Genomic DNA, 461,373 nt, shown 5'->3' with positions numbered 1-461,373 from the left:
AACCGGATACTGAATTTCACCGTTCTCAACCCAGAAGCCCGCTGCGCCGCGCGAATAATCGCCGGTAATGCCGCTTACGCCCTGGCCCATTAACTCAGTGACGACCAGACCGGTGCCCATCTCTTTAAGCATCTGCTCAAAGCTCAGGCCCTGACCCGCGATTCGCCAGTTGTGAATGCCGCCCGCGTGACCGGTGCTTTTCAGACCCAGCTTGCGCGCAGAGTAGTTGGTCAGCAGCCACTGCGTCAGAATGCCGTCTTTGATGATATCGCGGCGCTCGGTGCGCACACCTTCGCTGTCGAACGGCGTCGAGGCCAGCCCTTTCAGCAGGTGCGGATGCTCTTCAATGGTCAGCCATTCCGGCAGGATCTGCTTGCCCAGCGAGTCGAGCAGGAACGTCGATTTACGGTAAACGGAGCCCCCGGCAATCGCCCCCACCAGGTGGCCAAACAGGCCGGTCGCCACTTCATTGGCAAAAATGACCGGGGCTTTCATGGTGGAGAGTTTACGTGGCGACAGACGGGACAGCGTGCGCTGCGCGCATTCTGCGCCAACCCACTCAGGAGACTGCAAATCGCCCAGCGCGCGACCGATGGTGTAGGCGTAATCACGCTCCATATCCCCGTTCTCTTCAGCGATAACGCAGCTGGAGAGCGAATGGCGCGTTGAGCAGTAGCCCTGCAGCATCCCGTGGCTGTTACCAAACACTTTGATACCGTAGTGGCTGTTAAAACTTCCGCCTTCGGTATTGGTGATGCGTTTATCGGCCTGCAGGGACGCCTGCTCGGCACGGGCAGCCAGTTCGATCGCTTCGTCCGGCGTCACTTCCGCCGGGTGGAAAAGATCGAGATCCGGGGCATCGAATGCCAGCAGCTCTTTGTCGGCAACGCCGGCGTAAGGATCGGGCGAGGTGTAACGCGCAATATCCAGCGCAGCCTGCACCGTACGGGCAATGGCATCCGGGCTGAGATCGGTCGATGACGCGCTGCCTTTGCGATTCTGGTGATAAACCGTGATCCCCAGGGCGCCATCGCTGTTGAATTCTACATTTTCCACTTCGCCGTAGCGGGTGCTGACGCTGATGCCGGTGGTTTTGCTTACCGCCACTTCGGCGCCATCTGATTTACCTGAAGCGAGCGTCAGCGCGGTGGAGACGGCTTCTTCCAGAATCTTACGCTGCGCTTCAACTTGTGAGGTTACTTTCATCGCAAATGCCATACTGTAAGAGAGAGTTAATTGAAGTCTAACAGAGAACCGTTTTTCAGTGCGCGTCTTAACTGGTAACATTAGCCTCTTTTTTTAAGGAGCCTGACATGACTAAGCAGCCCGAAGACTGGCTCGACGACGTTCCCGGTGATGACATCGAAGACGAAGATGATGAGATCATCTGGGTCAGTAAAAGTGAAATTAAACGTGACGCCGAAGAGTTAAAACAGCTTGGCGCGGAAATGGTAGAACTGGGTAAAAACGCGCTGGATAAACTCCCGCTCGACCAGGATCTGCGCGATGCCATTGAACTGGCACAGAAAATCAAGAAAGAAGGCCGTCGCCGTCAGCTTCAGCTTATCGGTAAAATGCTGCGTCAGCGTGACGTTGAACCGATCCGCCAGGCGCTGGACAAACTGAAAAACCGCCACAACCAGCAGGTTGCGCTGTTCCATAAGCTTGAGCAGATCCGCGATCGTCTGATTGAACAAGGTGATGATGCGGTACCGGAAGTACTGAACCTGTGGCCGGATGCCGATCGCCAGCAGCTGCGTTCGTTGATCCGCAATGCCCAGAAAGAGAAAGAAGCGAACAAGCCGCCGAAGTCTGCACGCCTGATTTTCCAGTATCTGCGTGAGCTGTCTGAAAACGAAGAGTAAGCACAGCATCGTTGAGTGCCCTTAACCCCGCCCCTCTCCCTGTGGGCGAGGGAGAAAAAGCCCGGTAAGCGTGAGCGCTACCGGGCTTTTTTTTACTCGGCGACCGCCTGCGCTTTCTTCGCCAGACCGTCCAGCAGCTTCTGATGGATCCCACCAAAACCGCCGTTGCTCATCACCAGAATGTGATCGCCTGGCTGTGCGGCTTTCACCACCATATCCGCCAGCGCATCCACATCCGCACTCCAGTGCGCAGGCTGAATGCAGGCATCGGCCACTTCGGCCACCTGCCACGGAATATGCTGCGGCTGCAGCAGGAAGACTTCATCGGCACGCCCTAAGGATGGCGCAAGATCGTCTTTGCAGATGCCCATTTTCATGGTGTTCGAACGCGGTTCCAGCACGGCCAGAATGCGGGCGGTCCCGCCGACTTTGCCGCGTAAAGCTGCAAGCGTCGCCAGAATGGCGGTCGGGTGATGCGCAAAATCGTCATACACCGTGACGCCGTGGGCTTCACCGCGCAGCTCCAGACGACGGCGGGCGTTAATGAACGAGCCTAACGCATCCGCCGCATCCGCAGGCTGAACGCCCACATGACGTGCCGCGGCAATCGCCATCAGGCCGTTGTGCATGTTGTGCTCGCCCACCAGGCCCCACTTCACCTCACCCACTTTCTCACCGTCGAGCAGCACTTCCCACTCGGAGGCATCCGCGTTAAGTTTTTTCGCCTGCCAGTGCCCCTGCTCGCCCACCAGCTCCTGCTCGCTCCAGCATCCCATCGCCAGGGTTTGCTTCAGGTTGATGTCGTTTTCCGGCAGGATGATGCGGCCCTGACCCGGAACGATGCGCACCAGATGGTGGAACTGTTTCTGAATCGCTTTCAGGTCGTCAAAAATATCGGCGTGATCGAACTCAAGGTTGTTGAGGATCAGCGTCCGCGGGCAGTAGTGCACAAACTTGGAGCGCTTGTCGAAGAACGCGCAGTCATACTCGTCGGCTTCGATCACGAAGAACGGGCTGTCACCCAGACGCGCAGAAACATCGAAATTACCCGGTACACCCCCGATCACAAAACCTGGCTTATAACCACAGGCTTCGAGGATCCAGGTCGCCATTCCGGCGGTCGTGGTTTTGCCATGCGTTCCGGCTACGGCAACGACCCAACGGTCGCGCAGCACGAAATCATGCAGCCACTGCGGGCCAGACATGAACGGAATGTTGCGTTCCAGAACCGCCTCAACGCACGGATTACCGCGGGTCATGGCGTTGCCAATGATCACCAGATCCGGCTCAGGATCCAGCTGGCTGGCATCGTATCCCTGAATCAGAGAGATGCCCTGTTTCTCCAGAAGCGTGCTCATCGGCGGATACACATTGGCGTCCGAACCTGTCACTTCATGGCCCAGAGAGCGCGCCAGCATTGCCAGTCCGCCCATGAAAGTGCCACAAATCCCCAATATATGAATGCGCATACGTCACTATCCTTCTTCAATGTGGCGCACATTTTACTCACATGTCAGCGACAGCGAAACGCATTTCAGGTAAATCCGTATATTGCTGGCGCGATTCACCTCTGCGCTAATATTTGAATGTTTGTTAAGATTGTTGGGCTTTAGTCGTTTTAGTGAACATACAATCGCTCTACTCACAAAGATGCAGGGAAAGTGTTATGAAAACGTTAGGTGAATTTATTGTCGAAAAGCAGCACGAGTTTTCTCATGCTACGGGTGAACTCACTGCTTTGCTGTCGGCAATAAAGCTGGGCGCTAAGATCATCCACCGTGATATCAACAAGGCCGGTCTGGTCGATATCCTGGGTGCCAGCGGTGCCGAGAACGTTCAGGGCGAGGTTCAACAGAAACTCGATCTGTTCGCAAATGAAAAACTGAAAGCTGCACTGCGCGCGCGCGACATCGTGGCGGGTATCGCCTCCGAAGAAGAAGATGAAATTGTCGTTTTCGAAGGGTGTGAACACGCTAAATACGTTGTGCTGATGGATCCGCTGGACGGTTCCTCTAACATCGACGTTAACGTTTCTGTCGGTACCATTTTCTCCATCTACCGCCGCGTCACGCCTGTTGGCACGCCGGTGACAGAGGAAGATTTCCTGCAGCCGGGCAGTAACCAGGTGGCGGCCGGTTACGTCGTTTATGGCTCCTCCACCATGCTGGTGTACACCACGGGCTGCGGCGTTCACGCCTTTACTTACGATCCCTCGCTGGGCGTTTTCTGCCTGAGCCAGGAACGTATGCGCTTCCCGGAGAAGGGCAACACCTACTCCATCAACGAAGGCAACTACATCCGATTCCCGAACGGCGTGAAGAAATACATCAAGTTCTGCCAGGAAGAAGATAAAGCCACTCAGCGCCCGTACACGTCCCGCTATATCGGCTCGCTGGTTGCTGACTTCCACCGCAACCTGCTGAAAGGCGGTATCTACCTCTACCCAAGCACGGCAAGCCACCCTGACGGCAAGCTGCGTCTGCTGTATGAATGCAACCCAATGGCGTTCCTGGCCGAACAGGCTGGCGGCAAGGCGAGCGACGGTAAAGAGCGTATTCTGGACATCGTGCCGGAAAGCCTGCACCAGCGTCGTTCGTTCTTTGTCGGCAACACCCATATGGTTGATGACGTTGAACGTTTTATCCGTGAGTATCCGGACGCATAACCCATAACACGGGGAGCCCTTCAGGCTCCCCGCTTCATTTATATATTTTACCGTATAAGTGTTTATAAAAAACACGCTTTAATATTCGGTTTTGCTCCTGCATTATTTCCATAACAGTTTGACAAATATTTCCTGGAGCCTAACCGTCATGAAAAATTATTCCCGTGCTAATACCGGCATTGATTTAAATCTTATCCCTGTTTTTATTGAAGTGGTCCGCTGCGGCAGTATGGCAAAAGCCTCTGTACGTCTGGAGATGTCGCGCCCCGCGGTGAGTCTGGCATTAAAACGCTTTAATCAGCTGTTTGACGAGCCGCTATTTTTCCGCAAAGGGTTATATCTTGAGCCGACTGAAAATGCATTAGCATTAACCCAGTCTCTGGAAATATTAATGGGCGATATTCACGATAATATTGGCGCATTAAATTCAGCGACACATAAAACCCCGACGCAGAATGCGCCGGGGCGGGAAAATATTATGCCGCTGTCTGAGCCGTCAGTTTAAATGATGCCATGGCGTCCATCAGCTGACGCGATTGCTCTTCCAGCGAGCGCGTCGCGGCAGAAGATTGCTGGACCAGCGCCGCATTCTGCTGCGCGGTTTCGTCCATCTGATTCACGGCAATATTCACCTGCTCAATGCCGCGACTCTGCTCCTGGGACGCGGTCGCAATCTCGCGCATCAGTTTGGTCATGCGCAGTACTTCTGTTGCGATCTCATCCATCGTTTCGCCAGCCTGCTGCGCCAGCTCGCTGCCTTCGTTTACATGGGTCTGAGAATCACTGATAAGCGAACGGATCTCTTTTGCTGCGTCAGCGCTGCGGCTGGCGAGGTTTCGCACTTCACCGGCGACAACGGCAAACCCGCGCCCCTGCTCACCCGCGCGCGCTGCTTCCACCGAGGCGTTCAGCGCCAGAATATTGGTCTGGAAGGCAATGCCGTCAATGACGCTCAGAATATCGGCGATGCGTGCCGAACTGCCGGCGATATCACGCATTTTTTCAATCACGTAGCAGACCATTTCGCTGCCGTGATCGGCGGTGTCAGACACGGATTTCGCCAGCTGGTGCGCCTGCTCGGCGTTGTCTGCATTGAGTTTCACCGTGGCGGTGATCTCTTCCATGCTGGCGGCCGTCTGCTCAAGCGATGTCGCGGTGGATTCCGTGCGCTGGGCAAGATCCATGTTCCCCGCCGTCAGCTCGCGGCTGCCGGTATCAATTTGCGAGCTGGCATCACGTACCCGTAAAACCGAGTTCATCAGAGACTGCCGCATCCCCTCAATGGCCGCGTTCAGGCGGTTAAACTCCTGGCTCGCCGGGTCATTCAGCGTATGGGTTAAATCGCCCGCCGCCACGTTCTCCAGCTGAGCAATGGAGGCCGAAAGCGGTTTGAGCAGCATGTGACGCAGTACCAGCCACGCCAGCACAATAATGCCAGCCGTCAGCAGCGCGGCCACCACGATCAGGATCAGTACCCGGTTTTTGCTCGACTGCACGGCCTTCACTTCCGCTTTCCCGCGCGCTTCGCTCCATTTCTGAAAGACCTGCATATCATTATCAAACTGCGCCGCCACCGGGATCAGCGTGTTCTCCAGCAGATCGTAATAGCTGTCTGCGCTCTGATCGTTCAGGGCTTTCAGCATCGGGTCGATCCCCTGCTGGTTATAGGTCGCCAGGCTCGCGGCCACCTTATCCAGCAGTTTTTGTCCCTGCTCATCCGCCACCCCGCCGTCGATCACGCCTTTCAGCATTTTACGGGCCTGGGCAATCTCCTGGTTGATGGTTTTCACCGATTTGGCCGCGTCATCCAGCATGCCGATTTCCATCATCCGGACCGCCTGACCCGCTTCATTACGCGCGCGCAGGATCAGGGTATAGCCAGAATTAAGCTGCACCATCTGCTCACCCTGAAGGTGGTTGATGCGCTGGAGTGAAGAAGAACTCTGTGTGAGGGCATAAATGCCAATGCCGCTGACAATCAGCAGCAGAAGGGTCATAACGGCCAGTAAAGAGAGCAAGCCGGTACGAATCGATAGCGTTTTAAGCATGATATTATTTCCGGTAGCGAGATATTTCTGGGCATAAAAAAAGAGTATCGGCCGCTACCGGAAAATGTTTAGACTTTAAGCAAATTCAGCGTGTTATGGCTCTGTTACTGAAGTGTTTACACGGGTAACAGGCGAGCTTTGTCGGTTCTCCCAGAGCACCGTCAGGCCGCGCTGCAGGGCGATAAAAATAAACAACAGAATGCCAATGGCGATCTTGGTCCACCATGAACTGAGCGTGCCGTCAAAGTTGATATAGGTCTGGATCAGTCCCTGGATCGCCACGCCGAACAGCGTCCCCAGCACCGTGCCAACGCCGCCGCTGAGCAACGTGCCGCCAATCACCACCGAGGCGATGGCATCAAGTTCCACCCCGACCCCTGCCAGGGCATAACCCGCCTGGGTATAAATCGAGAAGACGATCCCCGCCAGCGTCGCCAGTCCGGTCGAGAGCATATAGATGCGGATTGTGGTGCTGCGGGTGGAGATCCCCATCAGGTTTGCCGAGGTGGCGCTGCCGCCAATGGCATAGACCTGATTACCAAACCGGGTACGGTGGGCAAGGAAGATCCCCACCACCACCACGCCCAGCATCAGCAACCCCATCGCGCTCAGACGACCGCCGCCGGGGATTTTCCACGCCAGGCTGGAGAGCGTGTCGTAGACAGGATGGTTAATCGGAATCGATTCTTCCGAGACCAGGTAGCTCACGCCGCGCAGGAAGAACATGCCGGCGAGGGTGATAATAAAAGCCGGAATTTTCAGCGCGTCGATCAAAAGCCCCATAAAGGCGCCAAACGCGCAGCCCATCACCAGCACCAGCGGGAAAGCCAGCAGCGGCGAGATCCCCCAGAAACCGATCGCTTTTGCGAGGAATACGCCCGTGAAAGCGATCACCGACCCAACCGAGAGATCGATCCCGCCGGAGAGGATCACAAAGGTCATGCCAACGGCGATAATGCCTAAAAAGGCGTTATCCGTCAGAATGTTGCAAATCACCCGGGTAGAGGCAAAGCCCGGGAATTGCGTCAGGCAGTAGAGATAACCCAGCACAAACACGCCCAGGGTGATCATTAACGGTAAATTACGTTTTATCATGGCCACGGATCCCTTTAATGATGCTGACAAAGCGCGGCGACTGGACGATCAGCACGCAGAGCACGACCACCGCTTTCACCACCTGGTTGAGTTCCGGCTGAAAACCGGAGAGCAGGATCCCGGTATTCATACCCTGAATAATCAGCGCGCCGATCACCGAGAGCAGCAGATTAAACCGCCCGCCCATCAGCGATCCGCCACCGATAACCACCGCCAGGATCGCATCCAGCTCCAGCCATAGCCCGGCGTTGTTGGCATCCGCACCACGGATGTCCGCCGCGACGATCACCCCGGCAATGGAGGCGCAAATGCCGCTCAGCACGTAGGTCAGCATAACCATCAGCCGTGTATTAACTCCGGCGTTTCGCGCCGCACGGATGTTAATCCCGACCGCTTCAATGAACATGCCCAGCGCCGTTTTACGGGTAAAGAGCCAGAACACGACTAATGTGACCAGCGCAATAACGATCGGCGTCGGGAAGAAGAACAGCTTACCGCTGCCAAGCCATGCCAGGCCGGGGGAGTTGAAGGTCACAATCTGACCCGAGGTGATAAGCTGTGCCACACCGCGTCCGGCCACCATCAGGATGAGAGTGGCAACAAACGGCTGAATTTTCAGGACCGCCACCAGAATGCCGTTCCATAATCCGGCCAGCACCCCAGTACCTAATGCAGCCAGCAGCACCACCGGCAGGCTGTGCCCGGCGACGGTCATGGACGCTGCCGTGGCGCCGGCGATGGCCATCACCGCACCGACGGAGAGGTCAATCCCGCCGGTGGCGATCACCAGCGTCATACCAATGGCCAGAAGCGCCACCGGGGCGGCGCGGTTTAAAATGTCTATCGGACTGCCAAACAGCCGGCCATCCTGCACGATAATCTGAAAGAAATGCGGGGCGACCAGGCTATCGATCAGCAGCACCAGCAGCAACGCGATAATTTGCGGCGTGCCGGTAGGCCAGGTGAAGCGGCGCCTGGTTGCACCGGTTTGCGGAAGCGAACGGGGCATCACGATTAACTCCTTACGCCGCGATGGCATTCATGATTGCCGGAACGGACAGTTTATCCAGCGGGATCTCTGCCACCTGCTTACGATCGCGCATGATGATGACGCGATCGGCATACCCCACCAGCTCTTCCAGCTCGGATGAGATAACCAGCAGCGCCAGACCGTCTGCACACAGCGTTTCGATAAGCCGGATAATTTCGGCATGCGCCCCGACGTCGATACCGCGCGTCGGTTCATCGAGGATCAGGAACTGGGGTTTAGTCAGCAGCCAGCGTGACAGCAATACCTTCTGCTGGTTGCCACCGGAGAGAAATTCAATGGGCTGTTCAGCGCTCGGCGTACGAATACCGAGCTGACGGATAAATCGCTCGGCTATGGCGTTTTGTTCTTTCCGCGGGATGGGGCGTAGCCATCCGCGCTGCGCCTGCAGAGCCAGAATGATATTTTCCCGCACCGAGGCGGCGGCAATTATGCCATCGGTTTTCCTGTCTTCCGGGCAGAAGCCCACGCCCAGGCAGGAGGCCTGATGCGGCGATCGCAGGGTCTGCGGTTTACCTTTGATCAGCGCGCTGCCGCTGTCCGCAGGTTTGATCCCGAAGATCACCTCGGCGGTTTCGGTGCGCCCGGAACCCAGCAGGCCCGCCAGCCCAACAATTTCACCGGGCCGCACGTCCAGATTAAAGGGCGAGATCACCCCTTTTTTGCCGAAATCGCTGAAGGCCGCGACCGGTTTCTCGCTGAGCAGCGTGCGGCCTGCGCGCTGAAGCGCGTTGGTTTCCAGCTCGCGGCCCAGCATCATTTTGACCAGTTCTATCTGCGGCAGCTCGCGGGTTTCGCGGCAGCCGACAAAGCTGCCGTTGCGCAGCACCGTGATGCGATCGCTGACCTCATACACCTGATCGAGGAAGTGGGTGACGAAGATCAGGCTTACTCCCTGATCGCGCAGCTGGCGCATCAGGGTAAAGAGCATTTCGACTTCCTGGGTATCCAGGCTCGCGGTGGGTTCATCAAGGATCAGCACTTTCGCGGAGAGATCGATCGCCCGGCAAATCGCGACAATTTGCTGCATCGCGACGGAAAAACGGTTCAGCGGTTCGCGAACGTCCAGGGAGAAGCCATAGGATTCCATCAGCCTGGTGGCCCGCGCTTCCATCTCTTTGCGTCGCAGCAGGCCGAAGCGTCTTGGCTCACGGCCGATAAACAGGTTATCCGCCACCGACATATTCGGCAGCAGGTTCACTTCCTGGTAAACCGTCCCAATCCCCAGCTGCTGCGCATGGGCGGTGTTTTTTGGCGAAATGGCGTTGCCTTCTAGCCAGATTGTGCCGCGATCGGCATGGTAAACGCCGGTAAGTGCCTTAATCAGCGTCGATTTTCCCGCACCGTTCTCTCCCAGCAGCGCCATAATCTCACCGCGTCGCAGGCTAAAATCAACGTTATCCAGCGCTTTTACACCGGGGAAAAACTTGCTTAAGCCCTCTGTGCGGAGGATTTCCTGGTGTTGTGTGTCGGTCATGTTTCCCCCTCACCCTCGCCCTCTCCTGGTTGGGAAGAGGGAAATGTTCATGCCAGTCTACCCGCCCTTGTACACCCTCTCCCCTCAGGGGAGAGGAGGGGGTAAGGGGCGAGAGAAAAGGCCTTAGTAGCCCATATTTTTCTTCTTCTCTAACTCTTCTTTCGCGGTGTCAGGCAGGTAGAGCGTCGATTTGGTGATCGTCACTTTTTCAGGCAGGGTGCCGTCTTTCTTGAATTTCTCCAGCGCATCGAATGCCGGGCCAGCCATGTTTGGCGTCAGCTCCACGCTGGCGTTCGCTTCGCCGTCCATCATCGCTTTATAGATATCCGGCACGCCATCGATAGAGCCAGTGAGGATATCTTTGCCCGGCTTCAGCCCCGCTTCTTTGATGGCCTGAATAGCCCCGATCACCATGTCATCGTTGTGGGCGTAAACCATGCAGATGTTCTTGCCGTTGTTTTCAGCCTTGATAAAGCTCTCCATGACCTCTTTACCTTTACTGCGGGTAAAGTCGCCGGACTGAGAGCGGATAATCTTAATGTTTGGCGCTTTGGCGATGGCTTCCGCGAAGCCTTTCTTACGATCGATGGCCACGCTCGCCCCGACGGTACCCTGCAACTCAACGACGTTACACGGCTTGCCGTCCACCTGTTTCACCAGCCAGTCACCAATTAATTGACCCTCGAGAACGTTGTTGGCGGTGACGGTGGTCATATAGAGAGATTTGTCTTTTACATCAATGGAACGATCGAGCAAAACAACCGGGATCTCAGCGTCTTTCGCTTCCTTCAGGACCGGCTCCCAGCCAGTGGCCACGACCGGCGCAATAAAGATGGCATCAACGCCCTGGGCGATAAATGACCGCACGGCTTTGATCTGGTTTTCCTGTTTTTGCTGCGCATCGGCGATTTTCAGGGTGATACCGCGTTTCTGGGCCTCGCTTTTCGCAACGTTGGTTTCTGCCGCTCGCCAGCCGGATTCAGAGCCGACCTGGGAAAAACCTACGGTTAAAGGGGCGGCCATCGCCATAGACGACATGGCTGCCGAAACTGCTGTGACAAGAAGTAAGCGCTTCCACATATGAACGTCCTCGTAGGGGTGTTTATTGTTGGTTAAAAGATGTTCTGCGAAATGACTATAGCCAATGAAATATGTAACGAATTGCGTTACATCACACTTCAGAAAAGTGAATAAAACGTTAATCACAAGTTTGTAATCGCTTTCATTTCACCATTAAAAAAGCGGCTGAGTTTATGGATTTTCCTGTCATGGAATCGGTCTGAAAAGTGGGGAGAACGTGGAGAGAAGACGAAAACAGGCGGAGACATTCAGCGCCAGTTGGCTATAATACCTGCCACTTGTTTACCATCCATTTTAAAGGACACAGACATGAGCTTACTCAACGTCCCTGCGGGTAAAGAACTGCCAGAAGACATCTACGTAGTTATCGAAATCCCGGCTAACGCAGATCCTATCAAATACGAAGTGGACAAAGAGAGCGGTGCGCTGTTTGTAGACCGTTTCATGTCTACCGCCATGTTCTACCCATGCAACTACGGTTACATCAACCACACCCTGTCTCTGGACGGTGACCCGGTTGACGTACTGGTTCCAACGCCATACCCACTGCAGCCAGGCGCAGTCATTCGCTGCCGTCCTGTTGGCGTGCTGAAAATGACCGACGAATCTGGTGAAGATGCGAAACTGGTTGCTGTTCCGCACACCAAACTGAGCAAAGAGTACGATCACATCAAAGATGTGAACGACCTGCCAGAACTGCTGAAAGCGCAGATCACTCACTTCTTCGAGCACTACAAAGACCTCGAAAAAGGCAAGTGGGTTAAAGTTGACGGCTGGGAAAACGCAGAAGCAGCGAAAGCGGAAATCATCTCCTCTTTCGAACGCGCTGCGAAGAAGTAATTCTTACCGCTGAATAATAAGGCCCCGCGAGTCGGGGCTTTTTTGTACCTTGCGTCTGACGCGATACTGGCACGCTAAATACGGTATAGCGGGTAACATCTCAAGGAACCAGCAGAATATATGAGCTTGTGACCCCAGGTTTTGTCCCCGGCAGAGCCGACCTGTTTGAAGAGCTTGCAGGGTATTATGAGAGTGATGACCTGATATTTACCGAGATAGGTCTTTGATATCATCTAACGCTATTAATAGCCTGCATTTGCCCTACACGCTGCGTTAAAACAATTACCGACGAATATGCCCGTTTCGTGTCTGCTTCAGGGCTGTATGAAGACAGGTGTATCTACCCTTTTTGTTGCAATGCACAGCGGGTAGAGTAAACGGCATACCCTGAGCTCAGGTGCTACTAATATCACCCATAGCTATTTTTTAATTGAGTTGCTGGTCAGCACACTCCTGACCGTCGCGATTGTGGGCGTTTTACATGCTACGTTTCTTTCTTCACAGCATAAAGATGGGCTACATAAAGGCGTTTGACTGTTACGGCAAAGACAGCAAATGGCAGTATCTCTGCATCATGACATTCCAGCTCGCCTGGTTTTTGTTTTATTTATGGATCCCCTACCGTAGCGATTATGCCATTTTGCTGTTTTTACTGTTTTTTATTCCCGTCATTTCAAGCAATACGCGGTGCATCAACTACTACGGCTTTTCACGCGCCCTGTGTCTGATATGGCTGGTTGCTCCGTACATCATGCTTTTCGTTCCGCTGTTTTTGACCCGACGCCGAAGCACAGAAGAGAGCTAAGCCCATAAAAAACAACGCCACCTGACGGTGGCGTTGTTTTTTTCAGTACTGGTCTCTGTCTAACCAGTTACCGCTTACAATCCGCTTTAACCCCTCGACCGGACGCTGGTAGACGTACATCCACGCACTTCCATACGGCGTCTGGATCAACTGGCGAGCGTATTCACCGCCCCTGGTGCGCAAGGCATCAAGTTCGGCAAGTGTAGCATTATCAATACGATAAACTTCACCCTGTACTGTTCCTTCCCCAGGAACCGCGCCTGGATAGTGGCCCAGGCTATACAACTGGTAGTTCTCGATATTGTAATTCCCCAGCAGCAGGGCATTGGTCATCCAGTGACTGTTGCCTTGCTTGGTTCGTAAACTGCCGTAGACAAATATTCGCATTGCTAAAACTCAAACTGATAGAGCAGATCAAGTGCCTGGTCTACTCCGGACACTGCTTCCAGATATAGCTTAGGCATAAGGCGATAGCGTAACGTGAGTGTTGCCAGTGAGTCAAAGATCCCCACGCCATATTTTACCTGCAGACCCGGCAGTACATAGCCACTGACCACCACTTGCGAGGAGTCACCCACGCCCTGGGTGTCCAGTGCCAGATTGCTTACGCCGAACGTCTCGCCGATTTTACCCACAACCTGCCCACTTTGTGCAACCCCCAGACCCACTAACATCGAGGTCATCGCTGCACTGTCGCTCTGGCCGCTCTCCAGTCCTTGCCCACGCAGCAGGTAAGACAAGGCTTCCTGTTGGGACATTGCCGGGTCGGAGAAGATCTCCGCCTTCGGCTCATCAGCAGAGCCGGTAACGCGAACACCCGCAATAACGTCGTTTTCGGTGGCTTCCGGGTTACGAATCGCTTCGATATTGAGCAGTGGCTGATCCGGTGGGCCGGAGAACAGCAGTTCACCTTTACGCACAATCAGATCCTGACCATAGGCATGGAAGCGCCCTTCAGGAATATTGATCTGACCGTTCAGACCCAGTCCCTGTTTGTCCTGCGCGACTTTCAGATCCCCCGTCAGTCTCGCCTTCAGCCCAAACGCATCCAGACGCACGTTATTGCCGACGTGAACGGTGAGATTACTGTTGATCGGAATACCGGCGCTCTTCTGCTCAACGGGTTTGAGATTTTCATTGAGCATGACTTCGTCACTGGAGACGCCCACCGCGCTCTCAGGCACCTCGTGCACCACGATGCGTGCCCACGGTACGTCCACGTTGCCGTCCAGCGTGAAGAGGCTTGGGGTGGCTTCAAAGACAATATCCGGGGATACGTCCAGACGTACCATCGGCGGTACGGTGATCCGCACCTTGCTGCCTTTGGCCGCAACACGGGCCCGCCAGTTATCAAGCTGGCTCCAGTCGGCATCGCCGCTGAGGTTGATTTGCCCCTGCTGGGTACGCACCACCCCGGCGAGGGTCGAGCTCATCCCATTGAAGTTCATCGCAATCTGGCTTGGCTGCATATCAAACGGCATAAAGTTGCCGTCGATATCCACGCCGTTAAGCTGCATCTGGCCAAACAGCTGCGGGCTTTGCGCATTGCCCGCCAGGCGCAGGTTCGCGCTGAGCATCCCCTCCGCTTTTTCTCCACGTGAGAAAATCGGGTTGGCCATCGCCAGGTTGAAGTTGCGGATATTAACGTTACCGGCGAGATTACGGCGTCCTTGCGGATCGGTAATCTGCACCTGCCCGTCAAACTGACCATTATTGGTCAGACGGATAAGCCACCCCAGCTCCGCGCGGTTGTTATGCAGATCGGCACTCAGGTTGAGGGTATCAAACGCCACCGGCAGCGGTGCGTCGTTCACTTCCTGTATCACCTTCACGTTACGACCAGAGAGCGTCACGCTCCCCTGCGGCAGCCCCTCTTTGGTCGTGTCCCACGCGACATCGGCTTTCCCGCTAAAGACGCCGCTGGCCTGAGTCGTGTCCGGCATAAACGGTTTTAGCATCGCCAGGTCGAAGCGATTAAGGTTGATCTGCGCACGCCCTTCAGCCCCCGCATCAATGGTCTGCGGCACGCACAGTTCCGCATTCGGGTTGGTCCAGCAGTGCGGTCCGATACTGATCTTTTGTTCGGCGTTGCGGTAGTCCAGCGCGATAGAGCGGGACAGCGCCAGCGGCCCTACCGGGGTGTTGAAGCGGGTATTGTCCAGCGTCCCTTTCCAGCGCGCCTGTTTGCGATCAAAGCTTCCGGTCAGATGAAGCTGACCGGATACCGGCTCGCCCTGCACCTTAAGCTGGAGATCGTGCTGTTTTTCGTTACCTTTGGCATCCAGAGTGACCAGATTAATGTTCACGTCGGGCTGAGAAATGCGCTCCACGCGCAGGTTCAGGTTACCGCCAATCTGATCGGTGGATTTCACATCCCCTTCGACGCGAACCCGCGCAACGGTCAGCGCCTGCCAGCGCAGGTTGCTGGCGGTGATATCGGCCAGCAGCTGCGGAGCCTCTACCGTGCCGCGCACCTTCACTAACCCTTTCGCCGTACCGCCCAACCCTGGCAGGGCGTTATCCAGATTTGGCGCATCAATGGTGGCATCGAGATTAAGATCTTTCACCCCCAGCTCGCCTTTGATATCCGCCGTGTTACGGCCCAGCGCCACGTGCAGACCCGGGATCACCCACTGCAGATAGCTGTTGCCCTTCAGCGAGCCTTCAACGTTGACCTTATTCTGCTTCACGTTACCGGTAAGCTTGATTTCCGGCACGTCCATCTGCCACGTACCGCCATACAGGCTGCCGCGGGTTTTGATCAGGCCGTCCAGTTTTGATGGCCAGTCTGGCACCTCTTTGGCCGTGTTGATCCCCGTCAGCTTCAGCTCGCCGCGCCAGCTGATCGCCTGCTGCCAGTCGAGCAGCGCGGTGAGTTCAGTTTTGCCTTCCAGCGCCGCGACGGTCAGTTTGTCGAGATTCACCTGCTGCTCGTTGCCTTTAGCATCCAGCGTAATCGTCGCTGGCGGAACACCTTGCCCCTTCACCGCCGTGCGGAACGACAGGGTGTAATCCGTCATTTTGCCGCTCAGCTTGAGCTTCAGGTCATCGGCCTGGAACTGTTTTTCGCCGGTGAACGGCCAGTAGAGCTGCTTACTGACAACCTCAAGGTTGAGCGGCAGCCCCGCTTCCGCCAGCTGCGTTTGCGCGCGCAGATCCATATCCACCGGGCCGGAGAGGTTAACGCCGACATCCAGTTTATCGCGCAGCGCCCCGCCCACTTTGACCTTCACTTTTTCGCCTTTCAGCGGGTCGATGTTGAGCGAACTGTTCAGGGTGATATCCACCGGCCAGTTGTCGCGCAGCAGGGCATTCCCTGACGCGTTAACCGAGCCCTGGTTGGTGTCGATATCCAGCGCGTCGAGTTTCATGTTGCCGTCGATGCTGCTGACTTTAAGCAGCATGTTGAAGACCGTCAGATCGGTATCGCCGGTGAGACGCAGCTGCTCGCCTTTAAACTCTTCGATATTCAGGTTCAGCGGCAGATGAACGTCCGTCATCTCCGGCAGCACAGGTTTAGAGAAGAGATCTTTCAGCGTTTCGCCCAGCGGTTTCTCTTCCGGCTGCGGGTTCTGGATCTTCGGCTCGACAATTTCTTCCTGCGCCACGTCCGCCACTTTCGGCAGCGCAATCAGCAGCCCCTGAAGGGAGGTTGGCGTCAGAGTGAGGTTTTTCTCCTGCCAGCGCAGGCCGGAGGTGAAATCCATGACGGAGACGGTGGTGTCGTCGATTTTGACATTGACGTTATCCAGCGCCACCCGATAGAGGGCAATCGGATACGGTGTGGAGAGATTCAGCGGGCCGCTATCCTCTTCCTCAACGGGTGCCGATTTCGGCATTTTCTTCGAATCTATCGCCACGTTCACGTCTTTCAGCGACAGATCGTTAACGCACAGCTTGCTGTCCCGCAGGCAGCCCAGCTTCACCGCGAGGTGAAATTCCCCCGCGTTTACCGCCACGCCAGGCTGCTCATAGCGGATGTTTTTCAGACGCAGATCGCGCCAGCCGCCTGTCACCTGGCCAATTTCCAGCCCGGGAACCCAGCGGTTAGCCGCGTTAAACAGCAGATGCAGGCCAGACGTCGTTCCGACCAGAAACGCCACCGTACCGAGCAGCAGTACGATAAAAATCAGCACCCCGAGGCTTATCTTCTTCCATAAACTCATAATTCAGGCCCCAGACCGATGTAAAACTGTAAACCGTGTTCTTCTTTATCACCCACCGGCACGGCGAAATCGAGCTTGATTGGCCCGACGGGAGACTGCCAGCGTACGCCCACGCCCGCGCCGGTTTTAAAGTCGCTGCGGCGGATATCGCTTACCGCTTCGCCGCCGTCGACAAACATCGCGCCCCACCATTTTCCGCTGACGTTGTACTGGTACTCCAGCGAGCCGGTAGCCAGCTTGGAGGCACCAATCAGCTTGCCGTCATCATCTTTCGGCGCGATGGATTTGTATTTGTAACCGCGAATACTGCGGTCGCCACCGGCGAAGAAGCGCAGATCCGGCGGAACTTTGTCGAAGTCGCCGGTTTCAATCCAGCCGAGGTTGCCGCGCATCACGAAGCGGTGTTTGTCATACAGCGTGCGGATCCAGACGTTTTGCGCCTGAATCACCGAGAAATCCACATCGGAACCCCACATGGTGTTGGAGTAATCGATGGAGTAACGCTGGGAATCGCCCCAGGTTGGCATCAGGCCGCCGCGCGAGCGGGTACGGCTGATCATCACCCCCGGGTAGAGCAGCATGGTGGTGTTGGTGACGTTGGCCTGGGTAAAGTGGTCCAGACTCCAGCGCAGGTTAATGGCGCGCTGCCAGCCGCTGGAGAGGTCCCAGTATCGCGATACCGCAAGCGTGGTGGAATCTGCCTCGGTATCGTTCAGGTCGGTACGCTTAAAACCGCCCTGAACGAGGTAATACTGTTCAAGCGGGTTTTTCAGCAACGGCATTTTGTAGCTGAAATCGAGCTGCTGTTCCGGCGCTGAGATACTGGCGCTGGTGGTCAGGCTGTGGCCGTATGAGTTCATCCACGGCTTTTTCCACGTGGCTTTCACGCGCGGACCGACGTCGGTCGAATAACCAACGCCAGTCTCAATGGTGTTCTCGGTGCGCGGCGAAACAACGCCATGCAGCGGCAACACCTTGGTTTTGCGCGATTTATCAAACTCCGGCGCGACAACCACCGAGTTAAACCACCCGGTGGCGGAGAGGCGGCGGTTCAGCTCCGCCAGATCACGCGACTGGTAGTAATCGCCCTTTTTGAAAGGCACGAGGTTTTGCAGATACTCTTCACGAATTTGTGAGCCTTCGAAGGTCACATCGCCGAAACGATAACGTTCGCCGCTGTCATAATCGATATCCCAGAAGGCCTGGTGCCTGTCGAGCGCAATGCCCAGCTGGCTTTTGTCGAACTGGCTGTCAAAGTACCCCTTACGCAGGGAAACGCTCGTCAGCTCTTTTTTGAAATGGTCGTAGTCACCGTGGTTCAGCACGGTACCGTTTTTCGGCCGCGTGCTGAGCAGATCCAGGTAATCCCGGTCCGTACGCGCGCCGCCGCGCAGAATGACGTTAGTGCCGCCGATCAACACCGGCTCACCCGGTGAAACGCGGGCAATAAGCACCTGCCGCCCCTTCTTTGGCGGCGGACGGAGATCGAAATCAATGGTGGGTTCGTAATAACCCAGCGCTTTCAGCCCTTCGCGGATCGCATCATCCACGCGCGCGCGAAAACGCCGGTCCGGCGTCACTTCGTCGCTCTCGATGGTCGACAGCTGCGCACGCACGTTTTTTTCCAGCGCCCCGGATAACCCCTCAACCTGCAAACGGACATTCGCCGCGCTGGCAACCCCGCTTGTCAGCAATAAACTGACCAAACATAACTGGCGGATTTTTGTCACGTTTTCTCCTGAATATCCCTTTTTCCACCCTGGAAGCAAATGAAGTGCCGCTCCGCGGCAAAATACGGCCTGTTAGCCAAAAACCCACATCGCGGGTTGAAAACGGGTGTAACACCCAAATATTTCTTATGATTAAATCTAGACTCATTCAGCGCATTTATTGTGTTCAATTAAACGCTTCGTGACAACCTTAACCGAAACATCGCAGCCCGGGAGGCCCCCATCGTGAGTTTATTCGACAAAAAGCATCTTGTTTCACAAGCTGATGCATTACCGGGACGCAACACCCCTATGCCTGTGGCGACCTTACACGCCGTGAATGGCCATTCAATGACAAACGTTCCTGATGGAATGGAAATCGCCCTGTTCGCCATGGGCTGCTTCTGGGGCGTAGAACGTCTCTTCTGGCAACTCCCCGGCGTTTACAGCACCGCGGCGGGTTACACGGGGGGGTATACGCCAAACCCAACCTACCGCGAAGTGTGCTCTGGCGAGACCGGTCATGCCGAAGCCGTACGCGTAGTGTATGACCCTGCCGTCATTAGCTATGAGCAACTTCTGCAGGTGTTCTGGGAAAACCACGACCCGGCCCAGGGCATGCGTCAGGGTAACGACCACGGCACTCAGTACCGCTCGGCTATCTACCCTCTCACTCCTGAGCAGGAGACGGCCGCCCGCGCAAGCCTTGAGCGCTTCCAGAAAGCGATGCACGATGCCGGTGACAACCGCGAGGTCACCACGGAAATCGCCTCTGCCAAACCGTTCTACTATGCGGAAGACGACCACCAGCAGTACCTGCATAAAAACCCGTACGGCTACTGCGGTATCGGGGGTATCGGCGTCTGCCTGCCGCCACAGCTGGCCTGATTACTGGTCTAGCGCCACGCGAGCCGCGTGGCGCGTGGCATTACTGACCGACCCATAATTCATGACTTTTCCCTGCAACAGCAGGTTAAAAACCGGTGCCTGCGGCCTGTTAAGGCGGGTCTGCAGCAGGTGCACGGCCTCAATCCCCAGTTCGCGGCAGGGCACCGTGACCCCCGTGACCGGTTTTTCCAGCCGGTGCGCTAAATTCCAGGCAAAATCGGTGGTAATCAGAGAGATGTCTTCCGGGACGCGCAGCCCGTGGCGGGTTAATGCCCTCACCACACCTTCGGTCATGCTGGTGCTGTTCGGGAAAATCACCTCTGGCCACTGCGCTCTGTCATGACTCAGCAGCCACTCATCCAGCGCCCGCTCGGCTTCGTCTGCGGTAAACCACTCCGTCACGAGTAAATCACGCTGCGGCTCAAAGGCGACGTGAAAATGGCGATACGCCTCTTTAATGCCATCCAGACGAGCGTAAAGCGTATCTCGCCGAAGGCAGGTCAGCGTCAGGACCCGCCGGTGCCCCTGTTCAAAGAGATACTGCATGGCGGTGAAGCCGATCGCCCGGTGATCGGGTGATACCGAATCCAGTACCCGCTCCCGGTCCACGGAATTAATTAAGACGCAGGGTTTATTGAGCGTGCTGGCCAGTTTAAATATGGTGGCATCATCAGTACCAATAATAATTATCGCGTTGATGTTCTTCTGGCTGGCCTTTTCCATAAATAATTTTACATCGGCGTGCTGTTCTTCTAATCCGCAACAGCTGACCCACACATTGTGTGGCGAGCAGGCCTCAGCAATCCCTTTGGTCACCTCAAGATAAAAAATATCGCCGCGCCCCTGAAAGGTTCTTTCCGGAGCAAAAACGGCAATACCGTTAATCAACAGCCGTCCACTGGCCATGGACTCCAGCACGCCCAGCTCTCGTGCGGTGCGAACGATTGCATCCCGGGCTTTATCGCTGGTATATGACTTGCCGCTTAATACCCTCGACACCGTGCTAACGGAATATCCCGTGAGGGCCGCGATCTCCTCCATTTTTAACCTGCCCGGCATAGTGTGACCTCGCTCTCAATCAGTTTTTGCAAATATTTGCAGAAACAGCCTTTTGATTTTAAAACCAAATTTCAGAAAGCCTGGAGATTACTTATTCACCTTGCGAGTATTCTCACAAAAACACATTGTCGCTACGTCTCGCCTTTCCTATTTTCCGGTCATCACTTCTTTTCAACTGAAATTAAGGTGTGACATGGAGAAGGTACGTTTTGGCATTATTGGTATAGGTAATATCGGTACGGTCCACGCACGTTATTTACTCACGGGTACGGTCAATGACGCCTGCCTGACGGCAGTTTGTGACAATGCACCGGAAAAACACCCGGCCATCCGCCAGCTGGTGGGGGCCATTCCCCTGTTCAGTGATGCCCAGGAGATGATCCAGAGCGGGCTTATCGACGCGGTGATTGTCGCCACGCCCCATTACGAACATCCGCGCCTGTCGATGCTGGCGATGCGTAACGGCATTCATACCCTGTGTGAAAAACCGGCAGGCGTTTATACGGCGCAGGTCCAGGAGATGAACGCCTGCGCGCGCGAGTGCGATGTGGTGTTTGGCATCATGTACAACCAGCGACCAAACCCGCTCTACCGGAAGGTTAAAGATCTTATCGACAGCGGCGAGCTGGGCGAGATCCGCCGCTCTAACTGGATAATCACCAACTGGTACCGCTCGCAGAGCTACTACAACTCCGGCGGCTGGCGCGCGACCTGGAAAGGAGAAGGCGGCGGCGTCTTGCTCAACCAGGATCCGCATCAGCTCGATCTCTGGCAGTGGCTGGTGGGCATGCCGGTCCGCCTGCGCGCGTTTTGCCAGTTCGGCAAACATCGTGACATTGAAGTGGAAGACGAGGTCACCGCCTATGCCGAGTATGCCAATGGGGCTACCGGTGTATTTATCACTACCGTGGCAGAAACGCCGGGGACAAATCGCCTGGAGATCGTCGGGGATCGCGGCAAAGTGGTCGTCGAAGAGGGGCGGCTTCGCTACTGGCGGCTACGTGAGTCCGAAACCGACTTTAACGCCCGCTGGCAAAACGGTTTTGGGGAGCCTGAATGCTGGGAGGTCGACATTCCTGTCGCCGCCGAATGCAGCGAACATCATGTCATTACCGCAAACTTCTGCGCCGCCATCCTGCGCGGTGAACCGCTGATTGCACCGGGCCTGGACGGGATCCACGGCCTGACGCTCTCCAATGCCATGCATCTTTCCACCTGGACTGACGACTGGGTCGAACTGCCGATCAACGAGAAACATTACTTGCGCCTGCTCCAGCAACGCATCAGCACCTCTGTTGCTAAAGAGGCCATAAACGTGACGCTTGATGCCTCAGGCACCTGGTAACTCCGGAGACGACACGATGCTAAATATCGCCATTGTAGGTACAGGCAATATCTCACATAACCATATTCAGGGTTATTTGCAGTTTGGTCAGCGCTGCCGGATTGTCGCGCTGGTGGATATCTACCCGGAAAAAGCGCACGAGAAAAAAACGCGCTATGGCCTGACGCAGGCCCGCGTGTATGAGAGCCATCAGCAGATGCTGGCATCCGAGCCAGACGTCGATATCGTCGATGTCTGCACCCCGCCGTATGTCCACGCACAGATCAGCATTGATGCACTGGAGGCCGGGTGCCATGTGCTGTGTGAAAAGCCGATGGCCGCCTCGCTTGAGGAGTGCGACGCAATGATTGCAGCTCAGCAGGCCAGCGGCAAAACGCTCTCCATCATTGCGCAAAATCGCTTTACCGATGCCTTCTGGCGCTTAAAAGCAGCGCTGGATTCCGGCCTCGCGGGCAAAATCTGCCATGCGCAGGTGGATTCGTTCTGGTGGCGCGGCCACTGCTATTACGATCTGTGGTGGCGTGGCACCTGGGAAAAAGAGGGGGGCGGCTGCACGCTCAATCACGCGGTTCACCATATCGACGCTATTCAGTGGATGCTCGGGTTTCCATCCGAGGTGGTGGCGATGATGACCAACGTGGCGCATGACAATGCCGAAGTGGAAGACCTCAGCGCCGCAATATTCAAATATCCCAGCGGCGCACTCACGCAGCTTACCGCCTCGGTGGTGCATCACGGCGAAGATCAGAAGATCGTCATCCAGGGCGATCGCGCGCGCATCTCTGCCCCCTGGCAAGCCTGTGCCAGCGTGAGTGCTGATAACGGTTTTCCTCAGGAAACTCACGACCAGCAGCGGGAAGCACAGCTCAACGCTGTTTTTGCGCAGACACCAGCACTCGCGTGGACGTTGCATACCGGGCAGATTAACGACCTGCTGCTGAGTATTGAACGCGGCACGGCTCCGCTGGTGGATGGATTACAGGGAAAACGCTCGCTGGAGTTGATTACCGCAATTTATAAATCTGCCATCACCCGCACCGTGGTCTCGCTCCCCATTCCACGTGACGATCCGTTTTACCGTACCGGCGGGATTAACACCCTCGCCCCCCGTTTTCATGAGAAATCCACAAGCGTGGCCAACTTCAGCGAAGTGGGCGCTATCCCCCTGGGTAAAGATCTGGATCGAGGAATCTGAAGATGAATAAACATGACGGAATGAACTACGCGCCAGTCGGCAAACCTCAGCCCGTTGTCCGGGAAGGTGAATTTGTCTTTGCCGCTGCCGCGCTCGACCACGGGCATATTTATGGAATGTGTAACGGGCTGATTGAAGCCGGCGCCACGCTGAAATGGGTTTACGATCCCGATCCGTCCAGAGTGGATAAATTTATCCAGCAGTATCCGCAGGCCAGAGTGGCGGATTCGCTGGAGGCGATCCTCGCCGATAACGAGGTGCGTCTGGTGGCAGGCGCCGCCATCCCCTCTGAGCGCTGTGCGCTGGGGCTGAAATCGATGGCAGCGGGGAAGGATTACTTTACCGACAAAGCGCCGCTCACCACCCTTGAGCAGCTGGCAGATGCCAAAGCGATGGTTGAAAAAACCGGTAAGAAATACGCGGTTTACTACAGCGAACGTCTGCATGTTGAGAGTGCTGTCTTTGCCGGTCAACTGGTAAAGCAAGGTGCCATCGGCGACGTGGTACAAACGCTGGGGACAGGCCCACACCGTGAAGGCGAAGGAAGGCCGGACTGGTTTTACGATCGGCGATACTTCGGCGGCATTTTGTGTGATATCGGCAGCCATCAGATTGAGCAGTTCCTTTTTTACACCGGCAACCGCGATGCCACCGTGATGGCAAGCCAGGTCCGGAACGTTAAACACCCGCAGTACCCCGCCTTTGAGGATTTTGGCGACGCAATGCTCAAAGGCGAAAACGGTGCCAGCGGCTACTTCCGCTGCGACTGGTTTACCCCGGACGGGCTGTCCACATGGGGTGACGGGCGACTGACGCTGCTCGGCACCGAGGGCTACATCGAAATCCGCAAATACGTCGATTTAACCCGCGGCGAGCAGGATGTGGTTTATCTCGTCAATAAAGAGGGGGAGTTCCGTTATCCGGTAGCAGGCCAGGTCGGATTCCCGTTCTTTGGCGAACTGATCCTCGACTGTCTCCATCGGACTGAAAATGCCATGACGCAGGCGCACGCCTTCAAGGCTGCGGAGCTCTGCGTGAAGGCTCAAATGCTCGCTAACGCGGCGGGTTAAGGGGAGCCGAAGATGACTATCCTGAATACCGCTATCATCGGCGGCGGGGCGATTCATGGCTGCCATGTCAATGCCCTGCGCCAGATACCCAACGTCGCACTGCGTGCGCTGGTCGACATCGACAGCGTTAAAGGACTGGCGCTGGCGAAAGACTATCAATGCCGTTTTTATCAGGATTACCGGGAAATGCTGCTGGATGATGCCATCGACGTGGTACACATCTGTACGCCCCATTTCGAGCATAAAGAGATGATTCTGGCGGCACTTGCCGCCGGGAAGCATGTTTTTTGCGAAAAGCCGGTGGGCATGAACACCCGTGAACTCATTGATATCACCCGTGCCGCCGATCGGGCTCAGAGCCTGCTCGGCGTGTGCTATCAGAACCGGCTCAACCCCACCAGCCAGCGTATTCGGCAGGAGTTAGGCCATGGACAGCTGGGGAAAATGCTCAGCATCAGGGCAGTACTCACATGGTCACGCGCGGGCGCTTACTACACGCAAAGCCCCTGGCGCGGTCGGCTGGCAACAGAAGGCGGGAGTCTGCTGATCAACCAGGCAATCCATACGCTCGACCTGATGCAGTGGTTCGGTGAAGGCGTGACGCGAGTGAAAGGTGTGGTGGATAGCGGTGAGCTGGCAGAGGTGACCGAAGGCGAAGACAGCGCAATGGCCACGCTACACTTCGCCAACGGCGCCCGCGGCCTGTTTTATGCCAGCAATTGCCACACCACGGACGCCCCTCTCCTGCTGGAGATCCACTGTGAACGCGGCTCGCTGCTGCTGAATGACAACACTCTCTGGCGCGTCACGCCGGGTGAGCGGTTAAAACTGGCAAGCGATGATTCCCCCGACGGCACGGTAAAAAGCTACTGGGGGCTGGGTCATCAGCAGGCGATCCGCCGGTTTTATACTGCCGTTCATCATCCGGAAAACAGAGACTATATCGATATCCGTACCGCCGGAAAATCACTCACCCTTGTGGAGGCTATTTATCGGTCATCTCAAACAAGACAATGGATAAATATCAACAACCAGAACGTAATTTGAATTCCAGACGTTAATAAAAATACGCCCCGTAAAACGGGTTAATCATTACCCTACACTGGATATTATTATGGTCAAACCAACTGAACGTAGAGTTGGTTATGGCGTGGCGCTTGGCTACGGCATAACCGATCTGTTTGGCGGAGGCGCTTTCGCCATTATCGGCACCTGGCTGTTATTTTTTTACACGACCTATTGCGGGCTGTCTGTTATTGAAGCGGGCTCTATATTTGCTATCGCCCGCGTCATTGATGCGCTGTTAAGCCCGATCATGGGTTATATCACTGATAATTTTGCGGGTACCTGGCTCGGACGTAAATTTGGCCGTCGCCGTTTCTTTTTATTACTGAGTTCCCCGTTAATGTTTTTGTATGCCCTGCTGTGGCTGACGGATATGGGGTACTGGTATTACCTGGGAACCTATCTCTCGATTGAACTGCTGTCGGCGATGGTGCTGGTGCCATGGGAGACGCTGGCCGCAGAAATGACGAACCGCTATGAAGAGCGCAGCCGACTTTCAGGGGTGCGCATGATCTGCTCCCAGCTTGGTGGGTTTCTTGCCGTTTCCGTCCCCGGCGTCATTATGCAGTTCACCGGGAAAGACAATCCGTTTACCTATACGCTCACCGGCCTGATATTTTCCTGCGTTTTTTGCCTTGCGGTGTTTATTACGTGGTACACCACATGGGAAGCGAAAGATGTGCATCAGGAGTCCGATTTTAAGATAGATAACCAGCGCAGCAGCGGGGTAGCCAATCATCTGAAATATCTGGTACTGGACCTCTTTTCGTCCTTTCGCATCCGCGCATTCCGCCTGCATATCATTATTTATATCTTCTCGTTTACTGCGATGGACGTCTTCGGCTCGGTCTTTACCTATTATGTTGTTTATTGTCTGAGCCAGGATGCGGCGGCCGTGTCGGGCTGGCTGAGCATTGCCGCCTTTGCCTCGGTACCAGGCACGTACGGATTTATGCTGCTTTTGAACCGGCTGAATATCACGCCGTCCGCCGCGCTGCGCCTCTCTTATGGCTGTATCTTCGCCGTGCTGGTATTCCTGTTTACGGTCTACCTCACCAAAACGCAGGTGCCAACGCTGCTGTTCTCGGGGGTCTTTATCCTGCTCGGTGCCGCCCGCTCTGGTCTTTATTACATCCCGTGGAATATCTACAGTTTCATCCCTGATATCGATGAGATTGTGACGCAGCAGCGCCGCGAAGGGATTTTTGCCGGCGTGATGGTATTGACCCGCAAAAGCACCGTGGCGATTGCCATCATGATCATCGGCCTGGTGCTGCAGGAGTCAGGGTTTGAGAAGGGCAGCGGCGCACAGCCTGAAAGCGCGCTGGGAGCCATTATCGGCCTGCTGATTTTCGCGACGGCGGCCCTTCTGGCCGTGAGCTTCTTCACGACCTACAAATTTAAACTGACCCGCGAGACGCACAAGCTGCTGCTGAAGGAGATTGCGCGCCGCAAGCTGGGCGGAGATTATCGCGATTGCGACGCCAACACCCGCGTGGTGATCAAACAGCTCACCGGCTATGAGTATGACCAGGTGTGGGGAGGGGATGCCACGCGCCGGGCGGCAGGAAACGCCAGTTTATCCGCAGTAAAATAGCCGTACGTACCGGACAGCGCTTCGCTGTCCGGCCGGTTTTATGCCAAAATGTGACCTCTGGCAGATTTACACGCCTTTACGCTATACTACCCGCTGAAATAATCAGCTCAACGCTACGAGCTGACGTTCTATGTGTCTTCACACAAATGTAATTAACTTCCCTTCCGAGGATCTGGCTGAAGCCGGATAAACTATGTTAAACAGTATTTTAGTGATACTTTGTCTCATTGCCGTCAGTGCATTTTTCTCGATATCCGAGATCTCGCTGGCCGCCTCCCGTAAAATCAAACTGAAACTGCTTGCTGACGAAGGCAACGTTAACGCATCACGCATACTCAAAATGCAGGAAAACCCGGGAATGTTTTTCACCGTGGTGCAGATTGGCCTTAACGCGGTCGCCATCCTGGGCGGTATCGTGGGGGATGCAGCATTTTCACCGGTGTTTCATGGCCTCTTCGCACGCTACTTTTCACCTGAACTCTCCGAGCAACTGAGTTTTATTCTCTCCTTCTCGCTGGTGACTGGCCTGTTCATCCTCTTCGCTGATCTGACCCCGAAACGCATCGGTATGATTGCGCCAGAAGCTGTGGCTTTGCGCATCATCAACCCGATGCGCTTCTGCCTGTTCCTGTTCCGTCCGCTGGTGTGGTTCTTCAACGGCCTGGCCAATAGCATTTTCCGCCTGTTTAAAATTCCGATGGTGCGAAAAGACGATATCACCTCTGATGATATCTATGCGGTCTTCGAAGCGGGTGCCCTGGCGGGCGTGCTGCGCAAGCAGGAGCACGAGTTGATTGAGAACGTGTTTGAGCTGGAATCCCGTACCGTACCGTCATCCATGACCGGACGCGAAAACGTGATTTGGTTCGACCTGCACGAAGACGAGCAGAGCCTGAAGCAAAAGGTGGCCGAGCACCCGCACTCCAAGTTCCTGGTCTGTAATGAAGATATCGACCACATCATCGGTTATGTGGACTCGAAAGACCTGCTGAACCGCGTGCTGGCCAACCAGAGCCTGGCGCTCAACAGCGGCGTTCAGATCCGCAATACCCTGATTGTTCCGGATACCCTCACCCTCTCTGAAGCGCTGGAAAGTTTCAAAACGGCCGGTGAAGATTTTGCCGTTATCATGAACGAATACGCGCTGGTGGTGGGCATCATCACCCTCAACGATGTGATGACCACGCTGATGGGCGACCTGGTTGGCCAGGGGCTGGAAGAGCAGATTGTTCAGCGTGACGAGAACTCATGGCTTATCGACGGCGGTACGCCGATTGACGATGTCATGCGCGTGCTGGATATCGACGAGTTCCCGCAGTCAGGTAATTACGAGACCATTGGCGGCTTTATGATGTTTATGCTGCGAAAAATCCCGAAACGTACCGACTCGGTGAAGTTCTCTGGCTACAAGTTTGAAGTGGTGGATATTGATAACTACCGCATCGACCAGTTGCTGGTGACGCGTATCGATAATAAACCGACCGTGCTGGTGCCGCGAATGCCTGACGCAGAAGAGAAAGTGTCGGCGTAAGGCCCATAAACATCAACGGCTCCCATCGGGAGCCGTTTTTTTATCAACTGCGTTTTTTACTACTGCATAGCACGTTGGTTAAGCCATCTCAGTTTGCAGACGCATAACCTGACGGTTGACTTCAGACATCACAGACAGGTGCTGCTTGTCCTTCACTTTTGGGATAAGGATCTTGCCCTTATCAAACTCAAAAGCGCCAACATCCTTGATATACAACCGTCCACGGAACAGGATCTTCACGTACTTCGCCACCTGAAGCGGGTTGTAGCGTTGAAAAATTTTCATTCTTGTATCTCCTGCGAATCATACGCTCTTGCGGTGCCACAATCGGCCCGACTGTCCTGAGCGCAAATTTTGTTGCCCAAAGACTATAGACCAGAACTACGGTGTTACCCAGTATGCATAAGTTTATTTACCGTTTGATTACAATTATTCAGAATAATCTTTGCAAAGCTTCACTCAGGGCAGTATAAGCCGTCGTTTTTTCATGGATATGTGCGTTCACCCGCAAACTGGCATCGGGATTGCGGGAAAACCACATTGATCGCACTTATGATTAAAAGCGTATGACCAAGTGGTCGGATCACCTGCAAACAATAAGGAAACACCATGACCCTACGAACTATCCTTGCAGCAGCCTGCCTGCTTCTGCCCCTGTGGGCTAGCGCTCACGCGATTGAAAAAGGACAACGAGTACCACCAGTCGGCATTGCTGACCGGGGAGAATTGATTCTCGACAATGATAAGTTTAGCTACAAAGCGTGGAATAGCGCGCAGCTCGCAGGCAAAGTGAGAGTTGTACAACATATTGCCGGTCGTACATCCGCAAAAGAGAAAAATGCCAACCTGGTGGAAGCGATCAAGGCCGCAAAATTCCCACACGACCGCTACCAGACCACCACAATTGTTAATACTGACGATGCCATTCCTGGCTCCGGCATGTTTGTGCGTTCAAGCCTTGAGAGCAATAAAAAACTCTATCCGTGGTCGCAGTTTATTGTCGACAGCAACGGCGTGACGCGTAAGGCGTGGCAGCTGGAGGAAGAGAGTTCCGCAATCATCGTGCTGGATAAAGACGGCCGCGTGCAGTGGGTGAAAGACGGGGCATTAACCCAGGAAGAGGTGCAGCAGGTTGTCGCCCTGCTGCACAAACTGCTGGCTCAATAAATAGAGACGCGGAAGCCGGGGTTAAGGAAGGATTCGCGCGGGGTGTAGTCCAGCGGCTTACCCTGCCAGTCATGAACATGTGCCCCGGCGGCCGTGGCGACCGCATGCCCTGCCGCGGTATCCCAGACGTTCGTTGGCCCAAAGCGAGGGTAGAGCTGGGCATGGCCTTCCGCCACCAGACAGAATTTCAGTGATGAACCAATCGAGGTCGTCTGGTGTTCACCCAGCTGTTGCAGATATTCCTGCAGTTCACTGTCGCTGTGCGACCGGCTGATCACCACCAGCGGTGGACGCGCATCGCGCACCTGAATCTGCTTACGCACGCCGCACTCTTCCTTCCACGCCTTACCGTCTGCAGCGCTGTACATGACCTTCATCACCGGCGCGTATACCACCCCAAGCACCGCTTTGCCTTTTTCAATCAGCGCGATGTTGACGGTGAACTCACCGTTACGCTTGATAAACTCTTTGGTGCCGTCGAGGGGGTCCACCAGCCAGTAACGCTGCCAGTGCTGACGCTCGTCCCAGCTCTGCGGCGCTTCTTCTGACAGGACCGGGATATCCGGCGTTAAGGCCTGCAGCCCTTGCAGGATCACCTTGTGAGCCGCGATATCTGCCGCGGTGACCGGAGAGTCATCTGCCTTGCTGACGACCTCCATCGGTTTTGCACCGTCATACACCTGCATGATGGCATCTCCCGCATCCCGTGCGAGCTGACAAATCTTATCTAACATTCTCCACCTCTTTGTTAACGCAGTGGGGTTAACTCTTTGTTTTAGTTATATCGTAATGGGAACAATTCCGCTATCTGTGAAGCAATTCTGGTTTCATGGCGCTTTTTTCTGTCAGGATTCACATTTATGTAAGCAACACGCTATAGATACATATTCTTTTGTGGCCTGGATCGAAAAAAGGACTCCTCTGATGATTAAGTTTAGCGCAACGCTCCTGGCGACGCTGATTGCAGTGAGCGTACAGGCGGCGACGGTAGACCTGCGAATTCTGGAAACTACCGACCTGCACAGCAACATGATGGACTTCGATTACTACAAAGATACCCCGACGGAAAAATTCGGACTGGTACGCACGGCAAGTTTGATCGCTGCCGCCCGCAATGAAGTTAAAAACAGCGTGCTGGTCGACAACGGCGATCTCATTCAGGGTAGCCCGCTCGGGGACTACATGGCCGCGAAGGGGCTGAAGAAAGGCGAGATCCACCCGGTGTATAAAGCGATGAACACCCTGGACTATACCGTCGGCAACCTGGGCAACCACGAATTTAACTACGGCCTGAAGTACCTGCACGATGCGCTGGCTGGCGCGAAATTCCCGTACGTTAACGCCAATATCATCGACGTTAAGACGCAGAAGCCGCTCTTTACCCCCTATCTGATTAAAGAGACCGAGGTTGTCGATCAGGACGGTAAAAAACAGACGCTTAAAATCGGCTATATCGGCTTTGTGCCGCCGCAAATCATGACCTGGGATAAAGCCAACCTCGACGGTAAAGTGACCGTTAACGATATTACCGAAACTGCGCGCAAATACGTGCCGGAAATGCGCGAAAAAGGCGCAGAACTGGTGGTGGTGGTTGCGCACTCGGGACTCTCCGCCGATCCGTATCAGGCCATGGCGGAAAACTCCGTTTATTATCTGAGTGAAGTCCCGGGCGTCGATGCGATTCTGTTCGGCCACGCCCACGCGGTCTTCCCGGGTAAGGACTTTGCCAACATTAAGGATGCAGACATCGAGAAAGGGACGCTCAATGGCGTGCCATCGGTGATGCCGGGCATGTGGGGCGACCACCTTGGTGTGGTGGATCTGGTCCTCAATAACGACGGCGGCGACTGGAAGGTCACTCAGTCAAAAGCAGAGGCGCGCCCGATTTACGACGCTGCGGCTAAAAAATCACTGGCCGCCGAAGATAAAAAACTGGTCGACGTGCTGAAGCATGACCACGACGCCACCCGCGACTTCGTCAGCAAGCCGATCGGTAAATCGGCGGATAACATGTACAGCTACCTGGCGCTGGTGCAGGATGACCCCACTGTCCAGGTGGTTAACATGGCGCAAAAAGCCTATGTCGAACACGTTATTCAGGGCGACCCGGACCTGGCAAAACTGCCGGTGCTGTCGGCCGCGGCACCGTTCAAAGTGGGCGGGCGTAAGAATGACCCGGCAAGCTACGTTGAAGTCGAAAAGGGCCAGCTGACCTTCCGTAACGCCGCCGATCTCTATCTCTATCCGAACACCCTGGTGGTAGTGAAAGCGACGGGTAAAGAGGTGAAGGAATGGCTGGAGTGCTCCGCCGGGCAGTTTAACCAGATCGATCCGAAGAGCAGTAAACCGCAGTCGCTGATTAACTGGGACGGGTTCCGGACCTATAACTTTGACGTGATTGACGGTGTGGAGTATCAGATTGATGTTACCCAGCCTGCAAAATATGACGGCGAATGCCAGGTCATTAACCCGCAGGCCGAGCGCATCAAAAACCTGACCTTTAAGGGCAAAGCCATCGACCCGAATGCCACCTTCCTGGTGGTAACCAATAACTACCGCGCCTACGGCGGCAAGTTTGCCGGCACGGGAGATAGCCATATTGCCTTTGCCTCACCGGACGAGAACCGCTCGGTGCTGGCGGCGTGGATCAGCGCGGAGTCCAAAAAAGCGGGGGGCATTCATCCGGCAGTGGACAACAACTGGCGCCTGGCTCCCATTCACAGCGACACGCCGCTGGACATCCGTTTTGAAACTTCACCGTCCGATAAAGCGGCGGCGTTTATTAACGATAACGCCCACTATCCGATGAAGAAAGTTGCAACGGATGATATTGGCTTCGCCATTTATCAGGTGGATTTAAGCAAGTAACGCGGTGTGTGCCGGGTAGCGGCTTCGCCTTACCCGGCCTGCCTTTACGCCGCGCGTTCTTCCCGGTTCGCCATCACCTGCGGCGTATGCACTTCTATCCAGTCCGCCAGCGCGGCCACTTTCTCACTCACCTCTGTCCCTAACGGCGTCAGGCTATACTCAACGTGCGGTGGTACAACCGGATACGAGACGCGATTAACAAACCCGTCCTGTTCCAGCGCCTGTAGCGACTGGGCCAGCATCTTTTCGCTGACGCCCCCCATTTTTCGGCGCAGGTCGCTGAAACGGTGGGTTCCCTGTCGCAGGGCCACCAGAATCAGCACGCCCCAGCGGCTGGTGACATGTTTGAGAACCTCTCTGGAAGGACACTGTTCCGCGAAGAGGTTGCCTTCGCGCATTTGTTCGCTGAGTGTCGGTATCGTTGTTTTCATACTTACCTTTATGTACGTACTTACTAAAAGTTAGCTATGGTGCTAGTGTGCCACAACACCAGACAAACACGAAGAGGATTCATCATGATCGCAATTACCGGCGCAACCGGCCAGCTTGGCCAGCTCGTTATCGAACAGCTGTTAAACACCGTACCGGCAAACCAGATTGTGGCGATTGTCCGCAATCCGGCAAAAGCTGAAGCCCTGAGCCAGCAGGGAATTACCGTTCGTCAGGGGGATTACGCTGACGAAAGCACATTGACCTCCGCGCTTAAGGGCGTAGATAAGCTGCTGCTGATCTCCTCCAGCGAAGTGGGTCAGCGCGCCACCCAACATCAGAACGTCATTAATGCTGCCAAAGCCGCGGGCGTGAAATTCATCGCCTATACCAGCCTGCTGCATGCGGATAAATCGCCGCTGGGTCTGCACGCTGAACACGTCGCGACGGAGAAGGCGCTGGCGGAGTCCGGCATCCCTTACGCCCTGCTGCGTAACGGCTGGTACACAGAAAACTATCTGGCGAGCGCACCACCCGCGCTGGAGCATGGCGTATTTATTGGCGCGGCCGGTGAAGGCAAAATCGCCTCTGCCACCCGTGCGGATTACGCGGCTGCCGCGGCAAAAGTCATCTCCGGGGACGGCCATGCAGGCAACGTATACGAGCTGGCCGGCGACCACGCCTGGACGCTGAGTGAACTGGCGGCCGAACTCAGCAAACAGAGCGGCAAAAACGTGGCGTATCAGAACATGAGCGAAGCGGATTTTGCCGCGGCGCTGAAGGGCATTGGCCTGCCTGCCGGGCTGGCGGATATGCTGGCGGATTCCGATGTGGGCGCGTCTAAAGGCGGTCTGTTTGATGACAGCCATACGCTGAGCAAACTGATCGGGCGTCCAACCACACCGCTTTCAGAGAGCATTAAAGCCATTCTGTAAATGTTGCAAAATGGTTATTTTTTGTAGCATCCCCTCGGGTCATCTCTGATAATGGAGAGATGACTCATGAGGAGGTTCACCGTGCAGGGCGTACCGGAACAGTTCATTGATGAGAGAGACAGCGCGCGCTTTCGCCATCTGGCGCATTTGCCGGGCCTGGAGCTTTATCACGCGCATATTTCTGACTACGCCTTTGAGCCTCATACGCATGAAGCCTTCGGCATCGGCACCATTGAAACCGGTGCCGAACGCTTTCGCTATCGCGGTACCCAGCATCTCGCGGCGGAAAAATCCGTCGTGACCATGAACCCGGACGAGCTCCACACCGGGGAGTCGGCGACGGATGGCGGCTGGCGCTACCGGATGGTTTACATTGAACCCGATCTGCTGGAAGAGGTGACCGGCCTTCGCCACTGGTGGTTTAGCGACGTAACCCGCCATGACCCGCTGCGCTCACAGCAAATCGGCAGGCTTATCTATGGCCTGTGGCATACGGACGACCCGCTGGCGCAAAAAGGCTTGCTGCTGGATCTGATCGAGACCTTCCAGCCGTTAGCCCGCCACGCGCCGGTTACCCGGGAAGGTGCACACCGGTTCGAACGGGTTCGTGAGTATATGCACGACAACTACATGCACGCCCTGACGCTGGACGAGCTGGCCAACGTAGTCTCACTGAGCCCCTACCATTTTCAGCGCCAGTTCAAGGCGCATTTCCATGTCACTCCGCATCAGATGCTGATGGCTATCCGCCTGTGGCGCGCCAAAGCGTTTCTCACGCGCGGCATGCCCGCCGCCGAAGTCGCCGCCGCGACCGGGCTGACCGATCAGTCCCATTTGACTCGCGCCTTTACCCGCCGCTATGGCATTACCCCCGTGCGCTACCAGAAACAGGTCGTTAAGCGCTGATGCGCAACCTCATACAATACGCACACCCTTCCCCCTCCTACACTGAACGCAGAATAAACCGATGTGGATGAAAAAATGATTAGTGGTGTGTTGTATGCCCTGCTTGCGGGTCTGATGTGGGGACTGATTTTTGTCGGCCCGCTGATCGTGCCGGAGTACCCGGCAATACTGCAGTCGACCGGACGTTATCTGGCACTGGGGCTGATTGCTCTCCCGCTGGCGTGGCTCGGTCGTGCACGTTTGCGTCAGCTCGGCCGACAGGACTGGTTCACCGCGCTGGCGCTGACCATGATGGGCAACCTTATCTATTATGTTTGCCTGGCGAGCGCCATTCAGCGAACCGGTGCACCGGTATCTACCATGATTATCGGCACGCTGCCCGTGGTGATCCCGGTCTTCGCTAACCTGCTTTACAGCCACCGCGACGGGAAACTGGCGTGGTCAAAAATGGTACCAGCGTTGGTGTGTACCGCCGTGGGGCTGGTCTGCGTCAACATTGCCGAGCTGCAGCATGGGCTGGAGGACTTCTCGCTGTTGCGTTACGGTTCTGGCATCCTGCTGGCATTCGTTTCCGTGGTGTGCTGGGCGTGGTATGCCCTGCGCAATGCGCGCTGGCTGCGGGAAAACCCGGATAAACACCCGATGATGTGGGCGACGGCTCAGGCGTTGGTCACGCTCCCGGTTTCGCTTATGGGCTATGTGGGGGCCTGTCTCTGGTTAGGCCACCAGCAACCGGATTTCGCTCAACCGTTCGGACCGAGACCGTGGGTCTTCGTCGGGCTGATGCTGGCGATTGCGGTGCTCTGCTCATGGGTGGGCGCGCTGTGCTGGAATATCGCCAGCCAGAAGCTGCCGACGGTAATTTTAGGGCCGTTGATTGTATTCGAAACGCTGGCCGGGCTGCTTTACACCTTCCTGATGCGCCAGAGCGTACCGCCGCTGTTAACCGCCTGCGGGATTATATTGCTGGTCGTTGGGGTCGTGATGGCGGTGAGAGCAAAGCCGGAAAAACCGATGGTCGTTCCGGCTTCAGAGAGTTAAAACGTTTCCCAGTTCGCTTCAGACGTCGCCGCGACAGGTTTAGCCGCTGGAGTGTAGCTTTTCACCGGCGCGGCGTTGACCACCTGGTTGCGGGTAATTTTAAACACCGCCACCGCTTCGTTCAGGCGTGCCGCCTGATCTTCCAGCGCGGCCGCCGCTGCCGCAGACTCCTCTACCAGCGAGGCGTTCTGCTGGGTCACGCGATCCATCTCGGCCACCGCCTGACCTACCTGATCGATACCGCGGCTCTGCTCGTCAGAGGCAGAGGCAATCTCGCCCATGATGTCGGTCACGCGGGTGACCGCATTCACGATCTCCGCCATCGTCGCCCCGGCTTCGTTTACCAGCTGTGAGCCAGCATTCACGCGCTCGCCGGAATCATCGATCAGCGCTTTAATCTCTTTTGCCGCCTGAGCGCTACGCTGGGCCAGGGTACGCACCTCACCTGCGACCACCGCAAAGCCACGGCCCTGCTCGCCTGCACGCGCGGCTTCCACCGCCGCGTTCAGCGCCAGGATGTTGGTCTGGAAGGCAATGCCGTCGATTACGTTGGTAATTTGCGCAATTTTGCTGGAACTGGTCGCAATGTCGTCCATGGTGCGCACCACACCCTCCACCACGTTACCGCCCTTCTTCGCGGTTGAGGAGGCATCGAGCGCCAGACGGGAAGCCTGACGTGCGTTATCGGCGTTTTGTTTTACCGTAGCGGTCAGTTGTTCCATGCTGGCAGCCGTCTCTTCCAGAGAGGCAGCCTGCTGCTCGGTACGGGAAGAGAGGTCGTTGCTGCCCGCAGAGATTTCCCCTGCACCGGTGTAAATGGTGTCTGCACCTTCACGCACCACGCCCACCGTGTTTGCCAGTGAGGTTTGCATCTCCTGAACGTTGCGCGCCAGGATTGCCATTTCATTCTTACCCTCTGCCTGAATCGGCTGGGTCAAATCCCCTGCGGCAATGGCGCGGATATGGCCGATCACATCCTGCAGCGGCAGCAGCAGAACGCGGCGCATCGCAATCCAGCTGGAGACGATCACGGCAATCACCAGCAGCATGACCGCAGAGAGGATCCACAGGATACGTTTATAATCGTTTTCGTTGTCTTTAATCCCTCTGTCCGTGAGGACGGCCTGCGCTTCACGCCATTCACGGTACACGTTCTGCATCGCGGTCTGTTTCTGCTCCGCATTCTGCTTGAACATATCTTCCAGATTGCCCTGGCCCAGCAGGACGTTCATTTGCGTCAGCGTGGCGGAGTAAATGCGGTACTGCTCTTCCAGACGGTTAGCCAGATTCTCGTCCAGACCCGGAGTATTAGGCAAAGCGTAGTATTTATCGTAATGGGACTGCGCATCCGCCAGCAGGTTCTTCGCCGTGTTCACCAGTTCATTCAACTGGCCGCCGTTAATCTGAGACGCCATGCTGCTTTGCAGACGCAGCATGCCGCGGTTCAGGGTCACGCGGGCCTGGTTGAGGCTGATCCATGCATCGGTAAACTCGGCGACATTCTGGCTTGAGAGCTGCGAGACGGTGAAGTTATCTTTGTCGTTATTCAGCGCGTTGATAAAAATGCCGGCGGAAATGACTTGCATGATGCCGAGCACAAGCAGCACCGAAATAAGAAGGGTAATGACTTTTATACGTTTAAACATGCGTTGCCTTTTTTATATGCAGGTTTGTCTGACGTGGATATATCGGCAGGCACGGCGAGTTGTTTACTGTTTCCCCACGTTAAAAAACTTTCTAAAGTAATTTCCTGCATTCATTCAGCAAGTTAAAAGTCATAATTTTTTGTGATCTAGTTCTCACTTTGCCCCTTCCCTCTAAAGGGTTATAGCGTCGCCTTAAAGATGCATTTAAAATGCACTTTATATTATTGATGATGAGGTAACTGCTATGGCCTTCCGCGACCAACCCCTTGGCGAGCTGGCGCTCTCCATCCCGCGCGCGTCCGCGCTGTTTCGTAAATACGATATGGATTACTGCTGTGGCGGTAAGCAAACCCTGGCACGTGCCGCCTCGCGTAAAGAGCTGGATGTGGGGCTCATTGAAGCGGAGCTGGCGCAACTGGCTGAGCAGCCCATTGAGAAAGACTGGCGCACTGCAGCCCTTGCCGACATCATCGACCATATCATCGTGCGTTTTCACGACCGTCACCGTGAACAGCTGCCTGAACTGATCCTGCAGGCGACAAAAGTGGAGCGCGTTCACGCCGACAAACCTTCCGTACCGCGCGGTCTGGCGAAATACCTGACCCTGCTTCACGAAGAGCTTTCCAGCCACATGATGAAAGAGGAGCAAATCCTCTTCCCGATGATCAAACAGGGTATGGGCAGCCAGGCGATGGAGCCCATCAGCGTCATGGAAAGCGAACATGATGATGCAGGCGAACTGCTGGAAGTGATTAAACACACTACCCATAACGTTACACCGCCACCAGAGGCGTGCACCACGTGGAAAGCGATGTACAACGGCATTAACGAGATGATCGACGACCTGATGGAGCACATCAGTCTTGAGAACAACGTCCTGTTCCCGCGTGCCCTCGCAGGTGAATAAAAAAAGGCGCCCGAGAGCGCCTTCCTGAGGTTATCATTCGGCCACAGCATCTGTGGCCTTTTTTATTAACGCATGCCTGCCATACGTTTCTTACCGATAAATAACCATCCCAGCCCCAGCGCGATGAACCACAGCGGCGTGACGATTAACGCCTGACGGGTATCGTCTTCCAGCGTCAGCAGAACCAGCACGAAGACGAAGAACGCCATGCACACCCAGCACATCAGCTTGCCCAGCGGCATTTTGTAGATCGATTTTTCATGCAGGTGTGGACGCTGTTTGCGGTACACCAGGTAAGAACACAGGATGATGGTCCAGACGAACATGAACAGGATCGCAGAGACCGTGGTGATCATGGTAAACGCACCGATCACACTCGGATTCACGTAGAGCATCACCACACCGCCCAGCAGGCAGATACAGGAGAAGGTCAGCCCTTTCGCCGGCACCGCACGCTTAGACAGTTTGGCAAACGCGCGTGGCGCAACCCCTTCCTGTGCCAGACCAAACAGCATACGGCTGGTAGAGAACACCCCACTGTTGGCCGAAGAGGCCGCGGAGGTCAGCACCACGAAGTTAATCAGGCTTGCCGCCGCAGGCAGTCCAACCAGTACAAACAGCTCAACGAACGGGCTCTTGGTCGGTACAACGGAGCTCCACGGCGTCACGGACATGATGATAATCAGCGCGAACACGTAGAACATAATGATACGAATCGGGATGGAGTTAATCGCGCGCGGCAGGGATTTCTCCGGATCTTTAGTTTCCGCCGCCGTGGTACCGACCAGCTCAATCCCCACAAAGGCAAACACCGCAATCTGGAAACCGGCAAAGAAGCCGCTGATGCCTTTCGGGAACCAGCCGCCGTCATTCCACAGATGCGCGAACGAAGCCTGAACGCCAGTTGGAGACTGGAAGTGCGTCAGTACCATCACCAGGCCGACAACAATCAGGGCGATAATCGCCACGATTTTGATCATCGCAAACCAGAACTCCATCTCACCGAACATTTTAACGGTGGCGAGGTTAAGGCTCAGCAGCAGAACAATCACCGCCAGCGAGGCCACCCAGTCCGATAACCCCGGGAACCAGAACTGCGCGTAGGCCGTGATGGCGACCACATCCGCCATGCCGGTCACCACCCAACAGAACCAGTAGGTCCAGCCGGTGAAGTAGCCCGCCCAGGGGCCAAGCAGGTCGGAAGCGAAATCGCTAAAGGACTTATATTCGAGGTTCGAGAGCAGCAATTCACCCATTGCACGCATCACGAAGAAGAGCATAAAACCGATGATCATATAAACGAAAATGATCGACGGCCCGGCAAGACTGATGGTTTTACCTGACCCCATAAACAGCCCGGTACCGATGGCACCCCCGATGGCAATGAGCTGAATATGACGGTTTGTGAGATTGCGCCGTAGCGACTGTTCAGACGACGCCTCTTCGTCGGCGACGACTTTAACCTGATCTACCATGTGATATTTTCCTGTTTATGCCTGTCTGTGTTGTTAAGGCTCTTCTGGCCTTTAAATACGTCAAAAAAATAACGGTCCCCATGAAAGGACTCATCGATATTAGGTAAGAATCGGCGGGATGAATACTATGATTTGGATATTATGTTAATAATATGTTTAAAGTGAGTGTCATATCACTCATACAACGCGAAACAGCTCACAAAAATACACGCAACAGTTTCGTTTGCAAGATAAAATGTTGATTCCGTCGTAACTATAGGTTTTATCACTATATTCCTCTCCCCCGAAGAAGAGAGGAAATAAGAAAAGCTGATTACAGAATTTCCAGCAGCTCGACTTCAAACACCAGGGTGCTGAATGGCGGGATGGACGCACCAGCGCCACGCTCGCCGTACGCCAGGTTGTGCGGGATAGTCAGTTCCCATTTGGAACCCACTGGCATCAGGGTCAGCGCTTCGATCCAGCCCGCGATAACGCCGTTAACCGGGAATTCAGCCGGTTCGCCACGTGCTACAGAGCTGTCGAACACCGTACCGTCGATCAGTTTACCGGTGTAGTGCACGCGAACGTGGTCAGTACGCGCCGGGATTGCGCCGTCGCCCTGATTGATCACGCGGAACTGCAGGCCAGACTCGGTGCTGTTCACGCCTTCACGCTCACGGTTCTCTTCCAGATATTTCACGCCTTCTGCAGCCATCTCTTCGAAACGCGCGCGACGCACGGCGTCAGCACGTTCGTGGATTTCACGCAGCGCACGGTGCACAACATCAACCGGAACTGCCGGGTTGTTGCCTTCCAGCGCATCAGCGATACCCGCCACCAGCGCTTCGGGTAACAGACCTTCCAGGCCGGATTCGCTCAGCTGCTGTCCTACCTGCAAGCCGATACCGTAACTTGCCTGCGCTTCGATAGTGTCAAAAGTCGGGGTGGTCATGGGTTTTCCTTCCATCACATTTAAAGTAGCGGGCAGCATATCAGCCATGCCCTTATGGGTAAAACTTTGTCTGAAGTTAAGGTGACAAACCGCGACGAAACAGAAACAATAGAGAGAACCAGGATTAATCCCGAACGAATGTCACGGATGTCGGGTTTGCTACGCCGTTCAGGCAGTTAGCAAACTATACTTCGGAGCACAGGATAAAAAAGACGCGGAGCAGGAGGAGAGCCATGCCCGGGCGATTTGAACTGAAACCTACCCTGGCGAAAATCTGGCAGGCGCCGGACAATTTTCGCATCATGGACCCGCTGCCGCCTCTGCATCGCAGAGGGATCATCATTGGCGCGCTGATGGTGATCGTGGGCTTCCTGCTTCCTTCCGGTGGCGATGACGCCGACACCGCGACGGTGACCCGCAATGCCCAGCTGGATATTCAGTCGCAAACGCGACCGCAGCCGGACACACAGCCTGTGCAGACGCAACTGGTCACCCCGTCGAACGATCCGGGACAGGTTGCGCCTGTTGAACCGGAACCCATTCAGGATGAACAGCCACAGGAACAGGCAGCGGCCCCGGCAGAGCCACAGGCTCAGCAGCCAACCGGCATTGAGCAGCAGTGGCGTTCCTATCGCGTAGAGCCGGGTAAAACCCTTGCGCAGCTGTTCCGCGACCACAATCTGCCGCCAACCGATGTGTATGCCATGGCGCAGGTGGAAGGCGCGGGCAAGCCGCTCAGTAATTTGCAGAACGGCCAGCTGGTGCAGATACGTCAGAATGCCAGCGGTGTCGTCACCGGGCTCACGATTGATACGGGAAATGGCCAGCAGGTGCTGTTTACCCGCCAGCCTGACGGTAGTTTTATCAGAGCACGTTAATGTTCAGGCCGGGTAAGGCGAGCCAGCCCCCCGGCAATGCCCTTCTTAGTGACTCCGCTTATTGACCCACCAGATCCCCGAGCAGACCAGCACCAGCGCAATCGCATATTTGATGTCCAGAATGTTTTCACCGAGGAAAATGGCGGACAGCACCGTCCCGGCAACGGGGATCACAAAGTTGAACGGGGCAATCATACTTACGCGGTTCACTTTCAGCAGCGCGCTCCAGAGGGCGAACGCTACCGAAGAGAGTAACGTCAGATACCCCAGCACCGCGACGGCCGTCATGCTATGCACTTCCAGCGTCCCTCCCGTGAGATAGCCACCCGCCACCAGCGCCGCGCCGCCGATAGCGAGCTGCCAGCCGGTCATCACCGTCGGGTCGACGGTCTGGGAGATGCGTTTTCCGTAAAGCGTGGCGGCAGAAAGGATAAAGGCTGCCAGCACCACAAACCCGTCTCCCTTCCAGACGAAGCTGAATTCGCTTAACCCGCCGTGGAAGTTAACCAGCATCACTCCGGCAAAGCCCAAAATACAGCCAAGCGTTTTGTTATAGCTGAGCTTGTCGTTGTGGTAGATGAAATGCGCCAGCAGCACGCTGAAGAAAGTGCCGGTGGCGTTCATGATCGAGCCGTTCACGCCTGTCGTGTAGGCCAGTCCGATATAAAAGAAGGTGTACTGAATGCTCGTCTGCGTCAGCCCCAGGACGGTCAATTGCCCAAACTGCCCGGGCGTGAACCTGCCGATGGGCTTGCGCTGTGCTAATGCAAAGAGAAGCAGCAGCACACCCGCAAACAGAAAACGGTAACCGGCGAACACAACCTTTGAGGGAATATCATCGGTGGCAATCTGGAAGAGTTCATAGCCGCTTTTTATGGCCGGGTAAGAGCTACCCCAAAGCAGACAGCAGAGCGTGGCGCAGGCATAGGCCACCTTTCGACGGGCAAATACGGGCGTGGGCAGAGCGGTTTCCATGTCGAATCTCATAAATAAAATTGCGTTTCATTTTATTATCAGAGAATGCGCCAGGAATAGCGACCCTACAAGCACTAAAGCGCGAGTCTGGTCCCTTAAAAAAGCAAAACGCCGGCACAAGGCCGGCGCTTCGACGTGAGCAGAGTAAAATTACTCAGCTACAACGTTAACAACCAGTTTAGCGAACACTTCGCTGTGAACCTGGAAGTCCACTTCGTGCTCACCAGTGGTACGCAGAACACCGTTCGGCAGACGAACTTCGCTCTTAGCCACTTTAACGCCAGCTGCAGTTACTGCATCAGCGATATCGCGGGTACCGATGGAACCGAACAGTTTACCTTCGTCGCCAGCTTTGGAAACGATGGTAACAGTGCCCAGTGCGTTGATTGACTCAGCGCGAGCATTAGCAGCCGCCAGAACGTCAGCCAGTTTGGCTTCCAGTTCAGCGCGACGTGCTTCGAAAAACTCTACGTTTTTCTTGGTAGCTGGAACAGCTTTACCCTGTGGAACCAGGAAGTTACGAGCGTAGCCCGCTTTAACGTTTACCTGATCACCCAGGCTGCCCAGGTTTGCTACTTTATCAAGCAGAATAACTTGCATTACCTTATCCTCTTAAAGTCGTATTAATGGACCGTGCCCGATTACTGATGACGATCAGTGTACGGCAGCAGGGACAGGTAGCGAGCGCGTTTGATAGCGCGAGCCAGCTGACGCTGGTATTTTGCACGAGTACCGGTGATACGGCTTGGGACAATCTTACCGCTTTCGGTGATGTAGTTTTTCAGCGTTGCGATATCTTTATAGTCGATCTCTTGAACGCCTTCCGCGGTGAAACGGCAGAACTTGCGACGACGGAAATAACGTGCCATATGGCTAGTCTCCAGAATCTATCAAATCAATCTGCTCGGCATGCAGAACCATTTTGCTCAGGCCGTTCTTTGCCTTGTGGCAAGAAATGAACCCCTGAACGATTACTGCGCTACCGACCGTTATACTGTGAGTAATGGCCTGGTTTTCGTGTCCGCTAATAATAACGGGCATTTGGCACCACGCCTGCCGGTGAAAGCCGGCTTCCTCTTGCACAGAACGATGCTCAAGCACGAACTGGCAATGCGGAATTCCTGATGGACTGACCTTACGAAGGGGGGTCCTGCACACGGTACCGGACAACACCAGACGGTTGGTCATCAGAAATTACTCTTCAGAATCCCCAGCATCAGAATCATCTGCGGTTTCGTTTGCGAAATCATCGCGACGCTCACGGCGCTCGTCTTTCGCTTTAACCATCGGAGATGCTTCGGTCACTGCGTTTTTGGTACGCATAACCATGCTGCGGATAACGGCATCGTTGAAGCGGAAGGTAGTTTCCAGCTCATCGATCACTTCCTGCGGCGCTTCAACGTTCATCAGAACGTAGTGTGCTTTGTGCAGTTTGTTAATCGGGTAAGCCAGCTGACGGCGGCCCCAGTCTTCCAGACGGTGGATCGTACCTTCTGCACCAGTGATGGCAGCAGAGTAGCGCTCGATCATGCCCGGAACCTGTTCGCTCTGGTCAGGATGGACCATAAAAACGATTTCGTAATGACGCATCGAATTGCTCCTTACGGATTATTCAGCCTCCTGTCTGGGTCAGCCGAGGCCCGGGGAGGCAAGGAACGTGTTAAAGGTCGGCTGAAAAATTGACGCGTCATAATACTTGCGCGCCCCTGGAAACTCAAGCTGATTGCACAAATAATTCGCACAAAGCGTAAAGCTGGTCTAAGTGGGTGATTTAAAATTAATCACATCAGGAAGCGTTGTTTTTTTGAACAACAGCATCAGAAATGGTCACGCATCCCCGCCGGATAAGTGATTACACTTTAATCAGAGACCTTATTTATAAAAGGAGAGCAACACCCCCTTTCACAGCACGCAGTCGTGGAGCGCATATCATGAAAAAAATCGCATTTGCCGTAATGGCTGCACTTTTGCTCAGTGCAAACGCGATGGCAGCCATCAAGATAGACGGCCGGCAGGCCCAAAACATGGATGATGTGCAGAGCTTAGGCGTAATCTACATCAATCATAATTTCGCCACTGAAAGTGAAGCAGATCAGGCACTCAATCAAGAGACCGATGCTCAGGGTGCACAATATTATCACGTCATACTGATGCGTGAGCCCGGCAGCAACGGCAATATGCACGCCAGTGCAGATATCTACCGATAACGCTTTAACGCTAGCACCAGGAAAGCCAACAAAGAGAACATAGCCATAGTTTAACTTGCCCCCTGCCCGGGGGCTTTTTTTTGCTAATGGCTCTGAAATACCACCGGTTACAACTGTTTTTCGGTATTCCAGAGCACTTATTCACTTCTGCCCGTAATAGGCGTTGGGCCCATGTTTACGCATGAAATGTTTATTCATAAGGTAATCATCAATGCCCTGAAGCTGCGGATTGATGCCGCGGGCGATCCACGCCATTCGCGCCACTTCCTCCATCACCACCGCGTTATGCACGGCATCGTGAGCGTCTTTTCCCCACGAGAATGGACCGTGCTGATACACCACAATACCCGGCGTATGCAGCGGCTCACGCTCAGCCAGCGTGTCGATAATGACGCGACCGGTGTTGAGTTCATACTCCCCTTCCACTTCGGCCTGCGTTAATGCCCGCGTGCAGGGAATATCGCCAAAGAAGTAGTCTGCATGCGTGGTGCCAAGAGCCGGAATGGGCAGCCCTGCCTGCGCCCAGGCCGTGGCATGGGTCGAGTGTGTATGTACAACGCCGCCCAGGGAGGGATAACGCTGATACAGTGCCAGATGGGTGGCGGTATCAGAAGAAGGACGCCACTTTCCGTCAACCACGTTGCCATGAAGATCCACAACCACCATGTCGTCGGCGGTCATGGACTCATAGGGCACACCGCTGGGCTTAATCACGACCCGCCCCTGCTCACGGTCGATGGCGCTGACGTTACCCCAGGTAAACGTCACCAGACCGTAGCGAGGTAGATCCATATTGGCCTCAAAGACCTGCTGCTTAAGCTTATGCATGCTCAGCCTCCATCAACCCAGCCCGCGCCATACGTTCACGGACCCAGTCCCGCGCCTTCGCCACTTCGGCTGCCGGGTCGTCCGACGTTTCACTCCACATCTCAATCAGGTAAGGCCCGCAATACCCTGTCTGTTTGAGCGTCTGGAAGCACCGTTCGAAATCCACCACCCCGGTGCCGAACGGAACATTTTTGAATACACCAGGCCGGGTATCTTTGACATGAACCGCCACGATATGACCAATACCCGCCTGCAGTTCCATCTGCACGTCGTTATCCCAGGCTGACAGATTGCCGATATCAGGGTAGAGCTGGAACCACGGATTATTCAGGTAGTGCGCGTAACCCAGCGCCTTGCTGATGGAGTTCATTAACGGATAATCCATGATCTCCATCGCCAGCGTCACCTGAGCACGGCTGGCCATGTCGACGCTCTCTTTCAGGCCGTCACGAAAACGACGGCGCGTTTCATTATTGGCGTCCTGATAGTAAACGTCATACCCCGCCAACTGGATCACACGGATGCCGACATCCTGGGCAAAGCGAATGGCTTTACGCATGATCTCCAGCCCCTGAGCACGCACAGCATCATCTTCACTGCCAAGCGGAAAACGACGGTGGGCGCTGAGGCACAGGGAAGGCACACGTACCCCCGTTTCAGCGATGGCGCTTACCAGTGCCAGACGCTGTTCGCGGCTCCAGTCCAGGCGAGACAGGCGTTCGTCTGTCTCATCCACTGACATTTCGACAAAATCGAAACCGAGTTGTTTCGCCAGTTGCAGCCGCTCCAGCCAGCACTCCCCCGCAGGGAGTGCCTTTTCATAGATGCCGAGCGGGACTTGTTTAGACAACATACCCGCTCCTTAGCCCCAAAGCTGAGCGATTGAGCGTTTGAACTGACGCGCGGCTTCTACCGGAGAGGCGGCATCACGGATGCTACGGCCTGCGATAAAGACATGAATTGGGATATCTTTGAAGAGCGGCAGATCTTCCAGCGCCAGGCCTCCGGTCACGGTCACTTTGAAGCCCATATCGGCCAGACGCTTAATCGCGCTGATATCCGCGTCCCCCCACGCTACCCCAGCGGCCTGCGCATCACGGCTGCGGTGATAAACCACCTGTTGAATGCCCGCGTCACGCCACTCCTGCGCCTGCTCCCAGGTCCAGAACCCGGTCAGCTCAATCTGCACATCACCGTTGAACTCTTTTGCCACATCCAGCGCACCTTTAGCCGTGTTGATATCCGCACAGCAAATAACGGTGACCCAGTCGGCATTGGCTTCAAAACACATACGGGAAAGAATTTTGCCCGCATCGGCAATCTTGGCATCCGCCAGCACGATTTTATGCGGATACAGCGCCTTCAGGTCGCGGACGGCGCGAACGCCTTCGCCCACGCACAGAATGGTACCGACTTCGATGATGTCCACTTCTTCCGCAATCAGGCGGGTGGTTTCGTAAGCGTGAGACAGAGTCTGGTTATCCAGCGCGACCTGCAACATTGGTAATGACATTTTCAATTCCCTCTTAAACTGCCGCCGCAGTGGCGTTATCAATTAAATCCAGCACGTCCTGCTCGGTGCGGCAGGCGCGTAAACGGTCGAAGTTGGCCTCATCATCAAACAGATTCACGATCTGCATAATGCCCACCTCCTGGTGAGTGTTGGCATCAACAGCCGCCATGGTGATGAGGATGTCGACCGGGTCGTTATCTTCGTGGTTGAAAGCCAGTGGTGTTTTCAGCGTAACCAGCGCAAAGCCGGTTTTTTTAACGCCCTCTTCCGGGCGGCCATGCGGCATCGCCAGCCCTGGTGCAATCACGAAGTAAGGGCCGTGCTCTGCAACACCATCCAGAATGGCCTGGTAATAACGCGGCTCGACAACATCAGCTTTTACCAGCAGATCTACGCTAAGTTTCACCGCCTCCTGCCAGGTGCTGGCGTCGGCCTGTAAAAGGATGGAGCTGTTCTCTGCCAGCGAATCACGTAGTTTCATGGTGCGTCCTTACTTCACATCTTGTGGGAAATGCGCGTTGATCACTTCCAGCAGCTTTGGCCCAAAGTCGGCTGGCGACAGCATGTTGCGCACGCCTACCACATATTTGTTGCCTGTCACGGTGATCTCACCGGCGATGTGGGTAGAGGCGATGATGATGTCCGCGCCGTTCAGTTCACTTTTGTATTCGCCCACTGCGCAGCTGTTCACCGTGTGGTCGATGTTTGACTGGGTTAAAAACTGGTCCACTTTCATCTTCATGATCATGGAACTCCCTTGCCCATTGCCACACACAGCCAGGATACGTACGGTCATAATCGAAACTCCTTAATGAGCAGAAACTTCTGCTGTTTGTTTTTCTGCATCTTCTTCAGCCCGCAGAGAGCGACCAGCGAAGAACATATAAGCCAGAGCAATGAGGATGATGACGGCCATAAAGATCAGGCCAACGGAGGCGAAGCCCTGCATCATCGGTGGCGCCAGAATTGACCAGTCGGCCATGCCCATCCAGGCGCTCATACCGGTGAGCTTGACCGCCCACACACACCCGAAGATTTCCACCATCCCCATCACCAGGCAGATCTTGAGCGCCGCGCGCCAGCCACCAAAGTGGTTCGCAAAGACGCCGATGGTGGCGTTGGAGAAGAACATCGGGATAAAGCCAGGAATGATCAGAATGGAAGAGCCGCAGCCCACCAGGATACCCACCGCAATCAGCTGGCCGATGGTGCCCCACATGAAGCCCCAGACCACCGCGTTTGGCGCGAAGCTGTAGATAGCCGCGCAGTCAATCGCCAGTACCGCACCTGGAATCAGACGCTGAGAGATACCGTTGAAGGCTTCGGACAGCTCGGCAACGAACATACGCACGCCCTGGGTGATAATGAAAATCGCCACCGCGAAGGAGAAACCGGTCTGCAGGATATAGACCGTCCAGTGGGTTTTACCCGCCATCGCCTGTACGACGTCAATGCCAAAGGAGAGCAGAATGGCACCGAAGAAGAGGGTCATCACAATCGCCGTAGAAACGATATTGTCGTGGAAAATATTCAGCCAGCCCGGCAGTTTAAGATCTTCGACGCTCTCTTCTTTTTTGCCCAGATACGGCGCGACTTTATAGGCAATCCAGGAGGCAAACTGCTGCTGGTGGCCGATGGAGAAGCCGCAACCGTCGGTGACGTCCTGCGTGGGCTTGTACATCATGTTGGAGGTGATACCCCAGTAGAGCGAGACCAGCACCGCGGTGCAGATAATGGTCGTCCACATTGGGTAGCCAAAGATAAAGAAGGAAACCGCAATCAGCCCTGCCTGCTGGAACATGATATGGCCAGTCAGCATGATGGTGCGAATACCGGTAATGCGGCGCAACAGAACGTAAATGATGTTCAGCGCCAGCGCGAGCAGGACCGCATACCCTACCCAGCTGTAGGCATCGCCCATGCGATCGATGGTGGCCATCATCGAGGCGTAGGTGTCAGAGATGGCGCCGTTGATGCCATAGACTTCCGACATTTTGGCCACTACCGGCTTGAAGGTGCCGGTCAAAATGCCTGAACCCGCCTGCAACAGCATGAAACCGATGATGGTTTTAATGGTGCCTTTAATAATAACGCTGACGCTTTTACGCAGCAGGATATAGCCAAGGCACGTCACGATGCCCAACAACAGCGGGGCATTAGTCATTACCTGATTAAAGAACACGGTAAAGACGTTGTAGAGGATCTCCATAACTCTCTCCAGAAATGAGAACACGAGGGGCAATCCCTGTGCGGTTGGTGACAACACTCTATTAATCACAAATAATCATCACAAGATTAAATCTGATTATTTGTGACGCATCACGCAAATTATTTCCCTGGTGTTAGTAATGATTTTCACTTCGGCATGCCACATAGAATTATTTCCATATAATTCATGCAATTAATGATTAATACGGTAAAAGATAACAAGAAGCGAGAAGAGCGTCCGTGACGTCAGGCAGATAAAATTACACATTTTGATCGTTGCAATGCGCGTGAAATGGTGCCAGCATTAATCACAACAAATCACCAATTGATTACTTTTGATTAAACCAGGAGTCAAAACGATGAGTAAAGTGAACACCATTACCCGTGAATCATGGATTCTGAGCACTTTCCCGGAATGGGGTAGCTGGCTGAATGAAGAGATTGAGCAGGAACAGGTTGCTCCTGGTACCTTTGCAATGTGGTGGCTGGGGTGCACGGGGATCTGGCTGAAATCAGAAGGTGGCGCGAATATTTGTGTCGATTTCTGGTGCGGCACCGGCAAACAGAGTCACGGTAACCCGCTGATGAAAAAAGGCCATCAGATGCAACGCATGGCGGGCGTGGAAAAACTTCAGCCAAACCTGCGTACCACACCGTTTGTTCTTGATCCGTTCGCCATTCGCCAGATCGATGCCGTTCTCTCTACGCACGATCATAACGATCATATTGATGTCAACGTGGCGGCAGCGGTCATGCAAAACTGTGCCGATGACGTACCGTTCATCGGGCCGCAAACCTGCGTGGATTTATGGATCGGCTGGGGCGTACCGAAAGAGCGCTGCATCGTCATGAAACCGGGCGATGTGGTCAAAATTAAAGACGTTGAGATCCACGCGCTGGATGCCTTTGACCGCACTGCACTGATTACCCTTCCGGCCGATCAGAAAGCCGCAGGCGTACTGCCAGACGGTATGGACGAACGTGCGGTGAACTACCTGTTTAAAACGCCCGGCGGTTCCCTGTACCACAGCGGTGACTCTCACTACTCAAACTACTATGCAAAGCACGGCAATGAGCATCAGATTGATGTGGCGCTCGGCTCATACGGGGAGAACCCACGCGGCATTACAGATAAAATGACCAGCGCCGATATGCTGCGCATGGCGGAAGCGCTGAACACCAAAGTAGTGATCCCTTTCCACCACGATATCTGGTCAAACTTCCAGGCCGACCCGCAGGAGATACGCGTACTGTGGGAAATGAAAAAAGATCGCCTGAAGTATGGCTTTAAGCCGTTCATCTGGCAGGTAGGAGGCAAGTTCACCTGGCCGCTGGACAAAGACAATCTCGAGTATCACTACCCACGTGGCTTTGATGATTGCTTTACTCTTGAGCCAGACCTGCCGTTCAAGTCATTCCTCTGATTATTAAGGCCCATCGCCAGACCCGAGTGTCTGGCGGTTTCATATTTCTTTTAGTAATTTCACGCTATTTCAAATATCATCTTTTAAAATCAATTCTTATCGGAATAGCTCATGACGGAAGCGCAACGGCATCAAATATTACTGGAACTCCTGGCGCAAACAGGGTTTGTCACCGTTGAGAAAGTGATCGAACGTTTAGGGATTTCCCCGGCAACAGCGCGGCGGGATATTAATAAGCTGGATGAAAGCGGTAAGCTGAAAAAAGTCCGCAACGGTGCGGAAGCGATTAGCCAGCAGCGTCCACGCTGGACGCCGATGAACATTCATCAGGCGCAAAATCATGATGAAAAAGTCCGTATTGCCAGAGCGGCATCGCAGCTGGTGAACCCCGGCGAGAGCGTGGTGATCAACTGCGGCTCCACGGCGTTTCTGTTAGGTCGGGAGATGTGCGGAAAGCCGGTACAAATCATCACGAACTATTTGCCGCTCGCCAACTATCTTATCGATCAGGAGCATGAGAGCGTGGTGATCATGGGCGGCCAGTACAACAAGAGCCAGTCCATTACGCTCAGCCCGCAGGACAGCGAAAACAGTCTTTATGCCGGACACTGGATGTTTACCAGTGGCAAAGGCCTGACCGCGGATGGCCTCTACAAAACCGATATGTTGACCGCCATGGCAGAACAAAACATGCTTAACGTGGTGGGCAAGCTCGTTGTGCTGGTCGACAGCAGTAAAGTGGGCGAACGCGCAGGAATGCTGTTCAGCCGTGCTGAACAGATAGACATGGTGATCACCGGCAAAGGTGCCAACCCTGAGATCCTCCAGAAACTGAAAGATCAGGGTGTCAACGTCCTGTGCGTTTAAAGGTGCTGGCGGAAGAAGTCCACCGTGGCGTCCAGCGCCGTTGGCGTAATGCGGTGGCGAACGCCCGCTTCCCACAGGCAGGTCAGGTTGCCATCCAGCCCCTCGTGCTGCAGCGCCTGCTGAAGCCGGAACGTTTCTCCGGGTGGGACCACATCGTCCGCATCACCATGCCACAACAGCAAAGGACGATCGGCCAGACGCGGTAACGCCCGGGTAACCTCCCACTCTGCAAGCGCCGCCTCAACCTCCGTGAGTGCCTGAGGTGGAAAAAGCGTCTTCGCCAGTGAGGTGAAGTAGCCCGAGCCCATCAGACAAGCCACTGACTTCACTTCTGGATGGTGCGTCATGATCCCCAGCGCCGCCATTCCGCCCATCGATGCCCCAGCCACGGCCAGCCGATTATCAGCCACCAGCCCTGCCTGGTAAAGCGCATCGCGCAGCCCGGCAAACTCGGTCAGGCTACCGTGCAGAATGTGCCAGAACTGCCCAATCCGCGCCTGTTCGTTGCCGGTAAAACGTGCGCCGTGGTCAGGTGCATCCGGCATGACCACACGAAAACCGGCCTGCGCGAGTGCCACCGCAAAATAGCTGTAGACCAGCTTCGATGAGGTAAATCCATGATAAAACACTATAACAGGCAGTGGTTCCTCACGTTTTCCGGCGGGTGTTGCGTGTAATATTTCACGATCACCCAGATGGCGTATTTCAATTTCAATCATTGTCGACCCTGTAATGATGAATGATTCATAATGTTGAGAACTGGGTTACGATTTCACGCTATTTTCATTCGAAAATTACGCCCCAGCTAACACTTCGGGAACATTCCCCCAAAACTAAATTCACAGACAACTACACTATGGCTATCAGGAAACGAGATATGGTTATGCGCAGGTTTGCTGCTTTATTGCTGATGTTGCTCAGTGGCTGTAGCGCGCTGCAGGGAACGCCACAACCCGCTCCCCCGGTGGCCGATCACCCGCAGGAAATCCGTCGTAATCAGACGGAAGGATTACAGCGTATGGGTACCGTCTCTGCGCTGGTTCGCGGCTCCCCGGATGACGCGGAAGAAGCAATAAAGGCACAAGCCGTCGCCGCCAAAGCAGATTATTACGTCATCATTATGATCGACGAAACCATCATTACGGGACAGTGGTACTCACAGGCCATTCTGTATCGTCAATGATCGTCTTCATTTGAACGACATTTACACTGCTTTGCGTCCATAGACACTTTCCTGTCCACAATAAACTCCATGCCCGCAACAATGGAAGTGAGTTTATTCGCGAAGGATTGCCCGGCGGATACCGGAGACATGTGAAATGGAGCTGACGATGAAACGAACTCTTGCTTTGACCACACTGTTGCTCTCAGCAGGTCTTGTGAGCACAACCGCGCAGTCAGCTGAATTTGCCAGTGCTGATTGTGTGACTGGCCTGAATGAAATTGGCCAGATCTCCGTGAATAATATTTCGGGGAGCCCGCAGGACGTTGAACGTGTCGTTGCATTAAAGGCCGATGAGCAGGGTGCTTCATGGTATCGCATTATCCAGATGCAGGAAGATCAGTACATCGATCACTGGCGGGTACAGGCCATTCTCTACGCGTAATCCCCCCTCCGATAAAAGCCACTTACTTTTAGTGGCTTTTCGTTTTTGCAAATTTTTTATCTTTTAGCAAACCAATAAAAAACAATTAAATAACATTTTGTTACACTAAAACAGTAAACGTTATCTCTGCTGTGCCGTTGAAAAGCCATACCTTTTCAATGATGAGCAATTTATGATCAACTTTTTCCGTCGTGCAGGTCTGGGTGCAAAGCTGTCGCTGCTTACCGGTGCCAGTGTCGCCATCCTGTTTCTGTTTTTCACTTTTCTGCTCAGCCAAAAAGCCAGCCAGCAGCTTGAAGCCCTCGCGATAGAAGACCTGCATAATCAGTCCACCGGCATGGTCGATATGGTGCAGATGTTTAACACCAGCCTGAGTGAAGAGGTCGAGAGTTATACCCGGCTGTTTACCACCTTTTTGCCCCAGCCACTGAGCGTTGATAACACTCAAACCCAGACGATTAACGGGATTAACGTTCCGCTCCTGAAAGGAGGGGAAACCGGGCTACATGAAAACAATACCCTTTTAGACGATTTTCTGAGCCGGACAGGGGCAATCTCGACCCTGTTTGTGCGTAGCGGTAACGACTTTGTGCGCGTCGCCACATCGCTGCGCAAAGAGAACGGCGAGCGGGCAATGGGCACCGTTCTGGATACCACCAGCCCGGCCTTTGCCGCCGTCACCCGGGGCGAGGTTTATCGCGGTCTGGCGCTGCTGTTCGGCAAGCGCTATATCACCCAATACCAGCCGGTTAAAAACGCGGACGGCCAGGTCATTGCAATCATCTTTGTTGGTGTGGACATCACTCACTCCTGGAACGTCATGCGCGAGAAAATCCTCAACCGTCGACTGGGCGAGAGCGGTCACTTCTTTGTTCTGGACCGCAGCCACGGCAAAACGCGCGGGCAGTATCTGTTCCACACCAGCGCGGAGGGAAAAGTACCGGAGTGGGATAGCGCTATCCAGCAACAGCTGTTGAGTGATAAATCCGGCACGCTGGAGCGCGTCAGTGCCGATGGTCGCACGCTGACCATGGCGTATACGCCGCTGCCAGGCTGGAACTGGGCCATTGTCGGCGAAGTGGATAAATCGGTACTGCTCTCAAGCGTGACCGCCATGCGCGACCGCTTCCTGCTGGCAGGGGTGGTGCTGTCAGTGCTCTTCGCAGGTCTGTTTGTGGTCATTATACGACGCATACTGACACGCCCATTGCGCAATGTGATCCACCTGGCCCGACAGTATGCCGCAGGCGATCTGCGCTCCAGCCTGCCCGTGACCCGCCAGGATGAGGTCGGTCAGCTCATCGATGCCATTAACGGTATCGGAGGGGGACTGCAGAAAATTGTTCTTCAGGTGCGCGAGGCCGCAGCGGAGATCCATATGGGCACCAACGCGCTGGCATCCGATAGCGAAGAAATCTCCGGGCAGATTAACAAGCAGGCCAGCAGTGTAGAAGAGACGTCTGCCAGCATGGAGCAACTGGCCGCGACCGTGCAGCAAAATGCCGCCAACATGGAACAAACGCAGCAGCTGGTAGGCGAAACGTCGCGCGCGGTACACCAGGGCGGTGAGACGGTCACCCACGCTGTCGCTACCATGGATGATATTCGCGAAGCATCAAAGCGAATCGAAGACATCACGCGCGTGATTGAATCCATCGCTTTTCAGACCAACATTCTGGCGCTTAACGCAGCGGTTGAAGCAGCCCGCGCAGGCGAGCACGGAAAAGGTTTTGCGGTGGTGGCGCAGGAAGTACGCGCGCTGGCAGGACGCAGTGCCAACGCGGTGAAGGAAATTGAACAGCTCATCGGTGATACGCTCAGAAAAGTCAGCGAAGGCCATGCGCTGTCTGAACAAACGCGTCTGGCGATGGATTCCATCATCGTGCACATCGATAACATCAACAAGCTGGTCACGGAGATTAACCATGCGTCCCGCGAGCAATCCGCGGGAATAGGCCAGGTTAATCTGGCCATGACCCACATTGGCGAAGCGTCGCACATCAACGCCGACCGCGTCCTACGCAGCGAACAAACCGCACACACGCTGCGTGAGAAAGGCTCACACCTCACCCAACTGGTGAGCCTGTTCCAGCTAAAGAGTTAGCCAACCCTGCCCGTGGCACGCAACAGCAGGTCATTTTGCACCTGCTCGCTCATCAGCGTACCGCCGCGGGTATCAAGCATCATGCGGCACCACGCCTGCGCCACGGGTGGCGATGCGTGCCGCAGCATCTGACTTCCGGCCCCCAGCAGGAAAAGCTGTTGCGTGATCTCCCGTCCCTGCGCCTCCTGCGGTTTTCGCAGTTTTTGCTGAAGCTGACGCCAGCTGCGATCGAAGTGCCTGTCCTGCCCTTTTACCTGGGCAAAATCATCCACAAGCAGGTCGAGGATGCCGGATTGCTTCGTCAGAACACGCAGAACGTCCAGGCACATAATATTGCCGGACCCTTCCCATATGCTGTTCACGGGCATCTCACGGTACAAACGGGGAAGCTCACTCTCCTCGCAGTAGCCTGTGCCGCCGAGCACTTCCATGGCTTCCGCCACAAACGCGATACCCGCTTTGCAGACGCTGTATTTCGCCGCGGGGGTGAAAAGGCGCGCCCAGGCGGCCTCCTGAGGATCGGCACGCCTGTCCCACGCCCGGGCCAGACGAAACAACAGTGCCGTCTGGCCCTCCAGCATCAGCGCCATGCGGCTCAGCACATCGCGCATGAGCGGCTGGTCGATAAGGTTTTTACCAAACGTCTGGCGTTGATGCGCATGGTAAAGCGCCACGGATAAAGCCCGACGCATCAGCCCATGGCTGCCCAGCGCACAGTCAAACCGCGTCAGCCCGCCCATTCGGAGGATCTGGCGTACCCCTTCTCCTTCCTCCCCCAGCAGCCAGCCGGACGCATCCAGGAACTCCGCTTCGCTGCTGGCGTTAGAGCGGTTGCCGAGCTTCTCTTTTAGCCGCTCCAGACGTACGGCATTGCGTTGCCCGTCAGGCAAAAAGCGTGGAACAAAAAAGCAGGACAGCCCCCCTTTCGCCTGGGCCAGCACCAGATGCGCATCGCTTTGCGGCACAGAGAAAAACCATTTATGCCCGATAAGCCGGTAGCTGCCGTCACTGCACTTTTCCGCTTTGGTGGTATTGCTGAGTACGTCCGAGCCGCCCTGTTTTTCTGTCATCCCCATGCCAATCAGCAGGCCACGCTTTTGCGCCCCCGGCGCAAGATGAGGATCGTAACGATCGCTCATTAACGGCGTGATCCAGTCACGGAACGGCTCGGGCAGCGCCTGTTGCAGCAGCGGTGTAGCAGCAAAGGTCATGGTGACAGGGCAAAGCGTGCCCGCTTCTACCTGAGCGTGCAGGACAAAACGTGCAGCTCTGGCGACAAACGCGCCTTTGCGCGCCTCCTCTTCCCACGCCAGGTTATGGACACGGTTGGCGCAAAGTCCCTGCATTAAGAGGTGCCATGCGGGATGAAAGCGAACGTCATCCAGTCGCTCCCCGGTGGCGTCATAGCGTAATAACTCCGGCGGATTAACGTTCGCCAGCCTGCCCAGTTCCAGCGATTCCGCGGTTCCTAACTGCTGGCCGATGCTGGCAAGAAGCTCGATATCCCACTCGGCGCCTTCGCGAACAACCGCGTCACGCAGAGCGCAATCAGAGAGGAAAAGGTTGCTGTTTGAGAGCGGTGCAGGTTGATTAAAAACGGTATGGGTCTGCCAGTGCATGCTGTCTCCCTCCTTCAGTGGCAATGAAGATAAGTATGGACAGGCCACGTGCACGCTGCATGGGAGTGAGGTCACACGATGACGATCCCGCTGATATCATTCGTGAAATAGCTCACAGAACATAAGAATAAACTATTTCGCGCATTCACTTTTGTTGAATAATTTATTCTTACCCCCTTTCAGTGAGGAACGTTATGCAACCGGACGCGCACAAGCGTGCATTAATTGCAGGCTCCATTGGTAACTTTATCGAGTGGTATGAGTTTGCGGTCTATGGTTTTCTGGCGACCGTAATTGCGAAGAACTTCTTCCAGCTTGAGGGGGACGCGGGGCTGACCAGCCTGATCCTTACCTATGCTTCCTTTGCCATCGCCTTCTTCTTCCGCCCGCTGGGCGCGGTGGTGTTTGGCAGAATAGGTGACCGGATAGGCCGAAAACCGACGCTGATTATTGTACTGGTGCTGATGACGCTGGCTACAGCCGCAATCGGTATTGTGCCGGTCTATGCCAGCATCGGTATTGCCGCCCCGCTGATTATCACGCTGCTGCGCATCCTGCAGGGATTGTTCGCCGGTGGTGAGTATGGTGGCGCTGTCTCGCTGATGACCGAGTTTGCCCCACGCGGCAAGCGGGGCCTCTACGGTGCATGGCAGTCATTTACCGTCGCGCTGGGCCTGTTAGCAGGCGCTGGCATTGTCGCACTGCTCTCCGCCCTTCTGACACCGGAAGCCCTGCATGACTGGGGCTGGCGCATCCCGTTCTTCCTGGCATTACCGATGGGCGTGGTGGCGCTGTGGCTGCGGGTGAGTATGGAAGAGACGCCAAGCTTTGTGCAGCAGCAGGAAAAGCCGGTTGCCGCTCAGGCTGATACCGTCGCCACGCTCAACGCCATTGCGATGGGCATTGGCCGGGTGATGGTCTGGTCAGCGGCGGGTTATACCTATCTGGTGATTATGCCCACCTATCTGCAGTCGGCGCTGCATACCGGGTTTAATCAGGCGCTGTTGATTGCGGTGATTTCGAATATCGGTTTTGCGCTGACGATTATTCCGTCCGGGATCCTGAGCGACAAAATCGGACGCCGCACGGTGATGATCGTCGCCACCACGTTGCTGCTGCTCCTTGCCCTGCCGCTGCTGAAGGTTTTACAGGCGGAGTCCAGCACGCTGGCCATCAAAGCGCTGGTGGTGCTGATTGCGGGTGGTCTGGTGGGGATGCTGGCAGGGCCCGGGCCGGCGATGCTCTCAGAGATGTTCCCGACGCGCGTACGGTATACCGGGCTTGGGCTGGCTTATTCCCTGTCGAACGCCCTTTTCTCGGGCTGCGCGGGGCTGATTATTACCGGGCTGATTAAAGAGACGGGCAACCTGGATATTCCAGCTTATTACGTCATGGCGACGGCGGTAGTGAGTATCTTCGCGCTGATGACGCTCAGGAAGGATGACCATTTGCGGTCACTGGAGGAGTGAGTTTTTCACCGTCTGGTGACCCTCCCACAGAAAATACGAAAGGCCGTCCTCAGGACGGCCTTGCTGTTTATTCCCCGCGCTGACGTACCGCTTCAAACAGGCAGATACCTGTTGCCACGGAGACGTTCAGAGACGACACGCTGCCCGCCATTGGAATGCTGATCAGCTCATCGCAATGCTCACGGGTCAGACGGCGCATACCTTCGCCCTCGGCACCCATCACCAGGGCCAGACGGCCGGTCATCTTGCTCTGATACAGAGTATGATCCGCTTCACCCGCGGTACCGACGATCCAGATATTCTCTTCCTGCAGCATACGCATGGTGCGCGCCAGGTTGGTGACGCGGATCAGCGGTACGTTTTCCGCTGCGCCACAGGCCACTTTCTTCGCCGTCGCGTTAAGCTGTGCAGAGCGATCCCTCGGCACGATAACGGCATGAACACCTGCCGCATCTGCGCTTCGCAGACATGCGCCAAGGTTGTGCGGGTCGGTCACGCCGTCAAGGATCAGGAAGAATGGATTTTCCAGCCCGGCGATAAGATCCGGCAGATCGTTTTCCTGATACTGACGACCTGGCTTAACGCGGGCAATAATGCCCTGGTGAACGGCACCTTCACTTTTCTCATCCAGGAACTGGCGGTTCGCCAGCTGGATCACAACACCTTGTGCTTCCAGGGCGTGGATCAGCGGCATCAGACGTTTGTCTTCACGCCCTTTCAGAATAAACACTTCCTGAAAACGCTCCGGTGCGCGCTCCAGCAGGGCCTGCACCGCGTGGATGCCGTAAATCATTTCACTCATTGATGGTTCTCGTTCTGTCTTTTCTTTTCCCTCTCTCCGCAGGAGAGAGGGTCAGGTTAAGGGGGAGAATTACTCCGCCTGCTGTTTCTTCGCTGCGCGCTTTGCCCTGGTGGCAGCCGCGATTTTCTGCGTTTTGGTGGACGGCTTTTTCGCCTTCCGGGCCTCTTTCTTCGCGGCCTTCGGCTTCTGTTTCTTCTCACCGCGGAACGCGCTGTCTGGCTCGAAGTTTACCTTCTTACCCGCCTGACGACGTTTACCACCGGTGTTGCCGTTGCCCCCTTTTTTCGTCTTTTCACGCGCCGTTTTACCCACATTACGCGGGGCACGCTCGCTGGAGATCAGGCTAAAGTCGATTTTACGGTCGTCCATATTAACGGCTTCGACCTTCACTTCCACGCGATCGCCAAGACGATAGGTCTGGCCGCCAGATTCACCAATCAGGCGCTGCCCGACCTGGTCGAAACGGTAGTAGTCGTTATCCAGGCTGGAGACATGCACCAGACCGTCGATAAACAGTTCATCCAGACGGACGAAGAAACCAAAGCCGGTGACGCTGGCAATCACGCCTTTAAAGACGTTACCCACCTGGTCCAGCATAAAGTCACACTTCAGCCAGTCTGCCACGTCGCGCGTCGCTTCATCTGCACGACGTTCGGCCATGGAACTGTGCTGACCGAGTTGCAGCATCTCTTCCATTGAATAATGGTAGCCACCGGTTTCGGTCGTATTACCTTTATGACCCTGCTCCTGCGCCAGCAGATACTTGATCGCGCGGTGCAGGGAAAGGTCCGGATAACGACGGATCGGCGAGGTAAAGTGGGCATAAGACTGCAGCGCCAGGCCGAAGTGACCGCGGTTTTCCGGATCGTAAATCGCCTGCTTCATGGAACGCAGCAGCATGGTCTGCAGCATTTCTGCATCCGGGCGATCGCCAATCGACTCCAGCAATTCAGCGTAATCACGCGGCTCTGGCTTGTTACCGCCAGGCAGTTCCAGACCCAGTTCAGCCAGCACGGAGCGGAACGCAGTGATGGCTTCGGTCGACGGTTTATCGTGAATACGGAACAGCGCAGGTTCTTTGGCTTTCTCAACAAAACGTGCCGCCGAGATGTTTGCCAGAATCATACACTCTTCAATCAGCTTATGGGCATCGTTACGCTGGGTCTGCTCAATACGTTCAATGCGGCGTTCAGCGTTAAAGATGAACTTCGCCTCTTCGCTCTCAAACGAGATCCCGCCGCGCTCTTCACGCGCCTGATCCAGCGTTTTGTAGAGGTTATGCAGCTCTTCGATGTGTTTCACCAGCGGCGCATACTGCTCACGCAGATCCTGATCGCCCTGCAGCATATGCCAGACCTTGGTGTAGGTCAGGCGCGCATGGGAGCTCATTACCGCTTCGTAGAATTTGTATCCCGTTAAGCGCCCTTTGGTGGAGATGGTCATCTCGCAGACCATACACAGGCGGTCAACCTGCGGGTTCAGGGAGCACAGGCCGTTAGACAAGACTTCCGGCAGCATCGGAATTACCTGCGACGGGAAGTAGACCGACGTTCCGCGGCTGCGCGCTTCGTTATCCAGCGGAGTATGCGGGCGAACGTAATAGCTTACGTCAGCGATGGCAACCCACAGACGCCAGCCGCCGCCGCGTTTTTTCTCGCAATAAACGGCATCATCGAAGTCGCGGGCATCTTCACCATCAATAGTCACCAGCGGCAGATCGCGCAGATCCACTCGGCCCACTTTGGACTCTTCCGGCACGTCTTCTTTCAGGCCGACAACCTGCTCTTCAACCGCTTTCGGCCAGACGTAAGGAATTTCATGAGTACGCAGCGCCATATCAACGGCCATGCCGGTGCCCATGTTATCGCCTAACACTTCGACGATTTTCCCGACCGCCTTGGTGCGGCGGGTAGGACGCTGGGTGAGTTCAACCACCACCACAAAGCCCATACGGGCGCCCATCACCTCTTCAGGCGGGATCAGGATATCGAAGCTCAGGCGGCTGTCGTCCGGCACCACAAAGCCCACGCCAGCGTCGGTAAAGTAGCGGCCAACAATCTGGCTGGTTTTAGGGACCAGGACACGCACCACGCGCGCTTCGCGGCGACCTTTACGGTCCGCGCCCAGCGGCTGCGCCAGGATCTGGTCACCGTGAATGCACATCTTCATCTGCTCAGAGGAAAGATAAAGATCGTCTTTACGGCCTTCTACGCGCAGGAAGCCAAAGCCATCACGGTGGCCGATGACGGTGCCTTTCAGCAGGTCAAGACGTTCGGGAAGCGCATAGCACTGACGGCGGGTAAAGACCAGTTGCCCGTCGCGCTCCATCGCACGCAGGCGGCGGCGAAGGGCTTCAATTTGCTCTTCACCTTCAATGTTTAATTCAACGGCAAGTTCTTCACGATTGGCGGGTTTTTCGCGTTTTGTTAAGTGTTCAATGATGAACTCGCGGCTGGGGATAGGATTCGCGTATTTTTCGGCTTCGCGTTCCTGGAAAGGATCATGTGACATATCGGTTCCTCCGTTGTCAGCTCCGGTGGAAATTTTCTTCATTCCACCAGCAATAATTTATAAAGTGGTTGATTCTCTTCAACCAAATCGGCCAGCGTGTAGTTATCCAGTTCCTTGAGAAAACTTTGCACGGCCAGAGAAAGTGCCTGTTTAAGGCGACAAGCGGGCGTAATGTGGCAGAACGCGCTGCTGCAGTTCACCAGAGACAACGGCTCCAGTTCACGTACCACATCCCCAACACGAATACTCTGCGCCGGTTTACCGAGACGGATCCCACCATTCTTCCCGCGGACGGCAGCAACGTATCCGGCACGACTAAGTTGATTGATTATTTTGACCATATGATTACGGGACACACCGTATACCTCTGTAACCTCAGAGATACTGGTCATTTTCCCATCGGGTAACGACGCCATGTAAATCAGCGCGCGTAAGCCGTAATCGGTGAAACTTGTTAACTGCACATCAACCTCAGGAAAAAGGGAAAACGCGGATAAACCGCACAGATATTCATTAATGATGATAAACCAGCCAGATAGTAAGCGGCTAATTTATTTGACAGACGGGGCGAAAAAGCGGAGATCGAGGAGCGTTCGCCGGATGGCGCGACGCGTATCCAGCCTGCGGGTTGTCCCGCAGGCCAGCAGTCACGAAGATTATGCGTCGAACGGGTCGCGCAGGATCATCGTTTCAGTACGATCAGGGCCGGTAGAGATAATGTCGATCGGCACTTCGGTCAGTTCTTCAATACGCTTGATGTAATTCAGCGCTGCCTGCGGCAGACCGCTACGCTCTTTCACACCGAACGTCGTTTCAGACCAGCCTGGCATGGTTTCGTAGATTGGCTCGATGCCTTTCCAGTCATCCGCAGCCAGCGGAGTGGTGGTCACTTCGCGACCATCAGGCATACGGTAGCCTACGCAGAGTTTCACCTCTTTCAGACCGTCCAGCACGTCCAGTTTGGTCAGGCAGAAGCCAGACAGGGAGTTAATCTGTACTGCGCGACGCACGGCTACCACGTCCAGCCAGCCGGTACGACGACGACGACCGGTGGTCGCGCCAAACTCGTTACCCTGCTTGCACAGGAACTCGCCGGTTTCATCAAACAGCTCAGTCGGGAATGGACCCGCACCCACGCGAGTGGAGTAAGCTTTGATGATGCCCAGAACGTAATCCACATAACGTGGACCCAGACCAGAACCGGTCGCAACGCCACCCGCGGTGGTGTTAGAGGAGGTGACGTACGGATAGGTACCGTGGTCGATGTCCAGCAGCGTACCCTGCGCACCTTCGAACATGACGAAATCGCCACGCTTGCGCGCCTGGTCCAGCAGATCGGACACATCAACAACCATACCGGTCAGAATGTCAGCAATCGCCATGACGTCATCCAGCACTTTCTGGTAGTCAACAGCGTCAGCTTTATAGAAGTTCACCAGCTGGAAGTTGTGATATTCCATCACTTCTTTCAGTTTTTCAGCGAACGTCTCTTTATCAAACAGATCGCCCACGCGCAGACCGCGACGAGCAACTTTGTCTTCATAAGCCGGGCCGATACCACGACCGGTCGTGCCGATCGCTTTCGCGCCACGCGCTTTTTCACGCGCTACGTCCAGCGCCACGTGATAATCAAGGATCAGCGGGCAGGCTTCGGAGAGCAGCAGACGCTCGCGAACGGGGATACCACGGTCTTCCAGACCTTTCATCTCTTTCATCAGAGCAGCCGGAGACAGCACAACGCCGTTACCGATGATGCTGGTGACGTTTTCGCGAAGAATGCCTGATGGAATAAGATGGAGGACGGTTTTTTCACCGTTGATTACGAGAGTATGGCCTGCGTTGTGACCGCCCTGGTAGCGTACAACATATTTAGCCCGTTCAGTCAGAAGATCAACAATCTTCCCTTTACCTTCGTCACCCCATTGGGTGCCCAGTACGACGACGTTGTTACCCATTTTTTTCAAAATCACCGTTTGCTTAAAAATGGATTCTACCATCGCTTTTTCAGATATACAGCACTTTTTGACCTCAAAATACGCCAAACCAGATTACTTTTTGATCAGCCAATCGTTTTCCTCAACATGTAGTAGATAACGATGCCGGCAACCACAAGTCCGCCCCCAAATCGACGCAAAATATTATCCGGCAACTGGCTCAGAGAGGCTATCATCCGACGCCATGCACGCGGATAAAGCATCGGTCCAAGACCTTCCAGCACCAGAACCAGGGCCAGCGCAAGCCAAATGGTTGAATTCATTTTTCATCCTTATAAAAGAAAACCACCGCTCCGTTGAGAGCGGTGGTTTGAATACTCAAACTGGCCTGAGTTTATCGCGTTGCGTTAGCCGGCGTCTTCATGTAACGGAAGAAATCGCTGTCCGGGCTGAGCACCATCACATCCTGGTTGCTCTGGAAGCTGTTCTCGTAAGCTCGCAGGCTACGGATAAAGGCGTAGAAGTCGGGATCCTGGCTGAAGGCATCGGCAAACAGTTTTGCCGCTTCGGCATCCCCTTCACCGCGCAGAATACGGCCCTGACGCTCAGATTCTGCCAGCGTCTTGGTCACTTCGTAATCCGCTGCCGCACGCAGTTTCTCCGCCTCTTCCTGACCTTGTGAACGATGACGACGGGCTACCGCTTCACGCTCGGCGCGCATACGGTTGTAAATCGCCTCGGACACTTCCGCTGGCAGGTTGATCTGCTTGATACGGACATCGACCACTTCGATACCCAGAGCAGCCATACTGTTCGGGTTGATCACCGGCACTTTGCCGTTGGTTTCAGCCTGAACGCGTTCTGCCGCTTTGGCAATGGCATCATCCGCTGCCGGGGTGGTGACTTCGTCTTCGGTTCCTGCAGAACCGGAGTTCAGCGCATCACGCACTTCCAGCGTCAGACGACCACGGGAGTCGGTGACAATGTCTTTCACATCCAGACGACCAATCTCAGAGCGCAGACGGTCAGAGAACTTACGTTTCAACAGCACTTCCGCCTGAGAAACGTCGCCACCGCCCGTTGCCAGGTAGTAGCGGCTGAAATCACTGATACGCCATTTGATGTAGGAATCAACGATCAGGTCTTTCTTCTCTTTGGTCACGAAACGGTCGGCCTGGTTATCCATGGTCTGGATACGGGCGTCGAGCGTTTTCACCGATTCAATCAGTGGCATTTTAAAGTGCAGGCCCGGCTCAAACACCAGCGGCTTGTTCTCGCTGTCGCGCAGAACTTTACCAAAACGCAGGGTAATTCCACGCTCGCCCTCTTTCACCACAAAGATAGAGGTATAAAGCACGACTAATACGATGATGATGATCGCAATAACTGACTTACGCATCCTTATTCCCCCTGACGCTGGTAGTCGTTACGCTGCGCGTTAGCACGGCGTTGGTCCATAATGTCACCATCGTTCGAAGAAGGCGTGGTTGTGGCGCTTGAGCTACCGGATGCCGCAGGTGGCAGACGCAGCAGGTTGTTGGCACCGCTGGTATCCGCCTTTGCCGCCGGCGCCGAACCGCCTTTCAGCATCTGATCCAACGGCAGTACCATCAGGTTTCCACCTTTGCTGTCGTTAACCAGTACCTTACGCGTATGGCTCAGCACTTTTTCCATAGTCTCAATATAAAGACGTTCACGGGTAATCTCCGGAGCCGCTTTATATTCTGGCAAAATCTTCGCGAAACGCGCCACTTCACCCTGAGCTTCCAGGACGGTCTGGGTTTTATACGCACGCGCTTCTTCAAGAATACGCTGCGCCTGACCGTTAGCACGTGGCTGAACTTCGTTGGTGTACGCTTCCGCTTCACGGATGTACTGTTGTTCGTTTTCACGGGCAGCAATCGCGTCATCAAACGCGGCCTTCACCTCTTCCGGCGGACGAGCAGCCTGGAAGTTGACGTCCAGCAGGGTGATACCCATGTTGTACGGGCGAATGGTCTCTTCCAGCTCACGCTGGGTATCGCTACGAATAACGGTACGACCTTCGGTCAGAATGCGGTCCATGGTGTATTTACCGATCACACCGCGCAGCGCACTGTCTGTGGCCTGACGCAGACTGTCATCTGCACTGGTCACGCTAAACAGGTAGTGCTGCGGATCGGTGACGCGGTACTGGACGTTCATCTCAACGCGCACAACGTTCTCGTCGGAGGTCAGCATCACGCCGGATGCCGCCAATTCACGGACAGACTCCACGTTCACCGCGGTCACGTCGTCAATGAAAGTCGGTTTCCAGTTCAGACCTGGTTCAACCAGATGGCTGAACTTCCCGAAACGGGTGACCACACCGCGTTCCGCTTCTTTAATGGTGTAGAACCCACTGGCAGCCCAGATGATCACCACGGCAGCGGCAACAATGCCCACCACGCGGCCCCCTAACTGCGGGCGCGGCCCCTGAGTGGAACCCCCACCAGAGCCAGAACCTTTACCTCCGCCAAGACCACCAAGCTTCTTGCTTAGCTTGCGGAAGATATCATCCAGATCCGGCGGCCCCTGCTCGCGACCACCTTTGTTGCCATTTCCCCCAGAGTTGCCGCCTTGATTATTGCTGCTTCCCCACGGGTCGCGGTCTTGTCCGTTATTACCGGGCTGATTCCACGCCATGTATATGCTCCATATTTGTTATGCAAGGGCGAATTATTCAGGCATCCCCTTTCTGATCAGACGATATAGTCGACCAGCGCAGGTTCTTGTTTACAGAGGCGACGCCAGTCAACGATCGGCAAACGCACCTGCATCCCCACGCTGCCGTCATCCTCCATCCACTCTTTTTCTATCGCCTGAAGCTGATAAAACCGGCTGCGCAGCCTGCCTTCCTGTGGCGGCAATCGCAGCGTGTGCTGGGCTACCTCACCGGAAAGACGTTCTGTCAAAGCCTGGAAAAGCAGTGGCACACCAATACCGGTCTGAGCGGAAAGCCAGACCCGAATCGGTTTGTTCTCTTCATCTCGGTCGATACGCGGCTCAAAATCCTCCAGCATATCGATCTTGTTCATCACCAACAGTGTTGGGATGTCGTCGGCGTCGATCTCGTCGAGCACCACGTTTACCGCGTCGATGTTCTCCTGCAAGCGAACGTCTGCAGCATCAATGACGTGCAGCAGCAGGGTCGCCTGACGCGTCTCCTGCAGGGTGGCTTTAAACGCAGCCACCAGGTCATGCGGCAGGTGACGGATAAACCCTACGGTATCCGCCAGCACCGTTTCACCGACGTCGGCGACGTCAATACGACGCAATGTGGGGTCCAGGGTCGCAAACAGCTGGTCTGCGGCATAAACCTGGGCCTCAGTAATCTGGTTAAACAGGGTGGATTTACCGGCGTTGGTATACCCCACCAGCGACACCGTCGGGATGTCAGCTTTCGATCGCGCCCGACGTCCTTGCTCACGCTGTTTTTCAACGCGTTCCAGACGTGAAAGGATCTGGGTAATACGGCCACGCAACAGACGGCGGTCGGTTTCAAGCTGGGTCTCACCCGGACCGCGCAAACCAATCCCGCCCTTTTGTCTTTCAAGGTGGGTCCAGCCACGCACAAGTCGCGTTGCCAGATGGCGCAACTGCGCCAGCTCAACCTGCAGCTTACCTTCGTGAGTACGCGCACGTTGAGCGAAAATATCTAAAATCAAACCCGTGCGATCGATAACACGGCATTCGCAAAGACGTTCCAGGTTACGTTCCTGAGCCGGAGACAGCGCATGATCAAACAACACGACTGACGCGCCGGTTGCTTTTACGGCATCCGCAATTTCAACTGCTTTACCTTCACCAACAAAATACTTTGGGTGCGGCGCTTTACGGCTACCGGTAATCACCTGCATTGCTTCGACACCGGCGGAAGAGACCAGAGATTCAAACTCCTGGAGGTCTTCCATATCTTTGTCTTGCGTAAAATAGATGTGTACCAGCACCGCCTGCTCACCGGCATCATAACGGTCAAACAAGCGTAAATTCCTCAAAAAAGATCAGCGGGGAACGCAGGATCCCTGGCTCCCCGTGTGGATAACAGCCCGAAACCTTATTCGGTATCTTCGCTGTCCTGCGCAGGAGAAGAAGAACCCTGCGCGCTGCTGCCATGATGGTAGTTACTACCCGTGCCGCCGCCAGTGTTATTGCTGTGATGGGATACCGGACGAGACGGAACAACTGTAGAAATAGCGTGCTTATAGACCATCTGGCTGACCGTGTTTTTCAACAGGATCACGAACTGATCGAAAGATTCAATCTGACCTTGCAGCTTAATACCATTCACCAAATAAATAGAAACTGGAACACGTTCCCGACGCAATGCGTTCAGGAACGGATCTTGTAAAGATTGCCCCTTAGCCATTCTATCTTTTCCTTATATGCTTGTTTTGTACTTAGAACCTTGCGATTCTGAAAAATTGCGCACGATACGACTCAATTGTACACATTCAGTGAGCGATATCACCAACAACCTCAATCACTTCGTTTAACGCCTGTTGCGGTTTTTCACTGTCTAACCAGTGAACACCGTCCCAACCGCGCAACCAGGTGATCTGGCGCTTCGCTAACTGTCTCGTGGCGCAAACACCTCGATAAACCATTTCATCATATGAAATCTCGCCTTCAAGATATGACCACATCTGGCGGTATCCCACACAACGAACGGAAGGCATATCCGTATGCAAATCTCCACGGGCAAATAGCGCCCGCACTTCTGCTTCAAAATCTGAAGCTAACATCTGATGAAAACGCTGCTCAATTCGTTGATGGAGCAGTTCACGGCTCGCCGGGGCGATGGCGAACTGATGCACCTGATACGGCAGAGCGTCTCCTGACGTTTGCGTCAGTTCCGTTAAAGTTTTACCCGAAATGAAAAAAACTTCCAGTGCCCGGGAAAGCCTTTGCGGATCATTTGGATGGATCCGTGCTGCGGCAACCGGGTCAATCTCGGCCAGTTGCTTATGCAAAACGTCCCATCCCTGCTCTGCCGCCTGCTGCTCAATTTTTGCTCTTACTTCTGGATCCGCTGATGGCAGAGGTGAAAGCCCCTCCAGCAACGCCTTGAAATAAAGCATGGTTCCGCCAACCAACAGCGGTATACGTCCCGCCGCCGTTATCTCGGCCATCTCGGCTAACGCATCGCGGCGGAAATCCGCTGCGGAGTATGCCTGAGCCGGGTCGAGAATATCCAGCAAACGATGCGGTGCCGCGCGCAGTTCGTCTGCGTCAGGCTTCGCCGTGCCGATGTCCATCCCTCGGTAGATAAGGGCAGAATCGACACTAATCAACTCTACAGGCAAAACTTTACGTAACTCAATGGCCAGTGCCGTTTTGCCGGAGGCCGTGGGGCCCATTAAAAAAATCGCCTTTGGCAGGCTCGCCTTGCTTACGTCAATCATGTTTCAGGGCATTCATCGCCGTTTGTAAATCAACAGGTTGTAATAACCCACCTGGCGGTGTCTTCACCAGATGCGGACAAAGGCGTTCAACCTCCGCCAGCACGCTAATGGCCTGCGCCATACTCCACGGCGCATGTTCGCTTGCCAGATGGCGGGCGATCCACTGCGCGGTGTTGGCGGCATCAAACGACGTTTGCTGCGCCAGGTAGCCTATCAGTTCAGGAATCAAGTTTTGTAAATTTTGTTGGCGTAAGGGTAAAGGCACTGCGCGAATGGTCACATGTTGCGGTTCGAGCACCATTTCAATGCCCATCTGCGCCAACAGGGCCTCTGCGCGACGCAGTACCCCTGTTTCTTCAGGGGATATTTTTAGCCGGACGGGGATCAGCAGCGGTTGCGCACAGGCCGCGTTTTCACCCGGCGTAAGCTGCACTTGTTTAAGCCAGCGTTCCGCCACCGGCAATGCCAGAAGCATCACGTGGCCTTCGCGCTCCAGCAACGCCATATCCGGTGCGATAATCGTCAGAACCCGGCCAAAACTCTGGCTGTGGCCGTCCAGTGAAGGCGCTGGCACCGCGACAGGCGCTTTGCGCTCCACCGCGGGGGTTTCCAGCAATTTCCGGTACAACGCTCCCTGCTGTTTTTGATAGCCAGGTTGGGCATTCGGATAGTTCGCTCCCGTTGGGCGCGGTGTGCTACCCGCAGCAGAGAAACGCGGGGCATCCGGCTCACGCGCCACGGCAGGTTCAGCAAAATGGTTCCGGCCCGCTGCAACACGGTTTTCCGGAAACGCGCGCGGGGCGGGTTCTTCTTTTTCCAGCGGCAGCGTCGGTTCAGCCTGCTGTTGCAATACGCTCAGCACGCCCTGATAGATAAAATCATGCACCAGACGTGACTGGTGGAACCGCACTTCATGCTTGGCAGGATGGACGTTAACGTCCACCTGGTGTGGATCGATTTCTAGATAGAGCACAAACGCCGGTTGCTGATCTGCGCCCAGTTTATCTTCACAGGCCTGACGAATGGCGTGGTTAATGAGGCGGTCACGCATCATGCGGCCGTTCACATAGCAATACTGGATCTCAGCGAAGGCGGCGCTGCTCGCGTTGGGGTCAGCCACCCAGCCGCGCATGGCCAGATCGCCATGCTGCCACTCAATGGCCAGCGCGTGCTCGAGGAACGGTACGCCGCAGATAGCGCCCAAGCGGCGCTCTTTTTGCCCACCTTCCGCCACGGCGCGGTACTGGCGCATGACTTTGCCGTTATGGCTAAGGTTAATGGTCACGTCAAACCGCGCCAGGGCAATGCGACGAATGATCTCATCGATATGCCCAAACTCGGTTTTTTCGGTACGCATAAACTTGCGTCGGGCGGGGGTGTTATAAAACAGATCCAGCACTTCCAGCGTCGTACCGACCGGATGCGCCGCTGGTTTAATCGTCACGTCCATATCACGCCCTTCGGCGTACGCCTGCCAGGCTTCCTGCTGTTCAGCGGTACGAGAGGTGAGCGTGAGACGGGAAACAGAGCTGATACTGGCCAGTGCTTCCCCGCGAAAACCGAGGCTGATGATCGCTTCCAGGTCATCAAGAGAGGCAATTTTACTGGTGGCATGACGCGCCAGCGCTAACGCCAGCTCGTCTTTTTTAATTCCACAGCCGTTGTCACGAATGCGAATCAGCTTTGCGCCGCCGCGTTCGATATCAATATCAATGCGGGTGGCCCCCGCATCAAGGCTGTTTTCTACCAGCTCCTTCACCACCGATGCAGGGCGCTCCACCACCTCACCGGCGGCGATTTGGTTCGCGAGCTGCGGCGGTAGAACCTGAATCGGCATGAATTCTCCTTAGTTGGTCGCGGTCATCTCACCTGGCTGCGCTGCGCTGGCCGTCTGGGCGGCACCGCCCTGTGGCGCGGACTGCAGCGGATGCGCATCAAAGTATTTACGCAGACCGTTATAGATCGCTTCGGCAATTTGCTGCTGATAGCTGTCGCTGCCCAGCAGGCGTTCTTCAGCGTTATTACTGATAAAGCCTGTTTCCACCAGAATCGATGGAATATCCGGCGATCGCAGAACGCCCAGGCTCGCATGCTCCGGACGGCGCTTGTGCAATGACCCGATGCCCTGCAGCTGGTTCAATACATTTGTGGCGACATCATACCCGACGCGCTGGGAATGACCGAATTGTAAATCCAGCACCGCCTGGCTGAGATAGGGATCGGCCTGGCTGTTTGCCAGCACATCACCCGCGCCACCTAACAGTTCGGACTGTTTCTCGTGCTCTTCAAGCCAGTTTGCCATTTCACTGTTCGCCCGACGGTTTGACAGCACCCACACTGAGGCTCCCGTGGCGTTACGGTTTGGCGCGGCATCCGCATGAATGGACACCAGGAAATTGGCATTTTGCTTACGTGCTACATCCGAACGGCCCATCACCGAGATAAAGTAATCGCCGTCGCGCGTCAGCACGCCTTTAAACATAGGATCGTCGTTTAACAGCGTCCGCAGCTTACGGGCAACCGCGATGGTGACATTTTTCTCCCGCGTACCGCCCGGGCCAATTGCGCCGGGATCCTGACCGCCGTGCCCCGCATCAATGGCGATAATCACTTTATCACCGCTGACCGCGCGACGTGCGCTGGCCGCCGGCCGCGTCACGGTATTGCTGCTGGTAACGCTGGTAATGCGGTCGCTGTCCGTTTTAAACGGATTACGTGCCGGTTCAGATGGGCGCGGGGTATAAACCGGCTCTTCCACGCGTTTCGCCACCACCGGTGGAGGCGGAGGCGGCGGAGGGGCGTCAGCGTTGATGATAAAGACCACCGTATAATTCGCACCGTTTTGCTGCTTAACCGCTCTGGTTTTACCCTTTTCGGTTAGGTCGACCACCAGACGCAATGACTGGCTATCTTTTGGCGAGCCGGAACGAATGCTTTTAACCAGATTATTGCCGCTGAACTGGAGCGGTAACCCCTGGATAACCCCGGTTTGTTTGATATCCAGCGCCACGCTGTGGCTGTCTGGCTGTGAAAAAGCATATTCCGGATCGCCCATAAAGCTGAACGTGATCCTGGCCTGGCTTTCGCCGTTCGACACCTGAATATCCGACAGGCTTGCCGCCCCGGCCTGCGCGCACAGCAGCACCGTGGCAGCCAATAACCAACCTTTAACGCGACTAATCATCCCGTCATCCCTACGCTTAACCGGCCAGACGCGCCAGTAAGGAACTACCTGATGAGGAAACAGCACTGATGCGTGCCTCACGCCCTTGTGCCTGGTAATCTAAGTGAATTTCGACATCCGGGTCAGGCAACACACCCGCACCTTGTTGCGGCCACTCCACCAGGCAGATGGCATCATTGGCAAAATAATCACGGATCCCCATAAATTCCAGCTCCTCGGGATCCGCAAGGCGGTATAAATCAAAGTGGTACACCATGAGATTTTCAAGGGTGTACGGCTCTACCAGCGTGTAGGTTGGGCTTTTCACATTGCCTTTATGGCCTAACGCCTGCAGAAAACCCCGGCTGAAGGTGGTTTTACCCGCACCTAAATCACCATACAGATAAATGACGGTTGCCCCCTGACAGGCCTGTGCCACGCGTTTGCCAAGATCTAAAGTGGCTTGTTCATCAGGTAAAGAAATCGCTCGATTAGTCATTTTCTACGTCAATCACATCCGGGTTAACAACACGCCGTAGCGTGCAAAAAAGATCGGTGGCCAGCATTCCGCGTGTACCGTAACGTGCCGCCAGCTTATCCGCCGCGACACCATGGGCCACGCAGCCAGCGCAGGCTGCATCATAAAGGGGAAGTTTCTGTCCAAGCAATGCGCCAATGATGCCGGAAAGCACATCGCCCATTCCGCCGCTCGCCATGCCCGCATTTCCGGCATCGACAATGCCCAGCGCCTCGTCGCTGGCGACAACGGTTCCTGCCCCTTTCAGAACGGCAACACCTCCGTAACGTTTTACCAGACGCCGGGCAGAAAGTAAGCGATCGCTTTCAATTTCTGCCACGCTGCAGTTAAGCAGGCGCGCGGCTTCGCCGGGGTGCGGCGTCAGAATGCGATTGTGACGCTTATCAGGATTGATTGCCAGAAGGTTCAGCGCGTCGGCATCCCACAGCATCGGTTTACGAAAATTCTCGACCTTCTGCAGGGCCTGTTTCCCCCAGGCCTGCTGCCCAAGCCCCGGGCCAATGACCACGACATCCGCCCATTCGAGACTCTCTTCAAGCGACTGCGGCGTCAATTCATGCACCATCAGCTCCGGACGGGCCGTAATAATTGGCGCACTATTTTCGATGCGCGTCAGCACCCGCACTAAACCGGCACCGCAACGCAATGCCGCTTCCCCCGTCATGCGGATAGCCCCCGCCGTACCGTGGTCACCTCCAATGATCACCAGCCTGCCGTGATCGCCTTTATGGGACGTCGGGCGGCGCGGCGGTAGCCACTGTGCCAGCAGCGAAGCATCAACGCGCGAAACGTGGGTTTCCTGTCCGGCAAGCCAGCTCTCCAGCCCCAGTGCGTTATGGTGCAACGTTCCCGTGACATCCCGTGCTTTACCGGTAAGCAGCCCCGGTTTCAGGGCGATAAAGGCAACGGTGTGCGCGGCCTGAATCACCGCGCCCGGCGTCGTGCCGGTTTGCGCCATCAGTCCAGAAGGTATATCCAGGGCCACCACCGGCGCGCTGTGGGCATTGGCACGTGCAATCAGGGTGGCAACCGGGTCGCGCGGCGCACTGCGTAGTCCGGTGCCCAGCAGGCCATCAATAATCACATCAATCTCTTCCGGCCAGACGATATCGGTGGCATGAATAACACCGCCCGCGTTCAGCCAGGCTTCCCGCGCCGCACTGGCCTCTTCTGGCAGCGGTTTATCGCTCTCCAGCGCCAGCAACGTCACGTGGATCCCGGCGGCAACCGCCAGGCGGGCGACGACATAACCGTCACCGCCGTTATTGCCGTGTCCGCATAAAATCAGCCAATGCGACGATTCAGGGTAAGCCGTGCGGGCAACGTTAAACGCCGCTTCACCCGCGCGTTGCATCAGTTCATACAGGGTAATGCCGAGGCTGTCTGCGGCCTCTTTTTCGGCGTGCCGGAGGTCATCCGCATGCCAGATGGAATGTGGTATACTTTCGGGGTTTTTCTTCACAGTATGGTCCGTCATGTCACAGCCCCTCGATCTCAATGAATTAGCGCAAAAAATTAAACAGTGGGGTGCTGAGCTTGGCTTCCAGAAGGTGGGTATCACCGATACCGACCTCTCCGCCAGCGAGCCGAAACTGCAGGCATGGCTGGATAAACAATACCATGGCGAAATGGAGTGGATGGCGCGTCATGGCATGATGCGTGCCCGCCCACACGAGCTGTTGCCTGGTACATTACGCGTCATCAGCGTACGCATGAACTACCTGCCCGCCAACGCGGCGTTTGCTCGCACGTTAAAAAATCCCGCCCTCGGTTACGTCAGCCGGTACGCCCTGGGCCGTGATTACCATAAGCTTCTGCGTAACCGTTTAAAAAAACTTGGGGAAACTATTCAGCAGCACTGTGTGTCGCTGAATTTTAGACCGTTTGTAGACTCTGCGCCTGTTCTTGAGCGCCCGATAGCAGAAAAAGCCGGGCTTGGCTGGACAGGTAAGCACTCACTTATCCTTAGCCGCGATGCCGGATCGTTCTTTTTCCTCGGTGAACTGCTCATAGATTTGCCGCTGCCGGTAGATGGTCCGGTAGAGGAAGGTTGCGGGCGCTGCGTGGCCTGCATGACCATCTGCCCGACGGGTGCCATCGTTGAGCCTTATACGGTGGATGCGCGCCGCTGCATCTCCTATCTCACCATTGAACTCGAAGGGGCGATACCGGAAGAATTCCGTCCGCTTATCGGGAACCGTATCTACGGCTGCGATGACTGCCAGCTGATCTGCCCCTGGAATCGTTACTCGCAGCTTACGGATGAAGACGATTTCAGTCCTCGTAAAGCGCTTCATGCGCCTCAGCTTATCGAGCTCTTCGCCTGGAGTGAGGCCTGGTTCCTGAAAGTCACCGAAGGATCCGCCATTCGGCGTATTGGGCATCTGCGCTGGTTACGAAATGTCGCCGTTGCGCTGGGCAATGCGCCCTGGGATGAAGCCAATATTCAGGCGCTCGAAAGTCGCAGAGGTGAGCACCCACTTCTTGATGAACACATAGAATGGGCGATTGCGCAGCAAATCGAGAAGCGCAATGCCTGCGTTGTCGAGGTGCAGCTGCCGAAGAAACAACGGCTGGTGAGAGTGATTGAAAAAGGGCTTGTACGGGATGCTTGATATATTCACAGCCTGTGAATAAAAATAAAAACTCAAGCGCCATCGGGGCTGGCAATGAGGTCAAGTGATCTAAATAACATTTTGAAATGAAATTTACTTCATTAAATTCATCATGTTACGAAGATATTATTCACCCTGCTAATTTTCTTCTGGTCTGTAACTGAGTAGGGCTTCTGTGGATAACTCTGTTCACAAGAGTATTTCAGATGCAATAGAAAATGTCCCCAACGAAGCATTCCGCTGTGGATAATGTGGAGATGATAAGAATTTGGAGCGGGAAACGAGACTCGAACTCGCGACCCCGACCTTGGCAAGGTCGTGCTCTACCAACTGAGCTATTCCCGCTTGGGTGGTCCGTGCTGTGGAAGCACTTTCAAATTTTGGAGCGGGAAACGAGACTCGAACTCGCGACCCCGACCTTGGCAAGGTCGTGCTCTACCAACTGAGCTATTCCCGCTTGGGTGGTCTGTGCTTTAGAAGCACCTTCAAATTTTGGAGCGGGAAACGAGACTCGAACTCGCGACCCCGACCTTGGCAAGGTCGTGCTCTACCAACTGAGCTATTCCCGCAAATTTGCACTGCTTTTGTTGCTGTCGTAACGTGTATTTCTCTGTCGTTACGGGAGGCGCATTATACGAGAAATCCGTTTAGCTGCAACCCCCCTAAAAGCGTTTTTTGTGAAATTCAGTTCAAGTGATGGAATATTCATCGCTTTGCACGTTTTTACACCATTCATGCGTTCTGTAGGCCGGGTAACGCGCAACGCCCCCGGCAACCGCCTGAATTACAGCTTAATAAAGTTCTCGCGATAATACGCCAGTTCGGCCACGGACTCACGGATATCGTCCATGGCCTGATGCGTTCCCTGCTTTTTAAAGCCATCCAGGATTTCCGGTTTCCAGCGACGCGCCAGCTCTTTCAGGGTGCTCACATCCAGATAGCGGTAATGGAAGTAAGACTCCAGCTCCGGCATGTACTTAAACAGAAAACGGCGATCCTGACCGATGCTGTTACCGCAGATAGGTGATTTGCCCGCCGGAACCCACTGTTTCAGAAACTCAAGCGTTGCCAGCTCCGCCTCGCGATCGCCCATGGTGCTAGCCTTAACGCGCTCCACCAGCCCGCTCCCCGTATGGGTGCGCACGTTCCACTCATCCATTAACGCAAGCTGGTCGTCGGACTGATGAACCGCGATAGTCGGCCCTTCCGCCAGAATATTCAGGTTGGCATCGGTCACCAGGGTTGCAATCTCAATAATGCGATCGCGCTCGGGATCCAGCCCGGTCATTTCAAGATCGATCCAAATCAGGTTGTTTTCATCCGCGCTCATGTTATTTTCCACCCTTCTCGCATAACCGGCTGTAGCAGGTTAACTAGTATTAATTAGAGTGTATCATAGAGGTTTTGCCCCTTACGGGCGACCAGGAGCCAGCGCGATTGAGTAAAAATAAACTCTCCAAAGGGCAGCAGCGCCGTGTGAATGCCAATCACCAGCGCCGTCTTAAAACCACTTCGGAGAAGGTCGATTACGACGACAACCTGTTTGGCGAACCGATGGAAGGCATCGTCATCAGCCGTTTCGGTATGCACGCCGACGTGGAATCCGCCAACGGTGAGATTCACCGCTGCAACATCCGCCGGACGATTCGTTCTCTGGTGACCGGCGATCGCGTGGTCTGGCGCCCGGGTAAAGAAGCGGCGGAAGGCGTCACGGTAAAAGGCATCGTTGAGGCGGTCCACGCGCGTACGTCGGTACTGACCCGTCCCGATTTCTACGACGGGGTTAAACCTATCGCAGCCAACATTAACCAGATCGTTATCGTCTCGGCGATTTTGCCCGAACTTTCGCTCAATATTATCGACCGATACCTTGTCGCCTGTGAAACGCTGCAGGTTGAACCGATCATCGTACTCAACAAAATCGATCTGCTCGATGAAGACGGTATGAACTTCGTCAACGAGCAGATGGATATCTACCGTAACATTGGGTATCGCGTTCTGATGGTTTCCAGCTATACCAAAGATGGTCTGAAACCGCTTGAAGAGGCGCTTACCGATCGCATCAGCATCTTTGCGGGACAGTCCGGTGTCGGCAAATCGAGCCTGCTGAACAACCTTCTCGGCCTCCAGCAAGAGATCGTGACCAACGATGTGTCTGATGTTTCTGGCCTGGGCCAGCACACCACAACCGCGTCACGCCTGTATCACTTCCCGCACGGCGGCGATGTCATTGACTCCCCGGGCGTGCGTGAATTCGGTTTGTGGCACCTTGAGCCGGAACAAATCTTCAACGGATTTGTCGAATTCCATGATTATTTAGGCGCTTGCAAATACCGCGACTGTAAACATGACAATGACCCGGGCTGCGCTATCCGTGAAGCAGTCGAGAAAGGCGAAATAGCGGAGACCCGCTTTGAAAACTACCACCGCATTCTCGAGAGCATGGATCAGGTAAAAACGCGTAAAAACTTTTCTGATTCTGATAACTGACAACTAAGCTAAGCATCGCTAAAATCGTCCCCTTTTTTCAGGTTCCGGCGCTTTGCGGCCGGATCAGGAACGACAAAACAATGGCCTGGAGGCTACCTTGTTAAACTCATTTAAACTTTCGCTTCAATACATTCTGCCGAAACTGTGGCTCACTCGCCTGGCGGGCTGGGGCGCGAGCAAACGAGCGGGCTGGCTGACCAAACTGGTCATCGACCTTTTCGTAAAATATTACAAGGTCGACATGAAAGAGGCGCAGAAGCCGGATACCGCCAGCTACCGCACCTTCAACGAGTTTTTCGTCCGCCCACTGCGCGACGACGTGCGCCCGCTGAATACGGACCCTAACGTGCTGGTGATGCCTGCAGATGGCGTGATTAGCCAACTGGGTAACATCGAAGACGACAAAATCCTGCAGGCGAAAGGCCATAACTACAGCCTGGAAGCGTTGCTGGCAGGTAACTACCTGATGGCGGATCTGTTCCGTAACGGGACCTTCGCGACCACCTATCTCTCACCGCGCGACTATCACCGCGTGCACATGCCGTGCAACGGCATCCTGCGTGAAATGATCTACGTTCCGGGCGATCTGTTCTCCGTGAACCACCTCACGGCGCAGAACGTACCTAACCTGTTCGCCCGTAACGAACGCGTCATCTGCCTGTTTGATACTGAATTCGGCCCTATGGCGCAGATTCTGGTGGGCGCGACCATTGTCGGCAGCATTGAAACCGTCTGGGCTGGCACCATCACCCCACCACGTGAAGGCGTGATCAAGCGCTGGACCTGGCCTGCCGGTGAAGAAGAAGGCTCTGTCGCCCTGCTGAAAGGTCAGGAGATGGGTCGCTTCAAGCTGGGCTCAACCGTTATCAACCTGTTTGCACCGGGTAAAGTTAAGCTGGCCGAACAGCTTGAAAGCCTGTCGGTCACCAAACTGGGTCAGCCGCTGGCCGTCTCTACCGAAACCTTCGTAACGCCGGTGGCAGAACCTGCACCGTTGTCCCAAGAAGAGATCGACGCCGAGCACGACGCCAGCCCGCTGGTTGACGACAAAAAAGACGAAGGCTAATAACAGAAGGATCGCTGACGTGCGCCCGATTATCGTTCTACTGATGGCCTGGTGCCTCAGCATGGGGGCGTACGCAGCGACAGCCCCCGACGCAAAACAGATAACCCAGGAACTGGAGCAGGCAAAAGCGGCAAAACCCGCTCAGCCAGAGACCGTTGAGTCGCTCCAGTCCGCCCTGAACGCGCTTGCGGAGCGAAAAGGCTCCCTTGAGCGTGCGCAGCAATATCAGCAGGTTATCGACAACTTCCCGAAACTCTCGCAAACGCTGCGCTCGCAGCTCAGTAATCTGCGTGATGAACCGCGCGATATACCGGCGGACATGTCTTCTGATGCGCTGAATCAGGAGATCCTCCAGGTCAGCAGCCAGCTTCTGGAAAAGAGCCGTCTGGCTCAGCAGGAGCAGGAGCGGGCGCGTGAAATTGCCGACTCGCTCAGCCAGCTTCCCCAGCAGCAAACCGATGCCCGCCGCCAGCTTAATGAAGTTGAGCGTCGCGTTGGCACGCAAAGCGGCAACACGCCGCAAGCGCAGGCGCAAAATCTGGGGCTGCAGGCCGAATCTGCTCGCCTCAAAGCCCTTGTCGATGAACTGGAGCTGGCGCAGCTGTCCGCCAATAACCGCCAGGAGCTGTCGCGGATGCGCTCTGAGCTGGCGCAGAAGCAGAGCGAACAGCTGGATGCATATCTGCAGGCTCTGCGTAATCAGCTTAACAGCCAGCGGCAGCGCGAAGCCGAGCGTGCGCTTGAAAGCACCGAACTGCTGGCGGAAAACAGCGCTAACCTGCCCAGCGGCATCGTTGAGCAGTTTAAGGTCAACCGCGAGCTCTCTGCGGCGCTGAACCAACAGGCGCAGCGTATGGATCTGGTGGCCTCGCAACAGCGTCAGGCTACCAATCAAACCCTGCAGGTCCGTCAGGCGCTTAACACGTTGCGTGAGCAGTCCCAGTGGCTAGGGTCATCAAACCTGCTGGGTGAGGCGTTACGCGCGCAGGTCTCACGCCTGCCGGAAATGCCCAAACCGCAGCAGCTGGATACCGAAATGGCTCAGCTGCGCGTGCAGCGACTGCACTATGAGGATCTGCTCAACAAACAGCCGCAAATCCGCCAGATCCGTCAGGCTGACGGACAGCCGCTGACCAGCGAGCAGAACCGCATTCTGGAAGCCCAGTTGCGTACCCAGCGTGAACTGCTGAACTCCCTGCTCCAGGGCGGGGATACGCTGATTCTGGAACTGACCAAGCTGAAGGTCTCTAATAGCCAACTGGAAGATGCGCTGAAAGAGGTGAATGAGGCAACGCACCGTTATCTCTTCTGGACCTCCGACGTGCGGCCGATGACCTTCTCGTGGCCGATTGAGATTGTTCAGGATCTGCGCCGCCTTATTTCGCTGGATACCTTCAGCCAGCTGGGCCAGGCCAGCGTGATGATGCTCACCAGTAAAGAGACCATTTTCCCGCTGCTGGCCGCGCTGATTCTGGTGGGCTTCAGCATTTACTCGCGCCGGTATTTCACCCGATTCCTGGAACGCTCCAGCGCCCGGGTGGGGAAAGTTACGCAGGATCACTTCTGGCTGACGTTACGTACCGTCTTCTGGTCGATTCTCGTCGCCTCACCGCTACCGGTCCTGTGGATGACGCTTGGATATGGCCTGCGGGAAGCCTGGCCCTACCCGCTCGCGGTGGCCATTGGCGATGGCGTCACTGCCACGGTGCCCCTGCTGTGGGTGGTAATGATTTGCGCCACGTTCGCGCGGCCCAACGGTTTGTTCATCGCTCACTTCGGCTGGCCGCGTAATCGCGTTGCACGCGCCATGCGTTACTACCTGATGAGCATCGGACTGATTGTGCCGCTAATTATGGCGCTGATCATGTTTGATAAACTCAACGACCGGGAATTCTCAGGGTCGCTGGGCCGCCTCTGCTTTATGCTGATATGCGGGGCGCTGGCAATTGTCACGCTCAGCCTGAAACGCGCCGGTATCCCGCTCTATCTGGATAAATCCGGTAACGGCGACAACATGTTCAACCGGCTGCTCTGGAACCTGCTGCTGAGCGCACCGCTGATTGCCATGCTGGCAGCGACGGTGGGTTACCTGGCGACCGCCAAGGCGCTGCTGGCGAGGCTTGAAACCTCGGTGGCGATCTGGTTCCTGCTTCTGGTGGTGTATCACGTGATACGCCGCTGGATGCTGATCCAGCGCCGCCGTCTGGCGTTCGACCGTGCCAAGCACCGACGGGCAGAGATCCTCGCCCAGCGTGCGCGTGGCGAGGAAGAGCCAAACCATGTCAACAGCACAGAAGGCACGACGGAAGCTGACGAAGTCGAGCTGGATCTGGATGCCATCAGTACCCAATCCCTGCGACTGGTACGCTCCATCCTGATGCTGATTGCCCTGCTGTCGGTGATCTTCCTGTGGTCGGAAATTCACTCCGCGTTTGGCTTCCTGGAAAACATCTCCCTGTGGGACGTAACGTCCACGGTACAAGGTGTGGAGAGCCTGGAGCCGATTACCTTAGGCGCGGTGTTAATAGCCATTCTGGTGTTGATCATCACCACCCAGCTGGTGCGTAACTTCCCGGCACTGCTGGAGCTGGCCCTGCTGCAGCATCTCGATTTAACCCCGGGGACGGGATATGCAATTACCACCATCACCAAATATCTGATCATGCTGTTTGGCGGGCTGGTCGGCTTCTCAATGATTGGTATTGAATGGTCGAAACTGCAGTGGCTGGTGGCGGCACTTGGTGTGGGGTTAGGGTTTGGCTTACAGGAGATCTTCGCCAATTTTATCTCTGGCCTGATTATTCTGTTCGAAAAACCGATTCGTATTGGCGATACGGTAACGATCCGCGATTTGACCGGCAGCATCACCAGGATCAACACGCGCGCCACCACCATCAGCGACTGGGACCGTAAAGAGATCATCGTGCCGAACAAGGCGTTTATTACCGAGCAGTTTATCAACTGGTCGCTGTCAGACTCCGTCACGCGTGTGGTGCTGACGGTACCTGCGCCGTCGGATGCCAATAGCGAAGAGGTCACTCAGATCCTCTACACCGCCGCGGAGCGCTGTTCATTTGTGATCGACAACCCGGCGCCGGAAGTGTTCCTGGTGGATTTACAACAGGGGATCCAGATTTTCGAACTGCGTATTTACGCCGCCGAAATGGGACACCGTATGCCACTGCGTCATGAGATCCACCAGCTGATTCTGGCAGGGTTCCGTGAGCACGGCATTGATATGCCGTTCCCACCGTTCCAGATGCGTCTGGAAAGCCTGGACGGGCGTAAAACGGGAAGAACGTTAACGTCAGCGGCGCGCACACGCCCGGCAGGAAGTCTGTAACCCTTCTCCCCTCCCTTCCGGGAGGGGAATGTTTAACCGCTACGCCACTTCCGTCAGCAACGCCACAGAACGTCGGCGGTAATTCTCATAAATCCCCATCGCCAGAAGCGAGAAGAAGACTGGACCGCCCACCATCCACAGTGCGCTACTCCAGTCATTCGCCTCAATCACCGGCTGAATAACGGTAAAGATGTTGGCGAATGCCACTACCAGCACCACCACCGCGGTTGCCAGCAGCGTGGCGGCGCGCGTTTTGAAAATCACAAACGGACGCTCAAGATCCTCCTTCGCCTTAAAGAACGGGAAGGCCAGGCTCAGAAAGAGATAAGGCAGCGTCATCGACACGTTCGCCATCAGGGTCAGCTTGTTATAAAACGCTGACGCAGTATCCCCACCAAACGACACCAGCAAAATGAACACGCAAACCAGCAGGCACTGCATCCACATGGCGTTGGCGGGCATACCTGCGGTATTCAGTTGCGTCATGCGTGCAGGCCACAGCGCTTTTGGCGTGCCCTGAATTATTGCTTTCAACGGAGAGTAAATCAGTGTGAAAAACGCGCCGGTATAGGCAAGGAACATGGACAAGCCGGTGATGCGTGCAAACCAGACGCCCATCGTTGCCGCCGCTTCCGGTGTCAGATTCATCGCTTGTCCCAGCGTCATCCCCAGGCTTTTCATCAGCACATAGGTAATGTTGCCCAGGTTAGTGGTGTTGTTGCTGAGTACCTGCTGCCAGTTGGTGCTGACGCCCCAGAGGAAAATTGCCAGTGAATAACCAATGGAGATAACTATCGCGGCAAAAATAATGCCTTTCGCAAAGTTCTTTTCCGGGTTCTCGGTCTTGTCGACCAGACCGCCCACCGCCTCAATACCGCCGTACGCAAAAATGGCAAACACCACAAAGGAGAGCATAGCGAGCCCGGACTGATAGCTCGGGTTGGGCGAGGAAACGAAGTTCACCTCCTGAGCAAAGTGTCCGCCGTTCAGGCACAGAATGGCAATGCTGACCACCAGCAGCACTAGGTTCAGGCACATCACCGAGATCCCGCCCACGGCGGTAATGCGGGCAATTTTGTTGATGCCCTTAGACGCCACCAGCGTTACAACCACCATCCAGCAGACGGCCAGAATCCCGACCACCTGCGTGGAGCTCAGACCGGCCAAAGACCAGACCTGAGTGTGATCGCTGCCGAAAACAAACGTCGAAAACGGTACCCAGACCTTGGCCGCCGTACTGACCATCCAGACCACATACGAGGAGAACCACATAAACGTGCCGATAAACGCGTAGCGCGGGCCGATGCTGTTGTTCATCCAGGAATAGATTCCGCCCTCTTCTTTGCGGTAAGCCGCCCCCATTTCCGCCATCATCAGCGCAAACGGTATGAAGAAAAACAGGGCCGAGACGATGTAGAACGGCGTTGCGCTGTAGCCCATCAGATAGAAAGCCGACGGGCTGTTGGCAAAGCCAAAGACGGAGGTAAAAATCATCAGGATGAGCCCGGTGAGGGTCATCTTTTTAAGTGACTGAGACATAGCGCCATCCAAAGGAAGTTAAACTGCGCGGATGGTAGCAGAAGACCAGACTAATATTGTGGCTATTAGGGGCAAATTAAGAAAAAGACCTGCGTACAGAGAATGTGGCAGTTTTTAATGTTGTCGTGCGGAAATGGAAAGGTTAATTGACATCAGAGGTGAGCCGGGTAAGCGACAGCGCTACCCGGCAATACGGTGCGTTATGCGCGATCGACCGTAAACGCGATCACTTCGCCCAGCTGTTCTGCACCCAGCGCCAGCATCACCAGACGATCAACGCCCAGCGCCACGCCGGAGCAGTCCGGCAGGCCCGCCTTCAATGCTTCCAGCAGATGGGTATCAATAGGCTGCTGCGGCAGACCACGTGCCGCGCGCTTGCGGTTATCCTGCTCAAAACGCTGCTGCTGTTCGCGTGCGTCGGTCAGTTCGTGGAAGCCGTTCGCCAGCTCGATACCTTTGTAATAGACCTCAAAACGCTCCGCCACGCGGTGATCTTCGGTGCTGATCTGCGCCAGCGAAGCCTGGCTTGCCGGGAAGTGATATACAAACGTCGGCCGGTCTTTGCCAATTTGCGGTTCAACGCCAAAGGTGAAGAGCAGTTGCAGTAGCGTGTCGCGGTCTTCTTCGGTATCTGCCACGTTGCTCAGATCCAGTTTTGCCGCCACTTCGCGCAGCTGCGCTTTATCCGCAGAGAGCGGATCAATTTCCAGGTAACGCTGGAAAACCTGCTGATAAGAGAGCGTTTCCGCTTCTGAGCACTCCAGCACCTGCTGCAGCAGATCGTCCACCTCGTTCATCAGGCGGTACATATCATAATGCGGACGGTACCACTCCAGCATGGTGAATTCCGGATTGTGGTGACGCCCCATCTCTTCATTACGGAAACTGCGGCACAGCTGATAGACCGGGCCACACCCTGCCGCCAGCAGGCGTTTCATGTGGTATTCCGGACTGGTCATCAGATACAAATTCATGCCCTGTGAGTGGCCAGGACCAACAAAACGGGTTTCAAACGGGACCAGATGAATATCCGTTACCGTTGCCTGACTCATGCACGGGGTTTCCACCTCAAGGACGCCGCGGTCGGCAAAGAAGCGGCGGATCTCCGCCATAATTGCAGCGCGTTTTAGCAGGTTGGGGATGGATGCGCTCGGCTGCCAGGTGGCCGTTTCGCTCATGAGTTTTTCTCCGATTTCAGACAAGGGCACGAAGTCTACTCGTTACCAGGGACGGAGACAAATTTTGCGCAGTAAAAAAGCGCATTTCATTTAGGTGAACAATTGCGCGACGAAATTCATTACTCACCGCGATAAATCGCCGCACAGAACAGCAAAAAAATCGAACACGTCAAATTTCCCTGACATCCACGCGGTTATACTGCTTTACCCATAAAGGAGCAGTGGAAACGCTTTCGCAATCGTCCTTTTGGACGGGTGAACTACCTTTAGTTTATCGCGTTGCGAAATAACAAAAATCTGGAGGAATGTCGTGCAAACTTTTCAAGCCGATCTTGCCGTTATAGGCGCTGGCGGGGCTGGATTACGTGCTGCGATTGCTGCAGCACAAGCTAATCCTAACGCTAAAATCGCATTGATTTCAAAAGTCTATCCGATGCGCAGCCATACGGTTGCCGCAGAAGGAGGATCCGCCGCCGTTGCGCAGGATCATGACAGCTTCGAATACCATTTCCACGACACGGTTGCAGGGGGCGACTGGCTTTGCGAGCAGGATGTCGTTGACTACTTTGTACACCATTGTCCTACGGAGATGACCCAGCTTGAACAGTGGGGATGTCCGTGGAGCCGTCGTCCGGACGGCAGCGTCAACGTTCGCCGCTTCGGCGGGATGAAGATCGAACGCACCTGGTTCGCCGCCGATAAAACCGGCTTCCACATGTTGCACACCCTGTTCCAGACCTCCCTTCAGTTCCCACAGATTCAGCGCTTTGACGAACATTTCGTCCTCGACATTCTGGTTGATGACGGTCAGGCGCGCGGTCTGGTGGCGATGAACATGATGGAAGGCACCCTCGTCCAGATCCGCGCCAACGCGGTGGTCATGGCTACCGGCGGTGCGGGGCGTGTTTACCGCTACAACACCAACGGCGGTATCGTCACCGGTGACGGCATGGGCATGGCGCTCAGCCACGGCGTGCCGCTGCGGGATATGGAGTTCGTGCAGTATCACCCTACTGGTCTGCCAGGCTCCGGCATTCTGATGACGGAAGGTTGTCGTGGTGAAGGCGGTATCCTGGTCAATAAAAATGGCTACCGCTATCTGCAGGATTACGGCATGGGCCCGGAAACCCCGCTCGGCGAGCCGAAAAACAAATACATGGAACTGGGCCCGCGCGACAAAGTGTCTCAGGCCTTCTGGCACGAGTGGCGCAAAGGCAACACCATCTCCACGCCACGCGGCGATGTGGTCTACCTCGACCTGCGTCATCTTGGCGAGAAGAAACTGCTGGAACGTCTGCCGTTCATTTGCGAACTGGCAAAAGCCTACGTTGGCGTCGATCCGGTGAAAGAGCCGATTCCGGTACGTCCAACGGCCCACTACACCATGGGCGGTATCGAAACCGATCAGCAGTGCGAAACCCGCATTAAAGGGCTGTTTGCCGTGGGCGAGTGCTCCTCTGTCGGCCTGCACGGTGCTAACCGTCTGGGGTCAAACTCACTGGCGGAGCTGGTGGTCTTTGGCCGCATGGCGGGCGAACGCGCGATGGAGCGTGCTGCCACCGCGGGCGAGGCGAACAGCGCGGCGCTGGATGCCCAGGTCGTTGACGTCGAAAAACGGCTGAAAAACCTGGTGAACCAGGAAGGAAATGAAAACTGGTCGAAAATCCGCGACGAGATGGGCCTGTCGATGGAAGAAGGCTGCGGTATCTATCGTACCCCTGAGCTGATGCAAAAAACCGTGGATAAGCTGGCAGAGCTGCAGGAGCGCTTCAAGCGCGTGCGCATTACCGATACCTCCAGCGTGTTCAACACAGACCTGCTCTATACCATCGAGCTGGGTCACGGCCTGAACGTGGCGGAATGTATGGCGCACTCTGCGCTGGCACGTAAAGAGTCACGCGGCGCGCATCAGCGTCTTGATGAAGGCTGCACCGAACGTGATGACGTCAATTTCCTGAAACACACTCTCGCCTGGCGCGATGCGGATGGCACCACCCGTCTGGACTACAGCGACGTGAAAATCACGACGTTGCCACCGGCTAAACGCGTGTATGGCGCAGAAGCAGAAGCCGCCGAGAAGAAGGAGAAGGCGAATGGCTGAGATGCAGAAACTGAAAATCGAAGTGGTGCGCTACAATCCGGAAGTGGACACCGCACCGCACAGCGCATTCTATGAAGTCCCTTATGACGAGCAAACCTCTCTGCTGGATGCGCTCGGCTATATCAAAGATAACCTTGCGCCGGACCTGAGCTACCGCTGGTCGTGCCGTATGGCAATCTGCGGCTCCTGCGGCATGATGGTCAACAAGGTGCCGAAACTGGCCTGTAAAACTTTCCTGCGTGAATACACCAAAGGCATCAAAGTAGAAGCGTTGGGTAACTTCCCGATTGAACGCGATCTGGTGGTCGATATGACCCACTTTATCGAAAGTCTGGAAGCGATTAAGCCGTACATCATCGGCAATCCACGTACGCCGGATCAGGGGACGAACACCCAGACGCCAGCTCAGATGGCGAAATACCATCAGTTCTCCGGCTGCATCAACTGTGGTCTGTGCTACGCCGCGTGTCCACAGTTTGGCCTGAATCCAGAGTTTATTGGCCCGGCGGCCATTACCCTGGCGCACCGCTATAACGAGGACAGCCGCGACCACGGTAAAAAAGAACGTATGGCGCAGCTTAATAGCCAGAACGGCGTCTGGAGCTGTACTTTTGTGGGCTACTGCTCCGAAGTCTGTCCGAAGCACGTCGACCCGGCCGCCGCTATTCAGCAGGGTAAAGTGGAAAGCTCGAAAGACTTTCTTATCGCCACCCTGAAACCACGCTAAGGAGTGCATAATGACGACTAAACGCAAAGCCTACGTGCGGCCAATGCCGTCCACCTGGTGGAAGAAACTGCCGTTTTATCGCTTCTATATGCTGCGTGAAGGCACCGCGGTGCCGGCGGTCTGGTTCAGCCTGGAGCTGATGTACGGCGTTTATGCCCTCAAACATGGCCCTGAAACCTGGGCCAGCTTTGTCGGCTTCCTGCAAAACCCCATCATCGTGATCCTGAACCTGATTGTGCTCGCGGCAGCGCTGCTTCATACCAAAACCTGGTTTGAACTGGCGCCAAAAGCGGCGAACATCATCATTAAAGACGAGAAAATGGGGCCAGAGCCGGTCATTAAAGGGCTATGGGGCGTGACGATCCTCGTCACTGTGGTCATTCTGTTTGTCGCACTGTTCTGGTAAGGAGACTACTGTGATTAATCCAAATCCAAAACGTTCTGACGAGCCGGTCTTCTGGGGACTGTTTGGCGCAGGGGGGATGTGGAGCGCCATCATCGCGCCGGTCATCATCCTGCTGGTCGGTATTATGCTGCCACTGGGGCTGTTTCCGGGCGATGCGCTGGGTTACGAGCGAGTACTGGCCTTTGCCAGCAGCTTTATTGGCCGTGTGTTCCTCTTCCTGATGATCGTCCTGCCGCTGTGGTGTGGCCTGCACCGTATTCACCATGCGATGCATGACCTGAAAATCCATGTCCCGAGCGGGAAATGGGTGTTCTACGGTCTGGCAACCATCCTGACGGTGGTTACACTGATTGCGGTGGTTACTATCTGATACATCAGGCCCGCCTCCCGGCGGGCCTGTCATTTCTGCATTTTCCCCACCAGCCACTGCGCAAACTCACGCATTGCAGGGGTTTCTGTCCGTGACTGCAATCGGGTTAACCAGTAACTGCCCAGCTCAATCTGTGTCGCAAACGGCTGAATGATACGTTCGCTGTTCAGCAGATGAGTGAACATACTCACAGGCGCGATAGCAATTCCCACGCCGGCCTGCGCGGCTTCCAGCATGGTAACGGATGAATCAAACACCATCACCCGATGCGTTGGTGACGGCGAGAGTTCGCCCGCGGCCTGCATCCACGCCGACCATTCGTCGCGTCGGTAGGAGCGCAGCAGCGTAAACTTCAGCATGTCCGCCGGTGCTTGTAGCCCGACGGCAATTTCAGGCGTGCACAGCGGAGCCAGCGGCGCAGAACACAGAAACGTCGCTTCAGTGCCATGCCACGCCCCTCCACCGTAGCGGATCGTGTAATCAAGCCCTTCGGCGGCCGGATCGACGCGATTATTATGGGTCGAAAGATGCAGATCGATATGCGGATAGCGGCGACGGAAATCATCCAGCTGCGCGAATAACACCCCGGTCGCAAAAGTCCCCACCACGCCAATTTTAAGCTTCTCCAGCGCGCGATGACTGGCAAAGCGATCCAGCATGCCGGCGATACGATCAAACGAATCGTTCAGCACCGGCAGCAGATTCTCGCCCTCTGTCGTCAGCATCAAACCGCGCGAAACCCGGACAAACAGCTGACAGTTCAGATGTTGTTCCAGCGTCTTAACGTGCTGACTGATGGCTGAATGGGTGACATTCAGCTCAATGGCAGCATTAGTAAAACTGAGGTGCCTTGCGGCGGCTTCGAAGGCACGAAGCGAATTAAGCGGTAAATAGCTGCGTGTCATCGACCCATCCGTTAGAAAAATTAACAGCTAATGCTAAATTTAACCGTTTGTCAGCCACAGTCAAATCCAACAGACTGGGTATGTCTGACGGGCCCGGACACTCCCTTGACTCGCTATTACGGAAGATAACTGATGATGAAAAAATCCCTGTGCTGCGCCCTGCTGCTCAGCACCTCCTGCGCTGCATTAGCCGCACCTCTGTCAGAAACACAGCTGGCGAAGGTCGTGGAACGTACCGTTACGCCCCTGATGAAAGCGCAGTCTATTCCGGGTATGGCGGTCGCCGTGATTTATCAGGGCCAGCCGCACTACTTCACCTTCGGCAAGGCCGATGTCGCAGCGAACAAACCCGTCACTGCACAAACGCTGTTTGAGCTGGGCTCAATCAGCAAAACCTTCACCGGCGTTCTGGGTGGCGATGCTATTGCTCGCGGTGAAATTTCGCTGGGCGATCCGGTGACCAAATACTGGCCTGAGCTGACCGGAAAACAGTGGCAGGGCGTTCGCATGCTGGACCTGGCAACCTATACTGCCGGTGGCCTGCCGTTACAGGTGCCCGATGAGGTTACCGATAATGCCTCACTGCTGCGTTTTTACCAGTCCTGGCAACCACAGTGGGCGCCAGGCACCACGCGTCTTTATGCGAATGCCAGCATCGGTCTGTTTGGGGCTCTGGCGGTGAAACCTTCTGGCATGCGCTTTGAGCAGGCCATGACGGAGCGGGTCCTGAAGCCGCTTAACCTGAACCATACGTGGATAAACGTTCCGAAGTCAGAAGAACCGCATTACGCCTGGGGTTATCGTGACGGTAAAGCGGTTCACGTTTCGCCGGGCATGCTCGACGCCGAAGCGTATGGCGTGAAAACCAACGTGAAGGATATGGCGAGCTGGGTGGTGGCTAACATGGCCCCCGATGGCGTACAGGATACCTCACTGAAGCAGGGCATGGTGCTTGCACAGTCTCGCTACTGGCGCACAGGCTCGATGTACCAGGGCCTGGGCTGGGAGATGCTCAACTGGCCGGTAGAAGCCAAAACCGTGGTGGAGGGCAGCGACAACAAAGTAGCGCTTGCACCGTTGCCCGTGGCAGAAGTGAACCCTCCTGCACCACCGGTAAAAGCGTCATGGGTACATAAAACAGGCTCGACGGGCGGATTTGGCAGCTACGTGGCATTTATCCCTGAGAAGGAACTCGGCATTGTTATGCTGGCGAACAAGAGCTACCCGAACCCGGCGCGCGTGGAAGCGGCATACCGTATTCTGAGCGCTCTGCAGTAACATCTTGCCGGGTGATGCTGATGCTCACCCGGCCTGCAAAATTCCCGCATTTTCCTTGCTGTCATCTACACTTAACAAAAAACAGTAAGGAAACTCCTATGCGCATTTTGCCTGTTATCGCCGCAGTGACAGCCGCGTTTTTAGTGGTTGCCTGCAGCTCCCCGACTCCCCCTCCCGGCGTCACCGTTGTCAGCAATTTCGACGCACAACGTTTTCTTGGAACATGGTATGAAATCGCGCGCCTTGACCACCGTTTTGAACGGGGTTTAGAGAAGGTCACGGCAAATTACAGCCCGATGGATGACGGCGGTATTCAGGTTATCAACCGGGGCTATAATCCGGACCGGGAGATGTGGCAGCAGTCGATTGGACAAGCGTACTTTACCGGCGACCCGCGACGGGCCGCGCTCAAAGTTTCCTTCTTCGGCCCGTTCTATGGCGGATATAACGTGATCGCGCTCGACAGAGAGTACCGTCACGCGCTGGTCTGCGGGCCGGATCGTAACTATCTGTGGATCCTCTCTCGCACCCCAACCCTTTCACCTGAGATGAAACAGCAGATGCTGGACGTCGCGACCCGGCAAGGGTTTGATGTATCGAAACTCATCTGGGTAGAACAACCCCATTAATGGGTGCTGAGCTTCAACCCAATAATACCGGCCACAATCAGGGCGAGGCTGGCGATACGCGCCAGACTCGCTGACTCACCCAACAGCAGGATCCCCGTGATGGCCGCCCCCACGGCGCCAATTCCCGTCCAGACGGCATACGCTGTCCCCACCGGTAAAGAACGCATCGCCCACGAGAGCAAAACGATACTCACAATCATCGCGGTAAGGGTAATGACGCTGGGTGTCAGGCGGGTAAAACCGTGGGTGTACTTCAGACCTATCGCCCATACCACTTCGAGCAGGCCAGCAATAACAAGAATGATCCAGGACATTTCAGGCTCCTTAACTTAAATGCAAGTTGGGGCCGTCCCCGATGAAGGAAGCGCTTACGGGTCGTCCCGCAAGGCAAAGATTACGCCTCATATTTTGGTTAGCGTGCGATTTTTTTTCAATCCTTTTGTGCTGAACATGTTAAGGCAAGAAATAGCCGCAGTATGCCGCGCAGTTCAGGCATTTATCACTCATCCGACTTCTCTATGATGATGTGCTTTCTGATGGCAGGAAGCCAAACCACTAGCCGACTGCGAATATAATATGTTCAAAATTCTTTTGATTGACCGTTGTCACTTCACCCGCACCGGGTTTGAAGCATGGCTCAATCATTCCGGTTTATTTCCGGAAAACGTCGTTGTAACCGGCCTGAATAATCTTTTCCTCGCCAGAGAGCACATTCTGCAATGGAAACCGACGCTGGTCATTGCTGACCTGCATGGGTTCAGACAGGATGTACATCCCTTTCAGTCCCTCTCATCTTTACTGAACGCCAGCGAAAGAGTGCCCTTTATTTTGCTGCAATCGGGTGAGGATAGTGAAATGACCGCCTGGCTGAAGCAATTCCCGGTCTGGTCATCGCTGTTGAAAAATGCCCGTCTTGAACAACTGGGGACAGTTATCCACGACGCACTCATTTCGCACGCGAACAGTGAAAAGCCAAAGGTAACCGCGCCTTTGCTGACGCGCCAGGAGGAGAAAGTGCTGACGTTGTGGATGGAGGGTGCCAGCAATCAGAAAATTGCGGCTCACCTGAGTATTAACGGTAAAACGGTCTATACCTATAAACGGAATATCCGCATGAAATTGCATATGGATACGCGTTATTCACCGTTTTTATCCCTGCAGGAATCAGAAAGCTGACGGTACGAAACCCGTCTGGTTCCGTACCGTTTATTCAATTACTGCTGTGCTTTACTTGCCGCACCAGAGATTGCGCTACCACCTTCAGAAATATCCTGACCAACGCCACGCGTGGTATTACAGGCTGTTAATACTGAAGAAAGTACCAGGACTGAAAAGATCGCTGCAATTGTCTTCTTAACCATAATATCGTCCTTTTATAGCCAAAGTTGTTTTGTGTATAGCAATTTAAGAATAGACAATATCCCGTCGTTTGACGGAAAAGGACGCATTTTTAGGAAAATTAGACGGGGTTAGCTGGCCGCGTGAGAAATGATATGGCCGAGATCCTGGATATCTTCCCCCATTCCACGCGTGGTGTTACAGCCGGAAAGCAACGCGCTGGACAGCGCTAACAGAAGCAGAATTTTAACGGTACGGTTCATCATCCCTGCCTGCAAAAAACAGGCGCAGCGGGCGCTGCGCCTTCAGTCTTGACGTAAATTACTTCACGCGAGATACGTATTCGCCGGAGCGGGTATCTACTTTGATCACTTCACCAGTCTGTACGAATAGTGGAACTTTAACCACTGCACCGGTGGACAGGGTAGCTGGCTTGCCGCCAGTACCTGCGGTATCACCTTTCAGACCTGGGTCGGTTTCAACGATTTCCAGCTCTACGAAGTTTGGTGGGGTAACAGCGATAGGTTGGCCGTTCCACAGGGTCACGATGCACTCAGCCTGGTCCAGCAGCCATTTTTCGCTATCGCCAATCGCTTTAGCATCCGCAGACAGCTGCTCGAACGTTTCGTTGTTCATGAAGTGCCAGAACTCACCGTCGTTGTACAGGTAAGTCAGGTTCATATCGACAACATCAGCGCCTTCAGCGGAGTCAGTAGACTTGAAGGTTTTCTCAACACGGGTACCGGTCAGCAGGCGACGCAGCTTAACGCGCGCGAATGCCTGGCCTTTACCTGGTTTAACGAATTCGCTGGCTTCAACCGCGTACGGTTCGCCGTCCATCATGATTTTAAGACCAGCACGAAAATCGTTGCTATAGTACGTTGCCATAAGGCCCTCTAAATTTGTTAACTGGTAGCTAAGCCACAAAATGGCGCATATTGTAACCCTAAACACCCCGTCCAGAGAAGATTGGTTATCGCAACTTGCCGATGTAATCACCAGTCCTGATGAATTGCTGCGTCTGTTAGACCTCGATCAGCACCCAGAGTTGCTTGCAGGCCGCGAGGCTAAGCGACTTTTTGCCCTGCGTGTTCCCCGCGCGTTTGTTGCCCGTATGGAGAAAGGAAACCCTGACGATCCATTATTAAAACAAACGCTTACTGCGCAGGAAGAGTTTATATCAGCGCCAGGATACAGCACCGATCCTCTGGAAGAGCAGAACAGTGTGGTACCGGGTTTACTGCACAAATATCTCAACCGTGCTCTTCTGCTGGTGAAAGGCGGCTGCGCGGTAAACTGCCGTTATTGTTTCCGTCGCCACTTCCCGTATGCCGAAAATCAGGGTAATAAACGCAACTGGCAGGTCGCCCTGGACTATATCGCCGCCCATCCGGAACTGGATGAGATCATTTTTTCGGGTGGCGATCCGCTGATGGCAAAAGATCATGAGCTGGACTGGCTGTTGACCCAGCTTGAAGCCATTCCACACATCAAGCGTTTGCGCATCCACAGCCGTTTACCGATTGTTATTCCGGCACGCATCACGGACGGTCTGGTATCTCGCCTTGAGCAGTCTCGTTTACAGGTTCTGCTGGTGAACCATATCAACCATGCGAATGAAATCGATGAGGCATTCCGTGCGGCGATGGCGCGTCTGCGTAAAGCGGGTGTGACGCTGTTGAACCAGAGCGTGTTGCTACGCGGTGTGAATGATAATGCCCGGGTTCTGGCGGAGCTCAGTAATGCGTTATTCGATGCGGGCGTGATGCCCTACTACCTGCACGTACTGGATCGTGTGCAAGGCGCGGCGCATTTCATGGTCACGGATGAAGAGGCCCGGCAGATTATGCGCGAACTGTTAACGCTGGTTTCAGGCTATATGGTGCCGAAGCTGGCGCGAGAGATTGGCGGTGAGCCGAGTAAGACGCCGCTGGATTTGCAACTGCGGCAACAATAACGGCAGGTGGCGCTACGCTTATCCGCCCGGTGGGGTTGGGCGCAGCGCCATCAGCAATGTAGATCAGTTAGGGCACTTATAGACCTGGCCATTCATCTGGCTGGCCGTTGGCACGAAGCTGGACAACATCCCTTGCGACGGGCTGCTCACACCGTAAATCACGTTGCCACCCATCTCTGCAGCCTGGTTACGCAGCGCGTTAGCGGCACCGCGCATAGATCCACCTTCTTCACCGTGCTGACCCGACATCCAGTTGCTTTGCTCACCGGTTGCCGTGCCTAAAAACTGGCACTCGTTACCCGGCTTATCTTCAACAAAGCGAACGCCCTGACCTGCAGCAGACAGCTCATTGCTGGAGCTACAACCCGCCAGCAGCAATGCTGCTCCTACGATCCCTGCACAGACTTTTACGCGCATGTTATTCCTCGTTTTCAATAAGCTGGACAGCAGATGTTGTCCGTGTGTAAACCTTATACTAAAAAGATGACCAAAAGAAAAACCCCCGAGCATTTCTGCCCGGGGGTTTTTCTCATTCTAAGCGGTAAAGCGCACGATTACATCATGCCGCCCATACCACCCATGCCGCCCATACCCGCAGCACCTAAGTCAGGTGCGTCGCCTTTAGGCATGTCGGTCACCATGCACTCGGTAGTGATCATCAGACCCGCTACAGAGGCCGCGTACTGCAGTGCAGAACGGGTCACTTTGGTTGGATCCAGGATACCGAAGTCGATCATGTTGCCGTATTCTTCAGTTGCAGCGTTGTAACCGTAGTTACCTTCGCCCGCTTTCACCATGTTCGCAACCACGGATGGCTCTTCACCGGCGTTGGAAACGATCTGACGCAGTGGTGCTTCCATTGCGCGCAGCGCAACTTTAATACCCACGTTCTGATCTTCGTTCTGAGCAGTCAGGCCAGCCAGTTTAGCGGCAACACGCACCAGCGCGACACCACCACCAGCTACCACGCCTTCTTCTACTGCTGCACGGGTCGCGTGCAGAGCATCGTCAACGCGTGCTTTCTTCTCTTTCATTTCAACTTCAGTTGCCGCGCCCACTTTGATTACTGCCACGCCGCCTGCCAGTTTCGCTACGCGCTCCTGCAGTTTTTCACGGTCGTAATCAGAGGTTGCTTCTTCAATCTGCTTACGGATCTGAGCAACACGGCCCTGAATAGCCGCTTCTTCACCCACGCCATCAATGATGGTGGTGGTGTCTTTGTTGATCACAACGCGTTTAGCCTGGCCCAGGTCTTCCAGGGTCGCTTTTTCCAGCTCCATACCGATCTCTTCAGAGATTACGGTACCGCCAGTCAGGGTAGCGATATCCTGCAGCATCGCTTTACGGCGGTCGCCGAAGCCAGGTGCTTTAACCGCAGCCACTTTCACGATGCCACGCATGGTGTTAACCACCAGGGTCGCCAGTGCTTCACCTTCAACGTCTTCAGCAATGATAACCAGCGGCTTGCCTGCTTTCGCAACGGCTTCCAGCACTGGCAGCATTTCACGGATGTTGGAGATTTTCTTGTCAGCCAGCAGGATGAATGGGCTTTCCAGCTCAACAGCGCCCGTTTCTGGCTTGTTGATGAAGTATGGGGACAGGTAACCGCGGTCGAACTGCATACCTTCAACCACGTCCAGTTCGTCTTCCAGACCGGTACCGTCTTCAACGGTGATCACGCCTTCTTTACCGACTTTGTCCATCGCTTCCGCGATCAGTTTACCTACGGTTTCGTCGGAGTTAGCGGAGATAGTACCAACCTGAGCAATCGCTTTAGAGTCGGAGCATGGAACGGACAGCGCTTTCAGCTCTTCAACCGCCGCAGTAACCGCTTTGTCGATACCGCGCTTCAGATCCATTGGGTTCATACCCGCAGCAACGGCTTTCAGACCTTCGGTGATGATAGCCTGTGCCAGTACGGTTGCGGTGGTAGTACCGTCGCCTGCAGCGTCGTTCGCTTTAGAGGCAACTTCTTTCACCATCTGCGCGCCCATGTTTTCGAACTTGTCTTCCAGCTCGATTTCACGTGCTACAGAAACACCGTCTTTAGTGATGGTTGGCGCGCCGAAGGATTTATCCAGCACTACGTTACGGCCTTTCGGGCCCAGGGTCACTTTAACTGCATCTGCCAGTACGTTTACGCCGCGGAGCATTTTTACACGAGCGTCGTTACCGAATTTTACGTCTTTAGCTGCCATGTTCTTATTTCCTCAAATTCTCGTGCGTAAAATTACGCTTCAACAATTGCCAGAATGTCGCTTTCGGACATGATCAACACTTCTTCATTGTCGATCTTCTCGGATTTCACGCCGTAGCCATCGTTGAAAATTACGATGTCACCAACTTTAACGTCCAGTGGCTGCACAGTTCCGTTTTCCAGAATGCGGCCCTTACCGACAGCGATGATTTCGCCACGCGTTGATTTTGCTGCTGCAGAACCAGTCAGAACGATGCCGCCAGCAGACTTGGTTTCAACTTCTTTACGTTTGACGATCACACGATCATGTAACGGACGAATACTCATTGATAGCTCTCCTTTGAGAAAGTCATTATCAGTTATGGATGACGCCGGTCCGCACGCGGTTTTCCGACTAGTGCCCTGAGAGATGGGGATAGCTTTTTCCCCCTTCAAGGGGCAGACGAAAAAAAATTTGCGAAAGTGTTACCATCGCCTCTCTTTTGATCGTGGCAGGGCGATGTCAATGAGTGGACTAAAACAGGAGTTGGGACTGGCGCAGGGCGTGGGTCTGCTGTCGACCTCCTTGTTAGGTACAGGTGTGTTTGCGGTACCCGCGCTGGCAGCACTGGTGGCCGGCAATAATAGCCTGTGGGCGTGGCCAGTGCTGATTGTGCTGGTGTTTCCGGTCGCGGTCGTGTTTGCCATCCTCGGACGGCATTTCCCTAGCGCGGGCGGCGTAGCGCACTTTGTCGGTATGGCGTTTGGTCCGCGACTGGAGCGGGTCACCGGCTGGCTGTTTCTTTCTGTTATTCCGGTCGGTCTACCGGCAGCGTTGCATATCGCGACCGGTTTTGGCCAGGCGCTGTTTGGCTGGCATAACGAGCAACTGCTGCTGGCCGAGCTGGGTACGCTGGCCATCGTCTGGTGGGTCGGCTCACGGGGTGCCAGTTCGAGTGCCAACCTGCAAACCGTCGTTGCAATACTGATTGTGGCCCTCATTGTCGCCATCTGGTGGAAAGGGGATATTACGCTGAAGGAGATCCCCTTCCCCGCGGTAAGTGAGGTCAACCATTCGCAGCTGTTCGCTGCGCTATCGGTAATGTTCTGGTGTTTTGTCGGACTGGAGGCGTTCGCCCATCTGGCCTCTGAGTTTAAACAACCGGAACGGGATTTCCCGCGCGCCCTGATGATTGGCCTGCTGTTAGCAGGTACCGTTTACTGGGCTTGTACCGTGCTGGTACTGCATTTCAACGCGTTCGCCGCGGATAAAGCGGCCGCTGCCTCGCTGCCGGGCATTGTGGTGCAACTGTTTGGTCTGAAAGCGCTGTGGGTCGCCTGTGTTATTGGCTATCTGGCCTGTTTTGCCAGCCTCAATATCTACATCCAGAGCTTTGCGCGTCTGGTATGGTCGCAGGCGCTTGATAGACCAGAGAGCCGCCTTGCGCGCCTGTCTAAACGTCAGCTGCCGTTGAATGCGCTTAATACCGTGCTGGGCTGCTGCGTCTTGAGTTCGCTATGTATTTACGGGCTGAATATCAATCTTGATGCCCTGATCGTGTACGCCAACGGGATTTTCATCATGATCTACCTGCTGTGCATGCTGGCGGGTTGTCGTCTGCTGAAAGGTCGCTATAAAGCGCTGGCAGTGGTTGGTGGCGTGCTTTGCCTGCTGTTGCTGGCGATGGTGGGGTGGAAAAGCCTGTATGCGATTAGCATGCTGGCGGGGCTGTGGCTGTTTTTACCGAAACGCGGCACCCTGTAAAACAAAGCCCGGTAGCGATTCGCTTACCGGGCCTGGCCTCTTTTACCGATCGTCTTTATGGTCTAAACGGTCGCGCTGTTCATCTTTACGCTGATACTCCCCTTCGAAAGTATCCCCCGGCCCTGTACTGAATCCACCACCCGGCATACGGCTAAAACGCAGATGCGGCAGTAGCTTCATGGTCAGGTGTTTTTGCACCGGTGGCAGAAGCAGCAGCAGGCCGAGGAAGTCAGTGAAGAACCCCGGCAGGATCAGCAGCAGGCCAGCAATAATCAGCGAGACGCTTTTGATCATCTCTGCGGCCGGGCTTTCGCCAGCGGCCATCTTCTGCTGCATTATCAGGAAATTTTTGAAACCCTGATTACGCACCAGCGACATGCCGATCACCGAAGTGAAAATCACCAGAATCAGCGTTAACAGGACACCCAGTACATGGGCGACCTGGATAAAAATTGAAATCTCGATGTAAACATAGAGAAAGAAAGCAATAAATGGTACCCAGCGCACTGGCATCTCCTGTGTGGCAGGTGCCCTCAGGCCCCTGTCTGAATGTGTTCGCGAAACGCGTCTGTAAGAAATGGTGACGGTTAGCCAAAATTCAATCGGTTTGCACGGATATTTTTTCTGGAAATTTTAAAGCGGTGACTCATTTCACAGATTAATAATTATCATGGAATCGGGTCGATAATAAGTGATCCAGATTACGGCAATTCGCTATCATCAGCATATGATCTCGAACATCTGGCTGATTGAGGGAATAATCGTCGGTCAGAAAATATTCAAAACCACATAAATACTGTGTGTTTAGTACAATCCATCGGCAGCTTGAAAAGAAGGTTCACATGTTAAACAACATTCGTATCGAAGAAGACTTGTTGGGTACCAGGGAAGTTCCAGCGGATGCCTACTATGGTGTTCACACTCTGAGAGCGATTGAAAACTTCTACATCAGCAACAACAAAATCAGCGACATCCCTGAATTTGTACGTGGCATGGTGATGGTGAAAAAAGCCGCAGCACTGGCCAATAAAGAGCTGCAAACCATTCCAAAAAGCGCGGCAAATGCGATTATCGCTGCCTGCGATGAAGTGCTGAACAACGGCAAATGCATGGATCAGTTCCCGGTCGATGTCTATCAGGGCGGCGCGGGCACCTCCGTCAACATGAATACCAACGAAGTACTGGCAAACATCGGCCTGGAGCTGATGGGTCATCAGAAAGGTGAATACCAGTATCTGAATCCGAACGACCACGTTAATAAATGTCAGTCCACTAACGACGCCTACCCAACCGGCTTCCGTATCGCGGTGTATGCCTCCGTGGTGAAACTGGTGGACGCCATTAATCAGCTGGGTGATGGCTTCCAGCGCAAAGCCGTTGAGTTCCAGGACATCCTGAAAATGGGTCGTACCCAGCTGCAGGACGCGGTTCCGATGACCCTCGGTCAGGAATTCCACGCGTTTAACGTGCTGCTTAACGAAGAAACTAAAAACCTGCTGCGCACCTCCGAGCTGCTGCTGGAAGTGAACCTGGGCGCAACCGCCATCGGCACGCGTCTGAATACGCCGGACGGTTACCAGCAGCTGGCGGTACAGAAGCTGGCTGAAGTCTCTAACCTGCCGGTTGTGCCTGCAGAAGATCTGATTGAAGCCACCTCCGACTGCGGCGCGTACGTTATGGTTCACAGCGCCCTGAAACGTCTGGCGGTGAAACTCTCCAAAATCTGTAATGACCTGCGCCTGCTCTCTTCCGGCCCACGCGCTGGCCTGAATGAAATCAACCTGCCAGAGCTGCAGGCCGGTTCGTCCATCATGCCGGCGAAAGTGAACCCGGTAGTGCCAGAAGTGGTGAACCAGGTCTGCTTTAAAGTCATCGGTAACGATACAACCGTGACCATGGCCTCTGAAGCCGGCCAGCTGCAGCTGAACGTCATGGAGCCGGTCATCGGCCAGGCAATGTTTGAATCCATCCACATTCTGACCAACGCCTGCTACAACCTGCTGGAGAAATGCGTTAACGGCATCACCGCGAACAAAGAAGTTTGTGAAGGGTATGTCTACAACTCTATCGGCATCGTCACCTACCTCAACCCGTTCATCGGCCACCATAACGGCGACATCGTCGGTAAGATTTGCGCCGAAACAGGTAAGAGCGTGCGTGAAGTCGTTCTGGAGCGTGGACTGTTGACCGAAGCCGAGCTGGACGATATCTTCTCGGCCCAGAACCTGATGCACCCGGCATACAAAGCGAAACGATATACCGATGAAAGCGAACAGTAGCAGTTCAGGCTAGGCTTCCTTAAGGCACGTCACTTGTGACGTGCCTTTTTTCTTTATAGGCGTTACCAAAATACAACAATTCAATATCAACTTGTTAATAAGCAAGGCAGGTCCTTATGTTTGGAGCAGAACTCGTCATCGTCCTGTTGGCGATTTATTTGGGAGCAAGACTCGGGGGTATCGGCATTGGTTTTGCCGGCGGTCTCGGGGTGCTCGTACTTACCCTTATCTTTCAGATTAAACCCGGCGCAATCCCTTTTGACGTTATCGAAATCATCATGGCGGTTATTGCCGCTATCGCAGCCATGCAGGTGGCAGGCGGTATGGACTACCTGGTGAGCCTGGCGGAGCGTATGTTACGCCGCCATCCAAAATACATTACCTTCCTTGCCCCGCTGGTGACGTGGTTTATGACCATTCTCGCCGGTACTGGCCACACCGCCTTCTCCACGCTGCCGGTCATTACCGAAGTGGCGAAAGAGCAGGGCATCCGTCCGTCTCGTCCACTCTCGATTGCCGTGGTCGCGTCCCAGATTGCGATTACCGCATCACCTATCTCCGCTGCGGTGGTCTTCTTCGCCGGTATCCTTGAGCCTATGGGCGTGAGTTACCTGACGCTGCTGGCCATCTGTATTCCGGTGACGCTGATTGCAGTGATGATCACCGCCGTGCTGTGTAACTTCCTCGGCGCCGAACTGAAAGACGATCCGGTTTATCAGGAGCGTCTGGCAAAAGGTGAAGTGAAACTGCGTGGTAGCCAGGTCTTCGAACTGAAGCCGCATGCAAAACGCTCCGTCTTGCTGTTCCTGATCGGTATCGTTGCGGTCATGTTCTACGCAACCGCCATCAGTGACACCGTGGGTCTGATCCAGAACCCGGTCCTGCCGCGTAACGAAGCGATTGTGGTATTCATGCTGACTATCGCTACGCTGATCAGCATCACCTGTAAAATCGACACCAGCGAAGTGCTCAACGCCAGCACCTTTAAATCCGGTATGAGCGCCTGCGTGTGTGTACTGGGTGTGGCCTGGCTTGGTGATACCTTCGTGAAAGCTCACATCAGCGATATCCAGACCGTTGCGGGCGACCTACTGCACAACTATCCGTGGCTCCTGGCTGTGGTGTTGTTCTTTGCCGCAACCCTGCTTTACTCTCAGGCGGCCACCACCAAAGCCCTGATGCCTGCGGCACTGATGCTGGGTGTTACCCCGCTGACGGCTATTGCCTCGTTTGCTGCCGTTTCTGCACTGTTCGTTTTACCCACCTACCCAACCCTGCTGGCGGCGGTTGAGATGGATGACACTGGCTCGACTCGCATCGGTAAGTACGTGTTTAACCATGCGTTCCTGATCCCGGGCGTGGTGGCTATCTCGCTGTGCGTGATCCTCGGCTTTATCATTGGCGGCATCGTGCTGTAAACAAAGATGGGTTGTAAAAATAGTTAAAAACGGGCCGCTCTGCGGCCCGTTTCATTAATGACCAATAGCCTTGCGTGATATAGTGAAGACTTTCGTGATGAGGAGGTCGACTTGTGAACACGCCTGATGCTGTTGTTGTCCTTTGTACCGCCCCTGATGAAGCCTCTGCCCAGGATCTCGCCGCCAAAGTGCTGGCCGAAAAACTGGCAGCCTGCGTGACGCTCCTTCCTGGCGCCACCTCCCTTTACTACTGGGAAGGTAAACTGGAGCAGGAGTACGAAGTCCAGATGTTGCTCAAAACCAATCTGGCGAACCAGCAGGCACTCCTGGACTGCCTCAAATCTCATCATCCTTATCAAACCCCCGAACTGCTGGTATTGCCAGTGGTCCACGGCGACAACGATTATCTCTCATGGCTCAACGCTTCCTTACGCTGATCCTGCTGCTGTGCAGCACATCAGTTTTTGCCGGGTTATTTGACGCTCCCGGCCGTTCGAACGTTATTTCTGCCGACCAGGCATTTGTTTTCGATTTTCAACAAGACCAGCATGACCTGAATCTTACCTGGCAGATAAAAGAGGGGTATTACCTCTATCGCAAGCAGGTCAGCATCACGCCTGCTCAGGCAAAGGTAGGCCCACTTCAGATGCCTGCGGGCGAGTGGCATGAAGACGAGTTTTTCGGCAAAAGTGAAATCTATCGCCAGCGGTTAAGCGTGCCCGTGGCGGTCAATCAGGCCGATAAAGGCGCCACCGTGACCGTCACGTATCAGGGCTGTGCCGACGCGGGCTTCTGCTATCCGCCGGAAACCAAAGTCATTCCGCTGAGCGAAGTTAAAGCGGCCGGCAGTATGCCTGCGCCTCCCGCAGATGAGAGCGCCGGAATGAAGGACGACGGTCACACAGCGCTGCCCTTCTCCGCCTTGTGGGCTTTACTGATTGGTATCGGCATCGCCTTCACGCCGTGCGTGCTGCCCATGTATCCGCTTATCTCCGGGATTGTCCTTGGCGGTAAGCAACGCCTTTCAACCGCACGCGCCCTGCTGCTGGCCTTTATCTACGTGCAGGGTATGGCGTTAACCTACACCGCACTTGGCCTCGTGGTTGCTGCTGCCGGACTGCAGTTCCAGGCTGCACTTCAGCACCCTTATGTGCTGGCTGGCCTGTCGATCGTATTTATTCTGCTGGCGCTGTCGATGTTTGGTTTGTTCACCCTACAGCTGCCGTCCGCGTTGCAGACTCGCTTAACGCTGATGAGTAACCGTCAGCAGGGTGGCTCCCCGGGCGGCGTGTTCGTGATGGGTGCCATCGCCGGGTTGATTTGCTCACCGTGCACTACCGCGCCACTGAGCGCGATCCTGCTGTATATTGCCCAGAGCGGTAACATGTGGCTCGGCGGTGGTACGTTGTATCTCTACGCGCTGGGAATGGGTCTGCCATTGATTCTGGTAACGGTATTTGGCAACCGTCTGCTGCCCAAGAGCGGCCCGTGGATGGAGACGGTGAAAACCGCGTTTGGTTTTGTCATTCTGGCGCTGCCGGTGTTCTTGCTCGAGCGTATTATCGGCGACGTCTGGGGGATGCGCCTGTGGGCAATGCTCGGTGTTGCTTTCTTCTGTTGGGCGTTTATCACAAGCCTGGCAGCGAAAAAGCCGTGGATGCGTCTTGTGCAAATCCTCCTGCTCGCCGCCGCGCTGGTGAGCGTACGGCCACTGCAGGACTGGGCATTTGGCACACCTGCGGGACAAACACAGGCGCATTTGAACTTCATCCAGATAAAGAACGTGGATGAACTCAACAGCGCGCTGGCGCAGGCGAAAGGCAAACCGGTCATGCTGGATCTGTATGCGGACTGGTGTGTCGCCTGTAAAGAATTCGAAAAGTACACGTTTAGCGATCCGCAGGTGCAAAGTGCACTGAAAGAGACGGTTCTGCTCCAGGCGAACGTCACCGCCAACAGTACAGCGGATAAGGCACTGCTGAAGCAACTTAACGTGCTGGGTCTGCCAACCATTCTGTTCTTCAATGAACAGGGCCAGGAGCAGCCCGCACAGCGTGTAACCGGGTTTATGGACGCGACGGCATTCAGCGCGCATTTGCGCAATCGCCAACCGTAAACAACACTTGAAACGGGACAAACCGTTGGGAATAACGGAGGAGATAACCGTGCAACGCGAAGACGTACTGGGACAAGCCCTGCAATTACTTGAGATTCAAGGGATCGCCAGCACCACGCTTGAGATGGTAGCCGACCGTATTGATTATCCTCTGGATGAACTCATGCGCTTCTGGCCGGATAAAGAGGCGCTGCTTTACGATGCCCTGCGTTATCTCAGCCAGCAGGTTGATGTCTGGCGCAGACAGCTGATGTTAAATGAAGAACTGACTGCGGAGCAAAAGCTGCTGGCGCGTTATACCGCCCTGAGCGAATGCGTAAGCAACAACCGTTATCCGGGTTGCCTGTTTATTGCCGCCTGCACCTTCTACCCTGACCCCGGCCATCCTATCCATCAACTGGCGGATCAGCAAAAGCGGGCGGCGCATGATTTCACGCACGAACTGCTGACCACGCTCGAAGTGGATGACCCGGCGATGGTCGCTAAGCAGATGGAGCTGGTACTGGAAGGTTGCCTGAGCCGCATGCTGGTAAACCGTAGCCAGGCCGATGTGGATACAGCACACCGTCTGGCCGAAGATATCCTGCGTTTTGCGCAGTGTCGTATGGGTGGTGCGCTGACGTAATCTGTCTGAAGAATTTGACCTGTTCGGCGCGTAAACCGTCAGATTGCCGCAAAGTTAAGCAGTTGAACGGCTTTTCCCGAAATAGTGTTGACGATCAGGCGCGATTGCGGTTTAATGCGCTCCGTTGCCCGGATAGCTCAGTCGGTAGAGCAGGGGATTGAAAATCCCCGTGTCCTTGGTTCGATTCCGAGTCCGGGCACCACTATTTAAAGAACCCAGCCTATGGCTGGGTTTTTGCTTTTCTGCGTCTGATAAACTCTCCTGTAACCACTCTCTGGTCACATCCTCGTAAACCTGTTCCTGCAGTATTTCACGGTGCTTAAAGTGGTCCTGTGCACGCTAAATTCCGTACTGATCTGAAGTGTTTGGGGAATCCTGAAGAGAGATGATGGGGTTTGGGGTTACCGTATCGTGGCTTCGCCTTGTCTGGCGGCACTCTTTGGGGAATTCAGATGTGTATTTCGCGCCCCAAAGCAAAAAACCCCGCACCATACGGTACGGGGTTCTTTTAATTGATGCCTGGCAGTTCCCTACTCTCGCATGGGGAGACCCCACACTACCATCGGCGCTACGGCGTTTCACTTCTGAGTTCGGCATGGGGTCAGGTGGGACCACCGCGCTAAAGCCGCCAGGCAAATTCTGTAATCTGTATCAGCTGAAAATCGTCTCTCATCGCCAAAACACCTTCGGCGTTGTAAGGTTAAGCCTCACGGTTCATTAGTATCGGTTAGCTCAACGCATCGCTGCGCTTACACACCCGACCTATCAACGTCGTAGTCTTCAACGTTCCTTCAGGAGACTTAAAGTCTCAGGGAGAACTCATCTCGGGGCAAGTTTCGTGCTTAGATGCTTTCAGCACTTATCTCTTCCGCATTTAGCTACCGGGCAGTGCCATTGGCATGACAACCCGAACACCAGTGATGCGTCCACTCCGGTCCTCTCGTACTAGGAGCAGCCCCCCTCAATTCTCCAGCGCCCACGGCAGATAGGGACCGAACTGTCTCACGACGTTCTAAACCCAGCTCGCGTACCACTTTAAATGGCGAACAGCCATACCCTTGGGACCTACTTCAGCCCCAGGATGTGATGAGCCGACATCGAGGTGCCAAACACCGCCGTCGATATGAACTCTTGGGCGGTATCAGCCTGTTATCCCCGGAGTACCTTTTATCCGTTGAGCGATGGCCCTTCCATTCAGAACCACCGGATCACTATGACCTGCTTTCGCACCTGCTCGAGCCGTCACTCTCGCAGTCAAGCTAGCTTATGCCATTGCACTAACCTCCTGATGTCCGACCAGGATTAGCTAACCTTCGTGCTCCTCCGTTACTCTTTGGGAGGAGACCGCCCCAGTCAAACTACCCACCAGACACTGTCCGCAACCCGGATCACGGGTCTACGTTAGAACACCAGCCATTAAAGGGTGGTATTTCAAGGTTGGCTCCACGCAGACTGGCGTCCACGCTTCAAAGCCTCCCACCTATCCTACACATCAAGGACCAGTGTTCAGTGTCAAGCTATAGTAAAGGTTCACGGGGTCTTTCCGTCTTGCCGCGGGTACACTGCATCTTCACAGCGAGTTCAATTTCACTGAGTCTCGGGTGGAGACAGCCTGGCCATCATTACGCCATTCGTGCAGGTCGGAACTTACCCGACAAGGAATTTCGCTACCTTAGGACCGTTATAGTTACGGCCGCCGTTTACCGGGGCTTCGATCAAGAGCTTCGCGTTACCGCTAACCCCATCAATTAACCTTCCGGCACCGGGCAGGCGTCACACCGTATACGTCCACTTTCGTGTTTGCACAGTGCTGTGTTTTTAATAAACAGTTGCAGCCAGCTGGTATCTTCGACTGATTTCAGCTCCATCCGCAGGGACTTCACCTACATATCAGCGTGCCTTCTCCCGAAGTTACGGCACCATTTTGCCTAGTTCCTTCACCCGAGTTCTCTCAAGCGCCTTGGTATTCTCTACCTGACCACCTGTGTCGGTTTGGGGTACGATTTGATGTTACCTGATGCTTAGAGGCTTTTCCTGGAAGCAGGGCATTTGTTACTTCAGCACCGTAGTGCCTCGTCATCACACCTCAGCGTTAACAAGGAACCGGATTTACCTGGAACCTCCGCCTACATGCTTAAACCGGGACAACCGTCGCCCGGCTAACATAGCCTTCTCCGTCCCCCCTTCGCAGTAACACCAAGTACAGGAATATTAACCTGTTTCCCATCGACTACGCCTTTCGGCCTCGCCTTAGGGGTCGACTCACCCTGCCCCGATTAACGTTGGACAGGAACCCTTGGTCTTCCGGCGAGCGGGCTTTTCACCCGCTTTATCGTTACTTATGTCAGCATTCGCACTTCTGATACCTCCAGCACCCCTCACAGGACACCTTCAACGGCTTACAGAACGCTCCCCTACCCAACAACGCATAAGCGTCGCTGCCGCAGCTTCGGTGCATGGTTTAGCCCCGTTACATCTTCCGCGCAGGCCGACTCGACCAGTGAGCTATTACGCTTTCTTTAAATGATGGCTGCTTCTAAGCCAACATCCTGGCTGTCTGTGCCTTCCCACATCGTTTCCCACTTAACCATGACTTTGGGACCTTAGCTGGCGGTCTGGGTTGTTTCCCTCTTCACGACGGACGTTAGCACCCGCCGTGTGTCTCCCGTGATAACATTCTTCGGTATTCGTAGTTTGCATCGGGTTGGTAAGCCGGGATGGCCCCCTAGCCGAAACAGTGCTCTACCCCCGAAGATGAATTCACGAGGCGCTACCTAAATAGCTTTCGGGGAGAACCAGCTATCTCCCGGTTTGATTGGCCTTTCACCCCCAGCCACAAGTCATCCGCTAATTTTTCAACATTAGTCGGTTCGGTCCTCCAGTTAGTGTTACCCAACCTTCAACCTGCCCATGGCTAGATCACCGGGTTTCGGGTCTATACCCTGCAACTTAACGCCCAGTTAAGACTCGGTTTCCCTTCGGCTCCCCTATACGGTTAACCTTGCTACAGAATATAAGTCGCTGACCCATTATACAAAAGGTACGCAGTCACCCCATAAAAGAGGCTCCCACTGCTTGTACGTACACGGTTTCAGGTTCTTTTTCACTCCCCTCGCCGGGGTTCTTTTCGCCTTTCCCTCACGGTACTGGTTCACTATCGGTCAGTCAGGAGTATTTAGCCTTGGAGGATGGTCCCCCCATATTCAGACAGGATACCACGTGTCCCGCCCTACTCTTCGAGTTCACAGCCTGTGTGCTTTCGTGTACGGGACTTTCACCCTGTACCGTGCGACTTTCCAGACGCTTCCACTAACACACAAGCTGATTCAGACTCTGGGCTGCTCCCCGTTCGCTCGCCGCTACTGGGGGAATCTCGGTTGATTTCTTTTCCTCGGGGTACTTAGATGTTTCAGTTCCCCCGGTTCGCCTCGTTAACCTATGTATTCAGTTAACGATAGTGTGTCGGAACACACTGGGTTTCCCCATTCGGACATCGCCGGGTCAAAGGTTCATATCACCTCGCCGGCGCTTTTCGCAGATTAGCACGTCCTTCATCGCCTCTGACTGCCAGGGCATCCACCGTGTACGCTTAGTCGCTTAACCTCACAACCCGAAGATGTTTCTTTCGATTCATCACCGGTTTGCGAAAATTTGAGAGACTCGAACACACATTAACTGTGTGTCGTTTCAATTTTCAGCTTGATCCAGATTTTTAAAGAGCAAAATTTCACAATGCACTTCGCAGTACATTTTGAAATTTATCATTCATCAGACAATCTGTGTGAGCACTACAAAGGCAGGTTCTTTAAGGTAAGGAGGTGATCCAACCGCAGGTTCCCCTACGGTTACCTTGTTACGACTTCACCCCAGTCATGAATCACAAAGTGGTAAGCGCCCTCCCGAAGGTTAAGCTACCTACTTCTTTTGCAACCCACTCCCATGGTGTGACGGGCGGTGTGTACAAGGCCCGGGAACGTATTCACCGTAGCATTCTGATCTACGATTACTAGCGATTCCGACTTCATGGAGTCGAGTTGCAGACTCCAATCCGGACTACGACGCACTTTATGAGGTCCGCTTGCTCTCGCGAGTTCGCTTCTCTTTGTATGCGCCATTGTAGCACGTGTGTAGCCCTACTCGTAAGGGCCATGATGACTTGACGTCATCCCCACCTTCCTCCAGTTTATCACTGGCAGTCTCCTTTGAGTTCCCGGCCGGACCGCTGGCAACAAAGGATAAGGGTTGCGCTCGTTGCGGGACTTAACCCAACATTTCACAACACGAGCTGACGACAGCCATGCAGCACCTGTCTCAGAGTTCCCGAAGGCACCAAAGCATCTCTGCTAAGTTCTCTGGATGTCAAGAGTAGGTAAGGTTCTTCGCGTTGCATCGAATTAAACCACATGCTCCACCGCTTGTGCGGGCCCCCGTCAATTCATTTGAGTTTTAACCTTGCGGCCGTACTCCCCAGGCGGTCGACTTAACGCGTTAGCTCCGGAAGCCACGCCTCAAGGGCACAACCTCCAAGTCGACATCGTTTACGGCGTGGACTACCAGGGTATCTAATCCTGTTTGCTCCCCACGCTTTCGCACCTGAGCGTCAGTCTTTGTCCAGGGGGCCGCCTTCGCCACCGGTATTCCTCCAGATCTCTACGCATTTCACCGCTACACCTGGAATTCTACCCCCCTCTACAAGACTCTAGCCTGCCAGTTTCGAATGCAGTTCCCAGGTTGAGCCCGGGGATTTCACATCCGACTTGACAGACCGCCTGCGTGCGCTTTACGCCCAGTAATTCCGATTAACGCTTGCACCCTCCGTATTACCGCGGCTGCTGGCACGGAGTTAGCCGGTGCTTCTTCTGCGGGTAACGTCAATTGCTGTGGTTATTAACCACAACACCTTCCTCCCCGCTGAAAGTACTTTACAACCCGAAGGCCTTCTTCATACACGCGGCATGGCTGCATCAGGCTTGCGCCCATTGTGCAATATTCCCCACTGCTGCCTCCCGTAGGAGTCTGGACCGTGTCTCAGTTCCAGTGTGGCTGGTCATCCTCTCAGACCAGCTAGGGATCGTCGCCTAGGTGAGCCATTACCCCACCTACTAGCTAATCCCATCTGGGCACATCTGATGGCAAGAGGCCCGAAGGTCCCCCTCTTTGGTCTTGCGACGTTATGCGGTATTAGCTACCGTTTCCAGTAGTTATCCCCCTCCATCAGGCAGTTTCCCAGACATTACTCACCCGTCCGCCACTCGTCACCCGAGAGCAAGCTCTCTGTGCTACCGTTCGACTTGCATGTGTTAGGCCTGCCGCCAGCGTTCAATCTGAGCCATGATCAAACTCTTCAATTTAAGTTTGATGCTCGTGAATTAAACTTCGTAATGAATTACGTATGTTCACTCAGAGACTTGGTATTCATTTTTTGTCCGAAGACATTAAGAATCCATGTCACTTTGAGTGCCCACACAGATTGTCTGATAAATTGTTAAAGAGCAGTTGCGACGCGGCTTACAGCTCACCGTCGCGAGGTGGCGTATATTACGCTTTCCTCTTTCAGAGTCAACCCTGATGTTCAGGATTTTTTCTCTTCAACCGACCGGGTTAACTGTGAAGTGATTCACATCCGCCGTGTCGATGGAGGCGCATTATAGGGAGTTCTCAGCAGGCCGCAACCTAAAAGTTGCAAAAAGATGACTGACTGCTGTATTCCCCAGCAAAACCCCGCTTTATACCCTTTTACGCACAGACTTATCCACAATTGAGGCGGGATCTCTGTGCGATCCTACGGATTAACAGGCAAGATCAACTATACTAGCGACAAATATTCCCCCAGCAGGCCACCCCATGACCACACAACAACTGACGCGTGACTGGCGCCTTCCTACAGCAGGCATCATGTTGCTGGCGATCCTCGTAGCCGGGTTTGCCCTGCATACGCACTGGAACACCTTTCTTCAGTGGTGCCTTGCCACGCAAATTACCCTGCACCGTTATCTGGTGATGTACCTGCTCCAGCTTAACAACCACCAGTACAGCGGCGGGTTATGGCTATTAACCGGCGCCTTCTTCTATGGCGTATTGCACGCCATCGGGCCGGGGCATGGGAAATTCATTGTGACGACCTACCTCACGACAAATAAAGAAAGCGAACGGGCCGCCCGGGTCGTTCCTTTTCTTGGCAGCCTGATGCAGGGCGTCAGCGCCATTCTCTTTGTCTTTATTCTGGCGGTAGGGTTTAACCTCGCATCGGGGGATATCAGTACCAGCCGCTGGTACGTCGAGAAGATCAGCGCGGTGCTCATCGGTGCATTTGGTGTATTTGTCATTTACCAGGCGCTGAAAAGCCTGCGACCTCGCCGGATGGCTATCTCAGCTATCACGCCCCTTCATCAACATAATGAACACTGTGGTTGTGGTCATCACGGTGTAGGTGCAGATCTGGCGCAAGGCGACTGGAAAACCCGGTTGGGCGTCATACTGGCGATTGGTGCGCGCCCGTGCAGCGGGGCGATCATGATCCTGATGTTTTCAAATGCGCTGGGTATTGTTACCTGGGGGATGGCCGCGGTCATGACCATGTCGCTGGGAACGGCGTTGTCGATTATGGGCCTGTCACTGGCGGTACGTTATGCCCGAGAGCGGACGGTGGCCTGGTTTGGCGGCGGGGCTTCACTCAGCTGGCTGGTTCCGGTCTTTAAAATAGCCGGAGGGATAGTCCTGATCCTGTTCGCGACCGTGCTGTTCCTGACGGTACTCCCCATCAGCGCCAATGGCGATTACATCGCCGCAGGCTGCTAATAAAAGAAAACCCGCCAGCGGCGGGTTTTCTTTTATTACTCGTTGATTCGTGGATGCTGGTCCACCAGGCGGGAGCGTTTTTGCTGCAGCTCTTCAATCTCTGCATCAATGTCTTCAATCTTCTGCTCTACATTATCGTAGTGTTCGCGCAGGATCTCTTTCGCTTCCTGGATATCAGACGCCGCAGGCGTGGCCCCTTTAAGAGGACGATTCGCCGTCTCCTTCATGGTAATACCGGTAATCAAACCAATCACCGCGATAACCATCAGGTAATAAGCCGGCATCATCAGGTTCTGCGTACTTTCCACCAGCGAGGCGGCAAGCGTCGGGGTCAGACCGGCAATCAGCACCGAGATGTTAAAGGCAGCCGCCAGCGCACTGTACCGAATGTGTGTCGGGAACATCGCAGGCAGCGTCGAGGCCATCACCCCGATAAAGCAGTTAAGGATCACCGCCAGCATCAGCAGACCGGCAAAAATCAGACCCAGCACATTACTGTTAATCAGAATAAAGGCCGGGATTGCCAGGGCAAACAGCGCGACACTCCCCAGAATAATGAACGGTCGACGGCCAAAGCGGTCACTCAACAGCCCCATAATCGGCTGCACAAACAGCATACCCACCATGATGGCGATAATAATCAGCACACCGTGGTCTTCTGAATAGTGCAGGTTATGCGACAGATAGCTCGGCATGTAGGTCAACAACATGTAGTAGGTCACGTTCGTGGAGATGACCAGACCAATACAGGTCAGCAGGCTGCGCCAGTGCTTTGTCGCAATCTCTTTAAAGGAGACTTTCGGGCCATCCTGCAGCCCTTCGCGGTCGCCCTGCTCCAGCTTCTCAACGTGCTGCTGGAACGCCGGCGTTTCTTCAAGAGCATGACGCAGGTAAAGACCGATAATCCCTAACGGCAGCGCCAGGAAGAACGGAATACGCCAGCCCCAGGAGAGGAAGTTCTCTTCACCGACGACGGTAGAAATCAGCACCACCACGCCCGCACCCAGGACAAACCCGGCAATCGAGCCGAAGTCCAGCCAGCTTCCCATAAAGCCGCGCTTACGGTCCGGGGAATACTCTGCGACAAAGATAGAGGCACCCGTATACTCACCGCCTACGGAGAAGCCCTGGGCCATCTTACAAAGCAGCAGCAGAATCGGAGCCCAGATGCCGATGCTGGCATAGGACGGTATCAGGCCGATACAGAACGTACTGATCGACATAATGACAATGGTGATAGCAAGGATCTTCTGGCGACCATATTTATCGCCAAGCATACCGAAGAACAGACCACCCAGCGGGCGAATCAGGAAGGGGACGGAGAACGTACCCAGCGCGGCAATCATCTGCAGACTGGGGTCGGCGCCGGGGAAGAACACTTTACCTAACGCATAGGCCACAAAGCCGTAAACACCAAAATCGAACCATTCCATCGCATTACCCAGCGAGGCGGCGGTGATCGCTTTGCGCAGTTTGGCGTCATCAATAATGGTGACGTCGCGAAGCGTGATGGGTTTGATTTTTTTCCTTCTGAGCATAGCTATCCTCGTAGACTCGGCCCTGTCCGTTTCACAGTCCCGTATGCGATCTGTGAACCATGGGATCCGCTCCATGCGAATCGCCTTATTCAAGCGTAGCAGGTTTACTTACATTGACGTTTTACGTCGATACAACCGAACCTGTTGACGCCTGCCTGGGCAGTTAATGACCTTTTTACCCTACCAGCGTTTATATTTGTGATCAACTTCACACATATATTTATGTTACGTCAGCTGGCTGCAGTTTTTGTCAATTAGCGCAAATCTGCACGTTCTCAATCGCCATAAAAACACATCCTCACACACGTCATTATTTCCCGGGCAACGGAAAATGAAACCCCATTACTTCACATCAGATTTACATAAATTCTAACCCTCCAACGCGCGTTTAAAACGTTTACGTCAATATGTGATGCAGATAACTAAAACACTATTTTATTTTCATTGAATCATCATTCCAATGATCGCATGATAATTCCGAATACCACGTTCCCGGTGCTGTGGCACCGCGTTTACCAGGATCGCTTTTTTAGTTTTATTGCATGGGTAATGACGCCATCGAACCCAGAGACATTCAATTCATTGAATTTATTGATTTATTTTTTAGCATTTGCCACCCGCCATGCGGGATACGATTTGAGGGTTATCTATGAAGATTAAAGCCACGATTGAACGCATACCGGGCGGTATGATGCTGGTTCCGCTTGTACTGGGCGCTATCCTGAATACCCTGGCTCCTGAAACCGGCGCTTATTTTGGCGGGTTCACAAAAGGGATGATTACGGGCACCGTTCCCATTCTGGCCGTCTGGTTCTTTTGTATCGGCGCTTCAATTAATTTACGGGCAACAGGCACCGTATTACGGAAATCCGGCACGCTGGTGATTACGAAAATTGCCGTGGCCTGGGTAGTGGCAATGATCTGTGCGATGTTCATTCCGGAGAATGGAATTCAGACCGGATTCTTCGCCGGATTATCGGTTCTGGCAATTGTCTCTGCGATGGATATGACCAACGGCGGTTTGTATGCCAGCCTGATGAACCAGTACGGCACCAAAGAAGAGTCAGGTGCATTTGTCCTGATGTCTCTGGAGTCCGGTCCGCTGATGACCATGCTGATTCTGGGCTCTGCTGGCCTGGCGTCCTTTGAACCCCACCACTTTATCGGCGCGATCCTGCCCTTCCTGATCGGTTTTGCTCTGGGTAACCTGGATAACGATCTGCGTGATTTCTTCAGCAAAGCCACGCCGGTGCTGATCCCGTTCTTCGGTTTTGCGCTGGGTAACACCATCAACCTGAATGTCATCCTCGATACGGGTCTGCTGGGTATCGTGCTGGGCGTGGCGGTGATCATCATCACCGGTATTCCGCTGATTATTGCCGACCGGGTCATTGGGGGAGGAAACGGAACGGCGGGGATCGCCGCCTCTTCTGCCGCAGGTGCAGCCGTGGCCAACCCGGTGATCATTGCGCAGATTAACCCGGCTTTTGAACCGGTGGCCGCGTCCGCGACGGCACTGGTTGCAGCCAGCGTGATTGTGACCGCGATTCTGGTTCCCATCATCACCGCACTGTATGCAAAACGTGTCGGGTATGTTGCTGAGGTTCAGACAGAGCCTAAGCCTGTTGAAACACACCACTAACCGATGCTCCCCCTCCCGGTGAGAGGGGGATTTCAGCCACCAAAAATCTCTTCCACCATCCCATCCACAAGCCGTTTTGCCGAGCACAGCCTCGGCATACCCAGCGCGACAGTGTGCCAGCTTTGCGTCACCGACCAGCTCACCGGATGGTTATCCGCCTGACACCAGTCGCCCAGCCAGCCGAGCATGTCTTTATGATCTATCAGTCCCGGCGACGCGGGCGTTGTCAGCCACTGATGGTAGAAATGGCGGGTGGAAGGAGAAGCGTTGATGCCCTGCGCAAGATAGTTTGCCGCCATACTGCGTAAGTTATCCTTGAGCATCGCCGCCACATCTTCATTCGCCAGGCGACAGGCATCACCAAATGCGCCCCAGCGCAGCTCTTCCAGGACGACATAGCAACGCCCGGCCAGCGACCAGCCATCGTAGTGACCGGCTCGCCAGCGGGTAAAAATTTGTTCGCTGTGCTCACCCGCCTGCACCGTCAGCCCTCGCTGGGAGAGCGCCTTCTCTTTATAGGCGGCTCGTTGCGTAAAATGAGCGGAAAGCTCAGCGTACTGCTGAATCAGGCCGGGCGATTGCTGGGCCCGCGGGTTAGTCTGCTGACGCAGCGCAATCAATTTGTCTGCCATCAGCGTCAGCGCAAGGTGCCCGGGGTCAAGCATACCGGCCAGCTTTTCCGCCAGCCCCAGGCGCAGCGCCGCATTTTCATTAAGCATACCCGCCATCGCCCAGGGCCGTAGCCGGGTATGCGTCATGATCTCCTGGGTCAAACGCTCACGAAACTGCAGCTGTTGTGGTCCCGGGTGGGGATGACGCGCCGCGTCTACCCCCTGAACCAGATCGACCATAAATTTTGGATGAATACACTCCAGCGTTCGCCCGGGGCCGTCCAGTAGTTGTGTTGTCATGGTTGTTCTGCCGCGAATAGGGTTTGAATATCATCGCGTAACAGTCGGGTATCTTCCTGTATCCACGTCGCAGTCGTGATACTTTGCTTTAACAGCTGGCTGAGCGCTCGGGTCGAATGCTCATTTTGCTGACGTACTGCGAGGCTATCACGCAAACTTTCCTGTAACCCGGTCAGGCATAACGAAAATTCCGCAAAGAACGTTGCCATCCCCGCCGTAACAGAGACATCGACCTGGGCGGTCAAAGCTTTACGGATTTGTTCACAGAACTGATCGATATGCTGCTTGAATTTTTCATGCAGCTGTTCAATATCAATGACATAGCGTGTGCGTGCGACAACATAATCTTCCCAGCCCCAGCCCGGGTTATTCAGCCAGCGAGAGACGGTTTCACGCATGCTCGCCGCGCCCGCTGGCTGGCCTGCCGGGCGGTGGTCCTGCGCAATGGCATCGTTAAACAGCGCCCGGGTGTTGAAATTAAGTTGATGCGCCTGAAACGCCGGGAAGCTTATCCGCGCGCGAAAACCCGCATGGCTGAGTTGTTCTTTAATACGCGTTTCGATTGGCCGCATGGCTTCATTCAGCGAGCGCGCCAGCGTCGACTCCAGTTGATCGAAGCGTAACGCCAGCTCCCGGCCGATCTTCGTCTGCGCATCCAGCATGATCAGCTCGCAGGAGGAGCGGATTTTACTCAGCGCAATTTGCGCCTGCCCTTCATCATCCAGTACCAGCTGTTTCAGCGCCTGCGGCTCGTCACGGCGAAGATCCCGCGGTTCGATGCCAGCCAGGTCGAGAACAGAGCGGGCGCTAAACACATGGCTAATTGCCTGCTGGAGGGAAGTATTTTGCGACATCATAAAGTCAGCGGTGGCGTTAAGCGCCTGCTCCACTTCATGCTTCACTTCGTCGCTCACCACGCGCTGACGCGTATGCAGCAGCGCCATGTCCTCTTCCAGGCGCGCGATATTCAGTTCCAGCGCCTCAAAAGCGACCGTCAGCCCCTGGTAGCGGAAGTCGAGGTACTCCCGGGCATTTTGGGCGTAGTTAAGCAGCTTATGCGACGCCGAACGCAGAGCGAAGAGCGATGCATTGGCATAGGCAGCATAAATAAGCTTGCGGATCGGCTGTTCAAATAACGAATCTTCCCACAGCAAATCGGCAGCATGACGAATATGGTCGATGTCGTCCAAATCCTCCGTACGCCAGCGGCGTCCCAACGCGGCTTCGGCAAAATCCTGAACCCAGCGCTGCTCCTTGTGATCCGGTAGCTGACCGTGGGTAGTCATCTCATAACGGGCGCGGTTCGCCAGATACGCCCACATCGACGAAACGGGATAAATTTGCCCCGGCGAAATATTCCCTTTCATTAAGGTGCCGGAGATCATCGCTTTAACCTGTTCTTCATCGTCGCTGTTACGATCTTTCTGATCGAATTTATTGACCAGCGCATACAGCGGAACCGATTTACCGGCGACTGAAATAGCCTGCCGGACCTCGTGATCGGAAATCGATTTGAGCTGGGTGTAATCCATCACCGCCAGCACCGCCGACGCGCGGGATAACTGCTCGCTCAGCATTTTTTGCAGATGCGGTTGCCCGGCCTCATTCGGCCCGGGGGTATCAAGCAGCGTCAGTTGCCCAAGGTGGGCATCCAGACCCGCGAGATGCACGAACTCCACTTCAATCACCGGAATGTGTTCGATGGCCGCATATTCAGAGAACGGAAACTCGACGCCCAACGCCTGTGAGAGCCTCACCAGGTCGTTAAGGCTTTTCAGACAATGAAATATCGGCTGCGCACCGAGGTGATGCTTCTCGAAAGCCTCACCTTTTTCAATTCTTTCCAGCAGCGTAATCATGTCCTTATCAATTTCCAGACGCTGCGCCAGATTCCCGCGATCGTAATCGCAGAGCTTTTTCTGTAACAGGAGGATTAATTCATCGATAGGAGAGACGTGAGCAAAATGGAGCACCGGCTCTTTCTGACCCGGCGTATGACGGATCAATGTCGGGAGCGCCGTCATCGGTCGGTTGCGGTTCGGCAACACTTCGGTTCCGACAATGGCATTAATGGTGGTCGATTTCCCCGCTTTCATGGTGCCCACAATTGCCAGCACCATTTCCAGACGGGTTATTTTCCGTAATTCATTATTCAGCATAGCCTGCTGGGCTTCGACACCCCGCGCACTAAAATGCAAAGGTAAAACGTTGTTCTTTTCACCCGTAATGGCTGCGGCGGTGCTTTCCAGCTTCGCCGTCGGCATTGATTTCAACGTATCAAGATTTTGCAGGGCGAGCTGTAACAAACGCTCTGCTTCCTGGCTTAATTCAAAAATGGTCTGTGTGTGCATGATAAAAGCCTTTCCTTAACGCAAATTTATTACTTTTATTAAGCCACTGGTTTTAATTATGTTGTTCAGGCTTATATGATCACGTGTGGAAAACATGTTCACCGAAATATAACTGATTGAAGATAATCAGAAATAAATCGCTATCCTTGCATGGCGTGTAAAGCTTCCCCTCTGGCATGACAGCCAAAAGATAAAAGCCTGGCCCATTTTTAAGAAACTTCAGGATATATCATCATTATTTACCCACCTAAAAAGAGAGGTAATGCGTCACCGCCATAAGATATGGATGACGGGGAAGTCAGGAGATAAATAACAATGTGTCGCTTCACCTTATCCGAAATGGAGGTGCGTAGCAATTTGCTGCAATAAAATATTCGATATATTTACTGCCATTTCTTTCCACCGTGTTAATGCCGTAAGCATCGCTTAACTGACTGACAGGAAATGTCACTGGCGACACGCTTTTTGCTTTTTTTTTAAATAGAATATCACCGACAACGGTGTGGATTTGCGTTATACTTGCCCCCTTTTTCGGCACCCAGCCGTCATTTTGCTGGCACTTTCCAGCGTGTTACGCACTTTTTGAGGATATCCTTATGCAACTCCCACACTGCCCGAAATGCAATTCTGAATACACCTATGAAGATAATGGCATGTTCATCTGCCCGGAATGCGCTCACGAATGGAATGACGCCGAGCCGTCGCACGATACTGATACGCTTGTTGTAAAAGATGCGAACGGTAATCTGCTGGCTGATGGCGACAGCGTCACCGTGATTAAAGATTTGAAGGTTAAAGGCAGCTCTTCCATGCTGAAGATCGGCACTAAAGTGAAGAATATCCGTCTGGTAGAAGGCGACCATAATATTGACTGCAAAATTGACGGCTTTGGCCCGATGAAACTGAAATCAGAGTTTGTGAAAAAGAACTGATTTACCCGCCCGGTGGCGCTTCGCTTACCGGGCTGGCGAGAACTACACTTAACGGGCTCTTCTTACGTGAGGTATAGATTATGCCGTTAAGTCCCTACATCTCTTTCGCCGGTAACTGTGCCGAGGCCTCCGCCTTTTATCAGCACGCCGTCGGCGCAGAGCTCCTCTATAAAATCACCTTCGGTGAAATGCCAAAAGGCGACAGCAGCGAAGAAGGCTGTCCGTCTGGCATGCAGTTTCCGGATTCGGCGATCGCCCACTCGAATGTTCGCATTGCGGGCAGCGATATCATGATGAGTGATGGGCAGCCGCCCGGCAGCAAAGCGCAGTATGCCGGGTTCACGCTGGTGCTGGACACCCAGGACGTGGCGGAAGGCAAACGCTGGTTCGACAATCTGGCCGCGGAAGGCCATATCGAAATGGCCTGGCAGGAGACCTTCTGGGCGCACGGTTTCGGTAAAGTCACCGACAAATACGGCGTGCCGTGGATGATTAACGTCGTTAAGCAACAGCAGTGATCTTCTGGCGGTGGGCAGTCTGCCCCCGCCTGTCATCAAACTCCCCTTAACTCTTCAAACTCCCGCAACCGAGACTTAACCCAAATGTCATATTGATGCGCCAGCATGAGGCCACATTTATCGTGAGGCCCAGCATATGCAAACTGTTATCCGCGTCGAGAAACTGAGCAAGACCTTTCATCACAACAAGGCCCTGCATGCCGTTGATCTGACCGTCCAGCAGGGCGAAATGGTGGCGCTCCTGGGGCCATCCGGCTCTGGTAAATCCACCCTTATGCGTCATTTAAGCGGCCTTATCACCTGTGATAAGACCTCAGAAAGCCACGTCGAGCTGCTGGGCAACACCGTGCAGCGTGCAGGACGCCTGGCGCGGGATATCCGCAAAAGCCGCGCCCAGACGGGCTATATCTTCCAGCAGTTCAACCTGGTCAATCGCCTGACGGTACTGGAGAACGTGTTGATTGGCGCGCTCGGCAGCACCCCGTTCTGGCGTACCTGTCTGCGCTGGTTCTCCCCCTCTCAAAAGCAGGAAGCGTTGCAGGCGCTGACCCGCGTCGGAATGGCGCATTTCGCCCACCAGCGCGTCTCCACACTTTCCGGTGGACAGCAGCAGCGCGTGGCTATCGCCCGTGCCCTGATGCAAAAAGCGCAAATCATTCTTGCCGATGAACCCATCGCCTCGCTGGACCCGGAATCGGCTCGCATCGTGATGGAAACCCTGCGCGACATCAACCTCAACGACGGCATCACCGTGGTGGTGACGCTGCACCAGGTGGATTACGCCCTGCGCTATTGCGAGCGCATCGTCGCGTTGCGTCAGGGGCATGTGTTCTTTGATGGCCCAAGCCATCAATTTGATAACGACCGTTTCGACCATCTCTACCGCAGCATTAACCGCGTCGAAGAGAACGCGCAGGCTGCTTAATTAAAACCGATCCGAGGAAAGTACATGAGCTACAAAGCCGTTGCCGCGCTGGCGTTTACCAGCATGTTCAGCATAAGCACTCTGTTAAGCCCTGCGTACGCCCAGGAGCAGGAAAAAGCGCTGAACTTTGGCATTATTTCGACGGAATCACAGCAGAACCTGAAACCTCAGTGGGAACCGTTCCTGAAAGATATGGAAACCAAACTGGGGATCAAAGTGAACGCCTTCTTCGCCCCGGACTATGCGGGCATCATCCAGGGGATGCGCTTTAACAAAGTCGACATCGCCTGGTACGGTAACCTCTCCGCCATGGAAGCGGTGGATCGCGCGAACGGCCAGGTCTTTGCCCAGACCGTTGCCGCGGATGGCTCTCCGGGTTACTGGAGCGTGCTGATCGTCAATAAAGACAGCCCCATCAACAACCTGAACGACATGCTCGCCAAACGTAAAGAGCTGACGTTTGGTAACGGCGATCCCAACTCCACCTCTGGTTTCCTTGTGCCGGGCTATTACGTCTTTGCTAAAAACAACGCCTCTGCCAGCGAGTTTAAGCGCACCGTGAACGCCAGCCATGAAACCAACGCGCTGGCCGTGGCCAATAAGCAGGTGGATGTCGCCACGAACAACACCGAAAACCTCGACAAGCTGAAAACCTCGGCACCGGACAAGCTGAAAGCGCTGAAGGTTATCTGGAAATCCCCTCTGATCCCGGGCGACCCCATTGTCTGGCGCAAAAACCTGTCTGAGACCACCAAAGACAAGGTGTACGACTTCTTTATGAATTACGGCAAAACGCCGGAAGAAAAAACGGTTCTGGAACGCCTGGGCTGGGCACCTTTCCGCCCGTCAAGCGACCTGCAGCTGGTCCCGATTCGCCAGCTGGCGCTGTTTAAAGAGATGCAGGGCGTGAAGGACAACAAGGGCCTGAAGAATGAGGAGAAGAGCAGCAAAGTGGCCGCGATTCAGGCTCAGCTCGAAGACCTTGACCGCCTGACCGCGGCGCTCGGCGCCATGAGCAGCGTGAATAAAGCGGTGCAATAACGCTTACCGCCCTCTCCCGGTGGGAGAGGGCATTCAGACCAAAGGGGCACACATGCAAACCATCACCCTCCCACCGCCGAAACGCAGCTGGTTCTCGCTTTTTAGCTGGGCCATTTTGCTTGCGGTGCTCGTTATCTCCTGGCAGGGCGCGGAAATGGATCCGCTGCTGCTGTTTAAAGATGCCGGCAATATGGCCACTTTTGCCGCCGACTTCTTCCCGCCTGATTTCAGCCAGTGGCAGGATTACCTCAGCGAAATGGCGGTCACTCTGCAAATCGCCGTCTGGGGCACCGCTCTGGCCGTCATCCTTTCTGTTCCGTTCGGCCTGATGAGCGCCGAGAACATCGTACCGTGGTGGATTTACCAGCCGATGCGTCGCCTGATGGACGCCTGCCGCGCCATCAACGAAATGGTCTTTGCCATGCTGTTCGTGGTGGCCGTCGGCCTGGGTCCGTTCGCCGGGGTGATGGCGCTGTTTATTCATACCACCGGCGTGCTCTCCAAGCTGCTCTCCGAAGCGGTGGAAGCTATCGAGCCGGGCCCGGTCGAAGGGATCCGCGCTACGGGCGCCAACAAAATTGAAGAGATTCTCTTCGGCGTACTGCCCCAGGTGATGCCGCTGCTGATCTCCTACTCCCTGTACCGTTTCGAATCCAACGTTCGTTCCGCCACCGTCGTCGGCATGGTGGGCGCAGGCGGTATTGGCGTCACGCTGTGGGAAGCGATTCGCGGGTTCCAGTTCCAGCAAACCTGCGCTCTGATGGTGCTCATTATCATCACCGTCAGCCTGCTGGATTTTATGTCTCAACGTTTGCGTAAGCACTTCATCTGAGAAGCGAGGCTTTGATTTGTATGCACTTATCCAGACATCCGACCAGTTACCCTACCCGCTGGCAAGAGATAGCGGCAAAGCTCGAGGTGGAACTTCGCACCCACTACCGCTGCGGAGACTACCTGCCTGCCGAGCAGCAGCTTGCCGACCGCTATGAAGTGAACCGACACACGCTGCGCCGCGCCATTGATCAGCTGGTCGAGCGCGGCTGGGTGCAGCGCCGTCAGGGCGTCGGCGTGCTGGTGTTGATGCGCCCGTTTGACTATCCGCTCAATGCGCAGGCGCGTTTTAGCCAGAACCTGCTGGATCAGGGCAGCCACCCGACCAGCGAAAAACTGCTGTCGGTGCTGCGTCCGGCCTCAAGCCACGTCGCGGACGCGCTGGGCATTCAGGAGGGCGACAATGTTATCCACCTGCGTACCCTGCGTCGGGTCAACGGCGTGGCGGTGTGCCAGATAGACCACTACTTCGCCGACCTGGCGCTGTGGCCGGTGCTGCAAAATTTCTCCAGCGGCTCGCTGCATGATTTTCTTCAGGATGCCACTGGCATCGCGCTTAAACGTACCCAGACGCGCATCAGCGCCCGCCGCGCGCAGGCCAAAGAGAGCAAAGTGCTGGAGATCCCCAACATGGCTCCGCTGCTCTGCGTTCGCACCCTCAACCACCGTGACGGCGAAATAGACGCGACGGAATACTCCGTCAGCCTGACCCGCGCCGACATGATCGAATTCACCATGGAGCACTGAATGCATTTCGACACCTCCACCCGCCAGCGCTGGATGGGCGTTCTGGCGCACAGCCAGCCCGCTGCGCTTTCGGACCGCATACAGGCGCTGAATCTGACGCCGGAATATGACCTCATCCGCGCGCCGGAAATCGGTCTGGTGCAGATCCAGGCACGTATGGGCGGTACCGGTGAGCGCTTCTTCGCCGGCGATGCCACCCTCACCCGCGCAGTGATCCGCCTGAACAGCGGCACGCTGGGCTACAGCTACGTGCTCGGGCGCGACAAACCACACGCCGAACGCTGCGCGGTGATTGACGCCCTGTTACAGGAACAACCTCATTTCCAGCCCCTGATGGAAACCCTTATTGCCCCGCTGGAAGCCGACCGTGCTGCACTGATTGCCGCCCGCCAGGCCCAGATAAACACCAGCCGGGTCGACTTCTTTACGCTCGTTCGCGGAGATAACGCATGACGCTTCAACCCGCTTTTACCCTGGCCGTCCAGGATGCCCAACAAAGTTTTCGTCGCCTGCTGAAAGCCATGAGCGAACCGGGCGTCATCGTCTCGCTGCATCAGCTCTCTCAGGGCTGGCTGCCGCTGAATCTGGCGACCACCAGCGTACTGCTGACGCTCGCCGACAACGACACCCCGGTGTGGCTCTCTGGCGCGTTATCGAATGATATCGCCAGCCAGAACCTGCGCTTTCATACCAACGCCCCGCTGGTTGAACAACCCCGGCAGGCGGTGTTTGCCGTGGCCGACGAGCAAATCAGCCACGAGCAGCTTAATGCCCTGAGCGAAGGAAGCGCGGTGGCACCGGAGACCAGCGCCACGCTGATTTTGCAGGTATCAAGCCTGAGCGGTGGCCGCATGCTGCGCCTCACGGGGGCGGGTATTGCCGAAGAGCGCATGGTCGCGCCACAGCTGCCGGAGTGCATCATTCATGAACTGACCGAACGCCCGCATCCGTTCCCACTCGGTATTGACCTGATCCTCACCTGCGGAGAACGCCTGCTGGCCATCCCTCGTACCACTCATGTGGAGGTGTGCTGATGTACGTTGCCGTCAAAGGGGGCGAGAAGGCTATCGCCGCCGCCCATGCCTTGCAGGCGCACAGACGACGGGGTGATGACGCGCTTCCCGAGCTCAGCGTCACCCAGATTGAGCAGCAGTTCAATCTGGCCGTCGACCGGGTAATGACTGAAGGCGGCGTCGCTGATCGCGAACTGGCGGCGCTGGCGCTGAAACAGGCCAGCGGCGACAACGTCGAAGCCATCTTCCTGCTGCGTGCTTATCGCACCACGCTGGCGAAACTGGCGGTGAGCGAACCGATCAATACGGCAGAAATGCGTCTGGAACGTCGTATTTCGGCGGTCTATAAAGACATCCCCGGTGGTCAGTTGCTTGGGCCCACCTATGACTACACCCACCGTCTGCTGGATTTCACCCTGCTGGCGAACGGCGAAACGCCCCTGTTGAGCACCTCGGATGCAGAGCCGGTTCCCTCCCCGCACGTTTTTAGCCTGCTGGCGAAACAGGGTCTGGCGAAGGCCGAAGACGATACTGGCGCGCAACCTGACGACATCACCCGCACGCCGCCGGTTTACCCCTGTTCACGCTCGTCGCGCCTGCAGCAGCTGATGCGCGGCGACGAGGGGTATTTACTGGCGCTGGCCTACTCCACCCAGCGTGGCTACGGCCGCAACCATCCGTTCGCAGCGGAAATTCGTAGCGGCTACCTTAACGTCGAGATCGTGCCCGAAGAGCTGGGTTTTGCGGTGAACGTCGGTGAACTGCTCATGACCGAATGCGAAATGGTGAATGGATTTGTCGCCCCCGAGAACGAGGCCCCGCATTTTACCCGCGGTTACGGGCTGGTGTTCGGCATGAGTGAGCGCAAGGCGATGGCGATGGCGCTGGTCGACCGTGCCCTGCAGGCACCGGACTACGGCGAAGCGGTCTCGGGCCCGGCGCAGGACGAGGAGTTCGTGCTGGCCCATGCGGATAACGTCGAGGCCGCGGGCTTCGTTTCCCACCTCAAGCTGCCGCACTACGTCGATTTCCAGGCCGAACTGGAACTGCTGAAACGCCTGCAACGGGAGCGCGCACATGACTAACTTAAGCGGCTACAACTTTGCTTATCTGGATGAACAAACCAAACGCATGATCCGCCGCGCCATTTTGAAAGCGGTGGCTATCCCCGGTTATCAGGTGCCGTTCGGCGGCCGCGAAATGCCCATGCCTTACGGCTGGGGTACCGGCGGCATTCAGCTGACCGCCAGCGTCATCGGCGAGTCGGACGTGCTGAAGGTCATCGACCAGGGGGCTGATGACACCACCAACGCCGTGTCGATTCGCCAGTTCTTTCAACGCGTGACGGGCGTCAATACCACCGAAAAAACCGAAGATGCGACGCTGATCCAGACCCGTCACCGCATTCCGGAAACGCCGCTGACGGAAGATCAGATTTTGATTTTTCAGGTGCCTATTCCGGAGCCCCTGCGCTTTATCGAGCCGCGTGAAACGGAAACCCGCACCATGCACGCCCTGGAAGAGTACGGCGTCATGCAGGTGAAGTTGTATGAGGATATCGCCCGCTTCGGCCATATCGCCACAACCTACGCCTATCCGGTCAAGGTCAATGGACGCTACGTGATGGACCCGTCCCCCATCCCCAAATTCGACAACCCGAAGATGGACATGATGCCTGCCCTGCAGCTGTTTGGTGCCGGGCGTGAAAAACGCATCTACGCCGTACCGCCTTACACCCGTGTGGAGAGTCTCGATTTCGACGACCACCCGTTTACGGTGCAGGAGTGGGACGAGCCGTGCGCCATTTGCGGCTCAAAACACAGCTATCTGGACGAAGTGGTGCTGGATGACACGGGCAAACGGATGTTTGTCTGCTCCGACACCGACTTCTGCCGCCAACAGAGCGAGGCGAAAAGCCAATGAAACCGCTGCTTTCGGTTAATAACCTGACCCACCTTTACGCGCCGGGCAAAGGCTTCAGCGGCGTCTCGTTTGAGCTGTGGCCGGGCGAGGTGCTGGGCATTGTCGGCGAGTCCGGCTCGGGCAAAACCACCCTGCTGAAATCTATCTCTGCACGACTGACGCCGCAAAAGGGCGACATTTTATATGAGGGCCGGTCGCTGTACGGCATGAGCGAGGCCGAACGCCGTCGCCTGCTCCGCACCGAATGGGGCGTGGTGCATCAACATCCCATGGACGGCCTGCGCCGGCAGGTCTCGGCCGGAGGCAATATCGGTGAAAGGCTGATGGCCACCGGCGCACGCCATTACGGCAACATCCGCGCCACGGCACAGCAATGGCTGAGCGATGTGGAGATCCCCACCTCGCGCATTGATGACCTGCCCACCACCTTCTCCGGCGGTATGCAGCAGCGCCTGCAGATTGCCCGCAATCTCGTCACTCACCCGAAGCTGGTGTTTATGGACGAACCCACCGGTGGGCTGGACGTCTCCGTTCAGGCGCGTCTGCTCGACCTGCTGCGCGGCCTGGTGGTGGAACTGAACCTGGCCGTGGTGATTGTCACCCATGATTTAGGCGTTGCCCGCCTGCTGGCGGACCGTCTTCTGGTGATGAAGCAGGGTCAGGTGGTGGAAAGTGGGTTGACCGACCGCGTACTCGACGATCCCCATCATCCGTACACCCAGCTGCTGGTGTCATCGGTATTGCAGAATTAAGAGGCCCCCATGATCCGCGTAGAAAATGTCAGTAAGACCTTTGTGCTCCACCAGCAAAACGGCGTGCGCCTGCCGGTCCTGCACAGCGCCTCTCTGGAGGTTAGCAAGGGTGAATGCGTGGTGTTGCACGGCCATTCCGGCAGCGGCAAATCGACGCTGCTGCGCTCCCTGTACGCCAACTATCTGCCGGACGAAGGCCACATCTATATTCGTCATGGCAATGAATGGGTCGATCTGGTGCAGGCGCCGGCGCGTAAGGTGCTGGACGTGCGCCGCTCGACGATCGGCTGGGTCAGCCAGTTTTTGCGGGTGATCCCACGGATCTCCGCCCTGGACGTGGTCATGCAGCCGCTGCTGGACCTGGGCGTTCCGCGCGAAACCTGCGCCGCGAAAGCCGCCGGCCTGCTCACGCGCCTGAACGTACCGGAACACCTCTGGCACCTTGCCCCGTCGACCTTTTCCGGTGGCGAGCAGCAGCGGGTGAATATCGCTCGCGGGTTTATCGTCGACTACCCGATTTTACTGCTTGATGAACCCACTGCCTCGCTCGACAGCAAGAACAGCGCGGCGGTGGTTGAACTGATCGAACAGGCCAAAGCACGCGGCGCGGCGATCGTGGGGATCTTCCACGACGACACCGTTCGCTCCCGCGTCGCAGACAGGCTGCACCCGATGGGGACGCTCGCATGATCGTGAATAACGTAAAGCTGGTGCTGGAAAATGAAGTCGTTGATGGCTCGATTGAGATCCAGGCCGGAGAGATCCGCGCCTTTGCGGAAACCCAGAGCCTTGCCCCGGAAGCGATGGACGGTGAAGGGGGCTGGCTGCTGCCGGGCCTTATCGAACTGCACACCGATAATCTGGATAAATTCTTTACCCCGCGTCCGAAAGTCGACTGGCCAGCTCATTCCGCAATGAGCAGCCATGACGCGCTGATGGTCGCCAGCGGCATCACCACCGTGCTGGACGCCGTAGCGATTGGCGACGTGCGCGACGGCGGCGACCGTCTGGAAAACCTCGAGAAGATGATCAACGCCGTGGAAGAGACGCAAAAACGCGGCCTTAACCGCGCCGAGCATCGTTTGCACCTGCGGTGTGAACTCCCGCATCACACCACTCTGCCGCTGTTTGAAAAGCTGGTGGACCGCGAGCCGGTCTCACTGGTCTCGTTGATGGACCACTCGCCGGGGCAGCGTCAGTTCGCCAGAATAGAGAAATACCGCGAGTACTATCAGGGAAAATACGCGCTGACCAACGAGGAAATGGCGCGTTATGAAGAGGAACAGCGACAGCTTGCTGCCCAGTGGTCTCAACCAAACCGGCTCTCCATTGCCGCCATGTGTCGGGATCGCAACATTGCCTTAGCCAGCCATGATGATGCGACGCATGAACATGTGCGCGAATCGCACCAGCTTGGCAGCGTAATCGCTGAATTTCCCACCACGTTTGAAGCAGCAGAAGCCTCACGCACCCACGGCATGAACGTCCTGATGGGGGCGCCGAATATCGTGCGCGGCGGCTCCCACTCCGGCAACGTGGCGGCAAGCGCGCTCGCGTCGCTAGGTCTGCTGGATATCCTCTCGTCCGACTACTACCCCGCCAGCCTGCTGGACGCCGCCTTCCGGGTCGCGGCTGACGAAAACAATCGCTTTACGCTGCCGCAGGCGATTCGTCTGGTAACGAAAAACCCGGCAACGGCGCTTAATCTTCACGATCGTGGAGAGATAGCTGAAGGTAAACGGGCGGATCTGGTGCTGGTTCACCGTAAGGGCGAGCACATCCATATCGACCACGTCTGGCGTCAGGGAAAACGGGTGTTCTGATGGGAAGATTAATCTGGCTAATGGGGCCGTCAGGCTCTGGTAAGGACAGCCTGCTGTCCGCGTTACGGCAGCGGGAACATCCCCAGCTTCTGGTTGCGCACCGCTATATCACCCGTGCGGCGAATGCCGGGAGTGAGAACCATATCGCCCTGAGCGAGCCGGAATTTTTCACGCGCGCCGGGCAAAATCTGCTGGCGCTCAGCTGGCACGCCAACGGTTATTACTACGGGATAGGCATCGAGACAGACCTGTGGCTGCACGCCGGGTTCGACGTGCTGGTCAACGGCTCACGCGCACACCTTCAACAAGCGCGCGCCCGCTATGAAGCAGCGCTGTTGCCGGTCTGTCTGCAGGTCTCGCCTGATGTGCTGCGCAGCCGGTTGCAGAGCCGGGGTCGCGAAAACGCCAAAGAGATCGAGCAGCGGCTTGAACGTGCGGCGCGCTATACCCCATCGAACAGTCATATCCTCAATAACGACGGAAGTTTGCTACAGTCAGTCGATAACTTTTTAACGCTTATCCGTCAGAAGGAGAAACAGCATGCCTGACTGCCAGCTTCGCCCCGCCACTGCCGACGATGCGCAGATTGTTTACGCGCTGATTTGCGAACTCAAGCAGAGTGAGTTTGATCATCAGGCGTTCCACGCCGGGTATCTTGCCAATCTGCAGGACCACAATATGCGTTACCAGCTGGCTGAATTAAACGGCCAGGTGGTGGGCATGATTGGCCTGCATATGCAGTTTCACCTGCACCACGCCAGATGGATTGGCGAGATCCAGGAGCTGGTGGTCATGCCGCAGGCGCGCGGTCTCAGGGTGGGCAGCCAGCTGTTGGCCTGGGCGGAGAACGTGGCGCGGCAGGCGGGCGCTGAACTGACAGAGCTATCCACCAGCGTGAAGCGCCTGGACGCTCACCGTTTTTATGCGCGTGAAGGGTATACGCAGAGCCATTTTCGTTTCACCAAACTGTTGTAGAGGTGCACGATGAGTCTGACGATTACGTTAACGGGAACCGGTAGCGCTCAGCTGGTGCCGGTGTTTGGCTGCGACTGCGCGGCGTGTCGCCGGGCGCGTCTGCAGGAAAACCATCGCCGTCGCCCCTGTAGCGCGGTAGTCAAATTCAACGATGCGGTAACGCTGCTGGACGCCGGTATCCCGCACCTGATGGACGACTGGCCGGCAGGCAGCTTTCAGCAGTTTTTACTGACCCACTACCATATGGATCACGTCCAGGGGCTGTTCCCCCTGCGCTGGGGCGTCGGTGCCCCTGTTCCGGTGTACGGTCCGCCAGACGAGTCGGGGTGTGACGACCTGTTTAAACACCCGGGGATTCTGGATTTCAGCCATACGGTAGAGCCGTTTGTGGTGTTTGAACTGCAGGGCCTGCGGGTCACGCCGCTGCCGCTGAATCACTCGAAAATCACCTTTGGCTACCTGCTGGAGTCCGCCCACAGCCGCGTGGCCTGGCTCTCCGATACCGCCGGATTACCCGATAAAACGGTAAAATTCCTGCTCAATAACCGGCCGCAGGCGATGATCATCGACTGCAGCCACGAGCCGCGTGACGAAACGCCGCGCAACCATTGCGATCTGAATACGGTTATTGCCTTAAATGAGATCATCGGCTGTCCGCAGGTGATCCTGACCCATATCAGTCATCAGTTCGACGTATGGATGATGGATAACCCGCTACCCGACGGGTTCGAGGCGGGATATGACGGAATGACGTTGTTGCTGGATTAGGTCACTCCCTCTCTGAATGAGAGGGCGAGGCGTATGGATGCTAAACCGCGCGTATCAGCGATCGTAATCGTCTTCTAACCGGCGTTCATCTTCTTCTAACTGACGTCTGTCATCATCCAGCTGGCGTTGACGCTCATCCAGACGGCGACGGCGATCCTCCAGTTGCCTGCGGCGATCGTCATACTGACGGCTGTCGGTCTGGCGGCTGCGATCGTAGCGATCGTCGTCATCATCGCTACTGCGACTGCTGCTGGGGTTATAGGCATCGTTGATCGCCTGCTGAATATTGCCAATGGCTTCATCAATAACATCGGCGTGAGCCAGTTGGCTGGTAAGTGACAGCAGACCAAATAACAGAGCGGTAGAGTAACGTTTCATAAGACCAGACTCGCAGGTGGACTGGCCTTACGGTAATGAACAACGGCTGGCTGGGGTAGCGGAGGAATCTCATTTCTGCGCCTGTTCAATCACCCCTATCGCTTCCACTCTCACCTGGTGTCTCCCGCCCTCAAATTCTGCATTGAGCCAGGCATCGACAATCATTTTTGCCAGCTCAAGGCCAACAACACGTGAGCCAAATGCCAGGATATTGGTGTTGTTATGCTGCCTTGAAAGCTGCGCAGAATAAGGCTCACTACATACCACTGCACGAATGCCGGGGTATTTGTTGGCCGTAATAGAGATCCCAACGCCGGTACCACAAATTAAGATGCCGCCATCAACCTCACCGTCGAGCAGGGAGGTCGCAACAGCGCTGGCATAATGCGGGTAATCGGTGCGTTCGGGCGACCAGGTACCCTTATCCACCACCTCTACGCCACGCCCATGCAGATGGGCCAGTATGTCCTCTTTCAGTATGAAGCCAACGTGATCGCAACCAAACGCAATCCTTTTCATGATTTGCCTCTCAGTGAGTAAACTTTACGAACGCGATGTATTTTGTGATTTAAGACCGGTTAGTTGTGCAATAAAACCACAAAACCATCGCGTTCTGAGCGTGTTCTACACCCCTGAGGATCGCATTTCAACCCTGACCTGATGGTTAAGTTTGCCTGTAAGTCTTAGTCCACTCAATGCCAAAGAAATTAAGTAATTGATTTACAACGAATGAAGCAACAACGCACAGCCCAAAACTTCACAACCAATAAAACTTTATGAATTTATAAATACTGTGAAGTTGGCAACATATTTCCCGGGAAGGTTGTGATGATATAGTGTCGTCTTCATTTTTAAGGACAACAGAGAGCGATGAGTCAGTCAGAATTTGAAAAAGAGCTGCCTAATGGCATCGGTCTGGCACCTTACCTGCGTATGAAACAGGAAGGGATGACCGACAACGAGAGCCGTATCGTCGACTGGCTGCTTCAGCCAGGTAACCTGAGCGGTGCGCCGGCAATTAAAGATGTTGCCGAAACACTGCTGGTCTCGGAAGCGATGATCGTCAAAGTAGCCAAGCTGCTCGGGTTTAGCGGTTTTCGTACTCTGCGCGCAGCGCTTGTGGACTACTTCTCTCAATCCGAGCAGGTGCTCCCCGCTGAACTCGCCTTTGATGAAGCGCCACAGGATGTGGTTAATAAAGTGTTCAACATTACGCTTCGCACCATTATGGAAGGCCAGTCGATTGTTAATGTGGATGAAATTCATCGCGCAGCACGTTTCTTCGCTCAGGCTAACCAGCGCGATCTCTACGGCGTCGGCGGCTCTAACGCCATTTGTGCCGACATCCAGCACAAGTTTTTACGTATCGGCGTGCGCTGCCAGTCCTATCAGGACGCCCATATCATGATGATGTCAGCATCGCTGCTGAAAGAGGGAGACGTAGTGCTGGTGGTAACACACTCAGGACGCACCAGCGATGTGAAAGCCGCAGTAGAGTTAGCGAAAAAGAACGGTGCGAAGATTATCTGCATTACCCATAGCTATCATTCACCCATTGCCAAACTCGCTGATTATATTATTTGTTCGCCAGCACCAGAGACCCCTTTATTAGGGCGTAACGCCTCCGCGCGTATATTACAACTCACACTATTAGATGCTTTATTTGTATCCGTTGCACAACAGAATATTCAACAGGCCACACTCAACATGCAAAAAACCGGTGCTATTGTGGATTTCTTCTCCCCTGGCGCCCTGAAGTAAAGATAAAAGGTTGATCCCGTATTAGCGGGATCAACAAAAATATACCCTACATTGAGAACACTGCTATGAATAAATATCTGAAATATTTCAGCGGCGCCGCTATGGGCTTAATGTTATCTACCAGCGCATTTGCTGCCGCAGAATATGCAGTAGTATTAAAAACATTGAACAATCCATTCTGGGTGGATATGAAGAAAGGGATCGAAGATGAAGCAAAAACCCTGGGGGTAAGTGTTGATATTTTTGCTTCGCCGTCAGAGGGTGATTTTCAGTCTCAACTGCAGCTTTTTGAAGACTTGAGTAATAAGAAATACAAAGGCATTGCCTTTGCCCCACTCTCCTCGGTCAACCTGGTGATGCCCGTCTCACGCGCCTGGCAAAAAGGCATTTATCTGGTCAATCTCGATGAAAAAATCGATATGGATAACCTGAAAAAAGCCGGCGGTAACGTTGAAGGTTTTGTCACGACGGATAACGTAGCCGTTGGGGCAAAAGGTGCAGGCTTTATCATTGATAAACTCGGTGTGCAGGGCGGTGAAGTCGCGATTATTGAAGGGAAAGCCGGAAATGCATCGGGAGAGGCACGCCGCAATGGCGCTACAGAAACCTTCAAAAAAGCAAGTCAAATCAAGCTCGTTGCCAGCCAACCCGCCGACTGGGATCGCATTAAAGCCCTGGATGTCGCCACCAACGTTTTGCAACGCAACCCGAATTTGAAAGCCTTCTACTGTGCAAACGATACCATGGCAATGGGCGTGGCACAGGCGGTGGCAAACGCCGGTAAAACAGGAAAAGTACTGGTCGTTGGCACGGATGGCATTCCTGAAGCACGTAAGATGGTCGATGCCGGACAAATGACCGCCACCGTCGCGCAGAACCCAGCGGATATTGGTGCTACGGGCCTGAAGTTGATGGTGGATGCGGCGAAAACCGGCAACGTGATCCCCCTAGAAAAAACGCCTGAATTCAAACTGGTTGATTCGGTTCTGGTGACGAAATAACTGATATCCGGTGCGGTCAGAAGCCCACACCCCAGCTCTCTCCCGCAGGATGAGAGGGAAAACATAAGGAGTAAACATGGTCACGCCATATATCTCAATGGCGGGGATCGGCAAATCCTTTGGTCCGGTTCACGCATTAACGTCGGTTGATTTAACTATTTATCCCCACGAGATTCATGCGTTATTAGGGGAGAATGGCGCCGGTAAATCAACCTTAATGAAAGTATTGTCGGGAATACATGAACCGACCAAAGGAACTATTACTATCAACGAGGTAAATTACGACAAGCTCGATCATAAACTGGCAGCACAGTTGGGCATTGGCATAATTTACCAGGAACTTAGCGTTATCGATGAATTAACCGTTCTGGAGAATTTATATATTGGCCGTCATCTGACGAAAAAAGTCTGTGGCGTCAATATGATCGACTGGAAAGAGATGCGTATTCGCGGCGCAATGATGCTTTTACGCGTGGGATTGAAAGTCGATTTAGATGAAAAGGTGGCGAATTTATCCATCAGCCACAAGCAAATGCTGGAAATTGCAAAAACATTAATGCTCAACGCTAAAGCGATCATTATGGATGAGCCCACATCGTCTTTAACCAATAAAGAGGTGGATTATCTTTTCCTGATCATGAATCAATTACGTAAAGAGGGCACAGCAATTGTGTATATCTCGCATAAGCTCGCAGAAATCCGCCGCATTTGCGACCGCTTTACCGTGATGAAAGATGGAAGCAGCGTCTGCACGGGCATGGTGAGTGATGTCACAAACGACGATATTGTGCGCCTGATGGTGGGCCGCGAGTTGCAAAACCGCTTTAACGCGATGAAAGAAAGTACCGGCAACCTCGAACGCGATACCGTGTTCGAAGTGAAAAACGTCACCAGCCGGGACAAGAAAAAAGTACGTGATATCTCGTTCAGTGTGAATCGCGGTGAAATCTTTGGCTTTGCAGGACTCGTCGGCTCAGGCCGCACCGAGCTGATGGACTGCCTCTTCGGGGTGGATAAACGCGCTAGCGGTGAAATCCGTCTCAACGGTAAAACCATCTCCCCACACTCGCCGTTGGATGCGTTGAAAAAAGGGATGGCCTACATCACTGAAAGTCGTCGGGAAAACGGCTTCTTCCCCAACTTCTCTATTGCTCAGAACATGGCGGTCAGCCAAAGCCTGAAAAATGGCGGCTACAAAGGCGCCATGGGCCTGTTTCGCGAACATGAAGAGCGCAAAACTGCTGAAACGCAGCGCCAGCTGCTGGCGTTAAAGTGCCATAGCGTGGAGCAAAACATCACTGAGCTCTCCGGCGGAAACCAGCAGAAGGTGCTGATTTCCAAATGGCTGTGCTGCAACCCGGACGTCATCATTTTTGATGAACCTACCCGCGGCATCGACGTCGGCGCAAAGGCCGAAATCTACAAGGTGATGCGCCAGTTAGCTGACGAGGGCAAGGTCATCCTGATGGTGTCATCCGAGCTACCTGAAATTATCGCCGTCTGCGACCGCATCGCCGTGTTCTGCGAAGGGCGACTGACGCAAATCCTGACCAATCGCGACGACATGGGCGAAGAGGAGATTATGGCATGGGCATTACCACAAGAGTGAAACGCGATATGGACGAAAAAAAACCGTTTAATTTCGCGCTGTTCTGGGACAAGTACGGCACCTTTTTCATCCTCGCGATCATCGTTGCCATCTTTGGCACGCTGTCGTCGGAATACTTCCTGACCACCAATAACATCACTCAAATTTTTGTCCAGAGTTCGGTGACGGTGCTGATCGGGATGGGCGAGTTCTTTGCCATTCTGGTGGCAGGTATCGATCTGTCCGTCGGGGCGATTCTGGCGCTGTCCGGGATGGTGACCGCCAAGCTCATGCTGGCCGGCGTCGACCCGTTCCTGGCAGCGCTCATTGGCGGCGTGCTGGTTGGCGGTGCGTTAGGCGCGATCAACGGCTGTCTGGTCAACTGGACCGGGCTGCATCCGTTCATTATCACCCTGGGCACTAACGCCATTTTTCGCGGCATTACGCTGGTGATTTCGGATGCCAACTCGGTATACGGCTTCTCGTTCGACTTTGTAAACTTTTTTGCCGCCAATCTCTTAGGTGTTCCCGTGCCGGTGATCTTCTCGCTGGTAGTGGCGGTGATCCTCTGGTTCCTCACCACCCGTATGCGGCTGGGACGCAACATCTACGCGCTGGGCGGTAACAAGAACTCGGCGTTCTACTCCGGTATTGACGTGAAGTTTCATATCCTGGTGGTTTTCATTATCTCCGGTGTGTGTGCAGGGCTGGCAGGCGTGGTGTCAACGGCACGACTGGGGGCAGCAGAGCCGCTGGCTGGGATGGGCTTTGAAACCTACGCCATTGCCAGCGCCATTATCGGCGGAACCAGCTTCTTTGGCGGTAAAGGGCGCATCTTCTCTGTCGTGATTGGGGGGCTCATCATCGGCACCATCAATAACGGACTCAATATTTTACAAGTACAAACCTACTACCAGCTGGTGGTGATGGGCGGGTTGATTATCGCCGCTGTCGCCCTCGATAGATTGATCAGTAAGTAAGGAATTGACGATGAAAATTTCCCCCTCCCTGATGTGTATGGACCTGCTGAAATTCAAAGAGCAGATCGAATTCATAGACCAGCACGCGGACTACTTCCATATCGACATCATGGACGGTCACTTTGTGCCCAATTTGACGCTATCACCGTTCTTTGTCAGCCAGGTGAAGAAGCTCGCCACCAAACCGCTGGACTGCCATCTGATGGTAACGCGCCCCCAGGACTACATTAGTCAACTGGCACAGGCCGGAGCGGATTTCATCACCCTGCATCCGGAAACGATTAACGGTCAGGCCTTCCGCCTGATTGACGAAATTCGCCGTCATGGCATGAGAGTCGGTCTGATCCTCAACCCTGAAACGCCCGTTGAAGCGATGAAATATTACATTCACAAGGCGGACAAAATTACGGTCATGACCGTCGATCCTGGCTTTGCCGGGCAGCCTTTCATTCCGGAAATGCTCGAAAAAATTGCCGAGCTGAAAGCCTGGCGCGAACGTGAAGGGCTGCGCTATGAGATTGAGATCGATGGCTCCTGCAATCAGTCCACCTACAAAAAACTGATGGCCGCCGGGGCTGATGTCTTTATCGTCGGGACGTCAGGGCTGTTCAACCACGCAGAGAATATCGACGACGCATGGCAACTGATGGCCGGACAGATTCTGTCGGCAAAGAACGAGGCCCTTCCTCATGCAAAAACAGCCTGATGTCGTCGCCGGAGTGGATATGGGCGCTACCCATATCCGTTTTTGCCTGCTTACAGCCGAGGGGGCCGTGCTGCACTGTGAAAAACACCGTACAGCAGACATCATCCGTTCAGGCGTCATGTGCGGCGTCGCAGAAATGATCGTTGCAAGGCTTCGCCACTATCAGGTTCGCTGTCGGGGTCTGGTGATGGGTTTCCCTGCGCTGGTCGGCAAAGACAAACGCACCATTATCTCAACACCAAACCTGCCATTACAGGCAACAGACCGACGGGACCTGGCGGGTAAACTGGCGGACGCACTGGGATGCCCGGTCGAATTCTACCGTGACGTTAACCTCCAGCTCTCTTTTGATGTTATGCAGCACAACTTGCAGCAACAGCAGGTTCTGGCAGCCTATCTCGGTACCGGCATGGGGTTCGCCATCTGGCTGAACGGCGCGCCCTGGACAGGTGCACACGGGGTCGCGGGCGAGCTTGGACATATTCCGCAGGGCGATATGTCACGCCATTGCGGTTGTGGTAACACAGGATGTCTGGAAACCGTCTGTTCCGGTATTGCCCTGAAACAGTGGTATGAACAACAGCCCCGTGATTACGCGATTGGCGAGATTTTTACCTCAGCGTGTCATGACCCCTTTGTCATACAGCTCTTAAATCATGCAGCCCGAGCCATTGCCACCAGCGTAAATCTCTTCGACCCGGATGCGGTGATCCTCGGCGGCGGCGTGATGGATATGGTCGATTTTCCACGCGACGCGCTGATTGCCAGAATTAAACAGCATCTGCGCCGTCCGCTGCCGTATGAGGCAGTCCGTTTCATTACAGCATCATCGTCATCCTTTAACGGTGCTCAGGGGGCGGCGACCCTGGCTCTCAGCCAGTTCCTGTCATCACCTTGCGCAACGCCTGCGCCAGCTGTACACGGGTAAAAGGCTTACGCAGTAACGCCACGTCCGGCAGTTGCGGGTTATGCGTCGGACGCAGATCCTGGCCGCTGATCAGCAACACCGGAAGCTGCGGATAATGGCTGCGCACATGGTTGATCACCTCGGCGCCGCTGAGGTTGCCGGGCAGCATTAAATCGCTAATAAACATGCCAATATCCGGTGACGCGTCCAGCATCTTCAGGGCCTGTTCGCCGTTGTCCGCTTCAAGCGTCAGATAGCCCAGCTGATGCAGCTGCTCGCACAGGGTCTGGCGGACATCGGCTTCATCTTCCAGCACCAGTACCAGGCGTTCATTTTCAACGGCAGCCGCGGCGGCCTGGGTCTCATCAGCAGAACGAACAGGCAGCGTCGAGCGTGGCAGATGCAGCCGCACGGTAGTCCCCTGCCCCGGCGCGCTTTCAATCTCCACGCGCCCACCGGACTGGCGTACAAAACCGTAGACCATCGACAGGCCTAATCCGCTACCGCTCCCGGTTTGCTTGGTCGTAAAGAACGGTTCGAAGACCCGGGATTTGACCTCCTGCGACATTCCACTTCCCCGGTCAATAACCTCCAGCGCCACCATATCCTGCCTGCGTCCGTCACTGCGGGTCACGCGCTGATTCCACGTGCGGATCTTAATAACCCCCGTCTGTCCCTCCATCGCATCACGGGCGTTCATCACCATGTTAATAATGGCGTTTTCCAGCTGGCTAACGTCTATCCACGCCGGCCACGCCGGTGATTGCGCTTCAATTTCCAGCGTCAGGGTGGCCGGCAGCGAGTGGTACATCAACTCCCGCAGGTTCTCGAGCAGCGGTTTCATCTCTACCGCGTGCGGGGTCAGGGATTGCTTGCGGGAAAACGCCAGCAGGCGCTGGGTCAGCACCGCACCACGCTCGGCGGCCTTGAGTGCCCGGGTGATACGCGGGGCGTCATGTGAGTCAGGATCGGTGAGTTCCAGACTGCCAATGATCACCGCCAGCAGGTTGTTAAAGTCATGCGCCAGACCGCCCGTCAGCTGCCCGACGGCCTTCATCTTCTGGCTGTGCACCAACGCCTCTTCCAGCCCCTGACGCTCGATGCGGTCGATCTCCATCTGCGTGGTTTTTTCTTTCAGCAGGCGGGTGGTGTGGACAAGCGAGGCGGTGTTGCGGGCAAAAACGTTAAACGCTCGAGCCAGCTCACCCAGCTCATCACGACGCTGCAGCCCGGGGACGGAAACATCCTGCTCGCCGTGAGCAAGGCGCGACATCGCCCGGGAGATGGCCGTCAGGTTGGAGGCCAGATTACGGTAGATATACCAACAGGCGCACCCGGTGATGATCAGCGCCAGCACGGCGAACACACTGATAAATACGCTGATGGAGCGCAGCTCCTGGTGACTCTGGGCAGTGCGCAGCCGGGAGGCCTGCGCCACCTGTTCAACGTACTGATTGATGTCGCTGTTTAATATCGCCACCAGCGCCTTGATGTGGAACATATACCAGCTGATCGCCAGATCGCTCTCCTCCAGCTGCGTCGAGAGCGGAACAAGCTTGTGAAGCTCGGCATTAAAATCGGGCAGGATAGCGTTCACCACGGGCTGCGTCACGCTTCGGGGCAGCGTTGCCGTCACGGCATCCAGCTGCTGAACCGTGGCGCGCGGCGAGGGCGTTTCAATAGCGGCGATGATTAGTCTGTCCATTTCCATAAGCTGTTGCGCATCCGGGACGTTGCTGGCGTAACGGCGGTTGATGTCCTGCAGATGGCGCAAATAGCTCTGGCTTTGATAGAGCGCGCTGAGAAGCGCATTACGCTCCAGATGACGCCGCTGCCCGCGCTCCAGCATGCCCGTCACGCTCTGCTGTAACTCATTACTTCTCTGAATAATTCGCGCCACCAGCGCGGGCTCCTGTTGCGCCAGTGGCGCATCGGCAAGCTGTTCCAGCGAGTGACGCAGCGCCATCTGCATCTGCTTCAGGCGCTCGGCTTCGCCCTTGTATTCCAGCGCGCCTACAACTTGCGAGAGCCGCACCGCCGCCGTTGCCACATTGGCGGTATCGCGGGCGAGGTTCATGCTGCCGGTCATGTCATCCAGCGTCTGCTGCTGCACCTGTTCCTGGATCTGGCTGGCATGACGAAAGCCGAGCACCGCCACGCCGCTGACCATCAGCGTCACCGCCACCACCAGCAGATTAAAAATCAGCAGGCGACCACGGGCGCTGGCAAAGAAGGGCGGACGGTGTGATGGCATACGGTAAGCTCCGGTGCAATGTGATGCCCTCACCCTGGCCCTCTCCTGCTGAGAGGGAAAAAGCGGGGAATTGTGATGTAAGTTAACTATTCATAACTATGACAAATATGAACGGCTTCTGACATTTTGCATTTACCAACCTGTGATGAAGTGCGGATATCGACATTCAAGGAGATCCGCCATGAGCAGAACCCCGGTACTGGAGATGCGCAACATTGCCAAAACGTTTGGCCATTTCCACGCGCTCAAGGGTGTGGATTTGACGGTATACCCCGGTGAGATCCACGCGCTGATGGGGGAAAACGGCGCAGGAAAGAGTACCCTGATGAAGATCCTCGCGGGGGCCTATACCGCCACCAGCGGCGAGATCCTGATTGACGGACAGCCGTTTCACATCAAAGGGCCAAAGGATGCGCTGGCCGCGGGTATCACCCTCATTTATCAGGAGATGCAGCTTGCCCCCAATCTGACCGTCGCTGAAAACATTTTCCTGGGCAGCGAGCTGTCGCGCGCCGGGCTGGTACAGCGCAAAGAGATGGCCGCACAGGCGCAGGCGGTGATTGACCGTCTGGGCGCGCACTTCAAGGCGACCGACCTGGTAATGAGGCTGACCATCGCCGAGCAGCAGCAGGTTGAAATTGCCCGCGCGCTGCACCGTAACAGCCGCATTCTGGTGATGGATGAACCCACCGCCGCCCTCTCCTCACGTGAAACCCATCGTCTGTTCGAGCTGATACTGCGCCTGCGAGAGGAAGGAATGGCGATTATCTATATCAGCCACCGCATGGCGGAAGTGTATGAACTCTCCGATCGCGTCAGCGTTCTGCGTGACGGGCAGTACGTCGGTAGCCTGACGCGCGACAAACTGAACGCCTCTGAGCTGGTGAAAATGATGGTCGGCCGTCCGCTAAGCGATCTGTTTAACAAAGAGCGCGATATCCCGCTCGGCAGCCCGCGTCTTAACGTGCATCACCTTACCGACGGCAAGAAAGTGCTCCCCTGCAGTCTGCAGGTGCGTTCCGGAGAAATTGTCGGCCTGGCAGGTCTGGTGGGCGCCGGACGTTCCGAACTGGCGCAGCTGATCTTCGGCGCGCGCAAAGCCACGGGCGGCATGATTGAGGTCGACGGCGAACCGGTGGTGATCCACTCCCCGCGTGCAGCCATCGACAACGGGATCGGTTTTCTCACCGAGAACCGCAAAGAACAAGGGCTGTTCCTCGAGCTGGCCGCACAGGAGAACATCACCATGGCGACGCTGGAGCGCGACGCCACCTTTGGCATGCTGAACCGCAAAAAAGCGCAGACCATTTCTGACGATGCGATCGCCCTGCTTAACATCCGCGTGCCGCATTCACAGGTCCGCGCGGGTGGCTTGTCTGGGGGCAATCAGCAAAAGCTGCTTATCTCCCGCTGGGTGGCCATCGGCCCACGCATTCTGATTCTGGACGAACCGACGCGCGGCGTCGACGTCGGGGCGAAAAGTGAAATCTACCGCATCATGAACCAGATGGCGCGCAAGGGCGTGGCGATCCTGATGATCTCCAGCGAGCTGCCGGAAATCGTCGGCATGAGCGACCGCGTCTATGTCATGCGTGAAGGCAGCATTGCAGGTGAACTTCACGGAGCAGAAATTTCTCAGGAAAACATCATGACGCTGGCGACCGGCGTGAACGACTCTCATCATCAGGCGGTGCAACTATGACAAATTCAACCCATCCGCAGCAGGTGGCGAAGTCCGCCTCTGCCAAAAAAATGCTGATGAGCGATCTGATGCAGACGGTCGGCATTTTGCCCATCTTGATCCTGATTGTGGCGGTATTTGGTTTTATCGCGCCTAACTTCTTTACCGAAAGTAATCTGCTCAATATCACCCGCCAGGCGTCGATCAACATCGTACTGGCCGCAGGGATGACCTTCATCATTCTGACCGGCGGGATCGACCTCTCCGTCGGCTCCATTCTGGGCACCACGGCCGTGGCGGCGATGGTGGTGTCGTTAATACCTGAGTTCGCCATGCTTTCTATTCCGGCAGCGCTCATGCTCGGCCTGGTGCTGGGTTTGTTCAACGGCGCGCTGGTGGCTTTTGCCGGGCTGCCGCCGTTTATCGTGACGCTCGGTACCTATACGGCACTGCGCGGTGCGGCTTATCTGCTGGCGGACGGTACGACCGTCATTAACTCCAACATTAACTTTGAGTGGATCGGCAATAACTACCTTGGACCCATTCCGTGGCTGGTGGTGATCGCGCTGGCGGTAATTGTGCTGTGCTGGTTTATTCTGCGCCGCACCACGCTTGGCGTTCACATTTATGCGGTTGGCGGCAACATGCAGGCGGCGCGTCTGACAGGCATTAAGGTCTGGCTGGTGCTGTTGTTTGTGTACGGCATGAGCGGGCTGCTCTCGGGCCTGGGCGGCGTGATGAGTGCCTCGCGTCTCTACAGCGCCAACGGCAACCTGGGCATGGGCTACGAGCTGGATGCGATCGCGGCGGTGATCCTCGGCGGCACCAGCTTTGTCGGCGGGATCGGCACGATCACCGGCACGCTGGTGGGGGCGCTGATCATCGCCACGCTTAACAACGGCATGACGCTGATGGGCGTCTCCTACTTCTGGCAACTGGTGATCAAAGGGGCGGTGATCATCATAGCGGTGCTAATCGACAAATACCGTACCCGACACCATCAAAGTGCATAACAACAATACCCTACAAGCGAGGAAGAGAAGATGCGTTTGAAACCGTTAGTGACCGCGCTCTGTGCTGGCGCGCTGCTTGCCGCAACGCCGTTTGCGCAGGCGAAAGATCTGAAGTCCATCGGCGTGACGGTGGGCGACCTGGCCAACCCATTCTTCGTGCAGATCACCAAAGGTGCCGAGCTGGAAGCGCGCAAACTGGCGGGGGATAACGTCAAAGTGACGCTGGTCTCCAGCGGTTACGATCTCGGCCAGCAGGTGGCACAGATTGACAACTTTATTGCGGCCAAAGTGGACATGATCATCCTTAACGCTGCGGATTCCAAAGGGATCGGCCCGGCGGTTAAACGCGCGAAAGAGGCCGGGATCGTGGTTGTCGCGGTTGACGTCGCGGCGGAAGGGGCGGATGCCACCATCACCTCCGATAACACCCAGGCGGGGGAAATGGCCTGTAAATACATTACTGACCGCCTGAAAGGCAAAGGCAACGTGGTCATCATCAACGGGCCGCCAGTGTCCGCGGTGCAAAACCGCGTCGAAGGCTGCCAGACCGAGTTCAAAAAACATCCGGATATTAAGGTGCTCTCTGATAACCAGAACGCCAAAGGTAGCCGTGAAGGCGGTCTGGAAGTGATGACCTCACTGCTGGCGGCCAATCCGAAGATCGACGGCGTGTTCGCGATTAACGATCCGACGGCGATCGGTGCCGATCTGGCGGCAAAACAGGCCCAACGCAATGAATTCTTTATCGTTGGCGTAGACGGCAGCCCGGACGGCGAAGAAGCGCTTAAGCGTGAGAACTCCCTGTTTGTCGCGACGCCGGCTCAGGATCCGCAGGTAATGGCGGCAAAAGCGGTTGAGATCGGCTATGACATTCTGCAGGGCAAACCTGCGCCTAAAGAGCCTGTGCTGATCCCGGTGACGATGATCGATAAAAAGAACGTCGGATCCTATAAAGGATGGACAGTTAAGTGATGTAGTGCGGTTTGATGCCCTCACCCTGATCTTCTCTTCGCGCGAGAGAGTTGGGGTGAGGCCTGACATAGCGTCCAGGGGGCCCCATGAAACGCTCCGAAATCAATGAAATCCTTGGCCACACGCGGCAGTTCTTCTCCATGCACGACGTGCATCTCCCTCCCTTTGCCAGTTTTCCGCCGACGAAATGGCAGCAGCTTGATCCGGCCGCCTGGCAGGAAGTGTTTGATCTCAGGCTTGGCTGGGACGTAACGGCATTCGGCGGCGACCATTTTGCCGCACAGGGGCTAACGCTCTTTACCCTGCGCAATGGCTCACCGAACGGTGTGCCCTATGAAAAGTGCTATGCCGAAAAAATCATGCACGTCCGGGATGGTCAGGTGACGCCCATGCATTTTCACTGGCGTAAACGGGAAGACATCATCAACCGTGGCGGCGGAAACCTGATCGTCGAGTTATGGAATGCCGGTGCACATCAAGAACCTGAAAATACCGACGTGACCGTTACCCTCGACGGCTGTCTGCAGACCCACGCGCCCGGCAGTCAGTTACGCCTGCAACCCGGGGACAGCATCTGCCTCACCCCCGGTCTGTACCACAGTTTCTGGGGCGAACGCGGTTTTGGCGACGTACTGGTGGGGGAAGTGTCATCGGTGAATGACGATGAACACGATAACCATTTTTTACAGCCCATTGCCCGCTATAACAATATCGAGGAAGACGAACCGGCGGTGCTGGTGTTGTGCAACGAGTACAACCTGTTTCGGAAATAAGGAGTAAATAATGCCATTGATTTCTCTTGCCGACGGTCTTGAGCACGCCAGGAAACACCGCTACGCGCTCGGCGCGTTTAACGTTCTCGACTCCCATTTTTTGCGCGCGCTGTTTGCTGCCGCGAAACAGGAACGCTCGCCGTTTATCATTAATATTGCGGAAGTCCACTTTAAGTATGTCTCCCTGGAGTCGCTGGTCGAAGCGGTCAGGTTTGAAGCCGCCCGTCATGATATTCCGGTGGTGCTCAACCTCGATCACGGCCTGCATTTCGAGGCGGTGGTACGTGCGCTGCGCGTAGGCTTCAGCTCCGTGATGTTTGATGGCTCCACCCTGAGCTACGAAGAAAACATTCGCCAGACGCGGGAGGTGGTGAAGATGTGCCACGCGGTTGGCGTATCGGTAGAAGCGGAACTGGGTGCGGTAGGCGGTGACGAAGGTGGCGCGTTGTATGGCCATGCGGATGAAGCGTTGTTTACGGACCCGCTGCGGGCGCGCGAGTTTGTCGATGCCACCGGCATTGATGCGCTGGCGGTCGCCATTGGCAACGCGCACGGTAAATACAAAGGCGAGCCAAAACTCGATTTCCCTCGTCTGGACGCCATTCGCCAGCAGACCGGCCTGCCGTTGGTCTTACACGGCGGCTCCGGCATCAGCGATGCCGATTTTCGTCGCGCCATCGAACTGGGGATCCATAAAATCAACTTTTATACCGGTATGTCACAGGCCGCGCTCTCCGCCGTTGAGCAACGGATGGCAAAACGTCAGCCTCTGTACGATGAATTTGCAGAACTGTTGCTGGGTATAGAGGAGGCGATTACCGATACGGTCGCCGCGCAAATGCGCATCTTTGGCAGCGCGGGGCAGGCATAATGGAACGTAAAGGGATTATCGCCGCCGGCAATATGCTGGTGGATCATGTCCACCAGATTGTGCAATGGCCGGAGCGCGGCTGGCTGGCGGAGATTACCCACAGCGAACGTTCAACCGGCGGTGCGCCGCTGAACGTCCTGCTGACGCTGGCCAAAATGCACGTTGGCCTGCCGCTGCAGGCCGTCGGCCTGATTGGCGAAGATAGCGACGGCGATTACATCCTGGCGATGCTCGACCAGTATCACGTCAACCGCCAGCGGGTGCAGCGCACGACCTTTGCGCCAACCTCTATGTCGCAGGTTATGACCGACCCCAGTGGGCAGCGCACTTTTTTCCACTCCCCGGGCGCCAACCGTCTTCTGGATCTGCCCGCCTTCGACCGCCTCGACGGCGCGATGAAGATTTTCCATCTCGGCTACCTGTTACTGCTCGACAGCCTGGATATGCCCGATGACGAGTACGGCACCCGCAGCGCACGGCTGCTGGCCCAGATGCGCGATCAGGGGTATGAAACATCGCTCGATCTGGTCTCGCGAAAGGGTGACCCGCGCTATCAGCCGCTGGTCCTCCCTGCCCTGCGCCATCTTGATTATCTGGTCATCAACGAACTGGAAGCCGGCGAGTTTAGCGGGCTGGAAATGCGCGACGAGAACGATGCCCCGCACATTGCCCATATCGCGGAAGCCGCCTCACAGCTTCTGGCGGCTGGCGTGCGTCAGCGGGTGGTGATCCACTGTCCGGAAGGGGCGTGGGGGTTAACACCGGACGATGAAGGGCGCTGGATCCCCTCCTGGTTGCTGGAGCGGGAAGAGATTATCGGCAGCGTCGGGGCGGGTGATGCCTTCTGCGCAGGCTTCTTATACGGCTGCCATGAAGCGTTGCCGCTGGTCGAGAGTATTTATCTGGCCCATGCCTGCTCGCGGGCAAGCCTGCTGGCTGCAAACGCCATTGATGGGGCAAAAACGCTGGCCGAGCTGCAGCTGTTTATTAAAGAGAATATTTAAGCCGCTTTCTCGCTGTGAGACACATCGGCAGCAAAGACGTAGCCCAGCCCCCGGACGGTTTTAATGAGTGCGGGCTGATGCGGGTTGGCTTCTATTTTACGGCGCAGGCGCATGATCAACACATCGATTGTGCGGTCGAACACCTCGGCACTTTCGCTGTGCGTCAGCTCGAGCAGTTGTTCCCGGCTGAGCACCCGCCGGGCGTTCTGGGTGAGCGCCAGCAGCAGACCATATTCTCCCTGGGTCAACGGTACGGGGTTACGCTGCGGATCGCTGAGTTCACAGCGGGAGGTATCCAGCGTCCAGCCATTGAACGTCACGCCCGCCACGCGTGGCACCGGGGTGTCTGCGGCCAGTGCCCCGGTACGGCGAAGCACGGCTTTAACCCGGGCAACCACCACGCGCGGGTTAAACGGTTTGCCAATATAATCGTCGGCCCCCATCTCCAGCCCCACCACCACGTCTGACTCACTGCCCAGCCCGGTCAGCATCACCACCGGCAGCTCCGGACGTTGCTTTTGCAGGTGCAGTAATACCTGCAGGCCGTTGATATCCGGCAGCATCATATCCAGCAGGACAAGGGCGATGTGTGGCTCATGCTGAACCAGACTCAGCGCGTCCTGGCCGTTATGGCAGACGAGCACGCTAAAGACGTGCTCACTCAGCACATCCTGCAGCAGCTCGCAGACTGCGGTATCGTCATCAACCACCAGAATCGCCGGTTTCATCGCATGCTTCCATCAGGGGATTATGTTAAGTCTGAACTATTCTGCCGTCGGCTCCAGCCAATTTGACTTTTACATGACGGAATTACAACCCATGTCACATCCACTGCCCATTCGACACGTCAATTTTGACGATTGGCTGTTTTTCGTCAGGGTTTTGCCCCTGTTTTGGCCGTAAAGTCTGCGGATACCCACAATAAAAACATGGCATAGAAGCTGCATAGTGGGGCGTAAGCATTGATTAACTGGAGCAGACTGATGAAAAAAGTCGTCACGGTTTGCCCTTATTGTGCCTCGGGTTGCAAGATCAACCTGGTGGTCGATAACGGCAAAATCGTCCGGGCGGAGGCCGCCCAGGGGAAAACCAACCAGGGCACGCTGTGCCTGAAAGGCTACTACGGCTGGGATTTTATTAACGATACCCAAATCCTTACCCCACGCCTGAAAACCCCTATGATCCGCCGCGAGCGCGGTGGCAAGCTGGAAGCCGTCTCCTGGAGCGAGGCGCTGGATTATGTCGCCACGCGCCTGAGCGCCATCAAAGCCAAGTATGGCCCGGATGCGATCCAGACTACCGGCTCTTCACGCGGTACCGGTAATGAAACCAACTATGTAATGCAAAAATTCGCGCGCGCCGTTATTGGTACCAATAACGTCGACTGCTGCGCTCGCGTCTGACACGGCCCATCGGTTGCAGGTCTGCACCAGTCGGTCGGTAACGGCGCTATGAGTAACGCGATCAACGAGATAGATAACACCGATCTCGTGTTTATTTTTGGCTATAACCCGGCGGATTCTCACCCTATCGTCGCGAACCACGTGATTCGCGCCAAACAGAATGGGGCGAAAATCATCGTCTGCGATCCGCGCAAAATTGAAACGGCACGTATTGCGGATATGCACATTGCCCTGAAAAACGGCTCGAATATCGCGCTGTTGAATGCGATGGGCCACGTCATTATTGAGGAGAATCTGTACGACCAGGCGTTCGTCGCGACCCGTACGGAAGGGTTTGACGAGTATCGGAAAATTGTCGAAGGCTACACGCCGGAGTCCGTCGAAGCGATAACCGGCGTAAGCGCGCAAGAGATCCGCCAGGCAGCGCGGATGTACGCCGGGGCGAAAACCGCGGCCATTTTGTGGGGCATGGGCGTAACCCAGTTCTATCAGGGCGTGGAAACCGTACGCTCCCTGACAAGCCTCGCGATGCTGACCGGAAATCTGGGCAAACCGCATGTGGGCGTGAACCCGGTACGTGGTCAGAATAACGTGCAGGGTGCGTGTGACATGGGCGCACTGCCGGATACCTATCCGGGCTATCAGTACGTTAAATTCCCGGAAAATCGGGAGAAATTCGCGAAGGCCTGGGGCGTGGAGAGCCTGCCGGAACATACCGGGTATCGCATCAGCGAGCTGCCGCACCGTGCGGCGCACGGTGAAGTGCGTGCCGCCTACATTATGGGTGAAGATCCGCTGCAGACCGACGCCGAGCTGTCAGCGGTGCGTAAAGGCTTTGAGGATCTCGAACTGGTGATTGTCCAGGACATCTTTATGACCAAAACCGCGGCGGCGGCGGATGTGATTTTACCGTCAACGTCATGGGGCGAGCATGAAGGTGTCTACACGGCGGCAGACCGCGGCTTCCAGCGCTTCTTCAAAGCGGTGGAGCCGAAGTGGGATCTGAAAACCGACTGGCAGATCATCAGCGAAATCGCCACCCGCATGGGTTATCCGATGCACTACAACAACACCCAGGAAATCTGGGACGAGTTGCGCAAACTGTGTCCGGACTTCACCGGTGCCACCTATGAGAAAATGGGTGAGCTGGGGTATATCCAGTGGCCATGCCGCGATGAGTCAGAGGCCGATCAGGGCACGTCGTATCTCTTTAAAGAGAAGTTCGACACCCCGAACGGACTGGCGCAGTTCTTCACCTGCGACTGGGTCGCGCCAATCGATAAACTCACCGATGAGTATCCGATGGTGCTCTCTACCGTGCGTGAAGTGGGCCACTACTCCTGTCGTTCGATGACCGGTAACTGTGCTGCGCTGGCGGCACTGGCGGATGAACCGGGCTATGCGCAGATCAACACCGCTGACGCAGAGCGTCTGGGTATTGAAGATGAAGCCCTGATCTGGGTGCACTCGCGTAAAGGACGCATCATTACCCGTGCGCAGGTTAGCGACCGACCTAACAAAGGGGCGGTCTATATGACCTACCAGTGGTGGATTGGTGCCTGCAACGAACTGGTGACGGAGAACTTAAGCCCGATAACCAAAACGCCGGAGTATAAGTACTGCGCCGTACGCGTGGAACCGATTGCCGACCAGCACGCCGCGGAACAGTATGTGATTGACGAATATAGCAAGCTGAAAGCCAGACTGCGCGAAAGCGCGTTGGGTTAATGCCGTTAATTAATCGATGAATAAAAGGGGTGACTTATTCACCCCTTTTTTATTTCTTAATAAGCTATTTATATTATCAATATATATTGTGCACGCTGCCCCGCAGCAATAATGTCATTAGCACCGAAATAAATACCCGGCTTTGTATTTTAATTCAGTGAGAGAATCTCCCCCGCGAGCGTCTAATACCCTCTTTCACAAGCATTATTGTGAGACGAAACGCGGCGGGCACCGGGAAATGTTCATTCACCGTTACCGCGCCCGTTTTTTTCTTCTGCGACGACGATTATACTGCGCGGCGTGTACCCAGATGATAAGAATCCATGAAATCAATTTTTCTGATGTTGTTATTTTTTACGTCACTCGTCCACGCGGATGAGATTGGCAGCCAGTACAAGCAACAGGCGGAAGCGGGTGACGCCCGCGCCCAGTATTACCTTGCCGATACCTACTTCAGTTCCGGCGACAGCAAGCAGGCCGCGCAGTGGGCAGAGAAAGCAGCAAAAGGGGGCGATGTCGACGCCATGGCGTTGTTATCGCAAATCCAGTTTACACAGGGCGATTACGCGCAGGCCAAAGCGCTGGCGCAGCAGGCCACTATCGCCGGCAGTAAACGCGGCGCAATTATGCTGGCACGCGTGCTAGTCAACATCCAGGCAGGGAAAACTGACTACCCACAGGCCATCGCACTGCTGCAAACGGCAACCGAAGATATCGACAACGATTCCGCGGTGGATGCGCAAATGCTGCTGGGGATGATTTATGCCAACGGCGTTGAGGTGGCGCAGGACGACGTCAAAGCCGCGTCGTGGTTCAAACGCAGCTCCTCCCTTTCGCGTACGGGTTACGCGGAGTACTGGGCCGGAATGCTGTTCCAGCAGGGCGAGAAAGGCTTTATAACGCCGAATAAGCAGAAAGCGCTCTACTGGCTGAACCTGAGCTGTACCGAAGGATTTGATACGGGATGTGAAGAATTTGACGCGTTGAGTGGGGAGTAAAGTCTCTTACACGGCACTCTCTTTTGGCAGAGAGGGAATGCGAAAAGGCCGGGTTAACCCCGGCCTTTTTATTTTACTGGTCTGCGGTCTTATCAAAACGACCCAGCACTTCGCGTTCATACGCCAGCGCTTTTTTACGGTCGAATTTGTGCTCCCACTTAGCGATAACCAGCACCGCCAGGGCGTTACCCACCACATTCAACGCCGTACGCGCCATGTCGAGGATACGGTCGACACCGGCGATAAACGCCAGACCTTCCAGCGGGATCCCTACGCTGCCCAGGGTGGCCAGCAGCACGACAAAGGAGACGCCAGGTACGCCTGCGATGCCTTTTGAGGTCACCATGAGGGTCAGCACCAGCACGATCTCCTGCCACAGAGACAGGTCAATGCCGTACAGCTGAGCAATAAAGATAGCCGCAATACTCTGGTACAGCGTTGAGCCGTCCAGGTTAAAGGAGTAGCCGGTTGGCACCACAAAGCTGGTAATCGACGCCGGCGCGCCGTAGGCCTCCATCTTCTCGATAATACGCGGCAGTACGCTTTCAGAGCTTGCCGTGGAGTACGCGAGAATCAACTCATCTTTGAGAATACGGATCAGGATCCAGATGCTCAGCCCACACAGGCGCGCCACAATTCCCAGCACCACCAGCGCGAAGAACAGGATGGCGAAGTGAACCAGAATCACCAGCTTCGCCAACGGCCACAGGGAGGCGAAACCGAAGTTCGCCACGGTTACCGCGATAAGCGCAAACACCCCAACCGGCGCGTAGCGCATCACCATGTGAGTCACTTTGAACATGGTTTCAGAAATTGAGCGGAACACGGTGACCAGCGGTTCACGGTGCGTGGCAGGCAGGGAGGAGAGACCCAGACCAAACAACACCGAGAAGAAGATGATCGGCAGCATCTCGCCCTTCGCCATGGAAGCCACGATGTTGGTCGGCACCAGCGAAAGGATGGTTCCCATCAGGCCATGCGCGTGGCTCTGTACTTCAGCGGTAGTGCTTTGATATTTCGAAATATCCACCGTCGCCAGCTGCGACATATCGATCCCGGATCCTGGCTGGAACACGTTCGCCAGTGTGATGCCCAGAATGATGGCAATCGTCGTGATCACTTCGAAATAAAGAATTGTCTTCGCGCCGATACGGCCTAACTGTTTTGCATCCCCCACACCGGCAATGCCGACGACCAGCGTTGAGATAACAATCGGTACGACAATCATCTTGATCAGATGAATAAAGATATCTCCTGCCGGGGAGAGCAGGTTCGCAATCAGCCACTCGCGGCTGTCGCTGTGATAATGCAGGTAACTACCCAGCAGGATACCCAGCACAAGGGCTAGCAAGATTTGCCAGGCCAGGCTGACTTTAACGTTTTTCATAGAAACTGACTTCCTCAATGAAGCGCCCTATTCACATAAACTGCATGAATATGGATACATACTGAAAGGGTATGAATTGTGTTGCGTTGGTTTATGGGATTTTTTAACGCGGCGTATGAGTATCATTTGCGCGGCATGTTGCGCAAGCCTTAAAGAACGGCATATTTCGCTGCAAAAAGCGGTCATGACGTGAGTTTGTCACAATTCCCATCAATAACTTTTTGTTATAAAAAGGCTTTTTTAATGGAATTTGTGAATAATCGGCACGGTGAATTATTTTCCTTCAAAGTTTCATTCGCTCATTTTTCATACTCTTCAAACAATGCGTGATCTGTAGCCCAAATAATAAACAAAGCTTGTAAAGCCCCTACTATTAACGTTTTTGCGACATATTATTAACATCTTACAAGGAGAAAAAAAGCCATGAGCCAAGTACATAAACACGACATTCCCGCAAACATTGCGGACCGTTGCCTGATAAACCCGGAGCAGTACCACGAGAAGTATCAGCAATCCGTCTCCAGCCCGGACGTCTTCTGGGGTGAGCAGGGCCATATTCTTGACTGGATTAAACCTTATCAGAAGGTGAAGAACACCTCCTTTGCGCCCGGCAACGTCTCCATTAAATGGTACGAAGACGGCACGCTGAACCTGGCAGCAAACTGTCTTGACCGCCACCTTGCCGAACGCGGTAATGAAACGGCCATTATCTGGGAGGGTGACGACGCCTCTCAAAGCAAACACATTACTTATAAAGAACTGCACCGCGACGTGTGCCGCTTTGCCAACGTTCTGCTGGAAAGGGGCATTAAAAAAGGCGACGTGGTGGCTATCTATATGCCAATGGTGCCTGAAGCGGCAGTAGCCATGCTGGCCTGCGCGCGCATCGGTGCGATTCACTCGGTGATTTTTGGCGGCTTCTCACCGGAAGCGGTAGCCGGACGTATAGTCGATTCCAGCTCGAAACTGGTGATCACGGCCGATGAAGGCGTGCGCGCTGGCCGTGGCATTCCCCTGAAGAAAAACGTCGATGAAGCGCTGAAAAATCCGAACGTGAAAACTGTCAGCAACGTCATCGTTCTCAAGCGTACCGGCGGCAAGATCGACTGGAATGAAGGACGCGACCTGTGGTGGAGCGATCTGATTGAAAAAGCCAGCGACCAACATCAGCCGGAAGAGATGAACGCGGAAGACCCGCTGTTTATTCTTTACACCTCCGGCTCAACCGGCAAACCGAAAGGCGTGTTGCACACCACCGGCGGCTATCTGGTCTATGCCGCTACCACCTTCAAGTACGTATTCGACTACCATCCGGGCGACATTTACTGGTGTACTGCCGACGTAGGCTGGGTCACCGGTCACAGCTACCTGCTTTACGGCCCGCTGGCCTGTGGTGCCACTACGCTGATGTTTGAAGGCGTACCGAACTGGCCAACGCCGGCACGCATGTGTCAGGTGGTCGACAAACACAAGGTCAATATTCTCTATACCGCCCCAACGGCGATCCGCGCATTAATGGCGGAAGGCGATAAGGCCATTGAAGGCACTGACCGCTCTTCGCTGCGCATCCTCGGTTCCGTTGGCGAGCCCATCAACCCGGAAGCCTGGGAGTGGTACTGGAAGAAAATCGGCAACGAAAAATGTCCGGTAATGGACACCTGGTGGCAGACCGAAACCGGCGGCTTTATGATCACCCCTATGCCGGGTGCGACACAGTTAAAAGCCGGTTCAGCAACTCAACCGTTCTTCGGCGTACAACCTGCGCTGGTGGATAACGAAGGTAATCCGCTGGACGGGGCCACCGAAGGCAATCTGGTGATCACCGATTCCTGGCCGGGCCAGGCGCGTACCCTGTTCGGCGACCACGAGCGCTTCGAGCAGACCTACTTCTCGACCTTTAAAAACATGTACTTTAGCGGTGACGGCGCCCGGCGTGACGAGGACGGTTATTACTGGATAACCGGGCGCGTGGACGACGTGCTGAACGTCTCCGGCCACCGTCTGGGTACCGCGGAGATTGAATCCGCGCTGGTATCTCATCCGAAGATCGCCGAAGCCGCCGTCGTCGGGATCCCACACAACATTAAAGGCCAGGCGATTTACGCCTACGTCACGCTGAATCATGGCGAAGAGCCGTCACCAGAGCTGTATGCCGAGGTGCGCAACTGGGTACGTAAAGAGATTGGCCCGCTTGCCACGCCGGACGTGCTGCACTGGACCGACTCTCTGCCGAAAACCCGCTCAGGCAAAATTATGCGCCGCATATTGCGCAAAATCGCAGCCGGTGACACCAGCAACCTCGGTGATACCTCAACGCTTGCCGATCCTGGCGTGGTGGAAAAACTGCTCGAAGAGAAGCAGTCCATCGCAATGCCATCGTAACGCGATCTCCCCTCTCCCCCCCGGGAGAGGGAATAAAAAAACCTCCCCTATAAATACTTCTGGAGACCTCTGATGAATAACGATATTTGTCAGCAGATAGAGAATAGTGCGCACTACAGGGAGCTCGTGGATAAACGGCAACGGTTTGCCTTCTTACTTTCCATCATCATGCTGATTATTTACGTCGGCTTTATTCTGCTGATTGCCTTTGCCCCACACTGGCTCGGTACGCCGCTGCACGCGGGCACCAGCGTCACGCGCGGAATTCCGATTGGGATTGGCGTGATAATCATTTCGTTTGTGCTGACCGGCGTGTACGTCTGGCGCGCCAATGGCGAATTCGATCGTCTTAACAGAGCAGTCCTGGCAGAGGTAAAAGCATCATGAAGAAAGTCCTGACGGCGCTTGCCGCCACACTTCCCTTTGCCGCCAACGCCGCTGATGCCATCACCGGCGAGGTACAGCGCCAGCCAACCAACTGGCAAGCGATTATCATGTTCCTGATTTTCGTGCTGCTGACGCTGTACATCACGTACTGGGCCTCGAAACGCGTGCGCTCCCGTAATGATTACTACACCGCAGGCGGCAACATTACCGGTTTTCAGAACGGGCTGGCGATTGCAGGCGACTTTATGTCCGCTGCCTCCTTCCTCGGTATCTCCGCGCTGGTGTACACCTCCGGCTACGATGGTCTGATTTACTCCCTCGGCTTCCTCGTGGGCTGGCCGATTATTTTGTTCCTGATCGCAGAACGCTTGCGCAACCTGGGCCGCTATACCTTCGCAGACGTGGCCTCCTACCGGCTGAAGCAGGGGCCGATTCGTACCCTCTCCGCCTGCGGCTCGCTGGTGGTGGTCGCGCTGTATCTGATTGCGCAGATGGTCGGCGCGGGTAAATTGATCGAACTGCTGTTCGGCCTGAACTACCACATCGCGGTGGTGCTGGTGGGTGTGCTGATGGTGATGTACGTCCTGTTCGGCGGCATGCTGGCCACGACCTGGGTGCAAATCATCAAAGCGGTACTGCTGCTGTTCGGCGCCAGCTTTATGGCCTTTATGGTCATGAAACACGTCGGGTTCAGCTTCAATAATCTGTTCACTGAAGCGATGGCGGTACACCCGAAAGGGGAAGCGATCATGAGCCCTGGCGGGCTGGTGAAAGACCCTATTTCTGCGCTTTCGCTCGGTTTGGGTCTGATGTTTGGTACGGCTGGCTTGCCACACATCCTGATGCGTTTCTTCACCGTGAGCGATGCGCGTGAAGCGCGCAAAAGCGTCTTCTACGCCACGGGCTTTATGGGTTACTTCTACATCCTGACCTTTATCATTGGTTTTGGCGCCATCATGCTGGTGGGGGCGAATCCGGCGTTTAAAGACGCGGCGGGCGGGCTGATTGGCGGTAACAACATGGCGGCAGTGCATCTGGCCGACGCGGTAGGCGGTAATCTGTTCCTTGGCTTTATCTCGGCCGTGGCCTTCGCCACCATCCTCGCGGTGGTTGCCGGGCTGACGCTGGCGGGCGCGTCTGCGGTATCGCACGACCTCTATGCCAACGTTATCCGCAAAGGGGCAAGCGAACGTGATGAGCTGAAAGTCTCGAAAATCACCGTGCTGGTGCTGGGCGTGGTCGCTATTCTGCTGGGGATTTTGTTCGAGAAGCAGAACATCGCCTTTATGGTGGGGCTGGCCTTCTCCATTGCGGCAAGCTGTAACTTCCCTATCATCCTGCTCTCCATGTACTGGTCAAAACTGACCACCCGTGGGGCGATGATTGGCGGCTGGCTGGGGCTTTTGACGGCAGTGATTCTGATGGTCCTTGGCCCGACGATTTGGGTACAGATCCTCGGTCACGAAAGCGCTATCTTCCCGTATGAATACCCGGCGCTGTTCTCCATTGCCGTGGCGTTTATTGGTATCTGGATCTTCTCCGCGACCGATAACTCGCCGGAAGGTAACCTGGAGCGTGAGAAATTCCGCGCCCAGTTTATCCGCTCACAAACGGGTCTGGGCGTCGAGCAAGGCCGCGCGCACTAACCTCGTCTCCCCGGCCTTTCCGGCCGGGGAAATCAGAACATCACCCACGCCACCAGCGGTGCAATCAATACCATCACCACGCCCGAGAGCATCATCACCAGGCTTGCCACCACCCCTTCCTGCTGCCCGAGTTCATACGAACGTGCCGTTCCCGCACCGTGCGATGCCGCGCCAAATCCCGCCCCTTTCGCCATTCCTTCACGGATCGACAGCCGCAAAAAAAGCATGTCGCCAACCGCCATCCCGAAGACGCCCGTCACGACCACAAATAGCGCGACCAGATCCGGCTGTCCGCCGAGCGGCTTGGCCGCGGCCAGCGCAAACGGGGTGGTGACCGAACGGACGGCCAGGCTGCGCTGAATTTCATCGGGCAGCGTAAACAGCCGGGCCAGCCAGACGGAACTGCAGACCGCCACCACCGTGGCCGTGATCACGCCAGCGCTGAGCGACATCCAGTGGCGTTTGATGATCGCCAGGTTGTCATACACCGGTACCGCAAAGGCAATGGTCGCAGGCCCCAGTAGCCACAGCAGCCAGTGGGATTCCCCAATGTAGTTCTGCCAGGAGATATGCCCGAAGACCAGCATCAGGACCAGCAGGATCGGCGTGAAGACCAGCGGCATCAGCGGCAGCGCGTGAAAACGGCGATACAGCCGTTTATTGGCAAAGTAGATCGCCAGAGTGGCAATCAGGCACAACACGCTTATCTGGAAGTTAGTCATGCTTTTGCCTGCTGATTTCAAACCGATACACTTTATCAACCACCCAGGCGGTGGCCCCCAGCACCATCAGCGTGCTCAGCGCAATGACCGCGAAGATACGCCAGCCATCTACCCTCAGCAGTTGCGCATAGTTCACCACCGCGACCACGGCAGGCACAAAGAACAGCAGCATCTCCGCCAGCAGCCAGCGCGCGCCGGCGCGTACCCAGTTGAGGGGGATAACGCGGCAGAGGATAAGCGTCAGCATCAGTACCATTCCGACCAGGTTGGCAGGCAGCGGCAGATGCAACCAGTTGACAAGATATTCCGCGAAAACAAACAGTCCCGCATAAAGCAGTACCTGAACCGGTACCTGAAGTCGTTGCACAACGGCAGGCGTAACACGGCTTAACGCCACGGCCATGGGGGTTTTCCTCAAAAATGAGACGAGGCGCCAGTATAGTGAGCGCACGTAATGGACTGAAATGAATTAAAATCATCAAAGGTATAGTTCCGAGGAATAATCATGGACATAAGAACGCTGCGCTATTTTGTCGAAGTGGTTCGTCAGCAAAGTTTTACCCGCGCAGCGGAGAAGTTGTTTGTCACCCAACCCACCATCAGCAAGATGCTGAAAAACCTCGAAGATGAACTGAACTGCACCCTGCTTATCCGCGACGGACGCAAGCTGCTGCTGACCGATACCGGGCGGGTCGTCTTTGAACGCGGGCTGGCGATCCTGGCGGAGTTCCGCCAGCTGGAAGCGGAGCTTGGCGATATCAATCACCTGACAAAAGGGCTGCTGCGCCTCGGCATCCCACCGATGGTTGGGATGATGATGGCCGGCCCCATCAGCCTGTTTCGCCAGCGTTATCCCGGCGTTGAACTGAAAATTTCCGAGTTTGGCGGCTTAACGGTTCAACAGGCGGTCACCAACGGCGAGCTGGATGTCGCCATGACCGCCCTCCCTGTGGAGGAAGAGAGCGGTCTGGCGACGCTGCCGCTCTTTAGCCACCCGCTGTGCGTGCTGGTGCCCCGCTCTGGTGACTGGCTGAAGGTCGACACGGTGAAACCCGAACGGCTCGGTGAACACCCGCTGCTGATTTACAACGAAGATTTCGCCCTCAGCCGCCAGCTGATGGCGCTGTTTAATCAACACAACGTGAAGCCGCGCATTGCGGTGCGCAGCGGGCAGTGGGATTTCCTGGCCGCGATGGTGCAGGCTGGCGTCGGCATTGCGATATTGCCGCAGCCGATTTGCGAACGGCTCGATAAAAACACCCTGCGCTGGATCCCGCTGGAAAGCGATTTGCACTGGCAGTTAGGGATGATTTGGCGCGAAGGGGTTTATTTATCGCATAGCGCGCAGGCGTGGCTGAAATGCTGTGAAGGGTTTTGGGTCCCCTGACCCTCTCCGGGAGGAGAGGGTCAGGGTGAGGGCATCAGCCCGCACGGACTACTGATTCTCTATCAGCAAGGCTTCCAGCAAATCCAGGTCGTGCAGCAGTTTTTGCAGCGTCTCATTGCTGATTTGCCGCGTGGCGCGCAGGTGGTACAGCTCGGCACGCTCTGAGCGCAGCGCCGCCAGACGGAACCGGCGCTCCAGGTTCTCCTCCTGCAGCGAACTTTCCACATCGTTGCGGCCATCGGCACGACGACGCAGGTTACCAATCACGCGCGAGCTCACTTCGGTCAGCAGCTGGTTGTCGATGTTCTCTTCCGTGTCCGCCGCAAGACGTTCTTCCATCTTCTGAATGGCCACAATCGCCACTTCGGCGGTCGCCGCGCGGGCAATACGCTCCTCTTTATGCTGCTGAGTCGAGTCACCCGTCTCAATATGCTGCAGCAGAAGAGGCAGCATTATCACGCCGACAAACAGTGAGAACAGAATCACCCCTGCCGCCAGGAACACCAGTTCATAGCGCGCCGGGAAGACATCGCCCGTGGGCAGCAGCAGCGGAATGGACAGCACACCGGCAAGCGTAATCGCCCCGCGAACGCCAGCAAAAGAAGCAATCAGCAGCTCCCGCGTGGTCCACGAGCCGAACTCCATCGGTTTTTTCGTCAGGAAGCGCATGCTGAATTTTTTCATCGTCCACAGCCAGCCGAAACGCACCAGCATCAGCGCCATGTAGATCAGCACGATATCGGTGAACAACATCCACGTTTCGACATTCGGGTCGGCCTCGGCCGCCACCAGCGAGGATTCCATGATGCCCGGCAACTGCAGGCCCAGGAGCAGGAACACCATCCCGTTAAAGACAAATTCCAGCATCGCCCAGGTGCTGTTCGCACGCAGGCGCATGGCCAGCGGCGCGCGGCGCATTACGCCGGAGCGGGTGATGGTCATCCCCGCCGCCACCGCCGCCAGAATGCCCGACACGCCGATATGTTCGGCAATCAGGTAAGAGGCAAACGGCAGAAGGAACAGCAGCACAATCTGTGTCGCCGGTTCATCGCCGCCCCAGCGGCTGAGGAAGCGCAGCGAACGACCATACAGCCAGCTCACCACAAACCCGGCCAGGATACCGCCAATCGCCACCTTGAAGAATTCCAGGGTCGCGCCGCCTACGGTAAAGATCATCGTGCCCATCGCGACGGCCACGGCAAATTTCAGGGCAACCAGGCCAGAGGCGTCATTCATCAGCGCCTCACCCTGTAAAATCCCCATGATTTTCTTCGGAATACGGCCTTCACCGACAATGCCGGACAACGCCACGGCATCGGTTGGTGACAGCACCGCGGCCAGCGCAAAGGCCGGAATTAACGGAATGCCCGGTACCGCCCAGTAGATCAGGAAGCCAATCCCGACCACCGTGACCACCACGAGCGCCAGCGCCAGACCTAATATCTCTCGCCCGTGCTCAAGGAATTCACGCGTGGGCGTTTTCCAGCCATCGGCAAACAGCAGCGGCGGAATAAACAGCACGAGGAACAGTTCGGGATCGAACTCCACGTGCAGGCCAAACGTCGGCCACGCCAGCAGCGCGCCGATGGCAATTTGCATTAATGGCAGGGGGACCTGAAAGGGCAGTACGCGTGTGACTACCCCGGATAGCGAGACCACAAGAGTCATGATGAGTATTGTGAAGAAGATTTCCATGCGTTCCCTGTTTGCTGTGTTTCTTAAAAGCCAAACCTAAGGCGTCGTGCCTGTTATTCTATCTTCCCCAGAGTAACGCAAAAGACAACGGGATGAGTCCTGAAAATAAAAACGGGCGGCCTGAGCCACCCGTTTTCGCATCAATGGACAACTTAGATTGCCCAGCCGCCCGCGTAGAACGCCACCAGCGCGACGGCAATCACAACGGTGCCGATGTTCAGCTTGCGCCACTCGCCGGAGACCAGACGCCCAATCACCAGCGACGCAAAACCGATCATGATGCCGGTCACGATATTACAGGTCAGCACGATAAACACCGCCGTGATGAGGCCTGACATCGCATCCACAAAATCAGCAAAATCGATTTTCGCCACGTTGCTCAGCATCAGCAGACCAACGTACATCAGCGCAGGTGCGGTCGCGTAGGCCGGCACCAGGTAGGAGAGCGGAGAGAGGAACAGGATAAGCAGGAACAGCACGCCAACGGTAATGGCCGTCAGGCCAGTTTTACCGCCTGCCGCCGTACCCGCAGCGGACTCGATATACACCGCAGCCGGAGCCGCGCCCACCAGACCCGAGAAGACGCTGCTCAAGGAGTCGGTGGTCAGCGCTTTGCCGCCATCGATAATCTGACCGTCTTTATCCAGCAGGTTCGCCTGCCCCGCGACGGCACGGATGGTACCCGTTGCATCAAATACCGCGGTCATCACCAGCGCCAGCACGCTTGGCAGGATCACCGGGTTCAACGCCCCCATGATATCCAGACTGCCAATCAGAGAGTTGCCTTTGTCATCGCTCAGCGACGGCATGGCGAAAATCCCGGAGAAGTGAACGTTAGGATCGAAAATCAGGCCAACAATGGACACCCCGATAATGGTCAGCAAAATGCCGCCCGGGACTTTCAGTTTTTCCAGACCAATAATTACCGCCAGACCGATCAGGGACATAATGACCGGGAAGCTCGCGAAGTGCCCCAACGCCACCGGCAGACCGTCCAGCGGGTTCTTGATCACCAGGCCGACGCCGTTTGCGGCAATCAGCAGCAGGAACAGCCCGATACCAATGCCGGTGCCATGCGCCACGCCCTGAGGCAGGTTGCGCAAAATCCAGCTACGGATGCCGGTGGCGGAGATAACGGTAAACAGTACCCCCATCAGGAACACGGCACCGAGCGCAACCGGTACGCTGATGTGCTGACCCAGAACCAGGCTGAAAGCGGTAAAGGCGGTCAACGAGATTGCACAACCGATCGCCAGCGGCAGGTTCGCCCACAGGCCCATCACGATGGAGCCAACGCCCGCCACGAGACAGGTAGCAACAAAGACGGCCGCCGGCGGGAAGCCCGCTTTACCCAGCATACCCGGAACGACAATGACGGAGTAAACCATCGCCAGAAACGTGGTCAGACCGGCAACGATTTCCTGACGCACGGTGCTGCCGCGAGCCGAAATTTTAAAAATGGCGTCAAGCGAACCGCCAGTACGCGCAGATGGCGTAGACATAGAAAACATCCCCTGAGAGTTTTTATAGAAAGTCCGTAAGCGTGGTGGAGACGCCACTGCCAGCTAAACGTCAAATCCGTGTTTTGCATTTGCGACGAAAGGGGCGTCACAGAAAAAGCAAACGTTTAGCTCCGCGCTTACAAACGGGTGGTCAAATTAAGGCAAACGATTATCTAGCCTAATCCCCGCCCTTTTCAACTGAACTTTATCGTTTTTCGCTAAAATTCCCTTATGACGCTGAAGAAATAAACAGAGGATGCGCAAACGTTATCGTCTGTGCGCAATTTGTTTACATTTCACTCCCCACCCGGAATCGATAACGGGCCACCTTGCTCCAGCGTTTTTTGCCAGCCAGGGCTGCTCTCCACTTTTTTCTTCCAGGCCTGGGTATGCGGGAGGTTATCGATGCCACCTCGCGCCAGCAGGGCAAAAATCGGGAAGCTCATCTGAATATCCGCCATGCTGAGCGTATCGCCGGCAAACCAGCTGTTATGGGCAAGATGCGACTCAATAAAGCGTGCATGGGTTTCAAGCTGGCGGTTGAGATACGCTTTTTGCACTCCCTGCCCCAGCGCTTTACCCAACGTGCGGATACCAAACGGCACGGGCGGCTTACCGAGGCTACTGAAAACCAGCTTCATCAACAGCAGCGGCATTAGCGAACCTTCGGCATAGTGCAACCAGAAGCGGTACTGCACCTTATGCGCAGGATCCAGAGGCTTAAGCCGCGACTCCGGATCGTAGGTTTCCTGAAGATATTCGAGGATGGCCCCCGACTCGGCGAGGATCAGGCCGTTATCTTCAATAACCGGCGATTTGCCCAACGGGTGCACTTTTTTGAGCGACTCAGGCGCCAGCATGCTCTTTTCGCGCTGGTAACGAACAATCTCATAGGGCAGGGAAAGTTCTTCCAGCGCCCAGATCACACGGTGTGAGCGGGACTGGTTCAGGTGGTGTACCGTGAGCATTGTGTTCTCCTTTTATTCATACTTTTTAACTATAGAAAATCGAACAACACCGCGAAAAAAATTCGCCTAAAAAATGGCCTGACCGACTGGCGAAAAGACGGGTCTTGCATAGAATTAAAGTGTCAGCACAATCCGGAACCTCCCCAACACGCTCGACATGAGGGGTGCTGATGTCGGGGGAAACCCTCCCGTGAACCAGCGGGATAGAGTGAAAGACAAAGACCGGGAAAAACTAAAGCGCCCTTTTGTGGCGCTTTAGTTCTTTATGAGGTGCGGTATGAGGTGCGGTTTTCTGCCGCATCTCAGTCTTCCTCCAGCAACCGCGCCCCTGTCCCCTGCTCACCCAGCCTGTCGCCCGGGTTACGCAACGGACAATCACTGCGCGACAAACAGCCGCAGCCAATGCATCCGTCCAGTTCATCACGCAGCGCTACCAGCGTGTGAATGCGTCGATCCAGCTCTTCACGCCACTGAGAGGAAAGCTCTTTCCACTCTTTCGGGCTGAGAGAGTGCCCTTCCGGCAGCACGCCGAACGCATCGCCGATGGTGGCCAGGGGGATTCCGATTCGTTGGGCAATTTTGATAATCGCGACATAACGGAGCACATCACGCGTGTAGCGTCGCTGGTTTCCGGCGTTTCGGATGCTTTTAATTAACCCTTTGCTTTCATAGAAGTGGAGCGCCGACACCGCAACGCCGCTTCGCTTCGCCACTTCGCCGGGGGTTAACAACGCTTTAATTCGCGGCAATCTCTTTTCCATAAAACCTCTTTACCTCAAGTTAACTTGAGGAATTATACTCGCCCGCAGAGAAAACGACGAATCAACCAGGGCAGTTGTATCTACAGAGGGGCAACCTTATGTCGCATCAGCAAATTATTCAGACACTTATTGAATGGATTGATGAACATATCGACCAACCGTTGAACATTGATGTGGTCGCTAAAAAATCCGGCTATTCGAAATGGTATTTACAGAGAATGTTCCGTACCGTTATGCACCAGACGCTGGGTGAGTACATTCGTCAGCGCAGACTGCTGCTGGCGGCGCAGGCCTTACGCTCAACGCAGCGGCCCATTTTTGATATCGCGATGGATCTGGGATATGTGTCGCAACAAACCTTTTCCCGCGTGTTTCGCCGCGAGTTTGACCGCACACCGAGCGACTATCGCCACCAGTTGAATTAATGGCTCTCAATGCAAAGGTTGCTGCTGCCAGGTCATAAACTCCTGGGGCGGCATCGCTTTCGCGAAGTGCCATCCCTGACAGAACTGAACGCCACGCTTCAACAACCAGCTCACCTGCTCTGCCGTTTCCACCCCTTCCGCAATGGTTTTAAGCCGCAGGCTTTGTGCCATCTCAATAATATGCTCGGCGATAAGGTGGCTGGTGCTGTTGGTTGTTAGGGTGTCGATAAAGGATTTGTCGATTTTCAGAATATCGACATTCAGCGAATAAAGGTTGTGCAGGTTAGAGTAACCCGTTCCAAAATCATCAATCGCCACTTCGTAACCCGCCTGACGGAACGCCTGAATAACCGGAGTGGTTTTAGGGACATCAATAAAACCGCGCTCCGTGACTTCGATTTTAATTTGCTGCGCACGCACGGCGTAGTGTCGGGCCTTGTCCGAAATCATGGCGATCAGCCGTGAAGAGTGGAAATCCGTGGCCGACAGGTTAATCGAAATATAGAGATGCGGATGCGTTGCCAGGAATGTGCCCAGATCGCTGAATACCTCTTCGACAACATAATCCGTAATTCGCTCGCTCATGCCCTCTTTTTCCGCCAGCGGAATAAATTCAGCCGGGCTCATGACCGGCCCGTTAAAGCCAGGCCAGCGTAATAACGCCTCGGCTCCCACGCACTGGTTGTTCTTGATATCAATAATCGGCTGATAGTGGACACAAAGCTGACGTTTATTGAGCGCTCGCTGCAGTAACCGCCCGGGAGAATTGAGTTCACGATGGGTGCGAGACCACACCAGCAAAATAATTATGCTGCAGATCATCCCCAGCGGTAGCGTCAACGTCGCCTGGTGATAAAGCATTTCATAAAAACGTTTATTCGACGTCGACACGATAGCGGCAATAGGCCGTTTTGGGGATTTGACGACCGTATAAAAACGGTTATCTTTTTGAAATACCGATTCCTTATCCCGAATCATCGAACTTAATAAAGAAACATTCGCGCGCTGACTGACGGAAAAGAATGCATTCGTTACCGTGTCGTATACCCCCCACGAAAGGGAATGATCTGTCGACATTACTTCGCTGTAGGAAAGCGGATTGACCACCACAACATAATTTCCGCGCTGCATATATGTCATTTTATAGCCAGTGAAAAATGGCGTATCGCGATAATAATAGATAGCAACGTCAGGTTTACGTGTGTAATTAGCAGTGGATATCAGATAAGGATTGGCGGGTGTAAAAACGGTCGAACAAAGAAAATTCTGACCTTCAGCATAAATTAAATCCGCAACAAACAGACGACCGCGAACAACGTTCAACATATATTGGCGATGTTCTGGTGTACAACGTTCACCCTGATATTTTTCAGCCTCGTCGCGGGCCAGATCAACCTGTTGAATTACCAGTTCTGTTTTGTCTAACGCCAGTTCAGCAAAGGTACTTAGCTGGGCGCTTGTTTCCGACACGGCTCTTATCTGGGCAAACCATAGCGCAAGCATCACCGGCAGCATAACTACCATGATGATCCCTACCACCCTGAGCATCTTGCGCCGCGCGCTACGATTCATTTCCCGCCCTATATCCCTGCATGTTGTACGCCTGTAGTAATGAAGGCCGGATGCTTTGTTTAACAGGTGATTACGTTGCATGAATCATGCGAAGTTAGCAACTGACTTTTAGTATTAAAAATCTTAATTTTCGTTATGACGATAATATTTTCCCGTAAGCTAAACTGTAAGTATTCGTTCCGTTTCAATTAAGGAAAATAATTATCCAGCGGGTATGGGAGGTTTTAAGATAACACAACAGAGGATCGTTGATTAAGCCAAACTTCTGGCAGTGTGAAAAAACAACAACGGCAACATGACATTTTATGCTATTTACTCGCGCGTATTTTGTTTTTTGATTTATAAATAATCAGCAGCCACCACCGTTTTCCCCCGACCCGTACGCTTGGCGTCATATAATGCTTTATCGGCACGCATCAGTAATCCTGAAGTATCGCGTTGGCCCTGGCAGACCTCCACCGCCCCGGCGCTGAATGACAGCACCAGCTTTTTCTCTCCCACCACGAGCGGGTTGGTTTTGAGGGCAGTACGTAGCCTCGCCGAAAAAAGGGCGCCCGCGTTGCCGTCGGTTCGTGCCAGCAGGAGTAAAAACTCCTCGCCGCCCACACGGCCAAGCGCAGCGTTCTCGGGGCTTAACTCACGGATAGCCTGGCAAAAGTGGATAAGCGCCCGATCGCCCACCTGATGCCCCCACCGATCGTTGATCTGTTTGAAAAAATCCAGGTCAAACATGAGCACGCAAAAATGGCTGTCAGCATCCTGCCTGGCATTTGCCGCCAGCGCGGATTCCAGCTGCTGTAAAATGGTTGAACGGTTAAAACACCCGGTAAGATCGTCCGTGGTGGCTTTCACTTCCAGCTGCTGTTCGGCTTTTTTACGCTCGGTAATATCAAGCCCGATATTCAGGACTGAGCTGTCCGGCAGCAGAATATTTGACCACAAAACCGTCAACGGCGTACCGTCTTTGCGCAGTGGATGCCACTCGTACATATCCTTTAGCGGCGAGACATTTACCGACTCCCTGACCCGTCGCCGCTCTTCCGGGTCGGGGTAAAACAGTGAGAGCGGATCGGCATGGGCGCTGATCTCCGCCATTGTCCAGCCAAATACTTTTTCACACTCAGCATTCCACAGCACGCAGCGGTTAAATTTATCGAATGAGTTCATTAAAACAGGCGCTCGTTCAAACAGGGTTTTATATTGGGTCACCACACGCTGCATTTCCTGCGCTGTTTTTTCACGAACGATAATTTCTGAAAAATAGTCTTTTAATTTTTCGACCAGCACCGCAACAATACTTTTCAGGATGGCCAGAGAATATAACGGCTCAGCAAACGCCAGAAAGAAATAGCCGCTGCCTTGTCCGTTATGGGTTGAAAGCTTGCATAACACCCCGCTTTGCAATTGCGAATAACCAGGATGATGAGCGGAGAATAATGCGCGGCCGATATTCTCTTTCCAGTAGACGACCCGCCACGCACGGTGATGCTTCTCCAGCAGGGTACCGGCAAGAAAATCGGCCACCTCAAATGAGTGACAGGTCACTTCACCGGCACAGACCACGCGCTGCAGCCCGTCAGTATCAACGCTAATCCAGGCCAGGCTTGCCCCGAAGGCCCGGTTGATCGTCTCAAGCATCTCGCCCAGCGAACAATGGGCGTGAAGCTGGGGCATCAGATCTGCCAGCGCATGCAACGCCTGCAGGCTGTCATTAACAATCTCACGTCGTTTTTCTTTCATTTTTTTCGCAGATTATTAAGCGTTAAACCGGACGCAACTTTCTTCAGATTCAAAAATCGGCGAGCCAGAGCAGGATGCTGAATATCAGCACAGCTGGAGTGCGAGACGTTGTGTGTAATTAAAAACGTACAAAGAGAAAAAAACCAATAAAATTCAAAAACCTGAATTATAGAATGCGAGTAAATTTATTTATCCACTCAAGCATAATCCAAAGGGTTGTTGCTGTAAACGTTCTACAGCACACCTCAATTTGCAGAGGATTTGTTATCTCAATGAATTTATTACCTGGAAGCGATAAAAGGGGGTCATTAGCGTGCAAAGATATATTTTCCCCTCAATCCTCGTGCGACGCCTGGCTGTGATAATTCCTGCTTTTTTCACCCTTCTGAGGCTGGCGAATAAATCAACAAATGTGATATAGTTCACACATATTTTGTAACGAGAAACACTGTTTCATTCAGTTCGTCTGTTTTGTTGAGGATGGGTTTTATGGCAACCATTACTACCAGCATGGTTCTCCTGCGCTGGCCTTTGTTAAGTGCGGTGCTGATGTTCCTGGCCAGCACGCTAAACATTCAGTTTCGTAAATCTGACTATGCTGGCCTTGCTGTCATCAGCACCCTGTTGGGGTTGGGTGCGGCATGCTGGTTCGCAACGGGCCTGCTTGGCATCACCCTACTGGATCTCGCTGCCGTCTGGGAAAATATTAAAGTCGTCATGGTGGAAGCCATGAGCCATACCCCGCCAGACTGGCCGATGGTGATTACCTGATCCCTGAGATGAAGAAAAAAACCCAGACCGAGGTCTGGGTTTTTTGTTTTAAACAGTCGGATATCAGAACGGAATATCGTCGTCGAAGTCCATTGGGGGTTCGTTAGACGGTGCTGGCGCGGACTGCTGCTGTGGGCGAGACTGCGCGCCACCGCTGAACTGGTTGCCGCCCTGTGGCTGCTGAGGCTGACCCCAACCGCCCTGCTGCTGCTGACCGCCACCTGCTGGTGCGCCACCGCCCTGACGGCCACCGAGCATCTGCATGGTGCCACCCACGTTGACCACAACCTCCGTGGTGTACTTCTCAGCGCCGGCTTGATCGGTCCATTTGCGGGTACGCAGCTGGCCTTCAATATAAACCTGAGAACCTTTACGCAGATACTCACCAGCCACTTCCGCCAGTTTGCCAAACAGCACAACGCGGTGCCATTCGGTCTGCTCTTTCATCTCACCGGTCGCTTTATCACGCCAGGATTCGGAAGTAGCCAGCGTAATGTTGGCAACTGCGCCACCACTCGGCATGTAGCGTACTTCCGGGTCCTGGCCCAGATTACCGACGAGAATCACCTTGTTTACGCCTCTGCTGGCCATGTTCGTGTCTCCTGAATACGTTTCTTAATAGTGTAAACGCGCGAGTGTACCATTTCCACGCTGCAATTTGCATAGTTGCGTAGTCGGTTCCGAAATCTCTCGCGAACTCGACATTGTTACACAGTGAATCAGAAAATGCATTCCAATACTGTATATTCAAACAGGTCATTTTGTGTCATAATTAGCCGTTTCTGACAGCCGTTTGTCCTTCAAACAAACCAGGCAATCCGTGTTCCAACCGGGAAAGGTGAATGGATAAGATCGAAGTTCGGGGCGCCCGCACCCACAATCTCAAGAATATCAACCTCATAATCCCTCGCGACAAACTTATCGTCGTGACCGGGCTTTCGGGGTCTGGCAAATCCTCACTGGCTTTCGACACTTTATATGCCGAAGGACAGCGTCGTTACGTGGAGTCACTCTCTGCATACGCACGTCAGTTCCTGTCACTGATGGAAAAACCGGATGTAGACCATATTGAAGGGTTATCACCTGCTATCTCCATTGAGCAGAAATCCACCTCGCATAACCCGCGTTCAACGGTTGGTACGATTACCGAAATTCATGACTACCTGCGTCTGCTGTATGCACGCGTGGGTGAGCCGCGCTGCCCGGATCACGACGTCCCGCTGGCCGCGCAGACCGTAAGCCAGATGGTGGATAACGTGCTGTCGCAGCCGGAAGGTAAACGCCTGATGCTGCTGGCGCCCATCATTAAAGAGCGTAAGGGCGAGCACACCAAAACGCTGGAGAACCTGGCAAGCCAGGGCTATATCCGCGCCCGTATCGACGGCGAAGTGTGTGACCTGTCGGATCCGCCTAAGCTGGAGCTGCAGAAGAAGCACACCATCGAAGTGGTGATTGACCGTTTCAAAGTCCGTGACGATCTGGCGACCCGCCTGGCCGAATCCTTCGAAACCGCGCTGGAACTCTCTGGCGGTACGGCCGTGGTCTCCGATATGGACAACCCGAAAGCGGAAGAGCTGCTCTTCTCCGCCAACTTTGCCTGTCCGATTTGTGGTTACAGCATGCGCGAGCTGGAGCCGCGTCTGTTCTCGTTCAACAACCCGGCGGGCGCCTGTCCGACGTGTGACGGACTGGGCGTACAGCAATATTTTGACCCGGACCGCGTGATCCAAAATCCGGAGCTGTCGCTGGCTGGCGGTGCGATCCGCGGATGGGATCGCCGCAACTTCTACTATTTCCAGATGCTGAAGTCGCTGGCAGAGCACTACAAATTCGACGTCGAAGCCCCGTGGGCCAGCCTGAACCCGAACGTGCACAAAGTGGTGCTGTTCGGTTCCGGCAAAGAGAACATCGAGTTCAAGTACATGAACGATCGCGGTGATACCTCCGTGCGCCGTCACCCGTTTGAAGGGGTGCTGCACAATATGGAGCGCCGCTACAAAGAGACCGAATCCAGCGCGGTTCGCGAGGAGCTGGCGAAGTTTATCAGCAACCGTTCCTGTGCGACCTGTGAAGGTACGCGTCTGCGCCGTGAAGCTCGCCATGTGTTTGTTGAAAACACGGCGCTGCCGACCATCTCAGACATGAGCATCGGTCACGCGATGGACTTCTTCAACAACCTGAAGCTCTCCGGCCAGCGCGCGAAAATCGCGGAAAAAGTGTTGAAAGAGATCGGCGATCGTCTGAAGTTCCTGGTGAACGTCGGCCTGAATTACCTGACGCTTTCCCGCTCCGCAGAGACCCTCTCCGGTGGCGAAGCTCAGCGTATCCGCCTCGCGAGCCAGATTGGCGCAGGCCTGGTCGGCGTGATGTATGTGCTGGATGAACCCTCAATCGGCCTGCACCAGCGTGACAACGAGCGTCTGCTCGGCACGCTTGTCCACCTGCGTAATCTCGGTAACACGGTGATTGTGGTTGAGCACGATGAAGACGCGATCCGCGCCGCTGACCACGTTATCGATATCGGCCCGGGCGCTGGCGTACACGGCGGCCAGGTGGTCGCGGAAGGAACGCTGAAAGATATTATGGCGGTGCCGGAGTCATTGACCGGCCAGTACATGAGCGGCAAGCGCAAGATTGAAGTGCCGAAACAGCGTGTACCGGCGAACCCGGAAAAAGTGCTGAAGCTGACCGGCGCCCGCGGCAACAACCTGAAAGATGTGACGCTGACGCTGCCGGTTGGGCTGTTTACCTGTATCACCGGCGTATCCGGTTCCGGTAAGTCGACGCTGATCAACGATACGCTGTTCCCGATTGCGCAGACGCAGCTGAACGGCGCGACGCTGGCCGAACCGGCGCCGTACCGTGACATCCAGGGGCTGGAGCATTTCGATAAAGTGATCGATATCGATCAGAGTCCAATCGGGCGGACTCCGCGTTCCAACCCTGCCACCTATACGGGCGTGTTCACACCCGTACGTGAACTGTTTGCAGGTGTGCCGGAAGCGCGTTCACGCGGGTATACGCCAGGACGTTTCAGCTTTAACGTGCGCGGCGGACGCTGTGAGGCGTGCCAGGGCGACGGGGTTATCAAGGTTGAGATGCACTTCCTGCCGGATATCTACGTGCCGTGCGACCAGTGCAAAGGCAAACGCTATAACCGCGAAACGCTGGAAATTAAGTACAAAGGCAAAACCATCCACGAAGTGCTGGATATGACCATCGAAGAGGCGCGTGAGTTCTTTGACGCGGTCCCTGCGCTGGCGCGTAAGCTGCAGACGCTGATGGATGTGGGCCTGACCTATATTCGTCTGGGGCAGTCTGCCACCACGCTGTCTGGCGGTGAAGCACAGCGCGTGAAGCTGGCGCGTGAGCTCTCCAAACGCGGTACCGGCCAGACGCTGTACATTCTCGATGAGCCGACCACCGGTCTGCACTTTGCCGATATCCAGCAGCTGCTTGATGTTCTGCATCAGCTTCGCGATCAGGGCAACACGATTGTGGTCATTGAACACAACCTGGACGTGATTAAAACCGCGGACTGGATTGTCGATCTCGGCCCGGAAGGCGGCAGCGGCGGCGGTGAAATCCTCGTCTCCGGTACGCCAGAGACCGTTGCAGAGTGCGAAGCCTCGCACACCGCGCGCTTCCTCAAACCGTTGCTGTAATTGTCACACGGAGAGTTGCTGTCGGGTCGCTTCCGGCAGCAGCTCTACCGCCTGCTGATAAGACGCGTCCACCAGATAATAAATTTGCGAACCCGGCAGTGAACCGTCGAGATAAACGGTGCTCCAGTGCGCTTTGTTGAGATGCTTGCTTGGCCGGACGTCATGGTGCTGCTGGCGTAACAGCTCCGCCAGTTCCGGGCTGGTTTTCAGCGACGCCGCCGGGCGACCCTCAACCTCTTTCACCATCGCAAACAGAATATCCCCCACTTTAATCTGCGTGGCTTTCCAGTCGCTGTGAACGCTTTGCTCCGCGCCAGGTTTACTCATGCAGTACTGAAGTAGCTCCGAAATTGTCATCTTTATTCCCCTTGTAGCGTTGCGATAATTTTACGCGAACCACCGTGAATACGATGTTCTCCCAGCCAGATCCCTTGCCACGTTCCCAGCAGTAACCGACCATTGTGCACCGGCAGCATCAGCGATACGCCCAGCAGAGAGGATTTGATATGCGACGGCATGTCATCTGCTCCCTCATAGTCATGTTCATAAGGGGCGTTGTCCGGAACGGTTTTGAGAAAATGCTGCTCCATGTCAGACCGGACGGTGGGATCGCAATTTTCATTAAGCGTGAGAGAGGCTGACGTGTGCTGAAGCAGCAGATGCAGTAACCCCGTCCTGATGCGAGAGAGGTCGCGAATTTGCCCAATGACTTCATCAGTCACCAGATGAAATCCACGAGGTTTCGCGCTTAAGGTCAGGGTCTGTTGATACCACATGTGCTGCTCCGTTATGAAAGATGAATCTTTCTAAGTGTGCAGCAAGAAAGCGAAAGGTAAAACCCACAGCGACGAGATTTGATTAAAAAAGAGGCAGCCTCGCCGCCCGGCGGTTAATACTCAGAATTAACAATCACTTCTTCGCCAAACTTTCCGGCCATGGGCAACGGTCGATACGTAGAGTTTGAGGCGCGTAACACCCTGATCCCTCTGGCTCCGACGTCATGCGCGGCGGTGATATCGTTATCTGAATCGCCATAGAAGACTTTGATGTTCTTCTGTTCCAGCCATTGGGTTTTGGTGTTTTGGCCGGGTTTGTCGCCGGCAAAAATAACCGGATTCATGCTGGAAGCCGGGATCTGAAAATCATCCTGCAGCGTTTTAGAGACGGTTTCGGTTTTGGTCTGGCTGCGTCCGGTCACAAAGTAAATGCTGTCACCGCGTTTAACGTGCATGGCGATAAGCGCGCGCGCCACCTCTTTAGGAATGCTGAACTCGTCCCAGCCGTTATTCATCTTTTCCCAGAACTCGGGGTTCTTCAGATACGCTTCGCTGTCCGGTGAGTAGTTTTTTTTGCCCCGCCAGAATCCCGGGCTGGAAAACAGGACCGTATCGTCGATATCAAAGCCTACAGCCATTGGCGGGCGCCCCAACAGGCTATTTTCGATTTGGGCTACGGATACCCAGTGAACAGGTGCCTGCTCGGCAAGCATGGCGGCTGTTGTGCCGGTGTAAAGTGGCGTCGGTGCGGAAGCGCGCGCCACGACGGCACTATTTAGCGAGAACAATAAGCAGGCGGCGCTGAGCGCCAGTGTGATCTTGCGCATGTTTTCCCCTGAATATTCAGTTTGTTATCGTTTTATTTTGAGTGAATGGTCAAAAAACTATCCGACCATAACCCCGGGGGGAGATGAAGGGAAGGAGTTTTTACTTATGAAGCTGAATAAAAAGAAGAAGATCACAAAGCGCGGATGAGGTCTGAAGGCCCGGTAGACGCAGCGCCACCGGGCAAGATTTTTGTGCGTCCTGATGCTCTCACTCGGCCCTCTCCCGCAGGGAGAGAGGGATGATAGTGAGTGCTTACATTACTGCAGCAAACGCCTGCGCAACACGATGAACGTTGCTGGCATTAAGCCCCGCCACGCACATACGGCCGCTGGAAATCAGGTAGACGCCGAACTCTTCACGCAGGCGATCGACCTGAGCCGCGCTGAGGCCGGTGTAGCTGAACATCCCACGCTGCTTAAGCAGATAGTCAAAATTATGCCCTGGGACGGCCTCTTTCAGCACGTCGACCAGCTCCTGACGCATCGTCAGGATGCGCTTGCGCATAGATTCTACTTCGGCGAGCCACGACGCTTTCAGCCGATCGTCACCCAGCACCGTGGCGACTACCTGCGCACCAAAGTTTGGCGGGCTGGAGTAAATGCGGCGCACGGTCGCCTTCAGCTGTCCGAGCACACGCCCGGCCGCTTCAGGGTCCTCACAGACCACTGACAGGCCGCCGACGCGCTCACCGTACAGGGAGAAGATTTTTGAGAACGAGTTGCTGACCAGCGCAGGCAGTCCGGCGCTGGCAACGGCGCGGATAGCGTAGGCATCTTCTTCCATGCCCGCGCCAAAGCCCTGATAGGCGATGTCGAGGAAGGGGATCAGGTTACGCGTCTTCAGCACGTCGATTACCGCATCCCACTGGGCATTAGTCAGGTCTGCACCGGTCGGGTTATGGCAGCACGGATGCAGCAGAACAATACTGCGCTCCGGCAGCGTATTCAGTTTTTCCAGCAGCGCGTCAACGCGCACGCCGTTGGTTTCGCTGTCAAACCACGGATAGGTCTGCACCGTAAAGCCTGCGCCCTCAAAAATCGCCACGTGGTTTTCCCACGTCGGGTCACTGACCCACACGCCAGAATCCGGGAAGTATTTTTTCAGAAAGTCAGCGCCAACTTTTAATGCGCCCGAGCCACCCAGCGTCTGGATGGTCGCCACCCGTTTTTGTGTCAGCACGGCGTGATCGGCACCAAACAGCAGCGGCGCAATGGTGTTGCGGTAGCTGTTTAACCCTTCCATTGGCAGATAGAGCGAGGCTCCGTGCGGGACGGCGTTAAGACGCGCTTCCGCTTCTGCCACGGCTTGCAGCTGAGGAATAATGCCCTCCTCGTTGTAATACAAACCAATACTGAGGTTAACTTTGTCGCTGCGAGGATCTTCTTTGAAACGCTCCATTAAGGAGAGAATGGGGTCGCCGGCATAGGCGTCAACTTTCTGAAACACGCGATGATTCTCCGGAATTCGATGAGGCAGGGATTTCAACAATAAACCGGATATGACAGAAGATCGAGAGCGATATCAGATCCGTTCCTGCAGATGTCGTCGAATCTGTTCAATGCGTTCAGCAAGCGAACCAGAAACAGGCAGATAGGGGATATTTCTGTCTGTTAACGCGCGGATGTACCATGCCTGTTGTCGCTGGCGGAATGCAGCCCCCTGACGGGTACCATCCTGAACAAAAGGAAACTCATCGCCACAGAGCACCACCAGAGAATATGCGCGCCCGGCTAATTCCTCTAGCTCGCGTGGCGCGCTGCCAAACTGGTCGAGCATATAAAACAGCGTGGTTAAGGGCGAGGTATCGCAAACCAGGAAGGGAGCCGTGCTGGCCATCGCTTCACGACGCACCTGCTCGCGGGCAATATGCAGCAGATCGTCGCATCCCAGCACGCCGTTCTTCTCTTCCCAGTATTCTCGGCCAAACTCGGCGACAAATGGGGCGTTGAGCGTCGTCGCCAGTGCGCGGGAAAGCGTGCTTTTTCCTGTCGATTCGCCCCCTAATAAACAAATCCGAAAGACAAAGCTACGGTAGACCTCCGGGGACATCATCGTGCGGTAGCGATGGACATCGGAACGTATCAGGGTTCCCGAGGGCGCCTCAGGCCCCTTCGGACGCTGGAGGCGGACATGCGTAACCTGCTTGCCAAAACGCTGGCTTAACACCGCCGCAAAGCCGTCGCCGTAGTCTTCGGCGGTAAATACGGCCTGTGGCTGGCAGTGAAGTATTTTTTCACACAGCGTTGCCACGTAATGCCGGTGAAGATCGGCATCCGCATCATTATGCGGCAGTGGTTCAAGCGCATGGGTCGCGATGACCTCCGGCGTCAGCACAAGGTGATGACATTGCGGGAAGCGCACGCTTAACCAGTGAAGGCGCTTGTCGGGGTCATAACCCGGGATTTCCGGACGCGAATAACTGATGATATAGACCGTCTCACACTGGGCCAGCGCAGCATTTATCAGCGCTTCATGCCCCACGTGTAATGGCGCGAATTTGCCCACAACCAGACCGTCGCAATAAGGCTTCACTGGGCGCTAATCTCCTTACGCCACTGATATAAACCGTGCCAGGCATTAAACCAAAACACCAGATATAAACCCGCGGTCAAATGCAGATCTCTCATCGCATATAACGGTACCGCCAGCGTGTTTACAGCCAGCCAGACGTACCAGTTCTCCAGGCGTCGCCCCATTAACATAAACTGTGCAAGCACGCTGAATGTCAAAATAACGGAGTCCACCCAGGGGGCCCAGGCGTTAGTGTAGCGATGCAAGATCAGGCCATAACCCGCGGCCACCAGCAGGGCGCAGGCGAGCAGGATGAAGAAATGTCTGGGCGGGGTACGCCGAACGGGCAATACCTCCCCGCGATGACCTTTGAGCCAGTGCACCCAGCCGGTGATGCTGGTGATGATGAAAAAGAGCTGCAGGGTAACGTCAGCGTAAAGCTGAACCGAATAAAAGACCCAGCCATAAAGCCCACTGCCGATGATGCCTATCCACCACGTGTGAATACTGTTTCTGGCAGCCAGCCAGACCGAGAGGGCATAAGCCAGACAAGCGGCCATTTCGGATGGTGACATTACCCCTCCCTGGAAAGGTCTGTTAATCGATGTACTTCATCGCAACCCTTGATGTCAGGCGCGTGATAAGTTCGTAAGCACTCACTTTTGTGATTTCAGCGATGCGTTCAACAGGTAAACCCTCACCCCACATCACCACGTCATCACCCGGTTTGTCCTGTGCATCTGGCCCGAGGTCAATACAGATCATGTCCATCGCCACGCGGCCCACGATGTTCGCTTCACGGCCATTGACCAGTACCGGCGTGCCAGACGGCGCGGCGCGGGGATAACCGTCGCCATAGCCCATCGCCACCACGCCAAGGCGTGTGTCGCGCTCGCTGGTCCACGTTCCGCCGTAGCCCACGGGCTCACCCGCTTTGTGATCGCGCACGGCAATCAGGTTAGACACAAGGGACATTACCGGCTGGAAACCAAAATCCGGCCCCCAGGGTCTGTTCTCCAGCGGAGAGACGCCGTAAAGAATAATGCCTGGACGCGCCCAGTCGAAGTGCGACTGCGGCCACAGCAAAATACCGCCAGACGCGGCAATGGAGCGCATTCCTGGCTTGCCTTCGCAGAAAGTATTAAAAATATCCAGCTGCTGTTCGGTCGCGCCACACTCGGGCTCATCGGCACGGGCAAAGTGGCTCACGATATTCACCGGCTGACGGACGTTTTTGCACTGACACAGACGCTGATAAAACGCGTCCGCCTTTTCCGGACGCACGCCCAGACGGTGCATGCCGGTATCGAGCTTCATCCAGACGGTGACCGGCTCACTCAGCTCGGCGGTTTCCAGCGCCGCGAGTTGTTCTTCGTTATGTACCGCGGTGTGCAGATGCTGGTCAGCAATGGTCGGCAGATCTGCCGCTTCAAAAAAACCTTCCAGCAGCAAAATCGGTTGAGTGATCCCGCCCGCGCGCAGGCGGATGGCTTCTTCAAGACGGGCGACGCCAAAGGCGTCGGCATCGGGGAGCGTTCGCGCGGTCTCAATAAGACCGTGTCCGTAAGCGTTCGCTTTCACGACTGCAACGAGTTTACTGGCGGGAGCCAGTTCACGCAGACGTTGCAGGTTGTGTCGCAGAGCGCGGCGGTTAATGACTACAGTTGCCGCTTGCATTTGAATTCCTTAGAAATTACTCATCATCATATTGAGGACCGGCGTAGTTGTCGAAACGCGACCACTGTCCGTTAAAGGTCAGACGTACCGTACCGATAGGGCCGTTACGTTGTTTACCAATAATAATTTCGGCGATCCCTTTCAGGTCGCTGTTCTCGTGATAAACCTCGTCACGGTAGATGAACATGATTAAGTCGGCATCCTGCTCGATGGAGCCCGATTCACGCAGGTCGGAGTTGACCGGGCGCTTATCAGCACGTTGTTCCAGGGAGCGGTTAAGCTGCGACAGCGCCACCACGGGCACATGCAACTCTTTGGCTAACGCCTTGAGCGAGCGGGAAATCTCCGCGATTTCCAGCGTACGGTTGTCGGACAGCGACGGCACGCGCATCAGCTGAAGGTAGTCAATCATGATAAGGCCAATGCCGCCATGTTCACGGGCGATACGGCGCGCACGGGAGCGCACTTCCGTCGGCGTCAGGCCGGAGGAGTCATCGATATAAATATTCCGTTTTTCCAGCAGGATACCCATGGTGCCGGAGATACGCGCCCAGTCCTCATCGTCGAGCTGGCCGGTACGGATACGGGTCTGATCCACGCGCGACAGCGACGCCAGAGAACGCATCATGATCTGTTCTGATGGCATCTCAAGACTGAAGATAAGAACCGGCTTGTCCTGCAACATCGCCGCATTTTCGACGAGGTTCATCGCAAATGTCGTTTTACCCATGGAGGGACGCGCCGCAACGATAATCAAATCTGACGGCTGCAGACCCGCGGTTTTCTTATTGAGATCGTCATAGCCGGTGTTCACGCCGGTGACACCGTCGTGCGGCTGCTGGAACAGTTGCTCAATACGCGCGACGGTAGCATCAAGCACATCAGCGATATTTTTCGGGCCTTCGTCTTTGTTTGCCCGGCTTTCCGCGATTTTAAAGACGCGGGACTCGGCCAGATCAAGCAGGTCTTCGCTGGTACGCCCCTGCGGATCAAAACCGGCTTCGGCGATCTCATTCGCCACCGAGATCATCTCACGAACAACTGCACGTTCGCGCACGATATCGGCATAAGCGCTGATATTCGCCGCACTTGGCGTGTTTTTTGACAGTTCCGCCAGGTAAGCAAACCCACCCACGCTGTCCAGTTGCCCCTGACGCTCCAGCGATTCCGCGAGCGTGATAAGGTCAATCGGGCTGCCCGACTCCTGCAGACGTGCCATTTCGGTAAAGATATGACGGTGCGGACGGGTATAGAAATCCTCGGACACCACGCGCTCGGCGACGTCGTCCCAGCGTTCGTTATCCAGCATTAAACCGCCCAACACCGACTGTTCCGCTTCAATCGAGTGCGGCGGGACTTTTAATCCTGCGACCTGGAAATCACGCTCGCGAGGTTCAGTCTGTTTGTTGAAGGGTTTGTTTCCTGCCATAGTGAATGGAGTTACCGAGATAAAGAGTGGGTCGAAAGATTACCATATTTTTCTGACGGAGGGAGCATGGCAACGCGCATTGAATTCCAGAAACATGGTGGGCCAGAAGTGTTAAACGCGGTGGAGTTTACCCCCGCAGCGCCTGGTGAAAACGAAGTTCAGGTTGAAAACAAAGCCATCGGCATTAACTACATCGACACGTATATTCGCGGCGGTCTCTATCCGCCTCCCTCCATGCCAAGCGGACTGGGAACGGAAGCGGCAGGCGTCGTGCTCAAAGTGGGCAGTGCCGTTAAGCATATTAAAGAGGGCGATCGCGTGGTGTACGCGCAATCCGCGCTGGGTGCCTACAGCTCCGTGCACAACGTGCCGGCCGATAAAGCCGCCCTTCTGCCAAATGCCATCTCGTTTGAACAAGCGGCCGCCTCATTCCTGAAAGGACTCACGGTCTATTATCTGCTGCGCAAAACCTATGAGATCAAACCTGACGAGCAGTTCCTGTTTCATGCCGCAGCGGGCGGCGTGGGGCTGATCGCCTGTCAGTGGGCCAAAGCGCTCGGTGCAAAACTTATCGGCACGGTGGGCAGTGCACAAAAAGCCCAGCGCGCGCTTCAGGCCGGCGCCTGGCAGGTGATTAACTACCGTGAAGAGAGCATTGCTGAGCGCCTCAAAGAGATAACCAACGGCAAAAAGGTGCGCGTGGTTTATGACTCGGTGGGTAAAGATACCTGGGAGGCGTCGCTGGATTGTCTGCAGCGTCGCGGGCTGATGGTGAGCTTCGGCAACGCCTCGGGCGCCGTGACCGGCATTAATCTTGGCATTCTCAACCAGAAAGGGTCGCTGTATGTGACTCGCCCTTCCCTGCAGGGGTATATCACTAACCGGGAAGAGCTGATCGAGGCCAGCAACGAGCTCTTTTCGCTGATCGCCAGCGGCGTGATTAAAGTGGATGTGGCGGAGGCGCAGAAATACGCACTAACCGATGCCAGGCGAGCACATGAGGTGCTGGAGAGCAGAGCAACACAGGGTTCAAGTCTGTTAATTCCCTGACCCCTAAAAAGAAATTGGGCTTCCCATGGGAAGCCCTTTCTTTTTTTTAATTCGGCTGTATGTAGGGTACAGCTCGATGAATTCTTTAGCGGCAGTCATAGTGACAGATTCGATAAGTAAATCCTATTCTGTTCTAAGCAATGCTGCCGGAAAAGTTGCAGGTATGTGACGAACACCTCAATACCTTAGTAACGAAAACGGTTATTGCGCTGATAAGTGGGCAGTTTTGGTGATTTAATCGCCCGTATCACCCACACCACGGCAATGGCCAGCAACAGCCACGGCAGGAGCTTCAGCGTCAGGGCAAATAATCCCCCGATAAACATGACCACCGTCGCCACGACGATAGCCGCCAGAATCCCGAGCAGGGAAATACCCGTCATCATCAGCATGACAAAAAAGCCAATCACAAAAAGTAGTTCTAACATGGTGCTCTCCCACGCGTTCCCAAATGATACCGCGATCATTACAAGAATCATGCCAACCATAACCCGCTGTTCTTAAAGCAAAACGCCCCGCACGGGTGTGCGAGGCGTGGTGAATTTGACGATCTTTTAGCGAAAATTATCGCTTATCAGCGACCAGACGTAGCGCGTGTTCCAGCACCTCGATATCTGCACCGGCTTTATGCGCGTTCTCGCTAAGGTAGCGACGCCACTGGCGTGCTCCCGGGATCCCCTGGAACAGGCCCAGCATATGACGGGTGATATGACCAAGGTACGTCCCGTTACTCAGCTCACGCTCAATGTAGGGATACATGGCGCGTACCACGGCCACCGGGTCGGTATTTGCGCCTTCAACGCCAAAGATTTCCCTGTCGACCGTCGCCAGAATGCCTGGATTTTGATACGCCTCGCGCCCGACCATTACGCCATCCATATGCTCCAGGTGTGTTTTGGCCTCTTCCAGCGATTTAATGCCGCCGTTGATCGACATCGTGAGCTGCGGGAAGTCACGTTTTAGCTGGTACACGCGCGGGTAGTCCAGCGGCGGGATTTCACGGTTCTCTTTCGGGCTCAGTCCGGAGAGCCAGGCTTTACGCGCATGGATGATAAACATCTCGCACTCGCCTTTCCCGGAGACCGTATTGATAAAATCGCAGAGAAATTCGTAGCTGTCCTGGTCGTCAATGCCGATACGGGTCTTGACCGTCACCGGAATAGAAACCACATCGCGCATCGCCTTGATGCAGTCTGCCACCAGGGATGCATTGCCCATCAGACACGCGCCGAACATGCCGTTCTGCACACGATCAGACGGACAGCCAACGTTAAGGTTAATCTCGTCATAGCCGCGCGCTTCTGCAAGCTTCGCACACTGCGCCAGCGCAGCGGGATCGCTACCGCCAAGCTGCAGCGCAACCGGATGCTCTTCTTCGCTGTAGGCCAGATAGTCGCCCTTTCCGTGAATAATTGCTCCGGTGGTCACCATTTCGGTGTACAGCAACGTATGGCGGGAGAGCTGACGCAGGAAGTAGCGACAGTGTCTGTCCGTCCAGTCGAGCATCGGCGCAATGGAGAAACGGTGTGCAGGGAAAGCAGTCTGTAATTCTGACGACATGGCGAAGTTTTAAGCATCTGGTGAAAAGGGGGCGCTACTATAGCACAAAGAAAAGCCGGAGGCGCAGCGCCTCCGGTGCACTTTAGAAGGTCATGCTCAGCTGGGCGCCTGCGCCCCAGGTCTCGTCTTCACCGTACAGGCCCATCAGGTCGACATGGACCGTGTTAAACGGTGCAAAACCGACACCGCCAGTAAAGACATTGCTGTCGTTACCTTTCATGTCAGCACGGAAACCCGCACGCACCGCCAGCCAGTTCAGCGGCGTCACTTCGGCGCCTACGCCAACATACTGAGAAGTGTCTTCGCTTTTGAAGCCTTTGGTTTCCGTCAGATCGCCATCGGCGGTTAACGTCACCAGATCGTTATGCCAGGCGGCACCCACGGTAACCAGAGGGCGGATCTGGTAGGTGTCTTTATAGCTCACCACCTCCCCCGTGCGCCCGTTGCGGATGCGAATGTCTTTGGTGTCGATATCGCGTGACATCAGGTTTTGCCCGCTCACGCCGACCGTCCAGTGCTCACCAAAATCGGCCGCGATACCGGCATCAACGTTAAAGCCGGTGTCGTCAGTACGGTAGCGGCTGTCGTTCCACTTGTTGCTGTCATAATCGTAAATGGAGGTGGTGTAGTTATAGACCCAGGTCTTTTGCAGTTTTGGAGTGACGCCAACAGATACCGGAACACCGCCAAGCTCGAACTGACGCGCCACCGCGATACCATAGTCGGAGACAATTGCCGCCCGGCCAGACGCCGTTGAGTTGAGGTTTTTCGTGATTTGATCGGTGCCGTTCAGCGCAGCGTCCAGTGCAACGCCGGCAGCCACCGCATCGCTGCGTTGAATACCGCGCAGGTAATCAATATCTTGCTGATCAATAGAAGAACTGACGCGTCCGTGGGCATAGCCTTTAGCCATAAAGGCCACGGAAAGGACATCGTTAGGAATACTGACGGCTATCCCCGCACCCGCCGTGGCGCGTGCCGTTTTGCCCTTGAGATAATCCAGCTCATCGGCGAGATCTTTCGCCGCGCCCTGGAACTGGTTGATGGAACCTAACGGGTTGGTAATGATCTCAATCGGTGTAAGGTTATCAACCACGTCTTTGTAATGGTTGATTTTATCGTTGATGGTATCAATCTCATCCTGAAGATTGTCTTCATCAGTCACCTGCACGCCAGCGGACGGTAAAATGACCGTCACATCGTCGTCCGGTTTCGCCTTCGCCAGTAGCGCAGGGTTGATTAACGCCCCGCTGCCATAGTTTCCGGCCGCGACACCCGTCCCCCCCATGGCGTCGCTACGTGATTCTGTCCAGGTATTGGCTGCTCCCGCCTGATTTGCCATAAACAAGGAGACAGCGATGCTAACCACCGAAAATTTAAAATGTTTTTTCACAGTATGCTCGTCTTATAGTCTGTTATTAAATAACCCCTGTCTGTTATCTCCCAAACAGGAACGAACTATTGCTGTGAATAAGTGCAAAAAGACCCGCTATTTCCTTAAGTTAAATTCCCGCCAGGCCTGTTGTTATTTGTGACGGCCCTCAATATTTATAGAAGAGGAAATTATTTTTTCCCAGGTTTTCCATCGTGCGGCCCAAAAAACTGAGGAGGGTGGTCTACCCAGCGATCGTCACGCGTGGCGGCGTACTCCGGATTAAGCGGGTAATAGATACGGTTATGCTTCTTGTTGGCCTCACCCACCACCAGGAGCCGTACCTCCTCGTCGGTGTTGTTGATGAAGGTATGACAGACCCCGGTTCCGGCGGGAAAGCCCACGCTGTCGCCAGGTTCAAGTTTCCATAAATATCCGTTAATCCAGGCTTCAGGGTAGCCTTCAAGCACGTAGATAAACTCTTCTTCGTCGCTTTCAGCATGAGGATAAGAGGTCCGTCGGCCTGGCGGTAAGCGCTCATGGTGTATACCAATGCGTCCAAGGCCGAGCTTACGCGCCAGCGGTGCGCCAATGGAAAAACGTTCACTACTGTCGGGATAGGTTGAGTCATCTGCGCCTTCTACGTCGCGCCAGTGTCGAATACAGTCAGGTCTTTTCATCGTTTATTCCCCGGATTGCGTTGCGTCAGGTATAGCACAGCCTGGCGGATCTCGGTGTTTTTAGCAGAACATGATAAAGTGGGGGTTTTCCAGCCTATAACATCCGGGGTGCTAAATGGATAAGTCCACAAAAGAGCTGTTAGCGCAGGCAGAAAAGCTGTGCGTGCAACGCAATGTGCGCCTGACTCCGCAGCGCCTTGAAGTATTACGTTTGATGAGCCTGCAGCAGGGCGCGATCAGCGCGTACGATCTGCTTGATCTGCTGCGCGAAAGCGAGCCACAGGCTAAACCGCCAACGGTGTACCGCGCGCTGGATTTCCTGCTGGAACAGGGCTTTGTGCATAAAGTTGAATCGACAAACAGCTATGTGCTGTGCCATCTGTTCGATCAGCCAACCCATACGTCGGCCATGTTTATCTGCGATCGCTGCGGCAGCGTGAAGGAAGAAGGTGCGGAAGGCGTTGAAGATATTATGCATACGCTGGCAGCCAAAATGGGCTTTGCGTTGCGTCATAACGTGATTGAAGCGCACGGCCTGTGCGCAGCCTGCGTAGAGGTAGAAGCCTGTCGACACCAGGATGAGTGCCAGCACGACCATTCGGTACTGGTGAAGAAAAAGCCGCGTTAACGGCAAAAGAAAAGGCGGCCCGTAGCCGCCCTCAGGGGGAGTAAAGGATTACCAGCGATAATCGTTACGGGTTTCCCAGTCTTTCACTTCGTTTTCAGCACGATCTTTCTCGTAGCCGTAACGTTCCTGAATTTTACCCACCAGCTGATCGCGTTTACCTTCGATGATGGTCATATCATCATCCGTCAGCTTACCCCACTGTTCTTTCGCTTTACCTTTGAACTGCTTCCAGTTGCCGCCGATTTCGTCTTTATTCATAATCGTGTCCTCGTGTTAAGCGTCTGTAAGTTTCGTCCGCTTCGTTCTTTTCTGCTGGACGTGATAATTATTGTAGTTAAGGATCCGGCAGTTGTTTTTATATTCGGAATCTTTAACCGTCACGATATATCGTGGCGGGAAGGCAGCCAGGTATTATTTCGCCAGTGACGATGCCAGATAAAGGCCAGCGACAGACCACGTAACGCGAGGAAAACCGCCAGAGCCAGCCACAAACCGTGGTTGCCCAGATACGGCAGCGTCAGCAACGTCAGACCAAATCCCGCCGCAGCGACCGCCATGCTATTGCGCATCTCCGCACCTCGCGTCGCGCCAATAAACATGCCGTCCAGCAGATAACACCACACGCCCACCACCGGTAAGATTGCCTGCCAGAAGAGATAGTGACTCGCCAGTTCGCGCAGCGATGGGAGGGAGGTGAGTAAGGCAACGATCTGTTCACCCAGACAGGCGTAAATGAGTGCAAACGCCAGCGCCACCAGGCCTGACTGACGACAGGCGGCCCGCCACACCTCGCGGAGCTGGCCGCTTTCGCGTGCGCCATACGCTTGCCCGGAATGGGCTTCAACGGCATAGGCAAAGCCATCCAGCGCATACGCGGTAAAGGTGAGCAGCGTCATCAGGACCGCATTAACCGCGACGATCTCCGGCCCAAGTCGCGCCCCAAAGACCGTCAGCGCGCCAAAGCAGAGCTGAAGCAGTAACGAGCGCAGCATAATGTCGCGGTTAAGCGCCAGCAGCGTGCGGATATTACCGCGCCACGCGGTTTTGAGCATCGCAAGTGAGATACCGCGCAGGGCCAGCACGCGCCAGACCATCCACAGGCCGATGAAAAAGGTACCGTATTCTGCAATTGCCGTCGCCAGCGCGGCGCCCTGCACGTTCATATGCAGACCCATCACCAGCCAGATATCAAGCACGATGTTGAGAAGATTGCCTGCCACCAGCAGAATGACTGGCGCACGGGCATACTGCACGCCGAGTAACCAGCCAAGCAGGACCAGGTTCGCCAGTGATGCGGGCGCGCTGAGCCAGCGAATTTCAAGGAAGCGTCGCGCCTGCTCAAGTACCGCCTCGCTCCCGCCAACGACATGCAGCGCCAGATCAATCAGTGGCGTGCGCAACACCACGATCAGCGCACCCGCGCCCAGGGCAAGGATCAAGGGTTGTACCAGCGCACGCGCCAGACGCAACGGATCTTTTGCGCCATACGCCTGAGCCGTAAGCCCGGTGGTACTCATGCGCAAAAAGAGCAGCAGCATAAAAAGGAAGCTGGTTGCCGTCGCGCCGATCGCGACGCCGCCCAGATAAACGGGGGAATCCAGATGACCAATAACAGCCGTGTCTACCAGTCCCAGCAGAGGGACGGTGATATTGGAAAAAATCATTGGCAGTGCAAGACGCCACAATGCTTTATCTGATGTCGTCAGCAGTGACATGAAAAATACCGGCAGTGGAGATTGAATCAGGCTACGGCAGGTCCGTAGCCTGTTATGACATGATTACAGCCATTCACCGTTGCGGATAACCCCAACAGCCAGCCCTTCAATAGAGAAGTTATGTTCGCGGAGATCCACCACAATCGGGGAGAACTCGTTGTTTTCAGGCAGCAACTGGACGGTGTTACCCTGCTTTTTCAGACGCTTAACGGTAACTTCATCGTCAATACGCGCGACCACAACTTGCCCGTTGCGCACGTCCTGGGTTTTATGAACTGCGAGCAAATCGCCGTCCAGAATACCGATATCTTTCATCGACATGCCGCTGACGCGCAGCAGGAAATCTGCGCTCGGTTTAAACATGCCCGGGTCAACCTGATAGTGACCTTCAATATGCTGTTGTGCCAGCAAAGGTTCACCTGCCGCGACACGTCCCACCAGCGGAATGCCTGTCTCTTCTTCCACCAGCAGACGGATGCCACGTGAAGCGCCCGATACAATCTCAATGACGCCTTTACGCGCCAGCGCTTTCAGGTGTTCTTCGGCAGCATTCGGAGAACGGAAACCCAGACGCTGAGCGATCTCCGCACGCGTGGGTGGCATACCCGTCTGGCCGATATGATCCCGGATGAGATCAAACACCTCTTGCTGCCTGGTCGTTAACGCTTTCATTCCGCCCCCTGGGTGTATATACAGTTATGCTGTGAGTATATACAGTCAAAGGCGATTTTGGAACCAAAAACTGCACAAAAAACCAGGGACTTAATTATTTCTCGAGGCTTATCGGAAATGTGACCAAAGCAGCGTGACCCAGGTGATGACCGCAGTGATAATCGCCAGCAATACGGCAGCAGACCCCATGTCTTTCGCCCGGCCGGAGAGCTCATGGAAATCAGAGCCGATACGGTCCACCACGGCCTCAATAGCGCTATTGAGAATTTCCACTATCATCACCAACAGCACGGAGCCGATCAACAAAACGCGGGTAATCGCATCAACATCAAGGAAACAGGCGATAATCACCGCGATGATAGCGGCGACGCCCTCCTGGCGAAACGCGGCTTCATTGACCCACGCGGCACGGAAACCTTTCCATGAATAGCCGGCGGCTTTGATGATTCGGGTTAACCCAGTGGTATTATTGGCCATTAAAAGAACCTTTTAATTAAAATAGCGTCAGTAACAGTAGGCGCAGCGTGTTTCGCTGCTGCCTGAAGTATGACGGGTAACAACAGAAATTTTGCGCGCTTTCTGTTATCCTTGCGCCGCAATTGCATTATTAACCAGAGGCTTTACATCGTTTATGTCCGGCTGGCCACGAATTTACTACAAATTACTTAATTTACCATTAAGCGTCCTGGTAAAAAGCAAGTCTATCCCAGCGGAACCCGCGCTGGAATTGGGGCTCGATACGTCACGCCCAATTATGTACGTTTTGCCTTATAACTCGAAGGCAGACCTACTGACGCTTCGCGCCCAGTGTCTGGCGCATGATTTACCTGACCCGCTTGAACCCCTCGAAGTCGACGGCACTCTGCTGCCGCGCTATGTGTTCATTCACGGCGGGCCGCGCGTGTTTACCTATTACACGCCAAAGGAAGAGTCCATCAAGCTTTTCCACGACTATCTCGACCTGCACCGCAGCAATCCGGGTCTGGATGTGCAGATGGTGCCGGTATCGGTGATGTTTGGTCGCCGCCCGGGCAGAGAGAAAGGTGAAGAGAACCCGCCGCTGCGCATGCTTAACGGTATTCAGAAATTCTTCGCGGTCTCCTGGCTGGGACGTGACAGCTTCGTGCGTTTCTCCCCGTCCGTTTCGCTGCGCCGTATGGCGGACGAGCACGGCACCGACAAGATTATCGCGCAAAAACTGGCGCGCGTGGCGCGTATGCACTTCGCCCGTCAGCGTCTGGCTGCCGTCGGCCCGCGTCTTCCTGCACGTCAGGACCTGTTCAACAAGCTGCTGGCCTCCAAAGCGATTGCCAGAGCCGTTGAAGACGAAGCGCGTAGCAAAAAGATTTCCCATGAGAAAGCACAGCAGAACGCTATTGCACTGATGGAGGAGATTGCCGCGAACTTCTCTTACGAGATGATTCGTCTTTCCGATCGTATTCTGGGCTTTACGTGGAACCGCCTCTATCAGGGCATCAACGTTCATAACGCCGAGCGCGTACGCCAGCTGGCCCATGATGGCCATGAGATTGTCTATGTCCCCTGCCACCGCAGCCACATGGACTATCTGCTCCTCTCCTATGTGCTCTATCACCAGGGTCTGGTACCGCCGCACATCGCTGCCGGCATTAACCTGAACTTCTGGCCAGCCGGCCCGATTTTCCGCCGCCTGGGGGCGTTCTTTATCCGTCGTACCTTTAAGGGCAACAAGCTCTACTCCACCGTATTCCGTGAATATCTTGGCGAGCTGTTCAGCCGCGGTTATTCCGTTGAATACTTCGTGGAAGGGGGTCGCTCCCGTACCGGTCGTCTGCTTGATCCTAAAACCGGCACGCTGTCGATGACCATTCAGGCGATGCTGCGCGGGGGAACCCGCCCGATCACCCTGGTACCTATCTACATTGGCTACGAACACGTGATGGAAGTAGGCACCTACGCCAAAGAGCTCCGCGGTGCGACCAAAGAGAAAGAGAGCCTGCCGCAGATGCTGCGCGGCCTGAGCAAGTTACGCAACCTTGGCCAGGGCTACGTCAACTTTGGCGAGCCGATGCCGCTGATGACCTACCTGAACAACCATGTTCCGGAGTGGCGCGAGTCTATCGATCCTATCGAAGCGATTCGCCCGGCCTGGCTGACGCCTACGGTCAACAGCATCGCCTCTGAACTGATGGTGCGTATTAACAACGCCGGTGCGGCAAACGCCATGAACCTGTGCTGTACGGCGCTTCTGGCCTCTCGTCAGCGTTCACTGACCCGTGAACAGCTTACGGAGCAGCTGGATTGCTATCTCGACATGATGCGCAACGTGCCGTACTCGGTGGATTCGACCGTACCGGTAAGCACGGCAAGCGAGCTTATCGAGCATGCCCTGCAGATGAACAAGTTTGAAGTCGAAAAGGACACCATCGGCGACATCATCATTCTCCCGCGCGAGCAGGCGGTGCTGATGACTTACTATCGCAACAACATCGCGCATATGCTGATGCTGCCCTCGCTCATGGCGGCCATCATCACCCAGCATCGTCGCATCTCGCGTCAGGAGCTGTTGCGTCATGTTGAAACGCTCTATCCAATGCTGAAAGCGGAGCTGTTCCTGCGCTGGGACAAGGACGAACTGGCGACTGAGCTGGATAAACTGACCGAAGAGCTGCGTCGTCAGGGGCTGATTACCGTCACGAACGACGAGCTGCATATCAATCCGTCACGGTCCCGTACCCTGCAACTGCTGGCGGCGGGCGCGCGTGAAACGCTGCAGCGCTACGCTATCACCTTCTGGTTGCTGAGCGCGAATCCGTCCATTAACCGCGGTACGCTCGAGAAAGAGAGCCGGACGCTGGCACAGCGCCTGTCTGTTCTGCACGGGATTAACGCCCCGGAATTCTTCGACAAAGCGGTCTTCAGCTCTCTGGTGCTGACGCTGCGTGATGAAGGGTTTATCAGTGATACGGGCGATGCCGAGCCGGAAGAGACGCTGAAGGTGTACCAGATGCTGGCCGAACTGATCACGTCTGATGTGCGTTTAACGATTGAAAGTGCGACGCAAGGCGAATGAAGCGTGCAGCGGTCTGATGACCTGCGATGAAAACAAAAACGGCAGCCTTCTGGCTGCCGTTTTTTTACGAAAAGTAGCTCATCGCCAGCCCTAAAAACAGCACCAGACCGACATAGTTGTTATTCATAAACGCCTTGAAGCAGGCTTCACGCTCACGTTTCGCAATCAGCTTCTGCTGGTAGACAAACAGCATTCCCGCCACCAGCACGGCCCAGTAAAACGCCCAGTTGAGCCCGTTCAGATAACCCATCGTCACCATCAACGCCAGCACCGCAACCTGCAGGATACCGATGATCAGCTTGTCATGACGTCCGAAGAGGATCGCCGTCGATTTAATGCCAATCTTCAGGTCATCGTCGCGGTCTACCATCGCGTATTGCGTGTCGTATGCCACGGCCCAGAGAATGTTCGCCAGGAACATCAGCCAGCAGCTTAACGGGACGGACTCACTCACCGCCGCAAACGCCATCGGGATCGACCAGCCAAACGCCGCGCCCAGCACCACCTGAGGCAGGTGGGTGTAGCGCTTCATGAACGGATAAACCCAGGCCAGAGCCAGGGCCGCAACTGAAAGCAGAATGGTCATGGTGTTCAGGGTCAACACCAGCAGGAAAGAGAGCAGCACCAGTACGATAAACAGCGTACGGGCCTCTTTCTCGGTCACTTGCCCGCTGGGCAACGGACGATGGGCCGTACGTTTTACGTGCCCGTCGAATTTACGATCCGCATAGTCATTGACCACGCAGCCCGCCGCACGCATCAGCCAGACGCCTGCAATGAACACCCCCAGGATCCACAGCGGCGGTACCCCTGGTGTTGCTACCCATAGCGCCCAAAGGGTCGGCCACAGCAGCAGCAGCGCGCCGATGGGTTTATCTGTACGCATCAAGCGGTGATAAGCCAACAGCTTATTCTGCGTCAGGCTCCACTCCATTTTTTCTTCCTCTTAGTACAACGGCGATGCCGGTAAAAAAAGCTCCGTCAGTATTAACGGTTTACCGCTCAGGCGAAGGCGGGAACGACGCCCCCACAGTTCGGCATCGCGACCAATCTCAATAAAATCCCGGGTAAGCTCGGACGACGTGAAAAGATAACGCCCCAGCGGCGTATTCCCCAGCCGTTGTAGCGCCAGTTCTGGCCCGGAAAGGGTGGACTCGGGAACGACCGTTCGTCCGGCAAGCCATGGCTCACCGTCTGCACAGAGTAATATTTCGCGCAGCCAGTAGCGTTCTTCCTGCGGCAACAGCGGCAGCTCAGAGGCGATGTCAGCGCAAGAGACAAACCCTTCCTGAACCAGGGTCACCGTAACGGTTTTGCCCTGCTGCTCGAAACGTTTAGTCATGGAATCTTCCAGCAGCAGCCAGTCCAGTTGCTCCGGGTCAAGCGCAGGTATTTGGTCGAAATAGCGCAGCGCACGCAGTTGCGTTAGCGCGGGGTGTGACATGCCAGACTCTCCGATACATAACGTAATGGCATTGTATCGCAGAAAAGCGGATTGAGGGGGGCCAAACGTTATTTAACGATCACGATCGCAACAAGAGCGCAACAGCCCGTGTGACACCAAAAAAAGTGCGCCCACTCAGGCGCACTAAACTACTAACAAATCAGCACTGTGGGGAAACGGTTACCCCTTGCCTTTTACACTGCTGATAAAGGTGGACCGGGCAGTGGTTGAACCTAAACGTTCGGCTTCATCAAGCAGTTTCAGCGCTTTGTCGACATCGCCGCGCTTCACCGCCTGCTTAATGGCGTTATTGAAGTATTCTTCGGTGTCGTTCAGTACCGGCTCGGCTTTCTTCGCCGGAGCTGGGGCTGCGGTTGCAGCCGGAGCAACGGGTGCGGCATACACAGGTGCAGCAGTGTTCCCCACCGTGACCGGGCCGGGGCCAGATGAGCCAAACAGTGGCCCCACCAGTACACTAGAGGCGTTGTTAGTCGACACTTTCAGTTTGATCAGGCCATCGGTCACGTGGCGGGCAATCGGGTCTGGGATATCCGGTACGGCATTACCGGTGCCTTTGGCATAAGCTTTCGCTGGGTCAACCAGGGTCGTGGTCTTCTGTAAGTCTTTATCAGTGGTAAACACCAGCACATAGATCTTTTGTTGCCCCAACGCTGGTGTCAGGCGCATTACGCCCTGCAAACGGTCAGCGCTCATGACACCCGGTTCCTGATAGGTAAAGTATTCGCTCGGGAAGAAGGCCGAAGGTGCCATGTTCTGATCGAGAATAAGCACATTCGGTGCATATACGCTGGTCTGCTGGTTCACTTCGCTGGAGAGCGTCAGGGTCAGCTCACCGATATTAGCGGGAACGCTATAAGCGGCTACCGGTCCGGTGATACCAGCTACATTTAGCTGTTGTCCACCGGTTGAAAGCTGGGTGGCCTGGGTTTTCGATTGATCAACCGGCGTCCACGTCAGTTGCTGCAATGCGGAAGCAGGAACGGTCGGTGCAGCCGTTGTATTCTGAGGAACGAAATTCACCTCTGCAAACGTCACCGCTGGCACACTGGCCAGCAGCCCCGCAGAGAGGCACAGCGCGACGAGACTTTTCTTCATTTTCATTATTGTTACCTCTGATAGCAGCGAGCACCGCGGTGGCCAGGCAATAGCGCGCAGCGCCCTAAGGATAGAGGGGCTTACGCCCCTCTTTTTAGGTCATTACGTCAGGTCTACCGTATTACCACCAGATTTCCATCTGGGCACCGAAGCTCCACTCATCGCTGTCACCGCGGCCAAGACCTGCAGTCTGCATACCGAAGTTGGAGTTGTAATCAGAACTGGTAGAGATCGGGCTACCTGCTTTGTCATAGCCCCATTTCTCATCCCACTTCGCGTAGGTTGCGAAGACACGGATAGCCGGACGAGACCAGATGCTGTCGCCTGCCTGCCACTGTTGCGCCAGGGTGATCTTGTACTGGTTGTTGGTTTCGTCAGTTTTTTGCGATTTGACGTTGTCGTAACCGACTTCCAGCAGAGTGCTCATGATAGGCGTCCATTTGAACATTGGACGAACACCGACAGTCCACCATTTGGTACCGTTGTTATTATCCCAGTCGATATCCTGATACATACCGACATACATCAAATCCCAGCGGTCGCCCAGAGAAATTGCGCCGTGGTCAAGGATGCGCAGCAGGCTACCGTTGTTGTTAATGCCGTAACCATACAGTTTGCCATCGGTATCATCTTTGCCAAGGCCGATTCCGCCACCCTGGGACAGACCTTTACCCTGAGAGGTCATGGAGTCAGTTGCATACTGTACAACGAACTTGTTATAGCCTTTCAACATGCTCTGGGTATGTTCTGCAGTGAACATCCAGCCATCTTTCGAAGCCTTCGGCTGCAAATAATAGTCGTCGTTTACGGTAGTGTGACCATAATCAACACCCAGTTCCAGCATGCCGCCCGGGTTAACTTCCATCTGAGCCAGACGTACGTCGAACACGTCGTTCGCGGTATCGGTGGTGTAATCACGGATATTGTTGCTTGCAAATGTAGAGGAGCCACCAGCTTCGGTGGAACGGGTTGCTGCCAGAGACAGTTTACCGAAGCCGAGGTCGATGTTTTCCAGACCAGCACCAGGACCTGAAATATCCCAGTAGTAGAAGTCGATCATGTGAACATCATGACGCTGATAGAAACGCTTACCGGCCCACATGTTGGCACCTGGCAACCATTCAATCAGGTTTTTACCCTGCACGTTCGCTTCACGGAAAGCCGGGTCGGTGGCTTCCCAGTCATTCTGCTGTGCCACAGAGTAGGCAACGTTAGTGTCGAAATAGAAGCTCTTATCACCTTCTTTCCACACTTCCTGACCCAGTTTCAATTCCGCATAGGTTTCACATTCGTTACCAAGACGGTATTTACTTTGAGCACCGGTTGCCTGAAAACACTGCTGTGCACCGCCGCTACCGGTCCAGCCGATACCCGAACGGGCATAACCTTTAAAGTCCACGGCACCCGCGTGTGCAGACAAAATGCCTGCCGTCACGGCGATTGCCAGAGGAAGTTTGCGCAGAGTAATCATCATTCTATCTCCTGAGATCATTGCTTTTCTTTGTAATTGGAATGCTTAAACGCCTGGCTCTTTGTGCAACCGACGACATGCGGTGCCATCCTCACGGAACAGATGGCAACGCTCTGGCGGCAAACCGATAGCGAATGTGGCACCCTCTTCTACCAACACCACGTCATTCTGGCGGTAGACCAGGTTCTGACGGATGGCGGGGATCTGGATATGAATCTGTGTTTCGTGACCAAGTTGTTCGACGACCTGAACGTCACCTTCCAGCGTCACATCGGCGATGTGGCTCGGCAGTAAATGCTCAGGACGAATACCGAGGGACATATTGGCCCCCACCTGTACGTTGGCGCTGTCGACCGGCAGCCACACTTGCTGACGGTTTGGCAGCTCCACCTGTACCTGTTCAATGGCTGTCGCGGTCACTTTGACGGGCAGGAAGTTCATCTTTGGCGAGCCAATAAAGCCCGCAACAAAGCGGTCTGCCGGGTAGTGATAAAGCTCCAGCGGTTTACCCACCTGCGCCACGCGACCGGCGTCCAGCACCACAATTTTGTCGGCCAGCGTCATCGCTTCGACCTGATCGTGGGTGACGTAAATCATCGTGCGGCCAAGACGTTTGTGCAGACGGGAGATTTCGATACGCATCTGGACGCGCAGGGCGGCATCCAGGTTAGAAAGCGGTTCATCGAGCAGGAACACACGCGGTTCGGCGACCAGCGTACGGCCAATTGCCACACGCTGACGCTGACCACCAGAAAGGGCTTTTGGTTTACGCTCAAGCAGGTGTGCCAGCTGTAACACTTCCGCCACCTGCGTGACGCGCTGGTTAATCACCTCTTTTTTCGCGCCCGCCAGCTTCAGACCGAAGGACATGTTCTCGGCTACGGAAAGGTGGGGATAGAGTGCATAAGACTGGAAAACCATGCCGACGCCACGTTCGGCAGGCGGAATGTCATTCATTCGGGTATCACCAATCAGCAAATCGCCGCTGGTGATGGTTTCAAGACCGGCAATCATACGCAGCAGAGTTGATTTACCGCAGCCAGATGGGCCGACAAATACCACGAATTCACCTTCGTGGATGTCCAGATTGATGTCTTTCGACACCACAACGTCACCCCAGGCTTTCGTTACATTACGCAGCTGTACGCTCGCCATGCCCTTCTCCCTTCGTTACAACCTGTCACCGACAGAAACATTCAAGATAAGTTCACTATGGGGTATCCATTACTTTCGTGAATCCTCCACCCCCCGGCTTTTTTATGGGGGAGGAGGCGGGAGGATGAGAGAGCAGGCTCTGCGACCGCCGCTGGAGGGCTGAGGCGAAATTCGTGAAGCCACCTGCAAAATTCACTGTGTTTTTATGTGCGCCAGCACTCATAACTTAAATTTATGTAACGGAGATCACACAAACGGGGGGTGGGGCGTAGGGGTTGGGAGGATGGAAAGAGGATGTCAAATAAGGAGACTGAGTCACGTTGAACCACCTCAGTGTATCCACGAGCACATCACCAAAAAAGGATGGCAGATATGAAGATCAAGACTGGCGCACGCGTTTTCGCATTGTCCGCCCTTGCAGCAATGATGATTTCCGCACCGGCTCTCGCCAAAATTGAAGAAGGTAAGCTGGTTATCTGGATTAACGGCGATAAAGGCTATAACGGCCTGGCCGAAGTGGGCAAGAAATTCGAGAAAGACACCGGTATCAAAGTTACCATTGAACACCCGGACAAACTGGAAGAGAAATTCCCGCAGGTTGCTGCAACGGGTGACGGTCCGGACATCATCTTCTGGGCACATGACCGTTTCGGTGGCTACGCCCAGTCGGGTCTGCTGGCTGAAGTGACGCCGGACAAAGCTTTCCAGGACAAACTGTACCCGTTCACCTGGGATGCCGTTCGCTATAACGGCAAGATCATCGCTTACCCAATCGCGGTAGAAGCGCTGTCTCTGATTTACAACAAAGATCTGGTACCCAACCCACCGAAAACCTGGGAAGAGATCCCGAAACTGGATAAAGAGCTGAAGGCGAAAGGTAAGAGCGCGCTGATGTTCAACCTGCAGGAACCGTACTTCACCTGGCCGCTGATTGCTGCCGACGGCGGTTACGCGTTCAAATTTGAAAACGGCAAATATGACGTGAAAGACGTGGGCGTGGACAACGCTGGCGCGAAAGCAGGCCTGACCTTCCTGGTTGACCTGATCAAAAACAAACACATGAACGCGGATACCGACTACTCCATCGCAGAAGCGGCGTTCAACAAAGGCGAAACCGCGATGACCATCAACGGTCCGTGGGCCTGGACCAACATCGACAAGAGCAAAATCAACTACGGCGTAACCCTGCTGCCAACCTTTAAAGGCAAGCCGTCTAAACCGTTTGTTGGCGTGCTGAGCGCAGGTATTAACGCTGCCAGCCCGAACAAAGAGCTGGCGAAAGAGTTCCTGGAAAACTACCTGCTGACCGATCAGGGTCTGGATGAAGTGAACAAGGACAAACCGCTGGGCGCGGTTGCGCTGAAATCCTTCCAGGATCAGCTGGCGAAAGACCCACGTATCGCGGCAACCATGGATAACGCCCAGAAAGGCGAAATCATGCCGAACATCCCACAAATGGCAGCGTTCTGGTACGCCACCCGTACCGCCGTCATCAACGCAGCAAGCGGTCGTCAGACGGTTGATGCTGCGCTGAAAGATGCTCAGGGTCGTATCACGAAGTAAGGCTTTTATCCCCTCTCTCCCCTGCGGAGAGAGGGAGAACAAAATGTGTTGTAGAGGAAGAACCCCATGGATGTCATTAAAAAGAAACACTGGTGGCAAAGCTCTGCCCTGAAGTGGTCTGTAATGGGTCTGCTGTGTCTGCTGGTGGGTTACCTTGTTGTTTTAATGTACGTACAAGGGGAATATCTGTTCGCCATCATGACGCTGATTTTAAGCTCTGCTGGCCTGTATATTTTCGCCAACCGTAAAGCCTATGCCTGGCGATATGTTTACCCGGGCGTGGCCGGGATGGGTCTGTTTGTCCTGTTCCCGCTGATTTGTACCATTGCTATCGCGTTCACCAACTACAGCAGCACCAACCAGCTTGCGCAGGAACGCGCCCAACAGGTGCTGATGGACCGCTCTTATCAGGCGGGCAAAACCTTTAACTTCGGCCTGTATCCTGCGGGCAGCGAGTGGAAGTTAGCACTCACTGACGAAGAAACCGGCAAAAATTATGTCTCCGACGCTTTCAAATTTGGCGGCGAGCAGAAGCTGGCCTTAAAAGAGGCTGCGGCCCTGCCGGAAGGCGAACGCGCTAACCTGCGCATCATTACGCAGAACCGTCAGGCACTGACGCAGCTTACCGCCCAACTGCCGGACGAAAGCAAAGTGACCATGAGTTCACTGCGCCAGTTCTCCGGAACACAACCGCTTTATACGCTGGCGGACGACGGCACGCTGACCAACAACCAGAGCGGCGTAAAGTACCGTCCAAACAACGACATTGGTTTCTACCAGTCCATTACGGCTGATGGCAAATGGGGTGATGACAAGCTCAGCCCGGGCTACACCGTGACGATAGGCTGGGACAACTTCACCCGCGTCTTCACCGATGAAGGGATCCAGAAACCGTTCTTCGCCATCTTTGTCTGGACCGTAGTGTTCTCCATACTGACGGTGATCCTGACCGTTGCCGTGGGCATGGTGCTGGCGTGTCTGGTGCAGTGGGAATCTCTGAAAGGGAAAGCCATTTACCGCGTGCTGCTTATTCTGCCGTATGCCGTCCCGTCGTTTATCTCGATTCTGATTTTCAAAGGGCTGTTTAACCAGAGCTTCGGTGAAATCAACATGATGCTGAGCGCGCTGTTCGGCATCAAACCGGCCTGGTTCAGCGACCCAATCACCGCCCGCTCGATGATTATCATCGTGAACACCTGGCTCGGTTATCCGTACATGATGATCCTGTGCATGGGCCTGCTGAAGGCGATTCCGGACGATTTGTACGAAGCCTCGGCAATGGATGGCGCGGGTCCGTTCCAGAATTTCTTTAAGATTACGCTGCCGCTGCTCATTAAGCCGCTGACGCCGCTGATGATTGCCAGCTTTGCCTTCAACTTTAACAACTTCGTGCTGATTCAGCTGTTGACCAACGGTGGGCCTGACCGTCTTGGCACCACCACGCCGGCAGGCTATACCGACCTGCTCGTCAGCTACACCTACCGTATCGCCTTCGAAGGCGGCGGCGGTCAGGACTTCGGTCTGGCGGCAGCGATTGCCACCCTGATCTTCCTGCTGGTTGGCGCTCTGGCGATTGTGAACCTGAAAGCAACACGCATGAAATTCGACTAAGGAGGGCACAGAATATGTCTATGGTCCAACCCAAATCTCAGAAACTGCGCCTCTTCGCGACGCATTTAGGGCTGCTGATTTTTATCGCGGCAATCATGTTCCCGCTGCTGATGGTCATCGCCATTTCCCTGCGTGCCGGTAACTTCGCGACCGGGAGCCTGATCCCGGATGAAATCTCCTGGGAGCACTGGAAGTTAGCGCTGGGCTTCAGCGTTGAACACGCGGATGGCCGCATCACGCCACCGCCGTTCCCGGTGCTGTTATGGCTGTGGAACTCGGTGAAAATTGCCGGGATTACCGCGATTGGTATTGTCGCACTCTCCACGACCTGTGCTTACGCCTTTGCCCGTATGCGTTTCCCGGGTAAAGCCACGCTGCTGAAAGGGATGCTGATTTTCCAGATGTTCCCGGCGGTACTGTCACTGGTGGCGTTGTATGCCTTGTTTGACCGACTGGGCCAGTATGTGCCGTTTATCGGCCTGAACACCCACGGTGGCGTCATCTTCGCCTATCTTGGCGGTATCGCGCTGCATGTGTGGACCATCAAAGGGTATTTCGAAACCATCGACGGCTCGCTGGAAGAAGCGGCGGCGCTGGATGGCGCGACCCCGTGGCAGGCATTCCGTCTGGTGCTTCTGCCGCTGTCGGTGCCGATCCTGGCGGTGGTCTTTATCCTGTCGTTTATCGCAGCCATCACCGAAGTGCCGGTCGCTTCCCTGTTACTGCGTGATGTCAACAGCTATACGCTGGCCGTCGGTATGCAGCAATACCTCAATCCGCAGAACTATTTGTGGGGCGACTTTGCTGCGGCGGCTGTACTCTCCGCCATCCCTATCACCGTCGTGTTCCTGCTGGCGCAGCGCTGGCTGGTGAATGGCCTGACGGCGGGCGGTGTGAAAGGTTAAGTTTCATTTGTTATGCCACTGCAACCCTCAACTTTAGACGTATTGTATTGACCCAACTTGTGACTGTTGTTAGGCGGCCTCCGGGCCGCCATTTTTTTATTCCCGTTTCAGCCGTTTCGAATTGCACAGCCAGAGCGTGATCACCAGCAGCAGGATCGCCGCCGAATAGATCAGTACGTCGAGCGGGGAGGTATGATCCACGATGATCAGCCGCACAATCGCGGTGATCCCGATGTAAACAAAATAGCGTAGCGGGAAGTGAAAGCCCGACTGGAAATACTTCACAATCAGCGCGATAAATTCAAAGTAGAGAAAGTAGACCACCAGGCCTTCCACCAGCTCATATTTGCTGGTTTGTTCAGGGGCGAACAGCACATCCGCCAGATGCACCGTCTCTTTGCCTAAAAAGACGACCAGTATCAGGCCAAGGCTCAGCAGACCGAGGTTCAGCACGGTCTGGAGGATTGTTGAGATAAACTCAACACGCGGGCGAGTCAGGGATGTCATAGAGCACCTCATTCTCCAGGGCGAGGTTCCTGTATAACGCAAAAATGTGACGGTGATCTATATTTTTTGTTTATATTATGTTCAGCGCTGTGGCATGTTGCACTGTGACACGCTTATTTCGACGAAGGGATGATGAAATTAACCATTCAACGCGCCACCGTGGATGATGCAAAACAGCTGAGTGAAATGGGGTATGCCAGCTACCGGCATCACTTTGGGCATCTATGGGAAAGCCAGACAGAGCTTGCCGCCTTTCTTGAGCAGGAATACGCGCCGGAGGTGATAGCAGACAGCCTGCTGCAGCCGGGCACTTACTGGCTCATTGCCAGCACACAGACACCAGTCGGTTTCGCAAAATTCTCAACCCAGCAGACCATCGAGCCCGAGGGGCTGTCGGGTACGCTCCTGCATAAACTCTATTTATTGCCGGATGCCACGGGACACCGCTACGGCGAGCAACTCCTTGCGGAAGTGATTCGCCAGGCAAAAGCCTGTTCGGAAAATCTGCTGTGGCTGGAAGTCCTCGAAAAGAACCCTCGCGCACGCCGGTTTTACGAAGCGCAGGGGCTGAAACATGTCAAAGACACCCTCTTCGTCACTGCGGCGCAAACCAGCACCCTCCATATTATGTCGATGCCAGTCTAAGGAGATGTATGCCAGAGCAACGCCAGGCGGCTATTCGTCATGTTGTCTGCGGCGAAAACGTCGTCATTTACGAACCCGCGAATCTTTATGAGTGTTCGCTGGGCGATAACGTCTTTATCGGCCCGTTTGTTGAAATCCAGGCTAACTCGCACATCGGTGCTGACAGCAAAATTCAGTCCCATACCTTCATCTGCGAGTACGTCACCGTCGGTGAGCGCTGTTTCATTGGCCATGGGGTGATGTTCGCCAACGATATGTTCCGCGACGGTAAACCCAATGCCGACCGGCGCAGCTGGGGACACATTCGCGTGGGCAACGACGTTTCAATCGGCAGCGGGGCCACCATTCTGGCTGTCTCAATTTGTGATGGGGCGGTGATTGGGGCGGGAAGCGTGGTGACAAAGTCCATCACCGAGAAAGGGGTTTACGCCGGGAACCCGGCGAGACTGTTGCGGCGTTTGTAAGGTGCCCGGCAGGCGTAACGCTACCGGGCACTCACGCATCATCTGAAGTTGATGTTCTTATCGCTGGTCATGTCGTACAGCTGGAATTTACGTCCCAGCTGCTGACCACCGTCACGCGTCAGCGGCGTCCAGCCAATTGCCGCACGGCTGCGGGTTGGGCCTGACGAGAACAGATCCAGCGGAATGGAGACGTACACGCCTTTGGTGAAGTCCCCTTCCCCGTACTCGTCCGGCGAGACGTTAGTGATCGTGGCATAGCCACCGACCACCACACCGCTGTCGAAGTGTTTAGAGATATCCAGCGTGCCGCCTTTATCCCCCGCCAGATACTGACCAACGCTGGCTTTCACCAGTACATCCGGGGCAAACGAAGGCGTCCAGTAGGCCGTCAGGTGGCCGGTTTTAACGCTGTAGTCGGTGAACTTCATCATGTCCTGCGCGCTGCGCCAGTCACGCTGTTTCACGTAGTTGGCATCAAGACCAAACGCCCAGTTGCTGTCTACCGGACGGTAGAGCACTTCAGCCCCCGCGCCGCCAAACATCGTTTCCAGATAACCGCCGTAAACCTGGCCGTAGAAACCGTTACCAAAGTACTGGAAGTAGTTGGCCTGCAGGTTGTTTACGTAAGCGTCGTTCTGCACATATTCACGTACGCGAGTACGCACGCGCGGCAGCTTCGAGTCGTTCGGCGGGTTGGTATAGTTGAACTTGTCGTAGTTGTTGGCAAGGTTACCGAACAGGCTGCCGGTGGTCAGCAGGTGGTCGGTGACCCACAGATCCGCCGTCGCCATGACGCCCAGCTGATACATGTAGAAGTTTTCTGGCCCACCAACAGACTGGTTCAGCACCGGATCGATATGGAAATCAAAGCGCGACTTATCGATATACCAGCCCTGCTCGGTGGTGTCTGGCACCACTGGCTCAACGCGTTTTTGCACCAGCTCGGTTTCATGCCCAAGCGGTTCGCCTTCCAGATGGCGCTTAAGGCTGGCGACATCCGTTTCCGTCGTGACCTGCGGCATGTTCAGACGGTTTTCGGTCACGCGGATCGTGCTGATACCGTCCGGCAGATCGTTCATGATGATCCGGTTGGCGCGTTCGATCCCTTCCCGCGAGTCGCGGTATTTCACCTGCTCGCCGGTCACGTACAGCGTATCGCCTTTCACCTGAATCTTCGGATCCGCCAGTCCGGCGTTGTATTTCAGCAGGGTCAGCTGGTTCGCCACGACGGAGTGCTGCAGAATGGCATCCTGCGGCTCCGGCTGGTAGGCAGGGCGCGCGTTGTCGTTGTAGTGTGGCCGCATATCGTTAAAGTTGGTACGCAGCGTCACGCCAAACATCACGGTATTGCCACGCTCATAGCTGAGGTTAACGTCAGCCCAGTCAGCCACACGGTAAATGGCACCGACGTTAAATTTGCTCTTCTGCTCAATCTTGCCGGCGAAATCCTGTGAATAATCATTCCCTTCGTATTCCAGCTTCAGGCGCAGCGGCTGCCAGGGCGTCTGGTACTCTACGCCGCCAAACAGCGAGGCCGGGCCGTGGAACATCTGGTCGCCGTTGATGGAGCCCGCTTTCTGATAGCTGTTATCGCGATAGCAATATTTGTCGCTGTAGGAGCAGAACGGGTTTTTCACGTTGCCGCTGGTGCCCAGATACCCCCAGCCGAGACCGAGTGAGAAATCAAACGGTCCCCAGGCTTTGCTGGCCACCACGTATTCCGCATCAAACAGACCGGTACCGCCGATATCCCGTGCGCCAACAGAGACCTGCGGCATCCAGTAACTCTCTTCCCACAGACGCAGCTTCACGTCGAACGCTTTATCTTTGTAGGTCTGATCGCCGGAGAAGGACTCGACGCTGCTGTACCGTTTGGTGCGCACATCAGTGTAGCGCAGCGTGGTTTCGAGCCACGGAAACAGCTGCACAGCGGCGGAGTAGTAGCGATACTGATCGTTATCACGGTAGTTGAGGCTGATTTCCCCTTCCCGCGCCATGCGCGCGGTAGGCGTTTGCAGTAAACCGACGCCGCCGAAGTCTGACTGAGACGGGCCAATGGGTGCCGGATACGTTTCTGCATGGCAGGCGGCACTCACGCACAACGCCAGCATGCTATAGAGATAGGTTCTTTTCATTATTCCGGTATCCGCTGTTTCAGGGAGTGAAGGATATCGGCGTTCAGTCCGTCATATGCCTTCGTCCAGAAATGGTCGGCAAAACCGACAAAAATGACGCTGCCTGGCATCGGTTCGATATGGCGTTTATTCCAGTAGGCTACCGGTGCTTTTTGCGTTTGGCCGTCCGGGTACACCACCCATGCGTAGCTCTTATCCGCACCGCTCAACAAATTTTGTTCATCGAGATAGCTCGCCACATCGCGACCCGGCATAAACGGCTTGTCACCCGGACTGCTGACAAGCCCGAACACGGTAATGGTAGAAGGCTGAACAGGTAGCCAGAGCGTGTACTCACCTTCCAGTGACGGGTTAGCCGTTTCCGCGACGCGAACGTGGTCCGGATCGAGATTGACCGGCAATCGTCCGGTGACCTTTAGCGCCTTAAGCTGCTGGCAAAGGCTGTTAATGGCCGCCGCGTCGTCACCCTCTTCCTGCTCCGCCAGCCCTGTTAGCCTGGCGAGCAGCGCGTTATGTTGTTGCTCCGCCACCACCGTCGCCTGTCGTTCACTGATGACCGCACCCGGCCACCAGCTGTTCGCCAGCCTTGGCTGGCCGACGAGATCGATTAAGTGTCCGGCGTTGGTCAATGTTTTAGGCTTCGTATTGTCCTGCGTATAGACTTTCACCGTCCCGGCAGACCATGCGAGCGGCGTAGCAAAGCTTGCGATCAGCGCAACGCGAATAAGTGTTTTCATGATTTCGCGGCCTTGATCAGCGTGGTTTTGACCGGGAAGAATCCGGCACCAAGATACTGTAACGACTGGCGTATCTGGCCGTCATCGTCCACCCAGAAGCGGTTATGCCAGGTTGCCTGATCGGTAGTGACCTCTTCATCCAGCACGCGAACCCGGGTTTCGTCGCTGCCCACATTGACGCTGTCCGTGCCATCCCAGCGGAAGGTGGAGCGGGCGGTGGCATAGCGAACCTGCTTGTGTTCGGTCCAGCCCATCGTGCGGGTCCAGCTTGCCCCGTCGGTTATCTGGTTCGGCTTGTTCAGCGGATCGGCGGCGAGATTGTTGACTTCAAGTAGGTTGTCGCCCCCGAGCAGGGTTTTCACGATACGGCTATGCTGCGTTACGATGGTGGCCTGATCCTGCGTCACCCATTTCTGCTGCCCGTTTTCATCGAAAGCGAGCACCACAAACAGCTGCGGGCCATCGTTGAGCTGCATGTACTGACTGGCATAGGGCATGTTCTGAAGTTCGTCATCGGTCAGATGCACGCCCGGCGTACCGAACATGCTTTCCCACAGTGAATGGCCCAGCCCTTTGGTGGTGGCCGAGCACGCCTGCAAAAGCAGACAAATCAGGATGATCCCAGGTCGCTTCACGACTCTTCTCCGCATTATTGCCGGGTGATGCTGCGCTTACCCGGTCTACAGGTCCCGAAGGCTACTGAAAAGCCAGAATAACCACACCGAAGTGTGGTTATGATTAAAACACCCGTTATTACTGGGTGCTGGTGGTCGTGGTGGTCGTGGTTCCGGTATTGGAGCCATCACCGCCACCGGTTGCCGCCAGGGCGACACCCACGGCTGAACTTACGGTGCTGGCGCTGGACGCGGTAGAAATCCCCGCAGACGCAGACGTCGCAGCCGAACCTGCCGCTTCTCCGACCTGAACCGGAGCCGCATTAACAGATGTCGCCGCAAGCGCAGATATGGCGAAAATGCCATACAGTACTTTCTTCATAAGAATTTCCCTTCATTTAATGAATGGAGATTTGCCCAAAAAGAATTTCAGGCGGATTCGAGTATACACAACTAAAGGTGAGGGTTTGCCGTAGGGGTAAATAGAAGAAGGGTTTTCGGACAATTGGATAAAATGGAAACAAAAGGACGATTAGATAATAATATAACTTATATAAATCAATGAAATAGAATTAGAACTCGTGATGGTAATTATCCGTATTTTCCTAAAATAAACCGCAGCAATTAACAGGTTAACGACTATTTTCAGATTAAACTCACTGCCGGAATTTGAGTTTAATAACAGACATCAGGAATTATCCGATAAAAAAATGCCGGCATTTCGCCGGCACTTTTTCATGACACTTTAATTACGCGCGCCATGCTTTATAACGGTTGATCAGACCATTTGTGGAGCTGTCGTGGCTGTTAATCGCGTTATCGTCACCCAGTTCAGGCAGGATACGGTTTGCCAGCTGTTTACCCAGCTCAACGCCCCACTGGTCAAAGGTGAAGATGTTCAGGATAGCGCCCTGAGTGAAGATCTTATGCTCGTACAGGGCAATCAGCGCACCCAGGCTGAACGGCGTAATTTCGCGCAGCAGGATGGAGTTGGTTGGACGGTTGCCTTCGAACACTTTGAACGGCACAACGTGGTCCAGCGTGGCCGGATCTTTACCCTGGTCGCGGTATTCCTGCTCAACCACGTCACGAGACTTACCGAACGCCAGCGCTTCAGTCTGTGCGAAGAAGTTAGACAGCAGCTTCGGATGGTGGTCTGACAGCGGGTTATGGGTAATGGCCGGGGCGATGAAATCGCACGGAACCATTTTGGTGCCCTGGTGGATCAGCTGATAGAACGCATGCTGGCCGTTAGTGCCTGGCTCGCCCCAGATGATCGGGCCAGTCTGGTAATCCACTGCGTTACCGTTACGGTCAACGTATTTACCGTTGGATTCCATGTTGCCCTGCTGGAAGTAGGCCGCAAAACGGTGCATGTACTGGTCGTATGGCAGAATCGCTTCGGTTTCAGCCCCGAAGAAGTTGTTGTACCAGATACCAATCAGCGCCAGCAGCACAGGCAGGTTTTTCTCAGGTGCGGTGGTGGAGAAGTGTTTATCCATCGCATGCGCGCCGGAGAGCAGCTCAACAAAGTTGTCGAAGCCGACGGAGAGGATGATCGACAGGCCGATAGCGGACCACAGAGAGTAACGACCGCCCACCCAGTCCCAGAACTCGAACATGTTCGCGGTGTCGATACCGAACTCGCTAACGGCTTTCCCGTTGGTCGACAGCGCGGCGAAGTGTTTCGCCACGTGCTTGTTGTCGCCTGCGGTTTTCAGGAACCAGTCGCGCGCGCTGTGGGCGTTGGTCATGGTTTCCTGAGTGGTGAAGGTTTTAGACGCGACCAGGAACAGGGTCGTTTCCGGATTCACGTTCTTCAGCACCTCGGCGATGTGGGTACCATCGACGTTAGAAACAAAGTGCATGTTGAGGTGGTTTTTGTATGGGCGCAGCGCTTCGGTGACCATGAATGGGCCGAGGTCAGACCCGCCGATACCGATGTTAACGACATCCGTAATCGGTTTGCCGGTGTAGCCTTTCCAGCTTCCGGAGATGATCGCTTCAGAGAAAGCTTTCATCTTTTCCAGCACCGCGTTCACTTCCGGCATCACATCTTTGCCGTCAACGATAATCGGAGTATTGCTACGGTTACGCAGCGCCACGTGCAGCACGGCACGGTCTTCGGTGCGGTTGATCTTCTCACCGGAGAACATGGATTTGATGGCGTCGGCCAGCTCAGTCTCTTTCGCCAGATCCTGCAGCTTCGCCAGCGTTTCTTCGGTAATGCGGTTTTTGGAGAAATCCACCAGCATCAGGTCATCGAAGGTCGCGGAGAACTTATTGAAACGATCGGCATCTTTCGCGAACAGGTCCGCGATGGTGACGTCTTTCATTTCATCATAATGTTTCTGTAGTGCCTGCCAGGCAGCGGTCTGCGTTGGGTTGATGTTTTTCATTAGCAATACTCTTCTGATTTGAGAATTGTGACTGCGGTCGATTGTAGCGCCTGCAAATAAAAATTGTGATGGTTTTTATGCCATTGCCCTGGCCTGCATCAAACACAGGTGAAAAGACCCGAAAAGTATAGCTGCTGAAACGCCCTTCAGGGGCGGCGAAATGTCGGTCAAAAGGCGGTAAAAAGGAGCATAAAATATGGCCCTGTTATAAGTCCTGTTACTGAGGGGTACCCCCCCATAAAAAATCCGCATAATCCCAGCATTGACAGGACCTCCCCCACATTTTATTTATAGGGCCGTATTTTGCGCCTGCACCTGTTCTCGTTTCATTCTTGTGCCAAGGTCGCTTTATTCATTCCCTGACACGAGGTTGTTATGACGAGTTTTGTGGTCGCCAAATTTGGCGGCACCAGTGTGGCCGATTACGATGCCATGAACCGCAGCGCCGATGTGGTGCTGGCCGATCCGAATACCCGCCTGGTGGTGCTTTCCGCCTCTGCTGGCGTGACGAACCTGCTGGTTTCTCTGTCTGAAGGACTGGAAGCAACCGAACGTTTCGTTAAGCTGGACGCACTGCGCAAAATTCAGTTCAACATCCTTGAACGTCTGCAGAATCCGAACGTGATCCGTGAGGAAGTGGAACGCCTGCTGGAAAATATCACTACCCTGGCTGAAGCCGCCTCTCTGGCGACCTCCACCGCGCTGACCGATGAACTGGTCAGCCACGGCGAGCTGATGTCCACGCTGCTGTTCGTGGAGATCCTCCGCGAGCGTAACGTCCATGCTCAATGGTTTGACGTGCGTAAAGTCATGCGCACCAGCGATCGCTTTGGCCGTGCCGAGCCGGATGTTGAAATGCTGGCCGAACTGACCCAGCAGCAGCTGGCTCCGCGCCTGGCAGAAGGGATGGTGATCACTCAGGGCTTTATCGGTAGCGAAGCCAAAGGCCGTACAACAACGCTTGGCCGCGGCGGCAGTGACTATACGGCAGCCCTGCTCGGCGAAGCGCTGCATGCCACCCGTGTGGATATCTGGACTGACGTGCCGGGTATTTACACCACCGACCCGCGCGTGGTCTCTGCGGCGAAACGCATTGATGTGATCGCGTTTGAAGAGGCGGCAGAAATGGCCACCTTCGGCGCGAAAGTATTGCACCCGGCGACGCTGTTGCCGGCCGTGCGCAGCGATATCCCGGTCTTCGTTGGCTCCAGTAAGGATCCCAAAGCAGGCGGTACGCTGGTGTGCAAGAAAACCGAAAACCCGCCATTGTTCCGAGCGCTGGCCCTGCGCCGCCGCCAGACGCTGGTGACGCTGCACAGCCACAATATGCTGCATTCTCGCGGTTTCCTGGCGGAAGTGTTTGGCATCCTCGCGCGCCATAATATCTCCGTGGATTTGATCACCACATCCGAAGTGAGCATCGCGCTGACGCTGGACACTACTGGCTCCACGTCAACCGGCGACACCCTGCTGACGCAGTCGTTGCTGATCGAACTCTCTGAGTTGTGCCGCGTGGAAGTGGAAGAAGATCTGGCGCTGGTTGCCATCATCGGCAACAAGCTGTCGCGTGCCTGCGGCGTGGGCAAAGAGGTCTTCGGCGTACTCGACCCGTTCAGCATTCGTATGATTTGCTACGGCGCCTCCAGCTACAACCTCTGCTTCCTGGTGCCAGCCGATCAGGCCGAGCAGGTCGTGCAAAAACTTCATCAGAATTTGTTTGAATAAAATTCGTTAGCACGATAAACAATACCTATAAGCCGGGCACAGACCCGGCTTTTTTATAACTAAACAACACGACAATACTGCAAGGACTATCTATGTTATCCGCCATCACCCGGCTGTTCCCGTTGTGGGCACTGCTGCTTTCCGTACTCGCGTATTACACTCCCACCCACTTTACGGGCATTGGCCCGTGGGTCACGACGCTGCTGATGCTGATTATGCTCGGCATGGGCGTACACCTGAAAATTGACGACTTCAAACGCGTTCTGTCGCGCCCGGCCCCCGTAGCGGCAGGGATTTTCCTGCACTATCTGGTCATGCCGCTTGCGGCCTGGCTGCTGGCCATGGCCTTTAAAATGCCGCCAGATTTATCCGCCGGTATGGTGCTGGTCGGCAGCGTGGCCAGCGGCACGGCATCCAATGTGATGATTTACCTGGCAAAAGGTGATGTGGCGCTCTCGGTGACCATCTCTTCCGTTTCAACGCTGGTGGGCGTGATTGCCACGCCGCTGTTAACGCGTCTGTATGTGGATGCGCAGATTCAGGTAGACGTCATGGGGATGCTGCTCAGTATTCTGCAGATTGTGGTGATCCCGATTGCGCTGGGCCTGGTGATTCACCATCTGTTCCCGCGCGTGGTCAAAGCCGTTGAACCGTACCTGCCTGCCTTCTCGATGGTCTGTATTCTGGCCATCATCAGCGCCGTGGTTGCCGGCTCCGCCTCGCACATTGCCTCAGTGGGCTTTGTGGTGATCATCGCGGTGGTGTTGCATAACACCCTTGGTCTTTTGGGCGGTTACTGGGGCGGGAAGCTGTTTGGTTTCGACGAATCCACCTGTCGTACGCTGGCAATCGAAGTGGGGATGCAAAACTCGGGGCTGGCCGCAGCACTGGGCAAGATCTACTTCTCGCCGCTGGCGGCCCTGCCGGGTGCGCTGTTCTCCGTCTGGCATAATCTGTCCGGCTCGCTGCTGGCAGGCTACTGGTCAGGCAAACCCATTAATGAGCCCGCGAAAAAAGATGCAGTGAAACAGGGTTAATTTCCTTCGCTTGCTTTACACTGGAGCCTCCCCTTCAGGAGGCTTCAGCAATGGCTACACCACGTTTGACCCAGAAAGACATGACGGAAGCTGAGCAGCGCGAACTGAAAACGCTCCTCGACCGCGCTCGTATCGCCCATGGCCGCACGCTGACTAACGCCGAAACCAATCAGGTTAAAAAAGAGTACATCGATAAATTGATGGCTCAGCGTGAAACTGAGGCGAAACAAGCCCGCAAGCTGAAAAAAGAGCAGGCTTATAAACCCGATAAAGAAGCGACCTTTTCCTGGTCAGCCAATACCTCACCCCGTGGAAGGCGCTAATTAGCGCCCTTTCTTTTTACGCCCCGGCTGGACGAAGCGTTTGCCCGCAGGTTTGCCGCGGCTTTTCTCTTCCGATGGCGGCGCTTTCACCACCGGGCGCTTAATGGCCTGGGTTTTCGGTTTGGCTTTCGTTTTTGGCTTCGCTTCAGACGATGAATTCTCGATGAGCCTGAACAGCTCAATCAGTTCGTCATCCGTTAAATCACGCCACTCGCCCAGTGGAATACCGGACAGACTCACGTTCATAATGCGCGTACGTTCGAGCTTCACCACGTCATAACCGAAGTGCTCGCACATCCGGCGGATCTGACGGTTTAAGCCCTGCACAAGGGTAATGCGGAAAGCAAATGGCGCCTCTTTCTTCACCTTGCACTTCTTCGTGACGGTCCCCAGAATCGGCACACCTGCGCCCATACCGCGGATAAAGTCGTCCGTGACCGGCTTATTGACCGTAACGATGTACTCTTTCTCGTGGTCGTTACCGGCACGCAGAATTTTGTTCACCAGATCGCCGTGGTTGGTCAGGAAAATCAGCCCCTGTGAGTCTTTATCAAGGCGGCCAATCGGGAAGATACGGCTGCTGTGATTAACGAAATCAACAATGTTGTCCCGCTCGCCGTCTTCCGTGGTACTGACGATGCCAACCGGCTTATTCAACGCGATAAATACCAGGTCTTCCGCATCACGCGGTTCAATGAGCTGACCATTCACTTTGACCACGTCACCGGGGACGACCTGATCACCGATGGTGGCGCGTTTGCCGTTGAGGAACACGTTACCCTGTTCAATGTAACGGTCCGCCTCGCGACGTGAGCAGATCCCGCTCTCGCTAATGTATTTGTTTAATCGTGTTGATTGAGTTGGCAGCATAGTTTCTCCTGTAAAGGCGAAATATACCTTAGGTTTGGGCTGGTAAAAAGATTAGCCGACGGTTACCGGGCATCATGCCCGGCGTAAACCTGCTGGTTTTCAGGTTAACCACCTTATAAAGGCGCTTTCAGAGATTAATATTCATCTCGATCGTCGTCTTCATCCGGCTGCTCCATGACGCTATAAGCGACCGCGCAAAATAACGAGTTGAGACGCTTCATATCCCCCAGCAACCCCAGGTGCAGGGAGCTGGTTTCAATGCTCTGGACGTTCTGCTGGTGCAGTCGTTCAACGTGGGCGTGCGAGTAGCGCCGGTTGAGGATACGGAAGCGATGTTTGTTACGACGCAAGCGGCGTGCGCTCGGTACGTCGCTGGAGAAGAAGACCAGCATCGCCAGCTTCAGGTTGCTCAGCAACTGCTCGTGCAGCGCCTCCAGCTCCTTCAGGCCTTCAACCGAGAAGGCGCGGCGCGCGGCAAGGGATTTGTCAGCAATTTCACTTCCCATACGCTCAACGATATCCGAGGCCTGCTCGAGGTTAAGCGACATTTCGATGATTTCCGCCCAGCGGCGGGACTCTTCCTCTGCCAGTTCATCCTGCGGAATACGCGCCAGGTAGAGCTTGATGGCGGTATAGAGCACGTTGATATCGTCCGCCAGCCTGCGCAGCTCTTTCTCTTCTCGCGGCTCTCCGTGCATGACCTTTTGCAGCCCTTCAAGCATCGTTTCCATGGCATCGCCCATGCGCAGCGTCTCGCGCGCGGCATTAGCCAGCGCCAGCGCCGGGGTATCCAGCGCGGAGGTGTCCAGATGCTTAGGTTTCAGACGCGCATCCAGCTCCGGTTCATCCCGAATAAGCCGTTCGCAGAAGCGGGCCATGGGTTCAGCAAAAGGCACCATCGCCAGGCAACGCACCAGGTTGTAAAACACGTGGAAATAGATAACCAGCTCAGCCTTCGGTAACGGGAGATTGTCCATCAGGTTGGCCAGTGGATAGACAAACGGCAGAATAATCAGGCTACCCACCAGCTTAAACAGCAGGCTTCCGAGCGCCACGCGCCGGGCAGCAGCGTTTGCGGCGCTGTTATTGAGCATCGCCAGCAGGCCAGAGCCAAGGTTGGCCCCGATCACCAGACACAGCGCGACCGGGAAAGAGATCGCCCCCGCGGCGGTTAACGTCGCCGTCAGCAGCACAGCGGCCAGGCTGGAGTAACTGACGATGGCAAATACCGCGCCGATCAACGCATCCAGCATGATGTCCCCGGTCAGCGAGGCAAAGATGACCTGAACGCCGTTGGCCTCGGTGATGGGGGTCACCGCCTGCACAATCAGCTCCAGCGCCAGCAGGATCAACCCAAGGCCAATCCCCACGCGGCCAAGCTGTCCTGCACGCGTCTGCTTACGGCCAAGGAAGAAGATGACACCGATAAAAATCAGCAGCGGCGACAGCCAGGAGAGATCGAAGGTCAGGATACGCGCCATCAGCGCGGTCCCCACGTCAGCGCCCAGCACAATGACCAGCGCGGGTGCCAGCGCCACCAGATCCTGCGCCACAAACGAGGTCACGAGCAGGGTCGTCGCATTACTGCTCTGCACCAGTGCCGTCACGCCGATGCCCGCGCAGAAGGCGAGCGGCTTCTTCTCAACGCTGCTGCTGAGAACGGTGCGTAAGCGCGCGCCAAAGACGCGCATAACGCCGGTACGGACAATATGCGTGCCCCATACCAGCAGTGCTACTGCGGAAAGCAAGTGTAACAGGGTCAGCACGGAAGGTTCTCCTCCTTATCGTTCTACGTTTTTATGATTCAGTATAAGGGTTTAAACGTAAGAAAGAGACAGGGCGCCCAATGAGCGCCCTGTTTGTTGTAAGGAAAAGTGACGTTAGTCAGCGTCGTAGCCTAAATTGGGTGCCAGCCAGCGTTCAACCTCTGAGACACTCATGCCTTTGCGCAGGGCGTAATCTTCAATCTGATCGCGCTGCAGCTGCGCGACGGCGAAGTATTTGCTGTCGGGATGGCTGAAATACCAGCCGGACACCGATGCCCCAGGCCACATGGCGAAAGACTCGGTGAGCTTCATGCCGGTATGGGCTTCTACATCCAGCAATGTCCAGATAGTGCCCTTTTCGGTGTGTTCCGGGCAGGCTGGATAGCCCGGAGCCGGACGAATCCCCTGGTAGTTTTCGCGGATCAGCTCCTCGTTGCTGAGGTTCTCATTGGCCGCGTAGCCCCAGTGAACCTTGCGCACGCGCTCGTGGAGGTACTCTGCGAAGGCTTCCGCCAGACGATCGGCAATCGCTTTCACCATGATTTTATTGTAATCATCGTGCTGCGCGTCGAACGCCTCCGCCAGCGCATCTTCCTCAAGACCCCCGGTCACGGCAAACGCCCCGATATAATCCGCTTTCCCGGAAAGCTTCGGTGCAACGAAATCGGCCAGGCAGTAGTTAGCAAAGCCCACTTTCTCGGTTTGCTGGCGCAGATGGCGACTTACTGCCAGCACGTGCGTGCGGGTCTCGTCGCGATAAATTTCGATGTCATCGCCCACACGGTTCGCCGGGAACAGGCCCACCACGCCGCGCGGGGTGAGGCTTTTCTGCGCACTCAACTGGTCAAGCATTTCGTTGGCGTCGTTGAACAAGCGTTTGGCTTCTTCCCCGACCACCTCATCTTCAAGGATGCGGGGATATTTACCCGCCAGTGACCAGGTCATGAAGAACGGTGTCCAGTCGATGTAGTTACGCAGCGTCTCGATGCTGGCAGTGACGTCCTGAACGCCCAGACGATGCGCCACAGGGGGCGTATAGCTGGCCCAGTCAAACGCCAGATCGTTATCGCGTGCGGCCTGGAGTGTCACCGGCGGCGTCCGCGGTTTCTTACGTCCATGCTGAATACGCACGGTCTCGTACTCTTTGCGGGTACGCTCGACAAAATCATCGCGCTGGGTGGCAGACAACAATGCCGACACGACGCCCACGGTACGCGAGGCGTTTTGCACATAAACCGTCGGGCCACTGTAGTTCTGCTCGATTTTCACCGCCGTGTGCGCTTTGGACGTTGTCGCCCCGCCAATCAGCAGTGGAATGGTAAAGCCCTGACGCTCCATCTCTTTCGCCACGTTGACCATCTCGTCCAGCGACGGGGTAATCAGCCCGGAAAGTCCAATCAGGTCAGCATTCACTTCGCGCGCGGTTTTGAGGATTTTATCCGCCGGCACCATCACGCCAAGATCGATAATCTCGTAGTTATTACACTGCAGTACGACGCCCACAATGTTCTTACCGATGTCATGCACGTCGCCCTTCACGGTGGCGATCACCATTTTACCGTTGCTGGAGCCTTTCTCTTTGCTGGCTTCGATAAAGGGTTCGAGATAGGCCACCGCCTGCTTCATGACGCGTGCGGATTTCACCACCTGCGGCAGGAACATTTTGCCTTCGCCAAACAGATCGCCGACCACGTTCATGCCGTCCATCAGCGGCCCTTCGATCACTTCAATCGGGCGCGTCGATTGCTGTCGTGCTTCTTCGGTGTCCTGTTCAATAAACTCGGTAATTCCCTTAACGAGTGAGTATTCCAGACGTTTTTTCACGTCCCAGGCACGCCACTCCGCCTGCTGAATGTTTACCGATGCATCGGATTTACTGCCACGGTATTTCTCGGCCAGATCCAGCATGCGCTCGGTGGCGTCATCACGCCGGTTGAGGATCACGTCTTCTACGGCATCGCGCAATTCTGCCGGCAGGTCGTCGTAAATGGCCAGCTGTCCGGCGTTAACGATCCCCATGTCCATACCGTTACGGATAGCGTAATAGAGGAACACGGCGTGGATAGCTTCACGCACCGGATCGTTACCGCGGAAGGAGAATGACACGTTCGATACGCCGCCGGAGATCAGCGCATGCGGCAGCTCGCGTTTGATGTCTTCACACGCGCCAATAAAGTCCTGCGCGTAGTTATTGTGCTCTTCAATACCGGTGGCAACCGCGAAAATGTTCGGATCGAAGATGATGTCTTCCGGCGGGAAACCCACCTCTTCGGTCAGAATTTTGTATGCGCGGCGACAAATCTCAATTTTGCGCGCACGGGTATCGGCCTGGCCCATTTCATCGAAGGCCATCACCACCACGGCGGCACCATAACGGCGCACCATCTTCGCGTGGTGGATAAAGGTATCAACGCCTTCTTTCATCGAGATGGAGTTAACAATGCCTTTACCCTGAATACACTTCAGCCCTTTCTCGATGACTTCCCACTTAGAGGAGTCAATCATGATCGGCACCCGGGCAATGTCCGGCTCACCGGCAATCAGGTTGAGGAAGCGCACCATCGCCGCTTCGGCGTCGAGCATTCCCTCATCCATATTGATGTCGATGATCTGGGCGCCGCTCTCAACCTGCTGGCGGGCCACGTCCAGCGCTCCACTGTACTTCTCTTCTTTAATCAGCCGTTTGAATTTCGCCGAACCGGTCACGTTGGTACGCTCCCCGACGTTCACAAACAGGCTGTCGTCACCGATGGTCAACGGCTCCAGGCCGGCCAACCGGCAGGCAACCGGCAGCGTAGGCAGTTGACGCGGCGGCAGACCCGCCACCGCATTGCTCATCGCGGCAATATGCTCTGGCGTGGTACCGCAGCAACCACCGACGATATTCAGAAAACCGGATTCGGCCCATTCGCGGATTTGCGCCGCCATGGTGTCTGCATCCAGATCGTATTCACCAAAGGCGTTCGGCAGGCCGGCGTTCGGGTGTGCGGTGACATAGCATTCAGCGATGCGCGAAAGTTCCTGCACATACTGGCGCAGCTCATCGGGACCCAGCGCGCAGTTCAGGCCGAAGGAGAGCGCTTCAGCGTGACGCAGGGAGTTGTAAAAAGCTTCTGTGGTCTGGCCGGAGAGGGTACGACCAGAGGCGTCGGTGATGGTACCGGAAATCATGATCGGCAGGTCGACGCCCAGCGCCTCGAACTCCTCTTTCACCGCGTAAATCGCGGCTTTGGCATTGAGGGTGTCGAATACCGTTTCAATCAGGATCAGATCGGAACCGCCTTCCACCAGCGCTTTGGTCGATTCACGATACGCCGCCACCAGCTGATCAAAGCTGATGTTACGAAAGGCCGGGTCGTTCACATCGGGTGAAATCGACGCGGTACGGTTGGTCGGGCCAAGCACCCCGGCCACGTAGCGCGGTTTGTCCGGCGTACGGGCTGTCCATTCATCAGCGCAGGCGCGGGCCAGCTTTGCCGCGGCAAGGTTTATCTCCGCCGACAGGGATTCCATCTGGTAATCCGCCATGGCGATGGTTGTCGAGTTAAAGGTGTTGGTTTCGACAATATCCGCACCCGCCTCGAAATACGCGTTGTGGATCGCCGAAATGACCTGTGGTTTGCTGAGCACCAGAAGGTCGTTGTTACCTTTGAGGTCGCATGGCCAGTCGGCGAAACGCTCGCCGCGGAAATCGTCTTCACTCAGACGATAGCTCTGGATCATGGTACCCATGCCGCCGTCCAGCACCAGAATTCGTTTATTTAACTGCGCACGCAGTTGCTCTACTTTGCTGCTCACACTTGCTCCCGACAACGCTCAACCAGGCCAAAAGGCCAGCAGTCCATACTGGCACAATCTCGCAGGGTGTAAAAGTCACACAGCGGTAACATGAGACATGTTCACTATCACTCATCCGATCAGTCAGGATAACGGTTGCAAAATCACCAAATAAAACGAAAATGATTTCCACGATACAGAAAAAGGAGTTCGTCATGGTCACGACCGTTCCCGCTAAACGCGGCAGAAAACCTGCTGCCACCACCGCCGCCTCTCAGGGCGGACAGGTTCAATCGCTCACGCGCGGTTTGAAGCTGCTGGAATGGATAGCCGAGTCGCACAGCAGCGTGGCCCTGACAGAGCTGGCACAGCAGGCTGGCCTGCCGAACTCAACGACCCATCGACTGTTGACCACGATGCAGCAGCTGGGCTTTGTGCGCCAGGTGGGCGAACTGGGACACTGGGCGGTGGGCGCACATGCGTTTATCGTCGGCAGCAGCTTCCTGCAGAGCCGCAACCTGCTGGCGATTGTGCACCCCATTCTGCGTAAACTGATGGAAGATTCCGGCGAGACGGTAAACCTGGCCGTGCTCGACCAGAGCGACCATCAGGCCATTATCATCGACCAGGTACAGTGCACCCAGCTAATGCGTATGTCGGCACCGATTGGCGGCAAGCTGCCGATGCATGCCTCCGGGGCGGGGAAAGCGTTTCTGTCGCAGCTCAGCGAAGAGCAGGTCACCGGGCTGCTGCACCGTAAAGGGCTGCACGCCTACACCCACGCCACGCTGGTTTCACCGGTACACCTGAAAGAAGATCTGGCCCTGACCCGCAAGCGCGGCTATTCGTTTGATGACGAGGAGCATGCGTTAGGCCTGCGCTGCATTGCGGCCTGTATCTTTGACGAGCACCGTGAGCCGTTTGCCGCCATTTCGATCTCCGGACCGATTTCCCGTATGACCGATGACCGCGTCACGGAGTTAGGTGCGCTGGTGATTAAGGCGGCGAAAGAGGTCACGCTGGCGTATGGCGGGATTCGATAACATCAGGTGCACCTGAATCCCTCTCCCGTCGGGAGAGGGGGCATTACACCGCATACCGGATGCAAAACCGTTGTTTGCGGCGATAGGCATACACATCTTCCACATGCCCATTCTTGATGCGCGTCTGCAGGCCCCGCCAGTAGCTGGCGCGGAACAGGTCATCATGCATCTCTTCAAACAGTGGCCTGATGCGCGGGTCAGCGCACAGCCAGTGACGAAATTCCTCAGGAAAGACATCTCCCGGTGAGATGCTGTACCACGGCTCGCCGGACAGTTCATCTTCCGGATAGCGGGGCTGCGGTATATCGCGGAAATTCACCTCAGTCATATAGCAAATTTCATCATAATCGTAGAACACCACCCGCCCGTGACGGGTGACCCCGAAGTTTTTAAACAGCATGTCGCCCGGGAAGATATTCGCGGCGGCAAGCTGACGGATAGCGTTGCCGTATTCTTCAATGGCATCACGCAGTGCCTGACCTTCGGACTGCTCCAGCCAGATATTGAGTGGGATCATGCGGCGTTCGATATAGAGATGGCTGATGGCAATTTTGTCGCCCAGATCGGTGATTTTCGCCGGCGCTTCCTGCAGTAATAACGCCATTAATGCCGGATCGATCTGCTGCTTATCCAGCACAAAGTTCTCGAACTCCTGGGTGTCCGCCATTCGCCCGACGCGATCGTGCTCTTTAACCAGCTGGTAGCAGGCGCGGACGTGAGCAGCGGTCATCTCCTTCTGCGGCGCGAACGTATCTTTGATGACCTTAAACACCCGATCAAAACCCGGCAGGGTAAAGACCAGCATCACCATGCCACGAATACCGGGGGCTTCGATAAATTGCTCATCTGCCGTGGTGACATAGCGCAGATATTCCCGATAGCTTTCCGTCTTGGCGTGTTTCTGACAGCCAATGGCCATGTACAGCTCGGCGGTGGTTTTCCCCGGCAGAATCTCGCGCAACCACTCCACCAGAGCAGCAGGCAGCGGGGCATACACCATAAAGTAGGAGCGGGCGAAACCAAAGACAATACTGGCCTCGGCGCTGGTTGTCAGGCAGGTATCAACAAACAGTTCACCGTCATCGGTACGATGGATGGGTAACAGAAACGGTACAATGGCCGACGGTGTCATCAGTTTACCGACCAGCCAGGCGGCCTTATTACGGTAAAAAAGCTCATTGGCAACCTGCAAATGGCTTTGCCCGAGCACCTCTTCGCCGAAGGTCTCCTTGAGATGCGCAGAGATATAGCCGATATCACGGGTTTTATTCTCCCAGGGCAAACGCAGCGGCAAATCCGTTAATACGCGATACAGGAGTTTTTCCCAGCCACGATCGGGAAAGAAATCCTTCGCCAGCGGACGCGGAATAGTGCGAAAGCGGCGTTCCGGCTGAGAGCTAAAGATAAATAACCGCTCAGGAGATAATGAGCGGTGGTCAAATAACCGGCAATAGACGGAGTTGAAAAAGCTCTCCGCAATCTCGAAGCGCGGGTAATCAGGTAACAGATGGGTGTAATGCTCCTTCACGCGCAGTAAAAACTCCGCGTCAGGGATTTTGCCGTCGGTAATGCAGCGCAACTGCTCCACCACCAGACCCACATGGTGGTCGTAAAGGTGGATTCGCTGCTTCATGGCCTGCTGAACCGCATGCCAGTCGGCGTGCTCAAAACGCTGCTGCGCGCCGGATGTGACTTCCAGGAAACGTCCGTACTGGGCATCGAAGCCCTGCAGAATAGTTTGGGCAATCAGTAATTCCAGACCACGCGACATTGTTCATGCTCCCTCACCCCGGCCCCCTCCCGACGGGAGAGGGAGTATGTTCACAAGCCCGGTAGCGTGCCACCGGGCGTTACACGGCTCAGAACTGGGCTTCTTCCGTCGATCCCGTTAAGGCGGTGACGGAGGAGGTGCCCCCCTGGATGATAGTGGTCACGTTATCGAAGTAACCGGTCCCGACCTCCTGCTGATGCGAAACGAAGGTATAGCCCTCTTTACCGGCAGCAAATTCCGGCTGCTGCACCTTCTCAACGTAATGCTTCATGCCTTCACCCTGCGCGTAGGCATGCGCCAGGTCGAACATGTTGAACCACATGCTGTGAATGCCAGCCAGCGTGATGAACTGATATTTGTAGCCCATGTCGGACAGCTGCTGCTGGAAGCTGGCGATGGTTTTATCATCCAGTTTCTTCTGCCAGTTGAAGGACGGCGAGCAGTTATAGGCCAGCAGTTTGCCCGGATATTTGGCGTGGATAGCATCGGCAAAGCGTTTTGCCAGCGCCAGGTCCGGCGTGGAGGTTTCGCACCAGACCAGGTCCGCATACGGTGCATATGCCAGCCCACGGCTGATCGCCTGTTCAATGCCAGCATGGGTACGATAGAACCCTTCGCTGGTGCGTTCACCGGTAATGAACTCGCTGTCGTAAGGATCGCAGTCAGAAGTAATCAGGTCAGCCGCATCCGCATCGGTACGGGCAATCACCAGCGTGGGTACGCCGAGCACGTCAGCCGCCAGACGCGCCGCAACCAGCTTCTGAATCGCTTCCTGGGTTGGGACAAGGACTTTCCCGCCCATGTGTCCGCATTTCTTCACTGACGCCAGCTGGTCTTCGAAGTGAACGGCCGCTGCACCGGCCTCAATCATCGATTTCATCAGCTCAAAGGCGTTCAGCACGCCGCCGAATCCCGCTTCCGCATCCGCGACGATTGGCAGGAAATAGTCAATAAAACGCGGATCGTTTGGCTCAATGCCTGCCGCCCACTGGATCTGATCCGCACGGCGGAAGGTGTTGTTGATCCGATCCACCACGGTTGGTACCGAGTTTGCCGGATAGAGCGACTGATCCGGATACATGCTGGAGGCCAGGTTGGCGTCCGCCGCAACCTGCCAGCCGGAAAGATAGATGGCTTCGATGCCGGCTTTCGCTTGCTGCAGGGCCTGGCCGCCAGTCAGCGCGCCGAGGCTATTGATGTAACCTTTTTTGGCACCGCCGTGCAGCAGATCCCACATTTTCGCCGCGCCGCGCTGCGCCAGGGTACATTCCGGATTGACCGAGCCACGCAATTTCACCACCTCTTCCGCGCTATACGGGCGGCGGATGCCTTCCCAGCGAGGTTGGGTCCACTCTTTCTTCAATTCTTCGATTTGTTGGGTACGGGTTTTCATGTGCAGATGCTCCATATTGTTGTGGGGTGAATTACGCCAGGAAGCGGTAGCCCGGCAGGGTCAGGAAGTCGATTAAGTCATCGGATGTGGTGATTTGCTCCATCAGGCGTGCGGCGTCATCAAAACGTCCGCTGCTGAAGCGGTGTTCACCCAGTTCGTCCTGGATCACCCGCATCTCTTCGGCCAGCATCTGACGGAACAGGGATTTGGTCACCGGCTTGCCGTTGCTGAGCGTTTTTTGATGGTGGATCCACTGCCAGATTGAGGTGCGAGAGATTTCGGCGGTAGCGGCATCTTCCATCAGGCCGTATATCGGCACGCAGCCGTTACCGGAGATCCACGCTTCAATGTACTGGACGGCTACGCGGATATTGGCGCGCATGCCCTCTTCCGTACGCTCGCCCGCACACGGTGCCAGCAGGTGTTCTTCAGCCGTTGGGGCATCCTCATCACGCGTCACAAACAGCTGGTTTTTGTTCTCACCGAGTACGCGGTTGAAGACGTCCATTGCCGTATCCGCCAGACCCGGATGCGCGATCCACGTTCCGTCATGGCCATTTCGTGCTTCAAGCTCTTTATCGGCTTTCACCTTGTTGAGCACCTGATTGTTACGTTCAGCGTCTTTGCTTGGGATAAATGCCGCCATTCCCCCCATCGCAAAGGCCCCACGCTTGTGGCAGGTCTTAATCAACAGGCGTGAGTAGGCACTCAGGAACGGTTTATCCATGGTGACAACCTGGCGATCCGGCAGTACACGATCGGGATGATTTTTCAGGGTTTTGATGTAGCTGAAGATGTAATCCCAGCGTCCACAGTTCAGCCCAACAATATGATCGCGCAGCGCATGCAGAATTTCGTTCATCTGGAACACGGCAGGCAGCGTTTCAATCAGCAGGGTGGCTTTAATGGTGCCACGCGGCAGGTTGAAACGATCTTCCGTGAAGCTAAACACTTCACTCCACCAGGCCGCTTCCTGCCAGGCCTGTGTTTTCGGCAGATAGAAATAGGGGCCGCTGCCTTTTGCCAGCAGATTCTTGTGGTTGTGGAAGAAATAGAGGGAGAAGTCAAACAGACTGCCCGGAATGGCTTCGCCACGCCAGGTGACATGCTTTTCAGGCAGATGCAGTCCACGTACGCGACAGATCAGAACCGCCGGATTGGGTTTCAGTTGATAGATTTTGCCGGCTTCGTTGGTATAGCTGATGGTGCCATTCACGGCATCGCGCAGATTGATTTGCCCGTCGATGACCTTATGCCAGTCCGGCGCCAGTGAGTCCTCAAAATCCGCCATAAAGACTTTTACGTTCGCGTTCATGGCGTTGATCACCATTTTGCGCTCCACCGGGCCGGTGATTTCGACGCGCCGATCCTGTAAATCATCCGGAATGCCGCGGATTTTCCACTCACCACGGCGAATGGAAGCGGTTTCCGAAATAAACCCAGGCAACTTGCCATCATCAATTTCCTGCTGCTGATGAATGCGTGCCGCCAGCAGCTTATTGCGCGTTGGCGTAAAGCGGGTCACCAGTTCGGTCAGGAATTCGACAGCGTCTGCTGTCAAAATTTGCTGTTCTTGCTCGCCATGCGGCTGGGTAAAGGCCAGTTCATCGACCGTCGTTGCCTGTTGAGTCATTACTCTGCTCCTCATCAAAGATCCAAAATCACGCCCCCGATGCGAACGAAAGATCGTTGTGTAGTTTTCGCTCAGCAGAATTAAGACTATCTATATTTTTTCCAAAATCAAAAACAATTTCCATTTTAATTATTAAATGCATTTAACACATTGATTAATATGAAATTAAATTTTTATTGTTTGTTGAGCGGTATTTCGGAAATGAAAAAGGCACCCGAAGGTGCCTGATGTGAATAGCTGAAACGCTTTAGGATCGTTTAGTGCAGAAGATTACTCCAGCGTTGGATTCATGTGGCGCAGATCGTATGGCGTGATCTGGTAGACGTAATAATTGAGCCAGTTAGTAAACAGCAAATTCCCGTGGCTACGCCAGGTGGCTCTCGGTTTGTTCTGTGGATCGTTTTTGGGGAAATAGTTGTACGGAACGTCCGGATTCAGACCGGCTTCAACGTCACGGAAATACTCCGACGCGAGGGTGTTCGGATCGTACTCAGGATGGCCGGTAACAAAGGCAATGCGCTTGTCTTTACTGGCAAACAGGTAAGCATCCCCGTCTTCGGTTTCGGCCAGGATATCGAGATCGGTGTAATCACGAATCAGCTGTGCCGGGAAATCGGCGTAGCGCGAGTGTGGGGCCAGGAAGGAGTCATCGAACCCGCGCGTCAACAGGGCGTGAGGTTGGACAAGGTGGTGCTCGTAAACACCTGAAAGCTTCTCAGTGCGGGTTTGTTTGGGGATCCCATAGAGGATATTCAGGGCGGCTTGCACCGCCCAACAAACAAACAGCGTGGACGTGACGTGATCTTTAGCCCACTCCAGTACCTGTTTGATCTGCGGCCAGTAGGCAACATCATTAAATTCGACCAGGCCCAGCGGTGCACCGGTCACAATCAGCCCGTCGAAGTTTTCGTCGCGAATGTCGTCGAAGTTACAGTAAAAATTATTCAGATGCTCTGAAGGCGTATTTCGCGACTCACGGGCATCGATTCGCAGCAGCTGGATATCAACCTGCAGCGGCGAGTTCGAAAGCAAACGCAGGAACTGGTTCTCTGTTTCGATCTTTTTCGGCATCAGATTGAGAATAAGCACCTTCAGTGGGCGAATTTCCTGACCTGTAGCGCGTGAAGTCGTCATCACAAAGACGTTTTCATCACGTAAGAAATTGACGGCTGGTAGCTCGTCCTGCACCCGAATCGGCATAACCTCATATCCTCACAGCATACGTATAAACGTTTAGACATCCAGACAGCTAACGATACCCAGAAACAGGCTGAATGTCGAGTCTGCAAGCGGAAGGTGAGAAAGTTTCAAGGAGGAAGTAAGAAGCCCAAAAAGCAAAAAACCCCGCACCATACGGTACGGGGTTTTTTTAATTGATGCCTGGCAGTTCCCTACTCTCGCATGGGGAGACCCCACACTACCATCGGCGCTACGGCGTTTCACTTCTGAGTTCGGCATGGGGTCAGGTGGGACCACCGCGCTAAAGCCGCCAGGCAAATTCTGTAATCTGTATCAGCTGAAAATCGTCTCTCATCGCCAAAACATCTTCGGCGTTGTAAGGTTAAGCCTCACGGTTCATTAGTATCGGTTAGCTCAACGCATCGCTGCGCTTACACACCCGACCTATCAACGTCGTAGTCTTCAACGTTCCTTCAGGAGACTTAAAGTCTCAGGGAGAACTCATCTCGGGGCAAGTTTCGTGCTTAGATGCTTTCAGCACTTATCTCTTCCGCATTTAGCTACCGGGCAGTGCCATTGGCATGACAACCCGAACACCAGTGATGCGTCCACTCCGGTCCTCTCGTACTAGGAGCAGCCCCCCTCAATTCTCCAGCGCCCACGGCAGATAGGGACCGAACTGTCTCACGACGTTCTAAACCCAGCTCGCGTACCACTTTAAATGGCGAACAGCCATACCCTTGGGACCTACTTCAGCCCCAGGATGTGATGAGCCGACATCGAGGTGCCAAACACCGCCGTCGATATGAACTCTTGGGCGGTATCAGCCTGTTATCCCCGGAGTACCTTTTATCCGTTGAGCGATGGCCCTTCCATTCAGAACCACCGGATCACTATGACCTGCTTTCGCACCTGCTCGAGCCGTCACTCTCGCAGTCAAGCTAGCTTATGCCATTGCACTAACCTCCTGATGTCCGACCAGGATTAGCTAACCTTCGTGCTCCTCCGTTACTCTTTGGGAGGAGACCGCCCCAGTCAAACTACCCACCAGACACTGTCCGCAACCCGGATTACGGGTCTACGTTAGAACACCAGCCATTAAAGGGTGGTATTTCAAGGTTGGCTCCACGCAGACTGGCGTCCACGCTTCAAAGCCTCCCACCTATCCTACACATCAAGGACCAGTGTTCAGTGTCAAGCTATAGTAAAGGTTCACGGGGTCTTTCCGTCTTGCCGCGGGTACACTGCATCTTCACAGCGAGTTCAATTTCACTGAGTCTCGGGTGGAGACAGCCTGGCCATCATTACGCCATTCGTGCAGGTCGGAACTTACCCGACAAGGAATTTCGCTACCTTAGGACCGTTATAGTTACGGCCGCCGTTTACCGGGGCTTCGATCAAGAGCTTCGCGTTACCGCTAACCCCATCAATTAACCTTCCGGCACCGGGCAGGCGTCACACCGTATACGTCCACTTTCGTGTTTGCACAGTGCTGTGTTTTTAATAAACAGTTGCAGCCAGCTGGTATCTTCGACTGATTTCAGCTCCATCCGCAGGGACTTCACCTACATATCAGCGTGCCTTCTCCCGAAGTTACGGCACCATTTTGCCTAGTTCCTTCACCCGAGTTCTCTCAAGCGCCTTGGTATTCTCTACCTGACCACCTGTGTCGGTTTGGGGTACGATTTGATGTTACCTGATGCTTAGAGGCTTTTCCTGGAAGCAGGGCATTTGTTACTTCAGCACCGTAGTGCCTCGTCATCACACCTCAGCGTTAACAAGGAACCGGATTTACCTGGAACCTCCGCCTACATGCTTAAACCGGGACAACCGTCGCCCGGCTAACATAGCCTTCTCCGTCCCCCCTTCGCAGTAACACCAAGTACAGGAATATTAACCTGTTTCCCATCGACTACGCCTTTCGGCCTCGCCTTAGGGGTCGACTCACCCTGCCCCGATTAACGTTGGACAGGAACCCTTGGTCTTCCGGCGAGCGGGCTTTTCACCCGCTTTATCGTTACTTATGTCAGCATTCGCACTTCTGATACCTCCAGCACCCCTCACAGGACACCTTCAACGGCTTACAGAACGCTCCCCTACCCAACAACGCATAAGCGTCGCTGCCGCAGCTTCGGTGCATGGTTTAGCCCCGTTACATCTTCCGCGCAGGCCGACTCGACCAGTGAGCTATTACGCTTTCTTTAAATGATGGCTGCTTCTAAGCCAACATCCTGGCTGTCTGTGCCTTCCCACATCGTTTCCCACTTAACCATGACTTTGGGACCTTAGCTGGCGGTCTGGGTTGTTTCCCTCTTCACGACGGACGTTAGCACCCGCCGTGTGTCTCCCGTGATAACATTCTTCGGTATTCGTAGTTTGCATCGGGTTGGTAAGCCGGGATGGCCCCCTAGCCGAAACAGTGCTCTACCCCCGAAGATGAGTTCACGAGGCGCTACCTAAATAGCTTTCGGGGAGAACCAGCTATCTCCCGGTTTGATTGGCCTTTCACCCCCAGCCACAAGTCATCCGCTAATTTTTCAACATTAGTCGGTTCGGTCCTCCAGTTAGTGTTACCCAACCTTCAACCTGCCCATGGCTAGATCACCGGGTTTCGGGTCTATACCCTGCAACTTAACGCCCAGTTAAGACTCGGTTTCCCTTCGGCTCCCCTATACGGTTAACCTTGCTACAGAATATAAGTCGCTGACCCATTATACAAAAGGTACGCAGTCACCCCATAAAAGAGGCTCCCACTGCTTGTACGTACACGGTTTCAGGTTCTTTTTCACTCCCCTCGCCGGGGTTCTTTTCGCCTTTCCCTCACGGTACTGGTTCACTATCGGTCAGTCAGGAGTATTTAGCCTTGGAGGATGGTCCCCCCATATTCAGACAGGATACCACGTGTCCCGCCCTACTCTTCGAGTTCACAGCCTGTGTGCTTTCGTGTACGGGACTTTCACCCTGTACCGTGCGACTTTCCAGACGCTTCCACTAACACACAAGCTGATTCAGACTCTGGGCTGCTCCCCGTTCGCTCGCCGCTACTGGGGGAATCTCGGTTGATTTCTTTTCCTCGGGGTACTTAGATGTTTCAGTTCCCCCGGTTCGCCTCGTTAACCTATGTATTCAGTTAACGATAGTGTGTCGGAACACACTGGGTTTCCCCATTCGGACATCGCCGGGTCAAAGGTTCATATCACCTCGCCGGCGCTTTTCGCAGATTAGCACGTCCTTCATCGCCTCTGACTGCCAGGGCATCCACCGTGTACGCTTAGTCGCTTAACCTCACAACCCGAAGATGTTTCTTTCGATTCATCACCGGCTTGCGAAAATTTGAGAGACTCGAACACACATAACATGTGTGTCGTTTCAATTTTCAGCTTGATCCAGATTTTTAAAGAGCAAATATCTCAAACGTCACCCGAAGATGAGTTTTGAGATATGTCGGCAGGTGACTTTCACTCACGAACCAGCAAGTGGCGTCCCCTAGGGGATTCGAACCCCTGTTACCGCCGTGAAAGGGCGGTGTCCTGGGCCTCTAGACGAAGGGGACACTGAAGTCTCAATCGCAAGACGCCTTGCTATTTACTTTTCATCAGACAATCTGTGTGGACACTACAAAGGCAGGTTCTTTAAGGTAAGGAGGTGATCCAACCGCAGGTTCCCCTACGGTTACCTTGTTACGACTTCACCCCAGTCATGAATCACAAAGTGGTAAGCGCCCTCCCGAAGGTTAAGCTACCTACTTCTTTTGCAACCCACTCCCATGGTGTGACGGGCGGTGTGTACAAGGCCCGGGAACGTATTCACCGTAGCATTCTGATCTACGATTACTAGCGATTCCGACTTCATGGAGTCGAGTTGCAGACTCCAATCCGGACTACGACGCACTTTATGAGGTCCGCTTGCTCTCGCGAGTTCGCTTCTCTTTGTATGCGCCATTGTAGCACGTGTGTAGCCCTACTCGTAAGGGCCATGATGACTTGACGTCATCCCCACCTTCCTCCAGTTTATCACTGGCAGTCTCCTTTGAGTTCCCGGCCGGACCGCTGGCAACAAAGGATAAGGGTTGCGCTCGTTGCGGGACTTAACCCAACATTTCACAACACGAGCTGACGACAGCCATGCAGCACCTGTCTCAGAGTTCCCGAAGGCACCAAAGCATCTCTGCTAAGTTCTCTGGATGTCAAGAGTAGGTAAGGTTCTTCGCGTTGCATCGAATTAAACCACATGCTCCACCGCTTGTGCGGGCCCCCGTCAATTCATTTGAGTTTTAACCTTGCGGCCGTACTCCCCAGGCGGTCGACTTAACGCGTTAGCTCCGGAAGCCACGCCTCAAGGGCACAACCTCCAAGTCGACATCGTTTACGGCGTGGACTACCAGGGTATCTAATCCTGTTTGCTCCCCACGCTTTCGCACCTGAGCGTCAGTCTTTGTCCAGGGGGCCGCCTTCGCCACCGGTATTCCTCCAGATCTCTACGCATTTCACCGCTACACCTGGAATTCTACCCCCCTCTACAAGACTCTAGCCTGCCAGTTTCGAATGCAGTTCCCAGGTTGAGCCCGGGGATTTCACATCCGACTTGACAGACCGCCTGCGTGCGCTTTACGCCCAGTAATTCCGATTAACGCTTGCACCCTCCGTATTACCGCGGCTGCTGGCACGGAGTTAGCCGGTGCTTCTTCTGCGGGTAACGTCAATTGCTGCGGTTATTAACCACAACACCTTCCTCCCCGCTGAAAGTACTTTACAACCCGAAGGCCTTCTTCATACACGCGGCATGGCTGCATCAGGCTTGCGCCCATTGTGCAATATTCCCCACTGCTGCCTCCCGTAGGAGTCTGGACCGTGTCTCAGTTCCAGTGTGGCTGGTCATCCTCTCAGACCAGCTAGGGATCGTCGCCTAGGTGAGCCGTTACCCCACCTACTAGCTAATCCCATCTGGGCACATCTGATGGCAAGAGGCCCGAAGGTCCCCCTCTTTGGTCTTGCGACGTTATGCGGTATTAGCTACCGTTTCCAGTAGTTATCCCCCTCCATCAGGCAGTTTCCCAGACATTACTCACCCGTCCGCCACTCGTCACCCGAGAGCAAGCTCTCTGTGCTACCGTTCGACTTGCATGTGTTAGGCCTGCCGCCAGCGTTCAATCTGAGCCATGATCAAACTCTTCAATTTAAGTTTGATGCTCGTGAATTAAACTTCGTAATGAATTACGTATGTTCACTCAGAGACTTGGTATTCATTTAGTGTCCGAAGACATTAAGAATCCATGTCACTTTGAGTGCCCACACAGATTGTCTGATAAATTGTTAAAGAGCAGTTGCGACGCGGCTTACAGCTCACCGTCGCGAGGTGGCGTATATTACGCTTTCCTCTTTCAGAGTCAACCCTGAAGTTCAGGATTTTTTTCTCTTCAACCGACCGGGTTAACTGTGAAGTGATTCACATCTGCCGTGTCGATGGAGGCGCATTATAGGGAGTTCTCTGCAGGCCGCAACCGCTAAATGACAGAAAAATGACTGACTGCTGCATTCCCCAGCAAAACCCCGCCTTATACCCTTTTACACACAGACTTATCCACAGAGATACGAAAAAGTGAAAATTCGCGAGCGTTGCGCAAACGTTTTCGTTAAAATGCTCGCGCTTAACAAGGATGCCTCGTCAGGTGTGTTAGATGAGTTTTTCGCTGGAAAATTCATCTAACGCTCTCTGTAATCGTGAAATCCAGGGGATTTACCATGCAACAACGTCGTCCAGTCCGCCGCGCTCTGCTCAGTGTTTCTGATAAAGCCGGTATCGTCGAATTCGCTCAGGCACTTTCTGCACGCGGTGTGGAGCTGCTTTCTACAGGTGGTACCGCTCGCCTGTTAGCAGAGAAAGGTCTGCCGGTAACCGAAGTGTCCGATTACACCGGTTTTCCGGAAATGATGGATGGACGCGTCAAGACCCTGCACCCGAAGGTCCACGGCGGTATTCTTGGTCGTCGCGGCCAGGACGACGGCATTATGGAAAAGCATGATATCGCGCCAATCGACATGGTCGTCGTTAACCTCTACCCGTTTGCACAGACCGTTGCCCGCGAAGGCTGCTCTCTGGAAGACGCCGTCGAAAACATTGATATCGGCGGCCCAACCATGGTGCGCTCAGCGGCTAAGAACCATAAAGATGTTGCCATCGTGGTGAAGAGCAGCGACTACAACACCATTATTAATGAGATGGATGCCAACGAAGGGTCGCTGACGCTGGAGACGCGTTTCGACCTCGCCATCAAAGCATTCGAGCACACCGCCGCGTACGACAGCATGATCGCCAACTACTTCGGTAGCCTGGTGCCTGCTTATCATGGCGAAAGCACTGAACCTTCCGGCCGCTTCCCGCGTACGCTGAACCTGAACTTCATTAAGAAGCAGGATATGCGTTACGGAGAGAACAGCCACCAGCAGGCTGCCTTCTATATAGAAGAAGAGGTAAAAGAAGCCTCTGTTGCGACCGCACAGCAGGTTCAGGGCAAGGCACTCTCCTATAACAACATCGCTGACACCGATGCAGCGCTCGAGTGCGTGAAAGCGTTCAGTGAACCCGCCTGCGTAATCGTGAAGCACGCGAACCCATGTGGCGTAGCGGTAAGCACCTCCATTCTCGACGCCTATGATCGCGCGTATAAAACCGACCCAACCTCCGCATTCGGCGGCATTATCGCCTTCAACCGCGAGCTGGACGCTGACACAGCACAGGCCATCATCTCCCGTCAGTTTGTCGAAGTGATCATCGCTCCTTCTGCATCCGACGAAGCCCTGAAAATCACCGCGGCAAAACAGAACGTGCGCGTACTGGTGTGTGGCCAGTGGGCTGAGCGCGTACCGGGTCTGGACTTCAAACGCGTGAACGGCGGTCTGCTGGTTCAGGATCGCGATCTGGGCATGGTCACCGCGGGCGATCTGCGCGTCGTGACGAAACGCCAGCCTACCGAGCAGGAACTGCGTGACGCGCTGTTCTGCTGGAAGGTTGCGAAGTTCGTGAAATCCAACGCGATTGTCTATGCAAAAGAGAACATGACTATCGGAATAGGCGCAGGCCAGATGAGCCGCGTTTACTCCGCGAAAATTGCCGGTATCAAAGCGGCCGATGAAGGTCTGGAAGTGAAAGGCTCGGCAATGGCTTCTGACGCCTTCTTCCCGTTCCGTGACGGTATCGACGCTGCTGCGGCAGTGGGCATTACCTGTGTTATCCAGCCTGGCGGCTCAATCCGTGACGACGAAGTCATTGCCGCTGCTGACGAACACGGTATTGCGATGATCTTCACCGACATGCGTCACTTCCGCCATTAATCCACGGAGCAGAAAATGAAAGTATTAGTCATTGGTAATGGCGGGCGCGAGCACGCTCTGGCGTGGAAAGCGGCCCAGTCGCCGCAGGTAAAAACCGTCTTTGTGGCACCGGGTAATGCCGGTACTGCGCTGGAACCCACGTTACAGAACGTCGCTATCGGCGTGACCGATATCCCGGCCCTGTTGAGCTTTGCTCAGCAGGAGAAAATCGATCTGACCATCGTGGGTCCGGAAGCGCCGCTGGTGATTGGCGTCGTTGACGCCTTCCGGGCTGCTGGCCTGCAAATCTTCGGCCCAACGGAAGGGGCTGCACAGCTGGAAGGTTCGAAAGCCTTCACCAAAGATTTCCTCGCACGTCATAACATCCCGACGGCGGAATATCAGAATTTCACCGAAGTAGAGCCAGCCCTGGCTTACTTACGTGAAAAAGGTGCGCCTATCGTTATCAAAGCCGACGGTCTGGCCGCCGGTAAAGGCGTTATCGTGGCGATGACGCTCGAGGAAGCCGAAGCCGCGGTTCAGGATATGCTGGCAGGCAACGCCTTTGGCGATGCGGGCCATCGCATCGTGATTGAAGAGTTCCTTGACGGTGAAGAGGCGAGCTTTATCGTGATGGTCGACGGCGAGCATGTTCTGCCAATGGCCACCAGCCAGGATCATAAACGCGTTGGCAATGCAGATACCGGGCCGAACACCGGCGGTATGGGCGCTTACTCCCCTGCCCCTGTGGTCACTGACGAAGTGCATCAGCGCACCATGGACCGCATTATCTGGCCAACCGTCAAAGGCATGGCTGCTGAAGGTAATACTTACACCGGTTTCCTCTATGCAGGCCTGATGATCGACAAACAGGGCAATCCGAAGGTGATTGAGTTCAACTGCCGCTTCGGCGATCCGGAAACACAGCCAATCATGCTGCGCATGAAATCTGACCTGGTGGAACTGTGTCTTGCCGCCTGTGAAGGTAAGCTGGATGAGAAAACGTCTGAGTGGGATGAACGTGCTTCTCTGGGCGTGGTGATTGCTGCAGGCGGTTATCCGGGTAATTACAATACCGGTGATGAGATCCACGGTTTACCGCTGGAAGAATTGGAAGGCGCGAAGGTATTCCACGCCGGCACAAAGTTGTCTGACGACGATCGCGTGCTGACCAATGGCGGCCGTGTACTGTGCGCGACCGCGCTGGGTCACACCGTTGCAGAAGCACAGAAGCGTGCCTATGCGCTGATGGCAGATATTCACTGGAATGGAAGCTTTAGCCGCCAGGATATCGGTTATCGCGCAATTGCGCGTGAGCAGGGCGAGTAATTCTTCAGCCAGCCCCTCTCCCGTCAGGGAGAGGGGACGTCACTCAAAAACTCTTTTCTGTCGGCTGCCAGGTGCAGAAGTCTTCGTTCGCGACCAGCAGCAGTTGAGAACCTTCCGGCGCTTCCAGCCACGCCACACTCACTTCCATTGATGAATGCCGCTGACGGCGCTCAATATGTTCGGTTGCCCAGGCTTCAAGCTCAGGCTTAACGGTTTGCCCTTCGCAGGTTGTTACCGTGCCATCGGCATGCCAGCGCCCCTGGCGCAGCACAACGCGTCCCTGACGCAGCGCATCGCTGGTCTGGCGGATTTGTTCGGCACGATAACGATAGAGTGCGACTTGATCGCTGGAAAGCTGCTGTTTTTGACCGCTGACTTCCCGCTGCATAAAGCTCAGCTCGCCATGGTCATCAAAACGCACTTTCACATGTTCGGGGGTCTTGCTGTAGACATTCAGTTCTATCAGCGACAGGTCATCGCCCTGCCAGCGATACTCCGCAGTCGACGTATTGCCGTTATGCCACGGACTGAAAGCAGAAAGCAGATGCACTTCGCCGCCAGAATCTTTGCGCCAGATCCTCACCGCACCCTGGTTGTCAGCGTAGCCGCTGGCGGTAAACGGTGGCAGAGAGGTGTCGTGGCTACAGGCGGACAGAAACATCACGCCCGCCAGCGCGAAAAGACCACGCCAGACAGACAAAAGGGGCGTTGCCGCCCCTTCGTTAAAACTGTTCACTGCCACGCGTCTTACTTAACAGCGTCTTTCAGTGCTTTACCAGAAACAAATGCCGGCACGTTAGCTGCGGCGATTTTGATTTCTTTACCGGTCTGCGGGTTGCGGCCAGTACGCTCAGCGCGGTGGTTCACTTTGAAGGTACCGAAACCAACCAGTTGTACAGCATCACCTTCTTTCAGAGACTCAGTAATAGCAGCCAGGGTAGATTCCAGAGCAGCTTTAGCCTGCACTTTAGACAGATCAGCCTTGTCCGCAATTACATCAATCAGTTGAGTCTTGTTCATAAGTTATCCTTTCAATGTGTTTATCGCTTGCTAAGCATCGAGTGCGACGAAAATGCCAAAAAAGCACTCTCCTGCATACACGCACCGATAGCCACTTTTTTTCGCCCCCCAAATGTAGACCAGACAAGGGGCGAAAGGGAAGAGTCGAGGAGCGACAAAACGAGCGTTATATCAAGTTTTGTTGTCTCATTGGTTAAAAATTATACCAATATTGCTCTCACCAGCCTCACGTAAGTCCGCACGGAGCCCTTTTATCAGCTCAATATCGCGTTCTTCACACTCTGCCAGCAGGCGGAAAATTTCCCACTGGATATCCCATTCCTGCTCAACCGCGGGGTTCACTCGCAGCTCTTCGTCGGTCATTTCCCGACCTTCCTGGGTCATTTCCAGCATCGCGACGGTCGTAATGGATGCCTTGCTGACTTCGATAGCATGCTCCAGCGTTTCACCGCTCAGACGGGAATGAATCAGTTCGCTTAATGCCACGCAGGCATCAATGGCCGGATAGACACCATACAGGTCGTAGTCATCCGCAGCCGGGATCGCCTCTTCAAGCTTTTCAAGCTGAGAGTCGAAGTTCACCTTAGCGTCTTTGACCGTCAGCGTCTCCCAGATTAAATCCAGGATGCGGCGATAAATCTGCCCTTCACCAAAGCCTGTCTGCTTGCAGAACGCGGCATAGTTGGGATACATGCGCTCGCACAGGCAAGCCATAAAAGTCACGTGCTGCCAGCTTTCCAGCTTCTCAAGGCGCAGATGAATCGGGTTTTGTAGCATGATGAGGTCTCGAATCGAAAATTAGCCGCAGTTTACCTGAATCATCACTGAATTTCTTGCCAACGCGTAAAAGCCGGACGCCCTGACGCTACCGCATCAGCCCAGCGGGTGGGCTCCGGTAAGCGATACCCTTTCATGCAGCGCTGCACCCACGCCAGCGCACTGTCCGTGCTCACCCGATGCCCGGTGGCGATAAACAGGGGGTTACAACGCGCTTTACTGCGCCAGACCCACGCCAGTTGCTCACCCTTATCGATGAGAGGTGCCAGCGCGCCTGGCTCGGCGGAGAGCGGCTCAAACGCACCGCACAGGCGTTTTTTAGCCACACCGATGGTGGGGACATCCACCAGCAGCCCAAAGTGGCTGGCGACGCCTAAGCGGCGCGGATGAGAGATACCATGGCCGTCGACAAACAGCAGGTCGGGTTTTTGCGAGAGTTGCTCCCACGCTGCCAGCAGCGCGGGATATTCACGGAATGAGAGAAAGCCAGGAATGTACGGCATGGTGGTGGCGATACGCGCCACCTTGTACTCCACCAGTTCCAGCGAGGGATACTTCAGCAGCACCATTGCCGCCCGCGTCACTTCACCTCCCTGCTCAAACCCCACATCTGCTCCGCCAATGTACTGCGGCGGGTCTGTGTCCAGACGATCCTCGCGGATCACGGATGAGGCCAGTTCTATCTGTTGAGCGCGTAATGACGCGAGATCCATAACCACTCCTTACTGATGATAATGTGCAGAAAGTCGGTGCACCGCCTCCACAAACGCGCCAGCGTGTTCTGGCGGTACATCCTGATGAATACCGTGCCCGAGGTTGAACACGTGTCCTTCGCCCTGGCCGAAACCAGCAAGAATGGAGGCCACCTCTTCCTCAATACGGGCAGGCTGAGCATAGAGCATAGACGGGTCCATGTTGCCCTGCAGCGCCACTTTGTCACCCACGCGACGGCGCGCATCGGCAATATCGGTTGTCCAGTCGAGACCCAACGCGTCACAGCCGGTTGCGGCCATGGCTTCCAGCCACTGCCCGCCGCCTTTGGTGAACAGCGTCACCGGCACCCGGCGACCTTCGTTTTCACGCAGCAGGCCATCGACGATTTTATGCATGTAATACAGCGAGAACTGCTGGTAATCGCGCCCGGTCAGCACGCCGCCCCAGGTATCGAAAATCATCACCGACTGCGCGCCTGCTTTAATCTGCGCGTTAAGATAGAGTGTGACGCTCTTCGCCAGCTTGTCGAGCAGCGTATGCAGCGCCTGTGGCTCCGCGTACATCATCTTTTTAATGACGGTAAAGGCTTTGCTGCTGCCACCTTCCACCATATAGGTCGCCAGCGTCCACGGGCTGCCTGAGAAGCCAATCAGCGGCACTTCGCCTTTCAGTTCACGGCGAATTGTGCGCACGGCGTTCATCACATACCCCAGCTCCTGCTCAGGATCCGGTACCGGCAGCTTATCAACGTCGGCTTTGCTTTTGATCGGGGAGGTGAAACGCGGACCTTCACCGGTTTCGAAATAGAGCCCAAGGCCCATGGCATCCGGAATGGTCAGAATGTCCGAAAAGAGAATAGCGGCATCCAGCGGGTAGCGGCGCAGCGGCTGGAGCGTCACTTCGCAGGCCAGCTCGGCATTTTTGCACAGCGACATAAAATCACCCGCCTGCGCACGCGTGGCTTTGTACTCTGGCAGATAGCGCCCCGCCTGGCGCATCATCCACACCGGGGTGACATCAACGGGCTGGCGCAGCAGCGCACGCAGATAACGATCGTTCTTCAGTTCGGTCATTTTGCAGTTCCTTATTGCGTCAGTCCGTGAGTGTAACACTACTCATACTCGGCCCGACACATTGCCACGGTATCTTCTATCAGCCGACGGGCTACCGTTCCCGGCGGGGGTAACAGTGGCAAATCGTCATAACGGTACCAGTTCGCGTCCAGCAGCTCTTTCTGGTCGATAACAATCTCACCGCTATCGTATTCGGCCATAAACGCCGTCATCAGCGACTGTGGGAACGGCCACGGCTGAGACGTTACGTAACGCAGGTTCTTCACCCGGATCCCGCTCTCTTCCATCACTTCACGCGCCACCGCCTGCTCCAGCGTTTCGCCCACTTCAACGAACCCGGCAAGAACAGTATGAATGCCGTTGCGATGGCGGGTATGTTGTGCCAGCAGGATGGAATCGTCACGCCGGATAGCGACGATAATGCACGGCGCAATCTGCGGATAATAGCGTTCACGGCAGTGGCTGCAGAGCATGGCCCACTCGGTTTTGCTCGGGTGCATGGTATGCCCGCAGTAGCCGCAGTATTTATGCGATCGGTAAAACTCGGCCAGCTGCACGCCACGGCCTGCCAGCTGGAACAGGCCCACATCAAGATCCAGCACCTGACGAACGGATCCCATGTCCTGGCGGCGAGGCTGCTGGATCAACCACACCGGCTCCCCTTGCCACTCGCCGATCTTCAGCGCAGGCTGACCAACGAGATCGAAACGATCGGCAGTGCCATGGGGTATTTCCCCACCGGGCAGCCATAATTTTTGTTCGTGACTGACAATCCACCAACCCAGATCTGATTTTTCAATAATACGATCCATATCTATTGCACTACCTTCGCTTCACTGACATGTTGTTAGCATTGTGGTTACATTTTGGATAAGCAGAATCAATTCTAAACCTTGCGGAGTCGAACATGTTAAACCAGCTAGAAAGCCTGACTGAGCGCGTTAGAGGAAGTAACAAACTGGTGGATCGCTGGCTACATGTGCGCAAGCATCTACTCGTGGCTTATTACAATCTGGTCGGTATTAAGCCTGGCAAAGAATCGTTTATGCGGCTGAATGAAAAAGCGCTGGATGATTTTTGTCAGAGCCTGGTCGACTACCTGTCCGACGGCCATTTCAATATTTATGAACGCATTATCCGCGAAATGGAAGGCACTAGCCCGTATTTAACGGCATCCAAACTCTACCCGCTGCTGGAAGCCAATACCCAGCAGATCATGAATTACTACGATTCCACCCTCGAGAACGCCATCGATCACGACAACTACCTTGAGTTTCAACAGGCGCTGTCCGATCTCGGCGAAGCGCTGGAAGAGCGATTCTCGCTGGAAGATAAGCTGATCGCCCTCGTGCTGGATAACGATTCTAAGGCCAGCAACGAAGATAACATCGCGCGGCCTGCTTGAGTTCTTAATCGTTAACGAGTAGTTTACAAACATTCGCCCCTCTCAGGAGGGGTATTACACGAAATCATTCATGCGATAGCGTGAACGATGGCGTGTAAATTTCTTGTCGGAGTGCCCAGTGTGAAAGCACGGGCTGAGACCGTTAATTCGGGATCCGCGGAACCTGATCAGGCTAATACCTGCGAAGGGAACAAGAGTAAAACTGCTGTAGTATCGCCCCCGAGCGATCTCCTCTTGCTTCATCCGTCGTCTGACAAGCCATGTCCTTCACTTTTGGAATGAGCTATGTCTACTACTAAACTGACCCGCCGCGAACAGCGCGCACACGCCCAACACTTCATCGACACCCTGGAAGGCACCGCTTTCCCGAACTCTAAGCGTATTTACATCACCGGCTCTCAGGCGGATATCCGCGTTCCGATGCGCGAAATCCAGCTTAGCCCGACGCTTCTTGGCGGCAGCAAAGAAAACCCGCAGTATGAAGACAACGAAGCCGTGCCGGTCTACGACACGTCTGGCCCATACGGCGATCCTGATGTGGCCATTAACGTGCAGCAGGGTCTGGCAAAACTGCGCCAGCGCTGGATTGACGCGCGTAACGACTGCGAAGAACTGACGGTTCGCAGCTCTGCCTACACCAACGAGCGTCTGGCCGACGACGGCCTGGACGAGCTGCGCTTCGCGGGCCTGCTGACGCCGAAACGTGCGAAAGCGGGCAAATGCGTTACCCAGCTGCACTATGCGCGTCAGGGGATCGTCACCCCGGAGATGGAGTTTATCGCCATCCGTGAAAACATGGGCCGTGAGCGCATCCGTAGCGAAGTGCTGCGCCACCAGCATCCGGGCGAAGGTTTCGGTGCCCGCCTGCCGGAAAACATCACCCCGGAGTTTGTGCGCGATGAAGTGGCCGCTGGCCGCGCGATTATCCCCGCCAACATCAATCACCCGGAATCCGAACCGATGATTATCGGCCGCAACTTCCTGGTGAAGGTCAACGCCAATATCGGTAACTCCGCAGTCACCTCCTCCATCGAAGAAGAGGTCGAGAAGCTGGTCTGGTCAACGCGCTGGGGCGCGGACACGGTAATGGATCTCTCCACCGGGCGTTATATCCACGAAACCCGCGAGTGGATCCTGCGTAACAGCCCGGTGCCTATCGGAACGGTGCCGGTCTATCAGGCGCTGGAGAAAGTGAACGGTATCGCTGAAAACCTCACCTGGGAAGCGTTCCGCGACACGCTGCTGGAGCAGGCTGAACAGGGTGTAGACTACTTCACCATCCACGCGGGGGTACTGCTGCGCTACGTGCCGATGACCGCGAAGCGTCTGACCGGCATTGTCTCGCGCGGGGGCTCAATCATGGCGAAGTGGTGTCTGTCTCATCATCAGGAAAACTTCCTCTACGAACACTTCCGCGAGATCTGCGAAATCTGTGCCGCTTACGACGTCTCGCTGTCGCTGGGCGACGGCCTGCGCCCTGGTTCCATTCGTGATGCCAACGACGAAGCGCAGTTTGCCGAACTGCACACGCTGGGCGAGCTGACCAAAATCGCCTGGGAGTATGACGTGCAGGTGATGATTGAAGGCCCGGGCCATGTCCCCATGCAGATGATCCGCCGCAATATGACGGAAGAACTGGAGCACTGCCATGAAGCACCATTCTATACACTGGGGCCGTTGACCACCGATATTGCCCCGGGTTACGACCACTTCACCTCCGGAATTGGTGCGGCGATGATCGGCTGGTTCGGTTGCGCCATGCTCTGCTATGTGACGCCAAAAGAGCACCTCGGTCTGCCCAACAAAGAGGACGTGAAGCAGGGGCTTATCACCTACAAAATTGCCGCCCACGCTGCGGACCTGGCGAAAGGCCATCCGGGCGCGCAAATTCGCGATAACGCGATGTCGAAGGCCCGCTTTGAATTCCGCTGGGAAGATCAGTTTAACCTCGCGCTCGACCCGTTTACCGCCCGCGCCTATCACGACGAAACCCTGCCGCAGGAGTCCGGCAAAGTGGCCCATTTCTGCTCCATGTGTGGGCCAAAATTCTGCTCGATGAAGATCAGCCAGGAGGTGCGTGACTACGCCGCCGCGCAAACCATTGAAGTGGGCATGGCGGATATGTCAGAAACCTTCCGCGCGAAAGGCGGCGAAATCTACCTCAAAAAAGAGGAGGCGTAATGTACCAGCCCGATTTCCCACCCGTGCCCTTTCGTTTGGGGCTCTACCCGGTGGTGGACAGCGTGGAGTGGGTTGCCCGCCTGCTGGAGGCAGGTGTACGCACGCTGCAGCTGCGCATCAAAGATAAACGCGATGAGGAGGTGGAGAACGATGTCGCCGCCGCCATCGCGCTGGGGCGTCGGTATAAAGCCCGCCTGTTTATCAACGACTACTGGCGACTGGCGATAAAGCACCAGGCCTACGGCGTGCATCTGGGTCAGGAGGACCTGGAGACCACAGACCTGAAGGCCATCCGGGAAGCCGGTTTGCGCCTGGGTGTCTCGACCCATGACGATATGGAGATTGACGTGGCACTGGCGGCTCGCCCTTCGTACATTGCGCTTGGACACGTCTTCCCGACGCAAACTAAACAGATGCCCTCCGCGCCACAAGGGCTGGCACAGCTGGCGGCTCACGTGAAGCGTCTTGCGCAGTACCCGACCGTGGCCATCGGCGGGATTAGCCTTGAACGAGCGCCGGCCGTGCTGGATACCGGTGTCGGCAGTATCGCCGTCGTCAGTGCCATCACCCAGGCCGCAGACTGGCAGGCCGCCACCCGGCAGCTCTTACAACTGGCAGGAGCAGGCGATGAATGATCGTGACTTTATGCGCTATAGCCGCCAGATCCTGCTGGAGGATATCGCCATCGACGGGCAGCAAAAGCTACTCGCCAGCCGGGTTTTGATTGTCGGGCTGGGCGGATTAGGCGCGCCTGCCGCGCTCTATCTGGCCGGTGCAGGCGTGGGCACGCTGGTACTGGCCGATGACGACGAGGTGCATCTTAGCAACCTGCAGCGTCAAATCCTCTTTACCACCGAGGATATCAACCAGCCCAAAGTACACATTACCCGCCAGCGCCTGAACCAGCTGAACCCGGATATTGAGCTCATTGCGTGTCAGGAGCGGCTCAGCGGCGACAATCTGCTCCGAGAAGTCGCCCTGGCCGACGTGGTGCTGGACTGCACCGACAATATGGCAACCCGCCAGGCGATCAACGCCGCCTGTGTCGCAAAAAATACGCCGCTTATCACCGCCAGCGCGGTGGGGTTCGGCGGGCAGATGATGGTCCTGACACCGCCGTGGGCGCAGGGCTGCTATCGCTGTCTGTGGCCAGACGATGCTGAGCCAGAGCGTAACTGTCGCACCGCGGGCATTCTTGGCCCGGTTGTGGGGGTGATGGGTACCCTGCAGGCGCTCGAGGCCATCAAGCTGCTCAGCGGAATGGAGACCGAGCGCAACACGTTGCGGTTATTTGACGCCCGCTCCAGCGGCTGGCGTCATCTGGCGTTACACCGCGCCAGCCACTGCCCGGTATGCGGAGGCGGCAATGCGCATTCTGTTTAACGATGAGCCGATGAAATGCGAGGACGGGCTCACCGTTGCCGTGCTGCTCGATAAACTGCGCCAGCTCAAGCCGGGAACGGCGCTGGCGCTCAATCAACAGATCCTGCCGCGCGAGCAGTGGGAACATCAGCAGGTCAATGAAGGCGACCAGATCCTGCTGTTTCAGGTTATCGCAGGGGGCTGAGATGTTACGTATTGCCGATAAAGTCTTTGATTCACATCTGTTTACCGGAACCGGGAAATTCGCATCACCCCAGCTGATGGTCGATGCCATCCGTGAAAGCGGCAGCCAGCTGGTCACGCTGGCGTTAAAACGCGTGGATCTGCACCATCACAGTGATGCCATTCTGGCGCCTTTACTGGAAGCTGGCGTCACGCTACTGCCAAATACTTCCGGCGCGAAAACGGCCGAAGAGGCCATTTTCGCCGCTCAACTGGCGCGTGAAGCGCTCGGCACACGCTGGCTGAAGCTGGAAATTCACCCGGATGCTCGCTGGCTGTTGCCCGACCCGATCGAGACGCTGAAAGCGGCAGAAAAGCTGGTACAACAAGGGTTCATCGTTCTGCCTTACTGCGGTGCCGATCCGGTACTCTGCAAACGTCTGGAAGATGTTGGCTGCGCCGCCGTTATGCCGCTGGGCGCGCCTATTGGCTCTAACCAGGGGCTGGAAACCCGGGCAATGCTGGAGATCATCATTGAGCAGGCCACCGTGCCGGTGGTGGTGGATGCGGGTATTGGCGTACCAAGCCATGCCGCGCAGGCGCTGGAGATGGGGGCGGACGCGGTGCTGGTGAACACGGCCATCGCGGTTGCCGACGATCCGGTCATGATGGCGCGCGCGTTTCGCATGGCGGTGGAGGCTGGCCTGCTGGCACGGCAATCAGGCCCTGGCTCGCGCAGTTTTCAGGCGCAGGCCACCAGCCCGCTGACCGGTTTTCTGGAGGCAATCTCATGACCACCTTTACCGACCGCTGGCGGCAGCTTAACTGGGACGACATTGCCCTGCGCATCAACAGCAAAACGCCGGTCGACGTCGAGCGCGCACTGAATGCGCGCCATCTGACCCGCGACGATTTAATGGCCCTGCTCTCCCCTGCGGCCAGTGCTTATCTGGAGCCGATGGCCCAGCGCGCCCAGCGTCTCACCCGACAGCGCTTTGGCAACACGGTAAGCTTTTACGTCCCGCTCTATCTCTCAAACCTGTGCGCCAATGACTGTACCTACTGCGGCTTCTCCATGAGCAACCGCATTAAGCGTAAGACGCTTGATGAGGAAGAGATCGCGCGCGAGTGTGCGGCCATCCGGGAAATGGGCTTCGAGCATCTCCTGCTGGTCACCGGTGAGCACCAGGGCAAAGTCGGAATGGACTATTTCCGCCAGCACCTTCCTGCCATTCGTCGTCAGTTCGCCTCGTTGCAGATGGAAGTGCAGCCCCTGTCGCAGGATGAGTATGCGGAGCTCAAAACGCTCGGACTGGATGGAGTGATGGTCTATCAGGAAACGTACCACGAAGCGACCTACGCACGGCATCACCTGAAGGGCAAGAAACAGGACTTCTTCTTCCGCCTTGAAACGCCGGACAGGCTCGGACGTGCCGGGATCGATAAAATTGGCCTTGGTGCGCTGATTGGGCTTTCCGATAGCTGGCGCGTGGATTGCTACATGGTGGCGGAACATCTGTTGTGGCTTCAGCAGCACTACTGGCAGAGCCGCTACTCCATCTCCTTCCCCCGGCTGCGCCCGTGTGCTGGCGGGATTGAACCGGCCTCACTCATGGATGAGCGCCAGCTGGTACAAACGATCTGCGCGTTTCGCCTGCTTGCCCCGGAGGTTGAATTATCGCTCTCAACACGTGAATCACCGGCGTTCCGCGACCGCGTGATCCCGCTTGCGATAAACAACGTGAGCGCATTTTCCAAAACACAGCCGGGCGGTTACGCCGATGATCACCCTGAACTGGAGCAGTTTGCCCCGCATGATGGACGACGTCCGGAAGCGGTCGCCGCGGCCCTGAGCGCACAGGGGCTGCAGCCGGTCTGGAAAGACTGGGACAGCTGGCTGGGAAGAGCCTCGCAATTACGCTGAAACATACTGCAACTCCGCAGAAATAAAACGAGGCGGCACGGAGAGTCACTACCGGATGATTGCCAGCTATCGTCCGGTTTTTTATTGTCATGTGGTCAGCAACGGACGCTGACCAGGGCGAAAAGCTTCTTCCTCGTTTCGCCCTGCCTCTGACTTATCGTGCACACTGAATTTCTGATTTTATGAGTAATTTCTTAGCCATTCTTAAGATAAATCATCTCGTCTGAAATCGTGTTCCGTATAATTCACAGCTAACCGCAGGACTGCGACTATGCTGAGAGGATATCGGCAGACGAAAAGCATTCACCCTCAGGAATGATGTACAACTCATGGCACTTCACAGCAAAAAACTCTCTTTTACCCGGCCAATAATGGCCAGCTTCGCGGGGATACTGTGCAGTTTTGCACTGATCGCTGTCGTGGTTACGCTTTCGCAACGAAAGGATTTTCTTGAGGATTATCATAAAATTAATGGTAATTTCACGCATAATCTGGCGGTTAACTATACCGAATCAATGTTGCGTGAAAACGACTATATTCTTGGTCGTTCTGCGATGTACTTTTCCCGCAACGAAATACTGAATGAGACGCTGAACGTCAACCCGACGCAAGGGTTGCAGATGTTGATGCATTTGCAAAACCTGATGCCGACCGTGTCATCCATCTCGCTGGCCGACACGGAGGGGCATTATTTGCACGCTCCCGAAGCGCCTCCCACGGAAAAGAGTAAAAACGTCGATCCGCGGACGCGCCCGTGGTTTGTCGCCCACGCGGAAGCCAGTATTTTCAGCCATTATACCCACCCTTATATGGACTACTTTACCGGGCATCCAACGGTCACGCTTTATAAGCCATTGATTTCAACAGAAGGCAGACTCAAGGGAACCCTCGCCTTTCATCTTGATTTGGCGTCGATGGGGTATACCCTTCGACAGATGGTGGCCCCTGTACAAGGGGAATTCTTCGTCGTCGAGCGCGACGGAACCGTGGTGCTTCATCCTGACACGGGCGCGCTGTTCAAAAAATACGTGAGCGAAGCGCTGATGGACAAAATGACCAGCGGCGAGGGTCATTTATACGACCGGAAAAGTAAAACCTGGTATTACTACTACTCCTTCACTAACCCGGATTGGTTTGTCATCTACCGGGTCTCTGGCGCGACCCTGACGGATATTACCCGCCACGAAACCACTATCGTTGGCTGGGGATTTGCACTGGCGGCGATTATTATCATTCTCTTCGGTTTATACCTTCGCCATGCCTCGCGTACCGTGCTAATGCATATTATCAACGCCATCAAAACTGGCGATGTCAGCCAGGCACCGCGTCTGGAAGCGATGCTGAGTCATACCATCCAGTCGAATAAAGAGCGTGAGATGGCATATGTCCGCCAGGCAACCCACGATGCGCTTACAGGCTGCAAAAACCGCCGCGCGTTCGATACCGATGTGGAAGAGTTAATGGCGGCTCAACAGCCTTTCGCACTGGCGCTGGTGGATATCGATAACTTCAAATCAATCAACGATACCTGGGGCCACCTTAGCGGCGATATTGTCCTGCGTAACGTGGCGCGTGAAGGGATCCAGATCATGCAACCGCACCACATCTCGGTGTACCGGTACGGTGGAGAAGAGTTTGCGGTGGTCTTCGAGGCTACGCAAATTGCTGATGCAATCTCGTTGCTGGAAGCGTGGCGTACCACCATTGAAAAACGCGTCTGGCGCGAAGAAAACCTGCAGGTCACGTTCAGTGCAGGCCTGGGGGAATGGCATTTCGAACCGCTGGAGCAATTTGTAGGGAGCGTGGATAACGCACTTTACAGCGCAAAACAACAGGGTAAAAACCGCATCCTTCAGACCTCCATCCGTTAATTTCTTCCCTCCCACGCTGTCCGTTTCGACGGGCAGCGTGCGCTTTCATGCAAAATTGTAACCGGTTTCAGAAAATCACCCATTTCTTTGTGATGCCTGACACACAATCGCGGTAAAGCGGTTGTTGAAGCGGTCTGCACGGGATAATTATCAATAAACACATGTAGATCGAGGCTGATTATGAAGAACATCGTTTTATGCTGTGCAGCGGGAATGTCAACCAGCATGCTGGTTCAACGTATGAAAGACGCCGCGCAGAAAAAAGGAGTTGAAGTCACCATTAAAGCCGTTCCGGTTGCGGAGTTTAAAGATAATATCGCGACGGCTGACATCGTATTGCTGGGGCCACAGGTTAAATACGAGCAGGCTAAACTTCAGGCGCAGGCCGATCCGCTGGGTAAAAAGGTCGCGGTGATCGACATGATGGATTACGGCATGATGAAAGGTGATGTCGTCCTGGAAAAAGCGCTTAAATTACTGGAGTGACCCGTGGAAGATTTAGAAACAACGATCATGGAACTGCTGGTCAACGCGGGAGCAGCGCGCAGTGCTGCCCTTACGGCGTTGCAGATGGCCCGTAAAGGCGACTTTGACGAAGCCGAAAAGGCGATGGAAGAGTCGCGTGAATACGTGAAACATGCCCACACCATCCAGACGCAGCTGATTGGTCTTGATGAAGGGACCGGAAAGCTGCCGGTTAACCTGATCACCGTCCACTCTCAGGATCACCTGATGAACGCGATGGTCATTCAGGACCTGGCGGGCGATATGATTGAGCTGTATCGTCGGCTACCGCTGATAAACTGAAAAATATGCAGACATAAAAAAACCCGCCGAAGCGGGTTTTTTATTTGCTGAATCAACGATTACTCGTTGTCAGAACCACCCAGACCTGCGTTCAGCAGCTCTGCCAGGCTCGCGGATGCATCTTCAGCAGTTACCTGCGGTGCAGCTGGCAGTTCGCCTGCAGCACGACGACGCATACGATCCTGATGGTACGCATAACCGGTACCAGCCGGGATCAGACGACCCACGATAACGTTCTCTTTCAGACCGCGCAGTTCATCACGCTTACCTGCTACAGCGGCTTCGGTCAGGACACGCGTGGTCTCCTGGAACGATGCTGCAGAGATGAAGGACTCGGTTGCCAGAGACGCTTTGGTGATACCCAGCAGATCGCGCGAGAAGGTCGCAGCGATTTTGCCGTTCGCTTCCAGATCGCGGTTAGCGATCTTGACGCGTGAGTATTCAACCTGCTCGCCTTCCAGGAACTCAGAGCTGCCCGCGCTATCAATGGTTGCTTTACGCAGCATCTGACGAACGATAACTTCGATGTGTTTATCGTTAATCTTAACGCCCTGCAGACGGTATACGTCCTGTACTTCGTTAACGATGTAACGAGTAACAGCATGCACACCACGCAGACGCAGGATGTCGTGCGGCGCTTCTGGACCGTCGGAAACCACGTCACCACGTTCTACACGTTCACCTTCGAACACGTTGAGCTGACGCCACTTAGGAATCATCTCTTCGTACGGCTCGCTGCCATCTACTGGGGTGATAACCAGACGGCGTTTACCTTTGGTCTCTTTACCGAAGGAGATGATACCGCTGATTTCAGCCAGGATTGCAGGCTCTTTCGGACGACGAGCTTCGAACAGATCCGCAACGCGTGGCAGACCACCGGTGATGTCCTTGGTACCGCCGGATTCCTGAGGAATACGCGCCAGGGTGTCACCAGAACTGATCTGTACGCCATCTTCCAGCTGTACAATCGCTTTACCCGGCAGGAAGTACTGCGCAGGCATATCGGTACCAGGGATCAGAACGTCGTTACCCTGAGCATCAACGATTTTCAGTGCAGGACGCAGATCTTTACCACCGGCAGTACGCTCAGCAGAGTCCAGAACGACCAGAGAAGACAGACCGGTCAGCTCGTCGGTCTGACGAGTAATGGTCTGGCCGTCGATCATGTCAGTGAAGCGGATGAAACCACTTACTTCGGTGATAACCGGCATGGTGTGTGGATCCCAGTTTGCAACGGTTTCACCGCCGGCAACCTGCTCGCCATCACCTTTCGCCATAACAGCACCGTAAGGCACTTTATAGCTCTCTTTGGTACGACCGAATTCGTCGATCAGCTTCAGCTCGGTGTTACGAGAGGTCACAACCAGCTTGCCTGCGGAGTTAACAACAGACTTCGCGTTGCTGAGCTTGATGCTACCTTTGTTTTTCACCTGGATGCTGGATTCAGCAGCCGCACGAGATGCCGCACCACCGATGTGGAACGTACGCATCGTCAGCTGTGTACCCGGTTCACCGATGGACTGTGCCGCGATAACACCGATTGCTTCACCTTTGTTGATGATGTGGCCACGCGCCAGGTCACGACCATAGCAGTGCGCACATACACCGAAATCGGTGTCACAAGATACAACGGAACGAACTTTCACAGAGTCAACAGAGTTCGCTTCCAGCAGGTCACACCACTGTTCGTGCAGCAGCGTGTTGCGTGGAACCAGAATGTCTGCGGTACCCGGCTTCAGAATGTCTTCCGCGGTTACACGACCCAGTACGCGATCGCGCAGCGGCTCTTTAACATCACCACCCTCGATAACCGGGGTCATGGTGATACCTTCGAGGGTGCCACAATCGTCTTCGGTCACAACCAGATCCTGCGCAACGTCAACCAGACGACGCGTCAGATAACCGGAGTTCGCTGTTTTCAGTGCGGTATCCGCCAGACCTTTACGCGCACCGTGAGTAGAGATGAAGTACTGGAGTACGTTCAGACCTTCACGGAAGTTCGCGGTGATTGGCGTTTCGATGATGGAGCCATCTGGCTTCGCCATCAGACCACGCATACCTGCCAGCTGACGAATCTGTGCTGCAGAACCACGCGCACCGGAGTCGGCCATCATGTAAATGCTGTTGAAGGAAACCTGCTGCTCTTCTACGCCGTCACGGTTAATCACGGTTTCGGTTTGCAGGTTATCCATCATCGCTTTGGATACACGATCGTTCGCCGCAGCCCAGATATCGATAACTTTGTTATAGCGTTCGCCCGCGGTAACCAGACCAGACTGGAACTGCTCCTGGATCTCAGCAACTTCGGCTTCCGCTTCAGAGATGATCTCGTGTTTCTTCTCTGGGATAACCATGTCATCGATACCAACAGATGCACCTGAACGCGCTGCATATGCAAAGCCGGTGTACATTGTCTGGTCAGCGAAGATAACCGTCGGCTTCAGACCCAGAATGCGGTAACAGGTGTTCAGCATTTTGGAGATCGCTTTCTTACCCAGCGCCTGGTTGACGATGGAGAAAGGCAGACCTTTCGGTACGATCATCCACAGAATGGCACGGCCAACGGTCGTGTCTTTCAGGCTGGTTTTCGCAACGAATTCGCCGTTAGCATCTTTTTCATATTCAGTGATACGCACTTTGACACGCGCATGCAGAGAGGCCAGGCCAGCGCGATAGATACGCTCAGCTTCTTTAGGGCCAGTCAGCACCATGCCTTCGCCTTTGGCGTTAACACAGTCGCGGGTCATGTAGTACAGACCCAATACAACGTCCTGAGAAGGAACGATGATTGGTTCACCGTTCGCTGGAGACAGGATGTTGTTAGTAGACATCATCAGCGCACGCGCTTCGAGCTGGGCTTCCAGCGTCAGCGGTACGTGAACAGCCATCTGGTCACCATCGAAGTCGGCGTTATATGCCGCACAAACCAGCGGGTGCAGCTGGATAGCTTTACCTTCGATCAGTACCGGTTCAAATGCCTGGATACCCAGACGGTGCAGTGTTGGTGCACGGTTCAGCAGTACCGGGTGTTCGCGGATAACTTCGTCCAGGATATCCCAAACGACAGCTTCTTCACGCTCAACCATTTTCTTAGCGGCTTTGATGGTGGTGGCCAGGCCACGCAGTTCCAGCTTGCCGTAGATGAACGGTTTGAACAGCTCCAGTGCCATTTTCTTCGGCAGACCGCACTGATGCAGACGCAGGTATGGACCTACGGTGATAACAGAACGACCGGAGTAGTCAACACGCTTACCGAGCAGGTTCTGACGGAAACGACCCTGTTTACCTTTGATCATATCGGCCAAAGATTTCAGAGGACGTTTGTTAGAACCGGTGATCGCACGACCGCGACGACCGTTATCCAGCAGGGCATCTACCGCTTCCTGCAGCATACGTTTTTCGTTACGTACGATGATGTCCGGCGCAGCCAGATCCAGCAGACGTTTCAGACGGTTGTTACGGTTGATAACTCGACGATACAGATCGTTCAGATCCGACGTTGCGAAACGACCACCATCCAGCGGAACCAGCGGACGCAGATCTGGCGGCAGAACCGGCAGAACGGTCAGGATCATCCACTCTGGTTTGTTACCAGACTGAACGAATGCTTCCAGCAGTTTGATACGCTTGGTCAGCTTTTTACGCTTGGTTTCGGAGTTGGTTTCGTTCAGCTCTTCACGCAGCTGCTCGCACTCTTGCTCCAGGTCCATGCTTTTCAGCAGGGCCTGAATAGCTTCCGCACCCATCTTCGCGTCGAATTCGTCACCGAACTCTTCCAGCGCGTCCAGATACTGTTCTTCGGTCAGAATCTGGTGGCGTTCCAGGTTCGTCATACCGCCTTCGATAACCACATAAGATTCGAAGTACAGAACACGTTCGATATCGCGCAGCGGCATATCCAGCAGCAGGCCGATACGGGACGGCAGAGATTTCAGGAACCAGATGTGCGCAGTTGGAGATGCCAGTTCGATGTGGCCCATGCGCTCACGGCGCACTTTGGTCTGGGTCACTTCAACGCCGCACTTCTCACAGATCACACCACGGTGTTTCAGGCGCTTGTACTTACCGCACAGGCACTCGTAGTCTTTTACTGGCCCGAAAATTCGCGCACAGAAAAGGCCGTCACGCTCAGGCTTGAACGTACGGTAGTTGATGGTTTCCGGCTTTTTAACTTCACCGAAAGACCATGAACGGATCATGTCTGGCGAAGCCAGAGCAATTTTGATCGCATCAAACTCTTCGGTTTTAGTCTGCGCTTTCAGAAACTTTAATAAATCTTTCACGGATTTGCTCCCGTCGGAGTTAGCACAATCTGGTGTCGGGGGTTAGCCCGACACCAGTGACCTGTTTGAGCGAGAATTACTCGTCTTCCAGTTCGATGTTGATACCCAGCGAACGAATCTCTTTCAACAGTACGTTGAAGGACTCTGGCATGCCTGGTTCCATCTGATGATTGCCGTCCACGATGTTTTTATACATCTTGGTACGACCGTTCACGTCATCAGACTTAACGGTGAGCATTTCCTGCAGGGTGTATGCTGCGCCGTATGCTTCCAGCGCCCACACTTCCATCTCCCCGAAGCGCTGACCACCGAACTGCGCCTTACCACCCAGCGGCTGCTGAGTAACCAGGCTGTAAGAACCGGTAGAACGAGCGTGCATCTTGTCGTCGACCAGGTGGTTCAGTTTCAGCATGTACATGTAACCTACGGTTACCGGACGCTCGAACTGTTCACCGGTACGGCCATCAAAAAGCGTAATCTGACCAGACGTTGGCAGACCACCCAGTTGCAGCAGCTCTTTGATTTCAGCTTCTTTTGCACCGTCGAATACCGGCGTTGCAATCGGCATACCTTTGCGCAGGTTCTCTGCCAGACGCAGCACTTCTTCATCGCTGAAGGTGCTCAGGTCGACTTTCTGACGAACGTCGGTACCCAGATCGTAGGCACGCTGGATGAATTCGCGCAGTTTCGCGACTTCTTCCTGCTGTTTCAGCATGGCGTTGATCTTATCGCCGATACCTTTCGCAGCCATACCCAGGTGGGTTTCCAGAATCTGACCGATGTTCATACGAGACGGTACGCCCAGTGGGTTCAGTACGATATCTACCGGCGTACCGTTAGCATCGTGCGGCATATCTTCGATCGGGTTGATCTTAGAGATAACACCCTTGTTACCGTGACGACCTGCCATCTTATCACCAGGCTGGATCTGACGTTTAACAGCCAGATACACCTTAACAATCTTCAGCACGCCTGGTGCCAGATCGTCACCCTGAGTGATTTTACGGCGTTTCGCTTCGAGTTTTTTCTCGAACTCGTGTTTCAGTTCGTCATACTGCTCAGCCAGCTGTTCCAGCTGATTTTGTTTCTCTTCGTCGGTCAGGCCCAGTTCCAGCCAGCGATCGCGTGGCAGTTTGTCGAGCTTCTCAGCTTCAACGCCACCGGCAACCAGCACCGCATAGATACGGCTGAACAGACCCGCTTCGAGGATCTGCAGTTCTTCAGACAGGTCTTTCTTAGCCTGTTTGAGCTGCATCTCTTCGATTTCCAGCGCACGCTTATCTTTTTCAACGCCGTCACGGGTGAAGACCTGAACATCGATAACTGTACCGGAAACACCGTTTGGTACGCGCAGAGAAGAGTCTTTAACGTCAGACGCTTTCTCACCGAAGATAGCACGCAGCAGTTTCTCTTCTGGCGTCAGCTGGGTTTCACCTTTCGGCGTTACCTTACCAACCAGAATGTCGCCGCCGGTCACTTCTGCACCGATGTAAACGATACCGGATTCATCCAGTTTGGAGAGCGCAGCTTCACCCACGTTAGGGATGTCAGCGGTGATCTCTTCTGGCCCCAGCTTGGTGTCACGGGACACACATGCCAGTTCCTGAATGTGGATGGTAGTGAAACGATCTTCCTGAACCACACGCTCGGAGACGAGGATGGAGTCTTCGAAGTTGTAACCGTTCCACGGCATGAACGCTACGCGCATGTTCTGACCGAGCGCCAGTTCACCGAGGTCGGTGGACGGACCGTCTGCCAGCACGTCGCCGCGCTCAACGGGCTCACCCAGAGACACACAAGGCATCTGGTTGATACAGGTGTTCTGGTTAGAACGGGTGTATTTGGTCAGGTTATAAATGTCGATACCTGCTTCGCCCGGGTACATCTCGTCTTCGTTAACTTTGATAACGATACGGGAAGCATCCACGTACTGAACAGTACCGCCACGTTTAGCCACCGCAGTAACACCGGAGTCAACGGCAACAGCACGTTCCATACCGGTACCAACCAGCGGCTTATCAGCACGCAGAGTTGGAACGGCCTGACGTTGCATGTTCGCACCCATCAATGCACGGTTGGCGTCATCGTGTTCCAGGAACGGGATCAGGGACGCACCGACGGATACCACCTGCTGGGTGGATACGTCCATGTAGTCAACCTGGTCGCGGCTGAACAAGCTGGATTCGCCTTTGCTACGGCAGGTAACCAGATCTTCTACAAAGTGGCCTTCGTCATCCAGGTTGGAGTTCGCCTGAGCGATAACGTAGTTGCCTTCTTCGATAGCAGACAGGTAGTGAATTTCGTCAGTTACAACACCGTCGGTCACTTTACGGTACGGCGTCTCAAGGAAACCGTATTCGTTAGTCTGTGCGTACACGGACAGGGAGTTGATCAGACCGATGTTTGGACCTTCAGGCGTTTCGATTGGACATACGCGACCGTAGTGAGTCGGGTGTACGTCTCGAACTTCGAAGCCTGCACGTTCACGGGTCAGACCGCCTGGGCCAAGTGCAGAGATACGACGTTTGTGCGTGATCTCAGACAGCGGGTTGTTCTGGTCCATGAACTGAGACAGCTGGCTGGAACCGAAGAACTCTTTCACTGCTGCAGAAATCGGCTTGGCGTTGATCATATCCTGAGGCATCAGGGTATCCAGATCGCCCAGAGACAGACGCTCTTTCACCGCACGCTCAACACGTACCAGGCCAACGCGGAACTGGTTTTCCGCCATTTCGCCTACGGAACGGATACGACGGTTGCCGAGGTGGTCGATATCGTCCACTTCGCCTTTGCCGTTACGGATATCGATGAGCTTCTTCATCACTTCGATGATGTCGTCTTTGCTCAGGATACCGGAACCTTCGATCTCATCACGCAGCAGAGAACGGTTGAACTTCATACGACCAACCGCGGACAGATCGTAGCGGTCTTCGGAGAAGAACAGGTTCTCGAACAGGCTTTCAGCCGCTTCGCGAGTTGGTGGTTCACCAGGGCGCATCATGCGGTAGATTTCTACCAGCGCGCTCAGACGATCGGTCGTTGGATCGACGCGGATAGTCTCAGAGATATAAGGACCGTGGTCCAGATCGTTGGTGAACAGCGTTTCGATGCGTTTGTGGCCAGACTGGCTCAGCTTAGCCAGCAGATCCAGGCTCAGCTCCATGTTCGCCGGGCAGATCAGCTCGCCAGTTGATTCATCAACGTAATCTTTCGCGGCTACTTTTCCAGCAATGTATTCAACCGGAACCTCGATGAGTTTGATATCATCTTTTTCCAGCTGACGGATGTGGCGCGCGGTAATACGGCGGCCTTTTTCCACATACACTTTGCCGTCGGCTTCGATGTCGAACGACGCGGTCTCACCACGCAGACGCTCTGGCACCAGCTCCATCTGCAACTTGTTGTCGCGGATTTCAAAGATTACTTTCTCAAAGAACAGGTCCAGGATCTGTTCAGTGGTGTATTGCAGCGCACGCAAAATGATGGTCGCAGGCAGTTTACGACGACGGTCGATACGGACAAACAGGTTGTCTTTAGGATCGAACTCGAAGTCCAGCCAGGAACCACGGTAAGGAATGATACGCGCGTTATACAGTACTTTACCGGATGAGTGTGTTTTACCTTTATCGCTGTCGAAGAAGACACCCGGGCTACGATGCAGCTGGGAAACGATAACACGCTCAGTACCGTTGATGACGAAAGTACCGTTGTCTGTCATGAGTGGAATTTCACCCATGTAGACTTCTTGTTCTTTAATGTCTTTTACGGTGCCTTCTGGCGCTTCGCGCTCATAGATCACCAGACGCAGTTTTACGCGCAGCGGTGCGGAATAGGTCACGCCACGGATCTGACATTCCTGAACGTCAAACACCGGTTCGCCAAGGCGGTAGCTGACGTACTGCAGCTCGGAGTTACCGCTGTAGCTCTGAATCGGGAACACGGAACGGAAGGCTGCTTCCAGGCCGTACTGCCCTTCAGGATCTTGCTCGATAAACTTCTGGAACGAGTCAAGCTGGATAGAAAGGAGATATGGAATGTCCAGAACTTGTGGACGTTTACCAAAATCCTTACGAATACGTTTTTTCTCGGTATAGGAGTAAACCATAGGGTTCCTCAGCTCGCTGACAAGTCGACCCATCTGTCCGACGAAGGGACAGTTTGTGCAACACCATTTTGTGGACCGGAAAATTGAATACTTTCCGCAATACCTGTTGCTATCACGCTTAAATCATTTCGTCGCGATTTACACAGAGCGCGCACCCTGTCGCAATATATTAAGTCGTCGATAGAAACATGCATTGTCAGGACAACCAGTAGTCAAACAGTGTGAAATGCTACTGATGCCTTACAGCGCAAAAAGGCTGGTGACTAAAAAGTCACCAGCCATCAGCCTAATGACTTAGGCTGCAACCAGAAAAGTTGGCTTATTTAACTTCAACTTCAGCGCCAGCTTCTTCCAGAGATTTTTTCAGTGCTTCTGCGTCGTCTTTGCTCACGCCTTCTTTCAGCGCAGCTGGAGCAGCTTCTACCAGGTCTTTAGCTTCTTTCAGACCCAGGCCAGTTGCGCCACGTACTGCTTTGATAACAGCAACTTTGTTAGCGCCAGCAGCTTTCAGAATTACGTCGAATTCAGTTTTTTCTTCAGCAGCTTCAACCGGGCCAGCAGCTACAGCTACAGCAGCAGCAGCGGAAACACCGAATTTTTCTTCCATTGCAGAGATCAGTTCTACAACGTCCATTACGGACATAGCTGCAACTGCTTCAATGATTTGATCTTTAGTGATAGACATTTAAATTGTTCCTGAAAATCAGAATAAGTTTATACGTAAGCAAATGCTTTATAAAGATAACTGCGATTAAGCAGCTTCTTTTGCATCGCGAACAGCAGCCAGAGTGCGAACCAGTTTGCCAGCCGAAGCTTCTTTCATGGTTGCCATCAGGCGTGCAATTGCTTCTTCGTAGGTCGGCAGGGTTGCCAGGCGATCGATTTGCGATGCCGGGATCAACTCACCTTCAAAGGCTGCAGCTTTGACCTCAAATTTTGCATTCGCTTTCGCGAACTCTTTGAACAGACGAGCAGCAGCGCCCGGGTGTTCCATAGAGTATGCAATAAGGGTCGGACCAACAAACGTGTCTTTCAGGCACTCGAAAGGAGTACCTTCAACTACGCGACGCAGCAGGGTGTTACGAACAACACGCATGTATACGCCAGCTTCACGACCTGCTTTACGCAGTTCAGTCATTTTGTCTACAGTAACGCCACGGGAATCCGCAACTACTGCAGACAGCGCGCCTTTGGCTACTTCGCTGACTTCAGCAACAATCGCTTGTTTGTCTTGAAGATTTAAAGCCATTAGCTTTGCTCCTGGATGTTTGCCGGAACTCATGTTCCGGAACTCACTTCACTCTCCCCAACGGAAAGAGCGTCTTAATACGGTGAGCAGAAACAAGCCAGAGTATCCAAAAATAATCTTAGCGTTCTGTCACCGTCTACGCAGGGCATTAAGTTTCTTGCGAAACACCTGCGGTCTTCGACGGAGGCCTGGATTAGGCCAGGCTCCAACGAACAAATCTTTTAGCCGCTAACTTTTGTTAGCAAACGTGGGGGTAAGATTGTAGACAAAATCACCGCCCACGTAAAGGCATTAGTTTGCAGCAGCGCTCAGGCCAGCCTGGTCAACTGCAACACCTGCACCCATGGTGGTGGAGATGCTAACTTTCTTGATGTACACGCCTTTCGCTTGAGTTGGTTTTGCTTTTTTCAGCGCAACCAGCAGAGCTTCCAGGTTTTCTTTCAGTTTGTCAGCGTCAAAGTCCACTTTACCGATGGTGGTGTGGATGATGCCGTTTTTGTCGTTACGATAACGAACCTGACCTGCTTTAGCGTTCTTAACAGCTTCAGCAACGTTAGGGGTTACAGTACCCACTTTCGGGTTTGGCATCAGGCCGCGAGGACCCAGAACCTGGCCCAGCTGGCCAACAACGCGCATTGCATCTGGAGAAGCAATAACAACGTCAAAGTTCATTTCGCCTTTCTTGATCTGGTCAGCCAGATCTTCCATACCTACCAGTTCAGCGCCGGCAGCTTTAGCCGCTTCAGCGTTTGCACCCTGAGCAAATACAGCTACGCGTACGGAACGGCCAGTACCGTGTGGCAGTACAGTTGCACCACGAACGTTCTGATCAGATTTACGAGCATCGATGCCCAGGTTAACAGCAACGTCAACGCTTTCAACGAACTTAGCGGTAGCCAGTTCTTTCAGCAGAGCGATAGCTTCGTTGATGTCGTACTGTTTGGTCGCATCAACTTTGTCACGGATCACGGACATGCGCTTGGTCAGTTTAGCCATTTCTTAGTCCTCCACTACCAGGCCCATGGAACGTGCAGTACCTTCGATTGAGCGAGTCATCGCTTCAATGTCGGCACCAGTCATGTCGGCAGCTTTGGTCTGCGCGATTTCCTGCAGCTGAGCGCGGGAAATTTTACCCACTTTGTCTTTGTTCGGTTTACCGGAACCAGACTTGATACCCGCCGCTTTCTTCAGCAGAACTGCTGCTGGAGGGGTTTTGGTAACGAAAGTGAAAGAACGGTCAGCGTATACAGTGATAACAACTGGGATTGGCAGACCTTTTTCCATGGATTCGGTTTTGGCGTTGAACGCTTTACAGAATTCCATGATGTTCACACCCTGCTGACCCAGAGCTGGACCAACTGGTGGACTTGGGTTCGCCATACCTGCTGCAACCTGCAGCTTGACGTAGGCTTGTACTTTCTTAGCCATTCTAAAATCCTCTGATTGGGTGATAACGCCTCAAGGAGGCTCCCCGTGAATAAAATCGTTTTACAGGCCGCAGCCCATAAAAACAAAAGGCGCGAAATTGTATTCCAATCTCGCGCCTTGTGCAACGATTAAATCGTCGCTTTTTTGATCGCTGCTTAGGCTTTTTCTACCTGGGCAAAGTCCAGTTCTACCGGGGTCGCACGACCGAAGATAGAAACGGACACTTTCAGGCGGGACTTTTCGTAGTCCACTTCTTCAACCACGCCATTAAAGTCAGCAAACGGACCGTCATTAACACGAACCATTTCACCCGGTTCAAACAGCGTTTTCGGACGCGGCTTATCACCCACCTGCTGCAGGCGGTTCATAATCGCATCAACTTCTTTGTCGCTGATTGGCGCCGGACGGTCAGACGTGCCGCCGATAAAGCCCATCACGCGCGGTACGCTGCGCACCAGGTGCCAGCTCGCGTCGTTCATAACCATCTGAACCAGCACGTAACCCGGGAAGAATTTACGCTCGCTTTTGCGACGTTGGCCGCCACGGATCTCGACCACTTCTTCGGTCGGAACCATAACTTCGCCAAATAACTCTTCCATGTTGTGTAATTTGATATGCTCACGCAGCGACGTTGCTACGCGGCCTTCAAAACCGGAAAACGCCTGAACGACGTACCAGCGCTTTTTAGGGGCTTCAGACATCTCAGAACCTCAGGCCAGTGATAAAGGATACCAGGCGAACCAGAATACCATCCAGTCCCCACAGGATCAGTGACATTACAGCGGTAACCGCCGCTACGATCAGCGTGGTGTGCAATGTTTCCTGGCGAGTCGGCCAAATTACCTTGCGGACTTCGGTACGCGCTTCGCGAGCAAAAGCGACAGTCGCTTTGCCTTTTGTCGTCAACAGCGCGACACCACCCGCTGCAGCAATCAGAATTACCACTGCAAGCGCGCGTAGCGGCAGCATCATGTCACGATAAAGGTAGTTGCCGACAATCGCTACAATCAGCAGCACGGCTACGACTACCCATTTCATCGCTTCCAGGCCGCGCCCGCTCCCTTGAGCTTCGGTATTCGCACTCATAAACCAACCTGTCAGAAGTATTCTACAAACATTTTCACCCCGCGATTGCGAGGCAAACCAAATCGAAATGCTAATTCGCTTTTCGGATTATACGCTCTCTGCAGAGCCTGTCTCAGCAATGATTATGACAAATTTAATCACTGATGAGCCAGGTTCTGATCTGAAAGCGTGCAAAAAGGGCATCAAATGATGCCCTTTTATTGCGCATTGCGTCAAATGTTATCAGCAATTAGCCGAGAACTTTAGCAACCACGCCCGCGCCAACGGTACGGCCACCTTCACGGATTGCGAAACGCAGACCGTCGTCCATCGCGATTGGGTGGATCAGCGTCACAACCATCTTGATGTTGTCGCCTGGCATTACCATCTCAACGCCTTCTGGCAGTTCGATAGTACCGGTCACGTCAGTTGTACGGAAGTAGAACTGTGGACGGTAGCCTTTGAAGAACGGAGTATGACGGCCGCCTTCGTCTTTGGACAGGATGTACACTTCAGATTCGAACTTGGTGTGTGGCTTGATTGAGCCTGGCTTAGCCAGTACCTGACCACGTTCGATTTCTTCACGTTTGATACCACGCAGCAGAACACCTACGTTCTCACCAGCACGGCCTTCGTCCAGCAGTTTGCGGAACATTTCAACGCCAGTACAGGTAGACTTAGCAGTCTCTTTGATACCAACGATTTCAACTTCTTCGCCAACTTTGATGATACCGCGCTCAACACGACCGGTAACAACGGTACCACGACCGGAGATGGAGAATACGTCTTCGATTGGCAGCAGGAACGGCTTGTCAATCGCACGCTCTGGTTCTGGGATGTAAGAATCCAGGAAGCCAGCCAGTTCGATGATTTTCGCTTCCCACTCAGCGTCGCCTTCCAGCGCTTTCAGCGCGGAACCACGAACGATTGGAGTGTCGTCGCCTGGGAAATCGTACTGAGACAGCAGTTCACGAACTTCCATCTCTACCAGTTCCAGCAGCTCTTCATCATCAACCATGTCACATTTGTTCAGGAACACGATGATGTAAGGAACGCCTACCTGACGACCCAGCAGGATGTGCTCACGAGTCTGAGGCATAGGGCCGTCAGTCGCAGCAACAACCAGGATCGCGCCGTCCATCTGCGCAGCACCGGTGATCATGTTTTTAACATAGTCGGCGTGGCCTGGGCAGTCTACGTGTGCGTAGTGGCGAGTCGGGGTGTCGTACTCAACGTGAGAGGTGTTGATGGTGATACCACGAGCTTTTTCTTCTGGTGCGTTATCGATCTGGTCGAATGCACGAGCAGAACCACCGTAGGTTTTAGCCAGAACGGTAGTGATTGCAGCGGTCAGCGTTGTTTTACCATGGTCAACGTGGCCGATAGTACCGACGTTAACGTGCGGTTTTGTACGTTCAAACTTTTCTTTAGACATCGATTGTCCCTCTAAGACACGGATAAATCGGTGATATCACCACATCAACCAGGCGAAATGCCTGAATTGTTGAATACAGTAAAATTGAAACAGAGAGAAACGGGAAGGAGAAGTGAAGTGGTGCTGATACCCAGAGTCGAACTGGGGACCTCACCCTTACCAAGGGTGCGCTCTACCAACTGAGCCATATCAGCACGTATTGGAGCGGGCAGCGGGAATCGAACCCGCATCATCAGCTTGGAAGGCTGAGGTAATAGCCATTATACGATGCCCGCATCCTGAAACTCGGCTACCCAGTTCTTTCTGTAACAAAAAAAGAGATTTCTCTCTTTTTAGGTTCGAGCTGATTCAATTTTCAAACCAGCTCCGGCGGCTTAACGCTGCCAGAAAGTGGTGGTGGGGGAAGGATTCGAACCTTCGAAGTCTGTGACGGCAGATTTACAGTCTGCTCCCTTTGGCCGCTCGGGAACCCCACCGGACTTGATGGTGCCGACTACCGGAATCGAACTGGTGACCTACTGATTACAAGTCAGTTGCTCTACCTACTGAGCTAAGTCGGCATCAAGTAGCGCGCATTCTATGGAGACATGCGCAGTCATGCAACTAAAAAATTGCATAAAACGTTCTTTCGCTCACATTTTATTCGAAACCAGGGTTAGCCGCTGTAAATTCATCCACTCAAGGTCAAAAATTCAACATCAGCGCCCGATTTACACCACATATACCGTATCGTGATGACTCCCGCGTAAAGCATCGCTTCCCCATATTTTTTCTTATTATTCCTGTCATCTGGTGTTAACCTCCTGCCCATTGTCCAAAATTAACTATGTTGAGCCCGGACGCGCTGTGTTGTGCTGGCTCACTGAAGCATGCTTATGAGCAAAAAAGAGCAAACGTTAATGACACCTTATCTTCAGTTTAACCGTAGCCAGTGGGCTGCACTGCGTGACTCCGTCCCGATGACGCTGACGGAAGGCGAAATCGCACGGTTAAAGGGGATAAACGAAGATCTGTCGCTGGAAGAAGTGGCAGAAATCTATTTACCACTCTCGCGCTTGCTTAACTTCTATATCAGCTCCAACCTGCGCCGTCAGGCGGTGCTGGAGCAGTTCCTCGGGACGAACGGCCAACGCATTCCTTATATCATCAGCATTGCAGGCAGCGTGGCCGTCGGTAAAAGCACCACCGCACGTGTATTGCAGGCGTTACTGAGCCGCTGGCCAGAACACCGCAGCGTGGAGCTCATCACCACTGACGGTTTCCTGCACCCGAATGAGGTGTTAAAGGAACGCGGGCTAATGAAGAAGAAGGGCTTCCCGCTCTCTTATGATATGCACCGTCTGGTGAAATTTGTCTCTGACCTGAAATCGGGCGCGCCTAACGTGACGGCTCCGGTCTATTCGCACCTGATCTACGATCGCATCCCGGGTGGAGACAAAACGGTGGTTCAGCCGGATATCCTGATCCTCGAAGGGTTAAACGTCCTGCAAAGCGGGATGGATTATCCTCACGATCCCCATCATGTGTTTGTCTCTGACTTCGTCGATTTCTCTATTTATGTCGATGCGCCGGAAGACCTGCTGCAGAACTGGTATATCAACCGCTTCCTGAAGTTCCGTGAAGGCGCGTTCACCGATCCTGACTCCTATTTCCACCACTACGCCCAGCTTTCTGAAGAAGAAGCCATTAATGTGGCGCGAGGGCTGTGGAATGAGATCAACTACGTGAACCTGAAAGAGAACATTCTGCCCACACGTGAGCGCGCCAGCCTGATCCTCACCAAGAGTGAGAAACACGCTGTCGACCAGATCCGTCTGCGCAAGTAATCACGCAGACATAAAAAAACCGGCTTAGCGCCGGTTTTTTTATTGATGGATTACGCCATCGGCTTTTCGCCATTCTCATCCTGATCGACCGCGAAGCAGGCAACCAGCTGACCGCCATAATCCTTGAGCTGTGGCTGCAACTGGGTGCACGGGCCAAAGCGGCGACTGCAGCGGGCGTTGAATGCACAGCCTGGAGGCGGATTCAGCGGGCTGGGCAATTCACCCGTCAGCTTGATACGCTCACGACGATCGTCAGGGTTCAGACGCGGGGTCGCAGACAGCAGCGCCTGGGTGTACGGGTGACGAGGATGAGTAAAGATCTGCTCTTTTGTCCCCTTCTCCACGCAGCGCCCCAGATACATCACCATCACTTCGTCGGCAATGTGTTCCACAACCGACAGGTCGTGCGAAATAAACACGTACGACAGCCCCATGTCCTGCTGCAGATCCATCATCAGGTTCAACACCTGCGCACGCACAGAAACGTCGAGGGCAGATACCGGCTCATCGGCGATGACCACGTCAGGGTCGAGCATCAAACCACGCGCAATCGCGATACGCTGGCGCTGGCCGCCAGAGAACATATGCGGATAACGATCGTAATGCTCGGTCTTCAGGCCCACTTTCGCCATCATCGCCAGCGCTTTTTCACGACGCTGCTCTTTGTTCAGATTGCTGTTAATCAGCAGGGGCTCTTCCAGAATCTGTCCCACTTTTTTACGCGGATTCAACGATCCGTACGGGTTCTGGAACACAATCTGGATTTTCTGACGGCGCAGTTTCTGCGCCTGCGGATCGTGCTTGAGCAGGTCCTGTCCCTGATAATAGAGCTCACCGCCGGTGGGGACTTCAATCATCGTCAGCAAACGACCCAGTGTCGATTTGCCACAGCCTGACTCACCGACCACCGCCAGCGTTTTGCCGCGTTCAAGGGTAAAGGATACGCCATCCAGCGCTTTCACCAGGCGTTCAGGCGCAAACAGCCCCTTCTTCACCGGATAGTATTTTTTCAGGTCGATAGCCTGCAACAGCGGTTGTTGCGTGGTGGCCTGTTGCGTACTCATAGTGTTGGCCTCCCGGCATCATCGAGTGGGTAGTGGCATTTCGACTGACGACCGTCAGCAAGCAGGTTGAGCTCTGGCTCTTCTGCACGACATTTGTCTGTGGCATACGGACAACGCGGATTAAGCAGGCAGCCCTGCGGTCGGTCATATTTACCCGGTACGACGCCCGGAAGTGATGCCAGGCGCGCTTTGTCCTGGGCAAACTCCGGCAGCGCACGCAAAAGCGCCTGCGTATACGGGTGACGCGGCGCGCGGAAAATATCGTGCGAATGTCCAGTCTCGACCACCTGACCTGCGTACATCACGATAATTTTGTGCGCCGCTTCGGCCACCAGCGCCAGGTCATGCGTAATCAGCACCAGCGCCATGTTCTCTTTCTGCTGCAGTTCCAGCAGTAGCTCGATGATCTGCGCCTGGATAGTCACGTCCAGTGCCGTTGTCGGTTCATCCGCAATCAGCAGTTTTGGCCGACAGGCAATCGCCATGGCGATCATCACACGCTGGCTCATCCCCCCGGAGAGCTGGTGCGGGTAAACGTCCAGACGCGATGCCGGGTCAGGGATACCGACCTGATTTAGCAGATCGATCGCACGCTGACGCCGGGTCTTCTTATTCCCGCCCTGGTGCACCTTGATGGCTTCCATAATCTGGAATCCCACGGTGTAACAAGGGTTCAGGCTGGTCATTGGGTCCTGGAAGATCATCGCCACTTCCGCACCGACCAGCTGGCGGCGCTGCTTTTCGGAGATACGCTGCAGGTCCTGACCGTTAAACTCCAGACTTTCGGCCATCACACGGCCGGGATAATCAATCAGCCCCATGATGGCCAGTGAACTGACCGACTTACCGGAACCCGACTCACCCACAATGCCGACCACTTCGCCCTGATTTACGCTGTAGCTGATGCGGTCCACGGCGCGAAACGGAGTGCCTTCGTCACCGAAGTGCACCGATAATTTATCTACATTTAATAACGCCATCTCGTGCCTCTTACTGCTTCAGTTTGGGATCAAGTGCATCACGCAGGCCATCACCCATCAGGTTAAATGCCAGCACCGTCAGCAGGATTGCCAGACCCGGAAAGGTCACAACCCACCAGGCGCTTTGGGCGAACTGCAACACATCGGAGAGCATGGTGCCCCACTCCGGTGTTGGCGGCTGCGCACCCATGCCCAGGAAGCCAAGAGCGGCCATATCAAGAATGGCGTTAGAGAAACCGAGCGACGCCTGAACAATCAGCGGCGCCAGGCAGTTCGGGAAGATGTTGACGAACATTTGACGCATCGCGCCAGCACCCGCCACGCGGGAGGCCGTTACGTAGTCGCGGTTTACTTCCACCAGCACCGCCGCACGCGTGAGTCGCACATAGTGGGGAAGCGCCACGAAGGTTAATGCCAGCGCGGCGTTACTGATCGACGGACCAAAAATCGCCACCAGTACCAGCGCCAACAGCAAGCTGGGCAGCGCCAGCATGATATCGACGATACGCATGATGATGTTATCGATAATGCCGCCGAAGTAGCCAGCAACCAGACCGAGTACGATCCCCATAACCAGCGACAACACGACCACCAGGCAGCCGACCAGCAGCGACAGACGCGCACCGTACATCAGACGCGACAGCACATCGCGGCCCACGTCATCGGTACCCAGCAGGTGCGACAGGCTACCGCCGTCCTGCCATGCTGGCGGTGCCAGCAACGCATCACGGAACTGATCCGCCGGGTTATACGGTGCAAGCACGTTGGCAAACACCGCAATCAGGATCATGACAGAGACATAAACCAGCCCCACCACCGCGCCTTTGTTGCGCTTGAAGTAGTGCCAGAATTCCTGCAGCGGCGTCATGGGAACCGGTGCAGTAACCACTTTATTTTCAGAAATGTGTGACATGATGGCCCCTTACTTCTTATGACGAATACGCGGGTTCACCACGCCGTAGAGCAAATCGACCAGCAGGTTGACGAGAATAATCATCGTCGCGACCAGCAATACCCCGCCCTGCACTACCGGATAATCACGGCGTTGCAGTGCGTCAATCAGCCAGCGTCCGAGGCCCGGCCAGGAGAAGATGGTTTCGGTCAGGATCGCCCCCGCCAGCAACGTCCCCACCTGCAGACCAATAACAGTCACCACCGGCAGCATGGCGTTACGCAGGGCGTGAACGATAATGACGCGCATACGCGTCAGACCTTTGGCGCGTGCGGTGCGAATGTAATCCTCACCCAACACTTCCAGCATTGAAGAACGGGTCATACGCACGATAACCGCCAGAGGAATGGTGCCGAGCACCATCGCAGGCAGGATCATATGTGCCACCGCATCAATGAAGTTACCCTCTTCGCCCCAGATAGCCGTATCGATCAGCATGAAACCGGTCAGAGGATTCGTATCATCCAGGAAGACCATATCGCTGACGCGTCCGGAGACCGGCGTCAGGTTTAGCTGCACCGAGACCAGCATGATCAGCATCATGCCCCACCAGAAGATAGGCATGGAGTAACCCGTCAGCGCCAGGCCAACAGCCGTATGGTCGAAAATAGAGCCACGTTTCACGGCAGCCAGGACCCCAACAGGGATACCCACCGCAGTGGCGAAAATCATGGCGCAGACACCAAGCTCCAGTGTCGCTTTAAAACGCGGCACGAACTCGTCCCACACCGGAAGACGGCTTTTCAGCGAAATCCCTAAATCACCGTGCAACACGCCCCAGATATAGTTGAGGTATTGCTGCCACAGTGGTTTGTTCAGGCCAAGCTCAGCCAGCAGCTGTGCATGGCGTTCAGGTGAAATACCACGCTCGCCCGCCATAATCATTACCGGGTCGCCGGGGATCATATGGACGAAGGCAAAAGTGAGAAGGGTGATACCGATAAACGTGGGGATAACAAGTCCCAGACGTCGGAGGATGAACTGCAACATAACCCGGATTCTCTCTGATGACGTACAACCAGTTGGCGTGACGTCTGTATTGCTCACAAATGTAAATTCCCTCTCTCTTCAGGAGAGGATTAGGGTGAGGGAATGCATGCACGCCCTCACCCCTGCCCTCTCCGTGAAGGAGAGGGAGAACACCCTACTTATTATTCAACAGAGACGTTTTCGAAGTGGTGTTTGCCCAGTGGATCAACCACGTAGCCCTTCACTTCTTTACGCACTGGTTCGTACACGGTGGAGTGAGCCACAATCAGAGCCGGAGCCTGATCGTGCATCACAACCTGAGCCTGTTTGTACAGCTCGATACGTTTGTTGTGATCGTCGGTCGCACGCGCCGGCTGGATCAGGTCTTCAAACGGCTTGTAGCACCAGCGAGAGTAGTTAGAACCGTCTTTCGCAGCTGCACAGCTGAACAGGGTAGCGAAGAAGTTGTCCGGATCCCCATTGTCACCGGTCCAGCCCATCATCACCGCCTGATGCTCACCCGCTTTGGCACGCTTCAGATACTCGCCCCACTCGTAGGTCACAATCTTGGCCTGAACGCCCACTTTAGCCCAGTCAGCCTGAACCATTTCAGCCATACGGCGTGCGTTCGGGTTATACGGACGCTGTACTGGCATCGCCCACAGCTCAACGGTAAAGCCTTTCTCCTGGCCTGCTTCTTTCAGCAGCGCTTTCGCTTTCTCAGGATCGTAGGTGTAGTCTTTAACGTCGTCGTTATAGCCCCACATGGTTGGTGGGATCAGGTTCTTGGCGGCAACACCCGCGCCCTGATAGACCGCTTTAATGATCGCTTCTTTATTCACTGCATAGGTCAGCGCCTGACGGACTTTCACGTCATCAAACGGTTTCTTCTCGGTGTTGAAGGAGAGGTAACCCACGTTCAGACCAGCCTGCTCCAGCAGGTTGATGTTTTTATCCTGCTTCATGCGCGCGATGTCAGCCGGGTTCGGGTATGGCATGACCTGGCATTCATTTTTCTGCAGTTTTGCGTAACGCACAGAAGCATCAGGCGTGATGGAGAAGACCAGACGGTCGATCTGCGGCTTGGTGCCCCAGAAGCCCGGGAAGGCTTTATACAGAATACGGGAATCTTTCTGGTACTGCAGAAGCTGGAACGGACCGGTACCGATTGGGTTCAGGTCCACTTTCTCCGGGGTGCCGGCTTTCAGCATGTTGTCCGCGTACTCTTTAGACAGAATAGAGGCGAAGTCCATAGCCAGGTCAGCCAGGAATGGTGCTTCCGGACGCGTCAGCACGAACTGAACGGTTTTATCGTCCACTTTTTTCACTTCAGCGATCAGGTCCTGCAGGCCCATCCCTTCGAAGTATTCATAGCTGCCGCCAGACACTTTGTGATACGGGTTCTGAGCGTTTTTCTGACGGTCGAAGGAGAACACAACGTCATCGGCGTTAAAATCGCGCGTTGGTTTGAATTCTTTATTGTCCTGCCACTTCACGCCCTGGCGCAGGTGGAAGGTATAGGTCTTACCGTCTTCGCTGACGTCCCACTTCTCCGCCAGACCTGGGATCACTTCCGTGGTACCGGTTTTGAATTCAACCAGACGGTTATAGATAGGCACAGAGCTTGCGTCGTAAGTCGTACCAGAGGTAAAGAGCTGTGGGTTAAAGCCTTCCGGCGAGCCTTCAGAACAGTAAACCAGGGTTTTTGCCTGTACGCTTGCTGCCACGGTCATAGCCACCAGGCTCAGACCAAGCTTCAGCATCCCTGACTTCTTCAAGGAAATACTCATTATTCTGCTCCAATGTGATGTTTTGCTTTGTTGTGTTACGCCGCCAGACCTTTATTTATTTTTTACCCGGTCCGGTCGGTGATGCCCGAAGGCGTTTAAGGGATGGAGAATCCTTTCAGAAGAGCGTTTGAGTTGCAGCGCAGATCGTCCCTGAAATGCCCCTCATGCCCTACAATCTGTCAACAGAATGTGAAAACGTCAATACAGGTGACGGGGATTTACGCTGAGTGTGAGAAACCGCAAACAAAGATTAAAAAAACTATGTATGCCAGTTTTCAGCAGGGAAATTTATGCTACTCGCTATGTTGCAGCACAATTATCTTCATATTTCGCAACAATCAGTGATTAACTTTTATTCAGATCGGGTAAATTTTCTTGCAGAACGGTGATTATCTGAGCACTAAATACCGCGAACGTTAAAACGCACAGCGAAAAATGCTGAGGTTATCCATAAGCAACGCGAAAAAAGATCAATCTATATATAAAAAAATACAATGGATTATGTCACAAAATCGTTAACAGACAGGAAGAAGGCGGGATAAGGGGCGTTTTGGTGAATCAGGATGAGTAAGCTGCTAATGCAAAAAGGGCTAACCTTGCGGTTAGCCCTTCTTTAAATGTGGTCGGCGAGAGAGGATTCGAACCTCCGACCCACTGGTCCCAAACCAGTTGCGCTACCAAGCTGCGCTACTCGCCGAATGCGGAGCGCATCTTACTGCTGAGGTGCGCCCCCGTCAATCCCTTAAATTAAAAAAGCCCTTCAACTGGCGATATTCTCGCCAGACGCGTTACTGCGCGGCTTTCGCCTTACTATCAGGGAGTTTGCACCAGTTGTTATTTTCGTTGATACCGCCATCAGGAGAGGTATAACCCAGGCAACCCAAAATGGTGTCGTACAGCTCAACATGACGACGCGGCACCTTCATGTCTGCCTCTTTTTTCAGGTGGGCAAACATCTTCGCTTTCTCCGGGTCTTCGAGGTACTTGTCCGACATCCACACCATCATGGGCACGCGGAACTGTTCCGGAGGAGCCATATTACGTGGCGTACCATGCAGGTGCTCAAATTCATTAATTGACTCACCGTGATCCGCTGCATAGAACACAATCGCTTTCTTATCGCGTACCTGGTCAATCACCGAATCGATAAAGTGATCCACATACAACACTGAGTTATCGAAAGAGTTAATCAACTGGTCTTTGGTACAGTCTTTATCCACACCAATACATTCCGGCGTCCACCTGGCAAAGCTACGCGGATACCGTTGGGTGTAATTAAAGTGCGATCCTTTGGTATGCAGAATAATCATATGCTTACCATCAGGATTTCCATTAAGAGAGAGCTTCATCTCATTAATCAGCAACATATCATCGACAGACTTGCCACGGTTACGTGGCTCCGCACCGATTTGCTCACGATAGGCAATGTTCTGCGCCATGGTGTTACTGTAGAACCACATCTCGCTTTGCATTGCATACAGAGCGGAAGTAAAGCCGAGCTGGTGAAGCACCGAGAAGACATTTTGCTCTTTCAGTGTTCGCTGCGGGTTATCGCTCGCTCCACCCTCGCGCACAAACATGCAGCGTAAGGAGAGCTTGGTGGCGGTATCACAGGAGTAACCGCGATAGGCAACCAGGTTTTTCTCCTGAGCCAGTTTAGGCGTGGTATCACGGTCATAACCCAGAATGCCCATATGATCCCAGCGTGTCGTTTCACCAATGATAAAGACGACATAGGTATCATCGATATCTTTTGGCGCGTCATAGGTAAATTTCTTTGCCGGGTTCAACAACGATTTGTTATCAGAGGATTCGTCCACCTGTGCCCAGGCATACAGCCCCAGAGCGGAAATCCAGTTTGACGGCAAATAAGAATTTGCAACCACACCACCGTAGCTTGGCATGTCCACGCCAGACGTACGCTCATAATTTTTCTGCTTCACTTCCAGCAGGCGAATCGGCCCCCAGACCATCAACCCAGCGAGCAGCACAATCGCGACACTTCTGAAACGTTTCCCCGGCGTGCGAATCTGGTGTACCAGCGTGTACCGGCAGCGGTTGCTCCAGATGAGCAGCAGCGGCAAGGTACTGACTGCCACCAGCCAGAGAATAAAGTGCAGACCAACGACCTCTTTAGAGAGATCTATATCCGTCGTCATCACCGAAGCAATAATGCCGTAGCCAATGACAACGTTCATAAAAGTCATGTAATAACTGGCACCAGCGGAGCACAGCACAATAAACGTTGCCAGTACTCGCCATACGCGGCGGCCAAACAGGGTGAGAACCCGGAATAAAAAGAAGGTGACCAGTACAGCAGCGACCAATTCGACAACCGCTGCAACTCCTTTCCAGACGGTAAAATCGTGCGCGTATCCGTCAAACCGACGGAAAAAAACTGCGCCATTCATAAACAGGCCGATGTACAACGCCAGCAAAAAGCAGAGCTTTTGTTGCGCCATCGATTTAATGTATTTCATGCAAGCTACCCGGAAAAAGGGACGGTACCACCGCCCACTCGGTATTAAAAGTAGGCAGATTAGATATACGCTCAGGGGATCGTTAATCAGAAACGTCTACAAGCGTGGTAAGTAGACCACAGGGATGGGAAAAAGTGGCAACAGAGAATGTGATCGGTGCAGTTATTTACAAAAAAGCAAATCCTGAAACCGACGTTTTCATCTAAGCCTCAGTTTTTAAGATAATAAAAAGGCCGGATAACCGGCCTTTTTTTGTTGTCGTCAGGCATGCGCTTCGTTAAAGACTTCACGCTGCGGCTGGCGAATGGTGGTCGACAAGGCCAGCGAGATTATCAGCAAAGCAAATATCACGCAGAAGGTCACATAGAACCCACCGAACAGCGAGGCGATTAACGAGCCGCAGATACTGCCGATGCCAAAGCCCAGATAGATAACGCCGTAGTTTTTCGCCAGATTGTTCAGGCCGAAGAACTCACTGACCAGCGACGGGAAGACGGTAATCGTGCCGCCGAAATTAAAGGCCACACAGGCAATTGCGGCGAAGAACGTGGCTTCGTTCAGTGGGGCAAACAACAGCGCCGCCATCCCCACCAGCGAAACAACCTGCCCGATAGTAATCACGCGGATACGGGCAATTTTGTCAGACAGAATCCCGAGCACCAGACGGCCAGAGAGGTTGGCAATGGAGATGACGGTGACCGCATTCGCCGCTGTTGCCGCATCCAGTTTCACCATTCCCTGAGCAATATCTTTCGCCACCCCAATCACATACAGACCGCTCATGCAGGCTGTCAGGAACATGACCGCCAGCATCCAGTACTGTGGTTGACGCATAGACTGCGCAAGGGTGAAATCATTCTCCACCACACCGTTAACGGTTTTCACTTCCTGCTGCGGCGCATCTTTCATCAGCGTGGCGCCGAACAGGATCATGACCAGAACGATAGCGCCCCAGATCATGAACGTTTTTTCGAGCCCCACGGAAGCAAGCAGGTGGGAATCGATAAATTTAAAACCGAGGCTCCCCAGGCCATAGGACCCGATGGCAAACGCAGAGATTAAACCTTTACGTTCCGGGAACCACTTCACACAGTTTGACAGGGTCAGCAGATAACCTGCACCGTCGGCAAGTCCCACCAGCACCCCGGCGCTCAGCCACAGCATCATCAGGTTGCTGGAATGCGCCGTCAGGAAAAAGCCCACGCCCAACAAGATACCGGATGCCATCGTCACCCGCTTCACGCCGAATCGCTCCTGCAATTTTCCCGCGACGGAAGATGAAAGCGCCAGCCCGAGGCTCAGCAAGCCGAAGGAGAACGCCACCTGGCTGACCGGTGCACCAAGCTTATCGGAAAGTGCACTGTTAAACAGGCTCCAGGTATAGACCGACCCCAGCGCAAACTGGGTCACGATGGTGCCAAAAAGCGTTAGCCAGCGTGTACGGTTGTTAGTTGATGTGTTCATGGCAGTTGTCCTGCAAGAGAAAGTAAGGGAATCCGCTGAGGACAACGATAAACAAAACCTTAATATGCCTGGGGTAAAACGGCATGAAATGCAGGAGGAAAGGAATGAAATGCCATAAATCGGGAATGAATGACCTTGCCGGGGAATGAAGCGACAGCGTGTTAGTGACTGCTATCGCTACAACCCCCACGGCTATTGTATTCAGGATGTTATCGGCACGTTTAAAAAAGTAACAACCTTAAAAATTAGCGCTCACGCCCAGGGTGTACATAAACTCCTCACCCGTGGTGGTGTATTCCCCTTGTGCCAGCGACGCATAGGCCGCCATATGCGTATTAAACGGAATATCCGTTCCGACGGTTACATCCATCCAGTTGCCGCTTTGTGTCGGTGCAGGTGTCTGTGGCATCCCAAACTGGGATTTCCACTGGTTTTCACCAAACTGCTGGTTATAGCTTATCTGCGCCCACGGGCGAAGCTCGCCGTACTGTGTATCCACGCGCCAGCCAAGCGTGCTAACGCTGGCATGCCAGAGTGGGTCGGTAAGCCCCTGCGTCGTCGCGCTGTCACCAAATTCGTTGATCATCATCGGTGCCGTGCCGTCATAACGCCATGCCATCACCGGACCGGTCGTGATACGCCCTGACACCGGAATGTTCCAGCCCACGCTCATGGCCCCTGCCGGCGTGGAACCCGACGGTAAACTCAGCGCAAGCCCGGGGGCATTTTGTGAGGACTGAATCCGCTCGGCGAGAATATCCTCATAACGCGGTTGGTGATCCGCATCCCATGTATAGCGTTCCGCCGTATTACTTTGGGCGTCTGAAACGATATATTCCTGTTGCCAGGCAAATGCTGTATTACAAAAAAACAGACAGGCTGAAATCCCCGCCAGGCCAGAAACAGCATGGCGACCACTGATTTTTTTTATCATCATCAAAGCGACTCCAGAGAGAGCCGAATTCGGCGATATTTGTCATTGTTTAGGAAGAGTTTTGCGGGCATATGGCCCTGTATTAACTATTGTCTTTATAGTAGACACGTCAAGCCTGACAGAATGAAAATTTTGCGATAACCGTTTCATTAAGGGAGATAACCGATGCAGCGTTGCGGTTGGGTAAGCCAGGATCAGCTTTATATCGACTATCACGATCGGGAATGGGGCGTACCGGAGACAGAAGGGAAAAAGCTTTTTGAGATGATCTGCCTGGAAGGTCAACAGGCGGGCTTGTCATGGATTACGGTGCTTAAGAAACGGGAAAACTATCGTAATGCCTTCCATCAGTTCGATCCGGTCGCCGTCGCTGCCATGACCGAGGACGATGTGGAACGGCTGGTCCAGGATGCAGGCATCATCCGCCATCGCGGTAAGATCCAGGCCATCATTGGTAACGCGCGCGCTTATCTGGCGATGGAGCAAAACGGAGAACCGTTCTCAGAATTTGTCTGGACGTTTGTGAACAATACGCCGCAAATTACCCAGGCCGCCACGCTCGCGGAGATCCCGGCTTCCACCCCGGCGTCGGATGCGCTCTCTAAAGCGCTGAAAAAACGCGGCTTTAAATTTGTCGGCTCCACCATCTGTTACGCCTTTATGCAGGCCTGTGGCCTGGTCAACGACCACGTTACCGGCTGCGTCTGTCATCCAGGGAGGCACCATGATCCGCAAATGGGAAAGTGATAATGCCGGGCCACTCCTGAGTCTGTGGCTTGAAAGCACCACGGAGGCGCACCCGTTTATCAGCGCGAGCTACTGGAAAGAGAACGAAGGTATGGTGCGGGATGTTTACCTGCCCGCCGCCGAAACCTGGGTATGGGAAGAGGATGGAATGCTGCGCGGCTTTATCAGCGTCATGCAGTCCCAGTTTGTGGGCGCGCTGTTTGTCTCAACTGACTTTATTGGTCGGGGGATTGGGCGTGCGCTGCTAAACCATGTTCAACAGCGCTTCCCGTATTTAAGCCTGGAGGTCTACCAGAAAAATGTCCGGGCGGTGAATTTCTATCATGCACAGGGTTTTCGCATTGAAGACAGCGCCTGGCAGGATGACACTCAGCACCCAACGTGGATCATGAGCTGGCAGGCGGATCAAACGCCGTGAGCGTAAGCTCGGGTCCCTGATATTTCTCGACCCAGGCCAGCGCCGTGTTCCCCGCGCAGCCATTCCCCAGCTTCGAGCTGGGGAGATCTTTGGTCAGAACGTTTACTGCACCGTTTTTACAAATACCGCCTTCGCTCGGCTCCAGGTCTGGCCATGCCCCCTGGTGAATGCAGATAACGCCAGGTTTAATCCCGTCGCTCACTACCGCCCCTGCCAGCACCTGGCCACGCTGATTCCAGACGCGAACCACGTCACCGTCAACGATCCCACGCGCGCGCGCATCTGCGCTGTTCAGGGTCACGGGCTCTCGCCCGGCAACCGCATACCGCTCGCGCAGTGATGAATAGTTAAGCTGGCTGTGCAGGCGATGGGCAGGGTGGGCCGATAACACCTGCAGCTGTTCCGGCTGGGCATTACCGTGCCACTCGTCCGGCTCAAGCCACGTTGGATGCGCCGGACAGTCGGCATACTTAAATTGGGCGATACGCTCGCTGTAGATCACAATCTTCCCGCTCTCGGTTTTCAGCGGATGGTTCTCCGGGTCGCGTCGGAAATCGGCGAAGCGAACAAACTGCGCACTCTGTTCGCTCTCCGGCATCTCAATAATCTGGTTCGCTTCCCAGAATTGTGCAAATGGCGGCAGCGTCACGCCCTGCGTAGCCCCGCGCTGACCGGCAATCTGGTAGAACGTCTCCAGCCACTGCAAATCCGTTTTGCCCTCGGTAAAACGCTCGCGCCCTCCCGTTTCCCACAACTCGCTCAGCTCAGCAAACACCTCAAAATCATCACGCGCCTCATCACGCGGCGCTACGACGCGCTTCATCGGTACCATATGCTGATTGCTGTAGTCACCGGTCATGGTGAGGTCGTTACGCTCAAACGAGGTGGTCGCCGGCAGCACAATATCGGCATGTTTGGCTGAGGCGGTCCAGAAGCATTCTGAGATAACCACCAGTTCTGGCTTCTGCCAGGCGCGGATCAGGCGATTCGTGTCCTGGTGATGAGTAAAGTTCGCGCCGCCGGCCCACCAGACAAACCGGATATCCGGGAAGTGGCGATCCAGACCGTTATGCTGATAAAACCCGCCCGGGTTTTCCAGGGCTTCAACAATGCGCGCCACCGGGATTTTATCCACGGCATCTACACCGCCCTGAACCGAGCCCTGCAGAGAAGCCAGCACTGCCGCTTTGCGGGTCGGGTTGCCGCCATTGGCGAAGTGATAAGAGAGACCAAACCCACCGCCCGGCGTACCAATTTGCCCGAGCATCGCGGCCAGCGTCACGAGCATCCAGTGTTTCTGCTCACCGAACTGCTGGCGCTGCATCCCCCATCCGGACATTAACATCGTGGTGTTTTGGTGGAATAATGCTGCCAGTTCACGCAGTTTGGCCGCAGGAACCCCACAAATCTCTGCCGCCCACTCTGCCGTTTTGGCAATACCGTCTGTAGTGCCCGTCAGATAGTCGGCGAAGTTGTCAAAACCGGTGGTACAGCGTGCGAGGAACCCGGTATCGTGCCAGCCGTTCTCCACCAGCGTATGGGCAATGCCCAGCATCATCGCCACGTCGGTGCCCATATGCGGGGCAATCCACTCGGCGCTGTCGCCAAAGAAGTCCATGGTTTCCGAGCGCATCGGGTCAATGCAGATGATGCGTTTGCCGCTTTTACGCAACGCATCGAAATACGGGATCCCCTGCTCGTCACTGGCATTCCACGCGATTTTCAGGGTATTGAGCGGGTTGGCGCTCCACAGCACCACCACATCGGTGTGCTCCAGCACCAGCGGCCAGCTGGTCTGCTGCTGATACACTTCGTTACCGCCCACCACGTAGGGCATGATCGCCTGCGCTGCGCCGGTGGAGTAATCCCCAAGATGGCCGGTATACCCCCCGGCCAGACTCATATAGCGCTGCAGTAACGTCGAAGCCTTATGCAGCACGCCGTTTGAACGCCAGCCGTAAGATCCGGCAAAAATGGACGACGGGCCATACGTGTCGCGAATACGTTTGTGCTGCGCATGGATCAGCGCCAGCGCGTCATCCCAGCTCACCCGGACAAACTCATCCTGACCACGAATCCCCTGCGGCTTGTCTGGCGACGTCAGAAATCCTTTACGCACCATCGGCCAGCGCACGCGCGTTTTGCTGTGCACCTGATCGCGAACGACGGTCTGTAAAGAGTTGGGATGTTGCGTTGGCAATGCCCCGCGAGACGACAGAACATTTTCGCCATCGGTTTCGACCAGCATCGGCCCCCAGTGGGCGGCGGTCAGAATCGTTTTTGTTGAGGTGCTCAAGCGTGCGCTCCTGGTTGCGTGCAGGTTTTACGGCCTTCTTAGTGAGGCAGTTTATGGTTTGTCACAAATTTCAGAGTTATACCCGGAATTTTCTCCGTATCTGGACGTCATAATCAACTGCCACGCGCGTCGTGGCAAAGAATAAAAAGGATTAAGGAAATAAGATGAAAAAACGCGTATTCGTTATTGCCGCTCTGGTGAGCGGTGCACTGGCTGTTTCTGGCTGCACAACAAACCCTTACACCGGTGAAAGCGAAGCAGGTAAATCCGGCATCGGCGCGGGTCTCGGCTCGCTGGTAGGGGCTGGTGTGGGCGCACTCTCCTCCTCCAAGAAAGACCGCGGCAAAGGCGCGTTAATTGGCGCAGCGGCAGGTGCAGCCCTGGGCGGCGGCGTGGGTTATTACATGGATGTGCAGGAAGCAAAACTGCGCGACAAAATGAAAGGCACCGGCGTGAGCGTGACGCGCAGCGGCGATAACATCATCCTGAATATGCCAAACAACGTCACCTTCGACAGCAGCAGCGCAACGCTGAAACCTGCGGGGGCGAATACCCTGACCGGCGTGGCAATGGTGCTGAAAGAGTACAACAAGACTGCGGTGAATGTGATCGGTTATACCGACAGCACCGGCAGCCAGGATCTGAATATGCGTCTGTCTCAGCAGCGTGCCGATTCTGTGGCCAGCTCGCTGATCACGCAGGGCGTTGCAGCAAACCGCATCCGCACCAGCGGCATGGGCCCTGCAAACCCTATCGCCAGCAACAGCACGGCGGAAGGCAAAGCGCAGAACCGTCGCGTTGAGATTACCTTAAGCCCAATTCAGTAAGGGCTGCCCCCCTCTTCCAGGGGAGAGGGGGATAAGGGCATCATGCCGCCACGTCGGCATGAACCGCTTGCCATCGCTAATTTTCCCGCTAAGGTGTTCTCACTCACTTCAGGGAATTCAGCGATGAGCAAACCAACACGGGCCACAATCAGCGACGTGGCGAAAGCCGCCAAAACCGGTAAAACCAGCATTTCACGCTACCTCAACGGCGAGAAACACCTGCTGTCCGATGCGTTGCTCGCTCGTATTGAACAAGCCATTGCCGATCTCGACTACCGCCCGAGCCTTATGGCGCGCGGGCTCAAACGGGGTCGTACCCGTCTTATCGGGCTTATCATCGCCGATATCACCAATCCCTACTCCGTTAACGTATTGAGCGGAATTGAAGCCGCCTGTCGCGAAAAGGGCTTTACGCCGCTGGTCTGTAATACCAACAACGAAGTCGATCAGGAGCTGCATTACCTGGATCTGCTGCGCAGCTATCAGGTCGAAGGGATTGTGGTGAATGCCGTGGGCATGCGTGAAGAGGGCTTAAACCGCCTTCAGCAATCCTCCCTGCCGATGGTTCTTATCGACCGCAAAATCCCGGAATTCGCCTGCGATGTCGTCGGGCTGGATAATACTCAGGCGGCGACAACCGCCACTGAGCATCTGATTGAACAGGGCTTTGAAGCCATCCTGTTTCTGAGCGAACCTCTGGGCATGGTCAACACCCGTCGTGAGCGACTGAGCGCGTTTCGTGCCACGCTGGAGCGTTACCCCGGCGTGATTGCCGAGAATGCCGAAACGCCCCTCCACGAAGCCGATCAGCTCGACAATACCCTGCGGCAGTTCCACACCCGCCATCGCGGAATGCGTAAAGCCGTTATTTCTGCCAACGGGGCGCTGACCCTGCAGGTTGCCCGCTCGCTTAAGCGCATTGGCCTGCACTGGGGAAGCGATATCGGTCTGCTGGGGTTCGACGAACTCGAGTGGGCAGAACTGGCTGGCGTCGGGATCACCACCCTCAAACAACCCACCTGGCAGATTGGCTATGCCGCTGTTGAACAAGTGGTTCGTCGTATTGAAGGCACCAGCGATGCCGTTCGCGAGCAGGTATTTTCCGGCGAGTTGATTGTTCGCGGCTCCACCGCCCGTTAATTTTCCCTTGTGATACCGATCATAAATTCAACATCCTGACCTTTTCTTTGGAACCGGTTCCATCTAGCGTAATAGTATTGATGTATTGCGATGGAGTCCGACGATGGGCAGAAAAATCATGGTGGTCACCGCCGCGTATGGCGCGGAACAGGTGCGACAGGCAGGTGGTCAACGGGCAATGCTGCCCGTCATTGCGGGCGCGGGTGCCGACGGCGTCGAGATCCGCCGCGAGTTGTTCAACAGCGAAGAGCTGCTGGCGCTGCCCGCGCTGGGTGAATCCATTGAGTTGCTGGGCCTGCTGGCATGCTACTCCGCCCCTGCGGCCCTGTTTATGCCCGATGGCACCCTCAACCCTGACCTGCCCCGTTATCTCAGCGAAGCCAGTACCCTGAATGCGCTGTGGCTCAAGGTCTCGCTGGGTCATTTCAGCGACACCCAGCCGCTTCACGCCCTGCGTGCCCTGCTCGATGAAAGCGGTATGGCCCTGGTGGTGGAAAACGACCAGACCGACTGCGGCCAGCTTGCGCCGATGCAGCGCTTCAAAGCCGCCTGCCGGGACATGGCGCTGCCCGTCACGCTGACGTTCGACATGGGCAACTGGCTGTGGGTGGGCGACTCCCCGGAAGAAGCCGCGCGCCATCTGGCCTCTGCAGTGAGCTATATCCACGTTAAAGCCGCCGTGCCGCATAAAGAAAATTTCCGCGCCGTGGCGCCGGATCGGGCCGATGCGCGCTGGCTGGATCTGCTTTGCCAGCTGCCCGCCGATGCCCCGCGTGGTATCGAGTTCCCGCTGGAAGGGGCGGATTTAACCGCCGTCACCCGTCATTACGTAAACCTGCTGCGTGAGGAGTAAACCATGCACAAGACGCTGGATGTGATCACTATCGGCGAAGCCATGGCGATGTTTGTCGCCACCGAAACGGGCGACCTGAGTACGGTGGAGCACTTTATCAAACGCGTGGCGGGGGCTGAGCTGAACGTCGCGACCGGCCTGGCGCGCCTGGGTCTGAACGTCGGCTGGGTCAGCCGCGTGGGTGATGACAGCTTTGGCCATTTCGTTCTCGATTCGCTGAAAAAAGAGGGCATTGATGCTTCCGGCGTCACCCTTGATGGACGCTTCCCGACCGGTTTCCAGCTTAAATCGAAAGTCGAAAATGGAACCGATCCCATTGTGGAGTATTTCCGTAAAGGCTCTGCGGCGAGCCACCTCTCAGTCGAGGATTACCACGCCCACTATTTCGCCTCCGCACGCCATCTGCATCTGAGCGGCGTGGCGGCTGCGCTTTCAGCCAGCTCGTATGCATTACTGGATCATGCCGCAACCACCATGAAGGCTCAGGGGAAAACGATCTCATTCGATCCTAACCTGCGCCCGGTACTGTGGAAAAGCGAAGCGGAAATGGTCGAGAAGCTGAACCGTCTGGCGTTTCAGGCTGACTGGGTTCTGCCGGGTGTGAAAGAAGGCATGATCCTGACCGGTAAAAACACCCCTGAAGGGATTGCCGATTTTTACCTCAACAAAGGGGTAAAAGCGGTGGTGCTGAAAACCGGCGCCGATGGCGCCTGGTTTAAAACAGCTAACGGCGAGCAAGGCGCAGTCGCGGCCGTGAAGGTTGATAACGTGGTTGATACCGTCGGCGCTGGCGATGGTTTTGCCGTGGGGGTCATTAGTGCCCTGCTGGAAGGCAAACCGCTGCAGCAGGCCGTCGCCCGGGGCAATAAAATTGGCTCGCTGGCAATCCAGGTGCAGGGCGACAGTGAAGGATTACCGACCCGCGCGCAGCTGAACGAATAAATTCCGTTTCCCTCCCCCTCTCCTCAGGTAGGTCAGGGGGAAACAAAACAAACCACCGTGTACCCTACATACAACGGCGGTACAAACCTCAACAACAGAGGCAAGCCTATGAACAGTTCGACCAATGCAGTAAAACGCTGGTGGTACATCATGCCAATCGTGTTTATCACATACAGCCTGGCGTACCTTGATCGTGCCAACTTCAGTTTCGCGTCCGCGGCAGGGATCACCGAAGACCTGGGGATCACCAAAGGTATCTCTTCGTTGCTGGGTGCCCTTTTCTTCCTGGGCTACTTCTTCTTCCAGATCCCCGGCGCTATCTATGCGGAGCGTCGCAGCGTCCGCAAATTGATTTTCGTTTGCCTGATCCTGTGGGGTGCCTGCGCCTCACTGACCGGCGTGGTGAATAATATTCCTGCTCTGGCAGCCATTCGCTTTATTCTTGGGGTCGTTGAGGCAGCGGTAATGCCCGCGATGCTGATTTATATCAGCAACTGGTTTACCAAATCCGAACGCTCACGAGCCAATACTTTCCTGATCCTCGGTAACCCGGTCACCGTGCTGTGGATGTCGGTGGTTTCTGGCTACCTGATCCAGTCCTTCGGCTGGCGTGAAATGTTCATTATCGAAGGGGTACCAGCGGTTATCTGGGCATTCTGCTGGTGGATGCTGGTAAAAGATAAACCTGCGCAGGCGAAATGGCTCTCCGAAGATGAAAAAGCCGCTCTGCAGGCGCAGCTGGATAAAGAACAGCAAGGCCTGAAAGCGGTGCGTAACTACGGCGAAGCATTCCGCTCGCGTAACGTGATTCTGCTCTGCGCCCAGTATTTCACCTGGAGCATTGGCGTGTACGGTTTCGTACTGTGGCTGCCATCGATTCTCCGCAATGCCGGTGAAAACCTTGGCATGGTGGAAGTGGGCTGGCTGTCGTCCGTGCCTTACCTCGCAGCAACAATCGCCATGATCATTGCGTCATGGGCATCGGACAAAATGCAGAACCGTAAGCTGTTTGTCTGGCCGCTGCTGCTGATCGCTGCCTTTGCCTTCATTGGTTCCTGGGCCGTCGGCGCGAACCATTTCTGGGTCTCTTACACCCTGCTGGTGATTGCGGGTGCGGCAATGTACGCCCCTTATGGACCGTTCTTTGCGATCATCCCGGAGATGCTGCCGCGTAACGTCGCAGGCGGCGCGATGGCACTGATTAACAGTATGGGAGCGCTGGGCTCGTTCTGCGGCTCCTGGTTTGTGGGTTACCTGAACGGAGCAACCGGCAGCCCGTCCGCATCGTACATATTTATGGGGGTAGCGCTTTTCGCCTCCGTGTGGCTTACTCTGATTGTTAAGCCTGCTAATAATCAACAATTACCTGTCGGCGCACGCCACGCCTGAATCCTTAAAAATCAACGGAGATTAGCATGAAGCCGTCCGTCATTTTGTATAAAGCACTGCCGGAAGATCTGCAGAAACGCCTTGAGGAACACTTCACCGTTACCCAGGTGAAGAACCTCAGCCCGGAAACCGTGGCACAGCACGCCGATGCGTTCGCCAGCGCCGAAGGTTTGCTGGGTTCAAGCGAAAAAGTGGATGTCGCCCTGCTGGAGAAAATGCCGAAGCTTCGTGCTACCTCTACCGTTTCCGTGGGCTATGACAACTTCGACGTGGATGCCCTTAACGCCCGCAAGATCCTGTTGATGCATACGCCACATGCGCTGACGGAGACCGTGGCCGACACGCTGATGGCGCTGGTCCTCAGCACGGCGCGTCGTGTGGTCGAAGTGGCCGATCGCGTCAAAGCTGGCGAATGGACAAAAAGCATTGGTCCGGACTGGTTTGGGGTGGATGTTCATGGCAAAACGCTGGGCATCGTTGGCATGGGCCGTATTGGCCTGGCCCTGGCACAGCGCGCACATTTTGGTTTTAACATGCCGATTCTGTATAACGCGCGTCGTCATCACAGTGAAGCCGAAGAACGTTTTAACGCCCGCTACTGCGAGCTGGATACGCTGCTGCAGGAAGCCGATTTTGTCTGTTTGATCCTGCCGCTGACGGACGAAACCCGTCATCTTATCGGTAAAGAGGCGTTTGAAAAAATGAAGAAAACGGCCATTTTCATCAACGCGGGTCGTGGCCCGGTGGTGGATGAGAAGGCGTTGATTGAGGCTCTGCAACAGGGTGAGATCCATGCTGCCGGTCTTGACGTGTTTGAACAGGAACCGCTGCCGGTGGACTCACCGTTGCTTTCATTGCCCAACGTGGTGGCCCTGCCCCACATCGGCTCAGCAACCCATGAAACACGCTATAACATGGCTGCAACCGCGGTAGACAACCTGATCGCTGCCCTTAGCGGAAAGGTGGAAATCAACTGCGTTAACCCGCAGGTTCAGCGATAGAAATGAAAAAACCCGCCAGAAGGCGGGTTTTTAAAATTTGTGCTACTGGGTTGGAAGCTTACAGGCTTACAACGTTACCAGCTGCTGGGCCTTTAGCGCCGCTTTCGATGGTGAAGGAAACTTTCTGACCTTCATCCAGAGATTTGTAGCCTTCGTTCTGGATAGCAGAGAAGTGTACGAACACGTCTTTAGAGCCATCGTCAGGAGTGATGAAGCCGAAACCTTTATCAGCGTTGAACCATTTTACCAGACCAGTCATTTTAGCAGACATAGAATTACCTTAATTAACAAATATATTGTGCCTTCCGGCTTGATGGATTGTGTTACAGATTTTTAAGCGATGAAGGAAGGGTCACTACGAAGGGTATCTATGGATAACAATCTGGACTGCTTTACTAAACTGCTTTAGGTCTGTGTAACAAACCGACCTGTATAGTTATACCGATGTGGTAGAAGAATAACAAGCGTTATTTTCGCCCGGAATAAAAAACCCCGCCTGAGGCGGGGTTTTCCGATTTATTCTGTGGCAGCGACCGCTGCACTCCACGCCTGACTAAAGGCCTGGTGCTGGGAGGCCAGTGGCCCAATCAGCGCATTATACTGGCTTGCCTGCTGCGAGGTCGGGAACTGAATACCGTTGGCCACAAAGCTCACCTGAGTGCCCTGCTGGGAGATGAAGTCCCCCACCTGAACCAGCTGCTGCGTGAAAATTTGCGCGGCCGGGATCAGCGGTTGCATCGCTTCAGAAGGTTTCGACACCACTTTCTCATACACTTTGTCGAAGACCGGTTTGAGATCGTCGCCCTGCTTCAGCGCGGAACGTGACGCGTCCGCCTGCATTTTCGCATTCTGCAGCTGTTGGCTCAGCACGCCGAGCGCACCGTTGGACTGGCGCAGCGGTTCACGTTGCGTCATGTAATCCTGCGGGACGCGAATAGCGTTCACGCTATCCACAACCGGACGGATACCGGAATCCATCGCCTGGCTCACCTGCTGTGAATAACCATAAAGAATGGCGTAATCAGACACGAAGGGGCCAAACTGTTTTTTCTGATCCGCAGTCAGCGTCGGCAACCGTTCACCGCTGCGCATCACCGTATTCTGTAGAAAATCGATAAACGCTTTGCGCTGATCGCCTTCTTTATCAAAACACCCACTCAGGCTAACAACCATCAACAACGCCGCAATAGGCGCAAACCAGCGAGAGCAGGACTTTCCTGTCGCCATTTCATTACTCCTTTCACCCAAAAAAGCGCACACCGGCACATGCGTGCCCGACGCTGACAAGGATAGTCCAGGTCAGCCCTGCAAGATACTCTTTTCATGCAAAACGGCTATTGCCGTTTTATTTCTTACTATTTACAAAAAAATACCTGGCGAAGCCGACATAAGCGTAATCAGGTAATTAGTCTCACCGTGGCAACGGCTGAAACGCATAAAGCGATCGTTACCGCACGATTAATCACATCCGTGACGATCCGTCGTTTGTATTAGGGACTATTCTTAACAGGCTCTCTGATGTTCTTGATCCCGGTATGTGATTTAAGAGGAGTCCTCAATGGAATATAAAGATCCTGAGCTTGAGCTGCTGAGCAGCCTGGAACAGATTATTTTTAAAGATGTACCGCAGACGTTAACCCTGCAACAAAGATCCAATCCCTTTAAAGAATATGAGCAATTGCGCAAAGGGACTGGATTAAAAACTGAAGAATTCGCCAGAGCGATGGGTGTCAGCGTGGCTATGGTGCAGGAGTGGGAGTCAAAACGCGAAAAACCCACCCCAACCGAGCTAAAGCTGATGCGCCTGATTCAGGCCAACCCTGCACTCAGCAAGCATATAGCATGATGCAGTAAAGTGAGTTACCGCCCCCGCCTTTGCGGGGGCTTGTGTTTTAAAGGGGGGCACAGCGCCAACCCGCCTCTTCCCAGACCAGTTCATGCGTCAATGCTAACCCCCGCAAAAAAGCCTCATCGTGAGAAACCACCAGCAATGCCCCGGGAAAACCGGCCAGTGCGGCTTCAATCGCCTCGACCGAGGCCAGATCCAGATGGTTGGTCGGTTCATCCAGCAGTAAAAGCTGCGTAGCGTCTTCACGCCACAAGACACAGGCCAGAGCAGCCTTGAGACGTTCCCCGCCGCTCAGCTCAGCCAGCGGAAGCACCACTTTGTCAGCGCCCAACTGAAGCTGCGCTAAACGGGTTCGCAGCACACCCTCTTCCAGAGGTGTATGACTCAGATTGAGATGTGCCATCACCGACTGCGAAAGATCGAGCTGCGACAGATGTTGATCGAGATAAGCGCAGTTTACCGATACCTTACACGTTCCTGAGAGCGGAGCCACTTCGCCGAGAATGGCTTTTAAAAGCGTCGATTTACCGCAGCCGTTTGGCCCTTTTAGCGCCACGCGCATCGGTCCGTCCATCCGCCAGTTGGTCGGCGGGAGAGTGACGTGTGGCAGCACCAGCCCCTCCATCACCAGCACCTGTTTCCCCTCAGCAATCTGGCTTCCAGGCAACGTGAACATCACCGGATTCTCCTCTTCAACTCGCTCCCGGGCCTTGTTCACCGCGGCATTCAGCGCTTCATGTTGATCGCCATGCTGTTTTTTCCACGCGCCAATGCGCTCTTTGGCGGCCATTTTGTATTTGACCCGCTCGAACGAGGCAATATTAAGGTTATCGACCGTACGTAACGTCTTCGCCGAACGCCGCTGGCTTTCGTCATGCTCTTTTTGCATCCGTGCGCGGGTGCGTTTGCGTTCTGTTGCCGCATGTTCCAGTGCCGCACGGGCTGCCTGCTGTTCGGCGTCCCGCTGATGCGTATAGTCGTCGTAACTGCCACCGTAGTGGCGAAGACCCGAGGCGCTCAGTTCAAGAATACGCGGTACCTTCGCCAGCAGTTCACGGTCGTGGGAGGCCACCAGCACGCCCCCCTGATAACGGGCGAGCTGGTCGTAGAACCACTCACGTCCCTGCCGGTCGAGATGGTTGGTGGGTTCGTCCAGCAGCAGATAATCCGCATCAGACGTAAACGCGCCACAGAGCAACGCGCGAATGCGCTCGCCGCCACTGAGTTCCATGGCTGATTTATCCGGGTCAAATGGTGGAAGTTTTGCGTGGAAAAACGCCTCGCTCAGACGGTCTGCTACATCCCAGTGTCCGTCGAGTAACGCCAAATCATCGGGCTGGTAGTCACCGCTGTCGATGCGCTTACGCGCCGCAAAAATCGCCTCATACCCCAGCAGCTCAGCAAGCGTGGTTCGCGGGGAGATATCGGGCTGTTGTGCCACATAAGCGTGCGTTGCAAAACGTTCGATATGACCGCTGGCAGGTTCATCACACCCTGCCAGCAAACGTAGCAGACGTGTTTTACCGCTGCCATTGCGGCCAACCAGCGCGCACAGTGACGGCGCCAGAGAAAGATTCAGCGGACCAAAAAGGGTATCGCCCGTCGCAAACTGACAGGTCACCTGATGCAAAATAAAAGAAGGGGATTGCGCAAAATGAGCCATAAGCACTCCTGAATGAAATCAAAACATCCCCTGCCGACGCGGTCGCGTTTAGCAAGGATCGAAATTCATCAGTCGTGTTTGTTCATTTTCGGGATGCGCTCCTGAGGGAGAAATATAACGAGAAACAGGATAACGGTAATTTGCTGACCATTTCAAGGTGAATTTTTAGGCGATTGCACTGCGCTTAGCTGGTCCACAAAAAAACGAGACATAAAAAAACCCGCCGAAGCGGGTTTTTCTCATCTGCTGGCCCGTCACCGGGCACATGCACGTTACTGCAGCAGCGAAATATCCGCCACGCGCAGGAACAGCTCACGCAGTTTTTCGAGCATAGAGAGACGGTTGATACGCAGCTCTTTATCTTCCACGTTCACCATCACTTTCTCGAAGAAGGCATCGATGACATCACGCAGTTCCGCCAGCTCCACCAGGGCTTCCTGGTAGCGGCCTTCGGCGAAATACGGCTCCAGCTTGTCACGCAGTACCACAACCTGCATCGCCAGGGCGATCTCTTCTGGCTCTTTCAGCGTCGCAGCGTTCACACGCTCGTTCAGCGTTTCGTCGGATTTCGCCAGAATGTTAGAGACACGCTTGTTAGCCGCGGCCAGTGCAGATGCCGCTTCCAGCGTACGGAAGTGGGAAACCGCCTTCATACGCGCATCGAAATCTGCCGGACGGGTTGGACGACGTGCCAGTACCGCCTGAATGGTATCGACGGTGTAACCTTCGTCCTGATACCACGCACGGAAGCGACCAAGCATAAAGTCGATCACATCGTCGACCACGTTGGCGTTGGTCAGCTTATCACCGTACAGACGTACCGCTTCTTCAGTCAGGGTCTGCAGATCCAGGTTCAGGTTCTTTTCAACGATGATACGCAGCACGCCCAGGGCAGCACGACGCAGCGCAAACGGGTCTTTGTCGCCTTTTGGATGCTGGCCGATGCCAAAGATACCTGCAAGGGTGTCCATCTTATCGGCAATCGCGACCGCACAAGCCACCGGATTAGACGGCAGCGCGTCACCCGCAAAGCGCGGCTGATACTGCTCGTTCAGGGCCACGGCCACATCTTCCGCTTCACCGTCGTGACGCGCGTAGTGCATCCCCATCACACCCTGGGTGTCGGTAAATTCGAACACCATGTTGGTCATCAGGTCACACTTGGACAGTAAACCCGCGCGCGTTGCGTGGTTCACATCCGCACCGATTTCACGTGCGATCCAGCCAGACAGCTCCGCAATACGGTCAGTCTTGTCGCGCAGCGTACCCAGCTGTTGCTGGAACAGCACGGTCTGCAGACGTGGCAGGTGATCTTCCAGACGCTTTTTACGGTCGGTGTTGAAGAAGAACTCGGCATCCGCCAGACGTGGACGCACCACTTTCTCGTTACCGGAGATAATCTGGATCGGATCTTTTGATTCAATGTTCGCCACGAAGATGAAGTTTGGCAGCAGCTTGCCGTCGTTGGCGTAAACCGGGAAGTACTTCTGGTCACCCTTCATGGTGTACACCAGCGCTTCAGCCGGCACGGCCAGGAATTTCTCTTCGAACTTCGCGGTCAGTACCACTGGCCATTCAACCAGAGAGGTTACTTCTTCCAGCAGGCTGTCGCTCAGATCCGCTTTACCGCCAATCTTACGCGCCGCGTCTTCCGCATCCGCCTTGATTTTGGCTTTACGCTGTTCGTAGTCAGCAATAACTTTACCGCGCTCCAGCAGGATCTGCGGATACTGGTCAGCATTGTCGATGGTGAACTCAGGCTCGCCCATGAAGCGGTGCCCACGGATCACGCGATCGGACGCCACACCCAGGATGGTAGCCGGAATAACAGTATCGCCCAGCAGCAGCGTCACGGTGTGCACAGGACGTACGAAGTGCACGTCGCTTGCGCCCCAGCGCATCAGTTTTGGAATCGGCAGCCTGGCCAGCGACGTGGCAATCATGTCAGGCAGCAGCGCTTGCGCACTTTCACCTTTCACATGTGCACGGTACAGCAGCCACTCGCCTTTATCGGTGGTCAGACGCTCAGCCTGATCGACGGTGATACCACAACCACGCGCCCAGCCTTCAGCCGCTTTGCTTGGCTTGCCTTCAGCATCAAACGCCTGAGCAATCGCCGGGCCACGTTTTTCAACTTCACGATCCGGCTGAGACGCCGCCAGGTTCGCCACTTTCAGCGCCAGACGACGCGGAGCAGCAAACCATTCAATTTTACCGTGTGCCAGGCCAGCGTTATCCAGCTCAGCAGTCACGTTCGCAGCAAAAGATTCAGCCAGGCTGCGCAGGGCTTTTGGTGGCAGCTCTTCGGTGCCAATTTCCACCAGGAAAGTTTTCTCAGACATGGCCGCCTCTTATTTGTTTCGGTTGCACATCGGGAAGCCAAGGGCTTCACGGGACGCATAGTACGCTTCTGCAACGGCTTTGGTCAGGGTACGAATACGCAGAATGTAGCGCTGACGTTCAGTCACGGAGATGGCTTTGCGGGCGTCCAGCAGGTTGAAGCTGTGGGCGGCCTTCAGAATACGCTCGTAAGCAGGCAGTGGCAGCGGAGACTCCAGCGCCAGCAACTGCTGCGCTTCTTTCTCGTACTGCTCGAAGCAGGTGAACAGGAAGTCCACATCCGCGTATTCGAAGTTATAAGTGGATTGCTCCACTTCGTTCTGATGGAACACGTCGCCGTAGGTGGTTTTACCCAGCGGGCCGTCGCTCCAGACCAGGTCGTAAACGCTGTCTACGCCCTGAATATACATGGCCAGACGTTCCAAACCGTAGGTGATTTCGCCGGTAATCGGTTTACATTCCAGACCGCCAACCTGCTGGAAGTAAGTGAACTGCGTCACTTCCATACCGTTCAGCCACACTTCCCAACCCAGACCCCAGGCACCCAGCGTTGGGTTCTCCCAGTTATCTTCCACGAAGCGGATGTCGTGAATGGTTGGATCCATACCCAGCTCTTTCAGTGACCCGAGGTACAGTTCCTGAATGTTGTCTGGCGATGGCTTAATCACCACCTGGAACTGATAGTAATGCTGCAGACGGTTCGGGTTTTCGCCGTAACGGCCATCGGTCGGACGACGTGAAGGTTGCACATAAGCAGTCGCCATTGGCTCCGGCCCCAACGCGCGTAAGCTGGTCATTGGGTGTGAAGTGCCTGCGCCTACTTCCATGTCCAAAGGTTGAACAATGGTACAGCCCTGACGAGCCCAGTAATCCTGTAAGGTCAGGATCAGGCCCTGGAAGGTCTTGGTATCAAACTTTTGCATAGTATGTCGTGCTGGATACGTGTGGTTTTAAATGGAAGGGACCAGTATACCCGCTGCCTGCAAGATATACAGTACGAAACGGGTTTGTTTAGGGAAAATTGGGGAAATAAGCCACCACGCCAGGCAGCTGCCGGCGTCTGGCTGTTGATTATGCGAGCGGCTTAGCGCATGGAGAGATGTAAAAACTGACCGTCTGCGTCAAACGAACAGACAAAGCCCTCTTTACGGGACGTATGGCCTTTCAGCTCATAACTCCCCTGGAATCGCTCAAATCCGGTGACATCAATGTTCTGCGCATCCGAGCTATAGCGGCGCGCAGCCTGATCCTTACAGAACTGCTCCATATTCAGGGAGCGTTCCGGGCTGATTTTTCCCTGCTGTGCTTTTTGCACGGGTGCAGAGGGTGGCGTACTGCATCCTGCCAGGATAAACAGCAGAAAGAGTGACGCCGCACGCTTCATCATCATTTTTATTACCGCCCTGTTCAGTGGCTGTTATTTTTAGTAGCAAAGCTTTTATAGATTATGCCCTGGCATTCTGCGAACCTCGCGGCTTTCAAACAAGGCTGCTCAATAAAACTCAGAATTTTCCAGAGAGAGGCTTCAATACAATCGCAGTCACACTGAATTTACAAGGGATGATGAGGAACTGATGTCGTCAAAAATTAGCTGGATTGATAATCTGCGAGGAATAGCGTGTCTGATGGTGGTCATGATCCACACGACGACCTGGTATGTCACCAATGCGCACAGTATCAGCCCTGTTAACTGGGATATAGCCAATATTCTTAACTCCGCGTCGCGGGTCAGTGTGCCGTTGTTCTTTATGATTTCCGGCTTTCTCTTTTTTGGCGAGCGTAGCGCGCAACCGCGTCATTTTATCCGCATCGCCGCCTGCCTGGGCTTCTACAGCGCCGTGGCCTTGCTCTATATCACCCTGTTCACCTCGATTAACGCCGGGCTATCTCTCAAATACCTTCTGCAAAAACCCGTCTTCTACCATCTGTGGTTTTTCTTCGCCATTATCGTTATCTATCTGGTTTCCCCACTGATTCAGGTGAAAACCGTGAGCGGGAAAATGCTGCTGGCGCTGATGGTGGTCATTGGCATCATAGCTAACCCGAATACGGTCTCGCAGAAAATTGATGGTTTTGAATGGTTACCGGTCAATCTCTATATCAACGGCGATACCTTTTACTACGTGCTCTACGGCATGCTGGGGCGAGCTATCGGGATGATGGACACCCAAAAACGCGGCATGAACGGGCTATGTGCAGCGTTGTTTATCATCGGCGTGATCGTGATTTCGCGTGGAACGCTGCATGAACTGCAATGGCGCGGCAATTTTGCCGATACCTGGTACCTGTATTGCGGCCCGATGGTCTTCATCTGTGCCGTATCCCTGCTTACGCTCGTCAAAAACACCCTGAACGCACGCCCTCTTCCGGTGCTGAGCGTTATCTCCCGGCACTCGCTCGGTATATACGGTTTTCACGCGCTGGTGATCCACGCCCTGAGAACGAGAGGGGTCGAGTTTAAAAGCTGGCCTGTGCTGGATATCCTGTGGATTTTCACCGTCACGCTGATGGCGAGCCTGCTGCTGTCAATGCTGCTGCAGAAGGTCGACACCCGCCGCTTCGTCAGTTAACGCTGCGCTGTCGGGCACGATGATACTGGCGCGGGGAGGAAAACCCCGCGGCCAGTGAGGCCTGTTCCACGCCACGCCCTTGCAACAGCCACTGTTCAGCCACCGCCAGACGCAACTGCTCCAGATAGTCGCGAACGCTTATCCCTAAATGCGTCTGAAAAAGCCGCGTTAAATGGCGCGGGCTGACATGCGCCAGAGCGGCAATCTCGGGTAAAGCCCAGGCTTTGTGCGGCTCGGTGGTAAGCGCATCCTGCGCACGATGAATGGCCGGGTGAAGATGATTGCGGTAGCGTAACCATGGCGACAGCTGGGGATCGTCCCCGGAGCGACGAAACCAGACCACCATTTCGCGCGCCACGGCCAGCGCTTTTTCTGCGCCACACAGACGGTTAATCATATGCAGCGCCAGGTCGATGCCCGAGGTGATGCCGGCGCTGGTCCAGATATTCTCATCCTGCACGAAGATCCGGTTTTCTTTGATGATTGCCGTCGGAGCCGCCGTACGCAAACGGCTTATAACGTCATGATGCGTTGTGCACTGCCGGTGGTTCAGCAAGCCCGATTTTGCCGCCAGCAACGCCCCTGAACAGACACACATGACGGTGATATCCTGACGATGAATGTGCGGCTGCAGGCGCATTAACCAGTGCTGAATCAGCTGCGCCTGCGGCGTTGAAAACTGAAAGCGGGAGTCGCTTACCCCCGGCAGCACCAGCAAACTGCCATCAGGCAGGCTTTCCGGCAGCGGCTGAATACCGCCCATCATCAGACCAATCGACGTCGGAACCTCTGCCTGCGGACCGATGTAATGCAGGCGAAACGCGTCTCCTGCCAGCACAAAGGTCTCTGCCGGGCCCGTCATGTCTAATGACAGCACCCCGGGCAACATCACAAACCAGACGTCGATGCTCATTACAGTGACTCCAGCGTCTCCGCAACCGTTTTAATGTCGGCAAACCGCCCGGCCAGTACCGTCTCGGTACGATGACGCAGTTCCTCTGCGCTCAGGGTTATCCCCTTGTGCGTCATTGGAAACGTGAGCGTTGCCTCGCTAACAAAGGTCACAGCATAGCCCAGATCGGATGCCACCCGCGCAGTGGTTTCACAGCATTGCTCCGTGCGAATGCCGCACACGATGAGCTGATTAATGTCTCGCTCACGCAGCCAGCGGTCAAGCCCGGTATCCGTGAACGCATTATGGACGTGTTTCTGGAAGACCACGTCCGGCTGATGACGTAAAAAGGCCATCGGTTTGACATAGCCGCTTTGCAGTGTGAACGGACCGTCTTCATCTATATGGAAAATATCAACGACAGGAATGCCGCGCGCCTGGCAGCCCTCAATCAGCCCCAGCATCGCCTGCTGAAAGGCAGGAATCTCGTTCTCCTGCCAGTAATCGCGGTGATGAAATGACTGCTGAGTATCGATGTTGATTAATGCAGTACGTGACATGTTGAATCTCCTCGCCAGTGGGTATGACACCATCCTGGCAAGGAAATGAAGGCCCGCACAGACCAAAAAAGGACAACCTCGTGCCTCTGACAGACAACCGTATTTACGACATCAGCGGCAGCAGCTGTTGGTAGATTTTGCGAAAGACCTCGCGTCTTTGCGCATAACGCGCATGACGTGCCGCGTCAGGCAGATGCGCCTGTTCCAGTTGAAGCTGCGGTAACAGCTGAGAAAGCGGCGTTTCCGGGTTCATGGCAATCTGTGCCAGTCGCGCTGCACCGAGCGCAGGCCCCACATCACCACCGGTACGAAAATCGAGCTGCAGTCCGCTGATATCAGACAGCATCTGGCGCCAGTAGCTGCTGCGCGCACCGCCGCCAATCAGGGTGATACTCGCCGGCGTCACACCGCAGTCATGTACCACGTCCATTCCGTCCGCCAGGGCATATCCCACGCCTTCCAGAACGGCACGAGCCAGTTCCGCCGGGCCATGCTGATGGGTTAACCCAAAGAATACCCCTTTCGCTTCCGGGTTGTTATGCGGCGTGCGCTCGCCGGAAAGATAGGGTAAAAACCAGACGGTACCCGCACTTTCATCCGCCTGCTGTGCAGCAGCAATCAGTGCCGGAACATCAGCCATCCCGGTCAGTTTCGCGGCCCAGTCAAGGCAAGAGGCGGCGCTCAACATAACCGACATCAGATGCCATTTTCCCGGCAGCGCATGGCAGAAACTGTGAACGGCACTTTCAGGATTACTGCGATAACCATCGCTGACCGCAAAATAGACGCCAGACGTTCCCAGCGAAAGCATCGCCTGCCCGGCTTCCACCATCCCGACCCCCACGGCACCCGCCGCGTTGTCACCGCCACCGGCCACCACCGGGACAGCGGGCATATTCCAGCGTTCTGCGACGGCAGGCTGTAAGGTACCCGTTATCTCACTGCCCTCATAGAGCGCTGGCATATGTTCGCGAGTCAGATGGCAGGCATCGAGCATGGCCTCGCTCCAGTCACGTTTGGCCACGTCGAGCCACATCGTGCCGGCAGCATCGGACATGTCGCTGGCGAAATCACCCGTCATGCGAAAACGCAGATAATCTTTTGGCAGTAAAACTTTCGCCACCTGACGGAAAATTTCCGGCTCGTGGCGGTGTACCCACAGTAACTTTGGTGCGGTAAAACCGGGCATCATCAGGTTGCCGGTAATACTGCGGGAGGTGGGTACTCGCTCTTCAAGGAGTGCGCACTCTTCCGCACAGCGACCATCGTTCCAGAGAATGGCCGGTCGCAGGACGTGATGCTGACTGTCCAGTAACGTCGCGCCGTGCATTTGCCCGGCAATGCCGAGGGCTTTGACGTCACGCAGACTGTGCTGTTCACCTAGCGCTTTGATTGCACGATCCGTTGCCAGCCACCACTGCTCCGGATCCTGCTCCGACCATAGCGGATGCGGACGTGAGACCTGCAGCTTTTCTGTCTGCGTTGCTAACACGTCGCCCTGCTCGCTTAACAGGATGGCTTTCACACCCGATGTGCCAAGATCAATCCCGATATACATTCGGTGACTCCTTTAACAGAAATGCCCGGTGGCGCGACGCTTACCGGGCTTACGTTATTATCTACTCGCTGTTATTTATCGAACAGGTAGTGATTAACCAGGTTTTCCAGCAGCTCCTGATGCCCGCTCTGATGCTGCGGTGCCAGTTGATGTTGTTCAGCGTACTTCGCGACGTCCGCAAGCGATAACTGGCCTTTCAAAATTTGCTGACCCAGCTCACTGTTCCAGCCGCTATAACGCTTCGCGACACGTTTATCCAGTTCACCGTCTTCAATCATACGGGCGGCGACTTTGAGCGCCAGCGCCATGGTATCCATTGCGCCAATATGGCCATAGAACAGGTCGTATTTGTCGGTGCTCTGACGGCGCACTTTGGCATCGAAGTTCAGCCCGCCGGTGGTGAAACCACCCGCTTTGATAATTTCATACATCACCAGCGCATTCTCTTCCACGCTGTTCGGGAACTGGTCGGTATCCCAACCCAGTTGCGCATCGCCGCGGTTAGCATCAACAGAACCGAAGATACCCAGCGCGATAGCAGACGCGATCTCGTGATGGAAAGAGTGGCCGGCCAGCGTGGCATGGTTGGCTTCAATGTTAACTTTGATCTCTTTTTCCAGGCCGAACTGTTTCAGGAAGCCGTACACGGTAGCAACGTCGTAGTCGTACTGGTGCTTCGTAGGTTCCTGAGGCTTCGGTTCGATCAGCAGCGTACCGTGGAAACCGATTTTGTGTTTATGGTCGACCACCATCTGCATAAAGCGGCCAATCTGCTCGCGCTCCTGACGCAGGTCGGTGTTGAGCAGGGTTTCATAGCCTTCACGACCGCCCCACAGCACATAGTTTTCGCCGCCCAGCTGATGCGTGGCGTTCATTGCGGTAACCACCTGCGTTGCCGCCCAGCTAAACACTTCCGGATCCGGATTGGTTGCCGCACCCGCGCCATAGCGTGGGTTGGTAAAGCAGTTGGCCGTGCCCCACAGCAGCTTCACGCCGCTTTGCTGCTGTTTAGCCGCCAGCACATCCACCATCTGCGCGAAATTGTTCAGATACTCTTTCAGTGAGGCGCCTTCCGGCGACACATCCACGTCATGGAAGCAGTAGTACGGCACGTTCAGCTTGTGGAAGAATTCAAAGGCGACATCGGCTTTACGCTTCGCCAGCTCGATGGCCTCACCCGGCTGCTGCCATGGACGGTCAAAGGAACCCACGCCGAACATATCGGCTCCGTTCCAGCAGAAGGTATGCCAGTAACAGGCGGCAAAGCGCAAATGATCTTCCATGCGCTTACCCAGCACCAGCTCATCCGGGTTGTAGTGACGAAATGCTAAAGGATTGGTTGTTTTCGGGCCTTCGTAACGAACACGATCGAGTTGGTCGAAATAAGCTTGCATATTGAGCTCCATAATCAGGGTATGCGGCGAGTCGTTGATACAGGAGTAATAGTGAATAGACATTTTGGCTTGCTCAATTACGTTATTTCACACTGCTATTGAGAGAATGCACAACTGTGCGCTGGCTCGCAAAATAATGTGCAGGCAAACTATTTTTCGGTCCCTCTTCCATAATCAAATGTAATTAAGACGTTACGTATTTTAAAATTCGATCGCGGTCATAAATTCAGAAATAAACCAAATATCATAATGCGAAGATAAAAATCTGTAATTGCCAGCCCGCCTTTCCCCGTTAAAAATTTGCTGCGTCCCAGCAGTGAATGTTTCTTTTATCTCAGCAACACATACCCCTACAAAAAGGCCCTATAATTATGAAGATAAAGAACCTGTCCCTTACTCTCTGCACTACGCTCCTCCTTGCAAGCTTTGCCGGACATGCCAAGGAAGTCAAAATTGGCATGGCGATTGACGATCTCCGCCTTGAACGCTGGCAGAAAGATCGCGATATTTTTGTGAAAAAAGCGGAATCACTTGGCGCGAATGTGTTTGTGCAATCCGCGAACGGCAACGAAGAAACGCAAATGTCGCAAATTGAGAATATGATCAACCGCGGCGTCGATGTGCTGGTCATTATCCCTTATAACGGCCAGGTATTAAGTAATGTCGTTAAAGAAGCCAAACAAGAAGGCATAAAAGTCTTAGCCTATGACCGCATGATTAATAATGCGGATATCGATTATTATATTTCGTTCGACAATGAAAAAGTGGGTGAATTACAGGCTAAAAGCCTGATCGACAAAGTACCTCAGGGCAATTATTTCCTGATGGGCGGCTCGCCGGTTGATAACAACGCCAAGCTGTTCCGCGAAGGGCAAATGAAAGTCCTGAAGCCGTATATCGACAGCGGTAAGATTAAAGTGGTCGGCGATCAGTGGGCGGATGGCTGGCTGCCAGAAAACGCGCTGAAAATCATGGAAAACGCCTTAACCGCCAACAACAACAAAATCGATGCTGTCGTCGCATCCAACGATGCCACCGCAGGGGGCGCAATCCAGGCACTCAGCGCCCAGGGGCTGGCAGGAAAAGTGGCTATTTCGGGTCAGGATGCCGACCTCGCGGGCGTCAAACGCATCATGGCAGGCACACAAACCATGACCGTCTACAAACCGATTACCCAGCTTGCGAATACGGCGGCGGAAATTGCCGTGGAGCTGGGAAATGGTAAGCAACCTAAGGCAGACGCGACGCTGAATAACGGGCTTAAAGATGTTCCGGCTCGTCTGCTCACCCCCATTGAAGTCAATAAAGACAACATTGACGCCACCGTCATTAAAGACGGTTTCCACAAGAAGAGTGAACTGTAATCCAGCGCGCCCCTGCTCTGCGGGGGCGCATCGAGTTGTACTGTTCTTCCCTCGGGTCATGTGGAGCAGTTATGCCTTATTTACTTGAAATGAAAAGCATCACCAAGCGCTTTGGCGCGGTGAAAGCGGTCGACAACGTCAGTCTGCGGCTCAATCCCGGCGAAGTGGTCTCGCTGTGTGGCGAAAACGGATCGGGCAAATCGACGTTGATGAAAGTGTTGTGTGGGATCTACCCGCACGGCAGTTACGAAGGCGAAATTGTCTTTGCCGGTGAAGTGATTCAGGCGACACACATTCGCGATACCGAACGCAAAGGCATCGCCATCATCCACCAGGAGCTGGCGCTGGTGAAGCACCTCACCGTGCTGGAGAACATTTTTCTGGGGGCCGAAATTTCACGTCATGGCGTACTGGATTACGACACCATGACGCTACGCTGTGAAAAACTGCTGGCCCAGGTAAGTCTCGCGATCTCCCCGGATACGCGCGTCGGTGATCTTGGCCTCGGGCAACAACAGCTGGTTGAAATCGCCAAGGCGCTGAACAAACAGGTAAGGCTGCTGATCCTCGATGAGCCAACGGCCTCCCTCACCGAGCAGGAAACGGCCGTCCTGCTCAATATCATTCGCGATCTGCAAAACCACGGCATTGCGTGCATCTACATTTCGCACAAGCTCAATGAGGTAAAAGCCATTTCGGACACCATCTGTGTGATCCGCGACGGTCAGCACATCGGCACACGTGAAGCTGCCGGCATGAGTGAAGATGACATCATCACCATGATGGTGGGGCGCGAGCTCACGGCGCTCTATCCAAACGAACCGCACACCACGGGTGACGAAGTGTTACGCGTGGAAAACCTCACCGCGTGGCATCCCGTTAACCGCCACATCAAGCGCGTTAATGACGTCTCGTTTTCCCTTCACAGCGGCGAAATCCTCGGTATTGCGGGGTTAGTCGGGGCCGGGCGCACTGAAGCCGTCCAGTGCCTGTTTGGCGTGTGGCCGGGCCGCTGGGAAGGCCGTATTTTTATCGACGGACAGCCGGTAAAAATCGAAAACTGCCAGCAGGCGATTGCCCACGGTATTGCCATGGTACCGGAGGATCGCAAGAAAGATGGCATCGTCCCGGTCATGGCGGTGGGTAAAAACATCACGCTTGCCGCGCTCGATAGGTTCTCCGGTGCGCTGAGCAGCCTCGATGATGCTGCTGAGCAGCAGTGCATTCTCCAGTCGCTCGCCAGACTCAAGGTCAAAACATCCTCCCCGGAACTGGCCATTGGACGTCTGAGCGGGGGCAACCAGCAGAAGGCAATCCTGGCGCGCTGCCTGCTCCTCAACCCACGCATATTGATCCTGGACGAGCCGACGCGTGGGATCGATATCGGCGCCAAGTACGAAATCTACAAACTGATTAATCAGCTTGTACAGCAAGGGATTGCCGTCATTGTCATCTCGTCTGAGTTACCCGAAGTGCTCGGCCTGAGCGATCGCGTGCTGGTCATGCACGAGGGAAAACTGAAAGCCAATCTGATTAACCAGAACCTGACGCAGGAGCAGGTGATGGAAGCCGCTTTAAGGAGCGAACGTCATGTCGAAAAGCAATCCGTCTGATATTAAAGTCGCTGTTCCGACGCCCGGCGCGTTTGCCGGTCTAAAAGCGTTGAACCTGCAGGTTTTCGTGATGATCGCGGCGATTATTGCCATCATGTTGTTCTTTACCTGGATGACCGATGGCTCGTACTTAAGCGCGCGTAACGTCTCTAACCTGCTGCGTCAGACTGCCATTACCGGCATCCTCGCGGTGGGCATGGTATTCGTGATTATCTCGGCGGAAATCGACCTGTCGGTAGGGTCGATGATGGGTCTGCTCGGTGGCGTGGCGGCCATTTTTGACGTCTGGCTTGGCTGGCCACTGCCGCTGACCATTGCGGTTACGCTGGTGCTGGGTCTGCTGCTGGGTGCCTGGAACGGCTGGTGGGTTGCCTACCGTAAAGTCCCGTCGTTCATTGTCACGCTGGCGGGGATGCTGGCCTTCCGCGGGATCTTAATTGGCATCACCAACGGCACCACCGTCTCCCCTACCAGCGCAGCCATGTCACAAATTGGTCAGAGCTACCTCGCCGATAGCGTCGGCTTTACGTTCGGTGTGATTGGGTTGCTGGCGTTTGTGGCCTGGCAGTGGCGTGGACGAATGCGCCGTCAGGCGTTGGGTCTGGCATCGCCAGCGTCAACGTCCACAATCGGTCGTCAGGCACTCACTGCGGTCATTGTACTGGGCGCAATCTGGCTTCTGAACGACTATCGCGGTGTCCCGACGCCGGTATTGCTGCTGGCACTGTTGCTGCTGGCCGGGATGTTTATGGCCACGCGTACCGCGTTTGGTCGCCGTATTTATGCCATCGGCGGCAACCTTGAGGCTGCTCGCCTTTCAGGGATCAACGTCGAGCGCACCAAACTCGCCGTCTTCGCCATTAACGGCCTGATGGTTGCTATCGCCGGGTTGATCCTCAGCTCGCGTCTGGGGGCGGGTTCTCCCTCGGCCGGGAACATCGCCGAGCTGGATGCTATCGCCGCCTGCGTCATTGGCGGCACCAGCCTCGCAGGCGGTGTCGGCAGCGTGGCAGGCGCGGTGATGGGGGCATTTATCATGGCTTCGTTGGATAACGGGATGAGTATGATGGACGTCCCGACGTTTTGGCAGTATATCGTCAAGGGGGCCATTCTTTTGCTGGCAGTCTGGATGGACTCTGCAACCAAGCGACGAGCCTGATAACAATATTGTGACTTATTTGGGAAGTTAGCCATGTTTGAAAAGCGTCACCGCATCACGTTGTTATTCAATGCCAACAAAGCCTACGACCGTCAGGTGGTGGAGGGCGTTGGTGAATATTTGCAGGCGTCGCAATCCGAGTGGGATATTTTTATCGAAGAAGATTTCCGAACCCGTCTCGAAAACATCAAAGAGTGGCTGGGCGATGGGGTCATCGCTGACTACGACGACCCCGTCATTGAGCAATTGCTGACTGACGTCGACGTTCCGATTGTCGGCGTCGGCGGCTCTTACCATGCGCCCGAGCACTATCCGCCGGTCCACTATATCGCCACCGATAACCATGCCCTGGTTGAGACCGCCTTCCTGCATTTGAAAGAGAAAGGCGTCCATCGCTTCGCGTTTTATGGTTTACCGTCAACCAGCGGCAAGCGCTGGGCAGTTGAGCGCGAACATGCTTTCTGCCAGCTTGTCGCGCAGGAGAAGTACCGCGGCGTGGTTTATCAGGGGCTGGAGACCGCGCCGGAGAACTGGCAGCACGCGCAAAACCGACTGGCGGACTGGCTGCAAACCCTGCCGCCGCAAACCGGCATCATTGCCGTCACGGATGCTCGTGCCCGCCACGTCTTGCAGGTCTGCGAACATTTACACATTCCGGTGCCGGAAAAACTGTGCGTCATTGGCATCGATAACGAGGAGCTGACGCGTTACCTCTCTCGCGTGGCGCTCTCGTCCGTGGCACAGGGTACGCGTCAGATGGGCTATCAGGCGGCGAAGTTACTGCATCGTCTGCTGGATAAAGAAGCGTTGCCGCTTCAGCGCTTACTGGTTCCCCCTGTCCGTGTAGTCGAACGCCGTTCAACGGATTACCGCTCCTTAAGCGACCCGGCAGTTATTCAGGCCATGCACTACATTCGCAACAACGCCTGCAAAGGGATTAAGGTCGATCAGGTGCTGGACTCGGTGGGCATTTCCCGTTCGAATCTGGAGAAGCGGTTTAAAGAGGAAGTGGGCGAAACCATTCATGCGGTCATCCACGCCGAGAAACTGGAGAAAGCACGCAGCCTGCTGATCTCCACCTCATTGTCGATCAACGAAATCTCACAGATGTGCGGTTACCCGTCGCTGCAATATTTTTATTCGGTGTTCCGAAAGGAGTATGAAAGTACGCCAAAAGAGTACCGGGAGCGTCACAGCGAAGTGATGATGTAGAAAAAAGAGAAAAGAAAACGCCTTCCGATGGAAGGCGTTTTTTTTGAATTACATATGTGCGGCGATTAAGCGCTGGTTATCCTGGTACATCGCGAACAGATAGTTGTTATAGCTCTGTCCCTTGGTCGAATAACCTTTCAGCTTGTGGATCATCGTGCTGGCCGTCACTTCCTGATCCGCTTTACGCAGCTGAGCGCGCGATTTACGGAACGATGAGTAGGCCGGATGCGTGTTCAGATTCACCACGTAGGCATTCACGGAATCTTTCACCGATTCAAACTGAGAATAACCTTTCACCTTACCTGGAGCATTGTTACAACGACCCTTGATACATTTCATACCAAACAGGTTGTTGTTGTTACGCGCCAGTTTCGAGGTGCCCCAGCCACTTTCGGCTGCAGCCATGGTCGCAACCATGCTCCCCGGGATAATGTCGACACGCTCTAAGAGAGAGTTCCACGGCACACGGCGCGTGTTACCGTTCCAGCTCACCTTGTAGCGTTTGGTGATATCTTTCAGACGCGCGCGTTCTGATGGCGACCAACGGCTGTCGTACTGTTTGGCAATCAACCAGTTACGATCCGCAGTAATCGCGGCGTTTTGACTTGTGATGTAAGGCATTACCGTCCGGAGAAACGCTTTTTTCCTTGGTGTTCCGGAAGGGTATTTTCGCAAATCAGGAAGTGAACTACTCTTTGCACTATTGCGAGAATACTCTTGTTTACTGCTAACCTTACTACTTGTCGTCTTTATTACGTGGGCTTTCTTACTCGTTGTATCCGTGTGCGTCTTCGCAAGCACCTCACCCGAAAATGCCATGGTGAGTAACATGAGTATCGCGGCCCCATATCGTCGAATGGGAGTCGATATCATTAGGTCTCCTGGTCGGATATAAACATTCCAACACCTTATTTTTTTCACAAATTTGAGAGCGGAATCTCAAATCATAACAAAAATAGACTGCAAGAGCACGTATAGAAATAGTCCAATTCCGAAACTATGTCACCTGAAACCTGCTCACATAAGCATCAATTCTGAAAAATTGTGCGCGAACTCGCAGATAACTTCCTAATTTTGCGCGGGATCACTCATCCTCGCGCGTCATCCTTGCAGAAAGCCCCGCGGGATGAGTTTTTACCCAACACCTGATGGCACACTGGTCAAAAATGCCGCGACAGGAAAATGGAATGAAACGCACCGCATTAGCTTTTCTGATGTTACCCGCACTGGCTCATGCTGACTGGTCATCACCGGGTTTCAACGCCTTTAGCGCCGAAGGCACCGGGATATTCACCAGCCAGGCAAAGCTTGCGAAGGGTACTCGCCCTCTTACGCTGAGTTTTGACAACACGTGCTGGCAGCCAACGGATGCGATAAAACTCAATGAGATGCTGTCGCTTAAAAAATGTGACGGCACGCCGCCGCAGTGGCGACTGTTCCGCGACGGCGAGTATCAGATGCGTGTCGATACCCGCTCCGGTACGCCCACAATGATGCTGACTATTCAAAGCGCAGCGGAACCGTCGGTTGCAAACGTTACCCGCCAGTGTCCGAAGTGGGACGGTAAGCCCCTGACGCTTGAAGTTGGCAACGATTTCCCGGAAGGATCGGTGGTCCGTGATTTCTACAGCAAACAGACTGCAACAGTGCAGAATGGAAAAATCACCCTGCAACCCGCCGCCAACAGCAACGGCCTGCTGCTGCTTGAACGCGCCGAAACCGACAAACCTGCGCCGTTTAGCTGGCAAAACGCCACCGTCTATTTCGTGCTGACTGACCGCTTTGTCAACGGCGATCCCTCTAACGATAACAGCTATGGACGCCACAAAGATGGCATGCAGGAGATCGGCACCTTCCACGGTGGCGATCTCAAGGGGCTTACAACCCGGCTCGATTATTTACAGCAGCTGGGCGTGAATGCGCTCTGGATAAGCTCCCCGCTGGAGCAGATCCACGGCTGGGTTGGCGGTGGCACCAAAGGTGACTTCCCCCACTACGCCTATCATGGCTACTACACCCAGGACTGGACCACGCTTGATGCCAACATGGGCACCGAAGATGATTTACGCCACCTTGTCGATGAAGCGCATAAACGCGGTATCCGCATCCTGTTTGATATCGTCATGAACCACACGGGTTACGCGACGCTCGCAGACATGCAGGCGTTCCAGTTTGGGGCCCTTTATCTGCAGGGTGATGAACTGAAAAAAACGCTGGGCGAGCACTGGACGGACTGGAAGCCGGGAGCAGGCCAAAGCTGGCATAGCTTCAACGATTACATCAACTTCAGCGACAAAGCCGCCTGGGAAAAATGGTGGGGTAAAAAGTGGATCCGCACCGACATTGGCGATTATGACAATCCCGGCTTCGACGATTTAACCCTGTCGCTGGCGTTCCTGCCGGACCTGAAAACGGAGTCGACGACCCCTTCCGGTTTACCCAACTTCTACCAACATAAACCTGATACCCACGCGAAGACCATTTCGGGCTACACCCCGCGTGATTACCTGACCCACTGGCTCAGCCAGTGGGTACGTGACTATGGCATTGACGGTTTCCGTGTGGATACAGCAAAACACGTGGAACTCGAGGCCTGGCAGCAGTTGAAAGATCAGGCAAGCCAGGCGCTGGCAGCCTGGAAAGGCGCGAATCCCGACAAAAAACTCGACAATACCCCGTTCTGGATGACCGGCGAGTCATGGGGCCACGGCGTGATGCAAAGCGATTATTACCGCCACGGGTTTGACGCGATGATCAACTTTGATTATCAGGAGCAGGCAGCAAAAGCGGTAGATTGTCTGGCGGACATCGACCTGACCTGGCAGCAGATGGCGGAAAAACTGCAAAGCTTCAATGTCCTGAGCTATCTCTCGTCGCATGACACACGCCTTTTCCGTGAAGGCGGCCAGCGTGCCGCAGAGCTGCTCCTGCTCGCCCCGGGCAGCGTACAAATTTACTACGGCGATGAATCCGAGCGGCCATTCGGACCGACAGGGTCCGATCCATTACAGGGCACCCGCTCGGATATGAACTGGCAGGACGTGACGGGCAAGCAGGCCTTAACCGTCGCCCACTGGCAGGTTCTGGGCCAGTTCCGCGCCCGTCATCCCGCAATAGGTGAAGGCAAACAAACCACGCTGTCGCTGAAAGAAGGCTACGGCTTCGTTCGCGAGCACAATGGCGATAAGGTCATGGTGGTGTGGGCGGGTAATCAATAACGACGCCAACCGGTTCCCTCTCCCCCTCCGGGAGAGGGATATTTTACCAGAACAATCCACTACCTAAATACCTTCCCGCCACATAAAACAACAATCCCGACCGCATCTCTCGATTTGCACCAGCACGGTGCTAGCGTTATGGTTACCCACTTTCAAAATAAGCTCGACAGATCACCTGCTATGACGTTTTCACTTTTCGGCGACAAATTCACCCGCCATTCAGGCATTACTCGCCTGATGGAGGACCTCAACGACGGGCTGCGCACACCAGGCGCCATCATGCTCGGCGGCGGAAACCCGGCTCAAATCCCGGAGATGAACACCTATTTTCAGACGCTGCTGGCTCAGATGCTGGAAAGCGGGAAAGCAACCGATGCGCTTTGCAACTACGATGGCCCGCAGGGTAAAACCGAACTGCTGACACTGCTTGCTGAAATGCTGCGCAAAGAGCTGGGTTGGGATATCGAACCACAGAATATTGCACTGACAAACGGCAGTCAGAGCGCATTTTTCTACTTGTTTAATCTGTTCGCAGGCCGTCGTGCCGACGGCACTACCAAAAAAGTGCTGTTCCCGCTGGCGCCAGAGTACATCGGCTATGCCGATTCCGGCCTCGAAGAGGATCTGTTCGTCTCGGCGCGCCCGAATATTGAGCTGCTGCCAGAAGGCCAGTTCAAATATCACGTCGACTTTGAACATCTGCATATTGGTGAAGAGACGGGCATGATCTGCGTATCACGTCCAACCAACCCAACGGGCAACGTCATCACCGACGACGAACTGATGAAGCTGGATGCGCTGGCGAATCAGCACGACATCCCGCTGGTGATTGATAACGCTTATGGCGTGCCGTTCCCGGGGATCATCTTCAGCGAAGCACGTCCGCTGTGGAACCCTAACATCGTCCTGTGTATGAGCCTTTCCAAGCTGGGTCTGCCGGGCAGCCGTTGCGGGATCATCATCGCCAATGAAAAAATCATCACCGCCATTACCAACATGAACGGCATTATCAGCCTTTCCCCGGGGGGAATCGGCCCAGCGATGATGTGTGAAATGATCAAACGTAATGACCTGCTGCGCCTGTCGAACGAGGTTATCAAGCCGTTCTATTACCAGCGGGTACAGGAAACGATCGCCATTCTTCGCCGCTACTTACCGGAAGAACGCTGCCTGATCCACAAACCTGAAGGGGCAATTTTCCTGTGGCTGTGGTTTAAGGATCTGCCGATCACCACCGAGCTTCTCTACCAGCGCCTGAAAAAGCGCGGCGTGTTGATGGTGCCGGGTGATTACTTCTTCCCGGGTCTGGATAAGCCGTGGCCGCATACGCATCAGTGCATGCGCATGAACTACGTGCCCGATCCGGAGAAAATCGAAGCGGGCGTGAAAATTCTCGCCGAAGAGATCGAGTACGCCTGGCGCGAAGATAGCTAGTAACGCGTTACGCCAGATTATGCAGCCGTTCGGTGCGTAATCTGGCGGGGTCAACACAGCGCAGCGCGTGGGTTGGGCACGCCTCCACACAGGCGGGTCCAGCCTCGCGATCTGCGCACAAATCACATTTCACCGCCTGAACGCGGTTCCCCACCCGCTGAACCTGCATTGCCCCAAACGGGCACGCTACCACACAACTTTTACAGCCAATACAGCGCGCCGGCTCCACCCGCCAGGCACCCGCGGTGTGGCGAATCGCCTGTGTCGGACAAACAGTGGCACAAGGGGCATCTTCACACTGATGGCAGCCCACAGCCGTAGTGAATGCGCCGCCTTTGACCACCCGAATGCGGGGCGTAAACGCGCCTGCAGAAAGCATTCCCTGATGCGACACCACGCAGGCCACTTCGCAGGTACGGCAGCCAATGCATTTTTCCGTATCAGCCAGGATAAATCGGTTCATCTGTCACGCTCCGCGCACGTTAAAACCCAGCTCTTTTGAGATAGCCTCTGCCGTTTCCCGCAGCGGTTTCAGCAGGTTTTTTTCACCAATTTGCTTCATGCGGGACGTCGAGAGCGAAATGGAGATCGCGTACGGCACGCGGCCATGAATATCAAACACCGGTACGGCAAGACAGGAGACGCCCAGCTCGTTCTCTTCTTTATCCATCGCCATGCTGTGCTCGCGGATTTCCGCCAGCTCGTCATACATCGCGCTCAGCTCAGTAATCGTGTTGCGGGTGAGCGGCTGGATCTGCTCCTGATGGCTCTGCCAGTAGCTCGCCACATAGTCCTGATGACCAAACGCCATGTAGATTTTGCCCATCGCCGAACAATAGAGCGGCATATGCTGACCGATGTAAGCACGCGTGCGCAGCATACCGGTTGTGGGCTCCAGCTTATAAATCAGAATGGCGTGATCGTCCTCGCGGCTTGAGAAGTTCACCGTCTCACCGGTGGCGATATTCAGCGTCTCAAGGTGCGGGGCCGCCACGTGAATGATATTCAGCGACGACAGCGCCTTTTGCCCGACGGCGATAAATTTGGTGGTCAGGCGGTAGCTGCCCGCCGCAGGCGCCGGGGTAACGTATCCGCACGACTGTAATCCCTGCAGTAAGCGGTGCACGGTGCTTTTATTCAGCCCTGCCAGTTCCGATAAATGGGCCAACGGACACCCGTTCGGGTAGTTGCTGAGGATCTCAATCAGCATCAGGCCGCGAAACAAGCTCTGGCTACCTGCTGGCCTCTCTTTTTCTTGCGTCATTTCGCTCTCTTTCGTGCTCATCCAATGGCTCCTTTTTATCGCGCCCTGATGGTAGCGCAAAGTGTGGTTCAGTTCACGATCTCAACAGAAAAAACACAACCAGTTGATTTTAATCGATTTTGAAAATCATGAATGTCGTTGATCTGGCAAAATTTGATCGCTATATTTGAAATCAGATTTCGCATAGTGAAATTTAGCGATAAAAAAGCACTCGCACTTGCCCCGACAAAAACAGGAGAACAGGGATGAAAGTGACCTTTGAAGAGTTAAAAGCGGCGTTCAGGCGGGTCCTGGTCGATCGCGGCGTAAAAGCGGACACCGCCGACGCCTGCGCGGAGATGTTTGCCCGCACCACGGAATCGGGCGTCTATTCACACGGGGTTAACCGCTTCCCTCGCTTCATTCAGCAGCTTGATGCCGGCGACATCATTCCTGATGCCCAGCCAACACGGGTGACCTCGCTGGGTGCCATCGAACAGTGGGATGCCCGACGTTCCATTGGCAACCTGACGGCGAAAAAGATGATGGATCGCGCCACCGAACTGGCCGCCGACCACGGTATCGGCCTGGTGGCACTGCGAAACGCCAACCACTGGATGCGCGGCGGCAGCTACGGCTGGCAGGCCGCAGAGAAGGGGTACATCGGGATCTGCTGGACTAACTCCATTGCCGTCATGCCAGCCTGGGGCTCAAAAGCGTGCTGCATCGGCACTAACCCTCTGATCGTGGCGATTCCGTCTACGCCGATCACAATGGTCGATATGTCGATGTCAATGTTCTCCTACGGCATGCTGGAAGTGAATCGCCTGGCCGGACGCACGTTGCCGGTGGATGGGGGCTTTGACGATGAAGGGCACCTCACCAGAGAACCTGGTGTGATCGAGAAAAACCGCCGCATTCTGCCGATGGGCTACTGGAAAGGATCGGGCTTATCCATCGTACTCGACATGATCGCAACCCTGCTCTCCAACGGATCCTCCGTTGCGGAAGTGACCCAGGACAACAGCGACGAATATGGCGTGTCACAAATCTTTATCGCCATTGAGGTCGATCGTTTGATCGACGGACCCACCCGCGATGCCAAACTGCAGCGCATCATGGACTTTATCATCAACGCCGAGCGGGCTGATGACAACGTCGCGGTTCGACTGCCGGGTCATGAATTCACACGTCTGCTCGAAGAGAACCGCCGCAACGGCATCACCATTGACGACAGCGTGTGGGCGAAAATCCAGTCTCTGTAAGGAGTGGGCCATGATTTTAGGACATATTTCGCAGCCAAATCCGTGTCGCCTGCCGCGGGCGATAGAGAAAGCGCTCGATTTTCTGCGCACCACGGATTTCACGGCGCTGGCACCTGGCGTGGTGGACATTGACGGACGTAACATCTTTGCTCAGGTGCTCGACCTCACCACCCGGACGTGGGATGAGAACCGTCCCGAAGTGCACCGTCGCTATCTGGACATACAGTTTCTGGCATGGGGTGAAGAGAAAATCGGTGTCGCCATTGATACCGGCAATAACGAAATAAGCGAATCGCTGCTGGAACAGCGGGATATTATTTTTTATCACGGCAGCGAAAATGAATCTTTTATAGAAATGACGCCCGGCAGTTACGCCATATTTTTTCCGCAGGATGTTCACCGTCCTGCCTGCATTAAAAATAAGGTATCGGCAATTCGTAAAATTGTGGTGAAAGTAGCAATCAGCGAAATAGATTAATTTTCTGAACTCTATTGGGAATGCGAAATGACTAACACCGGTTTTATAATTGGTGCGTACCCCTGCGCACCCTCGTTTCACCAGCAAGGGGAACAAGAAGAGCAGGACTTCTGGCGAGCGCTTTCCGACACGCCAGATATTCGCGGGCTGGAGCAACCGTGTCTTGAGGATCTCCATCCGTTGGGTGACGAATGGCTGTTCCGCCATACGCCGGGAGACTGGCAAATGGTGGTTACCGCGGTGATGGAAACCATGCGCCGCCGCGGCACAAATGGCGCGTTTGGCCTGGCCTCTGCCGATGAAGAACAGCGCAAAGCCTGCGTTGACTATTACCGCCATCTGCTGCGAAAGATTGATGCCATCAATACTCGCTTTCCAGGCAAAATTATTGCCCTGGAGATGCAAGCCGCGCCGCAGGCGGGAAACCCGTCTGTTGAACAAGCTACCGCTGCGTTTTCCCGTTCTGTACGTGAAATCACCTCATGGGACTGGTCATGCGACCTGGTGCTTGAACACTGCGATGCCATGACCGGCCCCGCGCCACGCAAGGGGTTTTTGCCCTTAGCGCAGGTGCTTGAGGTGGTGAAAGAAACGGATATCAGCGTATGCATCAACTGGGCGCGGTCGGCTATCGAAGGACGCAATACCGCGCTGCCGCCTGAACATGTTAAAGCCGCACTTGAGGCCGGGAAGCTGGGCGCACTGATGTTCTCCGGGACCTCCGTTCGCGGAGCGTACGGCGAATGGCAGGATCTGCACGCGCCATTTTCCCCGTTCTGTGCCGACAGTTTAATGACCACCGAACAGGTAAAAGCACTTTTTACTGCGGCGAGCGCCGCAACATTGAAATTCTCCGGTATTAAATTACTGGAAATAAATGCTAATGCTAACGTCAGCCATCGCATCGCTATTTTGCGCGACGGCATTAGTGAAATGAAAAAAGCAACGCAATAACAATAAAAATCTTATTCCGGTTACATTCACTGAGATATTAAATATGAATATTTCTACTCATGCTCTACAAGCGGATATTCCGCGCCAGCGCTGGTTAAGAATCATTCCGCCTATTCTTATCGCCTGTATTATTTCATATATGGACCGCGTGAATATCGCATTTGCGATGCCAGGCGGTATGGATGAAGAGTTAGGTATCTCTGCCACCATGGCAGGCCTGGCGGGTGGGATCTTCTTTATCGGTTATCTGTTCCTGCAGGTGCCCGGCGGCAAGATTGCCGTGCATGGCAGCGGTAAGAAGTTTATTGGCTGGTCGCTGGTTGCCTGGGCGGTGATTTCGGTCCTGACCGGCGTTGTGACCAACCAGTATCAACTGCTGGCACTGCGCTTCTTACTCGGTGTGGCAGAAGGCGGGATGCTGCCTGTGGTGCTCACGATGATCAGTAACTGGTTCCCGGACGCCGAACGCGGCCGCGCCAATGCGATTGTCATCATGTTTGTTCCCATTGCGGGGATCATCACCGCACCCCTGTCGGGCTGGATTATCACCGCACTCGACTGGCGCTGGCTGTTCATCATTGAAGGGCTGATGTCCATTGTGGTGCTGGTGCTCTGGGTGTTCACCGTCTACGACCGCCCGCAGGAAGCTCGCTGGATCTCCGAGGCCGAGAAAAATTATCTGATACAAACGCTGGCCGCAGAACAGCAGGCTATTGCCGGAAAAGCGGTGAAAAATGCCTCGCTGAGTGCGGTTCTGTCCGACAAAACCATGTGGCAGCTGATTGCCCTGAACTTCTTCTACCAGACCGGGATTTACGGTTACACCCTCTGGCTGCCAACCATTCTCAAAGAGCTGACGCATACCAGCATCGGCCAGGTGGGAATGCTCGCCATCCTGCCTTATGTCGGCGCCATTGCGGGCATGTTCCTGTTCTCCTCACTGTCTGACCGTACCGGCAAGCGCAAGCTGTTCGTCTCCCTGCCGCTGATTGGCTTCGCGCTCTGCATGTTCCTCTCCGTGGCGTTGAAAGAGAACATCTGGCTGGCCTATGCCGCGCTGGTGGGCTGTGGCTTCTTCCTGCAGTCCGCTGCGGGTGTGTTCTGGACGATTCCGGCGCGCCTGTTCAGCGCAGAGATGGCCGGTGGCGCTCGCGGCGTGATTAACGCCCTGGGTAACCTCGGTGGGTTCTGCGGCCCTTACGCGGTGGGCGTGCTGATCACCCTCTACAGCAAAGATGCCGGGGTGTACTGCCTCGCGGTTTCACTGGCGCTGGCCTCGCTGCTCGCCCTGATGCTACCGGCGAAATGCGATGCCGGAGCGGAACCCAACCCCGGCGTGAACCCGCATAAGCACGCAGCCTGATCCCCCCGCCCTCTCCTGAAGAGAGGGCGTAAGACAAGAGAGTCAACGATGAGTGAAAAAGAGCCCTTCTGGCTGGGTATCGATTGTGGCGGAACGTATTTGAAAGCCGGTCTGTACACCCGCCAGGGCCAGGAAGTCTGTATTGAGCGCCGCTCGGTTGCCACACTCAGCCCACACGCAGGCCACGCTGAGCGGGATATGCACCAACTCTGGCAGCAGTGCCACGCCACCGTCGCCCTGCTGCTTAAAAAGGCCGGCATCGGCGGCGCACAAATCAAAGGCGTCGGGATATCAGCTCAGGGTAAAGGACTGTTTTTACTGGACAAGTATGACCAGCCGCTCGGCAACGCCATGCTCTCCTCTGACCGCCGGGCGCTGGAGATTGTACAGCGCTGGCAGCAGGACGGTATTCCTGAAAAGCTTTATCCGCATACGCGCCAGACGTTATGGACGGGGCATCCCGCCTCCCTCCTGCGCTGGGTGAAAGAGAATGAACCGCACCGTTATCAGCAGATTGGCTGTGTGATGATGGCGCACGACTACCTGCGCTGGTGCCTCACCGGCGTTAAAGGGTGTGAAGAGAGCAACATCTCTGAATCCAATCTCTACAACATGAACACCGGGCAGTACGACCCGCAGCTCACACGCTGGCTCGGCATCGATGAAATTGACGGCGCAATGCCGCCGATCGTCGGTTCAGCAGAAATTTGCGGGGAAATCACCGCTCAGGCCGCCGCCCTGACCGGTCTCGCAGCGGGTACACCCGTTGTGGGGGGGCTGTTTGATGTGGTTTCCACCGCGATCTGCGCCGGGTTACATGACGACAGCACGCTCAACGCCGTGATGGGCACCTGGGCTGTCACCAGCGGGATCGCCAACGGTATAGGCCATAACGAGCCGTATCCCTATGTGTATGGGCGCTACGTTCATCCGCAGCACTACATCGTTCACGAAGCCAGCCCCACCTCGTCCGGTAACCTCGAATGGCTGACCACACAGTGGGGCGACATGTCATTCGATGCGATCAACCAGGCCGTGGCCAGCCTGCCGAAAGCCGGAAGCGATCTGCTCTTCCTGCCGTTCCTCTATGGCAGCAACGCCGGGCTGGAGATGACCTGCGGGTTTTACGGCATGCAGGCCCTGCATACTCGCGCGCATCTGTTGCAGGCGGTCTATGAAGGTGTGGTCTTCAGCCACATGACCCATCTTAACCGCATGCTAGCGCGCTTCACGCACGTGCAGGCATTGCGCGTAACCGGCGGCCCTGCCCATTCAGATGTGTGGATGCAAATGCTCGCGGACGTCAGCGGTCTGGCAATAGAACTGCCACAGGTCGAAGAGACCGGCTGTTCCGGCGCGGCGCTGGCCGCGCTGGTGGGTACCGGCGTTTATCCCGATTTCCGAACCGCGCAGCAGGCTGTCAGACATCACATTCGCGTCATCACACCCGACAAGCATGCCCATGCGGCCTACCAGCGCAAGTATCAGCGCTACCAGCTACTGATTTCAGCACTACAGGGCTATCACGCCCATGTTAAGGAGCACGACCTATGAGCCGACCATTACTGCAGCTGGCGCTCGACCATACCTCACTTCAGGCCGCACAGCGCGACGTCGAGCGGCTTGCGGATCACGTCGATATCATCGAAGCAGGCACCATTTTGTGTCTCACCGAAGGGCTTAATGCCGTGCGCGCACTGCGCCAGCAGTGTCCGAAAAAAACGATCGTGGCTGACTGGAAAGTGGCCGATGCCGGAGAAACGCTGGCTGAACAGGCGTTTGGCGCAGGCGCGAACTGGATGACCATCATCTGCGCCGCGCCGCTGGCAACCGTCGAGAAGGGTCACGAGGTGGCTCTGCGCTGCGGCGGGGAAATTCAGATGGAGCTGTTTGGTCACTGGACGCTGGATGATGCGCGTGAATGGTACCGTATCGGGGTCACACAGGCCATTTATCACCGTGGGCGCGACGCACAGGCCAGCGGCCAGCAGTGGGGCGAGGCGGATCTCGCCAGCATGAAAGCCCTCTCGGATATCGGCCTGCAGCTCTCGATCACCGGCGGCATTACCCCCGCCGACCTGCCGCTGTTTAAGCAGATCAATGTGAAAGCGTTTATTGCCGGACGGGCACTGACAGGCGCGGCTAACCCACCGCAGGTGGCCCATGCATTCCATTCACACATCCGCGACATCTGGGGGGAGTCACCATGCGTCAGCATCCGTTAGGTATCTACGAAAAAGCGCTGCCGAAAGCGCTCACCTGGCCAGAGCGCCTGGTGCTGGCAAAAAGCTGCGGATTTGATTTTGTCGAGATGTCGATCGATGAAACTGATGAGCGTTTGTCCCGCCTTGAATGGAACACCGCGCAGCGCGCCTCTCTGGTTGAGGCGATGCTGGAAACCGGGGTCGCGATCCCGTCGATGTGTCTGTCTGCCCACCGCCGTTTCCCGTTTGGTAGCCGGGACGAGACCGTCCGCGAGCGCGCACGCGCCATCATGACCAAAGCCATCCGTCTGGCGCGCGATCTCGGTATTCGCACCATCCAGCTTGCCGGGTATGACGTCTATTACGAAGAACATGACGAAGGTACCCGGCAACGCTTTGCCGAAGGGCTGGCATGGGCCGTGGAGCAGGCCGCCGCCGCGCAGGTCATGCTGGCAGTGGAGATCATGGATACCGCGTTTATGAACTCCATCAGCAAATGGAAAAAGTGGGACGAAATGCTCGCTTCACCATGGTTCAGCGTTTATCCGGACGTCGGCAACCTGAGCGCGTGGGGTAACGATGTGGCCGCCGAGCTGACGCTGGGCATCGATCGCATCGCCGCCATCCACCTGAAAGATACCCAGCCCGTGACTGAACAAAGCCCCGGACAGTTTCGTGACGTACCGTTCGGCGAGGGGTGCGTCGATTTCGTGGGCATATTTAACACGCTGAATCAGCTCAATTATCGCGGCGCATTTCTGATTGAAATGTGGACTGAAAAAGCCAAAGAGCCGGTACTGGAAATCATCCAGGCACGCCGCTGGATTGAAGCCCGGATGCAGGAAGGAGGGATGACATGTTAGAACAACTCAAAGCCGAGGTCCTGGCGGCAAACCTGGCGCTGCCCGCCCACCAGCTGGTGACTTTCACCTGGGGCAACGTCAGTGCGGTGGATCGTGAACGCGGCCTGATGGTGATTAAACCCTCCGGCGTGGAGTATGACGTGATGTCCGCAGAGGATATGGTGGTGGTGGACATTGCCACGGGCCAGGTGGTCGAGGGGGTTAAAAAACCCTCTTCCGACACGCCAACCCACCTGGCGCTGTATCGCCGTTACCCTGAAATTGGCGGCATTGTGCATACCCATTCCCGTCATGCCACTGTCTGGGCGCAGGCAGGGCAGGATTTACCGGCATGGGGTACCACGCACGCTGACTATTTTTATGGTGCGATCCCCTGCACGCGGTTGATGACCCCGGCTGAAATTGCGGGTGAATACGAATACCAGACCGGCGAAGTCATCATCAAAACCTTTGAGGAGCGCGACGTAAACCCGATGCAGATCCCGGCGGTGCTGGTGCATTCTCACGGCCCGTTCACCTGGGGAAAAAATGCGGCCGATGCGGTACATAACGCTGTGGTGCTGGAAGAGTGCGCCTTTATGGGGCTGTTTTCACGCCAGCTTGCGCCACAGCTACCGACGATGCAGCAGGAACTGCTCGATAAACATTACCTGCGCAAGCATGGAGCAAATGCCTACTACGGGCAGTGATCACCCGGAATTAATATGCTCCTTACAGTACCGCCGTTTCCAGACGGCGGGCGTTAAGCCGGTATGCTTTGAAAATATCTGCCGGAAATACCCGACATCATTAAAACCGCAGCGGGTTGCCACTTCGGTCAGGGACGCGGAGTCGTTCAGCAACAGCTTTTCTGCCGCCCTGACGCGCTGGCGATGGATCGCCTCCGTCAGGGTTAAGTGAAAGGTCCGGCGAAATACGCGTCCCAGATAATCGGCATTGCAGTGCAAGGCTTTTGCCAGTTGCGATGTGGAAAGCGGCAGATGAAACTGCGTGCGAATAAGCTGTTTTGCCTTCCATGCCATGGCCGCGCCGGCTTCATCGGCTCTGTCTTCATAACCTGAAGAGATCGACACTTGCTGTAAAATCAGCAGCAAAATCATTTCCAGCGCCACGCTTCGCTGTAATTTTTCCTGCTCACTCAGGAATTGCCGGAATAGCGCAATCACATATTGAGCATCGCGCACGCAGCAATGTTGTTCAATGGCCACCGGAAAAGCATGTGGCAAAGGCGACGATTGTGCTTCGACCTCAAAATGCAGCCAGTAGAACCGCAGGTCCGCCGGGAAATCTTCTGTCCCCACGTGTCGACGCGCCGGCCAGAGCAGTAAGCTCTCTCCCGCTTTCACTTCAAAGAGCGTGTTTTCTTCCTGGATCGTTAATGTCCCTTTTTCGACGAAGATAATCTCCCACGAGGTTAATTTGCGCGCCGGATGCCGGCCCACGCCCCGGGAAATAAAGAGCCCACCATTTTGCACTTTAATCGGAAGCGCTATGGATAATTCAAGCATGGATATTCACCATTCCGCTCTGATTGCCATTAATATTCATCTTATGCTTTGATTATTAATGAATATCTTCCTGCCTTCCCGATCGAAATCACAAATTTATCATCAGGTCGGAATCGTCACCTTTTTATACTTTTCCCTTCCCTTGTTGGCCTGAGCGTTCGGTGCAGAATGAATGGGGTACCTTGCATAAATACGATAAAAATCGATTACCGAGGAGTTACCTCATGACTTCCACACCGATTACAGAATCACAGGTCGTACAAGGGGCTATGGATGACCGCCTGTCAGTCCGCGAAAAAATAGGCTACGGCCTGGGTGACGCGGGTGGCACGGTCATTACCTGCCTGATCATGAATTTTCTTACCTTCTTCTACACCGACGTTTTTGGTCTGACGCCTGCGCTCGTTGGCACGCTGTTTATTGCCCTGCGCGTGTTTGACGCCATTTCCGATCCGGTGATGGGGGTGATTGCCGACCGAACACAAAGCCGTTGGGGGCGTTTTCGCCCGTGGCAGCTGTGGGTGGCGCTTCCTGTCGGGGTTATCGGTGTACTGACCTTCACCGTGCCTGACGCCAGCATGGGGGTGAAAATCGCCTGGGCGTTTGGTACCTATCTGCTGTTGTCAGTGGGCTATACCGCCATCAACGTGCCCTACTGCGCGCTGATCAACACCATGACCACCCGCCACAGCGAGGTCATCTCCTGTCAGTCATGGCGCTTTGTGCTGTGCGGTGTGGCGGGCTTTTTGGTCTCTGTTGGCCTGCCGTGGCTGGTCGCAGCGCTGGGCGAGGGCAACGCCGCGCGAGGCTATCAGCTCGGCGTTGGGGTGTTGTGCGCCATCGCCGTGGTGATGTTCCTCTGCTGCTTCTTCTGGGTGCGTGAGCGCGTCCCGCTGGCGCTGATGGGCAAATTCACCTTAAGCGAGCATCTGGCCGGCCTGCGCAACAACGATCAGCTCCTGCTGATGCTGGTGATGTCATTCCTGCTGATCAACGTCTTCAACATTCGTGGCGGCGGCTACATGTACTTCATCACCTACGTGCTCCAGGGCAGTACCGCTTATACCTCGCTGTTCTTCACGATGGTGACCTTTGCCGCCATTCTCGGCGCGGTGATCGTGAATCCCCTTTCTCGCCGGATTGATACCGTCAAACTCTATTACTACACCAACCTCGTGCTGGCCGCGCTCGCGGCGGGAATGTGGTTTCTGCCAGGCGGTCCGGCTCATCAGATGCTCTGGCTGATCGTTATTCTGAGTAACGGTGTCATTCTCGGTTTTACCCTGCCCCTGCACTTTTCGCTGATGGCATTTGCAGATGACTATGGTGAGTGGAAAAACGGGGTACGTTCATCTGGCATGAACTTCGCTTTCAATCTGTTTTTCATCAAGCTCGCCTGGGCGTCCAGCGCCGGGATCATCAGCCTGGTGTTTATCGCCGTCGCCTACCAGCCGGGCGCGGGCAACCAGACGCCAGCCTCGTTACAGGGAATTACTGCGATGGAGACACTGCTCCCCGCCCTTTTCCACCTGCTGCTGGCGGTCTCAATCCGCTGGTGCAGACTCAACAATCCCATGATGTCGCGCATTGCCACCGATCTGCGCCAGCGTCACGTATCGTCCTGAGGAGAATGACATGTCCATAATGGAAGCCGACCTGCACACACTGAACATCAACGACCCGTTTCTCGGCCAGTATCAGCGGCTGGTGCGTGATGTGGTGATCCCCTACCAGTGGGATGCGCTAAACGATCGCGTTACCGAAGCCGAACCGAGCCACGCCATCACCAACTTCCGCATTGCGGCTGGGCTGGAACAGGGGGAGTTCTATGGAATGGTGTTTCAGGACAGCGACGTGGCGAAATGGCTGGAAGCCGTCGCGTGGTCGTTGTGCCAGAAGCCCGACCCGGAACGTGAAAAAACCGCCGATGAGGTGATTGAGCTGATTGCGGCGGCGCAGTGTGACGATGGCTATCTCAACACCTACTTCACGGTGAAAGCACCCGGTGAGCGCTGGACGAACCTTGCCGAATGCCACGAACTGTACTGCGCCGGACATATGATTGAAGCCGGCGTGGCCTATTTTCAGGGGACCGGAAAACGCCGTCTGCTGGAGGTGGTATGCAAACTGGCGGACCATATCGACCGGGTCTTTGGCCCCGGCGAGGAGCAGCTTCACGGTTATCCGGGCCATCCGGAAATTGAGCTGGCGCTGATGCGGCTTTACGACGTCACTCAGGAACCGCGTTACTTGGCCCTTGTGAAATATTTTATCGACACGCGCGGCACGCAGCCTCATTTCTACGATATCGAATATGAGAAACGGGGCCGGACATCGCACTGGAACACGTACGGCCCGGCGTGGATGGTCAAGGACAAAGCCTATAGCCAGGCGCATCAACCGCTTGCCGAACAACACACCGCCATCGGCCACGCGGTTCGATTTGTCTATCTGATGGCGGGCATGGCGCATCTTGCTCGCCTGAGTCATGACGAGGATAAACGCCAGGACTGCCTGCGGCTGTGGAATAACATGGCCCAGCGACAGCTCTATATTACCGGCGGGATCGGCTCGCAAAGCAGTGGCGAAGCCTTCAGCAGCGATTACGATTTGCCTAACGATACGGTATATGCCGAAAGCTGCGCCTCCATTGGCCTGATGATGTTTGCCCGCCGGATGCTGGAGATGGAAGCGGACAGCCAGTACGCCGACGTGATGGAGCGTGCCTTATACAACACGGTACTGGGCGGCATGGCGCTGGACGGTAAACATTTCTTCTATGTGAACCCGCTGGAGGTACACCCTAAAACACTGGCATTTAATCATGTCTACGACCACGTTAAGCCGGTTCGCCAGCGCTGGTTCGGCTGCGCCTGTTGCCCGCCCAATATCGCCCGCGTGCTCACTTCGCTGGGCCACTATCTCTATACCGTTCGTCAGAACGCGCTCTTTATCAACCTCTATGTGGGGAACGACGTCGCCATACCGGTAGATGAGGGCACCTTACAGCTACGGATTAGCGGTGATTATCCATGGCAGGAAGAGGTCAACATCGAGATCACCTCACCTGCCCCGGTGACCCACACGCTGGCACTACGTTTACCAGACTGGTGCACAAGCCCGGTCGTGTCACTGAACGGCGAAAGGGTCACGGGTGATGTCTCCCGGGGGTATCTGTACCTCACCCGCCGCTGGCAGGAGGGAGATACCCTTACGCTGACCTTACCCATGCCGGTCCGCCGCGTGTACGGTAACCCGCTGGTACGCCAGCAGGCCGGTAAAGTCGCGCTGCAGCGTGGCCCGCTGGTCTACTGCCTGGAAGAGGCCGACAATGGCGCGAACCTGCATAACCTCTCCCTGCCTGAGCAGAGCGAATTTCGGGTCTTTGAAGGAAAAGGGATCTTTGCGCACAAGATACTGATTCAGGCGGAGGGCATCGCGCGTCACGCTGATGAGGAAGGCACGCAGGCACTGTGGCAGTACGATCGCGCCCCGGTGCAGCGCCAGCCCCGGACGTTGACCTTTATTCCGTGGTTTAGCTGGGCAAACCGGGGAGAAGGGGAAATGCGGATTTGGGTGGATGAGGCCTGAAGGCATCTGTCCTGTCAGCCTCACCCCAACCCTCTCCCACAGGCGCGGGAGATAAAAACCGAGGCCGGGTAAGGCAATCGCCACCCGGCTTTAGATCAGAAACGCCAGGACATGCCGGTCATCAGCGCGAAACTGTCTTCGCGGTCGATCATCGGACTGTTCTTCATGTCGTCAGGTAACACGGTATAGACTGCGCTGGCGTTGATGAACAGATTCTGGGTTAACTGATATTTAGCCGCGAGCCCCACATACGGCGTCCAGCTATCACCTGCGGTGTATTCATTGAGGCCTGAGCGGCGAGACTCATTGCCGGATACGCCGTAGTAGTAATCGTTATAGCTTTCGTCGCTGTAGAAAATACCTACCGATGGCGTCAGCGTCAGACGTTCCATCCGAACCGGACGGAAGTATGAGATTTCACCGATCACGCCGCCGCTCTCATCCATCGCATCACCCGAGACCGCCACTTTCAGCGAGCCCCAGTGTTCATGGCGGTAGTACGCCCCGCCGAGAAACGCTGATGCTTTACGCTCATCGAGGTGTTTCATCTGAGCGTCGTCGTTATCTTCAGGATCAAATCGCAGTGGCATCCACGATGCGGTCATGCTGAATTCATTTTTTTCGTCTTTCCACAGGATCCATCCGCCGGTGGTCTGGCGAATATAAAACCGGTCGCCTTCATAGCTAATTAACGGTACCGCCGTGGTATTTTCGTTATATCCTTTATAAGGCGACTCATTAAATACAGCCCCCGCCCCAAGTGAAAAGTCACCAGCCATTGCAGATGATGTTGTAAATAACGTGGCTGCGATGAGTAAATTGTATTTAATAGTCATTACATGTAATCCATTTAGACGCCAAACAAGCGAGGCGAATAATAATGGTTACAAATTTGCCAATGCAACGCTGCAGTTTATATAATATTATATATAAAAACATATAGATGGGTGCGCATGATGAATAAGTTCCAGCTAAAACCACGCGAGTTAAAAATTATTTCCGTCATCGCAGCCACCCACAGTATTGGCGATGCCGCAGCCCTGCTGGGCATGGCACAGGCTAACGTCAGTAAATACCTTTCTGACTTTGAAACGCGTGTCGGTCTTAAGGTATTTGAGCGCACGACCCGTCAGCTGGCGCTAACCCAGTTTGGCGAAGCGTTACTCCCCTACATTGACGCCACGCTGGATAAAAATAGCCAGCTCATTAATTTCATTGCTGATTATAAGCATGAGAAGCGCGGAAAAGTGACCATTTACGCCCCAACGGGTATCGTGATGTATCTGGCGCGACACGTGATCCATCAGATTGAGGACATCGGTGATATCCGCATCTCGTTAAAAACGTACAACCTGGATCGTAATGAATATTCCGAAGGGGTCTCGTTCCCCGATGATTGCGATATTCTCATTACCTATGCTCAACCGAAAGATGAAAGTCTGGTCGCCAGTGTGTTAACGAAATATTCCGTCACGGCATTTGCCACAGAAGAATATTTGAAAAACCACCCCTTAACCGGACCTGAAGATTTAATGAATCACTCCTGTATTTTAATAGACTCGATGCTGGTGGATGAGGCGAACATCTGGCGTTTTCGCGTCCACGGCAGCGAGACCGTATATGATTACAGAGTGACCGGAAATTATATTTGCGACAATACGCAGACGGCACTGGAACTGGCACGAAATAATCTCGGTATTGTTTTTGCGCCGAAAGAAAGCCTGAAAAAAGAGCTTAAGAGTGGTTCTCTGGTTCCCTGCTTCCCCCATCAGGAAGAGTGGTGGCTCGACCTGACGGCGATATTCCGCAAACGTGAATACCAGCCCTGGCGCGTGCAGTACATTCTGGACGGCGTACTGAACTGCCTGCGTCAGCAAATTGCTCAGGCTGCCCAGGGGCAGCCTGAGCTGGAGGGTTAGAACAGCCCCAGTGGTTTATCGGAATAACTCACCAGCAGGCATTTCGTCTGCTGATAATGCTCCAGCATCATCTTGTGGGTTTCACGCCCGATGCCCGATTGCTTATAGCCCCCAAAGGCCGCGTGCGCCGGATAAGCGTGGTAGCAGTTGGTCCACACACGCCCGGCCTGAATGCCCCGCCCCATTTTGTAAGCCAGATTACCGTTGCGGCTCCAGACGCCAGCCCCGAGGCCATACGGCGTATCGTTAGCAATCTCCAGCGCCTCTTCCATCGTTTTGAAGGTGGTGACGGCCAGCACCGGTCCGAAAATTTCCTCCTGGAAGACGCGCATGTTGTTTTTGCCGAACAGGATCGTCGGCTCCAGGTAATACCCGTCCTGCAGATCGCCGCCCAGCATTTTACGCCGACCGCCGGTCAGGACATCCGCCCCTTCTTTCTTGCCGATATCAATGTAGTTGAGGATAGTGTCCATCTGCCCGTGCGAGACCTGCGCGCCCATCTGGGTCACGTTATCAAGCGGGTTACCGCTGCGGATAGACTCGACGCGGCGAATGGCTCGCTCCATAAAGCGCTCATAGATAGACTCCTGCACCAGCGCGCGGCTTGGGCAGGTACAGACTTCACCCTGGTTAAAAGCAAACAGCGCAAAGCCTTCCAGGGCTTTATCGAAGAAGGCATCCTCTTCCTCCATGACGTCGGCGAAGAAAATGTTCGGCGATTTACCGCCCAGCTCCAGGGTCACTGGAATGATGTTCTGGGTCGCGTACTGCATGATCTGCTGACCCACTTCCGTCGACCCGGTAAACGCGACTTTGGCGATCCGTTTTGAGGTCGCCAGATATTCCCCTATCTCACCCCCCGCCCCGTTCACCACGTTAATCACGCCTGGCGGGAGAAGGTCGCCAATGACTTCCATCAGCAGCAGGACTGACAGCGGGGTCAGGCGGGCCGGTTTGAGCACAATGCAGTTACCCGCCGCCAGCGCGGGCGCCATTTTCCAGCTCGCCATCAGCAACGGGAAGTTCCACGGAATGATCTGCCCCACCACGCCCAGCGGTTCGTGGAAGTGGTACGCCACGGTGTCGCTGTCTACCTCGCTAATTCCGCCCTCCTGAGCGCGAATACAGGAGGCAAAATAGCGGAAGTGGTCAATGGCCAGCGGCACGTCTGCCGCCATCGTTTCACGGATTGGCTTGCCGTTATCCCAGGTTTCCGCCGTTGCCAGTAGCTCCAGATTCTGTTCCATCCGGTCAGCGATTTTGAACAATATCGCCGCTCTGTCCTGAACAGAGGTATGCCCCCATTTGTCTTTGGCTTTGTGCGCGGCGTCCAGCGCCAGGTCGATATCCCCCTTGCCGGAGCTGGCTATCTCACACAGCGGCTGGCCGGTAACGGGCGTCAGATTGGAATAGTATTCGCCGTCGACGGGTGCAACCCAGTCGCCGCCGATAAAGTTTTCATAACGGGGCTTCAGCTTGAGGGGAAAACCATACTCGCCAGGCTGGATACGCGATGAGGGAGGATTGTTTGTCATGACCGTCTCCTTGCTGTTGGTGTACAACAAGGGTAGTTCCGGCTGGCGATTTTCTCGCCAGCCGGTAACGGTGTTTACGACGGGGGTCACGGAGTTTCAGGAAATAATAACGAATCCCGCAATAAATGATCGTTGCCACGACGACGGGTAAAGCCGATGCGGTTGAAATATTCCAGGATCTGGATCGCCAGCTTGCGCCCGACGTTCAGCCGATCGCGGAAATCTGCTGCGCAGGTCGTGCCTCGCGCCTGATCCAGCTCGCGGATCAGGTTTGCAAACGCCACAATACGATCGTTACGGTAATAACGATCTTTTACGATCGCGACGATTAATCCCTGCTGCGCCGCATGGCGCAACACCTGGCGCATCACCTGTTCGTCGGTATTCGTTTCACGTGCGAGATCGCGAACCCACCACGGCTCGTCGCCAAACAGCGGTGCCACTTTCTGCCATATCGCCTCTTGCCCGGCGTTAAACCCGGCTTTGTGATCCGGCAGATGCAGCCAGCCATGGTGGCTTTTTATCAGCCCACTTTCGCGCATGTTTTCAATCAGCAGCAGCACCAGCGCATCGTTTTCCATCGGCAACGCCATGCGTCGCAGGCGTTCACGTCCCGGGCCGGGTTCATCCTGATGCTGTTCATGGTAAGTGGCGAGCGTGGTCAGTACCTTGCGCTGCCAGCATGCTGCGACCGGGGCATTCAGTAAATTGTTACCCGCCTGAATAAAACCGGGCTCCTGGGTCAGCAGGCGTAATCCTTCCGCGCTGAGCTGACGAGCCCATGCGAAATCGCTCAGATTGACGGCACCGCGCTCAAGATGAACAAGCAACGCGGCTTTATCATCCGCGGCCTGCGCCAGCGCTCCCAGCCATTGCAGATACTCCGGCTTGCGCTTGCCGCGACGCGGCGGGTTGAGCGTGACTACCCGCGCCCCGGCCAGCGTCTCCCGGGCCGAAATGTCACGCAGTACCAGACGGTCATTATCCGCGAGCCACAGTGGCGAATCGAAAACCAGTTCGGCAAGGTCGTTTTCCAGCAGTGACACGCGCCCGGTGATATGGCTGGCCGCGTGGTGGATATGCAGCGGCTGCCATTGGGTCAGCGGCACATGCGTCTGCAGGGCGACGATCGCCCGCTCAGAAGGCTCTGGCGGTACACCGGCCAGCAGCCAGTCGCCACGGTTAAGCTTCTCTTTTTCCGCATCGCCCGCAATATTGAGCGCGATCCGCTGCCCGGCATGGGCATGCTCTACGGGCTGGTTCTGCGCATGCAAACCGCGCACACGCATCGGGGCGTTGGCACCCGTGAGCCATAAGGTATCGCCCACGTTCACTTCACCGCTCAGCGCGGTACCGGTGACCACCAGCCCCGCGCCTTTAACGGTAAAGGCCCGGTCGATCGCCAGACGGAAACGATGATGGCTGGCATGCTCGCGTGAAGTAAGCCGCTGCAAATGGTGGCGAAGTTCGTCAATACCGCGCCCTTCTGTCGCCACGGTGACGAACAATGGCGCATCGGCAAATCCATACTCCCGCAAGGTCGCCTGCACGGTTTCACGCACCGCGTTGAGTCGCGCCTCATCGACGCGGTCAGCTTTGGTCAGCGCAACGGTCAGCTGTGGGTTGCCCGTCAGCTGTAAAATTGCCAGATGTTCACGCGTTTGCGCCATCACGCCGTCATCACAGGCCACCACCAGCAGAGCATGATCGATGCCACCGACGCCCGCCAGCATGTTAGAAAGAAACTTCTCGTGTCCCGGTACATCAATAAAACCCAGCACCCGGCCATCAGGCTGAGGCCAGTAGGCATAGCCCAGATCGATGGTCATGCCGCGTTTTTTCTCTTCCGGCAGACGATCGGCATTCACCCCGGTCAGGGCCTGTAATAAGGTGGTTTTTCCGTGGTCGACGTGACCGGCGGTGGCAATAATCATTTCAACAGCATCTCCAGAAATCGCGCTTCATCTTCAAGACAGCGTAGATCCAGCCACATTCGGCCATCGTAAATGCGCCCGATAACCGGTGCTGGCAAGGCACGCCAGCGCGCCGACAAAGCGTCAAGCTGGCTGCCGCGCCCGTCACGGGGTGTAAACGTGAGCGCCGCGCTGGGCAGCCTGTCCACCGGCAGTGAACCGCTGCCGATCTGCGACTGACAAGCTTCAAGGCGCACGTCAAAATCGGGGTAGTGCGGCGCAACGTGTGGCAAGAGCAGCTCACCCTGGGCGCGAATTGAGGCGGCATCACGGGCCAGCAGGCGCAGCGTAGGCAGACGTTCAGCCAGTTTTTCCGGGTGGAGATAAAGGCGCAGCGTCGCTTCCAGCGCGGCAAGCGTCATTTTATCGGCTCGCAGTGCACGCTTGAGCGGGTGCTGCTGCAGCTTCGCAATAAGCGCACGTTTACCCACGATAATCCCCGCCTGCGGGCCGCCAAGCAGTTTGTCGCCGGAGAAACTCACGAGACTGACGCCCGCCGCAATCATCTCCTGCGGCATGGGCTCTTTTGGCAGACCGTACTGGCTCAGATCGACCAGCGAACCACTACCGAGGTCGGCCACCACCGGCACACCCAGCTCACGGCCAAGCTCCGCCAGCTCCGCCTCTTCAACGGTTTTGGTGAATCCGGCTATCTGGTAATTACTGGTGTGGACCTTCATCAGCAGCCCGGTATTTTCATTTACTGCCGCGCGATAATCTTTTGCATGCGTGCGGTTGGTGGTGCCCACTTCATGCAGGGTACAGCCCGCCTGGCGCATAACATCCGGAATGCGAAACGCACCGCCAATCTCGACCAGCTCGCCACGGGAAACCACCACCTCTTTACCGCTGGCGGTCGCTGCCAGCATTAACAGTACCGCCGCCGCGTTGTTATTCACGATGCAGGCATCTTCTGCGCCGGTCAGCTCGCAGAGCAGGTCTGCCAGCGCCCGATCGCGATGTCCGCGCCCTGCGCCGTCCAGATCGTACTCAAGCGTCACGGGGGAACGCATGGCCTGCACGACCGCAGCGACGGCCTCTTCTGCCTGTTGAGCGCGACCAAGGTTGGTGTGCAGCACGGTTCCCGTCAGGTTGATGACCGGACGTAACGCGCTTTGTGCTTTCTCCTCGAGCCTCAGCTCCACTTCCTGCCCCCACGCCACACACCAGTCCGGCAATGCATTTTCTGTCTGAATATGGCTGCGGGCTTCGTCCTGAAGCAGACGTAATATTTCTACCGTCGCAGTATGGCCGAACCGCGCAACGGCAGCATGCACGCGCGGCTCGCGAAGAAGACGGTCGGTTGCAGGGATCTGGCTGTACAGGGAGTGATGAGTTGTCATGAAAGCGCCTGGCGAGTAAATATCATCCCCCCTCCCGACGGGAGAGGGAGTCAACATAAGAAGGGATTGTACCGCCTCCTGCTGCGAAGTGTTATAACCCGCATCAAGCCTTTGGCGGTTCGGTACGGGCAAAGCTCTCGCGCTGAAAGAGCGTTTCTGCAAGCTTCACCAGCAATGGACGGTCGACGCACCAGCCGGGGGAAACGCGGCGGAAATTGAGATAACCGATGGCGCAGGCAATGGCTATCGTCGCCAGGTTCAGGCTCTCGGGTTGAATTTTTCCCTCCCGGATAAGTTGTTCGCACCAGTCCAGGCTGCGGCTGATTTTTTCACGCTGGCGTAACAGTTCCGTTTCAGACTGCTGGGCGGCGGGTCTTGCCTGCTCGCGCACGGACGTTAACGCCGCATCCATAATACCGTCGGCCAGCGCTTCAATTTGCTTCATTGCCAGCGCCGCGTTTGGATCGGCCGGTAACATCGCCGGGGCCACGCCGAGCAGCTCGATGTACTCCGCAATAATGGGGGAATCAAACCAGTACTGGCCTTCGTCTGTTACCAGCGCCGGCACTTTTCCCAGCGGGTTGTACTGCGCCACACCGTTTTCAGCGTGATAAGGCTGTTCATTGACGAACTCGAATTCAATCCCTTTCTCCAGCAGGAGAATCGAGATTTTTCGCACGAAGGGACTGGTGTAGCTGCCGATAAGTTTCATTGCCTGATCCTTGATGCCGAAAAAAGTCAGTATGGATCAAGCGATGAAAAAAGGGCAGGTATGCGTGTCGCATTCCTGCCCTGAAGGGGTTAGTGATCGAGATAGAGGTAGTGCATCCAGCTGGTCATACGCAACAGCACCTTACGCATTACCGAGACGTGAGCAAAGTGATCCGAATAGACCGCCACCTGAGCATAAATGCCGTCGGGCAGCGCATCGACATCAGCATTCGGCTCCAGCTCGATAGTGCCTAATACGCCATCGGTACCAGGGATCACGGTCAGCGACTGCAGCGCACCCTGCGCCTGGTATGATCCCCCCGGCACCACCGGCAGAATACTGGTGAGCTTGCCGGAGAAGACCTGGCCCGGCAGCGCGTTGAAGACCACTTCCGCTTCGTCGCCCGGCTTCAGACGCAGCAGCGAGTTCTGACGGAACTGGGCCACAATCTGGCGTTTCTGTTCAGGAATAAAGACCATGACCGGGCGCAGCGGCAGCGCGGCAGCATAGGTCCCCGGACGAATCAGCACCTGCGTGATATAGCCATTGCTCGGCGCACGCACCACGGTCTGATCCAGGTTGTATTTCGCTTCAGCAAGCTGAGCACGCAGGGAAGCAACCTGGGATTGCTCACCGTTGACCATACTGTCTAACTGACTTTGTATTTGCGTCTGTTCAGCCACCGAGCCTTTTACCAGCGCATCCTGCGCCAGATAGTTTTGCCGTGCGTTGTCGATATCGCTTTCAGAGAACGGGTTAACCTTTGCCCGGCTGCCTTTCAGGTAGCGCTGGTAATCTTTATACAGGCGGTCACGTTCAGCGGACACGCGCGTGGTATTGGCGACCGCTTCCGCAAGCTGCGCTTTGAGATTGTCGATATTGTGCGTGGCGGTGACCAGGTCGGCCTGCAGTCTGTCGACGCGCGCCTGATAGCGGCCCGGATCAAGTTTAAATAACACTTCGCCTTTTTTAATTAGCTGGTTATTTTTATCGGTAACTTCACTCACTACCCCAGTAACCTGCGGCGTAATCGGAATGGAAATAACCGCTTTTTGCGCCGTAAAGGTATAGGGATGGTTATAGTTCATCAACAGGATAAGCCCGGCGACAATAAACACCCCACCTAATGTTGCGGTCGCGAGGGTCCACTGGTTTACCGGAATACGGAATATTTTAAAAATGGCCCAGGCAAAGGCCACATAGGTCAAAATAATCAGCAGATCCATGATTAGTGCTCCAGCGTATTCTTGTCAGCCGTGGGAGATACCGCTGCCAGTTTTTGTTCTAATTCGGCCACACGTTTAGTCAGAGCATCCATACCCGGGACCTCATCAGGTTTTGAGATGTGGTTCTGCATCCCCCAGCCGCGATCTTCACGGTACAACGTGGCCCAAATCCACAGGAACGGCCAAATCGCATGGAGCGTAAACAGGCTAATCCATCCCGCCGTATGAATGGCATCCGCATGGGGATGATTCCGTTTTTTGGCCATATTATAAGGAATATCATGGATGGCGATGATTCCGTAAAAAAGAACCAGAAATACAAAAATCAATACGCCCAGCGCAAAATAGTTGAGAAACATATTCTCCTCACTTAAACAACGTCAACTCATTAAATTAATAAAACGGTACGCAACCTAATTAATTTTTTATAAATACGAGGTGTACTTATATTTCAGAGCCGGGGAGTATCGTTTTTTATAATATCTCCATGCAAGTTTATAAGCGTGTCAAAATATATCCTGAATAATAATAGACTTAACCTTACAATATGAGCGTAACGTACCTTATTGCTTTTCGCCATACCACACATGAAAAGTCATTTTTTAGCTTTATGTGTGACTTCATGACATCCTGGCGTTGAATCGCCAGGCAGAATTTGTCACCGATCACATCCGGAGAATTCTGCATAAAAATTTTTTGTGAAATTAGTCACAATCCAGAAACAAACTCACGACAACCAAATGTGATTTACATCACAGAAGTGGGTAGTTTTTGCTTTATTTATCGCCATCGTATTTTTTTTATCCACCATTTTTGTGACGAAGATCACTTCATTCATGTCTGCACCCCCTACATTTACGTGATTCATATCACACAAATTTCCGTCGTCTGGACAGTTGAACGATTCAGTGCCAGATTTCACAGCATCAGAACAGGGCCCGGCTACCTCTGCCGCCTCATTAACAATAAACCTCGGGCCGCAAGCCTAAGCGTAAACAGAAGAAGGGGTGTTTTATGTCATCCGATTTCAAGATCAAAGTTCAAAGCTTTGGTCGTTTCCTCAGCAATATGGTGATGCCAAATATCGGCGCGTTTATCGCGTGGGGTATCATCACTGCGTTGTTCATTCCGACAGGGTGGTTGCCTAACGAAACGCTGGCGAAACTTGTTGGCCCAATGATTACCTACCTGCTGCCGCTGCTTATCGGGTTTACCGGGGGTCGTCTGGTGGGTGGAGACCGTGGTGGCGTTGTGGGTGCCATCACGACGATGGGGGTTATCGTCGGTGCGGATATGCCGATGTTCCTCGGTGCAATGATTGCGGGCCCTCTGGGCGGCTGGGCAATTAAGAAATTCGACGTCTGGGTTGATGGTAAGATCAAATCCGGCTTCGAAATGCTGGTGAACAACTTCTCTGCGGGCATCATCGGTATGATCCTCGCGATTCTGGCGTTCCTCGGCATTGGCCCTGCGGTTGAAGTGCTGTCCAAAGTTCTGGCGGCAGGCGTTAACTTCATGGTTGCGCACGACATGCTGCCGCTGGCGTCTATCTTTGTTGAACCGGCGAAAATCCTGTTCCTCAACAACGCCATTAACCACGGTATCTTCTCACCGCTGGGCATTCAGCAGTCTCATGACCTCGGCAAGTCCATCTTCTTCCTGATTGAAGCCAACCCGGGCCCGGGCATGGGTGTTCTGCTGGCGTACATGTTCTTTGGTCGCGGCAGTGCGAAACAGTCTGCGGGCGGTGCGGCTATCATCCACTTCCTGGGCGGTATCCACGAAATTTACTTCCCATACGTGCTGATGAACCCACGTCTGATCCTGGCCGTTATCCTCGGCGGTATGACGGGCGTGTTCACCCTGAGCGTGCTGGGCGGTGGTCTGGTTTCTCCGGCCTCTCCAGGCTCCATCCTGGCGGTTCTGGCGATGACCCCGAAAGGTGCCTATTTCGCTAACATCGCAGCCATCTGTGCGGCAATGGCCGTCTCCTTCGTGGTCTCTTCTATCCTGCTGAAAACCAGCAAAGTGAAAGAAGATGACGATATCGAAGCGGCAACCCGTCGTATGCATGACATGAAAGCCGAATCAAAAGGCGCCACGCCGCTGGCGGCGGGCGATGTCTCTAACGACCTGAGCCACGTACGTAAAATCATCGTGGCCTGTGACGCAGGTATGGGTTCCAGCGCCATGGGTGCCGGCGTGCTGCGTAAGAAAGTGCAGGATGCGGGTCTGACCAACATCTCCGTCACCAACAGCGCCATCAACAGCCTGCCTGCAGATGTTGACCTGGTGATTACGCACCGCGATCTGACCGAACGTGCGATGCGTCAGGTTCCTCAGGCACAGCACATTTCGCTGACCAACTTCCTGGACAGCGGCCTGTACACCAACCTGACCGAACGCCTGGTGGCCGCACAGCGTCATGAAGATAACGAAGTCAAAGTCCGCGACAGCCTGAAAGACAGCTTTGACGCGAACGACAGCCACCTGTTCCGCCTGGGCGCAGAAAACATCTTCCTGGGCCGCACGGCGTCCCACAAGGAAGAGGCGATTCGCTTTGCCGGTGAACAGCTGGTGAAAGGCGGCTACGTGCAGCCTGAATACGTTGACGCGATGCTGGAGCGTGAAAAGCTGACTCCAACCTATCTGGGTGAATCCATTGCGGTTCCACACGGTACGGTTGAAGCGAAAGACCGCGTACTGAAAACCGGCGTGGTGTTCTGCCAGTATCCGGATGGTGTACGCTTCGGTGAAGAAGAAGACGACATCGCCCGCCTGGTGATTGGTATCGCCGCTCGCAACAACGAGCACATCCAGGTGATTACCAGCCTGACCAACGCGCTGGATGACGACTCTGTCATTGAACGTCTGGCCAACACCACCAGCGTGGAAGAAGTGCTGGCGCTGTTGAACAAGTAACGGAACCTCTTCCCTCTCCCCTGTGGGGAGAGGGTTAGGGTGAGGGCCAAGCCTCACCCCAGCCCTCTCGGGTAAAAACATTGATTAAGGTTAATACTATGAAAGCATTACATTTTGGCGCAGGTAATATCGGTCGTGGCTTTATCGGTAAACTGCTGGCAGACGCAGGCATTACGCTGACATTCGCCGATGTGAATCAGGTAGTCCTGGATGCCCTGAATGCCCGTCATAGCTATCAGGTACACGTGGTAGGCGAAAACGAGCAGGTTGAGACGGTGTCTGGCGTTAATGCGGTAAGCAGCATTGGCGAAGACGTTATCGACCTCATCGCCAGTGTCGATCTGGTGACCACGGCCGTTGGCCCGGTGGTGCTTGAGCGCATTGCCCCTGCGGTGGCGAAAGGCCTGGCAAAACGTAAAGCGCAGGGCATCGACACACCGCTGAACATCATCGCCTGTGAAAACATGGTGCGCGGCACCACGCAGCTGAAAGGCCATGTGCTCGCCGCCGTCGCGGACGAAGATAAAGCCTGGGTGGAAGCGCACGTCGGCTTTGTGGATTCCGCCGTTGACCGTATCGTTCCGCCGTCAGAATCCGCCACCCACGATCCGCTGGAAGTGACCGTGGAAACCTTCAGCGAGTGGATCGTTGATAAAACCCAGTTTAAAGGCGCGCTGCCAACCATTCCGGGGATGGAATTAACCGATAACCTGATGGCCTTTGTCGAACGTAAACTCTTCACGCTGAACACCGGGCATGCTATAACCGCGTACCTCGGAAAATTGGCCGGTCATCAGACCATTCGTGACGCGATCCTCGATGAGAGCATCCGTGCGGTGGTTAAAGGGGCAATGGAAGAGAGCGGCGCGGTGCTGATCAAACGCTACGGTTTTGATGCTGAGAAACATGCAGCATACATCCAGAAAATCCTCGGTCGTTTTGAAAACCCGTATCTGAAAGATGACGTTGAGCGCGTAGGCCGTCAGCCACTGCGTAAACTGAGCGCGGGCGATCGCCTGATTAAACCGCTGCTGGGCACGCTGGAGTATGATCTTGCGCACGCCAACCTGGTGAAAGGGATTGCGGCCGCGATGCATTACCGCAGCGAACAGGATCCACAGGCGCAGGAGCTGGCTCAGCTGATTAACGATAAAGGCCCGCAGGGTGCGCTGGCGCAGATCTCTGGTCTGGATGCCAACAGCGACGTGGTTGTGGAGGCGGTGAACGCTTACAACGCAATCAAATGATGCAGAGTGCGGCGCAGGATAGCCTGCGCCCAAATAACAGATTGTCAGATATGCAGGCAATAATGGAACAAACCCAGGCCTTTGAAAATCGTGTGCTTGAGCGTCTGAATGCTGGCAAAACCGTACGAAGTTTCCTGATTGCCGCCGTCGAGTTGCTAACCGAGGCGGTGAATATTCTGGTACTTCAGGTGTTTCGCAAAGACGACTACGCGGTAAAATATGCTGTAGAACCGTTACTGGACGGAGACGGACCGCTGGGCGATTTATCGGTACGTCTGAAGCTGATTTATGGTCTTGGCGTGTTGAACCGACAAGAGTATGAAGATGCCGAGCTGCTGATGGCGCTGCGCGAAGAGTTAAATCATGACGGTAATGAGTACACCTTTACCGATGATGAGATCCTTGGCCCCTTCGGCGAACTACACTGCGTCACCGCGCTTCCCCCTGCTCCCCATTTTGATAACAGTGACCCTGAGCTGTACGCGATGCAAAAGCTGCGTTATCAACAGGTTGTCCGTTCCACAATGGTCCTTTCCCTGACTGAGCTGATTTCCCGAATCAGCTTAAAAAAAGCGTTTCAGAAGTAAGCCTGGTCACATTGGTGTATCCTTCCCTGTAAATTCCCCGTTTTCAGAGTTATTTGTCATGAAAGAAGTCGAAAAGAACGAAATTAAACGCCTGAGCGACCGCCTGGATCTGATCCGCCACCAGATGGCTGGTCTCTCGCTGGTTGAGTCCGCCGAGAAGTATGCCGAGCTGGAGAAAGAGAGTGAGAAGCTTGAAGCGGAAATCGAGCGTCTGCGCGAAGTCAAAGGCCAGAAGCTGAGCAACGAAGCCCAAAAGCTGTTGAGCATGCCGCACCGTCGCGCCATCACTAAAAAAGAGCAGGCCGACATGGGCAAGCTGAAGAAAAGCGTCCGTGGCCTGGTGGTGGTTCATCCCATGACCGAGCTTGGTCGCGAAATGGGTCTGAAAGAGATGACGGGTTTTTGTAAGACCGCGTTTTGATCGTCCCCTGCCCTCTCTCCCAGGCGAGAGGGCGAAAACCACACCGCGTCGCCCCCCTCACCGCTTAAAATTGGCCCAACCAATCTCCCGGTAATCACTTTCCTGGTTCACAATTCCACTAATTCCCCTCACAAAATCATTGCCGACTCATAACAACTGGTTAACCATTTATTGTCATTCACCCTACAACACAATATTGGCAGGACCACTTTTACACAGTTTGTGACGCAGAGATGAGCGGAGACTCACCCGCTACGCAGACTGTCTGGTCCTCAGGAGACCTGCATGAGCCTCTGGCAACAAAACTACGATCCGGCTGGCAATATCTGGCTGTCGAGCCTGATCGCATCGCTTCCGATCCTGTTCTTCTTCTTTGCGCTGATTAAGCTCAAGCTGAAGGGATACCTGGCCGCGACGTACACCGTTGCCATTGCGCTGATGGTGGCACTGTTCTTCTATAAAATGCCGGTCGATCGCGCGCTGGCCTCCGTCGTCTATGGTTTCTTCTACGGCCTGTGGCCGATTGCGTGGATCATTATCGCGGCGGTCTTTGTCTACAAAATCTCGGTGAAAACCGGGCAATTCGACATTATCCGCTCATCGATACTTTCCATTACTCCGGACCAGCGTCTGCAGATGCTGATTGTCGGTTTCTCCTTCGGGGCTTTTCTGGAAGGGGCGGCCGGGTTTGGCGCACCGGTTGCCATCACCGCGGCGCTGTTAGTCGGGCTGGGGTTCAATCCGCTTTACGCCGCAGGTCTTTGTCTGATCGTTAACACCGCGCCGGTGGCGTTTGGTGCGATGGGGATCCCGATTCTGGTCGCCGGGCAGGTCACCGGTCTGGACAGCTTTGAAATTGGCCAGATGGTTGGCCGTCAGCTGCCGTTCCTGACCATCATCGTGCTGTTCTGGATCATGGCGATTATGGATGGCTGGCGCGGCGTGAAAGAGACATGGCCTGCGGTGGTCGTCGCTGGCGGCTCGTTTGCCATTGCCCAGTATCTCAGCTCGAATTTCCTCGGCCCCGAATTGCCGGACATTATCTCTTCACTGGTGTCGCTGGTCTGCCTGACGCTGTTCCTGAAACGCTGGCAGCCGGTACGCATCTTCCGTTTCGCCGATATGGGGGCTTCACACGTCGATCAAACCCTGGCACGTACCGGTTATACCGCGGGACAAATCATTCGCGCATGGTCTCCGTTCCTGTTCCTGACCGCCACGGTTACGCTCTGGAGTATTCCACCGTTTAAGGCCCTGTTCGCACCGGGTGGCGCACTGTATGAGATGGTCATTAACATCTCCGTGCCGTTCCTCGACAAGATGGTCGCCCGCATGCCGCCCGTGGTGCACGCCGCCACGCCGTATGCCGCGGTGTATAAATTTGACTGGTTCTCAGCAACCGGCACCGCAATCCTGTTTGCCGCTATCCTGTCTGTGGTGTGGTTACGCATGAAGCCAGCGGCTGCAGTACAGACTTTTGCGGCTACCATTAAGGAGCTGATGCTGCCGATCTACTCCATCGGCATGGTGCTGGCGTTCGCGTTTATCTCGAACTATTCCGGCCTGTCATCGACACTGGCGCTTGCGCTGGCGCATACCGGCCACGCCTTCACGTTCTTCTCGCCGTTCCTCGGCTGGCTGGGGGTGTTCCTGACGGGTTCAGATACCTCATCTAACGCCCTGTTTGCGGCCCTGCAGGCGACGGCAGCCCAGCAGATTGGCGTGTCGGACATCCTTCTGGTGGCCGCCAATACTACCGGCGGCGTGACCGGCAAGATGATCTCACCGCAATCCATCGCCATTGCCTGTGCGGCGGTGGGACTGGTCGGTAAAGAGTCGGACCTGTTCCGCTTTACCGTGAAACACAGCCTGATATTCACCTGTATGGTCGGGGTGATCACGACCCTGCAGGCCTATGTCTTAACCTGGATGATCCCATGATAGTCATGCCCAGACGCCTGTCCGACGAGATTGCCTCTCGCGTACGGGCGCTGATTGAAGAACAACAGCTGGAAGCGGGCATGAAATTGCCCGCCGAGCGCCAGCTCGCCGCCCAACTCGGTGTATCTCGTAACTCACTGCGTGAGGCGCTGGCGACGCTGGTCAGCGAAGGGGTACTGGTAAGCCGTCGGGGCGGCGGCACCTTTGTCCGCTGGCAGCACGATGACTGGTCCGAGCAAAACATCGTGCAGCCGCTTAAAACGTTGATGGAAAACGACCCGGACTACAGCTTCGACATCATTGAAGCGCGGCACGCCATCGAAACCAGTACCGCCTGGCATGCGGCCATGCGGGCCACTGAAGCCGACAAAGAGAAGCTCAAAGCCTGCTTTGACGCCACCCAAAGCAGCGACCCGGACATCGCCTCGCAGGCGGACGTGCGGTTTCATCTGGCGATTGCCGAAGCGTCACACAACGTCGTTCTGCTCCAGACCATGCGCGGTTTCTTCGACCTGCTGCAATCCTCCGTGAAGCAGAGCCGCCAGCGTATGTATCTGGTCCCGCCGGTATTTGCCCAACTGACCGAACAGCACGAAGCGGTACTCAACGCCATTCTGGCCGGAGATGCTGAGGCCGCGCGCAAAGCGATGATGGCGCATCTGGGGTTCGTGCACACCACCATAAAACGATTCGATGAAGATCAGGCCCGACAGGCGCGTATTACCCGTCTGCCTGGCGACAGTGATATTTCCAGGGAGAACAAAGCATGATTATTTCAGCAGCCAGTGACTATCGCGCCGCAGCGCAGCGCATTTTGCCGCCGTTCCTGTTCCACTATATCGACGGTGGGGCATATGCCGAATACACCCTGCGCCGCAACGTGGAAGATCTGTCGGAAGTGGCGCTGCGCCAGCGCGTGCTGAAAGATATGTCTGAGCTGAGCCTTGAGACAACGCTGTTTAACGAAACGCTTTCCATGCCAGTGGCCCTTGCGCCAGTCGGTTTGTGCGGCATGTACGCCCGCCGGGGTGAAGTCCAGGCGGCAGGGGCAGCGGATGCCAAAGGTATTCCGTTTACCCTCTCCACCGTCTCCGTCTGCCCGATTGAAGAAGTGGCCCCGACCCTCCAGCGTCCGATGTGGTTCCAGCTGTACGTCCTGCGCGATCGCGGCTTTATGCGCAACGCGCTGGAGCGTGCCAAAGCCGCGGGCTGTTCAACGCTGGTCTTTACCGTTGATATGCCGACGCCTGGCGCCCGTTACCGTGATGCCCACTCCGGGATGAGCGGCCCAAATGCTGCCCTGCGTCGCTACTGGCAGGCAGTAACGCACCCGCAATGGGCCTGGGATGTCGGTGTGAATGGTCGCCCGCACGATCTGGGGAATATCTCGGCCTATCTCGGTAAACCCACCGGGCTGGAAGATTACATCGGCTGGCTGGCGAATAATTTCGATCCGTCCATCTCGTGGAAAGACCTGGAGTGGATCCGCGAATTCTGGGACGGCCCAATGGTGATCAAAGGGATCCTCGACCCGGAAGATGCCCGCGATGCCGTGCGCTTTGGCGCTGACGGTATTGTGGTCTCTAACCACGGCGGACGTCAGCTTGACGGGGTACTCTCTTCCGCACGCGCACTGCCGGCGATTGCCGATGCGGTGAAAGGTGATATCGCTATCCTCGCCGACAGCGGTATCCGCAACGGGCTTGACGTGGTGCGTATGATTGCCCTTGGCGCAGACAGCGTATTGCTCGGACGCGCATATCTTTATGCACTGGCTACGGCTGGTCAGGCAGGGGTGGCGAATCTGCTCAACCTGATCGAAAAAGAGATGAAAGTGGCGATGACGTTGACCGGTGCAAAAACGATTCGCGAAATCAGCAAGGACTCCCTGGTGCAGGAGTTGGGTAAATTACCCGCCGCACTGGCACCGCTTGCCCAGGGTGACGCAGCCTGACGCCCGTCTGATTCCCCTTCCCCTCTCCTCGCGTCCGAACTCCCCTCGGGCGCTTTTTTTTGTCAAAAATAACATCTAGGTAACATATTGGATAAGAAAATTTGACATACCTGTGCCGCACGCAATTGTATAGACAAGCAAATACAAGAACACAAAAACACCATAACATCAGAGGGGAGCGTATGAGATATTCAGGTCAGGTGGATATTCAGCAGGTGATCGACGACAGTCCCTTTTCCGGGTTTCACTGGGTGCTCATCGTGCTGGGCTTTCTGGTGCTGGCGATCGATGGTTTCGATACCGCAGCAATGGGCTACATTGCGCCCACGCTGTCGGCAGAATGGGGCATACACAAACAGGATCTGGGACCGGTACTGAGCGCAGCACTGCTCGGGCTGTCGCTGGGAGCGCTGGTCGCAGGCCCGGTATCGGACCGGATAGGCCGCAAGCGCGTACTGGTCTTTTCTTGTCTGTTCTTCGGCCTTTCAAGCCTGGGGACGGCCTGGGCGCAAAGCCTTAACACCCTGTCGCTATGGCGGTTTCTGACGGGCCTGGGGCTGGGTGCCGCCATGCCGAACGCCATCACCCTCATCTCAGAGTTTGCCCCTCAGCGCTGTCGCGCCATGGCGATTAATACCATGTACTGCGGCTTCCCGCTGGGCGCGGCCGGCGGTGGGGCGATATCGTCCTGGCTTATCCCGCATCATGGCTGGCGAAGCGTACTGCTGACCGGCGCGATAGCACCGCTGATATTAACGCTGCTGCTGATGCTGTTTTTACCGGAATCGGTAAAGTACCTGGTGCAGCGCGGGAAAGACGTGATGCAGATCCGCCGTATCGCCAGCCGTTTCGCCCGCACGACCCTCGATGGCGTCACCGGTTTCTTCCTCGCAGAGGATCGGGTCGCCGCCAAAAAAGGGAGCGTAGCACAGCTGTTTTCACAGCCCTGGCTGCCCGGCACCCTGATGCTATGGGTAACCTATTTTATGGGGCTGGTGATTTATTACGTCCTGCTTAGCTGGATGCCGACGCTGATGCTGGGGATGGGCTATCCCCTCGCGGAATCCGCATGGCTCACCTCGCTGTTCACCTTCGGCGGTACCGCAGGCATCCTTCTCGCGGGCTGGATGATGGATCGCTGGGAGGCACACAAAGTGGTCGCAGGTGGCTTTGTCCTGACCATGCTGCTCATTCTGGCGCTCGGCATTGAACATAACCATATCGCCCTGTTTGGCGGCTTGATTTTCCTGATGGGGATCGCGATGAACGGCGCGCAATCGGGAATGCAGACGCTGGCAGCCACCTTTTATCCTACCGAGTGTCGCGCAACGGGCATTGCCTGGATGCAGGGCATTGGCCGCTTTGGTGGCGTGGCGGGCACCATGACCAGCGCGCAGCTTCTCTCCATGCAGTGGCAGGCAGACAGCATTTTGATGATCCTTAGCCTGCCCGCCCTGCTGGCGGCCGCGGCAACCTTCTACAAAATGCTCCGTTGCCGCTCGCAGGATCTCGGCGTCGCATAAGCGGCCCGGTTTCTGCTATTCTGCCCCCGCAATTAAGGGGGCAGCATGCTTAACATCGTTTTATTCGAACCAGAAATTCCGCCGAATACCGGCAATATTATCCGCCTGTGCGCCAACACCGGTTTTCGTCTGCATATCATCGAGCCGATGGGTTTTACGTGGGACGACAAACGTCTGCGCCGCGCGGGGCTGGATTATCATGAATTTACGGCCGTGGTTCGCCATCATGATTACGCCGCGTTTCTGGAAAGCGAAAACCCACAGCGCATGTTCGCCCTGACCACCAAAGGCACGCCGGCACATAGCGCCGTGCGCTATCAGGACGGTGATTATCTGATGTTTGGCCCGGAAACGCGCGGCCTGCCGGCCACCATTCTTGATGCCCTGCCCGCTGAGCAGAAGATTCGTATTCCGATGATGCCGGACAGCCGCAGCATGAACCTGTCAAATGCGGTGTCGGTGGTGGTGTATGAAGCATGGCGCCAGCTGGGATACCCGGGCGCCATTCTCAGAAGTTAAATACCGTCACCATACTCAAACGTATGGTGAATACCGTTGAAGTGCTGATCCATATCCATCGACGGTTTGTCGCTGTCTGGTTTACCGACAATACGTGCCGGTACGCCAGCGGCGGTCGTGTGCGGCGGAACAGGCTGCAGAACAACCGAACCGGCGCCAATCTTCGCACCACGACCCACTTCGATGTTGCCAAGGATCTTGGCGCCCGCGCCAATCATCACCCCTTCACGGATTTTCGGATGGCGATCGCCGCTGGTTTTACCGGTACCGCCTAACGTGACCGACTGCAGAATCGAAACGTCATCTTCAATCACCGCGGTTTCACCGACGACAATGCCGGTGGCATGGTCTAGCATGATCCCGCGGCCAATTTTCGCGGCCGGGTGAATATCCACCTGGAAGGTCACGGAAACCTGGTTTTGCAGGAAGATAGCCAGCGCGCGGCGGCCTTCATTCCACAGCCAGTGGCCGATGCGATACGCCTGCAAGGCATGAAAGCCCTTCAGATACAGCAACGGCGTAGAGTATTTGTCCACCGCCGGGTCACGCGTGCGCACGGCCTGGATATCACAGGCGGCAGAAGCGATCATTTCAGGGTCAGCGGCATAGGCCTCTTCCACCACTTCACGAATGGCGATGGCGGGCATAATCGAGGAAGCCAGTTTATTGGCGAGCATATAGCTCAGGGCGCTGCCGAGGTTTTCGTGCTTGAGTAGCGTCGCATGATAGAAACTGGCCAGCATTGGCTCGCAGTCAGCCAAAGCCCGGGCTTCAGCTTTAATATTGTTCCAGACGATATCCAGTTCTTCACACGGCATTGCTTACTCCAGACGACATGTTAATGACCGGCCAGTTCTGTGCTGGCCGGGTCATAGTGCTAACAAGAATCCCTGCGACTAGTTACTGCTGCGCTCATCCTTGCGCGAACGACCTAATAAGGTCAATGCTGCCTCGCGCGCATTTTTTCCGCAATACAATACCTGATAAATTTCCTCGGTTATTGGCATTTCGACACCAAAACGGTGCGCCAATTCGCGAACTTCTTTGGTATTGCGATAGCCTTCAACCACCTGACCAATCTTCTCCTGCGCGCCTTTCACATCCATGCCCTCACCGAGCATCATGCCAAAGCGGCGGTTACGGGACTGGTTGTCGGTACAGGTCAGCACCAGATCGCCCAGGCCCGCCATGCCCATGAAGGTGGTCGGATCGGCACCCAGTGCTGCGCCAAGGCGGGACATCTCGGTTAAGCCACGCGTAATCAGTGCGGTACGTGCGTTGGCACCAAAGCCAATCCCGTCGGACATTCCGGCGCCGATCGCAATCACGTTCTTCACCGCACCGCCCAGCTGTACACCGATAAAATCGGGGTTGCTGTAAACGCGGAAGCTTTTACCGCAGTGCAGCAGATGCTGAAGATCGTCGGAGAAGGCCTGATCGGTTGATGCCAGCGAGATCGCCGTCGGCAGGCCAGCGGCCAGCTCTTTAGCAAACGTCGGCCCCGAGATAACCGCCAGCGGGATGTCATCACCCAGCGCTTCGCGGGCGACATCCTGCAACAGGCGTCCGGTTTCGGCTTCCAGCCCTTTGGTGGCCCATACAATGCGCGCATCAGGACGCATCAGCGGCTTGATCTGGCGCAGCACTTCGCCAAACACATGGCTCGGCACCACAATCAGAATGTTGCGGCTGGCCGCCAGCGCGGTCGCAAGGTCACTTTCAAGGTGCAGGGAGTCTGGGAACGGAACGTCCGGGAGGAACGCCACGTTGCAACGGTCCCGTTGCAGCGTCGCGATATGTTTTGGGTCGTGGCCCCAGAGAACCACTTCGTGACCATTTCTTGCCAGCGTGATGGCAAGAGCGGTGCCGTATGAGCCGGCACCGATCACAGTCATTGACGCATTAAGAGTGCTCATCAGGCATCCTGATGTTGTTCAGTACCTTCGCCAGCTTGCTGCTGCAGATAGTTCATGAACAGCGCATCAAAGTTAACTGGCGCAAGGTTCAGTTGCGGGAATGTACCGCGAGAAACCAGGCTGGTGATGCATTCGCGAGCATACGGGAACAGAATGTTCGGGCAGTATGCACCCAGGCAGTGCGCCATCTGGTTGCCTTCGATGCCGCCGATGGAGAAGATGCCGCCCTGCTGAACTTCACACAGGAATGCAGTCTCTTCGCCCAGAGAGGCAGTAACAGTCACACGCAGTACGACTTCATACACGTCATCCGCCAGTTGGGTAGATGCGGTATCAAGATCAAGTTTAACCTCTGGCTGCCAATCTTTCTGGAAAACGTGTGGCGCATTTGGCGCTTCGAAAGAGACATCCTTGGTGTAGATACGCTGGATCTGGAAAGTCATTTCGGTGTTGTTTTGTTCTGACATGGAAAAACCCTTTTTAATTGTCCTAAAGTCTCTTAGCTCAGCAGCGGATCGAGTCCACCACGGGCATCGAGCGCATACAAGTCATCACAGCCGCCAATGTGCTGCGCATCAATAAAAATCTGCGGAACCGTCGTACGACCACTACGTTGGATCATCTCTTCGCGTTTAATCGCGTCACCGTCAATCGGCAGTTCTTTGAACGCTACGCCTTTGCTGTTCAGAAGCGCTTTTGCACGGTGGCAGAACGGGCACGTTGCTTTGGTGTAGATCTCGATATTGGCCATTACTGAACTCCTTATTTACCGCGAACCAAAGGAAGATTTTCCCCGCTCCAGCCGGAAATACCTTCTTTCAGAACCGTTACGTTTTCGAAGCCTGCTTTATGCAGCGCGCTGGCAGATTCCTGCGCCTGCATACCGGTCGCGTCAACAACGATAATCGGCTGGGCTTTATGTTTCTCAAGCTCACCAACGTTGTTTGCTTTGATTTCAGCAGGTAACAGGTTGATAGCACCAGCAATGTGACCTTTACGGAAATCGTCACGCTGACGCAGATCGACCACGACGGCATCTTCTTTGTTAATCAGACGCGTCGCTTCACCACGGGTGATAACCTTAATCTTAGACGTCAGGCCTTTAAATGTGGTGAACAGCACAGCAGCCAGCAGGCCAATCCACGCGATGCTCAGAACCGGATGGCGGCTAACGAATTGCATAATTTCTTGCATGGAGGGTAACTACTCCGACTTAGTGATTAAAAAAACCAGGACAGGAGTATACCTGTGCGTTGTGGCAAATACAGCCAGCGACCATAACCTAATCCATTTTCTGAGGCCTGCCACCTAAAAAATTGCCTCAAAAGCGTCCGCTAAGCACCTTGCCCCTGCGCTTTCTTTGATCTTCTGCGGCTATTTGATCGATTCAGCTGTAGTAAAATTACGCAAATTTTGATTCTTGAGCATGAGGTTGTCGCAATGTCGGTTTCTAAAAAACCTATGGTACTGGTGATTCTGGATGGCTATGGCTACCGTGAAGATCAACAGGATAACGCCATTTTCAACGCCAAAACGCCGGTGATGGACGCGCTGTGGGCAAAACGTCCCCACACCCTGATTGATGCGTCCGGGCTGGAAGTGGGTCTGCCAGATCGTCAGATGGGCAACTCCGAAGTTGGCCACGTAAACCTGGGTGCAGGTCGTATCGTGTATCAGGACCTGACGCGTCTGGACGTTGAAATCAAAGAACGTACCTTCTTCAACAACCCAGCACTTTGCGGCGCGGTGGACAGAGCCGTCGCGGCCGGTAAAGCAGTTCATATCATGGGTCTGCTCTCCGCCGGTGGCGTACACAGCCACGAAGATCACATCATGGCGATGGTTGAACTGGCGGCTGAGCGCGGCGCAGAAAAAATCTATCTGCACGCTTTCCTGGACGGTCGTGATACGCCACCACGCAGCGCAAAAGGTTCACTGGCCTCCTTCGAAAACAAATTCGCCGCGCTTGGCAAAGGACGTGTGGCCTCTATCATCGGGCGCTACTACGCAATGGACCGCGACAACCGTTGGGATCGCGTTGAACAGGCCTATGACCTGATGACGCTGGCAAAAGGTGAATTCCAGTTCGCGACCGCGGTGGAAGGTCTGGAAGCCGCTTACGCGCGTGATGAAAACGATGAATTCGTGAAAGCAACCGTCATTCGTGCTGAAGGCCAGGCTGATGCCGCCATGGAAGACGGCGACGCGCTGATCTTCATGAACTTCCGTGCTGACCGCGCGCGTGAAATCACCCGTGCGTTCGTGAACAATGATTTCGACGGTTTCACCCGTAAGAAAGTGGTGAAGATCGACTTTATTCAGCTGACCGAATACGCCGCTGACATCAATGCGCCATGCGCTTATCCACCCGCATCACTGGCCAATACCTTCGGCGAGTGGATGGCGAAGAACGACAAGACACAGCTGCGTATCTCCGAAACCGAGAAATATGCCCACGTCACCTTCTTCTTTAACGGCGGTGTTGAAGAGCCGTTCAAAGGCGAAGATCGCATTCTGATTAACTCACCCAAAGTGGCCACCTACGATCTGCAGCCAGAAATGAGCTCTGCCGAGCTGACTGAAAAACTGGTTGCGGCAATCGAAAGCGGCAAATACGACACCATCATCTGTAACTACCCGAACGGCGACATGGTGGGTCATACCGGCGTGATGGAAGCCGCCGTAAAAGCGGTTGAAGCGCTGGATCACTGTGTTGACCAGGTCGCGAAAGCGGTTGAATCCGTTGGTGGCCAGCTGCTCATCACCGCTGACCACGGTAACGCAGAACAGATGCGCGACCCGGCAACCGGCCAGGCGCACACCGCTCACACCAACCTGCCTGTTCCGCTGATTTATGTGGGTGATAAATCACTGAAAGCAGTGGAAGGCGGCAAGCTTTCCGACATCGCGCCAACCATGTTGTCGCTGATGGGCATGGAGATCCCTGAAGAGATGACTGGTAAGCCGCTGTTCATCGTGGAATAATCGCTCCCCATGAGGGGAAAGGCGATTTTTTCAATCACATGGGTCGTGAAGCCGCTTAGGTTATCAGTCAGACCTCTGCTTTGCGCCAGCGCACTCAGCGCTGGCGTATTGCTGTGCGCCGCATCCGCCCACGCGGATGACCGTGACCAGCTGAAATCCATTCAGGCCGATATCGCCGCGAAAGAGCGTGCGGTACGCCAGCAACAGCAGCAACGCTCTGCTCTGCTCGCTCAGCTTAAGCAGCAGGAAGAAGCCATCTCCGCTGCCGCACGTAAATTACGTGAAACGCAAAACACCCTCGCCCAGTTGAATAAACAGATCGACGAAATGAACGCGTCGATTGCCAAACTGGAACGCCAGCGTGATGCCCAGGAACGCAACCTTGCCGCACAGCTTGATGCTGCTTTCCGCCAGGGTGAGCACACGGGCCTTCAGTTGATCCTCAGCGGTGAAGAGAGCCAGCGCGGTCAGCGTCTGCAGGCCTACTTTGGTTATCTGAACCAGGCGCGTCAGGAGACTATCGCGCAGCTGAAACAGACGCGCGAAGAGGTCACCACGCAAAAAGCCGAGCTCGAAGAGAAGCAGAGCCAGCAACAGACGCTGCTCTACGAACAGCAGGCGCAACAAGCGAAGCTCGAGCAGGCCCGCAACGAGCGCAAGAAAACCCTTTCCGGTCTCGAGTCCTCTATTCAGCAAGGCCAAAGCCAGCTGAGCGAAATGCGCGCCAACGAATCGAAACTGCGTAACAGTATCGCCCGCGCGGAAGCGGCGGCGAAAGCGCGCGCCGAAAAAGAGGCCCGCGAAGCGCAGGCCGTACGCGACAAGCAGCAGGAAGCCTCACGCAAAGGTACGACCTACAAGCCAAGCGAAAGCGAACGCTCCCTGATGTCACGTACCGGCGGTTTAGGCTCCCCTCGTGGTCAGGCTTACTGGCCCGTGCGCGGTACAATTCTGCATCGCTATGGCGAACAGCTGCAGGGTGAACTACGTTGGAAAGGGATAGTTATCGGTGCGTCTGAAGGTAGCGAAGTAAAAGCCATCGCCGATGGCCGTGTGATTCTGGCCGACTGGCTGCAGGGTTACGGGCTTGTGGTAGTGGTGGAACACGGTAAAGGCGATATGAGCCTTTACGGCTACAACCAGAGCGCACTGGTCAGCGTTGGTACTCAGGTGCGCGCCGGCCAACCCATCGCCCTCGTGGGCAGCAGTGGCGGTCAGGGCCGCCCGTCACTCTATTTCGAAATTCGTCGCCAGGGTCAGGCGGTCAATCCACAGCCGTGGTTGGGAAGATAAGTTTTGCTTCAATTTCGTCGAATTGTTCTCTCCTTCGCCAGTGCACTGGCGCTGGCAGCACCGGTCTACGCTGGCAAACTCGCGATAGTGATTGATGACTTCGGTTATCGTCCGCACACCGAGAATCAGGTGCTGGCTATGCCGGCCGCCATCTCTGTCGCCATCCTCCCGAATGCGCCGCACGCGCGTGAAATGGCGATCAAAGCGCATAACAGCGGCCATCAGGTTCTCATCCATCTGCCGATGGCACCGCTCAGCAAGCAGCCGCTGGAAAAAGATACTTTGCGCCCTGATATGAGCAGCGATGAGATCGATCGCATCATTCGCGATGCTTACAATAAAGTGCCGTACGCCGTCGGGCTGAACAACCACATGGGCAGCGCGATGACCTCCAGCCTGTACGGGATGCTCAAAGTGATGCAGTCGCTGGAACGCTATAACCTCTATTTCCTCGACAGCATGACCATCGGCAACAGCCAGGCGATGCGTGCCGCGCAGGGTACAGGCGTGAAGGTAATAAAGCGCAAGGTGTTCCTCGATGACACCCAGAACGACGCGGATATCCGCGGGCAGTTCAATCGCGCCGTACAGCTAGCACGACGCAATGGCTCGGCTATTGCTATCGGCCACCCGCACCCGTCTACCGTTCGCGTTCTGCAGCAGATGCTGCCGACATTGCCCTCTGATATTACGCTGGTTCGTCCAGGCGATCTGCTGAATGAGCCACAGGTTGATACGTCGCGTCCTGGCAATGCACAGCCACCGGTAACGCAGCCGCGCAATCCATTCAGGGGTGTAAAAATTTGCAAGCCTAAGCAGTCACCAGAGCCTGTATATGCTACTCGATTCTTTACCGTGATAGGGGAAAGTATCAGCCAGAGTTCCTTAGTGAAATATATGCAGCATCAATGGCAAGGCTGGGGTAAAAAAGCATAATTGGCCCGCCAACGCAGGCGGGCAGAGCATGGCAACGAGATGAGTGCCCGTATACTTCCTGTATGCGGGCTATTTTTTATCCTCAAACTGATACCAGGCTTTGAAATATTTGAGAAAACTGTATAGCGTTGCATAGAGTCCCGTCACGACGCCCACTTTCCCCTGCCGCCAGGCACCACTGAAAAGATACCATTTAAAAAACGCCCCAATGGCACTAATAAGGCCTCGTCCAATTGAAGGGCGGATCTTCTGATATTTGACCAGCCTTGTTGTATAGCTATTGAGCTTATTAAACACTTCATTCAGGTCATAAAAGGTATCATGGCGTACATGCCCAGCCATAATGAAAGCATTAAGTTCACCTTCCACCTTGTCATCTACTGGTCGGAGATTAAATCTTGCACAGGTGCGATTAAAAAGACGTACAGGGAAATCTGGCGACGATACTGGATAGATAGTACGAACTTCTTTTCCGAGTACGTACCAGTGTCGAGCAATACGCCAGGCATGATCCGGTGGAGGCTCAGCCCCACTCTTCAGATTCAGAATAAAGGATACAGTCAGGTCATCCAGGATTTCATCGCTATCCATGCATAACACCCAATCATGAGATGCAAGACTCACCGCATAGTTCATTTGGTCCCCATGCATCGTATATTGTCTATAGATAGGGCTTAAATTATAACTTTCACAAATGGATAGCGTGTTATCTTTACTTCCGGAATCAACAACAATCATTTCATCTGCAATTTTAAGAAGAGGAGGCAGAACATGGTTAAGAACCCTGGCTGAATTGCAGGTGAGTAAACAAACAGTTAACTTGAACATTCCCTTACTCTTTTCGAAAATGACCTACACAATTGTAGCAGGGAAAGTCTATTTAAGTGAATATCGAAACAATCAGCAAATAATAAATAAAATCGTCTTTTGTGACATCCATTCCATACTCTTCATTCCTTAAAGTAGGCCTGTAAACATACTTTTACCTTTATTCAGGCACTAAAAAGCACTGTTTGACCAGCAGAGAGTGATCTGCACAGCGCGCCAATCACCCTAACCCTTTGAAATTATTAAACAAAAAATTAATTCCTCATTAAAATAGATGTTCACATTACTTATCATTATGCTTATACTGTTAGCAGAATGTTTAAAATGTGGTTTGTCAAACAAATGAAAAAAATCATCCTTTATTTTAAAGCACTTAATCGCCAACGAAATCATAAGACTCATGAATTAAAACGTCGGCTTAAACTCTATAAATTATCTAAAAATATTCCCGATAAAAGAGGCAAACCTTTCGATAGTTCCTCAGTAAAACGGATCCTCTTTCCTTTTTTAGATTTAGGGATTGGTGATGCCGTTTGTCATACCGGAATGTGGAGAGAACTGAAAAAGGCTGGGTATATTGTCCAGATCGCGGCAGAAGAAAGAAACAGGGCTTTATTTGAAAAAATCGTTGATATTGATGAGATTTTTATCATTGATATCAATGAGTTAAACTCCACCCCACAAATAGAGACTGACCTGATCATTAATCCTTATGCATGGATGAAAAGAAAAGAGCTCTTTAGTGTACAACTGCTGCAGAAAACGCAATATAAATATGCGATGAGTTTTGGTGGCTGGCTTAATAAGCCCTACAATTTACAACTGCCAGCGGAGGGAGACTTTCACATTACTGATCCACAGAAAAAGATGCTTACTGCATTAAATATTCAAACGAAACAATTATCTTACTCTTTACCAGCGTTACCGAGCCACGAAGAGACTATTAATGAGTATCTTCTTCCTTTTAAAGGAAAAAAGTGGATCGTAATCAACCCCTTTGCCAGTGTAGATGAGCGAAGTCTTAGTCGCGAGCAATTAGTAAGCCTAATTTCAAAAATTTCAGAACCAAAAGATAATCATATTTTCATTGTTGGTGAAAGAAAAAAGACTGAAAAATTAAAAATTCAGGATCCTGCAGTTTCCGTATCTATTTTCCCGTCATTATGGGACACCGTTGCGCTAATCAAGCAGGCAGACCTTGTCATTTCAGTGGATACCGCTATTGTCCATATTGCCTGCGCTTTAGATAAAAAGCTCGTAGCTATATATTACTCAATGCTTCTTGATCATAATAAGAATTACGAAGGCAATAAAATATTCGGCCCGATAGGCGAAAATGCAAAACAGCTTATTTTCAATAAATACGATAGAAAAATCGACATAAATTTAATTGCCACTGAAGCCAAGAATATTTTAGATGGCAAATGCGTTATAGAAGAAAAAGATAAATACCTGTGATGAAAGCCGGTCGGATTTAAATCCGGCCGGCTTTTACTCTCAATCCCAGCTCAGGATAACCTTCCCGGACTGGCCAGAGCGCATCGCGTCAAAGCCTTCCTGGAACTCATCGATGGAGAAGCGATGGGTGATAATCGGAGACAGGTCCAGACCAGACTGGATCAGTGCCGCCATCTTGTACCAGGTTTCGAACATCTCGCGGCCGTAGATACCTTTGATGAACAGCCCCTTGAAGATAACCTTGTTCCAGTCGATAGACATATCAGACGGTGGAATGCCCAGCATCGCAATACGTCCGCCGTGGTTCATGGTGTCCAGCATGGTGCGAAACGCCGGTGGTGCGCCGGACATCTCAAGACCCACGTCAAAACCTTCGGTCATGCCCAGCTCTTCCATCACGTCGCTTAGGCTCTCTTTAGAGACATCCACCGCGCGGGTCACACCCATTTTGCGCGCCAGCGACAGGCGATACTCGTTCACATCGGTAATCACCACATTGCGGGCACCAACATGCTTCGCCACCGCGGCAGCCATAATCCCGATGGGACCCGCGCCGGAAACCAGCACATCTTCGCCGACCAGGTCGAAAGAGAGCGCCGTGTGTACTGCGTTGCCGAAGGGATCAAAGATAGAGGCCAGATCGTCAGAAATGTTGTCCGGGATTTTGAACGCGTTAAATGCCGGGATCACCAGGTATTCTGCGAAGCAGCCCGGACGGTTCACGCCCACGCCGATTGTGTTACGGCACAGGTGCGTGCGTCCACCGCGGCAGTTACGGCAGTGACCACAGGTAATATGACCTTCACCCGAGACGCGGTCGCCAATGTTGAAGCCTTTTACTTCCTGACCCATGCCCACCACTTCGCCGACATATTCGTGGCCCACGACCATCGGTACCGGAATGGTTTTCTGCGACCACTGGTCCCAGTTATAGATATGAACGTCAGTGCCGCAAATGGCGGTTTTACGAATTTTGATCAGCAGATCGTTATGACCGACTTCCGGCTCCGGCACGTCGGTCATCCAAATCCCTTCTTCCGCTTTCAGTTTGGATAACGCTTTCATCACACGTCCTCAGGCAATTACGCCCAGCTGTTTGCTGATGCGGGTAAAGGCTTCCACCGCACGTTCAATTTGTTCAGGCGAATGCGCCGCAGACATCTGGGTGCGGATACGCGCCTGGCCTTTTGGTACCACCGGGAAGAAGAACCCGGTAACGTAAATTCCTTCTTTCTGCAGCTCGCGGGCAAAATTCTGCGCCACAACCGCATCGCCCAGCATCACCGGAATAATGGCGTGATCGGCACCGGCGAGCGTAAACCCTGCGGCACCCATTTTTTCACGGAACAGGCGGGCGTTTGACCACAGACGGTCGCGCAGCTCAGCGCCAGACTCCACCATTTCCAGGACTTTAATGGATGCGGCAACGATCGCCGGCGCCAGCGAGTTGGAGAACAGGTACGGACGGGAACGCTGGCGCAGCCACTCAACCACCTCTTTACGCGCAGCAGTATAACCCCCTGACGCGCCGCCGAGCGCTTTACCCAGCGTACCGGTGATAATGTCCACGCGGCCCATTACGTCACAGTATTCGTGAGATCCACGGCCGTTCTCACCAACAAAACCGACGGCGTGTGAATCATCAACCATCACCAGCGCATCGTATTTGTCTGCCAGGTCGCACACGCCCTTCAGGTTGGCAATCACGCCATCCATAGAGAACACGCCGTCTGTGGCAATCAGCACATGGCGGGCACCTGCTTCACGTGCTTCTTTCAGGCGCGCTTCCAGTTCAACCATGTCGTTGTTGGCGTAGCGGAAGCGCTTCGCTTTACACAGGCGCACACCGTCAATGATAGAAGCGTGGTTCAGGGCGTCGGAGATAATCGCATCTTCTGCGCCGAGCAGCGTCTCAAACAGACCACCGTTGGCGTCGAAGCACGAGGAGTACAGGATCGCATCTTCCATCCCCAGGAAGTCCGCCAGCTTTTTCTCAAGCTGCTTATGGCTGTCCTGCGTACCGCAGATAAAGCGTACGGAGGCCATACCGAAACCGTGGGTGTCCATGCCTTGTTTTGCCGCGGCAATCAGCTCAGGGTGATTCGCAAGACCTAAGTAGTTGTTCGCACAAAAGTTGATCACATGGCTGCCATCGGCAACGGTGATTTCCGCCTGCTGAGCAGACGTGATAATACGCTCTTCTTTGAACAACCCTTCCGCACGTGCGGTGTCGAGGTCGCTGTTTAACTGTTTGTAAAAATCACCACGCATTGCAATTCTCCAGACTCGGCAAATTTTGGCACATATTACCCAACCCTGGCCGCCATGACGAGATGACACATTATCTCTTCTCGTTTTTGCAGCATAAATCACGTGTACCCTTGCGCTATGTCGGTGAATGGCTGAAGGGCAGCCATACTAATGATATGATAAGAACATTAGCGTCCGGGATTGTCCCCGGACTCCACACTTCAAAGGTTACAGTTATGATCATCGTTACCGGCGGCGCGGGCTTTATCGGCAGCAACATTGTTAAGGCCCTCAATGACAAAGGCATCACCGACATTCTGGTGGTGGACAACCTGAAAGACGGCACCAAGTTTGTAAACCTGGTGGATCTGAACATCGCTGACTATATGGATAAAGAAGACTTCCTTATCCAGATTATGGCAGGTGAAGAGTTCGGCGAGATCGAAGCCATCTTCCACGAAGGTGCATGCTCTTCCACCACCGAGTGGGACGGCAAGTACATGATGGACAATAACTATCAGTACTCCAAAGAGATCCTGCATTACTGCCTGGAGCGTGAAATTCCGTTCCTGTACGCCTCTTCTGCAGCAACCTACGGTGGCCGTACGTCAGACTTTATCGAATCCCGCGAATATGAGCAGCCGCTGAACGTCTATGGCTACTCCAAATTCCTGTTCGATGAATACGTGCGTCAGGTTCTGCCTGAAGCCAATTCCCAGATTGTGGGTTTCCGTTACTTCAACGTGTACGGACCGCGCGAAGGCCACAAAGGGAGCATGGCAAGCGTCGCGTTCCACCTGAACACGCAGCTGAACAATGGCGAAAGCCCGAAACTGTTTGAAGGCAGTGACGGCTTCAAGCGTGATTTCGTCTACGTAGGCGACGTGGCGGCAGTGAACCTGTGGTTCTGGGAAAACGGCGTCTCCGGTATCTTTAACCTGGGGACAGGCCGTGCGGAATCCTTCCAGGCCGTGGCGGACGCCACCCTGGCGTACCACAAAAAAGGCAGCATTGAATACATTCCGTTCCCGGACAAACTGAAAGGTCGTTACCAGGCCTTCACGCAGGCGGATTTGACCAACCTGCGTGCGGCGGGTTACGACAAACCGTTCAAGACCGTTGCCGAAGGCGTAACGGAATATATGGCCTGGCTGAACCGCGACGCGTAAGTATGAAAATTCTGGTGATCGGCCCGTCATGGGTGGGCGACATGATGATGTCGCAAAGTCTCTATCGCACGCTCAAGGCGCGTTATCCCCAGGCGATAATTGACGTGATGGCACCTGCCTGGTGCCGTCCGTTGTTATCGCGTATGCCGGAAGTTAACGAGGCGATCCCAATGCCGCTCGGCCACGGCGCGCTGGAAATTGGTGAACGTCGCAAGCTCGGCCATAGCCTGCGCGAAAAGCGCTATGACCGCGCCTATGTCCTGCCTAACTCCTTTAAATCCGCCCTGGTACCCTTCTTTGCGGGCGTCCCCCATCGCACCGGCTGGCGTGGAGAAATGCGCTACGGTCTGCTAAACGACGCGCGCGTGCTTGATAAAGACGCTTGGCCACTCATGGTCGAGCGCTACGTCGCGCTGGCCTATGACAAAGGCGTGATGCGCAGCGCAAAAGATCTGCCGCAACCGCTGCTCTGGCCCCAGCTCCAGGTCAACGACGGTGAGAAATCCCACACCTGCAACGCGTTTGGAATTTCATCAGAACGCCCTATGATCGGTTTCTGCCCGGGAGCAGAGTTCGGCCCGGCAAAACGCTGGCCGCATTATCATTACGCTGAGCTGGCAAAACAGCTGATCGATGAAGGTAATCAGGTCGTGTTGTTTGGCTCGGCGAAAGACCACGAGGCGGGTAACGAAATTCTGGCTTCGCTGAATACAGAACAGCAGGCATGGTGCCGTAATCTGGCAGGGGAAACCCAGCTGGAACAGGCGGTAGTTTTACTTGCCGCCTGTAAAGCCGTCGTCACCAACGACTCAGGCCTGATGCACGTCGCCGCTGCGCTCAACCGGCCGCTGGTTGCTCTGTATGGCCCCAGCAGCCCTGACTTTACGCCACCGCTTTCTCATAAAGCGCGCGTCATACGTCTGATCAGCGGTTATCACAAGGTGCGAAAAGGCGATGCGGCTGAAGGCTATCACCAGAGCCTGATCGACATCACGCCCGAGCGTGTCCTTGAAGAGCTCAACGAGCTGCTGTTGAGTGAAGAAGGATAACGGATGCGGGTATTGATCGTTAAAACCTCTTCCATGGGCGATGTCCTGCATACTCTGCCGTCGCTCACCGACGCTATGCAGGCCATTCCCGGCATTCGTTTTGACTGGGTGGTGGAGGAGGGCTTCGCACAGATCCCCACCTGGCATGAAGCAGTAGACCGCGTGATCCCGGTTGCTATCCGCCGCTGGCGTAAAGCGTGGTTCTCAGCACCGATTAAGGCTGAACGTCAAGCCTTCCGTGATGCGGTGCAAGCGCAGCGTTACGATGCCATCATTGACGCACAGGGTCTGGTCAAAAGCGCCGCGCTGGTCACGCGTCTGGCACATGGCGTAAAGCACGGTATGGACTGGCAAACCGCCCGCGAGCCGCTGGCGAGCCTGTTCTATAATCGCCGCCACCATATCGCGAAACAGCAGCACGCCGTGGAGCGCACCCGCGAGCTGTTTGCGAAAAGCCTCGGCTATGCAAAACCGGACACGCAGGGTGATTACGCTATTGCGCAACATTTTTTGCGCGATGCGAAGACGCACACACCGCCCTATCTGGTCTTTCTGCATGCCACAACGCGCGATGATAAGCACTGGCCGGAATCACACTGGCGAAGACTCATTGAGCTAATGCAACCGACCGGCATCCATATTAAACTCCCGTGGGGCGCAGAACACGAAAGGCAACGCGCAGAGCGTTTGGCCGCGGGTTTTTCAAATGTGGAAGTGTTACCTAAACTCACGCTGGCTCAGGTTGCCGCGCAACTGGCAGGCGCCAACGCCGTCGTATCCGTGGATACCGGATTAAGCCATTTAACCGCAGCGCTGGACCGCCCCAATATCACCCTCTTCGGTCCGACCGACCCGGGACTGATCGGGGGGTACGGTAAAAACCAGCATCAAATGGTGAGTCCGACGCAGCAGATGAGAGACATAACCGCAGATGCGATTTTTTCGTTTTTACAGGGCAGCCATCGGCTTTCTAACAGGGATATTTAACCCATGAGTTATGTATTTCTGCTGATTTTACTTTTTCCGGTGAAACTCATCCGGAAGCTGTTTCGCAAAGACACGGGCAGAAACCTTGTCATTCAGACAGCCAAAATCGGTGACTTTATCAATGCAACGCCTCTACTGGCGTATCTGCAAAAAAGCGATGTGCTGATCAGCCGCAGCGTTAACGCATTGGCTCAGCATGACGACAGTATCGAAGAGATCTTTTTTGTGGAGCAGCAAAAGCGCAACCTGTGGCGTAAGCTCTGCTTCGCCTGCCGGATCATGAATCGCTACGACAATGTCTATCTGCTGCAGCCCAACAGTGTGAATCTCTTTTTCGCCTCAGCCTGTAATGCAAAAAACAAACAATTTTTAAGCACTTATACGCGCAGGTGGTATCACGGAATTTTTTATGCCACGGCTGATGGTACCGTTGAGCATGGCAAAAAGACGCTGTCCGTCACTAACTATCTCAAGCTCGCCGATCGCGCGCTCACCTGGCAGGACTCCCCCAAGCACGCCACAAAGCCCCTGTTCAAGCCTGCGGTTTACCCGCAAATTCTCGATAAACCCGGGGTTATCCGAATTGGTATCAGCATTTCTGCAGGCAATAAAGCAAAGACGGTTCCCCCGGTTATCTGGAAACGTATTGTCGATCACCTTGCCGACCTGCCCTGCGAGTTTTATGTTTTTGGCGCACCGAACGAACAAACATGGATGGATGATATCACTCGTGAATACGGTGAAATCCCCAATTTTATCAATCTCATTGGTAAAATATCGCTTGAAGAGCTGCCGTGGGCGATATCAAAAATGGATTGTTATATTGCGTCAGACTCAGGGAATATCTACATTGCCGATGCGGTGGCCGTCCCGGTGGTGTTGCTCTTTGGCCCTTGCTGCCATTATGAACAACGTCCGCTTGGTAAGGTATTGCTGATTGGGAAGGATGAGAATATTTGCTCATATGTATTTGAAACACGCTACTATTTCTCCCAAGATCGGGAAGAACTTTTCGCTGTGACAGACGAATCACTACGTGAGCTTAAAGATTTTATTCGCGAATTACCAAAAGCTAACACAATCACATCTCTCACTGATGCCCAGGGAAACTAATTTTTATGGCTTTTCTAAGCATCATTATTGCCGCGCATAATGCCGAAGATACCCTTCATGCCACTTTAGAAAGCCTGCAGAATGCGATTGGCAGTGCAGGCGATACTGTTGAGATCATCATCTTTAATGACAGCTCAAATGATGGCACACAGGATATTATTGAAGCGTGGTTACCAAAATTACCTCATGCAACAACGCGATGTGTGGATTACCGTAACGTGGGTCAGGTCCGAAACAGTGCTGTTACGCTGGCATCAGGGGACTATATTACGATGCTGGACAGCGATGACCGGCTAAAACCGGGCAGCATTCAGGATGCCGTGGATTTTCTGCAAGCACAGCGTCCAGATATGCTACTGACGCGCTTACGTGAAATTCGTGATATCAAAAAGATCACCTCAACCTGGCAGGGTTTCGACCCTGTGGCAATCTCGCAACAAGACGCGATCTCCCGTTTTTTGCGACATAAAGACTTTCAGGCACATCTGATCGGCCAATTTATTCACAAAGACCTGTATAAAGCTAACCCTATACCTTCGATGGTCTGTTACGAAGATTTCGCTGTGTTCCCCGGAATGATTATGCAAGCGCATAAAATATTTTATCAGCGTCAGGGTCATTATTATTACATCAAACGCCATGGAAGCTTATCCAGCGAACTTGACGCCAGCAAAATCACCTCACTTGTTGATTGCACGCTTCGCATGGAAGAAACTTTTCCGCGCAGTTTTAAACATCTCATCAATTGTCATTGGTTTGATATATACAGTAACCATAAAAAGTATCTCTCGACACCACACTTACATATAGTAAAAACTCGGGTAAGCCAGCTTTATTCGCTTTCGTTCTTTATGGACACTCATATTCGGTTTAGTTATAAGAAAAGGGTTATTAAGGCATTATGGAAAAAATAAAACTTCGACTTTATCAACTGACACTTTTTCTGAGTTTCATCTCTTTGATGCTTGCATTAGTCAATTCAGGGAAGCAACGTGAGTTTTTCTATATTGCAATTTATATCGCTATCCTCGGTTTAGCGTTTGAGTACAAAAAAATTACGCTAAAACCATTTTCAATAGCACTTCCCATACTTCTTATCGGATTACTGAACTTTGCCTGGTATATGGTCTATGAGTACCATAACGAAGGCTTAAACATGTACAGCGATTATCTCGGCGCAAGTAAAAAATTACTTTTGGCGAGTATTCTCGTTTTCTATATTGACCGTTTTAAAGCTTATATCGACAGAGAAAGCTTTAAAAAATATTTTCTTTTAGCGACTGCGACAGGATTTGCTCTCGCAACCGGTTATGGATTGTGGCAGGCATCACAAGGTATGGCTCGTGTTGAAATGGCAATCAATCGAGCCACGGTCTCTGCCTATGTTTACTCCGTGCTGTCACTTGCCTTTGTGTACAGTCTTTACCTCCAGAAAAATGTAAAGTTCTATATCATTGCCAGTTTTACCATTTTGATCTCGTTCTTTATTATTCTTTTAACCGGAACGCGTGTTGCTATGGGGCTCTATTTACTTCTTGCCATCGTAATGACACTACTTCATTTCGGAAAAATTCATCTGAAATCAACCCTGATTTTTTTATGCATTGTGGCGGGTATTGTAGTCGTTAGCTACAAGCCTCTGATTTCACCGAAGATAACGCAAACTCAAATTGAACTTGAGAACTATCAGAAAGGATACGATGGCACTTCTTTGGGCGCACGTTTTTCCATGTGGACCGTTGGAATTCAAAATGGCTTTGCACATCCATTGGGGCAGTCAGTTGAAAATCGGGAAGCATGGACAACGCGCTATGTCAACGACGGGCACCAGCATCTCTCTGCAGCACTCGGGTATATTAGAATTCATCTACACAATGAGTTTATTGAAAAGTATTCATTACAAGGAATACCTGGCCTGGCAATACTGCTCTTTTTCTTCATGTCGATGATTGGCTACGCCATCAGAAATAAAAATGCACTGCTATTAACTGCCATGCTTCTATTATTGCTCTATGGCCTGACAGACGTCATATTGTTGAGTTCGGAGGCATTGATATTCTTTATGATCCTGTTTGCTCTGAGTACACCTTTCTCTCAGACAAAACAACGATGATAAATAATGCCCGCCTGGCGGGCATTATTATTTCTGGTGTTGATAAAACTCCGCCAGCGTCATCCCCACCGTCTTGTCCGACAGCCATGTAAACAACTGTTCCAAATCCTGGTACAACCCTTCAATGGCCGCATCATCTTTGAACGTAGGACTTCCGCCGGGCATAAATTCTGAAGAATGGAGCATAAACTCCACATAATCATTGCCCTGCGACAAGCACTGTTGTGCGACCTTAATCATCTCAGACGCATTTCCACCTGACGGACGCAGCCAGTTAACTGACGGGGAACGGTATTTCCCACGCAGCCGATCGTAGCCCTGTTTAACGGTGTTTAGCCAGGCCGGGTGTTTATACTGAATACTCATCGGCACTTCGAGCAAAGGGCTCTTTCCCGGGCGGGAAATATCCTCTGTATCGATAAAGTAGGCATGGTCGGGGAAATGCTGATAATTCGTTCCTCCGTGACCCTGCGGCGCCCCTTTGGCATTTCGCCAGTTCACCCGTGGGGTGACGGAACAGTCAACCTGATAACCCAGCTCTATCAGCAAGTTTGCGTAGCGACGATCAAACGCCCAACGCCCGGCACGGTGGCTCAGCATTTTGGTCTGGAAGGTCTCTTCCAGTAAGTGCGTCATAAAAAGCACTTTCTCGCGCATAATTTCATCTGAAAACTCAATCAGATAAGGTTGCCAGCGCCAGTCATCACCGGTGAGGTCATGTTCAGGTGGGCTGTTCCACGCATGAAGATGCATGCCAACCTCGCCCTGGCGGCGGGCAATCACATCTTTTGCGAACTCAATGAAAACCGGTTCGATCGCCATCTCATAGTTGGTCAGCCAGACTGGCTTAAAACCAAAACGCTCGCATAGCGCCTGAAATCGTGCCAGGTAGCGTGCGTTTTCCGTTTTGATAACACGGTGGTTTTGCCAGAGATTATCGCCTTCTGTATCAATGGTGATGATAAACGCTGGTTTTTTCATAATGAGTCCGTAAGACGTAAGAGTGAGGGCTATGTTACGCACTCTGCGAAGCAGGAGTAAACCCTTCCAGGGAAATTCCTGACATTATGGAGAAAGAGTGCAAGTCGCCATCAGGTCTATTAGAATTGCTGACAGTATACCGCTGATAAGATGATGATGATTAACCTACTCGACACGCCTGATTTACGTATTTTACTTATCAAACTTCGACATCATGGCGACATGTTACTTACAACTCCGGTCATTAATTCGTTACGTCAAAAATGGCCCACGGCGCAAATCGATGTTCTTCTTTATGAAGAGACACGCGATATGCTCGCCGCGCATCCGGCGATCGGCACCATTTACGGTATAGATCGTAAATGGAAGCAGCTCGGCACCCTGAAACATCTGCAAAAAGAGTGGCAGTTACTCTGTGCCTTAAGAGCGCAGCGTTATCATCTGGTGATTAACCTTGCCGATCAGTGGCGCAGCGCCATTGTCACCCGTTTCACCGGCGCGCCAGTACGCCTCGGGTTCGCGTTTAACAAGCGAAAAAACGCGTTCTGGCGTTTTTGCCATACCGATTTGGTTTCCGTCGCCAATCACCCGTCTCTCCATACCGTTGAACAAAATCTTTCTATTCTTTCACCGTTGCCCGTCCCGGCTCAGCCAGCCGTCACTATGGCCTACCGCGCAGAGGACTGGGATCGTGCGCGCCAGCTACTGACGCAACAGGGTGTGGCTGATAACTACGTGGTGATCCAGCCAACGTCACGCTGGTTCTTTAAATGCTGGGACGAAGGCAAGATGGCGCAAACCATCTCGGCACTCCAGCAGGATGGCCACACTGTAGTTCTCACCGCAGGCCCGGATAAAAAAGAGCTGGCAATGATAGACCGCATTCTCGCCGCGGCGCCAAAAACGGGCGTAGTCTCACTGGCCGGTCAACTCACGTTGCGCCAGCTGGCATCACTTATCGATCATGCGCGCCTCTTTATTGGCGTCGATTCCGTTCCGATGCACATGGCCGCCGCGCTTCAGACGCCGTGCATTGCTCTCTTCGGCCCGTCAAAACGGGTGTTCTGGTCGCCATGGCAGGTCAACGGTGAAGTCATCTGGGCTGGCGATTTTGGCCCACTTCCCGACCCGGACGCCATTGATACCAAAACAACTGAACGCTATCTCGACGCCATTCCCGTTGATGTCGTGGTCTCCGCCGCCAGGAGATACCTGTAATGAAACACCATCGTCTGGCGATTGTTCGCCAAAAATACCGCCCTGATGGCGGGGCGGAACGCTTCGTTTCCCGCGCACTTACCGCACTGAGCAACCAAAACCTGGAACTCAACGTCATCACGCGTGAGTGGCAGGGGGAGAAGCAGGACGACTGGCATATCCATATTTGCGACCCGCGTAAATGGGGCCGAATCAGTCGCGAACGCGGGTTTGCACATGCCGCGCGTGCGCTGTGGGAACAGCAGCAGTTTGACATTGTGCAGAGCCACGAGCGTATTCCTGGCTGCGATATTTACCGCGCAGGGGATGGCGTGCATCGGCGTTGGCTGCTGCAGCGTGCGCGCATTCTGCCTGCCTGGCGTGCACAACTTCTGATGCACGATCGCTACCATCGCTACGTCATGCACGCCGAACGTGAAATGTATCAGGCTCCTGAATTGAAAGCCGTTATCTGCAATGCGGAGATGATCAAACGCGAAATCATCGAAGACTTTGATATTGACGCAAAAAAGATACATGTGATTTATAATTCAATTGATTCCAGCCGCTTCGTTCCGGCAACCGAAGGACAGCGCGCTGCACTGCGTCAGCAGCTCGGATTGCCTGTCGATGCCGTGGTGTGGTGTTTCGTCGGGTCAGGTTTTGAACGTAAGGGGCTGGCCAGCGCTATCCGCGCTATTGCGGGCACACCCGCGTGGCTGATTGTGGTTGGACAGGATAAAGCAGAAAGTCGTTACCGTGACCTCGCCCGTTCATTGGGCTGTGAGGGGCAAATTCGCTTCCTGGGGATGCAAAAAGAGACACTACCATTTTACCAGGTATCCGATGGATTACTGCTGCCAACGCTGTATGATCCTTTTCCAAACGTCATTCTTGAAGCGATGGCCTGCGGTTTGCCCGTCATTACTTCAGTGAGTTGCGGTGGTGCAGAGTTTATTGAGCAAGGTCAGAATGGCTTTTACTGTGATGCACTTGATATCAGCAGATTGAAGGAGGCAGTCATGACCCTTCCATCTTTGGATAAGAATAACGATATGGGGCGGGCAGCGCGTGAGCGCGTAAAAGAAGCGACCCCAGAAAAATTATCAAGTCAGCTTATTTCGCTTTATCAAAAATTACTGGATTAAAAATGCGCATCCTAATGATTATTGATGGTTTGCCCGGTGGAGGAGCCGAAAAAACGGTTCTCACCCTCTCCAGCGGATTGATAGAAATGGGGCATCAGGTCTCCCTTTTCTCCCTGCGAAAGGTGTGCGACTACGCCATCCCGGCAGGCATTGATTATCAGGTCATTCAGGATACGTGTAAAAAGCCCTGGAGAAAGCTCACCGAGATCCCGCGCCGGGCGCAACTGCTGGACAATGCCATTGAGCAGGCTGAGCGCAGCGGGAAGTTCGACGTCATATTCTCGCACCTGCATAAAACCGATCGTATTGTGGCGCACAGTCGTGCGCTGGATCGCGATAAGGTCTGGTTCTGCGTGCATGGCATGTTCTCATTCTCCTACCTGCGTCATCGCCACGGCCTTTCACGCTGGTTTAAGCATTACAAAATTCGTCATACCTACGAAAACCGAAACGTTGTCGCCGTCTCCGCCGCCGTGCTGAAAGATCTCTCAGAGACGCTGTCCATCGACCTTCGTCGCAAAGCGGTTATCCATAATCCCTTTGATATTCCTGAAATCCAGCGTCTGGCGGATGCGCCTTTTGAGATGCAGGGGCAGGATTACATTATTCACGTGGGTCGTTTTCATGAACATAAACGCCACGACCGCCTTCTGCGTGCCTATGCGCAGAGCAAAATAGACGCATCGCTGGTGATGATGGGCAACGGTTCTGACACCAAAATTCAACAGCTTAAACAGTTAGCGAAAGAACTCGGGATCGAAGACAAGGTTATTTTCCGCCCCTTCGAGTCTAACCCTTATCCGTGGATTAAAGGCGCACGGCTTTTAGTGTTAAGTTCTGACTGTGAAGGTTTTGGTAACGTACTGGTAGAATCCATCATCTGCCAGACGCCGCCTGTCAGTACGAACTGTCCTGGCGGGCCCGCTGAAATCCTCACGGGTACGCTGGCGCGCGGGCTGTCGGAGATGAATGACGAATCACTGGCGAAAACACTGGCCGATCTCTATACCTCCCCGCCTGTCGTTGATAGCGCAACGATCGCGTCGTTCGGGATAAATGCCATTTGCCAGCAATATGTTGCGTTGGTAGACAATCAATAATAATCAGGTTTCTTATGCAAAATTCAGCGCCATTATTAAGCGTGGTGGTTGCCGTTTATAACGGCGAAGCTTTCCTGGATCAGTTCTTTACCTGCCTTGCGAATCAACAGATCGACAGTATGGAAGTCATCATCGTCAATGATGGCTCCACGGACAGTTCGATGCAGATAGTCGAAACCTGGCGTGAAAAACTGCCGCAAATGCAGGTTATCGAACAGGAAAATCAGGGTGTATCCATTGCGCGCAATACCGGTCTGGCCGTCGCTACCGGCCAATATCTCTCATTCCCGGATATTGATGATGTCTTTAAGCCCGGCATGTATCAGCGCTTGCTTGATATGGCCATCACGCAGAATCTGGATGTCGCCACCTGCAACGGAAACTACGTCTGGGAAAACAATAAGAAGCCTTCACGGCCGATTTTCCCGGAAGACAAGCTGGCCTCGACAGGCGTCATGACCGGTGCGGCCTGGTTAAAAAAAGCGCTCGACTCACGCAAGTTTCTGCATGTGACCTGGCTGAATATCTATCGCCACGACTTTATTCGTCAGAACGGTTTTCGTTTTGAGCCCGGCCTGCGCCATCAGGATATCCCGTGGACTACCGAAGTCTTGCTCGCGGCTGACCGCGTGCAGTACACCAGTGAACGTTTTTACGACTATTACATTCACTCCGCATCGGTTTCCCATATGCCGGACAATGATGACACGCTGATTCGCTCGGCGCGCCATTACATGAAAATTCTGCAAATGCTGGATGCCATCAACCAGCGTTATCCGGAAAAAGTGAAAGATATCCCCGCCTGCCACTGGCAAATCGCCAAAGAGGGGCTTGGGATCATTCATACCTTCGACAATATGAAGGATGTGCAGAAGAAGTCGATGATAATAAAAGAGTTCTTCGACGCGGGTATCTGGAGGCTTATCTGGAAAAGTGCCAAAAGCCCCCGTTTGCGCTGGCGCCTGGGCCGACGCTACTTCCGTTTAAAACGGTATCTGGCATAAGAGATAGCTTTACCCGGCTTAAATGCTTAGAATTTCCCCGCCGAAACTAAAAAACGGATAATCGCTTGGAATTGTTGTATACCGCCCTGCTCTACATCATCCAGCCACTGGTGTGGCTGCGACTGTTGCTTCGTAGCCGTAAAGCGCCTGCGTATCGTAAACGCTGGGCTGAACGCTATGGTTACTGCCGCAATAAAGTCGTGCCGGACGGTATTTTGCTGCATTCCGTTTCTGTGGGCGAAACGCTGGCGGCGATCCCGCTGGTTCGCGCCCTTCGTCACCGCTATCCGTCACTGCCGATCACGGTCACGACCATGACGCCGACGGGGTCTGAACGCGCATTATCGGCGTTCGGTAAAGACGTTCAACACGTCTATTTGCCTTACGACCTGCCTTGCGCCATGAACCGCTTCCTGAATACCGTTCGCCCGAAACTGGTGATCGTCATGGAAACCGAACTGTGGCCAAATATGATTTCCGCCCTGCATGCCCGTAAAATTCCGCTGGTGATTGCCAACGCGCGCCTTTCAGAGCGCTCGGCGAAAGGTTACGGCAAGTTAGGTAAATTTATGCGCCGCCTGCTCAGCCGAATTACGCTGATTGCCGCGCAGAATGAAGAAGACGCGGCGCGCTTTCTCGCTCTGGGCCTGAAACGCAACCAGCTTGCGGTGACGGGTAGCCTGAAGTTCGATATCTCCGTCACGCCTGAACTCGCCGCCCGTGCGATTACGCTGCGTCGCCAGTGGGCACCGCGTCGCCAGGTGTGGATTGCAACCAGTACCCATGACGGCGAAGAAGCCATTATCCTGCAGGCCCATCGTAAGCTGCTGGAAAAATTCCCCGATTTGCTGCTGATTCTGGTCCCCCGTCACCCCGAACGTTTTAAAGATGCGCGTGAGATGGTGCAGAAAGGCGGCTTCAGCTTTACCCTGCGCAGCAGCGGTGAGATCCCCTCCGGCAGCACTCAGGTGGTGATTGGCGATACAATGGGCGAGCTGATGCTGCTTTACGGCATTGCCGATCTGGCTTTTGTCGGCGGCAGCCTTGTGGAGCGCGGCGGCCATAATCCGCTTGAGCCGGCCGCACACGCCATTCCGGTGCTGATGGGCCCACACACGTTTAACTTCAAAGATATCTGCGCTAAATTGCAGCAAGCCGACGGGTTAATTACCGTGACCGACGCGGACTCGGTGGTCAAAGAGGTCTCAACCCTTCTGACCGACGAAGATTACCGCCTCTGGTATGGTCGCCATGCTGTCGAAGTGCTGCATCAGAACCAGGGCGCACTCACTCGTCTGCTGCAACTTCTGCAACCTTATCTGCCTCAGCGGAGCCACTAATGTCAACGCGTCTGTCGGTCGTGATGATCGCCAAAAACGCCGCCGACCTGCTTCCGGACTGCCTGGCCTCCGTCGCCTGGGCTGACGAAATTGTCCTTCTCGACTCCGGCAGCGAGGACAACACGGTGGATGTCGCCCGTGCCGCGGGTGCAAAGGTCTTTATCGATACCGACTGGCAAGGCTACGGCATCCAGCGACAGCGCGCGCAGCGCTATGCTACTGGCGATTACGTGCTGATGCTGGACACTGACGAGCGCATTACACCAGAGCTCCGCCAGGCCATTCAGGCGGTGCTGGCAGCACCTCAGCCTGGCGCGGTATACAGCATTGCACGTCGCAACTATTTCCTTGGCCGTTTTATGCGCCACAGCGGCTGGTATCCAGACCGCGTAATGCGCCTCTACGAGCGTGAGCGATATCAGTACAACGATAATCTGGTCCATGAATCCCTGGCATGCGACAGTGCCCCCGTCATTCCTCTGACGGGCGATCTGCTGCATCTGACCTGCCGGGATTTCGCCAGCTTCCAGCGCAAACAGCTTAACTATGCCACCGCATGGGCACAGGAGCGCCACCTGCGCGGCAAGAAGGCCACGCTGACCGGTATTTTCACCCACACGCTGGGGGCATTTCTGAAAACACTGCTGCTGCGAGGCGGCGTGCTGGACGGTAAACAGGGGTGGTTACTGGCGGTGGTGAATGCCCAGTATACTTTTAACAAATACACCGAGCTGTGGGCGCTTTGCCGCGGCTACTCAGAGAAAACGTGAGCCATGAGCACAAAAGCGATTTATCCGGGTACCTTTGATCCCATCACCAACGGTCATCTTGACATCATCACCCGTGCGGCATGCATGTTTGATAAGGTGATTCTGGCGATCGCCGCCAGCCCCAGTAAGAAACCCATGTTCGATCTCAATGAGCGCGTTGCACTTGCCACTGACGCTATCTCACATCTGCCAAACGTCGAGGTAGTGGGCTTCAGCGATCTGATGGCCAACTTCGCCCGTGCCCGGCAGGCTAATATTTTGATCCGTGGGTTACGCGCGGTGGCTGACTTCGAATACGAAATGCAGCTGGCGCACATGAACCGCCACCTGATGCCAGAGCTGGAGAGCGTGTTCCTGATGCCCTCAAAAGAGTGGTCGTTTATCTCTTCCTCGCTGGTCAAAGAGGTGGCGCGTCATCACGGTGACGTGACCCATTTCCTGCCGGCTAACGTCCATCAGGCGTTGATGGAAAAATTAAAGTAGCCCTATTTCTGGCACTGACGGCAATAGAACGTGGCGCGCTGAGCGTGCTTCGTTGCAATAATCGGTGTCCCACAGACTCTGCACGGCTCACCCTTACGGCCATATACCTGCAGCTCCTGGGCAAAATAGCCGGGTTTACCGTCGCTCTGCAGGAAGTCCTTCAGGGTGGTCCCCCCTTGCTCAATCGAACGCAGCAGCACCGCTTTAATCACCCGGACCAGCAGTTCACACTCCTGGGATGACAGCGATGAGGCCAGCCGATCGGGATGGATCCCGGCGGCAAACAGCGATTCGCTGGCATAAATATTCCCTACTCCCACCACCAGCTTATTGTCCATCAGCCACGGTTTGATCGGAGTTTTCTTCTTTGCACACTTCGCTTTCAGGTATTCCGCGTTAAACGCCTCTGAGAGCGGCTCTGGCCCCAGATGCGCCAGAACGCTGTGTCCTTCAAGCTCTTTGGTCCACAGCCATGCGCCAAAGCGTCGTGGGTCGGTGTAACGCAGCACTTTACCGTTGCTCATCACCAGATCGACATGGTCATGCTTTTCCGCGGGCAGTTCTTCGGTAAGGATGCGCAGACTACCGGACATACCGAGATGGATGATAATCCAGCCGTCGGGCAGCTCCAGCAGCAGATATTTGGCGCGACGCTGGACGCTGAGAATCGGTTTATCGCTTAACGCATGGATTTCATCGGACACCGGCCAACGCAGGCGACCGTTGCGAACGATAGCATGAAGAATAGTCGCGCCGACCAGATGCGGCTCAATACCGCGGCGGCTGGTCTCTACCTCAGGTAATTCAGGCATGGTTCCTCCGGAGTAAGATGCAGAATGCAAAAAACCCCGCAGTTGCGGGGTTTTTCAATACAAGGAGGCTAAAATTATTTGATTTTAGCTTCTTTGTACAGTACGTGCTGGCGTACAACTGGATCGAATTTTTTCAGTTCCAGTTTTTCCGGCTTAGTACGTTTGTTCTTCGTGGTGGTGTAGAAGTGACCTGTACCAGCAGAAGAAACCAGCTTGATTTTCTCGCGAATACCTTTAGCCATGATTTATTTCCTCTTTAAGTACTTAGTACTTTTCGCCACGGGCACGCAGTTCGGACAGAACTGTATCAATGCCTTTCTTATCGATTACACGCATACCTTTAGCAGATACGCGCAGGGTGACAAAACGCTTCTCGCTCTCAACCCAGAAACGGTGAGAGTGCAGGTTCGGCAGGAAACGGCGTTTAGTCGCGTTCAGTGCGTGGGAACGGTTGTTACCGGTCACCGGACGCTTGCCAGTAACTTGGCAGACTCGGGACATGTCTATTCTCCAAAAATCAAATTAGCTCGAGCTTCGTATGGGGTATCGGCGCCTCGTCAGGCTTTACAGCCCGGTCATCGCATAGTTCTATTGAACTCTCGATTGCCAGGCCCAAATGCCAAACCCGAGATTCTCAAAGGTGGCGTAGTATACGCTGACTCGGCGGTGTGCTCAAGTCCCGAACAGACAAAGATCCCGATGGATCGCGAGAAATAGCCTAAATCCAGCCATGTTCTGCAAAAGAAATGTACTCGCCGCGACCAATTATCAGATGGTCGAGCACACGAATGTCCATGAATTGACAGCATTTGATAATGCGTTCGGTCATCTCTTTGTCAGCTCTGCTTGGTTCTGCACAGCCAGAGGGGTGATTATGCGCGAGTATCACGCCGGCTGCATTCACTTTTATCGCTTCCCGCACAATTTCTCGCGGATGAACCTCAACGTGGCTCAGTGTTCCGGAAAAAAGACGGCTATGTTTTAGTACCCGGTTCCTGTTATCAAGAAAGATCACCATAAAGATCTCGCGCTCCAAATCTGATAGCTGGCTCTGGAGAAATACGCGTGTCATATCCGGGGTGAGTATGGGATCTTCCTCTTCCATACGGACGTCGTAAAAACGGCGGGCCAGTTCAGCAATCCCCCTCAGTTGGGCGAACTTCGCCACGCCAATTCCTTCGACGTGCCTGAATTCCGTCAGATCCGCCGTCAATAAGCCATACAGCGAACCAAAATGGTCGATGAGCTCCTTTGCCAGCGTAAATACCGTTTTGCCGGGCGTTCCGGTGCGTAAAAAGAGTGCCAGCAACTCGTCGTCCTTTAACAACGTGACGCCATAGCGCAGCATTTTTTCACGCGGTAGCAGCAGTTCAGTCTCTTCCATGCCTGTCTCCTTCGGTTTGCCATCATGCTGCCACAGCCACCCCCGGCGCTCGACGCCCACTTTTCATTCCTGCGTAACGCCTCGCAAACTGGCCGAAGGACAAAATCACCCCCTTTTTGGGATTGTGATAAAATGCCCGCTCTCTGGTGAAACCCAACAGGAAAGAATCATGATGAGCCTGGCCGGTAAAAAAATCGTTCTTGGCGTGAGCGGCGGTATTGCTGCCTATAAAGCGCCGGAGCTGGTGCGTCGTTTGCGCGAGCGCGGGGCGGATGTGCGGGTCGCGATAACGGAAGGCGGCAAAGCCTTTATCACGCCTCTGAGCCTGCAGGCCGTTTCAGGGTACCCCGTCTCTGACAGCCTCCTTGATCCGGCCGCCGAAGCCGCGATGGGCCATATTGAGCTGGGAAAATGGGCAGACCTGGTTATCCTTGCCCCCGCCACAGCAGATTTAATTGCCCGCGTAGCAGCCGGCATGGCAAACGATCTGGTCTCGACCATTTGCCTGGCCACGCCCGCACCTGTTGCCGTCGTCCCCGCGATGAACCAGCAGATGTACCGCAACGCCGCCACCCAGCATAATCTGACGACGCTGGCCTCACGCGGCCTGCTCATCTGGGGGCCGGACAGCGGTAGCCAGGCGTGTGGTGATGTGGGTCCTGGTCGTATGCTTGACCCGCTGACCATCGTTGAGCTGGCCGCCGGCCATTTTTCGCCTGTCAACGATCTGCAACATCTCAACATCATGATTACCGCGGGTCCAACGCGCGAGCCGCTGGACCCGGTGCGTTACATTACCAACCATAGCTCCGGTAAAATGGGCTTTGCCATTGCTGCCGCGGCGGCAAAACGCGGTGCAAAGGTCACGCTGGTGAGCGGCCCGGTCTCGTTACCGACACCGCCATTTGTGCAGCGTATTGATGTCACCACCGCCCTGGAGATGGACGCCGCCGTACAGGCGCATGCGCAGAACCAGCAGATTTTTATTGGCTGTGCGGCTGTTGCAGATTACCGTGCCGAAACCATTTCCGGGTCAAAAATTAAAAAGCAAGGCGATGAATTAACACTAAAAATGGTGAAAAATCCGGACATTGTTGCGGGTGTCGCCGCACTGAAAAACCATCGTCCTTACGTTGTTGGGTTTGCCGCAGAAACAAATAATGTGGAAGAATATGCCCGGCAAAAACGTACCCGCAAAAACCTCGATTTGATTTGCGCGAACGACGTATCGCTGGCCACGCAAGGATTTAACAGCGACAACAACGCACTGCACCTTTTCTGGCAGGATGGAGATAAAGTCTTACCGCTTGAGCGCAAGGAACTCCTGGGCCAACAATTACTGGACGAGATCGTTACCCGTTATGATGAAAAAAATCGACGTTAAGATTCTGGACCCGCGTGTTGGTAAGCAATTTGCGCTGCCAACCTATGCCACCTCCGGCTCTGCCGGTCTTGACCTGCGCGCCTGTCTCGATGACGCCGTAGAGCTGGCTCCGGGTGCAACCACCCTGATCCCAACCGGCCTGGCAATCCACATTGCTGACCCGTCGCTGGCAGCGGTGATCCTGCCGCGTTCTGGTCTGGGTCATAAGCATGGAGTGGTACTGGGTAACCTGGTCGGCCTGATCGACTCTGACTACCAGGGTCAACTGATGGTTTCCGTCTGGAACCGTGGTCAGGACAGCTTCACCATTGAACCGGGCGAGCGTATCGCACAGATGGTCTTTGTACCGGTGGTTCAGGCAGAATTTAACCTGGTGGAAGACTTTGACGCCACCGACCGTGGCGAAGGCGGCTTCGGCCATTCCGGGCGCAAATAACCGCCCGACCGACACGTATCTCACAGCGCCATAATGCAATAACAAACCGCAAACGTCAGTTTGCGGTCGCTGTGTGGATGCCAGCCTGGCAAGTGCTTATTTTCAGGGGTATTTTGTAACATGGCAGAAAAACAAACCGCGAAAAGGAACCGTCGCGAAGAAATACTTCAATCTCTGGCGCTGATGCTTGAATCCAGCGATGGTAGTCAACGCATCACCACCGCAAAACTGGCCGCCTCCGTGGGCGTGTCTGAAGCGGCGTTGTATCGTCATTTTCCGAGCAAAACCCGGATGTTTGACAGTCTGATCGAATTTATCGAAGACAGTCTGATCACTCGCATCAACCTGATTCTGAAAGACGAAAAAGACACGACTGCGCGTTTGCGTCTGATTGTGCAGCTCATTCTGGGCTTTGGTGAACGCAATCCGGGCTTAACCCGTATCCTGACTGGCCACGCGCTGATGTTCGAGCAGGACCGATTGCAGGGCCGTATTAACCAGCTCTTCGAGCGTATTGAAGCACAACTGCGCCAGGTACTGCGCGAGAAAAAAATGCGTGAGGGTGAAGGTTACAGCACCGATGAAACGCTGCTGGCAAGTCAGATCCTGTCGTTTTGCGAAGGCATGCTCTCCCGCTTTGTTCGCAGCGAGTTTAAATACCGTCCAACGGACGATTTTGACGCCCGTTGGCCGTTAGTGGCGGCACAGCTGCAATAGTCTTCAGGCCCGGTAAGCAGAACGCCACCGGGCTTGATATTACACGCCGAAAGCTTCGCGATACCCACGTACCGCAGCCAGATGATCCGCCATCTCAGGCTTCTCTTCCAGATACGCAATCAGGTCTTTCAGGGTGATGATCGACGTCACTTTACAGCCGTAATCGCGCTCAACTTCCTGAATAGCAGAGATTTCGCCACGCCCGCGTTCCTGACGATCCAAAGAGATCAGCACGCCAGCAAGCGTAGCGCCGTTGGCCTGAATAATCTCCATCGATTCGCGAATAGCGGTACCGGCGGTGATCACATCGTCCACCAGCATAACGCGACCCTGCAGCGCGCTGCCTACCAGATTACCGCCTTCACCGTGGGTTTTAGCCTCTTTACGGTTAAAGCAGTACGGTACGTCGCGGTCGTGGTGTTCCGCCAGCGCAACCGCAGTGGTAGTGGCAATCGGAATGCCTTTATAGGCCGGGCCAAACAGCAGGTCAAAATCAATGCCGGAGTCCACCAGCGCTTCGGCATAGAAACGGCCTAACAATGCCAGATCGCGCCCGGTATTAAACAGTCCGGCGTTGAAGAAATAGGGGCTCTTACGCCCGGATTTCAGCGTAAACTCGCCAAATTTCAGGACCTGCTTGTTAAGCGCAAACTCAATAAACTCACGCTGCCAGGATTTCATGGGCTTACTCCTCCGACTTTTGCTTTTGTACGAACAAAAAAAAGGCGACTCATCAGTCGCCTTTAAAATCAATTTTCTAACGCCGCCTTCTGCGTCGTTACGATAGATTCAATTCCCCCTCGGGCCAACGCCAGCAAGGTAAGAAGTTCTTCATGGGTGAACGGCTCACCTTCTGCCGTGCCCTGCACCTCAATGATGCGACCGTCTTCAGTCATCACCACGTTCATGTCAGTCTCGGCAGCGGAATCTTCGACGTATTCCAGATCGCAAAGCGCTTCACCGTTAACGATACCCACGGAAACAGCCGCGACCATCCCTTTCATCGGATTCGTTTTCAGCTTACCGGCTGCAACCAGCTTATTCAGGGCATCAGCCAGCGCTACACATGCACCGGTAATCGACGCCGTACGCGTACCACCGTCTGCCTGAATGACGTCGCAGTCCAGAGTAATGGTAAATTCACCCAGAGTTTTCAGATCAACGGCGGCGCGCAGCGCACGTGCGATCAGACGCTGGATTTCCATGGTACGGCCGCCCTGCTTGCCTTTTGCCGCTTCGCGGGCGTTACGGGTATGGGTTGCACGCGGCAACATGCCATATTCCGCAGTGATCCAGCCCTGGCCCTGACCTTTCAGGAAGCGTGGAACGCCCTCTTCGATGGACGCGGTGCACAGCACTTTGGTGTCACCAAACTCAACCAGTACGGAGCCTTCTGCGTGTTTTGTATAGTTACGGGTCAGGGTGACGGGACGCACCTGATTGGCGCTACGACCTGCTGGACGCATAATGAAATCTCCGGCTTGAAACGAATGTGGCTGCGCATTATACGGATAAAGGACGCTTATTCCTATCCTGAGAAGCCCCCGAAAGCTATAATCCCCCCATCTCTCCTTTAAAAACGGGAATGTCTATGATCCGCAGTATGACCGCCTACGCCCGGCGTGAAATCAAGGGTAGCTGGGGTAGCGCTACATGGGAAATGCGCTCGGTAAACCAGCGCTACCTGGAAACGTATTTCCGTATGCCGGAGCAGTTCCGCAGCCTTGAACCTGTTGTGCGCGAGCGTATCCGTGCTCGTCTGACGCGCGGTAAAGTGGAATGTAACCTGCGTTTTGAGCCTGATGCCAGCGCCCAGGGTGAGCTGATCCTCAACGAAAAACTGGCGAAACAGCTCGTTACTGCAGCGAACTGGGTCAAGATGCAAAGCGATGAAGGGGAAATCAACCCGGTCGATATTCTGCGCTGGCCTGGCGTCATGGCCGCCGGTGAGCAGGATCTGGACACGATTGCCGCAGAAATTCTCAGTGCCCTCGACAGCACGCTGGATGACTTTATCATTGCCCGCGAAACTGAAGGCCAGGCCCTCAAAGCGATGATTGAGCAGCGTCTGGAAGGCGTGACCACCGAAGTGGCTAAAGTCCGCACCCACATGCCTGCGGTCCTGCAATGGCAGCGTGAGCGCCTGGTGGCCAAACTGGAAGAAGCGGAAGTTCAGCTGGAAAATACCCGTCTGGAACAAGAGCTGGTGCTAATGGCACAGCGCATTGACGTCGCCGAAGAGCTGGATCGTCTGGAAGCGCACGTTAAAGAGACTTACAACATCCTGAAGAAGAAAGAAGCTGTAGGGCGTCGCCTCGACTTTATGATGCAGGAGTTCAACCGCGAGTCGAACACCCTGGCCTCTAAGTCGATCAATGCTGAAGTGACCAACTCCGCCATTGAACTGAAAGTGCTGATTGAGCAGATGCGCGAGCAGATCCAGAATATCGAGTAACGCTTTATTCAAGCCGCTTTCTCATCATGGCCCCGTTCAGGGGCCATTTTTTTATCGGAACAGGCTATCGGCGGCAAACGCCTATAACATGAGTAATTGTAATGTGAAAATTACCGTTTATCGCCATCACACCCAGCCAAACAACGTTCAGTCATTACCAAAAATAAGGCTAACACCCTCACACAAGAAAAAATAAATCGTGACAGACCGCACAAAACGCTACCCTATTGCCCTCAATATCGGGGGAACACATGCTGCTACATATCCTTTATCTCGTCGGGATCACTGCCGAAGCCATGACCGGTGCACTCGCTGCCGGACGCCGTCGTATGGATACGTTTGGGGTCATCATTATTGCTACCGCCACCGCACTGGGAGGCGGATCGGTACGTGATATCCTGCTGGGGCATTACCCTCTCGGCTGGGTTAAGCACCCCGAGTACATCATCATCGTGGCTGTCGCCGCAGTGCTGACCACTATCCTTGCTCCTGTAATGCCCCATCTTCGACGTCTGTTTTTAGTGCTTGATGCTCTGGGCCTGGTCGTGTTCTCCATCATCGGGGCACAAATTGCGCTGGATATGGGCGAAAGCCCGGTGATTGCCACTATTGCCGCAGTCGTGACGGGCGTATTTGGCGGCGTACTGCGCGATATGTTCTGCAAACGCATTCCCCTGGTCTTTCAAAAAGAGCTCTACGCCGGGATATCCTTTGCATCAGCCGTTCTGTATATCGCTTTACAGCATTATGTTTCCAGCCATGACGTCGTGGTCATCGCCACCTTGTTATTTGGCTTCACGGCTCGCTTGCTTGCGCTGCGCTTGAAACTGGGACTGCCCGTGTTTCATTACACTCAGGACACCCACTGACTGGCCGCTATCTATTCTCCCCGATAAGATAGCGGCGTTTATCCGCGATAAGCGACAGCAAGCGCATGTCAGAATCCTTGCACTCCCTGCTTGCCGAGCCAGGCAACCAGGCCGGCAATGCCGGGATCATGAATAAACGCAACGAGCTGCCGGGCTTTCTCCTTTCCTGTGCCGGGAAGTGCCTGCCAGTCTGCTGCGTTACGCTCACGCATTTTCTGCCACGTCAGGTCTCCCATAGCGTTTAGCGAGGCCTGCGTCAGCGGAACACCCAATGCCATGATCCAACGAATAAAGGGTCGCTCACGTACCAGATTAAAGCGATGCCAGAGCGCCAGCCCGCGTGCTGCGGAAAACCCCGGGGTAGACTGCAGCTGCGCCTGCGTTAATGTCAGCCATGAGAAGATATGTTCAAAATGATGCGCCTGATGCAGCGCCCGCCAGCCTGACTCACCGACTCCTTCAATATTCAGCACGTGCTTTGAACTGAGCCACTTCAGGCGGGCAAAGAACTGCTCCATACACGCCGGCGAGGCGTAAAAACAGCTCTGCGCATGATAATGCGAGGCCGGGGGTGTGGGCTTTTGTCTCTCTTCCCCCCGCCAGACCACCTTATCGAACCGCGGGATACCCTGCCCGGCCAGACTTACCTGTATCTGATCACCCGTCGCAATATCCAGCCTTTGCCAGCGTTCAACGGACCCAAGACTGACCCGTTGTACCTGCTTATCATCCAGCAGGACAGGGACCAGCGCCGCCACGACCGAGATTTTTCCCGTGCGCCCCACGGCAAAATGAATATCTCTTACTTCGGCAATCTGTGCGACCGGGGGGTATTTCCATGCGACGACCCAGCTGCCTTCTCCGGGCAACCAGTTTTCGCCGGGAGGAGCATCCGCGGACCGCACCACAATGCCGTCCGTGGCAAAGGGTAATGCCGTGTTGTGCCACGTCGAGCGCTGTTTCTCGACAGCATCAACAGTCTGTACAGGCAGGGTATAACGCGCCGTCAGGGAAAAGCCGGCTTTAGATAACTCAGACAGCGCACTCGACATCACTTTCGGCCCATCCGGCCAGGCCCAGATAAATATCCCTGTCTGGCTCAGAAGCGGACTGTCCTTTTGCCGCATCATCGCGCCCGCCACTTTTGCCCGTGCGTTCATTCCCCCCATCTGTCGCTGAAGATGGTTGTCGCGTAACCAAAAAAGCTCTCCCTGTAAGACGCTGTTGGTCAGCGCTCCGGTCACTTTTTTGGGCACTGCGGGAATTAAATACACTTGTGCAGTCCAGTCTTCACCTTTAAGCCCATCACCACGACTGATGGCCTGGGTTAACTTTCCGTCGCGATACACCAGCGTCACTGCCACCCCATCGACTTTTGGCTGCATCCAGAGAGTGTCACGACCACGCATCCACTGGCGTAGCTCTTCTTTACTGGCCGCTTTATGCACTCCCGTATGGGCAACAGGATGTCTTACGCTCCCCGTAAGAACCGGTAAGGCCTCCTCAGAAGGTATATCGCCGAAGCAGCGCTGCCACTGCTTTAAACGGCCATTGAGCTGGTCATAGACGTCGTCATTCACCTCGCTCACGCCCTGCTTCCAGTAGGCATCATCCCAGCGTTTGACTTGCGCACTCAACGTCGCAATCTCTTTCTCTGCTTTTGCCTGAGACCACACGGGGCACACCGCCGCACCGTAGCCGCACCACAACAGCATTAATCCGCTCATCCATCGCCACATCGCCACCCCTCCTTTACGTTGGTGGAGGTATAACCCGACGCGGAAAACCGTGCTAATGGCAATCTTTCACTCTGCGAGGCGTTGTCAGAGGTTTATTTTTATTGCTGCAAAACAGCTGTAAAACCTGAAAACGGCGCGCAAAATTCAATAATGCAGGGGAAAAAGTGTGACAAAGGCTACGTCACACAGCGGCGACGTGTATAATAAGCCCGTATGTAGGACTTCTTCGTTAACACATACAAAAGACTCTCATGGCTCAAGGCACGCTTTATATTGTTTCTGCCCCTAGTGGCGCGGGTAAATCCAGCCTTATTCAGGCACTGTTAAAAACCCAACCGTTGTACGACACACAGGTTTCTGTTTCTCACACCACGCGTAAACCGCGTCCGGGTGAAGTGCACGGTGAACACTATTTCTTTGTTGATCACGATGAATTCAGAGCGATGATTGGCAGAGACGCGTTTCTTGAACACGCAGAAGTTTTCGGTAACTACTACGGCACTTCGCGTGAAACCATTGAGCAGGTTCTGGCCACGGGCGTAAATGTGTTCCTGGATATCGACTGGCAGGGCGCACAGCAGATTCGCAAGAAAATGCCTGATTCACGCAGTATCTTTATTTTACCGCCATCGAAAGATGAGCTGGATCGCCGACTGCGTGGCCGCGGTCAGGACAGCGAGGAAGTGATCGCCCGGCGTATGGAGCAGGCAGTTGCAGAAATGAGCCATTACGCGGAATATGATTACCTTATTGTGAATGATGATTTTGATGCCGCGCTGAGCGATCTCAAAACCATTCTTCGCGCAGAACGCTTGCGTATGAGCCGCCAGAAGCAGCGACATGACGCATTAATCACCAAACTGTTGGCAGACTGAACCCACTTTCAGTATCATGCCCAGTCATTTCTTCACCTGTGGAGCATTTTAAGTATGGCACGCGTAACTGTTCAGGACGCTGTAGAGAAAATTGGTAACCGTTTTGACCTGGTGCTGGTCGCCGCGCGTCGCGCTCGTCAGATGCAGGTAGGCGGTAAAGATCCGCTGGTACCGGAAGAAAACGATAAAACTACCGTTATTGCACTTCGCGAAATCGAAGAAGGTCTGATCAACAATCAGATCCTCGACGTACGTGAGCGCCAGGAGCAGCAAGAGCAGGAAGCCGCAGAACTGCAGGCCGTAACCGCCATTGCTGAAGGTCGTCGTTAATTAAACCTGCGGGTCGCCCTTGTATCTGTTTGAAAGCCTGAATCAACTGATTCAAACTTACCTGCCTGAAGACCAGATTAAGCGTCTTCAGCAGGCGTATCTCGTTGCACGTGACGCTCACGAGGGCCAGGCACGTTCAAGCGGTGAACCCTATATCACGCACCCGGTAGCGGTGGCCTGTATTCTGGCCGAGATGAAACTCGACTACGAAACGCTGATGGCTGCCCTGCTGCATGATGTGATCGAAGACACCCCTGCCACCTACCAGGATATGGAACAGCTGTTTGGCAAAAGCGTTGCCGAGCTGGTGGAAGGGGTCTCTAAGCTTGATAAGCTGAAATTCCGCGACAAGAAAGAGGCGCAAGCCGAAAACTTTCGCAAGATGATTATGGCGATGGTGCAGGATATCCGCGTCATTCTTATCAAACTTGCTGACCGTACCCACAATATGCGCACGCTGGGCTCACTTCGCCCGGACAAACGTCGCCGCATTGCCCGTGAAACCCTCGAAATCTACAGTCCGCTGGCGCACCGTTTAGGTATCCACCACATTAAAACCGAGCTGGAAGAGCTGGGTTTTGAAGCGTTATACCCGAACCGCTATCGCGTGATTAAAGAGGTGGTGAAAGCCGCACGCGGCAACCGTAAAGAGATGATTCAAAAGATCCTCTCTGAAATTGAAGGGCGTTTACAGGAAGCGGGAATTCCGTGCCGCGTCAGCGGTCGCGAAAAACATCTGTACTCCATCTACTGCAAAATGGTGCTCAAAGAGCAGCGTTTTCATTCGATCATGGATATCTACGCGTTCCGCGTGATCGTCCACGACTCTGATACCTGCTACCGCGTGCTGGGCCAGATGCACAGCCTGTACAAACCGCGTCCAGGGCGCATGAAAGATTACATCGCCATTCCAAAAGCGAACGGCTATCAATCTTTGCACACCTCGATGATCGGTCCACACGGCGTGCCTGTTGAAGTGCAGATCCGCACCGAAGACATGGACCAGATGGCGGAGATGGGTGTGGCTGCACACTGGGCTTATAAAGAGCACGGTGGCGAAAGCAGTACAACCGCACAAATCCGCGCCCAGCGCTGGATGCAAAGCCTGCTGGAGCTGCAGCAGAGTGCAGGTAGCTCGTTTGAATTTATCGAGAGCGTTAAATCCGATCTCTTCCCGGATGAGATTTACGTTTTCACCCCAGAAGGCCGCATTGTCGAACTGCCAGCAGGCGCTACGCCGGTCGACTTTGCTTACGCCGTGCATACCGATATCGGCCACGCCTGCGTGGGCGCGCGTGTCGACAGGCAGCCTTATCCGCTCTCTCAGCCGCTTTCCAGCGGCCAGACGGTGGAAATTATTACCGCACCGGGCGCACGTCCGAACGCGGCCTGGCTGAACTTTGTCGTGAGTTCCAAAGCACGCGCCAAAATTCGCCAGTTGCTGAAAAACCTCAAGCGCGATGATTCTGTCAGCCTGGGGCGTCGTCTGCTCAACCATGCGTTGGGTGGTAGCCGTAAGCTGGCTGAAATCCCGAAAGAGAACATTCAGCGTGAGCTGGAGCGCATGAAGCTCGCCTCGCTTGATGACCTGCTGGCAGAAATCGGTCTCGGCAACGCCATGAGCGTGGTCGTGGCGAAGAACCTGCAGCAGGGTGATACCACGGCGATCCCGACGACGACGCAAAGCCACGGTCATCTGCCGATCAAAGGCGCGGACGGCGTACTTATCACCTTCGCGAAATGTTGCCGTCCTATCCCGGGTGACCCGATTATTGCGCACGTCAGTCCGGGTAAAGGGCTGGTTATCCACCACGAATCCTGTCGTAACATCCGCGGTTATCAAAAAGAGGCGGAGAAGTTCATGGCAGTCGAGTGGGATAAAGAGACGGCACAGGAATTTATCACCGAAATTAAGGTGGATATGTTCAACCACCAGGGTGCCCTGGCGAACCTGACGGCAGCAATCAATACGGCCTCTTCCAACATTCAGAGCCTGAACACGGAAGAGAAAGATGGCCGCGTCTACAGCGCCTTTATTCGTCTGACCGCCCGTGACCGCGTGCATCTGGCGAACATTATGCGCAAGATCCGCGTGATGCCGGACGTGATTAAAGTCACCCGTAACCGAAACTAGACTTATGAATTCAAAACGTTACGAGCGTATCTGCGAAATGCTCGCCAGGCGTCAGCCTGACCTGACGGTCTGCATGGAGCAGGTCCACAAACCTCATAACGTCTCTGCAATTGTCCGTACCGCAGACGCCGTAGGCGTGCATGAAGTGCACGCCGTCTGGCCGGGTGCCCGCATGCGAACCATGGCTTCAACTGCCGCAGGCAGTAACAGCTGGGTGTCTGTCAAAACCCACCAGACTATTGGCGAAGCCGTATCGCACCTGAAAGGTCGCGGTATGCAGGTCCTGGCCACTAACCTGTCCGCAAAAGCCGTCGATTTTCGTGAGATCGACTACACCCGCCCGACCTGTATTTTGATGGGTCAGGAGAAAACCGGGATCACCCAGGAAGCGCTGGATCTGGCGGATCAGGATATCATCATCCCCATGATCGGCATGGTGCAGTCTCTCAATGTCTCCGTGGCCTCTGCGCTCATTCTCTATGAAGCGCAGCGCCAGCGTCAGAACGCGGGTATGTACAAGCGCAGCAACAGCATGCTGCCGGAAGAGGAGCAGCAGCGCCTGCTGTTCGAAGGTGGTTACCCGGTGCTGGCTCGCGTCGCGAAACAGAAAAAACTGCCTTACCCCCACGTCAACGCGCAGGGCGAAATTGAAGCCGATGCCGAGTGGTGGGCCACCATGCAGTACGCAGGGTAACCGATGAAAGGCCGTCTGCTGGATGCCATACCGCTCAATAGCCTGACGGGCGTAGGTGCGGCGCAAAGCAGTAAACTGGCAAAAATTGGCCTGCACACCGTGCAGGATCTCCTGCTCCATCTCCCCCTGCGTTATGAAGACCGTACCCAACTCTATAAGATTGGCGATCTGCTGCCTGCCATTTACGCCACCGTTGAAGGCGAAGTACTGAACTGCAATATCACCTTTGGCGGACGCCGGATGATGACCTGTCAGATCAGCGACGGCACCGGCATTCTCACCATGCGCTTTTTCAACTTCAATGCGGCCATGAAAAACAGCCTTGCGACCGGCCGCAGGGTGCTGGCCTATGGTGAAGCCAAACGCGGGAAATACGGCGCAGAGATGATCCACCCGGAGTATCGCGTTCAGGGAGATCTGAGCACACCGGAGCTGCAGGAGACCCTGACCCCGGTTTATCCGACGACCGAAGGCATCAAGCAGGCAACGCTGCGTAAACTCACCGACCAGGCGCTGGAACTGCTGGATACCTGCGCCATTACCGAGCTACTGCCGCCTGAGCTGGCTCAGGGCATGATGAGTCTGCCCGAGGCGCTGCGCACCCTGCACCGCCCGCCGCCAACCCTGCAGCTTAGCGACCTGGAAAGCGGCAAACACCCCGCTCAACGGCGTCTTATCCTTGAGGAATTACTGGCTCATAACCTGAGCATGCTGGCGGTAAGGGCGGGCGCGCAGCGTTTTCATGCCCAGCCCTTAAGCCCGCGAGATGAACTCAAAGATAAGCTGCTGGCCTCCCTGCCGTTTAAACCCACCGGTGCACAGGCACGCGTCACGGCCGAGATTGAACGCGATATGGCGCTTGATGTGCCCATGATGCGCCTGGTTCAGGGGGATGTGGGTTCCGGTAAAACGCTGGTTGCAGCCCTGGCAGCCCTGCGCGCGATTGCCCATGGCAGACAGGTGGCGCTAATGGCCCCCACTGAACTGCTGGCTGAACAGCACGCTAATAACTTCCGCGCGTGGTTTGCCCCGCTTGGGATTGAAGTGGGCTGGCTTGCCGGGAAGCAAAAAGGTAAAGCGCGTCAGGCACAACAGGACGCCATTGCCAGCGGTCAGGTACAGATGATTGTCGGCACGCACGCGATTTTCCAGGAGCAGGTGCAGTTTAATGGTCTTGCCCTGGTGATTATCGACGAACAACACCGCTTCGGTGTACACCAGCGTCTGGCGCTGTGGGAGAAAGGGCTGCAGCAGGGCTTCCACCCGCATCAGCTGATCATGACTGCCACACCTATCCCGCGCACCCTGGCAATGACCGCCTACGCCGATCTCGATACATCGACCATCGACGAACTGCCGCCGGGCCGTACACCGGTCACCACGGTCGCCATTCCGGACACGCGCCGGAGCGATATCATCGACCGCGTGCGCAACGCCTGCACTCACGAAGGCCGTCAGGCCTACTGGGTCTGCACGTTAATTGAAGAGTCTGAACTGCTTGAAGCGCAGGCCGCGGAAGCGACGTGGGAAGAGCTGAAGCTGGCGCTGCCCGAGCTGAACGTGGGTCTGGTTCACGGGCGGATGAAGCCTACTGAGAAACAGGCGGTGATGCAGTCGTTCAAACAGGGTGAACTGCATTTGCTGGTTGCCACAACGGTGATTGAAGTCGGCGTAGACGTGCCCAATTCCAGCCTGATGATCATCGAAAACCCGGAGCGTCTTGGCCTTGCGCAACTCCATCAGCTGCGCGGCCGCGTTGGCCGCGGTGCTGTCGCCTCTCACTGCGTGCTGCTCTACAAAGCACCGCTCTCGAAAACCGCACAGATGCGTTTGCAGGTGCTGCGCGACAGTAACGACGGTTTTGTGATTGCACAAAAAGACCTGGAGATCCGCGGCCCAGGCGAACTGCTGGGCACGCGTCAGACGGGTAATGCCGAATTCAAAGTGGCGGATTTACTGCGCGATCAGGCCATGATCCCCGAAGTTCAGCGCCTCGCACGCCATATTCATGAGCGCTACCCCGAACAGGCGGCAGCGTTAATTGAGCGCTGGATGCCGGAAACCGAACGCTATTCCAACGCCTGATCTCAGGCAAACATCGGCAGCATCAGGTAAAGCTTGATCACCAGCGCGTTGACGATATCAATGAAGAACGCCCCGACCATCGGGACCACCAGAAACGCCATATGCGAAGGCCCAAAACGTTCGGTGATCGCCTGCATGTTGGCGATAGCCGTCGGCGTTGCCCCCAGACCAAACCCACAATGCCCCGCCGCCAGCACTGCTGCATCGTAGTTTTTGCCCATCATGCGCCAGGTCACAAACATGGCGTAGAACGCCATAAACAGCGCCTGAACGGCCAGAATAGCCACCATCGGCAGCGCCAGCGAGGCCAGCTCCCAGAGCTTGAGGCTCATCAGGGCCATCGCCAGGAACAGCGACAGGCAGACGTTGCCAAGCACCGATACGGCACGTTCAAATACGCGGTAGAAGCCCATCAGCGCCAGACCGTTACTCAGCAGCACCCCAACAAACAGCACGCACACAAACGTCGGGAGCTCGAACGCTGAACCTGCCAGCCATTGCGCAACCACTTTGCCCACCGTCAGGCAAATGGCAATCATCGCGATAGTTTCAATCAACACCAGCGAAGTGATGGTGCGTCCGACGTCGGGTTTTTCAAAGGCAGTGGGCACCAGCTCATCGTCCGGTCTTCCGTCTGGCGTACCAGAGTGCTTCACCAGATACCGCGCCACCGGCCCGCCGATCAGGCCGCCCAGCACCAGACCGAAGGTGGCGCAGGCCATCGCCACTTCGGTGGCGTTTTCAAAGCCGTAGCGCTCAGTAAACAGCTTGCTCCACGCCGCCCCGGTACCGTGGCCACCAGAGAGGGTGATTGATCCGGCCAGCAGCCCCATCAGCGGATCCAGGCCCAACAGCGTGGCCATCCCGATACCAATGGCGTTTTGCATCACTAGCAGCCCTACCACCACGATCAGAAATACGCCGAGCACTTTGCCACCCGTCCGCAGGCTCGCCAGGTTGGCATTCAGGCCAATGGTGGCAAAGAAGGCCAGCATCAGCGGATCTTTCAGGGACATATCAAAATCAATTTCCCAGCCCATGCTTTTCTTCAGCACCAGCAGGGCCAGCGCCACCAGCAGTCCGCCGGCAACAGGTTCAGGAATGGTGTATTTCTTCAGAAGGGAAACGCTGTGTACGAGCTTACGGCCAAGCAGTAAGACCAGCGTTGCGGCAACAAGGGTCGACAACGTATCGAGATGAATCATAAAAGGCTCCTGTTATGCGCGTGTTCCATACACACGCGGCGTTATCCTGGGCCGGCTTGCGCTCGTCATGAGCCGCCGGCGCAAAAAGTGTAATTTTTTTTCCCCATGGGTTGTAGAAAACCTGCTCACAGCGGCAGATTTTCTTGTCTTTTTTTGTTGGCAATCGTTTGCTTTTACCAGGTGGTCAGATAAAATGCCCGCTTTTCCACCGTGGGATTGCCGCCGATGTCCGTTAACACCCTTGAGTCTCCCGATGCGCAACCGATTGCGCAGAAGCAAAATAGCGAACTGATTTACCGCCTTGAAGACCGTCCGCCTCTTCCTCAGACGCTCTTTGCCGCCTGCCAACACCTGCTGGCTATGTTCGTTGCGGTGATCACCCCGGCGCTGCTGATCTGCCAGGCGCTTGGTTTACCGGCTCAGGATACACAGCACATCATCAGTATGTCCCTCTTTGCCTCCGGCGTGGCGTCCATTATTCAAATTAAAGCGTGGGGCCCGGTGGGGTCTGGATTGTTGTCGATCCAGGGCACCAGTTTTAACTTCGTCGCACCGCTGATCATGGGCGGTACAGCCCTCAAAACCGGCGGTGCGGATGTTCCGACCATGATGGCGGCGCTGTTTGGCACGCTGATGCTGGCCAGCTGCACCGAGATGGTGATCTCCCGGGTACTGCACCTGGCGCGTCGCGTGATCACGCCGCTGGTATCCGGCGTGGTGGTGATGATCATTGGCCTGTCGCTGATTCAGGTTGGCTTGACCTCCATCGGTGGCGGTTATGCGGCAATGAGCGACCACACTTTTGGTGCACCGAAAAACCTGCTGCTGGCCGGCGTGGTGTTGGCAATCATTATTCTGCTTAACCGTCAGCGTAACCCGTATCTGCGTGTGGCATCGCTGGTGATCGCCATGGCGGCCGGTTATCTGCTGGCCTGGACGCTGGGTATGCTGCCGGAGAACACCCCGCAGACCAACAGTGCGCTGATCACCATTCCAACGCCGCTGTACTACGGCCTGGGCATTGACTGGGGTCTGCTGTTGCCGCTGATGCTGGTCTTTATGATCACCTCGCTGGAGACGATTGGCGATATCACCGCCACGTCTGATGTCTCCGAGCAGCCGGTCTCCGGCCCGCTGTATATGAAACGCCTGAAAGGCGGCGTGCTGGCGAACGGCCTGAACTCGTTTGTCTCTGCGGTCTTCAACACCTTCCCGAACTCCTGCTTCGGCCAGAACAACGGCGTGATCCAGCTGACTGGCGTTGCCAGCCGCTACGTTGGTTTTGTGGTGGCGCTGATGTTGATCGTCCTCGGCCTGTTCCCGGCGGTAAGCGGTTTTGTGCAGCATATACCTGAACCGGTACTGGGCGGCGCAACGCTGGTGATGTTCGGGACCATCGCGGCTTCTGGTGTACGTATCGTCTCCCGCGAACCGCTGAACCGCCGCGCCATCATGATCATTGCCCTGTCGCTGGCCGTGGGTCTGGGTGTTTCACAGCAACCGCTGATCCTGCAGTTTGCCCCGGACTGGGTGAAAAACCTGCTCTCTTCCGGCATTGCGGCAGGCGGTATCACCGCGATTGTTCTGAACCTCGTTTTCCCGCCTGAGAAAAATTGATCGCCCTCACGGCAGGCTGTCAACGCCTGCCGTGACATCTCTTTACACCATTCCCGCCTTGAGCATTGCGCATAAATCGTGCATAACTCCCTTATGTGCGTTTCGCGGGATGGAAGACCATGAAATTTATTGGAAAGGTACTCGTCTATCTTCTGGTGGCCCTGCTCATTGTGGTGCTGGCGCTCTATATTCTGCTCCAGACCCGCTGGGGAGCATCTCAGGTCAGCAACTGGATAACGGTGAATACCGATTACGAACTCAATTTCGACCTGATGGATCACCGCTTTTCGTCACCTTCCCACATCATTCTGGAAAACGTCACGTTTGGCCGCGACGGTAAACCCGCCACGCTGGTGGCCAGGAAAGTCGATATTGGTCTGAGTAGCCGACAGGTCACCGATCCGCTGCACATGGACACCATTACCCTGTTCGATGGCACGCTTAATCTTTCTCCTCAGACGGCACCGCTCCCGTTCCAGGCGGACCGTTTGCAGTTGAACAACATGGCCTTTAACAGCCCCAATACGGAATGGGATCTCAGCGCACAGAAAGTGACGGGCGGCGTCAGCCCGTGGCAGCCAGAAGCAGGCAATGTGCTGGGTAAAAACGCACAGATCCAGGTGAGCGCAGGCTCGCTTACCCTGAACGGCGTGCCGGCCACCAACGTGCTGATCCAGGGACAACTCAACGGCAAAGAGGTGGTGCTGAACACCATTGGTGCCGATATGGCGCGCGGTTCGCTCACCGGGTCCGCCCTGCGCAACGCTGACGGCAGCTGGATTATCGACACCATGCGTCTGAATGAGATCCGCCTGCAAAGCGATAAGTCACTGGTGGATTTCTTCGCGCCTCTGACCACCATTCCCTCGCTGCAGATTGGCCGTCTGGAAGTGACTGACGCACGCCTGCAGGGGCCGGACTGGGCGGTGACCGATCTCGATTTAAGCCTGCGCAACCTGACACTCAGCAAAGGCGACTGGCAAAGTCAGGAGGGGCGTTTGTCCATGAACGCCAGCGAGTTTATTTATGGCTCTCTGCATCTGTTCGACCCGATCATGAATGCGGAGTTCTCCCCGCAAGGCGTGGCGCTGCGCCAGTTTACCTCCCGCTGGGAGGGCGGCATGGTACGCGCTTCCGCTAACTGGCTGCGCGAAGGTAACGCGCTGGTGCTGGACGATGTCGCCATCGCCGGGCTGGAATACACCCTGCCGCAGAACTGGAAAACGCTGTGGATGGAGCCGTTACCGGAATGGCTGAACAGCCTGACGCTGAAAAAATTCGGCCTGAGCCGCAACCTGGTTATCGATATCGACCCGGCCTTCCCGTGGCAAATCACCTCTCTTGATGGCTATGGCGCGAACCTGCAGCTGGCGAAAGATCGCCAGTGGGGCGTATGGGGTGGCAGCGCAACGCTGAACGGCGCGGCGGCGACCTTTAACCGCGTGGACGTGCGTCGTCCGTCGCTGGCGCTGAACGCTAACGCCTCAACGGTAAACATTACCGACCTGAGTGCTTTCACCGAAAAAGGCATTCTGGAAGCCACGGCGACGGTTTCACAGCTTCCGCCACGGCAGACCACAATCAGCCTGAACGGACGCGGCGTGCCGCTCAACGTGCTGCAGGCGTGGGGCTGGCCGGCGCTGCCCATTGGCGGTGATGGCAATATCCAGCTAACCGCCAGCGGCAGCGTGCAGGCCAACGCACCGCTGAAGCCGACGGTTAACGGGAAACTGAATGCGGTAAATATGGATAAACAGCAAGTGCAACAGACGATGACGGGGGGAGAGGTGTCGACACTATCCTCACCCCTGCCCTCTCCCTGAAAGGAAGAAGAAGCAAACCCTTCCCTCCCCCCGTTGGGGAGAGGGTCAGGGTGAGGAAAATTAAAGGTGTACTACCACCTCATTACCCTCCGCTTTCACCACCACGCCCCACTCGCTTCCGGCCTCTGAGCCGCCTTTTACGCCACTCAGTTTCTGCACGTTGCGCAAGCAGACCGACCAGTTTCGTGCGTCACCTGTGCCGGTAATGGTCACGGTGTCGCCGCTGCGTGTGGCTTTCAGCGTAAATGCCACAGAACCGTCCGCCGCGGGCACTTCGCTCACCGCCATCGCGCCATCGCCCAGGTTAAACAGCTGGAAAGCTGTCCCTTCGTTCCAGGCGTAGTCCGGTTTCTGTTGATTGTTGCCCAACGCCAGGAGGGTGTTATCGCGCACATAGACCGGCAGGCTGCGGAAATCATGCTGCTGTTTATGCCAGCGGCTGCCCTCGATTTCATCGTTATGCCAGAGATGGGTCCAGCGCCCTTCCGGCAGATAAAACTGCACGTCACCGGCCTCAGAAAACACCGGGGCTACCATCACCGACTCCCCCAGCATGTACTGACGGTCGAGGTAATCGCATGCCGGATCGTCCGGGAACTCCAGCATCATCGCCCGCAGCATCGGTGTGCCATACTCGCGAGCCAGGGCAGCCTGGCGATAGAGATACGGCATCATCTGACATTTCAGCTGAGTGAAGTGACGCACCACATCACAGGACTCATCATCGTACGCCCACGGTACGCGGTAAGATTTGCTGCCATGCAGGCGGCTGTGGCTGGATAACAGCCCAAACGCGCACCAGCGTTTGTAGACGTGTGCCGGCGCGGTGTTCTCAAACCCACCGATGTCATGGCTCCAGAAGCCAAAACCGGACAGACCAATCGACAGCCCGCCGCGCAGGCTTTCCGCCATCGATTCGTAGTTGGCGTAACAGTCGCCACCCCAGTGCACCGGGAATTGTTGCGCACCTACCGACGCCGAGCGGGCAAACAGCACCGCCTCATCCGCGCCCACCGTTTCTTTCAGTACGTTCCACACCAGTTCGTTATAAAGGTATGCGTAGTGGTTGTGCATCTTCTGCGGATCTGAACCGTCAAACCACTGGACGTCCGTCGGGATGCGCTCGCCAAAGTCGGTCTTAAAGCAGTCGACGCCAATATCCACCAGGCCTTTCAGCTTGTCGGCATACCACCGACACGCGTCCGGGTTAGTGAAGTCATAAATCGCCAGGCCGGGCTGCCATTTGTCCCACTGCCACAGGGAACCGTCCGGGCGCTTGAGCAGGTAGCCCTTCTCTTTCAGTTCGCGAAATACCGGCGACTTCTGGCCGATGTACGGGTTAATCCACACGCAAACCTTCAGCCCTTTCTCCTTCAGGCGGCGGATCATCCCTTCCGGATCCGGGAAGGTCACCGGGTCCCACTCAAAATCACACCACTGGAAGGCCTTCATCCAGAAGCAGTCGAAGTGGAAGACATGCAGCGGCAGATCGCGCTCGGCCATGCCGTCGATAAAGCTGTTCACCGTGGTTTCATCGTAGTTAGTGGTAAACGAAGTCGTGAGCCACAGGCCGAAGGACCATGCCGGGGGGAGTGCCGGACGCCCGGTGAAGCGCGTATAACGGTTCAGGACCTCTTTTGGCGTCGGACCGTCGATCACGAAGTACTCCAGATACTCCCCTTCGACGCTGAACTGCACTTTGGAGACTTTCTCCGAACCCACTTCGAACGACACGTTTTCCGGGTGGTTCACCAGCAACCCGTAGCCGCGGTTGGTCAGATAGAACGGGATATTTTTGTATGACTGCTCGGTACTGGTGCCGCCGTCGCGGTTCCACGTTTCGACCGTCTGGCCGTTGCGCACCAGGGCGGTAAAGCGCTCGCCCAGACCGTAGACCGTTTCACCTACGCCCAGATCCAGACGCTCAAAAACATAATTACGATCGGTACGGATATCCTGCACGTAACCGTTGTTTTTCAGCTGACTGCCGGTAATACGCTGGCCGTTGCGCAGAAAATCCAGCGCCCAGCACTCGCCTTTGGTGACGCGTACGCTGAGGTGACCGCTTTTCAGCTCAGCAAATTCGGCATTGTTTTCAATCTCAACGTTCATCTCTTTGATGACATTCAGAGGATAGTGCGGACCGTTGTTCAGCGCGCCCTGGAAGTGCTCGATACGCACGCCAACAATCCCTTCCTGCGGGGAGAAAAGACGGACGGTGAACATCAGGGTATCGAGCTGCCAGGTGCGCTCACGCACGTCGCGCGGCGCCACGTACACCACCAGGTCATTGCCCTGCTGCTCCACGTCGAACACCTGTACCGGATACGTCACGTTCAGACCCGGTTGAATAAGCCAGTTTCCATCACTGATTTTCATGCTTTCGTCCTCTTAGTTCTGTAATTCTTTACTGACCGGCAGGTTGTCAAACTCCTGCTGATTGCGGCGCGCGCCGTGTGCCAGCTCGCTCATGATTTTGGTCAGGAAAGGCGTTTTCAGGGTGTAGTAGCGTTTGGCGATGATGGCGCTCAGTACATAGCAAACCGCCGGGGCCAGGGTGAACAGGCCGATAATGATGCTGATGGTCGCGCTGTTCTGGGTTTTAGCTGCGGCGTCATAACCCCCCCCTGCCAGCATCCAGCCGATCATCGCCCCACCCAGCGCCAGGCCGAGTTTCAACACAAACAGCGTGCCCGCGAAGCTGATGCCGGTAAGACGCTTGCCGTTGGTCCATTCGCCGTAGTCGACGGTATCGGACATCATGACCCACTGGATCGGCGTCACCAGCTGATGCAACACCCCAATCACAAAGATGAAGGTGAACATCACCACCGTGGCATGCATGGGAACGAAGAACATCGCCACGCTGACCACCGCCAGGGCGGCGTTGGTCCACCAGAAGATGCTGACCTTGCATTTCCAGTCGGTGAGCGGTTTCGCCAGCGCAGAGCCAATCAGGTTCCCGACACAGTAGGTGGTGAGGAACGCGACAAAGATTTCCGGTGAGCCCATGATCCAGGTGCAGTAGTACATCATCGCGCCACCACGCACGCAGACGGCGAGGATATTGAGAATGGTCAGCACACCAACAATACGCCACTGGTCGTTGTGCCAGATATCTCGCAGGTCTTCACGCATGGAGGTGGTGCTCGGCGGCACCTGGATGCGCTCTTTGGTGGTGAAGAAGCAGAACGCCAGCATCAGGAACGCGACCACCGACAGCACGGCGATCCCGCCCTGGAAACCGAACGCTTTGTCATCGCCACCAATCAGGTTAACCAGCGGCATCATCAGTACCGTCGAGAGCATGCCGCCCGCGGTCGCCAGCACAAAGCGCCAGGACTGCAGGGAGATACGCTGCGTCGGGTCGTTGGTGATCACACCGCCCAGGGCGCAATAAGGGATGTTAACCACGGTATAGAGCAGCGTCAGCAGCGTGTAGGTAATGGCGGCATAGATCATTTTGCCGTTGAGGCTGAGGTCCGGCGTGGTGTAGGCCAGCACGCAGACAATGCCGAACGGGATAGCACCGAACAGTATCCACGGCCGGAATTTACCCCAGCGGCTGCGGGTACGGTCGGCGATCAGGCCCATGCACGGGTCCGAAATCGCATCCAGCGCACGTGCCAGCAGGAACATCGTGCCGACAAACCCGGCAGGAATGCCGAAGATATCGGTATAGAAAAACATCATGTACAACATAACGTTATCGAAAATGATGTGGCTGGCGGCGTCACCCATGCCGTAGCCAATCTTCTCTTTTACTGACAATACGTCGCTCATTTTTTTATCCTTCACGCTGTAGGGGGCGCTGAGACCGGTTACAGATTTTTAAACCATTGTTTCAGGAGCGGGTATTGCGTTTTCTTGTTAGCTGGTTACGTTTCTTGTTTTTTGTGATCGCGGTAAATATTGGCGAGCACGAAATGCTAACCTGAGGATTTTCTTAGGAATTAACTGAAACAGGGGTGTTAAGGTCAAAAGAGAGGTGAAAAAAGTGTGCCGGGGTATGTGGTAAATGCCTGAAAGTAGCTATAATGCGCCCCGCCTCCATGTAGCAATGCAGGCGCGGAAGATCGTCATCTCCGGTGAGGTGGCTGGACTTCAAATCCAGTTGGGGACGCCAGCGTTCCCGGGCAGGTTCGACTCCTGTGATCTTCCGCCAAAATTCTTTTAATAGATTATTCTCATATTTGTTCCACCATTAAACCCAAATAATAATTAAATCTATTCACTAAAATTTTTTATGTGACTCTTCTGCTTTTCAGTAATTCTTAAGTCATCCTTTTTAGTTTTCTCACCCAGAAATATTCAGGCATTAAACTTTACCCATGTGTTTCAACTAATTAATTACGTTGATATTGATTTGTTCGATTATATTACGGATATCATAATAGCCAAACTGTAATCGTGAGGTATAATTCCTGAACGGCAAAACGCGTTGCATTTCATATCTAACGAGTAGGATATCTGCGTTAAGTTAGCATTCACTCACCCAACCGCATATGCAACAACGGAAACGCATTCCCCTGTCCGTCCCGTTCTGAGCGCCCCACCTGCACAAACCCCATATGCTGATAAAACGCAACGCTCTGCGGGTTTTGCTCGTTTACATCCACTTCATTCGCACCAAAATGCGCAATGGCATAGTTCAGCAGCAATTTCCCTACGCCTTTTCCCCGGCTCGCATCATCCACAAACAGCATTTCAATGCGGTTTTCATCCACGCCTAAAAAGCCATGAATAACACCCGCTTCATCACGGGCAATCATAACCTTGAGATTGGGCAGATAGGCATTGAGCAATAACGGGCGCAGGGTCGCAATATCGCTTTCCTGTAAAAAGTGATGGGTGGCACGAACGGAAGACTCCCAGACTGTGACGAGGCGTTCGAAGTGTGAGGGGTGTGCGGTTTCGATTTTCATGGGGGGGATCATTATAGAGCGCAGCGATTAAATCAAGTATCCAGAAGCATAGAGACAATAAAATGAAGACCTTAAATGAAGTAATAAACTCTCGAACCTGTGAAAGTCGAGAGCGTATCAAGGAAATGGCCCGGAAGTTGGTTCAGGAGACTGGTCAGCAGATAGAGCATGAAAAGCAAGAATCCCCAACAGACATTGAGAATAAAGAAACCAGCTAATCCTTCGTGGTAGTTGTTTGGGTAAACCGAACAACTGAGGAACGGTAAATATTCTAGCGCCCTGTCCCCCCTCACCCTAGCCCTCTCCCTCAGGGAGAGGGAACTGACCGTGCGGTTTGTCATCCCCCACCTTAATCTCCATCACCGCATACACCCCGTCTTTCGGGACGACCACAGTGACGTTTTCCACCGGCACGCCTGCCGCGATATGAATATCCTGCAGCTGCCGGAGCGTCCGCGGGTAAATATCCTCCCAGCCGATACAGCGCAAAATAAAATCGATTTGTGGGCTACTGGCCAGCATATTCGAGACAATCACCGCCCCGCCGGGCTTTATCAGCCGCAGCGCACGCTGGAGAAAAATCACCGCATCGGCATCGTTGAAATAGTCGAAAATCCCCAGCGCATCCACCAGTTCGGCCTGATGCTCGCCCAGCTCATGCAGTAAATCTTCGTTACGCACCAGCGTATGGAGCAAGTTGCGCCTGAGCAGGGTCAGCTGTTCACCCACGATAATGCCTTCCTGCGCCGCCATGGTTTCGGCCCAACTGAGCGCCACAGGGTCTTTATCCACCAGCGTCAGATACACCTGCTGGCCGTCGAGCTTCGCCTCGCGCAGCGCCTCCAGCACGGGAATTGCAGCCCCGCTCGCCAGGCTCACCCAATTGTTATCGTTCCCGTTGCGGATGTATTTATCCACCATCGCAGCCAGTACTTTTGCACGGGAGCGCACACCAATGGCATCGTTCGCATGGATAAACCACTGGCGGCTGTCGCTGTCCATTCGGGTTCCGTCTGGCAGGCGCTCCTCCAGCGGGTTTTGCACCACAAAAAGCGCCAGCGCAGAGGGAACCAGCCGGGTACGCCACGCGGTGAGCGCCGGACGATTGCGGTAGGCTTGCCCGGAATAACGGTTCTGTGGGACAAGCACGGCCTGTCCCCCCTCTTCGTATTCAATCAGCGGAGGACGAAGCGCCGGGTCGGCTTTCAGCGCCCGGTTAATCGAATTGATCTCACAGGCAGTGTCGTCCTTCATCGGCCACTGGTCGCTAATATCCGGAAATGACGCACTGAAAATGGTCATATTTTCCGGTGCGTCGCCGCGAAAAGGCTGCCAGTTCATGTCGTCGTCTCCCGTTGAGCTTTTAACGGAAGTCTATCCAGGCGAGCCAGTAAAACCCTACGAAGAAAGCACGATCTTCACTGCTTAACCCACACCAGCTGATCAACCTTGAAGCCCAGACTGCGTGCGGTATTCAGGTAGTCCTGTTTCACGGCATCCGGAATCGTCGGCGTACGAGACAGGATCCACAGATAGTCGCGGTTCGGGCCGCTCACCAGCGCATACTGGTACTTATCGTCCAGCTTGATCACGTTATAGCCGCCGTAGAAGGGACCGAAGAACGACACCTTCAGCGCTGCCGTCGTCGGTTCGCCAGTAAAGTACGCTTTGCCTTCACTCTCATTCCACTTGTTTTTGACCGGGTCGAAACCCCGGTTAAGCACGCTGATGCCACCGTCGCTGCGCTCGCCGTAGGTGGCGGTCACCTTCTCCAGCCCGCGTTCGAAGCGGTTTTCCAGGCGGGCGACTTCATACCACTTGCCGAGATAGCGGCTGGCTTCAAAATTTGAAATGGGCTTTACGCCTTTCGGTGGCGTAGGGGATTTGCAGGCCACCAGAGTCAGGGCAATGGCGACACCCGTCACAACAGGCCATAGTTTCATGAGAATTCCTTTCATTTGCACGGTTGGAAGTAAAGTGTAGTGCACCGTTACGGCGCTTCATCCCGTGAGGGAAAATTCGTAGTATATTGAGAGTATTCCTCCACTCTGGACACGGACATGGCTTACTCCATCGGCGAATTCGCCAGACTCAGCGGGATCACCGCCACGACGCTGCGGGCATGGCAGCGTCGCTATGGTTTACTCAAGCCACAGCGCACGGAGGGCGGCCATCGCCAGTACAGTGATGAGGACGTCCAGCAGGCACTGAAAATCCTCGACTGGGTGAAAAAAGGCGTGCCCATCGGCCAGGTCAAACCGCTACTGGAACGCCCCGTCCCGCGCCGGACCAACAACTGGCAAACGTTGCTTGAGACCATGCTGCAACGCCTGCAGGACGGGAAAATTGAATCCCTGCGCCAGATGATTTACGACGCCGGCCGCGAATACCCCAGGCCAGAGCTGGTTGCAAATGTGCTGCGTCCGTTGCGCAGCCAGATGTCAGCCAACATCCCTGCCGCCATGACCCTGCGCGAGATCCTCGACGGCATTATCATCGCCTACGCCTCGTTCTGCCTTGAGGGCGACAAAAAAGCGCCGGGTGATAACATCCTGCTTAGTGGCTGGTACCTGAATGACCCGTGTGAAATCTGGCTCGAGGCCCTGACGCGTACCGGACAAGGACACCGTATCGATATTTTGCCTACTCCCTCCACGTCATTGGCGCCTGAGATTTTCCCCGAGCGCAAATGGCTTCTGGTGACCAGCGGTAAACTGACCGCCGCCCGGAAAAAGCAGGTGGCGCAGTGGCAGCAGCAGGTATCCCTTGAAGTGATTATCCTCTGATTATTTTCTCCTGCGGTAAACTTCACGAAAAGTTGAATATTTTTCCGTCCCGCAAATGCTAACGTTTTCCTGTGACTGACAACCCCACAGGAAAACACAATGAAAAAAACAACCCCTCTGCTGATGCTGGCCGCCATGGCCTTTACCCCTGCCGCGTTTAGCGCCCCTGCCGGCACCCTGAGCGTACATATTCTCGACCAGCAAACCGGGATGCCGCCATCTGACGTTACCGTCACGCTGGAGAAGCAGCAGAACACATGGACCCAGATTGCCAGCGGCAAAACCGACCACGACGGACGTATCAAATCACTCTATCCGCAGGATCAGGACATGCAGCCAGGCGTGTATAAAGTGACCTTTAAAACCGCTGATTACTTCCACGGCAAAAAGCTGGACACCTTCTTCCCGGAGATCCCAGTGCTATTTACCGTGACCCGAACCAACGAGAAACTTCACATCCCGCTTCTGCTGAGCCAGTACGGCTACTCGACCTATAAGGGCAGTTAAGCCGCATTGATTTTAAAGGATAATAAAAAATAACTCCGCCAATACTTGGACAAATTACTCATGTTGTGTAAGTTTTAGATATACGAACTGGAGACACACACCATGACAATGAAACCTGTAATCGGTATTAGCGGATGTTTGACCGGTTCCGCCGTTCGCTTCGACGGCGGACATAAGCGTATGGGCTTTGTCATGGACGAACTGGCCCAGTGGGTGAATTTCAGGCCCGTCTGCCCTGAGATGGCCATCGGCTTGCCGACGCCACGCCCTGCACTGCGTCTTATCGTGACGGACAGCGGTGAAACCCAGATGCGTTTTAGCCACGCCCCGCACGAAGACGTTACGCAAAAGATGGCTGACTTTACGGCAGATTATCTGCCTAAAATCGGCGATCTGGCGGGCTTTATCGTCTGTGCGAAATCCCCCAGCTGCGGCATGGAACGCGTGCGGCTGTATGATGAAAACGGCAACCGGGGCCGCAAGGAGGGTGTCGGGCTGTTCACTGCCACCCTCCTTGAAACCCTGCCGTGGTTACCCGTGGAAGAAGATGGCCGCCTGCACGATCCGGTGTTGCGGGAAAACTTTGTTGAGCGTGTTTTCGCGCTTCATGAACTGAACACACTGCGCGCCCAGGGTCTGACGCGCCGTGCGCTATTGGACTTCCACAGCCGCTACAAACTTCAGCTGCTGGCGCACCATCAGGCGGGTTATCGTGAAATCGGCCCGTTCGTTGCCACGCTGCACGAGTGGGAAGATCTGGACGCCTTCTTTGTGGCGTACCGCGAAAAGCTGATGACCATCCTGAAAAAACCCGCCTCGCGGAAGAACCACACCAACGTGCTGATGCATATTCAGGGGTATTTCCGTAACCAGCTAAACAGCCGCCAGCGCGGCGAACTTCGCGACGTGATCCTGCACTACCGTAACGGGCAGTTGCCCATCCTCGCGCCGATCACGCTGCTGAAGCACTACCTGGCCGAATACCCTGACCGGTATCTGATGACGCAAAACTACTTTGATCCCTATCCTGATGATTTGGGTCTGCGTCTGGCAGTCAAGTGATCATAAAAATGCGAAGGCCCCATTGACCCTCAGAGGCCCAAAGCAGTACCCCGTTTAGACGACACCCTCACTGTCGTCTCTTTTTTTGCATTTAACCTTAAAGACTGTAATTATATACAGGCCTACAGTGCAAAAAAGGAGCCTGCCTGTGATCAAAAGCCTGCACATCCAAAACTACCGCTCGATTCGCGACATGTCGCTGGAGCTGGAAGCGCTCAATATCGTCTTCGGCCCCAACGGTACCGGGAAATCGAATATCTACAAGGCGATACACCTGATGCACAGCGCGGCGCAGGGGCAGTTCTCCCAGGCGCTGGCAAATGAAGGCGGTATTCTGAAGGTGTTCTGGGCAGGTAAGACCCGTAGCGACCAGCTCCGGCGGATGAGCCTCGCGGTGGAAACGGACACTTACGAGTACGAGCTGCAGGTGGGCTTTGTCGAGCAACTGCCCTATCCCTCCCAGTTTCAGCTCGATCCGGTCATTAAAGAAGAGTCCATCTGGCTTACCGGTCAGCGCCGTCGCCCTTCATCACAGCTGATGAAGCGCAGGAATCAGGCGGTATTTCTCAACAACGTGCACCACGAAAAAGTGACTCACAGCGGCACGCTGTATGAAAACGAATCGGTGTTCGGGCAGCTCGGCGAACCGCATCTCTACCCGGAAGTGTCGCAGATGCGCGAGTCCCTGCGTAACTGGCGCTTTTACCATGAATTTTCCGTCTCATCCGGCTCGGCGATGCGTGCCCCGCAGGTCGGTTTCCGCTCCCCGGTACTGGCCAGCGACGGCGCCAACCTGGCGGCCGCATTTCAAACCATTGTCGAGATTGGCGATGAAATGTTGCTGATGCGCATTCTCGACCAGGCCTTCCCCGGCTGCGAGTTTTACAGCGACAACACCGGCGGACGTTTTCGCATGATGATGCAGCGCGAGGGGCTGAGCAGGCCGCTGGAACCCGCAGAGTTTTCCGACGGGACGCTGCGCTTCCTGTGCCTGGCGGTAGCGCTGTTAAGCCCACGCCCACCGGCCTTTATCGCGTTGAACGAACCGGAAAACAGCCTGCACCCGCAGATGCTGCCCGCGCTGGCGAGCTTAATCGCCGAGGCCAGCCGCTACTCGCAGATCTGGCTCACCAGCCACTCGCCGGAGCTGGCGAAGTTGATTGAGAAGCAGCGGTCGTTTTCATTGTATGAGCTGTCGATGGCGGAGGGAGAGACGCGGGTGGAGAGGCTGGGGTGACTGCACCTTACTCTGTTCGATGACCAACTTTAGGGGTACAGATCAGGTAGCCAAGGCTTTGGTAATGGTGCTTACATTGAACAAAACGATGAAGGCGAGTATGCCAGAAAGCGTACATATCATCTGCAAATACGATCGGCTACGGGGATACTTGCACGAAACATAATTCATTCAACAAAGCCGCTCTAATCTACTGTTCAGATATAATATGTATTGAAATTTTTACTATCATCAGCGTATTACATATTGAAACCATTGGTTTTATTTTTAAATTCCAGAGGTTATTATTGAGACATCCAGGTACTGGATAAAATATAGAGGTGTAGTTCATGAATAAAAATCAACATATCGAAATAAGTAAATTTTTGAGTTATATATTGCGCCACAAACCTGAAGCAATTGAATTACAATTAGACACAGAGGGATGGGTTAACTTGCCATTTTGCTATATATATCTGCCCCTTCGGGACTAAATGTTTCATTAGCTCTAATTTTTGATTGGGCAAAGTTAGCATTTGCGACGGAGCCTCTCTCAGATATAGTTCCTTTCCCAACGGTATCAGTAACAGGTTTCACCGTTTGCCCTGGCTTAGGTGAAATACTTACACCATCTGCCAGCGATCCATATATTGCAGCCGCCATTCCATCTGCAGTTGTTTTTTGAAGATACGCTGACAGCCACCCGCACTTGCCGTTACAGTTGTCGATAATATCAGCGTACCACTTTGCCGAATCTTCATAGGCTCGACCCGCCAGATTGTCCTGGACACGTAGCGCGGTAAAAGCTTTTTCATCCAGTTCAATCAAGGTGCGCATCTGCACCACACAAGCGGTGTCTCCTGCATCCCAACATGTCTTCAGCTTAAGAATATTTTCCGGTGACTCCTTAGCCATATCCTTACGAACCCCCTGCTCACAAGAGGATTCACCGTTGCAGTTATTGAAACGTTCAGTGTAGAGTTGAGGACTTCCCTTACTCAAAAAGTTATTCTCAACAACAACTCTTTCCGACGCAGGTTGCCGCTATGAACCCGGCTTTCCCATGTACTTTCAGTTAGTTAAAATCTATTTTCCCTGTTGTACTTCCTTCCCGCCAACTTTTTGCCCCGACGCGACTTTTTCGCCAGAACACGCTACCGTCCGGCTAAGAACACCTAGTGCATTGTTACGTCTTATAAAATGATCCCGACTACAACTTCGGGATCTAAAACTATAGATATTTTACTGGGATATGAGATAACTGTTCTTCAGCAGACCAGTTTTCAGGCTCAGATTTTTTATGGTGCCACTTAGCACCACCATCTAGCCATTTTGCCCGATATTTCTTAACCCCTTGCAACGTTGAATCTTCGTAACCGAACTCGACCCCACAACAATCACATATATCGTATGTTGGTGATTCTCCATCATCGCCCCAAGGGGCATCTAATTGCTCAGCACCACATACCCGGCAAATATATAGTTCATTATTTTTGTGCATTGAAATAGTCCAAATTTGTTGGATAACCATGATCTGCGGGATCTGGCCTGAACATTGTTTTAGGTACACCATCAGCATTTTTGACTGCAAATGTGTTTGACGATGGATTGTAGTAAATCGTATCACCGTTTTTACGTGTTGTGGCAAGTGTGCCTATTGGCGGATTTGTAACAAAATTATGTGCTGCATCTACATATTGTTTTGAGTTTTGATACTCTGGGAACTCAGATTTATGTTTATCCCAATGTGAATAAGCATTGGAAACTGGTTCATTCTTCTTAGTGTCTGTCCAAATTTGAGTATCTTTGGATTTACCGCCTTTAGCTATCCCACCACCGCCTTTCAGTGGATCGCCATCAGCCCCTTCAATCCCGACTTTCAGCATCGGGTTTATGTCAAAGATCTTATCCTTGCTGAGCGAGTTATTCTCAACACTATTCTTCCCTGCACTGGCCCCGGCCGCCGCACCAGCCGTATTTCCCCCGGCAAGCCCGCCAGCTATGCCCGCTGAAACAGATGCCAGCGTACTCACGGTCTGCTTTTGCTCTTCCGTCAGCGTCGACGGGTCTGTGTCCGGATAGAGCTGTCTGGCAATCGCTGTCGCAATCAGTTCGCCGGATGCCGCCCCCACAGCGCCCGCTGCGACGCTGTTGCCCTGTAGGGCGGCGGTTACGCCGCCGAGGATGGCATGGGCAATCGCTTTTGCCGCCGCGTCGTCATTAATGCCTGCATGGTGTCCGATGATGTTCGCCAGTTCCGGGGCTGAAGCCCCCGCCAGCGCACCTGCAATATTACCGCCCGCCAGTCCCTGGAGAGCTGCCGTGGCCGCCTGGATGCCACGCTGCATGTCGCTGCCGGTTCCGTACTCCGCCATTTTTTCTTTGTAAGTCTGTGTGTTACGCAGACCCGCAAGATAGTCCTGACGTTGTTCCTCTGTCGCGTTTGCCGGCAGTGTCTCAACGGACACTTTCTGAGCCGCCTTCAACGCATTCAGGTCACCCTGCGTTTTGGCAATATCCGCCACCTGGCTGCCAATATCGCTGATCATCCCGACTGTGCTCAAGCGGTTCTGCTCTTTCTCCTTGTCGAAGATCGGGCTGATGCTGTCGTTGGCATGTTCGGTATCACGGCTCAGGTTTGCCACATCCTGCGTCTGATTATCTCGATCGCGAACGGTAATGGTGCCGTCAGCCACCGCCGCCTGGGTGGTACCTTCCTTATGGCCTTTATTCCCCGCAGCGGAGATCATGCCGCCCGGCATGTTGCCCTGGAATTTATCCCCGAAGCTGCCGCCGCCGCTCAGGCTGATGCCGGAGTGCGAGGTTTTAAAGTCGGCTTCGTTGTGGATATCGCTGAAGCCCAGCGTCCCTGTGTCGAGGCTGTTTTTGTCCGGCGTGGCGGTGGAGGCGATAACCGCACCATCAAGCTGGGTGTGATGATCCACGGTGATATCGAAACCGCCGTCCCCGGCGTACAGCCCGGTTTGTTCTGCCACGGAATCAAAGCGGCTCTTCATCTTGTCCTGGCTGGCGTTGATATAGCCTGAACCGGACATAGTACCAAAGGTGAAGCTGCCCCCTGCTGCGACACTGCTCTGCTTGCTGTCATAGTCGTTGTTGTTTTGCTGGCTGCCCATCAGCAAATCGTGCCCAACATCTGCCACGATTTTATTGCCGTTCACCTGGGCACCGTCGAGTACGGTGTCGTGCCCGCTTTTAAGGGTGACGTTTTTACCGCTGTCGAGGGTGGTTTCGGTCCAGTCGGTACCGTTGCCTTTATCCTTGCCGTGTGCGGCGTTGACGTTGGCAAACACGCTGATACCCGCACCGTTGCCTCCGGCACCGATGCTCACGCCGATACCGCCACCGCTGCTGCTGTTCTTGCCGCTGGTTTTTTGGGTATTCGCCGCGCCGGACAGCAGAATATCGTTCTGCGCATCCAGCGTGGTGTCGCCCCCGGCTTTCAGTTGGCTGCCCGCAATCACGATATCGCCGCTGTTCGCGCCTTTGTTTTTGCCGCTCGCCGTGATGGAGAGATTGTTGCCTGCGTTCAGCGTACTGCCTGCCACCGTATCACTCTCAGCATGCTGCTGTGACTTCGACTTCTGGGTCGTCAGCGAGAGGCTCACACCCATTGCGTTCGGGTCTCCGGTGGTTGCCGCCATATCCGTTGCCTGCCCGGCCTGCACGCCGGACAACACCGTTTTGGTGGCCTGAAGGGCTTTCAGACGTCCGTCACTTTGCTCTTTGGTCTCCTGCGCCGCGCTCACCGCATTGTTAATAGCGCTACCGACAGTGCCGGAGAGCGCCACGGTGAGTCCGCTTTTCTTCTGCTCAAAGGTTTCATCACGGGTGCGCTTGTCGTGACCTGGCTCGATGATGACGCTGTCGCCGCTGAGGCTTAAATCCTTCCCGGCGATGAGGTCTGCACCGCCAATGTGGGCCTGGTTTCCGGCAGAAATCGCCACATTCCCCCCCGTCGAGCCGACAGTACTGAAACTCTGGCTCTGGGTTGTGCCCTTCTCACGGAGATCGTGCGTGCTTTTGCTGCTGCCGATGGTGAAACCAATCCCGCCCGAGCCCATCAGGCCGGATTTTTTCTCTTCTTTGAAGCGCCATGAGGTGTCGCTGTTCGTGGCAGCCACGATATCGACGTTGTTGCCCGCCTTAAGCTGCACGTCACCATCACCCGCTACGGCGGAGCCTTTCACCAGCAGGTTATTGCCCGCCACCACCTGCACGTTATCGCCGCTCAGCAGTGAGCCGGATTCACGCGTCGCGCTGTTCTCCTCAATGGTGTGGGTCGTTTTCTTGCTGAGGAAACCGCTCTTGGTTTTGGTCTGCTCTTTGTAGTGATAATCGCTTTCGGTTGCGGTATTGAGATTGACGTCGCGACCTGCCGCCACGCCGATATCGCCCTTCGCCGTCACCTGCGCGGATTCGGTGGTGATATCGCGCCCGGCGAGGATTTGGGTATTCGCCCCGCTGGCAATCTCGGTTCCCTGCTGGCGTACCGACTCGTTGATAACGGTTTTCTTGCCTGACTTATCGCTGTCGCCCTGCGTGGTCTCTTCCGCAGCCAGATTCACGTCGCGACCCGCCTGCAGCCCGACGCTTTTCTCCGCCGCCAGCGCGGCGGCCTGAGCGTTGATATCCTGCCCGGCCTTCAGCACCAGGTTATCACCTGCGGAAATCGTGGTGCGGTCGAGCCCGGTGCTGTGGAACTCACTTTTCCCTTTCCGGCTGCTTTCGCTGGTTTGCTCCGCGTTCAGATTGAGATCGTTGCCCGCACTCAGCCCCGCGCTGCCGCCCGCCTTCAGGTCGCTGGCGGTCACGTCAAGGTTGTGCCCGGCATTCACCAGCAGGTTGCCGCCCGCAGTGACGTTACTTCCCTGATACGTGATGGATGAACGGCTGGTTTTTACCTGACTGGAGCTGTACGCGTCGTTGATCTGATTCGCGTTGACGGCAATATCGCCCCACGCGTTCAGCAGCATATCACCGCCGGAGGCCAGGTTCGCCCCGGTGACCGTGATGTTTTTTCCCGCCTCAAGCGACAGGCCGTCCTGCGCGGTAATAGACGCCGTGTTGCCCAGAAGCGTGTCTTTCAGACTGATGTTGCTGTACTTCCCTTTGGCGTTGATATCAATCTGCTCAACCTGAGTCAGGTTGTTGATGCTGCCGTCCAGGCTCTCCAGCGCGACCGTTTTACCGCTGATGGTGGAGCTGATGTTATTGATATCGCCGATGGCGCTCAGGTTCAGGTCGCCGCCTGCTTTCATCAGGCCATTGTTGAGGTTGCTGATACTGTTCTGACTGTCGAGCGTCAGGCTGTTTTTCGCCAGCAGCGAGCTGCCGCTGTTGGTGATGCTGCCCCCCTTCAGGGTGACGTTGTTGCCCGCAATCACGCTGCCGTTATTGACGCTGACGTCCTTCGGCGACAGGTAAAGCTTCGGCACCATCACCGTTTCGCCGTTGACGGTGGCCTTCTCCCACCACAGTAAGCTGTGGTCGAGCGCAGCAATCTGATCCGCTGTCAGCGAGACGCCAAACTGCAGGCCCAGCGACTGTTGCGCCGCCGCGGCGTTATCCATCAGATAGCGCATCTGATCCAGATCGGAGCCGATACCGTTCAGGTAGCGGTTACCGGTCTGGTTGAGCACTACGTTGGAAACATAGCGGGTATCGAACGCCGCATCGCCGAGGAAGCGGTAATCGTAATCCGGGTTCAGGTTGAGGCGGCCAAGCATGTAAGACGAGCCGAGGAACTGCTTCTCGTCGGTAAATGCCAGCCGGGTCTCCTGCGGTGCCGTGGACGACGGTTTAACTCCGAGCATGGCGTTCAGGTCGGCAAACAGGGCGGGATCAAGCTGTCCGAGACCATTCAGTTTCGGGTTGATGCTGATCAGGTACGGGCTTTTCGGGTTGTCGGAGAAGACAAAGTAGCCGTTGTTGCCCGATGGCAGCGGGTAAGCGCTGGTATCGACGCGCTGACCCTGATAATGCCCGACGGCACCGCCCTGAGCGGTTTTGAAATCGGCGGTAGTGGCACCCGCATTCGCCAGATCGCCCAGTTTACCCAGATCAGCATTGCCTTTCTGGCTGGTAGAAATGTTGCTTAACGAAGTACTTGTTGCGCCGTTAGTCTCCAGCGCATCGCCTCCGTTAAGTTGCTGGAGGGCATCCTGCAACTGATCGTTCCACTGCGGTGAGTTCACCGCCACGGTGCCGGTATTCGACAGGCTCTGTTTTTGTACTCCGCTATCAATGACTTGGTTGCTGAGTGTGTTCAGCGATGGCGTTGAGATAACGTTGCTGACGCCACCCGCATTGGCGGTGGTATTAGTATTGCTGATGTTACTGGTGAAATTCGCGGTGACGTTGCCACCCGCCTGGATGACAGCGCGGTATATTTCACCATTTTCACTTTCAGTGACATGTCCATCCAGTACATACGTTACGTTATTGTCGTGGTATGTATTGCGATGAGTTGGGGCATAGGATCCCGGAGAACCACTGCCAACAGGGCCGCTTACGTACTTATAAACCGCATATTCAGTATAAGTCCCGCTCTGGTAACTCTGGTTATTAAGCGTATTTCCCGCAAGAGTAATATCGTTATTAGCCAGAATTGTACTGGCCTGATTATTTAAATTTTCGGCAGCTATAGTCAGATTACGCCCGGAAGCAATGCGAGCACTTCCACCTTCGGCATTTACGACCTGAGCAGTCTGATTCAATGCAAATTTGCGTGTTTCATAACCGGCAATTGGTTTGTAATAATAATGCGTATCCTCATACATGAAACAGGGAACACCACCGCATGTGCCGGAGCCATCATGGGTATAAGTGCTGTATTTATCCTGAATAAGTGTATCGAGTCCCAGAATCGAAGCCGGTATATCAACAGTTGCCTGCCCTACCCAATCATACGTTGACGAAGAATTAGTGGTAGTTGTAGTTGATGTCAACCCGGCTCGTTCATTGCGCAAGTTAGCCGTTTTAAGGGCAATATCGCCATTCTGTGTCTCAATATTTCCGGAGGTATTCACCACCTGGCTGTTCGCATTCCCTGCCGCATCTCGCTGCATCCACAGGTTATCGCCTGCCATGATATCGCCGCGCTGGTTGATGATGCTGTCGGCATACAGCGCCAGATTATTCGCTGCATACAATAGCGCTGTATTGACGATAGAACCCGGCGCGCTCAGCGTCAGCGAGCCGCGAGTGCCGGTAAAGCCGTCCACGGTAATGTTGCTGCGGCTTGCAACGGTAATATCGCCTCCGCCCTGTACCGACCCCGCCGCATTCAGCGCTACGGCGCTACCGGAGAGCGTGCTGGCACCGCTACCGGTGGTAATTTGTCCGTTATTGCTGAGCTGACCGCCCGCATTCAGATTGACCGCCTGCCCCTGTAACACATTACGGTTGTCGATGTCGCCAGCGCTGTTAATGGTCAACGTTTTTCCCGCAGCCACAGCTGTTTTGCTGGTAAAGGCGTTGGTGAGTTGCAGTGTAAGATCGCCTAAAGAAACCAACTGGCCGACGGCGTCCAACCCCTTACTCTGGAGCCACAGGTTTCCGCCACTCAGGAGCTTACCGCCAGTACGTTGGGTCACCTGGTCAGCGTTGACAGTAAGTTGAGTATTGCCAAGCAACGTCCCGCTGTTGGTCAGCTGGTTGTAGTTGACCGTAAGCTGCCCCGCCTGGGTAGTGCCCTGGCTGGTAAAGGTGCTACCGGTCAGCGTGGCACGATCCGCGACCCACGTACCGTTGTTAGTGGCGTTAGCCGCATTAAGGATAAGATCGGTGGCCTGCAGCCAGCCTGCGCCGCCAAACTGCGGCGTGCCGAGCGTCAGGCGTGCGCCGGAAAGAAGCTTACCGTCGTTACGTGCCTGCGAGGATGCAGTCACGCGCGTCTCGCCACCGCCCTGAATCAGACCGTAGTTAAACAACACAGGTGTCGTCACCGTCAGACCATCGCGGCTGACGATTTCGCCACTGGCGTTATTGGTCAACGTCCCGCTAAGCGTCAGGGTCGTGCCGTTATCACCCTGCAGGCGCCCGTTATTGGCGAGCTCGCCGGTGTTGATACCAAGCGTGCCCCCCTGAATTTTACCGTCGCTGGAGACGGAGGCCGCAGTGATGTTCAGCGCCCCGCCGGAGAGCATAGTGCCGGTTGACTGCTGGCTGACCGCGCCAGTCTGGCTAAGGGTCAGGCCATTGACCCCACTGATGGCGCCGTTGTTGCTGAGCGTGCCGCTTTTCAGCGTCAGGTTTTTCGCCACCCATTGCCCCTGGTTCGCCAGCGTGGCGGCCTGCAGCGTCGCGCTGCCCAGAGCGGTGATCTTACTGCCTGCGGTGCCGGTGAGCGTATCGGTCAGCGTCATCTGCAACGCATCGGCGCTTTGCACCGCGCCGCTGTTGGTGAGCGACTGCGCGTTAAGCAGGATGTTTTGTGCCTGCCAGCTTCCGGCGTTGGTCACCGTACCGGACGTTATCGTCAGGGTGCCCTGAGTAAGCAGTTTACCGCCTGCACCGTTAATGAGTTCCTGCTGCGGCGCGGCCATCGCCATGCGCGCCATCAGCCGCTGCTGGCCCTGTAAGGTGAGGCTCTGCAGGCCGGTTAATGTGCCCTGGTTGTTAATGCTGTCCTCACGCAGCGTGAGGGTTTTCCCCTGCACGGTGCCGCTGTTTTTGAGGGTGCTACCGCCGAGCTTTACATCGCTTTCGCTGAGAAGCTGCCCGCGGTTATCCAGCGTCTGCGCAGTGATATCCGCCATACCATGGCTCATCAGCGAGCCAGTTGAGGTCAGCGTGCCGTCAGTGTTAGCCGTGAATGTGCCCTGGCTGAGCAGTGACCCGCCGTGCGTCCAGTTGGTGGCGCTGATGTCTGCGCCATTCCCCTGCAGCGTGCCCTGGGTGGTCAGTTGGCCTGCGTCCAGCGTCATCATGCCGCCGGAGAGGGTTCGCGAGGTCACGCCCGTGGTCAGCGTGGTGCCGGTGAGCGCCAGGACGTTCGTTCCCTGCATCAGCCCGCTGTTGTTGAGATCGCGGGCATTAAGGGACAACGTGCCGCCCATAATACGCCCGGGGTTTGCCAGGGTGTCAGCGGTGAAGGTGGTTGCACCACCGCTCTGCAGTAACCCGGTATTGTTCAGCACCTCGCTGAGCGTGCCGCTGAGTCCGGTCTGCCCGTTTATCGTGCCGCTGTTGGTAAGGCTGTTGCCCGTCATGCCGAGCGTCGCGCCCTGCAGCGTACCGACGTTCGTGAGTTGTCCGTTCTTCAGCGTGAAGCCACCGCCGGAGAGCCATTTGCCGTTCAGCTCGTTGATAAAACGATCGGCGGTGGCATTCACGGCGTTGTTGCCCTGCATCAGGCCGCTATTGCGCAGCTCCGTTCCGCTTGCGGTCAGCGTTTTGCCCGCCATCGTGCCGCTGTTGCTCAGGGTCGACGCATTAAGCGTGGCATTTCCGATGGCAACCGTATTTCCCGCGTTCGTCAGGGCATGACTCAGGCTAAGATCCAGGCTCTGTGCCTGAATATCGCCCTGGTTCGTCAGGTCGCGTCCCCGGAGAGTGAACACGCCATTCACCAGCAGCAGACCGGCGTTATCCAGCGTATCGAGATCCAAATCCAGGTTGCTGTTGCTCACCAGCTGTCCGTTGGCGCCGTTACTCAGCGCGCGGGTGGCCAGCGCCAGCGTGTCATTGCCCTGCATAATACCGGAGTTGCTGAGCTGCGCGGCATTTACCGTCAGCGCTCTCCCGGCCAGTTGGCCGTCGTTAAACAGCTGCGCCGCCGTCAGCGTAAAGAGGTTCTGACTGAGCAGGGCCCCGCTGTTGTCCAGCCTGCCGGTCGCGGCAAGCATCAGAGCGTCCAGCGTCTGAATGGTACCCTGGTTACCCAGGCTCTCTGCGCCAAGCGTCACGCTGCGCCCCTGAAGGTTGCCCGCATTGCTGAGGTTTTTTCCGCTCAGCGTCAGGGTCTCGCCGCCCGTCACCTGCCCCTCAGGCTGGTTCGCGAAGGTATTCCCGGACCACTTCAGCGTACTGCTCCCCTGAAGCAGACCGCTGTTCTGCAGATCGCCCCGCAGGGTCAGCACTTTCGCCAGCAACTGGCCCCGGTTATCGGTGCGGTCGGTCTGAACGTCCAGCATCTGCTGGCTAAGCACCTTGCCGCTGTTGGTCAGCGCGCCGCTCACCGCCGCGGTCACGCCCGTTTCCCCCAGCGCATTACCGGTGTTGATCCACTCGCCGGTGGCCAGGTTCAGGGTTTTACCCTGCAAAAGCCCGGCGTTGTTCAGGGTAGTGTGGTGCAGGTCGAGCGCGCCACCGGAAAGCAGCATGCCTGTCTGCTGGTTGCTGAGCTGTGCCCCGGTCGCCGTCAGAGAATGGGTTCCCTGCAGCGTGCCGCCGTTAGCGATCGCCGCGCTGTTAAACTGCGCGTCGGTGCCGGCCATCAGCCCGCTGTTCGTCAGGCTGGCGGCGGTGAGTGTCAGGCCGTCACGGGCAATCATCCGCCCGTCGGCATCATTGCTGGCATGGCGGGTCAGGTCCAGCAGCAGCGCGGTGGCGCTGAGCTCGCCGCTGTTGGAAAGCGTTTCGCCGTTAAGCGTCAGCGTTCCGCTGCTGCGCAGCGCGCCCCGGTTAGTGATATCCGCCACGCCAAGCGTCAGGGCATTATCCGCCTGGACAGTTCCCTGGTTTTGCAGACTGTTTGCCGTGATGTGCAGGTCGCTCGCAGCAATACTGCCCGCGTTGACCAGCTCGGTACCGTTCAGGGTGATATGGTCGTCCGCCAGCAGGCGTCCGGTGTTAGTCAGGCTGCGAGAGTCGCTGTTCAGGCTGACACCGTTGATTTCACCCTGGTTTGTCAGCGTGTCGCCTTTGAGGCGCAGCGTGCCGTCGGTGGTGATAAGCCCGCGGTTATTCAGCGTGGGGATGTTCAGCGTTGAATCCTGCGCGCTGTAGATCGACCCGCCGGTCAGGTTCGCGAGCGATCCGGTCTTCAGGCCGAGCAGGGCGTTTACCTGCAGCAGCCCGCCGTTTTCCACCGAGGCAGCGTCCAGCAACAGGGTATCGGCCACCAGCGAACCGCGGCTGGTGATACGTTCAGGAGCCGTCAGGGTAATGTGGTCCGCTTTTGCGACGCCAGAATGGAGAATGTTCTGGCCGCTGAGGCTGATGGCGCTGGCGGTGAGTTCACCGCCGCTGGTCAGGTCACTGGTCGCGTTAAAACTCAGCGTGTTGCCGGTGGATTTTCCTGCATGCGCCAGCGTGCCTGTCGTCACCGACAGAGCCCCTTTTGCCGCCTGGGTACCGTTCAGCGCCGCATTCTGCGCCTGCAGAGACAGCGCCTGCCCGCTCTGCAGGTGGGCATCCTGGCCGGTGGTAAGGTCGCGGGAGCTGACGGTTACATCCCCCGCCGCGTCCGTCTGTCCGTTCAGGCTGGCGCTCCGGGTCGCGGTAAGCTGGACGTTACCCTGGCTGGTCGTACGGGACGTCTGACCGCTGGTCAGGGTACCAGCCTGCGCTGTCAGCGCCGTCGCGCCGGACAGGATACCGTTTTGTTCAAGCGTATCTGCCGTCACGTTCATCGCGCCGTCAGCCATTAGGCTGCCGCTGTTACGCAGGGTCTGTTGCGCCGTTACGCTCGCATCGCCTTTCGCACTCAGCGTGCCCCGCTGCTCCAGAGTACCGGTGTTTAACACCAGTTTTCCGGCGCTCTGCAGGGTGCCGTTATTGGTCACCGTCTGCCCCTTCAGGCTGACGTCGTTACCCTGCACCGTACCGCCGTTCGTCAGGTCTCCGGCATTAACGTCAAGATGGCTTTTCGCCGCCAGTTGGCCGCTATTTGTGACTTTGTCGCCAGAGAGCACCATGTCGCGCCCGGCATTCACCTGCCCCTGATTACTGACGGTGCCGCCCGTCAGACGGATATCGCCAGAGGCATCGGTCCGGCTCTGACCGTCCAACACCAGCTGCTCGCCGCTGAGCGCCAGACTCTCTCCTGCCGAGACCGCACTGGCCGTGGATGACAGCATGCCGCCGCTGTTCATAGTCACGCGGATATCGCTGCCACTGCGGGTATTGGTCAGCGCAATGTCCTTCCCGGCCGCCACGCTGAGCGCCCCTTTGCTGGTGACGCTGCCGCCGCGCTGCGTCAGGCTACCGTCGGTAGACAGCGTGGTATCCGCCTGGCCGGTCAGCGTCGCATCCGCAAGGGCGATCCCCTGTTGAGCGGTAACGGTCAACGTCCCACCCTGTGCCGACACGCCGCCACCGTTGACGGTGAGCGTGTTTTTACTGTTCATAGTCGCCGCGCCGCGAGAGATCAGCGAGGTATTATTGAGGGTCATCCCCTGCCCGCTGCTGATCGCCAGCGTGCCCGCAGTGTTCGTCCCGCCACCCGTTATCTGCACGTTCCCCTGACCAGAAAGGTGCATATCGCCGTTGCTGGCGAGCGTGCTGTTATTGAGTTCTACATCCTGCGAGCTAGCCACATTCAGCGCGCCACCGGCCTGATGGCTGCCGTTGAGGGTCACCCCTGCACCATTCGCGGCAATCGATCCACTGGCCAGGCTGTTGGTGACCGTCAGTTTCCCACCCGCATCAAGCTGAATATCTCCCTGACGCGCAGTGAGGTTACCGAGGTTCACCCCTACGCCCGTCTCGCTGGAGACCAGGCGGATACGGTTGGCATACATCCCGCCGAGCGCGCCGGTATCTACGGCCACCACGGGTGCGGCCCCCTCACCGGTAATCGGTTTAACGCTGCCATCTGCGCCCACGCGGTTCGCCCCTGCCGTGACCGTCAGGTCGTTCGCGTGAATCGCGGCGTTCACTTCCGTCGCACGCGCAATGATCGACAACGCATCGCTCTTGCTGGCATCCAGCCCCTGGCCTTCAACCGTAATGGCGCCTTTCGTCACCTGCAGCGCCAGCAGGTTGCCGTTGGCGTCAAACTGTGGCTTGCCGGTCGTCAGCGTAACGTTAGGAGTATTGATAAATCCGCATCCGTTACAGGTGATACCGTACGGGTTAGCCACCATGACATTTGCCGCTTTTCCGGCGACTTCGGTATAGCCCTGCAACTGGGAGCGGTTGGCGCCCGTGACTTCGTTAATGATGCCTTTCGCTTCCCGCCCGGCCTGCAGGTTGGGGTTGTTCTGGATAAGCCCGCCCAGTTGGGTCTGGGTTAAACGGTCGGTGCCGTTATTGAGGATAAGCCCCTCTTTACCGACGTTGTAATCACCGAACTGGTTATGCGAAATACCCGCCCCGTTTGGCGTGGCTATGTTAACGACCGGAACCCCGTTCCCTGCCTGATCGACCGTGGTCTGCCCGGACGGCGTCAGTGCCGCCGCGACGGCAGGTGCCATCGGCTGCCAGACCATTAAGCCGCATACAATCCAGCTAATCAGACGCTGCGAGAAACGAACAGGTGAGTGACGAGTATCCATAGTCGAAGAGTCTCTTAAAGCATGAAGGCAATACGCCAGTTAACGCTCACATGATCCGGGCCAAGCCAGTCGGGATAGTGCAATGGCGTACCGACTGAAATCTGGCTGCTGTACCAGCGCCCTGCGCTGCTTAAACCCACTGACGCCCCCCATAACGTGCCGGAGGCAAAACGGTCCTGGCGATCTTTTTCCAGCCAGCCACCGTCTACAGCGATCGTTGCGTTCACTGTGCCAATCACCGGAAGGGTGAAGAGGGAGTAGCCCAGCTCGTTACGCCAGTAGCCGCCGTTATCGCCGGACAGGTACTGCTCTTTAAAACCGCGCACCGAGCTTTCTCCGCCGAGCGTCAGGCGCTCAGAGCCGTACAGCCGGTCGGGCGACCACTGTCCGTAGGCGCTGGTCAGCCACCATGCGTTACGGGCAATCGGACGCTGGAAACTGGCGTTCAGACTCCATTTACGAAATTCTGCGCGCGGCATATCCCCGGATTTATCTTCGTCAGTTTCGGCATTGAACCACGGCATTCCGTGGCTCCAGGTCGGGTTAAAGGTCGCCACGCCACCCAGCATTTTTTGCGTATGTGTAATACCCAGAATCAGGCTGGAGAGGTTGCGTGTACTGCTCTGGAGTGGGGCATCATTGAGCCAGTTTCGGCTTGAGCGTTGTACTATGCCTGCTGCAACCCCTGTTTTCATATCGCCGTTGCGGAAAACGACCCATGACGCGTTAACGCGGTGGTTTTTTGTATCGCCGGTGGAGATCCAGTCGAATCCCTGGTTATTGATGGTGGTACGGTAGTTACTCCATGCGTAGCTGTAATCCAGTAATCCGTAGCCAAACGGCACGCTAACACCTGCCTGAAAGTTCTGTGCATCGTACGCACTGGCAAAATCGCTGCTCCGCCCACCGCTGACAAACCATTTATCCGCCAGCCCCAGCATATTGTTGGCGGTGAGAACGCCTGTAAGCTGGTTTTCACCCGTGCTCTTTTGCCCACTATTGTCGAGACTTACGGAAGCACTTAACGGAAATTCAGGTTTTGCTGTGAGATTAACAATGGAATATCCGGCCTGCGTCCCAGGAAGAATTTCAATCTGAACCGGCTCGGTGCGCAAACGGTTAATTTGCTCCATACCCTGTTCGATGTCGCGTAAATTAAGGATGCTCCCCACGCGTCCCGGAAATGCCATTTTCAACATTCGCGGGGTTTTACCTTCCAGACGGATCGCTTCCAGACGCCCCTCGAGCACAACGATATTCAACTGACCGCCAGAGAGATCCTGCTCGGTCAGAAATGCCCGGCTGGTGATATACCCACGACTGATATACCAGTCAGAAATATGCGCGAGGAGTTCTGTTATTTTTCCCATACCCAGACACTGGCTTTGCCACGGCGCAACAAGGGTATGTTGGGTTTCAGGGGACATTAACGTCGTCCCGGAAAGCGTAATTGTCTTAATAGTAAAACAAGGCCCGGAACCAGGAGTGACAGGCTTTGACCTGGTGGGAGAAGGGCGAGGAATACTCCGCTCCAGCTCTTCACGCTGTTGCTGGTTCTGTAATAAAAGCTGTTGCTGTTGTTGCTGAATGGAATCGCGATCGGCTGGCGAAAGTGGCGCAGCTTGTGCGATCACAGAAAGAAACGCAACAAATAAGATAGCAACAGCATAATTTACAAACGTAATTATTTTGTTTTTTATTTTAGAGGTGCTCATCCATGCCACAAAATCGATAGACAATTATATTTTGTACAATATAAGAGCAATCTGAATGTGAGTATATCGAATTTGCGATATGGAACATTAAAAAATACTTTTTTAGGAAAGTGAGAAGACAATTAAGGTAAAATTCCGAATAATTTTATTTCCTCTTAACTCTTGAGTTAGCAGTAATAAATTAATGACGAAGCCGAAAAGTCTTACGCCACTCTGCCGGACTCACGCCAAAACGCGCCTTAAATTGCTGGCGCCAGGTCACCGCAGAGTTAAACCCTACCAGCTCTGCCACGCTTTCAATGGGCATATTCCCGGCTTCTAACAATATCTGGCTGCGCCGCAGGCGCTCGGTGGTCAGCCAGTCGGCCACGCTCATCCCGGTGGCTTTTACAAAATGGCGGGTAAGCGTGCGGCGGCTCATCGATACCACCTCTGCCAGCGAGTCCAGATTATGCGGTTCGGCAATGTGCTGCTGGAGATAGTCAATCAGGGAGTTGATTCGTCCGTCACGGGTATCTTTCGGTACCGGCTGGGCAATAAACTGTGCCTGCCCCCCCTCGCGGTGTGGCGGCACGATCATACGGCGGGCAATCTGGTTAGCGACCACGCTGCCAAAGCGCTGGCGGATGATGTACAGGCAGCAGTCAAGCGCGGCAGCGGTACCCGCAGAGGTGATGATATTGCCATCATCGACGTAGAGCGCATTGATATCCAGCTTTACGTCCGGGAAAAGCGTCTGAAACTGATGTTCAAACTCCCAGTGCGTGGCCGCGCGTTTACCGTCGAGAATGCCCGCATAACCCAGCACAAACGACCCCAGACAAAGCCCGACGATCTCCGCCCCGTTGTCTCTGGCCTGGACCAGGCTGTCGAGAAGCGTCTGGGGCGGGCGTTGCTGGACATGCTGCCAGTAAGGCACCACGACGATATCTGCCTGGCCGATGGCGGAGAAATCGTGAGTCGCGTTAAGCGCAAACCCGTCTTTGGATGTCAGTAATCCGGGTTTTTCGGCGCAGATCAACACACTAAAGCGCTTTTCGCCGGATACCGTATCACCAAACAAAATGCAGGGAACGGAGTAGTGGAACGGGCTGAACCCGTCTACCGCAACAATCGCGACGTTGATTAGCGCCATGTATCCCTCCTTTCCCTTGGTGATGCTCAGAATATAACGGTTTCACCATCCTCGGGAATGCTCACCGCATCACCAATCAGGTTCGCGTCAACGTACTCACGCAGCGCATGGCGGGTCAACAGGCAGTGGTTGATGGCCTCCATATGGGTCGCCACAATTTTCGCCTGCGGCAGCAGGAAGTGGACGTTGAGCACATCTTCCTGGCCCATGATAATCGGCCCAAACCCGATGACGTGAGCATAGCCCGCGTTAAGCACCACCACATCCGGCTGATGCTTATGCAGATCGGCTGCCACTTCATCACGCCAGATGGTATCCCCGACAATGTAGAGCGTCTTCTCATCAGGATGACGTAAAACCACGCCACAGGCTTCACCCAGCCGTTCCGCCAGCTCCGGCACGGCGTAAGCACGATCGGTACCGTGCTGGCCGCCGCGGGTTTTCGCGATCCGGATATCGCCAAACGCCGTCTCCTCGGTCATCACCGTCAGGTGGGTAAATCCCTGGCTGCGCAGCAGCGCGGCGTCGCTGTCGTTCTGCACAAAGACAGGTTTATCTTTGCCGATCAGTTCGACTGCGGCGCGATCCCAGTGATCGTCATGGGTATGGGTGACGATCACGGCATCCGCCTCCAGCAGCGTGTTGACGTCAACGGGAAGCTCGACCATCGGGTTGCGGATCTCCGCATGCGCCGTGCCGGGGAAGCCCGGATAAGCGCCCTTCGGGGCCAGCATTGGGTCGATTAAAAAGCGTTTCCCGGCGTAGGTAATCAGCTGAGTGGCATTACGAATCTGGGTGATGTTCATGGGTATTCTCCTCATAGTGTGAAGAGGAGAATAGCCCGATGCCGCGCGTAACAATGTGGGCCACAGGGCGATGATCGATGAAATCGGGTCAACGTTATCGCATCCGCAGCGCATCCACCACCAGCGAAAAGGCCGGCGACGGCTGCTTTCGGCTCGGGTAGTAGAGATAATACCCCGGGAAGGGCAGACACCAGGGTTCCAGCACGCGGATTAACCGGCCTTCAGCAATATGATCGCCAAACTCGTCTTCGGGCAGGAAAGCAATCCCGAATCCCGCCAGGGCAGCTTCGACAATATGCCAGGAAGTATTAAAGGTCAGCTGGCCATTCACGCGCACGTTCAGATCGCCACCGTCCTGATCAAAATCCCAGACGTAAATCCCGCCGGATTTAATCATCCTCTGGTTAATACACTGGTGCTGCGTCAGCTCATGCGGCGTTTGCGGAACAGGATGACGGGCGAAGTAGTCCGGCGAGGCGACCGCGGCCATACGCAACTGCGGGCCTATCGGCAACGCGATCATGTCTTTATCGATGGTATCTCCCATACGAACGCCCGCATCGAAGCGGTCGGCAACGATATCGCGAAAACCGTGATTGGCGTCGAACTCAATGTGAATATCGGGGTATTGCCGCAAAAGCGGCGTCAACTTAGGCAACAGGGTGCGCGATAACACATCGGGTCCACAGGTGATCCTCACCGTGCCGGCAGGCTTGTCGCGAAGCTCCGTCAACATGTCCAGCTCCGCTTCGATTTCATCGAAACGGTTGCCAATGGCGTTGAGCAAGCGTTCGCCGGCTGCGGTGGGGGAAACGCTGCGGGTGGTGCGGGTCAGCAGGCGGATCTGCATCCGGTTCTCCAGCCCGGTTATGGCCTGGCTTAACGCGGGCTGGGTCACGCCCAACTGTGCCGCGGCACGGGTAAAACTGCCCTCACGCGCCACGGTGACAAAAGCAAAAAGATCGTTCAGGTTACGCTTCATCACACCCTCATTTATAAGCCAAACTTATAAGCTCATTAAGCATTGATTAGCTAGTCAGAATACACCCGCCGTGTAAAATTTTCACTGTGACCTGACGTCAACCACATTCCAACCTTTCATCTGCATGCGTTATTCCCGTGAATAGCGCCCGGCCCCGGCTTGTCCGAATCTGGCCGAACGAATAACAAGGTAAACACGATGTCCGCTATGGTGAACGAAACATCAGCGCGCCAGTCCCGTGCCTGCTGGAGCGGCGTGCTGGCAATGACCCTCTGCGCTTTTACGCTGGTCGCCTCAGAATTTATGCCTGTAAGTCTGCTGACGCCCGTTTCGCGGGATCTCGCCGTCAGTGAAGGCCTGGCGGGCCTCGGGATCGCGATATCCGGCGCGCTGGCCGTATTGACCAGCCTGTTTCTCTCTTCTCTTGCGGGAGGCATTAACCGCAAATCGCTGCTGCTGGGCCTGACGGCGTTGATGGCCGTCTCCGGTCTGATTATCGCCGTAGCTGAGAGCTATCCCCTTTATATGCTGGGACGCGCACTGCTTGGCGTGGCCATTGGCGGCTTCTGGTCGCTCTCCGCGGCGACCGCAATTCGCCTTGTGCCACCGCATCAGGTTCAACGTGCGCTCGCCATTTTTAACGGTGGCAACGCCCTGGCGACCGTCGTTGCGGCTCCGCTCGGCAGCTGGCTGGGGGCGACAATCGGCTGGCGCGGTGCCTTTTACTGCCTGGTGCCCGTCAGCCTGCTCGCGTTTATCTGGCAGTGGTTCAGCCTGCCTTCCATGTCCGTGGAAAAGCGCACCGCGTCGTCCACCAGCGCCTTCGGCCTGCTGAAAAACCCTCTGGTGGCAAAAGGAATGGTCGCGTGCGGCGTCTTTTTCATGGGGCAGTTCGCGCTGTTTACCTACGTGCGTCCGTTCCTTGAAACCGTGACTTTCGCCAGCGCGACGCAGTTATCGTTAATCCTGCTGGTGATTGGCGTGGCGGGTTTTATCGGCACCCTGTTGATCGGCACGTTTCTGCGCCGCGGATTTTACACCACGCTGGTCGCCATTCCCGTGGTGATGGCGCTGATTGCCGCGGCACTGATGGCCTTCGGCCATCACCTTGCCGCCGTCACCGCCCTGCTCGGCCTCTGGGGACTGGTCGCGACGGCCGCCCCCGTCGGCTGGTGGACCTGGGTTGCCAGAACGCTTCCTGAAAATGCCGAAGCGGGGGGCGGACTGATGGTGGCAATGGTGCAGCTCTCCATTGCGCTCGGCTCCACGCTCGGTGGCCTGGCCTTTGACCACAGCGGCTGGCAAAGCACCTTTGCACTCAGCGGTGTACTGCTTATCGCCGCTGCCATGTTCACGTTTTACACCTCACACAACGACACACTTCACAGGAGTTAATCATGAGAAGATTCACCATGGCGCTCGGGCTGTTAGTCAGCGCCTTCGCCGCCAGCGCTGCCGATATGTCCCGGGGCGCAGATAATTTCTACAAAAGCGATAAGGTTACGCAGCAGAAGGTGACCTTTAAAAACCAGTATCAGATGAACGTCGTCGGCAATCTGTATAGGCCAAAAGAGGCGGATAAAAACGCCAGACTGCCGGCGATCGTGGTCGGCCATCCGATGGGCGCGGTGAAAGAGCAAAGCGCCAGTCTCTATGCGCAAAAGCTCGCGGAACAGGGCTTTGTCACCCTGGCGATTGATCTCTCATTCTGGGGGGAAAGCGAAGGTAAACCGGGGCATCTGATCTCACCAGAAATCTATTCCGATGATTTCAGCGCGGCCGTGGATTATCTGAGCACTCAGTCTTTTGTCGATCCACAGCGCATCGGTGCGCTGGGCATTTGCGGCAGCGGCAGCTTCGTTATTAGCGCGGCGAAAATTGACCCGCGCATGAAAGCGATCGCCACCGTCAGCATGTATGACATGGGCTCCGCCTTCCGCAACGGCCTCAACCATTCCGTGACGGTTGAACAGCGTAAAGCGATGATTGCCTCTGCCGCTGAGCAGCGTCTGAAAGAGTATCAGGGTGCAGAGACAGCCTACATTCCCGGGACGGTAAATAAGCTGGATGATTCTACGCCGGCTATCCAGCGTGAGTTCTTCGATTTCTATCGCACCGAACGCGGCGGGTACACGCCACAGGGCGAGGAAGAGGCGCTGACGACGAAACCGATGATGAGCAGCATCGGTAAGTTTATGAACTTCTATCCGTTCAACGATATCGAAACCATTTCACCGCGTCCGATGCTGTTTATCACGGGTGATAAAGCGCATTCGAAAGAGTTTAGCGAAGACGCCTATAAACGCGCCGGTGAACCGAAAGAGCTGTATATCGTGCCGAATGCAGGCCACGTTGACCTGTATGACCGCACGGATCTGATCCCGTTTGCAAAACTGGCCTCGTTCTTTAAAGCCAACCTGAAATAACCCGGTAAGGCGTATAACACCCTGTTATACGCCTTTGTCCTGACTACCAGCCCGGCACCGCGCCACCGTTAAAGAGGGTCTCTGCGGCCTTCGCCACTTCCGGCGACTGATACGACTGGATAAATTCCTTCACGTTTTCCGCGTCTTTGTTGTCTTCCCGCGTCACCACGATGTTCACATACGGCGAGTTTTTATCTTCAATAAACACGCTGTCATGCACCGGCGACAGCCCGGTTTGCTGGAGATAGGTGGTGCTGATAATGGCAACATCCACTTTCGGATCATCCAGCACGCGCGGCAGTTGCGCCCCTTCCAGCTCCATAATGTTCAAATGCTTCGGATTGGCGGTGATATCCAGCGCCGTCGGCAGCAGGCCAACGTCCGGCTTCAGGGTAATCAGCTTCTCTTTTTGCAACAGCAGCAGTGCGCGGCCAAGGTTGGTCGGATCGTTTGGAATGGCGATGGTCGCGCCGTCCTTCAGCTCAGACACGGATTTGATCTTGCGGGAGTAGCCGGCCATCGGGAAAACAAAGGTGTTCGCCACAGCAACCAGCTTGTAGTGATGCGCCTTGTTATCTTCTGCCAGGAACGGGCGATGCTGGAAGACATTGGCATCAAGATCGCCCTGACTGGTGGCATCATTGGGCAACAGCGAGCCGCTGAACCCCACCAGTTCCACATCCAGACCGTATTTCTCTTTCGCCACTTTTTTAGCGACTTCCGCGACATCCTGCTCAGCGCCGTTAATCACGCCGACTTTGATGTGTTTGGCATCGCTGCCGCCTTGATCGCAACCTGCCAGCAGCAGGCCCGCGAGAACCAGAGCACCCAATCGAAGTTTCACGAGACATATCCTTTTGATAAACGTTTCAGTGACTATATCGACAACGGTACGGCTGGCTAAAAAACGAAAAAGCATCAATAAGACGGATAAGTTATATGTGCGGGGGCGCTATTGATCCGACCTGAGCATGCCCGCACGGCGTAACGGCGTTTCACGTAAAAACCACGACAGTACAAACGCCAGCACCATAATGCTTGCCGCCAGCAGGAACACCGCGTGAATGGCTGAGCCAAACGCGTCCAGGTAATCGAGCCGCAGTGCCTCTGGCAGCCGGTGAATGGCCGCAGGATTGAGCTCATGCGGTAACTCCGCCCCTTGCGGTAAACGGTCCATCAGACCCGATTGCAAAACGTGGGTGAAGACCGCGCCAAAGAGCGCGACGCCGATGGCCCCGCCAATGGAACGAAACAGCGTGACCCCGGAAGTCGCTACCCCGTATTGATCGGCAGAGACGCTGTTCTGCACGGCCAGCACCAGTACCTGCATGACCAGCCCCAGACCCATCCCCAGCACGCCGGTAAAAATGTACAGCTGCCAGGTCGGCGAGTGGATCGAGATGCGCGTCAGCAGCACCATGCCCACCACGCCAAGCAGCGTACCGGCGATCGGGAACAGACGGTATTTTCCGGTACGGCTGATAACCCGCCCGCTGATGATCGAGGTCAGCAGCAGTCCGCCCATCAGCGGGATCAGCTGCAGACCGGCCTGAGTCGGCGTGGCGTCTTTCACTACCTGCAGATAGAGCGGCAGGAAGGTGACCGAGCCAAAGAGCGACATCCCGATAATAAAGCCAATCAGGCTGCAGAGCAGAAAGCTGCGATCGCGGAACAGCGAGAGCGGAATGATTGGCTCCCAGGCCAGACGCTCCTCATAGATAAACCCGGCGATACCCGTCAGGCCAAAGGCCAGAATGCACCACAGCTGCGGGTCGTTCCACTGGCGTATCGTCCCGCCTTCAGTGGTAAACAGGATGATACACAGCAGCGCCATACTGAGGTAAATCGCCCCCAGATAATCAATTTCGTGCTTGTTGCGCCGTGCGCTGCCGTGGAACACCGCGCCTATCACCATCAGGGCAAAGAGACCGAGCGGCAGATTGATATAAAAAATCCAGCGCCAGGAGGCATGCTGCACGATAAACCCGCCGATAAGCGGCCCGATCACCGTCGCCAGACCAAACACGCCGCCAAACAGCCCCTGATAGCGGCCACGCTCCGCAGGCGGAATAACGTCCGCCACGGCGGCCATACTGATGACCATCAGACCGCCACCGCCCAGCCCCTGCAGGCCGCGCATCAGCACCAGTTGGGTCATGTTTTGCGCCAGACCGCAGAGCACCGACCCCGCCAGAAACAGCACAATAGCGATTTGAAGGACGATTTTACGCCCAAACAGATCGCCGAATTTTCCGTACAGCGGCACCACAATGGTCGAGCTGAGGATATAGGCCGTCACCACCCAGGAGAGCTTATCCAGGCCACCCAGTTCCCCAACGATGGTGGGCAACGCCGTGGAAACAATCGTCTGGTCCAGCGCCGAAAGCAGCATCACCAGCAGCAGCGCGCTGAACAGCAGCTTTATCGACGGCGCGTTTTGCGCAGGTTGAGTCATTACGTCGGACTCCATAAGAGATCGCTTGAAATTAATTAACTGGATAATTAATATTTAAGTAAGTGATGAATAAGATCAAGAGATCCTGCGACTATGCCAGCACATAAGGACAATTCTGAACCGCGCCGCCCCGGTCGACCACGCGGCGGAAAGCGGGCAACCGCCAGCCGCGAACAGCTGCTGGATATTGCGTTGAGCCTCTTTTCTCGCCAGGGGATCGCTCAAACCTCGCTGAACGCCATCGCCAAAGAAGCGGGCGTAACGCCAGCGATGCTGCATTACTACTTCAATTCACGAGAACAATTGCTCGACGCGATGATTGAGGAGCGCTTCCTGCCCTTACGTAATCGGATCGGCGCAATTTTCGCCGAAAACCCCGACTCGCCGGTCAACGCATTAACGCAAATGGTGAAGGTACTGGCCGAGCTGGCGGAGCAGCACCGCTGGTTTGCCCCGCTGTGGATGCAGGAGGTCATCGGGGAGATGCCTGTACTGCGCACGCATCTGCACGCGCGGTTCGGTGACGACAAATACCAGGCAACGCTCGCCACCCTTAAACGCTGGCAGCAGGAAGGGCAACTGAACCGGGCACTCGCGCCAGAACTGCTGTTCACCACGCTGCTAAGCCTGGTGCTGGTGCCGTTCTCAAGAATGCGCAACGACGAGAGGCTACACGCCCTCTCGCCAGAGATCATTGTGCGTCATGCGCTGGCCGTGATGGGCAACGGCATCGGCGGTTAAAGGGATTTGGTCAGATAATGCCTTTGCATACCCGGGTACGGGTAATCCGGCAACGACATCTGCAGCTGATAGCCCTGCTTTTCATAGAATGGACGTGCCTGGAAGCTGACCGTATCCACCAGCGCATGGGTGCAGCCTTTGCGTCGGGCTTCGTCTTCTGCCGTTTTGATAAGCTGGCTGCCGACGCCCGATCCCCGCACGGTGTCGCTGACCCACAGAAAATCGATGTTCAGCCAGTCGCCTTTGCGCACGCCAATTAACCCACCCAGCATCACGCCCTTATCGTCTCGCACATAAACGCCAATGTCGCCGCTAAAGTTTGAGAGATCTAAAAATTGTCCGTTGTAGGCACGAAGCCCTGTTAATAATTCTTCTTTTTCATCGTGTGTGACGTTATCCGTTGTGCTCAGATGCATATTTTTCTCCTTATTTTCTGTGCAATCTTAATATTGCACAGCCTTTCCTTCATCAAAACTCCTTTTTTTCTCCATTCTTTAAACATTGAAATATTCATTCAATAAGTACTTAAAAAAAGTCTTTCCAATACGCACCTGAAACGTATAATGAGAACGATCATTCTCACTTTTATAGGGTAACCGACGATGAGCACAAAACTGGAAGAACGCCAAAAGCAGCGTCAGGATGACATTATCGCTGCCGCACGTCAGTGCTTTCGCGCCAGCGGTTTTCATGCGGCCAGCATGTCGCAGATCGCCAGTGAGGCAAAGCTCAGCGTCGGGCAAATCTACCGTTATTTCAGTAACAAAGATGCGATTATTGAAGAGATGATTCGCCGTATCATCGACTCACGCATCGAAGAGATTCAGGGTAAAACGCTGGTCGAGGGGATGCCTCAGGCGCTCGCCTGGCGACAGACCCTGAATGAAGATGACGATGCGCTGATGCTTGAGATGTCGGCTGAAGCCACGCGTAATCCCCAGGTGGCGGCCATGCTGGTCGAAGCGGAAAAGCGGATGTTTGCTAATGCCTGCGCACACCTGAAAAAACAGTTTCCCCACCTGAGTGATGATCATATTCGCTGCTGCGTGGAGATTACTGCGGTAATGATTGAGGGGTCTATTTACCGCCGACTCACCCCCTTAAACGTACCCTCTGAACAATTAGAGCCTCTTTATCAAAATATTTTAAATATGCTTTTCTCTGCGAAGTAATCGCATGTGAATAATTAGCGGGAAGACGTTATTCCCTTATTAACATTTCCGGCTCTGCCGGAGATGCGGTATCGCTGTGCCTTTAAATAGCCCCCTTCCTTGTTAAGCCATTAACAGGGCAGGCATCGTTCACCCTGGAAAAAATTATGAAAGCCATAACAACCTCCATCGCAGCATTATTCCTCCTGACGGGGTGCGATAATGCACAAACATCTGCTCCTCAACATCCCCTCCCGCAAGTGGGGATTGTTACGCTCCTGAGCCAACCCGTTTCCGTGGTCAGTGAACTGACCGGACGCACCACGGCCGCCATGAGCGCGGAAGTGCGTCCTCAGGTGGGCGGCATTATTCAGAAACGGCTCTTTACCGAAGGCGATACCGTGCAAGCCGGACAGGCGCTGTATCAAATTGACCCCTCCAGCTACCGCGCCGCCTACGATGAAGCCGCCGCGGCCCTGAAACAGGCGCAGGCGCTGGTGCAGGCCGATTGCCAGAAAGCTCAACGCTATACACAACTGGTGAAAGACGACGGCGTATCGCGTCAGGATGCCGAAGATGCAAAGTCCACCTGCGCGCAGGACAAGGCCAGCGTGGAGTCGAAAAAAGCAGCCCAGGAAAGCGCGCGCATTAACCTCAACTGGACCACGGTGACCGCCCCGATTGCCGGACGTATTGGCATCTCTTCGGTCACCCCCGGCGCACTGGTCACTGCCCAGCAAGAGACCGCGCTCGCCACCATTCGCGGTCTGGACAATATGTACGTCGATTTAACCCGCTCCAGCGCCGATCTTCTGCGATTACGCAAACAAACGCTTGCCAGCAACAGCGAGACATTGAGCGTATCGTTGATCCTTGAAGATGGCAGCACCTATCAGGAAAAAGGCCGTCTGGCCCTGACTGAAGTGGCAGTGGACGAATCCACCGGGTCGGTCACACTGCGCGCCGTCTTCCCCAACCCGCAGCATCAGCTTCTGCCCGGGATGTTTGTTCGCGCCAGAGTGGATGAAGGGGTAATGAGCGAGGCCATCCTCGCCCCGCAGCAGGGAATTACCCGTGATGCCAAAGGCAACGCCACCGCGCTGGTGGTGGGGGCCGGCAATAAGGTGGAACAACGTCAGCTGGAAACGGGTGACACCTACGGCGACAAATGGCTGGTGCTGAGTGGACTGAAGGCTGGCGATAAGCTGATTGTGGAAGGCACCGATAAAGTGACCGCCGGTCAGCAAGTTAACGCCGAAGAGATGAAAACCGCGGGAGGAAACGCCTGATGTTTTCCCGCTTCTTCGTGCGTCGCCCGGTTTTTGCCTGGGTGATTGCTATTCTGATTATGCTCGCCGGGGTGCTGGCGATCCGTACCCTGCCCGTCGCGCAGTATCCCGACGTCGCTCCGCCGTCGATAAAAATCTCTGCCACCTATACTGGCGCGTCGGCACAGACTCTGGAAAACAGCGTCACCCAGGTCATTGAGCAACAGCTGACCGGGCTGGATAACCTGCTCTATTTTACCTCCACCAGCAGTTCGGACGGCTCGGTAAGCATCACCGTCACGTTCGAACAGGGAACCGACCCGGATACCGCGCAGGTTCAGGTGCAGAACAAGGTTCAGCAGGCCGAGTCGCGCTTGCCGACCGAGGTACAGCAGGCCGGCATTACGGTGCAAAAATCGCAGAGTAACTTCCTGCTGATCATGGGCGTGTACGATAAAACCGACCATGCCAGCAGTTCGGATATCGCCGACTGGCTGGTGAGTAATATGCAGGATCCGCTGGCACGCGTAGAGGGCGTCGGCAGCCTGCAGGTGTTTGGTGCGGAATACGCCATGCGCATCTGGCTTGACCCGGCAAAGCTGGCGTCGTACTCGCTGATGCCATCCGACGTTCAGAGCGCTATTGAAGCGCAGAACGTGCAGGTTTCCGCCGGTAAAATCGGCGCGTTACCCGCGTCCGGTACCCAGCAGTTGACCGCCACCGTGCGTGCCCAGTCGCGCCTGCAGACGGTCGATCAGTTTAAAAATATCATCGTTAAGAGCCAGTCCAGCGGCGCAGTGGTGCGTATTGGCGACGTGGCGCGCGTGGAGATGGGCAGCGAGGATTACACGGCTACCGCCAGGCTGAATGGTCACCCGGCAGCCGGTATGGCGGTGATGCTCTCGCCGGGCGCAAATGCGCTCAATACCGCCACCGCGGTGAAAGATAAAATTGCCGAATTCAAACGGGCAATGCCGGAAGGCTATGATGTGGCCTATCCGAAAGACAGCACCGAGTTCATTAAGATCTCGGTGGAAGATGTGATTCAGACGCTGTTTGAGGCCATTATCCTCGTGGTGGTGGTGATGTATCTGTTTCTGCAGAACATTCGCGCCACGCTCATCCCCGCGCTGGCGGTGCCGGTAGTTCTGTTGGGCACCTTTGGCGTGCTGGCGCTGTTCGGTTATTCCATTAATACCCTGACGCTGTTTGCGATGGTGCTGGCGATAGGTCTGCTGGTCGATGACGCCATCGTGGTAGTGGAAAACGTCGAGCGCATTATGCGCGATGAAGGTCTGCCCGCCCGCGAAGCCACCGAAAAATCGATGGGCGAAATTTCCGGTGCGCTGGTCGCCATTGCGCTGGTGCTTTCCGCCGTGTTTCTGCCGATGGCCTTCTTCGGCGGCTCAACCGGCGTCATCTACCGCCAGTTTTCGGTCACCATTATCTCAGCGATGATCCTCTCGGTGGTGGTGGCGCTGACCCTGACACCCGCGCTCTGCGGCTCGGTACTGCGCCATACGCCTCCTCACAAAAAAGGGTTCTTCGGCGCATTTAACCGCTTCTACAGTAAGACCGAGCATGGCTACCAGAATAAAGTCCTGCGCGCGCTGCGCCGCTCCGCGGGCATGCTGGTGGTCTACGCCCTGCTCTGTGGCGCGATGGCCGTGGCAATGCTGAAGCTGCCCGGCAGCTTCCTGCCCACGGAGGACCAGGGTGAAATCATGGTGCAGTACACCCTGCCTGCCGGTGCGACAGCGGTACGTACCGCGGAGATCAGTCGTCAGGTTCGCGAGTGGTTCCTCACTAAAGAGAAAGCCAACACCGATGTGATTTTTACGGTCGAGGGCTTTAGCTTTAGCGGCAGCGGCCAGAATGCCGGGATGGCGTTTGTCTCCCTGAAAAACTGGTCCGAGCGTAAAGGCGACGAGAACACCGCTCAGGCGATTGCCCTGCGCGCCACTCAGGAACTCGGCTCCCTTCGCGATGCCACCGTTTTTGCCATGACGCCCCCGGCCGTAGACGGCCTCGGCCAGAGCAACGGTTTTACCTTCGAGCTCATGGCCAGCGGCAGCACCGATCGCGACACGTTGCTGAAGATGCGTAATCAGCTGATCGGCCAGGCGAATCAGGACACCTCCCTGCATGCCGTTCGCGCCAATGATTTGCCGCAGATGCCGCAGCTGCAGGTGGATATCGACAACAACAAAGCCGTATCGCTGGGGCTTTCCCTGAGCGACGTCACCGATACCCTCTCCAGCGCCTGGGGCGGAACCTACGTGAATGACTTTATCGATCGGGGCCGCGTGAAAAAGGTCTACATCCAGGGAGACAGCGATTACCGCGCCGTGCCTTCCGATCTCAACAAATGGTACGTACGCGGCAGCGACAGCACCATGACGCCGTTCTCCGCTTTCGCCACCACGCGCTGGGAATATGGCCCGGAGAGTCTGGTGCGCTACAACGGCTCGGCGGCCTATGAAATTCAGGGCGAGAACGCCAGTGGTGCCAGCTCCGGTACGGCGATGACCCGGATGGAACAGCTGGCGAACAACCTGCCGGCCGGCACAACCTGGGCGTGGAGCGGGTTGTCGTTACAGGAGAAACTGGCGAGTGGTCAGGCGATGAGCTTGTATGCCCTCTCCATCCTGGTGGTATTCCTGTGCCTGGCCGCGCTGTATGAGAGCTGGTCGGTGCCGATTTCAGTCATTCTGGTGATCCCGCTTGGGGTGCTGGGTGCGGCGCTGGCCGCCTCGCTGCGCGGGCTGAGCAACGACGTCTATTTCCAGGTGGCACTGCTGACCACCATCGGCCTGTCGTCGAAAAACGCCATTTTGATCGTTGAGTTTGCGGAGGCGAAAGTCGCGGAAGGTTACTCCCTGACGCGTGCCGCGCTGCGTGCGGCTCAGACGCGACTGCGTCCGATCATCATGACGTCGCTGGCGTTTATCGCCGGGGTAACACCGCTGGCCGTCGCCACCGGTGCAGGCGCCAACAGCCGCGTGGCGATTGGGACCGGCATCATCGGCGGGACGCTTGCGGCAACGCTGCTGGCCATCTTCTTTGTTCCATTATTCTTCGTACTGGTGAAACGTCTCTTCTCCGGTAAGCACGCAAACCGGAGGGCATAATGTTTCGTGTATCTGTTTTAGTGTTAGCGCTGCTGAGCGCAGGCTGTGTTTCGTTAGACCCTACCTATCAGCGTCCTGACGCGCCCGTCCCGGCCACGTTGCCGGGCGCCCACGGCGAAGCCACCGCCGTGGTCAGCCAGTGGCAGCAGGTGATGAACGATCACCGCCTGAACAGGGTGGTAACAATGGCACTCACCAGCAACCGCGATGTGCAAAAAGCGATTGCTGATATCGACGCCGCCCGCGCCCAGTATGGTGAGACGCGCTCGTCTCTGTTCCCGTCGGTGGATGCCAGCCTGAGCCATACCCGCAGCCGCACGCTGGCCAGCGGCGTGAGCACCAGCGATGAGGCTAACGGCGCCGTCTCCAGCTTCGAGCTGGATCTGTTTGGTCGTAACCAGAGCCTCTCGCGCGCCGCGCGTGAAACCTGGCTTGCCAGCGAGTTCACGGCGCAGAACACGCGCCTGACAATGGTCAGCGAGCTGACCACCGCCTGGATTACTCTGGCGGCAGATAACAGCAATCTGGCGCTGGCAAAATCCACTCAGGAGAGCGCAGCGAACTCGCTCAAGATTGTGCAGCGTCAGCAGGACGTTGGGGTCGCCGCCGCAACGGATGTCAGCGAAGCAATGGCGGTTTATCAGCAGGCCCGCGCCAGCGTCGCCAGCTATCAGACGCTGGTGATGCAGGACAAAAACGCCCTGAATTTGCTGGCGGGCGAGACGGTACCGGAAAACCTGCTACCCGGTACGCTGGAGAGCCTGAGCGATAACGCCATCACCCTGATCCCGGCGGGCGTTAGCTCCGCCACGCTGCTGCGTCGCCCGGATATTCAGGAGGCTGAACATAACCTGTTGAGCGCCAATGCCAACATCGGTGCTGCGCGCGCCAACTTCTTCCCGACGATTTCGCTTACCGCCAGCGCCGGGGTCGGCAGCGATTCGCTCTCGTCATTGTTCAGCCACGGCATGAAGGTCTGGTCGTTCGCGCCGTCCATCTCCCTGCCGCTGTTCAGTGGCGGCAATAACATGGCGCAACTGCGCTATGCCGAAGCGGAGAAAAAAGGGCTGATTGCCACCTATGAGAAAACCATCCAGAGCGCATTCAAAGATGTAGCCGATGCGCTGGCGCGCCGCGAAACCCTGAGTGAAGAGCTTGATGCGCAACGTGAATACGTGGCGGCAGAGCAAAAAACGCTGGATGTGGCAACGCGCAGCTATCAGGTGGGTGCGGGTGATTACCTGACCGTTCTCACCGCGCAGCGCGCCTTGTGGTCGGCACGGGCATCATTGATTGCCCTGCAGCAGACCGACTTTGAAAACCGTATTACGCTGTGGCAGTCGCTGGGCGGAGGGATTCAATAACCGCCGGTCCAGGTGCAGGTGCAGGTGCAGGTGCAGGATTCTCATACGCAGGAAGACAAAAATTCATACTTTCGGCTGGCGTCGCTACACTGAATGTAACGATATATTTCATGGGAAGCCTGTGACGTCTAAAGGGGATTTTGATGAAAGCTGCACACCTGGTTTGCCTGCTCGTTTGTCTGCTCTTCGCCGCGTTTGTCCATGCCCAGGAAAAAGACGATCCCGTGAAAGAGGCCCAGATAAAGCAGCAGATCCTTAAAGATGTGAAGAAGGCCTGCACGCCCCAGAAAAAGCAGAGCGATAAAGCCTGGCAGGCGATGATTTTGTCGTCTGAGGCCAATCAACTGTTGATCAAAAACGCCATCACGGCCGTGAAGCGCGACAATCTGGATGCTTACTGGGACGCGGTCAGTCAGGTAGATTGTATGGAAGATTATTAAGCGTGAAGCCGGGCTTCACGCTTTTTTTTAGCGCTTTCGTACATCCGGAATAATCAAATCCCCGCGCAGAACATAGGACCCCAGCATCTGCGTTTTCTCCGTCAGCCAGCCCACAATACGTGCCGCCATAGCATCCATCGAGTATTCAATGGCCGGGATCACCGGGATACCCGGCAGATGCAGCGATCCGGCAAGGCTAAAGACCATAATGTCGTCCGGCACGGATTTATTAAATGCCTGCAGCTGCGGGATCACCCGCTGAGCTTCCTGTTCGTCCGCCACCAGCAGCGCGTTAAAATTCAGCGTGCTCGCATTGTTAAGCAACTCCTGCAGCGCAACGGATGAGGAGGTGGCATCCATAAAGACGAGGTTGCGATTAAAGGGCAGGAAATTTTTCTCCAGCGCGTGTTTATAGCCCAGCAACACCTGGTCGGCGAAACCGCTGCCTTGCGGATGGATCAGGGCTATCTGGCGTCGCCCCTGGCTGGTCAGATAGTTACAGGCGGTTTCGGCGGCAAAGGCGTGATCGAACTGGATGCTGTTGGAATTATCGGACTCCATACAGTCAACGAGAATGACATTGTCCATCTCGACGTCCAGCGGGAAACGCGCGCCAATCACCAGGATGTCATCACATAACCCACAGGAAAGTTCTTCCAGGGCGTGCATCACTTCCGCTTTGGTATGCGCGAAGCGCAACAGCAGATGTTTTTGATGCTGGCTGAGGTGCTTTTCCAGCGCGTAAAGATAACCGGTGGTCTGGTTAATATTCTCCTGCGCGCAAATCACCCCAATACACCCCGTCGACTGGCTCAGCAGCGACTGCGCAATTACATTGGGCCGGTAGTTCAGTTCATCAACCGCTTTTAAAACGGCCTGGCGGCTGGCTTCCTTTACGCCACGCGACCCACTCAACACTCGCGATACCGTGGCTTTAGACACCCCGGCAAGACGTGATACATCATTGATTGTCGACATCTCTTTCCCCTGGCAGGCTTACTTCGCACCTGCAAATTCCATCACCGCTACGGCTCATATTATAGCCAGAATGGAGTATATCCTTTTCCGTTTTTCATGGAAACCGATTTTCCATTTCAACTCAAAATGATGTCAAAACGCGCAAATTATGTGACATGCATCTGGTTAATTAGCGTCATAAGTAGTGGATCTTGATGGTTGTCACACTTCTGTCTTTTATAAATGGAAACCGGTTTCCGTATAATGTCCAATCATCCTCGCAATAACTTTTTACATTTAGAGGATGGTTGTCGATGTTCAAGATTATGCTGTGTTGCTCTGCCGGGATGTCCACCAGCCTGCTGGTCAGCAAAATGGTCGATGTCGCGAAAGAGCGTGGGTTGCCAGTAAAAATAGACGCGTATGGCGTTTCCGAATTTGATACGCAGTTTCCGCAGTACCAGGTTGTCCTTCTCGGACCCCAGGTGAAGTACATGTTACAGACACTCTCAGACAAGGCGGCTACAAAGGGCATCCCGGTCCAACCCATCGACATGATGGATTACGGTATGCAACGTGGCGATAAAGTACTGGACTATGCTCTGTCGCTCATCGAAGCGGCACACTAAAAGGTGTTCACATGAGTTCGTTATATCAATCAATGGTCGCGGTTATTGAGCAGTCAATTACCCCGCTGGCCGCGAAGCTCGGCCAGCAAAAGTATGTGATTGCCATCCGCGACGGCTTTACCGCCGCGCTGCCGTTTATGATCATCGGCTCGTTTATGCTGGTGTTCATCTTCCCGCCCTTCTCCGCGGATACGACAAACAGCTTTGCCCGCGGCTGGCTGGATTTCTCCCAGACTTACCGTGAACAGCTGATGCTGCCGTTCAACCTCAGCATGGGCGTGATGACGTTCTTCATTTCTGTGGGGATTGGTGCAAGCCTGGGGCGTCAGTTTAACCTCGATCCGGTGATGTCCGGTCTGCTGGCCTTTATGGCCTTCCTGCTGGTGGCAGCTCCGTATGCCGACGGCAAGATCTCGACCCAGTACCTCTCCGGCCAGGGGATTTTCACCGCGCTGATCACCGCCATCTACTCCACCCGCGTGTATGCGTGGCTGAAGCAGAACAACGTGACCATCCGTCTGCCGAAAGAAGTGCCGACCGGTGTGGCGCGTTCGTTTGAGATCCTGATCCCGGTCATGGTGGTGATCGGTACCCTGCACCCGCTGAACCTGTTTATCGAAGCACAAACCGGGATGATTATCCCGCAGGCGATTATGCACCTGCTGGAACCGCTGGTCTCTGCGTCTGACTCCCTGCCTGCCATTCTGCTCTCCGTGCTGCTGTGCCAGATCTTCTGGTTTGCCGGTATCCACGGCTCGCTGATTGTCACCGGCATCATGAACCCGTTCTGGATGGCCAACCTGTCCGCAAACCAGGCGGCACTGGCGGCTGGCGCGGCGCTGCCACACGTTTACCTGCAGGGTTTCTGGGACCACTACCTGCTGATTGGCGGCGTCGGCTCCACGCTTCCGCTGGCCTTCCTGCTGCTGCGCAGCCGCGTCACACACCTGCGCACCATCGGCAAAATGGGCGTTGTGCCCAGCTTCTTTAACATCAACGAACCGATTCTGTTCGGCGCGCCAATCATCATGAACCCGATGCTGTTTATCCCGTTCGTGTTTGTTCCGCTGGTGAACGCCTGCCTGGCGTACGGCGCCACCAAAATGGGCTGGCTGGCACAGGTGGTGTCGTTAACCCCGTGGACGACCCCGGCCCCTATTGGCGCATCGTGGGCGGCAAACTGGGCGTTGAGCCCGGTGGTGATGTGTCTGGTGTGTATGGTGATGTCAGCGCTGATGTACCTGCCGTTCCTGCGTGCTTACGAGCGTACGTTGATGAAAAACGAAGAGCAGAAAGCCCAGGCAACCGTCGGTGCCGCTGAAACAGCAAGTCATTAAGTCAAAGAGGAAAGGTCATGAAATACGCATTTCCCGATAATTTCTGGTGGGGCAGCGCAAGCTCCGCCCTCCAGACCGAAGGGACACGAGAGGGTGAAACCACCTGGGATTACTGGTTTGCCCGCGAGCCAAACCGTTTTCATAATGGCGTGGGACCGCAGCACGCCTCCACGTTTTATCAACACTGGAAAACGGACATTCAGCTGTTAAAGCAGCTGAACCACAACAGCTTTCGCACCTCGATTAGCTGGGCGCGCCTGATCCCCGACGGTATCGGTGAAGTGAACCCGGAAGCGGTCGATTTTTATCATCAGGTCATTGATGAGCTGATTGAACAGGGTATTACCCCGTTTATCACCCTGTTCCACTTCGACATGCCGATGGCGATGCAGGAGATTGGCGGCTGGGAAAACCGCAACGTGGTGGACGCTTACGCCCGTTATGCGCAGATTTGCTTCGATCTGTTTGGCGATCGCGTGCTGCACTGGTTTACCTTCAACGAGCCGATTGTGCCGGTGGAAGGCGGCTATCTGTACGATTTCCACTATCCCAACGTGGTGGATTTTCGTCGTGCGGCCACCGTGGCGTATCACACCGTGCTGGCGCATGCGCAGGCGGTACGTGCTTACCGTGCCGGGCACTACGCCGGGGAGATCGGTATCGTACTGAACCTGACGCCGTCCTATCCGCGCTCGCAAAACCCGGCTGACGTCAAAGCGGCACACATTGCGGACCTGATGTTTAACCGCAGCTTCCTTGACCCCGTCCTGCGCGGCGAATACCCGGCGGACCTGGTGGCGTTGCTGAAATCTTACGATCAGCTCCCCGCCTGCAAACCGGAAGACAGTTTCCTGATTGCGGAAGGAAAAATCGAACTGCTCGGCATTAACTATTATCAGCCGCGTCGCGTGAAATGCCGTGACAGTGCGGTGAACCCACAGGCACCGTTTATGCCGGAGTGGTTCTTTGATAATTACGAAATGCCTGGCCGCAAGATGAATCCATACCGTGGCTGGGAAATTTATGAGCCGGGTATTTACGATATTCTGATTAACCTGCGCGACAATTACGGTAACCCACGCTGTTTTATTTCTGAGAACGGTATGGGTGTCGAAAATGAACAGCGCTTTATTGAGAATGGTCAGATAAACGATCAATACCGCATCGATTTTATTTCCGAACATTTGGCCTGGCTACATAAAGGTATTAGCGAAGGGTGCCAGTGTCTTGGCTACCATATGTGGACATTTATTGATAACTGGTCGTGGTGTAACGCGTATAAAAATCGCTACGGATTTATCCAGCTCGATTTAACTACCCAGCAGCGCACCATCAAGAAAAGCGGCGAGTGGTTTGCCGCCACCGCATTAAATAACAGTTTTGACAGAGAGTCAGTGTAATGATCGCATTAGAAGAAGCCGTAATGGAAATTATCGTCAACGCCGGTCAGTCGCGTAGCCTGTGCTTTGAAGCCCTGCACGCGGCGCGTCAGGGCAACCTTGACGAAGCCAAAAGCCTGCTGCGCGAAGCCGATGGCTACGCGCGCCAGGCGCACAAAATGCAGACCAAATTGATCGAACAGGATGCGGGCGAAGCCCGCCAGCCGATGACCTTAATAATGGTTCACGCGCAGGATCATTTAATGAATTCCCTGCTGGCACGTGAATTATCCGAAGAAATAATCCATTTATATCAGAGATAATGTATGGCGAAAAAACGTTAATGTAATCACTCTGTACCTAAAATAGAAATCCACTTGTTCTGATGATAGCGACAAACTCTGTCAGATCGGAGCGGGATGGTTATTGTCTGAATAAAATTAAACTATATTGAGATAACCATGAATTATATTAAAAAACTTCCATTAACCATGGCGGTTGTCGCCGCGCTTTGCCCAATTTCTGTACTCGCACAAGAATTTACGCAAGAGCAAATCGACGCCATCGTGGCGAAAGCGGTAGACAAAGCGCTGGCCGAACGTCAGGCCAAAATGGACGCCGCCGTCGCGAAAAAAGCGGACGTGGTCACCGAACCGCAAAGCGCGGCGCAATCACCGGACCTCGCGATTCCGTTTGGGGTTAAATTTACCGGCTATGCCCGCTACGGCGCGCACTTCCAGGCAGCCGATCAGAAATACGTGGCAGTAGACGGTTCCTATAACGGCGCATCCGCAATCGGTCGTCTGGGTAACGAAGGCAACGGCGGTGAATTCCAGCTCTCCAAAGCCTTCAAGGGCGACAACGGTGCCATCTGGGACATCAACGTGATGATCGACCACTGGGGCGACGAGGTTAACCTGAAAAAAGCCTATGCCGGTGTGACCAACATTATGGCCTCCAACCCGAACGCCTACTTCTGGGCCGGCCGTGACTTCCACCAGCGTCCACAGCAGGGTATCAACGATTACTTCTGGATGAACCACGACGGCCAGGGTGCCGGGGTGAAGAACTTCGACATCGGCGGCGTGCAGTTTGACGTTGCCGCGGTGGCCGCGGTGGAATCCTGTAGCCCGGAAGTGATGGAAGATGAGGCGAACCCGTCGCGCATTACCTGTACCGGCGGTTCCGGCACGGGCGACAAAGGTAACTACGCTGCGACCTCTAAAATCCACGGCATGAAAGTCGGCCCGCTGGATCTGGAGCTGTACGCGAACTACGGTTTTGACTCCAAAGCCATTGAGAGTGAAGAGCGTCTGAAGGCCTGGCAGGGCGGGGTGGTGCTGAGCCACACCAACGACAGCGGCGTGAATAAGGTGATTGCCCGTTATTCTGATAACGCGGACAACAGCGTATTCAACAAAACCGAGGATCTGACCACGGTCTACGCCAGCTTCGAAGGGCTGTACAAATTCACCCAGGCCACGCAGGTGGAGTACATCCTCGCCTTCCACGACTATGACAACAGCCGCGACAAGACCGACAACCGTAAGAACTACAACGCCATCGTGCGTCCGATGCACTGGTGGAACGACGTTCACTCCACCTGGCTGGAAGCAGGCTGGCAGCACGTGGATTACGACAATGGCGGTGATAACAAAGGCTGGAAGCTGACCCTGTCGCAGAACATGTCTATCGCCATGGGGCCAGAGTTCCGCCCAATGCTGCGCTTCTACGTGACCGGCGGCAAAGTGGATAACGAACGCACCGCCCGTGTGAACGGTACAAAAGATGAGACGCTGGATGATTTCAACGTCGGCGCGATGTGGGAAGCGTGGTTCTAAGCAAGATAAAAGCAAAACGGCAACGCACGTTGCCGTTTTTCGTGTTTGCACCCTCTCCCCGTGGGAGAGGGCCGGGGTGAGGGCATCAGGCCACACCGCACCCGGCAAGACCCATGTTATGCTACACAAAAACCAACATAACAGGGGAGAACATGGGTTCCACACGTAAAGGAATGCTCAACGTTCTGATCGCCGCCGTTTTATGGGGCAGCTCAGGGGTTTGCGCGCAGTACATCATGGAGAAAAGCCAGATCTCGTCCCCTTACCTGACGATGATTCGCCTGCTGTTTACCGGCGTCATCTTGCTGACCCTCTCCTTCGTGCATGGCGACAAGATTTTCTCGGTCATCAGACATCGTAAAGACGCCCTCAGCCTGCTGTTTTTCTCGCTGGTTGGTGCGCTCACCGTCCAGCTCACCTTCCTGCTGACGATTGAAAAATCCAACGCGGCGACGGCCACCGTGCTGCAGTTTCTCTCGCCAACGATCATCGTCGCGTGGTTCGCGCTGGCGAGGAAAAAACGTCCCGGCGTGTTTGTTTTATCCGCCATTTTGACGTCACTTGTCGGCACCTTCCTGCTGGTCACCCACGGCGATCCGACCTCGCTCTCCATCTCCCCTGCCGCCCTGTTCTTCGGTATCGCCTCGGCCTTTGCTGCCGCGTTTTATACAACCTACCCGTCGACGCTGATCGCCCGCTACGGCACGCTGCCGATTGTTGGCTGGAGTATGTTAATCGCGGGGGTCGTGCTGACGCCGTTCTACGCCGGACGCGGGACCACCTTTGTGATTGATGGCAGCCTGCTGCTGGCGTTTTTCTATCTGGTGGTGATTGGCACGGCGCTGACGTTCAGCCTGTATCTGAAAGGCGCGCAGATGATTGGCGGGCCGAAGGCGAGCATTCTGAGCTGTGCCGAGCCGCTGAGCAGCGCCCTTCTGTCGGTGATTTTGCTTGGGGTGGCGTTTACGCTGCCGGACTGGCTGGGCACGCTGCTGATTGTGTCGTCGGTGGTGCTGATTTCGATGGATTCGAGAAGACGGGTTCAGACATCGGCGTAGCCTGATATCCCCTCTTCCCTGTGGGAAGAGGGGATTTACTTATTTTGCTTTCACCTTACTCGCCACCAGCAGCGCCGTCAGCAGCATCAGGGTTCCTGAAATCACCAGCGGTGACGTCAGCCCCAGATGGTCCAGCGCAACGCCGCCAATCGCCGCACCGCAGGTGTTCGCCAGCTGGATCACCGCGACCTGAATCGACCCGGCTTTTTCCGCCTGATCGGCGAGCGAGCGGGTGATCCACGTCGACCAGCCCACCGGCACCAGCGCAAAAGCAAAGCCCCAGATAATCGCAATTGCCGACGCAACCCACTTATCGCTGCCCCACAGCACCAGCACCGCAGCGCTAATTGCCAGCACCAGCGGCGCACCCGCCAGCGCCACTTTCAGGGAACGCTTCAGGAACGCGGACGACAGCGAGGTGCCGACAAAGCTGGCGATACCGAAGCTCAGGAGCACCAGCGTCAGGCCATCCACATCAAACCCGGCCATGTTCATGAATACCGGGCGGATATAGGTGAAGAAGGCAAACTGTCCGGCAAATGCCATAAAGATGGCGGTCATCCCCGCCAGCACGCCCGGGCGCTTCAGCAGGCTGAACATATTCTGTTTATGGTGTGCCGCCTCCCCCGGTAAGAACGGCAGCGCTTTCCAGACCCAGAGAATGCATAGCACCCCCATCACCGCGGCAGCGTTAAAGACGTTACGCCAGCCGATGATCCCGCCAAGGAAACTGCCCAACGGCGCAGCAATGACCAGCGCAATCGAAACAGCACCAAAGATCACGGAGAGGGCTTTCGGCACGGTGCGCGCGGGAACCAGACGCATGGTGAGCGAGGCCGACATCGCCCAGAAGCCGCCTAATCCCAGCCCCAGACAGGCGCGACCCAGCAGCAGCAGGGTGAAGTTATTGGCAAAAGAGACCAGCAGGCAGGAGAGCGTCAGCAGCACGCTGAACAGAATGACCACTTTACGGCGGTCGATGGTGCCGATCACCTGGGTAATAAACAGGCTAGCGAACATCGCCACAAAAGCGGTCACGGTGACGGACTGCCCCGCCACGCCTTCGGAAATGCCCAGATCCTGCGCCATCGGTGTCAGCAGGCTCACCGGCAGAAACTCAACGGTAATCAGGCAGGCAACGCAAAATGCCACGGAGAAAACCGCCGACCAGTTGGGGCGAGTGACCTCCTGGGTCTGCGGTCTGGGCGTGGGCTGAATGTGTTCTGTCATGGCGTCACCTGAAGATAAAAACGTGCGGAAAAGTCGCGCAGTTTATCATCAAAAGTGTGACGGATTTAACGATTTGACAACTTTTGTCGTTTTTAATGAGCCTGAAGAGAGCGCGTCGTCGACTGATACCTTTTCTGCATAACGAAAATGAAAATTCAGTCTCCACATTTGAGGTGAAACAATCATAGCGTCTGAAAAGGAGAAACTATGAAAACACGTAATTTATCTCAAAATTTTACCGTCAGTGCCGTCGGCTACGGTGCCATGGGTCTGAGTGAATTTTATGGCCAGACTGATGACAACGCCTCGCTGCGGGTATTGCATAGCCTCATCGATCTGAACGTGACGTTTATTGATACCGCAAATTTATATGGCCGTGGTCATAATGAAAGACTAATCGGTCATTTTCTTGCCGGGCTGGATAAAAGCACTCGCGAGCAGTTCAAAATAGCCACGAAATGCGGCATCGATCGCTCTCCCGACGAGTCTTATGCCCGCACCATCAACAATACGCCTGACTATATCATCCGCTGCTGTAATGAGTCCCTCAAGCGGCTTGGCGTGGAGCGAATCGACCTCTTTTATCTACACAGACTGAGTAACACCACCCCGGTCGAAGAGAGTATGGATTGTCTGCGCACCCTTGTGAAAGAGGGCAAGATCAACCACATAGGCCTTTGCGAAGTGTCGGCGTCAACGCTGCAACGGGCCCATGCGGTACATCCGGTCACCGCGCTGCAAACGGAATATTCTCTGTGGACACGCGATATCGAGGAAAGCATTCTGCCGGTCGTGAAAGCGTTAGGCATTGGTCTGGTGCCCTACTCGCCTCTTGGCAGAGGCTTCCTGACGGGAAAATACCTGAACAATAGCGAATTTGCAGAGGGTGATTTCCGTAAAAATAACGAGCGCTTTATGCAGTCCAGCCTCGATCATAATCGCCAGCTGCTCGATGTCATCCACCCGCTGGCGGCGAAATACGGCTCTACCGCGGGTCAGATTGCCCTTGCCTGGCTGTTAGCGCAATACGATCGGCTGGTTCCCATCCCGGGCACTAAGCACACCGGCTATCTGGCCGAGAACGCGCGCGCTGCCAACATTGAGCTTGAGAAGAGCGATATTGAATCATTGAACAACCTGCATCGCCGTATAGCGATTAAAGGCGATCGCTATTCTGCCGAGGGTATGAAGGGCGTGAACGCCTGATACCTCATCATGAAAATAAAAAAACCGGGTTTTCCCGGTTTTTTTATATCGGATACGCCGTGCCGTTAGCGATAAACGCTCAGCGCGGCGACGCCATACTTGCCGTCATTACGGACCAGGGCATGAACCAGCGTCATCAAAATCCGGCAGCCGGATGCGCCTATCGCATGCCCAAGCGCGATTGCCCCGCCGTAAGAACCTGACCCATAATGACCTGAGAGATATCACTGGCCTCTACGCCAGATTCTTTCAGGAGCGCCTGAATGACCCAGCTTCCCAGGTCAGCGGCGGAATGCTCCGCAAGCGCGCCCAGAAATGCGCCCGTCGCCGTGCGGCGGGCTGCAATAATGACAACCTCGCTCATGCGTCACTCCCTTTCAGTCCCGGCAACGTATGACCCGTCGCAGCGATTGCCGCGCGGTAGGCGGTAAGACCGTTCATACAGGCGGGAACGCCGGCATACACCGCCATCTGTATCACAATTTCAAGCAGCTCTTCCGGCGTCACGCCGGTGTTGAGCGCGCCTCTCATGTGCAGTTCCAGCTGCGGCATAGCATTACCCAGCGTCACAAGCGAGGCGACAGTCAGCATTTCGCGCGTTTTGAGCTCCAGTCCCGGACGTCCCACCACATCCCCGAACGCATAGTCGGTTATCAGAGCGGGCAGGCCCGGGTCCAGTTCGCTCAGGCGGCGGGTGACTTTATCCGCGAGCCCTGCTTCAAGACGGTCCATGATCTCTCTGCCATAGCGCGTGCGGTCATTAATTTGACTCATAAGATTTCTCCATACGGGATTGTTTTGCGGTCAAGGTTGCAGGAATAACCGCGACAAGCAGAACGGACAGGCCGATAGCCGTGCCGGCGACGATATACAGGAGCGGCATTGAAAATGATGAAACCATCCAGGCACCGACCGACGCGCCGATACCAATGGCGGTATTGAAAAACGAAACGTAGATTGCGGAGGCCGGGAAGGCTTTATCTTCAGCCATACGTAAAACCCACGTCTGGAAGCCGACAAATATTCCTGACACGGCAACGCCCCAGATAATCATGCTGGTGAATATCAGCGCAGCAGAGAGCGAGGAACCTGACAGGCCCAGGAACAGCAGCACTGCACAGATCAGCAGTACAGACAGCGAAACCGTCAGCTTGAGATACTTATCAATCATCACGCCGGTCAGGAAATTACCGGCCAGACCCGCGATGCCGTAAACAAAAAGCACGGCGGGAATAAAGGCGGTGGACAGTAAACTCTGCGTGTGAAGCCAGGGTTCAATGTACGTAAAGGCGGCAAAGTGCGCCGTAACAGCCAGCAGGGTTGCTGAGTAAATTTTCCACAGGGTAGACGATTTCAGCACGCCCTTAAGCGCATCCAGGCCAAGCGCGCTTTTGCTGGCGATCTGGGGAACAAGCACGCTAATACCCACAAAGGCAATTACGCTCAGCGCGGCCATCAGCCAAAATGCCTGCCGCCAGCCGAAGTGGATACCAATGTAGTTGGAAACCGGTACGCCAAAAACGCTTGCTGCGGAAACGCCACCAAATACGATTGACGTCGCCGCACCAATATATCTGGCAGGAACCATGGCAACCGCCGTTGCGCCGATCATCGCCCAGAATGCACCGTGTGCAAGCGCGCCCAGCACGCGGGCACTAAGCAGCATTCCGTAGGTGTTAACCGTCGCGGCCATGACGTTAGAGATCAGAAGCACCACGGTGAGCACGAGTAAAAGCCGCTTCTTAGCCACATTGCCTAAAAAGACGGAGGCAAACAGCGCACTCAACGCCCCCACCCAGGCATAAAGCGACACGGTCATGCCCACCGCGGATTCCGAAGACCGTAATCCCTCTGCGATTGGCGTTAATAATCCGACCGGCGCCAGTTCGGTAGTGACAATAGTAAACGTTGAAATAGCCAGAATGAATAACGCAAGCCATGACCTTAACGTCATATTTTGCGGAGAGAGTTCTGAAGTCATACTACTTACCTCAATAATGGTTTAAATAATGTGCCAATTTTTTTCTGCTGCATATCGGATAAGCGCGGAATGCTCTCCCACACAGACGGGATGCCCAATGGCTTCGAGCATTGGAATATCCGAAAGATCGTCACCTTAGGCATAACAATCCGCTGGATTAATCTCCTTATCCCGGCAAAACGTCATCAGGGCGTCTTTTTTACCCGCTCCAATTGTTTCGGGCAGGCCGATTTCCCCCGTCAACTCGCCTGCGTCATTTATTATTAACGGAGCACAGAGTATGTCCGTTACCCCAAGATATTTCGCAATGGGTGACAGAATCGGAAGCATAGAGCCCGATATAAATACGATGTACATGTTCTGTCTCTGATGGCTTTTAAGTGCTGAAACGGCACTCTCAATAAAAAATTCGTTTTCTGGCTTACGCCTGAACCATTCATCGCCCATTTCTTCCAGATAACGACAAGACACACCTTTAAACTGGCGATAATACTCTCTGTTCAGCGTCTCCCTTGGCACACCGTTTTTTACGTCGACGCGAAAACGAGACATATAGCGTTGAAGACGATCGTTTTGATTATTTTCCCTGCACCAGAAGTCATAGAAATCAAACATGCTTTTAATATTTATTAGCGTCTCATCAACCTCAAAAAATGCGGCGTGGTTTCATCGCGCCACTGACGATACTACTGATAGTTATGGGCGGGCACCTCAACGTGACGAAACTGAATATAATTAGATTCGGGTAAACTCTTTTTATTATCGATTGGGGATTCAACAAACTTAAGCAGTTCGCGACGAATATCGGCAGAAAGAACAGCAGAGAAACGATGGAACATGGATTCCATTTCACTCTCAGCACACGCAATTTCTTTAATGTCATTGAAAGCGCGCAGTTCCAGCAGTTCATTAACACCGTTTTCTTCACAGGAAAACTAGCGAACGTTTTCATTGCTTTTTAAGGAGGTAAAATCTTTCTCTGTAAAAGTATTTTTTAACGGGAAGCGTGATACCAGTACATATTTAGACGACATAATTACTCCGAATATTGATTGAGTGAGGATTCGGGTAGAAATTTATCAATATAGGAAACAATTGGAATTGTTAAATTTGTAATATATTTTTGGTATTACTGTTGAAATGGGTTTACTGCCCGCATTTAGCGTGTAATATCGAAATGGAAAAAAGACGAAATACCTTTTCGCATTCAGGACCCACGTATGGCCACAGCAGAACATTTAATCAGCAATAACCTGCCCAGTATCAAACAATTACAATGCTTTCTCGCTGTCGCACATGAACTGAACTTCCGTAAGGCTGCCGAACGCCTACGCATGACTCAACCGCCATTGACGCGTCAGATAAAATGCCTTGAAGCGGTTCTGAAACGTCAGTTGTTCAGCCGCAACACGCATGACGTTAGCCTCACAGAAGCAGGCCGTGCGCTGGTTGTTCAGGCTGAAAAAATACTCAAAGACATCAGTAACCTAAAAGAAGATCCTCTCTCTTCTGAAACGAGCCTGCGTATTGGACTCACGCGGACCCTTAATTTTGAATATATTGAACCCGAGAATACCCAGCTTCAAAAAATGAACGCGGGAGATGATGTCGAAACGCCGGACCTGACGTCAGCCCAACTGCTGCAAAGCTTGTCTAAAAACATGCTGGATCTGGTGCTGACCGGTGAAAAAGGAACGGGTCATGAAGACATTGTTCAATACCGCTGGGTCTGCCAGGAACCGTTGCTCATCGCAATGCCCTCTTTACACCCTGCCAGCCTGAAAGAGAAAGTCGCGCTGGAGGATATTAGCGATCTTCCCATTTTCTGGTTTTCCAGAAGTGCCAACCCGTCATTTTACGACAAATGCGAAAGCTACTTTGATACGCTGAAAACGCCTCTGAAGCGGATAAAAGAGCCGGATGATACCCTTGTGATGCTAAGCCGTATCGCAAGAGGGAAAGGATTTGCGCTACTGCCTCAGTCGAAATGCACCTTTAATCAGGAAGGACTTTGCTACCGTGAACTCACGGACGCCGAGGCAAAAAGGTTAAACATAGATATCTATGCCGCCACTCGCCTCAATGAAAATAGAGAGGAGATCCTTAACGCACAGAATGTGTTATGCGGGAAAACGGCTTAATGCAGGTAAAACACGCCCTCTTCCGGCAGGAAAAGCTGGTTATAGCGCAACTGGAAGGCGTTTAGCTCCTGCGGATCGGGCTCCATTTCACGCATAAAACCCAGCGTCAGACGGACCTGCGCGTCCGTGATCGGCGCGGCCAGACGGGCTTTACGCAGCATACGGTGCCAGGCAAGCAAATTCTCTTCACTGCCGTCGACAATGCAGACCTGCCAGATCAGCAGCACCTGGGCGGCATTTTGCAAATGCGCTTCGTCCGGGCGTTCAAGGTAGCGGATAAACTCATTGCCGGGCGTTTTACCGAACTGATCGATCATCGATTCTACAGGAACCGGGGTGATCCCCAGCCGCTCGCTCAGGCGTTTAATTGCGCGACGTGAATCTGAGGTCAGGACCCGAAATCCCACCACAAACACCACGGCAAGCGTTGCCAGCATTATCCAGACCATGCGTTCTCCTCTACGTCAGCCGCTCATCATAGCGGGAAACGCGCGGCGTCGACAGCGGGCAAGGCCATAATAGTGCAGTGAAAAAAGGTGGAAAATCGTTATGAGGGCAGCGCCAGGTATGCTGGCGAGTAGTGTGCGGAAGACAGCCCGCGCAGAACGGGCTGCGGGGCTGTTGCTTTAGACCGGTCAGCGTACCTGCAGCCCTTTCAGCAGCGCGTCATGGAAGCGCTGAGGGTCCTGCATCTGTGGCGCATGGCCCATGTCGTTAAACTCAACCAGCGTCGCATGCGGAATGCGTTTTTCCGTCTCCTTACCCAGTACTGCATAATTGCCCAGCGTCTTGCGGATCGCCGGCGGGGCGAGGTCTTTCCCGATGGCGGTGTTGTCTTTGGTGCCGATCATCAATAATACCGGCATCTTCAGTTCACCAAATTCGTAGATCACCGGCTGGGTATAAATCATGTCGTAGAGCAGGGCTGAGTTCCAGGCGACACGCGTTTTGCCCGGCCCATTGTTCAGCCCGGCCAGCATCGTCACCCAACGCTCATACTCCGGCTTCCACTCCCCGGCATAGTAGGTATTTTTCTCGTACTGACGAATACCATCGGCGCTGGTTTTAAGTTCACGCTGATACCACTGATCGACCGTAATATGCGGTACGCCGCGGGCTTTCCAGTCTTCTAAACCAATCGGGTTAACCATCACCAGCTGTTCCACTTCCTGCGGCCACATGAGCGCGTAGCGGGTCGCCAGCATGCCGCCGGTCGAGTGCCCAATAACCGTCACGCGATCGACGCCGAGCTGCTTAAGCAACGCGTGGGTGTTATCCGCCAGCTGCTGGAAGGTGTACTGGTAATGCTCGGGTTTGGTGGATTTACAAAAACCAATCTGGTCTGGTGCCACCACGCGGTATCCGCTGGCGGAAAGCGCGCGGATAGTCCCCTCCCACGTTCCGGCGCAGAAGTTTTTACCGTGCATCAGCACCACGGTGCGGCCGTTGGGTTTTTCTGGCTTAACGTCCAGATAGGCCATATCAAGCGGCTGATGTTGCGAGGTAAAGGTGAAATGCTTAACCGGCCAGGCGTAATCAAACCCCTCCAGCTTCTCACCGTACGTCGGCGCATCCGCCGCCAGGGCGGGGGAGGCAAGCGCCACCAATAGCGCAAGACAGGATAGTCGTCGGTTTACCATGCAAGCTCTCCATAACAAAACGGACAAAAGCCGCGGGGTGCGGCAGCAAAATTAAAATGTAGAGCATTGCAGGGAGCGGGTCTGTAAAGGGGGGTAAAGGTGGAATGTAAAAAAAAGCCCGGCGGTCAACCGGGCAAAGAAGTTACCTGCACACTCAGGCTACTTTTAATTTCTGCATCCGATTTTCACGGCGGATCTTACGTTCTTCCAGCACCGCGACCATCGCCATCAGGACGATACAACCGATGGCGGCGGCATCCAGCGCGGCAAAGGTGCCCGCCCAGCCGGTGAGGCCGAAAATCGGCGTGCCGTCGGCGATCATACCCAGACCCAGCTTGGCGAAGCTGTCACCGATCAGGTAGGCGAAGGTGCCTTTAATTCCATCGGCAGCGCCGATCGCTTTTTTCGGTACGAAGCCGACTGCTGCCACGCCGATCAGCAGCTGTGGACCAAACACCAGGAAGCCGAGCGCGAACAGGGACGCCAGGTAAACGTACTGGTTGCTGGCGTGCTGGTAGACGCCGAGCGTGGCGATAATCAGCGCCAGCGCGACGCAGGCTACCAGCGCACGGCGACCATTGGCGAGGTCCGAGAGCCAGCCCCACAGCAGCGTGCCGACCAGCGCGCCCACTTCGAACAGGGTGAAGCCCTGAATCGCAACTTCTTTGGAGAGCTTCAGCTCCTGGAAGGCATACACGGTGGACCACTGGTCGATACCGATACGCACCACGTACAGGAAGATGTTGGAGAAACAGAGCAGCCAGATCACTTTGTTTTTCAGCACGTACTCAACAAAGATCTGCCATTTGGACATCTCGTTTTCTTCGGTCTCTTTGTCCTCTTCGCTGATCTCCTCGCCGAACAGCTCTTCGGCTTTGCCGAGGCCGTACGATTCCGGGGAGTCGCTGCCGTAGCGCAGGCCGATAAAGCCGACAATCAGGGCGATAATCGACGGGAAGATAAACATGCCGATCACGTGGCCGTCGAACAGGTAGTTTGCGCCGAACAGCGCCACGCCTGCCGCACCCGCCCCGCCGAGGTTGTGGGAGATGTTCCACATGCCGAGGTACGAACCACGCTTGCGGCGAGGGGTCCATTTGGTGATGGTGGAATAACTGCACGACCCGCCGGTACTCTGGAAGAAACCGCTCAGGGCGTAGAAGGCGATCATCATGAACAGGCTGACGGAGCCCGCGCCCATGCTGGCGCTGAAGCCGAGCATACAGATGGCGGAGAGGATCAGCATAAACGGCAGGAACTGCTTGGTGTTTTTGCCGTCCGCGTAGTAGGAGACGACGGTTTTACCCACGCCGTAAGTGATGGAGAAGCCCAGGCCAATCATCCCCAGCTGCGTCATGCTCAGCCCGTAGGTTGAGATCATGTCGTTCTGCGCGATGTTAAAGTTTTTGCGGATCAGGTACATGGTCAGGTAGCCGATAAAGACCACCAGGTAAGACTGCATGAACGGTTTGAACCACATTTTACGCCGCACATCGAGCGGCAGATCCAGGGTCGGTTTGCGCACCTGATTTAAGAAGGCCAGCATGATTGGTTTACTCCTGAGCTGATTTTTGCAGCATTGTAAAAACCAGCCGGGAGCGACGCCTGAGACAGCGTCCAGGTGAAACCAGGAAAATTTCTTAGTTTTGCGCTATTCGGGATGAAAAGGTGAAGCACATCACGCTTCGTGTGCCTCGCGCGGCGCCTGCGCATGCAGGAACGGCAGCAGCAGCAGGGCCGAAATTCCTGCCGCGATGGCGATCACGGCAAAGAAACCGCTCCAGTGCCAGACGTCGATCACCCGCGCCAGCGGCCAGCCGGAGAGCGAAGCGCCAAGGTAAGCAAACAGCCCGACAAAGCCCGTCGCTGCTCCCGCGGAGTCTTTGTGTGAACACTCCGCCGCCGCCATGCCGATCAGCATCTGCGGGCCAAAGACGAAAAAGCCGGTGGTGAAGAAACACGCCGCCTGCATCACGTAGCTGGCAAACGGCATCAGCCATAGCGAACCAACGGAAAGTAAAATCCCGGCGGCGAAGATCAGGTTCATCGGCCCGCGGTTACCGTTGAAGAGCTTATCCGAGCCCCAGCCCGCCACCAGCGCGCCGATAAAGCCGCCCAGCTCGAACATCGTCACCGCCGAGTTGGCGGTCACCAGATCGACGCCCAGGGTTTCGGACATATACAGATTGCCCCAGTCGTTGATCGCCGCACGCACCACGTAGACCAGCACGTAGCAGAGGGAGAGTAACCAGATATAGGGATTTAACAGCACATATTTGGTGAGGATCTCTTTACGCGTCAGCCCTGCACCTTCCTGCTGTTGAGCGACTTCCATCTCGTCGTGCCGCCAGTCGCCTACCGCGGGCAGGCCCACGGTTTGTGGCCTGTCACGCAGTCGCCAGCAAAGAAACAGCCCGGCAACGATCGCCAGCCCGCCGGCAATCATCATTCCCGTACGCCAGCCGTAGTGCAGCGCCGCCGCCCCGACCACCATCGGAATAAGCGCCCCCCCGACGTTATGCGCCGTGTTCCAGATAGCCCACCAGCCGCCACGCTCGTTGCGCGAGTACCAGGCGGTAAGCAGACGGGCACACACCGGCGCACCCCATCCCTGGAAAAAGGCGTTCAACGCCCACAGCAGCGCAAAGGCCCAGAGCGAGGTGGAAAAGCCAAACAGAATGTTCACCACCCCGGTGGCAATGAGTCCTGAGCCCATAAAATAACGGGCATTCGAGCGGTCGCTGACGATACCGGAGAAGAACTTCGACAGGCCGTAGGTGATGTAAAACAGCGTCGCCAGCAGGCCAATATCGGTGCGTGTCATCACCCCGCTGGCGAGGATTTCCGGCGCGGCGGCATTGAAACTTTTGCGGGTAAAGTAAAAAAGCGCATACCCCAGCCAGATGGTGATCAGGATATGGCGACGCCAGTAACGATAGCGGGCGTCAATTTCACGTTTATCGTTTAGCGGGGCGGCATTCGCCGGGGTTTTAAACATGCTGACTCCTCAGCGGTAAACTGACGCTGACGCGCGTGCCGTGGGTGCAGGAGATCGTCAGGGTGCCACCCAACGCCTTGACGCGCTCACGCATGCCCGCCAGGCCAAAACCCAGCTGGCCGGAGCCCGGCGGCAGACCGCAGCCATCATCTTCAATCACCAGCATCAGGCGTTCATCCTGTTGCCATCCCTGCAGCGTTACCGCGCTGGCGCTGGCGTGCTTAACAATATTATTCAGCCCTTCCTGACAGACGCGGAACAGCGTGACGCGCTGGCCCTCGCTCAGCAAAGATTCATTGATGCGCCAGTCAAGATGGCTGACGATCCCGCGGCTTTCCAGCTCCATCTCGCGCATCAGAGACCGTACCGCCTGCTCAAGCGTAAGATCGTCCAGCTGGCGCGGTCGCAGCCTGCCAAGCAGTCGCCGCACCGAGTCATACACGCCAAGAGAGAGCTGTTCGATATGTGCCCCGCCCTGCTTTACGCCAGCGTTTTCGGCCGCCAGACGCTGAACGATGCCCGCCTGAGTGCGAATGGCGGTAATGGTCTGGCCGATGTCATCGTGCAACTCGCGGGCCACCTCCTGCCGGACGCTCTCTTCCGTTTCCAGCAGGCGTTCTGCCAGACGGCGATTACGCGCCAGCTCGGTTTGTAATGAGTGGTTAAGTTCACGCAGGCGCTGAATCCCGGCCCCCAGCAGCAGCCCGGTCAGGCTCTGGGCCAGCAGGGAGAGCAGTAAATCGACGGGGTGATCGTGCCAGGTCTGGCTGGCAATCAGCGCGATAGCGTTCATCAGGGTGGCAATCAGCGCGCCCTGCCAGCCGTAGTGCCACGCGAGGGCAATAATCGGCAACGCCAGGCAAAACGGGGTAAAGCGCGACAGCTCATCGGGCAGGCCAAGCTGCAGCCACAGGCTGATCGCAAACAGCAGCAGATACCAGATAAGATGCCGGGCGCGCCAGTTTACCGGCTGAGAGACCAGCGCCGGTCCGAGCGGCTGCCAGACGGTACTGGTGAGGTAGTGCCAGATAACCAGACAGGTGGGAGCCAGCGTCAGACCGCCGGTCAGCGTCAGCAGAAGGGCGTTAAGCATCTCCTCCTCGCCGGTCCAGGGCAGGGACTGCAACAGCGCGGCGGCAATCAGCGCAGCCCCCTGACGCAGCAGCGTGCGCCAGTCGCGCTGGTGACGATAACGGGAGATCAGCGCCACCGGGATCAGCGTGAGTACGCTGCCCGTCACCAGTAAAGGCAAGTGCGCCAGCGCCACCTCCTGCGCCAGCCAGATCAGCATCAGCCATTCGGCGCCCAGCAGTACCGGCCAGAAACCGCGCGGGCATTGCAGCATCAGCCCCAGACGCAGGCCAAACGGGAAAAGCAGCACCGCCAGCTCCGGGCGTTCAACCAGATGCAGGCTGATACTCCACAGGCAGAACCAGGCGGCGGAGAAAATGGAAAAACTGGCAGCAACGGCGATCAGCCGTGAAAACAGCGGGTTCATTGCCAGCTGTCGAACATGCGGCGCGCCAGCTCAACGTCATTACTGACGCCGAGTTTTTCCATCAGATTAGCGCGGTGAACGTGAACGGTTTTTGGCGACAGCCCCAGGTCCACGGCAATCTCTTTCACCGACATCCCCTGTGCCAGTTTTTCTGCCACCTGACGTTCGCGTCGGGTGAGCGGGTCCTGTCGCCCTGCCGCCAGCTTGATGGCGATATCCGGCGTCAGGTAGCACCCGCCGGCGGAGACCGTGCGCACGGCAGCGATCAGTTCGTCCGGGCTGCAGCGCTTGGAAAGAAATCCGCGTGCGCCTGCGTTCAGTGCCTGCTCCACCAGCGCCGGGCTGTCATGGACCGAGAGCATCACGATCGCCATCCCTTTCGGCAACTGGCTCAGCAGCTCAAGCCCGGAGAGATCCGGCATCGAGATATCGCAGATACAGACCTGGACACCGCGCCCGGGCAAACCCGCCAGCGCCTCGCGACCGGAGCCGAACTCCGCCACCACCTGAAAATCAGGCTCAAGGTTCAGCAGCTGGGCAAATCCGGAGCGGACGATGAGGTGGTCGTCGATAAGGGCGATGGTGGTCATGGCGCGTTCCTGGCGGGTTAAAAAACGCGCTTACCTTAACGATAAGCGCGTGGGGGTTCAAGCTTTGCGCTATTTACTCGAAGAACACAGCAATTTTGTTAAACATGGTGGGATCGGACTGGTTGCGCTCCACTTTCTCGACATCTTCCAGCTTATCGATCTGCGCAATCATCTGCTCCAGACGCTGATCGTCATTCACCAGTAGCCAGATGCGGCTGTGCTCGCTGCCCTGAATGGGCAGACAGAGGATACCTTCCACGTTAAACGCGCGGCGGGCAAAGAGCCCACAGACGTGCGTCATCACGCCAGGGTGGTTTCGGACGGTGAGTTCCAGAATGACGTTATCATGTTGTTTCTGCATGGCTTATTCCCCCACCATCTCTGTATTTGCCGCACCTGGCGGCACCATCGGGTACACTTTTTGTTCAGGATCGATACGCACGTGGATCAGCGCCGGGCCAGGACGAGAAATCGCCGCCTGCAGCGCCGCATGAGGGTCCGCTTCGGCGTTCAAATCGCAGGTATGCAGGCCAAAACCGGCGGCAATCTGCATAAAGTTAATCGTTCCTGGATAGGTCGCGGCAAACACGCCCTGCGTATAGAACAGACTCTGCTGCTGGTGCACCAGCCCCAGCGCCTGGTTGTTCATCAGGATGATTTTCACGTCTAACTGGTTTTCGGCTGCCGTCGCCATTTCCTGAATGTTCATCATCAGGCTACCGTCACCGGAGAAGCAGATCACCTTGCGATCGGGATTGGCCAGCGCCGCGCCCACTGCCGCCGGCAGGCCAAAGCCCATGGTCCCCAGTCCACCCGAGGTCAGCCACTGACGCGGACGGTTCAACGGATAGGCCTGGGCGGTCCACATCTGGTGCTGGCCTACGTCGGTGGTGATAATTGCGCTGTCATCAACGCAGGCGGCCACGGCGTTAATCAGCCCGTAATGGCTCAGCGGGTCCCCCTCGGTTGGGATAGCGCCCGGGAACTCTTTTTGCAGATCGGCAACCAGCTGACGCCAGTCGGCGCGATCGGAAGCGTTCGTTTGCGGAATCAACTGCGCCAGCACCTCGGCAACATCACCCTGAATCGCCACGTGCGGCTGCTTGATTTTACCCAGCTCGGCACGGTCGATATCCACATGAATGATTTTGGCGTTCGGGCAGAACTGCTCGGTCTTGCCAATCGCCCGGTCATCAAAACGTGCACCCAGAACAATCAGCAAATCCGCTTCTTGCAGAATGTAGTTCGTGCTGCGCGCGCCGTGCATCCCCAGCATACCCAGCGACAGCGGGTGCGCTTTTGGCAACATACCCAGCGCCATCAGGGTCATGGTGGTGGGCAGGCTGGCTTTCTCTGCGAGCTGGCGTACCGCGTCGGAGGCATTAATCGCCCCGCCACCCAGATAAAGCACCGGGCGTCTGGCGGCGTTAATCATCGCCGCTGCAGCCTGCACGCTCTCTGCGCTGAACTGCGGCGCTGGCGCACGTTCACCCGGCTCCGGCAGCACGTCAATCTCGATCTCTGCGGTCTGAACATCCTTAGGAATGTCTATCCACACCGGGCCGGGACGGCCGGATTGCGCAATACGAAACGCATCGCTGATAACCTGAGGAAGCTCGGCGATATCGCGAACTAAATAGTTATGTTTAGTGATGGGGATAGAGATGCCGTAGGTATCCACTTCCTGAAACGCGTCGGTACCGATCATGGAGGACGGCACCTGGCCGGTGATGCAGATCAGTGGAATTGAGTCCAGGCGCGCGTCGGCGATAGCGGTGACCAGGTTAGTCGCACCCGGGCCACTGCAGGCCATACAGACCGCGGGTTTGCCCTGCGTACGCGCCATACCCTGAGCGATGAAACCCGCGCCCTGCTCGTGACGCGCCAGAACGTGACGAATCTGCGTGCTTTGGCTTAACGCATCATACAGCGGCAGCACGGTGCCGCCCGGGATCCCCGCAACCGTGGTGATGCCCTGTCGTTCCAGCAAATGAACGATTAACTGCGCGCCCGTGAAACGCGTTTTGGTGGATGTTGTGCCCGAACTTGCCATGCTCCAGTCCTTTTCTTCTGAGCCGACTTTCCGGGGAGGGTCCTTAAACGAAAAACCCCGCCCGGTTTGCGCCGGCGGGGTTTTGGATTCGTGTGTTGATCCAGTCCCTACGGCGCATTGCCGACGACCACCACCACACGCACGACGACCACTGCGGCTGGTTGCGCAGTTGCTAGTAGGGTCGAGGTGAACATGGATGCTGTCATTGGGGACCTGTGTTTGGAATCTATTGATAGAATTTATACAAACACAGCTTTTCGGGCATGACAATGGAAATATTTTCATCTGCGCAAAAATGCGTCGAAGATCACGTTTCGTTTGTTGCGTGCAGAAAACAAAAAACCTCGCCTGAGCGAGGTTTTTTTTCAGAGGTTTTGCGGTTGGTCGCCGCAGAACACACTGTGTTACGTCAACGCAAAAAGTATACGCGATCGAAGACGAACGCGCAATTCGGGCACGGATTTTGACGTTTTTGAGTATGGACCGCCTTCTGAATTTTGTCCAAAAAATACTGTTCATGCATACAGTATTTATCTATACTGAGGGTGTTCGCAGTGAGCGAGGGGGCCGCAGTTCTACCGGCGCAACGAAGTCCTGGCTGAAACGGGTGGTGCCGTCAGTGCCTTAACCCCCTGAAGTGAGCACACTGTGTTACGTCAATCCAGGTGCTGGTCACAGGCGGCGGAAAGGTACGCCAGCATCGTGCTCCTTTTAACCAAAAGGAGACGCGTATGAGCGTAGTGGATATGGTGATACTTATCCTCAAACTCATTGTTGCTGTATTGCAACTACTTGATGCTGTCCTGAAATACCTTCGGTGATTCAGGTTCAAGTCGCACCTGAGAGGGGCGGGCAACCGCCCCTCTTTAATAACGAGGGAATGCTATGTCGCGTCTGTTAATTGAGCCTGTCACGCCAGAAGAACCTGGCTATATCGCCTTAAAGGCCGAAAGTATTGCATCGAATTTCAACATGCTGCGCCGGCTGGAAGAGAACTGGCAGCGCGGTGAAAACCGTTTTAACGCACCGGGCGAAAAGCTGCTGGGCGCCTTTTTGAACGGCAAGCTGGTGGGCGTATGCGGTCTTAACCGCGATCCCTTCAGCCAGCAGCCGCGCGCCGGCCGCATTCGTCATCTCTACGTCAGCGAGAAGTGCCGCGGGCTGGGCATTGGTAAGCAGCTTCTGACCGTGGTAATGGCCGATGCCAGCATCTGGTTTGATTTTCTCAACACCCACGCGCCGGACGCTGCATACGGGTTTTATCATCAGGCGGGCTTTACGCTGGTCTCGGATGAACCACGGGTCACACACCGTCTGTTTTGCGCGGTGTGACCGGCTGGCAGCATCAGGTTGTGAATGTTACAGTTGAGTGACAATTCACCGCCAGATACGCCATGACCATTACCGTCTTCTGCATTTTACTGTTCGCCGCGCTGCTGCATGCCAGCTGGAACGCCATTGTTAAAGCCGGTACAGACAAGCTCTATTCAGCAATCAGCGTTAGCGGTTCCGCCGCGTTTATCGCCCTGGTATTACTGCCCTTCTCCCCACAGCCGTCTGCTGCCAGCTGGCCGTTTTTAGGGGTCTCCTGCGCGCTGCAGGTGGTGTACACGGTGCTGGTTGCAAAGACCTACCAGGTCTCCGATATGAGCCAGACCTATCCGCTGATGCGCGGTACGGCACCGCTGCTGGTGGCATTGATAAGCGTGCTGGTGCTGGGAGATAGCCTGTCATGGCTCGCGTGGTCCGGCATCGCCGTGATCTGCCTGTCGATTCTGGCTATGGCCATGAACGGCCGCATGACGTCGCGTAAGGGGGTCTGGCTTGCCCTGCTCAATGCCTGCTTTATCGCCGGGTATACGCTGGTCGATGGCACCGGCGTGCGGTTATCAGACACCGCGCTGGGCTATACGCTGTGGACCTTCTTTATGAATGGCTTCTGCCTGCTCTTCTGGGCGATGATGGCACGCCGACGCGAAGCTTCAAGATACCTGCGTACGCACTGGAAAAAAGGGCTGCTCGGGGGTATCGGCACCATGGGCTCTTACGGGCTGGCGCTATGGGCGATGACCCAGGCTCCGCTGGCCGTGGTCGCCGCCCTGCGTGAAACATCCATCCTCTTCGGGGCGCTGATCGCATTTGTGCTGTTAAAAGAGAAGGTTGCGGGCCTGCGTATCGCGGCCGCAGTGGGAATTGCGGGCGGGGCGATCCTGCTGCGCCTGGCATAAATCACTGGCAACATTAGTTGCCGATCTTGTTTACAAATCCTGCCTTTACCCCTTCTGACATTCATCAAAGGAATGCTTAATTTGTCATCTCTCTGTGGTAGATTCCTCGCGCATTTATGGGAATGCGTAGTCACTTATTCTTTATTTCTCTCTTTTGGCAAAAGTATTCAGCGACATGAAAAAACACAGGAACGTTAACTTATTGTTGATGCTGGTGTTACTGGTGGCCGTCGGTCAGATGGCGCAAACCATCTACATTCCGGCGATCGCCGATATGGCAAAGGAACTTAACGTCCGCGAGGGCGCAGTACAGAGCGTAATGGCAGCTTATCTGCTAACCTATGGCGTTTCGCAGCTGTTCTATGGACCGCTGTCTGACCGCGTCGGGCGTCGCCCGGTGATTCTGGTGGGTATGTCCATTTTCATGGTGGCGACGGTGATTGCTATTACCACCCATAACCTGACCATACTGATTGCCGCCAGCGCCCTGCAGGGTGTCGGCACCGGCGTCGGAGGGGTGATGGCGCGAACCCTGCCACGCGATCTCTATCAGGGCACCCAGCTCCGCCATGCCAACAGTTTGTTAAATATGGGGATTCTGGTGAGCCCGCTGCTGGCGCCGCTGATTGGTGGCCTGCTCGATACGATGTGGTCCTGGCGTGCCTGCTACGCTTTCCTGCTGGTGCTGTGCGTGATTGTGACCTTCAGCATGGCGCGGTGGATGCCGGAAACCCGGCCAACGGACGCGCCACGCACCCGCCTTATCACCAGCTATAAAACGCTGTTCGGCAACGGTGCGTTTACCTGTTATCTGCTGATGCTGGTTGGTGGCCTGGCGGGTATTGCCGTGTTTGAAGCCTGCTCCGGCGTGCTGCTGGGTGCCGGGCTTGGCCTGAGCAGCATGGTGGTCAGTATCCTGTTTATTCTGCCCATCCCGGCCGCGTTCTTTGGTGCCTGGTTTGCCGGCCGTCAGACCAAGCGTTTCTCAACGCTGATGTGGCAGTCGGTGATCAGCTGCCTGCTGGCAGGTCTGATGATGTGGATCCCGGGGCTGTTTGGCGTGATGACCGTCTGGACGCTGCTGATCCCGGCGGCGCTGTTCTTCTTCGGCGCGGGGATGCTGTTCCCGCTCGCCACCAGCGGCGCAATGGAGCCGTTCCCGTTCCTCGCAGGCACGGCGGGCGCACTGGTGGGGGGACTGCAGAACATCGGTTCCGGCGCGCTGGCCTGGCTCTCGGCGATGATGCCGCAAACTGGCCAGGCTAGTCTGGGTTTGCTGATGACGCTGATGGGCCTGCTGATTTTACTGTGCTGGCTGCCGCTGGCGTCGCGTGTTCCCCATCACGAGCAGCCGGTTTAACCGCATGATGGCCTGGCTTCTCGCCGGGCTTTTCACAAACAGGCGCGATCATGGCCTGCAGTAGCGGCTCTGGCGCAGGACGCCAGGCGCCCTCTTCCCCGTCGTAAAACTGAATATCCGCGTTGATAGCGTAGGGAATGTTGGCCTTGTGCAGTTCGCAGGCCATAAACGAGGCAAACGCCATTTGCGATGCGGTTGGGGTGAAGTGATTTGATTCACCCACGCCCCAGCCGCCCACCCAGCTGACGTGACCGGTTTTTTGCTGCCAGTGCAGCGCGGTCGCAATGCGATTATGGATAGCCGCTTTCTCCGCCACCGTCCCGGACGTCCACGGATATTTACCGTTACTCTTTAGCGGACCCCACGGGAAAATGTGCCACTCCGCCAGCAGATAATTTTGGCTGTGCGCCGGGAGTTTCAGGCTGGAGAGGTCCTCTGGCGCAGCCCGCAGACGTGGCGCGATGAAGATCATGCGATTAGCATCAATTGCATGAATGTCTTTGACGGTTTTCTCGTAAACCCGGTTAAGCGACGCGGCGTTATGGTTGAGCTTGTCCGCCGGTTCATAAATCAGGTCAAAACCCAGCAGGGGATAGCTTTGGCCGAAGTAGTGCGCCACGGCAATCCACCAGTTAATCACCTCTTTTTCCGTCTCGGCTTTCGGGTCGTTTTTATATTCATCGGCCTGATAAGCGATAATCGGGATCACCCCGTATTGCTCGCAGGCTTCCACCAGCTTACGCAGATGAATCAGCCGCGCTTCCGTCGGTTCATCGGCCACGCGGATACGCACATGGCTGATACCCTTCGCACGAAAATCGCGAACCACCAGCGGATCGAACTCCCGAATGCCGCGCTCGGTGCGCGCCCAGTCTACGTCCATCCCCACGCCCAGCTTTTGCGCATAAAGCGCAGCCGTCAGCGGTGGCTCAGCGGCAATCACCCAGCCGGAAGAGAACAGTAACGCAGTGGCAATCAAAGGCTTTAACACGGTGTACCTTGCGAGAAATCAAAAGCATTACCTGTATTTAGCACGCTTTTTCACATTTGGTGTAGCGCCAAAGCGTAATAATTCTTCAGCCAGCCAGTTCTCTCAGCCAGCTAATAAAGGCATCAATTTTCGGCCACTGTCGTCCCGGCAGGGTCGACATGTAGTAATGCTGATGGCATTTAAGCGTTTTCTCCCCAAACGGTGCAATCAACTCACCGCGTTCGAGCCGCTTTTGTACCAGCCGTTTTCGCCCCATCGCGACCCCGACATGGTTCATTGCCGCGACAATCGCTAAATCAGAACGATCGAAGCCAATGCCCGATGATGATGGCATGTTCACTGCAAAATGTGCCGCCCAGCTGAGCCATTCGTCGGTACCGGAATCGTTGCTCCAGGCCTGGCGATCGTGCAGGAGCGTACAGTGGCTGAGGTGGGCGGGATTTTTCAGCAGGTCATGTTCCCGGGCATACGCCGGCGAGCAGACGGGTAAAATCGCCTCGTCCATCAGGAAGTGATGCGTCAAATTGGCTGGCGGCGTATCGTCGAAATAGAGCGCCAGATCGATACCGGTTCGCTGCATATTGACGTTTTCATTGCCGGTCAGGATGGTCAGCGAGATCGCGGGATAACGCCGGGTGAAATCCCCGAGCATAGGCACCAGCCAGCACTGGGCAATCGACGGGCGAGAGTAAACCGTCAACGTGCCGGACAGCGCCTGGTTCTTGATATCCAGGATCTCCTGGTTCAACGTATCCAGCGACGATTTCAGCGTCCAGTAGACGCGTTTCCCCTCCTGCGTCAGCTCCACTTTACGGTGGGAGCGGACAAACAGCGCTATCCCTAATTCCTCTTCCAGCAGGTTGATACGGTGGCTCACCGCACTGGGGCTGAGCGACAGCTCCTCCGCCGCCAGCGCGAAGGACTCGTGGCGGGCGGCCACTTCAAACGTATACATTTTTGACAGTTGCCAGCCGTTTAACAGCCGGTTTCGACCTTCATTTGCGTCATTCATCGCACTTCTCACACGGACTTTTGCTGCTCAGGATACCGCTCAAAGTTGAATTTATGTGAACCAAAAACGCATTAAGTGCGCTTTTTTGAGTCCAGTCACGCGTTTGATCCAATCTGTCTCACCTGAAAGGCAATTTATATCGTTTGTCAGCACCCGCTGATTTTTCGTCCAATACCCGTAAATAACATAAGGGTGAGGTGAGATATGGGTGCTCAGGTCTGGGTTGTGGCGACGCTGCTCATCAGCATCGCGTTAATCGTATTAACTATCGTAAAACTGAAGTTTCACCCGTTCCTGGCGCTGCTGCTGGCGAGCTTTTTTGTCGGTGCCATGATGGGAATGCGCCCGCTGGACATGGTGAATGCCATTGAAAGCGGTATTGGCGGCACGCTCGGCTTCCTGGCGGCGGTGATCGGGCTTGGCACCATCCTCGGCAAGATGATGGAGGTGTCCGGTGCGGCAGAACGCATTGGGATAGCGCTTCAGCGTTGCCGCTGGCTGTCAGCCGATGTCATCATGGTACTGGTGGGGCTTATCTGCGGCATTACGCTGTTTGTTGAAGTCGGCGTCGTCCTGCTGATCCCGCTGGCCTTCTCCATCGCCAAAAAGACCCATACCTCGCTGCTGAAGCTGGCCATTCCCCTCTGTACCGCGCTGATGGCGGTGCACTGCGTGGTTCCGCCGCACCCGGCGGCACTGTTTGTCACGAATAAGCTGGGGGCGGACGTGGGGACGGTTATCGTCTACGGTCTGATGGTTGGCCTGCTGGCCTCGCTGGTTGGCGGCCCGCTGTTCCTGAAATTGCTGGGCGATCGCCTGCCCTTCAAAGCCGTCCCGGCTGAATTTTCTGACCTCAATGTTCGTGAAGAACATACGCTGCCCTCGCTGGGAGCCACGCTGTTTACCGTGCTGCTGCCCATTGGCCTGATGCTGGTGAAGACCCTCGCCGAGCTGAATATGGCAAGAGAAGGCACGCTGTATACGCTGCTGGAATTTATCGGTAACCCGATCACCGCCATGTTCATCGCCGTGTTCGTCGCCTATTACCTGCTGGGGCTGCGCCAGCATATGGGGATGGGTACGATGCTGACCCACACCGAGCATGGCTTTGGCGCCATCGCCAACATTCTGTTGATTATCGGCGCGGGCGGCGCGTTTAACGCCATCCTCAAAACCAGCGGCCTGGCCGATACCCTGGCGCACATTCTGTCGAACCTGAATATGCACCCGATCCTGCTCGCGTGGCTGGTGGCGCTGGTTCTGCACGCGGCGGTGGGGTCGGCCACGGTGGCGATGATGGGCGCAACCGCCATCGTCGCACCCATGCTGCCGCTCTATCCCAACGTCAGTCCGGAGATCATCACCATTGCCATCGGTTCCGGTGCCATTGGCTGCACGATCGTGACCGATTCCCTCTTCTGGCTGGTGAAGCAGTACTGCGGTGCCAGCCTGAACGAGACCCTGAAGTACTATACGACGGCGACGTTTATCGCCTCGGTACTTGCACTTGGCAGCACATTCCTGCTTTCTTTCATTATCTGAGCGCGAAGAGACGTACTATGGAAAACGCAACTATCAGCACCTTAACCGCACAGTTCCCTCTGATTGAGGATCTGATTGCCCTGAAAGAGACCACCTGGCTAAACCCGCGCACCACCTCGCTTGCTGAAGGGTTGCCGTATGTCGGGCTGAGCAAAGCCGATGTGGACGACGCGCATGCACGCCTTAACCGCTTTGCGCCGTATCTGGCAAAAGCGTTCCCCGAAACGGCGGCCACGCAGGGGATTATCGAGTCCGAACTGGTGGCTATTCCGGCGATGCAGAAAAGGCTGGAGAACGAATCGGGGATAGCCATTCCCGGCACGCTGCTGCTGAAAAAAGACAGTCATCTGCCTATCTCTGGCTCCATCAAAGCGCGCGGGGGCATCTATGAAGTGCTGACTCACGCCGAAAAACTGGCGCTGGAAGCAGGGTTGCTGAGCGTCGAAGACGATTACAGCATCCTGCTGGAACCGCGTTTTAAAGCGTTCTTCAGCCAGTACAGTATCGCGGTGGGATCCACCGGCAACCTCGGGATGTCCATTGGCATCATGAGCGCGCGCATCGGCTTTCAGGTTACGGTGCACATGTCTGCCGATGCCCGTGAGTGGAAAAAAGCCAAACTGCGCAGCCACGGTGTAATCGTTGTGGAATATGAGCAGGATTACGGCGTGGCGGTGGAGCAAGGACGTAAGGCCGCGGAGAGCGATCCGAACTGTTTCTTTATCGACGATGAGAACTCCCGCACGCTGTTCCTCGGCTATGCGGTGGCAGGCGAGCGGCTAAAAGCGCAGTTTGCCGCGCAGGGCCGCGTGGTGGATGCGGAACATCCGCTGTACGTCTATTTGCCCTGTGGCGTCGGTGGCGGTCCTGGCGGCGTGGCGTTTGGCCTGAAGCTGGCCTTTGGCGACAACGTACACTGTTTCTTCGCCGAGCCGACGCACTCCCCGTGCATGCTGCTGGGGGTCTACACCGGGCTGCATGATGCCATCGCCGTGCAGGATCTGGGTATCGACAACGTGACGGCCGCCGACGGGCTGGCGGTTGGACGCGCGTCTGGCTTTGTGGGCCGGGCGATGGAGCGGCTCCTTGACGGGTTCTATACCCTTTCCGATCAAAGCATGTACGACATGCTCGGCTGGCTGGCGCAGGAAGAAGGCATTCGCCTTGAGCCGTCGGCGCTGGCGGGCATGGCCGGGCCGTTGCGTGTTCCTGTCGCATCCGCGAACGCGACCCATCTGGTCTGGGCAACCGGCGGCGGAATGGTGCCGGAAGACGAGATGGCGAAGTACCTGGCTAAAGGGAAAAAATAAACTGCAGATGGGTGACCGCAAACAGCAGTGACAACGACAGTACCGCGAGGGCGATCAGGAACTTATCGCGCACCGCCTTCGGCTGTACAAAATCGTCCTGCGTCACATCCATTACGTTGCGACTGCGGGTATAGCGCCACAAAACGATCGCCACAAGCGCCAGTACGACCAGTGAGATCCAGAATGGCACGCCTGTGCGATGCCAGTTGTGCTTGATGGCGAGGGCAATCAGCGCGCCATACCCCAGTAACGTACGCAGCCAGGCCAGCGACGTCCGCTCCGGCTGCAGGCCGGGGTCGGCTTCGCGTCGCGCTTTGCGGTTATCCACCATACAACACCAGCACCATCACCACACCCGCTACCGCCAGCAAAATCATGCTGATGATGAGTAACCCACGCGTATACGGGAGATCCTGCTTGAGCCGCATCGCCTTTTCGTTACGCAGCCAGCGCAGGTAGCCGTAAATGGCCAGCACACCGGCAAACAGGCACAGCAGCAACGCCAGCACTTCGCGGATCAGCGGCGTGGCAAAATCAGGCGCGAGCTGGTCAAGCCCCACACCCGCGGCGAGAAAGCCCAACGCGGTGCGGATCCATGCGAGGAACGTACGCTCATTAGCCAGCGAGAAGCGGTAGTCAGGGGCTTCACCGAGGCGAGAAATTTTCATGAAGATTCCTTGTCTGCTACAGGCAGGTTCCAGCATAGCGTAAATCGACAAGGACAAGGAGACCGGCATCGGGCGATGCCGGTCAGGACGATTAATGCAGCGCTGGCCAGTACGCTTTGTTGGCCTCGATCAGATCATCCAGAATCGCTTTCGCAACGGAGGCGCTCGGCACCGTTTTCGACAGCGTAATCGCCTGCCACAATTTCTGGTACGAGCGCTGCTCCCAGGCATCCACTACCAGTTTTTCCACCGCTACCTGTTGGCTCATCAACCCTTTCTGGAAGTGTGGAATATCGCCCACCGTTAACGGCTCCGGCCCGTTATGACCGACCAGGCACGGAATTTCTACCATCGCGTCGGCATCAAAGTTATGAATGGCACCGTTGTTGGGCACAATCAGCAGCATGCGCTCCTGAGTGTTGAAGGCAATCGCAGTCGCCAGATCGACGATGTACGACGCATGTTCGTCGATTTCCAGCTCCCCGGCGGACGATACACCGGCTTCGATAATCGCCCGGCAGGCGCTGAACACATGCTTCTCACGGTGATCCATCACCTCGTTAGCGCGCGTGCGTTCCGGATTGGAGTGCGCGACCACGTAGTCCGGGAACAGGTAATATTTCAGATAGGTGTTTGGCATGGTGTCCGGATCCAGCGCCTGCACATCTTTTGCCTTCGCGAACGTGTCGTTCCAGCTGGCTTCGGTATGGGCATTGTCAGAGGGCGGCACATAGCCATTTTTCGCGACATATTCGCGCAGTTTCGGCATTAAATCATTGCCGTTTGCATCTTCAATGGATGTCCACCATCCGAAGTGGTTCAGCCCGTAGTAACGCACGCGCATCTCTTTACGGTCTTTAAGGCCAACTATCTGCGCCATACGCCCTTCAATGCCGATGGGCATATCGCAGATGTTGAGGATTTTGGCGTTGGGTCGCAGGCGACGGGTCGCTTCAGCCACGATGGCCGCCGGGTTGGAGTAGTTCAGCATCCACGCATTCGGGGAGTATTGCGCCATGTAATCGACCAGTTCCAGCACGCCGCCAATAGAGCGCATGCCGTAGGCGATCCCGCCGGGTCCGCAGGTCTCCTGACCCAGTACACCGTGACGCAGGGGGATTTTCTCGTCTTTTTCACGCATCGGGTATTTCCCCACGCGGATATGTGCCATCACAAAATCGACGTCGGTAAAGGCCGCTTCAGGATCGGTGGTGTAGCTAAACTCAATCTCCGGAGCCTGCTCTTTAAGGATGATCTTGCACGCCTCGGCGATGGTCTCCTGACGTGCGCCGTCGTTGTCATAGAATTTCAGCGCGCGCAGCGGAAAACGGTCGCGGTTGGCTAACAGCATCAGGACGATCCCCGGCGTGAAGGTACTGCCGCCGCCTGCAATGACAACTGAGAATTTTTTCATGATATAGCCTCTGTCAGGGTAGTTTGTTCGTTTGTTGAAGGGGTTTTCATCAGCGATTCAAGCTGGTCTCGCACCTGAGGGACGTGCAGTCCAACAATCACCTGAATGCCGTTGCCGCGTCGCACCACACCGTGTGCGCCCAGGGCCTTAAAGACGTCGTCGCGTTGGGTTTGCGCCATGTCGACCAGCGCGATACGTAAGCGGGTGGCGCAGTTATTAATGCTTTCGATATTGGCCGCGCCGCCCAGCGCCTGCAGGAATCCGGCGGCTTGCCCAACCTGCTGGCTGGCGGCAGCCGGTGCGGTGGTTTGCCCGCGTGCCGCTTTATAATCCGCCTTGCTGTAAAGTTTGACTTCGCTCTCTTCACGGCCCGGGGTTTTAAGGTTCAGCCGTTCAATCAGCGTTTTGAAGACCACGAAATAGAGGCCGGTGAAGCAAAGACCGATACCCATCTGGGTGAATACCGTCGAGGCGTGGTTGTGGAACATGGGGATCCAGTTTTGCGGCAGGAACTGGTCCAGCAGTCCGCCGCCCATGTTGCCCACGACGCCGAAGATGTACATCACCGTCGCCATCGTGGCGGCCAGAACGGCGTGGACGGCAAACAGTAGCGGCGAAATGAACAGGAAGGTGAATTCCAGCGGCTCGGTAATGCCCACCAGCACGGCGGTCAGCGTGGCCGGGATCAGCAGGCCTGCCACTTTGACGCGGTTTTCCGGTGACGCGGTGTACCAGAGCGCCAGCGCAATCCCGACAGAGCCAAACACTTTGGCGTTGCCGTGAAGCGCAAAACCGCCTTCCGGGAACAGGGTTTTCAGCGGCAGCGTGCTTTGGCTAAATTCCTGAAGATGCTGCGCCCAATAAACCTGGATGCCGCCCTCGACCGCTGCCGGGCCAAAGATAAACGGACCATAGACAAAGTGGTGTAATCCGGTAGGGATCAGAATGCGTTCCAGGAAGGTATAAACCCACACCCCCAGCGCACCGGCAGAGCGTAAAAAGGCCTGCAGGGACTCAATGCCCAGCTGCACTTTCGGCCAGCCCAGCAGCGTCAGCCAGGCGCAGGGGATCATCACAAAGAACGCGAGGATAACGACAAACGAGGTGCCCTGAAAAATCCCCAGGAAAACAGGCAGCTGCTTGTCGAAATAGCGGTTGTGGATAGCGGTGACAATCCCCGAAATCACAATCGCCCCAATGATGCTGGTATCGAGCGTTTTGATACCGGCAATCATGGCCAGTCCGCTGCCAGCAGTGGGCTCAGCGGCGAAGTCAACGCCAAAGAAATGACCCCATGTCATCCCCATCGCATTGATAAAGTAGTTCCAGGTCAGAAAACTGATCAGCACCGCCAGGCAGGCGCGGCCCTGCGCCTGCTTCGCCAGACCAATCGGTAAACCCACGGCAAAAATCAGCGGCATATTGCGAAACACCGCCCAGCCGCCCTCTTCAATGATGTGAACAATTTGCGCGAACAGATTATCGGGGGCGGTTAAGGCCTCGCCCACAAACAGCGGGTTGCGAAGCATGATGGCGATCCCGACCACGATCCCGGCAAAGGGAAATAACAACACCGGGGTAAACATGGCGCCGCCAAAACGTTGTATTTGACTGAGCATTTTTAAATCCTCACGTAACAACCTGTAGGGGGTAGAGGCCTTTATGATTTTTTGCTGGGCCTGAAGTGAGCATAAGAATTTACCCATGGGCGAACATGACGTGCCGCTGCGATTCGTGATCGCATTCATGGTTTTATTTTGACCAGTCAGGTCTACTTTTCGTTGTTAATATGGACATGTCAGGACGCAATCCACGCGTTAATACAGGCAGAGAGGTCTACTGGTGATCTACAAATCTATCGCTGACAGGTTGCGGCTGCGGCTGAATTCGTCGGACTACAATATCGGGAGTCCGCTGCCGGGTGAGAAAGCGCTGGCGCAGGAGTTTGGCGTGGCGCGGATGACCATTCGAAAGGCGCTGGATCTGCTGGTGAACTGGGGGCTGGTTGAACGCCGACACGGTAGCGGGACATTCGTGGCGCGTAAAGATGTCCACCACGAAACCACCAATCTGACCGGGCTGGTGGAGGTGCTGCGCCAGCAGGGAAAAGAGGTGCAGAGCAAGGTGCTACAGTTCGAAGTGATGCCCGCCCCGCCCGCTATCGCCAGCCAGCTCCGCATTCAGGTGGATGAGCGCATCTACTTCTCGCGCCGGGTGCGTTATGTCGACGGAAAACCCCTGATGCTGGAGGACAGCTTTATGCCCGTGAAGCTGTTCCGCACGCTTTCACTGGCACATCTGGAAGGGTCGAAGTTTGATTACATCGAGAAGGAGTGCGGAATAACCATCAGCGGCAACTACGAGAGCCTGACGCCGGTGCTGGCAGATAAACAGCTCGCCGGTTACCTGAACCTGCCGGAACAGACGCCGCTGCTGCGGATAACGTCTCTCTCCTACAGCGACAGCGGCGAATTTCTCAATTATTCCGTGATGTTCCGTAATACCCGTGATTACCAGGTGGACTACCATCTGCGGCGCATCCACCCGGACGATCTGCTAACTCATCCCCCAGAACAGCACCGCCAGTAGCTGCGGGGTAATAATGCGCAGGAACATCACCAGCGGGTAGACCGTGGCGTATGACAGCGCCGCCGCGCCGCTGGTGGCGTGCAGGTTGTTGGCAAAGGCCAGTGCGGGTGGGTCAGTCATTGATCCGGCGAGCATGCCGCAGAGCGTCAGATAGTTCATTTTGGCGAACATCCGCGCCAGGATCCCCATCGTCAGGAGCGGAATCGCCGTGATAAATATCCCGTAACCGACCCAGCTCATCCCCTCGCCCTTCACCAGGGTATCGATAAAATCGCCCCCGGATTTCAGGCCGACCACCGCCAGAAACAGCACAATCCCCAGCTCGCGCAGCGCCAGGTTGGCGCTTGGCGGCATAAACCAGTAGAGCTTACCGATACAGCCGATACGCCCGAGGATCAGTGCCATAATCAGCGGTCCACCCGCCAGGCCCAGCTTGAGCGCAACCGGAAAACCCGGGACATACAGCGGAATGGAGCCAAGCAGCACTCCCAGCCCGATACCGATAAAGACCGGCAACATCTGCACCTGCTGCAGTTTTTGCTGGGCGTTACCCACCATGTCCGCTACCGCATCAATGGATGACGGGCGCCCAACCAGGTTCAGGATATCGCCGAACTGCAGGCTGGCTTCCGGGCTGGCGACCAGTTCCACCCCAGCACGGTTAAGACGGGAGATCACGACGTCATAGCGCTCTTTAACCTGCAAATCGCGTATTTTCTTGCCAAGCACGTGCTCGTTGGTCACCACGACGCGCTCTACG

General features: G+C 55.1%; 403 protein-coding genes, 11 tRNA genes, 6 rRNA genes, 6 pseudogenes and 1 riboswitch (2 of these 427 running past the window's edge). Of the genes and pseudogenes, 204 read left to right on the top strand and 222 right to left on the bottom strand.

Features of this window, described 5'->3' with window-relative positions:
• Positions 1–1,218 carry the 5' portion of a metalloprotease PmbA gene (pmbA, locus tag AM379_RS10310; RefSeq protein ID WP_032679509.1) on the bottom strand. 135 nt of this gene lie to the left of the window's left edge, so 1,218 of the gene's 1,353 nt are visible here — the first part of the coding sequence; its start codon is at positions 1,216–1,218; its stop codon lies off the left edge, out of view.
• A 95-nt stretch (positions 1,219–1,313) separates the two neighbouring features.
• Here pmbA and yjgA point away from each other — a divergent pair, with 95 nt between their 5' ends.
• Positions 1,314–1,865: a ribosome biogenesis factor YjgA gene (yjgA, locus tag AM379_RS10305; protein ID WP_014168373.1), complete on the top strand. Its 552-nt coding sequence runs from the start codon at positions 1,314–1,316 to the stop codon at positions 1,863–1,865.
• 92 nt (positions 1,866–1,957) lie between these two features.
• Here the strand turns inward: yjgA and mpl are convergent, their stop codons facing one another.
• Positions 1,958–3,334, bottom strand: a complete 1,377-nt coding sequence (gene mpl / locus AM379_RS10300; RefSeq protein WP_025205787.1) for a UDP-N-acetylmuramate:L-alanyl-gamma-D-glutamyl-meso-diaminopimelate ligase — start codon at positions 3,332–3,334, stop codon at positions 1,958–1,960.
• A gap of 197 nt (positions 3,335–3,531) precedes the next feature.
• On the opposite strand from mpl, the gene fbp reads away from it, so the two are divergent.
• Positions 3,532–4,530 (top strand): class 1 fructose-bisphosphatase, encoded by a 999-nt coding sequence (gene fbp / locus AM379_RS10295; protein ID WP_020882906.1) that lies wholly within the window; start codon positions 3,532–3,534, stop codon positions 4,528–4,530.
• Positions 4,531–4,678: 148 nt separating this feature from the next.
• Positions 4,679–5,035 (top strand): helix-turn-helix domain-containing protein, encoded by a 357-nt coding sequence (locus tag AM379_RS10290; protein ID WP_025205788.1) that lies wholly within the window; start codon positions 4,679–4,681, stop codon positions 5,033–5,035.
• Here the strand turns inward: AM379_RS10290 and AM379_RS10285 are convergent.
• From AM379_RS10285 to ytfQ, 5 genes are all read right to left on the bottom strand, one after another.
• Entirely contained in the window at positions 5,007–6,578 is a 1,572-nt protein-coding gene (locus tag AM379_RS10285; protein ID WP_068795281.1) for a methyl-accepting chemotaxis protein, read from the bottom strand. The two genes, AM379_RS10290 and AM379_RS10285, sit on opposite strands and share 29 nt — an antisense overlap.
• Before the next feature lie 93 nt (positions 6,579–6,671).
• Positions 6,672–7,673: a galactofuranose ABC transporter, permease protein YjfF gene (gene yjfF, locus AM379_RS10280; RefSeq protein WP_020882909.1), complete on the bottom strand. Its 1,002-nt coding sequence runs from the start codon at positions 7,671–7,673 to the stop codon at positions 6,672–6,674.
• Positions 7,660–8,685 carry a galactofuranose ABC transporter, ATP-binding protein YtfT gene (ytfT, locus tag AM379_RS10275; protein ID WP_106503672.1) on the bottom strand — a complete coding sequence of 342 codons (1,026 nt, stop codon included), beginning with the start codon at positions 8,683–8,685 and terminating at the stop codon, positions 7,660–7,662. Before ytfT ends, yjfF begins: the two co-directional genes overlap by 14 nt.
• 10 nt (positions 8,686–8,695) lie before the next feature.
• Positions 8,696–10,198 carry a galactofuranose ABC transporter, ATP-binding protein YtfR gene (gene ytfR / locus AM379_RS10270; protein ID WP_032681853.1) on the bottom strand — a complete coding sequence of 501 codons (1,503 nt, stop codon included), beginning with the start codon at positions 10,196–10,198 and terminating at the stop codon, positions 8,696–8,698.
• A 123-nt stretch (positions 10,199–10,321) separates the two neighbouring features.
• The gene (ytfQ, locus tag AM379_RS10265; protein ID WP_020882912.1) at positions 10,322–11,278 is read right to left on the bottom strand and encodes a galactofuranose ABC transporter substrate-binding protein YtfQ; all 957 of its coding nucleotides are present in this window, start codon (positions 11,276–11,278) and stop codon (positions 10,322–10,324) included.
• 309 nt (positions 11,279–11,587) lie between these two features.
• Between ytfQ and ppa the strand changes: the two genes are divergently transcribed.
• Together ppa and AM379_RS10250 are read left to right on the top strand one after the other, a co-directional pair.
• Positions 11,588–12,118 (top strand): inorganic diphosphatase, encoded by a 531-nt coding sequence (ppa, locus tag AM379_RS10255; protein ID WP_020882913.1) that lies wholly within the window; start codon positions 11,588–11,590, stop codon positions 12,116–12,118.
• 511 nt (positions 12,119–12,629) lie between these two features.
• Complete coding sequence (locus tag AM379_RS10250; RefSeq protein ID WP_032669643.1) at positions 12,630–12,923, top strand: hypothetical protein; 294 nt, start codon at positions 12,630–12,632, stop codon at positions 12,921–12,923.
• A 42-nt stretch (positions 12,924–12,965) separates the two neighbouring features.
• Here the strand turns inward: AM379_RS10250 and AM379_RS10245 are convergent, their stop codons facing one another.
• The 3 genes from AM379_RS10245 to tamA are packed head-to-tail and all read right to left on the bottom strand — an operon-like array spanning position 12,966 to position 18,819.
• Positions 12,966–13,310 carry a gamma-glutamylcyclotransferase family protein gene (locus AM379_RS10245; RefSeq protein ID WP_014168360.1) on the bottom strand — a complete coding sequence of 115 codons (345 nt, stop codon included), beginning with the start codon at positions 13,308–13,310 and terminating at the stop codon, positions 12,966–12,968.
• Between the two features lie 2 nt (positions 13,311–13,312).
• Positions 13,313–17,089, bottom strand: coding sequence for an autotransporter assembly complex protein TamB (gene tamB / locus AM379_RS10240; RefSeq protein ID WP_106503671.1), 3,777 nt, complete (start codon positions 17,087–17,089; stop codon positions 13,313–13,315).
• Positions 17,086–18,819, bottom strand: coding sequence for an autotransporter assembly complex protein TamA (gene tamA / locus AM379_RS10235; protein ID WP_020882918.1), 1,734 nt, complete (start codon positions 18,817–18,819; stop codon positions 17,086–17,088). The genes tamB and tamA overlap by 4 nt, the downstream gene beginning before the upstream one ends.
• Positions 18,820–19,044: 225 nt before the next feature.
• Here tamA and msrA point away from each other — a divergent pair, with 225 nt between their 5' ends.
• Positions 19,045–19,686: a peptide-methionine (S)-S-oxide reductase MsrA gene (gene msrA, locus AM379_RS10230; RefSeq protein ID WP_020882919.1), complete on the top strand. Its 642-nt coding sequence runs from the start codon at positions 19,045–19,047 to the stop codon at positions 19,684–19,686.
• Here the strand turns inward: msrA and AM379_RS10225 are convergent, their stop codons facing one another.
• Positions 19,687–20,745: a LacI family DNA-binding transcriptional regulator gene (locus AM379_RS10225; RefSeq protein WP_014168356.1), complete on the bottom strand. Its 1,059-nt coding sequence runs from the start codon at positions 20,743–20,745 to the stop codon at positions 19,687–19,689.
• A gap of 193 nt (positions 20,746–20,938) precedes the next feature.
• Here AM379_RS10225 and AM379_RS10220 point away from each other — a divergent pair, with 193 nt between their 5' ends.
• From AM379_RS10220 to AM379_RS10195, 6 genes are all read left to right on the top strand, one after another.
• The gene (locus AM379_RS10220) at positions 20,939–22,090 is read left to right on the top strand and encodes a Gfo/Idh/MocA family protein (protein ID WP_106503670.1); all 1,152 of its coding nucleotides are present in this window, start codon (positions 20,939–20,941) and stop codon (positions 22,088–22,090) included.
• A 16-nt stretch (positions 22,091–22,106) separates the two neighbouring features.
• Complete coding sequence (locus AM379_RS10215) at positions 22,107–23,285, top strand: Gfo/Idh/MocA family protein (RefSeq protein WP_040018478.1); 1,179 nt, start codon at positions 22,107–22,109, stop codon at positions 23,283–23,285.
• A gap of 2 nt (positions 23,286–23,287) precedes the next feature.
• Positions 23,288–24,355, top strand: a complete 1,068-nt coding sequence (locus AM379_RS10210; protein WP_032681859.1) for a Gfo/Idh/MocA family protein — start codon at positions 23,288–23,290, stop codon at positions 24,353–24,355.
• A 12-nt stretch (positions 24,356–24,367) separates the two neighbouring features.
• The gene (locus AM379_RS10205; RefSeq protein WP_106503669.1) at positions 24,368–25,402 is read left to right on the top strand and encodes a Gfo/Idh/MocA family protein; all 1,035 of its coding nucleotides are present in this window, start codon (positions 24,368–24,370) and stop codon (positions 25,400–25,402) included.
• Between the two features lie 67 nt (positions 25,403–25,469).
• Positions 25,470–27,017 (top strand): MFS transporter, encoded by a 1,548-nt coding sequence (locus tag AM379_RS10200; RefSeq protein WP_106503668.1) that lies wholly within the window; start codon positions 25,470–25,472, stop codon positions 27,015–27,017.
• A gap of 193 nt (positions 27,018–27,210) precedes the next feature.
• Positions 27,211–28,548: a hemolysin family protein gene (locus tag AM379_RS10195; RefSeq protein ID WP_014168349.1), complete on the top strand. Its 1,338-nt coding sequence runs from the start codon at positions 27,211–27,213 to the stop codon at positions 28,546–28,548.
• A 78-nt stretch (positions 28,549–28,626) separates the two neighbouring features.
• Here AM379_RS10195 and AM379_RS10190 read toward each other — a convergent pair whose 3' ends face one another.
• Positions 28,627–28,833, bottom strand: a complete 207-nt coding sequence (locus AM379_RS10190; RefSeq protein ID WP_003856054.1) for a DUF1107 domain-containing protein — start codon at positions 28,831–28,833, stop codon at positions 28,627–28,629.
• Between the two features lie 324 nt (positions 28,834–29,157).
• On the opposite strand from AM379_RS10190, the gene AM379_RS10185 reads away from it, so the two are divergent.
• Positions 29,158–29,715, top strand: coding sequence for a YtfJ family protein (locus tag AM379_RS10185; protein WP_014168347.1), 558 nt, complete (start codon positions 29,158–29,160; stop codon positions 29,713–29,715).
• On the opposite strand, the gene cysQ is transcribed toward AM379_RS10185, so the two are convergent.
• A complete protein-coding gene (gene cysQ, locus AM379_RS10180) occupies positions 29,709–30,449 on the bottom strand; it encodes a 3'(2'),5'-bisphosphate nucleotidase CysQ (protein WP_014168346.1) in 741 nt (246 codons plus the stop codon). The two genes, AM379_RS10185 and cysQ, sit on opposite strands and share 7 nt — an antisense overlap.
• A 190-nt stretch (positions 30,450–30,639) precedes the next feature.
• Between cysQ and AM379_RS10175 the strand changes: the two genes are divergently transcribed.
• Positions 30,640–32,583 carry a bifunctional 2',3'-cyclic-nucleotide 2'-phosphodiesterase/3'-nucleotidase gene (locus AM379_RS10175; protein WP_106503667.1) on the top strand — a complete coding sequence of 648 codons (1,944 nt, stop codon included), beginning with the start codon at positions 30,640–30,642 and terminating at the stop codon, positions 32,581–32,583.
• A 44-nt stretch (positions 32,584–32,627) separates the two neighbouring features.
• On the opposite strand, the gene AM379_RS10170 is transcribed toward AM379_RS10175, so the two are convergent.
• Entirely contained in the window at positions 32,628–33,014 is a 387-nt protein-coding gene (locus tag AM379_RS10170; RefSeq protein WP_106503666.1) for a winged helix-turn-helix transcriptional regulator, read from the bottom strand.
• Between the two features lie 84 nt (positions 33,015–33,098).
• Between AM379_RS10170 and AM379_RS10165 the strand changes: the two genes are divergently transcribed.
• From AM379_RS10165 to AM379_RS10155, 3 genes are all read left to right on the top strand, one after another.
• Entirely contained in the window at positions 33,099–33,947 is an 849-nt protein-coding gene (locus AM379_RS10165) for an SDR family oxidoreductase (RefSeq protein WP_106503665.1), read from the top strand.
• A gap of 81 nt (positions 33,948–34,028) precedes the next feature.
• The gene (locus tag AM379_RS10160; protein WP_106503664.1) at positions 34,029–34,853 is read left to right on the top strand and encodes an AraC family transcriptional regulator; all 825 of its coding nucleotides are present in this window, start codon (positions 34,029–34,031) and stop codon (positions 34,851–34,853) included.
• A 75-nt stretch (positions 34,854–34,928) separates the two neighbouring features.
• Positions 34,929–35,894 (top strand): DMT family transporter, encoded by a 966-nt coding sequence (locus AM379_RS10155; RefSeq protein ID WP_050737595.1) that lies wholly within the window; start codon positions 34,929–34,931, stop codon positions 35,892–35,894.
• Here AM379_RS10155 and AM379_RS10150 read toward each other — a convergent pair.
• Positions 35,891–37,540 (bottom strand): methyl-accepting chemotaxis protein, encoded by a 1,650-nt coding sequence (locus tag AM379_RS10150; protein ID WP_025205815.1) that lies wholly within the window; start codon positions 37,538–37,540, stop codon positions 35,891–35,893. The genes AM379_RS10155 and AM379_RS10150 overlap by 4 nt on opposite strands.
• A gap of 244 nt (positions 37,541–37,784) precedes the next feature.
• Between AM379_RS10150 and ytfE the strand changes: the two genes are divergently transcribed.
• Complete coding sequence (gene ytfE, locus AM379_RS10145) at positions 37,785–38,447, top strand: iron-sulfur cluster repair protein YtfE (protein ID WP_106503663.1); 663 nt, start codon at positions 37,785–37,787, stop codon at positions 38,445–38,447.
• Between the two features lie 65 nt (positions 38,448–38,512).
• On the opposite strand, the gene cycA is transcribed toward ytfE, so the two are convergent.
• Positions 38,513–39,922, bottom strand: coding sequence for a D-serine/D-alanine/glycine transporter (gene cycA, locus AM379_RS10140; RefSeq protein WP_014168338.1), 1,410 nt, complete (start codon positions 39,920–39,922; stop codon positions 38,513–38,515).
• Between the two features lie 313 nt (positions 39,923–40,235).
• Complete coding sequence (fklB, locus tag AM379_RS10135; protein ID WP_025205816.1) at positions 40,236–40,856, bottom strand: FKBP-type peptidyl-prolyl cis-trans isomerase; 621 nt, start codon at positions 40,854–40,856, stop codon at positions 40,236–40,238.
• Positions 40,857–41,089: 233 nt separating this feature from the next.
• Here fklB and AM379_RS10130 point away from each other — a divergent pair, with 233 nt between their 5' ends.
• Positions 41,090–41,734 carry an OapA family protein gene (locus tag AM379_RS10130; RefSeq protein ID WP_020882930.1) on the top strand — a complete coding sequence of 215 codons (645 nt, stop codon included), beginning with the start codon at positions 41,090–41,092 and terminating at the stop codon, positions 41,732–41,734.
• Positions 41,735–41,779: 45 nt separating this feature from the next.
• On the opposite strand, the gene AM379_RS10125 is transcribed toward AM379_RS10130, so the two are convergent.
• The 5 genes from AM379_RS10125 to rpsF form a co-directional block, all read right to left on the bottom strand.
• Entirely contained in the window at positions 41,780–42,709 is a 930-nt protein-coding gene (locus AM379_RS10125) for a DMT family transporter (RefSeq protein WP_025205818.1), read from the bottom strand.
• A 150-nt stretch (positions 42,710–42,859) separates the two neighbouring features.
• Complete coding sequence (gene rplI, locus AM379_RS10120) at positions 42,860–43,309, bottom strand: 50S ribosomal protein L9 (protein WP_014168334.1); 450 nt, start codon at positions 43,307–43,309, stop codon at positions 42,860–42,862.
• A 41-nt stretch (positions 43,310–43,350) separates the two neighbouring features.
• Entirely contained in the window at positions 43,351–43,578 is a 228-nt protein-coding gene (gene rpsR, locus AM379_RS10115) for a 30S ribosomal protein S18 (protein WP_000135199.1), read from the bottom strand.
• 4 nt (positions 43,579–43,582) lie between these two features.
• Positions 43,583–43,897, bottom strand: a complete 315-nt coding sequence (gene priB, locus AM379_RS10110) for a primosomal replication protein N (RefSeq protein ID WP_014068638.1) — start codon at positions 43,895–43,897, stop codon at positions 43,583–43,585.
• A 6-nt stretch (positions 43,898–43,903) separates the two neighbouring features.
• Positions 43,904–44,299 carry a 30S ribosomal protein S6 gene (rpsF, locus tag AM379_RS10105; RefSeq protein ID WP_014068637.1) on the bottom strand — a complete coding sequence of 132 codons (396 nt, stop codon included), beginning with the start codon at positions 44,297–44,299 and terminating at the stop codon, positions 43,904–43,906.
• 341 nt (positions 44,300–44,640) lie between these two features.
• Between rpsF and yjfY the strand changes: the two genes are divergently transcribed.
• On the top strand, positions 44,641–44,916 hold the full coding sequence (gene yjfY / locus AM379_RS10100; RefSeq protein WP_025206244.1) for a DUF1471 family protein YjfY: 276 nt from the start codon (positions 44,641–44,643) through the stop codon (positions 44,914–44,916).
• A gap of 141 nt (positions 44,917–45,057) precedes the next feature.
• Here the strand turns inward: yjfY and AM379_RS10095 are convergent, their stop codons facing one another.
• Genes AM379_RS10095 through ulaA form a run of 6 tightly spaced genes read right to left on the bottom strand, consistent with a single transcriptional unit; the run spans position 45,058 to position 49,466 of the window.
• The gene (locus AM379_RS10095) at positions 45,058–45,744 is read right to left on the bottom strand and encodes an L-ribulose-5-phosphate 4-epimerase (protein WP_032679424.1); all 687 of its coding nucleotides are present in this window, start codon (positions 45,742–45,744) and stop codon (positions 45,058–45,060) included.
• Entirely contained in the window at positions 45,737–46,597 is an 861-nt protein-coding gene (locus AM379_RS10090; protein ID WP_014168332.1) for an L-ribulose-5-phosphate 3-epimerase, read from the bottom strand. Before AM379_RS10090 ends, AM379_RS10095 begins: the two co-directional genes overlap by 8 nt.
• 9 nt (positions 46,598–46,606) lie before the next feature.
• Positions 46,607–47,257, bottom strand: coding sequence for a 3-keto-L-gulonate-6-phosphate decarboxylase UlaD (gene ulaD / locus AM379_RS10085; RefSeq protein WP_106503662.1), 651 nt, complete (start codon positions 47,255–47,257; stop codon positions 46,607–46,609).
• A gap of 13 nt (positions 47,258–47,270) precedes the next feature.
• Positions 47,271–47,738, bottom strand: a complete 468-nt coding sequence (gene ulaC / locus AM379_RS10080) for a PTS ascorbate transporter subunit IIA (RefSeq protein WP_014168330.1) — start codon at positions 47,736–47,738, stop codon at positions 47,271–47,273.
• Between the two features lie 9 nt (positions 47,739–47,747).
• Positions 47,748–48,053 (bottom strand): PTS ascorbate transporter subunit IIB, encoded by a 306-nt coding sequence (gene ulaB, locus AM379_RS10075; RefSeq protein ID WP_014168329.1) that lies wholly within the window; start codon positions 48,051–48,053, stop codon positions 47,748–47,750.
• Positions 48,054–48,065: 12 nt separating this feature from the next.
• Positions 48,066–49,466 carry a PTS ascorbate transporter subunit IIC gene (gene ulaA / locus AM379_RS10070; RefSeq protein ID WP_025206247.1) on the bottom strand — a complete coding sequence of 467 codons (1,401 nt, stop codon included), beginning with the start codon at positions 49,464–49,466 and terminating at the stop codon, positions 48,066–48,068.
• Positions 49,467–49,824: 358 nt separating this feature from the next.
• On the opposite strand from ulaA, the gene ulaG reads away from it, so the two are divergent.
• Positions 49,825–50,889, top strand: coding sequence for an L-ascorbate 6-phosphate lactonase (ulaG, locus tag AM379_RS10065; protein ID WP_020882936.1), 1,065 nt, complete (start codon positions 49,825–49,827; stop codon positions 50,887–50,889).
• A gap of 111 nt (positions 50,890–51,000) precedes the next feature.
• Positions 51,001–51,756 (top strand): HTH-type transcriptional regulator UlaR, encoded by a 756-nt coding sequence (gene ulaR, locus AM379_RS10060; RefSeq protein WP_014168326.1) that lies wholly within the window; start codon positions 51,001–51,003, stop codon positions 51,754–51,756.
• Here the strand turns inward: ulaR and yjfP are convergent.
• Positions 51,753–52,475, bottom strand: coding sequence for an esterase (gene yjfP, locus AM379_RS10055; RefSeq protein ID WP_106503661.1), 723 nt, complete (start codon positions 52,473–52,475; stop codon positions 51,753–51,755). The genes ulaR and yjfP overlap by 4 nt on opposite strands.
• Positions 52,476–52,612: 137 nt before the next feature.
• Here yjfP and bsmA point away from each other — a divergent pair, with 137 nt between their 5' ends.
• The 3 genes from bsmA (at position 52,613) to AM379_RS10040 (ending at position 55,467) form a co-directional block, all read left to right on the top strand.
• On the top strand, positions 52,613–52,939 hold the full coding sequence (bsmA, locus tag AM379_RS10050; protein WP_106503660.1) for a biofilm peroxide resistance protein BsmA: 327 nt from the start codon (positions 52,613–52,615) through the stop codon (positions 52,937–52,939).
• A gap of 148 nt (positions 52,940–53,087) precedes the next feature.
• A complete protein-coding gene (gene yjfN / locus AM379_RS10045) occupies positions 53,088–53,363 on the top strand; it encodes a DUF1471 family protease activator YjfN (RefSeq protein ID WP_025206250.1) in 276 nt (91 codons plus the stop codon).
• A gap of 172 nt (positions 53,364–53,535) precedes the next feature.
• A complete protein-coding gene (locus AM379_RS10040) occupies positions 53,536–55,467 on the top strand; it encodes a methyl-accepting chemotaxis protein (RefSeq protein ID WP_106503659.1) in 1,932 nt (643 codons plus the stop codon).
• Here AM379_RS10040 and AM379_RS10035 read toward each other — a convergent pair.
• A complete protein-coding gene (locus tag AM379_RS10035) occupies positions 55,464–57,086 on the bottom strand; it encodes an isovaleryl-CoA dehydrogenase (RefSeq protein ID WP_106503658.1) in 1,623 nt (540 codons plus the stop codon). The genes AM379_RS10040 and AM379_RS10035 overlap by 4 nt on opposite strands.
• Positions 57,087–57,280: 194 nt before the next feature.
• Between AM379_RS10035 and AM379_RS10030 the strand changes: the two genes are divergently transcribed.
• A complete protein-coding gene (locus AM379_RS10030) occupies positions 57,281–58,555 on the top strand; it encodes an MFS transporter (protein ID WP_040018462.1) in 1,275 nt (424 codons plus the stop codon).
• 67 nt (positions 58,556–58,622) lie between these two features.
• On the opposite strand, the gene rlmB is transcribed toward AM379_RS10030, so the two are convergent.
• The 14 genes from rlmB to nnr form a co-directional block, all read right to left on the bottom strand.
• Positions 58,623–59,357 carry a 23S rRNA (guanosine(2251)-2'-O)-methyltransferase RlmB gene (gene rlmB / locus AM379_RS10025; RefSeq protein WP_014168319.1) on the bottom strand — a complete coding sequence of 245 codons (735 nt, stop codon included), beginning with the start codon at positions 59,355–59,357 and terminating at the stop codon, positions 58,623–58,625.
• Between the two features lie 69 nt (positions 59,358–59,426).
• Positions 59,427–61,868, bottom strand: a complete 2,442-nt coding sequence (rnr, locus tag AM379_RS10020) for a ribonuclease R (RefSeq protein ID WP_106503657.1) — start codon at positions 61,866–61,868, stop codon at positions 59,427–59,429.
• A 38-nt stretch (positions 61,869–61,906) separates the two neighbouring features.
• Entirely contained in the window at positions 61,907–62,332 is a 426-nt protein-coding gene (gene nsrR / locus AM379_RS10015; protein ID WP_014168317.1) for a nitric oxide-sensing transcriptional repressor NsrR, read from the bottom strand.
• A 192-nt stretch (positions 62,333–62,524) separates the two neighbouring features.
• Positions 62,525–63,823, bottom strand: coding sequence for an adenylosuccinate synthase (locus tag AM379_RS10010; RefSeq protein WP_025206256.1), 1,299 nt, complete (start codon positions 63,821–63,823; stop codon positions 62,525–62,527).
• A 104-nt stretch (positions 63,824–63,927) separates the two neighbouring features.
• Positions 63,928–64,125, bottom strand: a complete 198-nt coding sequence (locus AM379_RS10005) for a DUF2065 domain-containing protein (RefSeq protein WP_014168315.1) — start codon at positions 64,123–64,125, stop codon at positions 63,928–63,930.
• Between the two features lie 71 nt (positions 64,126–64,196).
• On the bottom strand, positions 64,197–65,201 hold the full coding sequence (hflC, locus tag AM379_RS10000; protein ID WP_014168314.1) for a protease modulator HflC: 1,005 nt from the start codon (positions 65,199–65,201) through the stop codon (positions 64,197–64,199).
• 2 nt (positions 65,202–65,203) lie between these two features.
• Complete coding sequence (gene hflK, locus AM379_RS09995) at positions 65,204–66,466, bottom strand: FtsH protease activity modulator HflK (protein WP_014168313.1); 1,263 nt, start codon at positions 66,464–66,466, stop codon at positions 65,204–65,206.
• A 56-nt stretch (positions 66,467–66,522) separates the two neighbouring features.
• Positions 66,523–67,803, bottom strand: coding sequence for a ribosome rescue GTPase HflX (gene hflX / locus AM379_RS09990; RefSeq protein ID WP_020882944.1), 1,281 nt, complete (start codon positions 67,801–67,803; stop codon positions 66,523–66,525).
• Positions 67,804–67,877: 74 nt separating this feature from the next.
• Positions 67,878–68,189: an RNA chaperone Hfq gene (gene hfq, locus AM379_RS09985; protein WP_014168311.1), complete on the bottom strand. Its 312-nt coding sequence runs from the start codon at positions 68,187–68,189 to the stop codon at positions 67,878–67,880.
• An 85-nt stretch (positions 68,190–68,274) separates the two neighbouring features.
• Positions 68,275–69,225, bottom strand: a complete 951-nt coding sequence (miaA, locus tag AM379_RS09980) for a tRNA (adenosine(37)-N6)-dimethylallyltransferase MiaA (RefSeq protein WP_014168310.1) — start codon at positions 69,223–69,225, stop codon at positions 68,275–68,277.
• On the bottom strand, positions 69,218–71,062 hold the full coding sequence (gene mutL / locus AM379_RS09975; RefSeq protein ID WP_025206257.1) for a DNA mismatch repair endonuclease MutL: 1,845 nt from the start codon (positions 71,060–71,062) through the stop codon (positions 69,218–69,220). The genes miaA and mutL overlap by 8 nt, the downstream gene beginning before the upstream one ends.
• A gap of 9 nt (positions 71,063–71,071) precedes the next feature.
• On the bottom strand, positions 71,072–72,409 hold the full coding sequence (gene amiB / locus AM379_RS09970; RefSeq protein ID WP_106503656.1) for an N-acetylmuramoyl-L-alanine amidase AmiB: 1,338 nt from the start codon (positions 72,407–72,409) through the stop codon (positions 71,072–71,074).
• A gap of 16 nt (positions 72,410–72,425) precedes the next feature.
• The gene (tsaE, locus tag AM379_RS09965) at positions 72,426–72,887 is read right to left on the bottom strand and encodes a tRNA (adenosine(37)-N6)-threonylcarbamoyltransferase complex ATPase subunit type 1 TsaE (protein WP_020882947.1); all 462 of its coding nucleotides are present in this window, start codon (positions 72,885–72,887) and stop codon (positions 72,426–72,428) included.
• A complete protein-coding gene (nnr, locus tag AM379_RS09960; RefSeq protein ID WP_025206258.1) occupies positions 72,880–74,403 on the bottom strand; it encodes a bifunctional ADP-dependent NAD(P)H-hydrate dehydratase/NAD(P)H-hydrate epimerase in 1,524 nt (507 codons plus the stop codon). The genes tsaE and nnr overlap by 8 nt, the downstream gene beginning before the upstream one ends.
• Here nnr and queG point away from each other — a divergent pair.
• Positions 74,402–75,541 carry a tRNA epoxyqueuosine(34) reductase QueG gene (gene queG, locus AM379_RS09955; protein WP_020882949.1) on the top strand — a complete coding sequence of 380 codons (1,140 nt, stop codon included), beginning with the start codon at positions 74,402–74,404 and terminating at the stop codon, positions 75,539–75,541. The genes nnr and queG overlap by 2 nt on opposite strands.
• Positions 75,542–75,810: 269 nt before the next feature.
• Here the strand turns inward: queG and AM379_RS09950 are convergent.
• The 4 genes from AM379_RS09950 to orn form a co-directional block, all read right to left on the bottom strand.
• Positions 75,811–75,886: transfer RNA gene (locus tag AM379_RS09950), tRNA-Gly, on the bottom strand.
• A gap of 36 nt (positions 75,887–75,922) precedes the next feature.
• A tRNA-Gly gene (locus tag AM379_RS09945) sits at positions 75,923–75,998 on the bottom strand.
• A gap of 36 nt (positions 75,999–76,034) precedes the next feature.
• A tRNA-Gly gene (locus tag AM379_RS09940) sits at positions 76,035–76,110 on the bottom strand.
• 215 nt (positions 76,111–76,325) lie between these two features.
• Positions 76,326–76,871 (bottom strand): oligoribonuclease, encoded by a 546-nt coding sequence (gene orn, locus AM379_RS09935; RefSeq protein ID WP_013095280.1) that lies wholly within the window; start codon positions 76,869–76,871, stop codon positions 76,326–76,328.
• A 107-nt stretch (positions 76,872–76,978) separates the two neighbouring features.
• Between orn and rsgA the strand changes: the two genes are divergently transcribed.
• The 3 genes from rsgA to mscM all read left to right on the top strand — a co-directional run bounded on the left by rsgA (position 76,979) and on the right by mscM (position 82,440).
• Complete coding sequence (rsgA, locus tag AM379_RS09930) at positions 76,979–78,031, top strand: small ribosomal subunit biogenesis GTPase RsgA (protein WP_020882951.1); 1,053 nt, start codon at positions 76,979–76,981, stop codon at positions 78,029–78,031.
• A gap of 97 nt (positions 78,032–78,128) precedes the next feature.
• A complete protein-coding gene (gene asd / locus AM379_RS09925; protein WP_047355587.1) occupies positions 78,129–79,097 on the top strand; it encodes an archaetidylserine decarboxylase in 969 nt (322 codons plus the stop codon).
• A gap of 19 nt (positions 79,098–79,116) precedes the next feature.
• The gene (mscM, locus tag AM379_RS09920) at positions 79,117–82,440 is read left to right on the top strand and encodes a miniconductance mechanosensitive channel MscM (protein WP_106503655.1); all 3,324 of its coding nucleotides are present in this window, start codon (positions 79,117–79,119) and stop codon (positions 82,438–82,440) included.
• Positions 82,441–82,479: 39 nt separating this feature from the next.
• Here mscM and yjeM read toward each other — a convergent pair whose 3' ends face one another.
• Together yjeM and epmA are read right to left on the bottom strand one after the other, a co-directional pair.
• Entirely contained in the window at positions 82,480–83,979 is a 1,500-nt protein-coding gene (gene yjeM, locus AM379_RS09915) for a glutamate/gamma-aminobutyrate family transporter YjeM (protein WP_106503654.1), read from the bottom strand.
• A 200-nt stretch (positions 83,980–84,179) separates the two neighbouring features.
• The gene (epmA, locus tag AM379_RS09910; RefSeq protein WP_020882955.1) at positions 84,180–85,157 is read right to left on the bottom strand and encodes an elongation factor P--(R)-beta-lysine ligase; all 978 of its coding nucleotides are present in this window, start codon (positions 85,155–85,157) and stop codon (positions 84,180–84,182) included.
• A 310-nt stretch (positions 85,158–85,467) separates the two neighbouring features.
• Between epmA and frdA the strand changes: the two genes are divergently transcribed.
• The 4 genes from frdA to frdD are packed head-to-tail and all read left to right on the top strand — an operon-like array spanning position 85,468 to position 88,761.
• Positions 85,468–87,258, top strand: a complete 1,791-nt coding sequence (gene frdA, locus AM379_RS09905; RefSeq protein ID WP_014168298.1) for a fumarate reductase (quinol) flavoprotein subunit — start codon at positions 85,468–85,470, stop codon at positions 87,256–87,258.
• Positions 87,251–87,985: a fumarate reductase iron-sulfur protein gene (gene frdB, locus AM379_RS09900; RefSeq protein ID WP_020882957.1), complete on the top strand. Its 735-nt coding sequence runs from the start codon at positions 87,251–87,253 to the stop codon at positions 87,983–87,985. Before frdA ends, frdB begins: the two co-directional genes overlap by 8 nt.
• 10 nt (positions 87,986–87,995) lie before the next feature.
• A complete protein-coding gene (gene frdC / locus AM379_RS09895) occupies positions 87,996–88,391 on the top strand; it encodes a fumarate reductase subunit FrdC (RefSeq protein WP_014168296.1) in 396 nt (131 codons plus the stop codon).
• A gap of 10 nt (positions 88,392–88,401) precedes the next feature.
• The gene (frdD, locus tag AM379_RS09890) at positions 88,402–88,761 is read left to right on the top strand and encodes a fumarate reductase subunit FrdD (RefSeq protein WP_032679414.1); all 360 of its coding nucleotides are present in this window, start codon (positions 88,402–88,404) and stop codon (positions 88,759–88,761) included.
• A 29-nt stretch (positions 88,762–88,790) separates the two neighbouring features.
• Here frdD and ampR read toward each other — a convergent pair whose 3' ends face one another.
• Positions 88,791–89,666, bottom strand: coding sequence for a LysR family transcriptional regulator AmpR (gene ampR, locus AM379_RS09885; RefSeq protein ID WP_044866339.1), 876 nt, complete (start codon positions 89,664–89,666; stop codon positions 88,791–88,793).
• A 132-nt stretch (positions 89,667–89,798) separates the two neighbouring features.
• On the opposite strand from ampR, the gene blaACT reads away from it, so the two are divergent.
• Positions 89,799–90,944, top strand: coding sequence for an ACT family cephalosporin-hydrolyzing class C beta-lactamase (blaACT, locus tag AM379_RS09880; protein ID WP_106503653.1), 1,146 nt, complete (start codon positions 89,799–89,801; stop codon positions 90,942–90,944).
• A 98-nt stretch (positions 90,945–91,042) separates the two neighbouring features.
• Entirely contained in the window at positions 91,043–91,573 is a 531-nt protein-coding gene (locus tag AM379_RS09875) for a lipocalin family protein (protein ID WP_014168292.1), read from the top strand.
• Here AM379_RS09875 and sugE read toward each other — a convergent pair.
• Positions 91,570–91,887, bottom strand: a complete 318-nt coding sequence (sugE, locus tag AM379_RS09870; protein WP_032681885.1) for a quaternary ammonium compound efflux SMR transporter SugE — start codon at positions 91,885–91,887, stop codon at positions 91,570–91,572. The genes AM379_RS09875 and sugE overlap by 4 nt on opposite strands.
• Before the next feature lie 262 nt (positions 91,888–92,149).
• On the opposite strand from sugE, the gene AM379_RS09865 reads away from it, so the two are divergent.
• Positions 92,150–92,749: a LuxR C-terminal-related transcriptional regulator gene (locus tag AM379_RS09865; protein WP_014168290.1), complete on the top strand. Its 600-nt coding sequence runs from the start codon at positions 92,150–92,152 to the stop codon at positions 92,747–92,749.
• Positions 92,750–92,787: 38 nt separating this feature from the next.
• Here the strand turns inward: AM379_RS09865 and ecnB are convergent, their stop codons facing one another.
• The 3 genes from ecnB to efp all read right to left on the bottom strand — a co-directional run bounded on the left by ecnB (position 92,788) and on the right by efp (position 93,799).
• Complete coding sequence (gene ecnB, locus AM379_RS09860; RefSeq protein WP_014168289.1) at positions 92,788–92,934, bottom strand: lipoprotein toxin entericidin B; 147 nt, start codon at positions 92,932–92,934, stop codon at positions 92,788–92,790.
• A 108-nt stretch (positions 92,935–93,042) separates the two neighbouring features.
• The gene (locus AM379_RS09855; protein WP_025206267.1) at positions 93,043–93,174 is read right to left on the bottom strand and encodes an entericidin A/B family lipoprotein; all 132 of its coding nucleotides are present in this window, start codon (positions 93,172–93,174) and stop codon (positions 93,043–93,045) included.
• A gap of 58 nt (positions 93,175–93,232) precedes the next feature.
• Entirely contained in the window at positions 93,233–93,799 is a 567-nt protein-coding gene (gene efp, locus AM379_RS09850) for an elongation factor P (RefSeq protein WP_014882207.1), read from the bottom strand.
• A 40-nt stretch (positions 93,800–93,839) separates the two neighbouring features.
• Here efp and epmB point away from each other — a divergent pair, with 40 nt between their 5' ends.
• Complete coding sequence (epmB, locus tag AM379_RS09845) at positions 93,840–94,868, top strand: EF-P beta-lysylation protein EpmB (RefSeq protein WP_025206268.1); 1,029 nt, start codon at positions 93,840–93,842, stop codon at positions 94,866–94,868.
• A gap of 63 nt (positions 94,869–94,931) precedes the next feature.
• Here the strand turns inward: epmB and AM379_RS09840 are convergent, their stop codons facing one another.
• From AM379_RS09840 to AM379_RS09830, 3 genes are all read right to left on the bottom strand, one after another.
• Positions 94,932–95,285, bottom strand: coding sequence for a DUF4156 domain-containing protein (locus AM379_RS09840; protein ID WP_020882965.1), 354 nt, complete (start codon positions 95,283–95,285; stop codon positions 94,932–94,934).
• A gap of 137 nt (positions 95,286–95,422) precedes the next feature.
• The gene (gene groL / locus AM379_RS09835) at positions 95,423–97,066 is read right to left on the bottom strand and encodes a chaperonin GroEL (protein ID WP_014168284.1); all 1,644 of its coding nucleotides are present in this window, start codon (positions 97,064–97,066) and stop codon (positions 95,423–95,425) included.
• A 32-nt stretch (positions 97,067–97,098) separates the two neighbouring features.
• Positions 97,099–97,392, bottom strand: coding sequence for a co-chaperone GroES (locus tag AM379_RS09830; RefSeq protein ID WP_003855929.1), 294 nt, complete (start codon positions 97,390–97,392; stop codon positions 97,099–97,101).
• Between the two features lie 178 nt (positions 97,393–97,570).
• Between AM379_RS09830 and yjeH the strand changes: the two genes are divergently transcribed.
• A complete protein-coding gene (gene yjeH / locus AM379_RS09825) occupies positions 97,571–98,809 on the top strand; it encodes an L-methionine/branched-chain amino acid transporter (RefSeq protein WP_106503652.1) in 1,239 nt (412 codons plus the stop codon).
• A gap of 42 nt (positions 98,810–98,851) precedes the next feature.
• Here the strand turns inward: yjeH and AM379_RS09820 are convergent, their stop codons facing one another.
• Positions 98,852–99,316 carry an FxsA family protein gene (locus AM379_RS09820; RefSeq protein ID WP_020882967.1) on the bottom strand — a complete coding sequence of 155 codons (465 nt, stop codon included), beginning with the start codon at positions 99,314–99,316 and terminating at the stop codon, positions 98,852–98,854.
• A 335-nt stretch (positions 99,317–99,651) separates the two neighbouring features.
• Between AM379_RS09820 and aspA the strand changes: the two genes are divergently transcribed.
• The 6 genes from aspA (at position 99,652) to AM379_RS09790 (ending at position 105,449) form a co-directional block, all read left to right on the top strand.
• Positions 99,652–101,088 carry an aspartate ammonia-lyase gene (gene aspA / locus AM379_RS09815; protein WP_020882968.1) on the top strand — a complete coding sequence of 479 codons (1,437 nt, stop codon included), beginning with the start codon at positions 99,652–99,654 and terminating at the stop codon, positions 101,086–101,088.
• A 116-nt stretch (positions 101,089–101,204) separates the two neighbouring features.
• Positions 101,205–102,506: an anaerobic C4-dicarboxylate transporter gene (locus AM379_RS09810; protein WP_006178930.1), complete on the top strand. Its 1,302-nt coding sequence runs from the start codon at positions 101,205–101,207 to the stop codon at positions 102,504–102,506.
• A 113-nt stretch (positions 102,507–102,619) separates the two neighbouring features.
• Positions 102,620–102,943: a divalent cation tolerance protein CutA gene (gene cutA, locus AM379_RS09805; RefSeq protein WP_014168278.1), complete on the top strand. Its 324-nt coding sequence runs from the start codon at positions 102,620–102,622 to the stop codon at positions 102,941–102,943.
• Positions 102,919–104,622: a protein-disulfide reductase DsbD gene (locus tag AM379_RS09800; protein WP_106503651.1), complete on the top strand. Its 1,704-nt coding sequence runs from the start codon at positions 102,919–102,921 to the stop codon at positions 104,620–104,622. The genes cutA and AM379_RS09800 overlap by 25 nt, the downstream gene beginning before the upstream one ends.
• Positions 104,623–104,671: 49 nt before the next feature.
• Positions 104,672–105,247, top strand: coding sequence for a transcriptional regulator (locus AM379_RS09795; protein WP_020882970.1), 576 nt, complete (start codon positions 104,672–104,674; stop codon positions 105,245–105,247).
• A 126-nt stretch (positions 105,248–105,373) separates the two neighbouring features.
• Positions 105,374–105,449 (top strand) — tRNA-Phe (locus tag AM379_RS09790).
• Between the two features lie 315 nt (positions 105,450–105,764).
• On the opposite strand, the gene rrf (AM379_RS09785) is transcribed toward AM379_RS09790, so the two are convergent.
• From rrf (AM379_RS09785) to AM379_RS09775, 3 genes are all read right to left on the bottom strand, one after another.
• A 5S ribosomal RNA gene (rrf, locus tag AM379_RS09785) occupies positions 105,765–105,880 on the bottom strand.
• A 63-nt stretch (positions 105,881–105,943) separates the two neighbouring features.
• Positions 105,944–108,850 (bottom strand): 23S ribosomal RNA (locus tag AM379_RS09780).
• Between the two features lie 208 nt (positions 108,851–109,058).
• Positions 109,059–110,598: ribosomal RNA gene (locus tag AM379_RS09775) — 16S ribosomal RNA — on the bottom strand.
• Together the 16S, 23S and 5S rRNA genes form the textbook arrangement of a ribosomal RNA operon.
• Positions 110,599–111,091: 493 nt before the next feature.
• Here AM379_RS09775 and AM379_RS09770 point away from each other — a divergent pair.
• Positions 111,092–112,045: a nickel/cobalt transporter gene (locus AM379_RS09770; RefSeq protein WP_032681893.1), complete on the top strand. Its 954-nt coding sequence runs from the start codon at positions 111,092–111,094 to the stop codon at positions 112,043–112,045.
• 35 nt (positions 112,046–112,080) lie between these two features.
• Here AM379_RS09770 and proP read toward each other — a convergent pair whose 3' ends face one another.
• Positions 112,081–113,583 (bottom strand): glycine betaine/L-proline transporter ProP, encoded by a 1,503-nt coding sequence (proP, locus tag AM379_RS09765; protein ID WP_020882807.1) that lies wholly within the window; start codon positions 113,581–113,583, stop codon positions 112,081–112,083.
• A gap of 649 nt (positions 113,584–114,232) precedes the next feature.
• On the opposite strand from proP, the gene kdgT reads away from it, so the two are divergent.
• Entirely contained in the window at positions 114,233–115,225 is a 993-nt protein-coding gene (gene kdgT / locus AM379_RS09760) for a 2-keto-3-deoxygluconate transporter (protein WP_106503650.1), read from the top strand.
• Positions 115,226–115,257: 32 nt separating this feature from the next.
• On the opposite strand, the gene AM379_RS09755 is transcribed toward kdgT, so the two are convergent.
• Positions 115,258–116,136, bottom strand: coding sequence for a diguanylate cyclase regulator RdcB family protein (locus tag AM379_RS09755; protein ID WP_014168272.1), 879 nt, complete (start codon positions 116,134–116,136; stop codon positions 115,258–115,260).
• The gene (gene crfC / locus AM379_RS09750) at positions 116,133–118,487 is read right to left on the bottom strand and encodes a clamp-binding protein CrfC (RefSeq protein ID WP_106503649.1); all 2,355 of its coding nucleotides are present in this window, start codon (positions 118,485–118,487) and stop codon (positions 116,133–116,135) included. Before crfC ends, AM379_RS09755 begins: the two co-directional genes overlap by 4 nt.
• A gap of 596 nt (positions 118,488–119,083) precedes the next feature.
• Here crfC and AM379_RS09745 point away from each other — a divergent pair.
• From AM379_RS09745 to phnP, 16 genes are all read left to right on the top strand, one after another.
• Positions 119,084–119,419 (top strand): zinc ribbon domain-containing protein YjdM, encoded by a 336-nt coding sequence (locus AM379_RS09745; RefSeq protein WP_020882810.1) that lies wholly within the window; start codon positions 119,084–119,086, stop codon positions 119,417–119,419.
• 80 nt (positions 119,420–119,499) lie between these two features.
• Positions 119,500–119,937: a VOC family metalloprotein YjdN gene (gene yjdN / locus AM379_RS09740; protein WP_014168269.1), complete on the top strand. Its 438-nt coding sequence runs from the start codon at positions 119,500–119,502 to the stop codon at positions 119,935–119,937.
• Between the two features lie 136 nt (positions 119,938–120,073).
• Positions 120,074–120,862: a phosphonate ABC transporter ATP-binding protein gene (gene phnC / locus AM379_RS09735; RefSeq protein WP_014168268.1), complete on the top strand. Its 789-nt coding sequence runs from the start codon at positions 120,074–120,076 to the stop codon at positions 120,860–120,862.
• A 24-nt stretch (positions 120,863–120,886) separates the two neighbouring features.
• Positions 120,887–121,903, top strand: a complete 1,017-nt coding sequence (gene phnD, locus AM379_RS09730) for a phosphonate ABC transporter substrate-binding protein (RefSeq protein ID WP_032679405.1) — start codon at positions 120,887–120,889, stop codon at positions 121,901–121,903.
• A 52-nt stretch (positions 121,904–121,955) separates the two neighbouring features.
• Entirely contained in the window at positions 121,956–122,735 is a 780-nt protein-coding gene (gene phnE / locus AM379_RS09725; protein ID WP_025206369.1) for a phosphonate ABC transporter, permease protein PhnE, read from the top strand.
• 20 nt (positions 122,736–122,755) lie between these two features.
• The gene (gene phnF / locus AM379_RS09720) at positions 122,756–123,481 is read left to right on the top strand and encodes a phosphonate metabolism transcriptional regulator PhnF (RefSeq protein ID WP_020882813.1); all 726 of its coding nucleotides are present in this window, start codon (positions 122,756–122,758) and stop codon (positions 123,479–123,481) included.
• A complete protein-coding gene (gene phnG / locus AM379_RS09715) occupies positions 123,482–123,934 on the top strand; it encodes a phosphonate C-P lyase system protein PhnG (protein ID WP_106503648.1) in 453 nt (150 codons plus the stop codon).
• On the top strand, positions 123,931–124,515 hold the full coding sequence (gene phnH / locus AM379_RS09710; RefSeq protein ID WP_014168263.1) for a phosphonate C-P lyase system protein PhnH: 585 nt from the start codon (positions 123,931–123,933) through the stop codon (positions 124,513–124,515). Before phnG ends, phnH begins: the two co-directional genes overlap by 4 nt.
• Positions 124,515–125,579 carry a carbon-phosphorus lyase complex subunit PhnI gene (locus AM379_RS09705; protein WP_106503647.1) on the top strand — a complete coding sequence of 355 codons (1,065 nt, stop codon included), beginning with the start codon at positions 124,515–124,517 and terminating at the stop codon, positions 125,577–125,579. Before phnH ends, AM379_RS09705 begins: the two co-directional genes overlap by 1 nt.
• Positions 125,572–126,417 (top strand): alpha-D-ribose 1-methylphosphonate 5-phosphate C-P-lyase PhnJ, encoded by an 846-nt coding sequence (gene phnJ / locus AM379_RS09700; RefSeq protein WP_014168261.1) that lies wholly within the window; start codon positions 125,572–125,574, stop codon positions 126,415–126,417. The genes AM379_RS09705 and phnJ overlap by 8 nt, the downstream gene beginning before the upstream one ends.
• A complete protein-coding gene (gene phnK, locus AM379_RS09695; protein ID WP_014168260.1) occupies positions 126,414–127,169 on the top strand; it encodes a phosphonate C-P lyase system protein PhnK in 756 nt (251 codons plus the stop codon). The genes phnJ and phnK overlap by 4 nt, the downstream gene beginning before the upstream one ends.
• 9 nt (positions 127,170–127,178) lie before the next feature.
• Positions 127,179–127,859 (top strand): phosphonate C-P lyase system protein PhnL, encoded by a 681-nt coding sequence (gene phnL / locus AM379_RS09690; RefSeq protein ID WP_020882817.1) that lies wholly within the window; start codon positions 127,179–127,181, stop codon positions 127,857–127,859.
• Positions 127,856–128,992: an alpha-D-ribose 1-methylphosphonate 5-triphosphate diphosphatase gene (gene phnM / locus AM379_RS09685; RefSeq protein ID WP_106503646.1), complete on the top strand. Its 1,137-nt coding sequence runs from the start codon at positions 127,856–127,858 to the stop codon at positions 128,990–128,992. The genes phnL and phnM overlap by 4 nt, the downstream gene beginning before the upstream one ends.
• The gene (gene phnN / locus AM379_RS09680) at positions 128,989–129,540 is read left to right on the top strand and encodes a ribose 1,5-bisphosphokinase (RefSeq protein WP_106503645.1); all 552 of its coding nucleotides are present in this window, start codon (positions 128,989–128,991) and stop codon (positions 129,538–129,540) included. The genes phnM and phnN overlap by 4 nt, the downstream gene beginning before the upstream one ends.
• Entirely contained in the window at positions 129,533–129,967 is a 435-nt protein-coding gene (phnO, locus tag AM379_RS09675) for an aminoalkylphosphonate N-acetyltransferase (protein WP_014168256.1), read from the top strand. The genes phnN and phnO overlap by 8 nt, the downstream gene beginning before the upstream one ends.
• Before the next feature lie 9 nt (positions 129,968–129,976).
• Complete coding sequence (gene phnP, locus AM379_RS09670) at positions 129,977–130,735, top strand: phosphonate metabolism protein PhnP (RefSeq protein WP_106503644.1); 759 nt, start codon at positions 129,977–129,979, stop codon at positions 130,733–130,735.
• A 54-nt stretch (positions 130,736–130,789) separates the two neighbouring features.
• Here phnP and yjdP read toward each other — a convergent pair whose 3' ends face one another.
• Both yjdP and rpiB read right to left on the bottom strand, forming a co-directional pair.
• Positions 130,790–131,113: a DDRRRQL repeat protein YjdP gene (gene yjdP, locus AM379_RS09665; RefSeq protein WP_014168254.1), complete on the bottom strand. Its 324-nt coding sequence runs from the start codon at positions 131,111–131,113 to the stop codon at positions 130,790–130,792.
• Positions 131,114–131,182: 69 nt separating this feature from the next.
• Complete coding sequence (gene rpiB, locus AM379_RS09660; RefSeq protein ID WP_025206372.1) at positions 131,183–131,632, bottom strand: bifunctional allose-6-phosphate isomerase/ribose-5-phosphate isomerase RpiB; 450 nt, start codon at positions 131,630–131,632, stop codon at positions 131,183–131,185.
• Between the two features lie 351 nt (positions 131,633–131,983).
• Between rpiB and AM379_RS09655 the strand changes: the two genes are divergently transcribed.
• The 6 genes from AM379_RS09655 to alsK all read left to right on the top strand — a co-directional run bounded on the left by AM379_RS09655 (position 131,984) and on the right by alsK (position 138,077).
• Positions 131,984–132,874: a MurR/RpiR family transcriptional regulator gene (locus AM379_RS09655; protein WP_014168252.1), complete on the top strand. Its 891-nt coding sequence runs from the start codon at positions 131,984–131,986 to the stop codon at positions 132,872–132,874.
• A gap of 65 nt (positions 132,875–132,939) precedes the next feature.
• Entirely contained in the window at positions 132,940–133,875 is a 936-nt protein-coding gene (gene alsB, locus AM379_RS09650) for a D-allose transporter substrate-binding protein (RefSeq protein WP_025206373.1), read from the top strand.
• A 76-nt stretch (positions 133,876–133,951) separates the two neighbouring features.
• The gene (gene alsA / locus AM379_RS09645) at positions 133,952–135,484 is read left to right on the top strand and encodes a D-allose ABC transporter ATP-binding protein AlsA (RefSeq protein WP_073397721.1); all 1,533 of its coding nucleotides are present in this window, start codon (positions 133,952–133,954) and stop codon (positions 135,482–135,484) included.
• Positions 135,463–136,443, top strand: coding sequence for a D-allose ABC transporter permease (gene alsC / locus AM379_RS09640; protein ID WP_044857668.1), 981 nt, complete (start codon positions 135,463–135,465; stop codon positions 136,441–136,443). Before alsA ends, alsC begins: the two co-directional genes overlap by 22 nt.
• A gap of 10 nt (positions 136,444–136,453) precedes the next feature.
• The gene (alsE, locus tag AM379_RS09635) at positions 136,454–137,149 is read left to right on the top strand and encodes a D-allulose 6-phosphate 3-epimerase (RefSeq protein ID WP_020882821.1); all 696 of its coding nucleotides are present in this window, start codon (positions 136,454–136,456) and stop codon (positions 137,147–137,149) included.
• A complete protein-coding gene (gene alsK, locus AM379_RS09630) occupies positions 137,133–138,077 on the top strand; it encodes an allose kinase (protein ID WP_025206375.1) in 945 nt (314 codons plus the stop codon). Before alsE ends, alsK begins: the two co-directional genes overlap by 17 nt.
• On the opposite strand, the gene AM379_RS09625 is transcribed toward alsK, so the two are convergent.
• Positions 138,022–140,310 carry an ATP-binding protein gene (locus tag AM379_RS09625; protein ID WP_106503643.1) on the bottom strand — a complete coding sequence of 763 codons (2,289 nt, stop codon included), beginning with the start codon at positions 140,308–140,310 and terminating at the stop codon, positions 138,022–138,024. The genes alsK and AM379_RS09625 overlap by 56 nt on opposite strands.
• Positions 140,311–140,491: 181 nt before the next feature.
• On the opposite strand from AM379_RS09625, the gene AM379_RS09620 reads away from it, so the two are divergent.
• The 6 genes from AM379_RS09620 to AM379_RS09595 all read left to right on the top strand — a co-directional run bounded on the left by AM379_RS09620 (position 140,492) and on the right by AM379_RS09595 (position 146,624).
• Entirely contained in the window at positions 140,492–142,012 is a 1,521-nt protein-coding gene (locus AM379_RS09620) for a sugar ABC transporter ATP-binding protein (RefSeq protein WP_020882824.1), read from the top strand.
• Positions 142,009–143,004 carry an ABC transporter permease subunit gene (locus tag AM379_RS09615; protein WP_014168244.1) on the top strand — a complete coding sequence of 332 codons (996 nt, stop codon included), beginning with the start codon at positions 142,009–142,011 and terminating at the stop codon, positions 143,002–143,004. The genes AM379_RS09620 and AM379_RS09615 overlap by 4 nt, the downstream gene beginning before the upstream one ends.
• A gap of 30 nt (positions 143,005–143,034) precedes the next feature.
• Positions 143,035–143,976 carry an ABC transporter substrate-binding protein gene (locus tag AM379_RS09610; protein WP_014168243.1) on the top strand — a complete coding sequence of 314 codons (942 nt, stop codon included), beginning with the start codon at positions 143,035–143,037 and terminating at the stop codon, positions 143,974–143,976.
• 86 nt (positions 143,977–144,062) lie between these two features.
• Positions 144,063–144,749 (top strand): D-lyxose/D-mannose isomerase, encoded by a 687-nt coding sequence (locus AM379_RS09605; RefSeq protein ID WP_014168242.1) that lies wholly within the window; start codon positions 144,063–144,065, stop codon positions 144,747–144,749.
• Positions 144,750–144,759: 10 nt separating this feature from the next.
• Positions 144,760–145,620, top strand: coding sequence for a ketose 1,6-bisphosphate aldolase (locus AM379_RS09600; protein WP_025206378.1), 861 nt, complete (start codon positions 144,760–144,762; stop codon positions 145,618–145,620).
• Entirely contained in the window at positions 145,617–146,624 is a 1,008-nt protein-coding gene (locus AM379_RS09595) for a carbohydrate kinase family protein (RefSeq protein WP_106503642.1), read from the top strand. The genes AM379_RS09600 and AM379_RS09595 overlap by 4 nt, the downstream gene beginning before the upstream one ends.
• Here the strand turns inward: AM379_RS09595 and AM379_RS09590 are convergent.
• Complete coding sequence (locus AM379_RS09590) at positions 146,621–147,352, bottom strand: response regulator (RefSeq protein WP_014168239.1); 732 nt, start codon at positions 147,350–147,352, stop codon at positions 146,621–146,623. The genes AM379_RS09595 and AM379_RS09590 overlap by 4 nt on opposite strands.
• A 255-nt stretch (positions 147,353–147,607) precedes the next feature.
• Between AM379_RS09590 and fdhF the strand changes: the two genes are divergently transcribed.
• Complete coding sequence (gene fdhF, locus AM379_RS09585) at positions 147,608–149,755, top strand: formate dehydrogenase subunit alpha (protein WP_078774721.1); 2,148 nt, start codon at positions 147,608–147,610, stop codon at positions 149,753–149,755.
• 323 nt (positions 149,756–150,078) lie between these two features.
• Positions 150,079–150,753: a tetratricopeptide repeat protein gene (locus AM379_RS09580; RefSeq protein WP_106503641.1), complete on the top strand. Its 675-nt coding sequence runs from the start codon at positions 150,079–150,081 to the stop codon at positions 150,751–150,753.
• 73 nt (positions 150,754–150,826) lie between these two features.
• Here the strand turns inward: AM379_RS09580 and gltP are convergent, their stop codons facing one another.
• Positions 150,827–152,140, bottom strand: coding sequence for a glutamate/aspartate:proton symporter GltP (gene gltP / locus AM379_RS09575; RefSeq protein ID WP_013095082.1), 1,314 nt, complete (start codon positions 152,138–152,140; stop codon positions 150,827–150,829).
• Between the two features lie 423 nt (positions 152,141–152,563).
• Here gltP and acs point away from each other — a divergent pair, with 423 nt between their 5' ends.
• From acs to actP, 3 genes are all read left to right on the top strand, one after another.
• Entirely contained in the window at positions 152,564–154,522 is a 1,959-nt protein-coding gene (acs, locus tag AM379_RS09570) for an acetate--CoA ligase (RefSeq protein WP_020882831.1), read from the top strand.
• A gap of 72 nt (positions 154,523–154,594) precedes the next feature.
• On the top strand, positions 154,595–154,909 hold the full coding sequence (locus AM379_RS09565) for a DUF485 domain-containing protein (protein WP_014168233.1): 315 nt from the start codon (positions 154,595–154,597) through the stop codon (positions 154,907–154,909).
• Positions 154,906–156,555 (top strand): cation/acetate symporter ActP, encoded by a 1,650-nt coding sequence (actP, locus tag AM379_RS09560; RefSeq protein ID WP_106503640.1) that lies wholly within the window; start codon positions 154,906–154,908, stop codon positions 156,553–156,555. Before AM379_RS09565 ends, actP begins: the two co-directional genes overlap by 4 nt.
• A 32-nt stretch (positions 156,556–156,587) precedes the next feature.
• Here the strand turns inward: actP and AM379_RS09555 are convergent, their stop codons facing one another.
• Complete coding sequence (locus AM379_RS09555) at positions 156,588–157,277, bottom strand: LrgB family protein (protein WP_023310063.1); 690 nt, start codon at positions 157,275–157,277, stop codon at positions 156,588–156,590.
• Positions 157,270–157,680 (bottom strand): CidA/LrgA family protein, encoded by a 411-nt coding sequence (locus AM379_RS09550; protein ID WP_032679393.1) that lies wholly within the window; start codon positions 157,678–157,680, stop codon positions 157,270–157,272. Before AM379_RS09550 ends, AM379_RS09555 begins: the two co-directional genes overlap by 8 nt.
• Positions 157,681–157,782: 102 nt before the next feature.
• On the opposite strand from AM379_RS09550, the gene AM379_RS09545 reads away from it, so the two are divergent.
• Entirely contained in the window at positions 157,783–158,664 is an 882-nt protein-coding gene (locus AM379_RS09545) for a LysR family transcriptional regulator (RefSeq protein WP_025206385.1), read from the top strand.
• Between the two features lie 48 nt (positions 158,665–158,712).
• Here AM379_RS09545 and AM379_RS09540 read toward each other — a convergent pair whose 3' ends face one another.
• The 4 genes from AM379_RS09540 to soxR all read right to left on the bottom strand — a co-directional run bounded on the left by AM379_RS09540 (position 158,713) and on the right by soxR (position 163,590).
• Complete coding sequence (locus tag AM379_RS09540) at positions 158,713–160,359, bottom strand: Na+/H+ antiporter (protein WP_014168228.1); 1,647 nt, start codon at positions 160,357–160,359, stop codon at positions 158,713–158,715.
• Between the two features lie 152 nt (positions 160,360–160,511).
• Positions 160,512–161,861 (bottom strand): guanine/hypoxanthine transporter GhxP, encoded by a 1,350-nt coding sequence (ghxP, locus tag AM379_RS09535; RefSeq protein WP_020882835.1) that lies wholly within the window; start codon positions 161,859–161,861, stop codon positions 160,512–160,514.
• A 296-nt stretch (positions 161,862–162,157) separates the two neighbouring features.
• A complete protein-coding gene (locus AM379_RS09530) occupies positions 162,158–162,829 on the bottom strand; it encodes a glutathione S-transferase family protein (protein WP_020882836.1) in 672 nt (223 codons plus the stop codon).
• Between the two features lie 302 nt (positions 162,830–163,131).
• Entirely contained in the window at positions 163,132–163,590 is a 459-nt protein-coding gene (gene soxR / locus AM379_RS09525) for a redox-sensitive transcriptional activator SoxR (protein WP_014168225.1), read from the bottom strand.
• Positions 163,591–163,688: 98 nt separating this feature from the next.
• Here soxR and soxS point away from each other — a divergent pair, with 98 nt between their 5' ends.
• A complete protein-coding gene (gene soxS, locus AM379_RS09520) occupies positions 163,689–164,015 on the top strand; it encodes a superoxide response transcriptional regulator SoxS (RefSeq protein ID WP_013095071.1) in 327 nt (108 codons plus the stop codon).
• A 6-nt stretch (positions 164,016–164,021) separates the two neighbouring features.
• Here the strand turns inward: soxS and AM379_RS09515 are convergent, their stop codons facing one another.
• The gene (locus AM379_RS09515; protein WP_106503639.1) at positions 164,022–165,587 is read right to left on the bottom strand and encodes an EAL domain-containing protein; all 1,566 of its coding nucleotides are present in this window, start codon (positions 165,585–165,587) and stop codon (positions 164,022–164,024) included.
• Positions 165,588–165,926: 339 nt separating this feature from the next.
• Positions 165,927–167,327: a sensor domain-containing diguanylate cyclase gene (locus tag AM379_RS09510; protein ID WP_063215467.1), complete on the bottom strand. Its 1,401-nt coding sequence runs from the start codon at positions 167,325–167,327 to the stop codon at positions 165,927–165,929.
• 489 nt (positions 167,328–167,816) lie between these two features.
• On the opposite strand from AM379_RS09510, the gene AM379_RS09505 reads away from it, so the two are divergent.
• Positions 167,817–168,098, top strand: a complete 282-nt coding sequence (locus AM379_RS09505; RefSeq protein WP_020882839.1) for a YjcB family protein — start codon at positions 167,817–167,819, stop codon at positions 168,096–168,098.
• A 63-nt stretch (positions 168,099–168,161) separates the two neighbouring features.
• Here the strand turns inward: AM379_RS09505 and ssb1 are convergent, their stop codons facing one another.
• Positions 168,162–168,689: a single-stranded DNA-binding protein SSB1 gene (gene ssb1 / locus AM379_RS09500; protein ID WP_020882840.1), complete on the bottom strand. Its 528-nt coding sequence runs from the start codon at positions 168,687–168,689 to the stop codon at positions 168,162–168,164.
• A gap of 251 nt (positions 168,690–168,940) precedes the next feature.
• On the opposite strand from ssb1, the gene uvrA reads away from it, so the two are divergent.
• Complete coding sequence (gene uvrA / locus AM379_RS09490; RefSeq protein ID WP_014168220.1) at positions 168,941–171,763, top strand: excinuclease ABC subunit UvrA; 2,823 nt, start codon at positions 168,941–168,943, stop codon at positions 171,761–171,763.
• A 3-nt stretch (positions 171,764–171,766) separates the two neighbouring features.
• Here uvrA and AM379_RS09485 read toward each other — a convergent pair whose 3' ends face one another.
• The 8 genes from AM379_RS09485 to dnaB all read right to left on the bottom strand — a co-directional run bounded on the left by AM379_RS09485 (position 171,767) and on the right by dnaB (position 178,984).
• Entirely contained in the window at positions 171,767–172,120 is a 354-nt protein-coding gene (locus AM379_RS09485) for an MmcQ/YjbR family DNA-binding protein (RefSeq protein WP_014168219.1), read from the bottom strand.
• A gap of 2 nt (positions 172,121–172,122) precedes the next feature.
• The gene (locus AM379_RS09480; protein WP_014168218.1) at positions 172,123–172,539 is read right to left on the bottom strand and encodes a secondary thiamine-phosphate synthase enzyme YjbQ; all 417 of its coding nucleotides are present in this window, start codon (positions 172,537–172,539) and stop codon (positions 172,123–172,125) included.
• 113 nt (positions 172,540–172,652) lie between these two features.
• Positions 172,653–173,366, bottom strand: coding sequence for an acid phosphatase AphA (aphA, locus tag AM379_RS09475; protein ID WP_106503638.1), 714 nt, complete (start codon positions 173,364–173,366; stop codon positions 172,653–172,655).
• A gap of 253 nt (positions 173,367–173,619) precedes the next feature.
• Positions 173,620–174,813 (bottom strand): aromatic amino acid transaminase, encoded by a 1,194-nt coding sequence (gene tyrB / locus AM379_RS09470; protein WP_106503637.1) that lies wholly within the window; start codon positions 174,811–174,813, stop codon positions 173,620–173,622.
• Between the two features lie 75 nt (positions 174,814–174,888).
• Positions 174,889–175,899: an AAA family ATPase gene (locus tag AM379_RS09465; RefSeq protein ID WP_106503636.1), complete on the bottom strand. Its 1,011-nt coding sequence runs from the start codon at positions 175,897–175,899 to the stop codon at positions 174,889–174,891.
• Positions 175,896–176,453: a nicotinamide riboside transporter PnuC gene (pnuC, locus tag AM379_RS09460; RefSeq protein ID WP_106503635.1), complete on the bottom strand. Its 558-nt coding sequence runs from the start codon at positions 176,451–176,453 to the stop codon at positions 175,896–175,898. Before pnuC ends, AM379_RS09465 begins: the two co-directional genes overlap by 4 nt.
• A 22-nt stretch (positions 176,454–176,475) precedes the next feature.
• A complete protein-coding gene (gene alr / locus AM379_RS09455) occupies positions 176,476–177,555 on the bottom strand; it encodes an alanine racemase (protein WP_014168212.1) in 1,080 nt (359 codons plus the stop codon).
• 16 nt (positions 177,556–177,571) lie between these two features.
• A complete protein-coding gene (gene dnaB / locus AM379_RS09450) occupies positions 177,572–178,984 on the bottom strand; it encodes a replicative DNA helicase (protein WP_008503375.1) in 1,413 nt (470 codons plus the stop codon).
• Positions 178,985–179,050: 66 nt separating this feature from the next.
• Between dnaB and AM379_RS09445 the strand changes: the two genes are divergently transcribed.
• The gene (locus AM379_RS09445; protein ID WP_014168211.1) at positions 179,051–180,034 is read left to right on the top strand and encodes a quinone oxidoreductase; all 984 of its coding nucleotides are present in this window, start codon (positions 179,051–179,053) and stop codon (positions 180,032–180,034) included.
• A 185-nt stretch (positions 180,035–180,219) separates the two neighbouring features.
• Here the strand turns inward: AM379_RS09445 and pspG are convergent, their stop codons facing one another.
• The 4 genes from pspG to AM379_RS09425 form a co-directional block, all read right to left on the bottom strand.
• On the bottom strand, positions 180,220–180,462 hold the full coding sequence (gene pspG, locus AM379_RS09440; RefSeq protein WP_020882842.1) for an envelope stress response protein PspG: 243 nt from the start codon (positions 180,460–180,462) through the stop codon (positions 180,220–180,222).
• Positions 180,463–180,598: 136 nt separating this feature from the next.
• Positions 180,599–181,594 carry a tRNA dihydrouridine(20/20a) synthase DusA gene (gene dusA / locus AM379_RS09435; RefSeq protein WP_032679388.1) on the bottom strand — a complete coding sequence of 332 codons (996 nt, stop codon included), beginning with the start codon at positions 181,592–181,594 and terminating at the stop codon, positions 180,599–180,601.
• An 82-nt stretch (positions 181,595–181,676) separates the two neighbouring features.
• On the bottom strand, positions 181,677–182,936 hold the full coding sequence (gene traF, locus AM379_RS09430) for a conjugal transfer protein TraF (protein ID WP_247609182.1): 1,260 nt from the start codon (positions 182,934–182,936) through the stop codon (positions 181,677–181,679).
• Between the two features lie 221 nt (positions 182,937–183,157).
• Positions 183,158–183,646, bottom strand: coding sequence for a cupin domain-containing protein (locus tag AM379_RS09425; protein WP_032679386.1), 489 nt, complete (start codon positions 183,644–183,646; stop codon positions 183,158–183,160).
• Positions 183,647–183,761: 115 nt separating this feature from the next.
• Between AM379_RS09425 and zur the strand changes: the two genes are divergently transcribed.
• Positions 183,762–184,274, top strand: a complete 513-nt coding sequence (gene zur / locus AM379_RS09420; RefSeq protein WP_032679385.1) for a zinc uptake transcriptional repressor Zur — start codon at positions 183,762–183,764, stop codon at positions 184,272–184,274.
• Between the two features lie 48 nt (positions 184,275–184,322).
• On the opposite strand, the gene AM379_RS09415 is transcribed toward zur, so the two are convergent.
• From AM379_RS09415 to AM379_RS09400, 4 genes are all read right to left on the bottom strand, one after another.
• The gene (locus AM379_RS09415; RefSeq protein WP_014168205.1) at positions 184,323–184,532 is read right to left on the bottom strand and encodes a CsbD family protein; all 210 of its coding nucleotides are present in this window, start codon (positions 184,530–184,532) and stop codon (positions 184,323–184,325) included.
• A 119-nt stretch (positions 184,533–184,651) separates the two neighbouring features.
• On the bottom strand, positions 184,652–185,989 hold the full coding sequence (gene dinF / locus AM379_RS09410) for an MATE family efflux transporter DinF (RefSeq protein WP_106503634.1): 1,338 nt from the start codon (positions 185,987–185,989) through the stop codon (positions 184,652–184,654).
• A gap of 63 nt (positions 185,990–186,052) precedes the next feature.
• The gene (gene lexA / locus AM379_RS09405; RefSeq protein WP_014168203.1) at positions 186,053–186,661 is read right to left on the bottom strand and encodes a transcriptional repressor LexA; all 609 of its coding nucleotides are present in this window, start codon (positions 186,659–186,661) and stop codon (positions 186,053–186,055) included.
• A 108-nt stretch (positions 186,662–186,769) separates the two neighbouring features.
• The gene (locus AM379_RS09400; RefSeq protein WP_014168202.1) at positions 186,770–187,138 is read right to left on the bottom strand and encodes a diacylglycerol kinase; all 369 of its coding nucleotides are present in this window, start codon (positions 187,136–187,138) and stop codon (positions 186,770–186,772) included.
• A gap of 154 nt (positions 187,139–187,292) precedes the next feature.
• On the opposite strand from AM379_RS09400, the gene plsB reads away from it, so the two are divergent.
• Positions 187,293–189,713: a glycerol-3-phosphate 1-O-acyltransferase PlsB gene (plsB, locus tag AM379_RS09395; RefSeq protein ID WP_020882845.1), complete on the top strand. Its 2,421-nt coding sequence runs from the start codon at positions 187,293–187,295 to the stop codon at positions 189,711–189,713.
• A gap of 64 nt (positions 189,714–189,777) precedes the next feature.
• Here the strand turns inward: plsB and ubiA are convergent, their stop codons facing one another.
• The 5 genes from ubiA to malK all read right to left on the bottom strand — a co-directional run bounded on the left by ubiA (position 189,778) and on the right by malK (position 194,899).
• Positions 189,778–190,647 (bottom strand): 4-hydroxybenzoate octaprenyltransferase, encoded by an 870-nt coding sequence (gene ubiA / locus AM379_RS09390; RefSeq protein WP_025206398.1) that lies wholly within the window; start codon positions 190,645–190,647, stop codon positions 189,778–189,780.
• 12 nt (positions 190,648–190,659) lie between these two features.
• Positions 190,660–191,157, bottom strand: coding sequence for a chorismate lyase (gene ubiC / locus AM379_RS09385; protein WP_032679383.1), 498 nt, complete (start codon positions 191,155–191,157; stop codon positions 190,660–190,662).
• 180 nt (positions 191,158–191,337) lie between these two features.
• Positions 191,338–192,279 carry a maltose operon protein MalM gene (malM, locus tag AM379_RS09380; protein WP_032679382.1) on the bottom strand — a complete coding sequence of 314 codons (942 nt, stop codon included), beginning with the start codon at positions 192,277–192,279 and terminating at the stop codon, positions 191,338–191,340.
• A 115-nt stretch (positions 192,280–192,394) separates the two neighbouring features.
• On the bottom strand, positions 192,395–193,747 hold the full coding sequence (locus AM379_RS09375) for a maltoporin (RefSeq protein WP_032679381.1): 1,353 nt from the start codon (positions 193,745–193,747) through the stop codon (positions 192,395–192,397).
• Positions 193,748–193,789: 42 nt separating this feature from the next.
• A complete protein-coding gene (malK, locus tag AM379_RS09370) occupies positions 193,790–194,899 on the bottom strand; it encodes a maltose/maltodextrin ABC transporter ATP-binding protein MalK (RefSeq protein WP_014168196.1) in 1,110 nt (369 codons plus the stop codon).
• Positions 194,900–195,271: 372 nt separating this feature from the next.
• Between malK and malE the strand changes: the two genes are divergently transcribed.
• The 3 genes from malE (at position 195,272) to malG (ending at position 198,978) form a co-directional block, all read left to right on the top strand.
• Entirely contained in the window at positions 195,272–196,462 is a 1,191-nt protein-coding gene (gene malE / locus AM379_RS09365; protein ID WP_020882849.1) for a maltose/maltodextrin ABC transporter substrate-binding protein MalE, read from the top strand.
• A gap of 66 nt (positions 196,463–196,528) precedes the next feature.
• Complete coding sequence (gene malF / locus AM379_RS09360; RefSeq protein ID WP_020882850.1) at positions 196,529–198,073, top strand: maltose ABC transporter permease MalF; 1,545 nt, start codon at positions 196,529–196,531, stop codon at positions 198,071–198,073.
• Between the two features lie 14 nt (positions 198,074–198,087).
• Positions 198,088–198,978 carry a maltose ABC transporter permease MalG gene (malG, locus tag AM379_RS09355; protein ID WP_106503633.1) on the top strand — a complete coding sequence of 297 codons (891 nt, stop codon included), beginning with the start codon at positions 198,088–198,090 and terminating at the stop codon, positions 198,976–198,978.
• Between the two features lie 96 nt (positions 198,979–199,074).
• Here malG and psiE read toward each other — a convergent pair whose 3' ends face one another.
• Positions 199,075–199,485 (bottom strand): phosphate-starvation-inducible protein PsiE, encoded by a 411-nt coding sequence (psiE, locus tag AM379_RS09350; protein ID WP_020882851.1) that lies wholly within the window; start codon positions 199,483–199,485, stop codon positions 199,075–199,077.
• A 129-nt stretch (positions 199,486–199,614) separates the two neighbouring features.
• Here psiE and AM379_RS09345 point away from each other — a divergent pair, with 129 nt between their 5' ends.
• Entirely contained in the window at positions 199,615–200,130 is a 516-nt protein-coding gene (locus AM379_RS09345; RefSeq protein ID WP_106503632.1) for a GNAT family N-acetyltransferase, read from the top strand.
• Positions 200,131–200,138: 8 nt separating this feature from the next.
• Positions 200,139–200,594, top strand: coding sequence for an acyltransferase (locus AM379_RS09340; RefSeq protein WP_020882853.1), 456 nt, complete (start codon positions 200,139–200,141; stop codon positions 200,592–200,594).
• 38 nt (positions 200,595–200,632) lie between these two features.
• Here AM379_RS09340 and AM379_RS09335 read toward each other — a convergent pair whose 3' ends face one another.
• The 5 genes from AM379_RS09335 to pgi all read right to left on the bottom strand — a co-directional run bounded on the left by AM379_RS09335 (position 200,633) and on the right by pgi (position 206,479).
• Positions 200,633–202,729, bottom strand: a complete 2,097-nt coding sequence (locus tag AM379_RS09335; protein WP_014168189.1) for a YjbH domain-containing protein — start codon at positions 202,727–202,729, stop codon at positions 200,633–200,635.
• Positions 202,729–203,466: a capsule biosynthesis GfcC family protein gene (locus AM379_RS09330; protein ID WP_106503631.1), complete on the bottom strand. Its 738-nt coding sequence runs from the start codon at positions 203,464–203,466 to the stop codon at positions 202,729–202,731. Before AM379_RS09330 ends, AM379_RS09335 begins: the two co-directional genes overlap by 1 nt.
• Entirely contained in the window at positions 203,463–204,101 is a 639-nt protein-coding gene (locus tag AM379_RS09325; RefSeq protein WP_025206403.1) for a YjbF family lipoprotein, read from the bottom strand. Before AM379_RS09325 ends, AM379_RS09330 begins: the two co-directional genes overlap by 4 nt.
• A 118-nt stretch (positions 204,102–204,219) precedes the next feature.
• The gene (gene yjbE / locus AM379_RS09320; RefSeq protein ID WP_014168186.1) at positions 204,220–204,462 is read right to left on the bottom strand and encodes an exopolysaccharide production protein YjbE; all 243 of its coding nucleotides are present in this window, start codon (positions 204,460–204,462) and stop codon (positions 204,220–204,222) included.
• A gap of 367 nt (positions 204,463–204,829) precedes the next feature.
• The gene (pgi, locus tag AM379_RS09315; protein WP_020882856.1) at positions 204,830–206,479 is read right to left on the bottom strand and encodes a glucose-6-phosphate isomerase; all 1,650 of its coding nucleotides are present in this window, start codon (positions 206,477–206,479) and stop codon (positions 204,830–204,832) included.
• A 375-nt stretch (positions 206,480–206,854) separates the two neighbouring features.
• Here pgi and lysC point away from each other — a divergent pair, with 375 nt between their 5' ends.
• From lysC to AM379_RS09300, 3 genes are all read left to right on the top strand, one after another.
• Positions 206,855–208,204 carry a lysine-sensitive aspartokinase 3 gene (gene lysC, locus AM379_RS09310; protein WP_014168184.1) on the top strand — a complete coding sequence of 450 codons (1,350 nt, stop codon included), beginning with the start codon at positions 206,855–206,857 and terminating at the stop codon, positions 208,202–208,204.
• A 92-nt stretch (positions 208,205–208,296) separates the two neighbouring features.
• A complete protein-coding gene (panS, locus tag AM379_RS09305) occupies positions 208,297–209,241 on the top strand; it encodes a ketopantoate/pantoate/pantothenate transporter PanS (protein ID WP_014168183.1) in 945 nt (314 codons plus the stop codon).
• Positions 209,242–209,291: 50 nt separating this feature from the next.
• Positions 209,292–209,564, top strand: a complete 273-nt coding sequence (locus AM379_RS09300; RefSeq protein WP_014168182.1) for a DUF3811 domain-containing protein — start codon at positions 209,292–209,294, stop codon at positions 209,562–209,564.
• On the opposite strand, the gene rluF is transcribed toward AM379_RS09300, so the two are convergent.
• From rluF to metH, 3 genes are all read right to left on the bottom strand, one after another.
• On the bottom strand, positions 209,565–210,434 hold the full coding sequence (gene rluF / locus AM379_RS09295) for a 23S rRNA pseudouridine(2604) synthase RluF (protein ID WP_025206405.1): 870 nt from the start codon (positions 210,432–210,434) through the stop codon (positions 209,565–209,567).
• Positions 210,435–210,568: 134 nt separating this feature from the next.
• Positions 210,569–212,200, bottom strand: coding sequence for a Na/Pi cotransporter family protein (locus tag AM379_RS09290; RefSeq protein ID WP_020882860.1), 1,632 nt, complete (start codon positions 212,198–212,200; stop codon positions 210,569–210,571).
• Positions 212,201–212,314: 114 nt separating this feature from the next.
• Positions 212,315–215,998: a methionine synthase gene (metH, locus tag AM379_RS09285; protein WP_106503630.1), complete on the bottom strand. Its 3,684-nt coding sequence runs from the start codon at positions 215,996–215,998 to the stop codon at positions 212,315–212,317.
• Positions 215,999–216,192: 194 nt separating this feature from the next.
• On the opposite strand from metH, the gene iclR reads away from it, so the two are divergent.
• A complete protein-coding gene (gene iclR / locus AM379_RS09280; protein WP_020882862.1) occupies positions 216,193–217,020 on the top strand; it encodes a glyoxylate bypass operon transcriptional repressor IclR in 828 nt (275 codons plus the stop codon).
• A 43-nt stretch (positions 217,021–217,063) separates the two neighbouring features.
• On the opposite strand, the gene aceK is transcribed toward iclR, so the two are convergent.
• The 8 genes from aceK to AM379_RS09240 all read right to left on the bottom strand — a co-directional run bounded on the left by aceK (position 217,064) and on the right by AM379_RS09240 (position 228,174).
• Positions 217,064–218,791: a bifunctional isocitrate dehydrogenase kinase/phosphatase gene (aceK, locus tag AM379_RS09275; RefSeq protein ID WP_106503629.1), complete on the bottom strand. Its 1,728-nt coding sequence runs from the start codon at positions 218,789–218,791 to the stop codon at positions 217,064–217,066.
• 88 nt (positions 218,792–218,879) lie between these two features.
• A complete protein-coding gene (gene aceA / locus AM379_RS09270) occupies positions 218,880–220,184 on the bottom strand; it encodes an isocitrate lyase (RefSeq protein WP_020882864.1) in 1,305 nt (434 codons plus the stop codon).
• Positions 220,185–220,215: 31 nt separating this feature from the next.
• Positions 220,216–221,817: a malate synthase A gene (aceB, locus tag AM379_RS09265; protein WP_106503628.1), complete on the bottom strand. Its 1,602-nt coding sequence runs from the start codon at positions 221,815–221,817 to the stop codon at positions 220,216–220,218.
• Positions 221,818–222,087: 270 nt separating this feature from the next.
• Positions 222,088–223,017 (bottom strand): homoserine O-acetyltransferase MetA, encoded by a 930-nt coding sequence (gene metA / locus AM379_RS09260; RefSeq protein ID WP_014168174.1) that lies wholly within the window; start codon positions 223,015–223,017, stop codon positions 222,088–222,090.
• Between the two features lie 178 nt (positions 223,018–223,195).
• Positions 223,196–223,311: ribosomal RNA gene (gene rrf, locus AM379_RS09255) — 5S ribosomal RNA — on the bottom strand.
• A gap of 63 nt (positions 223,312–223,374) precedes the next feature.
• Positions 223,375–226,281 (bottom strand): 23S ribosomal RNA (locus tag AM379_RS09250).
• Between the two features lie 192 nt (positions 226,282–226,473).
• A tRNA-Glu gene (locus tag AM379_RS09245) sits at positions 226,474–226,549 on the bottom strand.
• An 85-nt stretch (positions 226,550–226,634) separates the two neighbouring features.
• A 16S ribosomal RNA gene (locus tag AM379_RS09240) occupies positions 226,635–228,174 on the bottom strand.
• Between the two features lie 563 nt (positions 228,175–228,737).
• Between AM379_RS09240 and purH the strand changes: the two genes are divergently transcribed.
• Positions 228,738–230,327, top strand: coding sequence for a bifunctional phosphoribosylaminoimidazolecarboxamide formyltransferase/IMP cyclohydrolase (purH, locus tag AM379_RS09235; protein WP_032679371.1), 1,590 nt, complete (start codon positions 228,738–228,740; stop codon positions 230,325–230,327).
• A 15-nt stretch (positions 230,328–230,342) separates the two neighbouring features.
• Positions 230,343–231,635, top strand: coding sequence for a phosphoribosylamine--glycine ligase (gene purD, locus AM379_RS09230; RefSeq protein ID WP_032679369.1), 1,293 nt, complete (start codon positions 230,343–230,345; stop codon positions 231,633–231,635).
• 43 nt (positions 231,636–231,678) lie between these two features.
• Here the strand turns inward: purD and AM379_RS09225 are convergent, their stop codons facing one another.
• The 5 genes from AM379_RS09225 to hemE form a co-directional block, all read right to left on the bottom strand.
• Entirely contained in the window at positions 231,679–232,371 is a 693-nt protein-coding gene (locus AM379_RS09225; protein WP_020882988.1) for a DUF1481 domain-containing protein, read from the bottom strand.
• An 11-nt stretch (positions 232,372–232,382) separates the two neighbouring features.
• Positions 232,383–232,655, bottom strand: coding sequence for a nucleoid-associated protein HU-alpha (hupA, locus tag AM379_RS09220; protein ID WP_002445246.1), 273 nt, complete (start codon positions 232,653–232,655; stop codon positions 232,383–232,385).
• 186 nt (positions 232,656–232,841) lie between these two features.
• On the bottom strand, positions 232,842–233,432 hold the full coding sequence (locus tag AM379_RS09215; protein ID WP_014168169.1) for a YjaG family protein: 591 nt from the start codon (positions 233,430–233,432) through the stop codon (positions 232,842–232,844).
• A 44-nt stretch (positions 233,433–233,476) separates the two neighbouring features.
• Positions 233,477–234,145 (bottom strand): deoxyribonuclease V, encoded by a 669-nt coding sequence (gene nfi, locus AM379_RS09210; protein WP_025206412.1) that lies wholly within the window; start codon positions 234,143–234,145, stop codon positions 233,477–233,479.
• Between the two features lie 9 nt (positions 234,146–234,154).
• Positions 234,155–235,219, bottom strand: coding sequence for a uroporphyrinogen decarboxylase (gene hemE / locus AM379_RS09205; protein ID WP_020882986.1), 1,065 nt, complete (start codon positions 235,217–235,219; stop codon positions 234,155–234,157).
• A gap of 1 nt (position 235,220) precedes the next feature.
• On the opposite strand from hemE, the pseudogene AM379_RS24615 reads away from it, so the two are divergent.
• Positions 235,221–235,310 (top strand): annotated as a pseudogene (locus tag AM379_RS24615) (hypothetical protein); the annotation flags it as partial.
• On the opposite strand, the pseudogene nudC reads toward AM379_RS24615, so the two are convergent.
• Positions 235,279–236,031 (bottom strand): annotated as a pseudogene (gene nudC / locus AM379_RS09200) (NAD(+) diphosphatase); the annotation flags it as partial. The pseudogenes AM379_RS24615 and nudC sit on opposite strands and share 32 nt — an antisense overlap.
• 95 nt (positions 236,032–236,126) lie before the next feature.
• On the opposite strand from nudC, the gene AM379_RS09195 reads away from it, so the two are divergent.
• The 10 genes from AM379_RS09195 (at position 236,127) to AM379_RS09150 (ending at position 244,952) form a co-directional block, all read left to right on the top strand.
• Positions 236,127–236,624, top strand: coding sequence for an Rsd/AlgQ family anti-sigma factor (locus AM379_RS09195; protein ID WP_014168165.1), 498 nt, complete (start codon positions 236,127–236,129; stop codon positions 236,622–236,624).
• A gap of 97 nt (positions 236,625–236,721) precedes the next feature.
• A riboswitch (TPP riboswitch) is annotated at positions 236,722–236,831 on the top strand.
• A gap of 78 nt (positions 236,832–236,909) precedes the next feature.
• Positions 236,910–238,805, top strand: coding sequence for a phosphomethylpyrimidine synthase ThiC (thiC, locus tag AM379_RS09190; RefSeq protein WP_106503627.1), 1,896 nt, complete (start codon positions 236,910–236,912; stop codon positions 238,803–238,805).
• Entirely contained in the window at positions 238,805–239,440 is a 636-nt protein-coding gene (thiE, locus tag AM379_RS09185) for a thiamine phosphate synthase (protein WP_032679365.1), read from the top strand. Before thiC ends, thiE begins: the two co-directional genes overlap by 1 nt.
• Positions 239,433–240,188, top strand: coding sequence for a HesA/MoeB/ThiF family protein (locus AM379_RS09180; protein WP_032679364.1), 756 nt, complete (start codon positions 239,433–239,435; stop codon positions 240,186–240,188). Before thiE ends, AM379_RS09180 begins: the two co-directional genes overlap by 8 nt.
• Positions 240,172–240,372, top strand: coding sequence for a sulfur carrier protein ThiS (thiS, locus tag AM379_RS09175; protein ID WP_032679363.1), 201 nt, complete (start codon positions 240,172–240,174; stop codon positions 240,370–240,372). Before AM379_RS09180 ends, thiS begins: the two co-directional genes overlap by 17 nt.
• Before the next feature lies 1 nt (position 240,373).
• A complete protein-coding gene (gene thiG / locus AM379_RS09170; RefSeq protein WP_032679362.1) occupies positions 240,374–241,144 on the top strand; it encodes a thiazole synthase in 771 nt (256 codons plus the stop codon).
• The gene (thiH, locus tag AM379_RS09165; RefSeq protein ID WP_014168159.1) at positions 241,141–242,274 is read left to right on the top strand and encodes a 2-iminoacetate synthase ThiH; all 1,134 of its coding nucleotides are present in this window, start codon (positions 241,141–241,143) and stop codon (positions 242,272–242,274) included. The genes thiG and thiH overlap by 4 nt, the downstream gene beginning before the upstream one ends.
• A 329-nt stretch (positions 242,275–242,603) precedes the next feature.
• Positions 242,604–244,145 (top strand): sensor domain-containing diguanylate cyclase, encoded by a 1,542-nt coding sequence (locus AM379_RS09160; protein ID WP_032679361.1) that lies wholly within the window; start codon positions 242,604–242,606, stop codon positions 244,143–244,145.
• Between the two features lie 180 nt (positions 244,146–244,325).
• Positions 244,326–244,631, top strand: coding sequence for a PTS sugar transporter subunit IIB (locus AM379_RS09155; RefSeq protein WP_014068453.1), 306 nt, complete (start codon positions 244,326–244,328; stop codon positions 244,629–244,631).
• Positions 244,632–244,634: 3 nt separating this feature from the next.
• Positions 244,635–244,952, top strand: coding sequence for a PTS lactose/cellobiose transporter subunit IIA (locus AM379_RS09150; protein WP_014168157.1), 318 nt, complete (start codon positions 244,635–244,637; stop codon positions 244,950–244,952).
• A 59-nt stretch (positions 244,953–245,011) separates the two neighbouring features.
• Here AM379_RS09150 and rpoC read toward each other — a convergent pair whose 3' ends face one another.
• From rpoC to AM379_RS09080, 13 genes are all read right to left on the bottom strand, one after another.
• Positions 245,012–249,235, bottom strand: coding sequence for a DNA-directed RNA polymerase subunit beta' (gene rpoC / locus AM379_RS09145; protein WP_014168156.1), 4,224 nt, complete (start codon positions 249,233–249,235; stop codon positions 245,012–245,014).
• Between the two features lie 76 nt (positions 249,236–249,311).
• Positions 249,312–253,340 carry a DNA-directed RNA polymerase subunit beta gene (rpoB, locus tag AM379_RS09140; protein WP_020882980.1) on the bottom strand — a complete coding sequence of 1,343 codons (4,029 nt, stop codon included), beginning with the start codon at positions 253,338–253,340 and terminating at the stop codon, positions 249,312–249,314.
• Positions 253,341–253,659: 319 nt separating this feature from the next.
• On the bottom strand, positions 253,660–254,025 hold the full coding sequence (gene rplL, locus AM379_RS09135) for a 50S ribosomal protein L7/L12 (protein WP_014168154.1): 366 nt from the start codon (positions 254,023–254,025) through the stop codon (positions 253,660–253,662).
• 66 nt (positions 254,026–254,091) lie between these two features.
• On the bottom strand, positions 254,092–254,589 hold the full coding sequence (gene rplJ, locus AM379_RS09130; protein ID WP_004097644.1) for a 50S ribosomal protein L10: 498 nt from the start codon (positions 254,587–254,589) through the stop codon (positions 254,092–254,094).
• 291 nt (positions 254,590–254,880) lie between these two features.
• Complete coding sequence (gene rplA, locus AM379_RS09120) at positions 254,881–255,585, bottom strand: 50S ribosomal protein L1 (protein ID WP_006810530.1); 705 nt, start codon at positions 255,583–255,585, stop codon at positions 254,881–254,883.
• 3 nt (positions 255,586–255,588) lie between these two features.
• Positions 255,589–256,017 (bottom strand): 50S ribosomal protein L11, encoded by a 429-nt coding sequence (rplK, locus tag AM379_RS09115; protein WP_008808007.1) that lies wholly within the window; start codon positions 256,015–256,017, stop codon positions 255,589–255,591.
• A gap of 155 nt (positions 256,018–256,172) precedes the next feature.
• Positions 256,173–256,718, bottom strand: a complete 546-nt coding sequence (gene nusG / locus AM379_RS09110) for a transcription termination/antitermination protein NusG (protein ID WP_003862341.1) — start codon at positions 256,716–256,718, stop codon at positions 256,173–256,175.
• Between the two features lies 1 nt (position 256,719).
• The gene (gene secE, locus AM379_RS09105) at positions 256,720–257,103 is read right to left on the bottom strand and encodes a preprotein translocase subunit SecE (protein WP_003862342.1); all 384 of its coding nucleotides are present in this window, start codon (positions 257,101–257,103) and stop codon (positions 256,720–256,722) included.
• Positions 257,104–257,332: 229 nt separating this feature from the next.
• Positions 257,333–258,517: an elongation factor Tu gene (gene tuf / locus AM379_RS09100; RefSeq protein ID WP_014830236.1), complete on the bottom strand. Its 1,185-nt coding sequence runs from the start codon at positions 258,515–258,517 to the stop codon at positions 257,333–257,335.
• A gap of 118 nt (positions 258,518–258,635) precedes the next feature.
• A tRNA-Thr gene (locus AM379_RS09095) sits at positions 258,636–258,711 on the bottom strand.
• A gap of 6 nt (positions 258,712–258,717) precedes the next feature.
• Positions 258,718–258,792 (bottom strand) — tRNA-Gly (locus AM379_RS09090).
• Positions 258,793–258,908: 116 nt separating this feature from the next.
• Positions 258,909–258,993, bottom strand: a tRNA-Tyr gene (locus AM379_RS09085).
• Positions 258,994–259,001: 8 nt separating this feature from the next.
• Positions 259,002–259,077 (bottom strand) — tRNA-Thr (locus AM379_RS09080).
• A 315-nt stretch (positions 259,078–259,392) separates the two neighbouring features.
• Between AM379_RS09080 and coaA the strand changes: the two genes are divergently transcribed.
• A complete protein-coding gene (coaA, locus tag AM379_RS09075; RefSeq protein WP_025206418.1) occupies positions 259,393–260,343 on the top strand; it encodes a type I pantothenate kinase in 951 nt (316 codons plus the stop codon).
• A 50-nt stretch (positions 260,344–260,393) separates the two neighbouring features.
• Here coaA and dppF read toward each other — a convergent pair whose 3' ends face one another.
• The 9 genes from dppF to AM379_RS09025 form a co-directional block, all read right to left on the bottom strand.
• Positions 260,394–261,407, bottom strand: coding sequence for a dipeptide ABC transporter ATP-binding subunit DppF (gene dppF / locus AM379_RS09070; RefSeq protein WP_020882631.1), 1,014 nt, complete (start codon positions 261,405–261,407; stop codon positions 260,394–260,396).
• Positions 261,404–262,387, bottom strand: a complete 984-nt coding sequence (gene dppD / locus AM379_RS09065; RefSeq protein WP_014168148.1) for a dipeptide ABC transporter ATP-binding protein — start codon at positions 262,385–262,387, stop codon at positions 261,404–261,406. Before dppD ends, dppF begins: the two co-directional genes overlap by 4 nt.
• Positions 262,388–262,397: 10 nt before the next feature.
• Positions 262,398–263,300, bottom strand: coding sequence for a dipeptide ABC transporter permease DppC (dppC, locus tag AM379_RS09060; RefSeq protein WP_040018429.1), 903 nt, complete (start codon positions 263,298–263,300; stop codon positions 262,398–262,400).
• A gap of 9 nt (positions 263,301–263,309) precedes the next feature.
• On the bottom strand, positions 263,310–264,329 hold the full coding sequence (gene dppB, locus AM379_RS09055) for a dipeptide ABC transporter permease DppB (RefSeq protein WP_020882632.1): 1,020 nt from the start codon (positions 264,327–264,329) through the stop codon (positions 263,310–263,312).
• A gap of 161 nt (positions 264,330–264,490) precedes the next feature.
• The gene (dppA, locus tag AM379_RS09050; protein ID WP_014168145.1) at positions 264,491–266,098 is read right to left on the bottom strand and encodes a dipeptide ABC transporter periplasmic-binding protein DppA; all 1,608 of its coding nucleotides are present in this window, start codon (positions 266,096–266,098) and stop codon (positions 264,491–264,493) included.
• A 620-nt stretch (positions 266,099–266,718) separates the two neighbouring features.
• A tRNA-Pro gene (locus AM379_RS09040) sits at positions 266,719–266,795 on the bottom strand.
• 91 nt (positions 266,796–266,886) lie between these two features.
• Positions 266,887–268,578 carry a kdo(2)-lipid A phosphoethanolamine 7''-transferase gene (gene eptB, locus AM379_RS09035; RefSeq protein WP_025206419.1) on the bottom strand — a complete coding sequence of 564 codons (1,692 nt, stop codon included), beginning with the start codon at positions 268,576–268,578 and terminating at the stop codon, positions 266,887–266,889.
• 261 nt (positions 268,579–268,839) lie between these two features.
• Positions 268,840–270,042, bottom strand: a complete 1,203-nt coding sequence (locus tag AM379_RS09030; protein ID WP_106503626.1) for an L-lactate MFS transporter — start codon at positions 270,040–270,042, stop codon at positions 268,840–268,842.
• A 238-nt stretch (positions 270,043–270,280) separates the two neighbouring features.
• Positions 270,281–270,979, bottom strand: a complete 699-nt coding sequence (locus tag AM379_RS09025; protein WP_020882635.1) for an autotransporter domain-containing protein — start codon at positions 270,977–270,979, stop codon at positions 270,281–270,283.
• Positions 270,980–271,141: 162 nt separating this feature from the next.
• Here AM379_RS09025 and tag point away from each other — a divergent pair, with 162 nt between their 5' ends.
• Positions 271,142–271,723: a DNA-3-methyladenine glycosylase I gene (gene tag, locus AM379_RS09020; protein ID WP_014168140.1), complete on the top strand. Its 582-nt coding sequence runs from the start codon at positions 271,142–271,144 to the stop codon at positions 271,721–271,723.
• On the top strand, positions 271,701–272,141 hold the full coding sequence (locus AM379_RS09015) for an N-acetyltransferase (RefSeq protein WP_032679358.1): 441 nt from the start codon (positions 271,701–271,703) through the stop codon (positions 272,139–272,141). The genes tag and AM379_RS09015 overlap by 23 nt, the downstream gene beginning before the upstream one ends.
• On the opposite strand, the gene AM379_RS09010 is transcribed toward AM379_RS09015, so the two are convergent.
• Entirely contained in the window at positions 272,110–274,389 is a 2,280-nt protein-coding gene (locus AM379_RS09010) for a molybdopterin guanine dinucleotide-containing S/N-oxide reductase (protein ID WP_236900329.1), read from the bottom strand. The two genes, AM379_RS09015 and AM379_RS09010, sit on opposite strands and share 32 nt — an antisense overlap.
• Positions 274,390–274,601: 212 nt before the next feature.
• Here AM379_RS09010 and AM379_RS09005 point away from each other — a divergent pair, with 212 nt between their 5' ends.
• From AM379_RS09005 to ghrB, 6 genes are all read left to right on the top strand, one after another.
• Positions 274,602–275,264: an OmpA family lipoprotein gene (locus AM379_RS09005; protein WP_014168137.1), complete on the top strand. Its 663-nt coding sequence runs from the start codon at positions 274,602–274,604 to the stop codon at positions 275,262–275,264.
• 123 nt (positions 275,265–275,387) lie between these two features.
• The gene (locus AM379_RS09000) at positions 275,388–276,404 is read left to right on the top strand and encodes a LacI family DNA-binding transcriptional regulator (RefSeq protein WP_032679356.1); all 1,017 of its coding nucleotides are present in this window, start codon (positions 275,388–275,390) and stop codon (positions 276,402–276,404) included.
• Positions 276,405–276,507: 103 nt separating this feature from the next.
• A complete protein-coding gene (locus AM379_RS08995; protein ID WP_032679355.1) occupies positions 276,508–277,257 on the top strand; it encodes a sugar phosphate isomerase/epimerase family protein in 750 nt (249 codons plus the stop codon).
• A 3-nt stretch (positions 277,258–277,260) separates the two neighbouring features.
• Positions 277,261–278,199: a sugar kinase gene (locus AM379_RS08990; protein ID WP_014168134.1), complete on the top strand. Its 939-nt coding sequence runs from the start codon at positions 277,261–277,263 to the stop codon at positions 278,197–278,199.
• Between the two features lie 108 nt (positions 278,200–278,307).
• Positions 278,308–279,588, top strand: coding sequence for an MFS transporter (locus AM379_RS08985; RefSeq protein ID WP_020882640.1), 1,281 nt, complete (start codon positions 278,308–278,310; stop codon positions 279,586–279,588).
• Between the two features lie 26 nt (positions 279,589–279,614).
• Positions 279,615–280,589: a glyoxylate/hydroxypyruvate reductase GhrB gene (gene ghrB, locus AM379_RS08980; RefSeq protein WP_014168132.1), complete on the top strand. Its 975-nt coding sequence runs from the start codon at positions 279,615–279,617 to the stop codon at positions 280,587–280,589.
• A 58-nt stretch (positions 280,590–280,647) separates the two neighbouring features.
• Here ghrB and cspE read toward each other — a convergent pair whose 3' ends face one another.
• A complete protein-coding gene (gene cspE, locus AM379_RS08975; protein ID WP_014168131.1) occupies positions 280,648–280,860 on the bottom strand; it encodes a transcription antiterminator/RNA stability regulator CspE in 213 nt (70 codons plus the stop codon).
• Between the two features lie 245 nt (positions 280,861–281,105).
• On the bottom strand, positions 281,106–281,816 hold the full coding sequence (locus AM379_RS08970) for a DUF3053 domain-containing protein (RefSeq protein ID WP_020882641.1): 711 nt from the start codon (positions 281,814–281,816) through the stop codon (positions 281,106–281,108).
• A gap of 331 nt (positions 281,817–282,147) precedes the next feature.
• On the opposite strand from AM379_RS08970, the gene AM379_RS08965 reads away from it, so the two are divergent.
• Positions 282,148–282,435 carry an HTH-type transcriptional regulator gene (locus AM379_RS08965; protein WP_014168128.1) on the top strand — a complete coding sequence of 96 codons (288 nt, stop codon included), beginning with the start codon at positions 282,148–282,150 and terminating at the stop codon, positions 282,433–282,435.
• 46 nt (positions 282,436–282,481) lie between these two features.
• Here AM379_RS08965 and AM379_RS08960 read toward each other — a convergent pair whose 3' ends face one another.
• The 4 genes from AM379_RS08960 to AM379_RS08945 all read right to left on the bottom strand — a co-directional run bounded on the left by AM379_RS08960 (position 282,482) and on the right by AM379_RS08945 (position 287,831).
• The gene (locus tag AM379_RS08960) at positions 282,482–284,101 is read right to left on the bottom strand and encodes an ABC-F family ATP-binding cassette domain-containing protein (RefSeq protein ID WP_106503624.1); all 1,620 of its coding nucleotides are present in this window, start codon (positions 284,099–284,101) and stop codon (positions 282,482–282,484) included.
• 272 nt (positions 284,102–284,373) lie between these two features.
• Positions 284,374–286,443, bottom strand: coding sequence for a glycine--tRNA ligase subunit beta (gene glyS / locus AM379_RS08955; protein ID WP_014168126.1), 2,070 nt, complete (start codon positions 286,441–286,443; stop codon positions 284,374–284,376).
• Between the two features lie 9 nt (positions 286,444–286,452).
• Complete coding sequence (gene glyQ, locus AM379_RS08950) at positions 286,453–287,364, bottom strand: glycine--tRNA ligase subunit alpha (protein ID WP_014168125.1); 912 nt, start codon at positions 287,362–287,364, stop codon at positions 286,453–286,455.
• Between the two features lie 161 nt (positions 287,365–287,525).
• On the bottom strand, positions 287,526–287,831 hold the full coding sequence (locus tag AM379_RS08945) for a YsaB family lipoprotein (protein WP_106503623.1): 306 nt from the start codon (positions 287,829–287,831) through the stop codon (positions 287,526–287,528).
• Between the two features lie 184 nt (positions 287,832–288,015).
• On the opposite strand from AM379_RS08945, the gene AM379_RS08940 reads away from it, so the two are divergent.
• Positions 288,016–289,011 carry an acyltransferase gene (locus AM379_RS08940; protein ID WP_020882643.1) on the top strand — a complete coding sequence of 332 codons (996 nt, stop codon included), beginning with the start codon at positions 288,016–288,018 and terminating at the stop codon, positions 289,009–289,011.
• On the opposite strand, the gene AM379_RS08935 is transcribed toward AM379_RS08940, so the two are convergent.
• From AM379_RS08935 to xylA, 4 genes are all read right to left on the bottom strand, one after another.
• The gene (locus tag AM379_RS08935) at positions 289,004–289,924 is read right to left on the bottom strand and encodes a GlxA family transcriptional regulator (RefSeq protein ID WP_106503622.1); all 921 of its coding nucleotides are present in this window, start codon (positions 289,922–289,924) and stop codon (positions 289,004–289,006) included. The genes AM379_RS08940 and AM379_RS08935 overlap by 8 nt on opposite strands.
• Positions 289,924–290,463 carry an isochorismatase family protein gene (locus AM379_RS08930; RefSeq protein WP_106503621.1) on the bottom strand — a complete coding sequence of 180 codons (540 nt, stop codon included), beginning with the start codon at positions 290,461–290,463 and terminating at the stop codon, positions 289,924–289,926. Before AM379_RS08930 ends, AM379_RS08935 begins: the two co-directional genes overlap by 1 nt.
• A gap of 103 nt (positions 290,464–290,566) precedes the next feature.
• Positions 290,567–292,021, bottom strand: a complete 1,455-nt coding sequence (gene xylB / locus AM379_RS08925; RefSeq protein ID WP_014168120.1) for a xylulokinase — start codon at positions 292,019–292,021, stop codon at positions 290,567–290,569.
• A gap of 71 nt (positions 292,022–292,092) precedes the next feature.
• Positions 292,093–293,415 (bottom strand): xylose isomerase, encoded by a 1,323-nt coding sequence (gene xylA, locus AM379_RS08920; RefSeq protein ID WP_106504352.1) that lies wholly within the window; start codon positions 293,413–293,415, stop codon positions 292,093–292,095.
• 371 nt (positions 293,416–293,786) lie between these two features.
• On the opposite strand from xylA, the gene xylF reads away from it, so the two are divergent.
• From xylF to xylR, 4 genes are all read left to right on the top strand, one after another.
• Positions 293,787–294,779, top strand: coding sequence for a D-xylose ABC transporter substrate-binding protein (gene xylF / locus AM379_RS08910; RefSeq protein WP_032679983.1), 993 nt, complete (start codon positions 293,787–293,789; stop codon positions 294,777–294,779).
• Between the two features lie 71 nt (positions 294,780–294,850).
• Positions 294,851–296,392: a xylose ABC transporter ATP-binding protein gene (locus tag AM379_RS08905; RefSeq protein ID WP_020882648.1), complete on the top strand. Its 1,542-nt coding sequence runs from the start codon at positions 294,851–294,853 to the stop codon at positions 296,390–296,392.
• Complete coding sequence (gene xylH / locus AM379_RS08900; RefSeq protein WP_106503620.1) at positions 296,370–297,551, top strand: xylose ABC transporter permease XylH; 1,182 nt, start codon at positions 296,370–296,372, stop codon at positions 297,549–297,551. Before AM379_RS08905 ends, xylH begins: the two co-directional genes overlap by 23 nt.
• 33 nt (positions 297,552–297,584) lie before the next feature.
• Positions 297,585–298,763, top strand: coding sequence for a D-xylose utilization transcriptional activator XylR (gene xylR, locus AM379_RS08895; protein ID WP_020882649.1), 1,179 nt, complete (start codon positions 297,585–297,587; stop codon positions 298,761–298,763).
• A gap of 48 nt (positions 298,764–298,811) precedes the next feature.
• On the opposite strand, the gene AM379_RS08890 is transcribed toward xylR, so the two are convergent.
• Positions 298,812–299,636, bottom strand: coding sequence for a protein bax (locus AM379_RS08890; protein WP_020882650.1), 825 nt, complete (start codon positions 299,634–299,636; stop codon positions 298,812–298,814).
• A gap of 314 nt (positions 299,637–299,950) precedes the next feature.
• On the opposite strand from AM379_RS08890, the gene AM379_RS08885 reads away from it, so the two are divergent.
• Both AM379_RS08885 and avtA read left to right on the top strand, forming a co-directional pair.
• Positions 299,951–301,981 carry an alpha-amylase gene (locus AM379_RS08885; RefSeq protein WP_106503619.1) on the top strand — a complete coding sequence of 677 codons (2,031 nt, stop codon included), beginning with the start codon at positions 299,951–299,953 and terminating at the stop codon, positions 301,979–301,981.
• A gap of 180 nt (positions 301,982–302,161) precedes the next feature.
• Complete coding sequence (avtA, locus tag AM379_RS08880) at positions 302,162–303,415, top strand: valine--pyruvate transaminase (RefSeq protein ID WP_106503618.1); 1,254 nt, start codon at positions 302,162–302,164, stop codon at positions 303,413–303,415.
• A gap of 7 nt (positions 303,416–303,422) precedes the next feature.
• Here the strand turns inward: avtA and AM379_RS08875 are convergent, their stop codons facing one another.
• Positions 303,423–303,878, bottom strand: a complete 456-nt coding sequence (locus tag AM379_RS08875) for a 4Fe-4S binding protein (RefSeq protein ID WP_032679988.1) — start codon at positions 303,876–303,878, stop codon at positions 303,423–303,425.
• Between the two features lie 3 nt (positions 303,879–303,881).
• Positions 303,882–304,700 carry an IclR family transcriptional regulator YiaJ gene (yiaJ, locus tag AM379_RS08870; protein ID WP_020882654.1) on the bottom strand — a complete coding sequence of 273 codons (819 nt, stop codon included), beginning with the start codon at positions 304,698–304,700 and terminating at the stop codon, positions 303,882–303,884.
• A 224-nt stretch (positions 304,701–304,924) separates the two neighbouring features.
• Here yiaJ and yiaK point away from each other — a divergent pair, with 224 nt between their 5' ends.
• From yiaK to araD, 8 genes are read left to right on the top strand one after another with little or no spacing between them, the layout of a single operon-like run.
• Positions 304,925–305,923, top strand: a complete 999-nt coding sequence (gene yiaK / locus AM379_RS08865; RefSeq protein ID WP_014168108.1) for a 3-dehydro-L-gulonate 2-dehydrogenase — start codon at positions 304,925–304,927, stop codon at positions 305,921–305,923.
• A 10-nt stretch (positions 305,924–305,933) separates the two neighbouring features.
• Positions 305,934–306,401, top strand: a complete 468-nt coding sequence (locus AM379_RS08860) for a YhcH/YjgK/YiaL family protein (protein WP_086462922.1) — start codon at positions 305,934–305,936, stop codon at positions 306,399–306,401.
• Between the two features lie 27 nt (positions 306,402–306,428).
• Positions 306,429–307,355, top strand: coding sequence for a DUF4862 family protein (locus AM379_RS08855; protein WP_047366260.1), 927 nt, complete (start codon positions 306,429–306,431; stop codon positions 307,353–307,355).
• A 43-nt stretch (positions 307,356–307,398) separates the two neighbouring features.
• Positions 307,399–308,718 carry an MFS transporter gene (locus tag AM379_RS08850; RefSeq protein ID WP_014168105.1) on the top strand — a complete coding sequence of 440 codons (1,320 nt, stop codon included), beginning with the start codon at positions 307,399–307,401 and terminating at the stop codon, positions 308,716–308,718.
• A 48-nt stretch (positions 308,719–308,766) separates the two neighbouring features.
• Positions 308,767–310,272 carry an FGGY-family carbohydrate kinase gene (locus AM379_RS08845; protein WP_106503617.1) on the top strand — a complete coding sequence of 502 codons (1,506 nt, stop codon included), beginning with the start codon at positions 308,767–308,769 and terminating at the stop codon, positions 310,270–310,272.
• Positions 310,269–310,943: a 3-keto-L-gulonate-6-phosphate decarboxylase UlaD gene (gene ulaD / locus AM379_RS08840; RefSeq protein WP_106503616.1), complete on the top strand. Its 675-nt coding sequence runs from the start codon at positions 310,269–310,271 to the stop codon at positions 310,941–310,943. Before AM379_RS08845 ends, ulaD (AM379_RS08840) begins: the two co-directional genes overlap by 4 nt.
• The gene (locus tag AM379_RS08835) at positions 310,925–311,785 is read left to right on the top strand and encodes an L-ribulose-5-phosphate 3-epimerase (RefSeq protein ID WP_014168102.1); all 861 of its coding nucleotides are present in this window, start codon (positions 310,925–310,927) and stop codon (positions 311,783–311,785) included. The genes ulaD (AM379_RS08840) and AM379_RS08835 overlap by 19 nt, the downstream gene beginning before the upstream one ends.
• Positions 311,779–312,474 (top strand): L-ribulose-5-phosphate 4-epimerase, encoded by a 696-nt coding sequence (araD, locus tag AM379_RS08830; RefSeq protein WP_014168101.1) that lies wholly within the window; start codon positions 311,779–311,781, stop codon positions 312,472–312,474. The genes AM379_RS08835 and araD overlap by 7 nt, the downstream gene beginning before the upstream one ends.
• Here the strand turns inward: araD and AM379_RS08825 are convergent, their stop codons facing one another.
• Positions 312,475–313,293, bottom strand: a complete 819-nt coding sequence (locus tag AM379_RS08825) for a helix-turn-helix domain-containing protein (RefSeq protein ID WP_025206441.1) — start codon at positions 313,291–313,293, stop codon at positions 312,475–312,477.
• Positions 313,294–313,517: 224 nt separating this feature from the next.
• On the opposite strand from AM379_RS08825, the gene AM379_RS08820 reads away from it, so the two are divergent.
• Together AM379_RS08820 and AM379_RS08815 are read left to right on the top strand one after the other, a co-directional pair.
• The gene (locus AM379_RS08820; protein ID WP_106503615.1) at positions 313,518–314,918 is read left to right on the top strand and encodes an MFS transporter; all 1,401 of its coding nucleotides are present in this window, start codon (positions 313,518–313,520) and stop codon (positions 314,916–314,918) included.
• 10 nt (positions 314,919–314,928) lie between these two features.
• The gene (locus tag AM379_RS08815) at positions 314,929–316,884 is read left to right on the top strand and encodes a glycoside hydrolase family 127 protein (RefSeq protein WP_106503614.1); all 1,956 of its coding nucleotides are present in this window, start codon (positions 314,929–314,931) and stop codon (positions 316,882–316,884) included.
• A 95-nt stretch (positions 316,885–316,979) separates the two neighbouring features.
• On the opposite strand, the gene AM379_RS08810 is transcribed toward AM379_RS08815, so the two are convergent.
• Entirely contained in the window at positions 316,980–317,720 is a 741-nt protein-coding gene (locus AM379_RS08810) for a MipA/OmpV family protein (protein ID WP_106503613.1), read from the bottom strand.
• Between the two features lie 117 nt (positions 317,721–317,837).
• Here AM379_RS08810 and AM379_RS08805 point away from each other — a divergent pair, with 117 nt between their 5' ends.
• Complete coding sequence (locus AM379_RS08805; protein WP_059305611.1) at positions 317,838–318,803, top strand: LysR family transcriptional regulator; 966 nt, start codon at positions 317,838–317,840, stop codon at positions 318,801–318,803.
• Here AM379_RS08805 and exaC read toward each other — a convergent pair.
• From exaC to AM379_RS08775, 6 genes are all read right to left on the bottom strand, one after another.
• Entirely contained in the window at positions 318,800–320,338 is a 1,539-nt protein-coding gene (gene exaC / locus AM379_RS08800) for an acetaldehyde dehydrogenase ExaC (RefSeq protein ID WP_059305610.1), read from the bottom strand. The two genes, AM379_RS08805 and exaC, sit on opposite strands and share 4 nt — an antisense overlap.
• Positions 320,339–320,424: 86 nt before the next feature.
• Positions 320,425–322,272, bottom strand: a complete 1,848-nt coding sequence (gene selB / locus AM379_RS08795; protein ID WP_059305609.1) for a selenocysteine-specific translation elongation factor — start codon at positions 322,270–322,272, stop codon at positions 320,425–320,427.
• Complete coding sequence (gene selA, locus AM379_RS08790; protein ID WP_106503612.1) at positions 322,269–323,654, bottom strand: L-seryl-tRNA(Sec) selenium transferase; 1,386 nt, start codon at positions 323,652–323,654, stop codon at positions 322,269–322,271. Before selA ends, selB begins: the two co-directional genes overlap by 4 nt.
• A gap of 103 nt (positions 323,655–323,757) precedes the next feature.
• Positions 323,758–324,366 carry a glutathione S-transferase gene (locus AM379_RS08785; protein ID WP_106503611.1) on the bottom strand — a complete coding sequence of 203 codons (609 nt, stop codon included), beginning with the start codon at positions 324,364–324,366 and terminating at the stop codon, positions 323,758–323,760.
• A gap of 89 nt (positions 324,367–324,455) precedes the next feature.
• Positions 324,456–325,592 (bottom strand): HlyD family secretion protein, encoded by a 1,137-nt coding sequence (locus AM379_RS08780; RefSeq protein WP_014168091.1) that lies wholly within the window; start codon positions 325,590–325,592, stop codon positions 324,456–324,458.
• A gap of 2 nt (positions 325,593–325,594) precedes the next feature.
• Complete coding sequence (locus AM379_RS08775) at positions 325,595–325,951, bottom strand: DUF3302 domain-containing protein (RefSeq protein ID WP_086533310.1); 357 nt, start codon at positions 325,949–325,951, stop codon at positions 325,595–325,597.
• Positions 325,952–326,606: 655 nt separating this feature from the next.
• Here AM379_RS08775 and AM379_RS08765 point away from each other — a divergent pair.
• The 9 genes from AM379_RS08765 (at position 326,607) to trmL (ending at position 336,706) form a co-directional block, all read left to right on the top strand.
• Complete coding sequence (locus AM379_RS08765) at positions 326,607–328,514, top strand: PTS mannitol transporter subunit IICBA (RefSeq protein WP_014168089.1); 1,908 nt, start codon at positions 326,607–326,609, stop codon at positions 328,512–328,514.
• Positions 328,515–328,612: 98 nt separating this feature from the next.
• Complete coding sequence (mtlD, locus tag AM379_RS08760) at positions 328,613–329,761, top strand: mannitol-1-phosphate 5-dehydrogenase (RefSeq protein ID WP_044858417.1); 1,149 nt, start codon at positions 328,613–328,615, stop codon at positions 329,759–329,761.
• Complete coding sequence (gene mtlR / locus AM379_RS08755; protein WP_025206446.1) at positions 329,761–330,348, top strand: mannitol operon repressor MtlR; 588 nt, start codon at positions 329,761–329,763, stop codon at positions 330,346–330,348. Before mtlD ends, mtlR begins: the two co-directional genes overlap by 1 nt.
• Positions 330,349–330,406: 58 nt before the next feature.
• Positions 330,407–330,769, top strand: a complete 363-nt coding sequence (locus AM379_RS08750; RefSeq protein ID WP_014168086.1) for a YibL family ribosome-associated protein — start codon at positions 330,407–330,409, stop codon at positions 330,767–330,769.
• A 285-nt stretch (positions 330,770–331,054) separates the two neighbouring features.
• Positions 331,055–332,710: an L-lactate permease gene (gene lldP, locus AM379_RS08745; RefSeq protein ID WP_032680001.1), complete on the top strand. Its 1,656-nt coding sequence runs from the start codon at positions 331,055–331,057 to the stop codon at positions 332,708–332,710.
• A complete protein-coding gene (gene lldR / locus AM379_RS08740) occupies positions 332,707–333,480 on the top strand; it encodes a transcriptional regulator LldR (protein WP_014168084.1) in 774 nt (257 codons plus the stop codon). Before lldP ends, lldR begins: the two co-directional genes overlap by 4 nt.
• Positions 333,477–334,664, top strand: a complete 1,188-nt coding sequence (gene lldD / locus AM379_RS08735; RefSeq protein ID WP_014168083.1) for an FMN-dependent L-lactate dehydrogenase LldD — start codon at positions 333,477–333,479, stop codon at positions 334,662–334,664. Before lldR ends, lldD begins: the two co-directional genes overlap by 4 nt.
• Before the next feature lie 182 nt (positions 334,665–334,846).
• Positions 334,847–336,187, top strand: coding sequence for an MFS transporter (locus AM379_RS08730; RefSeq protein WP_106503609.1), 1,341 nt, complete (start codon positions 334,847–334,849; stop codon positions 336,185–336,187).
• A 45-nt stretch (positions 336,188–336,232) separates the two neighbouring features.
• Positions 336,233–336,706: a tRNA (uridine(34)/cytosine(34)/5-carboxymethylaminomethyluridine(34)-2'-O)-methyltransferase TrmL gene (gene trmL / locus AM379_RS08725; RefSeq protein WP_014168081.1), complete on the top strand. Its 474-nt coding sequence runs from the start codon at positions 336,233–336,235 to the stop codon at positions 336,704–336,706.
• On the opposite strand, the gene cysE is transcribed toward trmL, so the two are convergent.
• The 5 genes from cysE to AM379_RS08700 form a co-directional block, all read right to left on the bottom strand.
• A complete protein-coding gene (gene cysE / locus AM379_RS08720) occupies positions 336,703–337,524 on the bottom strand; it encodes a serine O-acetyltransferase (protein ID WP_008502718.1) in 822 nt (273 codons plus the stop codon). The genes trmL and cysE overlap by 4 nt on opposite strands.
• A 78-nt stretch (positions 337,525–337,602) precedes the next feature.
• Complete coding sequence (gene gpsA, locus AM379_RS08715) at positions 337,603–338,622, bottom strand: NAD(P)H-dependent glycerol-3-phosphate dehydrogenase (protein WP_014168080.1); 1,020 nt, start codon at positions 338,620–338,622, stop codon at positions 337,603–337,605.
• A complete protein-coding gene (secB, locus tag AM379_RS08710) occupies positions 338,622–339,089 on the bottom strand; it encodes a protein-export chaperone SecB (protein WP_014168079.1) in 468 nt (155 codons plus the stop codon). The genes gpsA and secB overlap by 1 nt, the downstream gene beginning before the upstream one ends.
• A 32-nt stretch (positions 339,090–339,121) precedes the next feature.
• Positions 339,122–339,373 (bottom strand): glutaredoxin 3, encoded by a 252-nt coding sequence (gene grxC, locus AM379_RS08705; protein WP_014168078.1) that lies wholly within the window; start codon positions 339,371–339,373, stop codon positions 339,122–339,124.
• Positions 339,374–339,384: 11 nt separating this feature from the next.
• Positions 339,385–339,816, bottom strand: a complete 432-nt coding sequence (locus AM379_RS08700; protein WP_014168077.1) for a rhodanese-like domain-containing protein — start codon at positions 339,814–339,816, stop codon at positions 339,385–339,387.
• Between the two features lie 246 nt (positions 339,817–340,062).
• Between AM379_RS08700 and gpmM the strand changes: the two genes are divergently transcribed.
• The 3 genes from gpmM to AM379_RS08685 are packed head-to-tail and all read left to right on the top strand — an operon-like array spanning position 340,063 to position 343,836.
• Positions 340,063–341,607, top strand: coding sequence for a 2,3-bisphosphoglycerate-independent phosphoglycerate mutase (gpmM, locus tag AM379_RS08695; RefSeq protein ID WP_106503608.1), 1,545 nt, complete (start codon positions 340,063–340,065; stop codon positions 341,605–341,607).
• Positions 341,608–341,640: 33 nt separating this feature from the next.
• A complete protein-coding gene (envC, locus tag AM379_RS08690; protein WP_025206449.1) occupies positions 341,641–342,900 on the top strand; it encodes a murein hydrolase activator EnvC in 1,260 nt (419 codons plus the stop codon).
• A gap of 3 nt (positions 342,901–342,903) precedes the next feature.
• Positions 342,904–343,836: a divergent polysaccharide deacetylase family protein gene (locus AM379_RS08685; RefSeq protein WP_032679330.1), complete on the top strand. Its 933-nt coding sequence runs from the start codon at positions 342,904–342,906 to the stop codon at positions 343,834–343,836.
• A gap of 69 nt (positions 343,837–343,905) precedes the next feature.
• Here the strand turns inward: AM379_RS08685 and AM379_RS08680 are convergent, their stop codons facing one another.
• On the bottom strand, positions 343,906–344,664 hold the full coding sequence (locus tag AM379_RS08680; protein WP_032679753.1) for a glycosyltransferase family 2 protein: 759 nt from the start codon (positions 344,662–344,664) through the stop codon (positions 343,906–343,908).
• Between the two features lie 324 nt (positions 344,665–344,988).
• Here AM379_RS08680 and AM379_RS08675 point away from each other — a divergent pair, with 324 nt between their 5' ends.
• Positions 344,989–346,122 (top strand): glycosyltransferase family 9 protein, encoded by a 1,134-nt coding sequence (locus AM379_RS08675; protein WP_236900326.1) that lies wholly within the window; start codon positions 344,989–344,991, stop codon positions 346,120–346,122.
• 39 nt (positions 346,123–346,161) lie between these two features.
• Here AM379_RS08675 and tdh read toward each other — a convergent pair whose 3' ends face one another.
• Entirely contained in the window at positions 346,162–347,187 is a 1,026-nt protein-coding gene (tdh, locus tag AM379_RS08670; protein WP_020882675.1) for an L-threonine 3-dehydrogenase, read from the bottom strand.
• Positions 347,188–347,196: 9 nt separating this feature from the next.
• Positions 347,197–348,393, bottom strand: coding sequence for a glycine C-acetyltransferase (kbl, locus tag AM379_RS08665; protein WP_106503607.1), 1,197 nt, complete (start codon positions 348,391–348,393; stop codon positions 347,197–347,199).
• Positions 348,394–348,608: 215 nt separating this feature from the next.
• Here kbl and rfaD point away from each other — a divergent pair, with 215 nt between their 5' ends.
• Genes rfaD through AM379_RS08635 form a run of 6 tightly spaced genes read left to right on the top strand, consistent with a single transcriptional unit; the run spans position 348,609 to position 354,803 of the window.
• On the top strand, positions 348,609–349,541 hold the full coding sequence (rfaD, locus tag AM379_RS08660; RefSeq protein ID WP_008502707.1) for an ADP-glyceromanno-heptose 6-epimerase: 933 nt from the start codon (positions 348,609–348,611) through the stop codon (positions 349,539–349,541).
• A gap of 2 nt (positions 349,542–349,543) precedes the next feature.
• The gene (gene rfaF, locus AM379_RS08655; RefSeq protein ID WP_020882677.1) at positions 349,544–350,590 is read left to right on the top strand and encodes an ADP-heptose--LPS heptosyltransferase RfaF; all 1,047 of its coding nucleotides are present in this window, start codon (positions 349,544–349,546) and stop codon (positions 350,588–350,590) included.
• Positions 350,591–350,593: 3 nt separating this feature from the next.
• Entirely contained in the window at positions 350,594–351,577 is a 984-nt protein-coding gene (rfaC, locus tag AM379_RS08650) for a lipopolysaccharide heptosyltransferase RfaC (protein WP_032679328.1), read from the top strand.
• Between the two features lie 3 nt (positions 351,578–351,580).
• Entirely contained in the window at positions 351,581–352,690 is a 1,110-nt protein-coding gene (locus AM379_RS08645; RefSeq protein ID WP_032679327.1) for a glycosyltransferase family 9 protein, read from the top strand.
• A 5-nt stretch (positions 352,691–352,695) separates the two neighbouring features.
• A complete protein-coding gene (locus tag AM379_RS08640; protein WP_032679326.1) occupies positions 352,696–353,604 on the top strand; it encodes a glycosyltransferase family 2 protein in 909 nt (302 codons plus the stop codon).
• The gene (locus tag AM379_RS08635) at positions 353,592–354,803 is read left to right on the top strand and encodes an O-antigen ligase family protein (RefSeq protein WP_032679325.1); all 1,212 of its coding nucleotides are present in this window, start codon (positions 353,592–353,594) and stop codon (positions 354,801–354,803) included. Before AM379_RS08640 ends, AM379_RS08635 begins: the two co-directional genes overlap by 13 nt.
• A 27-nt stretch (positions 354,804–354,830) precedes the next feature.
• Here AM379_RS08635 and AM379_RS08630 read toward each other — a convergent pair whose 3' ends face one another.
• Complete coding sequence (locus AM379_RS08630; RefSeq protein WP_032679324.1) at positions 354,831–355,784, bottom strand: polysaccharide deacetylase family protein; 954 nt, start codon at positions 355,782–355,784, stop codon at positions 354,831–354,833.
• Positions 355,785–355,934: 150 nt separating this feature from the next.
• Here AM379_RS08630 and rfaQ point away from each other — a divergent pair, with 150 nt between their 5' ends.
• The 7 genes from rfaQ (at position 355,935) to coaD (ending at position 362,826) form a co-directional block, all read left to right on the top strand.
• Positions 355,935–357,002 (top strand): putative lipopolysaccharide heptosyltransferase III, encoded by a 1,068-nt coding sequence (gene rfaQ, locus AM379_RS08625; RefSeq protein WP_082209493.1) that lies wholly within the window; start codon positions 355,935–355,937, stop codon positions 357,000–357,002.
• Positions 357,002–358,129, top strand: a complete 1,128-nt coding sequence (locus AM379_RS08620) for a glycosyltransferase family 4 protein (protein WP_032679323.1) — start codon at positions 357,002–357,004, stop codon at positions 358,127–358,129. The genes rfaQ and AM379_RS08620 overlap by 1 nt, the downstream gene beginning before the upstream one ends.
• A 2-nt stretch (positions 358,130–358,131) precedes the next feature.
• Positions 358,132–359,229: a glycosyltransferase gene (locus AM379_RS08615; RefSeq protein WP_032679322.1), complete on the top strand. Its 1,098-nt coding sequence runs from the start codon at positions 358,132–358,134 to the stop codon at positions 359,227–359,229.
• Between the two features lie 14 nt (positions 359,230–359,243).
• On the top strand, positions 359,244–360,233 hold the full coding sequence (locus AM379_RS08610) for a glycosyltransferase (RefSeq protein WP_032679321.1): 990 nt from the start codon (positions 359,244–359,246) through the stop codon (positions 360,231–360,233).
• Between the two features lie 65 nt (positions 360,234–360,298).
• Complete coding sequence (gene waaA / locus AM379_RS08605; RefSeq protein WP_014168058.1) at positions 360,299–361,573, top strand: lipid IV(A) 3-deoxy-D-manno-octulosonic acid transferase; 1,275 nt, start codon at positions 360,299–360,301, stop codon at positions 361,571–361,573.
• Positions 361,573–362,343 (top strand): glycosyltransferase family 2 protein, encoded by a 771-nt coding sequence (locus AM379_RS08600; protein WP_032679320.1) that lies wholly within the window; start codon positions 361,573–361,575, stop codon positions 362,341–362,343. The genes waaA and AM379_RS08600 overlap by 1 nt, the downstream gene beginning before the upstream one ends.
• A 3-nt stretch (positions 362,344–362,346) precedes the next feature.
• On the top strand, positions 362,347–362,826 hold the full coding sequence (coaD, locus tag AM379_RS08595; protein WP_014168056.1) for a pantetheine-phosphate adenylyltransferase: 480 nt from the start codon (positions 362,347–362,349) through the stop codon (positions 362,824–362,826).
• 2 nt (positions 362,827–362,828) lie between these two features.
• Here the strand turns inward: coaD and mutM are convergent, their stop codons facing one another.
• From mutM to radC, 4 genes are all read right to left on the bottom strand, one after another.
• Positions 362,829–363,638 carry a bifunctional DNA-formamidopyrimidine glycosylase/DNA-(apurinic or apyrimidinic site) lyase gene (gene mutM / locus AM379_RS08590; protein ID WP_032679319.1) on the bottom strand — a complete coding sequence of 270 codons (810 nt, stop codon included), beginning with the start codon at positions 363,636–363,638 and terminating at the stop codon, positions 362,829–362,831.
• A 74-nt stretch (positions 363,639–363,712) separates the two neighbouring features.
• Positions 363,713–363,880: a 50S ribosomal protein L33 gene (gene rpmG, locus AM379_RS08585; RefSeq protein ID WP_003024094.1), complete on the bottom strand. Its 168-nt coding sequence runs from the start codon at positions 363,878–363,880 to the stop codon at positions 363,713–363,715.
• A 22-nt stretch (positions 363,881–363,902) separates the two neighbouring features.
• Complete coding sequence (rpmB, locus tag AM379_RS08580) at positions 363,903–364,139, bottom strand: 50S ribosomal protein L28 (protein ID WP_002436699.1); 237 nt, start codon at positions 364,137–364,139, stop codon at positions 363,903–363,905.
• Positions 364,140–364,356: 217 nt separating this feature from the next.
• Complete coding sequence (radC, locus tag AM379_RS08575) at positions 364,357–365,022, bottom strand: RadC family protein (protein ID WP_020882690.1); 666 nt, start codon at positions 365,020–365,022, stop codon at positions 364,357–364,359.
• Between the two features lie 172 nt (positions 365,023–365,194).
• Between radC and coaBC the strand changes: the two genes are divergently transcribed.
• The 3 genes from coaBC to slmA all read left to right on the top strand — a co-directional run bounded on the left by coaBC (position 365,195) and on the right by slmA (position 367,559).
• Positions 365,195–366,406 (top strand): bifunctional phosphopantothenoylcysteine decarboxylase/phosphopantothenate--cysteine ligase CoaBC, encoded by a 1,212-nt coding sequence (gene coaBC / locus AM379_RS08570; RefSeq protein ID WP_106504351.1) that lies wholly within the window; start codon positions 365,195–365,197, stop codon positions 366,404–366,406.
• Entirely contained in the window at positions 366,384–366,842 is a 459-nt protein-coding gene (gene dut / locus AM379_RS08565) for a dUTP diphosphatase (protein WP_014168052.1), read from the top strand. The genes coaBC and dut overlap by 23 nt, the downstream gene beginning before the upstream one ends.
• 120 nt (positions 366,843–366,962) lie before the next feature.
• Positions 366,963–367,559 carry a nucleoid occlusion factor SlmA gene (gene slmA, locus AM379_RS08560; protein WP_020882692.1) on the top strand — a complete coding sequence of 199 codons (597 nt, stop codon included), beginning with the start codon at positions 366,963–366,965 and terminating at the stop codon, positions 367,557–367,559.
• 39 nt (positions 367,560–367,598) lie between these two features.
• On the opposite strand, the gene pyrE is transcribed toward slmA, so the two are convergent.
• Together pyrE and rph are read right to left on the bottom strand one after the other, a co-directional pair.
• Positions 367,599–368,240 carry an orotate phosphoribosyltransferase gene (gene pyrE, locus AM379_RS08555; protein WP_014168048.1) on the bottom strand — a complete coding sequence of 214 codons (642 nt, stop codon included), beginning with the start codon at positions 368,238–368,240 and terminating at the stop codon, positions 367,599–367,601.
• Positions 368,241–368,308: 68 nt separating this feature from the next.
• A complete protein-coding gene (gene rph / locus AM379_RS08550) occupies positions 368,309–369,025 on the bottom strand; it encodes a ribonuclease PH (protein WP_013094888.1) in 717 nt (238 codons plus the stop codon).
• 125 nt (positions 369,026–369,150) lie between these two features.
• Between rph and AM379_RS08540 the strand changes: the two genes are divergently transcribed.
• Positions 369,151–370,014, top strand: coding sequence for a YicC/YloC family endoribonuclease (locus AM379_RS08540; protein WP_020882693.1), 864 nt, complete (start codon positions 369,151–369,153; stop codon positions 370,012–370,014).
• 251 nt (positions 370,015–370,265) lie between these two features.
• Positions 370,266–370,883, top strand: coding sequence for a trimeric intracellular cation channel family protein (locus tag AM379_RS08535; RefSeq protein ID WP_020882694.1), 618 nt, complete (start codon positions 370,266–370,268; stop codon positions 370,881–370,883).
• 68 nt (positions 370,884–370,951) lie between these two features.
• Here AM379_RS08535 and ligB read toward each other — a convergent pair whose 3' ends face one another.
• Positions 370,952–372,622: an NAD-dependent DNA ligase LigB gene (gene ligB / locus AM379_RS08530; protein WP_106503606.1), complete on the bottom strand. Its 1,671-nt coding sequence runs from the start codon at positions 372,620–372,622 to the stop codon at positions 370,952–370,954.
• A gap of 251 nt (positions 372,623–372,873) precedes the next feature.
• Here ligB and gmk point away from each other — a divergent pair, with 251 nt between their 5' ends.
• From gmk to recG, 5 genes are read left to right on the top strand one after another with little or no spacing between them, the layout of a single operon-like run.
• On the top strand, positions 372,874–373,497 hold the full coding sequence (gene gmk, locus AM379_RS08525) for a guanylate kinase (RefSeq protein WP_014168044.1): 624 nt from the start codon (positions 372,874–372,876) through the stop codon (positions 373,495–373,497).
• Positions 373,498–373,551: 54 nt separating this feature from the next.
• Positions 373,552–373,827 carry a DNA-directed RNA polymerase subunit omega gene (rpoZ, locus tag AM379_RS08520; protein ID WP_000135058.1) on the top strand — a complete coding sequence of 92 codons (276 nt, stop codon included), beginning with the start codon at positions 373,552–373,554 and terminating at the stop codon, positions 373,825–373,827.
• 19 nt (positions 373,828–373,846) lie between these two features.
• Positions 373,847–375,961, top strand: a complete 2,115-nt coding sequence (gene spoT, locus AM379_RS08515) for a bifunctional GTP diphosphokinase/guanosine-3',5'-bis pyrophosphate 3'-pyrophosphohydrolase (protein ID WP_014168043.1) — start codon at positions 373,847–373,849, stop codon at positions 375,959–375,961.
• 4 nt (positions 375,962–375,965) lie between these two features.
• Positions 375,966–376,655, top strand: a complete 690-nt coding sequence (gene trmH / locus AM379_RS08510) for a tRNA (guanosine(18)-2'-O)-methyltransferase TrmH (RefSeq protein ID WP_014168042.1) — start codon at positions 375,966–375,968, stop codon at positions 376,653–376,655.
• Positions 376,656–376,658: 3 nt separating this feature from the next.
• Entirely contained in the window at positions 376,659–378,740 is a 2,082-nt protein-coding gene (recG, locus tag AM379_RS08505; RefSeq protein ID WP_020882696.1) for an ATP-dependent DNA helicase RecG, read from the top strand.
• Between the two features lie 2 nt (positions 378,741–378,742).
• Here recG and gltS read toward each other — a convergent pair whose 3' ends face one another.
• Entirely contained in the window at positions 378,743–379,945 is a 1,203-nt protein-coding gene (gene gltS / locus AM379_RS08500) for a sodium/glutamate symporter (RefSeq protein ID WP_014168040.1), read from the bottom strand.
• A gap of 225 nt (positions 379,946–380,170) precedes the next feature.
• Here gltS and xanP point away from each other — a divergent pair, with 225 nt between their 5' ends.
• Positions 380,171–381,562 carry a xanthine/proton symporter XanP gene (xanP, locus tag AM379_RS08495; RefSeq protein WP_047742746.1) on the top strand — a complete coding sequence of 464 codons (1,392 nt, stop codon included), beginning with the start codon at positions 380,171–380,173 and terminating at the stop codon, positions 381,560–381,562.
• Between the two features lie 119 nt (positions 381,563–381,681).
• Positions 381,682–383,385 carry an AsmA family protein gene (locus tag AM379_RS08490; RefSeq protein ID WP_106503605.1) on the top strand — a complete coding sequence of 568 codons (1,704 nt, stop codon included), beginning with the start codon at positions 381,682–381,684 and terminating at the stop codon, positions 383,383–383,385.
• A gap of 60 nt (positions 383,386–383,445) precedes the next feature.
• Here the strand turns inward: AM379_RS08490 and yicI are convergent, their stop codons facing one another.
• On the bottom strand, positions 383,446–385,764 hold the full coding sequence (yicI, locus tag AM379_RS08485; RefSeq protein WP_073397547.1) for an alpha-xylosidase: 2,319 nt from the start codon (positions 385,762–385,764) through the stop codon (positions 383,446–383,448).
• A 12-nt stretch (positions 385,765–385,776) separates the two neighbouring features.
• Positions 385,777–387,168 carry a glycoside-pentoside-hexuronide family transporter gene (locus AM379_RS08480; protein WP_020882700.1) on the bottom strand — a complete coding sequence of 464 codons (1,392 nt, stop codon included), beginning with the start codon at positions 387,166–387,168 and terminating at the stop codon, positions 385,777–385,779.
• Between the two features lie 287 nt (positions 387,169–387,455).
• Between AM379_RS08480 and AM379_RS08475 the strand changes: the two genes are divergently transcribed.
• Positions 387,456–387,550 (top strand) — tRNA-Sec (locus AM379_RS08475).
• A 322-nt stretch (positions 387,551–387,872) separates the two neighbouring features.
• Here AM379_RS08475 and AM379_RS08470 read toward each other — a convergent pair.
• From AM379_RS08470 to AM379_RS08460, 3 genes are all read right to left on the bottom strand, one after another.
• Positions 387,873–388,310, bottom strand: coding sequence for a GNAT family N-acetyltransferase (locus tag AM379_RS08470; RefSeq protein WP_106503604.1), 438 nt, complete (start codon positions 388,308–388,310; stop codon positions 387,873–387,875).
• A gap of 294 nt (positions 388,311–388,604) precedes the next feature.
• Complete coding sequence (locus AM379_RS08465) at positions 388,605–389,651, bottom strand: class I SAM-dependent methyltransferase (protein ID WP_106503603.1); 1,047 nt, start codon at positions 389,649–389,651, stop codon at positions 388,605–388,607.
• Positions 389,652–389,728: 77 nt separating this feature from the next.
• A complete protein-coding gene (locus AM379_RS08460) occupies positions 389,729–390,253 on the bottom strand; it encodes a lipocalin family protein (RefSeq protein ID WP_106503602.1) in 525 nt (174 codons plus the stop codon).
• A gap of 117 nt (positions 390,254–390,370) precedes the next feature.
• Here AM379_RS08460 and AM379_RS08455 point away from each other — a divergent pair, with 117 nt between their 5' ends.
• The 5 genes and pseudogenes from AM379_RS08455 to AM379_RS08435 all read left to right on the top strand — a co-directional run.
• Complete coding sequence (locus AM379_RS08455; protein ID WP_014168030.1) at positions 390,371–391,096, top strand: MerR family transcriptional regulator; 726 nt, start codon at positions 390,371–390,373, stop codon at positions 391,094–391,096.
• Positions 391,097–391,195: 99 nt separating this feature from the next.
• Positions 391,196–391,603: a hydroxyisourate hydrolase gene (gene uraH / locus AM379_RS08450; RefSeq protein ID WP_106503601.1), complete on the top strand. Its 408-nt coding sequence runs from the start codon at positions 391,196–391,198 to the stop codon at positions 391,601–391,603.
• Between the two features lie 102 nt (positions 391,604–391,705).
• Positions 391,706–392,665 (top strand): YbgA family protein, encoded by a 960-nt coding sequence (locus AM379_RS08445; RefSeq protein WP_020882705.1) that lies wholly within the window; start codon positions 391,706–391,708, stop codon positions 392,663–392,665.
• A 148-nt stretch (positions 392,666–392,813) separates the two neighbouring features.
• Positions 392,814–393,902, top strand: coding sequence for an AAA family ATPase (locus AM379_RS08440; RefSeq protein WP_059305837.1), 1,089 nt, complete (start codon positions 392,814–392,816; stop codon positions 393,900–393,902).
• Positions 393,903–394,231: 329 nt separating this feature from the next.
• Positions 394,232–394,339: pseudogene (locus AM379_RS08435) on the top strand (RNA 2'-phosphotransferase); the annotation flags it as partial.
• On the opposite strand, the gene AM379_RS24205 reads toward AM379_RS08435, so the two are convergent.
• The 7 genes from AM379_RS24205 to AM379_RS08400 all read right to left on the bottom strand — a co-directional run bounded on the left by AM379_RS24205 (position 394,332) and on the right by AM379_RS08400 (position 411,985).
• Positions 394,332–394,796: a hypothetical protein gene (locus tag AM379_RS24205; RefSeq protein WP_181010279.1), complete on the bottom strand. Its 465-nt coding sequence runs from the start codon at positions 394,794–394,796 to the stop codon at positions 394,332–394,334. The pseudogene AM379_RS08435 and the gene AM379_RS24205 overlap by 8 nt on opposite strands.
• 316 nt (positions 394,797–395,112) lie before the next feature.
• Positions 395,113–395,382 carry a hypothetical protein gene (locus AM379_RS08425; protein WP_106503599.1) on the bottom strand — a complete coding sequence of 90 codons (270 nt, stop codon included), beginning with the start codon at positions 395,380–395,382 and terminating at the stop codon, positions 395,113–395,115.
• On the bottom strand, positions 395,369–407,347 hold the full coding sequence (locus AM379_RS08420; protein ID WP_269467238.1) for a hemagglutinin repeat-containing protein: 11,979 nt from the start codon (positions 407,345–407,347) through the stop codon (positions 395,369–395,371). Before AM379_RS08420 ends, AM379_RS08425 begins: the two co-directional genes overlap by 14 nt.
• 14 nt (positions 407,348–407,361) lie before the next feature.
• Entirely contained in the window at positions 407,362–409,062 is a 1,701-nt protein-coding gene (locus AM379_RS08415; RefSeq protein WP_106503598.1) for a ShlB/FhaC/HecB family hemolysin secretion/activation protein, read from the bottom strand.
• A 181-nt stretch (positions 409,063–409,243) separates the two neighbouring features.
• Entirely contained in the window at positions 409,244–410,197 is a 954-nt protein-coding gene (locus tag AM379_RS08410) for a GlxA family transcriptional regulator (protein WP_047366254.1), read from the bottom strand.
• A gap of 26 nt (positions 410,198–410,223) precedes the next feature.
• On the bottom strand, positions 410,224–411,003 hold the full coding sequence (locus tag AM379_RS08405) for an MBL fold metallo-hydrolase (protein ID WP_041162352.1): 780 nt from the start codon (positions 411,001–411,003) through the stop codon (positions 410,224–410,226).
• Between the two features lie 94 nt (positions 411,004–411,097).
• Positions 411,098–411,985: a LysR family transcriptional regulator gene (locus AM379_RS08400; RefSeq protein WP_020882709.1), complete on the bottom strand. Its 888-nt coding sequence runs from the start codon at positions 411,983–411,985 to the stop codon at positions 411,098–411,100.
• Positions 411,986–412,183: 198 nt separating this feature from the next.
• Here AM379_RS08400 and AM379_RS08395 point away from each other — a divergent pair, with 198 nt between their 5' ends.
• Positions 412,184–413,380, top strand: a complete 1,197-nt coding sequence (locus tag AM379_RS08395; protein WP_032679307.1) for an MFS transporter — start codon at positions 412,184–412,186, stop codon at positions 413,378–413,380.
• Between the two features lie 2 nt (positions 413,381–413,382).
• On the top strand, positions 413,383–414,411 hold the full coding sequence (locus tag AM379_RS08390; protein WP_020882711.1) for an alpha/beta hydrolase: 1,029 nt from the start codon (positions 413,383–413,385) through the stop codon (positions 414,409–414,411).
• A gap of 43 nt (positions 414,412–414,454) precedes the next feature.
• Here AM379_RS08390 and nlpA read toward each other — a convergent pair whose 3' ends face one another.
• A complete protein-coding gene (gene nlpA, locus AM379_RS08385) occupies positions 414,455–415,255 on the bottom strand; it encodes a lipoprotein NlpA (RefSeq protein WP_020882712.1) in 801 nt (266 codons plus the stop codon).
• 108 nt (positions 415,256–415,363) lie between these two features.
• Positions 415,364–416,881: an MDR family MFS transporter gene (locus tag AM379_RS08380; protein WP_032679305.1), complete on the bottom strand. Its 1,518-nt coding sequence runs from the start codon at positions 416,879–416,881 to the stop codon at positions 415,364–415,366.
• A gap of 78 nt (positions 416,882–416,959) precedes the next feature.
• On the opposite strand from AM379_RS08380, the gene AM379_RS08375 reads away from it, so the two are divergent.
• Positions 416,960–417,607 carry a TetR/AcrR family transcriptional regulator gene (locus AM379_RS08375; protein ID WP_025206509.1) on the top strand — a complete coding sequence of 216 codons (648 nt, stop codon included), beginning with the start codon at positions 416,960–416,962 and terminating at the stop codon, positions 417,605–417,607.
• Here the strand turns inward: AM379_RS08375 and AM379_RS08370 are convergent.
• A complete protein-coding gene (locus tag AM379_RS08370) occupies positions 417,604–418,023 on the bottom strand; it encodes a GNAT family N-acetyltransferase (RefSeq protein WP_014168016.1) in 420 nt (139 codons plus the stop codon). The genes AM379_RS08375 and AM379_RS08370 overlap by 4 nt on opposite strands.
• Positions 418,024–418,209: 186 nt before the next feature.
• Between AM379_RS08370 and AM379_RS08365 the strand changes: the two genes are divergently transcribed.
• The 5 genes from AM379_RS08365 to AM379_RS08345 all read left to right on the top strand — a co-directional run bounded on the left by AM379_RS08365 (position 418,210) and on the right by AM379_RS08345 (position 424,961).
• A complete protein-coding gene (locus tag AM379_RS08365; protein WP_014168015.1) occupies positions 418,210–418,779 on the top strand; it encodes a TetR/AcrR family transcriptional regulator in 570 nt (189 codons plus the stop codon).
• Between the two features lie 146 nt (positions 418,780–418,925).
• The gene (locus AM379_RS08360) at positions 418,926–420,047 is read left to right on the top strand and encodes an efflux RND transporter periplasmic adaptor subunit (protein ID WP_032679304.1); all 1,122 of its coding nucleotides are present in this window, start codon (positions 418,926–418,928) and stop codon (positions 420,045–420,047) included.
• Positions 420,047–423,157: an efflux RND transporter permease subunit gene (locus tag AM379_RS08355; RefSeq protein ID WP_032679303.1), complete on the top strand. Its 3,111-nt coding sequence runs from the start codon at positions 420,047–420,049 to the stop codon at positions 423,155–423,157. The genes AM379_RS08360 and AM379_RS08355 overlap by 1 nt, the downstream gene beginning before the upstream one ends.
• Positions 423,157–424,521: an efflux transporter outer membrane subunit gene (locus AM379_RS08350; RefSeq protein ID WP_032679302.1), complete on the top strand. Its 1,365-nt coding sequence runs from the start codon at positions 423,157–423,159 to the stop codon at positions 424,519–424,521. Before AM379_RS08355 ends, AM379_RS08350 begins: the two co-directional genes overlap by 1 nt.
• A 143-nt stretch (positions 424,522–424,664) precedes the next feature.
• Positions 424,665–424,961: a YicS family protein gene (locus tag AM379_RS08345; RefSeq protein ID WP_020882719.1), complete on the top strand. Its 297-nt coding sequence runs from the start codon at positions 424,665–424,667 to the stop codon at positions 424,959–424,961.
• 27 nt (positions 424,962–424,988) lie between these two features.
• Here the strand turns inward: AM379_RS08345 and AM379_RS08340 are convergent, their stop codons facing one another.
• Complete coding sequence (locus AM379_RS08340; RefSeq protein ID WP_014168010.1) at positions 424,989–425,939, bottom strand: LacI family DNA-binding transcriptional regulator; 951 nt, start codon at positions 425,937–425,939, stop codon at positions 424,989–424,991.
• Positions 425,940–426,232: 293 nt separating this feature from the next.
• Between AM379_RS08340 and AM379_RS08335 the strand changes: the two genes are divergently transcribed.
• From AM379_RS08335 to AM379_RS08310, 6 genes are all read left to right on the top strand, one after another.
• Positions 426,233–426,547, top strand: coding sequence for a PTS sugar transporter subunit IIB (locus tag AM379_RS08335; protein WP_014830072.1), 315 nt, complete (start codon positions 426,233–426,235; stop codon positions 426,545–426,547).
• Between the two features lie 11 nt (positions 426,548–426,558).
• Entirely contained in the window at positions 426,559–427,884 is a 1,326-nt protein-coding gene (locus tag AM379_RS08330) for a PTS cellobiose transporter subunit IIC (protein WP_014168008.1), read from the top strand.
• Between the two features lie 17 nt (positions 427,885–427,901).
• Positions 427,902–429,284: a glycoside hydrolase family 1 protein gene (locus AM379_RS08325; RefSeq protein WP_106503597.1), complete on the top strand. Its 1,383-nt coding sequence runs from the start codon at positions 427,902–427,904 to the stop codon at positions 429,282–429,284.
• A complete protein-coding gene (locus AM379_RS08320; RefSeq protein WP_014168006.1) occupies positions 429,284–429,586 on the top strand; it encodes a PTS lactose/cellobiose transporter subunit IIA in 303 nt (100 codons plus the stop codon). Before AM379_RS08325 ends, AM379_RS08320 begins: the two co-directional genes overlap by 1 nt.
• Positions 429,587–429,724: 138 nt before the next feature.
• Positions 429,725–431,104: a carbohydrate porin gene (locus AM379_RS08315; RefSeq protein ID WP_014168005.1), complete on the top strand. Its 1,380-nt coding sequence runs from the start codon at positions 429,725–429,727 to the stop codon at positions 431,102–431,104.
• A 152-nt stretch (positions 431,105–431,256) separates the two neighbouring features.
• Entirely contained in the window at positions 431,257–432,162 is a 906-nt protein-coding gene (locus tag AM379_RS08310) for a DMT family transporter (RefSeq protein WP_032679300.1), read from the top strand.
• A 39-nt stretch (positions 432,163–432,201) separates the two neighbouring features.
• On the opposite strand, the gene nepI is transcribed toward AM379_RS08310, so the two are convergent.
• Positions 432,202–433,392, bottom strand: coding sequence for a purine ribonucleoside efflux pump NepI (gene nepI, locus AM379_RS08305; RefSeq protein ID WP_032679299.1), 1,191 nt, complete (start codon positions 433,390–433,392; stop codon positions 432,202–432,204).
• 207 nt (positions 433,393–433,599) lie between these two features.
• On the opposite strand from nepI, the gene AM379_RS08300 reads away from it, so the two are divergent.
• On the top strand, positions 433,600–434,598 hold the full coding sequence (locus AM379_RS08300; protein WP_032679298.1) for an aldo/keto reductase: 999 nt from the start codon (positions 433,600–433,602) through the stop codon (positions 434,596–434,598).
• Between the two features lie 65 nt (positions 434,599–434,663).
• On the opposite strand, the pseudogene AM379_RS24610 reads toward AM379_RS08300, so the two are convergent.
• The 5 genes and pseudogenes from AM379_RS24610 to AM379_RS08270 all read right to left on the bottom strand — a co-directional run.
• A pseudogene (locus AM379_RS24610) lies at positions 434,664–434,789 on the bottom strand (acetyl-CoA C-acetyltransferase); the annotation flags it as partial.
• Positions 434,783–434,962, bottom strand: a pseudogene (locus AM379_RS08290) (acetyl-CoA acetyltransferase); the annotation flags it as partial. The pseudogenes AM379_RS24610 and AM379_RS08290, both read right to left, overlap by 7 nt.
• Positions 434,959–435,372, bottom strand: a complete 414-nt coding sequence (locus AM379_RS08285; RefSeq protein WP_025206518.1) for a carboxymuconolactone decarboxylase family protein — start codon at positions 435,370–435,372, stop codon at positions 434,959–434,961. The pseudogene AM379_RS08290 and the gene AM379_RS08285, both read right to left, overlap by 4 nt.
• Positions 435,359–436,579 (bottom strand): MFS transporter, encoded by a 1,221-nt coding sequence (locus tag AM379_RS08280; protein WP_025206519.1) that lies wholly within the window; start codon positions 436,577–436,579, stop codon positions 435,359–435,361. Before AM379_RS08280 ends, AM379_RS08285 begins: the two co-directional genes overlap by 14 nt.
• Before the next feature lie 135 nt (positions 436,580–436,714).
• A pseudogene (locus AM379_RS08270) lies at positions 436,715–437,227 on the bottom strand (HAD family hydrolase); the annotation flags it as partial.
• 572 nt (positions 437,228–437,799) lie between these two features.
• On the opposite strand from AM379_RS08270, the gene AM379_RS08265 reads away from it, so the two are divergent.
• Positions 437,800–438,720: a LysR family transcriptional regulator gene (locus tag AM379_RS08265; RefSeq protein WP_106503596.1), complete on the top strand. Its 921-nt coding sequence runs from the start codon at positions 437,800–437,802 to the stop codon at positions 438,718–438,720.
• On the opposite strand, the gene AM379_RS08260 is transcribed toward AM379_RS08265, so the two are convergent.
• The 9 genes from AM379_RS08260 to ivbL all read right to left on the bottom strand — a co-directional run bounded on the left by AM379_RS08260 (position 438,717) and on the right by ivbL (position 447,705).
• Positions 438,717–439,169 carry a DUF1198 domain-containing protein gene (locus AM379_RS08260; protein ID WP_014167992.1) on the bottom strand — a complete coding sequence of 151 codons (453 nt, stop codon included), beginning with the start codon at positions 439,167–439,169 and terminating at the stop codon, positions 438,717–438,719. The genes AM379_RS08265 and AM379_RS08260 overlap by 4 nt on opposite strands.
• 186 nt (positions 439,170–439,355) lie before the next feature.
• Positions 439,356–440,360 carry an alpha/beta fold hydrolase gene (locus AM379_RS08255; RefSeq protein ID WP_050737661.1) on the bottom strand — a complete coding sequence of 335 codons (1,005 nt, stop codon included), beginning with the start codon at positions 440,358–440,360 and terminating at the stop codon, positions 439,356–439,358.
• 154 nt (positions 440,361–440,514) lie between these two features.
• Positions 440,515–441,906, bottom strand: a complete 1,392-nt coding sequence (gene uhpT / locus AM379_RS08250) for a hexose-6-phosphate:phosphate antiporter (RefSeq protein WP_020882733.1) — start codon at positions 441,904–441,906, stop codon at positions 440,515–440,517.
• Positions 441,907–442,038: 132 nt separating this feature from the next.
• Positions 442,039–443,358 carry an MFS transporter gene (locus tag AM379_RS08245; protein ID WP_106503595.1) on the bottom strand — a complete coding sequence of 440 codons (1,320 nt, stop codon included), beginning with the start codon at positions 443,356–443,358 and terminating at the stop codon, positions 442,039–442,041.
• Positions 443,351–444,856: a signal transduction histidine-protein kinase/phosphatase UhpB gene (gene uhpB / locus AM379_RS08240; protein WP_020882734.1), complete on the bottom strand. Its 1,506-nt coding sequence runs from the start codon at positions 444,854–444,856 to the stop codon at positions 443,351–443,353. The genes AM379_RS08245 and uhpB overlap by 8 nt, the downstream gene beginning before the upstream one ends.
• Positions 444,853–445,446: a transcriptional regulator UhpA gene (gene uhpA / locus AM379_RS08235; protein WP_106503594.1), complete on the bottom strand. Its 594-nt coding sequence runs from the start codon at positions 445,444–445,446 to the stop codon at positions 444,853–444,855. The genes uhpB and uhpA overlap by 4 nt, the downstream gene beginning before the upstream one ends.
• A 73-nt stretch (positions 445,447–445,519) precedes the next feature.
• Positions 445,520–445,807 carry an acetolactate synthase small subunit gene (gene ilvN, locus AM379_RS08230; protein WP_106503593.1) on the bottom strand — a complete coding sequence of 96 codons (288 nt, stop codon included), beginning with the start codon at positions 445,805–445,807 and terminating at the stop codon, positions 445,520–445,522.
• Positions 445,808–445,810: 3 nt separating this feature from the next.
• Positions 445,811–447,499 carry an acetolactate synthase large subunit gene (gene ilvB / locus AM379_RS08225; RefSeq protein WP_050737662.1) on the bottom strand — a complete coding sequence of 563 codons (1,689 nt, stop codon included), beginning with the start codon at positions 447,497–447,499 and terminating at the stop codon, positions 445,811–445,813.
• A gap of 107 nt (positions 447,500–447,606) precedes the next feature.
• Positions 447,607–447,705, bottom strand: a complete 99-nt coding sequence (ivbL, locus tag AM379_RS08220) for an ilvB operon leader peptide IvbL (RefSeq protein WP_071605430.1) — start codon at positions 447,703–447,705, stop codon at positions 447,607–447,609.
• Between the two features lie 525 nt (positions 447,706–448,230).
• Between ivbL and tisB the strand changes: the two genes are divergently transcribed.
• The 4 genes from tisB (at position 448,231) to emrD (ending at position 451,087) form a co-directional block, all read left to right on the top strand.
• On the top strand, positions 448,231–448,320 hold the full coding sequence (gene tisB / locus AM379_RS08215; RefSeq protein ID WP_020684667.1) for a type I toxin-antitoxin system toxin TisB: 90 nt from the start codon (positions 448,231–448,233) through the stop codon (positions 448,318–448,320).
• 64 nt (positions 448,321–448,384) lie between these two features.
• Positions 448,385–448,831, top strand: coding sequence for a GNAT family N-acetyltransferase (locus tag AM379_RS08210; protein ID WP_014167984.1), 447 nt, complete (start codon positions 448,385–448,387; stop codon positions 448,829–448,831).
• A gap of 62 nt (positions 448,832–448,893) precedes the next feature.
• Entirely contained in the window at positions 448,894–449,727 is an 834-nt protein-coding gene (locus AM379_RS08205; RefSeq protein WP_020882736.1) for an EamA family transporter, read from the top strand.
• Between the two features lie 175 nt (positions 449,728–449,902).
• Positions 449,903–451,087 (top strand): multidrug efflux MFS transporter EmrD, encoded by a 1,185-nt coding sequence (gene emrD, locus AM379_RS08200; protein WP_106503592.1) that lies wholly within the window; start codon positions 449,903–449,905, stop codon positions 451,085–451,087.
• Here emrD and AM379_RS08195 read toward each other — a convergent pair.
• Both AM379_RS08195 and dsdC read right to left on the bottom strand, forming a co-directional pair.
• On the bottom strand, positions 450,990–452,078 hold the full coding sequence (locus AM379_RS08195) for a cellulase family glycosylhydrolase (RefSeq protein ID WP_106503591.1): 1,089 nt from the start codon (positions 452,076–452,078) through the stop codon (positions 450,990–450,992). The two genes, emrD and AM379_RS08195, sit on opposite strands and share 98 nt — an antisense overlap.
• Positions 452,079–452,163: 85 nt before the next feature.
• A complete protein-coding gene (dsdC, locus tag AM379_RS08190) occupies positions 452,164–453,090 on the bottom strand; it encodes a DNA-binding transcriptional regulator DsdC (RefSeq protein WP_025206531.1) in 927 nt (308 codons plus the stop codon).
• Positions 453,091–453,294: 204 nt separating this feature from the next.
• Here dsdC and dsdX point away from each other — a divergent pair, with 204 nt between their 5' ends.
• The gene (gene dsdX, locus AM379_RS08185; RefSeq protein WP_014167979.1) at positions 453,295–454,632 is read left to right on the top strand and encodes a D-serine transporter DsdX; all 1,338 of its coding nucleotides are present in this window, start codon (positions 453,295–453,297) and stop codon (positions 454,630–454,632) included.
• A 17-nt stretch (positions 454,633–454,649) separates the two neighbouring features.
• Positions 454,650–455,942, top strand: a complete 1,293-nt coding sequence (gene dsdA / locus AM379_RS08180) for a D-serine ammonia-lyase (RefSeq protein ID WP_020882740.1) — start codon at positions 454,650–454,652, stop codon at positions 455,940–455,942.
• On the opposite strand, the gene AM379_RS08175 is transcribed toward dsdA, so the two are convergent.
• From AM379_RS08175 to AM379_RS08160, 4 genes are all read right to left on the bottom strand, one after another.
• Entirely contained in the window at positions 455,926–456,273 is a 348-nt protein-coding gene (locus AM379_RS08175) for a DUF202 domain-containing protein (RefSeq protein ID WP_014167977.1), read from the bottom strand. The two genes, dsdA and AM379_RS08175, sit on opposite strands and share 17 nt — an antisense overlap.
• A complete protein-coding gene (locus AM379_RS08170) occupies positions 456,263–456,610 on the bottom strand; it encodes a YidH family protein (RefSeq protein WP_020882741.1) in 348 nt (115 codons plus the stop codon). Before AM379_RS08170 ends, AM379_RS08175 begins: the two co-directional genes overlap by 11 nt.
• Positions 456,611–456,701: 91 nt before the next feature.
• Positions 456,702–458,024: a 6-phospho-alpha-glucosidase gene (locus AM379_RS08165; RefSeq protein ID WP_106503590.1), complete on the bottom strand. Its 1,323-nt coding sequence runs from the start codon at positions 458,022–458,024 to the stop codon at positions 456,702–456,704.
• The gene (locus AM379_RS08160) at positions 458,021–459,643 is read right to left on the bottom strand and encodes an alpha-glucoside-specific PTS transporter subunit IIBC (RefSeq protein ID WP_106503589.1); all 1,623 of its coding nucleotides are present in this window, start codon (positions 459,641–459,643) and stop codon (positions 458,021–458,023) included. The genes AM379_RS08165 and AM379_RS08160 overlap by 4 nt, the downstream gene beginning before the upstream one ends.
• A gap of 223 nt (positions 459,644–459,866) precedes the next feature.
• On the opposite strand from AM379_RS08160, the gene AM379_RS08155 reads away from it, so the two are divergent.
• A complete protein-coding gene (locus AM379_RS08155) occupies positions 459,867–460,613 on the top strand; it encodes a GntR family transcriptional regulator (RefSeq protein WP_014167973.1) in 747 nt (248 codons plus the stop codon).
• Here the strand turns inward: AM379_RS08155 and AM379_RS08150 are convergent.
• Positions 460,581–461,373, bottom strand: the 3' end of a protein-coding gene (locus tag AM379_RS08150; protein ID WP_020882744.1) for a putative transporter. It continues 869 nt past the right edge of the window; only the last 793 of its 1,662 coding nucleotides appear in the window; its start codon lies beyond the right edge, outside the window; the stop codon is at positions 460,581–460,583. The two genes, AM379_RS08155 and AM379_RS08150, sit on opposite strands and share 33 nt — an antisense overlap.

The organism is Enterobacter cloacae complex sp. FDA-CDC-AR_0132 (assembly GCF_003010695.1).
In the GTDB taxonomy this organism is placed as follows: domain Bacteria; phylum Pseudomonadota; class Gammaproteobacteria; order Enterobacterales; family Enterobacteriaceae; genus Enterobacter; species Enterobacter ludwigii.
Note: the sequence above shows the minus strand (reverse complement) of the source record. Positions and strands in the feature narration are given on the sequence as shown.

Bases quoted from the DNA above. Each gene is read 5' to 3' on its own strand.
- yjgA (WP_014168373.1), top strand. From the start codon at position 1,314: ATGACTAAGCAGCCCGAAGACTGGCTCGACGACGTTCCCGGTGATGAC.
- mpl (WP_025205787.1), bottom strand. From the start codon at position 3,334: ATGCGCATTCATATATTGGGGATTTGTGGCACTTTCATGGGCGGACTG.
- fbp (WP_020882906.1), top strand. From the start codon at position 3,532: ATGAAAACGTTAGGTGAATTTATTGTCGAAAAGCAGCACGAGTTTTCT.
- AM379_RS10290 (WP_025205788.1), top strand. From the start codon at position 4,679: ATGAAAAATTATTCCCGTGCTAATACCGGCATTGATTTAAATCTTATC.
- AM379_RS10285 (WP_068795281.1), bottom strand. From the start codon at position 6,578: ATGCTTAAAACGCTATCGATTCGTACCGGCTTGCTCTCTTTACTGGCC.
- yjfF (WP_020882909.1), bottom strand. From the start codon at position 7,673: ATGATAAAACGTAATTTACCGTTAATGATCACCCTGGGCGTGTTTGTG.
- ytfR (WP_032681853.1), bottom strand. From the start codon at position 10,198: ATGACCGACACACAACACCAGGAAATCCTCCGCACAGAGGGCTTAAGC.
- ytfQ (WP_020882912.1), bottom strand. From the start codon at position 11,278: ATGTGGAAGCGCTTACTTCTTGTCACAGCAGTTTCGGCAGCCATGTCG.
- ppa (WP_020882913.1), top strand. From the start codon at position 11,588: ATGAGCTTACTCAACGTCCCTGCGGGTAAAGAACTGCCAGAAGACATC.
- AM379_RS10250 (WP_032669643.1), top strand. From the start codon at position 12,630: ATGGGCTACATAAAGGCGTTTGACTGTTACGGCAAAGACAGCAAATGG.
- AM379_RS10245 (WP_014168360.1), bottom strand. From the start codon at position 13,310: ATGCGAATATTTGTCTACGGCAGTTTACGAACCAAGCAAGGCAACAGT.
- tamB (WP_106503671.1), bottom strand. From the start codon at position 17,089: ATGAGTTTATGGAAGAAGATAAGCCTCGGGGTGCTGATTTTTATCGTA.
- AM379_RS10225 (WP_014168356.1), bottom strand. From the start codon at position 20,745: ATGCCGGGCAGGTTAAAAATGGAGGAGATCGCGGCCCTCACGGGATAT.
- AM379_RS10220 (WP_106503670.1), top strand. From the start codon at position 20,939: ATGGAGAAGGTACGTTTTGGCATTATTGGTATAGGTAATATCGGTACG.
- AM379_RS10215 (WP_040018478.1), top strand. From the start codon at position 22,107: ATGCTAAATATCGCCATTGTAGGTACAGGCAATATCTCACATAACCAT.
- AM379_RS10210 (WP_032681859.1), top strand. From the start codon at position 23,288: ATGAATAAACATGACGGAATGAACTACGCGCCAGTCGGCAAACCTCAG.
- AM379_RS10205 (WP_106503669.1), top strand. From the start codon at position 24,368: ATGACTATCCTGAATACCGCTATCATCGGCGGCGGGGCGATTCATGGC.
- AM379_RS10200 (WP_106503668.1), top strand. From the start codon at position 25,470: ATGGTCAAACCAACTGAACGTAGAGTTGGTTATGGCGTGGCGCTTGGC.
- AM379_RS10195 (WP_014168349.1), top strand. From the start codon at position 27,211: ATGTTAAACAGTATTTTAGTGATACTTTGTCTCATTGCCGTCAGTGCA.
- AM379_RS10190 (WP_003856054.1), bottom strand. From the start codon at position 28,833: ATGAAAATTTTTCAACGCTACAACCCGCTTCAGGTGGCGAAGTACGTG.
- AM379_RS10185 (WP_014168347.1), top strand. From the start codon at position 29,158: ATGACCCTACGAACTATCCTTGCAGCAGCCTGCCTGCTTCTGCCCCTG.
- cysQ (WP_014168346.1), bottom strand. From the start codon at position 30,449: ATGTTAGATAAGATTTGTCAGCTCGCACGGGATGCGGGAGATGCCATC.
- AM379_RS10175 (WP_106503667.1), top strand. From the start codon at position 30,640: ATGATTAAGTTTAGCGCAACGCTCCTGGCGACGCTGATTGCAGTGAGC.
- AM379_RS10170 (WP_106503666.1), bottom strand. From the start codon at position 33,014: ATGAAAACAACGATACCGACACTCAGCGAACAAATGCGCGAAGGCAAC.
- AM379_RS10165 (WP_106503665.1), top strand. From the start codon at position 33,099: ATGATCGCAATTACCGGCGCAACCGGCCAGCTTGGCCAGCTCGTTATC.
- AM379_RS10155 (WP_050737595.1), top strand. From the start codon at position 34,929: ATGATTAGTGGTGTGTTGTATGCCCTGCTTGCGGGTCTGATGTGGGGA.
- AM379_RS10150 (WP_025205815.1), bottom strand. From the start codon at position 37,540: ATGTTTAAACGTATAAAAGTCATTACCCTTCTTATTTCGGTGCTGCTT.
- ytfE (WP_106503663.1), top strand. From the start codon at position 37,785: ATGGCCTTCCGCGACCAACCCCTTGGCGAGCTGGCGCTCTCCATCCCG.
- cycA (WP_014168338.1), bottom strand. From the start codon at position 39,922: ATGGTAGATCAGGTTAAAGTCGTCGCCGACGAAGAGGCGTCGTCTGAA.
- fklB (WP_025205816.1), bottom strand. From the start codon at position 40,856: ATGACCACCCCGACTTTTGACACTATCGAAGCGCAGGCAAGTTACGGT.
- AM379_RS10130 (WP_020882930.1), top strand. From the start codon at position 41,090: ATGCCCGGGCGATTTGAACTGAAACCTACCCTGGCGAAAATCTGGCAG.
- AM379_RS10125 (WP_025205818.1), bottom strand. From the start codon at position 42,709: ATGGAAACCGCTCTGCCCACGCCCGTATTTGCCCGTCGAAAGGTGGCC.
- rplI (WP_014168334.1), bottom strand. From the start codon at position 43,309: ATGCAAGTTATTCTGCTTGATAAAGTAGCAAACCTGGGCAGCCTGGGT.
- rpsR (WP_000135199.1), bottom strand. From the start codon at position 43,578: ATGGCACGTTATTTCCGTCGTCGCAAGTTCTGCCGTTTCACCGCGGAA.
- priB (WP_014068638.1), bottom strand. From the start codon at position 43,897: ATGACCAACCGTCTGGTGTTGTCCGGTACCGTGTGCAGGACCCCCCTT.
- rpsF (WP_014068637.1), bottom strand. From the start codon at position 44,299: ATGCGTCATTACGAAATCGTTTTTATGGTCCATCCTGACCAGAGCGAA.
- yjfY (WP_025206244.1), top strand. From the start codon at position 44,641: ATGAAAAAAATCGCATTTGCCGTAATGGCTGCACTTTTGCTCAGTGCA.
- AM379_RS10095 (WP_032679424.1), bottom strand. From the start codon at position 45,744: ATGCATAAGCTTAAGCAGCAGGTCTTTGAGGCCAATATGGATCTACCT.
- AM379_RS10090 (WP_014168332.1), bottom strand. From the start codon at position 46,597: ATGTTGTCTAAACAAGTCCCGCTCGGCATCTATGAAAAGGCACTCCCT.
- ulaD (WP_106503662.1), bottom strand. From the start codon at position 47,257: ATGTCATTACCAATGTTGCAGGTCGCGCTGGATAACCAGACTCTGTCT.
- ulaC (WP_014168330.1), bottom strand. From the start codon at position 47,738: ATGAAACTACGTGATTCGCTGGCAGAGAACAGCTCCATCCTTTTACAG.
- ulaB (WP_014168329.1), bottom strand. From the start codon at position 48,053: ATGACCGTACGTATCCTGGCTGTGTGTGGCAATGGGCAAGGGAGTTCC.
- ulaA (WP_025206247.1), bottom strand. From the start codon at position 49,466: ATGGAGATCCTCTACAACGTCTTTACCGTGTTCTTTAATCAGGTAATG.
- ulaG (WP_020882936.1), top strand. From the start codon at position 49,825: ATGAGTAAAGTGAACACCATTACCCGTGAATCATGGATTCTGAGCACT.
- ulaR (WP_014168326.1), top strand. From the start codon at position 51,001: ATGACGGAAGCGCAACGGCATCAAATATTACTGGAACTCCTGGCGCAA.
- yjfP (WP_106503661.1), bottom strand. From the start codon at position 52,475: ATGATTGAAATTGAAATACGCCATCTGGGTGATCGTGAAATATTACAC.
- bsmA (WP_106503660.1), top strand. From the start codon at position 52,613: ATGGCTATCAGGAAACGAGATATGGTTATGCGCAGGTTTGCTGCTTTA.
- yjfN (WP_025206250.1), top strand. From the start codon at position 53,088: ATGAAACGAACTCTTGCTTTGACCACACTGTTGCTCTCAGCAGGTCTT.
- AM379_RS10040 (WP_106503659.1), top strand. From the start codon at position 53,536: ATGATCAACTTTTTCCGTCGTGCAGGTCTGGGTGCAAAGCTGTCGCTG.
- AM379_RS10035 (WP_106503658.1), bottom strand. From the start codon at position 57,086: ATGCACTGGCAGACCCATACCGTTTTTAATCAACCTGCACCGCTCTCA.
- AM379_RS10030 (WP_040018462.1), top strand. From the start codon at position 57,281: ATGCAACCGGACGCGCACAAGCGTGCATTAATTGCAGGCTCCATTGGT.
- rlmB (WP_014168319.1), bottom strand. From the start codon at position 59,357: ATGAGTGAAATGATTTACGGCATCCACGCGGTGCAGGCCCTGCTGGAG.
- rnr (WP_106503657.1), bottom strand. From the start codon at position 61,868: ATGTCACATGATCCTTTCCAGGAACGCGAAGCCGAAAAATACGCGAAT.
- AM379_RS10010 (WP_025206256.1), bottom strand. From the start codon at position 63,823: ATGGGTAACAACGTCGTCGTACTGGGCACCCAATGGGGTGACGAAGGT.
- AM379_RS10005 (WP_014168315.1), bottom strand. From the start codon at position 64,125: ATGAATTCAACCATTTGGCTTGCGCTGGCCCTGGTTCTGGTGCTGGAA.
- hflC (WP_014168314.1), bottom strand. From the start codon at position 65,201: ATGCGTAAGTCAGTTATTGCGATCATCATCATCGTATTAGTCGTGCTT.
- hflK (WP_014168313.1), bottom strand. From the start codon at position 66,466: ATGGCGTGGAATCAGCCCGGTAATAACGGACAAGACCGCGACCCGTGG.
- hfq (WP_014168311.1), bottom strand. From the start codon at position 68,189: ATGGCTAAGGGGCAATCTTTACAAGATCCGTTCCTGAACGCATTGCGT.
- miaA (WP_014168310.1), bottom strand. From the start codon at position 69,225: ATGATTGACGTAAGCAAGGCGAGCCTGCCAAAGGCGATTTTTTTAATG.
- mutL (WP_025206257.1), bottom strand. From the start codon at position 71,062: ATGCCGATTCAGGTTCTACCGCCGCAGCTCGCGAACCAAATCGCCGCC.
- amiB (WP_106503656.1), bottom strand. From the start codon at position 72,409: ATGATTAGTCGCGTTAAAGGTTGGTTATTGGCTGCCACGGTGCTGCTG.
- tsaE (WP_020882947.1), bottom strand. From the start codon at position 72,887: ATGACTAATCGAGCGATTTCTTTACCTGATGAACAAGCCACTTTAGAT.
- queG (WP_020882949.1), top strand. From the start codon at position 74,402: ATGTCACAGCCCCTCGATCTCAATGAATTAGCGCAAAAAATTAAACAG.
- nnr (WP_025206258.1), bottom strand. From the start codon at position 74,403: ATGACGGACCATACTGTGAAGAAAAACCCCGAAAGTATACCACATTCC.
- orn (WP_013095280.1), bottom strand. From the start codon at position 76,871: ATGAGCGCGGATGAAAACAACCTGATTTGGATCGATCTTGAAATGACC.
- yjeM (WP_106503654.1), bottom strand. From the start codon at position 83,979: ATGTCTCAGTCACTTAAAAAGATGACCCTCACCGGGCTCATCCTGATG.
- epmA (WP_020882955.1), bottom strand. From the start codon at position 85,157: ATGAGCGAAACGGCCACCTGGCAGCCGAGCGCATCCATCCCCAACCTG.
- frdB (WP_020882957.1), top strand. From the start codon at position 87,251: ATGGCTGAGATGCAGAAACTGAAAATCGAAGTGGTGCGCTACAATCCG.
- frdC (WP_014168296.1), top strand. From the start codon at position 87,996: ATGACGACTAAACGCAAAGCCTACGTGCGGCCAATGCCGTCCACCTGG.
- ampR (WP_044866339.1), bottom strand. From the start codon at position 89,666: ATGACACGCAGCTATTTACCGCTTAATTCGCTTCGTGCCTTCGAAGCC.
- blaACT (WP_106503653.1), top strand. From the start codon at position 89,799: ATGATGAAAAAATCCCTGTGCTGCGCCCTGCTGCTCAGCACCTCCTGC.
- AM379_RS09875 (WP_014168292.1), top strand. From the start codon at position 91,043: ATGCGCATTTTGCCTGTTATCGCCGCAGTGACAGCCGCGTTTTTAGTG.
- sugE (WP_032681885.1), bottom strand. From the start codon at position 91,887: ATGTCCTGGATCATTCTTGTTATTGCTGGCCTGCTCGAAGTGGTATGG.
- AM379_RS09865 (WP_014168290.1), top strand. From the start codon at position 92,150: ATGTTCAAAATTCTTTTGATTGACCGTTGTCACTTCACCCGCACCGGG.
- ecnB (WP_014168289.1), bottom strand. From the start codon at position 92,934: ATGGTTAAGAAGACAATTGCAGCGATCTTTTCAGTCCTGGTACTTTCT.
- AM379_RS09855 (WP_025206267.1), bottom strand. From the start codon at position 93,174: ATGAACCGTACCGTTAAAATTCTGCTTCTGTTAGCGCTGTCCAGCGCG.
- efp (WP_014882207.1), bottom strand. From the start codon at position 93,799: ATGGCAACGTACTATAGCAACGATTTTCGTGCTGGTCTTAAAATCATG.
- epmB (WP_025206268.1), top strand. From the start codon at position 93,840: ATGGCGCATATTGTAACCCTAAACACCCCGTCCAGAGAAGATTGGTTA.
- AM379_RS09840 (WP_020882965.1), bottom strand. From the start codon at position 95,285: ATGCGCGTAAAAGTCTGTGCAGGGATCGTAGGAGCAGCATTGCTGCTG.
- groL (WP_014168284.1), bottom strand. From the start codon at position 97,066: ATGGCAGCTAAAGACGTAAAATTCGGTAACGACGCTCGTGTAAAAATG.
- AM379_RS09830 (WP_003855929.1), bottom strand. From the start codon at position 97,392: ATGAGTATTCGTCCGTTACATGATCGTGTGATCGTCAAACGTAAAGAA.
- yjeH (WP_106503652.1), top strand. From the start codon at position 97,571: ATGAGTGGACTAAAACAGGAGTTGGGACTGGCGCAGGGCGTGGGTCTG.
- aspA (WP_020882968.1), top strand. From the start codon at position 99,652: ATGTTAAACAACATTCGTATCGAAGAAGACTTGTTGGGTACCAGGGAA.
- AM379_RS09810 (WP_006178930.1), top strand. From the start codon at position 101,205: ATGTTTGGAGCAGAACTCGTCATCGTCCTGTTGGCGATTTATTTGGGA.
- AM379_RS09800 (WP_106503651.1), top strand. From the start codon at position 102,919: ATGGCTCAACGCTTCCTTACGCTGATCCTGCTGCTGTGCAGCACATCA.
- AM379_RS09770 (WP_032681893.1), top strand. From the start codon at position 111,092: ATGACCACACAACAACTGACGCGTGACTGGCGCCTTCCTACAGCAGGC.
- proP (WP_020882807.1), bottom strand. From the start codon at position 113,583: ATGCTCAGAAGGAAAAAAATCAAACCCATCACGCTTCGCGACGTCACC.
- kdgT (WP_106503650.1), top strand. From the start codon at position 114,233: ATGAAGATTAAAGCCACGATTGAACGCATACCGGGCGGTATGATGCTG.
- AM379_RS09755 (WP_014168272.1), bottom strand. From the start codon at position 116,136: ATGACAACACAACTACTGGACGGCCCCGGGCGAACGCTGGAGTGTATT.
- crfC (WP_106503649.1), bottom strand. From the start codon at position 118,487: ATGCACACACAGACCATTTTTGAATTAAGCCAGGAAGCAGAGCGTTTG.
- AM379_RS09745 (WP_020882810.1), top strand. From the start codon at position 119,084: ATGCAACTCCCACACTGCCCGAAATGCAATTCTGAATACACCTATGAA.
- yjdN (WP_014168269.1), top strand. From the start codon at position 119,500: ATGCCGTTAAGTCCCTACATCTCTTTCGCCGGTAACTGTGCCGAGGCC.
- phnC (WP_014168268.1), top strand. From the start codon at position 120,074: ATGCAAACTGTTATCCGCGTCGAGAAACTGAGCAAGACCTTTCATCAC.
- phnD (WP_032679405.1), top strand. From the start codon at position 120,887: ATGAGCTACAAAGCCGTTGCCGCGCTGGCGTTTACCAGCATGTTCAGC.
- phnE (WP_025206369.1), top strand. From the start codon at position 121,956: ATGCAAACCATCACCCTCCCACCGCCGAAACGCAGCTGGTTCTCGCTT.
- phnF (WP_020882813.1), top strand. From the start codon at position 122,756: ATGCACTTATCCAGACATCCGACCAGTTACCCTACCCGCTGGCAAGAG.
- phnG (WP_106503648.1), top strand. From the start codon at position 123,482: ATGCATTTCGACACCTCCACCCGCCAGCGCTGGATGGGCGTTCTGGCG.
- phnH (WP_014168263.1), top strand. From the start codon at position 123,931: ATGACGCTTCAACCCGCTTTTACCCTGGCCGTCCAGGATGCCCAACAA.
- AM379_RS09705 (WP_106503647.1), top strand. From the start codon at position 124,515: ATGTACGTTGCCGTCAAAGGGGGCGAGAAGGCTATCGCCGCCGCCCAT.
- phnJ (WP_014168261.1), top strand. From the start codon at position 125,572: ATGACTAACTTAAGCGGCTACAACTTTGCTTATCTGGATGAACAAACC.
- phnK (WP_014168260.1), top strand. From the start codon at position 126,414: ATGAAACCGCTGCTTTCGGTTAATAACCTGACCCACCTTTACGCGCCG.
- phnL (WP_020882817.1), top strand. From the start codon at position 127,179: ATGATCCGCGTAGAAAATGTCAGTAAGACCTTTGTGCTCCACCAGCAA.
- phnM (WP_106503646.1), top strand. From the start codon at position 127,856: ATGATCGTGAATAACGTAAAGCTGGTGCTGGAAAATGAAGTCGTTGAT.
- phnO (WP_014168256.1), top strand. From the start codon at position 129,533: ATGCCTGACTGCCAGCTTCGCCCCGCCACTGCCGACGATGCGCAGATT.
- phnP (WP_106503644.1), top strand. From the start codon at position 129,977: ATGAGTCTGACGATTACGTTAACGGGAACCGGTAGCGCTCAGCTGGTG.
- yjdP (WP_014168254.1), bottom strand. From the start codon at position 131,113: ATGAAACGTTACTCTACCGCTCTGTTATTTGGTCTGCTGTCACTTACC.
- rpiB (WP_025206372.1), bottom strand. From the start codon at position 131,632: ATGAAAAGGATTGCGTTTGGTTGCGATCACGTTGGCTTCATACTGAAA.
- AM379_RS09655 (WP_014168252.1), top strand. From the start codon at position 131,984: ATGAGTCAGTCAGAATTTGAAAAAGAGCTGCCTAATGGCATCGGTCTG.
- alsB (WP_025206373.1), top strand. From the start codon at position 132,940: ATGAATAAATATCTGAAATATTTCAGCGGCGCCGCTATGGGCTTAATG.
- alsA (WP_073397721.1), top strand. From the start codon at position 133,952: ATGGTCACGCCATATATCTCAATGGCGGGGATCGGCAAATCCTTTGGT.
- alsC (WP_044857668.1), top strand. From the start codon at position 135,463: ATGGGCATTACCACAAGAGTGAAACGCGATATGGACGAAAAAAAACCG.
- alsE (WP_020882821.1), top strand. From the start codon at position 136,454: ATGAAAATTTCCCCCTCCCTGATGTGTATGGACCTGCTGAAATTCAAA.
- alsK (WP_025206375.1), top strand. From the start codon at position 137,133: ATGCAAAAACAGCCTGATGTCGTCGCCGGAGTGGATATGGGCGCTACC.
- AM379_RS09625 (WP_106503643.1), bottom strand. From the start codon at position 140,310: ATGCCATCACACCGTCCGCCCTTCTTTGCCAGCGCCCGTGGTCGCCTG.
- AM379_RS09620 (WP_020882824.1), top strand. From the start codon at position 140,492: ATGAGCAGAACCCCGGTACTGGAGATGCGCAACATTGCCAAAACGTTT.
- AM379_RS09615 (WP_014168244.1), top strand. From the start codon at position 142,009: ATGACAAATTCAACCCATCCGCAGCAGGTGGCGAAGTCCGCCTCTGCC.
- AM379_RS09610 (WP_014168243.1), top strand. From the start codon at position 143,035: ATGCGTTTGAAACCGTTAGTGACCGCGCTCTGTGCTGGCGCGCTGCTT.
- AM379_RS09605 (WP_014168242.1), top strand. From the start codon at position 144,063: ATGAAACGCTCCGAAATCAATGAAATCCTTGGCCACACGCGGCAGTTC.
- AM379_RS09600 (WP_025206378.1), top strand. From the start codon at position 144,760: ATGCCATTGATTTCTCTTGCCGACGGTCTTGAGCACGCCAGGAAACAC.
- AM379_RS09590 (WP_014168239.1), bottom strand. From the start codon at position 147,352: ATGAAACCGGCGATTCTGGTGGTTGATGACGATACCGCAGTCTGCGAG.
- AM379_RS09580 (WP_106503641.1), top strand. From the start codon at position 150,079: ATGAAATCAATTTTTCTGATGTTGTTATTTTTTACGTCACTCGTCCAC.
- gltP (WP_013095082.1), bottom strand. From the start codon at position 152,140: ATGAAAAACGTTAAAGTCAGCCTGGCCTGGCAAATCTTGCTAGCCCTT.
- acs (WP_020882831.1), top strand. From the start codon at position 152,564: ATGAGCCAAGTACATAAACACGACATTCCCGCAAACATTGCGGACCGT.
- AM379_RS09565 (WP_014168233.1), top strand. From the start codon at position 154,595: ATGAATAACGATATTTGTCAGCAGATAGAGAATAGTGCGCACTACAGG.
- actP (WP_106503640.1), top strand. From the start codon at position 154,906: ATGAAGAAAGTCCTGACGGCGCTTGCCGCCACACTTCCCTTTGCCGCC.
- AM379_RS09555 (WP_023310063.1), bottom strand. From the start codon at position 157,277: ATGACTAACTTCCAGATAAGCGTGTTGTGCCTGATTGCCACTCTGGCG.
- AM379_RS09550 (WP_032679393.1), bottom strand. From the start codon at position 157,680: ATGGCCGTGGCGTTAAGCCGTGTTACGCCTGCCGTTGTGCAACGACTT.
- AM379_RS09545 (WP_025206385.1), top strand. From the start codon at position 157,783: ATGGACATAAGAACGCTGCGCTATTTTGTCGAAGTGGTTCGTCAGCAA.
- AM379_RS09540 (WP_014168228.1), bottom strand. From the start codon at position 160,359: ATGGAAATCTTCTTCACAATACTCATCATGACTCTTGTGGTCTCGCTA.
- ghxP (WP_020882835.1), bottom strand. From the start codon at position 161,861: ATGTCTACGCCATCTGCGCGTACTGGCGGTTCGCTTGACGCCATTTTT.
- AM379_RS09530 (WP_020882836.1), bottom strand. From the start codon at position 162,829: ATGCTCACGGTACACCACCTGAACCAGTCCCGCTCACACCGTGTGATC.
- soxR (WP_014168225.1), bottom strand. From the start codon at position 163,590: ATGGAAAAGAGATTGCCGCGAATTAAAGCGTTGTTAACCCCCGGCGAA.
- soxS (WP_013095071.1), top strand. From the start codon at position 163,689: ATGTCGCATCAGCAAATTATTCAGACACTTATTGAATGGATTGATGAA.
- AM379_RS09515 (WP_106503639.1), bottom strand. From the start codon at position 165,587: ATGAATCGTAGCGCGCGGCGCAAGATGCTCAGGGTGGTAGGGATCATC.
- AM379_RS09510 (WP_063215467.1), bottom strand. From the start codon at position 167,327: ATGAAAGAAAAACGACGTGAGATTGTTAATGACAGCCTGCAGGCGTTG.
- AM379_RS09505 (WP_020882839.1), top strand. From the start codon at position 167,817: ATGGCAACCATTACTACCAGCATGGTTCTCCTGCGCTGGCCTTTGTTA.
- ssb1 (WP_020882840.1), bottom strand. From the start codon at position 168,689: ATGGCCAGCAGAGGCGTAAACAAGGTGATTCTCGTCGGTAATCTGGGC.
- uvrA (WP_014168220.1), top strand. From the start codon at position 168,941: ATGGATAAGATCGAAGTTCGGGGCGCCCGCACCCACAATCTCAAGAAT.
- AM379_RS09485 (WP_014168219.1), bottom strand. From the start codon at position 172,120: ATGACAATTTCGGAGCTACTTCAGTACTGCATGAGTAAACCTGGCGCG.
- AM379_RS09480 (WP_014168218.1), bottom strand. From the start codon at position 172,539: ATGTGGTATCAACAGACCCTGACCTTAAGCGCGAAACCTCGTGGATTT.
- aphA (WP_106503638.1), bottom strand. From the start codon at position 173,366: ATGCGCAAGATCACACTGGCGCTCAGCGCCGCCTGCTTATTGTTCTCG.
- pnuC (WP_106503635.1), bottom strand. From the start codon at position 176,453: ATGTCACCATCCGAAATGGCCGCTTGTCTGGCTTATGCCCTCTCGGTC.
- alr (WP_014168212.1), bottom strand. From the start codon at position 177,555: ATGCAAGCGGCAACTGTAGTCATTAACCGCCGCGCTCTGCGACACAAC.
- dnaB (WP_008503375.1), bottom strand. From the start codon at position 178,984: ATGGCAGGAAACAAACCCTTCAACAAACAGACTGAACCTCGCGAGCGT.
- AM379_RS09445 (WP_014168211.1), top strand. From the start codon at position 179,051: ATGGCAACGCGCATTGAATTCCAGAAACATGGTGGGCCAGAAGTGTTA.
- pspG (WP_020882842.1), bottom strand. From the start codon at position 180,462: ATGTTAGAACTACTTTTTGTGATTGGCTTTTTTGTCATGCTGATGATG.
- dusA (WP_032679388.1), bottom strand. From the start codon at position 181,594: ATGTCGTCAGAATTACAGACTGCTTTCCCTGCACACCGTTTCTCCATT.
- traF (WP_247609182.1), bottom strand. From the start codon at position 182,936: ATGGCAAATCAGGCGGGAGCAGCCAATACCTGGACAGAATCACGTAGC.
- AM379_RS09425 (WP_032679386.1), bottom strand. From the start codon at position 183,646: ATGAAAAGACCTGACTGTATTCGACACTGGCGCGACGTAGAAGGCGCA.
- zur (WP_032679385.1), top strand. From the start codon at position 183,762: ATGGATAAGTCCACAAAAGAGCTGTTAGCGCAGGCAGAAAAGCTGTGC.
- AM379_RS09415 (WP_014168205.1), bottom strand. From the start codon at position 184,532: ATGAATAAAGACGAAATCGGCGGCAACTGGAAGCAGTTCAAAGGTAAA.
- dinF (WP_106503634.1), bottom strand. From the start codon at position 185,989: ATGTCACTGCTGACGACATCAGATAAAGCATTGTGGCGTCTTGCACTG.
- lexA (WP_014168203.1), bottom strand. From the start codon at position 186,661: ATGAAAGCGTTAACGACCAGGCAGCAAGAGGTGTTTGATCTCATCCGG.
- AM379_RS09400 (WP_014168202.1), bottom strand. From the start codon at position 187,138: ATGGCCAATAATACCACTGGGTTAACCCGAATCATCAAAGCCGCCGGC.
- plsB (WP_020882845.1), top strand. From the start codon at position 187,293: ATGTCCGGCTGGCCACGAATTTACTACAAATTACTTAATTTACCATTA.
- ubiA (WP_025206398.1), bottom strand. From the start codon at position 190,647: ATGGAGTGGAGCCTGACGCAGAATAAGCTGTTGGCTTATCACCGCTTG.
- ubiC (WP_032679383.1), bottom strand. From the start codon at position 191,157: ATGTCACACCCCGCGCTAACGCAACTGCGTGCGCTGCGCTATTTCGAC.
- malM (WP_032679382.1), bottom strand. From the start codon at position 192,279: ATGAAAATGAAGAAAAGTCTCGTCGCGCTGTGCCTCTCTGCGGGGCTG.
- AM379_RS09375 (WP_032679381.1), bottom strand. From the start codon at position 193,747: ATGATGATTACTCTGCGCAAACTTCCTCTGGCAATCGCCGTGACGGCA.
- malK (WP_014168196.1), bottom strand. From the start codon at position 194,899: ATGGCGAGCGTACAGCTGCGTAATGTAACGAAAGCCTGGGGTGACGTT.
- malE (WP_020882849.1), top strand. From the start codon at position 195,272: ATGAAGATCAAGACTGGCGCACGCGTTTTCGCATTGTCCGCCCTTGCA.
- malF (WP_020882850.1), top strand. From the start codon at position 196,529: ATGGATGTCATTAAAAAGAAACACTGGTGGCAAAGCTCTGCCCTGAAG.
- malG (WP_106503633.1), top strand. From the start codon at position 198,088: ATGTCTATGGTCCAACCCAAATCTCAGAAACTGCGCCTCTTCGCGACG.
- psiE (WP_020882851.1), bottom strand. From the start codon at position 199,485: ATGACATCCCTGACTCGCCCGCGTGTTGAGTTTATCTCAACAATCCTC.
- AM379_RS09345 (WP_106503632.1), top strand. From the start codon at position 199,615: ATGATGAAATTAACCATTCAACGCGCCACCGTGGATGATGCAAAACAG.
- AM379_RS09340 (WP_020882853.1), top strand. From the start codon at position 200,139: ATGCCAGAGCAACGCCAGGCGGCTATTCGTCATGTTGTCTGCGGCGAA.
- AM379_RS09335 (WP_014168189.1), bottom strand. From the start codon at position 202,729: ATGAAAAGAACCTATCTCTATAGCATGCTGGCGTTGTGCGTGAGTGCC.
- AM379_RS09330 (WP_106503631.1), bottom strand. From the start codon at position 203,466: ATGAAAACACTTATTCGCGTTGCGCTGATCGCAAGCTTTGCTACGCCG.
- yjbE (WP_014168186.1), bottom strand. From the start codon at position 204,462: ATGAAGAAAGTACTGTATGGCATTTTCGCCATATCTGCGCTTGCGGCG.
- pgi (WP_020882856.1), bottom strand. From the start codon at position 206,479: ATGAAAAACATCAACCCAACGCAGACCGCTGCCTGGCAGGCACTACAG.
- lysC (WP_014168184.1), top strand. From the start codon at position 206,855: ATGACGAGTTTTGTGGTCGCCAAATTTGGCGGCACCAGTGTGGCCGAT.
- panS (WP_014168183.1), top strand. From the start codon at position 208,297: ATGTTATCCGCCATCACCCGGCTGTTCCCGTTGTGGGCACTGCTGCTT.
- AM379_RS09300 (WP_014168182.1), top strand. From the start codon at position 209,292: ATGGCTACACCACGTTTGACCCAGAAAGACATGACGGAAGCTGAGCAG.
- rluF (WP_025206405.1), bottom strand. From the start codon at position 210,434: ATGCTGCCAACTCAATCAACACGATTAAACAAATACATTAGCGAGAGC.
- iclR (WP_020882862.1), top strand. From the start codon at position 216,193: ATGGTCACGACCGTTCCCGCTAAACGCGGCAGAAAACCTGCTGCCACC.
- aceK (WP_106503629.1), bottom strand. From the start codon at position 218,791: ATGTCGCGTGGTCTGGAATTACTGATTGCCCAAACTATTCTGCAGGGC.
- aceA (WP_020882864.1), bottom strand. From the start codon at position 220,184: ATGAAAACCCGTACCCAACAAATCGAAGAATTGAAGAAAGAGTGGACC.
- aceB (WP_106503628.1), bottom strand. From the start codon at position 221,817: ATGACTCAACAGGCAACGACGGTCGATGAACTGGCCTTTACCCAGCCG.
- metA (WP_014168174.1), bottom strand. From the start codon at position 223,017: ATGCCGATTCGGGTGCAGGACGAGCTACCAGCCGTCAATTTCTTACGT.
- purH (WP_032679371.1), top strand. From the start codon at position 228,738: ATGCAACAACGTCGTCCAGTCCGCCGCGCTCTGCTCAGTGTTTCTGAT.
- purD (WP_032679369.1), top strand. From the start codon at position 230,343: ATGAAAGTATTAGTCATTGGTAATGGCGGGCGCGAGCACGCTCTGGCG.
- hupA (WP_002445246.1), bottom strand. From the start codon at position 232,655: ATGAACAAGACTCAACTGATTGATGTAATTGCGGACAAGGCTGATCTG.
- AM379_RS09215 (WP_014168169.1), bottom strand. From the start codon at position 233,432: ATGCTACAAAACCCGATTCATCTGCGCCTTGAGAAGCTGGAAAGCTGG.
- nfi (WP_025206412.1), bottom strand. From the start codon at position 234,145: ATGGATCTCGCGTCATTACGCGCTCAACAGATAGAACTGGCCTCATCC.
- hemE (WP_020882986.1), bottom strand. From the start codon at position 235,219: ATGACCGAACTGAAGAACGATCGTTATCTGCGTGCGCTGCTGCGCCAG.
- AM379_RS09195 (WP_014168165.1), top strand. From the start codon at position 236,127: ATGTTAAACCAGCTAGAAAGCCTGACTGAGCGCGTTAGAGGAAGTAAC.
- thiC (WP_106503627.1), top strand. From the start codon at position 236,910: ATGTCTACTACTAAACTGACCCGCCGCGAACAGCGCGCACACGCCCAA.
- thiE (WP_032679365.1), top strand. From the start codon at position 238,805: ATGTACCAGCCCGATTTCCCACCCGTGCCCTTTCGTTTGGGGCTCTAC.
- AM379_RS09180 (WP_032679364.1), top strand. From the start codon at position 239,433: ATGAATGATCGTGACTTTATGCGCTATAGCCGCCAGATCCTGCTGGAG.
- thiS (WP_032679363.1), top strand. From the start codon at position 240,172: ATGCGCATTCTGTTTAACGATGAGCCGATGAAATGCGAGGACGGGCTC.
- thiG (WP_032679362.1), top strand. From the start codon at position 240,374: ATGTTACGTATTGCCGATAAAGTCTTTGATTCACATCTGTTTACCGGA.
- thiH (WP_014168159.1), top strand. From the start codon at position 241,141: ATGACCACCTTTACCGACCGCTGGCGGCAGCTTAACTGGGACGACATT.
- AM379_RS09160 (WP_032679361.1), top strand. From the start codon at position 242,604: ATGGCACTTCACAGCAAAAAACTCTCTTTTACCCGGCCAATAATGGCC.
- AM379_RS09155 (WP_014068453.1), top strand. From the start codon at position 244,326: ATGAAGAACATCGTTTTATGCTGTGCAGCGGGAATGTCAACCAGCATG.
- rpoB (WP_020882980.1), bottom strand. From the start codon at position 253,340: ATGGTTTACTCCTATACCGAGAAAAAACGTATTCGTAAGGATTTTGGT.
- rplL (WP_014168154.1), bottom strand. From the start codon at position 254,025: ATGTCTATCACTAAAGATCAAATCATTGAAGCAGTTGCAGCTATGTCC.
- rplJ (WP_004097644.1), bottom strand. From the start codon at position 254,589: ATGGCTTTAAATCTTCAAGACAAACAAGCGATTGTTGCTGAAGTCAGC.
- rplA (WP_006810530.1), bottom strand. From the start codon at position 255,585: ATGGCTAAACTGACCAAGCGCATGTCCGTGATCCGTGACAAAGTTGAT.
- rplK (WP_008808007.1), bottom strand. From the start codon at position 256,017: ATGGCTAAGAAAGTACAAGCCTACGTCAAGCTGCAGGTTGCAGCAGGT.
- nusG (WP_003862341.1), bottom strand. From the start codon at position 256,718: ATGTCTGAAGCCCCTAAAAAGCGCTGGTACGTCGTTCAGGCGTTTTCC.
- secE (WP_003862342.1), bottom strand. From the start codon at position 257,103: ATGAGTGCGAATACCGAAGCTCAAGGGAGCGGGCGCGGCCTGGAAGCG.
- tuf (WP_014830236.1), bottom strand. From the start codon at position 258,517: ATGTCTAAAGAAAAGTTTGAACGTACAAAACCGCACGTTAACGTCGGT.
- coaA (WP_025206418.1), top strand. From the start codon at position 259,393: ATGAGCAAAAAAGAGCAAACGTTAATGACACCTTATCTTCAGTTTAAC.
- dppF (WP_020882631.1), bottom strand. From the start codon at position 261,407: ATGAGTACGCAACAGGCCACCACGCAACAACCGCTGTTGCAGGCTATC.
- dppD (WP_014168148.1), bottom strand. From the start codon at position 262,387: ATGGCGTTATTAAATGTAGATAAATTATCGGTGCACTTCGGTGACGAA.
- dppC (WP_040018429.1), bottom strand. From the start codon at position 263,300: ATGTCACACATTTCTGAAAATAAAGTGGTTACTGCACCGGTTCCCATG.
- dppB (WP_020882632.1), bottom strand. From the start codon at position 264,329: ATGTTGCAGTTCATCCTCCGACGTCTGGGACTTGTTATCCCCACGTTT.
- dppA (WP_014168145.1), bottom strand. From the start codon at position 266,098: ATGAGTATTTCCTTGAAGAAGTCAGGGATGCTGAAGCTTGGTCTGAGC.
- eptB (WP_025206419.1), bottom strand. From the start codon at position 268,578: ATGAAATACATTAAATCGATGGCGCAACAAAAGCTCTGCTTTTTGCTG.
- AM379_RS09030 (WP_106503626.1), bottom strand. From the start codon at position 270,042: ATGAACACATCAACTAACAACCGTACACGCTGGCTAACGCTTTTTGGC.
- AM379_RS09025 (WP_020882635.1), bottom strand. From the start codon at position 270,979: ATGATGATAAAAAAAATCAGTGGTCGCCATGCTGTTTCTGGCCTGGCG.
- tag (WP_014168140.1), top strand. From the start codon at position 271,142: ATGCAGCGTTGCGGTTGGGTAAGCCAGGATCAGCTTTATATCGACTAT.
- AM379_RS09015 (WP_032679358.1), top strand. From the start codon at position 271,701: ATGATCCGCAAATGGGAAAGTGATAATGCCGGGCCACTCCTGAGTCTG.
- AM379_RS09010 (WP_236900329.1), bottom strand. From the start codon at position 274,389: ATGCTGGTCGAAACCGATGGCGAAAATGTTCTGTCGTCTCGCGGGGCA.
- AM379_RS09005 (WP_014168137.1), top strand. From the start codon at position 274,602: ATGAAAAAACGCGTATTCGTTATTGCCGCTCTGGTGAGCGGTGCACTG.
- AM379_RS09000 (WP_032679356.1), top strand. From the start codon at position 275,388: ATGAGCAAACCAACACGGGCCACAATCAGCGACGTGGCGAAAGCCGCC.
- AM379_RS08995 (WP_032679355.1), top strand. From the start codon at position 276,508: ATGGGCAGAAAAATCATGGTGGTCACCGCCGCGTATGGCGCGGAACAG.
- AM379_RS08990 (WP_014168134.1), top strand. From the start codon at position 277,261: ATGCACAAGACGCTGGATGTGATCACTATCGGCGAAGCCATGGCGATG.
- AM379_RS08985 (WP_020882640.1), top strand. From the start codon at position 278,308: ATGAACAGTTCGACCAATGCAGTAAAACGCTGGTGGTACATCATGCCA.
- ghrB (WP_014168132.1), top strand. From the start codon at position 279,615: ATGAAGCCGTCCGTCATTTTGTATAAAGCACTGCCGGAAGATCTGCAG.
- cspE (WP_014168131.1), bottom strand. From the start codon at position 280,860: ATGTCTGCTAAAATGACTGGTCTGGTAAAATGGTTCAACGCTGATAAA.
- AM379_RS08970 (WP_020882641.1), bottom strand. From the start codon at position 281,816: ATGGCGACAGGAAAGTCCTGCTCTCGCTGGTTTGCGCCTATTGCGGCG.
- AM379_RS08965 (WP_014168128.1), top strand. From the start codon at position 282,148: ATGGAATATAAAGATCCTGAGCTTGAGCTGCTGAGCAGCCTGGAACAG.
- AM379_RS08960 (WP_106503624.1), bottom strand. From the start codon at position 284,101: ATGGCTCATTTTGCGCAATCCCCTTCTTTTATTTTGCATCAGGTGACC.
- glyS (WP_014168126.1), bottom strand. From the start codon at position 286,443: ATGTCTGAGAAAACTTTCCTGGTGGAAATTGGCACCGAAGAGCTGCCA.
- glyQ (WP_014168125.1), bottom strand. From the start codon at position 287,364: ATGCAAAAGTTTGATACCAAGACCTTCCAGGGCCTGATCCTGACCTTA.
- AM379_RS08945 (WP_106503623.1), bottom strand. From the start codon at position 287,831: ATGATGATGAAGCGTGCGGCGTCACTCTTTCTGCTGTTTATCCTGGCA.
- AM379_RS08940 (WP_020882643.1), top strand. From the start codon at position 288,016: ATGTCGTCAAAAATTAGCTGGATTGATAATCTGCGAGGAATAGCGTGT.
- AM379_RS08935 (WP_106503622.1), bottom strand. From the start codon at position 289,924: ATGAGCATCGACGTCTGGTTTGTGATGTTGCCCGGGGTGCTGTCATTA.
- AM379_RS08930 (WP_106503621.1), bottom strand. From the start codon at position 290,463: ATGTCACGTACTGCATTAATCAACATCGATACTCAGCAGTCATTTCAT.
- xylB (WP_014168120.1), bottom strand. From the start codon at position 292,021: ATGTATATCGGGATTGATCTTGGCACATCGGGTGTGAAAGCCATCCTG.
- xylA (WP_106504352.1), bottom strand. From the start codon at position 293,415: ATGCAAGCTTATTTCGACCAACTCGATCGTGTTCGTTACGAAGGCCCG.
- xylF (WP_032679983.1), top strand. From the start codon at position 293,787: ATGAAGATAAAGAACCTGTCCCTTACTCTCTGCACTACGCTCCTCCTT.
- AM379_RS08905 (WP_020882648.1), top strand. From the start codon at position 294,851: ATGCCTTATTTACTTGAAATGAAAAGCATCACCAAGCGCTTTGGCGCG.
- xylH (WP_106503620.1), top strand. From the start codon at position 296,370: ATGTCGAAAAGCAATCCGTCTGATATTAAAGTCGCTGTTCCGACGCCC.
- xylR (WP_020882649.1), top strand. From the start codon at position 297,585: ATGTTTGAAAAGCGTCACCGCATCACGTTGTTATTCAATGCCAACAAA.
- AM379_RS08890 (WP_020882650.1), bottom strand. From the start codon at position 299,636: ATGATATCGACTCCCATTCGACGATATGGGGCCGCGATACTCATGTTA.
- AM379_RS08885 (WP_106503619.1), top strand. From the start codon at position 299,951: ATGAAACGCACCGCATTAGCTTTTCTGATGTTACCCGCACTGGCTCAT.
- avtA (WP_106503618.1), top strand. From the start codon at position 302,162: ATGACGTTTTCACTTTTCGGCGACAAATTCACCCGCCATTCAGGCATT.
- AM379_RS08875 (WP_032679988.1), bottom strand. From the start codon at position 303,878: ATGAACCGATTTATCCTGGCTGATACGGAAAAATGCATTGGCTGCCGT.
- yiaJ (WP_020882654.1), bottom strand. From the start codon at position 304,700: ATGAGCACGAAAGAGAGCGAAATGACGCAAGAAAAAGAGAGGCCAGCA.
- yiaK (WP_014168108.1), top strand. From the start codon at position 304,925: ATGAAAGTGACCTTTGAAGAGTTAAAAGCGGCGTTCAGGCGGGTCCTG.
- AM379_RS08860 (WP_086462922.1), top strand. From the start codon at position 305,934: ATGATTTTAGGACATATTTCGCAGCCAAATCCGTGTCGCCTGCCGCGG.
- AM379_RS08855 (WP_047366260.1), top strand. From the start codon at position 306,429: ATGACTAACACCGGTTTTATAATTGGTGCGTACCCCTGCGCACCCTCG.
- AM379_RS08850 (WP_014168105.1), top strand. From the start codon at position 307,399: ATGAATATTTCTACTCATGCTCTACAAGCGGATATTCCGCGCCAGCGC.
- AM379_RS08845 (WP_106503617.1), top strand. From the start codon at position 308,767: ATGAGTGAAAAAGAGCCCTTCTGGCTGGGTATCGATTGTGGCGGAACG.
- ulaD (WP_106503616.1), top strand. From the start codon at position 310,269: ATGAGCCGACCATTACTGCAGCTGGCGCTCGACCATACCTCACTTCAG.
- AM379_RS08835 (WP_014168102.1), top strand. From the start codon at position 310,925: ATGCGTCAGCATCCGTTAGGTATCTACGAAAAAGCGCTGCCGAAAGCG.
- araD (WP_014168101.1), top strand. From the start codon at position 311,779: ATGTTAGAACAACTCAAAGCCGAGGTCCTGGCGGCAAACCTGGCGCTG.
- AM379_RS08825 (WP_025206441.1), bottom strand. From the start codon at position 313,293: ATGCTTGAATTATCCATAGCGCTTCCGATTAAAGTGCAAAATGGTGGG.
- AM379_RS08820 (WP_106503615.1), top strand. From the start codon at position 313,518: ATGACTTCCACACCGATTACAGAATCACAGGTCGTACAAGGGGCTATG.
- AM379_RS08815 (WP_106503614.1), top strand. From the start codon at position 314,929: ATGTCCATAATGGAAGCCGACCTGCACACACTGAACATCAACGACCCG.
- AM379_RS08810 (WP_106503613.1), bottom strand. From the start codon at position 317,720: ATGACTATTAAATACAATTTACTCATCGCAGCCACGTTATTTACAACA.
- AM379_RS08805 (WP_059305611.1), top strand. From the start codon at position 317,838: ATGATGAATAAGTTCCAGCTAAAACCACGCGAGTTAAAAATTATTTCC.
- exaC (WP_059305610.1), bottom strand. From the start codon at position 320,338: ATGACAAACAATCCTCCCTCATCGCGTATCCAGCCTGGCGAGTATGGT.
- selB (WP_059305609.1), bottom strand. From the start codon at position 322,272: ATGATTATTGCCACCGCCGGTCACGTCGACCACGGAAAAACCACCTTA.
- selA (WP_106503612.1), bottom strand. From the start codon at position 323,654: ATGACAACTCATCACTCCCTGTACAGCCAGATCCCTGCAACCGACCGT.
- AM379_RS08785 (WP_106503611.1), bottom strand. From the start codon at position 324,366: ATGAAACTTATCGGCAGCTACACCAGTCCCTTCGTGCGAAAAATCTCG.
- AM379_RS08780 (WP_014168091.1), bottom strand. From the start codon at position 325,592: ATGGATCTGCTGATTATTTTGACCTATGTGGCCTTTGCCTGGGCCATT.
- AM379_RS08775 (WP_086533310.1), bottom strand. From the start codon at position 325,951: ATGTTTCTCAACTATTTTGCGCTGGGCGTATTGATTTTTGTATTTCTG.
- AM379_RS08765 (WP_014168089.1), top strand. From the start codon at position 326,607: ATGTCATCCGATTTCAAGATCAAAGTTCAAAGCTTTGGTCGTTTCCTC.
- mtlD (WP_044858417.1), top strand. From the start codon at position 328,613: ATGAAAGCATTACATTTTGGCGCAGGTAATATCGGTCGTGGCTTTATC.
- mtlR (WP_025206446.1), top strand. From the start codon at position 329,761: ATGCAGAGTGCGGCGCAGGATAGCCTGCGCCCAAATAACAGATTGTCA.
- AM379_RS08750 (WP_014168086.1), top strand. From the start codon at position 330,407: ATGAAAGAAGTCGAAAAGAACGAAATTAAACGCCTGAGCGACCGCCTG.
- lldP (WP_032680001.1), top strand. From the start codon at position 331,055: ATGAGCCTCTGGCAACAAAACTACGATCCGGCTGGCAATATCTGGCTG.
- lldR (WP_014168084.1), top strand. From the start codon at position 332,707: ATGATAGTCATGCCCAGACGCCTGTCCGACGAGATTGCCTCTCGCGTA.
- lldD (WP_014168083.1), top strand. From the start codon at position 333,477: ATGATTATTTCAGCAGCCAGTGACTATCGCGCCGCAGCGCAGCGCATT.
- AM379_RS08730 (WP_106503609.1), top strand. From the start codon at position 334,847: ATGAGATATTCAGGTCAGGTGGATATTCAGCAGGTGATCGACGACAGT.
- trmL (WP_014168081.1), top strand. From the start codon at position 336,233: ATGCTTAACATCGTTTTATTCGAACCAGAAATTCCGCCGAATACCGGC.
- cysE (WP_008502718.1), bottom strand. From the start codon at position 337,524: ATGCCGTGTGAAGAACTGGATATCGTCTGGAACAATATTAAAGCTGAA.
- gpsA (WP_014168080.1), bottom strand. From the start codon at position 338,622: ATGAGCACTCTTAATGCGTCAATGACTGTGATCGGTGCCGGCTCATAC.
- secB (WP_014168079.1), bottom strand. From the start codon at position 339,089: ATGTCAGAACAAAACAACACCGAAATGACTTTCCAGATCCAGCGTATC.
- grxC (WP_014168078.1), bottom strand. From the start codon at position 339,373: ATGGCCAATATCGAGATCTACACCAAAGCAACGTGCCCGTTCTGCCAC.
- AM379_RS08700 (WP_014168077.1), bottom strand. From the start codon at position 339,816: ATGCAAGAAATTATGCAATTCGTTAGCCGCCATCCGGTTCTGAGCATC.
- gpmM (WP_106503608.1), top strand. From the start codon at position 340,063: ATGTCGGTTTCTAAAAAACCTATGGTACTGGTGATTCTGGATGGCTAT.
- AM379_RS08680 (WP_032679753.1), bottom strand. From the start codon at position 344,664: ATGTTCAAGTTAACTGTTTGTTTACTCACCTGCAATTCAGCCAGGGTT.
- AM379_RS08675 (WP_236900326.1), top strand. From the start codon at position 344,989: ATGTGGTTTGTCAAACAAATGAAAAAAATCATCCTTTATTTTAAAGCA.
- tdh (WP_020882675.1), bottom strand. From the start codon at position 347,187: ATGAAAGCGTTATCCAAACTGAAAGCGGAAGAAGGGATTTGGATGACC.
- kbl (WP_106503607.1), bottom strand. From the start codon at position 348,393: ATGCGTGGTGATTTTTACAAACAGTTAAACAGCGACCTCGACACCGCA.
- rfaD (WP_008502707.1), top strand. From the start codon at position 348,609: ATGATCATCGTTACCGGCGGCGCGGGCTTTATCGGCAGCAACATTGTT.
- rfaF (WP_020882677.1), top strand. From the start codon at position 349,544: ATGAAAATTCTGGTGATCGGCCCGTCATGGGTGGGCGACATGATGATG.
- rfaC (WP_032679328.1), top strand. From the start codon at position 350,594: ATGCGGGTATTGATCGTTAAAACCTCTTCCATGGGCGATGTCCTGCAT.
- AM379_RS08645 (WP_032679327.1), top strand. From the start codon at position 351,581: ATGAGTTATGTATTTCTGCTGATTTTACTTTTTCCGGTGAAACTCATC.
- AM379_RS08640 (WP_032679326.1), top strand. From the start codon at position 352,696: ATGGCTTTTCTAAGCATCATTATTGCCGCGCATAATGCCGAAGATACC.
- AM379_RS08635 (WP_032679325.1), top strand. From the start codon at position 353,592: ATGGAAAAAATAAAACTTCGACTTTATCAACTGACACTTTTTCTGAGT.
- AM379_RS08630 (WP_032679324.1), bottom strand. From the start codon at position 355,784: ATGAAAAAACCAGCGTTTATCATCACCATTGATACAGAAGGCGATAAT.
- rfaQ (WP_082209493.1), top strand. From the start codon at position 355,935: ATGATGATGATTAACCTACTCGACACGCCTGATTTACGTATTTTACTT.
- AM379_RS08620 (WP_032679323.1), top strand. From the start codon at position 357,002: ATGAAACACCATCGTCTGGCGATTGTTCGCCAAAAATACCGCCCTGAT.
- AM379_RS08615 (WP_032679322.1), top strand. From the start codon at position 358,132: ATGCGCATCCTAATGATTATTGATGGTTTGCCCGGTGGAGGAGCCGAA.
- AM379_RS08610 (WP_032679321.1), top strand. From the start codon at position 359,244: ATGCAAAATTCAGCGCCATTATTAAGCGTGGTGGTTGCCGTTTATAAC.
- AM379_RS08600 (WP_032679320.1), top strand. From the start codon at position 361,573: ATGTCAACGCGTCTGTCGGTCGTGATGATCGCCAAAAACGCCGCCGAC.
- coaD (WP_014168056.1), top strand. From the start codon at position 362,347: ATGAGCACAAAAGCGATTTATCCGGGTACCTTTGATCCCATCACCAAC.
- mutM (WP_032679319.1), bottom strand. From the start codon at position 363,638: ATGCCTGAATTACCTGAGGTAGAGACCAGCCGCCGCGGTATTGAGCCG.
- rpmG (WP_003024094.1), bottom strand. From the start codon at position 363,880: ATGGCTAAAGGTATTCGCGAGAAAATCAAGCTGGTTTCTTCTGCTGGT.
- rpmB (WP_002436699.1), bottom strand. From the start codon at position 364,139: ATGTCCCGAGTCTGCCAAGTTACTGGCAAGCGTCCGGTGACCGGTAAC.
- radC (WP_020882690.1), bottom strand. From the start codon at position 365,022: ATGGAAGAGACTGAACTGCTGCTACCGCGTGAAAAAATGCTGCGCTAT.
- coaBC (WP_106504351.1), top strand. From the start codon at position 365,195: ATGAGCCTGGCCGGTAAAAAAATCGTTCTTGGCGTGAGCGGCGGTATT.
- dut (WP_014168052.1), top strand. From the start codon at position 366,384: ATGATGAAAAAAATCGACGTTAAGATTCTGGACCCGCGTGTTGGTAAG.
- slmA (WP_020882692.1), top strand. From the start codon at position 366,963: ATGGCAGAAAAACAAACCGCGAAAAGGAACCGTCGCGAAGAAATACTT.
- pyrE (WP_014168048.1), bottom strand. From the start codon at position 368,240: ATGAAATCCTGGCAGCGTGAGTTTATTGAGTTTGCGCTTAACAAGCAG.
- rph (WP_013094888.1), bottom strand. From the start codon at position 369,025: ATGCGTCCAGCAGGTCGTAGCGCCAATCAGGTGCGTCCCGTCACCCTG.
- AM379_RS08540 (WP_020882693.1), top strand. From the start codon at position 369,151: ATGATCCGCAGTATGACCGCCTACGCCCGGCGTGAAATCAAGGGTAGC.
- AM379_RS08535 (WP_020882694.1), top strand. From the start codon at position 370,266: ATGCTGCTACATATCCTTTATCTCGTCGGGATCACTGCCGAAGCCATG.
- ligB (WP_106503606.1), bottom strand. From the start codon at position 372,622: ATGTGGCGATGGATGAGCGGATTAATGCTGTTGTGGTGCGGCTACGGT.
- gmk (WP_014168044.1), top strand. From the start codon at position 372,874: ATGGCTCAAGGCACGCTTTATATTGTTTCTGCCCCTAGTGGCGCGGGT.
- rpoZ (WP_000135058.1), top strand. From the start codon at position 373,552: ATGGCACGCGTAACTGTTCAGGACGCTGTAGAGAAAATTGGTAACCGT.
- trmH (WP_014168042.1), top strand. From the start codon at position 375,966: ATGAATTCAAAACGTTACGAGCGTATCTGCGAAATGCTCGCCAGGCGT.
- recG (WP_020882696.1), top strand. From the start codon at position 376,659: ATGAAAGGCCGTCTGCTGGATGCCATACCGCTCAATAGCCTGACGGGC.
- gltS (WP_014168040.1), bottom strand. From the start codon at position 379,945: ATGATTCATCTCGATACGTTGTCGACCCTTGTTGCCGCAACGCTGGTC.
- xanP (WP_047742746.1), top strand. From the start codon at position 380,171: ATGTCCGTTAACACCCTTGAGTCTCCCGATGCGCAACCGATTGCGCAG.
- AM379_RS08490 (WP_106503605.1), top strand. From the start codon at position 381,682: ATGAAATTTATTGGAAAGGTACTCGTCTATCTTCTGGTGGCCCTGCTC.
- yicI (WP_073397547.1), bottom strand. From the start codon at position 385,764: ATGAAAATCAGTGATGGAAACTGGCTTATTCAACCGGGTCTGAACGTG.
- AM379_RS08480 (WP_020882700.1), bottom strand. From the start codon at position 387,168: ATGAGCGACGTATTGTCAGTAAAAGAGAAGATTGGCTACGGCATGGGT.
- AM379_RS08470 (WP_106503604.1), bottom strand. From the start codon at position 388,310: ATGAAAATCGAAACCGCACACCCCTCACACTTCGAACGCCTCGTCACA.
- AM379_RS08465 (WP_106503603.1), bottom strand. From the start codon at position 389,651: ATGAACTGGCAGCCTTTTCGCGGCGACGCACCGGAAAATATGACCATT.
- AM379_RS08460 (WP_106503602.1), bottom strand. From the start codon at position 390,253: ATGAAACTATGGCCTGTTGTGACGGGTGTCGCCATTGCCCTGACTCTG.
- AM379_RS08455 (WP_014168030.1), top strand. From the start codon at position 390,371: ATGGCTTACTCCATCGGCGAATTCGCCAGACTCAGCGGGATCACCGCC.
- uraH (WP_106503601.1), top strand. From the start codon at position 391,196: ATGAAAAAAACAACCCCTCTGCTGATGCTGGCCGCCATGGCCTTTACC.
- AM379_RS08445 (WP_020882705.1), top strand. From the start codon at position 391,706: ATGACAATGAAACCTGTAATCGGTATTAGCGGATGTTTGACCGGTTCC.
- AM379_RS24205 (WP_181010279.1), bottom strand. From the start codon at position 394,796: ATGGCTAAGGAGTCACCGGAAAATATTCTTAAGCTGAAGACATGTTGG.
- AM379_RS08425 (WP_106503599.1), bottom strand. From the start codon at position 395,382: ATGCACAAAAATAATGAACTATATATTTGCCGGGTATGTGGTGCTGAG.
- AM379_RS08420 (WP_269467238.1), bottom strand. From the start codon at position 407,347: ATGGATACTCGTCACTCACCTGTTCGTTTCTCGCAGCGTCTGATTAGC.
- AM379_RS08415 (WP_106503598.1), bottom strand. From the start codon at position 409,062: ATGAGCACCTCTAAAATAAAAAACAAAATAATTACGTTTGTAAATTAT.
- AM379_RS08410 (WP_047366254.1), bottom strand. From the start codon at position 410,197: ATGGCGCTAATCAACGTCGCGATTGTTGCGGTAGACGGGTTCAGCCCG.
- AM379_RS08405 (WP_041162352.1), bottom strand. From the start codon at position 411,003: ATGAACATCACCCAGATTCGTAATGCCACTCAGCTGATTACCTACGCC.
- AM379_RS08400 (WP_020882709.1), bottom strand. From the start codon at position 411,985: ATGAAGCGTAACCTGAACGATCTTTTTGCTTTTGTCACCGTGGCGCGT.
- AM379_RS08395 (WP_032679307.1), top strand. From the start codon at position 412,184: ATGTCCGCTATGGTGAACGAAACATCAGCGCGCCAGTCCCGTGCCTGC.
- AM379_RS08390 (WP_020882711.1), top strand. From the start codon at position 413,383: ATGAGAAGATTCACCATGGCGCTCGGGCTGTTAGTCAGCGCCTTCGCC.
- AM379_RS08380 (WP_032679305.1), bottom strand. From the start codon at position 416,881: ATGGAGTCCGACGTAATGACTCAACCTGCGCAAAACGCGCCGTCGATA.
- AM379_RS08375 (WP_025206509.1), top strand. From the start codon at position 416,960: ATGCCAGCACATAAGGACAATTCTGAACCGCGCCGCCCCGGTCGACCA.
- AM379_RS08370 (WP_014168016.1), bottom strand. From the start codon at position 418,023: ATGCATCTGAGCACAACGGATAACGTCACACACGATGAAAAAGAAGAA.
- AM379_RS08365 (WP_014168015.1), top strand. From the start codon at position 418,210: ATGAGCACAAAACTGGAAGAACGCCAAAAGCAGCGTCAGGATGACATT.
- AM379_RS08360 (WP_032679304.1), top strand. From the start codon at position 418,926: ATGAAAGCCATAACAACCTCCATCGCAGCATTATTCCTCCTGACGGGG.
- AM379_RS08355 (WP_032679303.1), top strand. From the start codon at position 420,047: ATGTTTTCCCGCTTCTTCGTGCGTCGCCCGGTTTTTGCCTGGGTGATT.
- AM379_RS08350 (WP_032679302.1), top strand. From the start codon at position 423,157: ATGTTTCGTGTATCTGTTTTAGTGTTAGCGCTGCTGAGCGCAGGCTGT.
- AM379_RS08345 (WP_020882719.1), top strand. From the start codon at position 424,665: ATGAAAGCTGCACACCTGGTTTGCCTGCTCGTTTGTCTGCTCTTCGCC.
- AM379_RS08340 (WP_014168010.1), bottom strand. From the start codon at position 425,939: ATGTCGACAATCAATGATGTATCACGTCTTGCCGGGGTGTCTAAAGCC.
- AM379_RS08335 (WP_014830072.1), top strand. From the start codon at position 426,233: ATGTTCAAGATTATGCTGTGTTGCTCTGCCGGGATGTCCACCAGCCTG.
- AM379_RS08330 (WP_014168008.1), top strand. From the start codon at position 426,559: ATGAGTTCGTTATATCAATCAATGGTCGCGGTTATTGAGCAGTCAATT.
- AM379_RS08325 (WP_106503597.1), top strand. From the start codon at position 427,902: ATGAAATACGCATTTCCCGATAATTTCTGGTGGGGCAGCGCAAGCTCC.
- AM379_RS08320 (WP_014168006.1), top strand. From the start codon at position 429,284: ATGATCGCATTAGAAGAAGCCGTAATGGAAATTATCGTCAACGCCGGT.
- AM379_RS08315 (WP_014168005.1), top strand. From the start codon at position 429,725: ATGAATTATATTAAAAAACTTCCATTAACCATGGCGGTTGTCGCCGCG.
- AM379_RS08310 (WP_032679300.1), top strand. From the start codon at position 431,257: ATGGGTTCCACACGTAAAGGAATGCTCAACGTTCTGATCGCCGCCGTT.
- nepI (WP_032679299.1), bottom strand. From the start codon at position 433,392: ATGACAGAACACATTCAGCCCACGCCCAGACCGCAGACCCAGGAGGTC.
- AM379_RS08300 (WP_032679298.1), top strand. From the start codon at position 433,600: ATGAAAACACGTAATTTATCTCAAAATTTTACCGTCAGTGCCGTCGGC.
- AM379_RS08285 (WP_025206518.1), bottom strand. From the start codon at position 435,372: ATGAGTCAAATTAATGACCGCACGCGCTATGGCAGAGAGATCATGGAC.
- AM379_RS08280 (WP_025206519.1), bottom strand. From the start codon at position 436,579: ATGACTTCAGAACTCTCTCCGCAAAATATGACGTTAAGGTCATGGCTT.
- AM379_RS08265 (WP_106503596.1), top strand. From the start codon at position 437,800: ATGGCCACAGCAGAACATTTAATCAGCAATAACCTGCCCAGTATCAAA.
- AM379_RS08260 (WP_014167992.1), bottom strand. From the start codon at position 439,169: ATGGTCTGGATAATGCTGGCAACGCTTGCCGTGGTGTTTGTGGTGGGA.
- AM379_RS08255 (WP_050737661.1), bottom strand. From the start codon at position 440,360: ATGGTAAACCGACGACTATCCTGTCTTGCGCTATTGGTGGCGCTTGCC.
- uhpT (WP_020882733.1), bottom strand. From the start codon at position 441,906: ATGCTGGCCTTCTTAAATCAGGTGCGCAAACCGACCCTGGATCTGCCG.
- AM379_RS08245 (WP_106503595.1), bottom strand. From the start codon at position 443,358: ATGTTTAAAACCCCGGCGAATGCCGCCCCGCTAAACGATAAACGTGAA.
- uhpB (WP_020882734.1), bottom strand. From the start codon at position 444,856: ATGAACCCGCTGTTTTCACGGCTGATCGCCGTTGCTGCCAGTTTTTCC.
- uhpA (WP_106503594.1), bottom strand. From the start codon at position 445,446: ATGACCACCATCGCCCTTATCGACGACCACCTCATCGTCCGCTCCGGA.
- ilvN (WP_106503593.1), bottom strand. From the start codon at position 445,807: ATGCAGAAACAACATGATAACGTCATTCTGGAACTCACCGTCCGAAAC.
- ilvB (WP_050737662.1), bottom strand. From the start codon at position 447,499: ATGGCAAGTTCGGGCACAACATCCACCAAAACGCGTTTCACGGGCGCG.
- ivbL (WP_071605430.1), bottom strand. From the start codon at position 447,705: ATGACAGCATCCATGTTCACCTCGACCCTACTAGCAACTGCGCAACCA.
- tisB (WP_020684667.1), top strand. From the start codon at position 448,231: ATGAGCGTAGTGGATATGGTGATACTTATCCTCAAACTCATTGTTGCT.
- AM379_RS08210 (WP_014167984.1), top strand. From the start codon at position 448,385: ATGTCGCGTCTGTTAATTGAGCCTGTCACGCCAGAAGAACCTGGCTAT.
- AM379_RS08205 (WP_020882736.1), top strand. From the start codon at position 448,894: ATGACCATTACCGTCTTCTGCATTTTACTGTTCGCCGCGCTGCTGCAT.
- emrD (WP_106503592.1), top strand. From the start codon at position 449,903: ATGAAAAAACACAGGAACGTTAACTTATTGTTGATGCTGGTGTTACTG.
- dsdC (WP_025206531.1), bottom strand. From the start codon at position 453,090: ATGAATGACGCAAATGAAGGTCGAAACCGGCTGTTAAACGGCTGGCAA.
- dsdX (WP_014167979.1), top strand. From the start codon at position 453,295: ATGGGTGCTCAGGTCTGGGTTGTGGCGACGCTGCTCATCAGCATCGCG.
- dsdA (WP_020882740.1), top strand. From the start codon at position 454,650: ATGGAAAACGCAACTATCAGCACCTTAACCGCACAGTTCCCTCTGATT.
- AM379_RS08175 (WP_014167977.1), bottom strand. From the start codon at position 456,273: ATGGTGGATAACCGCAAAGCGCGACGCGAAGCCGACCCCGGCCTGCAG.
- AM379_RS08170 (WP_020882741.1), bottom strand. From the start codon at position 456,610: ATGAAAATTTCTCGCCTCGGTGAAGCCCCTGACTACCGCTTCTCGCTG.
- AM379_RS08165 (WP_106503590.1), bottom strand. From the start codon at position 458,024: ATGAAAAAATTCTCAGTTGTCATTGCAGGCGGCGGCAGTACCTTCACG.
- AM379_RS08160 (WP_106503589.1), bottom strand. From the start codon at position 459,643: ATGCTCAGTCAAATACAACGTTTTGGCGGCGCCATGTTTACCCCGGTG.